At 69.9% G+C, this 454,828-nt stretch carries 404 protein-coding genes, 1 tRNA gene and 6 pseudogenes (2 of these 411 cut by a window edge); 191 read left to right on the forward strand and 220 right to left on the reverse strand.

Annotated features, from left to right (window positions below; genetic code table 11):
- Both ACSHXN_RS37900 and ACSHXN_RS37905 read left to right on the forward strand, forming a co-directional pair.
- Positions 1–1,177, forward strand: the 3' portion of a protein-coding gene (locus ACSHXN_RS37900; RefSeq protein ID WP_438305481.1) for an MFS transporter. The gene continues 329 nt to the left of window position 1, outside the view; 1,177 of the gene's 1,506 nt are visible here — the last part of the coding sequence; its start codon lies beyond the left edge, outside the window; the stop codon is at positions 1,175–1,177.
- 185 nt (positions 1,178–1,362) lie between these two features.
- Positions 1,363–1,875, forward strand: coding sequence for a TetR/AcrR family transcriptional regulator (locus ACSHXN_RS37905; RefSeq protein WP_355131736.1), 513 nt, complete (start codon positions 1,363–1,365; stop codon positions 1,873–1,875).
- Between the two features lie 140 nt (positions 1,876–2,015).
- Here ACSHXN_RS37905 and ACSHXN_RS37910 read toward each other — a convergent pair whose 3' ends face one another.
- Positions 2,016–2,642 (reverse strand): alpha-ketoglutarate-dependent dioxygenase AlkB, encoded by a 627-nt coding sequence (locus ACSHXN_RS37910; protein WP_355131707.1) that lies wholly within the window; start codon positions 2,640–2,642, stop codon positions 2,016–2,018.
- Positions 2,643–2,883: 241 nt separating this feature from the next.
- Positions 2,884–3,714 (reverse strand): helix-turn-helix transcriptional regulator, encoded by an 831-nt coding sequence (locus ACSHXN_RS37915; RefSeq protein ID WP_355131705.1) that lies wholly within the window; start codon positions 3,712–3,714, stop codon positions 2,884–2,886.
- 103 nt (positions 3,715–3,817) lie between these two features.
- Here ACSHXN_RS37915 and ACSHXN_RS37920 point away from each other — a divergent pair, with 103 nt between their 5' ends.
- Positions 3,818–4,711 carry an NAD(P)-dependent oxidoreductase gene (locus ACSHXN_RS37920; RefSeq protein WP_438305485.1) on the forward strand — a complete coding sequence of 298 codons (894 nt, stop codon included), beginning with the start codon at positions 3,818–3,820 and terminating at the stop codon, positions 4,709–4,711.
- 98 nt (positions 4,712–4,809) lie between these two features.
- On the opposite strand, the gene ACSHXN_RS37925 is transcribed toward ACSHXN_RS37920, so the two are convergent.
- Positions 4,810–5,004 carry a hypothetical protein gene (locus tag ACSHXN_RS37925; protein WP_383353578.1) on the reverse strand — a complete coding sequence of 65 codons (195 nt, stop codon included), beginning with the start codon at positions 5,002–5,004 and terminating at the stop codon, positions 4,810–4,812.
- Between ACSHXN_RS37925 and ACSHXN_RS37930 the strand changes: the two genes are divergently transcribed.
- The gene (locus ACSHXN_RS37930; RefSeq protein WP_355131701.1) at positions 5,003–5,782 is read left to right on the forward strand and encodes an SDR family NAD(P)-dependent oxidoreductase; all 780 of its coding nucleotides are present in this window, start codon (positions 5,003–5,005) and stop codon (positions 5,780–5,782) included. The two genes, ACSHXN_RS37925 and ACSHXN_RS37930, sit on opposite strands and share 2 nt — an antisense overlap.
- A gap of 898 nt (positions 5,783–6,680) precedes the next feature.
- On the opposite strand, the gene ACSHXN_RS37935 is transcribed toward ACSHXN_RS37930, so the two are convergent.
- Positions 6,681–7,352, reverse strand: coding sequence for an AIM24 family protein (locus tag ACSHXN_RS37935; RefSeq protein WP_355131699.1), 672 nt, complete (start codon positions 7,350–7,352; stop codon positions 6,681–6,683).
- A gap of 155 nt (positions 7,353–7,507) precedes the next feature.
- Between ACSHXN_RS37935 and ACSHXN_RS37940 the strand changes: the two genes are divergently transcribed.
- From ACSHXN_RS37940 to ACSHXN_RS37950, 3 genes are all read left to right on the forward strand, one after another.
- Complete coding sequence (locus ACSHXN_RS37940; protein ID WP_355131698.1) at positions 7,508–8,254, forward strand: L,D-transpeptidase family protein; 747 nt, start codon at positions 7,508–7,510, stop codon at positions 8,252–8,254.
- Positions 8,255–8,568: 314 nt separating this feature from the next.
- Entirely contained in the window at positions 8,569–10,398 is a 1,830-nt protein-coding gene (locus ACSHXN_RS37945) for a sensor histidine kinase (protein WP_355131696.1), read from the forward strand.
- 99 nt (positions 10,399–10,497) lie between these two features.
- Complete coding sequence (locus tag ACSHXN_RS37950) at positions 10,498–11,985, forward strand: FGGY-family carbohydrate kinase (protein WP_438305489.1); 1,488 nt, start codon at positions 10,498–10,500, stop codon at positions 11,983–11,985.
- Positions 11,986–12,051: 66 nt separating this feature from the next.
- Here the strand turns inward: ACSHXN_RS37950 and ACSHXN_RS37955 are convergent, their stop codons facing one another.
- The gene (locus ACSHXN_RS37955; RefSeq protein ID WP_355131692.1) at positions 12,052–13,254 is read right to left on the reverse strand and encodes an ABC transporter substrate-binding protein; all 1,203 of its coding nucleotides are present in this window, start codon (positions 13,252–13,254) and stop codon (positions 12,052–12,054) included.
- A gap of 385 nt (positions 13,255–13,639) precedes the next feature.
- Between ACSHXN_RS37955 and ACSHXN_RS37960 the strand changes: the two genes are divergently transcribed.
- The 3 genes from ACSHXN_RS37960 (at position 13,640) to ACSHXN_RS37970 (ending at position 16,460) form a co-directional block, all read left to right on the forward strand.
- Entirely contained in the window at positions 13,640–14,500 is an 861-nt protein-coding gene (locus ACSHXN_RS37960; protein ID WP_356109974.1) for a cache domain-containing protein, read from the forward strand.
- Between the two features lie 150 nt (positions 14,501–14,650).
- Positions 14,651–15,961 (forward strand): MFS transporter, encoded by a 1,311-nt coding sequence (locus tag ACSHXN_RS37965; RefSeq protein WP_383353571.1) that lies wholly within the window; start codon positions 14,651–14,653, stop codon positions 15,959–15,961.
- A 127-nt stretch (positions 15,962–16,088) separates the two neighbouring features.
- Positions 16,089–16,460, forward strand: coding sequence for a DUF6479 family protein (locus tag ACSHXN_RS37970; RefSeq protein WP_355131686.1), 372 nt, complete (start codon positions 16,089–16,091; stop codon positions 16,458–16,460).
- Positions 16,461–16,505: 45 nt separating this feature from the next.
- Here ACSHXN_RS37970 and ACSHXN_RS37975 read toward each other — a convergent pair whose 3' ends face one another.
- Together ACSHXN_RS37975 and ACSHXN_RS37980 are read right to left on the reverse strand one after the other, a co-directional pair.
- Positions 16,506–17,471 (reverse strand): ATP-dependent DNA ligase, encoded by a 966-nt coding sequence (locus ACSHXN_RS37975; RefSeq protein ID WP_355131684.1) that lies wholly within the window; start codon positions 17,469–17,471, stop codon positions 16,506–16,508.
- Between the two features lie 91 nt (positions 17,472–17,562).
- Positions 17,563–18,456 (reverse strand): Gfo/Idh/MocA family protein, encoded by an 894-nt coding sequence (locus tag ACSHXN_RS37980; RefSeq protein WP_355797233.1) that lies wholly within the window; start codon positions 18,454–18,456, stop codon positions 17,563–17,565.
- Positions 18,457–18,620: 164 nt separating this feature from the next.
- Between ACSHXN_RS37980 and ACSHXN_RS37985 the strand changes: the two genes are divergently transcribed.
- The gene (locus ACSHXN_RS37985; RefSeq protein ID WP_438305493.1) at positions 18,621–20,045 is read left to right on the forward strand and encodes a M1 family metallopeptidase; all 1,425 of its coding nucleotides are present in this window, start codon (positions 18,621–18,623) and stop codon (positions 20,043–20,045) included.
- A gap of 397 nt (positions 20,046–20,442) precedes the next feature.
- Here ACSHXN_RS37985 and ACSHXN_RS37990 read toward each other — a convergent pair whose 3' ends face one another.
- Together ACSHXN_RS37990 and ACSHXN_RS37995 are read right to left on the reverse strand one after the other, a co-directional pair.
- Complete coding sequence (locus tag ACSHXN_RS37990; protein ID WP_438305495.1) at positions 20,443–22,176, reverse strand: phospholipid carrier-dependent glycosyltransferase; 1,734 nt, start codon at positions 22,174–22,176, stop codon at positions 20,443–20,445.
- A 153-nt stretch (positions 22,177–22,329) separates the two neighbouring features.
- Positions 22,330–22,548 carry a hypothetical protein gene (locus ACSHXN_RS37995; protein ID WP_355131680.1) on the reverse strand — a complete coding sequence of 73 codons (219 nt, stop codon included), beginning with the start codon at positions 22,546–22,548 and terminating at the stop codon, positions 22,330–22,332.
- Between the two features lie 114 nt (positions 22,549–22,662).
- On the opposite strand from ACSHXN_RS37995, the gene ACSHXN_RS38000 reads away from it, so the two are divergent.
- Positions 22,663–23,598 carry a LysR family transcriptional regulator gene (locus ACSHXN_RS38000; protein WP_383353557.1) on the forward strand — a complete coding sequence of 312 codons (936 nt, stop codon included), beginning with the start codon at positions 22,663–22,665 and terminating at the stop codon, positions 23,596–23,598.
- 106 nt (positions 23,599–23,704) lie between these two features.
- On the opposite strand, the gene ACSHXN_RS38005 is transcribed toward ACSHXN_RS38000, so the two are convergent.
- Positions 23,705–24,205, reverse strand: coding sequence for a hypothetical protein (locus ACSHXN_RS38005; RefSeq protein WP_355131677.1), 501 nt, complete (start codon positions 24,203–24,205; stop codon positions 23,705–23,707).
- A 244-nt stretch (positions 24,206–24,449) separates the two neighbouring features.
- On the opposite strand from ACSHXN_RS38005, the gene ACSHXN_RS38010 reads away from it, so the two are divergent.
- Complete coding sequence (locus ACSHXN_RS38010; RefSeq protein WP_355131675.1) at positions 24,450–24,980, forward strand: hypothetical protein; 531 nt, start codon at positions 24,450–24,452, stop codon at positions 24,978–24,980.
- 268 nt (positions 24,981–25,248) lie between these two features.
- On the opposite strand, the gene ACSHXN_RS38015 is transcribed toward ACSHXN_RS38010, so the two are convergent.
- Both ACSHXN_RS38015 and ACSHXN_RS38020 read right to left on the reverse strand, forming a co-directional pair.
- Positions 25,249–25,509 (reverse strand): hypothetical protein, encoded by a 261-nt coding sequence (locus ACSHXN_RS38015; RefSeq protein WP_355131673.1) that lies wholly within the window; start codon positions 25,507–25,509, stop codon positions 25,249–25,251.
- Positions 25,510–25,660: 151 nt separating this feature from the next.
- Positions 25,661–26,047 carry a helix-turn-helix domain-containing protein gene (locus tag ACSHXN_RS38020; RefSeq protein ID WP_355131671.1) on the reverse strand — a complete coding sequence of 129 codons (387 nt, stop codon included), beginning with the start codon at positions 26,045–26,047 and terminating at the stop codon, positions 25,661–25,663.
- Between the two features lie 234 nt (positions 26,048–26,281).
- Here ACSHXN_RS38020 and ACSHXN_RS38025 point away from each other — a divergent pair, with 234 nt between their 5' ends.
- The 7 genes from ACSHXN_RS38025 (at position 26,282) to ACSHXN_RS38055 (ending at position 32,062) form a co-directional block, all read left to right on the forward strand.
- Positions 26,282–26,494, forward strand: coding sequence for a hypothetical protein (locus ACSHXN_RS38025; protein WP_331269652.1), 213 nt, complete (start codon positions 26,282–26,284; stop codon positions 26,492–26,494).
- A gap of 205 nt (positions 26,495–26,699) precedes the next feature.
- The gene (locus ACSHXN_RS38030) at positions 26,700–26,918 is read left to right on the forward strand and encodes a hypothetical protein (RefSeq protein ID WP_059126201.1); all 219 of its coding nucleotides are present in this window, start codon (positions 26,700–26,702) and stop codon (positions 26,916–26,918) included.
- A 75-nt stretch (positions 26,919–26,993) separates the two neighbouring features.
- Positions 26,994–28,877, forward strand: a complete 1,884-nt coding sequence (locus tag ACSHXN_RS38035; RefSeq protein ID WP_356292074.1) for a hypothetical protein — start codon at positions 26,994–26,996, stop codon at positions 28,875–28,877.
- A 142-nt stretch (positions 28,878–29,019) separates the two neighbouring features.
- Positions 29,020–29,694: a hypothetical protein gene (locus tag ACSHXN_RS38040; protein WP_438305500.1), complete on the forward strand. Its 675-nt coding sequence runs from the start codon at positions 29,020–29,022 to the stop codon at positions 29,692–29,694.
- Between the two features lie 328 nt (positions 29,695–30,022).
- Entirely contained in the window at positions 30,023–30,673 is a 651-nt protein-coding gene (locus ACSHXN_RS38045) for a DUF4360 domain-containing protein (protein WP_438305502.1), read from the forward strand.
- 215 nt (positions 30,674–30,888) lie between these two features.
- Complete coding sequence (locus tag ACSHXN_RS38050; RefSeq protein ID WP_355131663.1) at positions 30,889–31,401, forward strand: YceI family protein; 513 nt, start codon at positions 30,889–30,891, stop codon at positions 31,399–31,401.
- A gap of 229 nt (positions 31,402–31,630) precedes the next feature.
- A complete protein-coding gene (locus tag ACSHXN_RS38055) occupies positions 31,631–32,062 on the forward strand; it encodes a hypothetical protein (RefSeq protein WP_438305504.1) in 432 nt (143 codons plus the stop codon).
- Positions 32,063–32,186: 124 nt separating this feature from the next.
- Here the strand turns inward: ACSHXN_RS38055 and ACSHXN_RS38060 are convergent, their stop codons facing one another.
- Positions 32,187–32,651 carry a peroxiredoxin gene (locus ACSHXN_RS38060; RefSeq protein ID WP_355131659.1) on the reverse strand — a complete coding sequence of 155 codons (465 nt, stop codon included), beginning with the start codon at positions 32,649–32,651 and terminating at the stop codon, positions 32,187–32,189.
- Between the two features lie 64 nt (positions 32,652–32,715).
- The gene (locus tag ACSHXN_RS38065; RefSeq protein WP_438305507.1) at positions 32,716–33,615 is read right to left on the reverse strand and encodes a zinc-dependent alcohol dehydrogenase family protein; all 900 of its coding nucleotides are present in this window, start codon (positions 33,613–33,615) and stop codon (positions 32,716–32,718) included.
- Positions 33,616–33,636: 21 nt separating this feature from the next.
- On the opposite strand from ACSHXN_RS38065, the gene ACSHXN_RS38070 reads away from it, so the two are divergent.
- Together ACSHXN_RS38070 and ACSHXN_RS38075 are read left to right on the forward strand one after the other, a co-directional pair.
- A complete protein-coding gene (locus ACSHXN_RS38070; protein WP_438305510.1) occupies positions 33,637–34,110 on the forward strand; it encodes an MmyB family transcriptional regulator in 474 nt (157 codons plus the stop codon).
- A 199-nt stretch (positions 34,111–34,309) separates the two neighbouring features.
- Positions 34,310–35,128 (forward strand): SAM-dependent methyltransferase, encoded by an 819-nt coding sequence (locus tag ACSHXN_RS38075; RefSeq protein ID WP_356292028.1) that lies wholly within the window; start codon positions 34,310–34,312, stop codon positions 35,126–35,128.
- A 30-nt stretch (positions 35,129–35,158) separates the two neighbouring features.
- Here the strand turns inward: ACSHXN_RS38075 and ACSHXN_RS38080 are convergent, their stop codons facing one another.
- A complete protein-coding gene (locus tag ACSHXN_RS38080) occupies positions 35,159–36,079 on the reverse strand; it encodes a helix-turn-helix domain-containing protein (protein ID WP_356109961.1) in 921 nt (306 codons plus the stop codon).
- A gap of 95 nt (positions 36,080–36,174) precedes the next feature.
- The gene (locus tag ACSHXN_RS38085; RefSeq protein ID WP_355131649.1) at positions 36,175–36,405 is read right to left on the reverse strand and encodes a DUF397 domain-containing protein; all 231 of its coding nucleotides are present in this window, start codon (positions 36,403–36,405) and stop codon (positions 36,175–36,177) included.
- Between the two features lie 354 nt (positions 36,406–36,759).
- On the opposite strand from ACSHXN_RS38085, the gene ACSHXN_RS38090 reads away from it, so the two are divergent.
- The 3 genes from ACSHXN_RS38090 to ACSHXN_RS38100 all read left to right on the forward strand — a co-directional run bounded on the left by ACSHXN_RS38090 (position 36,760) and on the right by ACSHXN_RS38100 (position 38,485).
- Entirely contained in the window at positions 36,760–37,233 is a 474-nt protein-coding gene (locus ACSHXN_RS38090) for a hypothetical protein (protein ID WP_355797212.1), read from the forward strand.
- A gap of 169 nt (positions 37,234–37,402) precedes the next feature.
- The gene (locus ACSHXN_RS38095; RefSeq protein ID WP_355797210.1) at positions 37,403–37,768 is read left to right on the forward strand and encodes a PRC-barrel domain containing protein; all 366 of its coding nucleotides are present in this window, start codon (positions 37,403–37,405) and stop codon (positions 37,766–37,768) included.
- Between the two features lie 198 nt (positions 37,769–37,966).
- On the forward strand, positions 37,967–38,485 hold the full coding sequence (locus ACSHXN_RS38100) for an ATP-binding protein (protein WP_355131643.1): 519 nt from the start codon (positions 37,967–37,969) through the stop codon (positions 38,483–38,485).
- Positions 38,486–38,585: 100 nt separating this feature from the next.
- Here the strand turns inward: ACSHXN_RS38100 and ACSHXN_RS38105 are convergent, their stop codons facing one another.
- Positions 38,586–39,020: an ATP-binding protein gene (locus ACSHXN_RS38105; RefSeq protein WP_355131641.1), complete on the reverse strand. Its 435-nt coding sequence runs from the start codon at positions 39,018–39,020 to the stop codon at positions 38,586–38,588.
- Between the two features lie 298 nt (positions 39,021–39,318).
- Between ACSHXN_RS38105 and ACSHXN_RS38110 the strand changes: the two genes are divergently transcribed.
- Positions 39,319–39,795, forward strand: a complete 477-nt coding sequence (locus ACSHXN_RS38110; RefSeq protein ID WP_438305514.1) for a MarR family winged helix-turn-helix transcriptional regulator — start codon at positions 39,319–39,321, stop codon at positions 39,793–39,795.
- Positions 39,796–39,852: 57 nt separating this feature from the next.
- Here the strand turns inward: ACSHXN_RS38110 and ACSHXN_RS38115 are convergent, their stop codons facing one another.
- From ACSHXN_RS38115 to ACSHXN_RS38140, 6 genes are all read right to left on the reverse strand, one after another.
- Entirely contained in the window at positions 39,853–41,589 is a 1,737-nt protein-coding gene (locus tag ACSHXN_RS38115) for a PP2C family protein-serine/threonine phosphatase (RefSeq protein WP_438305516.1), read from the reverse strand.
- The gene (locus tag ACSHXN_RS38120; protein ID WP_355131635.1) at positions 41,586–42,665 is read right to left on the reverse strand and encodes an ATP-binding SpoIIE family protein phosphatase; all 1,080 of its coding nucleotides are present in this window, start codon (positions 42,663–42,665) and stop codon (positions 41,586–41,588) included. Before ACSHXN_RS38120 ends, ACSHXN_RS38115 begins: the two co-directional genes overlap by 4 nt.
- Positions 42,662–43,108 carry an anti-sigma regulatory factor gene (locus ACSHXN_RS38125; protein ID WP_355131633.1) on the reverse strand — a complete coding sequence of 149 codons (447 nt, stop codon included), beginning with the start codon at positions 43,106–43,108 and terminating at the stop codon, positions 42,662–42,664. Before ACSHXN_RS38125 ends, ACSHXN_RS38120 begins: the two co-directional genes overlap by 4 nt.
- A complete protein-coding gene (locus ACSHXN_RS38130) occupies positions 43,105–43,524 on the reverse strand; it encodes an STAS domain-containing protein (protein WP_355797203.1) in 420 nt (139 codons plus the stop codon). Before ACSHXN_RS38130 ends, ACSHXN_RS38125 begins: the two co-directional genes overlap by 4 nt.
- A complete protein-coding gene (locus ACSHXN_RS38135) occupies positions 43,521–44,417 on the reverse strand; it encodes an STAS domain-containing protein (RefSeq protein WP_355131629.1) in 897 nt (298 codons plus the stop codon). Before ACSHXN_RS38135 ends, ACSHXN_RS38130 begins: the two co-directional genes overlap by 4 nt.
- A 216-nt stretch (positions 44,418–44,633) precedes the next feature.
- Complete coding sequence (locus ACSHXN_RS38140; RefSeq protein ID WP_355131627.1) at positions 44,634–45,800, reverse strand: PP2C family protein-serine/threonine phosphatase; 1,167 nt, start codon at positions 45,798–45,800, stop codon at positions 44,634–44,636.
- Between the two features lie 199 nt (positions 45,801–45,999).
- Here ACSHXN_RS38140 and ACSHXN_RS38145 point away from each other — a divergent pair, with 199 nt between their 5' ends.
- Positions 46,000–46,431 carry a MarR family transcriptional regulator gene (locus ACSHXN_RS38145; protein WP_059126325.1) on the forward strand — a complete coding sequence of 144 codons (432 nt, stop codon included), beginning with the start codon at positions 46,000–46,002 and terminating at the stop codon, positions 46,429–46,431.
- 250 nt (positions 46,432–46,681) lie between these two features.
- On the opposite strand, the gene ACSHXN_RS38150 is transcribed toward ACSHXN_RS38145, so the two are convergent.
- Positions 46,682–47,059: an anti-sigma factor antagonist gene (locus ACSHXN_RS38150; protein ID WP_383353534.1), complete on the reverse strand. Its 378-nt coding sequence runs from the start codon at positions 47,057–47,059 to the stop codon at positions 46,682–46,684.
- A gap of 435 nt (positions 47,060–47,494) precedes the next feature.
- The gene (locus ACSHXN_RS38155) at positions 47,495–48,730 is read right to left on the reverse strand and encodes a hypothetical protein (RefSeq protein WP_438305521.1); all 1,236 of its coding nucleotides are present in this window, start codon (positions 48,728–48,730) and stop codon (positions 47,495–47,497) included.
- A 355-nt stretch (positions 48,731–49,085) separates the two neighbouring features.
- Here ACSHXN_RS38155 and ACSHXN_RS38160 point away from each other — a divergent pair, with 355 nt between their 5' ends.
- From ACSHXN_RS38160 to ACSHXN_RS38170, 3 genes are all read left to right on the forward strand, one after another.
- A complete protein-coding gene (locus ACSHXN_RS38160) occupies positions 49,086–50,435 on the forward strand; it encodes a transaminase (protein WP_438305523.1) in 1,350 nt (449 codons plus the stop codon).
- Positions 50,436–50,478: 43 nt separating this feature from the next.
- On the forward strand, positions 50,479–50,919 hold the full coding sequence (locus ACSHXN_RS38165) for an Lrp/AsnC family transcriptional regulator (protein ID WP_355131621.1): 441 nt from the start codon (positions 50,479–50,481) through the stop codon (positions 50,917–50,919).
- A 129-nt stretch (positions 50,920–51,048) separates the two neighbouring features.
- Entirely contained in the window at positions 51,049–51,303 is a 255-nt protein-coding gene (locus tag ACSHXN_RS38170) for a DUF5133 domain-containing protein (protein ID WP_355131619.1), read from the forward strand.
- Between the two features lie 78 nt (positions 51,304–51,381).
- On the opposite strand, the gene ACSHXN_RS38175 is transcribed toward ACSHXN_RS38170, so the two are convergent.
- Positions 51,382–51,588, reverse strand: coding sequence for a hypothetical protein (locus tag ACSHXN_RS38175; protein ID WP_355131617.1), 207 nt, complete (start codon positions 51,586–51,588; stop codon positions 51,382–51,384).
- A 317-nt stretch (positions 51,589–51,905) separates the two neighbouring features.
- Here ACSHXN_RS38175 and ACSHXN_RS38180 point away from each other — a divergent pair, with 317 nt between their 5' ends.
- Together ACSHXN_RS38180 and ACSHXN_RS38185 are read left to right on the forward strand one after the other, a co-directional pair.
- Positions 51,906–52,391: an Lrp/AsnC family transcriptional regulator gene (locus tag ACSHXN_RS38180; RefSeq protein WP_356110021.1), complete on the forward strand. Its 486-nt coding sequence runs from the start codon at positions 51,906–51,908 to the stop codon at positions 52,389–52,391.
- 179 nt (positions 52,392–52,570) lie between these two features.
- On the forward strand, positions 52,571–53,056 hold the full coding sequence (locus ACSHXN_RS38185; RefSeq protein ID WP_355131615.1) for a DUF2000 domain-containing protein: 486 nt from the start codon (positions 52,571–52,573) through the stop codon (positions 53,054–53,056).
- Positions 53,057–53,124: 68 nt separating this feature from the next.
- Here the strand turns inward: ACSHXN_RS38185 and ACSHXN_RS38190 are convergent, their stop codons facing one another.
- From ACSHXN_RS38190 to ACSHXN_RS38200, 3 genes are all read right to left on the reverse strand, one after another.
- On the reverse strand, positions 53,125–53,919 hold the full coding sequence (locus ACSHXN_RS38190; RefSeq protein ID WP_355131613.1) for an N-formylglutamate amidohydrolase: 795 nt from the start codon (positions 53,917–53,919) through the stop codon (positions 53,125–53,127).
- Positions 53,920–54,008: 89 nt separating this feature from the next.
- Positions 54,009–54,866: a fructosamine kinase family protein gene (locus tag ACSHXN_RS38195; protein WP_356109945.1), complete on the reverse strand. Its 858-nt coding sequence runs from the start codon at positions 54,864–54,866 to the stop codon at positions 54,009–54,011.
- Between the two features lie 110 nt (positions 54,867–54,976).
- Positions 54,977–55,939, reverse strand: coding sequence for an NAD-dependent epimerase/dehydratase family protein (locus ACSHXN_RS38200; protein ID WP_355131609.1), 963 nt, complete (start codon positions 55,937–55,939; stop codon positions 54,977–54,979).
- Positions 55,940–56,334: 395 nt separating this feature from the next.
- Between ACSHXN_RS38200 and ACSHXN_RS38205 the strand changes: the two genes are divergently transcribed.
- Entirely contained in the window at positions 56,335–58,407 is a 2,073-nt protein-coding gene (locus tag ACSHXN_RS38205) for a SpoIIE family protein phosphatase (protein ID WP_356109942.1), read from the forward strand.
- 185 nt (positions 58,408–58,592) lie between these two features.
- Here the strand turns inward: ACSHXN_RS38205 and ACSHXN_RS38210 are convergent, their stop codons facing one another.
- The 3 genes from ACSHXN_RS38210 to ACSHXN_RS38220 form a co-directional block, all read right to left on the reverse strand.
- Positions 58,593–59,462: a DMT family transporter gene (locus ACSHXN_RS38210; RefSeq protein WP_355131605.1), complete on the reverse strand. Its 870-nt coding sequence runs from the start codon at positions 59,460–59,462 to the stop codon at positions 58,593–58,595.
- 521 nt (positions 59,463–59,983) lie between these two features.
- Positions 59,984–62,311: an FUSC family protein gene (locus ACSHXN_RS38215; RefSeq protein WP_438305527.1), complete on the reverse strand. Its 2,328-nt coding sequence runs from the start codon at positions 62,309–62,311 to the stop codon at positions 59,984–59,986.
- Between the two features lie 17 nt (positions 62,312–62,328).
- Positions 62,329–62,547, reverse strand: a complete 219-nt coding sequence (locus ACSHXN_RS38220; protein WP_355131601.1) for a hypothetical protein — start codon at positions 62,545–62,547, stop codon at positions 62,329–62,331.
- Between the two features lie 270 nt (positions 62,548–62,817).
- Between ACSHXN_RS38220 and ACSHXN_RS38225 the strand changes: the two genes are divergently transcribed.
- Entirely contained in the window at positions 62,818–63,114 is a 297-nt protein-coding gene (locus ACSHXN_RS38225) for a hypothetical protein (RefSeq protein WP_355131599.1), read from the forward strand.
- Between the two features lie 89 nt (positions 63,115–63,203).
- On the opposite strand, the gene zwf is transcribed toward ACSHXN_RS38225, so the two are convergent.
- The 6 genes from zwf to ACSHXN_RS38255 form a co-directional block, all read right to left on the reverse strand.
- The gene (gene zwf / locus ACSHXN_RS38230; protein ID WP_356292016.1) at positions 63,204–64,580 is read right to left on the reverse strand and encodes a glucose-6-phosphate dehydrogenase; all 1,377 of its coding nucleotides are present in this window, start codon (positions 64,578–64,580) and stop codon (positions 63,204–63,206) included.
- A gap of 146 nt (positions 64,581–64,726) precedes the next feature.
- Positions 64,727–66,550 carry a glycoside hydrolase family 15 protein gene (locus ACSHXN_RS38235; protein WP_438305531.1) on the reverse strand — a complete coding sequence of 608 codons (1,824 nt, stop codon included), beginning with the start codon at positions 66,548–66,550 and terminating at the stop codon, positions 64,727–64,729.
- A 306-nt stretch (positions 66,551–66,856) separates the two neighbouring features.
- Positions 66,857–67,999 carry an XdhC family protein gene (locus tag ACSHXN_RS38240; protein WP_438305533.1) on the reverse strand — a complete coding sequence of 381 codons (1,143 nt, stop codon included), beginning with the start codon at positions 67,997–67,999 and terminating at the stop codon, positions 66,857–66,859.
- The gene (locus ACSHXN_RS38245; protein ID WP_438305535.1) at positions 67,992–70,130 is read right to left on the reverse strand and encodes a xanthine dehydrogenase family protein molybdopterin-binding subunit; all 2,139 of its coding nucleotides are present in this window, start codon (positions 70,128–70,130) and stop codon (positions 67,992–67,994) included. The genes ACSHXN_RS38240 and ACSHXN_RS38245 overlap by 8 nt, the downstream gene beginning before the upstream one ends.
- Positions 70,127–71,119, reverse strand: coding sequence for an FAD binding domain-containing protein (locus ACSHXN_RS38250; protein WP_438305537.1), 993 nt, complete (start codon positions 71,117–71,119; stop codon positions 70,127–70,129). Before ACSHXN_RS38250 ends, ACSHXN_RS38245 begins: the two co-directional genes overlap by 4 nt.
- Positions 71,116–71,670 (reverse strand): (2Fe-2S)-binding protein, encoded by a 555-nt coding sequence (locus tag ACSHXN_RS38255; protein ID WP_355131587.1) that lies wholly within the window; start codon positions 71,668–71,670, stop codon positions 71,116–71,118. The genes ACSHXN_RS38250 and ACSHXN_RS38255 overlap by 4 nt, the downstream gene beginning before the upstream one ends.
- A gap of 270 nt (positions 71,671–71,940) precedes the next feature.
- Between ACSHXN_RS38255 and ACSHXN_RS38260 the strand changes: the two genes are divergently transcribed.
- Positions 71,941–72,522, forward strand: a complete 582-nt coding sequence (locus ACSHXN_RS38260; RefSeq protein WP_355797176.1) for a TetR/AcrR family transcriptional regulator — start codon at positions 71,941–71,943, stop codon at positions 72,520–72,522.
- 73 nt (positions 72,523–72,595) lie between these two features.
- On the opposite strand, the pseudogene ACSHXN_RS38265 reads toward ACSHXN_RS38260, so the two are convergent.
- From ACSHXN_RS38265 to ACSHXN_RS38280, 4 genes and pseudogenes are all read right to left on the reverse strand, one after another.
- Positions 72,596–72,783, reverse strand: a pseudogene (locus ACSHXN_RS38265) (hypothetical protein).
- 295 nt (positions 72,784–73,078) lie between these two features.
- A complete protein-coding gene (locus ACSHXN_RS38270) occupies positions 73,079–73,825 on the reverse strand; it encodes a polysaccharide deacetylase family protein (protein ID WP_355131581.1) in 747 nt (248 codons plus the stop codon).
- A 45-nt stretch (positions 73,826–73,870) separates the two neighbouring features.
- On the reverse strand, positions 73,871–74,797 hold the full coding sequence (locus ACSHXN_RS38275) for a DMT family transporter (protein WP_355131579.1): 927 nt from the start codon (positions 74,795–74,797) through the stop codon (positions 73,871–73,873).
- A gap of 6 nt (positions 74,798–74,803) precedes the next feature.
- A complete protein-coding gene (locus ACSHXN_RS38280; RefSeq protein WP_383353509.1) occupies positions 74,804–75,640 on the reverse strand; it encodes an SDR family NAD(P)-dependent oxidoreductase in 837 nt (278 codons plus the stop codon).
- Positions 75,641–75,865: 225 nt separating this feature from the next.
- Here ACSHXN_RS38280 and ACSHXN_RS38285 point away from each other — a divergent pair, with 225 nt between their 5' ends.
- Complete coding sequence (locus ACSHXN_RS38285) at positions 75,866–77,002, forward strand: MGDG synthase family glycosyltransferase (protein WP_438305543.1); 1,137 nt, start codon at positions 75,866–75,868, stop codon at positions 77,000–77,002.
- A 108-nt stretch (positions 77,003–77,110) separates the two neighbouring features.
- On the opposite strand, the gene ACSHXN_RS38290 is transcribed toward ACSHXN_RS38285, so the two are convergent.
- The 6 genes from ACSHXN_RS38290 to ACSHXN_RS38315 form a co-directional block, all read right to left on the reverse strand.
- The gene (locus ACSHXN_RS38290) at positions 77,111–77,575 is read right to left on the reverse strand and encodes an SPW repeat protein (protein WP_355131575.1); all 465 of its coding nucleotides are present in this window, start codon (positions 77,573–77,575) and stop codon (positions 77,111–77,113) included.
- 585 nt (positions 77,576–78,160) lie between these two features.
- On the reverse strand, positions 78,161–78,835 hold the full coding sequence (locus ACSHXN_RS38295) for a dienelactone hydrolase family protein (RefSeq protein WP_355131730.1): 675 nt from the start codon (positions 78,833–78,835) through the stop codon (positions 78,161–78,163).
- An 83-nt stretch (positions 78,836–78,918) separates the two neighbouring features.
- Positions 78,919–79,569, reverse strand: a complete 651-nt coding sequence (locus tag ACSHXN_RS38300) for a phosphoribosyltransferase (RefSeq protein WP_355131573.1) — start codon at positions 79,567–79,569, stop codon at positions 78,919–78,921.
- 265 nt (positions 79,570–79,834) lie between these two features.
- Positions 79,835–80,968, reverse strand: coding sequence for a PP2C family protein-serine/threonine phosphatase (locus ACSHXN_RS38305; protein WP_355131572.1), 1,134 nt, complete (start codon positions 80,966–80,968; stop codon positions 79,835–79,837).
- Between the two features lie 628 nt (positions 80,969–81,596).
- Positions 81,597–82,994 (reverse strand): hypothetical protein, encoded by a 1,398-nt coding sequence (locus tag ACSHXN_RS38310; RefSeq protein ID WP_438305546.1) that lies wholly within the window; start codon positions 82,992–82,994, stop codon positions 81,597–81,599.
- 206 nt (positions 82,995–83,200) lie between these two features.
- Positions 83,201–84,217 carry a MauE/DoxX family redox-associated membrane protein gene (locus ACSHXN_RS38315; RefSeq protein WP_438305548.1) on the reverse strand — a complete coding sequence of 339 codons (1,017 nt, stop codon included), beginning with the start codon at positions 84,215–84,217 and terminating at the stop codon, positions 83,201–83,203.
- 414 nt (positions 84,218–84,631) lie between these two features.
- On the opposite strand from ACSHXN_RS38315, the gene ACSHXN_RS38320 reads away from it, so the two are divergent.
- A complete protein-coding gene (locus ACSHXN_RS38320) occupies positions 84,632–86,698 on the forward strand; it encodes a SpoIIE family protein phosphatase (protein WP_438305550.1) in 2,067 nt (688 codons plus the stop codon).
- Positions 86,699–86,729: 31 nt separating this feature from the next.
- Complete coding sequence (locus ACSHXN_RS38325) at positions 86,730–87,698, forward strand: class I SAM-dependent methyltransferase (RefSeq protein ID WP_438305552.1); 969 nt, start codon at positions 86,730–86,732, stop codon at positions 87,696–87,698.
- Here the strand turns inward: ACSHXN_RS38325 and ACSHXN_RS38330 are convergent.
- The gene (locus ACSHXN_RS38330; RefSeq protein ID WP_383353616.1) at positions 87,590–88,381 is read right to left on the reverse strand and encodes a helix-turn-helix transcriptional regulator; all 792 of its coding nucleotides are present in this window, start codon (positions 88,379–88,381) and stop codon (positions 87,590–87,592) included. The two genes, ACSHXN_RS38325 and ACSHXN_RS38330, sit on opposite strands and share 109 nt — an antisense overlap.
- 295 nt (positions 88,382–88,676) lie before the next feature.
- Positions 88,677–89,513, reverse strand: coding sequence for a DUF1206 domain-containing protein (locus ACSHXN_RS38335; RefSeq protein WP_438305554.1), 837 nt, complete (start codon positions 89,511–89,513; stop codon positions 88,677–88,679).
- A gap of 210 nt (positions 89,514–89,723) precedes the next feature.
- On the opposite strand from ACSHXN_RS38335, the gene ACSHXN_RS38340 reads away from it, so the two are divergent.
- Positions 89,724–90,524, forward strand: a complete 801-nt coding sequence (locus ACSHXN_RS38340) for a DUF429 domain-containing protein (RefSeq protein ID WP_355131562.1) — start codon at positions 89,724–89,726, stop codon at positions 90,522–90,524.
- Between the two features lie 92 nt (positions 90,525–90,616).
- On the opposite strand, the gene sbnA is transcribed toward ACSHXN_RS38340, so the two are convergent.
- The 6 genes from sbnA to ACSHXN_RS38370 form a co-directional block, all read right to left on the reverse strand.
- Positions 90,617–91,642 carry a 2,3-diaminopropionate biosynthesis protein SbnA gene (gene sbnA, locus ACSHXN_RS38345; RefSeq protein ID WP_355131560.1) on the reverse strand — a complete coding sequence of 342 codons (1,026 nt, stop codon included), beginning with the start codon at positions 91,640–91,642 and terminating at the stop codon, positions 90,617–90,619.
- 28 nt (positions 91,643–91,670) lie between these two features.
- Entirely contained in the window at positions 91,671–92,750 is a 1,080-nt protein-coding gene (sbnB, locus tag ACSHXN_RS38350; protein WP_355131558.1) for a 2,3-diaminopropionate biosynthesis protein SbnB, read from the reverse strand.
- Positions 92,747–93,754: a TauD/TfdA family dioxygenase gene (locus ACSHXN_RS38355; protein ID WP_355131556.1), complete on the reverse strand. Its 1,008-nt coding sequence runs from the start codon at positions 93,752–93,754 to the stop codon at positions 92,747–92,749. The genes sbnB and ACSHXN_RS38355 overlap by 4 nt, the downstream gene beginning before the upstream one ends.
- A 44-nt stretch (positions 93,755–93,798) precedes the next feature.
- Positions 93,799–97,068 carry a non-ribosomal peptide synthetase gene (locus ACSHXN_RS38360; protein ID WP_438305557.1) on the reverse strand — a complete coding sequence of 1,090 codons (3,270 nt, stop codon included), beginning with the start codon at positions 97,066–97,068 and terminating at the stop codon, positions 93,799–93,801.
- Between the two features lie 13 nt (positions 97,069–97,081).
- Complete coding sequence (locus ACSHXN_RS38365) at positions 97,082–99,703, reverse strand: Pls/PosA family non-ribosomal peptide synthetase (RefSeq protein ID WP_438305559.1); 2,622 nt, start codon at positions 99,701–99,703, stop codon at positions 97,082–97,084.
- Between the two features lie 1,338 nt (positions 99,704–101,041).
- Positions 101,042–101,857 (reverse strand): thioesterase family protein, encoded by an 816-nt coding sequence (locus tag ACSHXN_RS38370; RefSeq protein ID WP_438305562.1) that lies wholly within the window; start codon positions 101,855–101,857, stop codon positions 101,042–101,044.
- Positions 101,858–102,258: 401 nt separating this feature from the next.
- Here ACSHXN_RS38370 and ACSHXN_RS38375 point away from each other — a divergent pair, with 401 nt between their 5' ends.
- The 4 genes from ACSHXN_RS38375 to ACSHXN_RS38390 all read left to right on the forward strand — a co-directional run bounded on the left by ACSHXN_RS38375 (position 102,259) and on the right by ACSHXN_RS38390 (position 106,813).
- On the forward strand, positions 102,259–102,699 hold the full coding sequence (locus ACSHXN_RS38375; RefSeq protein WP_355131548.1) for an Lrp/AsnC family transcriptional regulator: 441 nt from the start codon (positions 102,259–102,261) through the stop codon (positions 102,697–102,699).
- Between the two features lie 250 nt (positions 102,700–102,949).
- Positions 102,950–104,101 carry a glutathione-independent formaldehyde dehydrogenase gene (locus ACSHXN_RS38380; RefSeq protein ID WP_355131546.1) on the forward strand — a complete coding sequence of 384 codons (1,152 nt, stop codon included), beginning with the start codon at positions 102,950–102,952 and terminating at the stop codon, positions 104,099–104,101.
- 49 nt (positions 104,102–104,150) lie between these two features.
- Complete coding sequence (locus ACSHXN_RS38385; RefSeq protein WP_438305565.1) at positions 104,151–104,870, forward strand: hypothetical protein; 720 nt, start codon at positions 104,151–104,153, stop codon at positions 104,868–104,870.
- 848 nt (positions 104,871–105,718) lie between these two features.
- Positions 105,719–106,813: an alpha/beta hydrolase gene (locus tag ACSHXN_RS38390; RefSeq protein WP_355797152.1), complete on the forward strand. Its 1,095-nt coding sequence runs from the start codon at positions 105,719–105,721 to the stop codon at positions 106,811–106,813.
- A 127-nt stretch (positions 106,814–106,940) separates the two neighbouring features.
- Here ACSHXN_RS38390 and ACSHXN_RS38395 read toward each other — a convergent pair whose 3' ends face one another.
- Positions 106,941–107,843: a serine hydrolase gene (locus ACSHXN_RS38395; protein ID WP_383353484.1), complete on the reverse strand. Its 903-nt coding sequence runs from the start codon at positions 107,841–107,843 to the stop codon at positions 106,941–106,943.
- Positions 107,844–108,115: 272 nt separating this feature from the next.
- On the opposite strand from ACSHXN_RS38395, the gene ACSHXN_RS38400 reads away from it, so the two are divergent.
- The gene (locus ACSHXN_RS38400; protein WP_355131542.1) at positions 108,116–108,661 is read left to right on the forward strand and encodes a cysteine hydrolase family protein; all 546 of its coding nucleotides are present in this window, start codon (positions 108,116–108,118) and stop codon (positions 108,659–108,661) included.
- On the forward strand, positions 108,658–109,572 hold the full coding sequence (locus ACSHXN_RS38405) for a GlxA family transcriptional regulator (RefSeq protein ID WP_355131540.1): 915 nt from the start codon (positions 108,658–108,660) through the stop codon (positions 109,570–109,572). The genes ACSHXN_RS38400 and ACSHXN_RS38405 overlap by 4 nt, the downstream gene beginning before the upstream one ends.
- A gap of 88 nt (positions 109,573–109,660) precedes the next feature.
- On the opposite strand, the gene ACSHXN_RS38410 is transcribed toward ACSHXN_RS38405, so the two are convergent.
- Positions 109,661–110,074 (reverse strand): ATP-binding protein, encoded by a 414-nt coding sequence (locus ACSHXN_RS38410; RefSeq protein WP_438306529.1) that lies wholly within the window; start codon positions 110,072–110,074, stop codon positions 109,661–109,663.
- A 211-nt stretch (positions 110,075–110,285) separates the two neighbouring features.
- Between ACSHXN_RS38410 and ACSHXN_RS38415 the strand changes: the two genes are divergently transcribed.
- Positions 110,286–110,999, forward strand: a complete 714-nt coding sequence (locus tag ACSHXN_RS38415; protein ID WP_355131536.1) for a YoaK family protein — start codon at positions 110,286–110,288, stop codon at positions 110,997–110,999.
- 26 nt (positions 111,000–111,025) lie between these two features.
- Here ACSHXN_RS38415 and ACSHXN_RS38420 read toward each other — a convergent pair whose 3' ends face one another.
- The 4 genes from ACSHXN_RS38420 to ACSHXN_RS38435 all read right to left on the reverse strand — a co-directional run bounded on the left by ACSHXN_RS38420 (position 111,026) and on the right by ACSHXN_RS38435 (position 114,473).
- Complete coding sequence (locus ACSHXN_RS38420) at positions 111,026–111,976, reverse strand: lactate/malate family dehydrogenase (RefSeq protein ID WP_438305568.1); 951 nt, start codon at positions 111,974–111,976, stop codon at positions 111,026–111,028.
- Entirely contained in the window at positions 111,973–112,812 is an 840-nt protein-coding gene (locus ACSHXN_RS38425) for a family 1 encapsulin nanocompartment shell protein (protein WP_356109903.1), read from the reverse strand. Before ACSHXN_RS38425 ends, ACSHXN_RS38420 begins: the two co-directional genes overlap by 4 nt.
- A gap of 5 nt (positions 112,813–112,817) precedes the next feature.
- Positions 112,818–113,909: a Dyp-type peroxidase gene (locus tag ACSHXN_RS38430; RefSeq protein ID WP_438305571.1), complete on the reverse strand. Its 1,092-nt coding sequence runs from the start codon at positions 113,907–113,909 to the stop codon at positions 112,818–112,820.
- Positions 113,910–114,263: 354 nt separating this feature from the next.
- Positions 114,264–114,473, reverse strand: coding sequence for a hypothetical protein (locus tag ACSHXN_RS38435; RefSeq protein ID WP_438305573.1), 210 nt, complete (start codon positions 114,471–114,473; stop codon positions 114,264–114,266).
- A 362-nt stretch (positions 114,474–114,835) separates the two neighbouring features.
- Between ACSHXN_RS38435 and ACSHXN_RS38440 the strand changes: the two genes are divergently transcribed.
- From ACSHXN_RS38440 to ACSHXN_RS38460, 5 genes are read left to right on the forward strand one after another with little or no spacing between them, the layout of a single operon-like run.
- The gene (locus ACSHXN_RS38440) at positions 114,836–116,767 is read left to right on the forward strand and encodes a maleylacetate reductase and hydroxyquinol 1,2-dioxygenase domain-containing protein (RefSeq protein WP_355131528.1); all 1,932 of its coding nucleotides are present in this window, start codon (positions 114,836–114,838) and stop codon (positions 116,765–116,767) included.
- Positions 116,768–116,784: 17 nt separating this feature from the next.
- Positions 116,785–118,548 (forward strand): FAD-dependent oxidoreductase, encoded by a 1,764-nt coding sequence (locus ACSHXN_RS38445; protein ID WP_355131526.1) that lies wholly within the window; start codon positions 116,785–116,787, stop codon positions 118,546–118,548.
- A gap of 9 nt (positions 118,549–118,557) precedes the next feature.
- Positions 118,558–119,316 carry a CoA transferase subunit A gene (locus ACSHXN_RS38450; protein WP_355131524.1) on the forward strand — a complete coding sequence of 253 codons (759 nt, stop codon included), beginning with the start codon at positions 118,558–118,560 and terminating at the stop codon, positions 119,314–119,316.
- A 43-nt stretch (positions 119,317–119,359) separates the two neighbouring features.
- Positions 119,360–119,989 carry a CoA transferase subunit B gene (locus ACSHXN_RS38455; protein WP_356109896.1) on the forward strand — a complete coding sequence of 210 codons (630 nt, stop codon included), beginning with the start codon at positions 119,360–119,362 and terminating at the stop codon, positions 119,987–119,989.
- Between the two features lie 17 nt (positions 119,990–120,006).
- A complete protein-coding gene (locus ACSHXN_RS38460) occupies positions 120,007–121,197 on the forward strand; it encodes a thiolase family protein (protein WP_438305576.1) in 1,191 nt (396 codons plus the stop codon).
- A 30-nt stretch (positions 121,198–121,227) separates the two neighbouring features.
- On the opposite strand, the gene ACSHXN_RS38465 is transcribed toward ACSHXN_RS38460, so the two are convergent.
- A complete protein-coding gene (locus tag ACSHXN_RS38465; protein WP_355131518.1) occupies positions 121,228–122,097 on the reverse strand; it encodes an AraC family transcriptional regulator in 870 nt (289 codons plus the stop codon).
- Between the two features lie 342 nt (positions 122,098–122,439).
- Between ACSHXN_RS38465 and ACSHXN_RS38470 the strand changes: the two genes are divergently transcribed.
- From ACSHXN_RS38470 to ACSHXN_RS38480, 3 genes are all read left to right on the forward strand, one after another.
- Positions 122,440–122,697: a hypothetical protein gene (locus ACSHXN_RS38470; protein ID WP_355131516.1), complete on the forward strand. Its 258-nt coding sequence runs from the start codon at positions 122,440–122,442 to the stop codon at positions 122,695–122,697.
- Between the two features lie 337 nt (positions 122,698–123,034).
- Complete coding sequence (locus ACSHXN_RS38475) at positions 123,035–124,804, forward strand: SpoIIE family protein phosphatase (protein ID WP_355131514.1); 1,770 nt, start codon at positions 123,035–123,037, stop codon at positions 124,802–124,804.
- A 174-nt stretch (positions 124,805–124,978) separates the two neighbouring features.
- Positions 124,979–125,812, forward strand: a complete 834-nt coding sequence (locus tag ACSHXN_RS38480) for a maleylpyruvate isomerase family mycothiol-dependent enzyme (RefSeq protein WP_355131512.1) — start codon at positions 124,979–124,981, stop codon at positions 125,810–125,812.
- A gap of 81 nt (positions 125,813–125,893) precedes the next feature.
- Here the strand turns inward: ACSHXN_RS38480 and mgrA are convergent, their stop codons facing one another.
- Together mgrA and ACSHXN_RS38490 are read right to left on the reverse strand one after the other, a co-directional pair.
- Positions 125,894–126,937: an L-glyceraldehyde 3-phosphate reductase gene (gene mgrA, locus ACSHXN_RS38485; protein ID WP_355131510.1), complete on the reverse strand. Its 1,044-nt coding sequence runs from the start codon at positions 126,935–126,937 to the stop codon at positions 125,894–125,896.
- Between the two features lie 219 nt (positions 126,938–127,156).
- On the reverse strand, positions 127,157–127,774 hold the full coding sequence (locus ACSHXN_RS38490) for a TOPRIM nucleotidyl transferase/hydrolase domain-containing protein (RefSeq protein ID WP_355131508.1): 618 nt from the start codon (positions 127,772–127,774) through the stop codon (positions 127,157–127,159).
- Between the two features lie 190 nt (positions 127,775–127,964).
- Between ACSHXN_RS38490 and ACSHXN_RS38495 the strand changes: the two genes are divergently transcribed.
- Positions 127,965–128,525, forward strand: coding sequence for a hypothetical protein (locus ACSHXN_RS38495; protein ID WP_438305580.1), 561 nt, complete (start codon positions 127,965–127,967; stop codon positions 128,523–128,525).
- 114 nt (positions 128,526–128,639) lie between these two features.
- Here ACSHXN_RS38495 and ACSHXN_RS38500 read toward each other — a convergent pair whose 3' ends face one another.
- Together ACSHXN_RS38500 and ACSHXN_RS38505 are read right to left on the reverse strand one after the other, a co-directional pair.
- A complete protein-coding gene (locus tag ACSHXN_RS38500; protein ID WP_355131505.1) occupies positions 128,640–129,299 on the reverse strand; it encodes a response regulator transcription factor in 660 nt (219 codons plus the stop codon).
- Complete coding sequence (locus ACSHXN_RS38505) at positions 129,296–130,480, reverse strand: sensor histidine kinase (protein ID WP_355131503.1); 1,185 nt, start codon at positions 130,478–130,480, stop codon at positions 129,296–129,298. Before ACSHXN_RS38505 ends, ACSHXN_RS38500 begins: the two co-directional genes overlap by 4 nt.
- Positions 130,481–130,713: 233 nt before the next feature.
- On the opposite strand from ACSHXN_RS38505, the gene ACSHXN_RS38510 reads away from it, so the two are divergent.
- Positions 130,714–131,313: a hypothetical protein gene (locus ACSHXN_RS38510; protein WP_355131501.1), complete on the forward strand. Its 600-nt coding sequence runs from the start codon at positions 130,714–130,716 to the stop codon at positions 131,311–131,313.
- Between the two features lie 131 nt (positions 131,314–131,444).
- Here the strand turns inward: ACSHXN_RS38510 and ACSHXN_RS38515 are convergent, their stop codons facing one another.
- Entirely contained in the window at positions 131,445–131,882 is a 438-nt protein-coding gene (locus ACSHXN_RS38515; RefSeq protein ID WP_355131499.1) for a squamosa promoter-binding protein 15, read from the reverse strand.
- A gap of 198 nt (positions 131,883–132,080) precedes the next feature.
- Positions 132,081–134,375, reverse strand: a complete 2,295-nt coding sequence (locus ACSHXN_RS38520; RefSeq protein ID WP_438305582.1) for an FUSC family protein — start codon at positions 134,373–134,375, stop codon at positions 132,081–132,083.
- Positions 134,376–134,728: 353 nt separating this feature from the next.
- Between ACSHXN_RS38520 and ACSHXN_RS38525 the strand changes: the two genes are divergently transcribed.
- Both ACSHXN_RS38525 and ACSHXN_RS38530 read left to right on the forward strand, forming a co-directional pair.
- Positions 134,729–135,241 carry a DUF2231 domain-containing protein gene (locus tag ACSHXN_RS38525; RefSeq protein WP_355131497.1) on the forward strand — a complete coding sequence of 171 codons (513 nt, stop codon included), beginning with the start codon at positions 134,729–134,731 and terminating at the stop codon, positions 135,239–135,241.
- A gap of 140 nt (positions 135,242–135,381) precedes the next feature.
- Positions 135,382–135,792: a hypothetical protein gene (locus ACSHXN_RS38530; RefSeq protein WP_355131496.1), complete on the forward strand. Its 411-nt coding sequence runs from the start codon at positions 135,382–135,384 to the stop codon at positions 135,790–135,792.
- A gap of 230 nt (positions 135,793–136,022) precedes the next feature.
- Here ACSHXN_RS38530 and ACSHXN_RS38535 read toward each other — a convergent pair whose 3' ends face one another.
- Positions 136,023–136,547 (reverse strand): hypothetical protein, encoded by a 525-nt coding sequence (locus tag ACSHXN_RS38535; protein ID WP_355131495.1) that lies wholly within the window; start codon positions 136,545–136,547, stop codon positions 136,023–136,025.
- A gap of 251 nt (positions 136,548–136,798) precedes the next feature.
- On the opposite strand from ACSHXN_RS38535, the gene ACSHXN_RS38540 reads away from it, so the two are divergent.
- Positions 136,799–137,881 (forward strand): aldo/keto reductase, encoded by a 1,083-nt coding sequence (locus ACSHXN_RS38540; RefSeq protein ID WP_438305584.1) that lies wholly within the window; start codon positions 136,799–136,801, stop codon positions 137,879–137,881.
- Between the two features lie 136 nt (positions 137,882–138,017).
- Here ACSHXN_RS38540 and ACSHXN_RS38545 read toward each other — a convergent pair whose 3' ends face one another.
- Both ACSHXN_RS38545 and ACSHXN_RS38550 read right to left on the reverse strand, forming a co-directional pair.
- Positions 138,018–139,619, reverse strand: a complete 1,602-nt coding sequence (locus tag ACSHXN_RS38545; protein ID WP_356109881.1) for a glycerol-3-phosphate dehydrogenase/oxidase — start codon at positions 139,617–139,619, stop codon at positions 138,018–138,020.
- Positions 139,616–140,215: a TetR/AcrR family transcriptional regulator gene (locus ACSHXN_RS38550; protein WP_355131490.1), complete on the reverse strand. Its 600-nt coding sequence runs from the start codon at positions 140,213–140,215 to the stop codon at positions 139,616–139,618. Before ACSHXN_RS38550 ends, ACSHXN_RS38545 begins: the two co-directional genes overlap by 4 nt.
- Positions 140,216–140,288: 73 nt before the next feature.
- Here ACSHXN_RS38550 and ACSHXN_RS38555 point away from each other — a divergent pair, with 73 nt between their 5' ends.
- Both ACSHXN_RS38555 and ACSHXN_RS38560 read left to right on the forward strand, forming a co-directional pair.
- A complete protein-coding gene (locus ACSHXN_RS38555) occupies positions 140,289–141,881 on the forward strand; it encodes an FAD-binding oxidoreductase (RefSeq protein WP_438305587.1) in 1,593 nt (530 codons plus the stop codon).
- Between the two features lie 64 nt (positions 141,882–141,945).
- Complete coding sequence (locus ACSHXN_RS38560) at positions 141,946–142,824, forward strand: YegS/Rv2252/BmrU family lipid kinase (protein WP_356109876.1); 879 nt, start codon at positions 141,946–141,948, stop codon at positions 142,822–142,824.
- 59 nt (positions 142,825–142,883) lie between these two features.
- Here the strand turns inward: ACSHXN_RS38560 and ACSHXN_RS38565 are convergent, their stop codons facing one another.
- A complete protein-coding gene (locus tag ACSHXN_RS38565; protein ID WP_355131484.1) occupies positions 142,884–143,276 on the reverse strand; it encodes a winged helix-turn-helix transcriptional regulator in 393 nt (130 codons plus the stop codon).
- 65 nt (positions 143,277–143,341) lie between these two features.
- On the opposite strand from ACSHXN_RS38565, the gene ACSHXN_RS38570 reads away from it, so the two are divergent.
- Both ACSHXN_RS38570 and ACSHXN_RS38575 read left to right on the forward strand, forming a co-directional pair.
- Positions 143,342–144,241, forward strand: a complete 900-nt coding sequence (locus ACSHXN_RS38570) for an LLM class flavin-dependent oxidoreductase (RefSeq protein WP_355797111.1) — start codon at positions 143,342–143,344, stop codon at positions 144,239–144,241.
- Positions 144,238–145,545 carry an FAD-binding oxidoreductase gene (locus tag ACSHXN_RS38575; RefSeq protein ID WP_438305591.1) on the forward strand — a complete coding sequence of 436 codons (1,308 nt, stop codon included), beginning with the start codon at positions 144,238–144,240 and terminating at the stop codon, positions 145,543–145,545. Before ACSHXN_RS38570 ends, ACSHXN_RS38575 begins: the two co-directional genes overlap by 4 nt.
- A gap of 100 nt (positions 145,546–145,645) precedes the next feature.
- Here ACSHXN_RS38575 and ACSHXN_RS38580 read toward each other — a convergent pair whose 3' ends face one another.
- Positions 145,646–146,035, reverse strand: a complete 390-nt coding sequence (locus ACSHXN_RS38580; RefSeq protein WP_059126286.1) for a winged helix-turn-helix transcriptional regulator — start codon at positions 146,033–146,035, stop codon at positions 145,646–145,648.
- A gap of 119 nt (positions 146,036–146,154) precedes the next feature.
- On the opposite strand from ACSHXN_RS38580, the gene ACSHXN_RS38585 reads away from it, so the two are divergent.
- The 6 genes from ACSHXN_RS38585 to ACSHXN_RS38610 all read left to right on the forward strand — a co-directional run bounded on the left by ACSHXN_RS38585 (position 146,155) and on the right by ACSHXN_RS38610 (position 152,258).
- Complete coding sequence (locus ACSHXN_RS38585; protein ID WP_355131476.1) at positions 146,155–146,805, forward strand: FMN-dependent NADH-azoreductase; 651 nt, start codon at positions 146,155–146,157, stop codon at positions 146,803–146,805.
- Positions 146,806–147,059: 254 nt separating this feature from the next.
- On the forward strand, positions 147,060–148,559 hold the full coding sequence (locus tag ACSHXN_RS38590; RefSeq protein WP_356109871.1) for a dihydrolipoyl dehydrogenase family protein: 1,500 nt from the start codon (positions 147,060–147,062) through the stop codon (positions 148,557–148,559).
- 96 nt (positions 148,560–148,655) lie between these two features.
- Positions 148,656–149,108 (forward strand): flavodoxin family protein, encoded by a 453-nt coding sequence (locus tag ACSHXN_RS38595; protein WP_355131473.1) that lies wholly within the window; start codon positions 148,656–148,658, stop codon positions 149,106–149,108.
- A gap of 256 nt (positions 149,109–149,364) precedes the next feature.
- Positions 149,365–151,071 (forward strand): PHP domain-containing protein, encoded by a 1,707-nt coding sequence (locus ACSHXN_RS38600; RefSeq protein ID WP_438305595.1) that lies wholly within the window; start codon positions 149,365–149,367, stop codon positions 151,069–151,071.
- Positions 151,068–151,691 carry a hypothetical protein gene (locus tag ACSHXN_RS38605; protein ID WP_355131470.1) on the forward strand — a complete coding sequence of 208 codons (624 nt, stop codon included), beginning with the start codon at positions 151,068–151,070 and terminating at the stop codon, positions 151,689–151,691. The genes ACSHXN_RS38600 and ACSHXN_RS38605 overlap by 4 nt, the downstream gene beginning before the upstream one ends.
- A 117-nt stretch (positions 151,692–151,808) precedes the next feature.
- A complete protein-coding gene (locus ACSHXN_RS38610; RefSeq protein ID WP_356291967.1) occupies positions 151,809–152,258 on the forward strand; it encodes a YybH family protein in 450 nt (149 codons plus the stop codon).
- A 98-nt stretch (positions 152,259–152,356) separates the two neighbouring features.
- Here the strand turns inward: ACSHXN_RS38610 and ACSHXN_RS38615 are convergent, their stop codons facing one another.
- Both ACSHXN_RS38615 and ACSHXN_RS38620 read right to left on the reverse strand, forming a co-directional pair.
- The gene (locus ACSHXN_RS38615; protein WP_355131466.1) at positions 152,357–152,893 is read right to left on the reverse strand and encodes a hypothetical protein; all 537 of its coding nucleotides are present in this window, start codon (positions 152,891–152,893) and stop codon (positions 152,357–152,359) included.
- 20 nt (positions 152,894–152,913) lie between these two features.
- Positions 152,914–153,183, reverse strand: a complete 270-nt coding sequence (locus ACSHXN_RS38620; RefSeq protein WP_355797099.1) for a hypothetical protein — start codon at positions 153,181–153,183, stop codon at positions 152,914–152,916.
- Between the two features lie 467 nt (positions 153,184–153,650).
- Here ACSHXN_RS38620 and ACSHXN_RS38625 point away from each other — a divergent pair, with 467 nt between their 5' ends.
- The 3 genes from ACSHXN_RS38625 (at position 153,651) to ACSHXN_RS38635 (ending at position 157,314) form a co-directional block, all read left to right on the forward strand.
- Positions 153,651–155,561, forward strand: coding sequence for a glycoside hydrolase family 5 protein (locus tag ACSHXN_RS38625; RefSeq protein ID WP_438305599.1), 1,911 nt, complete (start codon positions 153,651–153,653; stop codon positions 155,559–155,561).
- A 466-nt stretch (positions 155,562–156,027) separates the two neighbouring features.
- Positions 156,028–156,933, forward strand: coding sequence for a DMT family transporter (locus tag ACSHXN_RS38630; protein WP_355131461.1), 906 nt, complete (start codon positions 156,028–156,030; stop codon positions 156,931–156,933).
- 165 nt (positions 156,934–157,098) lie between these two features.
- Complete coding sequence (locus tag ACSHXN_RS38635; RefSeq protein WP_355131459.1) at positions 157,099–157,314, forward strand: hypothetical protein; 216 nt, start codon at positions 157,099–157,101, stop codon at positions 157,312–157,314.
- A gap of 134 nt (positions 157,315–157,448) precedes the next feature.
- On the opposite strand, the gene ACSHXN_RS38640 is transcribed toward ACSHXN_RS38635, so the two are convergent.
- The 3 genes from ACSHXN_RS38640 to ACSHXN_RS38650 form a co-directional block, all read right to left on the reverse strand.
- Positions 157,449–158,891 carry an MFS transporter gene (locus ACSHXN_RS38640; RefSeq protein WP_438305603.1) on the reverse strand — a complete coding sequence of 481 codons (1,443 nt, stop codon included), beginning with the start codon at positions 158,889–158,891 and terminating at the stop codon, positions 157,449–157,451.
- A 257-nt stretch (positions 158,892–159,148) separates the two neighbouring features.
- Complete coding sequence (locus tag ACSHXN_RS38645; RefSeq protein WP_438305606.1) at positions 159,149–159,877, reverse strand: class F sortase; 729 nt, start codon at positions 159,875–159,877, stop codon at positions 159,149–159,151.
- Between the two features lie 144 nt (positions 159,878–160,021).
- On the reverse strand, positions 160,022–160,735 hold the full coding sequence (locus ACSHXN_RS38650) for a hypothetical protein (RefSeq protein WP_356291961.1): 714 nt from the start codon (positions 160,733–160,735) through the stop codon (positions 160,022–160,024).
- A 985-nt stretch (positions 160,736–161,720) separates the two neighbouring features.
- Here ACSHXN_RS38650 and ACSHXN_RS38655 point away from each other — a divergent pair.
- Entirely contained in the window at positions 161,721–161,894 is a 174-nt protein-coding gene (locus tag ACSHXN_RS38655) for a hypothetical protein (protein ID WP_355131451.1), read from the forward strand.
- A gap of 319 nt (positions 161,895–162,213) precedes the next feature.
- Here ACSHXN_RS38655 and ACSHXN_RS38660 read toward each other — a convergent pair whose 3' ends face one another.
- Both ACSHXN_RS38660 and ACSHXN_RS38665 read right to left on the reverse strand, forming a co-directional pair.
- Positions 162,214–162,681: a hypothetical protein gene (locus tag ACSHXN_RS38660; RefSeq protein ID WP_355797088.1), complete on the reverse strand. Its 468-nt coding sequence runs from the start codon at positions 162,679–162,681 to the stop codon at positions 162,214–162,216.
- Between the two features lie 562 nt (positions 162,682–163,243).
- Positions 163,244–164,152, reverse strand: coding sequence for a hypothetical protein (locus ACSHXN_RS38665; RefSeq protein WP_438305610.1), 909 nt, complete (start codon positions 164,150–164,152; stop codon positions 163,244–163,246).
- Positions 164,153–164,597: 445 nt separating this feature from the next.
- Here ACSHXN_RS38665 and ACSHXN_RS38670 point away from each other — a divergent pair, with 445 nt between their 5' ends.
- Positions 164,598–165,233: an MSMEG_1061 family FMN-dependent PPOX-type flavoprotein gene (locus tag ACSHXN_RS38670; RefSeq protein WP_438305612.1), complete on the forward strand. Its 636-nt coding sequence runs from the start codon at positions 164,598–164,600 to the stop codon at positions 165,231–165,233.
- Between the two features lie 285 nt (positions 165,234–165,518).
- Here ACSHXN_RS38670 and ACSHXN_RS38675 read toward each other — a convergent pair whose 3' ends face one another.
- Both ACSHXN_RS38675 and ACSHXN_RS38680 read right to left on the reverse strand, forming a co-directional pair.
- Positions 165,519–165,860 carry a DUF1707 SHOCT-like domain-containing protein gene (locus tag ACSHXN_RS38675; RefSeq protein ID WP_383353438.1) on the reverse strand — a complete coding sequence of 114 codons (342 nt, stop codon included), beginning with the start codon at positions 165,858–165,860 and terminating at the stop codon, positions 165,519–165,521.
- Positions 165,847–166,578, reverse strand: a complete 732-nt coding sequence (locus tag ACSHXN_RS38680) for an ArsR/SmtB family transcription factor (protein WP_438305617.1) — start codon at positions 166,576–166,578, stop codon at positions 165,847–165,849. Before ACSHXN_RS38680 ends, ACSHXN_RS38675 begins: the two co-directional genes overlap by 14 nt.
- Positions 166,579–166,916: 338 nt before the next feature.
- On the opposite strand from ACSHXN_RS38680, the gene ACSHXN_RS38685 reads away from it, so the two are divergent.
- Entirely contained in the window at positions 166,917–167,630 is a 714-nt protein-coding gene (locus ACSHXN_RS38685) for a D-Ala-D-Ala carboxypeptidase family metallohydrolase (RefSeq protein WP_438305620.1), read from the forward strand.
- A 55-nt stretch (positions 167,631–167,685) separates the two neighbouring features.
- Here ACSHXN_RS38685 and ACSHXN_RS38690 read toward each other — a convergent pair whose 3' ends face one another.
- Complete coding sequence (locus ACSHXN_RS38690; protein ID WP_355131437.1) at positions 167,686–168,099, reverse strand: SRPBCC family protein; 414 nt, start codon at positions 168,097–168,099, stop codon at positions 167,686–167,688.
- A 225-nt stretch (positions 168,100–168,324) separates the two neighbouring features.
- Here ACSHXN_RS38690 and ACSHXN_RS38695 point away from each other — a divergent pair, with 225 nt between their 5' ends.
- Positions 168,325–169,005, forward strand: coding sequence for a TetR/AcrR family transcriptional regulator (locus ACSHXN_RS38695; RefSeq protein ID WP_355797081.1), 681 nt, complete (start codon positions 168,325–168,327; stop codon positions 169,003–169,005).
- 9 nt (positions 169,006–169,014) lie between these two features.
- Here the strand turns inward: ACSHXN_RS38695 and ACSHXN_RS38700 are convergent, their stop codons facing one another.
- On the reverse strand, positions 169,015–170,103 hold the full coding sequence (locus ACSHXN_RS38700) for a PP2C family protein-serine/threonine phosphatase (RefSeq protein WP_355131433.1): 1,089 nt from the start codon (positions 170,101–170,103) through the stop codon (positions 169,015–169,017).
- Between the two features lie 380 nt (positions 170,104–170,483).
- Between ACSHXN_RS38700 and ACSHXN_RS38705 the strand changes: the two genes are divergently transcribed.
- Together ACSHXN_RS38705 and ACSHXN_RS38710 are read left to right on the forward strand one after the other, a co-directional pair.
- Entirely contained in the window at positions 170,484–171,131 is a 648-nt protein-coding gene (locus ACSHXN_RS38705) for an HD domain-containing protein (protein ID WP_356109839.1), read from the forward strand.
- Positions 171,132–171,166: 35 nt separating this feature from the next.
- Positions 171,167–172,129 carry a GlxA family transcriptional regulator gene (locus ACSHXN_RS38710; RefSeq protein ID WP_355131429.1) on the forward strand — a complete coding sequence of 321 codons (963 nt, stop codon included), beginning with the start codon at positions 171,167–171,169 and terminating at the stop codon, positions 172,127–172,129.
- Positions 172,130–172,401: 272 nt separating this feature from the next.
- Here the strand turns inward: ACSHXN_RS38710 and ACSHXN_RS38715 are convergent, their stop codons facing one another.
- Positions 172,402–173,562: an NAD-dependent formate dehydrogenase gene (locus ACSHXN_RS38715; protein WP_355797076.1), complete on the reverse strand. Its 1,161-nt coding sequence runs from the start codon at positions 173,560–173,562 to the stop codon at positions 172,402–172,404.
- Positions 173,563–173,692: 130 nt separating this feature from the next.
- Positions 173,693–174,637, reverse strand: coding sequence for a LysR family transcriptional regulator (locus tag ACSHXN_RS38720; protein WP_356109834.1), 945 nt, complete (start codon positions 174,635–174,637; stop codon positions 173,693–173,695).
- Between the two features lie 554 nt (positions 174,638–175,191).
- Between ACSHXN_RS38720 and ACSHXN_RS38725 the strand changes: the two genes are divergently transcribed.
- Positions 175,192–175,569: a hypothetical protein gene (locus tag ACSHXN_RS38725; RefSeq protein WP_355131423.1), complete on the forward strand. Its 378-nt coding sequence runs from the start codon at positions 175,192–175,194 to the stop codon at positions 175,567–175,569.
- A gap of 264 nt (positions 175,570–175,833) precedes the next feature.
- Positions 175,834–176,256, forward strand: coding sequence for an SsgA family sporulation/cell division regulator (locus ACSHXN_RS38730; protein ID WP_438305626.1), 423 nt, complete (start codon positions 175,834–175,836; stop codon positions 176,254–176,256).
- Between the two features lie 783 nt (positions 176,257–177,039).
- On the opposite strand, the gene ACSHXN_RS38735 is transcribed toward ACSHXN_RS38730, so the two are convergent.
- The 3 genes from ACSHXN_RS38735 to ACSHXN_RS38745 all read right to left on the reverse strand — a co-directional run bounded on the left by ACSHXN_RS38735 (position 177,040) and on the right by ACSHXN_RS38745 (position 178,865).
- A complete protein-coding gene (locus ACSHXN_RS38735) occupies positions 177,040–177,312 on the reverse strand; it encodes a hypothetical protein (protein ID WP_355131419.1) in 273 nt (90 codons plus the stop codon).
- 120 nt (positions 177,313–177,432) lie between these two features.
- Positions 177,433–178,140 (reverse strand): TetR/AcrR family transcriptional regulator, encoded by a 708-nt coding sequence (locus tag ACSHXN_RS38740; RefSeq protein WP_438305630.1) that lies wholly within the window; start codon positions 178,138–178,140, stop codon positions 177,433–177,435.
- A 134-nt stretch (positions 178,141–178,274) separates the two neighbouring features.
- The gene (locus ACSHXN_RS38745; RefSeq protein ID WP_356109831.1) at positions 178,275–178,865 is read right to left on the reverse strand and encodes a TetR/AcrR family transcriptional regulator; all 591 of its coding nucleotides are present in this window, start codon (positions 178,863–178,865) and stop codon (positions 178,275–178,277) included.
- 170 nt (positions 178,866–179,035) lie between these two features.
- On the opposite strand from ACSHXN_RS38745, the gene ACSHXN_RS38750 reads away from it, so the two are divergent.
- From ACSHXN_RS38750 to ACSHXN_RS38765, 4 genes are all read left to right on the forward strand, one after another.
- A complete protein-coding gene (locus ACSHXN_RS38750) occupies positions 179,036–179,665 on the forward strand; it encodes an isochorismatase family cysteine hydrolase (protein WP_438305634.1) in 630 nt (209 codons plus the stop codon).
- Positions 179,662–181,239, forward strand: coding sequence for an aldehyde dehydrogenase (NADP(+)) (locus ACSHXN_RS38755; protein WP_438305636.1), 1,578 nt, complete (start codon positions 179,662–179,664; stop codon positions 181,237–181,239). The genes ACSHXN_RS38750 and ACSHXN_RS38755 overlap by 4 nt, the downstream gene beginning before the upstream one ends.
- Positions 181,240–181,351: 112 nt before the next feature.
- Positions 181,352–182,620 carry an MFS transporter gene (locus tag ACSHXN_RS38760; RefSeq protein WP_438305638.1) on the forward strand — a complete coding sequence of 423 codons (1,269 nt, stop codon included), beginning with the start codon at positions 181,352–181,354 and terminating at the stop codon, positions 182,618–182,620.
- Between the two features lie 35 nt (positions 182,621–182,655).
- Positions 182,656–183,141 (forward strand): lipocalin-like domain-containing protein, encoded by a 486-nt coding sequence (locus ACSHXN_RS38765; protein ID WP_383353419.1) that lies wholly within the window; start codon positions 182,656–182,658, stop codon positions 183,139–183,141.
- Positions 183,142–183,528: 387 nt separating this feature from the next.
- Here ACSHXN_RS38765 and ACSHXN_RS38770 read toward each other — a convergent pair whose 3' ends face one another.
- Together ACSHXN_RS38770 and ACSHXN_RS38775 are read right to left on the reverse strand one after the other, a co-directional pair.
- A complete protein-coding gene (locus ACSHXN_RS38770; RefSeq protein WP_355131405.1) occupies positions 183,529–184,551 on the reverse strand; it encodes a PP2C family protein-serine/threonine phosphatase in 1,023 nt (340 codons plus the stop codon).
- 165 nt (positions 184,552–184,716) lie between these two features.
- Positions 184,717–185,187: a winged helix-turn-helix transcriptional regulator gene (locus tag ACSHXN_RS38775; protein WP_355131403.1), complete on the reverse strand. Its 471-nt coding sequence runs from the start codon at positions 185,185–185,187 to the stop codon at positions 184,717–184,719.
- Between the two features lie 89 nt (positions 185,188–185,276).
- On the opposite strand from ACSHXN_RS38775, the gene ACSHXN_RS38780 reads away from it, so the two are divergent.
- From ACSHXN_RS38780 to ACSHXN_RS38790, 3 genes are all read left to right on the forward strand, one after another.
- The gene (locus ACSHXN_RS38780; RefSeq protein ID WP_059129888.1) at positions 185,277–185,771 is read left to right on the forward strand and encodes a PaaI family thioesterase; all 495 of its coding nucleotides are present in this window, start codon (positions 185,277–185,279) and stop codon (positions 185,769–185,771) included.
- Positions 185,772–185,823: 52 nt separating this feature from the next.
- Complete coding sequence (locus tag ACSHXN_RS38785) at positions 185,824–186,765, forward strand: hypothetical protein (RefSeq protein ID WP_438305641.1); 942 nt, start codon at positions 185,824–185,826, stop codon at positions 186,763–186,765.
- Positions 186,766–187,123: 358 nt separating this feature from the next.
- A complete protein-coding gene (locus ACSHXN_RS38790; RefSeq protein ID WP_438305643.1) occupies positions 187,124–188,323 on the forward strand; it encodes a L,D-transpeptidase in 1,200 nt (399 codons plus the stop codon).
- A gap of 457 nt (positions 188,324–188,780) precedes the next feature.
- On the opposite strand, the gene ACSHXN_RS38795 is transcribed toward ACSHXN_RS38790, so the two are convergent.
- Positions 188,781–189,470: a response regulator transcription factor gene (locus tag ACSHXN_RS38795; RefSeq protein ID WP_438305646.1), complete on the reverse strand. Its 690-nt coding sequence runs from the start codon at positions 189,468–189,470 to the stop codon at positions 188,781–188,783.
- 148 nt (positions 189,471–189,618) lie between these two features.
- Positions 189,619–190,146: a GNAT family N-acetyltransferase gene (locus ACSHXN_RS38800; protein WP_356109812.1), complete on the reverse strand. Its 528-nt coding sequence runs from the start codon at positions 190,144–190,146 to the stop codon at positions 189,619–189,621.
- 887 nt (positions 190,147–191,033) lie between these two features.
- Between ACSHXN_RS38800 and ACSHXN_RS38805 the strand changes: the two genes are divergently transcribed.
- Both ACSHXN_RS38805 and ACSHXN_RS38810 read left to right on the forward strand, forming a co-directional pair.
- Positions 191,034–191,342 carry a hypothetical protein gene (locus ACSHXN_RS38805; protein ID WP_438305650.1) on the forward strand — a complete coding sequence of 103 codons (309 nt, stop codon included), beginning with the start codon at positions 191,034–191,036 and terminating at the stop codon, positions 191,340–191,342.
- A gap of 424 nt (positions 191,343–191,766) precedes the next feature.
- Positions 191,767–194,040, forward strand: coding sequence for a SpoIIE family protein phosphatase (locus ACSHXN_RS38810; protein ID WP_355131391.1), 2,274 nt, complete (start codon positions 191,767–191,769; stop codon positions 194,038–194,040).
- An 87-nt stretch (positions 194,041–194,127) separates the two neighbouring features.
- Here the strand turns inward: ACSHXN_RS38810 and ACSHXN_RS38815 are convergent, their stop codons facing one another.
- On the reverse strand, positions 194,128–195,282 hold the full coding sequence (locus ACSHXN_RS38815; protein WP_383353411.1) for an ROK family protein: 1,155 nt from the start codon (positions 195,280–195,282) through the stop codon (positions 194,128–194,130).
- 362 nt (positions 195,283–195,644) lie between these two features.
- Between ACSHXN_RS38815 and ACSHXN_RS38820 the strand changes: the two genes are divergently transcribed.
- Positions 195,645–197,705 carry a fibronectin type III domain-containing protein gene (locus tag ACSHXN_RS38820; RefSeq protein WP_438305653.1) on the forward strand — a complete coding sequence of 687 codons (2,061 nt, stop codon included), beginning with the start codon at positions 195,645–195,647 and terminating at the stop codon, positions 197,703–197,705.
- 237 nt (positions 197,706–197,942) lie between these two features.
- A complete protein-coding gene (locus ACSHXN_RS38825; RefSeq protein WP_438305655.1) occupies positions 197,943–200,138 on the forward strand; it encodes an alpha-galactosidase in 2,196 nt (731 codons plus the stop codon).
- Between the two features lie 652 nt (positions 200,139–200,790).
- Here the strand turns inward: ACSHXN_RS38825 and ACSHXN_RS38830 are convergent.
- The 7 genes from ACSHXN_RS38830 to ACSHXN_RS38860 all read right to left on the reverse strand — a co-directional run bounded on the left by ACSHXN_RS38830 (position 200,791) and on the right by ACSHXN_RS38860 (position 214,376).
- On the reverse strand, positions 200,791–204,504 hold the full coding sequence (locus ACSHXN_RS38830; protein ID WP_438305657.1) for a S8 family peptidase: 3,714 nt from the start codon (positions 204,502–204,504) through the stop codon (positions 200,791–200,793).
- Positions 204,505–204,742: 238 nt separating this feature from the next.
- Positions 204,743–205,453: a hypothetical protein gene (locus ACSHXN_RS38835; protein WP_355131381.1), complete on the reverse strand. Its 711-nt coding sequence runs from the start codon at positions 205,451–205,453 to the stop codon at positions 204,743–204,745.
- A gap of 84 nt (positions 205,454–205,537) precedes the next feature.
- Positions 205,538–206,908, reverse strand: coding sequence for a vWA domain-containing protein (locus ACSHXN_RS38840; RefSeq protein ID WP_438305659.1), 1,371 nt, complete (start codon positions 206,906–206,908; stop codon positions 205,538–205,540).
- Complete coding sequence (locus tag ACSHXN_RS38845) at positions 206,905–207,762, reverse strand: AAA family ATPase (protein WP_355131721.1); 858 nt, start codon at positions 207,760–207,762, stop codon at positions 206,905–206,907. Before ACSHXN_RS38845 ends, ACSHXN_RS38840 begins: the two co-directional genes overlap by 4 nt.
- Before the next feature lie 110 nt (positions 207,763–207,872).
- Positions 207,873–208,550, reverse strand: coding sequence for an NAD(P)-dependent oxidoreductase (locus ACSHXN_RS38850; protein WP_355131377.1), 678 nt, complete (start codon positions 208,548–208,550; stop codon positions 207,873–207,875).
- Between the two features lie 1,108 nt (positions 208,551–209,658).
- Positions 209,659–211,848, reverse strand: a complete 2,190-nt coding sequence (locus ACSHXN_RS38855; protein ID WP_438306530.1) for an OmpL47-type beta-barrel domain-containing protein — start codon at positions 211,846–211,848, stop codon at positions 209,659–209,661.
- A gap of 14 nt (positions 211,849–211,862) precedes the next feature.
- The gene (locus ACSHXN_RS38860; RefSeq protein ID WP_438305661.1) at positions 211,863–214,376 is read right to left on the reverse strand and encodes a ThuA domain-containing protein; all 2,514 of its coding nucleotides are present in this window, start codon (positions 214,374–214,376) and stop codon (positions 211,863–211,865) included.
- Positions 214,377–214,573: 197 nt separating this feature from the next.
- Here ACSHXN_RS38860 and ACSHXN_RS38865 point away from each other — a divergent pair, with 197 nt between their 5' ends.
- Positions 214,574–215,536 (forward strand): multicopper oxidase domain-containing protein, encoded by a 963-nt coding sequence (locus ACSHXN_RS38865; RefSeq protein ID WP_355131373.1) that lies wholly within the window; start codon positions 214,574–214,576, stop codon positions 215,534–215,536.
- A gap of 149 nt (positions 215,537–215,685) precedes the next feature.
- On the opposite strand, the gene ACSHXN_RS38870 is transcribed toward ACSHXN_RS38865, so the two are convergent.
- Positions 215,686–216,159, reverse strand: a complete 474-nt coding sequence (locus tag ACSHXN_RS38870) for an MEKHLA domain-containing protein (RefSeq protein WP_355131371.1) — start codon at positions 216,157–216,159, stop codon at positions 215,686–215,688.
- A 521-nt stretch (positions 216,160–216,680) separates the two neighbouring features.
- A complete protein-coding gene (locus tag ACSHXN_RS38875) occupies positions 216,681–219,041 on the reverse strand; it encodes a GH92 family glycosyl hydrolase (RefSeq protein ID WP_438305664.1) in 2,361 nt (786 codons plus the stop codon).
- A gap of 695 nt (positions 219,042–219,736) precedes the next feature.
- On the opposite strand from ACSHXN_RS38875, the gene ACSHXN_RS38880 reads away from it, so the two are divergent.
- Together ACSHXN_RS38880 and ACSHXN_RS38885 are read left to right on the forward strand one after the other, a co-directional pair.
- Positions 219,737–219,949 (forward strand): hypothetical protein, encoded by a 213-nt coding sequence (locus tag ACSHXN_RS38880; protein ID WP_355131367.1) that lies wholly within the window; start codon positions 219,737–219,739, stop codon positions 219,947–219,949.
- A gap of 658 nt (positions 219,950–220,607) precedes the next feature.
- The gene (locus ACSHXN_RS38885; RefSeq protein WP_356109791.1) at positions 220,608–221,066 is read left to right on the forward strand and encodes an SRPBCC family protein; all 459 of its coding nucleotides are present in this window, start codon (positions 220,608–220,610) and stop codon (positions 221,064–221,066) included.
- 301 nt (positions 221,067–221,367) lie between these two features.
- Here the strand turns inward: ACSHXN_RS38885 and ACSHXN_RS38890 are convergent, their stop codons facing one another.
- Positions 221,368–221,559 (reverse strand): antitoxin, encoded by a 192-nt coding sequence (locus tag ACSHXN_RS38890; protein ID WP_355133849.1) that lies wholly within the window; start codon positions 221,557–221,559, stop codon positions 221,368–221,370.
- 249 nt (positions 221,560–221,808) lie between these two features.
- Between ACSHXN_RS38890 and ACSHXN_RS38895 the strand changes: the two genes are divergently transcribed.
- Positions 221,809–223,170 carry an IS4 family transposase gene (locus ACSHXN_RS38895; protein ID WP_438305667.1) on the forward strand — a complete coding sequence of 454 codons (1,362 nt, stop codon included), beginning with the start codon at positions 221,809–221,811 and terminating at the stop codon, positions 223,168–223,170.
- A 5-nt stretch (positions 223,171–223,175) separates the two neighbouring features.
- Here ACSHXN_RS38895 and ACSHXN_RS38900 read toward each other — a convergent pair whose 3' ends face one another.
- From ACSHXN_RS38900 to ACSHXN_RS38925, 6 genes are all read right to left on the reverse strand, one after another.
- A complete protein-coding gene (locus ACSHXN_RS38900; RefSeq protein WP_438305669.1) occupies positions 223,176–223,703 on the reverse strand; it encodes a hypothetical protein in 528 nt (175 codons plus the stop codon).
- A gap of 247 nt (positions 223,704–223,950) precedes the next feature.
- The gene (locus ACSHXN_RS38905) at positions 223,951–224,250 is read right to left on the reverse strand and encodes a hypothetical protein (RefSeq protein ID WP_356114493.1); all 300 of its coding nucleotides are present in this window, start codon (positions 224,248–224,250) and stop codon (positions 223,951–223,953) included.
- A 203-nt stretch (positions 224,251–224,453) separates the two neighbouring features.
- Complete coding sequence (locus tag ACSHXN_RS38910; protein WP_438306531.1) at positions 224,454–225,038, reverse strand: hypothetical protein; 585 nt, start codon at positions 225,036–225,038, stop codon at positions 224,454–224,456.
- A gap of 4 nt (positions 225,039–225,042) precedes the next feature.
- Positions 225,043–226,581, reverse strand: a complete 1,539-nt coding sequence (locus tag ACSHXN_RS38915; protein ID WP_438305671.1) for a substrate-binding and vWA domain-containing protein — start codon at positions 226,579–226,581, stop codon at positions 225,043–225,045.
- Positions 226,578–227,756 (reverse strand): toxic anion resistance protein, encoded by a 1,179-nt coding sequence (locus tag ACSHXN_RS38920; protein WP_355133841.1) that lies wholly within the window; start codon positions 227,754–227,756, stop codon positions 226,578–226,580. Before ACSHXN_RS38920 ends, ACSHXN_RS38915 begins: the two co-directional genes overlap by 4 nt.
- Positions 227,757–227,769: 13 nt before the next feature.
- Positions 227,770–228,843: a substrate-binding domain-containing protein gene (locus ACSHXN_RS38925; RefSeq protein WP_438305674.1), complete on the reverse strand. Its 1,074-nt coding sequence runs from the start codon at positions 228,841–228,843 to the stop codon at positions 227,770–227,772.
- Positions 228,844–229,136: 293 nt separating this feature from the next.
- Between ACSHXN_RS38925 and ACSHXN_RS38930 the strand changes: the two genes are divergently transcribed.
- The 4 genes from ACSHXN_RS38930 to ACSHXN_RS38945 all read left to right on the forward strand — a co-directional run bounded on the left by ACSHXN_RS38930 (position 229,137) and on the right by ACSHXN_RS38945 (position 232,920).
- On the forward strand, positions 229,137–229,739 hold the full coding sequence (locus ACSHXN_RS38930) for a helix-turn-helix domain-containing protein (protein ID WP_356114495.1): 603 nt from the start codon (positions 229,137–229,139) through the stop codon (positions 229,737–229,739).
- Positions 229,736–231,055, forward strand: a complete 1,320-nt coding sequence (locus tag ACSHXN_RS38935) for an MFS transporter (protein ID WP_438305676.1) — start codon at positions 229,736–229,738, stop codon at positions 231,053–231,055. The genes ACSHXN_RS38930 and ACSHXN_RS38935 overlap by 4 nt, the downstream gene beginning before the upstream one ends.
- 140 nt (positions 231,056–231,195) lie before the next feature.
- Positions 231,196–231,570, forward strand: a complete 375-nt coding sequence (locus tag ACSHXN_RS38940; RefSeq protein WP_438305678.1) for a hypothetical protein — start codon at positions 231,196–231,198, stop codon at positions 231,568–231,570.
- A gap of 141 nt (positions 231,571–231,711) precedes the next feature.
- The gene (locus ACSHXN_RS38945; protein ID WP_438305680.1) at positions 231,712–232,920 is read left to right on the forward strand and encodes an acyltransferase family protein; all 1,209 of its coding nucleotides are present in this window, start codon (positions 231,712–231,714) and stop codon (positions 232,918–232,920) included.
- A gap of 20 nt (positions 232,921–232,940) precedes the next feature.
- On the opposite strand, the gene ACSHXN_RS38950 is transcribed toward ACSHXN_RS38945, so the two are convergent.
- The 3 genes from ACSHXN_RS38950 to ACSHXN_RS38960 form a co-directional block, all read right to left on the reverse strand.
- Positions 232,941–233,815, reverse strand: a protein-coding gene (locus ACSHXN_RS38950; protein WP_438305682.1) for an IS5 family transposase whose coding sequence is annotated in 2 segments (ribosomal slippage) — positions 232,941–233,441 and positions 233,444–233,815 — 873 coding nt in all. Because the reading frame shifts where the segments join, the coding sequence is not laid out codon by codon here.
- A gap of 91 nt (positions 233,816–233,906) precedes the next feature.
- A complete protein-coding gene (locus tag ACSHXN_RS38955; protein WP_438305684.1) occupies positions 233,907–234,503 on the reverse strand; it encodes a DinB family protein in 597 nt (198 codons plus the stop codon).
- A gap of 128 nt (positions 234,504–234,631) precedes the next feature.
- Positions 234,632–235,258 carry a hypothetical protein gene (locus ACSHXN_RS38960; protein ID WP_438305686.1) on the reverse strand — a complete coding sequence of 209 codons (627 nt, stop codon included), beginning with the start codon at positions 235,256–235,258 and terminating at the stop codon, positions 234,632–234,634.
- A 569-nt stretch (positions 235,259–235,827) separates the two neighbouring features.
- On the opposite strand from ACSHXN_RS38960, the gene ACSHXN_RS38965 reads away from it, so the two are divergent.
- Positions 235,828–236,838: an NAD(P)-dependent alcohol dehydrogenase gene (locus ACSHXN_RS38965; RefSeq protein ID WP_355133825.1), complete on the forward strand. Its 1,011-nt coding sequence runs from the start codon at positions 235,828–235,830 to the stop codon at positions 236,836–236,838.
- A gap of 248 nt (positions 236,839–237,086) precedes the next feature.
- Here the strand turns inward: ACSHXN_RS38965 and ACSHXN_RS38970 are convergent, their stop codons facing one another.
- Both ACSHXN_RS38970 and ACSHXN_RS38975 read right to left on the reverse strand, forming a co-directional pair.
- On the reverse strand, positions 237,087–238,247 hold the full coding sequence (locus ACSHXN_RS38970) for a PP2C family protein-serine/threonine phosphatase (protein ID WP_355133823.1): 1,161 nt from the start codon (positions 238,245–238,247) through the stop codon (positions 237,087–237,089).
- Positions 238,248–238,654: 407 nt separating this feature from the next.
- A complete protein-coding gene (locus tag ACSHXN_RS38975; RefSeq protein ID WP_359459953.1) occupies positions 238,655–239,470 on the reverse strand; it encodes a helix-turn-helix transcriptional regulator in 816 nt (271 codons plus the stop codon).
- A 71-nt stretch (positions 239,471–239,541) separates the two neighbouring features.
- On the opposite strand from ACSHXN_RS38975, the gene ACSHXN_RS38980 reads away from it, so the two are divergent.
- Entirely contained in the window at positions 239,542–240,258 is a 717-nt protein-coding gene (locus ACSHXN_RS38980; protein WP_355133819.1) for an SDR family oxidoreductase, read from the forward strand.
- A 538-nt stretch (positions 240,259–240,796) separates the two neighbouring features.
- Here ACSHXN_RS38980 and ACSHXN_RS38985 read toward each other — a convergent pair.
- From ACSHXN_RS38985 to ACSHXN_RS39000, 4 genes are all read right to left on the reverse strand, one after another.
- Positions 240,797–240,970 carry a hypothetical protein gene (locus tag ACSHXN_RS38985; protein ID WP_438305690.1) on the reverse strand — a complete coding sequence of 58 codons (174 nt, stop codon included), beginning with the start codon at positions 240,968–240,970 and terminating at the stop codon, positions 240,797–240,799.
- A gap of 263 nt (positions 240,971–241,233) precedes the next feature.
- The gene (locus ACSHXN_RS38990) at positions 241,234–241,776 is read right to left on the reverse strand and encodes a GNAT family N-acetyltransferase (protein ID WP_355133817.1); all 543 of its coding nucleotides are present in this window, start codon (positions 241,774–241,776) and stop codon (positions 241,234–241,236) included.
- Positions 241,777–241,976: 200 nt separating this feature from the next.
- Positions 241,977–242,330, reverse strand: coding sequence for a nuclear transport factor 2 family protein (locus ACSHXN_RS38995; protein ID WP_355133815.1), 354 nt, complete (start codon positions 242,328–242,330; stop codon positions 241,977–241,979).
- Between the two features lie 16 nt (positions 242,331–242,346).
- Complete coding sequence (locus ACSHXN_RS39000; RefSeq protein WP_355133813.1) at positions 242,347–243,342, reverse strand: hypothetical protein; 996 nt, start codon at positions 243,340–243,342, stop codon at positions 242,347–242,349.
- A gap of 428 nt (positions 243,343–243,770) precedes the next feature.
- Here ACSHXN_RS39000 and ACSHXN_RS39005 point away from each other — a divergent pair, with 428 nt between their 5' ends.
- The 5 genes from ACSHXN_RS39005 to ACSHXN_RS39025 all read left to right on the forward strand — a co-directional run bounded on the left by ACSHXN_RS39005 (position 243,771) and on the right by ACSHXN_RS39025 (position 248,957).
- The gene (locus tag ACSHXN_RS39005) at positions 243,771–245,087 is read left to right on the forward strand and encodes a ThuA domain-containing protein (protein WP_438305693.1); all 1,317 of its coding nucleotides are present in this window, start codon (positions 243,771–243,773) and stop codon (positions 245,085–245,087) included.
- Between the two features lie 37 nt (positions 245,088–245,124).
- Positions 245,125–245,901, forward strand: coding sequence for a polysaccharide lyase family 7 protein (locus ACSHXN_RS39010; RefSeq protein WP_355133810.1), 777 nt, complete (start codon positions 245,125–245,127; stop codon positions 245,899–245,901).
- A gap of 164 nt (positions 245,902–246,065) precedes the next feature.
- Positions 246,066–246,383, forward strand: a complete 318-nt coding sequence (locus ACSHXN_RS39015; RefSeq protein WP_355133808.1) for a hypothetical protein — start codon at positions 246,066–246,068, stop codon at positions 246,381–246,383.
- Positions 246,384–246,563: 180 nt separating this feature from the next.
- Entirely contained in the window at positions 246,564–247,328 is a 765-nt protein-coding gene (locus ACSHXN_RS39020; RefSeq protein WP_356114501.1) for a YoaK family protein, read from the forward strand.
- Between the two features lie 114 nt (positions 247,329–247,442).
- A complete protein-coding gene (locus tag ACSHXN_RS39025) occupies positions 247,443–248,957 on the forward strand; it encodes a glycoside hydrolase family 47 protein (RefSeq protein ID WP_355133804.1) in 1,515 nt (504 codons plus the stop codon).
- Between the two features lie 35 nt (positions 248,958–248,992).
- On the opposite strand, the gene ACSHXN_RS39030 is transcribed toward ACSHXN_RS39025, so the two are convergent.
- A complete protein-coding gene (locus ACSHXN_RS39030; protein WP_355133802.1) occupies positions 248,993–251,338 on the reverse strand; it encodes a glycoside hydrolase family 65 protein in 2,346 nt (781 codons plus the stop codon).
- Positions 251,335–252,078, reverse strand: a complete 744-nt coding sequence (locus ACSHXN_RS39035) for a beta-phosphoglucomutase family hydrolase (protein ID WP_383353361.1) — start codon at positions 252,076–252,078, stop codon at positions 251,335–251,337. Before ACSHXN_RS39035 ends, ACSHXN_RS39030 begins: the two co-directional genes overlap by 4 nt.
- Positions 252,079–252,461: 383 nt before the next feature.
- On the opposite strand from ACSHXN_RS39035, the gene ACSHXN_RS39040 reads away from it, so the two are divergent.
- Positions 252,462–253,448: an ATP-binding cassette domain-containing protein gene (locus ACSHXN_RS39040; RefSeq protein ID WP_355133798.1), complete on the forward strand. Its 987-nt coding sequence runs from the start codon at positions 252,462–252,464 to the stop codon at positions 253,446–253,448.
- Positions 253,445–254,296 carry an ABC transporter permease gene (locus ACSHXN_RS39045; RefSeq protein WP_438305698.1) on the forward strand — a complete coding sequence of 284 codons (852 nt, stop codon included), beginning with the start codon at positions 253,445–253,447 and terminating at the stop codon, positions 254,294–254,296. The genes ACSHXN_RS39040 and ACSHXN_RS39045 overlap by 4 nt, the downstream gene beginning before the upstream one ends.
- A gap of 116 nt (positions 254,297–254,412) precedes the next feature.
- Here the strand turns inward: ACSHXN_RS39045 and ACSHXN_RS39050 are convergent, their stop codons facing one another.
- From ACSHXN_RS39050 to ACSHXN_RS39085, 8 genes are all read right to left on the reverse strand, one after another.
- Positions 254,413–255,615 (reverse strand): MFS transporter, encoded by a 1,203-nt coding sequence (locus ACSHXN_RS39050; protein ID WP_438306532.1) that lies wholly within the window; start codon positions 255,613–255,615, stop codon positions 254,413–254,415.
- A gap of 179 nt (positions 255,616–255,794) precedes the next feature.
- Positions 255,795–256,838 (reverse strand): alpha/beta fold hydrolase, encoded by a 1,044-nt coding sequence (locus ACSHXN_RS39055; RefSeq protein WP_361157542.1) that lies wholly within the window; start codon positions 256,836–256,838, stop codon positions 255,795–255,797.
- A 13-nt stretch (positions 256,839–256,851) separates the two neighbouring features.
- The gene (locus tag ACSHXN_RS39060) at positions 256,852–258,108 is read right to left on the reverse strand and encodes an esterase/lipase family protein (protein WP_355133792.1); all 1,257 of its coding nucleotides are present in this window, start codon (positions 258,106–258,108) and stop codon (positions 256,852–256,854) included.
- A gap of 16 nt (positions 258,109–258,124) precedes the next feature.
- On the reverse strand, positions 258,125–258,967 hold the full coding sequence (locus ACSHXN_RS39065) for an alpha/beta fold hydrolase (protein WP_355133790.1): 843 nt from the start codon (positions 258,965–258,967) through the stop codon (positions 258,125–258,127).
- Positions 258,968–259,237: 270 nt separating this feature from the next.
- Complete coding sequence (locus tag ACSHXN_RS39070) at positions 259,238–259,846, reverse strand: TetR/AcrR family transcriptional regulator (protein WP_355133788.1); 609 nt, start codon at positions 259,844–259,846, stop codon at positions 259,238–259,240.
- The gene (locus ACSHXN_RS39075; RefSeq protein WP_438305701.1) at positions 259,843–261,282 is read right to left on the reverse strand and encodes a class I adenylate-forming enzyme family protein; all 1,440 of its coding nucleotides are present in this window, start codon (positions 261,280–261,282) and stop codon (positions 259,843–259,845) included. Before ACSHXN_RS39075 ends, ACSHXN_RS39070 begins: the two co-directional genes overlap by 4 nt.
- 86 nt (positions 261,283–261,368) lie before the next feature.
- Complete coding sequence (locus ACSHXN_RS39080) at positions 261,369–262,034, reverse strand: epimerase (RefSeq protein ID WP_438305703.1); 666 nt, start codon at positions 262,032–262,034, stop codon at positions 261,369–261,371.
- Positions 262,035–262,064: 30 nt separating this feature from the next.
- The gene (locus tag ACSHXN_RS39085) at positions 262,065–262,619 is read right to left on the reverse strand and encodes a TetR family transcriptional regulator (protein ID WP_438305705.1); all 555 of its coding nucleotides are present in this window, start codon (positions 262,617–262,619) and stop codon (positions 262,065–262,067) included.
- Between the two features lie 181 nt (positions 262,620–262,800).
- Here ACSHXN_RS39085 and ACSHXN_RS39090 point away from each other — a divergent pair, with 181 nt between their 5' ends.
- From ACSHXN_RS39090 to ACSHXN_RS39100, 3 genes are all read left to right on the forward strand, one after another.
- Positions 262,801–264,234, forward strand: coding sequence for an aldehyde dehydrogenase (locus ACSHXN_RS39090; protein ID WP_438305707.1), 1,434 nt, complete (start codon positions 262,801–262,803; stop codon positions 264,232–264,234).
- A gap of 161 nt (positions 264,235–264,395) precedes the next feature.
- A complete protein-coding gene (locus ACSHXN_RS39095) occupies positions 264,396–264,563 on the forward strand; it encodes a hypothetical protein (RefSeq protein WP_355133778.1) in 168 nt (55 codons plus the stop codon).
- A 599-nt stretch (positions 264,564–265,162) separates the two neighbouring features.
- Entirely contained in the window at positions 265,163–267,274 is a 2,112-nt protein-coding gene (locus tag ACSHXN_RS39100) for a SpoIIE family protein phosphatase (protein WP_383353348.1), read from the forward strand.
- A 108-nt stretch (positions 267,275–267,382) separates the two neighbouring features.
- Here ACSHXN_RS39100 and ACSHXN_RS39105 read toward each other — a convergent pair whose 3' ends face one another.
- Positions 267,383–267,808, reverse strand: coding sequence for a MerR family transcriptional regulator (locus ACSHXN_RS39105; protein ID WP_355133774.1), 426 nt, complete (start codon positions 267,806–267,808; stop codon positions 267,383–267,385).
- Positions 267,809–267,856: 48 nt separating this feature from the next.
- On the opposite strand from ACSHXN_RS39105, the gene ACSHXN_RS39110 reads away from it, so the two are divergent.
- Entirely contained in the window at positions 267,857–268,657 is an 801-nt protein-coding gene (locus ACSHXN_RS39110; RefSeq protein ID WP_383353346.1) for an MBL fold metallo-hydrolase, read from the forward strand.
- A 140-nt stretch (positions 268,658–268,797) separates the two neighbouring features.
- Here ACSHXN_RS39110 and ACSHXN_RS39115 read toward each other — a convergent pair whose 3' ends face one another.
- The 7 genes from ACSHXN_RS39115 to ACSHXN_RS39145 form a co-directional block, all read right to left on the reverse strand.
- Positions 268,798–269,661 (reverse strand): RNA polymerase sigma-70 factor, encoded by an 864-nt coding sequence (locus ACSHXN_RS39115; protein WP_438305710.1) that lies wholly within the window; start codon positions 269,659–269,661, stop codon positions 268,798–268,800.
- Positions 269,658–270,236: a carboxymuconolactone decarboxylase family protein gene (locus ACSHXN_RS39120; protein WP_356114512.1), complete on the reverse strand. Its 579-nt coding sequence runs from the start codon at positions 270,234–270,236 to the stop codon at positions 269,658–269,660. The genes ACSHXN_RS39115 and ACSHXN_RS39120 overlap by 4 nt, the downstream gene beginning before the upstream one ends.
- Before the next feature lie 335 nt (positions 270,237–270,571).
- On the reverse strand, positions 270,572–271,120 hold the full coding sequence (locus tag ACSHXN_RS39125; protein ID WP_438305712.1) for a GNAT family N-acetyltransferase: 549 nt from the start codon (positions 271,118–271,120) through the stop codon (positions 270,572–270,574).
- Between the two features lie 384 nt (positions 271,121–271,504).
- Positions 271,505–272,434 carry a class I SAM-dependent methyltransferase gene (locus tag ACSHXN_RS39130; protein WP_355133764.1) on the reverse strand — a complete coding sequence of 310 codons (930 nt, stop codon included), beginning with the start codon at positions 272,432–272,434 and terminating at the stop codon, positions 271,505–271,507.
- 445 nt (positions 272,435–272,879) lie between these two features.
- A complete protein-coding gene (locus ACSHXN_RS39135) occupies positions 272,880–273,698 on the reverse strand; it encodes an SAM-dependent methyltransferase (protein ID WP_355802053.1) in 819 nt (272 codons plus the stop codon).
- Positions 273,699–274,189: 491 nt separating this feature from the next.
- Positions 274,190–275,269 carry a MerR family transcriptional regulator gene (locus tag ACSHXN_RS39140; protein ID WP_438305716.1) on the reverse strand — a complete coding sequence of 360 codons (1,080 nt, stop codon included), beginning with the start codon at positions 275,267–275,269 and terminating at the stop codon, positions 274,190–274,192.
- A gap of 1,372 nt (positions 275,270–276,641) precedes the next feature.
- A complete protein-coding gene (locus ACSHXN_RS39145) occupies positions 276,642–277,499 on the reverse strand; it encodes a helix-turn-helix transcriptional regulator (protein ID WP_356114516.1) in 858 nt (285 codons plus the stop codon).
- Positions 277,500–277,585: 86 nt separating this feature from the next.
- Here ACSHXN_RS39145 and ACSHXN_RS39150 point away from each other — a divergent pair, with 86 nt between their 5' ends.
- The 3 genes from ACSHXN_RS39150 to ACSHXN_RS39160 all read left to right on the forward strand — a co-directional run bounded on the left by ACSHXN_RS39150 (position 277,586) and on the right by ACSHXN_RS39160 (position 280,821).
- The gene (locus tag ACSHXN_RS39150; protein WP_355133758.1) at positions 277,586–278,368 is read left to right on the forward strand and encodes an SDR family NAD(P)-dependent oxidoreductase; all 783 of its coding nucleotides are present in this window, start codon (positions 277,586–277,588) and stop codon (positions 278,366–278,368) included.
- 168 nt (positions 278,369–278,536) lie between these two features.
- Positions 278,537–280,144 (forward strand): FAD-binding oxidoreductase, encoded by a 1,608-nt coding sequence (locus tag ACSHXN_RS39155; RefSeq protein ID WP_438305720.1) that lies wholly within the window; start codon positions 278,537–278,539, stop codon positions 280,142–280,144.
- 230 nt (positions 280,145–280,374) lie between these two features.
- Complete coding sequence (locus ACSHXN_RS39160) at positions 280,375–280,821, forward strand: DNA-binding protein (protein ID WP_356114518.1); 447 nt, start codon at positions 280,375–280,377, stop codon at positions 280,819–280,821.
- 194 nt (positions 280,822–281,015) lie between these two features.
- Here ACSHXN_RS39160 and ACSHXN_RS39165 read toward each other — a convergent pair whose 3' ends face one another.
- Positions 281,016–282,221 carry an IS110 family transposase gene (locus ACSHXN_RS39165; RefSeq protein ID WP_438305723.1) on the reverse strand — a complete coding sequence of 402 codons (1,206 nt, stop codon included), beginning with the start codon at positions 282,219–282,221 and terminating at the stop codon, positions 281,016–281,018.
- A 234-nt stretch (positions 282,222–282,455) separates the two neighbouring features.
- Between ACSHXN_RS39165 and ACSHXN_RS39170 the strand changes: the two genes are divergently transcribed.
- The 3 genes from ACSHXN_RS39170 (at position 282,456) to ACSHXN_RS39180 (ending at position 284,328) form a co-directional block, all read left to right on the forward strand.
- On the forward strand, positions 282,456–282,761 hold the full coding sequence (locus tag ACSHXN_RS39170; protein ID WP_355802065.1) for a hypothetical protein: 306 nt from the start codon (positions 282,456–282,458) through the stop codon (positions 282,759–282,761).
- 229 nt (positions 282,762–282,990) lie between these two features.
- Entirely contained in the window at positions 282,991–283,503 is a 513-nt protein-coding gene (locus tag ACSHXN_RS39175; protein WP_438305726.1) for a hypothetical protein, read from the forward strand.
- 288 nt (positions 283,504–283,791) lie between these two features.
- Positions 283,792–284,328 carry a hypothetical protein gene (locus ACSHXN_RS39180; RefSeq protein WP_355133750.1) on the forward strand — a complete coding sequence of 179 codons (537 nt, stop codon included), beginning with the start codon at positions 283,792–283,794 and terminating at the stop codon, positions 284,326–284,328.
- A gap of 200 nt (positions 284,329–284,528) precedes the next feature.
- On the opposite strand, the gene ACSHXN_RS39185 is transcribed toward ACSHXN_RS39180, so the two are convergent.
- The gene (locus ACSHXN_RS39185; RefSeq protein WP_356114042.1) at positions 284,529–285,959 is read right to left on the reverse strand and encodes an MFS transporter; all 1,431 of its coding nucleotides are present in this window, start codon (positions 285,957–285,959) and stop codon (positions 284,529–284,531) included.
- A 513-nt stretch (positions 285,960–286,472) separates the two neighbouring features.
- Between ACSHXN_RS39185 and ACSHXN_RS39190 the strand changes: the two are divergent.
- Together ACSHXN_RS39190 and ACSHXN_RS39195 are read left to right on the forward strand one after the other, a co-directional pair.
- Positions 286,473–287,698 (forward strand): annotated as a pseudogene (locus ACSHXN_RS39190) (acyl-CoA dehydrogenase family protein).
- 5 nt (positions 287,699–287,703) lie between these two features.
- Positions 287,704–288,930 (forward strand): CaiB/BaiF CoA transferase family protein, encoded by a 1,227-nt coding sequence (locus ACSHXN_RS39195; protein ID WP_356114039.1) that lies wholly within the window; start codon positions 287,704–287,706, stop codon positions 288,928–288,930.
- Between the two features lie 228 nt (positions 288,931–289,158).
- On the opposite strand, the gene ACSHXN_RS39200 is transcribed toward ACSHXN_RS39195, so the two are convergent.
- Entirely contained in the window at positions 289,159–290,031 is an 873-nt protein-coding gene (locus ACSHXN_RS39200; RefSeq protein ID WP_438305730.1) for an SAM-dependent methyltransferase, read from the reverse strand.
- A gap of 397 nt (positions 290,032–290,428) precedes the next feature.
- Positions 290,429–291,304, reverse strand: a complete 876-nt coding sequence (locus ACSHXN_RS39205) for an NmrA family NAD(P)-binding protein (protein WP_355133740.1) — start codon at positions 291,302–291,304, stop codon at positions 290,429–290,431.
- Between the two features lie 327 nt (positions 291,305–291,631).
- Between ACSHXN_RS39205 and ACSHXN_RS39210 the strand changes: the two genes are divergently transcribed.
- A complete protein-coding gene (locus ACSHXN_RS39210) occupies positions 291,632–292,258 on the forward strand; it encodes a TetR/AcrR family transcriptional regulator (protein WP_356114033.1) in 627 nt (208 codons plus the stop codon).
- A gap of 408 nt (positions 292,259–292,666) precedes the next feature.
- A complete protein-coding gene (locus ACSHXN_RS39215) occupies positions 292,667–293,416 on the forward strand; it encodes a class I SAM-dependent methyltransferase (RefSeq protein WP_438305733.1) in 750 nt (249 codons plus the stop codon).
- A 325-nt stretch (positions 293,417–293,741) separates the two neighbouring features.
- Here ACSHXN_RS39215 and ACSHXN_RS39220 read toward each other — a convergent pair whose 3' ends face one another.
- Positions 293,742–294,557, reverse strand: coding sequence for a DUF899 domain-containing protein (locus ACSHXN_RS39220; RefSeq protein ID WP_355802082.1), 816 nt, complete (start codon positions 294,555–294,557; stop codon positions 293,742–293,744).
- Positions 294,558–294,665: 108 nt separating this feature from the next.
- Positions 294,666–295,598 (reverse strand): cupin domain-containing protein, encoded by a 933-nt coding sequence (locus tag ACSHXN_RS39225; protein ID WP_438305736.1) that lies wholly within the window; start codon positions 295,596–295,598, stop codon positions 294,666–294,668.
- Positions 295,599–295,668: 70 nt separating this feature from the next.
- Between ACSHXN_RS39225 and ACSHXN_RS39230 the strand changes: the two genes are divergently transcribed.
- Together ACSHXN_RS39230 and ACSHXN_RS39235 are read left to right on the forward strand one after the other, a co-directional pair.
- A complete protein-coding gene (locus ACSHXN_RS39230) occupies positions 295,669–297,045 on the forward strand; it encodes an FAD-dependent oxidoreductase (protein ID WP_438305738.1) in 1,377 nt (458 codons plus the stop codon).
- Between the two features lie 184 nt (positions 297,046–297,229).
- Positions 297,230–297,622: a peptidoglycan-binding domain-containing protein gene (locus tag ACSHXN_RS39235; protein ID WP_438305741.1), complete on the forward strand. Its 393-nt coding sequence runs from the start codon at positions 297,230–297,232 to the stop codon at positions 297,620–297,622.
- 199 nt (positions 297,623–297,821) lie between these two features.
- Here the strand turns inward: ACSHXN_RS39235 and ACSHXN_RS39240 are convergent, their stop codons facing one another.
- On the reverse strand, positions 297,822–298,370 hold the full coding sequence (locus ACSHXN_RS39240; RefSeq protein ID WP_355133726.1) for a GNAT family N-acetyltransferase: 549 nt from the start codon (positions 298,368–298,370) through the stop codon (positions 297,822–297,824).
- A gap of 494 nt (positions 298,371–298,864) precedes the next feature.
- Between ACSHXN_RS39240 and ACSHXN_RS39245 the strand changes: the two genes are divergently transcribed.
- Positions 298,865–299,809, forward strand: coding sequence for a D-2-hydroxyacid dehydrogenase family protein (locus ACSHXN_RS39245; protein WP_359459837.1), 945 nt, complete (start codon positions 298,865–298,867; stop codon positions 299,807–299,809).
- 121 nt (positions 299,810–299,930) lie between these two features.
- Here ACSHXN_RS39245 and ACSHXN_RS39250 read toward each other — a convergent pair whose 3' ends face one another.
- Complete coding sequence (locus ACSHXN_RS39250; RefSeq protein WP_438305744.1) at positions 299,931–300,455, reverse strand: hypothetical protein; 525 nt, start codon at positions 300,453–300,455, stop codon at positions 299,931–299,933.
- Positions 300,456–300,699: 244 nt separating this feature from the next.
- Entirely contained in the window at positions 300,700–301,317 is a 618-nt protein-coding gene (locus ACSHXN_RS39255; RefSeq protein ID WP_356114018.1) for a TetR/AcrR family transcriptional regulator, read from the reverse strand.
- A gap of 159 nt (positions 301,318–301,476) precedes the next feature.
- On the opposite strand from ACSHXN_RS39255, the gene ACSHXN_RS39260 reads away from it, so the two are divergent.
- From ACSHXN_RS39260 to ACSHXN_RS39275, 4 genes are all read left to right on the forward strand, one after another.
- Positions 301,477–302,109 (forward strand): cysteine hydrolase family protein, encoded by a 633-nt coding sequence (locus ACSHXN_RS39260; RefSeq protein ID WP_355802108.1) that lies wholly within the window; start codon positions 301,477–301,479, stop codon positions 302,107–302,109.
- A 430-nt stretch (positions 302,110–302,539) separates the two neighbouring features.
- Positions 302,540–303,220: a flavodoxin family protein gene (locus ACSHXN_RS39265; protein WP_438305746.1), complete on the forward strand. Its 681-nt coding sequence runs from the start codon at positions 302,540–302,542 to the stop codon at positions 303,218–303,220.
- 104 nt (positions 303,221–303,324) lie between these two features.
- Positions 303,325–303,579 carry a hypothetical protein gene (locus tag ACSHXN_RS39270; protein WP_438305749.1) on the forward strand — a complete coding sequence of 85 codons (255 nt, stop codon included), beginning with the start codon at positions 303,325–303,327 and terminating at the stop codon, positions 303,577–303,579.
- A gap of 810 nt (positions 303,580–304,389) precedes the next feature.
- A complete protein-coding gene (locus ACSHXN_RS39275; RefSeq protein WP_383353299.1) occupies positions 304,390–305,292 on the forward strand; it encodes a DMT family transporter in 903 nt (300 codons plus the stop codon).
- A gap of 80 nt (positions 305,293–305,372) precedes the next feature.
- Here the strand turns inward: ACSHXN_RS39275 and ACSHXN_RS39280 are convergent, their stop codons facing one another.
- The gene (locus ACSHXN_RS39280; RefSeq protein ID WP_355133716.1) at positions 305,373–305,567 is read right to left on the reverse strand and encodes a hypothetical protein; all 195 of its coding nucleotides are present in this window, start codon (positions 305,565–305,567) and stop codon (positions 305,373–305,375) included.
- Between the two features lie 531 nt (positions 305,568–306,098).
- On the opposite strand from ACSHXN_RS39280, the gene ACSHXN_RS39285 reads away from it, so the two are divergent.
- Together ACSHXN_RS39285 and ACSHXN_RS39290 are read left to right on the forward strand one after the other, a co-directional pair.
- Positions 306,099–306,551, forward strand: coding sequence for a MarR family winged helix-turn-helix transcriptional regulator (locus ACSHXN_RS39285; RefSeq protein ID WP_355133714.1), 453 nt, complete (start codon positions 306,099–306,101; stop codon positions 306,549–306,551).
- Between the two features lie 500 nt (positions 306,552–307,051).
- A complete protein-coding gene (locus tag ACSHXN_RS39290) occupies positions 307,052–307,957 on the forward strand; it encodes an NmrA family NAD(P)-binding protein (protein WP_356114007.1) in 906 nt (301 codons plus the stop codon).
- Positions 307,958–308,093: 136 nt separating this feature from the next.
- On the opposite strand, the gene ACSHXN_RS39295 is transcribed toward ACSHXN_RS39290, so the two are convergent.
- Together ACSHXN_RS39295 and ACSHXN_RS39300 are read right to left on the reverse strand one after the other, a co-directional pair.
- Positions 308,094–308,726: a response regulator gene (locus ACSHXN_RS39295; RefSeq protein WP_383353608.1), complete on the reverse strand. Its 633-nt coding sequence runs from the start codon at positions 308,724–308,726 to the stop codon at positions 308,094–308,096.
- Positions 308,726–310,024 carry a sensor histidine kinase gene (locus ACSHXN_RS39300; protein ID WP_438305752.1) on the reverse strand — a complete coding sequence of 433 codons (1,299 nt, stop codon included), beginning with the start codon at positions 310,022–310,024 and terminating at the stop codon, positions 308,726–308,728. The genes ACSHXN_RS39295 and ACSHXN_RS39300 overlap by 1 nt, the downstream gene beginning before the upstream one ends.
- Before the next feature lie 516 nt (positions 310,025–310,540).
- Here ACSHXN_RS39300 and ACSHXN_RS39305 point away from each other — a divergent pair.
- Both ACSHXN_RS39305 and ACSHXN_RS39310 read left to right on the forward strand, forming a co-directional pair.
- Positions 310,541–311,278, forward strand: coding sequence for an ABC transporter ATP-binding protein (locus tag ACSHXN_RS39305; RefSeq protein ID WP_438305754.1), 738 nt, complete (start codon positions 310,541–310,543; stop codon positions 311,276–311,278).
- Positions 311,272–313,725 carry an FtsX-like permease family protein gene (locus ACSHXN_RS39310; RefSeq protein WP_438305756.1) on the forward strand — a complete coding sequence of 818 codons (2,454 nt, stop codon included), beginning with the start codon at positions 311,272–311,274 and terminating at the stop codon, positions 313,723–313,725. The genes ACSHXN_RS39305 and ACSHXN_RS39310 overlap by 7 nt, the downstream gene beginning before the upstream one ends.
- Positions 313,726–313,844: 119 nt before the next feature.
- On the opposite strand, the gene ACSHXN_RS39315 is transcribed toward ACSHXN_RS39310, so the two are convergent.
- The 3 genes from ACSHXN_RS39315 to ACSHXN_RS39325 all read right to left on the reverse strand — a co-directional run bounded on the left by ACSHXN_RS39315 (position 313,845) and on the right by ACSHXN_RS39325 (position 318,860).
- Positions 313,845–314,429, reverse strand: a complete 585-nt coding sequence (locus ACSHXN_RS39315; RefSeq protein WP_383353293.1) for a CGNR zinc finger domain-containing protein — start codon at positions 314,427–314,429, stop codon at positions 313,845–313,847.
- Between the two features lie 212 nt (positions 314,430–314,641).
- Entirely contained in the window at positions 314,642–317,068 is a 2,427-nt protein-coding gene (locus ACSHXN_RS39320; RefSeq protein ID WP_438305759.1) for a SpoIIE family protein phosphatase, read from the reverse strand.
- 928 nt (positions 317,069–317,996) lie between these two features.
- Positions 317,997–318,860, reverse strand: a complete 864-nt coding sequence (locus ACSHXN_RS39325) for an SDR family NAD(P)-dependent oxidoreductase (protein ID WP_356114000.1) — start codon at positions 318,858–318,860, stop codon at positions 317,997–317,999.
- A 158-nt stretch (positions 318,861–319,018) separates the two neighbouring features.
- Here ACSHXN_RS39325 and ACSHXN_RS39330 point away from each other — a divergent pair, with 158 nt between their 5' ends.
- Positions 319,019–319,702, forward strand: a complete 684-nt coding sequence (locus tag ACSHXN_RS39330) for a TetR family transcriptional regulator (protein ID WP_438305761.1) — start codon at positions 319,019–319,021, stop codon at positions 319,700–319,702.
- 155 nt (positions 319,703–319,857) lie between these two features.
- Here ACSHXN_RS39330 and ACSHXN_RS39335 read toward each other — a convergent pair whose 3' ends face one another.
- A complete protein-coding gene (locus ACSHXN_RS39335) occupies positions 319,858–321,294 on the reverse strand; it encodes an aldehyde dehydrogenase (protein ID WP_438305763.1) in 1,437 nt (478 codons plus the stop codon).
- 313 nt (positions 321,295–321,607) lie between these two features.
- Here ACSHXN_RS39335 and ACSHXN_RS39340 point away from each other — a divergent pair, with 313 nt between their 5' ends.
- The 6 genes from ACSHXN_RS39340 (at position 321,608) to ACSHXN_RS39365 (ending at position 326,794) form a co-directional block, all read left to right on the forward strand.
- Positions 321,608–322,273, forward strand: a complete 666-nt coding sequence (locus ACSHXN_RS39340; RefSeq protein WP_438305765.1) for a TetR/AcrR family transcriptional regulator — start codon at positions 321,608–321,610, stop codon at positions 322,271–322,273.
- A 321-nt stretch (positions 322,274–322,594) separates the two neighbouring features.
- Complete coding sequence (locus tag ACSHXN_RS39345; protein WP_438305767.1) at positions 322,595–323,485, forward strand: LysR family transcriptional regulator; 891 nt, start codon at positions 322,595–322,597, stop codon at positions 323,483–323,485.
- A 189-nt stretch (positions 323,486–323,674) separates the two neighbouring features.
- The gene (locus ACSHXN_RS39350) at positions 323,675–324,283 is read left to right on the forward strand and encodes a CGNR zinc finger domain-containing protein (protein ID WP_383353286.1); all 609 of its coding nucleotides are present in this window, start codon (positions 323,675–323,677) and stop codon (positions 324,281–324,283) included.
- A 52-nt stretch (positions 324,284–324,335) separates the two neighbouring features.
- Positions 324,336–325,280: a pyridoxamine 5'-phosphate oxidase family protein gene (locus ACSHXN_RS39355; RefSeq protein WP_438305769.1), complete on the forward strand. Its 945-nt coding sequence runs from the start codon at positions 324,336–324,338 to the stop codon at positions 325,278–325,280.
- A gap of 209 nt (positions 325,281–325,489) precedes the next feature.
- Positions 325,490–325,933, forward strand: a complete 444-nt coding sequence (locus ACSHXN_RS39360; protein ID WP_438305771.1) for a VOC family protein — start codon at positions 325,490–325,492, stop codon at positions 325,931–325,933.
- Between the two features lie 141 nt (positions 325,934–326,074).
- Positions 326,075–326,794 carry a DinB family protein gene (locus tag ACSHXN_RS39365; protein ID WP_438305773.1) on the forward strand — a complete coding sequence of 240 codons (720 nt, stop codon included), beginning with the start codon at positions 326,075–326,077 and terminating at the stop codon, positions 326,792–326,794.
- Positions 326,795–327,072: 278 nt separating this feature from the next.
- On the opposite strand, the gene ACSHXN_RS39370 is transcribed toward ACSHXN_RS39365, so the two are convergent.
- Positions 327,073–327,696, reverse strand: a complete 624-nt coding sequence (locus ACSHXN_RS39370; RefSeq protein ID WP_356113938.1) for a CGNR zinc finger domain-containing protein — start codon at positions 327,694–327,696, stop codon at positions 327,073–327,075.
- 42 nt (positions 327,697–327,738) lie between these two features.
- Here ACSHXN_RS39370 and ACSHXN_RS39375 point away from each other — a divergent pair, with 42 nt between their 5' ends.
- Together ACSHXN_RS39375 and ACSHXN_RS39380 are read left to right on the forward strand one after the other, a co-directional pair.
- A complete protein-coding gene (locus ACSHXN_RS39375; protein ID WP_438305775.1) occupies positions 327,739–329,022 on the forward strand; it encodes an MFS transporter in 1,284 nt (427 codons plus the stop codon).
- Positions 329,013–329,945, forward strand: coding sequence for a 2-dehydropantoate 2-reductase (locus ACSHXN_RS39380; RefSeq protein ID WP_438305777.1), 933 nt, complete (start codon positions 329,013–329,015; stop codon positions 329,943–329,945). The genes ACSHXN_RS39375 and ACSHXN_RS39380 overlap by 10 nt, the downstream gene beginning before the upstream one ends.
- Before the next feature lie 316 nt (positions 329,946–330,261).
- Here the strand turns inward: ACSHXN_RS39380 and ACSHXN_RS39385 are convergent, their stop codons facing one another.
- Positions 330,262–331,503 carry a cytochrome P450 family protein gene (locus tag ACSHXN_RS39385; RefSeq protein WP_438305779.1) on the reverse strand — a complete coding sequence of 414 codons (1,242 nt, stop codon included), beginning with the start codon at positions 331,501–331,503 and terminating at the stop codon, positions 330,262–330,264.
- A 673-nt stretch (positions 331,504–332,176) separates the two neighbouring features.
- On the opposite strand from ACSHXN_RS39385, the gene ACSHXN_RS39390 reads away from it, so the two are divergent.
- The 4 genes from ACSHXN_RS39390 (at position 332,177) to ACSHXN_RS39405 (ending at position 336,871) form a co-directional block, all read left to right on the forward strand.
- Positions 332,177–333,118, forward strand: a complete 942-nt coding sequence (locus ACSHXN_RS39390; RefSeq protein ID WP_438305781.1) for an LLM class flavin-dependent oxidoreductase — start codon at positions 332,177–332,179, stop codon at positions 333,116–333,118.
- 689 nt (positions 333,119–333,807) lie between these two features.
- Complete coding sequence (locus ACSHXN_RS39395) at positions 333,808–334,290, forward strand: Lrp/AsnC family transcriptional regulator (protein WP_438305783.1); 483 nt, start codon at positions 333,808–333,810, stop codon at positions 334,288–334,290.
- Between the two features lie 405 nt (positions 334,291–334,695).
- Positions 334,696–335,880 (forward strand): acyl-CoA dehydrogenase family protein, encoded by a 1,185-nt coding sequence (locus ACSHXN_RS39400; protein ID WP_356113927.1) that lies wholly within the window; start codon positions 334,696–334,698, stop codon positions 335,878–335,880.
- A gap of 109 nt (positions 335,881–335,989) precedes the next feature.
- The gene (locus tag ACSHXN_RS39405; RefSeq protein WP_438305785.1) at positions 335,990–336,871 is read left to right on the forward strand and encodes an FAS1-like dehydratase domain-containing protein; all 882 of its coding nucleotides are present in this window, start codon (positions 335,990–335,992) and stop codon (positions 336,869–336,871) included.
- 78 nt (positions 336,872–336,949) lie between these two features.
- Here the strand turns inward: ACSHXN_RS39405 and ACSHXN_RS39410 are convergent, their stop codons facing one another.
- From ACSHXN_RS39410 to ACSHXN_RS39425, 4 genes and pseudogenes are all read right to left on the reverse strand, one after another.
- The gene (locus ACSHXN_RS39410; protein ID WP_438305787.1) at positions 336,950–338,176 is read right to left on the reverse strand and encodes a CaiB/BaiF CoA transferase family protein; all 1,227 of its coding nucleotides are present in this window, start codon (positions 338,174–338,176) and stop codon (positions 336,950–336,952) included.
- 394 nt (positions 338,177–338,570) lie between these two features.
- On the reverse strand, positions 338,571–339,569 hold the full coding sequence (locus ACSHXN_RS39415) for a CaiB/BaiF CoA transferase family protein (protein ID WP_438305790.1): 999 nt from the start codon (positions 339,567–339,569) through the stop codon (positions 338,571–338,573).
- A gap of 28 nt (positions 339,570–339,597) precedes the next feature.
- Positions 339,598–339,744: pseudogene (locus ACSHXN_RS39420) on the reverse strand (hypothetical protein); the annotation flags it as partial.
- A gap of 119 nt (positions 339,745–339,863) precedes the next feature.
- Positions 339,864–340,967 carry a LysR family transcriptional regulator gene (locus tag ACSHXN_RS39425; protein WP_355133671.1) on the reverse strand — a complete coding sequence of 368 codons (1,104 nt, stop codon included), beginning with the start codon at positions 340,965–340,967 and terminating at the stop codon, positions 339,864–339,866.
- 90 nt (positions 340,968–341,057) lie between these two features.
- On the opposite strand from ACSHXN_RS39425, the gene ACSHXN_RS39430 reads away from it, so the two are divergent.
- Positions 341,058–341,666 carry a TetR/AcrR family transcriptional regulator gene (locus tag ACSHXN_RS39430; protein WP_355133669.1) on the forward strand — a complete coding sequence of 203 codons (609 nt, stop codon included), beginning with the start codon at positions 341,058–341,060 and terminating at the stop codon, positions 341,664–341,666.
- A gap of 161 nt (positions 341,667–341,827) precedes the next feature.
- On the opposite strand, the gene ACSHXN_RS39435 is transcribed toward ACSHXN_RS39430, so the two are convergent.
- Complete coding sequence (locus ACSHXN_RS39435; protein WP_355133667.1) at positions 341,828–342,592, reverse strand: SDR family NAD(P)-dependent oxidoreductase; 765 nt, start codon at positions 342,590–342,592, stop codon at positions 341,828–341,830.
- Positions 342,593–342,979: 387 nt separating this feature from the next.
- Complete coding sequence (locus tag ACSHXN_RS39440; RefSeq protein WP_438305792.1) at positions 342,980–344,431, reverse strand: carboxylesterase/lipase family protein; 1,452 nt, start codon at positions 344,429–344,431, stop codon at positions 342,980–342,982.
- 317 nt (positions 344,432–344,748) lie between these two features.
- Here ACSHXN_RS39440 and ACSHXN_RS39445 point away from each other — a divergent pair, with 317 nt between their 5' ends.
- Positions 344,749–345,726 carry an alpha/beta fold hydrolase gene (locus ACSHXN_RS39445; RefSeq protein WP_383358866.1) on the forward strand — a complete coding sequence of 326 codons (978 nt, stop codon included), beginning with the start codon at positions 344,749–344,751 and terminating at the stop codon, positions 345,724–345,726.
- 36 nt (positions 345,727–345,762) lie between these two features.
- On the opposite strand, the gene ACSHXN_RS39450 is transcribed toward ACSHXN_RS39445, so the two are convergent.
- Positions 345,763–346,356 (reverse strand): CGNR zinc finger domain-containing protein, encoded by a 594-nt coding sequence (locus ACSHXN_RS39450; protein ID WP_356114565.1) that lies wholly within the window; start codon positions 346,354–346,356, stop codon positions 345,763–345,765.
- An 86-nt stretch (positions 346,357–346,442) separates the two neighbouring features.
- Between ACSHXN_RS39450 and ACSHXN_RS39455 the strand changes: the two genes are divergently transcribed.
- The 3 genes from ACSHXN_RS39455 (at position 346,443) to ACSHXN_RS39465 (ending at position 348,455) form a co-directional block, all read left to right on the forward strand.
- On the forward strand, positions 346,443–347,231 hold the full coding sequence (locus ACSHXN_RS39455) for an MBL fold metallo-hydrolase (RefSeq protein ID WP_355133659.1): 789 nt from the start codon (positions 346,443–346,445) through the stop codon (positions 347,229–347,231).
- A 366-nt stretch (positions 347,232–347,597) separates the two neighbouring features.
- Positions 347,598–348,248 (forward strand): cysteine hydrolase family protein, encoded by a 651-nt coding sequence (locus ACSHXN_RS39460; protein ID WP_355133657.1) that lies wholly within the window; start codon positions 347,598–347,600, stop codon positions 348,246–348,248.
- 137 nt (positions 348,249–348,385) lie between these two features.
- Positions 348,386–348,455, forward strand: a tRNA-Ser gene (locus ACSHXN_RS39465).
- A gap of 428 nt (positions 348,456–348,883) precedes the next feature.
- Here ACSHXN_RS39465 and ACSHXN_RS39470 read toward each other — a convergent pair.
- Together ACSHXN_RS39470 and ACSHXN_RS39475 are read right to left on the reverse strand one after the other, a co-directional pair.
- Positions 348,884–349,720 (reverse strand): SDR family NAD(P)-dependent oxidoreductase, encoded by an 837-nt coding sequence (locus ACSHXN_RS39470; RefSeq protein ID WP_438305797.1) that lies wholly within the window; start codon positions 349,718–349,720, stop codon positions 348,884–348,886.
- A gap of 364 nt (positions 349,721–350,084) precedes the next feature.
- Positions 350,085–350,459 (reverse strand): annotated as a pseudogene (locus ACSHXN_RS39475) (helix-turn-helix domain-containing protein); the annotation flags it as partial.
- A gap of 76 nt (positions 350,460–350,535) precedes the next feature.
- On the opposite strand from ACSHXN_RS39475, the gene ACSHXN_RS39480 reads away from it, so the two are divergent.
- Positions 350,536–350,907 carry a hypothetical protein gene (locus ACSHXN_RS39480; protein WP_383358868.1) on the forward strand — a complete coding sequence of 124 codons (372 nt, stop codon included), beginning with the start codon at positions 350,536–350,538 and terminating at the stop codon, positions 350,905–350,907.
- Positions 350,908–351,179: 272 nt separating this feature from the next.
- Here the strand turns inward: ACSHXN_RS39480 and ACSHXN_RS39485 are convergent, their stop codons facing one another.
- The 3 genes from ACSHXN_RS39485 to ACSHXN_RS39495 all read right to left on the reverse strand — a co-directional run bounded on the left by ACSHXN_RS39485 (position 351,180) and on the right by ACSHXN_RS39495 (position 355,742).
- Entirely contained in the window at positions 351,180–352,586 is a 1,407-nt protein-coding gene (locus ACSHXN_RS39485) for an RCC1-like domain-containing protein (protein ID WP_438305799.1), read from the reverse strand.
- Positions 352,587–352,839: 253 nt separating this feature from the next.
- Positions 352,840–354,036, reverse strand: coding sequence for a PP2C family protein-serine/threonine phosphatase (locus tag ACSHXN_RS39490; protein WP_355133649.1), 1,197 nt, complete (start codon positions 354,034–354,036; stop codon positions 352,840–352,842).
- Between the two features lie 266 nt (positions 354,037–354,302).
- Positions 354,303–355,742 carry an FAD-dependent monooxygenase gene (locus ACSHXN_RS39495; protein WP_438306533.1) on the reverse strand — a complete coding sequence of 480 codons (1,440 nt, stop codon included), beginning with the start codon at positions 355,740–355,742 and terminating at the stop codon, positions 354,303–354,305.
- A gap of 146 nt (positions 355,743–355,888) precedes the next feature.
- Here ACSHXN_RS39495 and ACSHXN_RS39500 point away from each other — a divergent pair, with 146 nt between their 5' ends.
- The 4 genes from ACSHXN_RS39500 (at position 355,889) to ltaE (ending at position 359,745) form a co-directional block, all read left to right on the forward strand.
- Positions 355,889–356,530 carry a TetR/AcrR family transcriptional regulator gene (locus ACSHXN_RS39500; RefSeq protein WP_355133645.1) on the forward strand — a complete coding sequence of 214 codons (642 nt, stop codon included), beginning with the start codon at positions 355,889–355,891 and terminating at the stop codon, positions 356,528–356,530.
- Positions 356,531–356,708: 178 nt separating this feature from the next.
- Positions 356,709–357,152, forward strand: a complete 444-nt coding sequence (locus ACSHXN_RS39505; protein WP_355133643.1) for a GNAT family N-acetyltransferase — start codon at positions 356,709–356,711, stop codon at positions 357,150–357,152.
- A 257-nt stretch (positions 357,153–357,409) separates the two neighbouring features.
- Complete coding sequence (locus ACSHXN_RS39510; RefSeq protein ID WP_438305803.1) at positions 357,410–358,438, forward strand: PP2C family protein-serine/threonine phosphatase; 1,029 nt, start codon at positions 357,410–357,412, stop codon at positions 358,436–358,438.
- A gap of 269 nt (positions 358,439–358,707) precedes the next feature.
- A complete protein-coding gene (gene ltaE, locus ACSHXN_RS39515; protein WP_355133639.1) occupies positions 358,708–359,745 on the forward strand; it encodes a low-specificity L-threonine aldolase in 1,038 nt (345 codons plus the stop codon).
- A gap of 208 nt (positions 359,746–359,953) precedes the next feature.
- On the opposite strand, the gene ACSHXN_RS39520 is transcribed toward ltaE, so the two are convergent.
- Both ACSHXN_RS39520 and ACSHXN_RS39525 read right to left on the reverse strand, forming a co-directional pair.
- Positions 359,954–361,162 carry a carbohydrate-binding protein gene (locus tag ACSHXN_RS39520; RefSeq protein ID WP_438305806.1) on the reverse strand — a complete coding sequence of 403 codons (1,209 nt, stop codon included), beginning with the start codon at positions 361,160–361,162 and terminating at the stop codon, positions 359,954–359,956.
- A 186-nt stretch (positions 361,163–361,348) separates the two neighbouring features.
- Positions 361,349–362,077: an MBL fold metallo-hydrolase gene (locus tag ACSHXN_RS39525; RefSeq protein ID WP_438305808.1), complete on the reverse strand. Its 729-nt coding sequence runs from the start codon at positions 362,075–362,077 to the stop codon at positions 361,349–361,351.
- A gap of 319 nt (positions 362,078–362,396) precedes the next feature.
- On the opposite strand from ACSHXN_RS39525, the gene ACSHXN_RS39530 reads away from it, so the two are divergent.
- A complete protein-coding gene (locus ACSHXN_RS39530) occupies positions 362,397–362,990 on the forward strand; it encodes a malonic semialdehyde reductase (protein ID WP_355133633.1) in 594 nt (197 codons plus the stop codon).
- Between the two features lie 441 nt (positions 362,991–363,431).
- Here ACSHXN_RS39530 and ACSHXN_RS39535 read toward each other — a convergent pair whose 3' ends face one another.
- From ACSHXN_RS39535 to ACSHXN_RS39555, 5 genes are all read right to left on the reverse strand, one after another.
- Complete coding sequence (locus ACSHXN_RS39535; protein WP_438305811.1) at positions 363,432–364,862, reverse strand: glycoside hydrolase family 43 protein; 1,431 nt, start codon at positions 364,860–364,862, stop codon at positions 363,432–363,434.
- 48 nt (positions 364,863–364,910) lie between these two features.
- A complete protein-coding gene (locus tag ACSHXN_RS39540; RefSeq protein WP_355133629.1) occupies positions 364,911–365,852 on the reverse strand; it encodes a carbohydrate ABC transporter permease in 942 nt (313 codons plus the stop codon).
- Between the two features lies 1 nt (position 365,853).
- Positions 365,854–366,759, reverse strand: a complete 906-nt coding sequence (locus tag ACSHXN_RS39545; RefSeq protein WP_355804070.1) for a carbohydrate ABC transporter permease — start codon at positions 366,757–366,759, stop codon at positions 365,854–365,856.
- A 33-nt stretch (positions 366,760–366,792) separates the two neighbouring features.
- Positions 366,793–368,136, reverse strand: a complete 1,344-nt coding sequence (locus tag ACSHXN_RS39550; RefSeq protein ID WP_438305815.1) for an extracellular solute-binding protein — start codon at positions 368,134–368,136, stop codon at positions 366,793–366,795.
- Positions 368,137–368,271: 135 nt separating this feature from the next.
- Complete coding sequence (locus ACSHXN_RS39555) at positions 368,272–370,095, reverse strand: glycoside hydrolase family 2 protein (RefSeq protein WP_438305817.1); 1,824 nt, start codon at positions 370,093–370,095, stop codon at positions 368,272–368,274.
- Between the two features lie 141 nt (positions 370,096–370,236).
- On the opposite strand from ACSHXN_RS39555, the gene ACSHXN_RS39560 reads away from it, so the two are divergent.
- Together ACSHXN_RS39560 and ACSHXN_RS39565 are read left to right on the forward strand one after the other, a co-directional pair.
- Positions 370,237–371,259, forward strand: coding sequence for a LacI family DNA-binding transcriptional regulator (locus tag ACSHXN_RS39560; RefSeq protein WP_438305819.1), 1,023 nt, complete (start codon positions 370,237–370,239; stop codon positions 371,257–371,259).
- A 75-nt stretch (positions 371,260–371,334) separates the two neighbouring features.
- Positions 371,335–371,724: a TraR/DksA family transcriptional regulator gene (locus ACSHXN_RS39565; RefSeq protein ID WP_438305821.1), complete on the forward strand. Its 390-nt coding sequence runs from the start codon at positions 371,335–371,337 to the stop codon at positions 371,722–371,724.
- 56 nt (positions 371,725–371,780) lie between these two features.
- On the opposite strand, the gene ACSHXN_RS39570 is transcribed toward ACSHXN_RS39565, so the two are convergent.
- The 3 genes and pseudogenes from ACSHXN_RS39570 to ACSHXN_RS39580 form a co-directional block, all read right to left on the reverse strand.
- A complete protein-coding gene (locus ACSHXN_RS39570; RefSeq protein ID WP_355133617.1) occupies positions 371,781–372,416 on the reverse strand; it encodes a TetR/AcrR family transcriptional regulator in 636 nt (211 codons plus the stop codon).
- A gap of 140 nt (positions 372,417–372,556) precedes the next feature.
- Positions 372,557–373,336: an SDR family NAD(P)-dependent oxidoreductase gene (locus ACSHXN_RS39575; protein WP_438305823.1), complete on the reverse strand. Its 780-nt coding sequence runs from the start codon at positions 373,334–373,336 to the stop codon at positions 372,557–372,559.
- Positions 373,337–373,559: 223 nt separating this feature from the next.
- A pseudogene (locus ACSHXN_RS39580) lies at positions 373,560–373,905 on the reverse strand (TetR/AcrR family transcriptional regulator); the annotation flags it as partial.
- Positions 373,906–374,067: 162 nt separating this feature from the next.
- Here ACSHXN_RS39580 and ACSHXN_RS39585 point away from each other — a divergent pair.
- Positions 374,068–374,664: an SMI1/KNR4 family protein gene (locus ACSHXN_RS39585; protein WP_438305825.1), complete on the forward strand. Its 597-nt coding sequence runs from the start codon at positions 374,068–374,070 to the stop codon at positions 374,662–374,664.
- Between the two features lie 173 nt (positions 374,665–374,837).
- Here the strand turns inward: ACSHXN_RS39585 and ACSHXN_RS39590 are convergent, their stop codons facing one another.
- From ACSHXN_RS39590 to ACSHXN_RS39640, 11 genes are all read right to left on the reverse strand, one after another.
- Positions 374,838–375,419 (reverse strand): hypothetical protein, encoded by a 582-nt coding sequence (locus ACSHXN_RS39590; RefSeq protein WP_438305828.1) that lies wholly within the window; start codon positions 375,417–375,419, stop codon positions 374,838–374,840.
- Between the two features lie 89 nt (positions 375,420–375,508).
- Positions 375,509–377,035: a hypothetical protein gene (locus ACSHXN_RS39595; protein WP_438305831.1), complete on the reverse strand. Its 1,527-nt coding sequence runs from the start codon at positions 377,033–377,035 to the stop codon at positions 375,509–375,511.
- Positions 377,036–377,085: 50 nt separating this feature from the next.
- Entirely contained in the window at positions 377,086–377,631 is a 546-nt protein-coding gene (locus tag ACSHXN_RS39600; protein WP_355133607.1) for a DUF3558 family protein, read from the reverse strand.
- 16 nt (positions 377,632–377,647) lie between these two features.
- Positions 377,648–378,169, reverse strand: a complete 522-nt coding sequence (locus tag ACSHXN_RS39605) for a hypothetical protein (protein WP_438305833.1) — start codon at positions 378,167–378,169, stop codon at positions 377,648–377,650.
- The gene (locus ACSHXN_RS39610) at positions 378,166–378,417 is read right to left on the reverse strand and encodes a hypothetical protein (RefSeq protein WP_355133603.1); all 252 of its coding nucleotides are present in this window, start codon (positions 378,415–378,417) and stop codon (positions 378,166–378,168) included. The genes ACSHXN_RS39605 and ACSHXN_RS39610 overlap by 4 nt, the downstream gene beginning before the upstream one ends.
- Before the next feature lie 72 nt (positions 378,418–378,489).
- A complete protein-coding gene (locus ACSHXN_RS39615; RefSeq protein WP_438305835.1) occupies positions 378,490–378,612 on the reverse strand; it encodes a hypothetical protein in 123 nt (40 codons plus the stop codon).
- Positions 378,609–378,863 (reverse strand): hypothetical protein, encoded by a 255-nt coding sequence (locus tag ACSHXN_RS39620; RefSeq protein WP_438305837.1) that lies wholly within the window; start codon positions 378,861–378,863, stop codon positions 378,609–378,611. The genes ACSHXN_RS39615 and ACSHXN_RS39620 overlap by 4 nt, the downstream gene beginning before the upstream one ends.
- Positions 378,864–379,211: 348 nt before the next feature.
- On the reverse strand, positions 379,212–381,947 hold the full coding sequence (locus ACSHXN_RS39625) for an AAA family ATPase (protein ID WP_438305839.1): 2,736 nt from the start codon (positions 381,945–381,947) through the stop codon (positions 379,212–379,214).
- Positions 381,948–382,205: 258 nt separating this feature from the next.
- Positions 382,206–383,249 carry an aldo/keto reductase gene (locus tag ACSHXN_RS39630; RefSeq protein ID WP_438305841.1) on the reverse strand — a complete coding sequence of 348 codons (1,044 nt, stop codon included), beginning with the start codon at positions 383,247–383,249 and terminating at the stop codon, positions 382,206–382,208.
- Complete coding sequence (locus tag ACSHXN_RS39635; RefSeq protein ID WP_355133595.1) at positions 383,246–383,398, reverse strand: hypothetical protein; 153 nt, start codon at positions 383,396–383,398, stop codon at positions 383,246–383,248. Before ACSHXN_RS39635 ends, ACSHXN_RS39630 begins: the two co-directional genes overlap by 4 nt.
- Positions 383,395–384,234 (reverse strand): SDR family oxidoreductase, encoded by an 840-nt coding sequence (locus ACSHXN_RS39640; RefSeq protein ID WP_438305843.1) that lies wholly within the window; start codon positions 384,232–384,234, stop codon positions 383,395–383,397. The genes ACSHXN_RS39635 and ACSHXN_RS39640 overlap by 4 nt, the downstream gene beginning before the upstream one ends.
- 162 nt (positions 384,235–384,396) lie before the next feature.
- Here ACSHXN_RS39640 and ACSHXN_RS39645 point away from each other — a divergent pair, with 162 nt between their 5' ends.
- Positions 384,397–384,999 carry an SDR family NAD(P)-dependent oxidoreductase gene (locus ACSHXN_RS39645; protein WP_438305845.1) on the forward strand — a complete coding sequence of 201 codons (603 nt, stop codon included), beginning with the start codon at positions 384,397–384,399 and terminating at the stop codon, positions 384,997–384,999.
- A gap of 127 nt (positions 385,000–385,126) precedes the next feature.
- On the opposite strand, the gene ACSHXN_RS39650 is transcribed toward ACSHXN_RS39645, so the two are convergent.
- Both ACSHXN_RS39650 and ACSHXN_RS39655 read right to left on the reverse strand, forming a co-directional pair.
- A complete protein-coding gene (locus ACSHXN_RS39650; RefSeq protein WP_438305847.1) occupies positions 385,127–385,720 on the reverse strand; it encodes a TetR family transcriptional regulator in 594 nt (197 codons plus the stop codon).
- Between the two features lie 232 nt (positions 385,721–385,952).
- Positions 385,953–386,933, reverse strand: a complete 981-nt coding sequence (locus ACSHXN_RS39655; protein WP_356293041.1) for an alpha/beta fold hydrolase — start codon at positions 386,931–386,933, stop codon at positions 385,953–385,955.
- Between the two features lie 641 nt (positions 386,934–387,574).
- On the opposite strand from ACSHXN_RS39655, the gene ACSHXN_RS39660 reads away from it, so the two are divergent.
- Entirely contained in the window at positions 387,575–389,308 is a 1,734-nt protein-coding gene (locus ACSHXN_RS39660; protein WP_438305850.1) for a LamG-like jellyroll fold domain-containing protein, read from the forward strand.
- A gap of 174 nt (positions 389,309–389,482) precedes the next feature.
- On the opposite strand, the gene lpdA is transcribed toward ACSHXN_RS39660, so the two are convergent.
- Positions 389,483–390,895, reverse strand: coding sequence for a dihydrolipoyl dehydrogenase (lpdA, locus tag ACSHXN_RS39665; protein ID WP_438305852.1), 1,413 nt, complete (start codon positions 390,893–390,895; stop codon positions 389,483–389,485).
- Positions 390,896–391,376: 481 nt separating this feature from the next.
- On the opposite strand from lpdA, the gene ACSHXN_RS39670 reads away from it, so the two are divergent.
- Positions 391,377–392,171, forward strand: a complete 795-nt coding sequence (locus ACSHXN_RS39670; RefSeq protein ID WP_383358886.1) for an SGNH/GDSL hydrolase family protein — start codon at positions 391,377–391,379, stop codon at positions 392,169–392,171.
- A gap of 730 nt (positions 392,172–392,901) precedes the next feature.
- On the forward strand, positions 392,902–393,903 hold the full coding sequence (locus tag ACSHXN_RS39675; RefSeq protein WP_356114593.1) for an acyl-CoA desaturase: 1,002 nt from the start codon (positions 392,902–392,904) through the stop codon (positions 393,901–393,903).
- Positions 393,904–394,231: 328 nt separating this feature from the next.
- Here the strand turns inward: ACSHXN_RS39675 and ACSHXN_RS39680 are convergent, their stop codons facing one another.
- Positions 394,232–394,597 (reverse strand): hypothetical protein, encoded by a 366-nt coding sequence (locus ACSHXN_RS39680; RefSeq protein WP_355133579.1) that lies wholly within the window; start codon positions 394,595–394,597, stop codon positions 394,232–394,234.
- A 422-nt stretch (positions 394,598–395,019) separates the two neighbouring features.
- Between ACSHXN_RS39680 and ACSHXN_RS39685 the strand changes: the two genes are divergently transcribed.
- The 3 genes from ACSHXN_RS39685 to ACSHXN_RS39695 all read left to right on the forward strand — a co-directional run bounded on the left by ACSHXN_RS39685 (position 395,020) and on the right by ACSHXN_RS39695 (position 396,913).
- Positions 395,020–395,202, forward strand: a complete 183-nt coding sequence (locus tag ACSHXN_RS39685; protein ID WP_383358888.1) for a hypothetical protein — start codon at positions 395,020–395,022, stop codon at positions 395,200–395,202.
- A gap of 162 nt (positions 395,203–395,364) precedes the next feature.
- Positions 395,365–396,132 carry a class I SAM-dependent methyltransferase gene (locus ACSHXN_RS39690; RefSeq protein ID WP_355133577.1) on the forward strand — a complete coding sequence of 256 codons (768 nt, stop codon included), beginning with the start codon at positions 395,365–395,367 and terminating at the stop codon, positions 396,130–396,132.
- Positions 396,133–396,247: 115 nt separating this feature from the next.
- Positions 396,248–396,913, forward strand: coding sequence for a TetR/AcrR family transcriptional regulator (locus ACSHXN_RS39695; protein WP_355133575.1), 666 nt, complete (start codon positions 396,248–396,250; stop codon positions 396,911–396,913).
- A gap of 52 nt (positions 396,914–396,965) precedes the next feature.
- Here ACSHXN_RS39695 and ACSHXN_RS39700 read toward each other — a convergent pair whose 3' ends face one another.
- The 3 genes from ACSHXN_RS39700 to ACSHXN_RS39710 form a co-directional block, all read right to left on the reverse strand.
- Entirely contained in the window at positions 396,966–397,178 is a 213-nt protein-coding gene (locus ACSHXN_RS39700) for an acyl-CoA carboxylase epsilon subunit (RefSeq protein WP_356293047.1), read from the reverse strand.
- 41 nt (positions 397,179–397,219) lie between these two features.
- Positions 397,220–398,794 (reverse strand): acyl-CoA carboxylase subunit beta, encoded by a 1,575-nt coding sequence (locus ACSHXN_RS39705; protein WP_438305855.1) that lies wholly within the window; start codon positions 398,792–398,794, stop codon positions 397,220–397,222.
- 106 nt (positions 398,795–398,900) lie between these two features.
- Positions 398,901–400,487: an acyl-CoA mutase large subunit family protein gene (locus tag ACSHXN_RS39710; RefSeq protein WP_355140358.1), complete on the reverse strand. Its 1,587-nt coding sequence runs from the start codon at positions 400,485–400,487 to the stop codon at positions 398,901–398,903.
- A gap of 101 nt (positions 400,488–400,588) precedes the next feature.
- On the opposite strand from ACSHXN_RS39710, the gene ACSHXN_RS39715 reads away from it, so the two are divergent.
- Complete coding sequence (locus tag ACSHXN_RS39715) at positions 400,589–401,275, forward strand: TetR/AcrR family transcriptional regulator (protein ID WP_438305857.1); 687 nt, start codon at positions 400,589–400,591, stop codon at positions 401,273–401,275.
- A 231-nt stretch (positions 401,276–401,506) separates the two neighbouring features.
- Here ACSHXN_RS39715 and murQ read toward each other — a convergent pair whose 3' ends face one another.
- Together murQ and ACSHXN_RS39725 are read right to left on the reverse strand one after the other, a co-directional pair.
- Positions 401,507–402,412: an N-acetylmuramic acid 6-phosphate etherase gene (gene murQ / locus ACSHXN_RS39720; RefSeq protein ID WP_438305859.1), complete on the reverse strand. Its 906-nt coding sequence runs from the start codon at positions 402,410–402,412 to the stop codon at positions 401,507–401,509.
- A gap of 67 nt (positions 402,413–402,479) precedes the next feature.
- Entirely contained in the window at positions 402,480–403,424 is a 945-nt protein-coding gene (locus tag ACSHXN_RS39725) for a MurR/RpiR family transcriptional regulator (RefSeq protein ID WP_355140361.1), read from the reverse strand.
- Positions 403,425–403,639: 215 nt separating this feature from the next.
- Here ACSHXN_RS39725 and ACSHXN_RS39730 point away from each other — a divergent pair, with 215 nt between their 5' ends.
- From ACSHXN_RS39730 to ACSHXN_RS39745, 4 genes are all read left to right on the forward strand, one after another.
- Complete coding sequence (locus tag ACSHXN_RS39730; protein ID WP_438305861.1) at positions 403,640–404,644, forward strand: N-acetylglucosamine kinase; 1,005 nt, start codon at positions 403,640–403,642, stop codon at positions 404,642–404,644.
- A gap of 8 nt (positions 404,645–404,652) precedes the next feature.
- Positions 404,653–406,218: a sodium:solute symporter gene (locus tag ACSHXN_RS39735; protein WP_355140363.1), complete on the forward strand. Its 1,566-nt coding sequence runs from the start codon at positions 404,653–404,655 to the stop codon at positions 406,216–406,218.
- 136 nt (positions 406,219–406,354) lie between these two features.
- Positions 406,355–407,542 carry an anhydro-N-acetylmuramic acid kinase gene (locus ACSHXN_RS39740; protein WP_438305863.1) on the forward strand — a complete coding sequence of 396 codons (1,188 nt, stop codon included), beginning with the start codon at positions 406,355–406,357 and terminating at the stop codon, positions 407,540–407,542.
- Positions 407,543–407,562: 20 nt separating this feature from the next.
- Positions 407,563–410,415 (forward strand): FAD-binding and (Fe-S)-binding domain-containing protein, encoded by a 2,853-nt coding sequence (locus tag ACSHXN_RS39745; RefSeq protein WP_438305865.1) that lies wholly within the window; start codon positions 407,563–407,565, stop codon positions 410,413–410,415.
- Between the two features lie 239 nt (positions 410,416–410,654).
- Here ACSHXN_RS39745 and ACSHXN_RS39750 read toward each other — a convergent pair whose 3' ends face one another.
- From ACSHXN_RS39750 to ACSHXN_RS39795, 10 genes are all read right to left on the reverse strand, one after another.
- Complete coding sequence (locus tag ACSHXN_RS39750) at positions 410,655–411,878, reverse strand: MalY/PatB family protein (RefSeq protein ID WP_438305867.1); 1,224 nt, start codon at positions 411,876–411,878, stop codon at positions 410,655–410,657.
- 79 nt (positions 411,879–411,957) lie between these two features.
- The gene (locus tag ACSHXN_RS39755; RefSeq protein ID WP_355140367.1) at positions 411,958–412,797 is read right to left on the reverse strand and encodes an ABC transporter ATP-binding protein; all 840 of its coding nucleotides are present in this window, start codon (positions 412,795–412,797) and stop codon (positions 411,958–411,960) included.
- The gene (locus ACSHXN_RS39760; protein WP_438305869.1) at positions 412,794–413,876 is read right to left on the reverse strand and encodes a FecCD family ABC transporter permease; all 1,083 of its coding nucleotides are present in this window, start codon (positions 413,874–413,876) and stop codon (positions 412,794–412,796) included. The genes ACSHXN_RS39755 and ACSHXN_RS39760 overlap by 4 nt, the downstream gene beginning before the upstream one ends.
- Positions 413,873–414,877: a FecCD family ABC transporter permease gene (locus ACSHXN_RS39765; protein ID WP_355140369.1), complete on the reverse strand. Its 1,005-nt coding sequence runs from the start codon at positions 414,875–414,877 to the stop codon at positions 413,873–413,875. Before ACSHXN_RS39765 ends, ACSHXN_RS39760 begins: the two co-directional genes overlap by 4 nt.
- 23 nt (positions 414,878–414,900) lie before the next feature.
- The gene (locus tag ACSHXN_RS39770; RefSeq protein ID WP_355140370.1) at positions 414,901–415,962 is read right to left on the reverse strand and encodes an ABC transporter substrate-binding protein; all 1,062 of its coding nucleotides are present in this window, start codon (positions 415,960–415,962) and stop codon (positions 414,901–414,903) included.
- Positions 415,963–416,258: 296 nt separating this feature from the next.
- The gene (locus ACSHXN_RS39775; RefSeq protein ID WP_438305870.1) at positions 416,259–417,191 is read right to left on the reverse strand and encodes an ROK family protein; all 933 of its coding nucleotides are present in this window, start codon (positions 417,189–417,191) and stop codon (positions 416,259–416,261) included.
- Positions 417,188–418,846: a dipeptide ABC transporter ATP-binding protein gene (locus ACSHXN_RS39780; RefSeq protein WP_438305871.1), complete on the reverse strand. Its 1,659-nt coding sequence runs from the start codon at positions 418,844–418,846 to the stop codon at positions 417,188–417,190. Before ACSHXN_RS39780 ends, ACSHXN_RS39775 begins: the two co-directional genes overlap by 4 nt.
- Positions 418,843–419,724, reverse strand: coding sequence for an ABC transporter permease (locus ACSHXN_RS39785; protein ID WP_355804989.1), 882 nt, complete (start codon positions 419,722–419,724; stop codon positions 418,843–418,845). The genes ACSHXN_RS39780 and ACSHXN_RS39785 overlap by 4 nt, the downstream gene beginning before the upstream one ends.
- On the reverse strand, positions 419,721–420,680 hold the full coding sequence (locus ACSHXN_RS39790; protein ID WP_355140374.1) for an ABC transporter permease: 960 nt from the start codon (positions 420,678–420,680) through the stop codon (positions 419,721–419,723). The genes ACSHXN_RS39785 and ACSHXN_RS39790 overlap by 4 nt, the downstream gene beginning before the upstream one ends.
- A 2-nt stretch (positions 420,681–420,682) precedes the next feature.
- Positions 420,683–422,476, reverse strand: a complete 1,794-nt coding sequence (locus tag ACSHXN_RS39795; RefSeq protein WP_355140375.1) for a peptide ABC transporter substrate-binding protein — start codon at positions 422,474–422,476, stop codon at positions 420,683–420,685.
- A gap of 187 nt (positions 422,477–422,663) precedes the next feature.
- Here ACSHXN_RS39795 and ACSHXN_RS39800 point away from each other — a divergent pair, with 187 nt between their 5' ends.
- The 7 genes from ACSHXN_RS39800 (at position 422,664) to ACSHXN_RS39830 (ending at position 428,165) form a co-directional block, all read left to right on the forward strand.
- Complete coding sequence (locus tag ACSHXN_RS39800; RefSeq protein ID WP_355140376.1) at positions 422,664–423,860, forward strand: ROK family transcriptional regulator; 1,197 nt, start codon at positions 422,664–422,666, stop codon at positions 423,858–423,860.
- Positions 423,861–423,913: 53 nt separating this feature from the next.
- Positions 423,914–425,422, forward strand: a complete 1,509-nt coding sequence (locus ACSHXN_RS39805; protein ID WP_438305873.1) for a M81 family metallopeptidase — start codon at positions 423,914–423,916, stop codon at positions 425,420–425,422.
- A 302-nt stretch (positions 425,423–425,724) separates the two neighbouring features.
- A complete protein-coding gene (locus tag ACSHXN_RS39810; protein ID WP_438305875.1) occupies positions 425,725–426,228 on the forward strand; it encodes a methylated-DNA--[protein]-cysteine S-methyltransferase in 504 nt (167 codons plus the stop codon).
- Between the two features lie 66 nt (positions 426,229–426,294).
- Positions 426,295–426,459 carry an MGMT family protein gene (locus ACSHXN_RS39815; protein ID WP_438305877.1) on the forward strand — a complete coding sequence of 55 codons (165 nt, stop codon included), beginning with the start codon at positions 426,295–426,297 and terminating at the stop codon, positions 426,457–426,459.
- Between the two features lie 71 nt (positions 426,460–426,530).
- Positions 426,531–427,262, forward strand: a complete 732-nt coding sequence (locus ACSHXN_RS39820) for a 2OG-Fe(II) oxygenase (RefSeq protein WP_383358936.1) — start codon at positions 426,531–426,533, stop codon at positions 427,260–427,262.
- On the forward strand, positions 427,259–427,564 hold the full coding sequence (locus ACSHXN_RS39825) for an Ada metal-binding domain-containing protein (protein WP_355140381.1): 306 nt from the start codon (positions 427,259–427,261) through the stop codon (positions 427,562–427,564). Before ACSHXN_RS39820 ends, ACSHXN_RS39825 begins: the two co-directional genes overlap by 4 nt.
- Positions 427,565–427,904: 340 nt before the next feature.
- Positions 427,905–428,165 (forward strand): hypothetical protein, encoded by a 261-nt coding sequence (locus ACSHXN_RS39830; protein WP_355140382.1) that lies wholly within the window; start codon positions 427,905–427,907, stop codon positions 428,163–428,165.
- 492 nt (positions 428,166–428,657) lie between these two features.
- Here the strand turns inward: ACSHXN_RS39830 and ACSHXN_RS39835 are convergent, their stop codons facing one another.
- The 3 genes from ACSHXN_RS39835 to ACSHXN_RS39845 form a co-directional block, all read right to left on the reverse strand.
- Positions 428,658–428,945 (reverse strand): DUF1905 domain-containing protein, encoded by a 288-nt coding sequence (locus tag ACSHXN_RS39835; RefSeq protein ID WP_355140383.1) that lies wholly within the window; start codon positions 428,943–428,945, stop codon positions 428,658–428,660.
- A gap of 279 nt (positions 428,946–429,224) precedes the next feature.
- A complete protein-coding gene (gene gap, locus ACSHXN_RS39840; RefSeq protein WP_355140384.1) occupies positions 429,225–430,232 on the reverse strand; it encodes a type I glyceraldehyde-3-phosphate dehydrogenase in 1,008 nt (335 codons plus the stop codon).
- Positions 430,233–430,336: 104 nt separating this feature from the next.
- Entirely contained in the window at positions 430,337–431,293 is a 957-nt protein-coding gene (locus tag ACSHXN_RS39845; RefSeq protein WP_438305880.1) for a GlxA family transcriptional regulator, read from the reverse strand.
- A 442-nt stretch (positions 431,294–431,735) separates the two neighbouring features.
- Between ACSHXN_RS39845 and ACSHXN_RS39850 the strand changes: the two genes are divergently transcribed.
- Entirely contained in the window at positions 431,736–432,167 is a 432-nt protein-coding gene (locus ACSHXN_RS39850; protein ID WP_438305882.1) for a hypothetical protein, read from the forward strand.
- 241 nt (positions 432,168–432,408) lie between these two features.
- On the opposite strand, the gene ACSHXN_RS39855 is transcribed toward ACSHXN_RS39850, so the two are convergent.
- Complete coding sequence (locus ACSHXN_RS39855; protein WP_438305885.1) at positions 432,409–433,332, reverse strand: quinone oxidoreductase family protein; 924 nt, start codon at positions 433,330–433,332, stop codon at positions 432,409–432,411.
- A gap of 98 nt (positions 433,333–433,430) precedes the next feature.
- Between ACSHXN_RS39855 and ACSHXN_RS39860 the strand changes: the two genes are divergently transcribed.
- Positions 433,431–433,871 (forward strand): MarR family winged helix-turn-helix transcriptional regulator, encoded by a 441-nt coding sequence (locus ACSHXN_RS39860; protein ID WP_355140388.1) that lies wholly within the window; start codon positions 433,431–433,433, stop codon positions 433,869–433,871.
- A gap of 166 nt (positions 433,872–434,037) precedes the next feature.
- Here the strand turns inward: ACSHXN_RS39860 and ACSHXN_RS39865 are convergent, their stop codons facing one another.
- The 3 genes from ACSHXN_RS39865 to ACSHXN_RS39875 all read right to left on the reverse strand — a co-directional run bounded on the left by ACSHXN_RS39865 (position 434,038) and on the right by ACSHXN_RS39875 (position 436,496).
- Complete coding sequence (locus ACSHXN_RS39865) at positions 434,038–434,805, reverse strand: GNAT family N-acetyltransferase (RefSeq protein ID WP_355140389.1); 768 nt, start codon at positions 434,803–434,805, stop codon at positions 434,038–434,040.
- 172 nt (positions 434,806–434,977) lie between these two features.
- A complete protein-coding gene (locus tag ACSHXN_RS39870; RefSeq protein WP_383358940.1) occupies positions 434,978–435,706 on the reverse strand; it encodes a DUF2625 domain-containing protein in 729 nt (242 codons plus the stop codon).
- An 88-nt stretch (positions 435,707–435,794) separates the two neighbouring features.
- On the reverse strand, positions 435,795–436,496 hold the full coding sequence (locus tag ACSHXN_RS39875) for a hypothetical protein (protein ID WP_355140391.1): 702 nt from the start codon (positions 436,494–436,496) through the stop codon (positions 435,795–435,797).
- Positions 436,497–436,815: 319 nt separating this feature from the next.
- On the opposite strand from ACSHXN_RS39875, the gene ACSHXN_RS39880 reads away from it, so the two are divergent.
- From ACSHXN_RS39880 to ACSHXN_RS39895, 4 genes are all read left to right on the forward strand, one after another.
- Positions 436,816–437,817, forward strand: a complete 1,002-nt coding sequence (locus tag ACSHXN_RS39880; RefSeq protein ID WP_438305888.1) for a TIGR01777 family oxidoreductase — start codon at positions 436,816–436,818, stop codon at positions 437,815–437,817.
- A 1,233-nt stretch (positions 437,818–439,050) separates the two neighbouring features.
- A complete protein-coding gene (locus tag ACSHXN_RS39885; RefSeq protein ID WP_355140393.1) occupies positions 439,051–439,452 on the forward strand; it encodes a cupin domain-containing protein in 402 nt (133 codons plus the stop codon).
- A gap of 445 nt (positions 439,453–439,897) precedes the next feature.
- Positions 439,898–441,853, forward strand: a complete 1,956-nt coding sequence (locus tag ACSHXN_RS39890; protein ID WP_438305890.1) for a multicopper oxidase family protein — start codon at positions 439,898–439,900, stop codon at positions 441,851–441,853.
- 526 nt (positions 441,854–442,379) lie between these two features.
- Complete coding sequence (locus ACSHXN_RS39895) at positions 442,380–443,402, forward strand: NAD(P)-dependent oxidoreductase (RefSeq protein ID WP_438305892.1); 1,023 nt, start codon at positions 442,380–442,382, stop codon at positions 443,400–443,402.
- A 258-nt stretch (positions 443,403–443,660) separates the two neighbouring features.
- On the opposite strand, the gene ACSHXN_RS39900 is transcribed toward ACSHXN_RS39895, so the two are convergent.
- A complete protein-coding gene (locus ACSHXN_RS39900) occupies positions 443,661–444,398 on the reverse strand; it encodes a hypothetical protein (RefSeq protein ID WP_383358945.1) in 738 nt (245 codons plus the stop codon).
- 569 nt (positions 444,399–444,967) lie between these two features.
- On the opposite strand from ACSHXN_RS39900, the gene ACSHXN_RS39905 reads away from it, so the two are divergent.
- Both ACSHXN_RS39905 and ACSHXN_RS39910 read left to right on the forward strand, forming a co-directional pair.
- Positions 444,968–445,183 carry a hypothetical protein gene (locus tag ACSHXN_RS39905; protein ID WP_355140397.1) on the forward strand — a complete coding sequence of 72 codons (216 nt, stop codon included), beginning with the start codon at positions 444,968–444,970 and terminating at the stop codon, positions 445,181–445,183.
- A 390-nt stretch (positions 445,184–445,573) separates the two neighbouring features.
- Entirely contained in the window at positions 445,574–446,074 is a 501-nt protein-coding gene (locus tag ACSHXN_RS39910; RefSeq protein WP_355140398.1) for a GNAT family N-acetyltransferase, read from the forward strand.
- A gap of 5 nt (positions 446,075–446,079) precedes the next feature.
- Here the strand turns inward: ACSHXN_RS39910 and ACSHXN_RS39915 are convergent.
- Positions 446,080–446,319, reverse strand: a pseudogene (locus ACSHXN_RS39915) (hypothetical protein); the annotation flags it as partial.
- Between the two features lie 298 nt (positions 446,320–446,617).
- On the opposite strand from ACSHXN_RS39915, the gene ACSHXN_RS39920 reads away from it, so the two are divergent.
- On the forward strand, positions 446,618–447,136 hold the full coding sequence (locus tag ACSHXN_RS39920; protein ID WP_355140399.1) for an SMI1/KNR4 family protein: 519 nt from the start codon (positions 446,618–446,620) through the stop codon (positions 447,134–447,136).
- An 80-nt stretch (positions 447,137–447,216) separates the two neighbouring features.
- Here ACSHXN_RS39920 and ACSHXN_RS39925 read toward each other — a convergent pair whose 3' ends face one another.
- Positions 447,217–447,549 carry a hypothetical protein gene (locus ACSHXN_RS39925; protein WP_359460653.1) on the reverse strand — a complete coding sequence of 111 codons (333 nt, stop codon included), beginning with the start codon at positions 447,547–447,549 and terminating at the stop codon, positions 447,217–447,219.
- Positions 447,550–447,854: 305 nt separating this feature from the next.
- On the opposite strand from ACSHXN_RS39925, the gene ACSHXN_RS39930 reads away from it, so the two are divergent.
- Positions 447,855–448,253 (forward strand): YunG family protein, encoded by a 399-nt coding sequence (locus tag ACSHXN_RS39930; RefSeq protein WP_355140401.1) that lies wholly within the window; start codon positions 447,855–447,857, stop codon positions 448,251–448,253.
- Positions 448,254–448,262: 9 nt separating this feature from the next.
- Here ACSHXN_RS39930 and ACSHXN_RS39935 read toward each other — a convergent pair whose 3' ends face one another.
- Positions 448,263–448,505: a hypothetical protein gene (locus ACSHXN_RS39935; RefSeq protein ID WP_355140402.1), complete on the reverse strand. Its 243-nt coding sequence runs from the start codon at positions 448,503–448,505 to the stop codon at positions 448,263–448,265.
- A 180-nt stretch (positions 448,506–448,685) separates the two neighbouring features.
- On the opposite strand from ACSHXN_RS39935, the gene ACSHXN_RS39940 reads away from it, so the two are divergent.
- Positions 448,686–449,219 (forward strand): hypothetical protein, encoded by a 534-nt coding sequence (locus ACSHXN_RS39940; protein WP_438305896.1) that lies wholly within the window; start codon positions 448,686–448,688, stop codon positions 449,217–449,219.
- A 1,063-nt stretch (positions 449,220–450,282) separates the two neighbouring features.
- Here the strand turns inward: ACSHXN_RS39940 and ACSHXN_RS39945 are convergent.
- Positions 450,283–452,763 (reverse strand): SpoIIE family protein phosphatase, encoded by a 2,481-nt coding sequence (locus tag ACSHXN_RS39945; protein WP_438305899.1) that lies wholly within the window; start codon positions 452,761–452,763, stop codon positions 450,283–450,285.
- A 1,360-nt stretch (positions 452,764–454,123) separates the two neighbouring features.
- On the opposite strand from ACSHXN_RS39945, the gene ACSHXN_RS39950 reads away from it, so the two are divergent.
- On the forward strand, positions 454,124–454,828 hold the 5' portion of the coding sequence (locus ACSHXN_RS39950) for a PP2C family protein-serine/threonine phosphatase (protein WP_438305901.1). The gene runs 285 nt beyond the window's last position; only the first 705 of its 990 coding nucleotides appear in the window; its start codon is at positions 454,124–454,126; the stop codon falls past the right edge of the window.

Genomic DNA, 454,828 nt, shown 5'->3' on the forward strand with positions numbered 1-454,828 from the left:
GCTGTCCTCCGACATCGGGGTGCTCATCGCGGCCCGGGCGCTCCAGGGCGCGGCGGCAGCGGTCGTCCCGCTGTCGATCAGCATCCTGCGCGACGAACTGCCGCCCGAGCGGACCGGATCCGCGGTCGCCTTCATGAGCTCCACCGTGGGCATCGGCGCGGCGCTCGGGCTGCCGCTCGCGGCGCTCGTCGTCCAGTACGTCGACTGGCACGCCATGTTCTGGCTGACCAGCGCCCTCGGTGCGCTCGGTCTCTTCCTCGCCTGGTGGGCCGTGCGTGAGTCGCCCGAGCGATCCCCCGGCCGGTTCGACGTCCTCGGCGCACTCGGCCTCGCCGCGGGCCTCGCCAGTCTGCTGCTGGCCGTTTCGGAAGGCGGCCAGTGGGGCTGGAGCAGCCCCCGGATCGTGGGTCTGTTCGGCTGCTCCGTCGTGATCCTGGTGCTGTGGTGCGTGCAGCAGCTGCGTGCCGAACACCCCCTCGTGGACCTGCGGCTCGCGGCCCGCCCGCGGGTCGCCCTGCCCCACCTCACCGCACTTCTCGTCGGCTTCGGCTTCTATGCGAACTCGCTTGTGACGGCGCAGCTCGTCCAGGCCCCGAAGGCCACCGGCTACGGGCTCGGGCTGTCGATCGTGGGCAGCGGGCTGTGCCTGCTGCCCGGCGGAGTGATCATGCTGCTGTTCTCGCCGCTCTCGGCCCGGATCTCCACGGCCCGCGGTCCCCGGGTCACCCTGGCCCTCGGCGCGGCGGTGCTCGCCCTCGGATACGCGGTACGCATCGCCGACAGCCGCGACCTGTGGATGATCATCGTGGGTGCCTCGATCGTGGCGACCGGCACCACCCTCGCGTACTCCGCGCTGCCCACGCTGATCCTGCGTGCCGTACCGGCCGGGCAGACGGCCTCCGCGAACGGTGTGAACGTGCTGATGCGCACCATCGGCCAGGCCACCTGCAGTGCCGCCGTCGCGGCGGTCCTGGTCCGGCACACCAGCCTCGTGGGCGGAGCCTCCGTCCCCACCCTGCACGGCTATCTGCTGGCGTTCGCCATGGCGGGCACGGTCGCCCTGGTCGCTTGTGCCGCCGCCCTCACCATCCCCGGAGACAATGCTCCCGACGGCGGTGTCCGCAGGCTCCGGCGGCGGGCGGCGCCGGCCGAGGAAGAGGCACTGGAAGGAGCGTGATCACGGTGACCGACGGGCGCGCCGCCGCATCCACGGACCGGATCACCGGGCAGGCGACGGCATCCCTGCACGAGGCGACGGCGACCAGCCGCAACGCCGAGGCCGCGCCAAGGACGCCCGCACCCCGTACGGGCGGTCAGGGCAGGCCGCCGGGGCGCCGTGACGCCGAGTCCACCAAGGCCGCCATCCTCCGGGCCGCGCGACACCTCCTCGCCCGGCACGCCCACGGGGACATCACACTGAAGGCGGTCGCCGACCGGGCGGGGGTCAGCCCTCCGCTGATCCTGAAGTACTTCGGCAACAAGGACACTCTCTTCTCGCAGGTCATGTCGTTCGAGGCGGACGTGGCCGCGCTGCTCGGCGCACCGCTCCCCGACCTCGGGCGGCACATGGTGCGCCACGTCCTGAGGAGCCAGACCGAACAGGGAGCGGACCCGATCCTGCGCATCGTGTTCGCGCCCCTGCACGGTGAACAGGGCGACATCCTGCGCGCCAACTTCCGCACCCAGGTGAGCGACCGTCTGGCCGCGCGGCTGACCGGTCCCGACGCGGGCCTGCGCGCGGAACTCGCGCTGGGATCGCTGCTGGGCCTGGGAGTGATGTTCGGGATCGCACGCGGCACACATCTGCGCGCCAGGGACCTCGACGACATCGTCGACCGCTGCGCCCCGGCCGTCCAGGCGCACCTGACACCCTGACCGGGCTCGGTTGAGGTCCTCGACCGGGCTCACCTCACGGCTTGACCGGCCGAGCTCGGGTCCGTGACGGGGCTCACTCATGGGCTGACCGGCCGAGCCGGTCAGCTCCTCACCGGGCCCAGGTCACATCCTGACGGCCCTCAGTTCACACCCTGCGGCCGGAACTGGATGCTGATCCGGGGTCCGGTCGCGCGAGTGGACTTCAGGACGGCGTGTTCCCAGGTCCGCTGGCAGGAGCCGCCCATCACGATGAGGTCGCCGTGCCCGAGCGGCCGCCGGATCGTCTCCCCGCCGCCGCGCGGGCGCAGAGCCAGATCGCGTGGCGCACCCACGGAGAGGATGGCGACCATGGTGTCCTCCCGCGCGCCGCGGCCGATCCGGTCCCCGTGCCAGGCCACGCTGTCCTTGCCGTCGCGGTAGTAGCAGAGGCCCGCCGTGACGAAGGGTTCCCGCAGTTCGGCGGCGTAATGGGCGGACAGTGCGGCGCGTGCCTCCTCGAGCGCGGCGTGCGGGAGCGTCTCGCCGGCGCGGTAGTACGACAGCAGACGCGGCACGTCCACCATGTGCTCGTACATCTGCCGACGCTCCGCATGCCACGGCACCTCGGCGGCCAGCTTCTCGAACAGGGTGTCGGCCCCGGTCAGCCAGCCCGGCAGCAGGTCGATCCAGGCCCCTGCCCCGAGCAGGGTCCTTTGCAGCCCCTTGAGCGAGCCGAGCCGGATGTCGTCGGTCTGGTCGAAGAGCGAGCCCTGGAGGTGCATGGCCATAGAGGCAGGGTACCCCTCCATTCGAAAATGTGTTCTGGTGCCGATGGAGGCCGGCCCGAGGCGGACACCATGCCGCCCGCGGCTTCGGCAACGCAGGCGCCCGTGTGCCCGGCTTCGCTCGCGTCTCTCTCGCAACCGGGGTCCTGTCGAAGCCGGAGCCCCGCCAGTCGCTGCGCCCCGGACCGATCCCTCGGTCGGCGCGCCTCATGGGGACCGGGCCCACCGCTTCGTTTCGGGGAGGTCACCCTGTGAGCAGCTGTGTGCCTATGACGTTCAGGAGCGCCAGGCGGTCGGCGTCCTCGGTCCCCGGCCGGGCCGTGTAGACCATGATGCGCAGATCGCTGCCGGCGACGCCGAGGACGTCGCAGTCCAGGGTGAGGGCACCGACGTGGGGGTGGTCGACGGTCTTGCGGGCGGCTTGGTGTTCGGCGACGGCGCCTGATTCCCACAGATCGTTGAAGGGGGTGCTGCGGCGGCGCAGTTCGGCGATCAGGGACTTCAGGCCCGGGTCGTCGGGGTAGCGGCCGGCGGTGCGGCGCAGGTCGGCGACCTGTGCCGCTTGGAGCGCGCCCTTCGATTCGGGGGTGTGACGTACGCGGCCGTGAGGGTTGAGGAAGTTGCGCCAGACCGCGTTGAGATCGTTCCCGTGCCATTCCCCCATGAGCGCCGTGTAGAGGGGATTGGCGAGCAACTGGGTCCAGGAAGCGTCGAAGACGGCGACCGGTGTGCCGGTCAGCCGGTCCAGCATGCGATGGACGCCGGGGGTGATGTGCCGTGGGATCGTGCCCGGACCCGGTGGGGCGAGGCCGGCCAGCCGGAAGAGGTGGTCCCGTTCGTCCTGGGTGAGCCGCAGGGCGCGGGCGAGGGCTTCGACGATCTGGGGTGAGGGGTTGGTGGCGCGTCCCTGTTCCAGCCGGATGATGTAGTCGGCGGAGACCCCGGCGAGCTGGGACAACTCCTCGCGGCGCAGTCCGGCGGCGCGCCTGCGTCCGCCCGAGGGCAGACCGACGGTCCGGGGCGAGACCTGGTCGCGCCAGTGGTGCAGGGCCGCGCCGAGTTCTGTGGTCGCCATGCCCTTGATTGTGGCAAGAGAGGTTCTTGTCTGTCCTGGTACTGCCGTTCCCATGAAGACGGGTCTACTCCCTGATCGTGTGGTTCCTGCCGATCGTGGAGGCATGACAGAAGCACAAACGCCCGCAGGGCCCGTCGTGGGGTTCATCGGGCTGGGTGACCAGGGTCTGCCCATGGCCGTCGCGATCGCCGAAGCGGGATTCCCCCTGCATCTCCGGGTCCGGCGTCCTGCCTCCCTGGACGGCCTCGGCAAGGTCACCTACCGGCGGCACGACACGGTCGGTGAGCTGGCCGCAGCCTGCGACATCGTCTGCCTGTGCGTGAGCACCGATGACGACGTCCTGCACCTGGCCGGGGAGATGCTCGAAGGGCTGCGTCCCGGAGCAATCGTCGTCAACCACGGCACCGGCCTTCCCGGCAACGCCGTGCGACTGGCCGAGCTGTGCGCGAAGGGCGATGCGGAGGTGTTGGACGCCCCGGTCAGCGGCGGTCGCCCGGCTGCGCAGGAGCGCCGGCTCACCACGATGGTCGGCGGTCCATCGTCCGCGGCCGAGCGTTGCAGGCCCGTGTTCCAGTCCTTCTCCCGTCACGTGGTGCACCTCGGCGGGACCGGTGCGGGACAGACCGCGAAGCTTTTCAACAACGCGCTGCTGATGATGAACCAGGCCACGATCGGGGACCTCGTCGAACTGGCCGTGGAGCTGAAACTGGACCCCGGCCGGCTGCTGGAGGTCCTCAAGCTGGGCAGTGCCGCCAGCGCAGCACTGTCCCTGCTCAACACGATGGTGCGGCTCGACAACGTCGAACACCTCTCCGGTGTGGAAGCACTGGACATGGAGTTGTTCGACCAGGCCGTGCGCGAGGCCGGAATCGACGCGACCGCCGTCACCGAGCGCGGTCTCGCCGGGGCACACGGGCTTGCGCGGCTGCTGCACCGCCTCGACGCCGGAACAACGCCGGCGCTCACCTCCTCCGAGGAAACCCGGGCCGGCCGATGACGTGACGCGGCCGGACCTGCGCGAACGCAGCAGCCGGGGCCACGGGCGATACGGGCGGATCGCCCGGACCACCTCGCGCCACGGCAAGGACACCCTCCTCACGGTTCGACCCCACACTGTTCGCCGCCGACCGGGCGTCCTGCCGACAACCGGCTCGGTACCCGATCCGCCGGAGCTGCGGCGCCGGCGATCACCACCTGGGTGGCGATCTGCCCGAGGCCGTCGCCGAGCGGTGCCTCGCCGAAAACCCCACTCCGGCCGCTTCGGCCGACATTCGAAAGGAACAGCACCATGAGCAAGCTCGCCCTCGTCACCGGCGCCACCTCCGGCATCGGCAAGGCATTCGCCGAACGCCTCGCCGCGGACGGCTACGACCTGATCATCGTCGGCCGCAACAAGGAGCGCCTCGAGGAGTTCGCGGCCAACCACACCGGCGTCAACGTCCGCACCGTCGCCGCCGACCTGTCCACCGACGACGGCGTCGACACCGTCGCCGAGATCTGTGCCGGCGAGCCGCTGACCATGCTCGTGAACAACGCCGGTGTCGCCCACTACATGCCGCTGGCCGAGCTGCCCGCCGACAAGGCCCGCGAACTCGTCCACGTCAAGGTCGTCGCGCCCACCATGCTCACCCGCGCCGCGGTTGCCGGCATGCAGGAGCGGGGCGAAGGGGCGATCGTCAACGTGGCCGGGATGATCGCTTTCAGCGGTCCCGCCGACAAGTCCGTCATGCCCCGCCGCGCCGTCTACGCCGGTTCCCTGGCCCACCTCGTCGCCATGTCCCAGACCCTCGGCGCCGAGTTGGCGGACACCGGCGTCCAGGTTCAGGTCCTGTGCCCGGGCGTCGTCGCCACCGAATTCCACACGCGGCAGGGACTCGACATGAGTGTCGTGCCCCGTATGAGCGCCGAGGACGTGGTCACCGCCGGGTTGCGCGGCCTCGAACTCGGCGAGGTCGTCTGCGCACCCGGCGTCGAGGACACCGCTCTCCTCGACGCCGTCTTCCGGGCGGACCTCGACGCCTTCGGCGGACAGAGCCCGGAACTCGCCTCCCGTTACCGGTCCAGCTGAACCGGTCCCAGGGCGGTCCCGGACCCGACCACTTGGCCGGGTCCGGGGCGGGGACCGACAGGCGGATTCCTGAGGGGAGCCGCCGAGCAGCGTCAACGATCACATCGGCAACACCCCTGCTGTGAAGCAACCTTGAGGACCCGAGCGTCGTCCTGATCAACAACGACCGCGTGGCGCGACCGATCCGAACAGGCCCCGGACGGATGTACGGGCGCGGATACACACCATGTGCCCGTCCCCCGCGACGGCACGGGCGAACTGCGCCGGGCGGCCGACCTGGCGGCGGAGGCGGGTGGTCGCGCCGCCGCACCGAACGGGGCCCGGCGTCGTCCGCGCGCCGCGGACGCCCTCCTGGACACCGTGCCGTCGCCCGTGCACCCGACTGCCGAACTGCCGGCTCCACTCAGTGTGTTGACCCGTCGAACGGTTTGACGGCCGCTCTCCCGGCGGACCGCGGACCGCCGGTGCCGGAACCGGCGGCGGTGCGACACCCGCCACGGGGCAACCGCGCCCTGCCGCCGACCCGTGATGTGGACGTGACCGCGGCGGAAGTCCCTGCGCCGACTCGACCAACCGCCCCCGAACAGGCTCGAGGGCACCGTCGACTCCTGGTCGCCCGAGTCCTGCGGCGCCGAGCTGCACGCCGGCTCGGGTGGCTGCCGCACGCCTTCCACCCGCCGGCCGAGGGCAGCGGCAGGAACGCCGTCGGCGACATGGTGCACGGGGCCCGTGCGGCCACACCGGACGCCGCCGACCTGTACGGCGCACGCAGCACCGAGCGCCGGGCGGTCGACAGCGTGTGGGCCGCCGTCCAGGTCGGCCGCGTCCGGCACCCCGGCTTCGGGGCGCTGACGGCCCGCAGAGCGGAAGGGGCCCCGCCGCGACGGGGCCCCGGCGATCAGTGCTCCTTCTGCGGCGTCACTTCGCTGGGCCGTACGACCACGTATCCCTCGCCCTCCAGCTTCAGCTGGACCGCTTCGCCCGAACCACCGCGCAGCATCGACCCGATGGACTGCGACCGGTGCAGCGACGTGTTCAGGTGCGCCGTCCAGCCCACCACCGCATCGGTGTCGACGAAGACCGGATACTGCGGCGAGACGGGTATGACGAGGGGGTTGCCCTCGCAGATCAGACCCAGCTTGCCGGACCCGGTGAACACGCTGTTGAACAGGCCGCCACCGGCGATGCCCGCGCCCTTCACGGTCTGGATCCGGTACGACAGGGTCGCGTCGAAGCAGAGCACGTTCCGTCCGTTGACGGTGAACTCGTCGCCCTGCTCGACGTCCACGACAAAGCAGTTCTGCGCCTCGTGCGCGAACCACGCCTCGCCCTGGCCGCGCACCGCCATCAGCGGCAGCCCCTCACCGGTGACGGCCCGCTTGAGCATCCCGCCCACGCCCTGGCCCTTGCGTTCGAACTGCAGATTCCCGCGGAAGGCGACCATCGCCCCCTGCCGGGCCATCATCTCGCCGTTCACGACATACCGGATGGACTTGGCGTTCTGCACGGACATGCCGGGCGCGGAGGCCGGCTGGACCATGTGGTCACTGGAAAAGAGGTCACCCTTCATGCGCGCATCCTGTCCCGGAGGGACTCCCTCCGCCAAGATCGCGCATGTCCTGATACGGCAACAACCCCGACCGGCGTCGGGAACGCCCGGCGAGAACGGTCCTTTCGCCGCTCCGGGCTGACGAGTTCCTCACAAGTGTTCGTCAGGGTCGGAGCATGATCACAGCAATACGTGTGCCGGCCGGGGTCCTCGTCGCCTCGCTCCTGGTGACCGGGTGCGCACAGGGCGGCCGGGCCACGGCGCCGCGCGCGGCGGCCGCCGAGGCGGTCCGGGAGACCTCCGTGCCCGTGCCCGCCCCTTCCGCCTCCACCACCCCCCGAGAGCTGCCCGGCCTCGGGCCCGGGACCCTGGCCGAGGTCCCCTCGACCGCCCGGCAGGTGGTTGTGGTGACCGGACAGGGCAGAGACTCGTCCGACTCCACCGTGGTGCTCCACGAGCGCACCGCCTCCGGCTGGCAGTCCGGCCAGGAATGGCCCGCGCACAACGCCCTCAAGGGCTGGACCAGCCACCACACGGCGGGTGACCTGCACTCGCCGATCGGCGTCTTCTCCCTCACCGACGCCGGTGGACTGCTGCCCGACCCGGGCACCCGGCTGCCGTACGACCACTCGGGCGGCTTTTCGATCGTCGGGACCGGCTTCGAGGGCGAGTCCCTGGCCGGCTCCTTCGACTACGTGGTCGCGATCGACTACAACCGAAAGCCGGGCACCTCGCCGCGCGACTGGACCCGGCCCCTCGGAGCGGGCCGCGGCGGAGGCATCTGGTTCCACGTGGACCACGGCGGTCCCACCCACGCCTGCATCAGTCTGAGGAAGACCGACATGAGAGCGCTGCTGCGAGCGCTGGATCCGGCCCGGCACCCGGTGGTCGTGATGGGCGACGCGGCGTCACTCGCGCGCTGAACCGTGTGCCGCGCGGCCCTGCGCAGGGATGTGAGGAGCATGTCAGTGTGTGGGAAGCCTCTCCCGCCCGTCCCTGTGCGGAACGCTGCACCTAGCATCGGCTGCGTGTGCGCACATCTACGGGTCGTGGACGACGACGAGCAGCAGACCGAGCTCATACGCCCGACGCGGCCACGCGAGCGGCACACCGCGACCGTGGTCCACAGTGCCGGGGCCGCTCGCGAGGGAGCGCGGCGGCGACGGCCCGGTCTTGTCCCCCCGGCCCCGGCACCACGCGCGTCCGGAGGCGGCCGTCCGTGCGGCAGGGGCCTCCGGTGAGCCGGGAGCTTCCGCTGCGCAAGAGCCTGCTCGTCCGGCTGATGGTGACCTCGGTGCTGATCGCCGTCTGCTCGGTGGCGGCGACGGCCTGGCTGGCCGTGCAGACGACGACGCGCGCCATTCAGGAGGAGCAGGGACAGGTACTCGCCGACGACACGGAGATCCTGCGGGAACTGAGCGGATACGCCGCCACCCACCCGGACTGGTCGGACGTGGGCAGGACCCTCCACACGCTGTCGGTGCGCACGGGGCGCCGCATCGCCCTGACGACGCCCGAACGCATGCCCCTCGCCGACTCCGCGACCCGTCGCACCCCCCTGCCGCCCCGGGCCTCGGCCGTCGTGGACCCCTTGCGCACCGACACCTACTCGGAACCCGGGGCGCAGCTCAGCGGCATCGACCCCCGGGCCGTCGGACCCTACCGCCTCACGTCGAAGGAGCGGGCCCGTGTGCACACCCTCGCCCTGGTACGGCAGAAGTGCTTCCGCCGTGCCGGGTTCGAGACCACGGTGAGGACCTCGCCGAGCGGCCGGTCCGTGCTGACGGGGGAGGAGGCCGCGTCGGGCGACGGCTACGTCGCGTCCGAGTGCACCGACGGAAAGCTCAACACCCCCGTGCCCGCCGAGCAGAAGGCCTTGGCCGCGCTGACCGACCTGACCCACACATGTCTGGCGCGCACCGAGGCGCACCCGCCGCAGGTGATCCTCTCGGTCGGCTTCTCCGTCAAGGGCATCGAGGCCGACTACATCCAGGACGGAAAGACAAGGACGGGACGTCCCACGACCGCCGACGCATCGACGGACAACTGCGTCGCCGAGTCCCGCAGGCAGCAGCTCGACCCCTACGTCGCCCCCGTGGCCGATCTCTTCCTGGGCAACGGCGGCGGCACCCTGCCGCGCTTCGACATGTCCCCTGCCAACAAGGCCAAGGTCATCGGGGTCACCGGACTCGTGCTCGTGCTGACGGTGGGCGTGACCGCGGTGGTCGCCACCCGGCTCGTACGGCCGCTGCGGGCACTCACCCATGCCGCACAGCAGCCGCCGGAGCGGCACGTCCGTGTACCCGTCACCACCCGGGACGAGACCGGCATCCTGGCCGAGGCGTTCAACGCGCTGACCGAACGCAGGGAGCGTCTGGAGGCGCAGCGCAAGGCGCTCGTCAACGACGTCGCCCACGAACTGCGCACCCCGCTGACCAACATCCGGGGCTGGCTGGAGGTGACCCGCGACGGGGTCGTCGACCCGGACCCCGAACTGCTGGCCTCGCTCCATGAGGAGGCTCTGGTTCTCCAGCGCGTCATCGACGATCTGCAGGACCTGGCGGCCGCCGACGCAGGGACGCTGCGGCTGCACCGCGAACCCGTACGCGCGGACGATGTGCTCGCGCAGGTCGCTGCCGCCCATCGGGTCGCGGCCGACTCCGGTGGTGTCCACCTGGTCACCACCGTGGACGGCTGCCCATGGCTGGACGCCGATCCGGTCCGCATGCGGCAGGCGGTCGGGAATCTGGTGTCGAACGCGATCCGCCACACCCCCGCCGACGGCACGATCACGCTCTCCGCGCGGGCCGCCGGCGACCGGGTGGTCATCGAGGTGGCCGACACCGGCGGCGGCATCGCGGCACAGGACCTGCCGTACGTCTTCGACCGGTTCTGGCGCGCGGAGAAGTCCCGCAGCAGACGAACCGGGGGAAGCGGCCTCGGTCTGGCCATCGTCCGTCAACTCGCCGCCGCTCACGACGGTACCGTCACCGCCGCGTCCGAGACGGGGGTCGGTTCGGTCTTCACGCTGGTACTGCCCGGGATGGCGGCACCGGCGGACGGCTGAGACGTCAACAGCGCGGTACCCACTTCGCGTTGCGACCGCTGATCGTCCCCGAAGAGGGGAACGATGTCCCGGGAGTCTCTATGCGGAGGACGGGAACGCATGACGGTGCTCGGTGTCGACATCGGTACGTCCAGCAGCAAAGGCGTGCTGGTCGGTGGGGACGGTACGGTTCTGGGCACCGCCGTGCGCCCGCATGCGGTAAGCCGGCCCCGGCCCGGCCACGTCGAGATGGACGTGCGTGTCTGGTGGGACGAATTCATCGCGCTCGCCCGCGAGTTGGTGGCGCCGGGCACCGTCGTCGACGCGGTCGGCGTCAGTGGCATGGGCCCCTGCGTCGCCCTGGCCGACGAGACGGACACACCGCTGCACCCGGCCGTCCTGTACGGCGTGGACACCCGCGCCACCGCCCAGATCGCCCGGCTCGACGCCGAACTGGGCCGCGACGCCGTGCTCGGCCGCTGCGGATCCCTGCTGTCCACCCAGGCGGTCGGCCCCAAGATCGTATGGCTGGCGGAGCACCGTCCCGATGTCACCGCCCGCGCCCGGCGGCTGTACATGCCGAGCTCCTATCTCGTACGGCAACTCACCGGTGTCTACGTTCTCGACCACCACTCGGCCAGCCAGTCCGTGCCGCTGTACGACTCCCTCGGCCAGGAGTGGTACCGCCCCTGGGCGCGGCGCATCGCGCCGGACATCGAGTTGCCGCCCCTGCGCTGGCCGGGTGAGATCGCCGGCCGTGTCACCGCCGAGGCGTCCGCCGCCACCGGGCTGCCCACCGGGATTCCGGTCGTCACCGGCACCATCGACGCCTGGTCCGAGGCGCTGAGCGTGGGCGCCCAGGGCACCGGCGACCTGATGCTCATGTACGGCAGCACCATGTTCCTGATCAACACGGTGTCGGAGCGGCTGCTGGTGCCCCAACTGTGGAGCACCGTGGGGGCCTTGCCCGGTACACGCAGTCTGGCGGGCGGCATGGCGACGTCGGGGGTGATCACCGACTGGCTGCGGGATCTGCTCGGCGCTCCCGACCACCACGCGCTGCTCGCCGAGGCCGAGGCGTCCGGCCCCGGCGCGAAGGGCCTGCTGATGCTGCCCTACTTCGCGGGCGAGCGCACCCCCGTCGCCGATCCGGACGCCCGCGGGGTGATCGCCGGTCTGACGGTGGAGCACACCCGAGGTGATCTGTACCGCGCCGCGCTGGAGGCCAGCGCCTACGGTGTACGGCACAACGTGGAGGCGATGCGTGCGGCGGGCGCCGACATCCGCCGGGTCGTCGCCGTCGGCGGGGGCACCCGGGGTGGTCTGTGGACCCGTATCGTCTCCGACGTCACCGGCCTGGAACAGGAGATCAGGACCGTCACGATCGGCGCGAGCTACGGAGCCGCTTTTCTCGCCGCCGGCGCGATCGCGGACGTCGACATCGACACCTGGAATCCGGTGCGGGAGCGTGTTGCGCCCGATGCGCGACGCCGGTCCCGGTACGACGACCTGTACGGCCTCTATCTACGGCTGTACCCGGCGACCCGTGACATCGCCCATGCGCTCGCCCGGCATCAGCGCGCCCTCGCCGAGGACCCGCCGCGGTGAGACCGGCCGACCCACGGTCCCGCCGAGGTCCGTCGAGGGTGCGACGGACCTCGGCGGCGGACCGGCTCAGCCCTTGATCTCGGTCCAGGCCTGGACCCACTTGGCATACGGCACGCACTTGATGTCCTCACGGCCGTCGAGGCACTGCTCGATCGGCGTCGTCCAGAACGCGATGTCCTTCCAGTAGCCCTCGTCCGTGGCGTGGAAGGTGTCGCAGAACGCCGGGTCGCTGGTCTCGTCGCAGGACTTGATGTTGGCAGGCGCCTCGCCGTAGTACTCGGCGACCTCGGCGTTGACCTTGGGCGAGATGATCCAGTCCATCCACTTGTAGGCGCAGTTGGGGTGCTTGGCCTTGGCGGAGATCATCCATGTGTCGGACCAGCCGGTGGCGCCCTCCTGCGGAAGCACGGCCTTGACCTTGGCACCCTCGCTCTCGGCGAGGTTGGCGATGACCTGCCAGGTCGTGCCGACCACGGAGTCGCCGCTCTTGAAGGAGGAGATCTCCTTGAGGTAGTCGCTCCAGTACTCGCCGACGTCGGCGTGCTGCTTCTTCAGCAGATCGACGGCCGCGTCGAACTGCTCCTGGTCGAGCGCGTACGGATTCTCGATGTCCAGGCTCGGCCGGGTCTCGCGCAGATAGAGCGCGGCGTCCGCGATGTAGATCGGGGAGTCGTAGGCGGTGACGTGCCCCTTGTACTTCGACGCGTCGTCGAAGACCGCGGACCATGACAGCGGCGGGGGCGACACCTCCTTCGTGTTGTACATCAGCAGGTTCGCGCCACGGCCGTGCGGAATGCCGTACGCCGTGCCGTCCACGGAGTTCCAGCTCTGTCCCTTGAGCCCGAAGAAGACGTCCTGGTAGTTGGGCACCAGATCCGTGTTCACCGGGGCCACTTCGCCGGAGGCGATGAGCCGGAGCGACGCGTCACCGGACGCGGAGAGCGCGTCGTAGGTGCCCGACTTCATCAGCTTCACCATCTCGTCCGAGCTGGCCGCCACCTTGTTGTGGACCTGGCACCCCGTCCGCTTCTCGAAGGGGGTGACCCAGTCGGCCTTCGGGTCGGAGGATCCGTCCTCCACGTACCCCGCCCAGGAGACCAGGTTGACCTGCCCCTCCGTCGGGCCGAGCTTCGACTGTGCCTCGATGTCCGGAGGGTTGAAGCCGGACGAGGAGGACGACGTGCTCGACTCGGCGAACATGCCGCAGGCGCTCACGAGGAGCAGGGAGCAGACGGCGGCCGTCGCTTTGAAGGATCTGTACAGGCGCAAGGGAATCTCCACGAAGTGGGGAAGTGGGGGGAATCAGGGGGCAGAGTCGTGACGGCCGATGCCCGGGGGGCGTCGGACGTGCAGGATGCGACCCGGGTGAGGGCGCGGCGGTGCCGTGAACGGCACCCGGTATCGGACGGCGTGGTGACCGAAGTGGTCTTCGTGCGCCGCGGATCGCAGCGGCGTACTGGGACGTGACTCCTGGTCGAGGGGTGGATCGGCGGATCCACCCGGGGTCCGCTCGGGGACGGGTGGCGTCTCCGGGCGGTCGGCGTGGCCCACACCCTACGGAGGGTTGCATGTTGGTTCAACTTCGGTCTGTGGAAGAGGAGTTGACGGAGCGTCAAGATGCGGTGAAGCGAGCGGGGCGTATACGGTCGCCGTCATGTCCGACTCCCTGCACCAGCCCGGATCCTCGCCCTGTCTGGTTCCGTACTCCGTGCCGACGGGCACGGGCACGGCCGCGAGAGACGGCGGTCGCCGCACAGGGGCGGCCACGGCGACACTCGACCCGGCCACCGAGGCCGGCGTCGCGGCCCGGGTCCGCCGCACCCTGGAGGCCGTCTTCGACACCGTCGCCCACACCCGGGCCGACACCGCGGCGCTGCTGACCCGCATCGCCGCCCAGGGCCGTGGCCCCGTGAGCGCCGATCTCGCGGCGCTGCGACCGGGCCTCCATCTCCACCTCGCCCGGCAGGAACTGGTCTCCGGCGTCGGATTCATCGCGGCACCGGGGCTGCTCGGTGACGTGCCGGCGTGGCTGGAGTGGTGGCAGACCGGCTCCGACGGTGCCGTACGGCCGCTGATGCTCGATCTTGATCCACGGCAGTCCGCTTATTCCGACTACACGCACTGGGACTGGTTCGCCCTGCCGCGGGACACCGGACGCCGTGCGGTCGCCGGGCCGTACGTCGACTACCTCTGCTCCGACGAGTACAGCCTCACCCTGTCCGCGCCCGTCCACGTGCAGGGCCGTTTCGCGGGGGTCGCCGCGGCGGACGTGTACCTGCGGCACTTCGAGGCCGCCGTGATACCGCTTCTTCAGGGGCTGCCCGGCCCCGCCTACCTGGTCAACGCCCGCGGCCGCGTCGCCGCCTCGGCCGACCCGGCCCATCTGGTCGGCTCGCTCACCAAGGGACCGGACTTCGGTGCGCTGCTGGCCGAGGGACGGCCCGGCCGCCACGAGGGGCTGCGCCTGGTCCCCTGCGACGACATCCCGCTCGTTCTCGTCGTGGCGGACGACTGAGCGGTGTCCTGTTCTGCCCGCCCCGGGGGCGCGCCGAGATCCGGCACGCCGATCACCGGCACCCGAGCCGTGCCCCGACTACCGGCATCACAGGTGGATCGGTGATAGTGAACCCGGAATAAATAGATGTACGAGGCAGTCAGGAAGCCCGTGGACACGAGTGAGAGCACGACCGACAACAAGACGGCCCCGGACGACGGTGCGCCGGACGGGCAGGAGAGACCGAGCACGGGCTGGCGCCGCTGGGCGATGGACACCCGGCCGCTCCGCCGCCCGGCCTTTCGCCGCCTGTGGTCGTCGACGATCGTGACGTCCGTCGGCAGCCAGCTCACCGCGGTCGCCGTCCCCAAGCAGATCTACGACATCACGCACTCCTCCGCGTGGGTCGGCTATGCGAGCCTCGCCGGGCTGCTGCCGCTGACGGTCTTCGCGCTGTGGGGCGGCGCGATCGCCGACCGCATGGACCGCCGCAGACTGCTGCTGCTCACCAACCTGGGTCTGGCCGTGACGTCGGTGCTGTTCTGGGTCCAGGCCGCCATCGGCCTGGACTCGGTGCTCACCCTGGTGGTGCTGCTCGCGCTCCAACAGGCCTTCTTCGGCCTCAACTCGCCGGCCCGCAGTGCGTCCATCGCCCGGCTGGTGCCGCCGGAGGAACTTCCGGCGGCCAACGCGCTCGGCTCCACCGTCATGCAGACCGGTCTGGTGGCGGGCCCCCTCCTCGCCGGCGCCCTCATCCCCGTGATCGGCCTGTCCGAGCTCTACCTGATCGACGCCCTGGCCCTGTGCGTGACCTTGTGGGCGGTCGCACGGCTGCCCGCCATGCCGCCGCTGACCGCGGCGGCGAAGGGCACTACGGGATGGCAGTCGATAGCCGAGGGATTCCGCTACATCTCGGTCCACAAGGTCCTGATGCTCTCCTTCCTCGCCGACATCATCGCCATGGTGTTCGGCATGCCCCGCGCTCTGTTCCCGCAGCTCGCCGCCCAGACCTACGCGCCCTACGGCGAGGGCCTGGCGCTCGGTCTGCTCTTCGCGGCGATCCCGATCGGCGCCGTGCTCGGCGGCCTGATGTCCGGCACGTTCTCCCGGGCCCGTCGCCACGGACTGATGGTCATCGCCGCGGTGATCGCCTGGGGAGCGGCCGTCACCGGCCTCGGGCTGAGCACGAACCTCTGGGTGGCCGTCGCGTTTCTGGCCGCCGCCGGAGTCGCCGACATGGTTTCCATGGTTTTCCGCGGCGCCATTCTGCTGTCCGCGGCGACCGACGACATGCGCGGCCGTATGCAGGGCGTCTTCACCGTCGTCGTCGCCGGCGGACCGCGTCTGGCGGACGTGCTGCACGGCACGGTCGGCTCGGCCGCCGGTGTGCGCGCGGCCATCGCCGGCGGCGGTCTGATGGTCATCGCGGCCACCCTTGTCCTGGCCCTGGCCACCCCGGCCCTGCGCGAGTACCGCATCTGACGGGCCCCCGCGCCCCGGCCCGCACAGGGCGCCCACCTGCACCGGAATTCCCCGAGAAAATCCGAATCAAGATTCCCGGAGAAATTCTCCAGGCGCCTTTCCAATTCAACGGGGGTATGGTCATGGCATGAATACGGCGAGCCTTGTAGTACTGGCTGTATCGCAGGAACAACTCAACGTGTTCTTCGCCTTTATCGGCGGCATGGTGGTTGCCGGAGCGTTGATCTGGGCCGTCAGGCTCGGGATGGACGTAAGGGACCGCGAACCGGCACCGCCCAGCCCCGAGGAGCAGCCCCGGCTGCCCGAGGGCGGAGCGGTCCATGAGGAACGAGAGGTGCGGGAACCCAGAGAGGTGCCGCGCGCGGCGCAGGAGAGCGAACGGCTCATGCCGTACCAGCTCCACCATGCGGCCAGCCAACGCTGCGAGGACCAGAAGCGCAAGCGGTGGCTGCCCGGGTCCAGCGGTGCGTTCGGCAGCGGAGGTCCGGGTCACGTCTGAGCCTCGGCCGTCCGTGGTGCCGCGGGCGTTTGGGCCCCACGGCGGTCACGGCAGATCGGCGGCCGAGTCCTCCGGTGCGAGGTCCGGGCGCAGACGCAGCCAGGACGGTTGCCTGAGCAGGCCGGACCGGGTGCGGGTGCTGTAGCGGACCTCGCCGACCAGCCTCGGCAGGACCCAGCGGGCATCCGGCACCCTCGGGTCGCGGTCGAAGGGGCAGACGCGCGTCTCGACCGTGCTGAGCAGTCTGGCGAGTTCGGTTCGCTCGGCTTCGGTCCAGCCCGTCCCCACCCGGCCGACATAGTGCAGGCGTCCGGCCTCCCGCTGACCCACCAGCAATGCTCCGGGCAGCCCGGAAAGGCGCCCGCGGCCGGGCAGCCAGCCGCCGACGATCACATCCACGGCCCGGACGTTGCGGATCTTGATCCAGGACCGCGAACGCACACCGGGCTCGTACACCGAATCCAGTCTCTTGCAGACCAGCCCTTCCAGGCCGCTCTCCCGGGTCGCCTCGAGCGCACGCGCCCCGTGCCCCACGAGCGCACCCGGTGTCGACCAGTGCGGTCCGGTCAGCCCGAGCTCCTCCAGCTGGGCCCGGCGGCGCGCATAGGGAAGCGCGGTGAGGTCGCGCCGCAGGAACATCAGGTCGAACAGCACGAGGTGCACGGGAGTGTGTACCGCGCGGCGCGCCGCCAGCGCGGGGGAGTGGGCCAGCCCCATACGGGACTGCAGCCGCTGGAAGTCGCCGTGCCCGCGCTCGTCCGGCGCCACCACCTCGCCGTCCAGCACGGCGGGTACCGCACCGAGGGCCTCGCCCAGCGGGCCGAGTTCCGGATAGGCGCCGGTGATGATCTCGCCCGACCTGGCGCGCAGCTCGAGGGTGCCGTCGCCCGGGAGGTAGACCACCGCCCGCTGGCCGTCCTGCTTCGTCTCGTAGGCCCACTGTGTGTCCTGCCGCGCGGGCGGCAGGACACCGGGGGTGGCCAGCATGGGGGCGATCAGCGGCAGTCTCACGGGTCAGTTGTGGACGCCCCGGCCCTCCCTCACGCGTGCCGGCGGGGCGATTTCCCCTGAACGGCGCCCATCTCCGGCACCGCCCGGTCGCTCACCCCCGAGCGGCCTGCGCGATCAGCTCCTGCAACCGCAGTCCGCGCCGGGCGTCCAGCTCGCCGGGCACCCCGGTGCGCACGGCCGTGGCGAACTCGCGGCGCAGCACCGGCCAGGCCTCCTCGTAGTCGAGCCCGGTCGTGTCGTACACCAGCGGGGGTTCGGAGCCGAAGAGCTCGATGTGGGTACCACCCTCCGGAACGTTCACCGATCCCGACAGGGAGCACTGACTGACCGCCCCGCCCTCGTGCTCGCAGGTCAACTCGACCCAGCGGCGTGGATCCCCCGCGCTCCGCACCCGCTCGATGGGACCGATCGCCGCGTCCAGCAGGTCGAGCAGATGAGGGCCGACGTCCAGCAGCGCGCCGTGCTCCAGGCGCCACGGGGTCGCGAAGTCCCCGCCCAGGAAGGCACCGCTCAGCCCGCGGGACCGGGCGCCGGCGACCTCGAGTTTCCGTGCGGCGGCCAGGAAGCGGCGCGCGGCGGGATGGTAGCGGTTGGACAGGACGAGCTGCGAGACGACGCCCGCCTCCTCGATGGCGTCGGCGAGCCGTCGAGCCGAGGACAGATCCCCTCCGAGGGGCTTCTCCAGCAACAGGGCCTTGCCCGCCTTCACGGCCCGCAATGCCAGCTCCGCCTGGATCGCGGGAGGAACCGAGAAGGCCACCGCCTCGCAGCTCTCGAGGAGTTCGTCGAAATCGGCGGCGACGTCCGCGCCGTAGGGGGCCGCGGTCTCCCGGGCCGCCTCCTCACGGCGTGCCCACACCGACGTCAGCCGGGTCTCGGGCCCGGCCGCAAGCACGCGCGCGTGCACCGCGCGCGCCCAGGGGCCCGCCCCGACCAGCCCGACCCTCACCGGTTCCCCGGTCCATGGCAGCGAGATGTCCGTCATGGACGGAACTCCATCATGATTCGACGGCCTTGACCAGATGTGCCCCGTGCGCCCGGTGAACCTCGCGAGACGCAAGGGAACTTGACCGAACCGAGGCGGTCCGCCGGCGCCCCGGCCTCCTAAGCTGACCCGGCAGTGATCAGCCCCCAGCCTCAGGAGCAGCCGTGACGCCATCCCGTCGGCACACCGTCACACGCACCACCCTCCTGCCCGGACCCGCCGTCGCCACCGCGGTTCCCTTCGCCCTCGCCGCCCTGCTCGCCGGGGCGGGCCCTGCGGCCGCGGGCACCGTCGGGGCGGCGGGTGCGGGCGACCCGTACTTCCCGCTGGAGGGCAACGGCGGTTATGACGTGCGCCACTACGACCTGACCCTCGGCTACGACACCGGAAGCGGCCGGCTCGACGCCACGGCGGTCATCGGCGCGCGAGCCACCCAACGTCTGAGCCGCTTCGACCTCGACCTCAAGGGCCTGACCGTCACCGGCGTGACCGTCGACCATGTCAAGGCGTCCTTCCGCCGCGACGGTCAGGAACTCGTGGTCACGCCACGGCACGCGCTCGCCCGGGGCCAGGGCTTCCGCGTCGCCGTCGCCTACCGGGGCAAGCCCGGACCCGTCACCGACCCCGACGGCTCGCTCGACGGCTGGATCCCCACCGACGACGGCGCGTTCGTGGCGAACGAGCCGCAGGGTGCCATGACCTGGTTCCCGTCCGACAGCCACCCCACGGACAAGGCGTCGTACGACATCACCATCACGGTGCCGCAAGGGCGGACGGCCGTCTCCAACGGTGTACTCGTCGGCCAAAGGACGGTGCACGGGCGTACCACCTTCCACTGGCGCCAGTCCGAACCGATGGCGGCGTACCTGGCCACGGCCACCGTGGGCACCTTCAAGGTGGAGAGCTACGCCACCCGCGACGGCATCAGGGTCTACAACGCCGTCGATCCGCGTGAGGCGTCCGCGGCGGCCCCCGTGCTCAAGGAACTCCCGTCCGTCCTCGCCTGGGAGAGCAAGCTCTTCGGTCCGTACCCCTTCCGCGCGGCCGGTGCCATCGTGGACAGGGCACCGGACGTCGGCTACGCCCTCGAGACCCAGACCCGGCCCGTCTACGACCGCGCGCCCAGCCTGAGCACCCTCGTCCACGAGAACGCCCACCAGTGGTTCGGGGACTCCGTGAGCCTCACCCGCTGGCAGGACATCTGGCTCAACGAGGGCTTCGCGACCTACGCGGAGTGGCTCTACAGCGAGCAGCACGGCGGCAGGACGGCCCAGCAGACCTTCGACGCCCTGTACGCACGCCCGGCGAGCGACGACGTGTGGTCCTTCCCGCCCGCCGATCCCGGCAGCGGGGCGCACATCTTCGACAGCCCCGTGTACGACCGCGGTGCCATGGCCCTGCACAAGCTCCGCACGACCGTCGGCGACGCGACGTTCTTCCGGATCCTGCGCACCTGGGCGGCGCAGAACCGGGGCGGCCATGGGACCACGGCCCAGTTCACCGGGCTCGCCGAGCGGCTGTCGGGCAAGCGCCTGGACGCCCTGTTCCACACCTGGCTCGACACGGCGGGCAAGCCGTCGGCGCCGTGAACCGGTGCCGGACCAGGCGCCGTTCGCGCTGCCGCACGGAGAGGGCGCGTCAGCCGCTGTCCGCCCTGGGTCGCGGCGTATGAGCCACCGCGTCACCGATGCGCCGGACGAAGTCGATGACCTCGGCATTCCCGTCGAGGTCATCGACCGGGCGGCGCGGTGCAGCGGCGTCCGGGCGGAATCGTGCCGTCTCCGGCGCCTTGGGACGAGGGTGGTCCCCCAGCGCTGAGCGCGGACATTCCCGAAGGCACGTCACGCGGCCGGACGACAGCGCTGCTCACTCCCCTTCAGCCTCTTGACCGGTCCGGGCGACGAGTTCGGGGTCCACGGCGTCGGCGGACCTCGCCGAAGGCCCGCCCCGGCAGGCGTTCCGGTTCGAACGCGGCCCGCTGCGGCTCTAGGGTCGCCGGAAGATCGTGATCGAGTGCCCGACGTCGTCGATCGCCCTGCTGCCGCGGATCAGCCGTTCGAGGCGGCCGTCGGCCTTGGCGATCGACGTGTCGGACACGACGAGCAGCCCGTGCACCCGGCTCGGAGGCACCTTGAGCGGGTTGTGCCCGTGGATGCCGTACCAGGAAGGCACACCGCTGCCCTTGTAGACGAGCCAGACGTCGCGGGTGCCCGGGTAGCGCTCGCGCAGCCGGTCGGCCAGCCGGCCGAGATCCTGTCCCCAGTCGACGTTCGAGTCGTGCAGCCGCAGGTGCGTCTTCGCGGGGCCGCCGAACGCCTCGTTCGAGTACGGCAGGTAGTACGGGTATGCGCGCAGCGAACTGAGCGCGGTGAACACGACCAGGACGGCCGTCACGGCGTACGCCCACCGCCGCCGCAGCGCCGGTACACAGGCGGCCGCCACGGCGAGGAACACCGGTACGAAGAGCGCATAACGCACCCCGAGATCGCGTGAGCCCTGCATCGCCGCGGCCAGCAGCAGCGCCGGGGGAATCAGCACGTAGGGGGCGGCGGCACGCAGCCGTGGCACCGCCGCCAGGGCCGCGGCACCGGCGAACCAGAGCACCAGCATGCCGAGCGGCGTCTTCACCAGCAGGGCGGCCGGCAGGTAGTACCAGAGGGAGCCCGTGTAGAGCCGGCCGAACAGATACCCGCGCCAGGTGTCCCCCTCGAAGCCGAACTGGATGCGCATCCCGTCGCGGTACGGGTCGGGGAAGGGCAGCCGGTCGATCAGCAGCTCGCGCAGTCCGTGCACCGCCGGCACGTGCGAAGGGGTCGTCCAGCGCAGTCGCGGGTCGACGACGAGATACGCGGCCCATACGACGCCGACCAGAACCACCGCGACGCCGAGGGCGGCCGCAAGCGCGCGGACCGTGCGCCGCGCCCTCGGGACTCCGCCCCCCATCGCATGCCAGTACGACCACCCGGCCAGCGCCACCAGCACGGGCACCGCGGGCAGCGTGCTCATCTTCGTGGCCACCGCCGCGCCCGACGCCACCCCGGCGAGCGCCAGATGGGGCAGCGGTCTGCGCCGGGCACGCCACACCATCCATGCGGCCGTCACCACGAAGCCCGCCGCGGGCACGTCGAGCGTGGCCAGCGAACCGTTGGTGATCAGGTCGGGTGAGAACGTGTAGAGCGCGAGTGCCACCAGACCGCCCGTGGAGCCGACGAGATCACGGGCGAAGCCGAAGACGGCCAGCCCGAAGAGCAGGGTCACCACTATCACCGGCAGCCGCGCCCAGAACATCACCTGCCACGGGTCGTTGCCCGACTCGTACAGCAGCCGACGCCCCAACCGCCCTTGATCGCCCTGGAACCCCGGCTCGAGACGCGGGTGCGCGAAGACCGTGCCGGTGGCGATGATGAGCTTGCCGAGCGGCGGATGTTCGGGGTTGAACCGCAGGCTGTGCTCCCGTACGTACACGATCGCCGTGCCCACGTACACGGGTTCGTCGATCGTCGGGGTCTGCTGCACGGCGGTGCTGACCATGGCGAACGCCATCTGCGCCAGCAGTGCGAACACCGCGAGCACGAGCAGCGGCCGCCGGTGGCGCCGCAGCCCGGCCCAGCGGCCCGGGGCGTTCCGCTTGGGGGAGGACGGACCGGGGTGGGACGTCTCGGAGGGCGCCGGGGGTTCACTGCGCTCGCGCGCCCGGAGCGACTGCTGTTCGTACGTCATCGTCGGCGCTCCCCGGTGTACGTGCGGGCCGAGCCGCCCGCGCACCCGACGCCCATGAATGCTGCCATGTCCTGTGCTACGTCGGCACGGTGGGAGCTTGCTCAATCACGGGTGGGCCGGATCGGCGAAGGGACGGGCGGCCCGGTTCGGCCGTCATCGGTCGCAGGGCTGCTCCACGGGCCGCGCGGGCCGGCTGCGTGAGACGACGCGGGCACCTCGGGCGTCGAGCAGGCGCACCTGCAGTGAACCGCAGGCACAACGGGTCCACGTCGTCCGGCCGTCGGCCGTGTCGTGCCGGGAGAGCACCTGGAACGGTGCCGCCTGGTCGGGCCATCCACAGTGCGGGCAGGCCGGGGCGGGGGTGCAGGTCATCAGGGACTCCCTTCTGCCGCTCGGGCGAAACCATGTCGATGCCACCAGGGTGGCCGCACACCGCCGTTCACGTCCACGTTGACTTGCTCGACACGACCGTGAAGCGTGGACTTCATGATTGACCTACGCCGACTGCATGTCCTGCGGGCCGTCGCGCACTACGGCACCGTCACCGCCGCCGCGCGTGCCCTGCACTTCACGACGTCGGCCGCATCCCAGCAGATCCGGCAGCTCTCCCGCGAGCTCGGTGTCGAACTGCTGGAGCCGCAGGGCCGGGGCGTACGGCTCACACCCGCCGCCCGTGGTCTGCTGGCACACGCCGACGCCATACGGACGCGATGGGAGCAGGCCGAACACGACCTGCGCGCCGACGACGGGGAACTGGCCGGAGTGCTGCGGGTGAGCGGATTCCCGGTGGCCGTCTCGGAGCTCCTCGCCCCGATGGCGGCTCGTCTGCACGCGCACCATCCCCGGCTGTCCGTGCGGATCCGGGAAGCGGGGCTCCCCGAGGCCTTCGATCTGCTCTTCGAGGGGGAGACGGACCTCGCCGTCGTCGAGGTGACGCCGCGCAATCCGCCGCGCGGTGACGCCCGCTTCGAGCAGGAGCCGCTGATGGACGACCCTTTCGACCTCGTCGTGCCGGTCGGCCACGAGCTGGCCGGCCGTGAGTGCGTCGATCTCGCGGAGGCGGCTCTGGAGCCCTGGATCGCCCCGGTGGCGGACAGTCCGTGTCGGCCGCATGTGCTCTCCGCATGTGCCGCGGCCGGTTTCACACCGGACATCGTCCATCACGCACTCGACTGGAACGTGACCGCCCATCTCGTCGCCCATGGACTCGGGGTCGCACTGGTACCGCGTCTGGCCCGGCTGCCACCGCACCTCGCGCTCACCCGCGTCCGCTGCGCCGGCGACCCGCACCGCAAGTTCCTCACCTGCGTACGCGCCGGAGGGACCCGCCGTCCGGCCGTCGCCGCGGCCCTGGCCCAGGTGCGTGAACTCGCGGCCGCGCCGGCCGGCGGTTCCACGGCTCGGGTCGGCCCCCAGTCGTGAGGGGAGACGCGCAGCCGACCCGCTGGCAGGAGGCGATTCCGGGACGGCGGGACGGGCGCCGGGCTCACGGACGGGCGCGACGGGGCCGCGGCGCCGTACCGGGCGGTCAGGGGCGGGCGTAATCCTGTCTGACGACCGCCGCGAGTTGGGCGAGGGCATCCTGGGCGGCGGTGCGATCGGCGGCGTCGAGCACGGCGAGGGCGTCCGCAGCGGCCTCCCGGACCCGCTGTGACACCTCGTCCAGCGCTGCCATCCGATAGGCGACCGTGCGCCGCGCGGCACGCTCCTCGGGCGTCACCCCCGCCGGCCCGCTGCGGGGGAAGACGGCGGCCTCGTACGCGGCGATGTGCAGGAGCACCCCATGGGCGATCCCGTCGGCATAGCCGCGCATCCCGGCTTCACGCCGGGCCGCCTCGAAGTGCGTCCATGCACGTCGGCGCAGGAAAAGGGCGCCGAGTGCGCCCACTGTGCCCGCGCCGGCCGCGGTGAGAAGAGCCAAGCGCGCACCGCCGAAGAGCGCGCCGATCAGCGCCCCGCTCGCGGTGGTCAGGCACACTAGTCCGCTGACGAGCAGCAACAGAGCACGGGCGGGCGTGATCGTGGTCATGAACGTGCAGTGTGCCAGCCGTCACTGTGGCATGTGGCCCGGGGACCGGCTCCGGGCGTGTGGTGGACGTGATGTGTGACACGTGCGGGATCGTGGTGCTGCGGCCGGCCGGTGGATCGGTGCTGCGCACGGCTTGATCGGTGATCAAGCGCGGCATATCCGCTGGCCAAGCGGTGTTCCGTGCATTTGACACTTTGTTGCGTGCGCGGATAGGAAACTAGGCGCGGAAGTGGAGAGGTGGACCGTGCGTGAGCCCAATGTGATCGGCGACTGGCAGGAATGCGCAGACGAGCATGCCGGTCTGCGTGTCCGCGTCTCCGGTCTGGAGAGGGCCGAGCCGCCGCGCGGGCGTGACGAGGCCGCCGAAGGCCTGACCTATTTCCGCTTTCGGGTGACGGTGGAGAACCGCACGGGGGAACCTGCCGGAATCCACCTCGAGGACGGTCAACTCGACATCCGGACCGGCCCCGACGGCGAGAGCGCGTTCCTCGACTGGCGCAACTCGCAGTTCATCGAGGGCTTCGATCTGTACCCGCTGCGCCGGGCGACCGCCGTCCTGTACGCAGCCGCCCCGGAGCCGTTGCTGAATCTCGTCGACATCCAGGTGCAGTTGAAGGCGGACGACGACTGGGCCGATCGGTATCTGTGGTCCGGAGACATGACCGTGGCGGACGGCGAGCCAGGTGTCCCCGCACGGAACGACAACCTGTCGGAGATCCTGGCCGGCCAGATCACCGCGTTCCTGCGTGAGCAGGCCGAACGGGGCCAGGGCTGAGTCGTCCGCCGGTGTGTGGCTAGTCGCCACGATGCCGCCAGTACCACACCGCACCTGCGGCGAGGGCGAACAAGAGGATCAGCGGCACGATCAGGCCGGGGATGCGGGCTGGGCTCATGAAGTCGCTCGAACGGTGAGGCGGCTGTACGGATGTGCGAAGGGTGCCATGGCGTGATGGTGCCCTGCTCGATGGCTCGAAGTCATGCGTTCGACGTCTGGATCTGTGTACGAGTACGTTCGCGGGGCCTGGGGTCGCCGTGGGCGTTCGTCACTCGCGGTAGACGGTGAGCACGGCGCCGTTGATCTCGATCCGCTGCGGGGTGGGGCCCTCACCGCGCCGGAGCATGGCGAGACACTGGTCGAAGAGTGCGAGCTCCTCCTCGCTGAGCACGGCGGCCGCGAGGTCGAGCAGTTCTCCGATGGAGGCGTCGGTCAGATCGGCCGGAAGCTCACCGGAGAGCAGGACCACGGATTCTCCCGTCGGTCCCTTGACGATGGCGGTGGTGGGGCCGCCGTGTACGAAGAGCAAGGTGTCCCCCAGAGGACCTGGGGTGTGCGGCTCACGCGCCCAGGCAGGAGCAGAGACTAGCGCCGGATCATGCGTGTTTGGGCGGAAGTGACTTCTTCTAGTGCAAGTGGCCCGTGGGGCGGGGGTGCGCCCTCCGTATCGGCGCCGGCTGTCAGGAGTCGCCCGAAGGGCGGTTGAGCAGCGACTCGACCAGTGCCGCGACATGGCGACGGTCCTCCGACGACAGTCGCTGCACGCTCGCGATGAGGACGTCCACCTCGGGGTCGCCGGGGGGCGTGGGCGTCGACTCGGCCGCGGGGGCGTAGAGATGAATGCCGCAGGCCTCCGCCGCGGCCTGGCGAATGGTCTGCAGTGGAAGTCCCAGACCCTGCGCGAGCCCCTCGAGGGTGGCCGGCTGGGGCATGCGGGCCATGTGGTCGGCGGTCGCCAGATGGTGGACCGTCGAGCGTGGGATGCCTCCGCGGCGGGCGACGTCGCCGTACGACCAGCGCTCGCTGTCCAGCCGGTCACGGATGATCTGCTGCAGTGCGTTGGCCACCGATGGTCACTTCCTGCTCGCCGCCGGGCGGAACTTTTCCGCGTCGGATCATTCTAGGGGCGAGTTGGGTGAGTTACGGAAGGTGTTCTCCTGAACCGCTTGCGTCACCCGCTTTCCAGCCCCTAGTGTCCAATCTCGTTGGACAGCTCGTCCGACGGAGTTGGACACGATCCGGGGGGACCTGATCCTGTCCGACGGGAACACATCCCGAACCCTGAGGGGGAATCGATCATGATGGATCCTCGTGAGCTCGACGCCGAGTCCGCTGAGCTGCTGCCGGGCCGTGAGGCCCTCGGTCGCCTGAAGTTCAGCTTCGGCAAGACCGTGAACGTCAGCAAGCACATCGCCAATGTCTCCGCCCACAACGAGTCGGCCGCCCTGAACGACCACTCCGCGTGGTCGGTGGCGGACTCGGGCGCCGCCCAGGCCATCAACATCCACCAGTGATCCGGTGCCGCACGGTCCGTCGCCCCGGCACCGTGCGGCACCCGGTACCGCCGCGGCGAAGCATCACCACACCTCCGCCCGCCGCGGCGGTACCACCACCGGGCACCGGTATCCGACGGGATATCACCAACCCTGCCGGGCGGCGGTCCGCGTCCGCCCGGCTCCCACACGCTGCACAACGAAGGTCTTGAGGAAAGGACACGCCATGAGCATGAACGCACACGAGCTGGACGCCGAGTCCGCGGAGCTGCTGCCGGGCCGCGAGGCCCTGGGCCGGCTGAAGTTCAGCTTCGGCAAGACGGTGAACGTCAGCAAGCACGTCGCCAACGTCTCCGCCCACAACGAGTCGGCCGCGCTCAACGACCACTCCTCGTGGTCGGTCGCCCAGTCCGCGGCCTCCCAGTCGATCAACATCAGCCAGTAACCCCGTACGACGAGGGCAAGTCGGGCGGACCGCGCAGGGGGCTGGCGCGGTCCGCCCTACGGGGAGGAAGCGGGTATGACGCTGCTGGGGGAGAACACCGCGGCTCTCCACGACACCGGCCCGGTGCCGGGTCCCGGGGGGATGCCGGTGACGTACGAGCAGGTCGCCACGGGCGAGCTGACCGTCATCGGGATGGGGAAGCCGATCGTGCCGCGGTTGAGCGCCGGGCTTCGACTGCACGGTGAGTACCAGGGGTCCGGGTTCACCGAGCCCAGGTACATCGCCCGCCGGGGGGACGGGCAGGTTGTGCAGTTGTCCCGGCTGCTGCACCTGGTGGCGTCGTCGATCGACGCAAGCCGCGACATCGAGACGATCGCCCACCGGGTCAGCGCCCGGTTCGGGCGCGAGGTGAGCGCGGAGAACATCCGCTATCTCATCGAGAACAAGCTGGACCCGCTCGGCGTGACGGTCCCCGAGGGACTGCGGGACGACCAGATCTCGGCACCCAGGTCGGACCTGCTCCTCGCACTCAAGGGCCATCGGGTCATCTTCAACGAGCGCCGGGTGGCGAAGATCGCCCGCGCGCTGGCCTGGCTGCACCGCCCTCTCGTGGTGGTGGCCGTGCTCGTCGGCGTCGCCGTCCTGGACGTGTGGCTGTTCGCGTTCTTCGGCGCGATCACACCCGTGCTCGAGGTACTCGATCAACCGGTGCTGCTCCTCGTGGTGTTCGTGCTGACGGTGGCCTCGCTCGTGTTCCACGAGTTCGGCCACGCCTCCGCATGCCGCTACGGCGGTGCCCGGCCGGGAAGCATCGGCTGCGGACTGTTCCTCATCTGGCCCTCGATGTACACGGACGTCACCGACGTCTACCGCATCGGGCGGGGCGGGCGCTTGCGCACCGATCTCGGCGGTATCTACTTCAACGTCGTCTTCATGCTGGCGCTGGCGGGCGCCTACGCCCTCACCGGCGAGCCGTTCTTCCTGGCCGCCGTCTATCTGAACCACTTCGAGATCCTCGAACAGCTGATGCCTGCCGTGCGCCTGGACGGCTACTACATCCTCGGTGACCTCGCCGGTGTTCCGGATCTCTACGGCAAGATCAAGCCGATCCTGCTCAGCCTGATCCCGGGAGCCAGGGGCAGCAAGGCCCGGGCCGAGGTCGCCGCGCTCAAGAAGTCGTCCCGGGTCATCGTCGCCACCTGGGTCCTGACGATGGTGCCGCTCATCATCGGCGAACTGGGCTACGCGCTCTGGAACCTGCCGCGTATCACCACCACGATGATCCGCTCGCTGACCGAGCAGATCGTCGGCACGGGCGGTGCCTTCGCCGAGGGGGAGATCGCGGCGGGCCTGATGGGCGTGGTCGGCTGCATCATGCTGCTGTGCCCGATGGCGGGCGTGGTCTATCTGTCGGTGAAGCTCGGCGGTCGTCTGTGGCGGGGTGCCGTGAAATCGACGGACGGCCGGCCCCGGCTGCGCGTGACCCTGTGCGCGCTGCTCCTGGTCGGACTCGGCGGTCTCAGCTACGCATGGGTGTCGGGCATGACCCCGGAGCCACTGCCGAAGAAGCCGCCGATCGCTCCGATACTGCAGCCGGGTGTGTCGCCCTCGGCCCCTCCGGCCCGGCGGGCCACGACCCCGGATCCGGGTGATGCCGCACCGTCGGCGGGCGTCCCGAGCGCTTCGTCCGGCACCGCCTCCCCGGACGCCTCGGACGGTCCGTCGGCCTCGGCGAGCCCGTCGGATTCCGCGAGTGCGCAACCCAGCGCCTCGAAGTCGCCGTCCGAGGGCCCGGTCGGGCCCAGCGGCAGCCCCGGGACGAGCGGGCAGCCCCCGGTCTCCGGGTCGGCCGGCCCCGGATCCGGCTCGCCCTCCCCTTCCGTGCCGCCCGAGAGCCCGACCGCACCGGAGAGTTCCAGCGAGCCGCCGGTCGACTCGCCCACACCCAGCCCTTCCTGATCACCCCGGGCCCGTCCCGGGCTGAGCGGACCGGCCCCGGGCCCAGCACCGGGGCCGAGCCGCTTCCGCCGGTCCGAGAGCGCAGTGCGTCCCCTGTCCTGCGGAACTCCGTCCTACGGCATCACTCAAACGGGAGTCCCACGTGAACCAGCACCGCAAACCCCGTCCACCTTCCGCCCTCTCCCAACGCGCCGTACGCGTCGGGCTGTTCGCCGCCGGCGCGGCCGGTCTCGCGACGGCCGTGCCCGCGCAGGCCGCGACGGCGGCCCCGCGGCACGCCGCGGTCGCCATCGACCAGACCTTCACCCGGGCCGACTTCCGGCACCACACGCAGACCAAGGACTCCTTCACCGTGCGCCAGCTCGGTACGGTCAGCGCCGCGACCGTGCGCAACCAGGTGAACGCCGTCGGGGTGGGCTGCTCGGTCGACGACCGTTGCCGCTCGGTCGCGCTGTCGTTCCAGATCGTCACGATGGCCGGGGAGCGCACCCATCTGACGGCGGTGAACCGCGGGGACGCGGTCAACAAGTACTGCGACGGCTGCCAGACCCTTGCGGGCGCCTACCAGTTCGTCGTCTCCACGCCGCGCCCCTTCGCCCTGGACGGAGAGTCCCGCCGGCGCCTCAACGACATCCACCGGCGGCTGGACGCCCTGACTCGCTCCACGCTTCCGGCCGCCGACATCAAGACACGCGCGGACGCGCTGGCCGCCGAGGTCGACAAGGTGCTCAGCGAAGCCGTCGCGAAGGCGCCCAAGGGCCACGAGCGACCCAAGGTCACCCTCCACCGCCACCTCGACGGCTGGCCCGCCCACTGACCGGGCCCGCCAAGGCCCGCCGCCCCGTGGAGTCCGGGGCGGCGGGCCGCCTTGTGTGCGCCCGGCGGCGTGTGCGCCGCGCCGATTGGCCGGAGATCGCCGTACCGGCGCGAGCTCGGAGTACATACGATGCGATGACCCCGGCCTTCACAGCTCCTTCACAGGTGGGGGTGGGTGTGCCTGCAAATATGACATGCCCATGACGTACAGCTCGGTATCTGATCCAACGCACTGGTCCGCGACGGCCCCGTGCTCACGCGCGGGGCCGCACCCCCCAATGCCCGGTGGTGCACACCGCCGGGACGCCGATGCAACGGATGGGAGAACCATGGCTGGTGGAATGCTTCTGAGCGGCGCGACAGCGGCGCTCATCGCCACCGCACTTCCCGTGCACGACCCGTCGTCCGGGATCGTCGACCCGCCGCCGGACAAGATCGTCATCAAGATCGCCACGGTGAACGGCTCCGGTTGTCCCCAGGGAACGGCCGCGGTCGCCGTCTCGCCCGACAGCACCGCCTTCACGGTGACCTACAGCGACTACCTCGCCCAGGTCGGGGGCAATGCCGACCCCACCGCGTTCCGCAAGAACTGCCAGCTCAACCTCATCGTCCATGTGCCGCAGGGCTTCACGTACGCCATCGCCAGTGCGGACTACCGCGGTTTCGCCTCACTTCAGCGCGGTGCGTCCAGCGCGGAGAAGGCGTCGTACTACTTCCAGGGATCGCCGAACACGGCGGCCATCACCCATCCGTTCAGCGGTCCGTACGACGACAACTGGCAGGCGACGGACGTCACGGACTGGGCGCAGCTGGTCTGGGCGCCCTGCGGTGTGCAGCGGAACTTCAACATCAACACCGAACTGCGCGTCAGTGCCGGCACGTCGGTGCCCGGCAGTACGAGCTTCATGACGATGGACTCCACGGACGGTGACATCAGCACCGTCTATCACCTGGCCTGGAAGGAGTGCCCCGAGTTCTGACCCGCCCTCCTTCGGGCCGTCACCGGCTCCTTCCCGCCGGAGCCGGTGACGGCAGGGCGGGGGGCCCGGATGCCGAGGCGTACGGGGCCGACCTCGTCCATTTTTGGACCAAGCGGGTTGTTCAAATTTGGAGGAGGGGTTAGCGTGAGGGTCTTCCAAATTTGGATGACTAGATCGTCGTCCTGCCCCGCCCCCTCTTCTGCTGGAGAACTCTCATGACCGTCGCCGTCGAAACCGGACTGTGGCAGCTCGACCACACCGCCTCCACCGTCGCCGTGCAGCACAAGACCATGTGGGGGCTGGTCACGGTCAAGGGTTCCTTCCATGCCCTGAGCGGTCAGGGAGAGGTCAAGCCGGACGGCACCGCGCAGGGCACCATCACCCTGGACGCCGCGTCGCTCGACACAAAGCACACCAAGCGCGACAAGCACCTGCGCTCGGCGGACTTCTTCGACGTCGACCGCCACCCCGAGATCACCTTCGCGGTGCACCGTGCCGAGGCGCGGTCGGACGACACGGCTCAGATCACCGGTGAGCTGACCGTGCGCGGCATCAGCCGGCCACAGTCCTTCACGGCGCGCGTCACGCAGGCAGATGCGGAAGCGGTGACGCTTGAGGCCGAGTTCACCGTGGACCGTGCGGAGTTCGGCATGGGCTGGAACCAGTTGGGCATGCTGCGCGGCCTGACGACCGTCGTCGCCACCCTGCGTCTCACGCGCACGGCGTGACGACGGGGACGGAGCCTCCGTTGCCGTCGTCGTGACCCCGCGGCGGGGCTCCGGCCTCCGGCTCCCGCATGACCGTCGCCCTCCGTTGCCTGCATGATCCGGGTGGTGTCACCGGGCCGCAGGCATCGGTTGAACGTCGACGGAGGCAGTGCTCCCGGCATGCGGGGGCCCCTATGTCCTTGGTCAAGCTGTCCGGGTGGTGGTTCGGGGCGTCTGGAACGATGTGTCCGTGCATGCTGATGATCAGGTTGGCGAGGGTGTCCCCACGGAGCTCGCGGTGTTCCTGCGGGGTGCGGTCGACGACCGCCCGGTGACGATCGCTCCTTCCCTCTGTGAGGGCTGCGGTGGGCGGGTGTTCTTCGTGCTGGTCAACGCGTCCGGAGCGCAACGAGAGTGCTCTGGCTGCGCCGGCCGTGCGTTCATCGCGGACAGCGAGGAGTACTGGAACGAGGAGTCCTGGGAGGACGACGAGCCCGGTGCGGTCGGCTGCCCTTGCGGGAGCGAGGAGTTCGAGGCCGCGGTCGCCTTCTCCCTCGGCGACGACGGATCGGTCCGCTGGGTGACCGTGGGTCTGCGGTGCATCAAGGACGGATTCTCCGGGGTCTATGCCGACTGGAAGATCGACTACGGCCCCACGGATCACCTCCTGACCATGGTCTAGGTCTACCGAGCGAGCGCGCCGGCCGGCTGCGGTCCGTAGAAGGCGCCGTCGCCGCGCATCGCGAAGGGGACGTCGGCCCGGGGCCCCGGAAGGCGGCGAAGCGGACGTCCCGTACCGTCGGCCGTCAGCTCGTGCGGGTGCGCAGGGCGGCCAGCGCCCGGTCGGCGTGCACACTCATGCGCAGTTCGCTGCGCACCACCTCCAGGACCTTGCTGTCCTGGCCGATGACGAACGTGACGCGCTTGGTGGGGGACATGGAGAAACCGCGCCGGACCCCGAACCGCTCCCGGACGGTCCCGTCCACGTCGGACAGGAGCGGGAAGCCGAGCGTGTGGCGCCCGGCGAAGTCCTGCTGACGTTCGACGGAATCGCCGCTGATGCCGACAGGCCTGGCACCGACGGCCGCGAACTCGGTCGCGAGGTCCCTGAAGTGGCACGCTTCCGCCGTGCAACCGCGGCTGAGGGCGGCGGGATAGAAGAACAGCACGACCGGCCCGTCGACGAGGAGTTCGGACAGCCGCCGCTGCGCACCCGTCTCGTCCGGCAGGTCGAAGTCCTCGATCACGGTGCCCACTTCGACGTCCGCCATGCCGTGACCTCCGCGTTCCCCGGGATGTTGCGCGCCCACAGGACCAGGTGCGCCGGGCCCGATGCTACTGGATGGTACGGCGGCGTTCAGCGGGTGGGACGGTCCGGGCCTCCGCCTGCGGCGACCGGTCGTGCGGGACGGTCCCGTCACTCACCCCCGTCGGCTGTCCGATGGTGATGACGACCTTTCCGAACGGCGCGGCCGACTCGTAGTAGCGGTAGGCCGCCACGGCTTCGTCGAGCGGGAACACCCGGTCGACGACCGGCCGGAGCCGATGTGCGGAGATGACTTCCTTCATGCGGGTGAATTGGGCGCGACTGCCGACGGCCAGAGCACGGACCGTCGCGGCGACGCTGAACAGCAGACGGGGCTCGATCGGTCGCAGGTCGCCGGACACGGACCCGACGAAGGCGACATGCCCGTCGACGGCGAGCGATTTCAGCGACTGCTCCAGCGTTCCCGCGGTGTCGACCACGCGGTCGACTCCCCGCCCGCCGGTGAGTTCACGTACGGCGGTGTGCCAGTCCGGTATGTCGAGGTAGTTGACGACCTCGTCGGCTCCCAGATCGCGAAGGCGCTGCTCCTTGTCCACACGGCCGGTGGTGGCGATGACCCTCGCACCCAGGAGTTCGGCGAACTGCACCGCGAACAGGGAGACGCCCCCGGCGCCGGTGGTCAGCACGGTCTGTCCGCGCTGGACTCCGAGGCCGTCGCCGGTCAGGGCGTTCCACGCCGTGACGGCGGCACAGGGGAGCGTCGCCGCCTCGGCGTAGGAGAGGTGGTCGGGGACGGGCACCAGGGCGCCCTCGGGAAGGACGGCCGGCTCGGTCAGCATTCCGTCGAGCGAGCCACCCAACTGCGGCAGGCGCTCCTCGCGGCGGGATTCGCGCCCGCCTACCCGCAGACGTGTTTGGACGACCCGCGGCTCGAGCCGATTCGCTCCGCCCTCGAACGCATTCTGCACGGGCACCTCCCTTACCCGGCGGTGGTCGTCGACCGGCTCGGCGACCTCGTGTCGGCCAACGCCGCCTTCCACAGGCTCATCGCCGGAGCGGACCCGAGTCTCCTGCTCGCGCCGATGAGCGTTCCCCGGGTGCTGCTGCATCCTCAGGGCCTGGCGCCGCGCATCGTGAATCTCGACGAGTGGGCGTGGCGCATCATCGAACGTCTTCGGGCGGAGAGTGCGCGCAACCCCGACGCCCGGCTCCAGAGCCTGGTCTGCGAACTCCTCGACCTGGCACCACCGCGTCCGCGCGAGTCGCCGGACCACCTCGGCCTCGCGGTACCGCTGCGCCTGAGGGCCCATGATCCCGCTGACACACGGGAGCTGACGCTGGTCACCACCCTCGCCCACTTCGGCACGGCCGTCGACGTCACGATCGCCGAACTCCGCCTCGAGGCGTTTCTGCCGGCCGACGAAGGGACCGGCGCCATGCTGGCCGAACTCGTCGAGTCATGACCGCTCCTGCCCGGGCGATCCACGGCACGCTCGGCACCTGTTGCGCCAACCATGCTTGATCGAGCCGAAGTTGATCACCTATCAGGTGTCCTGGATTCCGCATCCTTCGTTCGGGGACTGGCATCGGGAAACGCCGGGTCTCTAGGATGGAGTGCCCGCCGAGCCGGCTCCGACGGCGCGGCCCGTCTCTGGGGGAACGATGCAGCCTGGCAGGCAATTGTCCACGTCGATCGACGCCACGGTCCCGACGGCCGCCCGAATGTACGACCACTACCTGGGCGGAAAGGACAATTACGCGGCCGACCGGGCAGCCTGCGAGGAACTCGACAAGGTCGTCCCCAGCACCCGGGCCCTCGCGCTGAACAACCGCAGGTTCCTTCAGCGCATGGTGCGCACACTGGCGGAGGACTACGGCATCCGGCAGTTCCTGGACCACGGATCCGGGCTGCCCACGCAGGACAACGTCCACCAGGTCGCCCAGCGTGTCGACCCCACGAGCCATGTGGTGTACGTGGACAACGACCCGATGGTTCTGGTGCACGGCCGGGCGCTGCTGGAGCAGGACGACCGCACGGCCGTCATCCAGGCGGACATCCGGGACACGGAGGGGATCTTCTCCCATGAGGAGACCCGCAGGCTGATCGACTTCTCACGTCCGGTGGCCGTGCTCTTCAACTCGGTGATGCACTGCATCCCGGACAGCGACACCGAGGGGCCGCCCGCCCTGATCAGTCGTGTCGTCGAACAGTTGGTGCCTGGCAGCTTCATGGTGATGTGTCAGCTCGTCAGCGAGGACCCGAAGGTCCGCGAGTTCGTCACCGACTTCATGGCTCAGGCCACGCAGGGACACTGGGGGCGGGTGCGCCAGGAGAAGGACGTCGCCGCCTGGTTCGAGGGGATGGACATCCTCGAGCCGGGGCTGGTGGAGGTGTCCACCTGGCGGCCCGACACAGAGGTCGCGCCCCGCCAACTCACCCAGGAGTGGATCGAGTTCGGCGGCGTCGGTCGTATCCGCTGACGAAGGGCCCCGCGATCGGAGGTCCTGCGCTCAGCCGGGGGAGTAGCGCTCTTCGAGTGTTCTCCGCAGCAGGGCGACCGATTCGCGGGGGTTGAGGGCTTCGTCGGCGAGCCGGTCGAGTGCCATCCGGTACTCCTCCGTCTCGTCGCGGTCCTCGAGGAAGTTGGCGCTTCGGATGTGCTCGAGATACACGATGTCGGGCAGGTCAAGACCGCCGAAGCGCAGATAGGTGACCGGTATCGCCGGCGCCGAGGCGTTCGTGACGTCCAACGGCACGAACTGCAGGGTCACGTGCGGATACCGGGCCATCTCGACGAGATGCTCCAGCTGTTCGCGCATCACCTCGCGGCTGCCCAGCACCCGCATCAGGACCGACTCGTCGATGATCGCCCACAGTTGCGGGGCGTCGGGACGAGCCAGCAGTTGCCGCCGCCGCATCCGCAGTTCCACCCGCCGTTCCACCTCGGTCGCCGAAGCCGACGGCAGTCCCCGTTCCACCACGGCCCGGGTGTAGGCCGCGGTCTGCAGCAGACCGGGAACGTACTGGATCTCGAAGGTGCGGATGGCGGCGGCCGCCTCCTGCAATCCGACCAGCCGATCGAACCACTCGGGCATCAGTCGTTTGTCGTAGCGCTGCCACCAGCCCGGCTCACCCGCGCGCTGCAACAGCTTGACGAGGACCGCGGCCTCGTGGTCGTCGGCCTCGTACAGGTGCAGCAGCGAGCGGACGTCGTCCTCCGTCGGCGGCTTGCGGCCCTTGCCGGCTTCGATGCGCGAGAGCTTGGCGGGGCTGAAACCGAGCGCTCGCGCGGCCTGCTCCTGGGAGAGGCCGACGCCCTCGCGCATACCGGCCAACTGCACCCCGACCAGCATCTTCAGGAGAGTCGGAGCAGGCTCCGTCCGGTTGAGATACGGTTCCAGTCGAGAGACACGGCGGGACTCGACGGACATCCTGACTCCCAGTCGGTCGGCAGACAACAGACCATCATTATCGCACTCGCCCGGTCCATGCCGCATGTGCCGACGGCATTGTGCCGCCGGGAACTTCACACCAGATGGTCGAACTCGCCCTCCTTCGCGCCGGCCAGGAAGGCCGCCACCTCGGCAGGCGTGTACACGAGCGCAGGTCCGTCCGGGTCACGCGAATTGCGCAGCGCCACCGCCCCGTCGGACAGGGCCGCCACCTCGACGCAGTTGCCCTCGGCATTGCTGTGCCGGCTCTTGATCCAGTGGGCGCCCAAGGCGCTCGCCCGCACTCCGTTTGGCACTGAAGGCACCACAGTCTCCTTGCTCACGTTCCGACACGGGGCGCCGGCCCACGTGGGGCGGAACGCACCCGACGGGGCCCCGTGGTTCTCCTACCCGTCGTGCAATTTCTCATGCAATTGCACGACGGTGCTGACGGCGTGGATAATAGCGGGGCGTCAATCGCTGGACTGGCGCAGCGCGCTGACGTCGCATCAGGGAGACACCGTGTCCTTGCCTGCACACCGGGTTCCGAGCCGCCCTGGCGGGCGAGGCTGCGCCCCGGGCGGGGCGCGCGGCCTGCCGGGTCGGGACGCCGAGCGCGCCGCCAAGACGGAGAGGACGACCCCCGGGGCCTGGCCCCACACTGTCTGCGGGGAGCGGAAATGACCACACCACTCAAGGACTTGGGGCACGTGCCGTGGGAGGCCATCAAGGACTCCAGCGGGTCGGCGGAAGCCATCCCGGTCCTCCTCCACAGTCTCGCCTCGGGTGACGAACCCACTGCCCGGGCGGCCCTCGGTGACCTGAGGGAACGAATCTGCCAATACGGGTTCGTCGTCGACCAGGCGACGGCCGCCACCGTCCCGTTCCTGTGGGAGCTTGCCCGGTCTCCCCAGGTGACGTGTCGGGTCCAGATCATCCACCTGCTCAAGAACATCGCGGATGCGCGGCAGTGGGAGAGTACGGCGACTGCCTATCCCAAGTTGCGCAACTACCCCCACGATTACGTGAGTTGGGAGCAGCAAGCCCGTCGCGCCGTCCGCGCCGACCTGGGCGGGCTGCGCCAGCTGCTGGCCGAGCCGGATGTCGAGCTCGTCGAGGCCGCGACCGAACTCGCCTCCACACTCGCGGCCTGACGATAGAAAACCCGCGCGTCGCGGATCGCCGGACGCCCACCGAAAGGCCGTTGCACGCGGTGGTCGCCGCGGTCTTCCGTGCGGGAACGAGGAAGGTACCCGCCCGCCCGGAATGGCCCCCGGGGACACGGGTATCCGCTGCTCCACACCCACCGTAGAAGGGAGCAACGTGACCATCGAGAGACCGTGGACGTACGAACCGGGCAGCGGCCACATCGAGGGACAGGACCTGGCCGGCTTCACCGTCGACGCCACGGACGGAACCGTGGGGCACGTCGACCGGCAGGCCGACGGGCCGGGCATGCGGCATCTGATCGTCGACACGGGGGTGTGGGTGTTCGGCAAGAGCGTGCTCATTCCCGCGGGCGTCGTCAGCGGCATCGACACCGACGCACAGCAGATCACACTGGCGTGCTCGAAGGACGAGGTGAAGGACGCACCTCTGTTCCGCACGGATCGCGAGACCCTCGATCCCGAATATCTGTCCAAGGTCGACGACTACTACCGTGGTCTGCCACCACGCCGTGCGGAGTGACGGCGCGGGTGCGGCGTCACGCGGCACGGCATCACCGCGCACGTCACGGTGGGTCCGCCGTGACACCCATGGCTTGTGCGCGGCCGGGTAGACGGTGGCCGATATGAACGAACGAGACCATGGCACATCCACCTTCGTCCGCCGGGCGCCCGGTACCCGGCCGCCCGGCGGACGAGGTCCGCTGCCCGAGGGTGAGCGATGACACCGGCGGAACTGCCCCCGGGTGGTGCCCCTCCGGCCGCCGTCGGTGCGGCCGGGAAAGCCGGCGGTGCGACCATGGACGGCGCGGGCGCCCCGGCCTGCGGGCGGCTGCGTGCACGGATCCCGGCCGCCTCCGGGGTCACCAACGCGGCGACGGCCCGCGACCACGTGCTGGCGGTCGTGCGAGGCCGCGAGGGCGCTTCGGCGGTGCGACCCGACGCCCAGGCCGTCACCGATCTGCTGCTGGTCACCTCGGAGCTGGTGTCCAATGCCGTCCGGCACGGCGGTGGCCTCGTGGCCTTCGCTGCGACACCCACGCGCGAAGGGGTACGGCTGCACGTGCGCGACCGCAGCGCCGAGATCCCCTCGACGGCCTTCGGCCCGGCCGCGCTTCCGGCCGGGGACACGGTCGGCGGATACGGATGGCCGTTGATCACCACGCTGGCCCGGGACATCGCCATCGAGCGGTGCCCCGACGGGGGCAAGATCGTGAGCGTGCTGGTGCCGCTCGGGTGACGGCGCGAATCCCGGTCTCCGTGATCGTGAAGCCCCGGAGCGCCGAGAAGGATCGTCCGAAGAGCGGCCTGACGGACACCCGGGGCGGGTCGGCCCGTCGTTACCAGGGAAGGAAGACGTGCACGTCCTTGCCGTCCGGATGGACGACGACACTCACCTGGTCGCACAACGTGTTCACCAGATGCCAGCCGATACCGCCCGCGCGACCCGGGCGGAAGGGCCGCGGTGAGGGAGGGGTCGTGCTGGTGTCGTGCAGTGTCACATGCACTCCGTCGAATGTCGGCCGCATCCACAGTCCGAAGGGGCCCGGAGCGTACTGGACGGCGTTGGCGGCGAGCTCGTCGACCACCAGGAGTATGTCGTTCCAGTGCTCAGGACTCGTCGGAGGCGATGCCCGCGCCAATCGGCGCAGGAAGTCCTCGGCCGCCAGTCGTGCGTCCGTCACATCGTGCAGTTCGCCCTTGAAGCCGGCCTTGAGGTTCTCCACCGACTCGAACGGCCAGGTCTTGTCGTCCCGACGCGGCTCGGTTGCCATGCCGTCCTTCCCCCGGCCGGCGCACCGGCCGGTTGTCCTCGTACGTCGCACTGACGCCCGGCCCCCTCTATCACGGTTGCCAGAATGGCGATGACTACGCCTCCTGGATCACAGAAAAAACGACGCATATGTCCCTATGTGCCAGAGATAAGCGTGTCCTGCATCGATCCCGTGAAGAGGCCGTATCCGGTCGTGTACTCCCAGGAGCCGGGGGTAGAGGCGCCGAACGGATCGACCGTGTCGGTTCGAGGCGGAGGGCGCGGCAGGTGTGGGAAGCGCGGTGGGAGTTGACCGTGAGGTGACCGAGGCAGACGAGGCGGGCAGCTGTCCCAAGGCGCTGGCCCGTCAGGTCGGGGACGCGGTGGAAAGCCTGGTGTCGCTGTGGATCTCGGCATCGGACGCGGTCACACCGCGTCTTTCCAGACATCAGTTGAAGGCGCTCACGGCGGTCCGGCACCGCTCGGAACTCAATCTCACGGCGCTCGCGGAGACGCTCGGCATCGCACTGCCCGCGGCCAGCAGACTGTGCGACCGGCTGGAGGTGGCGGGACTGCTGGAGCGGGTGGCCCATCCCCACAACCGGCGGGAGCTGCAGCTCAGGGTCACCACGCAGGGACGCAAGCTGCTCACCGAGGTGGCCGAGCGCAGGTCGGCGAGCCTGGCCGCGGTGTTCGCCGCCATGACACCCGCCCAGCGGGCCTCGCTGGAACAAGGACTGCACGCCTTCCGGGAAGCCCATGAACCAGGGCCGAACCGACCGGACCACGGGACGTAGCAGGACGTCCGGCGAGGTCGTCACGAGGCCGCCCCGGCCACCGACGTGCGGGCGTCTTCACGCCGGTGACGTCTCCTGGCCGCTGTCGACGTGGCACAGCAGCAGGCACACGTCGTCGTCACGCTCCGAGTCCCGCAGCATCGGGTCGAGCACCCGGTCGGCGGCCCCCTCCAGATCACCGTCCAGATCGGGCTCCGCAAGGTCGGCCATCGCGACGGTGAGCCGCTCGATTCCCGGGTCGATGCCCTGTGTCCGTCGCTCGACCAGGCCGTCCGTGTAAAGGGCGAGGGTCGAGCCGGGAGGCAGCGCGGCGGTGTGGTCCTCGATGTCCTGCCGCAGCGGAATGCCCAGCATGGCTCCCGGCTTGGCGTCGAGGGTGTGCACCCGGCCGTCCGGCGTGCGCAGCACCGGCGGTGGATGCCCCGCGGCGGCCCAGGTCAGCACGGGTTCGCCCGGCCGGAAGCGGGCGATGACCGCGGTGGCGTACAGATCCGGCTGCAGATGGTGGAGGAACAGATGCAGCCGGGTGAGGAGGCGGCCGGGGCTGCCTCCGTCGACGGCGTACGCGCGCAGGGCAGTACGCAGCTGGCTCATCATCACCGCCGCGCGCAGTCCGTGCCCGGTGACGTCGCCCACGACCGTGATCAGGCTTCCGTCGGGCTGGCGGAAGGCGTCGTACCAGTCACCGCCGATGTTGAGACCGTGGGTCGCCGGGAGGTATCGCGCCGCCAGCCGGAGTCCCGGGCCGTTGGGCAGATTGGTGAGCAGGGCCCGTTGCAGCGTCTCGGCGATGTCGCGGTTGTGTTCGAAGCGCTGCGCGTTGTCGATCGCGATTCCCGCCCTGCGGGCCAGCTCGATCAGCATCACGGCGTCGTCCGGGTCCCACCGGTCGCCCGGCGGGGTGAGGATCAACACGCCCAGAGTCGTCCGGCGCGCGGACAGGGGCACGCACAGGAGGGGCACGGTGGGGTGGAGGGCCGAGGGGGGCCGGTCGTCCACGCCGGGCAGCCCTCCGGGATGCGCGGCCGCGTACTGCGGTCTGCCGGTCCGCGCGGCCACCACGGCGGCCGCCGGACGGGGAGCATGCCCCCGCTCCGCCTCCTCGTCGGACAGCAGCCACACATCGACGCCACGCGCGTAGGTCGGCGTCAGCAGCTCCGGGAGCAGGCGCACGATCGCCCCGTGGTTGAGGGACGCCGTCAGTGCCGCGCTGGCATCGGCGAGGAACGTGAGCCGGCGACGTGCCCCCTCCGCCTCGGTGCGGGCGGCCCGCTCGGCGGCGAACAGCTCACGCTGCGCCTCACCGGCCGCCTCCAGCTCGGCGTGCAGGGCCAGGACACCCTGGTTGGTCTGATGCAGCTCCTCACGGTGGAAGGCGACCACCGCCTCCTGCTCCGACAGGGCGTCCAGGACCCGGGCGGCGTCGTCGTCCGCGCTGAAGAGCGCCTCGGCCAGGGCCACCGGGTCCGTGTGCGCCGGCTCGGCACCGGGATCGCCGGCCTCACCGGACGCCGGGACGGAGGCACGCCATGTGGGTGCCCCGGTGTCGTCCGGTCCGGGACGGAGGCTGAGCCGGAGCTGCCGCGATCCTTCGCCGCCGGAGTGGGGTGTGGCGCCGAGCGTCAGTCGCCAGGTGCCGCCCTTGGTCAGGCACTGGCGCAATTGCGCCGTGAGCGAGGTGACCAGACGGGAGCGGTCGACGACGGAGACACCGTGCTCGGCCGTGAGCCCGGCGATGGCGACCCGGGCCCGGGCCGCGTCGACGACGGTGGTGATCTGCCAGGTGTGGGTCATGGTTCACGATCCGACGGTGTGGGCGACAGCACGGCCACGGTGGTGTCGTCGCGGACGGGCCGGGCGGAACTGCTGGCGTCGCGCACGATCAGGGCTGCCGTCACCGCCGGGTCCAGGGTCGAGGACGGCACGCCCGCCTTCAGGGACCAACGGCTGGGCAGACCGTCGCTGTGCAGTACGAGGAGGCAGTCGCTGGACCAGGGCAGCCGCTGGTGGGGGAGGTGAGCCGGACGATGGGCGCCGACAATGCCGGGATGGGACAGCAGGTGCTGCCAGTTGCCGCCGGAGCGGAACCGGGCCCCCACGTTGCCGACGCCGGAGAACGCCAGCCGTCCCGCGGCAAGGTCGAGTTGGGCGACGGCCACGGCGGCGCCCCGGGTGTTGCGCAGCGCGCCGTGCAGCACCTTGAGCAGTTCCGGGGGCGTCAGATCGGCGTCCTGGCGCAGTTGCCGGACGGCGGCGTCGGAGGCGTCGGCCGCGGCGGGGCCGTGTCCCAGCCCGTCGGCGAGGAGCACCGTGATGCGCTCGCCCGAGCGCACACAGGCCCAGCCGTCGCCGGAATCACCGGCCACGAAGGGGATGTTGACTCCTCCGGCCCGCACCGGGGCGGCGTCGCGCCGGTACGGCTGCCCCGTACGGGAGGAACGGGCCCTGGCCGAGGCGTGTATCCGCGCGAGGGCGACGGTGCCGTGACCGGGCGTGCTGTGAACGTCGAAGACGTCCGCCAGACGCCGGCACGTGCCGAGGCCCGCGCCCAGGGAGGCCGTGGTCGAGAAGCCGTCGCCGAGCGCGGCCGGGAGGTCCGGGATTCCCGGCCCGTGGTCGATGGCGACGATCTGGAGCGCCGGCTGCGGGGCGGACGCGTCCGATGCCGGTTCCGCGTCCACCGTCTCGATGAGGATCTGGCCGCCGCCCGCGTGCTTGAGCAGGTTGGTGGCGAGTTCGGTGGCGACGAGCTCCGCCGCGGCCGTGCGGTCCGCCGGGAACCCGGCCTGGCCGCAGGCGTCGTTCGCGGCCACTCTGACGTCCCGGACCCGGGTCGGGTCGTGTACGGGTACGTCCCGGACGCGGGTCATCGTGCCTCCTCACGAGGGCGCGGCGGTACGCCGACCCAGCAGACCACGGTGACCGAAGTGCCACGGCCCGGACTCGTGTCGATCGAGAACTCGTGGACCAGCCGCCGTGCTCCGCCCAGCCCCAGGCCCAGTCCGCCGCCCGAGGTGTAGCCGTCGGTGAGGGCCCGCTCGACATCGGGGATGCCCGGACCCTCGTCGGTGAAGGTCAGCCGCAGACCACGGGCGCGGCCGCGGTCGAGGAAGACGGACTCGACCTGCCCGCCGCCTCCGTGCACGAGCGTGTTGCGCGCGAGCTCGCTGGCCGCGGTGATCAGTTTGGTCTGGTCCACCAGACCGAACCCGACCTCGGCCGCCGCCTGCCGCACATGCTGCCGCACCCATGCCAGATCCGTGTCCGAGCGGATGGGCAGGCATGCGGCGACGCGGCCCGATGTCTCCGTCACGCGTTCTCCTGGCGACCTTGACCGGGGGACAGGGGAGTGGATGGCTGCGCCAGCATCCGCAGCGCCTCTTGGACGTCGAGCGCGGTCCGCAGACCGGGCAGGGTGAGTCCGAGTTCGACCAGGGTGATGGCGACCGCGGGGCGCATACCGGCCACGACGGTCTCGGCGGCGAGCAGCTTGGCGTTCGCGGCGATCTCGGCGAAGACGCGGCCGAGGAAGGAGTCGACTATCTCGACGCCGGAGACGTCGATGACGACGGCGCCGGCCGAACTGCCCGCGACGGCCCCGCCGATGTCCTGCTGGAGCTGTTCCGCGGCCTTGTCGTGCAGTTCGCCCTGGAGGGTGACGAGTAGGACGTCACCGATCCTCAGGACGGGGACATGGGTGCTGACGGGGCCCTCGGGACCCCAGCTCATCGTGGGCCCCCCGCACCCGTCGCGCGGTCGACGATCACGGCGCCCTCCTGGTGCAGGGCATGGGCGAGAGCATCGGCGAGGCTCGCACGGGTGATGACCGAGCCCAGGTCGATCCCCAGGTGCACGATGGTCTGCGCGATCGCCGGCCGGATGCCGGAGACGATGCACTCCGCCCCCATCAGGCGTGCCGCCGCCACCGTCTTCATCAGATGCTGGGCCACCAGGGAGTCGACGGTCGGTACGCCGGTGATGTCCAGGATCGCGAACTTTGCCTGTTGGTCGACGATCGCCTCCAGCAGGCTCTCCATGACGACCTGGCTGCGGGCGCTGTCCAGGGTGCCGATCAGCGGCACCGCGACGATGCCGCTCCACAGCTTGATGACGGGTGTGGCGACTTCGAGCAGTTGGACGCGCTGCCGATCGATGATGTCCTCACCGGCGCTGAGGGCCGTCTCCATGACGAACAGCCGCAGCGTGCCCATCAGGACGGTGAGCGTGACCACATGCGGACCCGACGTCTCCCCGTCCGAGCCGGCCAGGTCGGTGATCAGCAGATCCGTGATCGAGGGGCGCAGCGCAGCGACCTCGTCGGCGATCTGGGAGGGGGCGGCACCCCCTCGCGCCCGTGAGGCCGCCATGCGCGTGAGCTGTTCACGCACGCCGGTGAAGCCCGGAGCCCGCAGGTCCTCGATCCGGCCGGACGCGGCGACCGAGGCGAGCGCCTCCACCAGGGATCCGGCGGCTTCCGCCGCCTCGTCGCGGGAGACCGTGAACACCGTCCGGAACAGCGCCTCGTCCGCCCAGCGCTGAGCGATCTGTTCGCGACGGCGTTGCAGGAAGTCGCTGATGATCCGTGTCGACGTTCCCCGGTTCGCTGTCGACTGGTCCGTCACGTCCTTGGTCTCCTTCGTATGTCTGCTCCCCGGCTGCGAGGGAGCCTCTTCGGAGAGCGCGGTTCATTGTCGCGCGACAACTGTAATCATGCGGGATGGCACATGACACCCGTGGCTGTCCAGAAGATCGTCCAACGAAAGAGGGACCTCGCCGACCACCGTGCGGACACATGGCTTCCGGTCGGCGCGGCGCGAGCGCCGACGTCCATGAAGACCCTATGTGGCGCTCTGCCGCCCGAACCAGTCGAGACACACCACGAGCGCGTCGTCCTCGGGGTCGGGTCCCCCGCGGTGGTCCGAGAGCTCTCTGAGAATGGCGCGCGGTACGGCCGCAGCGGGCAGAAGCCTCGTCGACGCGATGGCTTTGGCCAGTGCCCGCTCGCCGTACTCCTCGCCCCCGGGCGCGATGGTCCTGTGGACGCCGTCACTGACGAAGACGAGCCGGTCGCCCGGTTCGACCTGGAACTCCTGGGCCGCGTAGTCGGTCTCCTCGAACATGCCGAGCGGCAACTGGGCCTCGAAGTCGACCCGTTCGACGTTCCTGCCGCGCATACGCAGCATCTGCGGGGAGCCGGCGTCGACGACCTTCACCCGCCCGGTGGACAGTTCCACGTCCAGCAGGAGCACGGACAGGTAGCAGGCGCCCCGGTAGTGGGCGTAGACGGCCTGGTCGGCGAGGGCCGCCTGGTCCTCGAGGGGGATGCCGGCGCGCCGGGCGTTGCGCAGTGCGTTGATCCCGAGGTTGGTCAGCAGCGAGGCCTCGATGCCCTCGCCCATGCCGTTGGTGATGTACACCATCAGACCGTCGGACCCCGCGGACCAGTCGAAGTTGTCTCCGAAGATCGCGTATGCGGGCTCCAGTTGCGCGCCGAGCGCGTACTCGGGCCGGGAGCACGACCGGCCCGGGAGCAGCTGCCACTGCATCTCGGCCGCGAGTGTCAGGCGGTCACGTCGACTGGCCTGGAGATAGACGTCCGTGTCGCGCGCGGCGACGATCACCTCGTGCCCCAGGACCTCGGCGATGTCGATGAGCTCGGGCAGGGCCTCGGCGGCGTCCTGCGAAGGAATCACGACCACCAGCACACCGAGCCGGTCACCGCGCACGGTCACCGGCAGGTGGATCCTGACCTGGTCGCCGATCTCCTCCATGACGGGGTCCTGCGCGCCGAAGGCCCGCCCGGCCGTGCTGCCGTGCACGGGGACGGGTTCCGAGGTGCAGGGCTGCGCCGCGACGGCCTGCAGGACGGAGAGTCCGTAGTCGGCCATCAGGAGTTCGACGGACTCGGCCGCGTACGCGCTGCGCAGCACTTCCCGGAGCGCGTCCACCAGACGGTGTGGCGACGCGTTCCGTAGCGCTCTCTCAGCTGCGACGAATCTGTTCACGATGTCGGATACGCCATTCTTCCTCTAGTACGACTCCGGGTTCGCGTCCCGCAGGGGGGTGCGCACCCGGGCGCCGGTGTCTGTCTCTATCGTTGTGCCTGAGCTGTGGCCCCGGCAGGCCGACACCATCCGAGAAGTCTGGGAGAGTGAGTAGGTGACTTCCTCCAGCCCACGTCCGGAGCCCAGTGAGGTGGCCCGTGTGACCTCTGAGGCGGCGGAGCTGCTGGAAGTCCTGTGGGGACGCGCTTCGACGGCCCCGGTCTCCGCCTCCCAGTTGCGGGTGCTCTTCATCCTCGAGCACAACGAGGGCATCAACCTGCGTACGCTCGCCGACGCCCTCGGCTCGACCCCTCCGTCGACGAGCAGGCTGTGCGACCGGCTGCAGGCCGTCGGGTACATCGAGCGTGTGGCCAGTTCGACCAGCCGGCGGGAGCTGCGCCTGTACCTCAGCCGTCGGGGCGGATCGTTTCTCGCCGAGCTGCGGTCGCGTCGTGAGCACGCGCTCGAGTCGGTGCTGGCGCAGATGCCGGCGGCCAAGCGTACGGCGCTCCTGCAGGGCCTCGAGGCCTTCGTCGCCACCGCGGCGGCCCAGCTGCACGAGGTCGACGGAGCCGACGCCCGCACGGCGTGAGCCGAGGGAGGACAGCTCCTCCCCGCGGGGACACCGAGTACGCGCCGCGGTCTGTCGGCGCAGGCAGAAGGCTCCGCCCACCGCAACATCCCAGTTCCCTCCATACGTTCGATGACCCACACTTTGTTGCCTGGTGACTACAGTTGTCAAACGGCAAGTATTGTCGCCGCCTAAGCCGCCCGCGTGCGCGAACGCCCACGCGGGCGGCGACGGGGCTGTGCGGTCGGTGTCCGGCGTGAGAGCCCGCGGGCTACGGCCTGCTCAGCGTGTCGCTCGTCCCCGCGAGGGCCTCTTCGGCGGTCCCGAAGGAGGGCACCGTGAGGCTGACGCCCGTGAGATCGAGGATGCGCCGCACGGCCGGGGCCGGGGCTATCAGCCCGACGGAGCCTTCGACCTGCCTGGTCTCCTTGTAGGCGCGGAGAATGATGTTGATGCCGGACGAGTCCATGAACGGCACCGCCGAGAGATCGAGCAGCAGATGCCGTCGCCCGTGGTGCACCTGGTTGGCGAGGTGATGGTGCAACTCCGTCGCCGTGTCCACATCCAGGAAACCCTTCACGACGATCAGCGCGACGTCCTCGCGGGGCATCGTCACATCGATGGACAGGGGGGTCTGCTCAGCCGACACAATGTCCTCCCATGGTTACGACGAGCGTGCGGGGCTCCGCTTACCCCGGGGCGAGCACCGGATGCAGCGCCGGCCACGCTCCGGAAGTGATCAACATCTCGCCGCCGGGGCGGTGCCCGGCGGCGATCCCGGCACCAGGTACCCCTCGAACCGCGCACCACACCTGCCCGTCGCGGCCCTGCGGCAGGTGGTGCGCACGGTGCCGCGCGTACTGATCCGGGCGGATGGAAATCGGGCACGCGGCGGACGCATACTTCGTCCAGGGGCGGGCACCAGATCGCAGACCGCTCGTGGGCGCCCACCCCCCTTGGTGCCCCGGGCCGTCCGGCCCCGCCCTTGCCATCCCCCCCGGCATGCGGCGGGGCCGGCTCTTTTCCTCCTGCGGGACACGGGGACATGCCCTCCGGCGGTTGCCGGAGGGCATGTTCGCTCCGGCTACCGCCGGTCGCGGGCCTGCGAGGGATCCGGCGAAGCGGGCGGAAGCGCGGGGGGCTCCCCACCAGGCCCGGCCGACGTGGTCTCGCCGTCCGAAGTGCCGGTGTCCGGCGCGCGGTCCTCGGCGCCGGACGGACGGAGCAGTTTGGCGCCCTCGCGCACGCGGTCCAGGGGCTTGGCCAGGGAACGCAAGGAGAAACCTTCCCGCTTGCGCTGCTCCTGCCGTGGCGCCGGCAGGGAGCCGAAGGACTCTCGGTAGGCCGCCAGTGCCTCATGGGCGAGGTCGGCCGCTTCCCGGTACAGATCCCGCGACTTCGTCATGGCGTCGAGGGCCTCGGCGTAGGCGGCGGCCTGTTGGCGCGCCATGGCCAGCTCTTCTTCCAGGGTCGTCAGGTGCCATTGCTCGCGCAGCCGGGTCAGCGCCTGCTGCGCCCCGTCGGGCAGCGGCGCCGGGGACCGGGCGGCACGTCGTACCGTCTCGATGAGTTCGGTGGGCAGCGAGCCGTCGAGGAACACCGAACGGACGCTGAAGTTCCTGTCGTCCGCGCCGGCCGTGGCCGGGCCCCGGGGGAGCACCACGGCGCCACCGCGCGGCACCCGCACCCCGAGGTCGTAGAGCGCCCAGTTGACGACCTGGAACTGCTCGGGTGCGGCCCGGTGCTCAACGACGCGATGGCGCAAGGACGGCGGTAGCAGGGGCGCCAGCGGGCGCCGCCCCCGCTCGTCCGGGGTCATCGCCTCGTGGACCACCACATGGATGCTCCACGAGCGGCGTGCGCAGTCCTTGAGCAGACGCCGAAGCGCACGGTCGTCCGCCGGCAGGGGGTTGATCCCGCGAAAGCGAAGACCCGGGACGACGTCGTGGTCCCAGGGGACGTCGGCGTCCTCGGGCCAGAAGACCGTGGCGGGCGAGAGCCAGCCCGGGTCCCAGGGCCGGTCCGCCTCGGCCACGAGCACCCAGCTCCGCTCGTCGTCACCGGGACCGGGCGCCGGCTCGATGTTCAGCCGGGCCCGCACCACGACGTCGTCGGCGACCAGCCATCGGGCCTCGAAGGAACGCTGAGCCACGCCGTCGTCCGAGCCCTCGAACTCGAGATGGTCCTGGACGACCTCGCTGCTGCGCAGCTCCCGCAGCCGACGGCGGACGGTCTCCTCGGCGCCCGGGACGGGATACCGCCCATGTGCCAGCCACACGGTGTCGGGGGCTGGGGCGGGGACGGTGGGGGACTTTGCCATGGATCACTCTGCGGGGGTGAGGGCGGGGGACGCCTCCCAGTATGGTCCGCGCACGCCGCGGGCCCGGAGGCGAGGTCGGTCATGATCGCTTCTTCCACCGTAGTGCCCGGCCATGCATTGATGTACGCCACATCGACGGGACACGCGTTTCGCGTCAGGAATCGACCCCCACGGACAGTGTCCGGGCAGGTGGACTCCGTGCCTGCCGCGGGACGTGCCGTCGATTCCCCCAGGTGCCCGCCACACGTGATTCCATCGTTCGATCAACGGATTCTGAGGTGAGGGTCTTGTATCGGTGCGGAATCCCGCCGTACGGTCCACGTCATCACGTGTCGCCGGAAGTCTGGGGTACACCATGGACCGCGCCCGACTGCGCCGGCTCCTCGCCCGCGAGAGCGCCGAAGCCCAACAACTGAACCCGCGTTCGAAGGCCGCTTACGAACGTGCCGACCATCTCTTCGGCCGGGTGCCGATGACGTGGATGAACAAGACCGCGGGAGCGTTCCCGCGCTATCTGGCCGCGGCCCGCGGTGCTCGCGTCACGGACATCGACGGTCACGAGTACATCGACTTCTGCCTCGGTGACACCGGCGCGATGGCCGGTCACTCGCCGGACGCGGTCGCCGCCGCGGTGCAGCTGCGGTTCACCGAGCTGGGTGGTGCGACCGCGATGCTGCCCACGGAGGACGCCGAGTGGGTCGGCGCGGAACTGACCCGGCGTTTCGGCTTGACGCGCTGGAGTTTCTCCCTGACGGCGACCGACGCCAACCGGTGGGCGATACGGCTCGCCCGGGCGGTCACCGGCCGTCCGAAGATCCTCGTGAACAGCTACAGCTACCACGGCAGCGTCGACGAGTCGCTGATCGTGGTGGGTCCCGACGGACGCGGGGCCGCTCGGCCCGGCAATGTGGGCGCGCCCTGTGATGTCACCCTGACCAGCAGGGTGGCCGAGTTCAACGATCTCGCCGGGCTGGAACGGGAGCTCGCCCAGGGTGATGTGGCGGCCGTCCTCATGGAACCCGCGCTCACCAACATCGGGATCGTCCTGCCGGAGCCGGGATACCTCGACGGCGTCCGCGAGTTGACCCGGCGGTACGGCACCCTGCTGATCAACGACGAGACGCACACGTTCTCCGCCGGTCCGGGAGGCTGCACCGCGGCCTGGGGACTGGAGCCGGACGTGCTGACCATCGGCAAGGCGATCGGCGGCGGCGTTCCGGCCGGTGCGTACGGACTGTCCGCGGAGTTGGCCGAGCAGTTGCTCGGGCGCGCGGACCTGGACCTCGTCGACATGGGCGGTGTCGGGGGCACCCTGGCCGGCAACGCGCTGTCGGTCGCCGCGACCCGCGCGACCCTCGAACACGTCCTCACCGACCAGGCGTTCGCCGGCATGGACGCGCTCTCGAGGCGGTTCGAGGCCGGTGTGCGGGCGGGGATCGAACGATGGAACCTGCCCTGGTCGGTCTCGCGGCTCGGCGCCCGCAGCGAATACCGTTTCGCGAACCCGGCCCCGCGCACCGGTACGCAGTCCGCGGCCGCCTCCGACACCGATCTGGAGGACTACCTCCATCTGTATCTGGCCAACCGGGGTCTGCTGCTCACGCCGTTCCACAACATGGCGTTGATGTGCCCGGCGACCACCGGCAAGGACGTCGACACCCACACCGAGGTGTTCGGCGCCGCCCTGTCCGAGTTGTTCGGCTGACGCGGATCGCCCGGCGGGGCAAGGACCACCGGAAAGGAAGAGCGTGGACGAGATCGACCGGGCCATTCTTCGTGAGCTGCAGACCGACGGGCGCATCGCCTACTCCGACCTCGGTCCCCGGGTCGGTCTCTCCGCCTCCGCGGCCCGGCAGCGTCTGCAGCGGCTCCTCGACTCCAAGGCCGTCCAGGTGGTCGGAGTCACCGATCCCATGCGGATGGGCGGCCAGGCGATGGCCCTGCTCGGAGTCGGGGTCGACGGGGATCCCCGCGCCGTCGCCGAGGAGTTGGCCGCCCACGAGGAGGTGGTCTACTCGGTGCTGACGTCGGGAGGGTTCGACCTGTTCGTGGAAATCGTCTGCGCGGGGCCCCGTGAACTGCTCGATTTCGTCAACGACGTGGTACGGGAGGCCGATGGCGTCGCACGGATCCAGTCCTTCCCGTACTTCGGCATTCATACCCACCGGTTCCTGTGGAATGTGGGTTAGGGGGAGTTGTGCGACGTTCCGAGCTGCGAGCGGCGATAGCATGTCAAAGTGCCCCTCCGGGAACGTAGTTGCGCATGAACCGTCCGTGACGGGGCACCCGGCTCCAAAATCGAGAGAGAGGGCCTGGTCGTGCTCGTTCCGGATTCGAAGGTCGTCAGAGGGCTGCTGACCCGGTACGCCTCCCTGCAGATCGCTCTCGCCGAACGGGAGACGCCCGAGAGGGTGCGGGAACTCGAAGATGTCAGCTACACGCTGTGCATCATGATGGGGACCCGGAGTGTCTTCGACGCGATCTCGGCGGCGGACGCGCTGCTCGTCGCGGAGGCTCAGGTGGTCGGCGCCCAGGAGTCGGACGGTGAGAGCGGGCTGCCGGTGCCCGCGTGACACGGCGATTTCCGCCACCGGTCCGGGATCACCGCGCCACGGCGGGGGTCGCGGGACGGTGAGTCCGGAGCGGAGGCATCAGGGCAGCAGCTTGTCGAGCGCGGCGTGCCCTTCGGAGGCGAGTTTGCGCTCGGCCCATGCCAGAGCGCTGGGGGTGATGTCCCTGCCCGAGGCGAGGACCAGGTCGTCCGGTGAGGTCTCCGGGGGAGCAACGTGCAGCAGATGGTCCGGAGTGGCGTGATCATCGGACGGACGACGAGACGCATCAGGCTGTGACGTCGACATCTTGTCTCCTATGCGAGTCGATCCGCAGTGGTGGCACCCGCCGACCGTCGCGGGGGGACACCACCTTTCCCTCACTTTTCATCGAGATGACGCCGCGCGCATCCCGGGAGGCCAGGCCACGCCCGACACAAGGCCGACCGTGATCGACCGTTCACACAAAGTGAGTTGACGTTCGGTGTGCATGACCGGACATGGCGGCGCAGACCTGCCCGGCCGAGTCGTCGTAACCGTTCCCGGCCGGGCGGCGTGCCCTGTACAAGATGCGGAACGATGGGCGGCACGCCGCACTTCATACGGCGTACGGTGGACGCATGGACATGGACCCACTGGACCGCGCCCTGCTGCGCGAGCTGCAGGACGACGCACGGCAGACGAACCGGGACCTCGCCGCCAAGACCGGTGTGTCCCCGTCCACCTCGCTCGAGCGGGTGCGGCTGCTGCGTGAGAGGGGGGTCATCACCGGTTACCACGCGGCCGTGGAGCTGGAGGCGCTGGGCCGTCCCGTGCAGGCCCTCATCGCGGTCCGGATCCGGCCGCCGGCCCGACCGGTCATCGAGGGGTTCCGCGAGTGGGCCGCCCGACTGCCGGAAACCATCGGGCTGTTCGTCACGTCCGGTTCCCACGATTTCCTCATCCATATCGCCGTCCCGGATGTCAACGGCGTCTACGCCTTCGTCATCGACCGTCTGACCGAGCGCCGCGAGGTCGCCGACGTCCAGACCACCCTGGCGTACGAACATGTCCGCTCGCGCCGCATCGAGCCCGTCGCGGAGCGGCCGCGCGAGCGGCGCAAGGGCCGCTGACACACCAAGACGTCATGGCCGCACATGTGGTGCCGCAGACGCGGGATCGCCGCACGACGTACGGTGCCACGCCGCTCTCGCCCCCGTCTTCCGAGTGAAGTTCGGCCACGGTGTTCTGCTTCCGCACGGCCACCTACGCTTTGCGTGCCAGACCGCAGAAATGCACAGGAGAGCAGACAATGGCCGACGAAATGACACCCGCCGCCCCCATCGGCTTTGCGTCCGAGGAGATCGACCCGACCGTTTCGACCCGTGCGGCGCGCCTGAAGTGGGTCGTGGTCGTCGACCGCGACCTTCCGCCGGGGCGCGCCGTGAACGCCGCGGTCTGCGCGGCGGCTGCCACGCAGTCGTCGGTGGCGGGACTGCTCGGCGAGGACACGGCAGACGCCGAGGGCACCGTCCACCCGGGGCTGCCCTGGAGCGGCTGCTCGATCCTGGCCGCGGACGCGGCGGCCCTCCGCGCGATCCGTGCCAAGGCGGCGTCGTACGCGGACACGTTCGTCGCCGACATGCCCGCCCTCGCCCAGGAGACGCTGGTCTACGCGGACTACCGCGCCGCCCTCGGCAAGACCGCGGCCGAGGACGTCGCCTACTGCGCGGTGAGCATCGTGGGTCCACGCAACCGGGTCGGCAAGCTCGTCGGGAAGCTGCCCCTTCTGCCGTGAGCGGCGGGTGCGCCGCTCACGGGTGTGCGGTGTCCGCGCCGTGAGCTCCCGAACCGGCCGCCCCCGCCTCAGGACACGGCGTCGACCACGGCCGCCAGCGCCGAGGCGAGTCGGGTGAGCCCGGGCCCGGCGGCCCCGCCGGGCTCCGCCATGTAGGTGTCGCGCCGGATCTCCACCATCAGCGCGGCGACCCGCGAGTCCGCCCCGTAGTGCGCCAGGGGGACGTACGTCCCGGAGAAGGGGCTGTCGACCTCCGTCCCGCCGAACTCCGCGAACGCCTCACGCGCCCGGTCGAGCAGGCCCTGCGGTGTGTGGAAGGGGTCGGTGCCCAGACACACCGGCGGGCGGCGGCCCTCGCCGTGCAGCTCGTAGGGCAGCCGGGCGGTGGGGTAGGAGTGGACGTCGAGGACGACAGCCCGCCCGGTGGCCGCCAGCCGGCCGGCGACGGCCTCCGTCATCGCGCGTGCGTACGGACGGAAGTAACGGCCGATCAGCGGTTGCGGGTCGAAGCCGGCGGGGCGCAGTGCCCGGCGGTGCGTGGTGCGGGTGTAGACCGCTCCCATCCCCACGGCGAGCATCTCCTCCCGCTCGTCCGGGAACCGCTCGGGGTCGACCACCAGCCGCGACAGCCGGTTGACGAATCGCCACGGCGGGGCCGTCGCGGTCTGTGCGGCGAGATCGGCCAGAACGTCGGTGTGCGCGTCGGTGATGTGGTCCAGCTCGCGGTCGAGTCCCGTGTCGTCGAGGAGGATGCCGGCCCGCACGTCCGCCGGTATCCCGCGGGCGGAGTGCGGCACATGAAGAATCACGGGGGACTCCTCGGCACCGGGCAGCAGGGCGAACGGCGCGGCGGCGTGGGACACGGAGGCTCCTTACGGTGCGGCGACCCGGTGACGCTACCTCCGGGCCGTGCTCGGCCGGCACCGCGGCCTTCCGCGACCCTGCTCCGCCGTCACCCGGTCAGGGCCGCACGTGCCGCCGCCAGCGCCTGCTCGGCGTAGCCGCGGCCGAACAGCACCGTGTGCACCAGGAGCGGGAAGAGTTGGTGCAGCCCGATGCGGTCCCGCCAGCCCTCGGCGAGCGGCGCCGTCTCCTGGTAGCCGTCCAGCACACGGTCCAGGTGCGGGCAGCCGAACAGACGGAGCATGGCCAGATCGGTCTCCCGGTGCCCGCCGTGCGCGGCCGGGTCGATGACCCAGGCCTGTCCGTCGGCGCCCCACAGGACGTTGCCGTTCCACAGGTCACCGTGCAGCCGGGCGGGCGGCTCGGCGGGGCCGGCCAGTTGCGGCAGCCGCTCGCAGACCCGCTCCACCACGGCGGCCTCGGTGCGGCGCAGCGTGCCCTCGTCCACCGCACTGCGCAGATAGGGGAGCACCCGGTGCTCGGCGTACCAGACCGGCCAGTCACCGCCCGCGACGTTGCGCATCGGGGCGAGACCGATGTACGCGTCCTCGGGACCGTCCGGGGGCGGGGCGCCGAAGGCGGGTGCACCGGCCGCGTGCAGGGCGGCCAGGTCACGGCCGAAGCGGGCCGCCGCCCCGATGCCCGGCCGACCCTCCGGGACACGGTCGGTGACCAGCCATCCTTCGTCGTGGCCGTGCACGGCCGGGGCCCGCACCGTGCCGGAGTCCGCGAGCCAGGCAAGACCCGCCGCCTCGGCCCGGACCGCGCCGGGATCCGAGCCGCGCTTGACCATCACCGCATGACCGCCGTCGAGGGTCACTTCGGTCAGCGCCCCGGACACCGGGCGCTCATCCGCCACCGGGCGTCCGGTGAGCCGGGCCGCCGCGGCCCCCGGGCCTTCGGACATGGTCGGCACCTCGTCGCATCGCTCAGGAACCTCCGGGAGGAGGCCGGACCACACCGTACGACGCGGGCGGTCGCGGCCGCTCGGCCGATGCGCACGGCGGCCCACCGGGTTCAGCGGCCGAGGGCGGTGCGGAACCACTCGATCGTGCGGCGCAACCCGTCCTCGGTGTCCACCTCGGGCTCCCAGCCGAGTTTGCCGCGGGCCAGCGTGATGTCCGGGCACCGCGCGGCCGGGTCGCCCGTGGGCCGCGCGATGAAGCGGATCTCCGAGGGGGAGCCGGTGAGCTCGATGACGAGACGGGCCAGGTGGAGCACGGTGACCTCGGTGGGATTGCCGATGTTGACCGGGCCCCGCATACCGTGTGCGGCCGCCGCGAGGATGCCGCGCACGGTGTCGTCGATGTAGCACAGTGAGCGGGTCTGCCGACCGTCACCGGTCACCGTGAGCGGCTGGCCGCTCAGCGCCTGCCGGATGAAGGTGGGCACGGCCCGTCCGTCCTGGCCGCGCATCCGCGGACCGTAGGTGTTGAAGAGCCGCACTATGCCGGTGTCGGTGCCCTTCGCCTCCGCGTGCGCGGTGGTCAGGGCCTCTCCGAAACGCTTGGCCTCGTCGTAGACGCCGCGCGGTCCGACCGGGTTCACATGGCCCCAGTACCCCTCGTCCTGGGGGTTCTCCTGCGGGTCCCCGTAGACCTCGCAGGTCGAGGCGAGGACGAAGCGGGCGCCCGAGCGATGGGCGAGGTCCAGGGCGTTGCGGGTACCGACACTGCCGGTGTCCATCGTGTGCAGGGGCAGCCGCAGACAGTCGGCCGGTGAGGCCGGTGAGGCGAGATGCAGCAGGAGATCGGGAGGCCGCCCGACGGTGAACCCCTCGGCGATGTCGGCCTGTATCAGCGTGAATCCGGGCCGGTCCAGCAAGGCGGCCACGCTCTCGCGCCGGCCGGTGCTGAAGTCGTCCACGCACGTGACCGCGGTGCCCGCATCCAGCAGGGTGGCGCACAGGTGCGAGCCGATGAATCCGGCGCCGCCGGTGACGACGGCGTGTTCCCAGTGCCGTGACAAGGCGTTGGCCATGCACATCCTCTTCCTGTGTCGGCGACTGCGTATCGAGCGCGCTCGGCACCGGACGGCTGACGACGCGAGGGCGCCGAGTACCCCGATCAGCGTCCGTCGGCCGGACGCGGGAGGCTCGGTGGTCTACGGCAGACGGGTGACTCACGGAGAGCGAGTGCCCAGGTCGGGGCCCTGCCGCCGGACGGCGGGTGCGCGTCGGGCCGCGCGGGCCGGTGACGGCCGTTGCGGACACGGTCCGTCGACGGGCGGTCCCGTGACCGTGACCACGAGGCGGACCATGGCTCCGGCGGTTCTCGCTGGCTTGCCCCGCTCCGGGGACACTATGGAGTGAGGCACAGCGCCCACCACGTGGCAGGAGCAGAGGCGTGGTACCGGCTGTGAGAGGAAGAGCGGGCATGGGCAGGGCGGAGTTCTTGGGGGCAGACCAGGGCCCGGCTGCGGCCGGCCCGGCGGTGCCGCCCAGCGGTCTCCTCGATCTGCTGAATGTCGCGGCGGTGGTGCTGGACGCGGAGGGCCGGGTGGTCTTCTGGAGCCCGCAGGCCGAGGAACTCTTCGGGTACTCCCCGGCCGAGGCACTCGGCGAGTTCGCGGCCCGGCTGATGGTGCACGAGGAGCACTGGGACGAGGTCATCCGGCTGTTCGGCGCGGTCATGGAGTCCGGCATCGGCTGGGCCGGAGCCTTCCCGATCCGGCACAAGGACGGCAGCACCCGCCTGGTGGAGTTCCGCAACATGCGATTGCTGAACGACGTCGGTGAGTCCTTCGCCCTCGGCCTCGCCACCGACCACGCGACCGTCATCCAGGTCGAGCGGGACGTGGCCCTGTCCGCGCGTCTGGTGTCGCAGTCCCCGATCGGGCTCGCCATCCTGGACCCCGACCTGCGCTACCTCAGCGTGAACCCGGCATTGGAACGCATCCACGGTCTGACGGCCGCCGAGCACCTGGGGCGGCGGGTCAGGGACGTCCTCACCTTCCTCGACGGCGTCGCCATCGAGCGCGTGATGCGGCAGGTCATGGAGACCGGCGAGCCGGTCGTGGACCGCTATGTCGTCGGCCGGACCCATGCCGACCCGGATCACGATCATGCCTGGTCCGTCTCGTATCACCGGCTGGAGGACTCCGGCGGGCGCATGCTCGGCATGGCCGACTCCGTCATCGACATCACTGAGCGCCATCGGGCCGCCGCCGAGGTCGCGGCGGCCCGCCAGCGCCTGGCGCTGATCGCCAAGGCGTCCGCCTCGGTCGGTACCACCCTGGGTCTGGAACAGACGGCGCGCGAGCTCGCCGACGTCGTCGTCCCGGACCTGGCCGATGTGGCCGCGGTGGTCGTGCTCGACCGGGTCCTGGACGGCCGGAGCGCGCCGGGCGCGGCCTCGGGCCGGTTCCGCTCACTGGCAGTCAGCGCGGCCCACCCGGCGGGGACCGAGCACGCGGCCGGCCCGCTCGAGGAAGCCGCCGCGCACGACGCCGACCGGCTGATCACCAGGAGCATCCAGACCCGCAAGCCCGTCGTGGTGGCCCGCACCAGCCACCGGGATCCGCTGGGCGTCGTGCATCCCGAGGAGGCCACCCCCTTCCTCGCGGCCGCCGGAGTGCACTCGTACCTCGCCGTACCGCTGGTGGCCCGAGGAGAGGTCCTCGGCGCCCTCGACCTCAAACGCACCGACGCCGGCGGGCCCTTCACCGAGGACGACGTGTTCCTCGCCGGAGAACTGGCCGCCCGCGCCGCGGTGTCCATCGACAACGCCCGCTGGTACCAGGCCCAGCGTCAGACGGCCCTCACCCTGCAGCGCAGCCTGCTCCCCGTGCTTCCCTCGTACCTGCCCGGCCTGGTGGTCGCCTGCCGCTACCAGCCGGCCGGAGCCGTCGGCGAGATCGGCGGCGACTGGTTCGACGCGATACCCCTGCAGGGGGAGAAGTCGGCCCTGGTCGTCGGCGACGTCATGGGCAGCGGGATCAAGGCCGCGGCCACCATGGGCCAGCTGCGCAGTGCCAGCCGGGCGTTCGCCGAGCTCGACCTCGCGCCCGCCGAAGTGCTCCGGCATCTCGACCACCTGACCGAGGGTGTCGAGCAGACCATCGCCACCTGCATCTACTGCGTCTACGACCCCCACCGGGGCGAATGCCAGATCTGTCTCGCGGGCCATCTGCCGCCGGCCCTCATGCGGCCCGGCCGGGCCGCGGAGCTGCTCGACCTGCCCACCGGCGCCCCGCTGGGGGTCGGCGGGGTCCCCTTCGAGACCGTCACCGTCGCCTTCCGCCCCGGCGACCAGCTCGCCCTCTACACGGACGGTCTGGTCGAGACCCGGCGCGACCCGATCGACGCCCGCCTGGACACCCTCCTCGACGCCCTCACGGCCACGCACGGCCGCAGTCCGGAGGAGGCGTGCGACTACGTCCTGGACGCGCTCCGCCCGCCGGGCGGCGAGGACGACGTGGCCCTGCTGATCACCCGGGGCAGAGCCTGACCGGACGCGGCGGACCGGCCGCGTCGATTGCCCGGTCCGCTCCGCTCCTGTCGGGTCACGTACTGCTCGTGGCCGGGGGGCGGGGTGAGGAGGCGGCTGTCGGAACCCGGGTGCCTCGCCTGCCCGGCCGTGCGTCGGTGGTCGCCGGACGCCCGCGTTGCCGCAGGCGCGCGAGTGCCCGGGCGTCAGCGACCGCCGCTGTCCGTCGCGGCGTGCACGGTGGGCACCACCCGGCTCAGCAGGAGCACCCCCCACAGGATGCAGCCGACGCCGATCGCCTCCGGGAGCACCCACCAGCCCGTCCGGATCCGCTCCCCGAAGAGGGTGATGCCCAGCAGCAGGCTCACCGTGGCGTCACCGATGGTGAGCGCCGGCTGCGACGCGGCAAGCCAGCCCGCCTGAAGGGCGTTCTCCAGCAGCAGGACGGCGCAGACACCGGTCAGCGCGAACCCGTACGTCTGCCAGGACGTCAGGAAGGCGCCGAGACCCCGGTCGGAGAACGTGCCGGTGGCGGACTTCAGCAACGCCGCGGTGAGGGCGTTGCCGATGGCCGATGCCGTGGCCAGTACGGCGGCACGGAACAGCGGCGGGCGACCCGGGCGGGCGAGGGCGACGGCCGCGGTCATGAGCCCCACGCAGAGCGCCACCGCCGGGATCCAACGGACCATGGGAGCCTGGTCCTCCACACCGGAAGGGGCGGCGGCGCCCAGGACGAGCGCGAGGCCGGCGACCACCCCCGTGATGGCCCACCAGACCGGGGGCGGCAGCCGGCGGCGCATGAGCGACGCGCCGATGAGCAGGGCGAAGGGCAGCTCGAGGACGAAGAGCGGCTGGACCAGGGCCATCGGGCCGTTCACCAGGGCGAGCGCCTGGAACAGTGCCGCACCGGCGACCCCGGCGACTCCGATCGTCCAGGCCGGACGGTGGGCGAGTGCGATCAGGAGCCGCAGACCGCCGCCGCGGGCGACCGTGGACGCCGCCTTGCGCTGGAACGCGGTCCCCACCGCGTTGCTGGCGGCCCCCAGCACGGCGAACAACGCGGCGAGCACGATCATCTTTCCAGCATGCCCTGTGCCGGGCGCCGGTGCGCCGCAGGCCGGGCCGCGCGACGCCGGGGCGAGGGCACTCGCAGGCCGCGGGACGGTACGCACCGGGCGCCGCGGCAGCACACGCCGGACTCCCCGCGGGGTGGGTGTCGAGTCCGGGAACGAGGTCCCGGCGCGGGCGCTCCGACGCATCGGCACCACCCTGAATTCAACATGAGCAAAAGGGAATTCCCGCAGTGGCCGGCTTCTGCCGCGACGAGAACCGCCCTGACGGCGGCGATCGCCCCGGGATCGTCCGGGCCGTTCCCGTGGGCTCAGGACCCGCCGCCCCTGGGCTGTCCGGCGGTGGTGCGACCGCTGTGCCATACCGTTCGCACACGCGTTCATCGTCGCCCGTGATGGAGCAGGGGAAGGGGCCCTCGGCGCAGTCCCGTCGACCGGCCGGGCCAGCCCGTCGAAGCCCAACTCGTGGCGGTGACCCTCATGTTCGGCGTGCGGGAGCGGGCGGTGGCCCGGCACCTTCTCCGTGGTCAGTCCGCAGGGGAAGGTGCCGGCCCGGTCGCGCCCTGCGGTCCGCTCGGCCGCGCCGCGGCCGCCAGACTCGGCTGGAGCCGGCGGGCGGCATCAAGATGGTCGGCGGTCCAGATGATGCGGACTGCGGTGGCGGTGGCCTGCCCGCGGTCGTCGGTGAGGTCCTGCCGCAGCGAGTCGACCAGGCGCGCCTCGGCCGCCGCGTTGTGCGGCAGCGGATCGGGCACGGGGGTGTGCCGCGTGAGGCCCGTGGCCAGGGCCCGGTACCAGCCGGACACACGGCCCGCGATGGTCGTCAGGACCAGGCGGGCGTCGGCCCGGTCCGTCTCGCTGTGCGCCTCGCCGTCGTGCTGCCACAGGCCCAGCACGGCGTCGGCGGCCAGCCGCAGGCCGACGATGCCGGTGACCAGGGTGGTCATCTCGGCCAGGGGCACCGGCTTGGGGCCGCGTTCGGCGAGGTAGCTGCGGAAGGCGTCGTCGAGTCTGCGGGCGGCTGCGGCCGCCCGACGCCCCTCGTCCAGCGGCGCGCCGGGCGGAACCGGACCGGAACCGCAGCGGCCGACGGCGTACTTGACCGCCCCGGCGAGATAGCGGGCACTGTCCGTGTACGCCCTGGCGAGGGCACGGTCGACCGCGGCGGCGGCGCCACGCGGCCAGAAGAGCAGGCCCACCACCACGCTCACGGCGCATCCGATGGCGATGTCCTGAAGTCGCAGCAGGGCGATGTGCCAGTTGGGGTCGTGGCCGATGTTGAACAGGATGACGAGGGTGATGGTGAAGGCCGCCTGACCGGCGGCGAAGGAGATGGCGCAGGGCGCGATGCCCGCGACCAGGACGGCCAGGGGCAGCAGGAACCACAAAGACGTGCCGTGATGCCCGAAGATGTGCAGCAGCCCGGCTCCGATCACCGAACCCGCGATCGTACCGCCCAGGGCACGCAGCGCCTTCTGACCCGTGTTGAGGGCGTTAGAGCGCAGCACCGACAGGGTGCCGAGAAGCACCCAGAACGAGTGCGCTACACCCGCCAGGTCCGCGAGGGCGACCGCCGCGCCCAGGCCGAGCGCGCCCCGGAGACTGTTGTGCAGCCAGACCGAGTGCCGCTGCAGATGTGCGGCGGCCCGTTCGCTCGCCGCTGCCAGCGGTGCGCTCAGGCTGCCGGGTTCGTGTCCGAGCAGACGCTCCGGCCAGCTGCGCCGTTCGGCGGCCGCGGACAGTTCGACGTTCTCGGCGATCTGGAGCGTCGCGAAGCCCAGTTCCTGAGCGCGGAACGACAGATCCAGGGTGCCGAGGAAGGCGCTGACCGCCGACGCGGTGCCGGGCGCGGGCCGGTGTGTGGGCAGTCGGGTGGTCGCGCTGCGCTCCATGTCGTTCATGGCCGAGCGCAGATCCGCCAGGGCGGCGTGGAGGGCGTCCGACGGGTCGCCCGGCGCGTCGAGCAGGTCGGCCGCCCGGTCCAGGGTCTCGGCGGCGGCCCGGCGTACGGAACGGGCCGCTCGGTCGCAGGAGGGCGGGTCCTCGCGCGGGGTCACGCTGTCGGCCACGATGCTGCACAGCCAGGTGAGTTCGTCGACCAGGCGGACCAGGGCGCGGGAGCCGACGGACAGCCCGGTGGGCCGGTAGAGGGTGCCGTCGAAGGCGCGCCGCAGGTCGTCGGCCGCGGCGGCGGCCTCGTCGGCGGCGGCGTGGCAGTCACCGCCGCTCGGCGCGTGCGGGCCACGGGCCAGCCGGGCGGCGTCGGCGCGCAGTTGGGCCGCCACCGCGCGGCACACCCGCGAGGCGGGTGCGCTGAGCGGATCGGCCGCCGGACGCGGCCACAGCAGGGAGATCGCGAGCAGCGCGGCGGCGGCCGCGCATCCCGCTCCGGCGAGTCGCTCGGGGAGCTGCGACGGCGACGTGGGTGTGGTGACCGGGAGGACGAAGGCCAGCAGCAGCGCCGTCGACGCGCCCGCGAGGACGGAGCTGACCACACCCGAGAAGAGGATCAAGAACGCCACCACGACCGTGGCGGTCACCGCGAGCCAGGTCTCGCGGGCCACGAGCGTGCCGACGCAGATGAGCAGCCCCCAGACCACCGCGAGGCCCAGATGGGCCCGCAGCCGCTGCACCATCGGTCCCGTGAACTCCACCAGGAGCAGCATCGCGAACGAGCCGAACGCCGCGAAGGTCGCCATCGTCGGTGAGCCGAACACCTGGCCGCACAGCGCGAACAGGGCGGGCATCACCAGTGCGGTCCGTCCGGCCCTTCGGGTCGCCGCCAGCTCCGGATCGTGCGCACGCAGCCATGCCGGAACCCGTCCGATCATCCGGGGGCGGCCAGGTCTGCGCACGCGCCCACACCGCTCTCTCAGCCGCTCCTGGGCCACACCTCGGGCCCACCGCCATGCCACTCGATCACGGGGGACTCGGCGACATCGACCTCGTCCCAGCCCTCGAGCCCGGCACGCTGAAGGAGCACCGCCAGCTCGTGCAGGCTGTACGCCATCCCCAGGATCTCGCCGTCGGCCCGGATGCGCCGACCGCCGGTATCCGACGGTGGGGAAACGATCACGCGACGCTCGGCCATACCCCCAGATTCACCCGTCGGAGGCGGGCCCGCATCCGCGGCCCCCCGGTCTGCGTCCGAGCCGGTCAGCGGGGCCCGACGGCCCGCACGGACAGTGATATCGAAATGTCGCCTGGTAATTGTGAAGGAGTGGTTGACGTGGCGCGCCTGGAATGCAAAAGTCCGGCAGCTGCACCACGCGTGACCAAGAGGTCACTCAGGCATATGCCGAAGGCTCCGAACAGGCATAGTGCCGCGTGAGTTCCACCTGCCCGAAACCTGAGGAAGAACATGCGCTACACCGCCGCCGCATTGGCCGTCGCCGCGCTCGTGTTGACGGGTTGCTCCCAGACGAGCTCCGGCAGTGACGGGTCCGCCGATCCGTCCTCCACCGCCGACCGAGCCGCCAGCGCGCAGCAGATAGCCGCCTGCACGAACGCCCTTGTCGCCAAGAAGAACGACACCGCGGACAGCGGCTCGCCGGAGTGCAAGACGCTGTCCCCCGAGGACTACCTGAAGGCGCTCCAGGCGGCGAAGGACAAGGCGCAGAACGGGGGTGCCGACGCGTCGGCGTCCGCCGAGGGGTAGCCGCCCGGGGACACCGCCCCCGCCGCCGAACTCGCTGTGAAGCGGCGGGAGCCGGCCGAGGAAACGGCGCTGCAGCCTCGCGGCGCCGTTCAGCCGGCCGGGGCGAGCCAGCTGTGGCCCACCGGAAGCAGGGCGTCGGTCTCCTTCGGGCCCCAGGTGTTCCGGGGGTAGGGGTGCACCGGTACGACGTCACCGAGGACGGGATCGACGAGGCGCCATGCGGCCTCCACGGTGTCCTGCCGGGCGAACAGCCAGCGGTCGCCGGAGAGCGCGGCGCCGATGAGCCGGTCGTACGGCCGCATGTCCGAGCCAGGAAGCCGGCTGAACGCCAGCTCCTCCTGCTGGGCCTGCCAGCCCTCGCCCGGCTTCTTCCCGGCGAGGGTGAGGGACACCTGGGTCTCGGGCCAGACGCGGAAGCGGAGCATGTTGGTGGCGGGCGCGGGACGCAGCCCGAAGACGTCGTGCGGAGGACGGCGGAAACGGATGCAGACGTCGGTGGCGGTCACGGGGAGGCACTTCCCCGCGCGGATGAGGATCGGGACGTCCGCCCAGCGCCAGGAGTCGGCGGCGAGCCGGACCGCGGCGAAGGTCTCGACCGTCGAGCCCGGGTCCACTCCGTCCACGTCCAGATACCCCTCGTACTGCCCGCGAATGACGGTCTCCGGGGTGAGCGGCCGCAGCGAGGAGACGACCTGGGCCTTGGCGTCCTGCCAGGAGCGCAGCCCCGGCCCGGAGGGCGGGTCGGCCATGACGGTCGCCAGCACCTGCACCATGTGGTTCTGCAGCACGTCCCGGATGGCGCCGGTGCGGTCGTAGAAGCGGCCCCGGTCGGAGACGTCGAAGGCCTCGGCCATGGTGATCTGGATGCTCTCCACGTGCGTACGGTTGAGCAGGGGCTCCCACACCGAGTTGGCGAAACGTGCGAAGAGGACGTTCTCCACCGGGTCGAGGCCGAGCCAGTGGTCGACACGGTAGATCGCGTCCTCGGGGAAGTACTCCTGCATCGTCGTGTTGAGCGTGCGCGCGCTGCTCAGGTCGTGGCCGAAGGGTTTCTCGACCATGACGCGGGCGCCCTTCGCCCGTCCCGCGGCGGCGATGCCCCGGGCGATCCGGCCGAAGAGGGAGGGCGGCACCTCCAGATAGAACAGGGCGCGTCCGCCACTGCCCATGGCCTCGGACAGCGCCGCGTACGTGGCGTCGTCGTCGAGGTCGCCGTCGACGTAGCGCAGCAGCCCGAGCAGCTTGACGGCCGCGGGCGACCCGGGATCGATGTGGTTGAGGGCGAGTGAGGCCTCGGCGTAGGAGCGGAACTGCTCGAGCCCCCAGCCGGCCTTCGCCACGCCCACCACGGGGACGTCGAGGACGCCGCGTTCGACGAGGCCCACGAGCGCCGGGAACGTCTCGAGTTTGGCCAGGTCGCCGGTGGCGCCGAAGATCACCAGCGCGTCCGTCTGCCGTGCTGTCATCGCTGACCCTTCTGTGCCGAAGCCGTGCCGAAGTGCCTTCGTGGCTCATGCGGTCGAAGCCGGACGGGGACGGCCCGAGGCCCGTCCCGGTGGAGCGCCCGGCACCCGGCCGCGGCAGGGGGCCGGGCGCTCCGTCCGGCGGTCATTCAGCCGCTCCTCTTGGCGTCGAGGGCGCTGTCCAGGGTGCAGGCCGCCATGATGAGCGACAGATGGGTGAACGCCTGGGGGAAGTTGCCCAGTTGCTCGCCGGAGGGACCGATCTCCTCGGCGAACAGACCGACATGGTTGGCGTACGTGAGCATCTTCTCGAAGGCGTAGCGTGCCTGCCGCAGGCGCCCCGCGCGGGCGAGCGCGTCCACGTAGAGGAAGGTGCAGAGGCTGAACGTCCCCTCGGAACCGGGCAGTCCGTCGGGTGAGGCCGCCGGGTCGTAGCGGTAGACGAGGCTGTCCGAGACGAGTCTGCGGTCGATCGCGTCCAGGGTGGACAGCCATGCCGGGTCCTTCGCGGCCAGCAGACCGACACGGGGGACGAGCAGCAGCGAGGCGTCCAGTACATCGCTGTCGTAGTGCTGCACGAGGGCCCGTTGGGAGCCGTTCCAGCCCCGGACCATGATCTGCTTCAGGATCGCGTCACGGGTGTACCGCCAGCGCTCGATGTCGGCGGGCCGGCTGAAGTGCTCGGCGAGTTTGATACCGCGGTCGAAGGCCACCCAGCTCATCACCCTGCTGAAGGTGAAGTCCCTGCGGCCGCCGCGCGTCTCCCAGATGCCCTCGTCGGGCCGGTCCCACTGGTCCGCGAGCCAGTCGAGCACATCGGCCGTTCCCTGCCAGGCGTGGTAGCCGGCCTGGACGCGGCCGAGCTCGCGTGCCTCGGACAGGGCGTAGAGGGCCTCGCCGTAGATGTCGAGCTGGAGCTGGTCCATCGCGGCGTTGCCGGCCCGGACCGGATACGAGCCGCGGTAACCCTCGAGGTGCTGGAGAACCTCCTCGCCCAACTGCGGATCGCCGTCCACCCGGTACATGATCTGCCGCCGTTCGCCCGGCAGATCGATACGCTCGCGCAGCCGGTCGCTGAGCCACTGGGTGAAGGCCACCGCCTCCTCGGCGAAACCGAGGTCGAGGAGGGCGCGTACGGACAACGACGCGTCGCGGACCCAGGTGAAGCGGTAGTCCCAGTTGCGCTCCCCGCCCACCTGCTCGGGCAGGCCCATGGTGGCGGCCGCGACCGGGGCACCGGTGGGGGCGTAGGTGAGCAGCTTGAGCGTGATCGCCGAGCGCCGCACCATATGGGGCCACCGGCCGTTGTAGTTCGCCGTGCTCACCCAGTCCTGCCAGAAGTTGACGGCGGACCACAGGTCGTCGGTGAGCTGTTCCTCGGTCGGTACCGGCGGCGCGTCGCCGTCCGCCGCACACACGGTGAGGACCGCTCCCGCGGCCTGTCCGGCGTCGAGCGTCACCGTGCCGCGCACGTCGTCACCCGTGCGCTCGAGCGGAAAGGTCGCCTGCAGGTGCAGCGCGATCCCGGGGGTGCGGAACGCCGCGCCCGCCGCGTCGAGCCGAAGGTCGTGCGCGGCGCGACCGTAGTCGAAACGCGGCCGGCAGTCGAGGGTGAAGCGGACCGTGCCCCGCACGGCGCGGACCACGCGCATCAGAGTGTGGCGGTCGGTGGGACGGCGTGCGGTGCTCGGGGGCATCCAGTCCATCAACTCGCCGACGCCGTCGGGGGACATGAACCGGGTGACGAGAACGGCGGTGTCCGGGTAGTAGAGCTGGCGGTAGGTCACGCCCTCGGCCTCCGGCGCCAGCCGGCAGTGACCGCCGCGGTCGTGGTCCAGCAGCGCGGCGAAGATGCTGGGGGAGTCGAAGCGGGGAGCGGCGAACCAGTCGAGCACGCCTTTGGCGGACACCAGTGCGACCGTCTGCAGGTCGCCCACCAGTCCATGGTCGGCGATCGGCGGATAGCGGTCCATCACCACACTCCGAGCTGTCCGGTCGGCTCCCCGGAAAACTAGTCGAGCCGGGTGAGCCCGGACGCGTACGCCTCGGCTGTCGGGCGACGGATCCCCCGTACGGCCGAGGTGCGCGTGGGGTCAGGGACATGGCGGGCGGCACGTCGGCGCGCGGGGGACGGCGGCTACGACCGCTGCGCGCGGGGCCCGCCGGTGTCACTCGATCGTACGTCGAGGGACGGGAGCCGAACCTCGACCGAAGGGTGAGACCGGCGAGCACAAGGGACCGATTCCTGGCCCGGGCCTTCGCCGCGGTCCCGTCCCTCTTCAGGCGGCCGCGGATCCGTCGCGCTCCTCCACGTCGCGGTGAATCGGTGCCGTCGAGTCCGTCAGCGGCACGCCCGTGCCGCCCCGCAGGGCCGCGACGATCTCCGCCGCGATCGACACGGCGGTCTCCTCCGGTGTACGGGCGCCCAGGTCGAGGCCGACGGGCGACCTGAGCCGGGCCAACTCCCGGTCGCCGACACCCGCTTCGCGAAGCCGCCGGTTGCGTTCCTCGTGGGTGCGGCGGGAGCCCATCGCCCCGACGAAGGCGACCGGCAGACGCAGCGCGTCCGTCAGCAACGGGATGTCGAACTTGGCGTCGTGGGTGAGGACGCACAGGACCGTGCGGGCGTCGGTCGCGGTCCGCCGCAGATAGCGGTGCGGCCAGTCGACCACGATCTCGTCGGCCTCGGGAAAGCGGACGCGCGTGGCGAAGACGGGGCGGGCGTCGCACACCGTCACGTGGTAACCGAGGAACTTGCCCGCCCGTACCAGCGCCGCGGCGAAGTCGACCGCCCCGAACACGATCATGCGGGGTGCCGGGAGGCTGGACTCCACGAGCAGTGTCACGCCTCCGGGGCAGTGCGATCCGTCCTCGGAGACCCGGACCAGGCCGGTGCGGCCGGCGTCCAGCATGGCCCGGGCCTCGCCGGCTGCCGTGCGGTCGAGCTCCGTGTGGCCCCCGAGACCGCCCTCGTACGCACCGTGGGACGGCACCAGCAGGGCCCTGCCGAGCAGTTCGGCCGGGCCTCGCACGACGCGTGCGAGAGCCGCGGGGTCGTCGCGGGCGGCCGCCGAGAGCGCCGAGCGGAACACCGCCCGGACCGGCGCCCCGGCGCCGACCGGAGTGACCACGACGTCGATGACCCCGCCGCAGGTCAGCCCCACCGCGAAGGCGTCCTCGTCGCTGTAGCCGAAACGCTCCAGGACGGTTTCGCCGTCCCGCAGCGCCTGCACGCACAGGTCGTACACCGCGCCTTCCACGCAGCCGCCGGAGACCGAGCCGACGGCCGTTCCCTCGCCGTCGACGGCGAGGGCGGCCCCGGGGCCCCGCGGTGCGCTGCCGCCCACGGACACGACGGTGGCGACGGCGAAGTCCCGGCCCTCCTCGATCCAGTCGTGCAACGTCGCGGCGATGTCAAGCACGCAGTGCTCCCGTCCCGGCGGGCAGGACGCGGTCGGGCCGGATGGGCAGACTGCGGTGCCGCACGCCGGTCGCGTGCCACACCGCGTTCGCGATCGCGGCCGCCGCTCCCACGATGCCGATCTCGCCGATGCCCTTGATCCCGACCGGATCGTCCGGGTCCGGGTCGTCGATCCAGTCCGCCTCGATCCGCTGTACGTCGGCGTGCGTGGCGACGTGATAGCCCGCGAGGTCGGCGCCGACGTGGCCGCCCGACGCCCGGTCCCTGACCGCCTCCTCGTGCAGGGCCATGGAGATGCCCCAGATCATTCCGCCGACGAACTGGCTCCGTGCGGTGAGGGGGTTGACGATGCGGCCCGCCGCGAAGACGCCGAGCATGCGCCGTACGCGCACCTCGCCGGTGGCGACGTCCACGGCGACCTCGGCGAACTGGGCTCCGAAGGAGTGCCGTTCCTTCTGGGCCAGGGCGCCGATGGCGGCCGTGGTGTCCGAACGCACGGTGATCCCCTCCGGAGGGACCGTGCTGCCAAGGGACAGCCTTTCCCGCAGTTCACCGGCCGCGGCGGTGATGGCCCAGGCCCAGGAGCGGGTGCCCATCGAGCCTCCGGCGATCATTGCCGGTCCGAAGTCGCTGTCCCCGATCCGCACCCGGACGCGGTCCGTCGCCACCTCCAGCGCGTCGGCGGCCACGAGGGTGAGCGCCGTCCGTGCCCCGGTGCCGAGGTCCGCCGCGGCGATCCGCACCGTGAAGGTCCCGTCCGCCTCGGCCGTCACGACCGCCGTGGACGGTCCGGCCCCCGCAGGGAACGAGGCGGCTGCGGTGCCGGTGCCCAGCAGCCAGCGCCCCTCACGGCGCAGACCGGGACGCGGATCCCGGTCCGCCCAGCCGAACCTGCGGGCACCCGCGCGGAAGCAGGCAAGGAGATTGCGGCTGCTGAACGCCCGGCCGGACACCGGACCCCGTTCGGGCTCGTTGCGGGCGCGCAGCTCGATCGGGTCGATCCCGCACTTCTCGGCGAGTTCGTCGAGCGCCGCCTCCAGTGCGAACGACCCCGGTGCCTCGCCCGGCGCGCGCATCCACGTCGGTGTCGGCACATCGAGCCGGACCACCCGGTTGGCCGTGTGGTGGGCGTCGGCGTCGTACATCACCCGGGCGACGCCGGCGCTCGGCTCGACGAACTCGTGGACCGTGGAGGTGAGGTTCACCGAACTGTGGTCCAGGGCGCGCAGCCGTCCGTCGGCGTCAGCGCCGAGCCTGATCCGCTGTGCCGTGGGGCTCCGGTAGCCCGCCAGGGCGAACATCTGGCGGCGGGTCAGGACGACGCGCACCGGGCGCTGGAGGACGGTCGCGGCCATGACGGCGGCCACCTGGTGGGCGCGCACGCCCTTGCTCCCGAAGCCGCCGCCGACGTGTTCGGACCGCACCCGCACCGACTCCGGGTCGAGCGAGAACAGCTTCGCGAGTCCGTCCGCGACCCAGGTGCTGCCCTGATTGGAGTCGACGACCTCGAGCCGGCCGCCGTCCCACCGGGCCGCCGCCGCATGGGGCTCCATCGGGCTGTGGTGTTCCTCCGGGGTGGTGTACTCCTCGTCCACGACGACGGCGGACGCGGCGAGTTCGGCCTCGAGGTCACCCTTCTTCGTCACCGCCGGCATATGGCCGTCCAGGGCGTAGACGTCCGGGTGGCCGCCGGAGAACGCGACGTCGTGCGGCTCCGACTCGTAGTGCACGACAAGCGCCTCGGCGGCCTCCCTTGCCTGTTCGGAGGTCTCGGCGACGACCAGCGCCACCGGCCAGCCCATGTGCGGCACCCGGTCGTGCTGGAAGACGACGGAGGTCGGCTCCGGGGGGACACCGAGCAGACCGATGTGGTCGCTGTCGACGCGGGGTGCGTTCTCGTGGTGCAGGACCGCGAGAACGCCCGGCATCGCGAGCACGGGCGCGGTCTCCAGGGAGCGGACGCGGCCACGGGCGACGGAGGAGAGCACCAGCCAGCCGTGGGCGAGTTCGGCGAAGGGGATGTCACCCGCGTAGCGGGCCGCTCCGGTGACCTTGTCGCGCCCCTCCACGCGCGTGTGGGCGGTACCGACGGCCCCCTGCGCCGTCGTGGCCCTGGTCGTTGCGGTGGTCATCGGGCCGCCCCTTCGGCGAGTGCGGTCAGCTCGGACACCACGAGGTTGTGCATGAGGGTCACCTTGTATCCGTTGCGGGGCAGCGGCTTCGCCGCCGCCAGTTCGGCGTCCGCCGCCGCGGCGAAGGTCGCGGCGTCGGCGGGGGCCCCGACCAGTACCTCTTCGGCCGCCCGGGCCCGCCACGGCCGGGACGCGACCGCCCCGAAGGCCAGGCGCGCATCCTGTACGACGCCGTCCCGGACGTCGAGGGCGGCGGCGATCGAGCCGATGGCGAAGGCGTACGAGGCGCGTTCGCGTACCTTCCGGTACCGCGAGCGGGCGGCGACCGGGGCGGCCGGCAGGGTGACGCCGGTGATCAGTGCTCCGGGTGGCAGGGCCGTCTCCAGGTGCGGTGTGTCGCCCACGGGCAGATAGAACTCCGCGAGCGGCAACTCGCCCGGCCCGTCGGCGCTTTCGTAGGTGACGGCGGCGTCGAAGGCCGTCAGAGCCACACTCATGTCCGAGGGGTGGACGGCCACACAGTGGCCGGACGCGCCCAGGATCGCGTGGTTGTGGTGCTCACCCTCGACGGCGGGGCAACCGCTGCCCGGGACACGCTTGTTGCAGGGCTTGGTCACATCGGCGAAGTAGCCGCAGCGGGTGCGCTGGAGGAGGTTGCCGCCGACCGTGGCCATGTTGCGCAGCTGCCCCGAGGCGCCGGCCAGCACTGCCTGCGTCAACGCCGGGTAACGACGGCGGACTTCGGGATGGGCGGCCAGGTCGCTGTTGGTGACGGTCGCACCGATGCGCAGCCCGCCGCCCGAGGTCGACTCGATGCGGTCGAGGGGGAGCTCGCGGACGTCGACCAGCAGGGCCGGCCGTTCGACCCCGGTCTTCATCAGATCGACGAGGTTGGTGCCGCCGCCGAGGAACCGTGCGTGGGGCTCGGCGTCGAGCAGAGCCACCGCCGTGGCCACGTCGGACACCCTTCGGTAGCCGAACTCCCTCATGCCGCCGCCCCCTTGGGCTGCTCTTCGGACGCGGCCGCCCGGGCGACCGCCTGGACGATCGACACATAGGCGCCGCACCGGCACAGATTGCCGCTCATCCGTTCCCGGATCTCGTCGTCGGTCAACGGTGGTGGTCCCGCTTCGGGCCGGACGTCGTCCGTGACGGCGCTCGGCCAGCCCGCCGCGTGCTCCTGGATCACCGCGACGGCCGAACAGATCTGTCCCGGTGTGCAGTAGCCGCATTGGAAGCCGTCGAGCTCGAGGAACGCCTGCTGTACGGGATGCAGCCGCTCGCCCTCGGCCACGCCTTCGATGGTGGTGATCTCCCGTCCTTCCGCCGCCACCGCGAGTTGCAGGCAGGACACGGCCCGCCGCCCGTCCAGCAGGACGGTGCAGGCACCGCACTGCCCCTGGTCGCAGCCCTTTTTGGTGCCGGTCAGATCGAGGCGTTCACGCAGGGCGTCGAGCAGTGTGGTGCGGTGGTCGACGGTCAGCGTGAACTTCTCGCCGTTGATGTTCAAGGTGATGGCGCTGGACGTCGATGGGGCCATGATCAGCCTTCTTTCGCGGATCCGGAAGAACGCCCGAGGGGACGGTCCGGTATGCAAACGAGTCGGAGACAAGGAGATGGCGCTGTACTGAGCGGGTTGACGGCGAGCACACGCGGCATCCGCGCAGGCGACGGCGGCGGGGGCCGCCGGGAAACCGCCTCGGCCGCTATGGTGGTCGTAAGCGGACAGCTGTCCGATACGCGGAAACGTACCGGACAGCTGTCCGGTTAGCAAGGTGGGGTTCCGGCCACGGCCCCGCGAGGAGGACGAGTGGAGCGGAAGAAGGGCACGTCCCCTCTGCGCTCGGATGCGGAACGCAACCGGCGGCGGATCCTCGAAGTGGCGCTGGCCGAGCTGACGCGTGCCGCGGACACCCCACTGAGCGTGATCGCCAAGAAGGCCGGGGTCGGCCAGGGCACGTTCTACCGCAACTTCCCCAGTCGTGAGGCGCTCGTGCTCGAGATCTACCGCTTCGAGATGCAGCAGCTCGTCGACAGCGCGGCCGAGCTCCTGGAGGCCCGGGAACCGGACCGGGCCCTGCGTGAGTGGATGGACCGCTTCGCGCGGTTCGCCATGGCCAAGGCCGGTCTGGCGGACGCGATCCGTCAGGCCACCAGCGGCCCCGACCAGCCGGCGAAGCCGGGCTACGCCGCGGTGACGGACGCCGCCGAACTCCTCCTTCGTGCCGGCGAGGAGGCGGGCACCATCCGCCCGGGGGTGACCTCGGACGACCTCCTGCTCGCCATCGCCGGTCTCTGGCAGATCGATCCCCGCGGGGACTGGCAGCCGCGGGTCGCCCGGCTGCTGGACTTCGTCATGGACGGCCTGCGTGTGGGGGCACCCGGACGGTGAGTGCCGCCGGACCCTCCGGCGCGGCCGCACGACCGCCGCAGGGGCAGGCACGTGCGGGCGGGCACCCTCGCCCCTATCGCCTGTGCGCCCTGTAGTGCTTCATCAACGCGGTGATCCGGGACAGGTCCGCCCGCCCGTTGAGCTCGCTGAGGAGATCGTCGGGGCACAGCTCGTACAGGTCGCCCCACCATCGACGCCCCGGTTGTCCCAGATCCGGTAACCACCGGGAACGCCCCTGGCGACGTAGCGCCTCCTGCTCACGGTCCCCCATTTCCGACACCCGTGTCCTGCCGAGTGATGGGCAGCGGCCCACCGGGTGAATATGGCAGGTCGGCCGGGCGGACCGCCATGCGAATCGGCGGCGAAGGCCGGGCGGCGGTCGAGTCGCCGCCGGCATCGGCCGGAACGGTAGCGGTACCGTCCGGCGCTGTCACTCCGCGGATTCCTGGAACGACAAGGCGGAGGGTCGCAGCTCCGCTCGACGCGGGCGTCCACGAGCGGGGGGCGTACCCGGCCTCGATGTCCTCGACCCCGCACGGCGGGTCCCGATGCGCCGTCAGGCGCCCACACCGTGCTCGGCGAGCGGGCCCACCGACAGACCAGCCCCCCTGCAGGTGGCGACGATTCCGGGCAGCGCTCCGAGCGCGGCGTGCCAGCACCCGGCCGCCGAGGCGCGGTCGGAGTCGTGCAGCAGGAGCGTGCCCCCTCCACGCAGTTCGGACTCGATCGTCGCGCGTACGGACGCCGCCGTCGCGTCGGCGGTCCAGTCCCTGCCCCAGGCGGACCACAGCACCGTCGTCAGCCCGCTCCTGCGGGCGGCGGCCCAACGGCCGGAGGTGAGGATCCCGTACGGCGGCCGGTACCACCGGGGCCGGCTGCCCGCGATGTCGGTCAAGGCCCGTACCGTACGGGTCAGTTCGGCGGCGTCACGTGCGGGGCAGGGCAGCCAGGGCCGGTCGTGGGCCCAACCGTGAACGGCGAGTTCATGCCCCCGTTCGACGGTTTCGCGGGTCAGCGCCGGGTGACGGACGACGCTCTCGCCCAGGACGAAGAACGTCGCCCGCACACCGAGCCCCTCCAGCGCGTCGAGGAAGCGCGGAGTGGACGCCGGATCGGGGCCGTCGTCGAAGGTGAGGGCGACATGGTCGGCACGGCCCGTGCCGGCGAGCCGGGGGAGGAGGCGGCGCCGCAGCCCGGGCAGCCAGGTGACGGCCGGGCCGATGTGTGCGGCCGTCACCGCGGCGAGCGGCACCAGCGCGATCGCGGCTCGCCGCGGGGCGACGTGGGCTGGTTGAACGGGCATCTGCCGCATCCTCCTCCCGGCCGCCGCGGGCCGCGGACCGTCGCGTCACGACCTCTGCGGGGCCGGCTTCTGGGTGCCGGGATCGGTTCCGTCGCGTCCCCCGGGGGCCGTGTCCCACGCGCCGCTGACCGACGGAGCGCTCGCCAGCCCGATGCTTCCGGCCCCGATGAGCGCGATGCCGATCACCTCGGGAAGGACACGTACCCCGAGGGCGATCTGCTCGTCGAACAGCGCCCACCCCAGTGCCACGCTCGTCAGCGCGTCACCCAGCGTGAGAGCGGGCTGGGACGCCGTCAGGGTGCCGGCGCGCAGCGCGCTCTGCAGCAGGAGGAAGGCCACCGCCCCGGTGCCGACGGTGGCGTACGGCGGCCACTGGGCCAGGACGGTGCCAGGATCCTGGGCGAGCCGTCCCATGACCTCCTTGAGGAGGGCAGCGGTTGCGGCGAAGGACACGGCGGACGACAGCCCGAGCAGCCCCGCGCGCGGAGCACCCTTGACGGGCCGGGCCGCGACGACGAGCAGTGCGGCGAGGCCCAGGACCGCCCCTCCCGCCACCAGCCAGCGCTCCGCGGGAGCCGTGGACCGGCCCGCCGAGGGCTGTGCGGCGCCCAGGAAGACGGCAAGACCGATCGCGAGGGCCGCGAACGCCAGCCATGTGCGACCGTTCGGGCGACGCCGGAAGACCAGGCTGCCGACGGCCAGCGTGAACAGCAGTTCGCTGGCCAGCAGGGGCTGGACCACGGACAGGCTGCCCACTGCCAGCGCGAACGCCTGCAGAACGGTGGAGAGGGCGAGCAGAGCGGCACCCGCAAGCCAGTGCGGACGGCGCAGCACCCGCGCCAGCCATCGCACCGCCTGGCGGACCCCCCTGCCGCCCTCCGGTTCCTCCGTCGCCGCCCTGCGCTGCAGGACGGAGGCCGAGGCGTTGGAGAGCGCCGCCAGCAGGGCGAGCACCACGGTCAGATAGCTCACCTGCACTCATCCGAACCGTGAGGCCAGCCGCCGGTAGACGGAGGGGGCGACACCGCGCACCCGGGCGGGAAGGCCCAGCCAGCCGGGTACGAAGATCTCGTCCCGGCCCCGGGAGACGGCGCGCCAGACCGCGTCAGCCACGCGCTCGGGCGGCACCGGCTTGGGCCGGGACCGCAGGTAGGGCACACCGCGGCGGTCGAAGAACGGGGTGTCCACCACGCCGGGCACCACATGGCTCACCCCCACACCCGTGCCCCGCAGTTCGTAGCGCAGGGCGTCGGCGAACGCGCCGAGCGCCGCCTTGGCCGCGGAGTAGACGGCCTCGCTGCGCACCCCGACGGTTCCGGCGAAGGAACCGATGATGACCATGCGCCCTGAGCCGGCCTCGACCATATGGGGGACCAGATGCCGTATCAGATGCATCGTGGCGAGCAGGTCGACGTCGATCAGCTCGTCGATGGCGGACGTCGGCATGGTGCGGAAGTCGCCCGCCCAGCCGATGCCGGCGCAGGCCACCAGCACATCGACCCGGCCGAGGCGGTCGAGGGCGAACTCGGCCAGTTTCCGATGTGCGCCCGGCTGGGTGTGATCGGTGGGAAAGGCGATGGCCGACGCCTCTGCGGCCACACGGGTGAGCCGGGCCGGGTCGCGGCCGTTCAGCACCAGACGCCACCCGCCCTCGGCGGCCAGCCGATGGACGACGGCGGCACCGATGCCGGAGGAGGCGCCGGTCACGAGCGCGGTGCCCTGCTGAAGCGCCGGAACACCTCGGGGCTTGCAGGCAGGCGTATGTCCCGCGGGCAGAGCGGGGCCGGATCGGACACGGGAGGGAGCATGTGACATGGCGGCTGACCTCAGCTGCGACGACGAACACCGAAGTGACGGGCGGAAGGTGGCTGCTCCCCGGTTCGGGGGAAGAAGCGGACGTACTGCGGTGATCACGCCTGGAATGCTCCGGAACGCTGGAGCGGGTGGATGGTTTGCGACAGCGTGGCAGGGGACATTGGCTACCAATGTGTGCATTTTCCCCTGCGTTGCGACGACAGGCGACGCGAGCGTCCGTTGGTCATGGCTGAAGCCGTGCACCCCGGCGCGTGGTCACAACACGAGTCGCGGCGCGTCCTGATCGTCAGCGCGAGCATGGGGGCGGGACACGACACGGTCGCCCGGGAACTGGCGCGTCGTGCCCGGGACCGTGGTCACGAAGCGCACATCGTGGATGTGCTCGGCCTGCTGCCGTACGGCCTGGGCGCCGGCCTACGGGTGGGTTACCAGTCGTCGGTACGGCACTTCCCCTGGGCGTACGGCGCGGTGTTCCGGCTGCTGCTGCGCCGGGGGAGCGGGTGCCGCCCCAGCGGCGTCCCGTTGGCCCGCCTCGCCGGAGCCCGGCTGGCGGAACTCGCGGCACGCACCCGGGCGGACGTGGTGGTGCCCGTCTTCCACCTCGGCGCCCAGCTGACCGGGCACCTCCGGTCCCGGGGACGGCTTCGGGTGCCGAGCGTGGTCTTCCTGATCGATTTCGCCGTGCACCGGCAGTGGCTCCATCCCGGCAACGACCGCTACCTCTGCCTCACGGACGAGGCCGCCGCAGAGGTGCGCCAGGACATCGCCAAGCCCGCCGAGGCCATCGGACCGATGGTGGCGCCGGAATTCTTCATGCCGGGGCGCACGACGGCCCGCTGGACCCGGCGCTTCGACCGGTATGCGCCCGGACGCCCGCCGGTACTGATCTCCGCAGGCGCCTGGGGAACCGGCACGCGCCTTCCCGCGACCGCCCGGCTGCTGGCCGGGCACGGCTTTCTCCCGGTCGTCCTGTGCGGCCGGAACGAACGGCTCCGGACCGGCCTGACGGCGGTTCCCGGCGTTCTGGCGCTGGGCTGGGTCGCCGACATGACCGGCCTGATGCACGCGTCCGACGCACTCGTCGACAACGCGGCCGGTCAGACGGCAGTGCAGGCCCTGGCTGCGGGCCTTCCCGTGGTGGGCTACCGGCCGTTGCCGGGCCATGGGGCGGAAGGGGTGCGCCGGATGACCGCGCTCGGTGTCGCGGACCTCGCCGCCGACGAGGCCGGTCTGCTCGCCTCGCTCGGCCGGCTCACGCCCGAGGGGCCGGACCGGGAGCGCCAAGTGGCACAAGGTCGTTCGCTCTTCCGGGGCGACGTCTCGACGCGGCTGGAAGAGTTCCTGGACGTGGTCGTCGGGTGAGCTTCCGGCGCCTGCGTGGCGCCGCTCGATGCCTGCCCGGTGGCCGACGAATGCGTGCCGTACCCGTGGACCCACCCGGGTCACCCGGGTGCGGCACGCTGTTCGCCGCTACGTGGTGGTGGGGGTGTGGTGGCGACGGCGGTTCATGCCGACGGTCAGGCCCATTGCGGCGAGGCCCAGCAGGGCCGTGACCGCACCCACTACGCAGTTGTTCCAGATGATGCCCTTCCCCGCGCCGTGTGCCGCCGTGACCACCCAGGGGGAGATCAGAAGCCACACGCCGAGAGGCACGACCACCCACGCCAGGCGGAACATCCGTTCCGGTGCCAGCGTGAGCCCCAGCCCGATCATGGCGATCGCTATGCCGATGATCAGGTTGTTGACGGTGAGATTGCGCTCGGAATTCGAGAAGTGCACGACCCAGGGTGAGATCGCGGCATAGGCACCAGCCATGAGGATGAGTCCTTCGATGGCGATCGCCGAGCCGCTCGAGGCTGTGCGTTCGAGCCGTTCCCGCATCTCCGCAAGTTCGGGATGCGTGCCCATTCCACTGGGCTGCCGCGCGTACGACATCGCAGTCGGCTCCTCTCCATGAGGAGAATATTTCCCTTAGGCAACGAATTCCCCTATTTGGGTGATTTATTCATCGAGTCGGCCGTTGTTGCCTGAGGTCGCCGGTCTGCCGAGCCGGAGCTATTCTTCGGCGGTTTCGGTGCAGGGCGCGGGGTTTGCGCACCGGACGTGACCCTGCCGGCGGGTCCGGGGACGGAGGCGCGGACATGCGGGCCGGAGCGGGGTGGCGGCGACGTCGACCGCGGTCCCGTGGTGAGGGGGGATCAGCCGGCCCGTGACGCACAGCCGTTGGCCGGAGCGGGCGAGCGGGCCGAGTTCCGGTGCGCGGACGGCGGGCGCCGGACCACGAAAGGCCCCTGGAATTCGCCGAGGAGGGGCCTTGGTGTGATGGACCGTTCCGTGCCGCCGATGGTCCCGGGCCTGCCGAGCGGGTGGAAGGTCGTGCCCGGCTGCGCCGACCGGGTGTCGGCCCCCGTGGCGCGGAGGTGATGCGGAGGTGATCAGGCGCGCTGGACGGGCGAATCGACGTTCCGGTACGACGGGCCGCACCCACCGGGGCCCGGCCCGCCTCCGGAGGCGGCGGTCTCAGGCCGGCCGGCCTCCGCGGCCGCGCGCCTTCTCCAGGTGCTCCAGGAACCACTGGCCGGCCACCTCGGCGACTTCCTCCAGGGCGCCGGGTTCCGGGAAGAGGTGGGTGGCACCCGGTACGACATGGATCTCGTGCGGGGCCGACAGCCTCTCGGCGGCCTCCCGGTTGAGGCCGAGGACCGCCTCGTCGGCGCCGCCGACGACCAGGAGGACCGGTGCGGCCACGCGGTCGAGGGCGTCGCCCGCCAGGTCCGGCCGTCCGCCCCGCGACACGACCGCGTACACGCGCTCGGGACGCTCGGCCGCGGCCATGAGTGCCGCAGCCGCTCCGGTGCTGGCTCCGAACAGGCCGGCCGGAAGATTCCTGGTGTTGGGCTCCTGTGCCAGCCATTCGAGGGCGGCGACCAGGCGCCGGCTGAGCATGGGAATGTCGAAACGGTGCCGGGCGGTGGCGGCGTCCTCGCGTTCCTCCCGCTCGCTCAGCAGGTCCAGCAGCAGTGTGCCGAGACCCGCCTTGTGCAGTTCGGCCGCCGCCGCCCGGTTGCGCACGCTCAACCGGGAACTGCCGCTGCCGTGTGCAAACAGGATCACCGCGGGCACGTTGCCCGGTACGACGAGATCACCCGTCAGCACCGCTTCCTCGGTCGGGACCATCACCAACTCGGAGATCATCATGTTTTTACCTCCCCGCGGCTGACCTATATCCCACTATGTCGGATACCCCCGGCGGACCGGCGCACGCGCGGTCCGCCGCGTCAGGCCGGATGGAGCTCCCGCAGGGCCTCCTGTACCTCTTGATCGGATATTTGTTCGAAGTCTGCATAATGTTCGCCCATCGGCATACGGTGGGCCGGCTGGTCGAGGCAGACGAGTGCGTCGACTTCGCCGCGCAGGGCGCGGGCGGTGTCGACGCTGCAGACGGGCACGGCCAGGATGAGGTACGCCGGTCCCTGACGGCGCAGGTGGCGCAGAGCGGCGCGGGCGGTGATCCCGGCGGCGGTTCCGTCGTCCACGAGCACGACCGTGCGCCCGGTGACACGGGGAGCGGAGCGCCCCGCCCGGTAGAAGCCTTCGCTCCGGTACAGCGCGGCCCGTTCCCCGGCGATCTCCGAGCCGAGCTTGTGCTCGTCCAGATGCATGGCCGCCAGTCCCACGGAGTCGAACAACGGGGGCTCGTCGTCGGCGATCGCCCCGATGAGGACGTCCGGTGCGCCGGGCACGCCGATGGTGCGGACGACCAGCACGTCCAGGGGAACCTTCAGGGACCGGGCCACCTCCACTCCGATCGGAACGCCGCCGCGCGGGAGGGCGAGCACGACGGCATGGGCGAGGTCGCCTCCTCCGGTGCGTGCTGGAAGCCGTTCGGCCAGCTCACGGCCAGCCTGCCGGCGGTTGTGGAAACGCACGACGCTGCCCCCTTCCTCGGAGCCCGGTGCGGGCCGGCCGGCCGAGGTGTGCGGAGGGTGGAATACGCCATCGCATCGCGGTGACGCGGCGCGCCTCGAGGCTCCGGCCGAACCGGAATGCGTGAAAGTCGTGCCTGAAGTAGGTGCTGTGCTCGGGTACCCAGGGCGGCCGGTCGGACGCCCGATCCACCGGGCCGATTCCCGGGCGGCGTGCCGGTGCCACCGGCCGGCACCACCAAGGGTTCCGGCATCGGCGCCGGCCGGATCACCGGCGTTCGCTTCGTCTCCGCATCCGCTTGTCCTGATCCTCGTCCTCGTCCTCGCCCGGGAGCGGGTCGGGGAGGCGGTAGGCGGCCAGGGCGGCGGTGTCGTCCTGGAGCTCTGCGCGGCTGAAGGCCAGAAGGTCCTGGTGGAGGTGGTCGAGGAGATCGCGGGGCGGGAGATTCCCCCAGGCGCGGATGCGCTCGATCAGGGGGTAGAAGTTCCCGTCGCGGTCGCGTGTCTCGGTCACTCCGTCGGTGTACAGCAACAACTGTTCACCGGGGCGGAAGGGTCGCACCTCCGCGTCGTAGTGGTCCCCGACCAGCACTCCGAGATTGATGGGCGGTGCCGGATCGGCGGGTTCCAGCTCGGTGACCCCGCCGGGGCCGATGAGCAGGGGCGGCGGGTGACCGCAGTTGACGATGCGGACGATCTTCTCGTCCTCGGCGATCTCGGCGAACACGGCGGTGACGAAGCGTTCGGCCATATCGGTGCCCGACAGCTCCGTGGCCCTGCGGCTCATGCTGGTCTCGACCCGGTGCGCCACCCCGACGAGCTCGGGCTCGTCGTGGGCGGCCTCACGGAAGGCGCCGAGCATGGTCGCGGCCGTTTCGACCGCGATCAGTCCCTTGCCGCGGACATCCCCGATGAGCAGGCGGACCCCGTGCGCGGTGGGCACCGCCTCGTAGAGGTCGCCGCCGATGCGGGCCTCGGCCGCGGCGGACAGATAGAGGGTCTCCACGCAGATCCGGCCGAGGCGGTGGGGCACCGGGCGCAGGAGTACGCGCTGCGCGGTCTCCGCCACGGACCGCACGGTGGCGAGCGTGCGCTCGCGATGCGTCCGGTGGGCGGCCAGGATCGTGCCGAGGAGGCCGACCAGTGCGGTGGAGATGTAGGTGGCCACATAGTGGCGGTCCCACAGGTAGCCGACCGAGCGCCCGGCGCAGCACGGAGTCCCGGCCAGAACGCCCTCGAGCAGGACCGCGAAGACCGTGACGACGGCGACGCCGGCGGGGCCGTAGGCGAAGGCGGCGACCAAGGGGAGGGCGATGAGCAGGAAGCTCACCGGCCACTGCACGGGAGTGATCGGCTCGAGTGCCAGGACGGCGAGGACGTAGATGGCCGGCAGCCAGCGCATCCATAGCGGCGGGGCGGGCGCCGACAGGTCCGTTTCGCTCCACCGCCCCGTGCCGCGGCTTCCGGCAGTCCTGCGGGCGGGCCGCCTCACCATGGGCTCCGCCGAGGGCGAGCCCACGCCGCCGGAGGTCCCGGCGGATCCGGTGGGCCCACGGCGGGGTGGCCCGACGCCGGACCGAGGTCCTGGCGGATCCAATCACTCGGCCTGTGCACAAGAACTCCTGGCAGGGCTTGATCAGGACAACCGGACGTCCACGGGTCGACAGTCACCTGATCATTGCTCCGACAAGGGCATTTCGGGATCTTTTCGGTGATCGTATGCCATAAGGATCACTCTGAGGGGTGCTCGGCTGCATGTCCTGACGCTCGGGGCGCGGGCATCCTCGCGGAGGCGACCGGTGGCACGGGGGCGCCCCGATCGAGGCGGTGAGTCGGCGCCGAGTCGAGCGATTCCCGCATCGGATCGCGTCCCCGTCGGCGCGCGGTCCTGGACCGCGAGGCGCCACGCCACGAGTGACCGCGGCCGGGGCCGGCCCGGGCGCGGCAGCGGCGGGAGTGCTCACCGACGTGGCCGTCCCCCGGTCGGGGGAAGCTCAGGACTCCGTCGGTCCACCGTGACCGGGGCGGTCTCAACCGCCCACCCCGGCCTCCCACTTGAGTCGACGCAGCGCGTGGTCGCTGAACAGATGCCGGCTACGGTCCAGCAGCAGCCGCACCTCGGGGTCCCCGCGTGGCACGTCCACCGACGGGCGCCAGCGCTGCACGCACTGTGCGGCCCAGGTGCGCAGCTTCGCGTCCCCGTCGTCCAGCAGTTCGACCGCCACCCGCAGCGCCTCCACACCGCCGCGGGCGTCGAGCAGCCGGAACGCCGCCAGCCGTACGTGCCGCGGTCGCCCCGGGCCGGTGCGCTCCAGCAGCCATTCCAAGGGCACGTCCCTCGACGACGGCAGGAGAGCCAGGGTCGTCTCACGCACGACACAGGGCGCCGGATCGTCCAGCAGCGGCCGCATCCGCTCGGCGTCCACGAGGTCCAGGATCCGCAGCCCGGCCACCGCGTGCGCCCGTACCCCGGCCGCCGGGTGGGCCAGCATCGGCCGGAGCAGACCCGCGTCCGTACGGCCGCCGCTTTCGGCCAGCCCGATGACCGCCCCGGGGGGCAGCCCGGGAGCGTCCGGTGCCGCGCACCGGTCGCGGTACCAGACCGTCGGATCGCCTCCGTGCTGTCGCATCACGTACCGGGCGTAGGCACGTACGAGTGCGGAGCGGTCCGCGAGGAAGCGGACCGCGAGTTCAGGCCGCCCGGCCTGCCGCAGCGCGGTGACCCCGGCCGAACGGGCACGCGGGCTGCGAGCGTTGAGCAAGGGCCCGAGCACATCGTCGTACGCCTCACTGTCCTTGAGGGCGATGAGCGCCGCGTCGGAGCACAGATCCTGGACGACGGCGTCCTCGTCACGGGCGGCGGCACGTGCCAACTCGGCCGGGCGCAGGATCCGTTGTCCGATGGCCAGCCGGTAGGCGAACCGGCGTACGGCACGGTCGGGGGAGGCGAGGAGCGCAGTGAGACCAGTGGCCGGTGCCCGGCGCAGGACCTCTTCGAGCAGCCCGACCCCGAACGCACCTCTGCCGCGGCGGCCGGTGCGCAGGATCAGGGGTGCGAGGTCGACGGCTGCGTCCATGTCCAGGGCCTCGTGCAGCAGGTCCCGGGCGCGCTCGCGGACCGGTTCGACCCAGTCGGCGCAGCGGATCACTATCAGCGGCAGCAGTCCGGGGTACGACCATGCCCGACCCACCGCTCTCTCACGGACCCGACCGTTGCGGTGGCAGAGGTCAGAGGCCGGCTGGGCGAGGCCCAGCCGTGTCAGCTCGAGGAGCAGGGGTGCGGCGGTCCTCTCCTGGGCCTGGGTGGCCGAGCCGTACCACGATTCCTCACGCACTCGGACGTCCAGTGCCAGCCAGTCGTCCGCGTCGGTCGCGCGCAGCACGCTCCGCAGGGGTGCGGGCCGGGTGGGCCGGAGTCCGGCAGCCACGTGATCCTCGATGTCCTCGCGCACGTCCGCCCCCGCTGTTCCGTCCGGTCGTATCGGGCGATCGTAGAGGGCGGACCGCACCCGGGTCGCGGGAGATACGGCTGGTCGCGGGGCCGGGACAGGCGCCCGGTGCCGCAAGGTCCCGGGGGCGGACCGCCACCGCACGCCGGACCCGTGACGCGGACCCACTGATTCGAACAGAGCGCCTAACCGTGCCGGACCGGTGGCCGTCCGAGCGGAGCGACGTCGGAGTCCGCCCCGCAGACCGTGGTGAAGGCGGGGACCAGTGCCGCCGACGCGAACAGCACCACCCGCCCGGCGACCGTCGGCCTGCCGTGCAGCCGGAGCGCCTTGGCGACGAGCTTGCCGATCTCCGCCGCGCCGACCGCCGGCGCGGCCGCGACGATCCCCTCGGCGCCGATCAGAACCGCGGCGGGGGTGGCGGTGACCCCGTAGTCGGTGTGCGTCCGGCGGCCGGGGTCCGCCAGCAGCCGTCGTGGTCCGTCGCCGCCGCCCGCGGCGACGGGCACGGTGTGCGGGCCGCCGCTCACGACGGCGATCGTCACACTGTCCCCGTGCGTCCGCTGCCATCGGGCCACCTGGGGAAGCAGCGCGGTGTGAGGGCCCGGTGGGCGATCGCTGAAGACGAGGAGGAGCGGGCGTCCCGGCGCCAGCAAGTCGCACAGGGTCCGGGTCCGGCCCGACTCGTCCCGTAGCGAGAACGCGGGTGCGAACAGGCCCGCTCGCACCTCCCCGGTCTCCTTGGCCCACAGCCCGGCCCACAGCGCCGACATCACGACCGCCAGCCCCGCGAAGAGCCAGTGCGGATGTCCGTCGGCGGCGACGAATGCCGCGAGAACGGCGAGGAGCGCGTTGCGGGCGACGGTCGACCAGCCGACCGGAACGGCCTTGAGCCCTCCGAAAAAGTCGCAGACAGGGGTCCGTCCGAGCATCAGGTTCAGCGCGATCACACCACTGAACAGGGTCAGCAGAAGGAGTGCCCCCAGCCCGCCGACACGCGCCCACGGGGGCACGACGAGTGCCAGGGCGACGGCGAACTCGCACGTCACGAGGAGCCGACCGAGCGGGGCCGCCGTCCGGGGCGGCAGACCGAAGTCGACCAGGGCGCGGGGCAGACCCTCCAGGTCGGTCGACTTGACGGCCGCCGCCACGCCGAAGACCGTGGCCGGCACGATCGCCACCGGCAGGATCATCTCGCCCATCCCACAACACCTCGCATTCGGCTTCATGGCGCGGGGACGAGAGAGCGGGCGACTGCCCGACGCGCTGCGCCCACGACTGACACCTACCGGGTTCCGGCCGGGAGCAGCCCTGGGGACCGCAACAACACCCGGACGCGCGCGGGTATCGGCGAATCGGCTGCCCCAGGCCTTTGCCGGCGCCGGCTGCACTCTCGGCGGGTCTCCGTGTCACCGGCACGCCCTTGACGTTCACGGAGCCCGTCGCCGCTGGATCCGCTGCGTCACCGGGCACGACTGCGGGTGCCCGCGCCACGTCCTGGGCTGGGCAGGGTACTCGGCCGGAGGCAGCATGGAAGTACCCGAAGCCAGGCCCCGGCATGGAGCTGTGCGGAAAAGGGCAGCAGGTCGCGCCGCGGCACGTGGAGGAGACCTGGGATGACAGACGAATCCCTCCAGCGCGACGGAGACCGGACGGGCCCGGGCACGCCCCGCCAGAGCGGACTGCTCGACATGCTGAGCGTCGGCGCGGTGGTACTGGACTCCGGTGGGCGCATCGTCTTCTGGAGTCCGCAGGCCGAGGAACTCTTCGGCTACAGCGCGGAAGAGGCGCTCGGTACCTACGCGGCGCGCCTGCTGATCCAGCCGGAGCACCTGCAGTCGGTCCTCAGTCTCTTCATCGAGGTGCTGGAGACCGGCCGCAGCTGGGCCGGCGCCTACCCCATCCGGCACAAGGACGGCCACACGCGCCTGATGGAGTTTCGCAACATGCGGTTGCTCGACAGCGCCGGAGAGGTCTATGCCCTCGGGATCGCGGCCGACCACACCACCGTTCAGCGCGTCGAGACCGACCTGGCGCTGTGCGAGCGGCTGATCAACCAGTCACCGATCGGCTTGGCGCTCATGGACCCCGACCTGTGCTTCCTCCTGGTCAACCCCGCCCTGGAGCGCATCGACGGCATCCCCGCCCATGAACACATCGGCCGTCATCTGAGGGAGATGCTGACCCTCCCCGACATGGACACGATCGAGTCCGCCCTGCGCCAGGTGCTGGCCACCGGCAGCCCCGTGCTCGACCAGTACGCCGTGGGGCGTACGCCCGCCGACCCCGACCAGGACCGTGCGTGGTCCCTCTCTTTCTACCGCCTGGAGGACCCCGGCGGGCGGGTCCTCGGCGCCGCCACCTCGGTCGTGGACGTCACCGAACGGCACCGTGCGGCCACCGAGGCCGACCGGGCACGCCGCCGTCTGGCGCTGATCGCCGAAGCCTCCGTGCGGGTCGGAACCACCCTCGAGGTGGAGCAGACAGCCCGGGAACTGGCCGACATCGCGACGCCGGAACTCGCCGACGTGGTTGCCGTGGACGTCCTCGACTCCGTGCTCGCCTGCCGTCGTACCAGCGCACCCGACAACGGTCCGGAGCTGTTCCGGGCCCTGGCCCTCAAGGCGGCCCAGCCCTCCGTGGCACTGCGGGCCGCCGACCCGCCGGGAGACCTCGCCACCTACGCGGGTGATCGCCTGGTGACGCTGTGCGTCCACACGGGCAGGCCGGTGCTGGTGCGCCACGTGGCCCCCGGCGACCTCGAGCGCATCGGCCGCGACCCGGAGGCCACCTCACTGCTGGCCCGTGCCGGTGTCCACTCCTATCTCGCCGTACCCCTGATCGCCCACGGCGAGGTGCTCGGAGCCCTGGACCTCAAACGCACCGACAACCCCGCTCCGTTCGACCAGGACGACGTCGTCCTGGCGAGCGAGCTCGCCGGTCGCGCCGCCGTGGCGATCGACAACGCCCGCTGGTACCAGAGCGTGCGCAACACCGCGCTCACCCTCCAGCGCAGCCTGCTGCCCGACCACCCGCCGCACCGGACGGGGCTGCAACTCGCCACCCGGTACCAGCCGGCCCAGGCCACCAGCGAAGTCGGCGGAGACTGGTACGACGTCATCAGCCTGAACGGGGACAAGACCGCGCTCGTCGTCGGCGACGTCATGGGCAACGGCATCGACGCCGCCGCCACCATGGGACGCCTGCGCACCGCCACCTGCGCCTACGCGGATCTCGACCTTGTACCGGACGCCGTGCTCCAGCACCTCGACAAGATCACATGCGGTCTCGAGCACTACATCGTCACGTGTGTCTACGCCGTGTACGACCCGCACGAGCGGCGGTGCCGGATCGCCAACGCAGGGCACATGCCGCCCGCGCTGGCCCGACCCGGCCGCGCTCCCGCACTGCTCGACCTGCCCACCGGCGCCCCACTCGGCGTCGGGGGCGTCGCCTTCGAGACCACGACCGTCGACCTGGACCCCGGCGATCTGCTCGTCCTGTACACGGACGGGCTCGTCGAGACCCGCCACCACCCCATCGACGACCGTCTCGACCTCCTCCTCGGCCTTCTCGGGGAAACCTGCCGCCCCCTCGAGGAGACCTGCGACCTCCTGCTGTACGGTCTGCGGCATCCCGACGACCACGACGACGTGGCCCTCCTCGTGGCACGTGCGCAGTGAACCGGGCGGGAGAGCGTGAGAGGCGGGGGACATGGTCGCGGGCCGGGAGTGGGACGAGACGCTGTTCGCCGGCACGGCGGCCTACTACCGGCGCGGCCGGCTTCCGTACGCGCCCGGCCTCGCCGACGTGCTGGCGGACGTCCTGGAACCGGACGGGCAGGGGCGCCTCGTCGACGTGGGGTGCGGGCCGGGCACGATCGCGCTGGCCCTCGCGCACCTGTTCGCCGAAGTCGTCGGTGTGGACCCGGACCGCGGGATGATCGAGGAAGCCCGTCGCGGGGCGGCCGGGTCGGGCATGACCGGGAAGATGCGATGGGTCCGGTGCCGGGCCGAGGACATGCCTCCCGACCTGGGCACGTTCACCGTCGCGACCTTCGGTCAGCCGTTCCACTGGATGGACCGCGGGCTGGTGGCGGGCACCATCAACGGCCTCCTGCGGCCCGGGGGTGCGCTGGTGCATGTCTCGGACGAGAAGACGGAGTCCCGCGACGTCGACGGTCTTCCGCATCCCGCGGTGCCCTGCAACGCGATCGAAGAGCTGATCAAGCACTACCTCGGGCCGGTGCGGCGTGCCGGCCAGGGGCGGCTGCCCAAGGGGACGCCGGCGGGCGAGGCGTCGGTGCTCACCCGGGCGGGCTTCGCCGGTCCCCAGCGCCATGTCGTGCCCGGGGGGCAGCCGCTGGAACGTACCCACGACGATGTCGTCGCCTGGGTCCACTCGATGTCGTTCTCCGCTCCGCACCTGTTCGGCGCGCGTCGCGGCGACTTCGAAGGAGACCTGCGGCGGCTGCTGGAACGGGCGGCGCCGTCGGGAGTGTTCTCCGAACGCGTCCCGAGCACCGAGGTCTTCGTCTGGTGGCGGGATCCCCTCGGCGCGCCGAGGAGCGGCCGTCAGGTCCGGCCCGCTTCCGCGACGGGAGGCGCGCACTGGGGGAGAAGGCCCAACTGCTGGGCACGGAGCACCGTACCGAGCCGGTCCCGGGTGCCCAGTTTGCGATAGATCTTTTCGATGTGCTTGTGAACCGTGCGGTCCGATATGCCGAGCCGGCGGCCCATGGCCGCGGCGGTCAGGGCATCGCCGAGCAGAAGCAGGACGGTCGTCTCGCGCGGCGTCAGGTCGCAGTCGGCGGCCAGTTCACGGGGGGAGGCCGGGGCATCGCCCGCCGCGACGACGTGCCCCCAGCGTGTGAGGAGTTGCCGGTGCTGCTCGACGGCCGCCAGGAGAGGCTGCAGGCGTCTTCCGAAGCGGATGCCGTCGTCGTCGAAGTCCGTGCCGGAACGGTAGATGAGACAGCCCGTGATCGGTGCCGTCGTGCCGGGCAGCGGAACGGCGAGTACATGATCCGCGTCGATCGTCTCGTGGATCAGACGCGCCGTGGGAGTCGTGGACCACTCGGGACCGGCCGCCTGCCGTGCCGTGACCGGTGCAAGGTCGTGTCCGCCCGTGTAGTGGTGTGCGAAGGGGTAGCCGGCCCGCAGCAGACCCATGGAATCCTCGTCGAGCGGATCGAACGCCGGGGCGACGCCCGGGGACAGGCCCAGCGTGCCGCTGCTCTCGTTCCACTCGTCCAGTTTGTAGATCAGTGCGTCGCCGCCGCACACCCCTGGAAGGACGGATGCCATCAGGGGCCACAGACGATCGGGTTCCCGTTCCTGGAGTGCTGCCACGGCCACCGACAACATACGTTCGTAGGCCCGCTCCTGACCGGTTCTCACGTGTCCCTCTCCGCCCGTCTGCATACGCAGTTCTACCCATACCAGCCGAGCACTACGTCGGCGCAGACTTCAACCGGGCAACAGCAACATCGACGGACGTACGTCGCTCCACCGACCTGCGGGGTTCACCGTCCGCGGTGCGTAGGCGTGCGAGCAGACCACGATCGACGGGCGGTGTCTCCGGCCCGGCAGGTTCCGTGCGGGCCGCCGGCACAGGGGAGCGGCGGCCCGCACGGTTACGTCGCCCCGGACATGGGGGCTCTCAGACCCTGCGCCAGCGTGCCAGGGCGAAGGAGAACAGGCCGAAGAGCACGACGCCGCACGCCACCAGGACGAGCAGCCACGGTCCGAACGGGGTCCCGGCGAACCAGCGCAGTGTGTCGTCCAGCCCCTTGGCCCGGTCGGGCCGGTAGTCGACGGCCGCGCGCAGAGCGAAGGCACCCACAGCTGCGAACACCACTCCGCGCGCAGCACCCCCTCCCACACCCGTCACGTCCACCAGACGCCGGACCTTCGGAGTCATCTCGCCGAGCCGGAGGTGGTCGTGGTAGTCGCGCCGTACGGCCCGCACACCGATCCAGACACCGGCCACGACGATCCCGGCCGCCGCGACGCCCACGATCCACTGGCCGGCGGGCATCCCCAGAGCACGCGCGGTGACATCCCGGGACTGCTCGTCGCTCGATCCGCCCCCGTCACCGGAGCCCGCCGCGAAGGACACCACGGAGGCGGCCACGAACGCGTAGAACACGCAACGGGCCAGTGCCGTCAGCCGTTTCCCCGCCTTTCGGCCGTCCGGGCCGACCGATCCGAACGCGGCTTCGGACAGCCGCCACACCGCCATGCCGACGAGCCCGATGCCCAGAGCCCACAGCAGCACGGAACCGAACGGCTCGCCCGAGATCTCGGCCAGGGCACCCTGGCGGTCGGCCTGGTGACCGCCGTCCCCGAACCCGATCCGCAGAGCCAGCACTCCGATCAGCAGATAGATGACTCCGCGAGCGGTGAGCCCCGCCCGGGCGGCGCCCCGTGTCACCGAACCCCTCGCCGCGCGCCGCCCCTCGAGCCGTCCGGTATGCGCCATGGCCCTCAAGTCCATCTCGACCTCCCCGGATCCGTGTGCCCCGGCAAACCGGGGGCACACCGGGCGGGGCGGCCAGGGCACCGCGGGGGCACCGCCCGTGTCCGGCGGGGGCGAGCGGCTCGGGTCCGTCCCTTCGGCGCCGGCGGTCCGGCGGGTGCGGCCCGCTCGCCTCCTCGTGGTCGTCGTCCCGCCCCGTCCGGACCTGCGATGCGCGATGATCTCGGCATGAAGCGACGACAGACGGTGACGTTGGGCGTCGACCTCGCCGCGAGCGTCCGGCGCACCGCGGTGTGCCGGATGGTCTGGGGCCCGGGACGTGCCGTCACCGCCGGGTTCGAGACGCCCCACGGAGAAGGGGAGTTGGCGGCGCTCGTCCGGACGGCCGACAAGACCGGGCTCGACTGCCCGCTGGGCTGGCCGTCCGACTTCGTGGCGACGGTCCTCGCGCACCACCGGGGCGCACGACTGCCGCCTCCCGTGCGGTTCGCTCAGCGGACGGACGGGCGACCGGGGCTGGACGCGCTGCGCTTCCGGCTCACCGACGACCTCACCTGGAAGGCGACCTCGATGCGCCCTCCGCTGTCGGTGTCCACCGACCTTCTGGGGGTCGTCGCCCTGCGAGCCGCCTATCTCCTGGATGAGCTGACCGCGGCAGGTGTCGCCGTACCGCGGGACGGCTCGGGGCCGGTCGCCGAGGTCTACCCGGCGGCCGCACTGCGGCGATGGGGGATCCGCCTCACCCGTAGCTACAAGAGCGCCACGCCCGAGGCGCGTGCCCTGCGCGCGCATGTCGTCGGCGCGCTCGAGGCGGGTTTGCAGGTGTCCCTGTCCGAGTCGGTGCGTGAGAGGTGCGTCGACAGCCACGACCATCTCGATGCCGTGGTCTGCGCGTTGGTCGCCCGTGCGGTCCAGCTCGGGGACACGGTGTGGCCCGGCTCCGCCGAAGAGCGGCAGGCCGCCCGGCAGGAGGGCTGGATCCATCTGCCGGGAACGGATCTCGGTACCCTCGCAGGCCCGTCGGCCTGACGGGCCTGAGTGGGCCGGGGAGCCCGGCGCCGACCGCCCCGGGCGGATGGGGCCGGCCCCCTGTGCCGCCCGGTACCCCCTGACGAGGTGCTCTACGGCTTCGGCCGCCGACCCGACGTCCGGCGTCTGGGCTCGACTCTCCGGGTACCGGCGCTCACCTCGTCGAAGTCGAGTATGTCGTCGCCGTACAGATCCTGAAGCCAGTTGATCTGGTAGATCGTGTCGAGGTACCGCTCGCCGAGGTCCGGCGCGATGGCGACCGCGGTGAGGTCGCGCGGCTCGTTCTGGGACAGCCACTGCATGGCGCCGCTGACCACGGTTCCGGTGGAACCGCCGAACAGGAACCCGTGCCTGGCGAGGCGGTGGCAGGCACGGATGGTGTCCGCCTCCTCGACCTTGACGACCTCGTCCACATAGGACTCGTCGAGCAGCGGCGGGCGCATGCTCATGCCCAGGCCGGGGATCATTCGGCGGCCCGGCTCGCCGCCGAAGCTCACCGAGCCGACGCTGTCCACCGCGACGATGCGCACGGGGTGGTGCCAGTCACGGAAGTAGCGGGCGCAGCCCATCAGGGTGCCGGTGGTGCCGGCGCCGATGAACAGCACTTCCAGCCCGGGGAACTCGTGGGCGATCTCCGGTGCCGTCTTGCGGTAGTGCGCCCGCCAGTTGCCCGGGTTCGTGTACTGGCTGAGCCACACGTACCGGTCGTCGGAGGCGCACAGCGCCCGGACGTACTCGATGCGCGCCCCGAGGAAGCCGCCGTTGGCGTCCAGGTCCGCGATGATGTGCACCTCGCTGCCCAGGGCCTCCATCAGGAGTCTGGTCGAGAGGTTGCAGCGCGAGTCCGTCACGCACAGGAACCGGTAGCCCTTGCTCGCGGCGATGGTGCTCAGCGCCACGCCCAGGTTTCCGGACGAGGACTCCACCAGCACCGAATCCGGCTTCAGGAGCCCATCCCGCTCGGCGCTCTCCACCATCTCGATCGCGGCCTTCAGCTTGATCGAGCCGGCGAAGTTGAAGCCCTCGCACTTCAGATAGAGAGAGCGCCCGAAGATCGACTTGAGGTCGACATACAGCTGGCTTTCGTTGAAGGCGTAGGGAGTGGAGATGACGGGCACGGTGGCCTCCTGGTGCCAGAGCCGACGTTCAGCCGTATCGGCGCAGCTCGTGGAAGAAGTGGTCGATGAGGTGGAGGTGTCCGGCCAGGGCGACTTCGTCGTAGACGTAGTTGCCGACTGCGAGGTCGAGGACGCCCAGTCCGAAAGGGGAGAAGATCACTGGCCGGTCTGCAGGCGGGGTCACTCGTCCGGTCATGACGTCGTCGAGTGTCCCGTCCAGGAAGTCGCGGTTTCCTGTGAGCTGCTCCGCCAGGTGCGGGGAGGTGTCGGCCTTGAGGCAGTGCTCGACGTCGTCGACGAAGTTGGCGGAGTCGAGCAGGATCTCGGGAGCCAGGTCGCGCAGTGAGACGTGCAGGACCAGAGGGTTGTGTGCGAACCAGGCACGGTCGGTGACATGGGGTTTGCCGGCGATGGTGGCGAAGACGACCAGATCGCTGGAACGGATCAGGTCCTCGGCGTTGTCGTGCACCGTCACCTGTGCGGCGTGTCCCGCGACGCCGGCTTCCCGCAGATAGCCGCAGAAACCGTCGGCGCTGTCGGCCGAGACGTCGTACACGCCGACACTGTCGAAGCTCCAGCCGGTACCGGCCAGGAAGGTGTGGATGTAGCGGGCGATGAGCCCCGTGCCGAAGAACCCGACACGTGTGGGGCGGGCCCTGCCATGGCTGAGCCAGTCGGCGGCCAGAGCGGCGGACGCCGCGGTCCTGGTGGCGCTGATGATCGAGCTCTCCAGGCAGGCGAACGGGTAGCCGGTGTCGTGGTCGTTGAGGATGAGGACCGCGGAGGCCCGGGGGAGTCCGGCGTCCACATTGGTCGGGAAGCTGGAGATCCACTTCAGGCCGTCCACGTTCACCGACCCGCCGATGGAGGCCGGCAGGGCGATGATTCTGGCCGTGGGGCGGTCCGTGAAGCGCAGGAAGTAGGACGGCGGGTTGACCGAGTCCCCGGTGCCGTGCAGCCGGTAGGTGGCCTCGACCAGTTCCACGATCTGCTTCTCGCGCCCGCGGAGCGCCTGCTGCACCTGGTCGCCGGAGATCACGGCGAACGTCGGTGCCGGAGCCCGGTCGCGAGCGGTGGGCTGGGTGGCGGAGGAGGTTGTGGGGGTCATCGCTGGCTTGCCTCCGGGGTCGGGAAGCCGTCCGCCAGACGCTGGGGCTCTGCCATGGCGACCAGCACCTGGCGCTCTCCGCTGAAGGCTTCTCTGCTGTGCGCGGTGCGTACGTTGTCGACGAGCATCAGGTCTCCGGCCTGCCAGGGTTCGCGGCGGGTGTGGTCCTCGTAGGTGGCGTTGAGCAGTTGGACGACGTCCTCGCCGATGGGGCTGCCGTCTCCGAAGCGGGTGTTGAAGGGCAGTCCGTCCTCGCCGTAGATGTCCACCAGGTACTCGCGCACCTCCGGGGCGAGCGTCCACTCGTTGAGGAAGGCGATCTGGTTGAACCAGCAGCGCCGACCGGTGACCGGGTGCCGTACCACCGCACTGCGGCGCTGGCGGGTGCGCAGTGATCCGTCGGGCTGCCAGTCGAACTCGATGGCGTGGTCGCGGCAGTACTGCTCGATGGCCACGGGGTTCTCGGTGCCGAACGACTCCTCCAGGGACGCCCCGATCTCGTCGTTGTAGGAGCGGGTGAGCAGCCAGCCCTCACGCTCGAACCGCTCGGTCAGTGCGCCGGGCAGGGCCTTCAGGACGCGTTCGGCGTCGGCCACCGCGGTCGCCCCGCCCTCGCCGGGTGCGGACAGACAGGCGAACAGCATCAGGCCCGGAATCTCCAGGGTGTAACTCAGTTCATGGTGCATACACATCGGCTGGTTGGCCGGCCAGGTGGCGGAGGAGTAGAGCCCCTGGCTGTACCTCTCGCGCGGGGCGAAAGCTTCCTTCTCCGTCATCAGCTCACCGGCCAGCGCCGTGAAGACGGCTCGGACCTGCTCCGTGTCCCGCAGTCCCAGGCCGCGTACGAGCACCGCGCCGTGCTCGGTGACGTGTGCACGCAGGGCGTCGCGGTGCTCTGCCGCCCAGGCGACCGTGTCTCCGGGCGCCTGAACACGCAGGATCGGAGGCCTGTCCGGATCCAGCTCCACCTCGAGCAGCGAGGCCAGGGAAGAGGAGGACGACATCTGCTTTTTCCTTTCGATCGTCTCTGTGATGGCTCGAGGAAGGATCAGGGGGTGGCGAGCAGTTCGGTCGCACCGAGGACGGCCCGTGCTGCCTCGACCGGACGGGTGCGCAGGAAGTAGTGGCCGCCGTCGGCGATCTCGTGCAGGTCCACGTGCTCGGCCAGCAGCTGCCAGTCGCGGTATCGGTCGTGGAAGCCGGTCGTGTGGGGGTCGTCCGCGGCGATGACCACGGTGATCGGCGCGGACAGCTTCACGGTCGGCGGTGTCTCGAGGGCGTCGGCGAAGTAGTGGTGTGCGGCGGCACAGTCGTGGCGGTAGGCGGCACCGACATGCTCGGCGTGCGACGCGCTCAGTTCACCGAGTTCGGTGTAGCCGCTGTCCGCGGTGAGTTTCGCGGCGATCTCGGTGTTGGTGAGTCCGGTCAGCTCGGCGACGGCCGCGCGCCGGTCGCCGGCGGTGCCCGGCAGTTGAGCCGCGAGGAACACCCGCGCAACCACGACTCCTCGCCGCTCCAGCCGCCTCGCCGTCTCCACGGCCGCCGCGGCTCCCGAGGAGTGGCCCCACAGCATGACCCTGGTCAGACCGCGCCCGGTGATCTCGGCGACGATCTGCTCCGCCACCTGTGCCAACGGCGCGAACGGCTCGCCCTGGGCGGCCAGATCGTGTCCGGGCAGGTCGACGGCGTACACCGCGGGTCCCCCGGCGGCGAGCGCGCCGGCCATCGGCCGGTAGTTGACCGCGTTGCCGCCCGCGTAGGGGAAGCACACCAGAGCGCAGTCGGGGACTCCGTCGGACCGCGACAGCGGCTGAAGCAGCCCCGTGTGCTGCTGGGGTGCGCCGTCGAGGAGTGCGGCGAGGTCGGCCAGCACCGGGTGGCGGGTGATGTCCTTGAGGGACACCGCACGGTTCAGGGCGATGGTGAGCTTCACCGCGGTCAGCGAGGTGCCGCCGCAGTCGAAGAAGTGGTCCTGCCGGCCGATGCGGTGTTCGGGGACGCCCAGCAGCTCCGCCCAGGCGGCCGCGAGCCTGCGCTCGCCGGGTGTGCGCGGAAGGCGGTCCGCGTCCCCTGCGGGGTCGCCGTCGGGTGCCGGAGCGTCCTGTTCGGCCAGTGCGGTCAGGGCCTTGCGGTCGATCTTGCCGTTGGCGGTCAGCGGCAGGGTGTCCTGCCAGTGGAAGGCGGAAGGGACCATATAGGCGGGCAGCGCGGCGCCGAGAGCCTGGCGGAGCACCTCCACCTGCTGGTCCCGTCCGGTGTAGTAGGCGATGAGGTGTTTGCTGCCGCCTGCCCGTTCGGCGACGACCACCGCGCCGTCGCGCACGCCGGGAACCCGCAACAGGGTGTTCTCGATCTCGCCGATCTCGATACGGAAGCCGCGGATCTTGACCTGGTTGTCCCGGCGGCCGAGGAACTCAAGCTTGCCTTCGGGGTGCCAGCGCCCCCAGTCGCCGCCCAGATAGAGCCGCTCACCCGGTCGGTACGGATCCTCCAGATAGGCGGCGCGGGTCCGCTCGGGGTCGTTGACGTATCCCCGGCCCACGCACACACCGGAGAACGCGATCACTCCGGGGGCGCCCAGCGGAACCAGCGACAGGTGCTCGTCGACGACGTGGACGCGCACGTTGTTCACGGCGCGCCCCAGCAGCACCCGGTCGCCCTCCGGCATCCGGTCCATGATCTCGTGGTTGGTGTCGTCCGAGGTCTCGGTCAGCCCGTAGGCGTTGACCAGCTTGATCCTGGGCTTGATCGTGAACCAGCGCTGGACGAGTTCGGGCTTCAACGCCTCACCGGTCACCGACACATACCTCAGGTCCGGCAGGTCGTGGGGGTGCTGCTCCAGGTACGAGGCCACCACCTCGAGATAGGAGGGTACGACCTGTGCCACGGCGACCCGGCCGCGGACGAGCGTGTCGACGAACCGCTCCACGTCCAGGATCGCCTCCTGCTCGACCAGCAGGGTGCGACCGCCGACCAGCAGCCCGGCGAGCAGTTGCCACAGTGAGATGTCGAAACACTGCGGTGCGGTCTGGGCGACCGACTGACCCTCGTCGATGCGCAGATCGTCGATCTTGGCGAAGAGATGGTTGAGCATGCCTGCGTGCTCGCACATCGCCCCCTTCGGCTCGCCCGTGGAACCGGAGGTGAAGTAGATGTACGCGAGCTGATCGGCACTGACCTCGACCTCGACGTCACTGTCGGCGTGCTGCTGCGCGCAGGCGTCTTCGATCAGCAGCTTCTCGGCACCCGGCACCGTGGTCAGAGCCTGGTCCAGGCTGTGCGTGCTGCCGGGCTCGGTGAGCACCAGCCGGCACCCGGCCCGTGTCAACGTCGCCGCGATCCGTCCGGCGGGGAAGTGGGGCTCGATCGGCAGGTAGACGCCGCCGGCCTTGAACACCGCCAGCACGGAGGCCAGCCAGTCGAGGTTGCGCTCGGTGACCACCGCCACCACGTCTTCGCGGTCCAGTCCGCGGGCCAGCAGCGCCCGCGCAAGCCGGTTGGCCCGGCAGTTGAGCTCCGCGTAGGTCCAGGTGCGATCGCCGTGCACGGCCGCCACGGTGTCCGGATGCTTGCGCACCCGCTGCTCGAACAGTTCGTGTGCGCGTGCTTCCGGCAGTTCCCGGCGCGGTCCCGCGAGTCCTTCGAGCTGGTACTGCAACTCCTCGGGCGACAGCAGGCTCTGCCGAGCATGGTCGGCGTCCGCGTCTGCCGTCATCAGGCTCAGTGCGGTCACGTGGTAGCCGCAGATCCGGGCCGCGGACCCGGTGTCGAGCACCTGGGTGCGATACCGCAGCCGCACCACAAGCCGCCCGTTCTCCTCGTGCCAGCCCACGCTCAGCGCCGCGTCGTCGACCAGTCCGCCCTCGGTCCCCGCGGGGTCGAAGACGACCTCGTACGACGGCCCGGTCACCCGCAGTTCGTGTCGCAGACCGTCCACCGGGAACTCCCGGTGGGCCAGCAACTCGGACTCCGCACGACGAGCCCTCGACACCAGCAGGCGCCATGATCCGGGCGCTGTCGTCAGCCGGCACGGCAGCGGTCCGTGCTTCGGTCCGGTGACGTAGCCGGTCACCACCTCCGGCTCGCCCGACAGCACCGCGAGGACCTTGGCATGGGCGGCCAGCAGTACCGCGCCGACCGGCACGCCCAGTGCCTCCGCCAGCCCGCGCACCTTCTCGGAGAGGTCGTCCGGCACAGTCGTCTCGTACTCGGCCACACCGGCCACCGGCTCCCGCACCCATCGGGGAACGGCGGTGGAACCGCCTGCGGTCAGTACACCGCTCCAGAACTCCCGGTCCGTCTGCACGTGCGCTCCCATCGGATGACCTTCCTCAGCTCGCCGTCGGCGTCTGGCCGTCGGCCGAGGCCGTCACTGCTGTTGCCGCCGTCGCCGAGTCGATGCCGACGAGGGGCTCCTGGTGGACCCCGGTCATCTCGACCGCGGGGTTTCCGCCCCACAGTGCGTTCCCGGGTACCTCCTCGCCCTTCATGAGGAAGGAGTCGGGTGCCAGCACGGCTCCGTCACCCACCGTGACGCCGTAGTGCACATGAGCGCCGACGCCGAGGGTGCAGCGATCACCGAGCGTGCTGTAGTCGGACTTGAAGGTGCCGTCCTCCTGCGAGTGGCACTGGATCTTGCTGCCGGCGTTGAGCGTGCAGTCGTCTCCGATGCTCGCGAGCGACCGCTCCGTCAGATAGCAGCCGTCGTCGAAGACCCTGCTGCCGATGCGGACACCGAGCAGGCGCCAGATCACGTTCTTGAAGGGGGTGCCGTTGAACAGGTTGAGGAATTCGGACGGAATCTTCCACAGCCGCTCGTGCCACCAGAAGTAGGGGTCGTAGATCGAGCACAGCTGGGGGCGCAGTCTGCGGAACCGCAGCAACCAGCGCTCCACCAGAACGTAGTAGAGGGTGGAGAAGCCGAGAGTGAGTGCCAGATAGCAGGCGATCACCACCTGCCCCACGGCTCCGTACAGGACGACGGAGACGAGGCCCAGGGCCGTGAGCACGAAGGTGTGCAGCCAGCGCAGAATCAGGTGGAGGGCGATGGAGCGCAGGTTGTAACGGTTCTTCATGCGGAGGTGCCGGTGCAGCTCGTCTCCGCTCCGCAGATGGTCGAAGCGGGTGTCGCGTTCCACGGAGCGCGGGATCTCGAAGGACGGCGAGCCGAGCAGCCCGACCCCTTCGCGGACGGGACCGTCGAGGGGAATCATCACCTTCGTGGCCAGCAGGCAGTTCTCGCCCGTCCTGCCGCCCGCCGGGTACACGATGTTGTTGCCGAGGAAGTTGTGCGCTCCGATCGACACCCTGGACACCTGGAAGGACGTGCTCGAGTAGTCGACGTTGATGATGGACAGCCCGTCGGCCACCATCGTCCCCCGGCCCACGGTGACCAGGTACGGGGACTCGTGCTTCACCTCCGTCCCGAAGTTCGAGCCGGTCTGCTCGACGCGCGACAGGTTGTATCCGAGGCCGCGCAGGTAGTGGACGATGAACGAACTGTCACCGAAGAGCCAGGCGTAGAACCGGATGTTCGTCATCTGGGAGATCATCCGGTGCGCCGCGTACTGGAAGCCGTAGAGCGGGTAGGGCTTGTCGGGCTTGATGGTCAGGTTCAGCAGGCGCGGAACGGTGTAGAGGGCGGCGAGACCCACGACGACGAAGCCGAAGAGCAGCACGGCGGACAGTGCCAGAGCGTCGATCAGGAACTGCGACACCGAGACGTGGGTGGTGTCCGGATCGAGCCGGTCGCCCAGTGCCGGGACCTCGATGAACAGCATGTACACACCGCCGACGGCCAGCGGGAGGTAAACGAGGAACAGCTGGAGCAGCGTGCTCAGGCCGAAGCACGCCCGGCGCAGGGTTCCGCATCGGGCCGGGGCGACCCGCACGTGGTCGACGTCCGTGCGTTGTGCAGGGGAGCCGTGGTGGCGCTCGCCCTGCGGGATCGTCTGACCGCGGTACAGGGCGGAGGCGTGTCCGAGCTGGGCGCCGTCGCCCATCGACGAGTCGATGTCCAGCACGGTCTTCTCGCCGATGAACGCGTCGCGGCCGATGGTGACCGTGCCGGTCTGGATGCGTCCGTCGTGCGCCCGGTAGCAGGGGAAGTAGGAGTCCTTGCGAACGATCGTTCCGGCGCCGATGGTGAGCAGGTCGGTGCAGACCGGCACCTGACGGGAGAGGATCGTTACTCCTTTGCCGATCCGTGCGCCGAGTGCGCGCAGATACAGCACGTAGAGCGGATTGCCGACGAACAAGATCATCGGGTTGGCGTGGAGCAGCACCTTGACGATCCAGAAGCGGAGGTAGGCAGGGCTCCAGACCGGGAACTCGCGGGGCGTCCAGCGGCCGACGAGGGTCCATTTGGCCACGATCGGGAACGCGCACATGATGACGAAGCCGAGGCTGCCGAACGCCATGGACCGCAGATAGACGTCCAGGAGGTCCGACCCGGTGGAGACCCACTCGTAGCCCGTCGTCGCGACGACTCCGGTGACGAACGAATATGCCAGGAACACCAGCAACTGGAGTGTCCCGCACATCGCGTAGTCCAACCTGCCCGCCCGAGTCACCTGCCCTGCGGTGACGTGTTCCGGTGCCGATGCGGGCCGTGTGCCGTTGACGTGGGCGGGCATGGTCGTGGTCCGGTCCTGGGCGAGGGCAGCCGCCAGGGTTCGGATCGTCGGATGCCGATAGATGTCCCTGATGGTGGCGGACGGCAGGTCCGGGCGCTTCCTGATCCGCGCGCAGAACTGCGCCATCACCAAGGAGTTGGCACCGAGGTCGTCGAAGAAGTGGCTGTCGGCCGACACCTCTTCGACACACGCGACATCAGCCAGTACTTCGGCGAGTTTTGTCTCGGTGTCCGTCGTCGCCGGGTCGCCGCTCCCGGACCCGGCGATCACGGAATCACCGGACCCGGTTGTCAAGACCTCGGCAGACTTCTCCACCATTCGAGCTCCTCGAAGTATTTTCGACAACCATTGGCCAGTGGCCGGTCGGGCGCCCTCGCGTTCGGAAATTACCTGAACGAGTAGGGAATTGCGGAAGCCACGAGGCTACGCTCTCGTCCGATCCCGAAACCACGGGCTTCAGTGTTAGTCGGCCACTGTCAGATTGCCACTTGAACTCGCTTTGGATGACATGACGGCGCCGCCCAACAACCGGGAATTTCTCGGCTCTTTACCTCGCCGGGGAGGGTGCGGTTCACTCGAGCGGAGCAACGCTCCACGCGGTCGGCCGAAAGCGGAACCCGGCCCGACTCGCATCGGTGGACGCGACCTGGTGGGTGTTCAGCCGACTCGACGAGGAGTCACTTTTCGTGGCTGGAATACCAGGCAAGCGGTTCGGTGCATCTGACGAAGACGATGCTTCCGCGGGTCGCTCGAACTGTGTGCTCACCAGTGCTGTACGGTGAGCCGGTCACGCACGCCCCGTCGGTCGGGGTGGGCTGCCGCATGAAAATCGGTGACCCCGTGCGGACTGTGACCGTCCCTCTCGACGGGCGCCGCGACGAACCGATGCGAACGGTCGCCGACTGCGATCTGGAGTTGGTTGTCGGCACTGAAAGCGGTTGGGGGAGACTCTGTCCTGGCGGCTCACCTGCCCACAGAATCGGTGCTCCGGGACTCAGTTGTTTGTCGGACGCTGTCCGCGGGTGTACTCGGAGGTCGCCTGTCCCGTTGGCGACGCTGTCCGGGCCGAGGGCAAAAGCCGGCTCGCCGGAGACGACCCCGCGGTCATCTCCCGCCCTCGAAAGCTTCACCGGTCCATACCCGGATCCACTTACCGCGCGGTCCACGGACCATTTTACCCACCACTTCGTGACGCAGCACGGCATGCCGTTACTCGCGCTGTTACCGGGCATGCGGGCTCGGTAAGTGCCCCGATTTCTCGGGCTCGCCGGGCCGTGGGCGCCGGCGGCGGGAATGTGTACACCCGGGGCGGGAGCCGCTCGGACGCGTCGGCCACTCGCTGCCCGGGCCGAGAACCGGACGCCTTGACGAGGCGAGCACATGTGTCGCCGGCGCCGGCCTGCCGCCGAGGTACGCCACGCCGGGCGCAGCGGTCGGGGGGCAACGGCTCGACCTGCGAACGCGGCCGGACAGGGCGCCGGGCCGGAGAATCGGCAGCGCGCCCGCCGGCCTCGCCCCGGCCACCCTTCGACGGCGCGGAGTGCTCCTCGAACCTCGAGCCCGGCGTACCGGGCCGGGCGGGGCGTCCTCGGTCGTCGGGGCCGTGCAGGCGGCGGAGGCCGGGGCCTCGGCGGGCCGCCACCGGCGCGCGGTCGATCAGCGACTCGGCAGCGGACGGACGGTGAGGATCTGCTGGGCCTGCCCGACCGGCCCGCTGACGTCGTGCAGGACCGTGCTGGTGAGACCCTGTCCCGTCGGGCCGAAGGTGACGGTGGTGTCCAGACCCGTCCAGTCGCCCTCGGGTTGGCGGTGGAGGTGGACGGTCAGGTCGACGTTCGGGAACATCCACTTCGTCGGGGGTTGTCGTGCGGCGATGCCGTTGGCGGTGTCGACTAGGGCGAGGTAGGACGCGAGCGGGCTGCTGGACTCGCCGGCGACGAGGTCGAGGGGGGTGGAGACCCAGGCGGTCGTACGGCCCGGCTGCGGTGGTGCGACCGGGCGGACGTCCAGGGAGGCGATGTAGCCGCCGGGCCACACCGATGTCATGGGCCAGGTGGCGAGGGCTTCGGGCGGAGCGAGCGCGCCCTCGGAGCCGCCGCTGACGGCCCTGGTGTCGACGGTGGCGAGAAGCCACGCGCGGGCGCGGACCACCGGGCGGCCCTCGATGAGCACCACGGCTTCGAGGAGTTCGATGGTGCGGCCGGGCCGGACGGTCTCGACGCGGATCTCGCATTCGTCCAGGGCGAGCCGGCCGAGGATGTCGTAACTGATCCGGGCCGGCGTCAGGCCGGGCCGCGGGCGGGCGGCCAGGTGGTGGTCGATGGCGTGGGCGATCAGGCCGCCCAGCGGGCTGAAGTGCTGCTCGTCGGCGTCCCATGCGCCGCCGGCGTGCGCGGTGGGCTTGTAGCGGTGCTCGTCGGTGCGCACGTAGTAGCTGTCGGGGCGGTGTGTGCCGCTGGTCAATGGACGCATCTCCTCGAGGTGATCACAGGGTGTCGCGCAGGACGGCGTGGACGGCGGTCCGGGCCGTCGCCGCGACCGGGGCGAGCCGCGTGACGGCGGCCGTCACGCCCACCGGTGGCGGTTCCGGCCTGCCGGTGACCGCTGCCGGGGACGGGGGCAGACCGGTACGGAGGACGTGCGGGCCGGGTGCGGTGCCCGAGGGGGGTTCCGAGGACTTCGGACGATGAGCCGCAGGACGAGGAGCCGCCCGCGCCCGCTGCGTCCGCCGGCGCCTGGTGGCCGGACCCAGGCCGCTGGGACCGCTGCAGGGGTCGGAACGTCGTCTTGCACCCAGCCATCGTCTCGCAGGAAGCGCGCCGTTTGGTGGCGAATATTGCTCCTTCGGTCCCTCCCCGTGCAATCTTCTTGCCATGGATGCCATGGACAGGGCAATCATCGCCGAGCTGGAGCGGGACGGACGTCTGACCAACGTGGAACTGGCCCAGCGGGTGGGGCTCACCACCGGTCCCTGCCTGCGACGCGTCCAGCGGCTCGAAGCGGACGGGGTCATCCGCGGCTACCGTGCCGTCATCGACCCGTCCGCCGTGAGCCGTGCCTTCGAGGTTCTTGTCGACATCACACTCGAAGCACAGGACGCGGAGACCGTGGAGCGGTTCGAGCAGACCCTGGCGGGCGCCCAGGAGGTGCTCGAGCTGCGCAGACTGTTCGGCAGTCCCGACTATTTCGTCCGCGTGGGCGTCGCGGACCTGCCCGCCTACGAGGCCTTCCTCACGGGGCGCGTCATGACGATCCCGCGCGTCAAGAACGTCACCTCGCACTTCACCATGAAGATCGTGAAGGCTGCCCGCTGATCCGACGGCGCCGGCTCCACGGTCGGGCCCGGCAGCACGGCACGCGTACCGGCGGCGGGGCGGGCCGCAGCGGGCGCGCAGCCGGTTGCACCCTGAGCCGTACGGGCGTTACCTGGAAGTAATCGGCGGTGAAGCGAGAGCACTCGGGGCCACGGTCGCAGGCCGACGGCCCGTTTTTCACGTCGGTGCTCCGGGGTCAGCGGCCCGCCGTCGCCGCCGTCATCCAGCGTTCGACGCGGAGGTGACCCAGGTGAAAGCCGTCGTCTATGAGAAGCCCTTCAGTGTGGCTGTGAGGGACGTCGACGATCCACAGATGCAGCACCCGAACGACGTCCTCGTACGGGTCACGTCGACCGCCATCTGCGGGTCTGATCTGCACATGTACGAGGGCCGCACGGCAGCCGAGCCGGGCATCGTCTTCGGACACGAGAACCTCGGCATCGTCGAGGAGATCGGTTCGGGTGTCACGTCCCTCGCCAAGGGGGACCGCGTGGTGATGCCCTTCAATGTGGCCTGCGGATTCTGCAAGAACTGCCTGGCGGGGGAGACGGGCTTCTGTCTGACAGTCAATCCGGGCTTCGCGGGCGGAGCCTACGGGTATGTGGCGATGGGTCCGTACGAGGGCGGCCAGGCCGAGCTGCTGAGGGTGCCGTTCGCCGACTTCAACTGCCTGAAGCTGCCGCCGGGCGAGCAGTTCGAGACCGATTTCGTCCTGCTCGCCGACATCTTCCCGACCGGCTACCACGGCTGTGAACTCGCCCAGGTGTCCCCGGGCGAGAGCGTGGCCGTCTACGGTGCCGGCCCGGTGGGCCTGATGGCCGCGTACTCGGCACTTCTGCGCGGCGCGTCCAAGGTGTTCTGCGTGGACCGGGTGCCCGAGCGGCTCGCCAAGGCGAAGGAGATCGGAGCCATCCCCATCGACTTCACCAAGGGCGACGCCGCGGAGCAGATCAAGGAGCAGACACACGGAGAGGGGACCGACAAGGGCGTGGACGCGGTCGGGTACCAGGCTCAGGCGCACGACGCCAGCCACGAGGAACCCGCCGTCGTCCTCAACGCGCTCGTCGAGACGGTGCGGCCGACCGGCAGGCTCGGGGTACCGGGTCTGTATGTGCCCTCCGACCCCGGCGCTCCCGACGAACACGCCAGGCACGGCCAACTCCTGGTCTCCATCGGCAAGATGTTCGAGAAGGGCCAGAAGATGGGCACGGGTCAGTGCAACGTCAAGCGGTACAACCGGCAGCTGCGTGATCTGATCATCGCGGGCCGGGCCAAGCCCAGCTTTGTGGTCTCCCACGAACTGCCGCTGGATCAGGCACCGTTGGCGTACGAGAAGTTCGACAAGCGGGTCGAGGGCTACACCAAGGTGGTCCTGCACCCCGGTCACGCACTGGCGGCATAGGAAAAGCGCCCCGGGCTGACGAGGCCCGGGGCCGCTGCTGCGCGCACCCGTGTCCACGCGACCTCACGGCGGGTCTCCCGTCAGGCCCGGCGCCGGCTCCCGCACCGGCGCCGGGCCTGACCGGCTGCGGTTCGACGGCTGGATCACCGGGATCGGCACCTCCTCGGGTACACGGCTGGTGGTCGGGCACTGGGCTCGTTCACCGTTCGGGCCGTTCAGCGACGTGATGATCGAGGGGCCCGACGGGCACCGCCTACTGCTCGCCCCCACCCGGGAGTCGGCCGACTTCATCGCCGGCACGTACACCTTCGACGAGGTGCGGGTGGTACCGGTCGGGGTGGATGTCGTGGGCAGGGCCTGGACGGTCCGTGCGTCCGCGCTCCGGCTGCACTTCGTCACCGGCCGAAGGGGCCTTGTCGGGCTCCTGCTCAGGGTCGTGCCGGGTTCCCTGGCCGCGCGCCCGGCCTGGGCCGCGGCGGTGGCTCTTCCCGCCCGTGTCCTGCTGGGTGTGAGCACGTGCGGCGCAGCGGGCCGCGGACGGTACGAGTGGTACGGGGCACGGGATGTGCGGCCCGTCCTCCGTGCCGCGGTCGTGTTCGAGGGCCGCGACCTGGGTGTCCTCGCATCGGTCCTGCCCCCGGTGCGCTTCGGGTTCAGTTCGACCCCTCGCAAACCGTGCGTCGTGGGCGTCACGGTCACGGTGTCCCTGGAGAGCGGGAACGGCGCGCAGGCCCGCCCCGGCGGCAGGGGATCGAGCCGGACGGGCTGAGGCGGCCCGTCGATCGCCACAGGATCTGCGCGAGTGTGAAGGTCCCTGACGCCCTGGTCCACGTACAGGCCCTCCGCCCCCGCTGCTCGCGCCGGGGACGGGCGCCCGAACCGCGGCTCGTGCGACACCGCGCCCCGGGCCGCTCCCGGCCGGACGAGAACCAGGGCACCGGCGGTCGGGGCACCAGGATCGCGGCGCCCACGTTCCGTCCTCCACGAAAGGGCGACGCCGGTAGGCCCCGCGGTTGACCCCGAAACGGGTGTCTCTGCCCACCGTGCGAGGACGCGGTCCAGTGAACTCGGCAGAGCCGGGGAGCGCGGAGGAGGGGTTCGAAACACGATCCGTGCCGCTCCGTCCCGGGGCAGGCGGCGGTGCAAGCCGTGCACAGCTCCAGCACAGAGGCTGTTTCCGCCGTGCGCTCGTCCCCCGCCGACTCGCGGGAACGCCCGGACGACGGCTCGGGACGCGGATCGGCGGAAGTGCCGGCGCGGAAACCTTCGACACACCGTCGGGCGGCGCGTTGCCGCGCCTGAGGTGCGATTCCGCGGTCCGGGCCGAACATTGGGAGGTACGGGTCTCCGCCCCGAGACCCCGAGCCGGGGCGGAGACTCGCCATGTCGGTGCGGCCGCCGGACGGTCGGGAGGACGGCCGCCGAGTGCGGAGTGCGGCCACCGAGGGGCGGATGCCGTCCGTACCGCCCGCAGAAGCCGGCATCGGCGAAACCGGGCCGGTGCGCCGACCACCCGGGCGGGTGAAGGGTGCCACTCCTTCGGCTCAGCCCGGCAGGCCCGTCGGAGGGAGCGCAGGAACGCTTCTGGAGGAAGTTCCCCTCAGAAGGAGGACGTTCATGAGCGCCACCCGACGTTCCCGCTCGCTGCGCAAGCCCCTGGCCGGATTCACGGCGCTGATCGCCACCGCCGCCCTGACCGCCGCCGCCCCGGCCCTCGCCACTCCGGCTGCCGCCGCCTCCAAGGCGACCTGCGGCGATCCCCGGGTGACCCTCGAACCCACCGCTCAGGCGTTCCTCGACAAACTCGCCGCGGCGGACGGCCCTCCGATCCAGGAACTGACCCCCGCCGCCGCCCGTCAGTCGCTCCTGGACCTCCAGGCCGCGTACCCGGTGACCAAGCTGCCCGCCGACATCACCACACGCACGATTCCCGGCGGCCCCACCGGCTCGGTGTCCGTCCGCATCGTCCGGCCGCACGGTGTGACCGGCAAGCTCCCCGTGGTGATGTACTTCCACGGCGGCGGCTGGGTCCTCGGGGACGCCTCCACCCACGACCGGCTCGTGCGCCAGATAGCCAACGGCGCCAGGGCCGCGGTGGTATTCGTCAACTACACCCGGTCGCCCGAGGCCAGGTACCCCGTCGCCAACGAGCAGGCCTACGCCGCCACCCGATGGGTCGCCGAGCACGGTGCCGAGATCAACGTCGACGGCTCGCGGCTGGCCGTGGCCGGCGACAGCGTCGGCGGCAACATGACGGCCGCAGTCACCCTGATGGCCAAGGAACGTGGTGGACCCAAGATCGCCCAGCAGGTGATGTTCTACCCGGTCACCGACGCGTCGTTCACCACCGAGTCCTACCGGCGCTTCGCCACCGGCTGCTGGCTCACCGCCGCGGGCATGAAGTGGTTCTGGGACGAGTACGCCCCCGACACCTCGGTCCGCTCCCGGATCACCGCTTCCCCGCTGCGCGCCGGCGAGGCCGAACTGCGCGGCCTGCCGAAGGCACTGGTCATCACGGACAGCGATGTGCTGCGTGACGAAGGCCGCGCGTACGCCGAGAAGCTGCGCGCCGCCGGAGTGCCCCTGACCTACCTCCACTACCCGCGGATGGTCCACGACTTCGTGATGCTCAACGGCCTCGCCGACAGCGAGGCCGCCAAGTCCGCGGTCGCGCACGCCAACGCGGCTCTGCGCCAGGCCCTGCACGGCTGACGCGCCGGGCGGCCCCGGCCCTGTCCGGCAGCAGGGCCGGGCCACGCGCCGCCGAGCGCAGTCCCCTGACCGCCCGGGTGCGGGCTCGTGGGTGAGAGCCGGACCCGCACCCGGGCCACGACGTGTGTCAGCGACCGGCCGCCGAGGCGACGGCGGTCCGGGCAGTGCGTTCCACCAGCGAGATGCCGTCGTCCATCGAGGCGTTGCCTGCCGAGAGGACCGCGACCAGGTAGCGGTGCCCGTTCACGGTCACCTGCCCGATGCTGTTGATGTCCCACAGGCCGGTCGCACTGCGCTGCAGCCAGCCGTTCTTCAGCGCCCAGCCGGAACCCGCGGCCGACGAGACCCCCCACGACTGGTCGCTCTCGATGTGGGCCATGAGCGACGTGATGTACGCGCGGGACGCCTCGTTCAGCGGGCCGGGACCGGTGTTCGACGCCGAGCCGGTGCCGAACACCGCGCCCAGCAGACGTATCTGATCACTCGCCGTCGTCTGCGTGAGCCCCCACAGGAATCCGGCACCGCCCTTGGTCGAGGTCAGCCCCAGGCGCTTGTTGGCCGCCTCCAGCCCGGGGGCCAGGCCGATCTCCCGCCACAGGGCGTTGGCCGAGTCGTTGTCGCTGTGCCTGATCATCGCCTCGGCGAGCCCGCGCTCGCGGGGGTCGAGCGTCCTTCCCGCGTCCTGCGCCTGGAGCAGCAGCGTCGCCAAGATGTCGACCTTGATGATGCTCGCGGTGTCGTACGGGGTGTCGTCGCCGAAGACGGCCGTCCTGCGGTTCGTACCGTCCATGCTCAGCACCGCGGCCGTGACCTGCGGCTTGCCGTGCGGCTGAACCGACGCGGGGACAGCGGCCGGGGCGTCCGGACGTGTCGCCGGAGCCGCCGCGGTCGCCGGTGACGGGTCGAGGGTGCCGGCGGAGACGAGCGCCGTCACCGACGCCAGCAGCACACCGGCACAGGCGACGACGCGCATGCCCCGGCGCTTCGCCGAGGTCTCCGGGTGCCGCGCGGGGAGCAGTCGGTAGCGCATGGTGGAAGTGGCCTCTGCAGTTCGTGGGGGAGGGACACCGAACTGCGAACGTAGACAAAACCCCCGCGTCGTGAGGTGACCGCCGTCACTACCACCGCCGATTCGTCCGCAATGTGGGAAGAACCACAGACCGCGGCCGTGGGCCGCGTCACAGCCGCACGGCTCCCACCGCGCCGGACGCGCCCGCGACGGGCACACGTGACCGGATCGTTCCACCGCCGTGCCGGATCGGGCCTGCGTCCGGGGCGTTCCGCCCGGTCACAATCGATGCCATGAATCGCGCACTGATCGTCATCGATGTCCAGGAGTCGTTCCGTGCCCACCCGCTGTGGGGCCGGATCTCGGATCCGAAGATCGCCGAGCAGGTCGACCGGCTGGTCGCGCTGGCCCGTGCGGCCGGTGACCTCGTCGTCTGGGTGCTGCACACCGAACCGGGCTCCGCGGGGGTCTTCGACCCCGAGTCGGGCCAGGTCCGCCTGCTGGAGGAGCTGGAGCGACCGCTGCCGGGCGAACCGGTGCTCCACAAGACGTCCCACAACGCGTTCACCACCACCAACCTTCAGCAGCTCCTCACCGAGGCGGGCGTCCGGGAGCTTCGGGTGTGCGGTATCCGCACCGAGCAGTGCGTGGAGACCACCACCCGCGTCGGCAGCGACCTCGGCTACCGCATGGTGTTCGTCACCGACGCCACCGCCACCCACCCGATCGGCGACCTGAGTCCCGCCGCGATCATCGAGCGCACCGAGGCCGTGCTGCGCGACCGCTTCGCCCGCATCGCCACCGTGGCCGAACTGGAGGCGGAGGCGGCCGGCGCGTGACCCGTGTCGTCTTCGTCCTGCTGCCCGGCGTGCACCTGCTCGACCTCGCCGGACCCGCCCAGGTCTTCAGCACGGTCGGGCAGTTCGGGCGGCCGTACGAGCTGACGTACCTGGCGCAGGACGCGCGGGTCCCCAGTGCTCAGGGACTGCCGCTGCTCGCGGAGACCGAGTGGCCCGAGATGCGGGCCGACGACCTCCTCGTGGTGCCCGGCTGGAGCGGGCCCGCGCTGCGCGACAGTCCGACGATCGGGGACGAGGTGCTGCGGCGGCTGCGTGCCCATCATGCGGCCGGCGGCACGGTGGCCAGCGTGTGTGCCGGTGCCGAGGCGCTCGGCCGGGCGGGACTGCTGGACGGACGCCGCTGCACCACCCATCACGACGTGCAGGACGAGCTGGCGTCGCGCCATCCCGGCGCGATCGTGGTCCGGGACGTCCTGTTCACCACGGACGACCGGGTGGTCACCTCGGCGGGCATCGCCAGCGGCATCGACCTCGCCCTGCACCTGGTCGCGGCGCGGCACGGTCCGGCTCTCGCCGCCCGCGTGGCCCGGGAGATGGTCGTGCACACCCGGCGCAACGGTCATGAGCCCCAGTCGAGCGCCATGCTGCGGCACCGCGCCCATCTGGACGACGCCGTGCACCGCGTGCAGGACCTGATCGACGAGCGCTTCACCGTACCGCTGCCGTTGGCGGCTCTCGCGTCCTTCGCGGGGGTCAGCGCCCGCACCCTCACCCGGCGCTTCGGCAGTGCCACCCAGGGTCTGACACCGCTGCGGTACCAGCAGACGCTGAGACTGGAACGGGCCGAGCATCTCCTGGGCCACGGCGCCACCATGGAGAGCGCGGCCCGCGAGGTGGGATTCGAGGACGCCCGCATGCTGCGCAGGCTGCGCGGGCGTCCGGCAGCTTGAGGCGAGGAGCCGATCCAGCGCCGTGCCGTCCCGCTCGACACCGCGCGGGTGGGTCCTCGCCCCGGGCGCGGTCCCCGGACCCGGTGGGTCAGCAGTCGCCGGCGTCCGTGACCGCGGCAGGCGGTCTGAAGCACGCGTGGACGATCTTGCCGTCGGGGCAGGGCCGGGCGTACCACTCGTCGGCCAGCGCCTCGACGAGCAGCATCCCGCGTCCGCCGAGGCGCTCGGTGCTCGGAGCCCGCCGCGCGGGCAGATCGGTGGAGGCGTCGTGGACCACCACGTGCAGACAGCGCGTGTCCCAGGTCAGCACCAGTTGCGCGGAACTGCGGGCGTGGACATGGGCATTGGTCACCAGTTCCGAGACGGTCAGCAGTACCGCGTCCACCGTCTGCGGCGCACACTCGGTCCAGCCCAGTGCCTCGAGATGGTCGCGGGCCCAGTCACGGGCCGCCTTCACCTCGCTGTTCAGGGGCAGGGAGCGTGCCCATCCCACTGCCCTCATCGACGATGCGCTCACCGTGTCCCTCCCTGCCGGAGCCATGCACCTCGCGGGTACCCGCGCAGAGCCCGTTGACGCGGCCCCGGACGCCCGTCGGCGAAGCTCCCCGTGCAGTCGGTGGTGCAGGAGGGCCACGGCCGTTTCTCCGGCGCGGTTCGCCGGAAGCCCCGAGGCCGGTCGTTACTGTTGGTGACCGCCGTCGGGAGGAGCCGGGATGGAAACCCACGCGGTACCGATCGGCAGCACGGACCGGGTGATGCGGATCGCCGTGGTCCTGCTCGTGGCCGCGTCCGGGGCCGTGGAGACGATCTCGTTCACCGCACTGGACCATGTCTTCGCCGGTGTGATGACCAGCAATCTCGCGCTGCTCGGGATGGCGATCGGCCAGGGCCGTGCCACCGGGGTGAGCGCCGCGCTGCTGGCACTGGCGGGGTTCGGCGTGGGTGCGGCGGCGGTCGCATGGGTCACCCGCGGCCGTGAGGGCGTGGCCACGCACTGGCCGTCGCGTGTGCTGTCCTGCCTGATCGCGGAGGTGGCTCTGCTCGGGGTCGGCGCAGGCGCCTGGGCAGCCGTCGACGGTGCCCCGGACGCGATGCTCCGGGACGTGCTGCAGTTCGGCTCCGCGATGGCGATGGGGGCGCAGGCCGCCGCCATGGTGGCGGCCGGACGCGCGGCGGCCCCGACCACCTATCTGACGGGCACGCTGGCCACGTACATCGTGCGGGGTGTGGGCCGTTCACGGCGGGCGGACGGATGGGTGCCCGCGCGGCTCGGCGGTCTGATCGTGGGTGCGGCAGGTGCCATGGCCTTGCGACGGGTGGCCCCCGCGTGGGCGGGAACACTCCCCGCCGTACTCGTTGCCGTGGCGGTCGTCCTTGCCTGCGGGCCCCTCCTCAAGGCCCGTCGCGGCCTGGTCGCCCCGGAGTGAGGGACGACGGTGTGCGCGACGGCGACTCAGGCGCCGCCGACGGCCATGGCCCGCCGCGAGGCGTCGCGCAGCACCTCCGCGCTCTGCGCCAGCGCCTGACGCTCTTCGGAAGACATGGCGGGCTCGTGCATCTGCTGGACACCGCCCGCGCCCAGCACGCTGGACAGGGACAGGGTGACCCCGTGACGGGGGCAGTGGGCGGCGACCGGCAGCACCGCACGTTCGTCGCGGAGAACCGCCTCGACGAGCCGGGCGGACACGGCCCCGATGCCGTACTGGCTGGCGCCCGTGCCCTCGATGATCGCGATATTGGCGTACCGGATGTCGTTCTCGACCTCTCCGCGCACCTGCTCGACGGATGCGTCGCCCTCGGCGAGCAGCTGGGTCACGGGGATGCCGCCGACCGTGGCGGAGGACCACAGAAGCACCTCCGAGGTGCCGTGTTCACCCACGACCAGGGCCTGCACATCACGCGGCCGTACGTGGAGCCGGTCGGCGACCTGTACGCGGAAGCGCAGGCTGTCGATCAAGGTGCCGGTGGAGAACACCCGGTCGTGACCGGAGAGTTCACGGGTGAGGTCCGCCAGCGGGTCCGGTGGGTCGGTGACCACCATCAGGACCGCCTGCGGTACGACCGCGACGACCCGCGGGACGATGTCGGCGTACACCCTCGCATTGGACTCCAGCAGCCGCAGCCGTCCCTCGGGGTCGGACCGGTCGGTGGCACCGCCGGCCTTCTCGTTCGTCCCCGCCGTGATCACGACGACCGCGGCGTGGGCCAGGTCCTCGTAGCGTCCGGAGCGTATGTCGACCGCGGGGGACAGCGGCGTCGCGTAGCGCATGTCGGCCGCCACGCCGTCGGCCCGGGCCGTGTTGCGGTCGATCAACACGATCTCCCGGCAGGTTCCGCCCCGTTCGACCAGGGACAGTGCCGTGGCCGCTCCGACCGCGCCCGCGCCGACGACTCCGACCTTCATGCCGGCACCTGCCCTCCGCCGGCGTCGGGCCCCGGAGCGGGTGCCTCGAGAGCCACCACCGCCTCGCTGGTGTACACCAGGAAGGTGAGCGTCTCCTGGAAGTACAGCCGCACGCTGTCGTCGTCGTGCGACAGATAGCCGATGGACACGTCCTGGCCGATGTGGAGTTCGAAGTCACCACCCCGCGTGGACAGCAGAAAGGCACCGTCGATGGCGGGTGCCCAGACGATGTCGCCGTCCAGGAGCCGGGCCATGTGCCTGATGACGGGGTAGCCGTAGTCGGAGGTCTCGCTGACCGCCGTGTACGCCTCCGCGCTGAGCGCAAGCGTGTACGGTCCGCCGACGCCCGCCAGCCGCAGGGCGGTCACCGCCTGGCTGACCGCGTTCGGGTACTCGCGCACCTCGTAGGGAAGCGTCAGGGGCTGGTTCGACGAGCTCTCCCGCAGACCGGTGACGCCGGCCGCGGCGTAGCCCTCGAACACCGCTCGGTCCTCGGCGTGGGCGAGTTGCCTGGCGGCGTCCTTGACCGGCTGCCAGTCGGCGTCCTTGGCTCCCCGCGCCACGTCGTCGACCTGCCCGCGGTCGACGGTGAAGGGGACACGCAGCTCGACCAGGGGCTGGACGAGACGGGTGTGGGCGGTGATCCCCGTGGCCGGTGGCTCGATGGTCTGCAGATGGCCCGTGCCGACACCGGACAGGTCGAGTCCGCCGGGCTCGGGCACATCGACGATCCGGCGGGCCGCGACATGCCGCTCGAACGTACGCTGGGCCTCGTCCTCCAGATCCGCCCAGGCGGCGGCGGAGATGGGCGCCAGTTCGCGGTGAAGGTTGTTCATCGGCGTCACCTGCCCTTCAGGTCGCCGATCCCCAGGGAGCCGTCCGGTGCTCGGGACTGCCCGAGGAGCACCGTGTCGGTGTGGACGTACGGGGATTCGGCCCCGGTTTCGGATTCGGTCTCGATCTCGGACCCGGACTCGTCCGTGCCGGGCGGGTCGGGGAGGTCGTCGAGGAAGTCACTGGTGGGCACGTGGAAGAGGGAGCCGGTGACCGCGGTGGAGAAGTCCAGGATGCGGTCGTGCGCCGCCGGCGGCGCGCCAAGGAACATGCGCTCCAGCATCGTCTCGGTCACGTCGGGGGTACGGGCGTAGCCGATGAAGTACGTGCCGAACTCGCCCTCGCCGACGGTGCCGAACGGCATGTTGTCGCGCAGGATCTTGCGCTCGGTGCCGTCGGGATCGACGACCGTGGTGAGCGCGACATGGGAGTCGGCCGGCTTGGTCTCGTCGTCCAGCTCGACATCGAACAGCTTCCGGCGCCCGATCACCATCTCCTGTGCCTCCACCGGAAGGGCGTTCCACGCCTGGAGATCGTGGAGGTACTTCTGCACGATGACGTAGCTCCCGCCGGTGAAGGGCGGGTCCTCGTCGCCGATCAGCACGGCCGCGCTCGCCACCGGCCCCACCGGGTTCTCCGTGCCGTCGACGAAGCCGAGCAGGTCCCGCACGTCGAAGTACTTGAACCCGTGCACCTCGTCCCGGACCGTCACGGCACCGCGCAGGCGCTCCATGATCTCGGCGGCCAGCGCGAAGCACAGGTCCAGCCGGGCGGCCCGGATGTGGAACAAGAGGTCACCGGGTGTCGACACGGCGCGGTGCACCGGTCCGGTCAACGCGCGAAAGGGGTGCAACTCCGCGGGGCGCGGCCCGGAGAACAGGCGGTCCCAGGCTTCGGAGCCGATGCCCGTGACACAGCTCAGCATTCCGCCGGAGGAGGCGCGGAAGCCTACGGCCCGCTGCAGTCCGTTCAGATCGGACAGCAGCGCGCGGGTGGGTTCCTCGCCACCTCGATCGATGGTCATCACCAGGAAGATCGCGGCAGTCGTCAACGGGGACAGCACCGACTGGGGCACAGGCTCGGGGGAGCTTTCGGCCACGGGCCACACCCCTTCCCAGGTCACGAGCGGGGCATCCGGACACGTCCACGAGCCGCCGCCTCCGCCCGCCCCTGCGGGCCGCACATCGGCCGTGCGTGATCCATGCGGCGGTGACGGGAAACGTCTCTTCACTCTAGGGCCGCCCCATCGGGTCTGCCACCGGTCAGCGATGCGACCGGGCCTAGGGGACGGCGTCGCTCCGGGCACCGGGTCCGCCCGCCCCCGAGGTCCGGAACCCGGCGTCCCGCACGCGGGCGCCGGGCGCCGTCGCGAGCCCGTTCGCCGCGCCCGTCGAGGCGGCGGGCGGTGGTTCTCCGGGCGGACCGGCGCGGACGGGCCCGGACGGGCCCGGTGTCAGGCTGCTGCCGGTGCCGTTCGCCTTGTGGCGTCGGCGGTCGTTCGATATGACGCCACGTCAGCCATGTTCAGTGCCGACGCAGTTGGCTTGGTGAAGGCATGTGCGTAGGGGTACGGGGCGGTGGCGGCCTTGGCTCGCGCCGGAAGGGCGACGGTCAGCACGCCGGCCGCACCGACAACGGTCACGGCCATGAGAAGACGTCTCATCGGAGATCTCCCGCAAGGTCGGAGGAGGGGCTGTCCGCTCAAGAGATACGCGCATCACGAGCGTGATCCCCGAGGGCCATGCCGCGTTGTGGCGGCAATACCACCAGACGGACCATCAGATGTTCGTACTGCGCGGACAGGTGTGCCGGACCTGTCAATCCAGTCGACCGGGAAACCTGCGGCATACCGAGCGGCACGGCGACCTCCGCACGAGAGCCGCGCTCTGCCCCCGTCCCGGGCCGCACCGCGCGTTTTGTGCAGCGACAACGCTCGGATCGTGCAGGCGTTCACAAGCGCGTAACTCGCAGACTCGATGGCCAAGCACACGGTGCGTCAACACCGACATGCGGAGGCGGAACTCAATGCGGACGTTCGTCTATACATCCCGTCCCTCACGGGTGGTCTTCGGTACCGATACCGTCGGCCGGCTCCGGGAGGAGGTGGAGCGGCTCGGCGGGTCCCGGGTGCTGCTGTTGTCCGGTTCATCGCCGGCGGGGGCCTCCGTGCGGGTCCGTGAGGCACTCGGCGATCTGGTCGTGGCGGACTTCGACGGCGCGGTGATGCACACGCCGGTGGAAGTGACCGAGCAGGCGCTCGCCGTGCTGAGGGAGGCGTCCGCCGACTGTCTGGTGGCCGTCGGCGGCGGCTCGACGACGGGCCTGTCCAAGGCGCTGGCCCTGCGTACGGATCTGCCGCAGGTGATCCTGCCGACCACGTACGCCGGTTCCGAGGTGACCCCCGTGCTCGGCGAGACCCGCGACGGGCGCAAGGTCACACAGACCTCCGCGGCGATCCTGCCCGAGACCGTCGTCTACGACATCGCCTTCACCTCGACGCTCCCCGTCGGCATGTCCGTGACCAGCGGCGTGAACGCCATGGCGCACGCCGTGGAGGCGTTGTACTCGGCCGACGCCAACCCGGTCACCGACCAGCAGGCCCTGGAGGCGATCTCCCGTATCGCCCGGGCGCTGCCCCGGCTCGCCGACGACCCCGCCGACCCCGCGGCGCGCGCCGATCTGCTGCACGCGGCCTGGCTCGCCGGCACCTGTCTCGCCACCGTCGGCATGGGTCTGCACCACAAGCTGTGCCACACCCTCGGTGGCAGCTTCGACCTGCCGCACGCCGAGACGCACACCGTCGTCCTCCCGCACGCCATGGCCTACAACGCCGCCGCCGCACCCGACGCCATGCGCCGTATCGCCGAGGCCCTCGGCACGGCGGACGCGCCCGGCGGCGTCCACGACCTGATCGCTTCCCTGGGTGGTCCCACCTCGCTGCGTGATCTCGGCATGCCGGAATCGGGCTTGGCGAAGGCGGCCGAGCTGGCCGCCGCGACCCCCTACCCGAACCCGTGCGAGGTGACCGCCGAGGGCGTGGCCGCACTGCTGTCCGACGCCTGGTCAGGGCGCCGACCCGGCACGGGAACCGTCGCCCCCACGGGCCAGGTGGCCCGGCTCACCGAGCAGGTGATGGCCTCCTTCGCGCAGACCCCGGATCCACGCGTCCGCAGCCTCCTCACCGACCTCGTCCGGCGTCTGCACGCCTTCGTGACGGAGAACGACCTCACCGACGCCGAGTGGCAGTACGCGATCGACTTCCTCACCCGCACCGGGCAGATCTCCGGCCCCACCCGCCAGGAGTTCGTGCTGCTGTCGGACACGCTCGGGATCTCCAGCGCCGTGGATCTGCTCACCAACTCCCGTACGCCCACCACCACCCCGTCCGCGGTGCTCGGCCCCTTCTACGTCGAAGGGCCGCCGGAGACCGAGCACGGCAGCGACATCTCCGGCGGCCTGCCCGGTACGCCGTTGTGGGTGGACGTGCGGGTCCTGGACACGGCCGGCGAGCCGCTCAAGGACGCGGTCGTGGACGTCTGGCAGTCCAATGAGGACGGCTTCTACGACGTCCAGCTCCCCGACCTGGACGGGCCGGTGCTGCGCGCCCGGCTGCGCACCGACACCGAGGGCCGGATGACCTTCTGGTCGCTCCTGCCGGCCGCCTATCCGATCCCCGACGACGGACCGGTCGGGCAGATGCTGGCCGCAGTCGGCCGCCACCCCTTCAGGGCGCCCCACCTCCATTTCATGATCGACGCCCCTGGTCACCGGCGGCTCGTCACCCAGCTGTTCGTGGCGGGCGGCGCCTACCTCGACAGTGACACCGTCTTCGGCGTCAAGGACGCGCTCGTCGTCGACTACACGCCGCACACCGGCCCCACCCCCGACGGCCGCCCCGTCGACGGGGAATGGCGGCGCCTCGAGTACACCTTCCGCATCGCGCCGTCGGCCGGCTGACCAAGGAGCGCCCACCCATGACCCGCACGGACACCTACGACACCGACGTCCTGGTCGTCGGCAGCGGCCCGGCCGGAGGTTCGGCCGCTCTGCTTCTCGCCACGTACGGCGTACGCACCCTGCTGGTGACGAAGTACGGCTGGCTGGCCAACACCCCGCGAGCCCACATCACGAACCAGCGCACCATGGAAGTGCTGCGCGACCTCGGCGTCGAGGCCGAGGCGCGCGCGGTCGGCAGTCCGTCCCACCTCATGGGCGACACCGTCCTGTGTACCGCCCTCGCCGGTGAGGAGATCGGCCGGATCCGCAGCTGGGGCACCGGCCCGGCCACGCTGACCGAGTACGCGTCCAAGAGCCCCTGCGAGATGATCGACCTGCCGCAGACCTACCTGGAGCCGATCCTGGTGAGCAAGGCGGCCGAGCGCGGCGCGAAGATCCGCTTCGACACGGAGTTCCTGAGCTTCACCCAGGACGAGGACGGCGTCACGGCGCTGTTGCGCGACCGGATCCGCGGCGACGAGTTCACCGTGCGCGCCCGTTACCTCGTCGGCGCGGACGGCGGGCGCAGCACGGTTGCGGAGCAGCTCGGCCTGCCCTTCGACGGGCGGATGGGCAAGGCCGGCAGCATGAACATCGTCTTCAAGGCCGATCTCACGCGGTACTGCGCGCACCGTCCGAGCGTCCTGTACTGGGTGCTGCGCCCGGGAGCGGAGACGGGCGGCATCGGCATGGGCCTGGTCCGTATGGTCCGCCCGTGGAACGAGTGGCTGCTGGTCTGGGGCTACGACATCGAGCAGCCGCCGCCCGCGGTGGACGAGGAAGAGGCACGGCGCATCGTGCGCGACCTCATCGGTGACCCCGGGCTGCCGGTGGAGATCACCTCGACCTCGCTGTGGACCGTCAACCACAGCTACGCCGCCTCCTACGGAACGGGACGGGTGTTCTGCGCCGGTGACGCCGTGCACCGGCACCCGCCGTCCAACGGCCTCGGCTCCAACACCTCGATCCAGGACTCCTACAACCTCGCGTGGAAGCTCGCCATGGTGATCCGCGGCGAGGCGGGGCCCGCGCTGCTCGACAGCTACACGGCCGAACGCGCCCCCGTCGGACGGCAGATCGTGGAGCGGGCCAACCTGAGCCGCGACCAGTTCGGTCCCGTCTTCGACGTGCTCGGCGTCGGAGCGGGAAGCGACGAGGAGACCATCGCCGAGGGCCTCGCGGCACTGCGGGCCTCGACGGCCGACGGAGCGAAGAAGCGACGCCTCCTCGAGGACGCGGTCCAGCTGAAGAACTACGAATTCAACGCGCACGGCGTCGAGATGAACCAGCGCTACGTCTCCGGTGCGGTCGTCCCGGGCGACGGTCCGGACGAAGACCGCTCGGTGGAGCCGGAGTTGGTCGCCCGGCCGACGACCAGGCCCGGCGCCAAGGTTCCGCACGCCTGGCTGGTCGACGCCACAGGCGGGCGGATCTCCACGCTCGACGTCGTCGGCAAGGGCGTCTTCACCGTCCTCACCGGGCTGTCGGGCGGGGTGTGGGACTCGGCTGCGGACGCCTGCCGGGACGAACTCGGCGTACCGCTCAGGTCCGTGCGCATCGGCGACCCCGACTTCCGTGACGCGTACGGCGAATGGAGCCGTGTCTCGGAGATCGCCGAGGACGGTGCGCTGCTGGTACGCCCGGACGGACATGTCGCATGGCGGTGCACCGGTGCCCCCGGGAACGCGGCGGCGGCACAGGCGGAACTGCTGGGTGCCCTGCGTCAGGTGCTCGGGCGGTAAGGAGCAGTCATGGACAAGCAAGTGGCCACGGCCGAGGAGGCCTTGGCGGACGTGGCGGACGGCCGGTCGTTCGCCGTCGGGGGCTTCGGGCTGAGCGGCGTGCCGGAGGTCCTCATCGGCGCCCTGTACGCGAGCGGGGCGACCGATCTGCGGGTGGTGTCGAACAACTGCGGTGTGGACGGCCGCGGCCTGGGCGTCCTGCTGGCCGCGGGCCGGATCGCCCGGGTCACCGGCTCGTACGTGGGCGACAACAAGGAATTCGCCCGCCAGTACCTCGGAGGCGAACTGGAGGTGGAGCTGATTCCGCAGGGCACCCTCGCGGAACGGCTGCGCGCCGGAGGCTGCGGCATTCCTGCCTTCTTCACCCCGGCCGGGGTCGGCACACAGGTCCAGGAGGGCGGCCTGCCCTGGCGGTACGCCGCCGACGGATCGGTCGCCGTCGCCTCGCCGCCCAAGGAGGTGCGGGTCTTCGACGACACCGAGTACGTCCTGGAACGCGCCATCACCACGGACTACGCCCTGGTCAGGGCCGCCCGCGGGGACCGGCACGGCAACCTCGTCCTCCATCGCGCGGCCCGTAACTTCAATCCGCTCGCGGCGATGGCCGGCCGCATCACGGTGGCCGAGGTGGAGGAGTTGGTCGAGCCCGGTGTGCTCGACCCCGACGAGGTGCACGTGCCGGGCGTGTTCGTACAGCGCGTCGTGGCGCTCACCCCCGAACAGGCCGCCGACAAGGGGATCGAGAAGAGGACGGTGCGCGAGCGATGAAGCGGCTTCTCCTCCGGCGCTCGTACAAGGCGGTGTGTACACGGTGAGCTGGAACAGGCATGAGATGGCGGCGCGCGCCGCGCGTGAACTGCGCGACGGAGACTACGTCAACCTCGGCATCGGGCTGCCCACACTGGTGGCCGACCATCTGCCACCGGACGTCGACGTCGTCCTGCACTCCGAGAACGGACTGCTCGGCGTCGGGCCGTACCCGGCGCCCGACGAGGTCGACGCCGACCTCATCAACGCGGGCAAGGAGACCGTCACCGTACGGCCAGGGGCGTCCTTCTTCGACTCCTCGCTCTCCTTCGGCATGATCCGCGGCGGGCACATCGACACCGCCGTCCTGGGCGCGCTGCAGGTGTCGGCGCGCGGGGACCTGGCCAACTGGGCGGTTCCCGGCAAGATGATCAAAGGCATGGGCGGTGCCATGGACCTCGTCCACGGCGCCCGCCGGGTGGTGGTGCTGATGGAGCACTCCGCGAAGGACGGCACCCCCAAGATCGTCGAAGAGTGCACGCTGCCGCTGACGGGACGTGCGTGCGTGGACCGGATCATCACCGACCTGTGCGTTCTGGACGTCACCCCGTGGGGCCTGGAACTGGTCGAGACGGCGCCCGGCGTCACGCTCTCCGAGGTCGTCGCCCTGACCCCCGTCGTCGTCAACTGCTGACCCGCAAGGAGCCCTCGATGATCGAGCGACCGCGTGATGTGTACATCGTCGACGCCGTCCGGACCCCGTTCGGCCGCTACGGCGGCGCCCTGTCCGGCGTCCGCCCGGACGACCTGGCGGCAGGCGTGCTGCGGGCCCTCCTGGACCGCAGCCCGGATCTGGACCCGGCCCGCATCGACGACGTGCTGTTCGGCAACGCGAACGGAGCCGGCGAGGAGAACCGCGACGTGGCCCGGATGGCCGTGCTGCTTGCGGGACTCCCCGTCACCGTGCCCGGCGCGGCGATCAACCGGCTCTGCGGCTCGGGCATGGAGGCCGTCATCCAGGCGGCCCGCGCCATCGCTCTCGGTGACGCCTCCGTCGCCGTCGCGGGCGGTGTCGAGTCCATGAGCCGCGCCCCGTGGGTGCTGCCGAAGCCGGAGCGGGCCTTTCCCGCGAAGGACCAGCAGCTGTACTCCACCACACTCGGCTGGCGCCTGATCAACCCGCAGATGCCGCAGGAATGGACGATCCCGCTCGGCGAGAGCGCGGAGCTCGTCGGGGCCAAGTACGGCATCACCCGTGAGGCCCAGGACGCGTTCGCGCTCGCCAGCCATCGCAACGCCGCACGCGCCTGGAGCGAGGGGCTGTACGACGGCGAAGTGGTTCCTCCCTCGGGCGTGACGCTGCCGCGCGACGAGAACATCCGCGACACCACCTCGCTGGAGGCCCTCGCCGCGCTGAAGCCGGCGTTCCTCGCGGACGGGACCATCACCGCAGGAAACGCCTCCCCGCTGAACGACGGGGCGGCCGCCCTCCTGCTCGCCGACGAGGAGGGACTCGCCGCGATCGGCAGGGAGCCCCTTGCGCGGGTACGGGCGGCCGCGGTCACGGGCATCGACCCGCGGTACTTCGGACTCGGGCCGGTGGACGCCATCCGCAAGGTGCTGACCAAAGCGAAGGTGGCACCCGGCGACCTTCGTACGGTCGAGCTCAACGAGGCCTACGCCGCGCAGGTGCTGGGCTGCCTGGCCGCACTGCCGGAAATCGACCCGTCGGTCGTCAATCCGCGCGGCGGTGCCATCGCCATCGGCCATCCGCTGGGTGCCTCGGGTGCCAGGATCACCGGGGCGGTCGCCCATCAGCTCGCCGCGGCGGGCACCGGCAGGGGTCTGGCCGCCCTGTGCATCGGAGTGGGGCAGGCGCTGGCGCTGGTGCTGGAACGCTGAGGCCCGGGTGCGTGCCCGGGCGCCGCGGCCTCAGCCCGAGCGGCGCAGGGCCGCCGGAGTGGTGCCGAGTCGTGCGCGCATCACCCGTGTCAGATGCTCCTGGTGGGAGAAGCCGGACTCGACGGCCACCTCCCCGATGGCCATGGTTCCGGCGCGCAGCAGCCGGCACGCCTGCTCCAGCCGCAGCGACAGCAGGTACTGGTGCGGTGACGTCCCCGTGCTCGCCCGGAACTGCCGGGTGAACTGGCTGCTGCTCAAGGAGACCGCGGCGGCGAGGTCGGCGATCGGCAGCGGTTCGGCGAGGCGCTCCGCCATGAGCTCGCGCACGGTCGCGAGCTGCTTGCCGGACAGCCCGGACCGGAGCGGCCGCGGTTCGACGGGGCGGGTGCCGTGCCGTCGTACGAGCTGGGCGGCGAGCATCTCCGTCAGCTGGTCGGTGTAGGTCCGCGCCGACGGCTCCCAGCGTCGCGCCGTGCCCTCCAGCGCGAGGAGGAGCTGCTCCGCGAGCGGATCCGAGGTACCGAGCTCCTCCGAGAGCTCGACGGGCCGTCCCTCATTGGCTTCGCGCAGCGCCTCGTCCGTGAGGTAGGCGTGGACCGTGTCGAGTCGTCCGCCGAGTTCGACGGACAGGGTCCGGCCGGCCGGCTGCAGGAACAGCCCTCCGGTGGGGATCTTCCGGGTACGTGTTGCCGTGCCCCGCCCTCGCCGCACGGTGACCGGCCCGCTGAGATGAAGGATCAACAGATGGGTGGGTGCCGGATCGAATTCGGCGTGGTAGGGCTGCTCCTCCTGTGCCGACAGGTACAGCCGCTCCCATCCGAGCCCGGCACTGCTGCGCCGCGTGCGCACGCCGGGCTGTCCCAGAATCCCCACCGTGTCGCTCAGTCCGAGCTCTGTCATGGTGCGACCTCCCACTGGCCCCCACTGATTGAACAATAAACGACGTCCTTTGTGAACGCGCGGGGAGACGGAGGGGAAGGGTGGAGGACCCCTCCGGCGCGAGAGCGTGGTCCGGATCATCACCGGCGAGGGCGGTCCACGGGCCCGCTCCCGGAGCCGGATCGGTGGCACGCCCGGAGGGACGCGGCGGCCGACCTCCACGGGCCCGGTGCCCGGCGGCACGACCGCACGGCACGCGACACGGTGCGTGACGGCACCCGCTTCCGCCTGGACGGGGAGTTGACGAGCTGTTCCCCGAAGATCGGTTGTGCCGGGCCGTCGGCTCCACGGACGATGACCGCCATGAGTGAAGCTGATGCCCACGAGGAAGCCCACGACGGGGTCCGCGGTCTTGTCGAGCGGATGAGTGAACACCATCGCGACGCCGTCCGGCGTCGGGAGGACGAGGAGCTGGCGCACGCGGTGGACGACGCCGCCTTCGACCTCGGTACCGACATAGCCCACCCCACAGTCGGGCACGCCGCGGTCGGATTCGACGCCGACACCGATCTCGCCCTGGACAACGAGCCGCCGGAGCTGCGCGGCCCCGCGGCCGGCTGAGACGGGGCGGCCCCCGGTGACATCGTGCCGGGGGCCGCCCGGTCCCCGTACCGGTCGGGCGGTCGGTCGCCGGGCGGCACGGCGCCCGAGCCCACCTGCGAGGCCCGGTCTGTGCGCGGGCCGATCATCCGGCGAGGGAGGTCCGGTCGTCACACACCGGCCGGGGTACGGAGAGAGGATGGCTACATGGCCCTCAACGACGCGCTGAGCCACTTCCCCGGGGCCCGTGGCCCGGTTGTCCTCGTGTCGCCGTGTGTCCGCAGCCGCCTGCGGCCGGCCGCTTCCCCGCTTCGGGCGCCGACGGGGCGACGGTCCTGCTCCCCGCCGGGCGAAGGCCATGGGCGGCGCTGACGGAACCGCTGCCGACCGCGGGCCCCTTGCGAGCGGCGAGGGCGTGGAATCGGACGGCGCGGTGACGGCGGTCATCGATGCGGACGGCACGGTCGCCGGCTGGACGCAGGCCGCTCACGCCCTGCTGGGCTACACCGCCCGCGAGGTGCTGGGGCGGCCCTTGGCCGGTTTGCTCGCCGCAGCAGACGCCGGTCCGTTCGTCGCGGCCGTCCTGCGGGGGGCCGCCGCGCCGGGGGGCTGGTCGGGCACCGTGCGGCTGCGCCACCGGGGCGGTCATGACCTGGATGTGCAACTGCGGATCTCCAGGCTCTCCACGAGGGACGGCGCGACCAGATGGCTGGCCTCGGCCAGCGACGGCCGAGCCGCCGCCTACCGGCGGCTCATGAGCAGGCGGCTCAGGCTGCTCAATGAGGCCAGCACCCGGATCGGCACCACACTGGACGTCATGCGCACCGGGCAGGAACTGGCCGACTTCGTCGTCCCCTGCCTGGCCGACTACACCACCGTGGACCTCGCGGAGTCCGTACCCCTGGGTGAGGAACCCCTGGCGCGGCTCGGGATGGACGCGGGCCGCATCCCCGTCTTCCGCCGGGCGGGGGTGGCCTCGATCCACGAAGGGATCCCGGAGTCGTTGTGGGAGCTGGGACAGCCGGTCTACGTCCCGTCGGCCTCACCGTTCACGCAGGTCCTCACCAGCGGGGAGTCCTATCTGGAGCCGGTGCTGAACCCGTCCCTCCACTCCTGGCTGGTGAGCGATCCGCAGCGCTCGCGCGTCATCCGTGAGACCGGTATGCACTCCGTGATGATGGTGCCGATCCACGCGCGGGGCCGGGTGCTCGGTATCGCGGTCTTCGTGCGGACCGACAACCCGGCCCCGTTCGAGAGGGACGACCTGCTCCTCGCCGAGGAGCTCGTGGACCGCGCCGCCCTGAGCCTCGACAACGCCAATCGATACACCCGCGAGCGCACCGCTGCCCTGGCCCTGCAGCACGATCTGCTGCCTTCTCGCGTGTTCGGCGGGCCGGCGCTCGATGTGGACTACTGCTATCTGCCCGCCGACATGGAGCACGGGGTGGGAGGCGACTGGTACGACGCGATTCCGCTGACCGGGGACCGGGTGGCCCTCGTTGTAGGCGATGTCGTCGGGCACGGCATCGCGGCGGCGGCCGCGATGGGCAGGCTCAGAATCGCACTGCACACGCTGGCCGACATGGATCTGCCCCCCGCGGAGCTGCTGAGCCGGCTGGACCGCACGGTGGCCCGTCTGGCGCAGGAGAAGGCGGACCACGCGGATCTCGCCGTTCCCACTCTGGCCGCGACGTGTCTGTACGTCGTCTACGACCCGATCGAACGGCTCCTCGACGTGACGCGCGCGGGACACCCCCCACCCGTCGTCGTCGGCCCCACCGGAGAGGCGACGGTGCCCGAGGTCCCGGCGGGCGTCCCCATCGGGCTGGGGATGGGGCTGTACGAGTCGGCCCGCATGCAGATCGCGGACGGCACCCTGATCGCCCTCTACACCGACGGGCTGGTGGAGTCCCGGTCCGAGGACATCGAGTACGGCATACACCGTCTCGCCGCCGCCCTGGCTCATCCGACGCTGCCGCTCCACGAACTGTCCGCGAAGGCCGTCGCCACCGTGCGCACCGGCCCACCGTCCGACGACGCCACCCTGCTGCTGGCCCGCACCCGGCCGCTTCCCCGCCTTCCGGACACGGGGGTGCCGCGGCGCCGGGACCCTCCCGCCCGTCCCTGACGCCCACCGCCAAGAGCGATGTGCCCCCACTGCCGGCGGCGAACCCGTGACGGACCACTTCGTCAGGGTCTCGAGCAGCGCTGCTCCGGCTCTTGCCGCAGGCTGCCGCGGCTGATTGGGTAGCGCGCTACGTGCACGACGAGTGCGGCCGGTACGACGAGGGAGTGCGACGCAATGGATGCGGGGACGCGAGTGGACGCCGAGGGCAGCCTGCCCGCGGGGTTGGGGCGGGCGATACGCGAAACCGCCGCAGACATCGCGGACCTGCTGACCGAGGTCGCCGACACGAACGGACCCGTGCCGAACTCGGAGTGGACCGTGGGAGAGGCCGCCGCCCATCTGGCGCAGGCCAACGAGCTGATGGCCGATCTCGCCGCGGGACGCGAACGCCCCTATGGGGACGGCACGCCCCAGAGCCTGGCCGACGCCAATGCGCGGGCGCTCGCGGCATTCGGGGAGCGCGGCGCGCGACCCCTGGCGGCGATGATCGTGCAGCAGGCGGAGGCGTTCCTCGACGCGGCGGCGCGGGCCGAGCCGGACGGGTCCGCGGAGCGGGTGCTCGTCACGCCGCTCGGGCCCATGGACCGCTCCGTACTGGCCTCCTACCTGCTGACGCACATGCTGGGCCACGGCTACGACCTCGCCCGGGCGGTGGGCCGGCCGCACATGATCGATCAGGCCCGGGTCGAGCTGTGCCTGCCGTTCCTGCTTGCGGCCATGCCCCGGGTCGCCGACGTCTCGGCCGTCGCAGGGCTGACCGCCCGCTACACGCTCCGTCTGTGGGGCGGGACCGAATTCGGCGTCACCTTCACCGGTGGCACCGTCGACGTGACACCCCAACGGCCCGTCCGCTCGGACTGCACACTCCTCACCGAGCCCGTCACGTTCCTGCTCATCGCGCTGGGGCGGTGCAACCCCTGGCTGGCCATGAGCCGCGGCCGGGTACTGGCCTGGGGGCGCAAGCCGTGGCTGGCACCCCGCTTCCCGACCCTGTTCGTCGCGCCCTGATCCGCGTCCGGCGCCTGGAGTCCGGCACACCCCGCCCCCGGCCCTGCGGGTGAGTGCGGGGTGCCTGTCCGGGCCGACCGATCAGGAGAGGCTGCCGAGGCGGGCGCTCTGCCACAGGTCGACGCCCGCGTCGGTGGCGTACTTGTCGATCTCGGCCAGTTCCTCGGCGCTGAAGTGGAGGTTCTCCAGCGCGGCGACGTTCTGCTCCAGTTGCTCGACACGGGAGGCGCCGATGACGAGCGACGTGACGCGTTCGTCCCGCAGGGCCCACGCGAGAGCCATCTGGGCCAGCGACTGGCCGCGACGGGCGGCGATGTCGTTGAGGGCCCGCAGCCGGTGCAGCACGTCCTCGGAGAGCCAGGAGGTGTCGAAGGACTTGTCCTGCGCGGCCCGCGAGTCGGTCGGGATCCCGTCGAGGTAGCGGCCGGTCAGCAGCCCCTGTGCGAGCGCGGTGAAACCGATGACACCGAAGCCTTCCTGCTCGGCCGTGTCCAGCAGGCCCTCGTTCTCGATCCAGCGGTTGAACATGTTGTACGACGGCTGGTGGATCAGCAGCGGGGTACCGAGGTCGCGCAGGATGGCGACCGCCTCACGGGTGCGCTCGGCGTCATAGGAGGAGATACCGACGTAGAGGGCCTTGCCCTGGCGGACGGCGGTGTCCAGCGCGCCCATCGTCTCCTCGAGCGGCGTGGTGGCGTCGAGTCGGTGGGAGTAGAAGATGTCCACGTAGTCCAGGCCCATACGGCTCAGGGACTGGTCGAGCGAGGCGAGGACGTACTTGCGGGAGCCGCCGCCCTGACCGTAGGGGCCCGGCCACATGTCCCAGCCGGCCTTGGTGGAGATCACCATCTCGTCCCGGTACGGCGCGAGGTCCTGCTTCATCAGGCGCCCGAAGTTGATCTCCGCGGAGCCGTAGGGCGGGCCGTAGTTGTTGGCGAGGTCGTGGTGGGTGATCCCGAGGTCGAAGGCCCGCAGAGCGATCTCGCGCTGCGACTCGAACGGCCGGTCGTCTCCGAAGTTGTGCCAGTAACCCAGGGACAGGAGGGGAAGGTCGAGTCCTGAGCGCCCGGTGCGCCGGTAGCGCATGGTGCCGTTGTAGCGCTCGGGGTCCGCGACGTGGTTCATCGGGTGATCTCCGGGTGGTGCAGGGACGGGGTGTCCCGGAAAAAGGGGGAGGTTCACACACTGCCTGGGCGTGATCCTGAAGTCCAATAGTTCCTTTTCATCGGATTCAGCGGTGTCGCTTCTGAATGATCGGTCTGGTGGAAGCCGACCCTGCCCGGTCGACCCTACGGGGGCCGTTCGCGAAGGGCCGGCCGGGCGCCCGGGCGGAGAGTCGATCGATCAGAGACTGGTGAGCAGGCCGTCGAGCGGTGCGGGTATGCGGTCGGAGTCGAGTGCCGCGACGAGCACATGGCCGTAGCGGATCTTGCGTCCCTTCTTCGTGCCGAGGAAGCGCCGCAGCTGCTGTTGTGAGCCGCGGTCCTGCTGTGCGGGCTGGTGCAGAAAGGTCTGCAGGGCCCGCAAGTCGCCCTCCGCCGCGACGAGTTCCTTCACCCGGGCCACGCCCAGCGCGCGGATGAGCTCGTCCTCAAGATCCGCCGCACAGACGAAGAACTCCTGCTCTGCCGCATCGGCCCGCTGCAGGCCGCGGACGTAGTAGGGCCGCTCCGCCGCGTCGCACAGCCCTGTGAGGCGGAGGCCGAGACCAGGTGGACCGAGCAGGCGGGCGTAGCGTCCGACGTTCATCGCGCCGCCCATCGACACGACGCAGACTCCTTCGGCCGCGAGGTTCCGGCCGCGGCCCGCGGCCAGCGCGTCGACCGCCGCGACATCGCTCGGCCCTTCGAGCAGCACGGCCGTCCGGACGGACAGCCGGGCGGCCAGCTCGCGTGCGGGGTCGCCGGGACCACCGGCCGCCCACGCCGTGACCGCTTCCCGGAACGCCCCCATGTCAGCCATGAGACGAGTCTCCGCCATCTCCGGCCGCCACTGCCGGGATTTTCCGCACGCGCGTCGATCGCCGGGGAGCGAGCGTGCCGACGCGCCCCGCCGGCACGCGGGCTTCGATCACGCCGGCCCACCCTCCGGATGCGGGCATGGCCGGCCGTCGACCGGACCCGGACAGGCCCGGGCTACGATCACACCCGACATGGGCGGAGTCGGGGGGCGGGACCGGGTGAAGCGGCGGCTGATGTGGACGGCATGCACCGGAGTGACGGCTGTGGCGCTGCTGACGGGGTGCAGCGACACCTCCGCCGGGGCCGTCCCTCACCGGGCGGCGTCACCTGCCGTGTCCGCGGGCCGGGCGGCGGCCACCGAGTCGTCCAGGGCGGCCGTTGCGGAGCACGTCAAGACGGTCGTGGAGGACCGCCTCTCCGCCGATGAGGAACGGTTCGGCTCGGGCACGGGATCGCCCTGCGCGACCTCGTCACCGGCCATGTTCACGGCCCGCTGCGGCGCTGCGGCACAAGCCACCGGGGCGGATGCCTCGTTCGTCCTGGAGCAGATCGATCGGCGCGAGGGCTTCGCGACTCTGCGTTCCGTCGCGAGGAAGCTCCGCACCGCTGTGACCGGATACGAGCGGCTCGGCTGCGCCGACGCGCCGACCGAAGCGGCTGCTCGGCATGCGTGCCTCGAGCCCGCGGCCCTGATCGCCCAGGGATTCCCGGACCTCCGCAGCGGCGCGAATCTCGGGCTTCGGGGTGCCTAGACGAGCGGGTTTGGTGTCGGGGCGGGTGCGCGAGGTCGAGGAGAGGGCGCTCACGATCATGACTGCTCGGCGTCGCCGCGGCGGTCATCTGTTTCGGGGGTCCGCCCGGCAGGGTCAGGGATAGAGGCCGGCCCGGAAGGCGAACGAGACGAGTTGCGCTCGATCACGTGCACCGACCTTCGTCATGGCCCGCACGGCATGCGTCTTCACGGTGAACGGCGACACGGACAGCTGGGCCGCGATCTCGTCGTTGCCGAGACCGCTTGCGACGAGAACGACCACGTCCCGTTCCCTGGGTGTCAGAGCGTCGAAGCGTCGCAGCAGTTCCCGGTCGATCACCGGCGGCGGACTGTCGGTCATGTGACCGATGAGCGCGGCCGTCGCGGCGGCCGACAGCGCACCGCCACCGCCGACGACCTCGTTGATTCCGGCGACGAGCTCAGCAGGGCTCACGGTCTTGCTCAGGAAGCCATTGGCGCCCGCGCGCAGGGCGGCGAGAACGATGTCGTCCTGGTCGAAGGTGGTCAGTACGATCACCCGCGTCTTTTCGGGCGGGTGCTCCTCGCGGATCCGGCGGGTGGCCTCGACACCGTCGATGCCGGGCATCCGGATGTCCATCAGGACCAGGTCGACGGGGTGGTCCCGGAGGAAGGGGACGACCTGGAGTCCATCGGAGAGATCACTCACGACGACGAGACCCGGGTCGAGCCGGAGCATCGCCCGGATCCCGGCCCTGATGTCGTCCTGGTCGTCGACGATCAGAATGCTGGTCATCGGACGACGGCTCCCAGAGGGCTGAACTCCGCATGGACCCGGAATCGCCCGTTGTGACTGTCGATCGTCAGCCGCCCACTGGAGGACTCGACGCGTTCGCGCATCCCCACGAGTCCGAGTCCGCTGCCCGACCCTGAGCCGTGGGACGAGTGAGCGACGCGGTTCTCCACGGTGACGCAGATCCTGCCGTCGCGCTCGCACACATCCACCGTTGCCGTCCCCTCTCCATGCCGGTAGGCATTGGTGAGTGCTTCCTGAACGACCCGGTAGACCGTCACGCCGACGCTGGGCTCCACGAAACCGGCGGGGATGTCGATGGCGGGTCGGATGTCGAGGCCGATGCTTTCGAAAGAGGCGATGAGTCCTTCCAGGCCGCTGAGTGCGGGCGTCGGCCGGAGCGCCTCGTCGTCACGGTCGTCGTCCCCGAGGCGGAGGAGCGCGAGGATGCGTTGCGTTTCGACGACGACGGTGCGGGCGCTGGACCTGGCCGAGACGAGGGCCTGCCGGGAGGACTCGGCGTCTTCGGGCAGCCCGATCTCCGCGGCACCGAGGTGCATGCTCAGCATCGCGACCTGGTGGCCGATGACGTCGTGGAGGTCTCGGGCGATACGGAGTCGTTCTTCGGCCACTCGTCGGGTGGCTTCGATCTCGCGGGTGGCGATCGCGCTTTCCGCCCGTTCCTCCAGCGTCCACCAGTGCTCTCGATGAATGCGGAGCGCGGCCCCCGTCGCACCTCCCGCCACGGCTGAGAAGAGGGCGGCGGCCCCCACGACCGCGCCGCCGCGGAATCCTCCGAGGGTCATGAACGCCCCCAGGAAGAAAGCCGCCACGATGCCGGTCGCGGCCAGCGGCTGTCTTCCCCTGAGGGTGACCGAGAACAGCACGAGCACAGCCATCATCCACACCGACAGGGGGTCGTGGCCCACCGCTGTGACGGCGAAGGACGCCGCGCTCGTGACGACCAGTCCCGCCCACGGTCTCCACCACGAGAGGGTGACACCGCAGCCGGCGAGGAGCACGGAGAGGGCCGTCGGCCAGTCCGAGCCCCTCAGTGCCGCCGCCACGATCTGGCCGGTGAACACCAGCGCGGCCACCGCATAGGCGACTCGGTGCAGCACCTCGGGGCGGCGGACCCACAGCGGTGCCGCGGGCCCGTCCTGACTGTTCTGCGCCTTGACCATGAACTGATTCTCGTCCACGTGTGCGGCGGCCGTGTACTTCGAACGATGTAGACGGCGAAGCCGCCTCGGTCGACGGGGACGGCGGAGCTTCGGTCGGTGGGGGCGGCAGAACTCATTCCGTCGAGGTGGACGGCAGAACTACTTCGTTCGAAGTACGCGGCCCCTCCCGAAGGCGCTGAGACTCGTCATCGAGGCGACCGTCTCACACCGTCACGACGACACCGGGACACCTGATGACTCAGACCACCTTGACTTCGACAACGTCGACCACGGCCACGACGACGCCCTCCGGGCTCCGAACGCTCTACTTGATCCGGGTCGTCTTCTCCCTGATCTGGGTGGCACTCGTCGTCACGACCTCCGCCTCGCTCGTGTCGACGGACAGGCCCACGGTGATCGCGGGCGTGCTGCTCATCGTCTACCCCCTCTGGGACGCCGTCGCCACGCTCCTCGAGCGTCGCCTGGCCGGCCCCGGCTCCACGAACCGCGTCAGTACCGTCAACATGGGTCTCGGCGTCGCCGCCACGGCCGGAATGGTCATCGCCGTCTTCTCCACCATCGGGACGGCCCTGCTCGTGTTCGGCCTCTGGGCCCTGCTCTCCGGAGCCATCCAGCTCGTCGTGGCGATTCGACGCCGGCGCACCGTCGGCGCCCAGTGGCCCATGGTCATCAGCGGTGGACAGTCCGTCCTCGCCGGTGCCACCGTCGCCGCCACGTCCGCCTCGGCGACGAGCAGTCTGTCCACCGTCGCCGGATACTCGGCCTTCGGTGCCTTCTGGTTCCTCGTCTCCGTCATCGCCCTGAGCATCCGCACCCGACGCGAAAAGCGTTGACCACCGCCGTCGAAGTCACCGCCTCTCCCGGGGCACGGCGTCTTCACCGGAGGTACGACCAGCTGGGAGACATGACCAGCGATCTCGCGCGGCGGCCCGACATCGGACCCGTTCGTCCAGGTCGGGCCGCGTCAGGCGCCGGCTCCTGGCCCGTCAGCCGACCAGTCGCCCCAGCGTCGGTAGAAACCGGCGTCTTCCTCAGAGGGCTCCAGGGGTGCGAACTGCCTCAGTTCGCCGGCCCGGATCATCCACAGGCGGAAGAACGACTCCTCCTGGTCCATGACGAACAGTTGCACGGCGTTGGGCTCCTGCCACGGGCACTCGGCGACACGCTGTCGCAGGGCTTCCAGATCGGCGTGGTTGAGGGCACCGGCCCACACACTGCACTCGGGCCACTTCCAACCGCCCCAACGGGATTCCCCGTCGGTGGTGTGGGTGAGGAAACCGACGCCGGAAACACCTGGCTGTTCACGTCGGGGCGCTTCCTCACGCAGCCATTGACTCAGCGCTTCGACGTTTTCCGCATCGGAGGCGTCGGCCGAGATCATGACATTGGCCACCCAGCTCACGTGGATTCCCCCATCCCCTCGGCCCCGCTCCGGCCGGTGATCGGCAGCGTACATCCCGAGCGCCGACTCCGGCCGGGCTCGGACCGGCTCGGTGCCGTGCCGGCCGAGCCCGGCATCAAGAAGCGGGCGACGGGCGATGTCGGTGAGCGATCTCGCCGCGGTCGTCCCCCGCTCCGGCGGAGGGCGGCCGCCGGGACGTCATTCCGGCTTGTCCACCGGGACCTTCAGCGGACGCGCCAGACCCGCCACCGCCTCGTCCAGGCGCTGCAGGTGCCGCAGCACCCGGTCGGTGACGCGGTCGTAGCGCGGGGCGCCCAGGGTCCCAGGTTTCAGCATGGACGTGATGCTGGGGCCGGTCTCGATGCGTACGGTGCTGCGCTCGTCCCCGACGTGTCCGGCGATCGCCTCGATGTTGGCCACGATGCGTCGGCCTGCGACGCGCAGCCGGGGATCCGCCGCGATCGAGGGGTGCTCGGGCAGCAGCTCGGCGGTCGCCGCCAGGGAGCGGGCGTGGTAGGCGCAGGTCTCCAGCATCGCGACGATGTAGCGGGCGGTGTCCCGGCGCGCCCGCAGGGGCGTGATCGGATGGGTCAGCGGCTGTGTCGAGGCACGCAGGTCCGCCAGCGCCTGGTCCAGGTCGCGTGCCTTGTCGAGGAGGTCGACCGCCGGGCCGCCGCTCAGCTGGTCGACCGCGGCGTCCGTGACATCGTCGAGTCGTGTCAGGACGGTGGCGAGGAGTTCGTCCGTACGGCGGTCGGTGTGCACCGGCAGGACCACCGCCGCCGCGACGATTCCGCAGGCCGCGCCCAGAGCCGTCTCCTCGATGCGCATGACGAGCACGGTGGTGCTGTATGTGTGCAGCAGTGTGTAGAGCAGTCCCAGCATCGCGGTGACGAAGAAGGACATCAGCGTGAACGACAGCGGGGCCGTGTAGAACATCGCGAAGATGAACACGAGCACCAGCGCGAACGCCGTCCACGTGTGATGCCCGACCAGCCCCGCGAGGACGATACCGGCCACCACGCCGAAGACGGTCCCCAGGAGCCGGCGGTACCCCTTGACGAGGATCTCGCCGGTGGAGGCGGTGTTGATGAACACGATCCAGCAGGTCAGCACCGCCCAGTACCAGCGCTGGCTGGAGATGAACTCACCGCCGACGATCGCGAGCGACGACCCGACGGCGACCTGCACGGCCGCGCGCGTCGTGGGGCGCTTCAGGCCGGTGCGTTCGGCCTCCTCCTCGCGGGCCTCCTCGCTGCCGCCGATGGCGGCGTCCTCCGCGTGCAGTTCCTCCCGCGAGCGGGTGGTCGCGGGGGTGTCGTCCGTCTCGTCCTGAGGACCCTCGAGGGCCATCCGCAGTCCGAGCACCGCACGCGAGGCCTCGCCGATCCCACGGAAGACGTCCTGGACCGCGGTCGGCCCGGGCGGCAGGTTGTCCTCCTCCCGATAGCCGAGGAGCCGGTTGCGCACCTGCGCCAGTCCGGTACCCCTGGCCTCGGAGACGGGCTGCAGGAGCAGCAGGCGCAGTGCCTCGAGGTCGCGGCGCAGCGTGGCGGTCGTCCCGTCGTGCTCGGCGAGCGGGCCGCCCGAGGGGAGGGGCGCCCCGGGCAGATGCAGGGTCAGCGTGTCGGCACGCTCGGTACTGCGCGCGGTGAGCAGCAGAAGCCCCAGCCGCTCGGCGGTGATCTCGGCGTCGGCGATACGTCGCTGCACCAGCCGGGCCACCGCTTCGTCGGAGGTCCCCTGCTCCAGCCACCCCTGGATCATCATGGCGGTCTCGTGCAGGGCCGCGGTCCTGGCGCGAGCCTCCTCCAAAGCCTTCTCCCGGTCGTCGGGGCCGGCGTCGAGCAAGGCCACCTGGGCCGAGAGCAGTTGGGCGAAGCGGGCCCGGAAGGCACGGCGCAGCCGGTCCAGGATGCCCGCCGGTGTCTCCGGCACGAGTGCGAACCGCACCACGGCGCTGCTGCCGAAGGCGAGGACGATCGTGCCGCACAGCCCAGGGAGTGCGGAGACCGTCGCACCCACGAACAGGGAGAGGAAGTAGACCTGGAAGCCGATCAGGCCCAGCGCCGTACCGCGGTCGCCGAAGCGCCGTCCGTAGACGGCACTGAAGATGAGTGCCACGAAGAAGATGTCGCCCGCCACCACGTGCGACCTCAGCAGCGCGCCGAGCGAGACGGAGGCCAGCGCGACCGGCAGGCCCAGGGCGAGGGTGACGGCCTGTTCCGGCCGTTCCTTCTCGCGGATGGCGAAGGTCGCGACCATCGCCGCGATCGCGCCCGCCACGAGATGGGACACGTCGGTACGCAGCACCGCGAGGACGGCCAGCGTGAGCGCGATCGCGCACACCGTTCTGAGGCCGGCGGTCAGGCGCAGCAGACCGGGGTCCGATGCCGCGATGCGATCCCACAACTCCGCCCGCACCGACCGACCTGACACCCTCACTCCGCTGTGCTCTTTCCCCGCGTCCCGTCGTGATCTCCTCTCCAGCATCGCACGGGGTGGCAGTCGGTCCGGCTTCGGACGCCCATGGAGCTTGATGCGACGGCGCCGGTTGCGGCTTCTCCGATGCGTGGCCGAGCGCGGCGTCTGCACGGGTGGTCCACGGCATCCCGGCGGGCGACTTCGGCGAACCACCACCGGCTGGAGCTTCGCAGGGCCCGCTGCCTGTGTGGTGCTGCGCGGGGACGGAGCACGTCTTGGGCCCCGAAGTGCGGCGAGCTCGGCACGGTGCGTGCGCTTGCGCCGCACCGTGTGAGCTGCATCTTCACGGCTTGATCCGTTGAGAGGCAACTGAGAGGTGCCTGTGCCAGGCTCGGGCCCCCCACCTCGTCAGGAGTCCCTGGATGCCTCTGATCAACGGTCTGCCCGCCCACGTCCTGCTGGTCCACGTGGTCGTCGTGCTGATCCCTCTCACCGCACTGGCCTTGGTGACGGCGGCGCTGTGGCCGCGCGCCGCCCGGCGCCTGGGTCCGCTGCTGCCGCTGCTGGCCCTTGCCGCCCTGGTCAGCGTGCCGCTGACCACGCATGCCGGCGAGTGGCTGGAACAGCACGTCGACAACTCGGCCTTGGTGCGCCGGCACACCGAGTTGGGTGACGGGTTGCTGCCGTGGGCCTTGGGCGTGTTCGTGCTGGCCGCGGTGGTGTGGTGGACGGCCGGGCGCGCCGCGGCGGAGCCTCGGCAGGGCGGCGGCGCACGGTGGGCCGCGCTGCCTGTGCGGATCGTCGTGGGGGTGCTGTCACTGGTCGTCGCGGTGGGGGCGGTGGTGGACGTCTACAGGATCGGCGACTCCGGAGCGAAGGCCGCCTGGCATGACGCCTACTCGAAGACGGCGACGGGGCAGAAGGGCGACTCCTGATTCGGGGCCCTGTCCGGGTTCCTGTCGCGGGTCCGGTCGCGGAGCCGGGGACGGGGCGCGCTGCCTGTTCGGGAGCGGACCGGGCGGATGGGTTCGCGGCGCGGCAGGCATGCGATGCTGGTAGGAGAAGGTCTCCCCTCATGTCACACCACGCCGCGACCGTGCCGGGGTCCACTTGGGTGGCCAGGTGGGCGGGAGTTCTGCTGTGCCTCGCGGTCGCCGCCATCCATGTGGTCGACCAAGGCGGCCTCACGGCGACGAGGGACCCCCACTACATCGGCGTCGCCTATCACGTCCTGGAGATCGCGGCCGTGGTGGCGGCCGTGTTGCTCATCGTGGGTCTCGTCCGATCGGGATGGTTGCTGGCCGTCATGGTCGCCGTCGGTCCCCTGCTGGGCTACGTCCTCTCCAGAGGCCCGGGACTGCCCGACTACAGCGACGACATCGGCAACTGGACGGAGCCGCTCGGGCTGGTCAGCCTTGCCGTGGAAGGGGCCCTGCTCCTGTTGTCGTTGCCGCTCTTCATGCGGAGCCTGCGCCGCAGAAACTGACGCTGCGCCGCTCGTACGTCGGACATGGACCAAGGACACCGTCTCTCCGGGGGCCGGGACCACCGGAGAGACGGGTCGTGAGCGATCGAGCCGGACCCGCTCGCCTGCGCGCCGGTGCATCGCGGGCCCACGCTTCGGCGGGCCGTGCGGTGCGGCCGCGCTGGGCGGACCGCCGCCGGATCCGGCGGCTTCGTGCCAGCGCAGCAGGTCGTCGCCGGGACGGCAGCCGGTCAGCAGCCTCCGCAGTTGTAGTAGAGGACGTCCCAGTGGTTGCCCTCGTCGGCGTAGATGTTGCCGGAGCCGGACTGGTACTGGGGCGCCCCGTCGCCGCGCAGGCCGATGTAGGCGAAGTTGCCCTTGATGTAGTTGGTGACACAGGTGTTCTTGCCGTAGTCGAGCTTGTAGCCGTTCCAGTGCGAGTAGGTGCCGCTGGCGTGGCCGGTCTCGGTGCCGCCGGTGATGTTGAGCGCGCATCCGGAGGCACGCTTGAGGGTCTGGGCGCCCTGAGCGGTGGCGAGGTTGAGCTGGGCGAAGGAGGTACAGGTCGCGTTGTTGCGGTCGGAGCAGTTTCCGGAGGACGACCAGGTGATGCCGACCTCACGGAACATCGAGGTGGCGGTGGCATGAGAGATCTTGGTGACGGCGGCGGCCTGGGCACCGGCCTGGGCGGCGAGCGCGTCCCCGGCGCCGCCGAGGACGGCGAGACCGGGGACGACGGTGAGCGCGAGGGCCGTGAGGGCGGAGCGGAACTTCATGTGAGGACCTTCCTGCGAGTGGGCCGTGTCTCCTGTGGGGCGGCTGTGCAGGTGGTGCACGCAGATGGTGCCCGAGTTCTACGCGCGTCCGCCAGAGGGCAGAATCAGGCAAGTCTTCGGGCGAATCGGTCTACTACGGACCCGTCGGTGCGCGATTCCATGGCAGTGATCGCTTCCGGGACTCCGGGAGGGGTCGTTCAGGGGCCCCGCTTCGTGGGCCGTAACCACGCGCGCACGCATGGGAGTTGTTCATGCCGCTCGATCACTACGTCACGCTCGGCCGGTCGGGGCTGCGGGTCAGTCCGTTCGCCCTCGGCGCGATGACCTTCGGGGAGGACCCCGGGGGCGCCGGGTGCAGCGTCAAGGAGTCGGAGAAGATCCTCGCCACGTACCTGGATCTCGGCGGGAACTTCGTCGACACCGCCAACCTGTACACCAACGGCCACTCCGAGAAGATTCTCGGTGACTTCCTCGCCGCGCGCCCCGGTCGGCGTGAGCGTGTGGTGCTGGCGTCCAAGTTCTTCGCCAATCTCTTCCCCGGAGATCCCAACGGGGGCGGCGCGGGCCGTTCGTCGATCATCGCGCAGCTCGACGAGACCCTGCGCCGACTGCGGACGGACTACCTCGACCTGTACTGGCTGCACCAGTGGGACCGGCACACCCCGATCGAGGAGACCATGCGGGCCCTCGACGACCTGGTGCGGGCGGGCAAGATCCGCTACGTCGGCTTCTCCAACACGCCTGCCTGGGTGACGGCTCAGGCCCATACGACGGCGCTGCTCAAGGGCTGGACGCCGCTGGTCGCTCTGCAGGTCGAGTATTCGCTGCTGGCCCGCACGGTCGAGGGCGAACTGGAGCCGTTCGCGTTCGACCAGGGGATGGCGCTGGTGCCGTGGAGCCCGCTGAAGAACGGGTTCCTGTCCGGCAAGTACCGGCGCGGCGCGGAGGTGACGGATTCCGCGCGCACCCCCTTCGTCGGCGGCCCCGGCGAGGAGGAGTTCGTGGTCATCGACACCGTCGCGGAGGTCGCCGACGCCCTCGGAACCACGTCGGCGGCCGTGTCGCTGGCCTGGCTACGCGCCCGTCGGGGCACCGTCGTGCCGATCGTCGGCGCCAGGCGTCTGGAGCACCTCGAGGCCAATCTCGCCGGCCTGGAGGTGACCCTCGCCCCCGAGCATCTCCGACGGCTGGACGAGGTGTCGGCGCCCGCCCTGGACTACCCGGCCCCCATGCACGGCGCGCTGCGGTCGATGCTGCAGTTCGCGGGCGCCACGGTCGACGGCGAGGCGTCCGGGGTGTATCCGCCGCTGGTGCAGAGCGATGTGCGGTACTGACCGGTCCGTGTGCTCGCGCCGAGGCGACCCCTTGTGCGGGCGCGTGTACGGGGACGGCGGGCAGGACCGTGAGGGCCGGGATGCCCGCCCGGCCGTCACGAGGGCGCACCTCGTTCCAGGAGGACGTCCGGGCGAGTCAGCGGGCGCCGTCCATCGCCTCGTCGAGCAGCGCGTGAGCCGTGGGCAGTGCGACGGCGCGGTCGGCCGGGACCAGTCCGATGCGGGTACGCCGGTCCAGCAGGTCGGCGGCGTCGAGCGCACCCTCGTGGCGCACGGCCCACAGCAGTTCGGCGCGGGTGGTGGGGTGACCCGGGAGGACGGGGCCGGCAAGGTTCGGTTCGCCCGTGGCCAGGGCATGGACGGCCTCGGCCTCGGTGCCGTAACGGCTGATCAGGCGTTGCGGCGCACGCAGGGCGGCCAGCGCCTGCGGCGGTGCCGCGCCGACCAGCGGCACCGCGGCGGTGGGGGAGGGGCCCGCGGAAAGCCGGTGGGCGGCGACCGCGGCGTCGACGGCGTCCTCGGCCATGCGCCGGTAGGTGGTCAGTTTGCCGCCGACCACGGTGATCACGCCGTCCGGCGAGGTGAGGACCGCGTGCTTGCGGGAGATGTCGGCGGTGCCGTTCGCCGTTCCGGAGCCTGTGGCCGTCGTGGTGTCCAGCAAGGGGCGCAGTCCGGCGAAGGCACCCACCACGTCGTCGCGGTGGACCGGCACGTCCAGGGCGGAGCCGAGGACGTCGAGGAGGAAGCCGATGTCGGTTTCCGGTACCTCGGGGACATCCGGGATGTCGCCGTCGACGGGTTCGTCGGTGAGCCCGACGTAGACCCGGCCGTCTCCCTGCGGCAGGACCAGGACGAAGCGGTTGGTCTCGCCCGGGATCGGGATGTGCAGGCCGGCCGGCAGCGAGCCGAGACGGTCCGCGCGCAGCACGAGATGGGTGCCGCGGGAGGGCCGGATGCGCACGCCGTCCACGAGACCGCCCGCCCAGACGCCGGTGGCGTTGATCACCGCCCGCGCCCGGATCTCGCCCTCCTCACCGGTGAGTTCGTCGCGTACGCGGGCCCCGGAGCGGGTGAGTTCGAGCGCGCGCACCCGGGTCAGGACGCGGGCGCCGTGCGCCGCCGCCGTGCGGGCCATCGCGGTGACCAGGCGGGCGTCGTCGGTCACGCGACCGTCCCAGGACAGCAGGCCGCCGCGGAGCCCGGCGCCGCGCAGCGCCGGGGCGAGACGGCGGGTTTCCGCCGCGGAGAGCCGGCGCGGCGCGGGCAGCGTCGTCCGGGCCGTGCGTGCCGCGAGGCGCAGTGTGTCTCCGGCGCGGAACCCGGCCCATGCCAGGGCGGCCTGCGGGCGGGAGACCAGGGGGGTGAGGGGCAGCACGAACGGCTGGGCGCGCACCAGATGGGGCGCGGTGCGCTCCATCAGGACTCCGCGTTCTCGTGCGCTTTCGTGGGCGACGTCGAACTGGGCGGACGCGAGGTAGCGCAGTCCGCCGTGGATGAGCTTGGAACTCCAGCGGGACGTTCCGAAGGCGAGGTCGTGGGCGTCCACGGCGGCAACCGTCAGTCCCCGGGCGGCGGCGTCCAGCGCCGCTCCGGCGCCGGTCGCGCCGAGACCCACGACCAGGACGTCCACGGCCGAACCGTCGGTGGACAGGGCCAGTTCGCGTCGGCGGCGGGCGGCGTTGAGGGATGTGCCCGCCGGCGGGGCCGCGGGTGTGGGCGGAGTGCTGCTGGTGCTCATGGCGTCAGGGTCCTCTCGAGGATGGTCCGCAGTTCTCCGTAGAAGGCCTCGGGGCTCAGCTCGTCGTCGTCCTCGTCGGTCATGGTCCGCAGGGACAGCGTGAAGGACTGGGCCACCAGGAGGAGCGCCCTGGCCTGGCGTTGGGGGTGGCCGGGGCGTACCGAGCCGTCCGTGTGGCCCGTTTCGACGGCGTCGGCGAGCAGCTCGAGGAGGGCTTCCTGGCTCGCTCCGCGCCGGTCGAGCACATAGGGGAGCAGCAGCTCGGGGTCGACGTCGACGATCTTGCGAAAGAGCGGGTGGCGGCGGAAGGCGTCGACTCCCTGGACGAGCCCTTCCACGATCAGGGTGCGTGCGTTCGTCCCCGGCTCGGGCTCGGGCATCGCGCGGGTGGCCGCCTCGATCCACTCCCGGGTCATCAGGTCGCCGACCAGGGTCCGCACATCGGGCCAGCGGCGGTACAGGGTCATCCGGGAGACGCCCGCGCGGCGGGCCACGTCCGTGAGGGTGGTGCGCCGGACGCCGACGGCCAGGACGCAGTCGCGCACCGCGTCGAGTACCGGATCGCTGTCCGAGGCGTTGTGACGAATAGGCGTCATGTGTCACAGTGTAACGCGCCCTGTGGCCGCGCAGGGCGGTACTTCGTCGAGACGACCGGTGAGGACAAGCACCATGGACATGCTGTGGAGCGGCTGGGGAGACCCGGCCAGGGCGACGCCGCTGCCCGACACGGTGGTCGGGCTGCTGCGCGACATGCTCGGAGTCAAGCCCCGCAGCGCCGAACCCGTCGCACTGGACGAGATCTCCGTACCGGAATCGCCCCTGGACGCCGCCGTGCGCCAGGCTCTGCTGGCGGCGGTCGGCGGCGAGCACCTGCGGACGGACGCGGAGTCGCGCATCCGGCACACGCGAGGCAAGTCCACCCCCGATCTGCTGCGCATCCGTGAGGGCGACACCACCGACATCCCCGCGGCCGTGGTGCTCCCGGCGAGCCATGATGAAGTCCTCGCCGTCCTCAAGGCCTGTGTCGTGCACGACGTGGCCGTGGTGCCGTTCGGCGGTGGAACCTCGGTCGTCGGCGGCCTCGCCCCCGAGGGGCGGCGAATCTTCGTCGCACTCGACCTGCGCCGTATGGACGCACTGCTCGCCCTCGACCCGGTCTCCCGCACCGCCACCCTGCAACCCGGTCTGCGGGCTCCGCACGCCGAAGCCCTCCTGGCCGAGCACGGCTTCACCCTCGGCCACTTCCCCCAGTCCTACGAGTGGGCGACGATCGGCGGTTTCGCCGCCGCGCGCTCGAGCGGACAGGCGTCCGCCGGCTACGGCCGGTTCGATGAGATGGTGCTCGGCCTCACCGTCGCCACTCCGGCGGGCACCCTTGAGGCCGGCCGCGCTCCGCGGTCGGCGGCGGGCCCCGATCTGCGGCAGCTCGTCCTCGGCTCCGAAGGGGCGTTCGGCGTCATCACCTCCGTCACCGTGCGGATCCGCCCCGTCCCGCGGATCCGACGCTACGAAGGCTGGCGCTTCGACTCCTTCGAAGCCGGCGCCGCCGCCCTGCGGCTGCTTGCCCAGGACGGGCCCCGGCCGACCGTACTGCGCCTGTCGGACGAGACCGAGACGCTGATCGGTCTCGCCCAGCCCGACGCCATCGGTTCCGCCGGGGCGGAGCAGGCCGCCGGATGCCTCGCGATCGCGGGCTACGAGGGCACCGAGGAGGACACCTCGTACCGGCGGGAGCGCGCGGCGGCGGTCCTGAGCGAGTGCGGCGGTATCTGGGTGGGACCGGAGCCCGGGGAGCGCTGGGCCCACGGCCGCTACTCGGCGCCCTATCTGCGGGACGCGCTGCTCGACGCGGGGGCGTTCGCCGAGACGTTGGAGACCGCGGCCTTCTGGTCACGCCTCCCCGAGCTGTACTCCTCCGTCCGCGAGGCCCTCATCGGCACGCTCAGCGCTTCGGGCACCCCGCCGCTGGTGATGTGCCACATCTCGCACGTCTACGAAAACGGCGCCTCGCTCTACTTCACCGTGGTCTGCGCCCAGGGTGACGATCCCGTGGCACACTGGGCGCCCGCCAAACAGGCCGCCAACGAGGCGATCATGGCGGCGGGCGGCACGATCAGCCACCACCACGGTGTGGGCACCGACCACCGCGACTGGTACGTGCAGGAGGCCGGACTGCTCGCCGTCGACGCCCTCCAGGCGGTCAAGCGGCGTCTGGACCCCACCGGGCTGCTCAACCCCGGCATCCTGCTGCCGGCCGACTGATCCCGTTCCGCCCACCCGACCACCGTCCGTCCACGATCCGTCAGGCGCCTTCGGAGGCACACCGATGCGACAGTTCACCGCCATCGTCAACCCCACCGCCGGCGGATCCAACGGGGTGGCGACGCTGCTGAGCGTGGCCCGGCTGCTGCGGGAGGCCGGGGCCGAGCTGGAGACGGAGTACAGCAGCAGTCTGGCCCACGCCCAGGACCTGGCACGGCAGGCCGGAGAACGGCAGCGGGTGGTCCTGGCCGTGGGCGGTGACGGCATCGTGGGCGGTATCGGTGGGGCCCTCAGCGGCACCGACGCCGTCTTCGGCATCGTTCCGGCGGGCCGAGGCAACGACTTCGCCCGCGCGCTCGGCCTGCCCGCCGACCCGGCCGAGCTGGCCGAAACACTGCTCCACCACGAGCCGCGCCGTGTCGACACCATCGAAGTGGACTCCGCACGGGGCCGCACCGTCGCGCTCGGCAGCGTGTACGCGGGTGTGGACGCGCTCGCCAACCGCCACGCGAATCACACGAAACTCCTGAGCGGAGCCGCCTCCTACTATGCGGGCGGCCTGCGTGCGGTCGTGACCTGGCGTCCGGCCACCTACCGGATCACCGTCGACGGCGAGGAACTCACGCACCACGGCTACACCGTGGTGGCCGCCAACTCCGCCTTCTACGGCTCCGGCCGCATCATCGCCCCCGGGGCGCGCGTCGACGACGGCCTGCTGGAGGTCGTGATGATCCGCCATGCGCCTCGCCGGCTCTTCTTCACCCTGATGAACGAGCTCAAGACCGGCGCGCACGTCCACCGGAGCGAAGTGCGGATCGTGCGGGGCGCGGAGATCCGCATGGAGGCCGACCGCGACGTCCCCTTCGGGACCGACGGGGAGGTGGACGCCGTTCTCCCCGTGACGGCCAGGGTCCTGCCCGGGGCGCTCGCGGTGCTGTGCTGAACGCCCCGGCGGGCCGTCGCCGCCGAACACGGCCGAGTGCGGCCGAGCGCCGCGGGGGATCACGCCGCCGGGCCCGATGTGCCGCCCCTGCGGCCCGAGCGGTAGCGGCTCCAGCGCGCCAGCGGCTCCAGTGCGTCCACCAGGGCCCGACCGTCCGGGGACAGCCGGTAGCGGATCTGTACCGGGGTGGTGGGTGTGACGGTGCGCTCGATGAGCCCCGCCGCCTCGAGTTCCTTCAGGCGCTGTGAGAGCAGCCGGTCGGAGATCCCGTCGATCACGGCCCGGAAGTCGCCGAACCGGGAGGCCCCCTGACGGGCCGCGCTCAGGATCGAACCCGCCCAGCGGCGTCCGATCAGCTCGAGGGCGTCATGGAAGCTCGGGCAGCTCTCGTCGTGGATGGAGCGGCGCGCGAGGGGCGAGGATGCGGCGGGAGCCGACTCGATGGGGTTCACTTACAAAAGATTAGCACCTTACTCGAAGTTTGGGCGGGTGGCGCGTTCCCCTGCACCGTGGACGCATGACCGACTACGGACGCCCTCTCTCCTTCGGGCTGAGTCTCGACCCCGCCGCCGACGCCGTGCACCGGACCCGGCGCCTCGCGCGTGCGGCGGAGGAGCACGGCCTGGAGTACCTCGCCGTCCAGGACCACCCCTACCAGCCCGGCCATCTGGACACCTGGACCCTGATCACGCACCTGGCCGCGGCGACCGACCGCATCACGTTCCTCACGGACGTCGCCGATCTGCAACTGCGCCCGCCGGCCATGCTGGCGAAGGCCGCCGCGTCGCTCGCCGTCCTCACCGACGGCCGGTTCCGGCTCGGTGTCGGCGGGGGCGGTATCCCCGACGCCATCGCGTCGATGGGCGGCCCGGCGCGACGCGGCGAGCCGATGGTCGCCTTCACCGAGGAGTCGCTGACCGTCATGCGCCAGGCGCTGGCGGGAGGCGTGGTCCGGCTGCGGAGCCCGCACCGTTCCGTCGGCGGATACCGGGCCGGTCCGGTGCCCCCGAACCCCGTCGAACTGTGGCTCGGCGCGCAGAAGCCCAAGATGCTCGCCGTGACCGGCAGGTCTGCGGACGGCTGGATATCCCCCCTGAACATCTACGTCCCGCCGCAGCAGGTGCCCTCCCGCCAGGAGATCATCGACGAGGCGGCCTCCGCCGCGGGACGCGATCCGCGGACGATCCGCCGCGTCTACAACGTGATCGGCGCGATCGGGGACCACGGGGGAGTCCCGGGCCTCGTCGGCGACGTACGGCGATGGGTGGACACCCTCACCGAGTGGGCCGTCGTACTCGGTTTCGACACCTTCGTCCTCTGGCCGGCCACGGACCCCGACCGGCAGGTCGCCCTCTTCGCCGCCGAGGTCGTCCCCGCCGTACGCGAGCGCGTGGCGGCCCTGCGGAGCGGGCGATGAGCGCCGACCCGGGGCCGGCGCCGGCGGAACTCGCCGGCAAGCTGATCACCCCGGAGGACAGCCGCTACGGCCTGCTCCGCTCCACCTACACCACCGTGGGCCGTCCGGCCGCGGTCGCCCTGCCGCAGTCCGCGGCCGACGTCGCCGCAGCACTGCGGATGGCCCGCGAGCGTCGCCTCCCGCTCGCGGTGCGCAGCGGTGGGCACGGGCTGAGCGGCAGGTCCACCAACAACGGCGGGCTCGTCGTCGACCTCGGTGCGATGAGACGGGTCGAGGTGGTCGACCGCGCCGCGCGCCTCGTACGCGTGGAGGCGGGTGCCCGCTGGGCGCGGGTCGCCCGCGCCCTGGCCCCGCACGGGCTCGCCATCAGCTCCGGCGATCACGGCAACGTCGGAGTCGGCGGTCTGGCCACGGGCGGCGGCATCGGCTGGCTCGTACGGCACTACGGGCTGACCGTCGACCGCGTCCGCGCCGTCGAGGTGGTCCTGGCCGACGGGACGATCACCCGAGCCGACCCCGGAACCGATCCGGATCTGCTCTGGGTGATGCGCGGTGCGGGCGGCGGCGCGGGCGTCGCGGTGGCCTTCGAGATCGAGGCCGTCGAGTTGCGCGATGTGGGATTCGCACAGCTGGCGGTGCCGGTGGATCCGGCCGGTGAGACGCTGCGCCGCTGGGAGGCGGCCATGGCACAGGCGCCGCGGGAGCTGTCGACGGCGGTGACACTGGCGGCCCAGGGGCCCTCGGCGACCGCGTTCATCACCGCGGTCGTGGCCTGCGACAGCCCTGCCGCGATCCGCAGGGCCCTCGAGCCGCTCCTCGGGATCGGCCGCGTCATCGTCCGGCAGGCCCACCTCGTCCCGTACACCGAACTGGTCTCGACCGCGCATCTGCACCCCAACACCGGGCAGATGCGGTCCACCACGACCAACGGACTGTTCGCCGAGATGGGTCCCGCAACGGCCCGCGCACTGGTGGCGGCGTCGACAGGACCGCATCCGGTGCTCGTCCAGTTGCGTTCGCTCGGCGGCGCGTCCCACGACCCGGCCCCGTCCGCCACCGCCTTCGCGCACCGCCATCAGCGGACCCTGGCCGTCGTATCGGCGTTCCCGCCGGACGACCGGCCGACGGCCGCCGCCGTCTGGGCGCGGCTCGGGGTACACGCCGACGGCGCCTATGTGAACTTCGAGAGCAATCCTGACGAGACGACGTTCGCGCGCGCCTACCCGGGGCAGACCGGTGCCCGGGTGGCCGAACTGTGGAAGCGCTATGACCCCGACGGGCTTCTGCGGGGGCGGGCCGACTGACGGCCGCCACGGCACACGAGGGGGGAAGCAGGCGTACGCAGCGGGGTGTGTCCGGACACGGCGATACCGGCGCGGGCGTTCGTTCCGCCCGGCGGCAGGTTCACTTCCGGGCCGACTCCACGCATGTTTCGGTGGCTCCCATGCAGGGTTCCGCATCCGGCAGATGCGTCTGTGCCCACTGCCCGAGCGCCTTGAGCGCGGGCTCGAGTGCCGCACCCGACTCCGTCAGCCGGTAGGAGACCCGCAGCGGCGGGCCCTCGTCGACCTCGCGCACCACCAGGCCGGCGGCGCCGAGTTCGGCGAGCCGGTCGGAGAGCATGCGCTCGCTGAGGCCCGGAATCGCCCGCCGCAGGTCGGCGAAGTGCGCCGGCTGGTCCACGAGCACCGCCACGATCGGGCCGCTCCAACGCTTTCCGAGCAACTGGAAGACGCGGGTGATACCGCCGTCCACCTGTTTGCATGCCGCCACGTCGTGACCCTGAGCCGCCATGAGGACAGCTTACTACCCCTACAGGGGATGAAAAAAAGTAAGCTCCTGTGATAGGTATAGCTCTGTACGAATTCTTAGCTCGGCTCGTCCGGGCTCGGGCACGTTCTTTGGAGACCCCCATGGCCACCCTGCTGCACATCGACTCGTCCGTCTTCTCGGGCGAGGCGTCCGCCTCGCGCACTGTCACGGACGCCTTCCGCAAGGCCTGGCAGGAACAGCACCCCGACGGCACGGTCGTCTACCGGGACCTGGCCGCGAAGCCCGTGCCGCACATCAGCGCCGAGTCGCACACCGCGGGCTTCGCCGACCCCGCCACCCACTCCTCGGAGCAGGCGGCCGCCTTCGAGGAGCGCATCGCGCTGATCGAGGAACTGGAGCAGGCGGACGCGGTGCTGATCGGCGCCCCGATGTACAACTACTCGATCCCCTCGACCCTCAAGGCCTGGCTGGACAACGTGATCCTGTTCGGCCGGACCGCGGGCGAGACCTCCTCCATCAAGGGACTGCCGGTCACGGTCGTCGCCAGCCGCGGCGGCTCCTACGCGCCGGGCACGCCGAAGGAGGACTTCGAGTACGTGCAGAACTACCTGCAGGCCGTCCTGGCCGACACGCTCGGTCTTGACCTCGACTTCATCGTCCCGGAGCTCACCATGGCCCCGCACAACCCGGCCATGGCCGAACTGGTCCCGCTCTACGAGGCCTCCCGTGAGCGTGCCTTCGGCGAGGCGGCCGCCAAGGCCAAGGAGCTCGCCGAGCGCCTCGCCGCGTAACCGGCGAGGAGCGGAACGCCGTCCACCGCCCGCGTCACCGGGCGCCGGGCGGCGTTTCCCCACGTCTGTCCCGTACGCCCCGGGAAGCAGGCGAGAACGCTCCGCAGACCGTAGCCTGGCGGAAGGCCCGCAGCGGCTCGTGCCGGTTGCCGGCGCTTCGGCGATCCCCTGTCGGCCGGCCCGTGGCATCCCCTCTCACTCACCGCACTCCATGCACCGCCCCTTGCGGCGGAAGGACGATCGCGGAGGTTCTGATGACTGCGACGGTGGACCCGGATCGCTCCGAATGGGACGTCATCGTCCTCGGCGCGGCTGCCGCCGGAGAGAACGCCGCCCAGTACGCCGCCCAGTTCTCGGGCCTGTCGTCGGTGCTCGTGGAGAACGTTCTCGTCGGCGGTGAATGCTCCTACTGGGCGTGCATGCCCAGCAAGGCTCTCCTGCGGCCCGTCGAGGTGGTCGACGCGGCCGCGCACTCGCCCGGAGTCATGGCCCGGCTCGAACCCTCGGCCGTGCTCGAACGACGTGACGTCGTGATCAACGGCCTGGACGACACCTCCCAGGTGACATGGGCCCTGGACACCGGCATCGACGTGGTGCGGGGCTACGGGCGGCTCACCGGTGAACGGCGGATCGCGGTGAGCAGGGACGGCGGCCCGGTCCGGGAACTGACGGCCGGACACGCCGTGGTCATCGACACGGGTTCCTGCCCCGCCGTACCGGATGTCCCCGGACTGCGGGCCGCGCTGCCCTGGAACTCCCGGGATGTCACCACCATGAAGGAAGTGCCCCGGCGGGTCGTCGTCCTCGGCGGCGGGGTGGTCGCCTGCGAGGCGTCCACCTGGCTGCACGGCCTCGGAGCCGCCGAGGTGACCGTCGTCCAGCGCGGACCACGGCTGCTGGCCCGCTGCGAGCCGTTCGCGGGCGAGTTGGTCGCCGAGGAGCTCCGGGACTGCGGTGTGCGGCTCTGCCTGGGGCGCGGGATGTCCCGGGTGGAGCGCTCCGACCCGCGGGACACCGGCCAGGGGCGTGTGCACGGCGGCGAGGTGAGGGTGACGCTCGACGACGGCACGGTGCTCGTCGCGGACGAGATCGTGGTGGCCGCCGGCCGTACCCCGAACACCGGCGACATCGGTTTGGAAACCGTCGGACTGCCGCCCGGCGGCTACCTCGACGTCGACGACCACCAGGCCGTGCGCGGCGTGCCCGGCGACTGGCTGTACGCCATCGGCGACGTGTGCGGACGTGCCCTGCTCACACACATGGGCAAGTACCAGGCCCGTATCGCCGGAGAGGTCATCGCGGCACGCGCCGGCGGCTCCCCGGATCTGCCCTCATCGGCCGAAGGACACCGAGGGCTGCCCCAGGTCGTCTTCACCACCCCGGAGGTCGGCAGCGCCGGTGTCACCGAGGAACAGGCGCGGGAGGCGGGCATCGACATCGAGGTGGTGGAATACGACCTCGGCGCGCTCGCGGGCACCTGGGTCATGCGCCCCGACTACCGGGGCCGGGCCAAACTCGTCGTCGACCGCGCCGAGGACGTCGTGATCGGGGCGACCTTCGTGGGAGCGGGCATCGCCGAACTCGTGCATTCGGCGACCACGGCGATCGTCGGACGTACTCCTGTCTCCACTCTGTGGCACGTGGTGCCCAGCTATCCCACGGCCAGCGAGATCTGGCTCCGGCTCCTCGAGACACTGCGATCGCAGCGCCATGCGGCACGCGCCGGGGGAGACGCGGCAGGGGAACACGGCTGAGGGACCGAGAGGCCGGGAGGACGACACCTTCGCGCGCCGGGGTGGGAATCCGCGTCGCCTTGCGGTGCGGGAGGCGTCGCGGCAGGGTTCGACGGTATGGCCACCTTGCTGATCGTGCATCACACACCCTCGCCGAACTGCCAGGCGTTGTTCGAAGCCGTCGTCTCCGGTGCGACGGCACCTGAGATCGAGGGTGTGCGGGTGGTCCGGCGTGCGGCGCTGGCGGCGACCGCATCGGACGTACTGGACGCCGACGGCTGTCTGTTGGGCACCCCGGCGAATCTCGGTTACATGTCCGGGGCCCTCAAGCACTTCTTCGACCAGATCTACTACCCGTGCCTGGACGAGACGCGCGGCCGGCCGTTCGGCTACTGGGTGCACGGCGGCAACGACGTGACCGGGGCGGTACGGGGGATCGAGTCCATCACCACGGGGCTCGGCTGGCGACGCGTGGCCGAGGCGGTGACCGTGACGGGCGAGCCGGGCAAGCCCGACGTCGAGGCGTGCCGGGAGCTGGGTGCGACGGTCGCCGCCGGACTGATGGGCTGAACCCCGCCCGGCTTGCCCACGCCGCACATACGCGACCGGGAGGCGCCGCACCGTCGGCCGATCGGGCGTGCGGTGCGGCGTCGACCGCGGCCGTACCTCGTCCATGGCACCCGACCGTGTTCGAGGTGGGGCCCGCACGCCTTCCGCACATCCGGCGTTCTTGCTTCCGCAGCGGGGGCGTGCGCCGCGGTTCATGCCCACTGCCCACTCTCGGCCCGTTCGAACGTTCAAACCGGTGTCGCAGCAGGAGCTGACAATGGGTCACGACGGTCACACGCACGGGCACGGGCACCACCATCACCACGATCACGGGCACGGCGAGGCCTCATCGTTGCCGCCCGCGCTCGACATGTCGGTTCCCGACGGGGAACTGACGCCTGGTCAACTCTCGCGGCGCTCCATGTTGCGCCGCACCGGACTGCTCGGCGCGGGCCTGGCCGCGGGGAGCGTCCTCGCGGGTGCGGGCCAGGCCGCGGCGACGTCCGGGGCGCAGTCCTCACGCAGTGGACGGTCGCACGGATACCTGTGGCTGGCGGGCGACCACCACATCCACACCCAGTACAGCTCCGACGCCAAGTACCGGGTCCTCGACCACGTCCGGCAGGCGAACGCGCACGGCCTGGACTGGATGGTCATCACCGACCACGGCAGTGAGGCACATGCCAAGATCGGTGTGGAGAAGGTCAACCCGGACATCGTCGAAGCGCGTGAGCGGATCGACGACACGCTCGTCTTCCAGGGCCTGGAGTGGAACATCCCGGCCGCCGAGCACGGCACGGTGTTCGTCCACCCCGGCCGGAACGAGGTCGCGGTCCTCAAGGAGTTCGAGAACTCCTTCGACGGCTCGGCGAAGAACGCCGGCGCCAGTACTCCGGCGAACGAGGCGCTCGCCATCGCGGGCATCAACTTCCTCGCCGACCAGGTCCGCCGCCGCAAGGTGGCCGACGCCCTCTTCCTGGCCAACCACCCGGCCCGCAAGGGCATCGACTCCCCGCACGAGATCCGTGCCTGGCGCGACGCCCAGCCCTCGATCGCGGTCGGTATGGAGGGTGCCCCGGGCCACCAGGCCGGCGGTCTGCCCGCTCCGATGGGTCCCGGCTCCGCGCGTGGCATCTACGACAACAGCCCGAGCGCCGACTCCTTCTCCGGCTATCCGCTGGAGAGCTACCGCACGTGGGGCGGTTTCGACTGGATGACCGCCACGGTCGGCGGACTGTGGGACAGCCTGCTCGCCGAGGGCAAGCCCTGGTGGATCACGGCCAACTCCGACTCGCACAACGTGTACGCCGACAGCGCCGTGCGGGGCCCGAACAGCGACTTCAACGCCAACGGCCGTTACGACGACCCGGTGTACGGCGGGGGCCTCAACCTCACCGACACCGACTTCTGGCCCGGCCAGTACTCCCGCACCCATGTCGGCGCCGCCTCCTTCTCCTACCAGGCGGTCATGGACGGCATCCGCGCCGGCCGTGTCTGGGTCGACCACGGCGGTCTCATCAGCGGCCTGAACGCCCAACTGCGCGCGGACGGCCGGGCGGTGACGCTGGGCGACGTGCTCCACGTCCGCCGCGGCGGCCACGTCGACCTCGTCGTCGAGATCAGCCTCGCCAACGGCCCGAACTGGGCGCAGTTCGTGCCGACGCTGGCCCGCGTCGACGTGATCCAGGGCGCCGTCACCGGTCGGGTCGTCGACAAGGACACCCTGGCCACGCCGAACACCAAGGTGGTCAAGTCCTTCGAGGTGAACAGGTCCACCGGGTCGGTGCGCCTCACGTACTCCCTCGGTCGCGTGGACAAGCCGGTGTACGTCCGGCTCCGGGGCACCGACGGCAACCGCACGGCCGTCGGCCTGCGCGGCGCCTCCGTCGACCCGGCCGGACCTGCGATCGACGTCGTCGGCGACGCCGACCCGTGGAAGGACCTGTGGTTCTACTCCAACCCGATGTGGGTCCTGCCCGCATGAGCGCTCCGCACGACGCGTCCGGCGTCCACTCCGTTCTCGGAGTGGACGCCGGTACGGCGACGCTCCGCGAGGCGGACCATCTGATCCACGATCTGGTGGAGCGTCTGGACCTCCCCGGCGGCACGATCGCCTGCACCCACCTGATCCGCACCGCCGAACGGCGTGGCACGGCGGTCTCGTTCGCGCTGCCCGGCGTCGCGGTGGCCGAGTCGGCATTCGCGCTCCTGCCGGGTGCTACGGAGGGGGTGGATGTGGGAGCCGCGCTGGGGGAGCGGGCGTACGGTCCCGCGGTGGCCGTCCGCGCGGCGGCCCTGGCCGCGGCGGAGCACACGGCGAGGCAGGGCGGCAGGGCCGTGGTGTTCCCCGGAGCGGACCGCCTCACCGGCACGGTCACGGTGGCCGACGTGCTGGCCCTCACCTCGGTCGAGCGGGTCACCGTGCTCGGCACGCCGGCCGGTGGGCAGGGGCCCGATCCGGCCTTCCCGGTGCAGACCCGCGACCATGTGCGGCCGGAGTGGCGGGAGGGTGCGCTGACGCTGGTGCTGGTTCCGGCCGCGGGCGGAACCCTGGCGCCGTTCGAGGTGCCCAATCCCACTCCTTGCTGCGCGGTGCACAGCTGACGGAAGGCGACGGCCGGAATTCTGCGGCGCTGTGTCGGCGATGAGTTCCGGTGCCGGGGCCGGTCCACATCCCGGACGTACATCCGCCGGGACGACATGAACCAGGGAGCCGCCCTCATGGCCGACGACACAGAGCAGATCCGGGCCTTGGTCGAGAAGTGGGCGGCGGCCGTGCACCGGGGCGAGCTGGAGGGGGTCCTCGCGGACCACGCGGACGACATCGTGATGTTCGACGTGCCGCCGCCCTGTCAGGGGGTGCGCGGCATCCGGGCCTACCGCGGTGTCTGGCCGCCGTTCTTCGCCTGGCAGGCGGGGGGTGCCGTCTTCGAGATCGAGTCGCTCGACGTCACCGCCGGGAGCGACGTGGCGTTCGCCCACGCCCTGCTCCGCTGCGGAACGCCGCAGGACCTGGCCGAGCGGCCGGACAACCGGCTGAGACTCACCTTGGGGTTGCGCAAGGAACGGGACCGCTGGGTGGTGGCCCATGAGCACCACTCGTTCCCCTACGCGGAGAACGAGTCCTGGAAGACGCGTGCTCCGGGCCTCTCCAGGGGGCGGACGCCTTGAGCACGGCGTCGTCGCAGACCGCGTCCGCGTGCGTCTCCTCGGCCGCGTGTGCCGGCGGGGCCTTCTTCACGTGGGCGGACGAGGGCGCCGTGACGGCGTCACGGACACTCTTCCGGCTGGGCGACACCGGAGCGACTGCCTCCCGCGCGGTCCGCGCTGTCGGCGGGCGGCAGCGGTGTCCACTGAAGGCGGAGCAGCTTGTACATACGGTGGAACAGGAAGACGGCCATGGGCAGTTCGACGAAGACGGCCAGTGCGGCGGAGGCCCAGACGGCGGGTGTGCCCAAGGCGAGCGAGACGTCGAACCAGGCGTCGCACACCAGCAGCACGGCGCTCGACAGTGCGGGGATCACCACGGCCCGGTGACGCCGCCTGCCGAGGACGGCCGTGGCCCCCAGGGCTATGAGCAGCAGTATGTCGAAGCCGACCCAGGTCGTGCGCCACGCGTGGACCCGGTAGTCGGTGGGCAGTGTCAGCCCCAGGACGACCGTCCAGGGGACCAGGGCCAGGGCGCACACCGCGAGCAGTTCGACCATGTGCCGCCGACGCCGCTCGCGGGGGTCGTCACGCCCCGCTCGACCCGTCGCCGTGCCGGGCAGCGGCTTCCGGGCCGTCAGGAAGGAGTCGGTCGCCATGGTGCCTTCGGTCGCCTGACTCATCGGCGTGCCGAGTCGTCCGGGGTGGTGCGCGACGACCCGGGGTACCAGGCTGCGATGCGTCCGGTGGTGAACCAGCCGATTCCGGCCAGGAGCACACCGGCCACGGCATTCGGAAGATGCCGGCTCAGCACCATCACGGCGGCGGCCACATCCAGGCCCACCGCGAGCAGGACGAACGCGGCGCGCTGCCATGGTTCACGAGGCGCGGTCGCGGCCACCGGGCGATGGGGTCTGCTGCGGAGGAATCCCGGAGTGAGGTGGCTCATCGCGGTCCCCTCGCCTGCCTCATGTGCCTGTTGTCCATGCCCGCCTCCAGTGCGCCCACCCAATGCAACCACCAACCTGAGGGGGGTCTCCATATATTTCCGAGGAAGAGACCCAGGACGTGACAATCCCGCGTGATCTGAGGCACACGAGAGCGAAAAGCTCTGTTAAATGCTGATTATCACCTTTGTTCATGGAGTCTCCGGGATACGCCACGATGTTGTGCGGCGGTGTCGCCATGGAGATCCGCCGACCGCCTGCCGGGGCCCTTTTCGGTCAACGCGCGGTACCGGGGCGCCGGCCGGTTCGTCCGCGCCGACAGGGGAGGCGTTCTTTCGTAGACTGGCGCCCGCCGTCCGCCGGAATCACCGGCTCGCACCGCGTACCGCCTCTGCTCTTTGTCCGGGCAAGCCGTCCGTCGCCCGCGTCACCCCCGTCCGTGCCCAGCCATTCGTTCGCCGAGGGACGTATGCAGACCAAAGTTGTCCAGTACCTGACAGGAATGACAGCGGCCCTACTACTGCTGGCCGCGGCACCGGGAGCGGCCGTCGCCGCCAAGCAGCCGTCGCTGCGCACCGCCCACGCCACGGACCAGGAGGCCGACGCCTGGCAACCGCCGCTGTCCACCCGAGGCCGCTCCATCGTCGACGCCACGGGCCGTCGCTTCCGGCTGAGATCCGCCAACTGGGACGGAGCACAGGGATCGTGGACGGGCAGCGGCAGCACCGCCGACCCCGCCAACCACCACGCCGGACAGAACTCCTACGGCATACCCCTCGGCCTGGACCGTGTCCCCCTGCCCGAGCTCCTCGCCGACTTCCACGACCTCGGCATCAACAGCATCCGGCTGCCGTTCTCCAACGAGATGATCCATGCGACGGCGGCCGTGCCCGACGCCGCCGTCAGCGCCAACCCGCAGCTGCGCGGCAGGACACCGCTGCAGATCTACGACGCCGTCGTGACCGCCCTCACCGACGACGGATTCGCCGTCGTCCTCAACAACCACACCAACACCTCCCGCTGGTGCTGCGGTATCGACGGCAACGAGCGGTGGAACAGCAGCCAGTCCACCGGTCAGTGGGCGGACGACTGGGTCTTCATGGCGCGCCGGTACGCCGCCGATCCCCGGGTGGTCGGCGCCGACCTCTACAACGAAGTGCGCCGCGACATCCTTGACGACCCCAACTGGGGGTCGGGTGACGAGCACGACTGGTCTGCCGCCGCCCAACTCGCCGCGGACCGCATCCTCACGGAGGCGAACCCCGCTCTCCTCATCGTCATCGAGGGGATCAACTGGACCGGGCTGCCCGTCGACGGACTGCCGCACGGCCGGCCCACCCTCACTCCGGCACGCACGCTCTCCCACACGCTCGTGGCCACCCACAAGCTGGTGTACTCCGCCCACTTCTACGGGTACACGGGGCCCCACCACAGCGGTGCCACCGGCATCGGTGAGACCCACGACCCCCGCTACCAGGACCTGACCCGTGAGGAGCTGTACCGGGAACTCACCGACGAGGCCTTCTTCGTCACCGAGGCGGGGCGGCACTACACCGCTCCCGTGTGGATCAGCGAGTTCGGCGTCGGAGCCGGCGAGAAGGGGGCCGCCGCCCGCGCATGGTTCGGCAACCTCACCGACTACTTCGCCGACCATGACGCGGACTTCGCGTACTGGCCACTGGTCGGGTGGGAGGGCCACGACGACTGGGCCCTGCTGCGCTACGACACCGACGGCCACAGGCACGGCATCCTGGACCCGGCCGACTGGCGCGGCACCGCCTGGAGCCACCTCATGACCGCACCGACACACACCGGGCCGGTCGCCCCGGTTCCCACGTGGCGCATGCTCAGCACCGACCACGGCGACCAGGTCCAGTCGCTTCGGGCGCGGGCGGGCGGGGACTGGGATTCCGGCGCCTACAAGGCGGCCTGCCCCGACGGACTGCGGCTGATCGGCCTCAGTCACACGGCCGGACGCGGTCTGTGCACCGACATCGACGCCGGTGATCTGCGCGCCGAGGGCGACGTCCAGACGGTGGTCACCGACGAGCGCCATGTCCCCCAGGGCGGCGACTGGGCCTCGGGCTACACGAAGTTCCAGTGCCCCTCCGGTCAGTTCCTCATCGGCTACAGCCGCCGCGGCGGCCGTGTGTCGGCGGCGCTGTGCGCCCCCGCCCGCACCGCGCTGGGAGGCACGGGTCGAACGGTCTGGTTCGACCGCTCCGACAACCGCCCGGCCGACGCCGACGGCGGTGACTACGCCTACGGCGACTACAAGGGCCAGTGCGCCGACGCCGAGTACGCCGCCGGGATCGCCTTCACCACCCGGCTGGGCAGCACGGCGGGCCCCGCGGCCGTACTGTGCCGCACGCTGTCCTGAGGAGGGGGTGGGCGCCGGGGGCCGGCGGCAGGGAGCGCCGGAGACCGCCGGGTGCCGGGCCGCGGCCCCGCCGGCGCCCGTACCGCACGTCATGTGTGCCGAGCGGCGTTACCCCTGGGGCCGCACCTTCCCGGGGACGGAGCCGCTCGCGGCGCCGGTGTGGCCTGCCGCGGAACCGCAGACGATCAAAGCGGGGAACACCGCCGGCCCCGGGGACGCCGTCCCGCCGACCCCCTCGGTACCGGGGCCGTGCCCGCGCCCGCCCGGCCCGGAGAGAACCGGGGACCGCCCGCGCGCCGGGGCAGCCGTCCTGTCCGGCCGGGGCGGAGGAGAAGGCCCGGCTGGAAACCGCCGACGCAAGGTGCCATCGTGGAACAGGCCCGGGCACACCCGCCCTGAGCAGCAACAAGAACGGAAACACCGTACCCGCGCGGCCGGCGCGGGACGTGGAAGTGGTGCGTGCGGGATGATTCTGGCAGTCGTATTCGCCGTCCTGGCTGCTGGCAGCAACGCGGTGGGAACCGTGTTGCAACGGCGTGCGGCAGTCGAGGTGCCCGAATCCTCGGCCCGGCTCGCCCTCGTCCGGCACCTGCTGCGCAGTCCCATCTGGTTCGGCGGCATTCTGGGGGTCGTCTTCGCCGCGCTGTTCCAGGCTCTGGCCCTGAGCGCGGGCCGGCTGGCCATGGTCCAGCCGCTCTTCATCCTCGAGCTCCCGCTGGCGCTCCTGGTCGGCAGTCTGGTCTTCCGCGTACGGGTGTCGGCCAAGGCATGGTTCTGCGTGGCCTGCATCTTCGTCGGCCTGGCTCTCGGGCTGTTCTCCGTGGCCCCGTCCGGTGGGCGCGATCAGATTCCGGGGGTCTGGTGGGTGCCGACGCTCGCCGCCGTCGGCGGGGCCGGTGCCGTACTCGTCCTGACCGGACTACGCCGCCCGCAGGGCCTCGCTCGCGCGGCCTGCCTGGCGGCGGCGGCCGCCATCGGCAACGCGCTCACCGCGGCACTGGTCAAGTCGTCCATGGCGATCCTCTCCGACGAAGGAGCGACGGGATTCTTTCTCGCCTGGCAGACCTATGGCTTCGCGGCCGCCGGATCCCTCTCGATCTTCTTGCTGGGATACGCCATGCAGGGAGGTCCGCTGATCGCGTCACAGCCGGCACTCACGCTCGGTGACGCCTCGGTCAGCTTCATCCTGGGTGTGACGCTCTTCGCGGAGTCCCCGCGCCGCGGAATGTGGCTGCTCCCGGCGTTCGTCGGCCTCGTCCTGCTCGCGTACGGCGTCTTCGCCCTGTCCCGCACCCGGTGCCTGGCGAAGTGCATCGACCGGGACGAGGAGGAAGCGCAGCAGCAGGAGCAGCATGCCGCGGCGGCCATGTAGCGCGAACCGCGGCTCAGAGGGCGAACCCCGGGGTCTCGCCACGAATCGTGGCGACCGCTGCCCTGGCCGCGGCGCCTCGAGGTGCGTGTTAGCCCGTTCGGCTTCATCCTGAAGTCCGGTCCACCGCACCAGGCCCCACAGGCCGACCACCCACGGGGAGGTCCTGTGATCCTGTTTGCCCTTCTGGCGCCCGCACTGATGATGGCCTTCCTCTTCGGGATGGCCGCCTTCGAAGACCTCCTCTTCATGCCTCCGGCAGCCACGGACGACGTCAGCCCCCTCGACGACTCCGCGCAGTCCGCCAACCCCGAGAGCGCCTCTCCCACGGGGGCGACCGTGGACGCGGGCGATCAGTGGGTCGAGCCGCCCGCGCGCGGATGAGCGATCGGTGTGCGGCGGGACGGCGTCACCGGTGCCGCGCCCTGATGGTCGCCTCGGATCCCCGCGGCCGGAAGCGGTGTGCACCGCGATGGACACGATGCGTGACCGTGCCGAGCGCGCTGTGTGCCGGCGCCTCACGGGGGAGTGACGCGGGGTGCGAGCCGGGTGGCCTGGACGCCGGAGAGCTCGTCGAGGGAACAGCCGCGCGGCTCGACGCGGAAGACGAGGGTGATCAGGAAACCGAGCCCACAGGCAGCCGCCACCGCGTAGAGCAGCGCGGCCTGGCCGATGCCCGCCAGGAGCACAGGGAAGAGGAACGTCCCGAGGGCTGCCCCCAACTTGCCGCATCCGGCGGCGAAGCCGTGTCCGGCCGAGCGGATCTCCGAGGGGAACACCTCTGCGGGCAGAGCGAACGTCGTGGCGTTCGGCCCGAGATTCATGAACATGTTGAAGAACCCGAACCCGATCAGCACCATCGGGAGATGGGCGTCGGCGCCGCCGGGCAGTCGGCTGCCGATCGCCAGGACGCAGAGTGCGACGGCCATCACCGCGAATCCGACCAGTTGCAGCGGTACGCGGCCGACACGGTCGATCAGGAAGATCGCCAGCAGGAATCCGACGACGAGGAAGACGTCCAGCAGGGCGGTCCCCTTCGTGGAGACGATGTCATCGGCGATGAACGAGGTGTTCGCGCGGTGCACCGTCAGGGAGGCGAGGAGGGTGGGGGTGAAGATGCCCACCCCGTAGGTGGCGATGTCCATCAGGAACCACGGTGCCGCCGTGAAGACGGTCCGCCTGCGCCACTGCCGTGAGAACAACCGGGGCTGGAGGAACGCCCCGACACCTTCCGCCGGGGGCTCGTGCCGTTCCTTGTCCGCGTCGGTAACCTGGACGGGAACGCCCACGAGCGCCCGGCCGACGTCGCGTGCCTCCTGTTCGTGCCCGTTCTGGGCGAGCCATCGGGGACTCTCGGGCACCCGGCGGCGCAGCCAGATGATGATCAGGGCCGGGATGAGCCCGAATCCCAGCATGATCCGCCACGAGGTCACATGGGGATACGCCTCGAGGGTCACCACCCCGGCCGCCGCGCCCAGCAGGATGCCCGCGGCCTGCAGACTGAAGGCGGCGACCAGCCACCGCCCACGGGCCCTGGACGGCAGGATCTCCGCCAGATAACTGGCTGCGATCGGGTAGTCCAGGCCCACCGCGACGCCCAGCGCGAACCGGAAGACCATCAGGGACCAGACGTCCCACGCGACCGCGCACAGCACCGAGAAGACGACGAACAGCCACAGATCGACCCGGAAGATACGGCTTCGACCGACCCGGTCACCCAGCGGTCCCAGCAGCGCCGCGCCGAACACCGAGCCCACGACCGCCGCAGCGGACAGCAGGCCCTTCTCGACGGCACTCACCGAGAAGTCCGCGGCGATCAGCGGATTCGCCACACCGATGATGAAGAAGTCGAATCCGTCGAGCAGAATGCCGAGCCCGGCCAGCAGCCAGAACCTGATGTGCAGTCGGGACACTGAGGCGCCGTCCAGCGCTTCGCCCAGGGGTTTGGATCGGTCGAACACGTGCTGAGCAGGCGGAGTCTTGGTGGCCACGTCGTCCTCACCGGTCGCTGTGCAACAGTGCTCGCCGCACGCCATCTTGCGGACAGATCACTGGCGGACGGGGATTGGGGCGACGTGGCCCCGCCAAGGCACTCGAACGGGCGAGATCACGGGCGGCGGCACCCGCAGGTGGTGACCGGGGCTTTCCCGGCCGGTCGGGGGTGCCGGAAGAAGAAGGTGCCGGTGAAAGGGTGTCGGGGGCGGTTCCCGGAGGTGACTCAGGGATGCCTGACCGAGTCGAGGTGGGCGAACACCACCACGTTGGATTCGTAGTCGTGGGACTTGTGGTTGTAGGTGCCACCACAGGTGATCAACCGCAGCTGAGGGGTGGCGTTGCCGGCGTAGACCCGCTTGTCGGGGAACTTCGCCTTGCTGAACGTCTCGACGGCGTCCACCTTGAAGCCGGTGACGACGCCGTCCGCGCGGGTGATGTCGAGCGTGCTTCCCGGCTTGAGGGTGCGCAGCAGCACGAACACCGCCGGTCCGGTCTTGGTGTCGACGTGACCCACCACGACCGACGTTCCCCGCTCACCCGGTGAGACCCCGCCCTTGTACCAGCCCACCAGGTTCTTGTTCGTCACGGGCGGTGGAGTGAGGTGCCCGGAGGCATCCAGCGCGATCTCCGAGAACGGCGCGTTGACTCCGATCTGCGGAATCACGATGCGCTTGGGCGCCGACCTAGGCAGCTCCTGGGCCGCCGGCAGACCCGTACGGGGCGCCGGACCTGACGGAGCGACGAGTGCCGGCGGCGTCACGACCACGGACGGGACGACGGCCGCGGGCAGCGTCGGCGGCTTCGGATCCGACGGGCTCGACAGCGAGTGGTGGATGAGTACGGCGCCCAGCCCCACAGCCGCCGCAGGCAGCAACAACAGGGCACGGTAGATGGGACGGGACGCAGACCTGTTTCGCGGCTGTTTCGGCGGGGCCGGTTGAGAGAGGGTCATCAATCAAGGCCTGTTCATGAACGAGGGCGGCGGTAGGACATCAGTGGGCCGGACGGCAGCCGGCCCCAACGCCGCAGTCGCGGGCGCCGTCACCCTTCGCGAGTGACGGCGGCCGCGACCGCACAGTCGGCCGACGAGTGCCGATCAGGCCTCCGCCGCTCGACGCCGCAGCATGTACGCACCCGCGCCGAGACCGCCGAGCAGCAGCACCGAACCAGCGGCCAGGCCGTTGCTGGACTGCGCCAGCCCGCCGCCACCGGCTTTTACGGCACCGCTGGGCGCCCTCTCCGCCCCGGGCCTGCCCTCGTCGCTCTGGTCGTCGTCCGAGGCAGCCGGGTCGCTGCTCTCGTCTTCGGCTCCACCGCCGGCGTTCTCGTCGGCGCCCTCGCTGTCCTCGCCGCGCTCGTGGTGCGGTCGGCCGTGCGACCGGCCGCCGTCGTCGTCAGCCCTGTCACCGTCCTGGGTCTGAGCCATCGCCAGGGCGCCGCCACCGGCCTTCACACCGCCGCTGGGCGCCCTCTCCGCGCCAGGCCTGCCCTCGTCGCTGGGCGCCCTCTCCGCGCCGGGCCTGCCCTCGTCGCTCTGGTCGTCGTCCGAGGCAGCCGGGTCGCTGCTCTCGTCTTCGGCTCCACCGCCGGCGTTCTCGTCGGCGCCCTCGCTGTCCTCGCCGTGCTTGTGGTGCGGTCGGCCGTGCGACCGGCCGCCGTCTTCGTCGCCGGGCTGGGTCTGCGCCATGGTCAGAGCACCGTCACTGGCCTTCACGCCGCTGGCCAGCGACACGGCATGCGCGGCGGGAGCGGAGAGCGCGACGGCCGCGGCGACCGCAGCGGAGGCGAACATGGTCCGGGTCACTCGCATTAGAGGTAGTCCTTTCGCCGCCGCCACGAAGGCCGGCACTATGCCGGCACAGCGGAATCGCAGCAGCAACGTGCTCACCCTCAACCCGAAGACCACCTCCGACCGCTGCATGACACGGGAAGTGGGCAACCCCGTACTCCCTCCGGGTGTCTCCAGACCGAAAAGTAACCCGGTTGGCAGCACCCCCATCAGTACCAACATCATCACTGATGCATGGAGAGCGAACGTCTGTGCCGACGCAGGTGTACCGCATTCACACGATCGATGACGTTGCATCAAATCCCTGTGCGAACAGCTGCGCGGAGGCGGCGCGCGAATTCCCGTCGCGGCCTTGGGCGTAGTCCGCCCCCGGGTGCGGCGAACCGATCGGGTGTGCGAGATCGGTACCAGCGGCGCAGTTCCGTGCCTGATTATCGGTTCGACGGCCCGTGACAGTCGGCGCGCCGCCGACGTTTCCGGCCGGGGGACCGGCGCCTGCGCGCACGGCGCGGACCGGGACCAGGACGGCCGTGATCAGGGCGATCGAAGCCACCACGGCCCGCCGGAGTCCGGCGGTGCCCATGGTGATGGTGCGGGGCTCCGGGACGAGCCGTACGGGCACCGACAGGCACACAGCCCCTGAACGGGCCCGCTCTCCCGTCGGCACCCACGACCGGCCCGGCTCTCCGGCCTTCCCGGCGGCCGGAGGCCTACGCAGAGCACATCGGCGCCCCACCGAGGTGCTGCCGAACCGTCAGCGGCCCGAGGACCCCGACGCGGCCGTCGGTGGCGATCGCGGTGACGGCCCGCAACGAGGGCGTCGCGGGGGGTCTTGATCGCGGAGTGGCGAAACGAGTTCCTCGATGTCACCGGGCATGCGCCGACGGTGGGCCCGGTCGCTTCCGGGCGGCAGCTGGATTCCCGCCCCACCTGCACCCCCGACTGCGATGAGCAGGTTTTCCCCCGGACTCAGGGGCACTCGGACAGTGAGCGTGGAGGTACTGACATGGGTACCGGAGAGAAAGCCAAGGCAAAAGCCGAACAGGTTGTGGGGAAAACCGTGCGGAAGGTGGCCCACGCGGTGCACAAGGACACCCTCGCGGCAAAGGGTGCCGCCCTCGAGGCGCGGGGCAGAATGCGAGGTGCGAAAGAGAGCACCAAGGACTCCCTGAAGCACTGACAACGTCGTGGTCATGCTGCCGGCCAGTGCAACAGGAGATTCGTGTCCTCGTGCGGTGAAAGGGCGCCTACGCCACAGACGATCCAGGGCGCAGGTCAGGAAACTACGTGAGGTGATCGGCGCAAGCACTCCGTAGTGGCCCGCATCCGAGAGTCCGGTTGCGCACTCGGACGGCTGCGATCCTCGTGGGTTGCAGCCGTCGGCGAAGCCGATCGCTGCGATGGGCACCGGAGTCGGAGCCGACATCCAATGTGAGCCATGTCCGCCGGTGCACCCACTTCGAGTTTTTCGACGGGGGCAGCAGCCGAAGGGCTGCGGATCACGACGCCACCGGCCGGGGCTCCTCGCCGTCGTAGGCCGCCAGCGCAGTCTGGCGGCATTCCAGCAGGTCGCCGAGGAGCTCGGGGGTCACATGCTGTTGGGCCAGTGCCACCGTAGCCTTGGCCTCGACGGAGGCCCATGCGTGCCGGGCGCGCTTGTTGGCGCGGCGCCTGGTGTCGCTGCGCAGGAAGCCCGCCCCCGCCGCGAATCCGGCGGAGGCCAGAGCCGCGAGGGCGGCGGGAACGCGCGCGTCCGCCGAGGCCAGTCCTGCCGTTCCCGCCGTGCCCGCGAGCAAGGCCGCCGGGAAACCGAGGACGATGTCCGTCTTGGTCCAGAACTCGGCCCGGCGGTGGGCGAGTTTCCTCTGGTGTGTCGCCTCGTCTCTCAGCCGCTCGATCTCGGCACGCAGACCGTGCGCGGGCTCGTCCGGACTCAGGCGGGTGGTTCCGTCAGCGGGAGTGGCCATAAGGGAATTCCAACATGCCTGTGCCAGAAGGTACTTGGTGAGTTCGGACAGCCTTCGGGCGCGATGGACGTGAGCTTCCCACGATGGTGGCCCGCCGCGTGGTGCAGTGGATCCTCGGCGAGAGCCCGGATGCCTGGGCTTGATCTTTTGCACTCGGTGAGCAGCGCCGTGCCGCTCACCTGCCGGATGGACCGTCGTCGGGCCGCTTGACCCGCCGAATCAGATCGTCCAGGCGATCAGCGATCTCGTGGTCACGACCGTTCACGAGGTGCTGATGGATCAGCGCGGCCCGCACGGACGAGTGTCCCCGGCGATGCGTCGGCTCCCGCGTGGACCGGGCCGAGCCGAGCCCGCGCGGTGCCGGCCATCCGTCCGCGTCACGCGATCGACGGGTCTGACTCCTCGCGTACCGTCCAGGACGGACCGTCCGCGAGGGCCTGGGTCGTCTCTCGGATCCCATGCAACGGGAATACGACGACCGAGGCCGCAGCCAGGGCGCACAGGAGCCAATCGAGCACCCAGGGCAGGCGGTCGGGGCCGACGTAGAGGACGGGGGCGGTGATCAGTGCGGCGAGCAGAGCCCCGCCGACTGTCCGGGTGTGAACAGGTGCAGAGAATTTGGCGGTGCTCGGCAGGCGCCGGACAGCGCGGTCGGACATGGTGGGCGGGTGGTGCCGTTCAGGTACGGGCGTGCCTCGTCCGGGTCACTCAATCCCATGATCACCTCGCCGCTGTCGGCGACGAATGCCGCGGGCAACTCCTCGTCGATCAGCTTCCACCGCTCCGGCCAGCAGAGCCAGCCTTCCTGGCCGCCGAGGCGCAGGGCCGCCCGGCCCACCTCCTCGCGAGAGCCGCCCAGCCTGATCTCACGCCCGCCATCCCGCAGGACGAGCCAGTGGAACTGCGTGACGTCCAACTCACCCGGCTTGTCACCGCGCTTGAGGTAACGCATCCGGACGGGTTCCCCGACCCGGACCCGTACGGCGTGGAGCTCGCCCCGGCCGGCGTCCTCGGCCAGTACGACCAACTTTCTGCGTGCTTCGGCCTGGCTCGCCTGGCGGCGCGCAAAGAGGAGTGCCTTCACCGTCACCACGAAGACAAAGATGATCAGCGCGCCGGCGAGCACCCCGCCCGAACCGGCGGCCAGCCGGGTGAGCGCGAACGGGGTCAGGATGAGGAGGACAGCCCCCGTCGCACGGCCCACGTCGCGGGCGGGCAGCGGGAGCCGGCGCGGCAGCGGTGGCACCGGGGACGGCCGGCTCGCAGCGGCAGGTGCCGGGCTGAACGCCGGCGCCGCACGGCAGGCGAGCGCCCATGCTCCAGCCGCGAGAGCGGCCGCCCCGAGCGCCGACAGTATGTCCCCGCGCGGCGCGGGGGCGTCGTAGCGTACGAAGACCAGGGACAAGGCGACGGCGGCGCAGGCCAGGGCAGTGCCGCCGAGAGCACGGGTGATCAGGGTGGAGCGTCGCATGAACGTCCTTCACCGAGGAGGTGGAGCCGGGGTGGGGCACCGTCTCACGAGGCTGGGTACGCACGGAGCGATGGCTTCCGGGAAACGTGCAGGTAGGGATCCGGTGAGCCGGTGGCCGTGCAGCGCACCAGTTTTGTCCATGATCCAGAAGGTGTAAAGGAATGGTGAATCAACTCTTGTGTCGTCGCTCGGACTTGAGCCTCATGGCGGCGATGTCGTTCGCGACTGCTCCCACCACCGGTGCGTTGGCGGCCTCGACTTCGGGCAGGAGCAGCGAGCAAGAGGAGACGCGCCCGGTGCGTCGTCAGGCGCCGTCTTCCGAGCTGGTTCCAGGATCCGAGCAGCGGCAGGTGACTGGATCACTGAAGCTCCGGGCCGAAGTCGTTCCACCGTCCGAGCGGGCAGGGCCCTCGTGTCTTCGACCCGCAGAGCTATGATCGCCAGAGTGGATGACTCCCTGATACCCCGGGCTCTGACCAGTGAGGCGCAGCTCCGAGAGTTGTACGCGGACCCTGGAGAGCGGGCGGTACGCAAAGAACTCGACCACATCGACGAGATGTCGCGCCGCCTCGTCGCGGTCTCGCCCGTGGTGTTCGTCGCCACCAGCGATGCCAACGGCCGCTGTGACGTGGCGCCTCGGGGCGGCACCCCCGGTTTCGTCACCGTCCTCGACCAGCGGCATGTGGTGATTCCGGACGCGACGGGAAACAATCGGCTGGACGGCTATCGCAACATCCTGGCCAACGGGCACGCCGGGCTCAACTTCGTCATCCCTGGCCGGGACACCACGCTTCGTGTCAACGGCGCAGCCTGGATCACCGCCGATGGAGACCTGCTGGCGCGGCTGACCCCGGTCGGCAAGCCGCCGAAAACTGCGCTGGTCGTGCGGGCCGACGAGGTGTACGTCCACTGCGCTAAGGCCTTCGTCCGGTCGAAGGTCTGGCGCCCCGAAGCGTGGCCGCTGAAGGAGGAGCAGCCGACGCCGGCCGAGGTCGCCCTTGCCCATCAGCGCGACCCCCACTTGACGCTCGCCGAGGTCGAGCAGGATCAGCGCGACTCCCTCCTGCACCGACTGGCCTGATACCGGCTCGTCGCGGCGGCACACATCAGGTGCCGAATCCTGGTCGCGGGGCCGACGCTGGGCTGCGCGAGGCGAACCGACGTCGACGACAGACGGAGACCACGTCGGCGCACGTCAGAGCGACACCTCCTGGCAGGGCCCACGGTGGGAGACTTGGCGCATCACTTCGAGTGCTGCCGCGCATACTGGCTTACGGGCGCCCAGTTGCCCGCACACGGCTCGTCGAGTAACGACCGGTATGGCCGCCAACGGCCGTTGTTCACAGGACTACGGATCAGAAGGCCGTCATTGCCGATGCGAGTGGTGCGGGCGGACGGGGCTACGGGTGATGAGCCAGTAGACAAGGGCCGCTGGTGGGCAGAAGCACAGCAGCAGGATCAGCACCTGTGGGTTCAACCCGGCCGAAGCCTGCACTGATGTCTTCCCCTCCGCCGGTAGATCCGCGGTGATGGCGCCGAGTTGCGCGACAGTGGTTGCCTGGTAAGCGATGGCCGCGCGGTCCTCAAGCTCGGACAGAGTCAGTCGGCCGGCCGCGTAGTGGTCTTTGAGTCGGTCCACGGCGTCATCCCGCTCTGCGTCCGAGATGTTGATCGCAGGCCTGTCGCGGATTTCCTCAGCACGGTTCATATGGGCCTCCGGGTGATGGCGCGTTGGCGGACGGGCGATCGTGCAGGTCGACCACTGCGATGACGACCCGGGTCCAGACGCCTGGGGCGTCGTGGTTTCCGAACCGAGAGGCAAGTTCCTCGATGTGCCCGCGCAGCTCGGCAAGTGCCTCGTCGGTCAGCCGCAGGGCACCGCGATGCAGGTCGATCTCTCGCCGCTGACCCGCCTGTCTGGCTTGGTGGGCGGCGTTGATGTCAGCCCGGGTCGCGTCGAGCATGGATCCAAGGAACGCCGCCTGCTCCTCTGGAGTCGCACCGTCCGCTGGTGGCTCGGTGACCGCAGGGGCATAGACCCGTTCGACCTTGCCGCGTGCCAGCGGCCGGTATTCGGCGATCTCGATGAGCCCGGAACGCTCCAGCCGGCCTAGGTGGTAGTAGAGCCGATCAACTGGCAGCCCGATGTGGTCGGCAAGTTCGCGAGCAGAGCGGGGCATCTCCCACATCGCCTCCAGCAGTCGGATGCGCAGGGGGTCCGCCAGCGCCTTGTGGACTCCATGCCATCGCCGGGGCGAAGGGGGAGAGGCTTCCGCACTCATTGACGATCGATTCGCATGGTGAAGATTACTCCAATCATTGGAATATTCTCCAACGATCCACCATGCAGCGGCAGTTCGCAAGACAGGCGACGCCTGAACCGAGGCAGGCGTAAAGGGGGATGCACCGGTCAGCGGCAGCTCCACGAACAAGAGCAAACCCAGGTAATCAGCCCGGTGGGCGGGCTGCTCGGGCCTCACCGGAGCAGCGTCGAGTCGACCAACTACCCCAAACCAAATGGCGGTTCGTCGGTCCGCATCGGAGTCGGGATCTGCACCCGTCCCGGCCGGTTACAGTCGAGGCTCCCGCTCTTCCCCGCTGCGGTTCTATGCGCATAGCATTCGTTGTCATGGGCAACTCAATTTGACTCCGAAGGCCTGACGCAGGCCGTACGGTTCCCAGAAGAGGAGTGGCTTCCATGGATTGGGCACGATCCTCAGGTCGAAGCATCGACCGTCGTACGGTGCTGAGAGGTGCGGCAGCCGTGACGGCCGCGCTCGGTGTGGCCGCAGCCGTCGAGGTCGGTTCCGCCGGCACGGCCGCGGCCTACGGCTGGACCCGTACCCTGCAGCAGGGTGTGTCCGGCTCCGACGTGGTGGAGTTGCAGATCCGCGTCGGTGGCTGGGCCGCGTCGAGCGCTCAGCAGACCTATGTGGCCTGGGACGGTGAATTCGGTCCGGCCACGGCCGCCGCCGTCCGGCGCTTCCAGACCGCCTACGGGTTGTCGGCGGACGGTGTTGTGGGTCCCCAGACCCAGAGTGTGCTCAACAGCCTCGAGAAGAGCGACGAATCGACCGCTCACTTCGCCTGGAGCGAGTTCACCTCCCATGACGGCTCCGGCTTCGGCGGCGGCAAGGTCGGTTCCACACAGGTCAAGGAGAATGTGCGCCGGCTGATGTACAAGCTGGAGGCGGTGCGCAAGAAGGCCGGAAACAGTTCGATCACCATCAACTCGGGTTTCCGCAGCACTTCCTACAACGCTTCGGTGGGCGGCACGTCCAACAGCATGCACGTCTACGGGGACGCCGCCGACATCGTGGTCTCCGGTCACACCACCCTCCAGGTGTACCGAATCGCCGAGACATGCGGCTTCTCCGGTCTCGAGGCGTACTCGCATTCCTGGCAGCACGTGGACAGCCGTGTGCAGTACCCCTCCTACGGCTCCGGCTCGTGGTGGTGGGAGAGCGGCGTCGTGTGAGTCACCGCCTTCGGTACATGACGAATCGCGCGACGAGAGCCGGGCGTTCGGTGCGTCAGCCCGCTGTGTTCTCGACCCGCAGCCGTACTTGTTCCTGAAGGCTCCGCAGGCTGGTGTCGAGGGCCTCGTGTACCGACCGCTCGCCGGGATCGTGCTGTTCGTCGAAGAACGACAGATGGACGGTGACCTCGCTGGCGCCGCTGCCGATGCCTGCGACCTGGAGCCACCCCGCGTAGTAGCCCTCGTCGCGCGTGCCCCACTCGAGCCGCATCTGCTGCGGTCGGGCCCTGAGCAACGCGGAGGTGTCCTGCTCGTCGTGATCGTCGTGCACGGTGACGGCGGGCGGGTCCTCCACGTGCACGTGCAGGGCGTTCGGCAGCCAGCTGTCCAACCGGTCGGTGTCGGCGGCCTGCTCGAAGACCTGCTCGGGCAGCGCGGCCATGGTGCGTGAACGTTCGTACTCGGCCATCGGTACCGCTCCTCGTGTCGAGGTCGTACAGCCGGACGAGTGCCCCTTCCGCCGTCATCGAAGCCGTCATGGAATCGGTCAGCGGAATCCATGACACGCCGCACGTGCCGTGATCCCGGTGTGCGGCCCGGTGCAGTGGCACCCGTGCACCCGCCCGGTTACATTACGTTCGGAAGGTGTAACGAATCGATGGCGTGGTGCTGTGCCGTGCCGGGAGGCCGGCGGATGAACAGGGGCGATCGCGACGTCGATGCCGGAGACGGCAAGGTGCCGGGTCCCGGCACGAGCGACGGGATTCCCGCCCGGGCCGGCGGCCGGCCGCGCGACCCGGCCATCGAGGACGCGATCATCCAGGCGACACGCAGACGTCTGGTCACCGACGGCTACTCACGGATGACCATCGGGGACATCGTCGCCGACGCCGGTGTCACCAGGCCCACTCTCTATCGGCGGTGGGCCAACAAATACGACTTGGTCGTGGACGCTCTCGCGTTCGGCTTCCGTGCGCAGCGCGAGGCGTATCCCGATGTCGACTTCGATGACCTGGCGCCGTTCGAGGCGTTCCGTGAGGCCGTGCGCCGACTCGACCCGCGGTATCACAACAAGGCCGCGATGGAGCTGCACGGCAACTTCATGGCGGAGGCCGAGCGCGTCCCCGGTCTCCTCGAGCAGCTGCGTGAGCACGCGGTACAGCCTCGCTGCGAGGAGCTGACGGAGGTTCTTCGGCGGCTCCAGGAGCGCGGTGCGATCCGGAAGGACGTCGACCTGGACGCCGTGGTCTCGCTCTGTTTCGGAAGCTACTTCGCGGACTACCTGCGCACCGGCGAGGCGGTCACCGACTTGCCCGACCGGGTCGTCCGGACGCTCTGGCCCGCTCTTGTGGAACAGCCCGAGCCCACTGGCTGACCTGCGCTGTCAGGCGCCAGGTGCGCACTGGACGGCAACGAGCGCCACATCGTCGTCCAGCCGGCCGCCCGTGTACCGGACGAGGTCGTCGAGCACCTGCCGGAGGAGGACCTCCGGGTCGCCCTGCTCCGTGCGCCAGCGGGTGCCACGGTCCGTGAGCGGGTAGAACCTGCCCGAATCGTCCCTGGCTTCGGCGAGGCCGTCGGTGTACAGCAGGAACACGTCGTGCGGAGCGCAAGCGACGGTGTCCTGCCGGTAGGCGGCCGGGTCGAGGCTCGCCAGGCCGAGGGGCGGCGCGGGGGCGCGGCCGGACAGGGCGGTGATCCGCTGGTCACGCAGCAGAAGCGGCAGGGGGTGCCCGCAGCTGACCGTTCTCATGACGGCCTCGTCGGTGGGAAACTCCACGAGCAGCGCGGTGACGAAGCGCTCCGCGGCATCGGCGTCGGTGTGGGATGCCTCTGTGACATGGCGGCGCACGCTGCGCTCGAGTGCCGCGGCCAGGTCCGGAAGCGCGGCGTGCTGATGGGCCGCCTCACGGAAGGCCCCGAGCAGCGCCGCCGCATCGTCGAGCGCCCGCAGACCCTTGCCCTTGACGTCGCCGATGACGAGCCGAGTGCCGTACGGGGTCCGCGCCGCGGCGTAGAGGTCGCCTCCGACCCGGGCCAGGCTCTCGGCGGCACAGTACGCCGAGGCCACCCGCAGGTTCGCGATACGGCGGGGGAGCGGCCTGAGAACGACGTGCTGGGTCGCCTCGGAGATCGCCCGCAGCTGACCCGCCTCCTTACGGACGCGCTCCCGGGCACGGCAGAGGGCGACGAGGAACACGGATACGGTGAGCAAGGCGGCGGCGTGGACCGGCATGACGGCAGAGTGGAGCAGGTCGTCACGGAGGTCGCAGACCATCGCGGCCAAGAGCGAGAGGGCGGCCGCGGCGACCGTCCATCGTGCGGTCGAGAGCGCGGCCACCAGGACGGGCGCGGCGATGAGCAGGGAGCCCAGATGAACACTGATGGGCACCACGAAGGCGATCACGCTGATGACCACGACCGGTGCGACCGAAGCGGCCACGGCCGGGCCACGTCCTACGGGACTGCTCAAGGCCTTGTCTCCTTGCCCATCTCCTTGTGAGGTCCCCGTCCGGTGCCGCCGGGCGAGGTGTGCGTCGCCGGGCGAATCAATCATCGAGAAACCCCAGGTCAAGCTTGTGATTCTCGGGGAGTGAGTTTCTTTACAGACATTGACTCTAACGATACTGAGGCCACGGAGATTCCCGGGAGCGGAACGGGTGCGGCACTCGGAGCCCGAGCTTCCGACCGGGGCCGGCATGCGGATGTCCGTATCTGTGGGGAGCTCGTCCGTTCGGCCATGGCGGAGGGTGGGAGGAGGCGGGAGGCTGGAAGCACGACGGATCGGCGGGCGATCAGGTGACGCCGTAGCCGCCGGACCTCACACATGATGCGAAAGGCCAGGTGACGACCATGACCGCCGCTCCTACCGCCGTTGCCGGCGTGAACGTGCCGGACACGAAGCTCGCCCGCGAGGCGACGGAACTGGTGCGTGACACCACCAGTGAGCTGATCTACCACCATTCGCGCCGGGTCTACTTCTGGGGAAGCCTGCAGGGCCGCAACCGCGATCTCAGCTTCGACCCGGAACTGCTCTACATCGGCGCCATGTTCCACGACCTCGGACTGTCCGAGCGCTTCCACGACAGCGGGCGCCGCTTCGAGGTCGACAGCGCGGACGAGGCGCGGCGTTTCCTCTCGGCGCACGGGGCACCGGAGGACAGCGTCCGGCGTGTGTGGACGGCCATCGCCCTGCACACGACACCCGGCATCCCCGAGTTCATGGAGCCCGAAGTCGCACTGGTCACGGCGGGTGTGGAGTACGACGTGCTCGGCATCGGTTATGGGGACGTCGGCGACGGCGACCGTGAGGCCGTCGTCGCGCTGCACCCGCGCCCGGACTTCAAGACGCGCATCCTGCAGGCCTTCACCGAGGGGATCCGCAACAAGCCCGAGACGACGTTCGGAAACGTCAAGGCGGATGTGCTGGCCCACTACGTGCCCGGATTCGAGCGTGGCGACTTCGTACGCACCATCCAGGACTCGCCGTGGGCGGAGTAGGCCGGAGCACCTCCGCGCCTCATGTGGTCGCTGTGATGGCCTTCGACCAGGTGCAGTTGCTGGATGTGACGGGGCCCGCCGAGGTGTTCACCACGGCCAACGCCTACGGCGCCCACTACGACGTGCGGATCGTCTCCGTCACGGGGGAGGACGTGCGCACCTCCTCGGGGGTGAGGGTCGGCGTGGACGGGGGTGCCGAAAGCCTGCCGGAGCGTGTCGGCACCCTGGTGGTGCCCGGCTGTGTTCCCTGGCAACGGGCCATCGCGGACCGGGTGTTGATCGGCCTCACCACCGCCCTCGCCGAAAGGTCCCGGCGGATCGCATCCGTGTGCGCCGGCGCCTTCGTCCTCGCCGAGACCGGGGTGCTGGACGGACGGCGCGCGGCGACTCACTGGGAGCTCACGGGCGAACTGGCCGCCGCCTACCCGAAGGTGGAGGTGCAGGCCGATCCGGTGTTCGTCCGGGACGGCGACATCGCCACGTCGGCGGGCGTGACCGCGGGCATCGACCTCTCGCTCGCACTCGTCGAGGAGGATCACGGATCCGACCTCGCCCGCAGCGTGGCCCGGCACCTGGTGGTCTTCATGGCGCGACCCGGAGGGCAGTCGCAGTTCAGCGTCCGGATGGCGCCGCGGGAGGCCCAGCATCCCGCCGTGCGGCAGGCCATGAACGTCATCGCGGCCGACCCCCGAGCGGACTGCAGCCCGGACGGCATCGCCCGCCACGTCGGCTTGAGCAGCCGGCATCTCACCCGGCTGTTCCGCAACGAGGTCGGTATGACGCCGGGCCAGTACCTCGAGTCGGTTCGGCTGGAGGCGGCCCAGGCGCTGCTCGAGGCGGGCAACGACTCGATCGACGTCGTCGCGGAGGAGTCGGGGTTCGGTTCGGCGGAGACCATGCGCCGGGTTTTCCAGCTCACGCTGGGGGTGGCCCCGACGACCTACCGTGCCCGCTTCCGTACCACCGTGCCACAGGCTCGCTTCCAGCTCAGTCCCTGATGCGCCGGACCGTTGACCGGAAGGACCGCCGTCAGCGCGGTCGTATGCACAAGGCCCGTACAGCGGCTCGAAGCACCTGGTCTTTGGGTCAGGAGCGCGGGCCCGGACGTCGTGGTCGGTCCTCCGTACGCAGGCCGTGGTGGCGCAGGCGCAGTCTGCGCTGGACCGCTCCGGCCTCTGCTTCCCCTCGGCGGCGGTGACCGAAGGGAAGCAGCGGCCCCGGGGCCGGAACGGTCATGTCGGCGGGACCGGGAGGCGAAGGCCCCGTTCCGTCATTCCGTGACGGAGTAGGAGTGGGCGCCGGTGCCGGCGAGCGCACCCCCGTCCACGATGAGGTACTCGTCCCGGATCGGGCGTCCCGCGAACCAGGACTCCAGGATCTCCCGGGTGCCCGCCGCGTAACGGGCCTGGGCGGACAGTGACGAGCCGGAGATGTGCGGGGTCATCCCGTGGTGCGGCATGCTGCGCCACGGGTGGTCGGCCGGCGCCGGCTGCGGGAACCAGACGTCACCGGCGTAACCGGCCAACTGCCCGCTGCGAAGGGCGCGTTCGATGGCGTCCCGGTCGACGATACGGGCGCGCGCCGTGTTGATGAGATACGCCCCGCGCTTCATCGTGCCGAGCAACTTGTCGCCGAAGAGGCCTTCCGTCTCGGGGTGCAGCGGAGCGTTGATGGTGACCACGTCGCAGTGCGGGACCATGTCGGCAGCGCTCTCGTGGAAGGTGAGGCCCAGCTCCTGCTCCACCTCGCGGGGCAGCCGGTGCCGGTCGGTGTAGTGCAGCTTCACGTCGAAGGGGGCGAGACGGCGCAGCACCGCGAGCCCGATGCGGCCCGCGGCCACCGTGCCGACGTGCATGCCCTCCAGATCGTAGGAGCGGGCCACACAGTCGGCGATGTTCCAGCCACCGTCCAGGACCACCTGGTGCGAGGGCAGGTAGTTGCGGACGAGGGACAGCGTCATCATCACCACGTGCTCGGCGACACTGATGCTGTTGCAGTACGTGACCTCTGCGACCGTCACACCGTGGGAGATGGCGGCATCGAGGTCGACATGGTCCGATCCGATGCCGGCGGTGACGGCGAGCTTGAGGTTCTTGGCCGCGGCGATGCGCTCGGGGGTCAGATAGGCCGGCCAGAAGGGCTGGGAGATGACGATGTCGGCGTCGGGCAGTTCCCGGTCGAAGACCGAGCCGTCGCCGTCCTTGTCGGAGGTGACGACCAGGGTGTGCCCGGCCTCCTCCAGGAAACGGCGCAGACCGAGTTCGCCCGAGACGCTGCCGAGGAGGTGGCCCGGGGTGAAGTCGGTCGACTCGGGGGTGGGAGTGGTCTGTCCACCGGGGTAGTGGCCGATCACGGGGAGATCGTCACGGGCGTACGAGGTCGGGTATCCGTCGGTGGGGTCTTCGTACAGAACGCAGAGCACCTTGGCCATGTCGCGGCTCCTCAACTCCGATGTGCGGGAGCTCTGCTGAACTCCCGTGCGGGAAGGTGCACTTCACGATCCTCGTGGTCGAATGCGCAGGTCAAAGCGAATGTCGCTATGCCCGTATAGCCAATGGCTATCAACTCCCGCTGCCCCGTCCGACGTCGAGGTGCGTCTTGAGCAGTTCGTCGAGCGCCTCCCGTACGCCGGCCTGACGCGCCACCCTCAGGAGGGCCCCGGCCAGTACGGACGGAGGGTTGTCCGGGCCTGTCACCAGCCCCACGCGCGGTCCGCGTGCCGGCCCCTCCAGTGGAATCACCCGCATTCCGTCCGGCACGCCGAACATGTGCAGCCACGCATGTGAGATCACGCTCGACCAGCGGCCGCCGGGGAGGTGTGCGTACAGTCCGGCGACGCTGTCCGACTCGATCGCCGGGGCGGCCACGGCGCCGTCGGCCGCGAAGCACTCGTCCATGATCCGGCGGTTGCGCATGCGTGCGCCGAGCAGGCACAGCGGTAGTGAGGCGGCCTGCGACCAGCGCGCTGTGGACGCGCTGGCCATCGGACCGTCGGCCGGGGTGAGGAGCACATAACGCTCCTCGTACAGCGGGAACCGCCGGGCGCCGCGCAGGCTTTCGTCGTCGAGGTACGTCATCGCCGCATCGAGCTCGAAGTCGCCCAAGCGTTGCCCGATCTCGGCGGACGACAGCGAATCGACGCTCACCCGGGCCCGCGGATGACTCTCGCAGAACGGAGTGGTCAACAGGGACGCGGCGGGCAGCGCCGTCGGGACCACGCCCAGCCGCAGCGTGCCGGTGAGGCCGCCGCGAAGTTCGGACAGCTCCTGGTGCAGGGCGTCGCGCTCGGCGAGGATCCGGTGCGCCCAGGCCAGCACCAGCTCACCCTCCGGGGTCAGCCCTTCGTACCGTCTGCCGCGACGCACGATCGAGACGTTCAGTTCGTGCTCGAGGCGGCGTATCCCGGCGGACAGTGAGGGCTGCGAGACATAGCAGGCGGCCGCCGCCCGGGCGAAGTGCCGTTCGCGTGCGAGGGCGACGAGGTATTCCAGCTGACGCAGCAGCATGGTGCGGCCTCCGGACAGGGTTCGGCCGCGGGCGAGCGGTTCCCCATGGAGTCCGGCGAACTCCCCCTGCCCGTCGGCGAGATGACACTCGAGGGCCCGGTGGCAGCGGTTCCCGATCCGTTCGGTGCGGCGGGGCGCTGTGTCATGGGCGGACGTAATCTACGGCGCCCCTCCGGCACTGTCGATCCGGGCGCCGGGGGATCTCGCCATCGAGTGCCCGTGGTGTCTGCCCGCCGGCCCCTCGATCCCGTCGTCGACGGATGGCGACGGAGGGTGTCCGGGCGGCCACGACCGCCTGACGGGGAGGAGGGCCGCGCCCCTGCCGGTGACGTCCTTGCGGGCCTGCTCGCCCGTGTTCGCACCCCTCCGACGTGCTGTGATGAGCCTCACCGCAAACATGAGGCACCCCTCGAGTACGCTGGCACAGGTGAAGATGAGGGGACCCTCCGGATGAGGCCCCCGTCACTCGGAACCCGACTGGTCCGGAAACTCCGGATCACGGCACCACGGCGGTCACCTGGCCGCCGGACCTTCGGAAAGACAAGGAAATGACCATGAATAAGATGATCAGGCGCGCATCGATCGCTCTCGCTTCCACCGCGATGGTCGCAGGAGCCGTCCTCGGCGCCGGAGGCGCGGCCTCGGCGGCGACCGCGGGACCCGTGGAGCACGCCCAGGCCTCGGTCACCGCGTTCGACGCCGGCCACGCACGTGACGGTTACCACACGGAGCGCCACGAGGGCTGGAACCGCGGCTGGTACAGGGACGACCACAAGGACCTCCGTCATGGCCACCACTCCGCGTGGGAAGGACGTGGAAACGTCCACCACGTCCGTGGCGGGGACGACCACCGGTGGGTCGCCACGGCCTCGTCGCACGGTGTCAGCGCCGAACGCTGGTATCAGGACCAGCTGGACCTGTTCAACCTCTGATACGACCGCAGGTCGTCGTGGTTTCGCCGAGTCGCAAGGACGTGGCCCGAGGGCGCGCCCTTGCCCCGTCGGCAGACCGCTCGCCGGACCTGAGTCGGCCCCGGGCCGATGGGATCGCTTTCCGGCCGAACGGGGTACACGGAGAAGCCGTGTGCGCTGTCTTCGCCTTCCGACGCTTCAGGGCGCGCTGTGATGCCACCAGCCCCCGAAGCGCTGCGGGGCGATCGGAGTGCCGGACCGGCGGGTGCAAGGGAATGAGGAACAGTGAGATCAGTCAGAACCGTGGCACATGAGCTGCCCGTGCGACTCGTCGTGTCGCACGAGATGTCGATGGAGATGTTCGCAGGGCTCTGGTACGAGGCCGACGACCCGTATGCCGTGCGGGCCGCCTTCTATCCCGTGGACCGGAGCGGACGGGTCGAGTGGGCCCTCAGCCGTGAGATGTTGGTGCAGGCGTTGAGCGAGCACACAGGGCAGGGCGATGTCCGGATGTGGCCGGCCGGCGGCTCGGGACGCGACGTGCTGTACCTCTCTCTTCGTTCCCCGCGGGGCTCCGCCCTGCTCGAACTCCCCGCACAGAGCGTGGAATCCTTCCTGCGTGAGACATGGTCCCTGGTGCCGCTGGGGGCGGAGTCGGAGCGGCTCGACCTGGACGGCGAGCTTGCGCAGCTGCTGGCGGGAAGCTGAATGTCGCTCCCTGGATGACGGGCGCCCCTGGAGCGTGTGGGTCCGGCGGCCGATCGAGGCACCGGGCCCGTTGTGTGACCGGAGTCATCCGAAGCCCACACGGTGTCGAAGCCTCCTTCGACCCCCTCGACGAACTTTCCCCGTGCCGCGGACGTGTGTCCGGCGGCGGGTGGTGGCGTCGCCTCGTCGACAGCGGGACGCACGGGACGGGCGGGCATGCACAATCGGTGTCACCTCGGTCTTGACCGGAGTGCGGCGCTGAGAGCCGGGCCGACGGCGGGATCGGCGGGTCGAAGGCCGACGCCGAGTGCCTGGGCGAGGCGGTGCAGAAGACCGCGTGGAGCCGGCGGACCGTGGTTCTCGTCCTCGGGCACGGCTTTCGGAGCACAGTGTCCCATCGGTGTGCGGCACCGGGGCCCAAGTCCCCGCCGGGACGTCGCGGAACAGCCGGTCGTGGTCGACGCACGGCCGACCGACGTCTTCCCGGGCTCCTTCCCCCCTGCCGGCCCGCGCTGACGACGACCTACACGCCATTGTCGTAGGGGCCGAACTCCCCCTGGAAGTCCGCTCGGCCGCATACGGCCGGACTGTCGTCGCCACCTGTCCGCTCCGGCGATTCTCGTGGAGCTGGGTTCGAGAAGGTGGGACGCAAGAACGCGAGGTTCCGTCCGTGCATTCGGCCCAGCCCGGGCATTCGGATTCCCTCGCCTCGACGAGCCACTCCCTGAGCACCCCCGGACTCGGCGATGGCGTCCGCGGGGTCAGTTCCCCATGGGAGTGGGGCTACTCTGCCGCATCGGCGGTGGGGTCCGCCACGAAGAGGCGGAGACGGTAGGTGGTCGGCTGCATCAGGCGCCCGCACAGTGTGTCGATGCGTACCGCCGCCCAGTCGATCGGCTGGTCCGACTCCCGCAGTCGGTGGATGTGGGCGCGCCACTCCGACTCGTCCTGGGTCTCGAAGAGAACGTCCCAGTGGCCTGCGCCCGCCGGGAAACGGGCGGCGGCCTGCTGCCATGCGTCGTGTCGTCGACGCTTCCTCCTGCGCTGTCCCGGCATCGGATCAGCTTCGCCGGATCGCACGCGGGCGGCAAGGTGTGACCCGTACCGACCCACCGGACCGTGCTGATCACATGTCAGAAGGCAGCTGCCGCCCGCCGACCGTATCGGCGCGGGCGGTCACACCTCTTCGTGGCACTCGCCGCATTCCTCTTCGGGGCACTCGACGGTGGTCAGCATCTGCTCCACCTGCCGGGCGGTCAGCGGGGGTTCCGGCAGTTGCTCGTGCGAGCAGTCGGCACGGAAGGCGTCGAGCATCAGGTGCAGATGGCGACGCCAAGCTCTGGGCGCCACGGTACGGGTGGCCTGGATGATCCCGGCCTGCGACCAGATCACGAAGGCGAGGTCTTCCGGGGTGACGTCGTCGCGGAGCACACCCTGCTCCTGGGCGTTACGGAAGATCTGGGCGCCCAGTTCCTTCGCGCGTGCGTCCATGTTCCGGCTGATCGCGTGGGTGGGCAGCCGGGCCGAGATCAGGTCGTTGAAGGCCCGGTCGCAGGCCTGGAGCTCACACAGCTTCTCCAGGTAGCGGCAGAACCCTCGCCAGGCGTCGTCCATGCCCGCGGCATCCTCGGCCGCGACGAGCAGGTCCGTGAACTTCGCCGTGAAGAGCTCTTCGATCAGATCGAGGCGGCTGGGGAAGTGTCGGTAAAGCGTTCCGATCGCGACGCCGGCCTCGCGGGCTATGCCCTCCAGCGAGGCGCCCAGGCCCTGTTCAGCAAAGGCCTTGCGGGCGGCGCACACGATCGCGTCCCTGTTGCGCTGCGCGTCACGGCGCAGCGGCTTGGCCGACGCCTGGGACGCGGACAGGACGGTTCGCTGGCTCATGCACCGAGCGTAACATGAGGGACCCCTCGAAATAGGGGGACTGTGACCTTGTAGACACCGTGACCTGCACTGCTCCACGGGCACGGCGACGGGGCGCGCACCTGTTGGGGTGCGCCCCGTCGCAGGGTGAAGCCTCAGGCCGCCGGAGCGGACGCCCGCGGCCCTCGCTGCTTGAGCTGATCGGCGACGGCGGTGAGCAGTTCGTCGGACAGGCCGGCGTCTGCCACGGCCCGGGACATGAGGACCGCGCCCACCAGCGCGCTGAGGGTGAGCATCGCCTCGGCGCGGGTCTCCTCGGACTCCTCGTCGAGCCCGGCGATCAGGTCCAGATAGGTGCGGACCTGACGTTCGTAGGCCTCTTTGAAGTGCTCGTCGCCGCGGCCGGCGGCGGCACCCAGGGTGACCAGGGCGCATCCGGTGGCCGGCGAGTCGCGGTGCTGCTGCCTGAGATAGGCGTCGATGAGGCCGGTCCGCGGTTCCTGCTCGTTCTTCCGTGCGGCTCGCTCCATCTTCGCCGAGCCCTCGGCGAGGGCCAGGCCCGCGGCCTGGGCGATCAGGTCCTCACGCGAGGCGAAGTGCTTGTAGAAGCCGCCGTGGGTGAGTCCCGCTTCCTTCATGAGGTCCGCGATGCCCGGTCGGGTCACGCCCTCCGCGCGCACCTTGCGAGCCGCTATGCGGAGCACCCGCTCGCGGGACGCCGCCTTCTCCGCCTGTGAGTGCCCCATGCCGGGCCTCCCTCCGAGAAATGGCGCAGACGCCGATAGAGATTTAGATGACGCACATCATACACATGGGTTCGAAGTTTGGACTGAGCTGCCGATATTTGACTTACAGGATGATGGGAGTAATCCTCACTTCTGGATGCTGTCCATCATCCAGATTTTGAGGAGAGACCATGTCCGAGACCTACGACCCGCACCGCACGGCGGTGCTGCTCGTCGACCCCTTCAACGACTTCCTGTCCGAGGGAGGCAAGATCTGGCCGCGGCTGCAGGCCCAGGCCGAGGAGGTCGGTCTGCTGGACAATCTGCGCTCGGTCGTCGCCTCCGCCCGCGAGTCGGGCGTGCAGGTGCTGTTCGTCCCGCACCGCCGCTGGGAGCCGGGGGACTACGAGACCTGGGACCACCCCAATCCCACCCAGCGCAACATCATGAAGTCGCAGAGCTTCGCCCGCGGGAGCTGGGGCGGGGAGTTCCACAGCGACTTCCGGCCGCAGCCGGGTGACGTCGTCGTCCAGGAACACTGGGGGCAGAGCGGGTTCGCCAACACCGACCTGGACCTCCAGCTCAAGCAGCACGGCATCAGCCATGTGGTGCTCGTCGGCCTGCTGGCCAACACCTGCATCGAGTCCACGGCACGCTTCGCCATGGAACTCGGCTACCACGTGACGCTGGTCCGCGATGCCACGGCCGCCTACCGGCCCGAGATGATGCAGGCCGCGCACGAACTGAACGGTCCCACGTTCGCCCACGCGATCCTCGGCACGAGGGAGCTCGTCGCCGCCATCGAGGGGGGCAAGGCGTGACGCTGACCGGAGAACTCCTGATAGGAGCAGCCGCCGTGCCCGCCTCGGCAGGCACGATGAAGGCGCTCAACCCGGCCACCGGAGAGCTGATCGAGCCCGAGTTCGCCTTCGGCGGTCACGCCGAGGTCGACCGCGCCGTCCGTCTCGCCGACGAGGCCTTCGACAGCTACAGCCACACCGGCCTGGCCGAACGGGCCGCGTTCCTGGACCTCGTCGCGGACAAGCTCGAGGCGGTCAAGGGTGCACTCGCCGCACGCACCTCGCTGGAGACCGGCCTGCCCGCCGCCCAGTTCGAGGGCGAGACCCTCCGGACGGCCGCGGTGTTCCGCAAGTTCGCCACCGTCGTCCGCCAGGGCCGCTTCCTCCAGGCGACCATCGACCCCGCTCAGCCGGACCGGCAGCCCGCACCACGCGTGGACCACCGGATGCAGAAGGTGGCCCTGGGCCCTGTGGTGATCTTCGGCGCGAGCAACTTCCCGATCTCCTACTCGGTGGCGGGCGGCGACACGGCCTCCGCCCTGGCCGCCGGCTGCCCCGTCGTCCTCAAGGCCCACAACGCCCATCCGGGCGCTTCGGAGATCGCCGGTCGTGCCATCCGGCAGGCCGTCGCGGAGGCGGGGCTCCACGAAGGCGTCTTCTCTCTGGTCCGGGGCCCGGGCAACGAGATCGGTGAGGCCCTGGTCGATCACCCCCTGGTCCGGGCGGTCACCTTCACCGGTTCCGAGGCCGGTGGCATGGCTCTCTTCCGCCGCGCCCAGCAACGTCCCGACCCCATCCCGGTGTTCACCGAGATGACCAGTGTCAACCCGACCTTCGTCCTGCCCGCCGCCGCGGCGGCCCGCGGTGCGGAGATCGGCGCGGGCCTCGCGCAGCGTGCGCAGTACAACGTCGGGCAGGCCTGCCTGAAGCCGGCCGTCCTGCTGGGCGTCGACGGCCCCGGCTTCGAGGAGATGCGCGACGCGGCGAGGGCCGAGGTGGAGAAGGTGGCCGCGCGGACCATGCTCACGCCCGGCATCCACGACGCCTACACACGCAATGTGCAGCGGCTGGAGGACAGTGGGGCCACGCGTATCGGCGCCGGCCCCGAGCCGATACGCACATGGGACGGCCAGTCCCTGCTGTACGAGGTGAGCGGTGAGCAACTGCTGGCCGACCCGGCCCTTCGCGAGGAGGTCTTCGGCCCCGCTGTCCTGCTCGTCCGGCTGACCGGCCTCGGGCAGCTCTTCGAGGCGGCACGCGCCTTCCGGGGGCAGCTGTCGGCCACCTTGCACGCCGACCGGCCCGACCACGCCGCCGCGGCACGGCTCCTGCCCATCCTGGAGCGCCGTACGGGCCGCATCGTGGTCAACGCCTTCTCCATCCCCCAGGAGGTGTCCTACGCCTCCGTCCACGGTGGACCGTTCCCCGCGACGTCGGACAGCCGGTTCACCTCCGTCGGAATGAGCGCGATCGAGCGGTTCCTCCGTCCGGTCACCTACCAGGGGTTCCCGGACGAACTGCTGCCGAGGCCGCTGCGCGAGGCCAACACGCTGCACCTGTGGCGGCTCGTCGACGGCGAACTCACCCGCGACTGACCCCGCGCCCCGTCCCGTTCACCGAACAGGGCCCGTCCCGGCGCCGGCGTCCCCACGCCGGTGCCGGGCCCCCTGCGCCCCTGCTCACCTCCGTGCCTCCGTGAAGGGCCCCATGACCGCACCGCCCCCCGTCCCGGCCATGAAGCGCGGCACCATCCCTGTCTTCGCCGTCGCCACCGCCGTCACCGTCGCCAACATCTACTTCACCCAGCCCCTTCTCGAGCGGATCGCCCTGGACCTCGGTGCCTCCTCCACGGCCGCGGGAGGCGTCGCCACGGCCGGCCAGATCGGCTACGCCCTGGGCATCGTCGCGATCGTCCCCCTCGCCGACCGTGCCCCGCTGCGCAGGGTCTCCCGCATCCTGCTCACCGTCACCGCGCTCGCCCTGCTCGCCGGAGCGCTTGCCCCCTCGATCGCATTGCTGAGCCTTGCGACCCTCGTCCTGTCGACGACCACCGTGGTCCCTCAGATCATCATGCCCACCGTCGCCTCGCTGGCGGCCAAGGGCCAGGCGGGCCGAGCCCTGGGTGCCGTCGGCACCGGACTGACCCTGGGAGCCCTGCTCTCCCGCACCGTCTCCGGAGCGCTGTCCCAGGCGACCGGAACATGGCGCGCCGACTATGTCGCCGCCGCCCTCGTCACGGCCTCCCTCCTGTTCGTCCTGCCCGGATACATGCCGGAGCGCGCTGCGAACACCGGCAAGGACACGCCCGGTTACCTGAAGCTGCTCGCGTCCATGCCCCCGCTCGTCCTGCGCCACCCCGCCCTGCGCCTGTCCGCTCTCCTCGGTGCGGCGGTGTACGGCGCCTTCTCGTCGTTCTGGGCCACCCTGGCCTTCCATCTGTCCCAGAAGCCGCTGGAACTCGGACCGGCCGCGGCGGGACTGTTCGGTCTCAGCAGCGTCCCGGGCGCCCTGGCGGCCCGTTACTCCGGACGGCTCACCGACCGCTATGGCCCCGACACCGTCAACGTCATCGCCCTGGCGTCCGCCACCACCGCCTTCCTTGTTTTTCTGCTCGACGGCGACTCACTGGCGGCCCTCGTCATCGGATGCAATCTGCTGGGCTACGGCACCACCAGCGCTCAGATAGCCAACCAGGCCCGGATCTTCGCAGGGCCCCTGGCGGTGCGGGCCAGGCTGAACACCCTCTACATGTTCTCCCTGTTCGCGAGTGCCGCGGTCGGCTCCGCTCTCGCCGTGACGCTCTTCGAGAGCCATGGCTGGACGGCGGTGGCGTGGGAGGGGATGGCCTTCCTCGCCGTGGCGGCGCTCATTCTGACGATGCACGCCGTCAACAGGCGCGGCACCCCTCGAGGCCCGGGGACCCGGAGTGCCTCCCATGCCGCCCTCCCTGCGCCCACCGTGGGCGGACACCGGTAGTCGCTCCGCGACCCGCGGAAGAAAGGAACACCTCCATGGCCACCCTCCACCCGACAGACACGAACAGCGAACGCCAGGCCCGCGAAGCGGTGCGCAGACGGCTGATCGGCGCATGGACACTCGTGTCGTACACCGCGACGAGCACCGACGGACATGTCATCCACCCGCTCGGACCAGCACCCCGGGGGCTGATCGTCTACACCGCCGACGGCTACATGTCCGCCCAGTTGAGCCGTGGCGACCGTCCGGCCACGGGATCCGAACGCCTCGAGGACACCCCACCGGAGGAGTTGGCCCGGGCCGCGGTGACCTATATCGCCTACGGAGGCCCCTTCGACGTCGTGGCCCCGACCACCGTCGAGCACCACGTCACGACCAGCCTCTTCCCCGATTGGGTCGGCCGGCCCCAGGTACGGAAGGTGACGTTCGACGGCACATGCCTGAAGCTCGGTCTGGTCAACCCCGTCCGCATGTGGGGTGGGTACCGCACGGCGGAACTGACCTGGCGGAAGCCGGACTGATCGTCCCGCCCCACCGTCCCGGCCCGCCGGCGCCCTCGAGCACGGCAGCGTCAGGTGCTCCGGTCCGCTGTGCGTCGACCCTCTTCGGAGTGGCCCGTGGCAGAGGACCGGCGGGTCACCCCCGGTCCGTCGCTCCATCCTCGCTCGTCCAGCGGGGACGCAGCGGGTCGTGGGGATGACACACGGCCGGTTGTCCCGAAGCCCAGGTTGTCGACGGATCGAGGCGCACCGCGACTTCCGGGATGCGGCCGCCGAGCCGTGTGCTCTGCCCGAGCCGATCGGTCAAAGCCTCGAGGCACGGGCGGAACACCGCCCGTGCCCACGGTGCCGGAGGTGATCCACACCCGCGACGTCCTGGCCCGCGCGTCGACGGGCGGACCGCACGCGTCAGGTGCGCATGCACCGCAGTGCGAGGGCCGCGATGTCGTCGTCGAGCCTTCCGTCGCTGTAGCGGAGCAGATCCCGATGAAGCCGGTCGAGCAACTCGCGGGGCGGAGACGACCGCTGCTGCCGCAGCCAGTCAGGCAGGGGGAAGAAGTCGCCGTCGCGGTTGCGGGTCTCCGTCACGCCGTCGGTGTAGAGCAGCAGTTGATCGCCCGGCGCGAAGGCCACGGTGTCGACGTAGTAGCGGTTCCCGACCAGCGGGCCCAGATTCAGGGGCGGTGAGACGCTGGTGGGCTCGGCGAAGCGGATCTCTCCGCGGTGCACCAGAAGGGGCGGAGGATGGCCGCAGTTCAGGATTCTGACGCAGTCGCTGCCGTAGGGGATCTCGGCGATGAGCGCGGTGGCGAAGTGCTCCGGCAGGTGCTGGGTGGGGAACGCCGCGCTGTGACGGGCGATACAGGTCTCGAGACGGTGGATGATGCCCTTCAAGTCGGGCTGGTCGTACGCGTTCTCACGGAAGCAGTTGATCAACGCCGAGGCGGCCCCCACCGCGGACAGCCCCTTGCCACGCACGTCTCCGATGAGCAGCCGGATCCCGTACGGCGTCTCGGCCGCCTCGTAGAAGTCGCCTCCGATCCGGGCCTGTTCCTGGGCCGCCAGATACAGCGACTCGATCGCGACGTCCCGGATGCGGCGCGGCAGCGGTCGCAGCAGGACCTGCTGGGCCGTGTCGGCGACGAGCCGGACCTGGACGAGTGTCTCCTCCCGCTGCAACCGCAGATGGCTCGCATAGGCGGCCGCCAAGGTGACCGCGACGATCGCCGCAGCCGTGTAGGGCGTCCCGAGATCGGAATAGAGAAAGCTGAGCCCGATCATGACCAGCAGACAGAAGACTCCCAGAAGAACCGTCGCGAACACGGACCACATCGAGGCGGCGAGCGCGGGCGCCGCGGGCAGCAGGCGGCTGATGGCGATCTCCCTGGGCGTGGAGAACGCGAGGCTCGCGATGAGGATGGTGACGATCACCGGGGACAGCAGCGCGGATCCCCGCCGTCTCGCTCGCTGCGGACGACGACGCGGGAGCCTTCCTGTCCTGATCACAAAGGGCACCATATCCGGACGAACCAGGCATGGGTGGCGATGTCCGGCGCGGTCGCGGGCTGCCGCGGAGTGGCGGCAGCCCGCGACCGGTCAGGTGGCGGAGTGCGCCGAGGCGCCGGGCTGTGTGTAGGCCTGCCACGGGGTGAGGGGTCCGTGGTGGCCTTCCCCGCAGACGACGACGGCCTCCAGCGGTTCACCGCAGTCGCGGTGACGGACCTCCAGCGGTGGTCCTTCCGGGTCCGCGGTGTAGTGGTCGCCCCACTGCTTCAGCGCGATCATGACGGGCCACAGGTCCCAGCCCTTGCGGGTGAGCCGGTACTCGTGGCGCGTACGCCGACCGGGCTCCCGGTAGGGGACGGTCTCCAGGATCCCGGCACCGACCAGCGTGCGCAGCCGGTCGGCGAGCACGGCCTCGGAGAGTCCCACATGCCGGCGGAAGTCGTCGAAGCGGCGCACACCGTTCATGGCGTCGCGCAGCACCAGGAGGGACCACTTCTCGCCGATCAGGTCGAGGGTGCGCTGCACCGTGCAGTTCTCGGTGCTGGTCTCGAGCCACGTCATGGGGCCATCGTAGGCTGACTTCGACATTGACATCCAGGGGTGTGCATAGCTAGCTTCGAACAGGGAAGGCAGCTGACGAGGAGACATACATGAGCAGGTCACGCACGTTCGAGTGGGAGGACCCGAGGGTCTCCGCTGCCGCCGTCGGGCAGCAGAGCGGTCTCGACTTCCTCCGCAGCGTGATCAGTGGACGTCTGCCCGCACCTCCCATCGCCGCGACCCTCGGCTTCACCCTGGAGCAGGTGGAGTTGGGCAGTGCCGTCTTCGCGCTGGAACCGGGGGAGGAGCACTACAACCCCATCGGCAGCGTCCACGGCGGTGTCTACGCCACTCTGCTCGACTCGGCCGCCGGCTGTGCCGTGCAGTCCGTCCTCCCGGCCGGTATGGGCTACACCTCACTCGACCTGAACCTGAAGTTCCTGCGCCCCATCACCGTCGACACGGGCAAGGTCCGCGCCGTCGGCAGCGTCCTCAACCAGGGTCGGCGCACCGCTCTCGCCCAGGCCGAGCTCTTCGACTCCAACGACCGTCTGCTCGCCCACGCGACCAGCAGCTGCATGCTGTTCCCTGTGCCTGCCGCCTAGGCAGCTGTCCGCCGGATCATGGACGGGGCGTAGGCGGATCGTTGCTGCGGCAGTGGTCGTGTCGGAGTGGTGTGGCACCATGCCTGTGATGGTTGACCTCCTGGATGACGTGGGGTGGTCCGGGTTCTTCCATGCCATGGGGCCCGCCCACGACACGCCGCATCATCTGGCAGCGCTTCTCGGCGGCGATGACAGGGCTTTCGTCGCCGGGTACTCGCATCTGTGGTCGACAACGCTTCGTCCCGAAGGCAAGGTCTGGCCGGCGACGGCGCCCACCGCGCTTCGTGTTGTCGAACTCTTGAACCATCTGGTGTCGGCGTCGGACGATCCCTCACTGCCGGACGCAATGCTTGCCTACCTGTACGCGGTCGGCGTGGCCGCCGATGTCGGCGACCGGGCCGCGGAGACCCGCGTCCGGGTCGAGGACCGCGCTCAGGAGCTTCGGTCCTGGACCGACAACTACCTGTCGGTCGATGCCGACGGCCGGTACCGGATGTGGCAGGAGGGGACCGGCCTGGGTGAACTCGTCCTGGATCAGGCCACGCTCGCCTGTTTCGACCTGATGCCCACGCTCCTGCGGCAAACACTGTCGCACCTCGCCTCGGAGCGGGTCGGCCGCAGGACGTGTGCCGCTGCAGCAGTCGGGGCGCTGGCCCGCCACCCGTCTGCCTCTGCGCAACGTCCGGTGTTGCTGGAGCGGTTCGCGTCGATGGCCCGGGCTGCCGAATCCCCCTACGAACGGGCGACGCTGCTGGTCGCTATGGGCCACCTCGGCGGCGACACCCGTTCTTGGCTCACCCACCCGAATGCAGGTGTTCGGGGCTGCGCGGCTCTCGCGCCCGGCCTTGCCGGAGACGACACGGCCGAGCGGGTGCTGTCGGGACTGGCCCGGTCACCGCGCGCGTTCGGTCAGTCCTTCGGCGACATGGCTCCACCGCTGCAGTTCCAGTTCGAGCCCTATCAGGGCCTGCTCAGAAGGTGGTTGGTGAGTTGACGCCCCCCGCTGGGGTGCTGTCCGCGGCCTCGCCGCCGCCCGGTCGCAACGGCCCTCCGCAAAGCCCCACCTTTCGGTGAAGCCCGGGCGCAGTGCGTGAGTACGCGTACGCGTGTTCCGCCGCCCGCCGCCCGCCGCCCGCCGCACACGGATCCGGCGGCCCGGGCTGCCGTGAACCGACCCGGCGGAGCCCGAGAAGCGGTCGGCGGTTCTGACAACTTCCTGATGAGTGCCGCTCAGGGTGGTGATCGGCATCCTTCCGCCGGCGTGGCCGGGCGAGCGGGGACCCCGGGCCACGCGTGCCGGGGCCGCCCGTCCGGCGGCGCGCGGCATCCCGACGTATTCCGGAGTCCCACTCATGCGCCATACCCGTGCCGTCCCGGCCGTCGCCGCCCTGTCCGTCACGGCCCTGCTGCTCACGGGCTGCGGCGCCGACGGCCCCGAGGCGACCAAGGCGTTGCCCTCGGCTGGCGGCGCGTCCGGGCCGCCGGTGGCCCTCACACTGAACGCCTCGGACGGCCAGAAGCACGTGTCCGTCACCGGGGGCGGCCAGGTCCGGGTCACCGGCGGCAGCATCACCCGGGTCTCGCTGACCACCGCGGACGGAGACCCGGTGCCCGGTGTGCCCGCCGCGGACGGGAGGAGCTGGGCACCCAGATCCCCGCTTCGGCACGGCACCTCCTACCGGTTGACCGCCGCTGCCGCGGACGGCCACGGGCACACGGTGAGTCGGCGGATCGCGTTCACCACACTCGACGACAGCGACCGCTACCGTGCGACCCACGTTCCGGAGAACGGGTCCACCGTCGGTGTGGGCATGCCCGTCTCCTTCACCTTCGACCGGCCGGTGAGGGACAGGAAGGCGGTGGAGTCGGCCTTTCGCATCACCGCCGGCAGCGGCCAGACGGTCGTCGGGCACTGGTTCGGTGACCGGCGCCTGGACTTCCGGCCCGAGCAGTACTGGGAGGCCGGCTCGGACGTCACGGTCAAGATCGGGCTTGACGGGGTCGAGGCGGCGCCCGGGGTCTACGGGGAGCAGGAGCAGACCTTCCATTTCCACGTCGGCCGCCGGCAGGTCTCGACCGTGGACGCGAGCGCCCACACGATGCGCGTGGAGCGCGACGGGGCACTGCTGCGGACGATCCCGATCACGGCGGGCGCGCCCGGCAGGACCACATGGAACGGGCAGATGGTCATATCCGAGAAGCTGCGTACGACCCGCATGAACGGTGCCACGGTGGGCTTTGCCGGGGAGTACGACATCCCCGACGTCCCGCACGCGATGCGGCTGTCCTCCTCCGGCACCTTCGTACACGGCAACTACTGGGGTTCCGACTCGGTGTTCGGGCACGAGAACATCAGCCATGGCTGTGTGGGTCTCAACGACGTCAAGGGCGGCGGAGACCAGGGCCAGGACGCGGCCTGGTTCTACGACCACTCCCTGGTGGGTGATGTGGTCGTGGTCAAGAACTCGGACGACCGGACCATCAACCCGGACAACGGCCTCAACGGCTGGAACATGTCGTGGAGTCAGTGGCAGGCCGGTTCGGCGCTCTGACTGCGCCGTGGTCCGGGCGGTCCGGTCCGCCACCGGCTCGGTTTCGTCCGGGCGCACCGAACGGGCCGGTCGCCCCGCGGGCCCCGTTCGGCGAACGACGGCGTGAGGGTCGGACCGGCGGGTCGCCGGGAACCCCGTTGGCTGCGGAGCCTCGGCAGGGACCACGTCGCCCCGTTCGTCTCCCGGCCACACGCCGTCGTGGCCGGCAGTCGCATGGCAGACACCGAACCCGCGCCCTGACGTCACGGTCACCGTGCCGGCGTGAACGCCGACAAGCTGACAGAGGGGGGACAGGCCGAGCCCACGGCCGCCCGTCCATCCGGTGCGTGGTTTCTCGGCCCGTCGGAACCGGTCGACGACCTGGGACAGGTTCGCCGCGGGCTCGGTCCCGGTCAGGTGTATCGACCGGGGCGGGCCGCCCGGCAAGTCCCGGTTCCCCCCAGCGCCACGACCGCTGTCAGCCGCGGTCCCCGCTCACCTTGTAGCCGACGCCGAACACGGTGAGCAGGCGTACGGGCCGACGGGGGTCGGCCTCCAGCTTCTTGCGCAGGTTCATGATGTGCACGTCCACGGCGCGCTCCGTGGACTCGCGGTCGATGCCCCGGGTGTACTGCAGCAACTGGCGCCGCGAGAACACCCGTCCCGGTTCGGAGACCATCGCCAGGAGGATCTCGAACTCGTCCGGCGTGCACCGCACCGGCTCGCCGTCGCAGAGCACTTCGCGCCGTGCGGAATCGACGGTGATCCCGGCGGCACGCACCACCTGTTGCTCCCTGTGCTGCCGAGCGGTGCGCCGCAGCAGGGTACGGATACGCGCCGTGAGTTCGCGAGGACTGTACGGCTTGGTCATGTAGTCGTCCGCGCCGAGGTCGAGGCCGTGCAGGACGTCTTCCTCGGTGGAGCGCGCGGTGAGCATGAGGACCGGGATGTCGCCCTCCTGCCGCAGGACCCGGCACACGCCGAACCCGTCGATCACCGGCAGCATCAGGTCCAGGACCACGAGGTCGGGCCGATTGCGCCGGACCGCTTCCAGGGCGGCCCCGCCGTCGTGGACCACGGTCGCGGTGTGCCCCTCCCGCAGCAGCGAGCGGCGTATGAGTTCGGCCTGCTTTTCGTCGTCCTCGGCGACGAGTACATGTGCGTGCACGCTCGGGATCATAAGAAATGCGACGGGACCTGGTCGACAGCGGGGTTGACCCGGACCCCACCGTGCCGCCCCGGGCCGCCCTCGAGGCCGATGATCCGCGCGCCGCCACCGCGCCCGATCGGACGGGCGACGACGGCGATCGCGGGTGTCAGCCCTGGAGCGCGACCTCGCCGCGCAGCACGGAGTACAGGACCATGTCGCGCCAGGCACCACCGCGGAAGCAGGCCCCGCGCAGCACTCCCTCCCGCGTGAAGCCGGCCGACTCCAGCGCCTTCTGCTCCGCGACGTTGGCGATCTCTGTGCTCGCCTCGATCCGGTTCACCTGTGTGTGGGCGAACAGGTACTCGGCGAGCCGCCGTTGGGCGAGCTTGCCGAAGCCCTTGCCGCGCTCCGCGGCAAGGAGCGCGATGCCGATGTTCCAGCAGGACGATTCAGGGCCCTGGAGCACCTGCCGCCATTGCACCTCACCGACGAAACGGCCGTCGCGCGCGGCGACGGCCAGGCGCCCGCCCTGACGGGAGACGAAACCCTGCTCCGACCACTGCCGACGCAGCTGACCGGGGTTGCGGTATCCGAAGAAACCGAAGTCCCCTGCTTCCGAAGGGTCCTCGTAGAGGTGCTCCAGGAGACCGAGGTCGGGTTCGGCGATGGGGCGCAGGTGCACGGGCTCGGACATGGCGCCACAGTAGCCACCGCTTCGGCATGCCTGGACAGCGGGCACGTCGGCGCAGTGCCTCCGCCCCGGCGGCATGTGTGCGACACCCGGCGTCTGACACAGTCCTCCGGCCTCGGCACTTCACCCGGGAGGAAGCGCAAGAGCGTCATGCCCGGTTTGTCCGGGGCGTCGGCATCATGCTGCTCCGTGGGCGCGGCGGGCCCCTTCACGTCTTCTGCCTGTGTCGGCGTCCGCGACGGGTGTCCTGGCCCCGCTGATCACGGTGCCCTTCCTTCGCGCGGCGAGCCCCTTCGTTCCGCCGCCCGTGACGGCGTCCTCGGCGCGACGAAGTGCCGGGCGGCGGCCGCGGCATCCACGGTGGAGTGGTCCTTGTCGGCCGGCTGACCGTCACCGGCAGCGTCGTCGGCGCGGCGCCCCGTCATGTCGTGTGGGGTGCAGGTGTCGCGGCGGGCGCCCGTCTGTCCGCCCCGGCCGCGGCCCCCGGACAGGGGCCTGGTTCGGCCGCCTTCGTGACGGACCGACACCACGCCCTCGGGGCAGGGCGGGGTCCCCCGAACGGTGGCTCTGCGATCGTTACAAGACCCATTGCTCCAGTCGGGGGAGTCAGGACGGCGTGCTCATGAGGAGTGCCGTGCGATGCCAAGCCCTTTTCTGCTGATCAGAGAGCAGGTAGGGGCGAAGGTGAACCAATGGGGCACAACCCGCCGGTATCGATGCCCCATACAGCAGAGCGTTACGGATATGTCGGTGTTTTGTAACACGAACCCTGTTGTTGATCTAGCGTCGCGGCGACCGGCCACAGTTGCGGACCTCGGCACCGAGCCGGGAAATCGGATGGCACGCCGGTCCTGACAGGACGGGTGTGCATGAACGTGAGGGGACAGCGCATGTCTGTTTCTCGTACCACGGTCCGCCTGATCGCCACGTTCGTGGCATCGGGCGCCCTCGTCGCGGCGGCCGCCATGCCGGCCATGGCCGACGGCGGCGACCACGGCCGCGACCACGGTCGGAGCTACTCGCAGGCCCACCGTCCGGGCGGGCTGCTGGGCGGCCATGACTGGGACCGCAACCGTGGCCGGTACGGCCACCACTACAACCACGGGCGCTTCGGCAACTGGGGCCGGCACCACGGCTGGAACGGATGGCAGCGCTGGCACAACGACCGGAACCACCACCACTACCTCGGTCGCCGCTAGTCGGATTCGTCCGGAGCACCGTCCTGATCTGAGCAGGATCCCTGCGGTGTGGTGTCCGTCCATGCTGACGGCGGCGGCGTTGCCGTAGCGGGTGGCGACGCCGTACCACTGCCCCAGGTGCTCACGATGTGACGATGCCGCGACCGGGTGACCGTGTGATCGCTCGGGTAGGAGGCCGGGGCCCTCTCGGGGGTCCCGGCCGCTTGCCGTTGTGCGCGCACGGACGTGGAGTCCACGCGCCCGCGTCCCCGGCGGTACGGTCCCGCGCCGCGACGAGTGCCGGTGGCCGGGCGGAGCGGGCGGCAGCCTGGGGAGCGGTCCGTGCTGCGCCGATCGGTGGCTGCTGACGGCGGGTGGTCCTGCCGACCGCGGACCGGGGCATGGATGCTGCGGAGGTGTTTCCATGCTCGGCGGTGGCGTGCTCATGCGAGTCGATGAGAGCGGGCGGGTGATCGAGTGGAGTCCCCAGGCCCAAGCGATGTTCGGGTGGTCTGCGGAGGAGGCCGTGGGCCGGTCGGTCGCCTTCCTGGTCCACGAGACCGCTGCCGATGCGGTACGGCGTCGGGTCGGCTTCGACGGCATGGAGTCGCTGCTGGTGCGGCCGGTGCTGACGGGTTCGTCCGTGGACTGGGAGGTACGCGGAGCGGAACACGCGGTGTCGGACCAGGATCTGGCGATCCTGCAGGCGATGTTCGCGCAGTCGCCCGTCGGGCTGCATGTGCTGGACGACCGGATGCGCATCGTCCGGATGAACACGGCCACGCACGCGTTGCGCGGTGCACCGGACGGCGGTCTTGTCGGCCAGGTGTTCACCGAGGCCTATCGGCTTGCCGATCCGCAGGAGGAGGAGACGGTCGCCCGCCAGGTCCTGGAGAGCGGGGAACCGGCCCTGAACCGGCTGGTGCGGGGGATGCGGGGGTTCGGGGACGAGCGGCGGAGCATCTATTCGGTCTCCTACATCCGGTTGGAGAACGCGGGCGGGGAGGTCCTCGGGCTGGTCGCCTCGGCGGTCGACGTCACCGACCGCGAGCGGGCACGGCGGCGGCTGTCCGTGCTGGACGAGGTCCGCAAGAAGGTGGGGGAGCGGCTGGATGTGATCGCGGCCTGCCAGGATCTGGTGGACGCGGTGGTGCCCGCGTTCTGCGGGATCGCCGTGGTGGAGGTGATCGAGGACGTCGTCCGCGGCGAGGCGCCGCCGCTGGTTCCGGTCGACCGCGATGTGCCCCTGCGCCGTGCCGCGTTCCGGGGGCGGGTGACCGCGTACCCGGTGGGGGACGTGCGACATCTGCCGTACGGAACCCCCTTTTCACGGGTACTGGCCGATCTGCGCCCGCGGCTTCTGCCGATCGACGAGGACACCCTGTGGCTGGCGGCGGATCCGCCCAGGGCCGACGCCATCAGGCGCTCGGGCGTCCACTCCCTGATCGTCGCCCCGCTGGCTCTGCGGGGCGAGGCGCTGGGCGTGGTCAGCTTCTACCGCCATGACCTCGAGGACCCGTTCGAGGAGGAGGATCTCGCGCTCGCCGCCGATGTGTGCGCGCACGCGGCGCTGTGCATCGACAACGCCCGCCGGTTCGCCCGCGAGCGGACCATCGCCGCGACGGTGCAGCGCCGGCTCCTTCCCCAGGCTCCCACGGGGTCGTCCACGGTGGACTATTGCCATCTCCACCTGCCCGGACCCGAGGGCGGGGGCGCCTGGTTCGACGTGATCACCCTGGCCGGGGCGCGGACGGCGCTGATCGTCGGTGACGTCGCCGGTCAAGGGATGGCCGCGGCCACCACGATGGGGCAGCTGCGGACCGTCATCTACTCCCTGGCGGCCCTGGACCTGGAGCCGGACGAGCTGCTGGCCCGGCTGAACGACACGACCGTACGTCTGGCCGCGGAGCGCGCGGCGCTGCCCGCCGGTGACCCCCTGCATCGGGAGCCGCTCATCGCAGGATGCCTGATCGCGGTGTGCGACCCGGTGGATCTGACGATCACCGTCGTCCGGGCCGGGCTGCCGGAGCCCGTCGTCGTTTTCCCGGACGGGAGTTCGTCCACCCTCTGCGTACCCGCGGGCCCGTTGCTCGCCAGCACGGGCAACGCCCCGTTTCCCGCCACCACTGTCGATCTGCCTGCCGGAAGCATGGTGGCCATCAGCACGGCCGGACTGGCCGAGAAGGTCCTCGCCCCGTCGGCGCCGCTGCGATCGGTTCTGGACGACGGTGGGAACCGGCCACTGGGCGAGTTGTGCGACACCATCGTGTACGCGCTCGACGAGGGCGGATGGCCGAGCGAGAAACTGCTGCTGCTGGCCCGCACCAGAACGCTCCCCGAAGAACGGATCCTCACCTGCCGACTGCCGGACGGTCCCGAGGCCGCACCCTTTGCGCGCCGGACCGTACGCCGTCGGCTCGCCACCTGGAACGTCGAGGAGGAGACCGCTTTCACCACGGAACTGATCGTCAGCGAACTGGTCGGCAACGCGGTGCGCTACGGCAGTCCGCCGCTGACGCTGCGCCTGATCCTCGACGCGGTGCTGACCTGCGAGGTCAGCGACACCGCACCCAGCGGTCCGCATATGAGGCACGCCCGTACGGTCGACGAGACGGGACGGGGCCTGTTCATCGTCGCCACGCTCGCCACCCATTGGGGCACGCGATTCCAGGCGGAGGGGAAGACCGTCTGGGCGCAGCAGTCCACCGGAACGACATGAGCGGACGCAGAGCCGGCGGGGGAGATGTGCGCCGACTCACCTGCGGACGGATCCGTACGGGGCTGCGGGCCGCAAGGGAGCGGTGGCCTACTTGACGGGCGCGAACACACGCTGGGCCGCCACCGCGGCTCCGCCCCGGGCCCACTGCTCGAAGGGCAGCGGCCGGACCACGAGATCGCAGTCCGCCGCGGCACCGAACGCGTGATCGGCGAAGGTCTGCCGGATCTGATCGGCGAACAGATCGTAGGAGGCCACGCCCTCCCCGGAGATGACGATCCGTTCCGGACCGATGAGATTGGCGACCGAGGCGAGGGCCAGGCCCAGGGTGTGTCCGGCGTGGGTGAAGACCGCTCGGACGGCGGGATCGCCGGCGTGGGCGAGCCGTACCGCCTCGTCCATGGTCAGTTCGGGATCGCCGGTGGCCTGCCGAGCCTGCTCGGTGATCGCATGGGTGGAGGCGACGGCCTCGACGCACCCGGTGTTGCCGCAGGTGCAGGTGCGGTCGCTGGTGCCGACGGGAAGGTGTCCGATCTCGCCCGCCACACCGTGGGCCCCGGAGATCACCCGGCCGCCGACGGAGAGTCCCGCACCGATGCCCGCGCCCACGGTGACAAGGGCGAAGGACGACAGGCCCGCTCCCGCGCCGAACCATTGCTCGGCCACCGTCAGGGCCCGTACGTCGTTCTCGATGACCGTGGGCACGCCGGTTTCCGACTCGACGAGCTGGGCGAGTGGCACCCGGCGCCAGTCCAGGAAGGGCGAGTACTGCACGTGCCCGGTCCGCCCGTCCACGTCGCCCGCGATGGTGACGCCGATGCCGTGGAGCGCGTCGGCCTCGACGAGACCCGCGGCCGCGCGCAGTTCGTCGACGAGCCGGCCGATCGCGAGTACCACCGTGCCCACGTCCCGTGATCCGAGCGCTGCCCGCCGGGAGGCCAGCGGTTGTGCCGTCAGATCGGCGAGTACGCCGATGAGTTCGTCGCCGGTGACCTTGACCCCTACGAACCGGGCACGTGTCGCCCGTACGGCGATCAACGTCGCCGGACGTCCGGTGGTCCGCTCCACGCTGGGCCGGCCCGCTTCGGTGATCCAGCCGTCCGCGATCAGGGGAGTGGCCGCCTTGGTGACGGCACCCGGCGACAGCCCGGTGCGCCGGCCGACGTCGGCGCGACTGAGCGGGCCGTACTGGAGGAGGGTCTGGAAGACCAGAACGGCGGCGGGCGACTGGTCGGCGAGGCTCATGAAAGCGACTTTACATTTCCACAGGAAATTAATGCAAGGGCGGAAAGGGTGGATTCGCGCCTTCCTTGAAGTCGAACTTTGAGGGGATTTTTCCCGTATACCGAGTACTTGCGGGGCGTGGCGGCGGACATTCCGGCTCACGACTATGTTGACGATGGAAGGTAAGTCTGCCTACATTCGCGGCACTCCTCGTCGGGGCGGCCCAGGTACCCGGTGGGGAGCGTAGCCGCACACTCCTCGTCGATCACTCTGGACGGTGTCCCGGGACCAACCTCCTCGCACACCGGTTCACCAGGCCTCGATCCTGCTCGATTCCTCCAGGCGGAAGACCGCTCGCAGTCGCGCCGAGATGGAGTACATCCATGGCTCGTCCCGTTCGCCCCGTACGTCTTCGAACGCTCACCTGTGTCACCGCTCTCGCGGTGGCCCTCACTGTGCCCGCCACCACGCCCGAGTGGGTCTCCCAGGCCGCTGCCCCGGCCGGCTCCACCGCGGCAGTGGCCGCCGAGCCGTACATGGGTTACAGCACGTGGAGCCTCGAATCGACCAGCTTCCCCGGCTACGGCGGGGAGAACTGGCTCACCGAGTCCCATGTCCTGGCGCAGGCCGGAGTCCTGGCGTCAAAGCTCAAGTCCCACGGCTACAACCACGTGAACCTGGACGCCGGCTGGAACGTCGGCAACGGCACGAACGTCTCGGACGGCTACGCCCGGCCGACGGCGGACCCGAAGAAGTTCCCGCACGGCATGAAGTACATCGGAGACCAACTGCACAAGAAGGGCCTGAAGTTCGGCCTCTACCTCGCAGTGGGCCTCTACCAGGACTACTACAACAACGGCGACACGCCGATCTACGGTGCGCCCGGCTGCACCACCAAGGACATCGTCTATCCGGACCTGCGCAAGACCAGTGGCTGGGACGACGTCTCCTACCAGCTGAACTTCGCCAGCCCCTGCACCACCAAGTACATCCAGTCCGTCGCCGACGAATTCGCCGACTGGGGAGTGGACCTCCTCAAGATCGACGGAGTCGGGCCGGGCTCGAACCAGGGCGACGACGCACACGACAACGTCCCCGACATCAAGGCCTGGCACGCCGCCCTGCAAAAAACGGGCCGTCCGATCCAGTTCGTCCTGTCCTGGTCGCTCAGCCACGACCGAGCGAACGTATGGAAGGCCAACTCCAACGGCTGGCGGGTCGACACGGATGTCGAGTGCTACTGCGACACACTGGTCACCTGGAACAACTCCGTCAAGCAGCGCTGGAACGACGTCGTGCAGTGGATACCGGACGCCGGGCCCGGACACTGGAACAACCTCGACTCCCTCGACGTCGGTGCCGGCGCCATGGACGGCAACAACAACGTCGAGCGGCAGAGCTACATGACGCTGTGGGCCGTCGAATCCGCACCGCTGTACATCGGTGACGACCTCACCAGGCTCGACTCCCACGGACTGGAACTGCTCACCAACGACGAGGTCATCGCAGTCGACCAGGCAGGCAACCCCGCCAAGCCGATCAGCCAGGACACCCCGCAGCAGGTCTGGTACGCCCGCAACACCGACGGCAGTTGCGCCGTGGCCCTGTTCAACCTGGGCAGCGGCCGGTCCGACGTCACCGCGCACTGGAGCGACCTCGGCATCAGCGGCAAGGCGGCTGTGCGTGACCTGTGGAGCCACAAGGACCTCGGCTCCGTCCGTGGATCCTTCACCGACAGCCTTCCGCCGCACGGCTCACGTCTGCTGCGCATCACACCGGGCAGCACCGCAGGCCGCCCCGGTGTCCCGATCGCCGTGCACGCCACCGCATCCGGCGCCACCAGTGTCTCGCTGGCCTGGGACGCGGTGAACTCGGGCAGTGCCACCACGGGCTACGACGTCTACGCCAACGGGTCCAGGGCCGTCACCGCCACCGGCACCTCGGCCACGGTGAGCGGGCTCCGCCCGGGTACCGGATACTCCTTCACCGTCGTCGCCCACGACGCCAAGGGCCGGACCTCGGCGCCCGGCAAGACCGTGGCGATCACCACCCCGGCCGCCGGCGGACCGGTCCCGTACGAGGCCGAGGCCGCGACCAACACCCTCGGCGGCAACGCCTCCCTCGCGGAATGCGCCCGGTGCTCGGGCGGCAAGAAGGTCGGAAACCTCGGCTACAGCGGATCGGTGGCGATCAACAACGTCTCCGCGCCCGAGGACGGCACGTACCTGATGAAGATCGACTACACCGACGGCTCCTCGGGCCGCACGGTGGTCGTCACCACGGGCGGAACGTCCTTCCAGGTGCCGCTGCCCGGGAGCAACGACAACAACTGGGGCCGCCCGCGGTCCATCACCGTGCCCGTGCACCTGAAGGCGGGCGCCAACACCATCACCTTCGGCAACGCCGGCGACTACGCGTCCGACGCGGACCGGATCACTTTGTGATCACCCACCCCCCGGAACCAGCACCCCATGGCGCATCGCCGCGGAGCCGACCGGCACCGTCAGCGACGTCGACCTGCTGAAATATGAGGGACACGAGCAGGAAGCTGCTCACGAACAGCTGAACAACCGACAGCGACCGGCGTCCGAAAGCCGGTCACCGGTGTCCGGCCCGCCGTACACGGCCCCTGACCAGGTGCCTGCCGGCGGGCCGGCACAAAGGAAAGGAAAGGACTCTGCATGCCTGACACCACCGCGCGGATCCTCGCCCTGCGCGCGGCCGGCACCTCACTCGTCGTGGAGCTCGCCGAGCCGGTGCCCAGAGTCCTGCACTGGGGGGCCGACCTGGGCGACCTGCCGGAGTCCGCCCTGGCCGCACTCGCCCTCACCGGTGAACCCGCCGTGCTCAACAACTCCATCGACATCCCCCGCCGTTTCACGGTCTGGCCCACCGAGGCCGACGGATGGTCGGGCACCCCCGCCCACCAGGGCCATCTGGCCGGTGCCTCCACCGCACCCCGGCTGAGCCTGGCCGGGACCTCGTACCAGGCGCAGGACGAGGGCGGGGAACTGTCCCTGCGGCTCACCGAGCCCGGGGCCGGGCTGGACGTCACCGTCACCTATCGGCTGGAGCCCTCCGGGGTGCTGGCCGTGCAGAGCCGGATCACCCGGCACGAGGACGCCGACCCGGCGCCGTACGACCTGGCGCAGGTCGCGACCCTGCTGCCGCTGCCCCGCAGGGCCCAGGAGATCCTCGACTTCACCGGCAAATGGAGCCGGGAGCGTTCCCCGCAGCGCCGACCGCTGGGCTTCGGCACCTACGCGCGGCAGGTGCGGCGCGGCAAGCCCGGACTGGACTCGCCGTATCTCGTGACGGTGGGAGTGCCCGGCTTCGGGTTCGCGGCGGGTGAGGTGTGGGGCGTGCACATCGCCTGGAGCGGCGACCAGCAGTACCTGGTCGAGCAACTCCCGGAGGGCGCCGGCGCCCACGCGGCGGTGCTCGGCGGCGGCGAACTGCTGCGGGCGGGAGAGATCCGTCTCGCCCCGGGGGAGTCCTACACCACCCCGGTGTGCCACTTCGCCTGGTCCGGCCAAGGGCTCGACGGACTCGCCGAACGCTTCCACACCCTGCTGCGGGACCGGCTCAACCACCCGCGCAGCCCGCGCCCGGTGATCCTCAACAGCTGGGAGGCGGTGTACTTCGACCACGACCTGGACCGGCTGCTGCGACTGGCGGACAAGGCCGCCGAGGTCGGTGTCGAGCGGTTCGTCCTGGACGACGGCTGGTTCCGCGGACGCCGTTCCGACAACGCCGGTCTGGGCGACTGGACGGTCGATCCGGTCGTGTGGCCCGAAGGACTCACGCCGCTGGTGGACCATGTGCGCTCGCTCGGCATGGAGTTCGGCCTCTGGGTCGAGCCGGAGATGGTGAATCTCGACTCCGATCTGGCCCGGGAGCACCCCGACTGGGTGCTGGGTTCGTCCCGCGGAGCGGGCCCGTCCTCACGGAACCAGTACGTCCTGGACCTGGCCAACCCCCAGGCGTGGGACTACCTCCTGGAGGCGCTGAACGCCGTGGTGGACAAGTACGGCATCGGCTACCTGAAATGGGACCACAACCGCGAACTGCACGAAGCCGTCCACGGTCCCGGGGACCGTCCGGTCGCCCACGCCCAGGTGCTCGCGCTGTACCGGCTCATCGACGCCCTCAAGGAGCGCCACCCCGGCCTGGAGATCGAGAGCTGCGCGAGCGGCGGTGGGCGCGTGGACCTCGGCATCCTGGCCAGGACCGACCGGGTGTGGGCGTCGGACTGCATCGACCCGGTCGAGCGTCAGAGCATCCAGCGGTGGACCGCGCAGCTGCTGCCGCCCGAGCTGATCGGGGCCCATGTCGGCTCCGCCACCAGCCACACCACCGACCGGGTCACCTCCGACACCTTCCGGTTGATCACGGCCCTGTTCGGGCACGCCGGAATCGAGCAGGACCTCACCCGCTGCACCCCGGAGGAGCTCGCCCGGCTCACCGCCTGGACGGCTCTCCACCGTGAACTGCGCCCGCTTCTGCACGGCGGCCGTACCGTCCGCGCGGACCTCGGCGGCGATGCGACCCTGCTGCACGGCGTCGTGTCGCAGGACCGGACGTCCGCGGTCTACTGCTGGGCGCGGGTGGCCACATCACCCGAGGGCCAGTACGGACGGGTACCCCTGCCCGGGCTGGCCGCCGAGGCGACCTACCAGGTCCGGGTCCGAACCGAACTGGGCCTGCCGTCGCTCCACCAGACCTCGGGCCCGGGCTGGCTGGCCCCGGCGCTGGACGGTTGGCTGACACTGCCGGGGGCCGTCCTCACGATCGCCGGACTGCCCATGCCGAACCTCAACCCGGAACAGGCGCTGCTGCTCGAGGTGCGCCGGACCGAGCGGGCGTCCGGCGCCTGATGTCCCCGGACGGGACCGGTCCGATGCGGTGGCCGGAGCGTGACCTGCGCAACGGGTCCGCCCCGGCCACCGCTCGGTTCTTTCCTGGCTGTGAGGGGACTGCCTACGGACGAGCACGGGGCCCCCGGCCATGCCCTGGCTCCCCGCCCGGCGTCGGCCGCCCCGAGGCCGGGTCAGGGCCGCACGCGGGCCGGCCGGGAGAGGGTAGGGCGCGAAGCTGCCGGTGCGAGCGTCGTAGGACGGCCTCGCCTCGGGGATCCGCACGTCGACGCTGCAGGGGCGGGCCCGGCGGCCGTCACCGCGGACGAGATCTACGGAGCGCCAGTCCGCCGGCCGATCGGGTCGCCGTTCTCTCAGTGGGAGCACAGCCTGTCGCGGTGGGCGGGAACGCCTCGACGCCGTGAGGTACGGCCACGGACCGGCACCCGGTCGGGGGCGCGGGGAGCGTCGGCCGAGCCACGGCCGGGTGAATCAGGAACTACCGGGGGCGCAAGCCTGGAACGGGCACTCGCCACCGGACGGTCCACGAGCAGAGCGCTCGGGCCGGCTGTGCGGCTGCGTTCGCCGCCCCGGGGCCGTCGAAGGGGCCGACATGCCGCCGGGCGGGACCGCTGTCGGCGGCCCGCCCGGCGGATGTGCGCATCGTGCGACGTCAGCGCAGGCCGAAGGCCCGAGTGATCGTCTGCGAGACGCTGTTGCCGTCACTGTCCCGGGCCGTGACCCGGAGGCTGACGAAGCCGGCGGACCCCGGTGCGCGCAGCGCCGTCCGCCATCCGTCGCCCTGGCCGCTGAGCGCGGCCCGCTGCCAGGTCGCGCCGTCGTCGTACGAGACGTCGAGCGTGGGCCTTGCGATCGAGGCCTTTGTGCCGGGCAGGTGGGACGCGGTCACCGACAGCCGGGCGTGCCGATCGGCCCGGCCCGCCTTGTCGGTGTCCACCCCGTAGTCGAGCTGGATGAGAGGCAGGGACACCGCCGACTCGCTGCCGGTGACCGCGGAGGTGAAGTCCCACTCGGTCAGCGTGTGCGTCGAGTACGGGTTGGCCCAGGCGCCACGGTCGTTGTCGACCACGAGCCGGTAGGACAGGCGTTCCGCTCCGAGCCCGGGGACCTGCAGCCACTCGGCGTTGCCCCAGTCGAGTTGCTGGTCACCCTGGTAGAGGGACATCCAGTCCTTGACGTCGAAGTTCGCGTCGGCCTCGCCGACATGGCCGGATCCCGAGTCGCCCCAGCCGGGCGCGGTGATGTACATCGTGTCGAGGTAGCGCACCGGTTGGTAGCCGATCGGACCCATGCGGGGCCGCTGGATCGGGCCGAACCAGCTGACCTCGGCGGTCTTCCGGGCCGGGTAGTGCAGGACGTCGATCGCGTGCTGCCCCGTCTCGCCCTGGATGAACGCGTCGTCCAGCCAGGTCGCGCCGGAGGTGACCCAGTCGGTCCGCTCGCCCTGGGCGGGCGTGGTGAGCTGGTTGCCGACGGCCCAGCCCCGCCAGACGTCGGGACGGAACTCCATCGCCTTGCCCTGACGGTAGTTGCGGAAGGAGACGTCCACCCGTCCCAGGTCCTTCGGCTCCTCCCGCCAGGTCGGGTCCGCCGGGACCGCACCGGTCCAGTGGTGCACCACGTCGTAGACATAGTCGGTCGTGGGGTGGGAGGTGACCTTGAGCGTGACCGCGCCGTGCCGGAGCGAACCGATCAGTTCCGCGCCCTGGTCGGCGTCGAGGGTCGCCACCGTCAGCGGAGCCGGGCTCTCCGGGCTCCAGGGAGTCTCGTCCCAGGGCTCCAGCCGGCCGGTGCCGCCGTTGACCACCACGAGCATCTGCGCGCCCGCGGCCGCGGCGGCGTCCGCCTGTGCCTTGATCCCGGCCGTGTCCTCTCCCTGGACCACCACGGCCTTGCCGCGCACGTTCTGCCGCGCGAGTTCTCCGGCCGTGCCGTCGCCGGCGTAGACCGCGGTGAGCGTCCGGGTGCCGGCGGGCAGCGGCCTGGCGCCACGCTTGACCAGCGGGTCGGCAAAGGTCTGCGACTTCGTGCCCAGGGTCAGCGCCGGCTGCTCCAGACGGAAGCGAGCGCCGAACTCGAACTCGCCTGTGGTGACCTTCTTTCCGGTCGGAAGGGCCCAGATGCTGTCGTAGGACGGATCGGGCAGCATGGACGACTCGACCAGGCTGTCGGTGAACGACCGGTGGACGTCCAGGCGCGGTGCGACAGCGGTGGTCTGCTGCGGCACGCGTGCCAGGATCCGCCGCGTCTTGCGGCCGTCCAGGCTCACGGTACGGTCCTGGTCCAACTGCACGTCGTTGAAGGCGAGCAGGGCCATGCCCCGCGAGTGCGGTCCGTCTGCGCCCTGCACATCGGCGGTGAGCCAGCCGCTGTAGTTCCCGACGGGCAGTCGTGCCGTGCCGGTTCCGGACGCGTCGAGGTCCAGCACCGTGAAGAGGTGCTCGGCGCTGAGGACGACCCGGCCGCCCAGCGGATGGCCCGACCGGTCCTTCGCGACGACGGTCAGATTCTGACGCCGGCCCTCCCGGGCCGCGCCGATCAGCGTACGGGCCCTGACCGCACCGGAGTCGTCGGTGCCGGTGATCATGGCGCTGACCGTCTGGTCTCCGGCCAGCTGGTCCAGCTCCGCGGTCAAAGTGACCGAGGCGGTGCCGTGCGCGGGGACGGTGACGCGGTTCGCGGAGAGAGTGAACAACCCCGTCGGCACAGTGCCGTCGACCGCCAGGTCGAGACCGACCGGGGCGTCGCCGACGTTGGTGTACGTCACCTTCTGGACATCGGTCTCACCCGGTTTCGGGGGCCAGGTATGGAAGCCGGAGTAGGCGGTCGTGGTGGCGAAGACCGTGGTGTGCACCGCGGCCCGCGCGTCGAGCCGGCCGGCGCCCGCCTCGTAGGGGGTGTACGACGGAGTCGCCTTGGCGCTGCTGACCAGTGCCTCCTTGAGCTGCGCGCCCGTCCAGTCGGGGTGTTCCGAGGCGAGCAGCGCGGCGGCGCCGGCGACGTGCGGCGTGGCCATCGAGGTGCCGCTCATCGTGGTGTAGTAACCGGAGCCACGACGGTAGTGCGAGCGTGCCGCGAGGATGTCGACACCGGGTGCGGTGATCTCGGGCTTCAGCCCGGCGTCGCCGTCCCGCGGACCCTGGCTGGAGAAGTCGGCGAGCTGGTCGGCCGAGTCGACGGCGCCCACGGTCAGGGCGGCGTCCGCGGCACCGGGGCTGCCGATGGAGCGCGGGCCGCCGTTGCCCGCCGCGATGACGAACAGCGCGCCCGTGTCGTTGCTCAGATCGTCGACGGCCTGGCTCATCGGGTCGGTGTGGTCACCGCCGCCGCCCAGGCTCATGCTGATGATTCTGGCGTGCTGGTCCCGGGCGGCCCACTCCATGCCCGCGATGATCCACGACTCCTGGCCGCTGCCCTCGGAGTTGAGCACCTTGCCCACGGCCAGCCGGGCTCCGAAGGCGACACCTCGCTCCTGCCCGCCGGAGGCGCTGCCCGTGCCCGCGACGGTCGAGGCGACATGGGTGCCGTGACCGTTGTAGTCGGCGATGTCGTCCTCGCCCGGGACGAAGCTGGCACTGCTGTCCACCTGCCCGGCCAGGTCCGGGTGTTCGGTGTCCGCGCCGCTGTCGAGCACGGCGACCTTCACGCCCTGACCGGTGTTTCCCTCCGCCCAGACCTGCTGCGCGCCGATCTGGGCCGTGGAGTCGGCCAGGTCGGCGGTCACCTTGCCGTCGAGCCAGACCTTGGCGACACCGCCCGCGAAGGCCGGCTTCGCCGACCGTGCCGTAGCCGCGGAACCTCCGGTCAGCGAGGCCCAGAACTGTGGTGCCTGCTTGCGGTTCTGGGCGAGGGCCGCACCCTGGATGCTGTCCAGGCGGCGGACGACGGTCGAACCGGCCACCTTGGGCTGGGTGCGGGACCTCGCGGCGGCGTCCGTGTAGTTGACGATCAGCGGCAGCCGGGAGCTGTGCGCGTCGTCATAGCCGTCGGCGATCAACCGGGTCACGTTGAAGAGCTGCTTGTCCAGCTTCCCGGCGCTGACGTACGGCAGGACCTCGTCGGGGTACACGTACGTCGAGCCGTCGATGACCGTGCGGTGGAAGCCGGACGTGGCGCCGTCCGGGCTCTCGAAGGACCGGACGACGCTGCCGTCGGCCGCGGTGCCGATCGTCACCTTGTCACCGGTGATCAGGGTGACGCTGTGTGTGTCACCGCGGCCCGCGGGCCGATGCACCGCGTCGACGGCCGAAGCCGCACGGCCCGCGTCACTGTGTGCCGCGGCGCCGGCCGGTATGGCCGATGCCGCCAGCGCGGTGACGACGGCAAGCGCGAGCGGCCCTGGTCGGAGTCTGGGAACGATAGGCAAGGAGCACTCCTCAAGGGATGCGGAGATCGGAAAACCACCTGAGGATGTGCTCGCCCCGGGCCGCGGGCAATGTCGCGGGAATGGCGCAACTGGCCATTGCGCAGATGCGCCACCCCCCGGCGCGCGCGATCCGTCGTGCCCCAATCGGCGCCGATCAGGGCGCACTTCGCGAATCCCGCGTGACTTCCCGTGGCGCTCCCGCTCCCCTGTGCCGTCGGCGGCCGCCGACGACCGACCTTCATGGCCGCAAGGATCTCCACTCACGAAGACGGCACGTGATCCTCCACACGACGAGGGCGACCAGGCCGACGGGGAGCCAGATGGCGAGGTAGACCAAGGGATCGGGCTGGTGCAGAGCGGACGTGACGACACCTGCAAGGCACGCGGCCGCGGCGGATGCCACGATCACCTTCCCGGTGGGCGCAAGTCTGTCGTCCGGCTCCTGCCGGGGCGGGAACCACTCGTGTGTCGGGCGACGCGTCCGGCCTGCGGCGTGGAGGGCGAACACCGCGCCGTGCAGCAGAATCAGACCACCGGCCAGCCACAGGCCCGGTACCAGGGTCGGCGCCGTGACGGCTTCCTGGACCCGCCCGTCGAAGGTGATGCCGGTCCGGCGGCCGTGCCACAGGAGGATGCCGACGTGGTCACCCCTGCTCAGCCTGGACAGTACGGGATCCGGGTCGTCGAGTTCGATCCTGCCGGACACCGGCGCCGGCCCTCGGACGTCCACCCAGTACTCGCCGCCCCTGCCGTTGGACATGTTCCTCAGATCCCGCACCACCGCGGGGACCACGACCGAACCGGACGTCTCCCGGTATCCCTGCGCCGTCGAGAGGCTGCGCGGATACGGCAGCGTCAGCACGGCGAGACCTCCGAGAAGGAGCAACAGCCCCGAAACCGCCCACCCGGACGTCCGGTGGCGGACCAGCCACGCGGTGGCACCGGCCATGCCGTCACCCCCCTCAGGAAGACATGACTCGGGACGCCCTCGGACGGTTGTAACGCGGGCCCGGAGCCACGCCGGTGGCGGTGGTCAGACCGGCAGCAGGCGAGTGATGAGAGCGCTCAGCTGCCGCACGTTGCGGCACTCGTACATCTTCAGGAGCCCGGCGTAATCGGGGGCGGCGGAATCGCCCGTGCCCCACTGGGTGCGTGGCTCGGGATTGAGCCAGTGGACACGGCGGGCCCTCTCCGAGATCCACCGCACCGCGGCGAGGTTCGGGTCGCTCATGTTCGTACGCGCGTCGCCGAGGACGAACACCGAGGTACGGGAACCCACCGCGTCGGGGTACCGCTCGGTGAACTCGCCGAGGGCGGTCCCGTAGTCACTGCTGTCGTGCCAGCCCGTCACGGTGGCCTCCGACCGGATGCGGGCGGCCAGTCCCTGGGGGTCGGTCCCGCCGTGCACCAGGAGCCCGGTCACCTCGTCGATGCGGTTGACGAAGGCGAACACCCGCACCTTGCTGAACTGGTCGTGCAGCGCCTGCACCAACAGCATCGTGAAGTCCGAGAATCCCGCCACCGAGCCCGACACATCACACAGCAGCACCAGTTCGGGCCGGACGGGACGGCGGCGACGCAGCACCGGATGCATCGGCACCCCGCCCGTCGACAGTGATCCCCGCAGGGTCCGCCGCAGGTCGATGGTCCCGTGGGCGGCACGACGGCGGCGGGCCGCCAGCCGGGTGGCCAGTTTGCGTGCGAGCGGGTGCACCGCCCTGCGCAGTTCGGCGAGTTGAGTCTGTCCGGCGAGCAGGAAGTCGACCCGGTCGGGGGTCGGGGCGACCGCACGTCTGGCGATCTCGTCCCTCCCGCGTCGCTCGGCCACCCGGCGCCGGGCCTCGGTGGCGACCTGCCGGCGGAAGACCTCGATGCGCCTGCGGATCTCGTCCTCCAGCAGCCGGTCGGTGAACCCGGACGCCGCGTTCTGCGCCCTGACGGTGTCCCGGACGCGTGCCAGCAGGGTCTGTGGACGCAGCCGCTCGAGCGTCTGGTACGACGACCAGCCGTCCGAACCGGGTGAGGAGCCGTAACCGCCGAAGCCGTCCACCGCCTCGACTGCCAACTGCGCCGTCATCGCCTCGTCGTTGGCGGTGAGCGAGGCCACGAGCCGGTTGCGCAGTGCGTCCCGGTCCGCGTCCCTCCGCCCCTCCGGGCCTCCCACGCGACGCGGGAAGTACACGTCGAAGACCGAGTCGAACACCCGTCGTTGCGCCTCGCCGTGCAGCAGGGTGGCGGCCAGCCCCTCGCGCAGCCGTTCCCGGTCCGTGAGCCCGAGTGCCTCCAGAGCCTGTGCGGCGTCCACGGTCTCACCGGTGCCGATACGGACGCCGTGCGAGCGGAGGGCGGCGACCAGACCCGTCAGCCGTTCCGCGACGCCCGTCTGCGCCGCCGGGGAGTTCACACGGCACCCAGGTCGAGTTTGGCGGCCGCCTTGAGGATGTCGTCCTGGTGCTTGAGGAGTACGCCGAGGCTGTCCCGTACGACGGTCTCGTCGAGGGTGTCGGCCCCGAGAGCCAGCAGGGTGCGCGCCCAGTCGATGGTCTCGGCGACCGAGGGAACCTTGCGCAGATCCATCTCGCGCAGTGCCCCGACCACACGCACCACGGACTCCGCCAGCGTCTCCTCGAGTCCCGGCACCTTCAGCCTGACGATGCGCCGCTCCAACTCCTCGTCGGGAAAGCCGATGTGGAGGAAGAGGCAGCGGCGGCGCAGCGCCTCCGACAACTCCCGGCTCGCGTTGGAGGTGAGGACGACGAAGGGACGGTCGGTGGCGGTGATCGTGCCGAGTTCGGGGACGGTGATCTGGAAATCGCTGAGCACTTCGAGCAGCAGCCCCTCCACCTCGACGTCGGCCTTGTCGGTCTCGTCGATCAGCAGGACCTTCGGGTCCGTGCCGCGGATGGCGGTCAGCAGCGGACGCGCCAGCAGGAACTCCTCACCGAAGATGTCCGTACGCGTCGCGTCCCAGGTCTCGTCGCGCCCCGCGCTGATGCGCAGCAGTTGCTTGGCGTGGTTCCACTCGTACAGCGCACGTGCTTCGTCGATGCCCTCGTAGCACTGCAGCCGGACGAGTCGTGCCCCCGCGACCTCGGCCACCGCCTTGGCGAGTTCCGTCTTGCCGACCCCGGCCGGGCCCTCCACCAGCAGCGGCTTGCCCAGACGATCGGCCAGGAAGACGGTCGTGGCCACCGCGGGTGACGCCAGGTACCCGGTTGTGGCCAGGCGCGCGGAGACGTCGTCGACGGATGTGAACAACAACGTGGCCTCCGGGTCATCACGGCGGACTCTGACGCTCAACTATCTAAGCGCTTGCTCACCCATCCTGTCACGTGTGACGGAGGCCACGTCGACACCGCGCGGACGCGTCAGTTGGCGATGCCGACCGGTTGCCGGACCGCCTCCGCCTGGTCGACGACCCGCAGCATGTGATGGGCGACGTCGGCGCGCGAGACCAGCACGCCACCGCGCGGGTTGCGCCCGATCGCCGTCCGGTAGACACCGCTGAGGGGTTTGTCGGTGAGCCGCGGTGGCCGCGAGACGGTCCACTCGAGGTCGCTGCGGCGGAGAATGTCCTCCATCAGTGCGAGGTCGGCGTAGTGCGCGCGGAACATGGTGCGGGCGAGGGGGCTTCCCAGATGACGCATGAAGAATCCGTCGCCCGGATCATGCTTCGGCGGATGCGGCCGGTCGGGCGAGGGCACCGTGCCGATCGGTGACGCGCTGACCACCACGAGACGCCTCGCGCCGGTCGTCTGCATCGCCGTCACGATGGCGCGCGTGCCGCGCGAGGTGATGCCCACGTCGGCCTTCGGGCGTCGCGGTCCGAGTCCGGAAAGCACGGCGTCCCTGCCGTCGACGGCGGACGCGAGCAGGTCCGCATCCGGCGCGGCCAGGTCGGCCGTGATCACGCCGAACCGCCCCGCCAGGCCGCTCAGGGGCCGGGGGTCGCGTACGACGGCGGTGACGTCGTGACCGGCCGCCACGGCTTGTTCGAGCAGATGACGGCCTATGCCGCCGGTGGCTGCGAAGATCGTTAGTTTCATGGGTCGTTGTCCTCTTTCGGCTCGTTCCGCTTCGGAGAGCGGCGGTGTGCCGACAGGCGCGGGGACCTCCTGCCGTGTCTGCTTCCTGGGAGCAGCGGCGGTGCGGGACTGTGACATCCGAGCCGGGGATGTGACCCACGTCGCACGGAGCGCGGCCGCGGTGCACCGGTCGACCTGCCGGGGCCGAGCGGGACGCCGCGTCCGCAGGCGCGTGGTGGGGGTGTGTACGGACGCAGCCGGAGACGTTCTCGGTGGACCGCGGCCCGGCTGGGCGCTGCATTGACGCGGCTCGCGATGCCGGCGTTGCCGGCGGGGCTGGGCGAGGGCGGGCACGCATCGCGCGGAGGGGGCTTGGACATGGGGCCGCACCCGGATCCCGGGTGCGGCCGTAACGCGTTCCGTTGCCTCCACTTCTACCCCGTTGATTTCAGGACGGGATAAAGCCGTCGCGAAACCCCCGGCGGTGATGCGGAACGAGCCGGAGAAGGCCCCGTCGGGGCACGGGCCTGCCGACCTCGGGCCCACACGGTTCGGCAGGCCCGCTCATCACCGGGGCACACCGTCGGTGTCACGGCCGCCGGCCCACCGCAGCGCCACAGGGGGGCCGCCGTCCCCGCGGCGATGCCCGAGGTGAGTGTGCGGCCCCGGCCGCCGTCGCCGGGTTTCGAGAAGCGGTACCAGGCCCCCGCACGGTGGCCGTGTCGTCCGGCGCCGAGCGGAGCACGTGGCTCGCCGGCGGCCCCAGCAGGGTCGCGAGGGCCGCGCCGACCGCCATCGCCGGCACCGACGCCCGTGTGAGCAGGCCGGGCGGCAACCGAAATGACCACGACACCACGGCGAGCGGGGTCACGTCGGCGGCCCGCAGGAGCAGCCGGTCGTTGAGTGGCGTGGTTCCCGGCGCCGTCCAGCCACCGAGCACAAGGCGCCTTGAAATCGCCGTCGTCCAGGGGGTGGCACGGGCCGTGGGCGTCTGTCCGGATGACGGCACCTGGCCAAGGACCGGTTGACGCAAGGGCGCTGCGATGAGCCGGGCGGCCCCGGCGAACCGCAGTGCCCGCCCGCGACGTGCGCGGGCGGGCACCGGCCGGTCGGCCGTGTCAGGAGTGGTTCACAGCTCCTTGATCCGGATGTCCCGGTAGGAGATCACATCCGTGGTGCTGTGGACCTGCAGTCCGATGTAGCCAGAGGCGAACCGCCGTCCGTCCGTGCCCGGGTCGTCCGAGCGCGGCGGGTAGAACTCCTGACCTCCGATGTTGTCGAACTCGTTGATGAGAACACCGTTGCGGTAGATCGAGTAGTGCTGGTCGACCACACGGATCTCGTAGTCGTTCCACGTTCCCTTCTGGGTCACTCCCGCCCCGGCGAGCCCCACCCGGTCGAAACCGTAGATCGAGCCCGTCTTGTACATGTCGCCGTCGGGCCGGTCGAACACCTGCACCTCGTGCCCGTACTCGATGGCGACCCATTCCGGTCGCGACTCTGCCGGGTGGTCGTGCACGCCCGGGAAGCGGACGAACACACCGGCGTTGGCGTTGCCGGTTCCGGGCGCGTCGTCACGCCATTGGAGCTTCAGCGAGAAGTCGCCGTACTTGCGCTGCGGGAACCAGAGCATGCCCAGGCCCCCCTTCGTGGTACCGCTGGTGATCGACCCGTCGGTGTTGAGGGCGAACGAACCACCGCCCACCTGTTCCCACTTGGCGAGGGACCCCGCGCTCCCGTCGAAGATCTTGCGGTAGCCCTCGGTCTGTCCGGGCTTGCCGATCCCGGACTGACGGGCGGCCCGCTGGATCGCGTTGTACTCGCGCTTGTCGACGACACCTTCGTCGCGGAGGTCGTCCAGCACCTTCTGCACGTGCTTGAGGAACAGGGCGTGGGACGTCCACTCCTTCTCGTCCTCGATCAGCTCGTTGATCCGGCACCGGTTGTTCGTGACCCGGTTGGGAACACCCGAATCGACCGTACCGACGATCACCGTCAACCGCTCGTCGTACTCGGGGCAGTTGGGCGCCGGGACGCCGCCTCCCGCCACGACCGTGAAGTTCACGGTGCCCGGTGTGGAGGTGTTGCCCGCCTTGTCGCTCGCCCGGTAGGCGAGGGAGTGGGCGCCGGCGCGGTCGACCACCACGGGCACGGTGTACGCCAGGTAGGGCCCGGCGTCGAGGGAGTACTCGACGCTCGACACACCGGAGCCGCCCTCGTCGGTCGCGCTCACCGTCACCTTGGCACTGCCGACGTACGCGCCGTCGGAGTTCTTCGTGCCCTCCACCGCGACGCCCGTGACGGGTGCCGTCGTGTCCTGCGGCGGCGCCGCCACGACCGTGAACTGCACGCTCTTCTCGGCCGAGACGTTGCCCGCCTTGTCGGTGGCGCGATAGCGCACGGTCTGGGCGCCGACCTGGTGCACCATCACCGGCCCGCTGTACGGCTGCCATGCGCCCGAGCCGACCGCGTACTCGATCGAGTTGACTCCGGAGCCGGTGTCGGAGGCGGTGACGGTGACCGTGGCCATGTCGATGTACGTCCCGTCGGCGTTCCGTTCACCGCTCACCGTCGCCGAGGTCTCCGGCGGTGCGGTGTCGTCGGACGGCGGTGCGACGACGGTGAACTCGACGCTCTTCTCCGCCGAGACGTTGCCCGCCTTGTCCAGGGCCCGATGGCGGACCTTGTGGCTGCCCGTCAGGTCGACGACGACCGGTGTGGTGTACGGCTGCCAGGCGCCCGTGTCCCCGATCGCGTACTCGATCCGGTCGACGCCGCTGCCGCCCTCGTCGGTGGCCGCGATCGTCACGGTCGCCGCTCCGACGTACTCGCCCTGGGCGTTCTGCGCGCCCGTCACCTGGGCGGACGTCTGAGGCGGTGTCGTGTCCGAGCCGCCGCCCTCGGTCACCACCAGCACGCCCTGCATCTGCCCGTGTCCGGGGATCGTGCAGTGGTAGAGGTACCGGCCGGGGGTGAGCGTGACCTCGGCCGTGTGGCGGCCGCCCATGTCGTCGTTCGGGTTGGCCAGGATGTTGACCTGGACGTCGCTGTTGTATTCGGGGTCGCTGGTCACGAACGTCAACGTGTGCGGCATGCCGGTGGTGTTGCCGGTCGCCGCGCTGTTCTCGAAGACGATCGTCGCCGGACCCGCCACCGCAGTGGTGGGCGCGGAACCGTACTTGGTGATGTCGTCGCCCGCGGTCCAGGTGAGAACCTGTGCGGCGTCCGGTGCCTTGGCCCGCGCCGCATCCTGTCCGGCAGCGGACGTCGTCTGCAGGCCGAGCATCATGAGCAGGGCGGCCAGTAGCGCCGCCCACATTCTCCTGTGCCGTATCACTCGGTCCTCCTCGCCAGTTGGTCGGCGGCCGGCGTCGGCCCACCGCCCGTGTAGGTGACCCGCCACAGCGCCGACTTGGAGTCGCTGGTGAAGAATCCGCGGCCGTAGTCGAGGACGTACAGCGAACCGTCGGGACCGAACTTCCAGTCCATGAGGTTCTTGATGCCGTCGTTGCCGATCGGCACGATCTTCTTCAGCGACTCCGAGTGCACCGGCAGACCGCCGTCCCCCTGGGTGGCGGGGTCCATGAGCACCGCGTTGCGCGGTTGGTCGGCGTCGTAGAAGTCGCCGATGAACCACTTGCCGTCCCAGTAGGCGGGCCACTTCGTCGTGTTGGCGTTCGCCGCGTCGTATCGGTACACCGGCCCGTTCATCGCGGCCTGACCGCCGCCCTTGAGCCAGGGCAGCCGGTAGGTGGCCTCCTCCTGCTTGTAGGACGGGACGCCGTTCGCGTCGCGGGGGTAGTCGGGTCCGCCGCCCTGCGGCGAGTACCAGACGTTGTTGCCGGTGACCGGCGGCAGGTTCACCAGGCCGTCGTTGTTCGGCGACTCGTTCTTCGGGTGGTCGCAGTCGTACCAGCCCAGCGGCTGCGAGGGGTCGGGCAGGTTGCGGTCCCGGTAGGGCTGCTTGTTGCCCATGCAGTACGGCCAGCCCCGGTTGCTCGCCTTGGTGATCACGGCGAAGGTGTCGTACTTGGCGGGCCCCCAGATCGGCGACGGCTGGCCCGCGTCCGGACCGACCCAGCCCGCGTAGAGGATGTCGGTCGACTTGTCGACGAAGATACGTGCGGGGTTCCGTACTCCCATCGCATAGATCTCGCCGCGCGTCTTGCCGCCTCCCTCGGCTGTCTCCTTGCCGGTGAAGAGATTGCCCTCAGGAAGGGTGTACGTGCCGTCGGGCTCGGGGTGGATGCGCAGGATCTTGCCGTTGAGGTTGTGGGTGTTGCCCGCGGTGCGGCGTGCGTCCGCGAACGAGACGCCCTTGTAGTTGGGCTGGGGGTTGTTGCCCGAGTAACCGCCGCTGAATCCGCTGGAGTTGTTGTCCCCGGTGGCGACGTACAGGTTGCCCTTGGAGTCCCAGGTCATCCCACCGCCCGCATGGCAGCAACTGTGGATCTGCACGGGCCACTTGAGCAGGACCTTCTCACTGCCGAGGTCGAGCTTGTCCGTGGCGAGGTCCAGTGTGAAGCGGGAGACGCGCCGTTCGGCCATGTGCGTGTCACGGTTGATCTGGGAGTGGGGGGTGTAGTGCAGGTACACCCAGCCGTTCTGCTCGAACTTCGGGTCCAGTTCGATGCCGAGCAGCCCCTCCTCGACCTTGGTCAGCTCGTCGCCGCCGCCCTTGTTGCCGAAGACCGTCAACTCACCCGCGAGGGTCACTTTCCCGGTCTTCGGATCGTAGACGTGGATCTGGCCCTTGCCCTTGCCGACGTCCGGGTCGTTCCAGTCGGTGATCACGGGCTGGGAGCCGTCGGCACCGCCCCGGCCGATGTACAGCACGCGGCCGTCGGGTGCGGCCACCAGGCCGTGCGGTTCGCCGATCTGGTCGCTCCGACCCGGCTGGTTGGGCTGGGTGAGACGCTCCGCCTTGTAGTTGCCGGTGATCGTCGCCTTGCAGTCGGCCTGCACCAGCCGTGTCGTCCACAGCAGTGCGCCGCGCAGATGGGCGCGGAAGTCCGTCTCGTCGTACGACGAGACGGTGCCGCCCATGCCGGTGTAGAAGGAGCGTCCGCCGTCGTAGTCACGGCACCAGCTGACCGGGTGGTCCGAGCCGTTGCCGTTGGCGCCCGGCTGGTACGTCGACTCGCGTACCCGCGCCACGGTGTGCACCTCGCCGGAGGGGTTCTTCGCCCAGTTCAGCCACTGGTCGGGCCGCTTCCACTGCACCGGAAGGTCCCTGGTGGCCGGGTGCAGCCGGTCGCCCACCTCGACGGTGGCACGCTGGACGCTCGTCGGGCTGTTCGCGGCCGGCCGGGCTCCCACGAGGCCGGTGAACCACTCCGAGTACGGCTCCGCGCGGGCCGCGTCATGGATGCCGACGAATCCGCCGCCGGCCTCCATGTAGGCCTCGAGGCCGGCCTCCTCGTCCGGGTCGAGGACATCGCCACCGCCGGTCAGGAACACGACGGAGTTGAAACGGCCCAGCTTCTTCTCGTTGGTGAAGACCGAGGCGTCGTCCGTCGCCTCGATCTTGAAGCGCTGGCTCGCCGGGCCGGTCAGTCCGATCTTTTCGATGGTCTCGATCCCCGCGTTCACCACGGGGGACTCGTCCCCGGCCGCGGCGGAGCCGTAGAAGATCAGCACCCGAACGTTCGCGCCGCCTGGCGGCGACTTGATCGACATCGTTGTCGGGGACGGTTCCGGGACCGGACGCGCGCTGGCGGTGGGACCCGACAGCAGGCCGGCCGCGAGGACGCCGGCGGTCAGGGCCGCAGCCCAGAGACGTCTTGTTATGCCCTTGGTGCTCAACTCGCGTAAGTGCGTGGGTTCTTGATGCGAGGTCAACCGCATGTGGTCACCCAACCCTCCTCGGTCGCAGCAGCAGCGCCAAGGAAGCTAGACCTCTTTGCTCGGTTCGCCAATAGGTATGACCGCGATGCAACGAACTTTGTCCTGAGTGTGGATAAACGGAGCGTCGGCCGGTACCGTCGCACAGGTTCATCACAGCTACGTCTTTGCAAATCCCGTATCAGTGTGGGGAGTTCGCCATGGACAGACGCAGCTTCAACCGACGGGTGCTGCTGGGTGGTGCGGTCGTCGCGACATCGTTGTCCCTGGGGCCGGAGTCCGCCGTCGCGGAGGCTCCGGCGAAGACGGCCGCCGCCGGGGGCGAGGTGAAACACATCAAGATGTACGCCGAGCAACTCGCCGACGGGCAGATGGGCTACGGCCTCGAGAAGGGCAAGGCGACGGTTCCCGGCCCGCTGATCGAGATCAACGAGGGCGACACGCTGCACATCGAGTTCGAGAACACGATGGACGTCCCCGCCAGCCTGCATGTGCACGGCTTGGACTACGAGATCTCCAGCGACGGCACAAAGCTGAACAAGAGCGACGTCGAACCGGGTGGCACACGCACCTACACCTGGCGCACCCACGCCCCCGGCCGCCGGAAGGACGGCACCTGGCGGGCGGGCAGCGCGGGCTACTGGCACTACCACGACCACGTCGTCGGGACCGAACACGGCACCGGCGGGATCCGAAAGGGCCTGTACGGCCCCGTGATCGTCCGCCGCAAGGGAGATGTCCTGCCGGACCGGACGTACACGATCGTCTTCAACGACATGACGATCAACAACCGCGCGCCGCACTCCGGACCCGACTTCGAGGCCACCGTGGGCGACCGGGTCGAGTTCGTGATGATCACGCACGGCGAGTACTACCACACCTTCCATATGCACGGTCACCGCTGGGCGGACAACCGCACGGGCCTGCTCACCGGGCCCGAAGACCCGAGCCGGATCGTCGACAACAAGATCGTCGGACCGGCGGACTCCTTCGGGTTCCAGGTCATCGCGGGGGAGGGCGTCGGCGCGGGCGCATGGATGTACCACTGCCATGTGCAGAGCCACTCCGACATGGGCATGGTGGGGCTGTTCCTGGTGAAGAAGGCGGACGGAACGATCCCCGGGTACGACCCGCACGACCACGAACCCGGGCACGAGCACTGACGGGCCCGCGGCCCGCTCGGGGGCGAGCCTTCCGCGGCCCGCTCGGACGTCCCGCACCGGACGTCCGAAGCGCAGGGCCGCACGGGGCGTGTCGCGTGGCGCCCGCCCTCGGGGGCGGGCGGCCGTGGCGGCGGAGGCCGTGAGGGGGTCTATGCGTCCGACCAGGAGTGGAAGACGGCTGCCTGGCCGTGGTGGACACCGGTGGCGTCCGTCACGTTCCACATGGTGACGTCCTCTATCCAGAAGCGTCCGCCCGTCCTGGTCCGGCGCAGACCTCGGTATCCCGATGCGTAGCCGTCGGCGGCCACTGAGGCGATGAAGGAGTCGCGACCGGGCTGGTCGTGAGGTGCCGCGGACAGACGCGAGGGCAGCGCGGTGAACTCCTCCCAGGTGTAGTCGAAGCGCTGCTGGGCGGTGTGATTGGCGTAGACGAACACCGGATCGTCGGCCGTGTCATGGGCGAGCAACCCGAACGGCGCCTGCCGGTACAGCCACTCGGCCGCCTCCTCGTCCGAGGACCGGGCGGCCGGGCACAACGGCCGGCCCGTCTGCCGCTCGTAGCTGGACAGCAGGAGCCGGGAGAAGGCCGGATTCGCTCCGTCCGGCAGATTCGCGTGGTGCATGGATCCTCCGTGCGTGGCCCACCCGTCCCGGGCGCCTGACCGAGTAATCGAACAAGTCGACAAACATGATGCATGTGCGAAGTGGCGCGCCCTTGAGCGGGGTGCGCGATTCCCGTCGGTCGTCGCCTCGGCGTGCCGTCCGGACCGTCGGGTGTCACGTCCGCAAAGGCGCATTGCGGCTGCCGGGGGCCGCACACCCGGGCGAGCGCAGCGCTGCAGGGACGTCCGTTCGATCGCAGGGGGAGTGATGTGCGCGGGGTCGGGCCTTTCCGGCGGGTGCCGGTTGAGAAGACGATCGCCCTTCGGCACGGTGCGCGCCGTTCGGGGCGCTGCACTGCCGAAAGTCGACGGGCCGACCCCGCCACGGCCCATGTTGATGCATGTTGTTAGTTGTTGCAATATCAGTGCAATAAAGACATTACGTGTCCCCGCTCCGCAGTCCCGGGGTCTCACGAAGAAGCGATCAGTAGAAGTGACGCCCGGGGTGCGGCCCCTCTGGAGGAGGGGCCGCACCCTGAACCTCAGTTCCGGGTCATGGCGGGCGGGGCGGCATCGGCGCCCCAGCTCGTCGGCTTGTCGGAGAGCTTGATCTTGATCGTGCCGGAGCGCAGCAGGTCCTTGTGGGAGAGCCAGCTCTGGCGCAACGTGCCCTTGCCCGTGTCGACCGAGGACACGTACTGGAGCTTGGATGCGTCGGCGCCCGGTGCGTGGATGGTGATCGTGCGTCCGTGTTCCGGCCGGATCTGGACCTTGTCGAACATGGGCGCCGTGATCACGTAGGTGGCGGCGCCGGGCTGGGCCTCGAAGATGCCGGCCATGGCGAAGACGAGCAGCGACGAGGTGGCGCCGAGATCGTCATTGCCGGGCATGCCGTACACGCTGTCGGTGAAGAGTGTCCGCATCGCGCGGAGCACGGCCGAGGTCTTCCACGGCGCCCCGGTCCACGTGTACATCCACGGAGCGTGGAAGTCGGGCTCGTTGTTGGGGTTGAAGGCGAAGTTGTTGTGGTAGTCGTAGGCGCCGGTCACCCAGGAGTCCGAAGCGGCCTTCGCCGGGTCGGTGAGCACGGTCGGCATGTCGAAGAACTTGTCGAGCCGCTGCTCGGCCTGCGCCTGGCCGCCCATGAGCCCGAAAAGGGTCTGCGGGTCCTGCTGGGCGAGCCATTGGTACTGCCACGCGGTCCCCTCGTGGAACGGGGCCGTCTGGGTGGGGTCGGGGTTGCCTGCGACGGTGCCGTCCGCGTTCCTGGCGACGGGGAACCCGGCGAAGCCCTGCGATGTGACGCCGGGGTCCCAGAGCTTGGTGAAGTTGTCGCAGCGAGAGGCGAGCGTCGCGGCCTTGTCCTGGTAGCCGAGGCCGTCGGCCATCGTGGACAGGGCGCAGTCGGCGAGTGCGTACTCGAGCGTCGCCGAGCCCGCCTGCCGGCTGTCGCCGTACTTGTACCCGGGCAGATTCTGGTAGCCGACCCAGCCGTTCTGGACATACGTCGGGTTGCCGTCACGGCCGCGGAATACGGACTGGTCCGCGGGAACGTCGTTGACGTTCTTCCAGAGCGCGTCGAACAACTGGCGCGCGGTGCCCTTGTCGAGCAGCCCCCGGTTGTAGATGTCGACGATCCACGGGGTGATCGGGTCGCCGCTCATCACGTTGGTCTCGCTGTTGCCGAGCGCCCAGCGGGGCAGCCAGCCACCGTCCTGATAGATGTGCAGCACGGACTTGGCCATGTCGGCGGCCTTGTCCGGGTTCAGCAGGGCCACCAGCTGGTTCTGCGAACGGTAGGTGTCCCAGAGCGAGAACATCTGGTAGTAGGTGGAATCCGCGCGGTGCACCTGGTCGTCGAAGCCGCGGTAGCGCTTGTCGACGTCGGACCCGATCGACGGATGCAGCAGCGAGTGGTAGAGCGCGCTGTAGTACGTGCGCTGGTCGGCGGTGCTGCCGCCGGCCACACGCATACGGTTCAGCTCGTCCTTCCAACCGGTGTGCGCCGCGGTGCGGGCCCTGTCGAACGACTTCGGCTGCTCCGCCTTGCGGTTGAGGCGCGCACCGTCGATCGAGGTGTAGGACAGGCCCACCGAAGCGCCGACCTGGTCGCCCTTGGCCGGGTCGAACGTCACCCAGGCACCGGCGCGCCTGGTGCCGCGCGAGGCGTCACGCTGGTTCGGGGTCAGCGTGCCGTCGCTCCATGTGCCGAAACTCGAGAACGTCCGGTCGAACGTGGCACTGAAGAAGATGCGGTAGCGCTCCTTGCCGGTCTCACCGCAGAAATTGCCGCCCTGGAGCCAGCCTTCGACGGTGTTGTCGCCGACGACGTGGACGTCCCCGGCGTAGGTGCTTCCGTTGCTCTGCCCGACCTCGATGAGCACGTTCTCGGCGCCCGATCCGGCGGGGTAGGTGTAGCGGTGCTGGCCGGTCCGCTGCGTCGCGGTGAGCTCGGCCTGGATCCCGTTGTCGAACTTCACACCGTAATAGCCCGGCGCACGAGTCTCGTTGTCATGGCTGAACTTCGCGCCGTACTGTGCCGGGTCGGACGATGTGACCGCACCCGTGGTCGGCATGAACCGGAAGTCGCCCATCGTCTGGCAGCCGACGCCCGACAGGTGCGTATGACTGAAGCCGAGGATGGTGTCCTGCTTGTAGTCGTACGAGGCGTACTGGTTCAGCTGTGTGTCGGGGCTCAGCTGCACCATGCCGAACGGCACGGCGGCGCCCGGGAAGGTGGTTCCGTCACCGTTGTTGCCGATGGACGTGTCGACCAGGGTGGTGGGGTCGTCGGCGAACGTCGGCCCCTGTGCCTTGGCGTTCGCGACGCCGGAGGTGGCGGAGGCGGCGACCACGGTGGTGGCGAGCAACAAGGCGGTGAACACGCGTTGCAACGCTCTCATCGCGTTCCTTTCTTGCGACAACGTTGTCAATCTCGCGCCCTCGATCTTTGTCCTTCGGGTGCCGTCCCGTCAATGCATCGTCGGTCGCAGCCGGTTCGCCCTGATGTGATGCCAACTGAGGGGAATGTGCGCCGATTTGTGAGGCCGCCTGCGACCGGAACGGTACGGTCGAGATGCGCGGCCGGTGGTCCGCGTCGAGCTGGGGGAGCGGTGCCGGTCCGAGGCAGATCCTGTTGTCGTTGCGCCGATCGTGTGTACTCGTCTCCGGTGATCCGCGATCACGTTCGCCGACGCGGCATGCGGACCGTCACCCCCGGCGCGTGGACCGGACCGGACGACGTCCGCGGCGGGGCCGGCTCGGAACTGTCCCGGTCGGCGACACCGCCGACCGGACGTGCATCGTGCCTCCGGGGTTCGACGTCGAGGTGTGTGGGCAGCGCAGCACTGTCGTGCCGTGGCTTGTCCGACTGGGACAGTGGCCAAGCCCTTGTGTGTGAACCGACCCGCTTGCCGTTGCTCGCCGGATGGTGCAGTCGTGTTCTTCGAGGGGCCGCAGGTGGATGGTCGTGGTTGTCGGACGCGGCGCATCAGGGCGTCTCTCGGGCGTGCCCCTACCCGGAGCCCGTCGGCCGTGTCGCGGAGCGGCCAGGCGTCGTCGGCGTGCGTGAATCGATCCCGAGCGCGAGGCTGGATGTGTGGCTGAGCGTCGTGTGATCGTGTATCCACCCTCGGAGACGGGTGGTCGACGGGTGCGTGCGGACGGGGACATCCTGGGCACCGCGTATTCGCTCCAGGAGCTGGCGTTCTTCTTGCAGAACCAGGGCATCATGGACCAGGACGAGCAGTCCGTCAGGACATGCGAACTGATCGAGTGGCGCGGTGGTGGGCCGGACGTGTGGCAGCACTGAGCGCGCCCCGGGGCCGGCGATCGGGTTTCCTGTGCCGCCTCACTTCGAACGGCCGTCAGGTGTGGCAGCTCGGCAAAGGGCCCGGCGACCGTCGTCGGTCTCGGCGGCATCACTTCAGGCACATGTCCGGGGCTTCGAACCTCCCGTGGGCTGAGGGCAATTGACCGGGCGCGCCGTCCGGGACCATGTCCGCGGATACGTCCCGGTGCCTGCGGGCTGCTCCCGGGTGGCGCGACCCGCGCGGTGGAGGTCCCCGGTGGCGTTGGGTTCGGAGGTCTTGCCGAGGCTGTCCGTGTCGGCCCTGACGACGTAGACGGGTCACGATTCCCGACCGGGGCCGTGTCCTCACACCCTGTCCGGAAGGGCGTAGGGGCACGAGGTGTCGTTCTCCTCGAGCGTCGCCGGGCCCGCCTCTCTGAGCCGGCCGGCGGTTGCGCCGATCCGCGGACTCGACTTCCCCGCCGCGGTGGACGAGGCGGGTGTCCTGTCCGCCTCAGGTGCCGGGCAGCAGCCCGGTTTCAAGGTGCTCGTGGTGCTGCGCGCGGCTAGGGTCGAAAGGCACCTCAATCAGCAGTGCAGGCCATCCGTACCGGACGCCGCGGCCGTCCACTCCGGCCCCGCACCGATGGGTGGCACTTCCTGAAGGAGCGTGGTGGGCGTGGCCCGGAATCGCCGTCTGATCCTGAGCTCGCCGTCCGAGGTCTGGAGCCTGCTCTCCGACGGTCATCGATACAGCGAGTGGGTAACGGGGAATCAGCAGGTCCTCACGGCCGACCCGCACTGGCCGGACGTAGGTGCACGCCTTCAACTCCGGGTCGGCGTCGGCCCCCTGGCTCTTGAGGACACCTGCGTCGTGCGGGTCTCCGTACCGGAACGACGTCTGGAACTGGAGGCGAAGGCAGGCCCCTTCGGCGCGGCGCGCATCGCCATGAACCTGATCCCCTGGGGCGAGAACACCCTCTTGATCCTTGACTGGCACCCCCTGCGGGGGCCGGGCACCAGGATGCACGGGGTCCCCGTGGACTACTTCATGGCAATCCGGAACGGCATGATGCTGACGAAGCTCGCTCGGATCGCGGTGCGCGAGCACGGCAAGAGGGACGTCCGCAGCGAGTAGGGCGTCCGCCGCGGCGGACGCCCTACTCGCTGCGGTCCCGCAGATTTCCGGGGCGGGGTGGGCTCGCCGGGTGCGGCGACGGCACCGAGGCCGTCGGCGCCGGGGGGCACGGCGATCCGATGCGGCCGGCCCTGTTTGCCAAGGGAAGTCGGCAGTCGTCGCTGTCACAGCAAGGATCCCACCGGTGGAGCTCCAGTCGCTCCCCGGCCGAAGGTACTGACCACGGACCCCGATGACCCTGCGGCCACGTCCCGGGCGGACCCTTCCGAAAAGACGGGCGCCGAGTGGCGACGCGCCTGCGCTACCGCTGCGGTGGGTTGTCCCGACCTCGGTCGCCGAGCTGGTCCCTCAGCTTGTCCTGGGCCGTGTCGACCTGGCTCTGGTACTTGTTCTGGGTCCTTTGATCGACGTAGTCCCCCGCCTTGTCGACGGCCTGGTCCGATTGAGCCTCGTGGCCCCGCAGCATCTGCTTGAGCTTGTCCATCACGGACATCGTGTCCTCCTCGAAGCAGTGGTTCCGCGACCACTCCAGGATCACCCTCTATGGCGTGAGCTGCATCTGCTGCGTCGATTCCGCTCCGCCCTCCAGGACCAGGATATGGACCGGACCCGCCCGACCGACGGACCGCGGAGTTCCTTGCCGGGGGCCTCCGGAGCCCAATGCAGTTGCTTTTGAGTCGGCTGGTCCGTTGACCTGCTCGTGGAGGGGTGGGGGCCGGGATGCCGGTCGCGCATTGGGATCTTGACCAAGGTGTTCACGCCGGAGCTTGTGGACGCGGCCGTTGCTAAGCACGGGCGGGGTGAGCTGCGGCGCCGACTGCTTCCGGCCCGGCTGGTCGTGTACTTCGTGCTCGGGCTGTGCCTGTTCGCCCGGGAGTCGTACGAGGAGGTGATACGCATGCTGACCAGCGGCATACCCGGCAGCCGGGCCCTGGCCCGGGTCAACCGATCGTCGCTGTGCCGGGCGCGAGTCCGGCTCGGTGAAGAGGTGCTGGAAACGGTATTCCGGCAAGTGGCCGGCCCGCTGGCGGTCCCGGAGACGCCCGGCGCGTGGTGGCGTGGTCTGAGCCTCCTGGCGCTGGACGGCACACAGTTCGACGTGCCGGACTCGGTGGGCAACGGCGATACCTTCGACGGCCCCTCCACAGGCGGGACGCCGTTCGGCTTTCCGCAGGTGCGAGCTGCCGTGCTCGCGGAGATCGGCACCCACGCCATCCTCGACGCCGGCCTGGGCGGCTACCGGGACGGCGAACGGCGCCTGGCCTACCCGCTGGCCAGCTCGACAAGCCCCGGGGATCTCGTCATCGCCGACCGCGGGTTCTGGTCGGTCGAATTCGTCCACGCCTTCACCACGTCCGGCACCCATCTGCCGGCCAGGCTCCAATCCAACCACCTCGGTACCACTCAGGCGGAGTTGCCTGACGGCTCCCGGCTGTCCCTGATGCGCCCCGGCAAGGATGTCCGCCTCCGAGCAGCCCGCGAAGGCCGGGTCCTGCCGAAGGAGACGACCTACCGCGTCATCACCTTCACCAAGAACGACAAGGCCGTGCACCTGGGCACGTCCCTGCTGGACACCGAGCAGTACCCGGCGGACGAGCTGATCGCCCTCTACCGGCAGCGCTGGGAGATCGAGCTGGCCTTCGACGAGATCAAGAACCACCTCGGCCCCGGCGGATCGCTCCGATCGCGCACCCCTGAAGCCGTGCGGCAGGAGCTGTGGGCCCTACTCGCGGTCCACCAGGCCGTCCGTCGGTTCGCGCACGACGCCGCGGCGAACGGCCCGGTCCTGGATGCCGACCGGCTCTCCTACCTCCGCTGCGTCCGGATCGCCTGGCGCAGCGTACCGTCCCAGCACGGCACCTCCAGGCGCACGCTGACCAACGCCTGGAAGGGGGCCATCCAGGAAGCGCGGTCCCGTCTGCTGCCGCCCCGGTCCGGCCGGGACCGGCCCCGAGCGATCAAGAAACCGATGCGGTGGCCGATCCTGAGAACCCGGAGCGGCCGCAGCAAGGTCGCACCGGGGCGATGGGCGCATAACCAGACCACCAAACAGCGCAAACACCGGGGCGCCGGCAGGCCCGTGCCTCGCGCTCAACCGACTTGACCTCCCTACAGCTGGTCCCCCCTGCTGGGTTGTTCCGGAGGATGCATCCCGCCACCGTCCTTGATGTCTGTTTCGCAGGTGCGCCGGTCGTAGGACTGGTCATTGGGGATCAAAAGCACTTCTGCAACCTGCTCAGGGTCCTCGACGCCGAACCAGTTTTCGCCTGTGATGGCACCGTCCGGCCTGGACCACCCCCGGGATGAATAAACCGTCTGACACCCCAACGCCACGCGCTCCTTATCGACCGCGCAGGCATCCACTGCAGGGCCGGATATCTTGCTGGCGCCGTCGAAACGGTAGTGGAAGAAGACCAAGTCACCTTCGGAGGGCGTCTGCGGGTGGGGCTCAAGGCGCCAGTCAACGACCTCGGCGGTAACACGGAGAGGCTGCCCATCCGTGTCCACGACCTGCACCCTGACACCAGCCTTACCGCGCTCCGCCGTCGTGTCGGTGCAGACCCAGGAAGAGCAGCCGGACAGGGCGAGAATCACCAGAGCCAGCGGGGCAACGGCGAATACCCGTGCAGGTAACACTGAGATGACCTCCGGTCGGGGTGGGGCGGGGAAGCGTACCCGGGGTCTGGCAGCTGCGGGTGATGGCGACGAGCGCCTGCGGCGGCGAAGCCGAAGCGCAGAGCAGCCCTGTGAACTGGGCGGGTGCTTAAAGCAACTGCATTGGCCTCCGGAGCCACCGGGCCGAAGTGCGGTCCCAGGAGGAGCTGGGGCACCTCCGGCGGTGGACCCGAAGGAGGTGCAGCCGACCTGAATCCGTGCTGGTGGATCAACGATGCCTCTGTGTGGCCGCCCCGGCGAACAGAACCGTCGCCGCGCCGAGAAGGAGCAGGTGAACGGACCCGGCGACCCAGAGCCGCAGGGCCATCAACCCGCCGCTCACCACCACCGCGGCACAGCCGCTGATCCATGCCGCGCGACGCGCGGCGATCGCCGTGCGTCTACCCACGTTTCCGAAGTCCTCACCCGAGAACAGGACGTGAGCCCCGTGCCAGATGATGAGCAGCACTGACGCCGGAATGAGGACGATCGCAACCAAGAGATCCACCCACCATGCCGGCTGCCGCATGCCCTCAGCATGCCGCTGCCGGGACAGAAGCAACTGAGTACGCGTACTCATGTTGCGCCCCGACTCCGGCCGAGGTGCGGTACGCCGATGTCCGACGTGGGGGTTCCGGTGCAGTCCGGGTCGGTGACGTCGGTCTGCGTCGGTGCCGCGCGACACCGCAACCGAGCCCGGCAGTGGAATGCGGAGCCCCTTGGCCGCCTCGTCTACTTGGAGCGGTCCTCCAGGTACCTGGTGTGGATCTCCTGGCGCCGCGCCTCGGTTTCGCGCAAGGCTGTGGCGAGCCGGCCCGCCTCGTCCTGGAGCAGGCCGAGCTGCCGGTCGAGATGGCGTTCCGGTGGTTCCTGCCCGGGTGCGAGCCGGTTCCACCAGCGAGTCCGTACGAACGTGTCGACGGCCTCCGGTACGTCCTGCCGCACGACGCGGGAGAGCATATGGACGCCCTCGGGATCCTGTGCGAGGACCTCGGCGACCCAGCCCGGGTCGAGCAGCGCCGCCACCAGCTCCGTCAGTTCGGTGAGCCTGCCGGAGGCCGCGGGTGGCAGCTCGACGTCGGCGAGATACACACGCAGCTTCTCGAAGTCGGCGCGCAGTTCGTCCAGTTGCGCCGACGGGTCGGGGAAGTCGGGCGGTGCCGGACGCTCCGGCGGCGCGATCAGCGCGCCCGCTGCGTAGAGGCTGGCGACCACGACGGGCCAGTACGCGCCGGCGACGCCGGTGAAGGTGAGCCCCAGGCCCACGATGCCACCGGCGCTCCCGAGGAGGTTCTTCCGGGACTCGACGTAGCGCATGAACCTATTGGTAGCCACGGATCTCCTCGAAGGCCCCGTCGAGCGAGCCCTTTTGGGCGTCGAAGAGACGGCCGCCGGTGAGTTCGGCGATGTGCTCCAGCTCCGTCTTGTCGGAGTCGCCGAACAGGATGGGGAAGACGGGGATGTCGCGCTGGTGGCCACTGAGACCGCGATGGAAACCGTCGAACTCGCCGGCCTTGGCGCCGCTGGTGTTCTCGCCGTCGGTCATCAGCACGATCGACGTGAAGGTGTCACGGTTGTCACCGAGGTGCTCGTAGGCCTTCTCCAGCGATGTGTAGATCGCGGTGTTGCCGCCGGCTTCCAGGGCCCGGGTGTCCGTGCGGATCGCGTCGAGGCCCCGTTGAGGATCGGCGGGCTCGACGATGTGGGTGCGCACACTCTTCACCTCCGAGCCGAACGGCATCAGCGTGACCTCTTCACGGTCGCGGAAGTCTCCCGTGAGGTCCGCAAGGGCCGTCTTGAGTCGCTCGAGGCGCTTGCCCTGCATCGAACCGGAGGTGTCCAGCACGTACACCGTGCGGGAGGGTCGGCGCAGCTTGTTCTCGTACGAGTCGAGGAGGCGATCGGCGACGGAGCGGGTGCCCGGGAAGGGGAGTTCGCGACGCCGGCTCGTGTCGAGACCCGGGCCCGGCGCCACAGAGGCGACCACCGGCCGGCGGTGGGTGCGCTCGGTGATCAGCCGCTGTACGGACGGGGTGCGCAGTGCCTCGGCGAGCCGGCGGACCTCGTCGCGTGTGTCGGGATCGGACGACGCCAGGGAGGAGAGCGGATAGTCGGCGGTGACGACGCCGTCGCGGGGGCGGATCACGGTCAGGCCCGGGATGCCCTTGAGGACGGACTCGTAGTTGAGCAGGGCGTCGACGTTGCCGCGGTGGGCATAGGCGGAGGCCAGCCAGCCGGACGACCCCGACGTCAGCTTCTGTCCCTTGAAGAACTCCTTCAGCTTCGGGGTGGCCTTCTCGACGTCCGCGTCGGTGAGGGCGGACTGGGCGCCGGACAGACCGGACGCCACGGAGATCAGTGTCGAGAAGCCCGAGTTGGAGCGGGCGGGATCGGTCATGCCGTACGTCAGGCTGCCGTCCTGCACAGCCTTCTCGATCTGCGACCACGTGACCTGGTCGGGCTTCCAGTGGAGGGAGCGCACGGTCCGGGCACGGACACCGATCGCCACGGGGCTGGACATGACCGGTGTCTCGGAGACGACCTTCCTGGCGGCGTCGGGGCGCAGACGGAGATAGTCGTTCGAGGACAGCCAGAGGGCGTCGTATGCGCCGTCCGCCTTGCCCTTGGCAAGCAGGTCCACGGCGTCGAGGGTGCCGATGTAGGTGGGGCGGACGGTGATTCCGGTGCTCTTGCGGACCTGGTCGAGGACCGGGGCCATGTCGCTCAGTTCACTGGACGCGAGAACGCGGAGTGTGCCGGGCCGGGGCTGCGACCGGTCGTCCTCGGACGGCTGGTGCTGTGTGGTGCAGGCCGTCAGCAGGAGGACGAGGCCGGCGATCAGGGAGAGGCGTCGTCTCACGCGAGGCCTCCCTCCAGCGCACCCTGCGACCGGCTCCGCTGCAGGTACGCACTGGCCTGTTGCAGTTCCGACGTCAGCGACTCCACGGTGACAGCCATCGTCTCGGTCGCCTGGGCCTTGTATGTGTCGATGGCATCCAGGGTGCGATAGATCTGCTGGAAGGCCGAGCGGAGGGTCTCCGCGCCGACGGCCGGGTCGGCAGCGATGCGCTGGATCTCACCGCTCTGCGTGGCGAGCATCTCGGCATTGCCTCGGATCAGATCCTCGGTGGTGCCGCGCAGGGCATTGACCTGGTCGACGACCTTGCGCTGGTTGTCGAGGGCCGAGGCCAGCATCACGGAGATGCGCAGGGCCGAGACGGTGGTGGTGGCCGCCCGGTCCACGCCCTTGATCAGCTCGTCGTTGTTGCGCCGCACGACGTCCATCGCGAGGTATCCCTGCGCGCACACCGCGAGCTGGGTCAGCAGGTCCTGGTGCTTCTGCCGGACGGGGAAGAGCACGTCCGCGCGGAGTGTGTCGGCCTGGGCCGGGTCGCTCGCCTCGACGCCGGAGATGTGCTGCTCGACCGCCGTGTCCAGGGCTTCGGTGAGAACGACGTACTCCTGGAGCTTGCCCATGGTCTCCCACAGGCGGACCCGCTCGGTCTGCAGTGCGGCGTTGTCGCGGCGCAGCTCGTCCTGACCACCGCGCAGGGATCCCACGATCTTGTTCAAGGTCCCTTGCGCGGAAGCATACTTGGCGACATGGTCGCGCAGCTTGTTGCCGCCGGGGAGTCGGGAGAGCAACTTACGCCCCTTGCTCGCCGGCATGTCGCGCGGGTCCAGGTCCTCCACCACGCGCCGCAGTTCGACGAGCGAGCCGCCCACCCGGGACTGGGCGTCCTCGCCCTTGCCGGGCAGGCTGCGTACCGTGCGCTCCAGCATGCGGTTGGACTGCGCCGAGGCGGCACGCATGTCGCTTGCGCCCAGTGCCGTGATCTCCCCGATCTTCCCCGCGAATTCGGGGGAGCGGGCGTCGAGCAGGGCGAGCCCTTCGACGTAGCCGGCGGCCTTCCTGGCCATGTCGTCGCGGACGGAGTCGTCCAGCGGCACGAGCCCGGCGGCCTTCTCCCGGGGCACGGGCGCCACCGGCTCGGGCGGGGTGAGGGTCAGTGCCTCGTTGTCGGTGTTCGTCATGTGTGTTTCCCCCCTAGTCCCGGGCCCGGCGCGCCATCTCGTGCAACACCGCGGAGGTGGGCACGGGCACCTGCCGGATACCGGTCAGTTTCTGATTGAGGTACGAGGCGTACGGGGCCGTGGCCGCCGTGAATTCGGCACTGTCACCCTGCGGCCGGAACCCGTGCCGCACGGCGAGCTTGCGCAACGCGGGGTCGGTGCTGAGCAGTTCACCGAGGTCGCGGCCGGCCTGCGTGAGCGGTACGACCGTGTGGTCGCTGTTGGCCGTCGTGTCCGGGTAGAGGACGGTGAGGTCGTCCACGCCCCGGCCTTCGTGCAGCAGGGCGGCCACCTGGGACTCGTACACGAGGACGAGCGGATTGCCGACGCCACTGACGAAGTCGCGGAACGCCGCGTCCGAGCTGGGCTGTTGAGCTCCTTGGACACTGATCAGCTTGTGCATGAGGGGCGCCGTGCGGTCGATGTCGGCCCTGCCGGCCGCCACGCGACCGCCACCGGCCACGTAGCTCGCTGCGGCGAGATACAGGGCACCGGAGTTGGAGGTCTCCGGATCCGTGGTGGCGATGTAAAGGGTCCCCGTCAACTCCGCATGTGCGCGGGCCCCCTTGAGCTGCTGCCAGGTACGGTCGTGGCGCGCGGCGTCGAGGTAGGCGGCCATGTGAAGGGTGCCGCGGTCGTGGTCCAGGGTCGCGAGCCCGTTCGCGGCGAGCACCTGGGCGGAGCTGCGGTGCGCCACGACGACCAGCGGTGAGTAGAAGGGCCGCGGCAGGGGCTGCCGTGCGTGGTACTTGTCGGCCAGTGCGTCGGCCGGCGCCTGGCTGGAGGGGAAGGCGAAGTCGTACCCCTCCAGTTCGAGATCCTCCATGGCCCAGGAGCCGGAGGTCTCCGTCTTGACGGTGTAGCCCTTGGCGGCGAGGGCTTTCACCACGGCGGGATCGGCGAAGAAGTCGGCCTTCTCCGAACCGATCACTCCTCGCACGGTCTTCGTTGCCGTGCCCGTGTCCTTACCTTCACGGCCTGCTACGACGGCTGCCACCACACCGCCGATCAGCAGTACCGCGAGGACGATTCCTGCGATACGTCTCACGCCGGGGAGCGTGCTCTCGGAACCCAACGTTCCCCCCGTCAAAGGATGAACGCCGGGTGACAGACGCATCCCGGTATGCAACGGGAACAGACGGTTCCGCCGAAGAGGGGACGGCGAGGCGTCGAGATGCCCTCAGAGGTGCCGCAACGGTGCCCTGTTGGTGTCCTGTTGGTGTCCTGGGGAGGATCGGCGCAGCAACTGCCCGGCTCCGGCACAAGTTCCGAGGGCGTCGCGGAGGTCGTCTGCTGTACAGGAGTTGACTCCTCGATATTGTGAGAGAACACTCTCACATCATGGTGCAGGGAAATCGTCTGGGCGACATAGAGATCACCGATCCGAAGGCCATGCGGGCGCTGGCACATCCTGTGCGGCTTGCGCTCCTCGAACGTCTGCAGCGGTACGGGCCCGCGACGGCCACGCAGTTGTCCCCGCATGTAGGTGCCACCCCGTCCGTGACCAGTTGGCATCTGCGCCATCTCGCGGGCTTCGGACTGGTCCGCGACGCCGCGGCGGGCGGGGACCGGCGGGAGCGGAGGTGGGAGGCCGTCGCGCGGGGCTTCCGGGTCGAAGTGCCCGAAGGCGAAGAGGGGCAGTCGGCCGCCCACGCGCTCTCCCGGCAGATGTTCGCCGGTGCCGCCGACCTGCCACACCGGTGGCTGTCCGAAACCGAGCCGGAACTCGAGCCGCGGTGGCGCAGAATCGCGGGCCTGGCCAACACCCGCGTGGTCGTGACCGCCGAGGAACTCGCGGCCATCGAGGACGCGATGGAAGCCGTGCTCGCCCCGTATGTCGTGCGTGACCCGGCGCAGCGGCCGGACGGCAGCCGTGATGTGCGGCTGCTGCGCTATGTCCTGCCCGAGGGTGCAGCGGAGGGGCGGAGGAGCGACACACAGTGACCTCCACATCGGACACGGCGTCCACGGCATCACTGTGGGCGGACCGGCGGTTCATGCGCTTCTGGGCCGGACAGACGGTTTCGCAGTTCGGCGACCGGATCACCGAGCTCGCGCTGCCTCTGATCGCCGTGACGGCGCTCAACGCCTCCGCCGGCCAGGTCGCCTGGCTGACCGCGCTGGTCTGGGCCCCGAATCTTCTTGCCATCGTGCTGGGCGCCTGGGTCGACCAGCGGGCCCACAAGCGACGCCTGCTGATTCTCGCCGATCTGATGCGGGCGTGCGTGCTGCTCACGCTGCCGGTCGCGTACCTCCTGGACGCGGTGACACTCGGTCAGTTGTATGTGGTGGCGGTGCTGGCGGGCCTCGCCGGGGTGGTGTTCAACACCGCCTATCCGCCCTTCTTCGCCCACCTGGTGCCGCCGTCTTCGTATGTCGACGCCAACAGCAAGCTCAGCGCAGGCCGTTCGGCCTCCTTCGTCGGAGGACCCGCGCTCGGCGGTGCCCTCGTACAGGCCTTCACCGCGCCGCTCGCCGTGATCGCGGACGCACTGTCCTTCCTGGCCTCCGCGGTGCTGATCGGCACGGTACAGGTCGACGAACCGGTCCATGGCACCCGCGGGCCGACGGCGGACTCACTGCTGCACCGCGCCCGGGACGGGCTGGTCTTCGTGGTCCGCCACCCGATACTCCGGGCAAGCCTTGGCTGTGCGACGACCGTCAACTTCTTCACCTTCCTCACGGGCACCGGTCTCATCGTGCTGTTCGCCGACCGGGTGCTGGAGCTGTCCGCGGGGACCATCGGGCTGGCATTGGGCGTCGGGTCCATCGGGGCGCTGCTGGGCGCGGTGACCGCCCCGAGGATCTCGCGCAGGGTCGGCGTGGGACGGAGCATCGCCGTCGGCGCGGTCCTGTTCCCCGCCCCCATCGCCATCGTTGCCGCTGCTGACGGTCCTCCCTGGGCAACGGCGGGGAGGCTGGCCGGGGCCGAGTTTCTTGTGGGGTTCGGCGTCATGCTGTTCGACGTCAACCTCAACTCCCTGCAGACCGCGGTGACCCCGGACGGCATGCGGAGCCGTGTGGCGGGTGCGTACAGCACCGTCAACTACGGCATACGTCCCGTCGGTGCCGTAGCCGGAGGCGTACTCGCCACCTTCTTCGGGCTGAGGGCAACGCTGGTCACGGCCGCCGTTGGAGGAGCGCTGTCGGTGCTCTGGCTGCTAGGGTCCCCGATACCGCGTATTCGGTCACTGGATCCCGGCGAACAACTCGCCCTCAGCGGCGACGCCGAGAGGAGCGGTCGGTCATCATGCGCGTGACGGGACGAAGCGCGTGACCGACAGAATTTCCTCCCCTGGACGTTACGGCAGGGCGCATGGTGTCTATGTTCGCAATGTTCGGCCCGATCGCGATCACGCTCCTTCTCTACGTCGTCGGGGCAGTTCCCTACGCGTAGTGGGTGACCTGGAGGAAGCCCTCCCGGCCGGCCCGCTGGGCTGTGATCGGGATCGCGGCAGCGCTCGCCGCCTACGGGGCCGGAACCGTCTACGGGCTCGCCTTCACGAACCCGCTCGACATATGCGGGGACAAGACCGGCGGCGGTGTGTACATGGACGTCGCCCGGAAGTACGACCTGACGTCGGTGGACGTGGACAGCTTCCCTCCGTCCGTCACCTGTCACTGGACCAGCGGTTACAGCACCGAAGTGGTGTGGTTCTGGGCGCCGCCCCTGCTGTACGCAGGGCTGGCCTGCTCCGTCGTCTGCTTCACCCTGCTGCTCATCAACCGCCACAAGCGCGGCAGGACATCTTACGAATACGAACTCGAGGCATAGACGGCTTTCTCGACGTCGGAGCCGGGGCCCAGGGCGTGTATCGAAAGTTGATCTTCGATGTGAGCGGATTCCGTTGCGGGGGTGGCGCCCGGCGGCCGCTTTTCCAACACTGGTGTTGTACAGGCGACGGGGGGCACAGACATGGCGACGCACACAGAACCGGCGCAGGCACCGTTACCGGAGCGGCGGCCGGAGCTGGACGCGATCCGGATGCTGGTCGTGATCGGGCTGGTCTTCTTCCATTCGGCGCTCGTATTCGCTGCCGATGACGACTTCTACGTCAAGAACGCCGAGACCACCGAAGCCATCGTGATCATCGCCGGGTTCGGGGTCGTCTGGGCCATGCCGCTGCTGTTCCTCATCTCCGGCCTCGGTGCCTGGCACTCGCTTCAGCGCCGCGGCGCGGGCGGCTTCGCCGGCGAGCGGCTGCTGCGGCTCGGCGTTCCGCTGGTCTTCGCGACCCTCACGCTGAACCCGCTGCCGCAGTGGCTGCGGCTGCGCTCGGCCGATGCCGACTACCACGAGTCGTACCTCGGCTTCCTGCCCCGCTTCTACGACGTGCACCTGGCACCCGAAGAATTCCCCTTCCTCGTCCAGGGCGAGCACTTCGAGACCGGCCATCTTTGGTTCGTGGTGCTCCTCCTGACGTTCTCCCTCATGCTGGTGCCGTTCCACCGGTGGTTGCCGCGCGAGCGTGTCCGCCGCATCGGCGGCCGGGTGGCGGAGGCGACCCTGCACCGGCGGGGCGTCGTGTTCCTGCCGGCCCTCGCCTTCGCGGCGATCTGTGCCTTCGCAGGGATGGAGGAGGACTACGCGGGCTGGCACCGCTGGTCGTACCTGCTGTTCTTCGTTGCCGGCTTCGTGCTCGCCACCGACGACCGCTTCCGCACCGCGATGCGGCGCGAAGCCGGGACCGCAGCCTGGCTCGGCGCCCTGTTGTTCGCGGCAGCCGGCCCCGGCTTTGCCCTGGCCGACGAGCCCTTCACGGAGACGACCGCCCTGGCCACCGCCTCACGGGCGCTGTTCGGTGCGGCAGGATGGTGCCTGGTGGTCGCCATCCCAGGCCTCCTCGACCGTCGGCGGCTGAAGCGACCGCGTGCGGCGCCGGACCCGACGCCGACGACGCGTCGGCGCCTCTATGGCTATCTCTCCGCAGCCGTGCTGCCGCTGTACGTCCTGCACCAGCCGATCGTGGTCGCCGTCGCCTACTTCGTGATCGGCTGGTCCGCGCCGATCCCAGTTGAGTACGCCGTGCTCGTGGTGATCGCCCTCATCCTCACCCTCACCGCGTACGAGCTGCTGGTCCGCCGCACGCGGGTGACCCGCTTCCTGTTCGGAATGCGACCCTAGGGGCGTCTCGAACGTGCTGGTCACAGCCACTCGTTGAGAGCCGCTACGCGGACGGTCGCCTCGTGGCAGACCGCGAGCCTGTCGTACCTCGTGGCCACCGCACGGTGCCTTTTGAGGCGATTGATGCCGCACTCGACCGCGTGCCGAGCCTTGTGGTCCTCCTGGTCGAACTTCGGCGGACGCCCGCCGCGGGAGCGGTGTTTCCTTCGGTTGCGGGCCTCATCGGACTTGTCCGGGATGGTGCAGCGAATGCCACGTCTGCGCAGGTGGGCGCGGTTCTTGCGGGAGACGTACGCCTTGTCGGCGCGCACCCGCCTCGGCCGGGTGTGCGGTCTACCGAACCCCAGCCGGGGCACCCTGATGCGGCCCAGGACGACCTCGAACTGCGGGGAGTCCCGGCGCTGCCCGGCGGTGATCACGATGGACTTGGGCTTCTGCCCCTGCTCGACGGCGAGGTGCAGCTTTGTGGTCAGGCCCCCGCGCGAGCGCCCGAGGCCGTGATGGTCGGGCTCGGTGGCGACACCGCCGGGCAGCTCCTTCTGCAGATCCCCCTTTCCCGCGCTCCGGCGGCGTGCTGGTGGGCCCGGCGGACGGTGGAGTCGATGTTGAGGTCCCAGGTGATCAGGTCCTTCGCATCGGCCCGAGCCTGGGATTCGGTGCAGAGGCGCTGCCAGGTGCCGTTGCGCTGCCAGCGGCGGAACAGGTTGTACGCCCGGCCCCACGGCCCGTACTCGGCGGGCATGTCCCGCCACGGGATGCCGGTACGGACCGGGAAGCGTATGCCGTCGATCAGCTGCCGTCGGGTCCGTATCGGTGGTCGGCCGGATTTCTTGCCCCTCGGCAACAGCGTGTCCAGCACGGCCCCTTGCTGATCCGTCAGGTCTCCACGCGCCACGAACCAAGGTCATCTCACGGCCGAGATCCCTTTTCGATACACGCACTGGTACGCCAGCTGTAGACCGTGATCGGGCCGCGCTGGTTACTCGTCAGGCGCCTGACGGCGATCGAGGCGCCGGGCTGACTTCGTCGTGGTTCGCCCCTTGCTTCATGTCGAAGCCATGAAGGTACAGATCACGAAGGACACCAAGTTCGGCACCGTGGTGAGCGGCTTCGTCCAACGCGTGGAGGGCCAGCAACAGGTAGCTCTCGTGACTGTAGTCACCGGCGATGGGGCCCATGGGCTGAAGGAGACGGTCATCGCCGAGGGATTCGACGTGGTTGCGGAATCGGGACCAGTCGTCGGCCAGCTCCTGGACGCCTTCACTCGCCGTGCCTGGCCACAGGTGCCGGTCACCACCCTGGGGACCGTCACCGAAGAAGCGGCCATAGCCGCGTAGGCAGTCCGCCCCGATGTGCCAGATACGCCATCCGATCGTCGTGAACGGTGCCGGACGGACCTCACCCGCGGGCCGGGGGTCGGCACGGAACATCCCGTCCGCAGCCGGCCTGAGCGTCATGCAGAAGGGGACGGGCTCCCACAGGTATTCGGCGTCGGTGAGCCCGTGAAGGCGGGCGAAGGTTCTGGAACGTACGTCCTCGAAGGTTTGGAGCAGGTCGCGGGTGATGGGGCCGGTCGAGGTCATTGGCTGCTCCAGGTTCGCCGACAGGTACCGCCACCGCTGATCATCGGTGTGTGAAGACTGAAGATCGTGCGGTGGCCGCGGATCACAGCGTAGATCCCGTTCGTTGGCCGGAGGCGTTCGAGGTGCAGTCAGCGGTGCAAGACTTCCTGCGCTACCTGCCCGTGGCGGACGTCCCTGATCAGAACATGACCCGGGCGGGCCGGCTCCGAACAGTCCGGACCGTGCAGGTCGAGGTCCTCAAGATGCGTGGGAAGGACGAAGTGCGGCCCGACATATTCCGGGTCGAAGGCGAAGCTCACCCTCGTGCCGCTGCCTTCTGACGGATGAAACTCTCGGGGAGCGGTGAGAGGCCGGATGCCGGTGAGTACCTGGCGCATCCCGCGCCCCCCGCACCACATCTCGACAGTCACCCGACCGGACAGCGCGGCAGCAGCTGCCAACAGCCACCAGTCAATTCCCAGAAGGGAGCCGAAGTAACCGAGGGCGGGAGCACGGGAGACGTCCCAGGCATGCGGCTGGTCCATGGACATCGTGAAGCTGCTGTCGCCGGTGATCTCGACGAGACCACGCAAGCTGTGCTCCCCGGCAACTCTTGTCGCGGGATGAAGCACGTGCCGCGCCACCGCGCACAGCACGTTGGCCGGCAGTTTCGGATTTCCGGGCCCCACCCCGAAGTACATGCCAGGCCGTTTACGCACGCCGGCATCGAACTCCAGCACCTTGATGTCAGCCGCATCATACGAATGCTCCGTCACGACCACACGTTATCGACCAGGCAGGCTCACCTGAAGGTGTGAACGAAGGCGGAAGTTCGTCGGAAGACCCGCAGGTAGAACAAGGCGTCGGCTGTTCGCAGTGTCACCACGACGGTTGGGTGGCTTGACGCTGGTAGTGGCAGGCGCGAGCGCGTGCTTGGTGGTCGGCTCTGCTGCGGCGAGCGAGTTGCACGGCAAACAACCGCGCATCCCCCACCGGCAGCTGCCTCACTCTCACCCGGCCGCCGGAGTACTGCGCCCCGGCGGCGGCAGCCCTACCGTTCACGGCGGTTCACAAGCCCGGGGTCCAACCGCGACCACCCGCCGGGTGGCCACAAAGCCGCTGCCGATCACCGGCACACCACCGGATGCGCTGCCGGCGCGGTCACGCGAACATGGTCATATCCGAAGCGGCGAACGCGGTGACCGACACCGAACCCGAGTCCTGCCCACGCTGCACGGCCCCGGCCGCATTTCCGCTTGCCGGCGAAAGCGAGGCACACATGATGCAGATGCGAGCAGCCCGGATGCACGGGTACCAGGAACCCCTTCGGATCGAGGAGGTCCCGGTGCCTGGGATCGGGCCGGACGAGATTCTCCTGAAGGTTGCCGCGGTGGGCCTGTGCCGCAGCGACTACCAGCTTCTCGACGGCTACTTCAAGGGACCGTTCCCGGTGGATCTTCCCTATATCCCGGGTCATGAGGTCACTGGCCGAGTGGCGGACCTGGGCAGCGCCGTACCGTCGACAGTGGGCTACTCAGAGGGTGACATGGTCGTCGTCAATCCCAGCTGGGGAGACGGGACGTGCCGGCAGTGCCGCGAAGGCAACGAGCAACTGTGCAGCGGCGACGGCAGGTGGGTGGGCTTCGGCCCTCCAGGAGGTTTCGCCGAGTACATGGCCGTGGAGCACCGTCATGCGATCCGGGTCTCCGAGGAGGCGGCGAAGACACCCGAGCTCCTCGCCCCGATGACAGACGCCGGCATGACCCCGTACCGAGGCATGAGGAAGCTGCGGGACGCAGGCAAGCTCGGAGCCGACCGCACCGTGGCAGTCACGGGCATCGGCGGCCTGGGAAGCTATGGGATCCAGTACGCGAAGCTGCTCGGAGGTGGCGCGGCGGTGGTGGCGTTCGCGCGCACGGACAGCAAACTGGACGTCGCGAAGGAGAACGGCGCGGACCACGGGATCAACGTCAGGGACAAGTCCATCGAGGCCATCCAGGACGAACTGGAGCGCCTCACCGGACGGCGCACGGTCGACGCCATTCTGGACTGCGTCGGCAGCGAGGCATCCGTGTCCATGGGGTTCGATCTGCTGGGTCCCGAGGGGGCACTGGCGTCGGTCGGCCTCATGAGCCACCGCGTCGAGCACCGGCAGTTCCCCTTCGTGGGTACGGAGCTGTCCTACCTCGGGTCCTTCTGGGGCAACCACCTGGACCTCGTCGAGGTGCTCTCGCTCGCCGAAGCCGGACTCGTCAAACACAACGTCACCAAAGTCCGGCTCGAGGACATCAACGAAAATCTGGAAGCGCTGGGCCGCGGCGACGTCGTCGGTCGTCAGGTCATCGTCTTCGAGTGAGAAGGCATGGCAGGGGCGAACTGTCAGGAAGCGCGCCGGTGGGGGAGGCGCGGTTGTTCGCCGTGCAACTCCTGCGCCGCAGCAGACCCCATCCGTGTGGTCCAGGCGGCCCCGGGGAGTCGCGGGTCATGCGGCTCGGTTCTCTGCGGCGGGTTCGTGAGGCGACGCCGGAGAACCGAGGTTCGCACATGCCACGCCCCGTCCGACGGGTCGGCGAGATCGTATCGTCGCGGACGCCGCGGGCCTGTTCACAGTCGCACGATGACGAGGGCGGTGTCGTCGGTCACGCCTTCGGGCGGGAGCAGATCGGCCAGCAGGGCGTCGGCGAGAGCCTCGGCGTCGGCGGCTCGCTCATGCTGGGTCAGGCAGTCGGCGAGCCGGGCGATGCCGGTGTCGATGTCCTCGCGCCGGCGCTCGACCAAGCCGTCGGTGTACAGCACGAGGAACGCGTCCTCGGTGAAGCCGATGGTGGACTGCGGCCAGGCATCGTCTTCCAGACGGGCACCGAGCGGAGGGTGGGTGGCCTGGTCCAGGAATTCCACGGCCCCGTCGCCGTGCAGGAGGGCCGGCGGCAGGTGGCCGGCACTGCTGTAGGCGATGGCGTGGGCGTTCCAGTCGACGAACGTGTTGGCCGCGGTGGCGTTCTCGGCGCCGGTGACGGAGCGCGCGTACCGGTCGAGTACCTCCAAGGCCCGGGCGGGACCGGAGGCTACGCGGGAGGCGGCGCTCAGTGCGCTGCGCAGTTGCCCCATGACACCGGCGGCGGACAGACCGTGCCCGACGACGTCGCCCACCGCGATCCCCAGGCGGTCGCCGGGCAGGTCGACCAAGTCGTACCAGTCACCGCCCACGTCCAGTGCGCTGCCTGCGGGCCGGTAGCGCACGGCCACCGGATGACGCCCTGTCGGACGATGAGTGGGCAGCATGGCCTCCTGCAAGCTCAGAGCGACCGCGCGGGCCTGGATCAACTCCGTGACCTCCTCGGCCCGGTGCAGCAGGAGCACCAGCTGCCCGTTCGAATCGAAGACGGGAATGTTGGTCATGCTCCAGTAGCGGGCGTCCACGGTGGCCGGCCGGCTGTGAGCCTCCGGCTGGTCGTCGTCCCTCACCGCGGGTCGGTAAGGTCCCTCCGGTTCGAAACGCTGCACCTCCATGGCGTCGCACTCACCTGTGTCGGCGACCCGGCGCAGCGACGCCTGGAGGTTGCGTACCACCGCCGCGCCGGAGCTGTTCGGGCTGGAGGCGAAATCGTCGGGCAGATAGTGGCCGATTTCCTGCTCACGAGCGCGGCCGAGTATCCGCAGCCATTCCTCGTTGACGTCCGCATAGATCAACTGCGGGGTCAGGAGAGCCACCGCCCCCGGCAGCGCCTGGAACACCGCCTTGTAGTCGATCTCCGGTTCCGCCATGTCTGTCTCGCCTCGACGCACGGACCTTTTTCTCATGCTAGGCGCGCCGAGCCGAAGCGGCAGCACTTCCGATGCGGCCGGCCCTGCGGGGTTGCACGCTTTCCCTCGGTGTCCCCGGGCCGGGCCGGAGCAAGCCGCGATGTGCATCCATCTGGCTCGCTGGACCGGGCCTCAGCCGCATCAACGACCGGGCCGCTCCTGCCGAGCGACCTTCGGACACGACGTGCCCGGGGACCGAGGGTCCCATCCGCCGCAACGAGTGGATCCGGGGGGTGCCTCTCCCCGACGCGGCTTGATCCGCTTGCCTTCCGCGACCGTCAACTCGGCTGCGAGGGAGCAGTCGCCTGCCCGTCGCGCCCGGACGGGCGACGGCAGCGGAGACCGGGAGGTCCGGCCTCCGCGCAGTTTCAGGCCGCCTGCCTGGCCAGACCCTGCAGGGTCCGCGCGGCAGGAGATCCGGCGTCGGCCGTGATCAGGACGACCTCCTGATCATCCTCGGGTACGAGCAGGACGTCGCAGTTCACCCGAAGGATGCCGGCCTTCGGGTGGTCGAGCGTCTTGGTGCGGTGCCCGGGAGCGTGGACCGGACGCGTCTCCCAGATCGCTCTGAACTCCTCGCTTCCGGCACGGAGTTCGGCGAGCAGGGCGGTCAACTGCGTGTCATGCGGGTAGCGGTCGGCGGCCCGTCGCAGCCGCGCCACCACGATGTGCCCGAACTCCTCGGCGCTGGAGCTCTCGTGCATCCGCCCCTGGCCCAGGAAGCGGCGCCGGGCCAGGTTTGTCGTCCCGCCTCCGAAGTCACCGCCGAGCAGTGCCTCGGCGAGGGGATTCCAGGCGACGACGCCGTACGCCGCGTCGGTGACGATGGCACCGGTCTCCGGCAGTCGCTCCAGCATCCGCACCACGTGCGGGCGCACACCACGTACGGCGCGGGGGCCGGGCGGCACGCTTGATCCCGCCAGACGAAACAGGTGGCTGCGCTCGGCCGGTGTCAGCCGCAGCGCCTGGGCGAGCGCGTCCAGGATCCGGGCCGAAGGCCGAGGTCCGCGGGCCTGCTCGAGCCGCGTGTAGTAGTCGACCGACATATGGGCGAGCTCCGCCACCTCCTCGCGGCGCAGACCCGGTGTACGGCGATCGGCGCCGGTCACCCGGAGGCCGAACTGCTGCGGTCGCAGTCCCGCCCGGCGATCCCGAAGGAAGCGGGCCAGCTCCTGACGCGCCATGCCATCTCCTCCCACTGCCTGGTACAGGCTGTCCCTGGCAGGGCGGCCGGAGCCAGGGGACCGTAGTCGTCATGAACGATCGCACAGCACTGGTCACAGGTGCCAACAAGGGCATCGGCAAGCAGATCGCCCGGCTGCTCGCGGCCGAAGGCCTCACCGTGTACGTGGGCTCCCGCGACACCGGGCGCGGGCAGCGGGCCGTCGAGGAGATCGGCGCCGGCGCCGTCCCGCTGGTCCTCGACGTACGGGACCCCGACGGCATCATGAGGGCCGCGGCGCAGGTGGAGCGCCTGGACATCCTGGTCAACAACGCAGGAGTCTCGCCGTCGCTCGCCCCACCTGCGGAAACCGACGTCGAGGAGTTCCGGCGTACGTACGAGACCAACGTATTCGGGGTGGTGGCGGTGACCAACGCCTTCCTGCCGGCCCTGCGCCGCTCCCCGCACCCGCGCATCGTGAACATCTCCAGTGGCACCGCATCGCTGACCTGGAGTACGAACCCCAACCCCCAGTTCACGCCCGGCAGCGGTGGCGCCGCCGCTTACCGGTCGTCCAAGGCCGCCCTCAACGCCCTGACCGTCCTCTACGCCCAGACGCTGGCCGGGGACGGCTTCAAGGTCAACGCGCTCGCTCCGGGCCTGCGGGCCACCGACCTCAACCCCCGGGCCGCCGCTGCCGGGGGCGACCCGGCCGAGGCCGCCCAGGGCGCCGTGCGCCTGGCCCTGCTGCCGGACGACGGCCCCACCGGTGGCTTCTTCTCCTGGGACGGAACGCCCGTGCCCTGGTGAGCGAGCCGACACCCGAAAGCGCCGCGCCCGGCGGGTTCACCGTCGCGCGTCTCCGCCCGGCTCGTTGTCAGGTCGGCACGGGCACCTTCCTGATCATCTCCACGGGTGCCTCGCCGGGTGTGGGGCCGCCGCGTGGCGGCCGTGGCGGTGAGCGTCTCGAGGGCGTCGACGGTTGCGGAGTTCAGGGCGACGGCGCGGCTGGTCGAGGTGCTGCCGGAGCCGTCGGACGCCGTGGCCGGCGCGCCGGTGCCGATGTACGCCGTCGACGGACCGGGGCGGGCGGTGCAGGAGTCGAACACCGAGCGCAGCGCTTCCGGGGCCACCGCCCGGGCTCCGGCGGTGCGAGGCAGGGCGGTGAGGTGTTCGTGCAGCGGATCGGCCGGCTCGGTCAGCTCCGGCACCGTGTCCTGCGCAGTACGCGGCAGGTGTTCACGGGGGAGCGTGGCATACCCGGTGACCCGGACACCTCGGTGGTGATCTGGTCCGTCTGCGCGGTGGACCGAGGGCCCCGGTGCCCGGCCGGTTCGGCCTGTGACTGCTAGGCCGCGGCCCCGAGGTGCTCCCTGACCTGGCGTGATCGTGTCCGTAGTGAGTCGAGGGCCGCCGGATCGGTCGCTTCGACGTCTGCGTAGCCGGTCAGCAGCCGGGGGAGCAGCCGGTCCTGTAGCCGCAGTCGTTCCGTGGTCAGTCCCGGCAGCCGTCGTGACCGCACCGCGCGCACCGCCGGCCCCTGGCCATGGTGGGCGGGAGACGATCCTGCTGGTCAGCCACAGGTTCGGCATCAGCGGTCCGGTCCGTAGGGTCAGGAACGCGGCCGCGGCCGGCACCACCGCCACGACCGCGAGGCCAGTGGGGCCCCGTGCGGCGGGGACAGCACCCAGGCGTGGAGGCCGCCCAGTGCTCCCCCTTGATGTACCGCCCGCTCGCCCTCCCGCCGATCCTGAGGCGGCCGCTCCGCCACCGGAAGGGCGAAGGTCAGGGGCGATCCAGACCCCATGTCTGCAGGGCGAAGGGTCGTCCCTTCTCCTCCCCCCTGATCAGCGGCACGTCGAGCAGTGTGAAGCCCGCCTTGACGGCCACGGCGACGCTGGCCGAGTTCTCCGCCTCCAGCTCCAGGATCACCTGCTCCGCCTCCAGCTCGTCGAAGGCGTACGCGGCCATCACCCGCACCGCGCGCACCGCCAGCCCCTGGCCACGGTGGGCGGGGCCGACCGCATAGCCGAGCTCCGTACCCTCGGGCGCGCGCCGGAGCATCACCTCACCGAGGGGTGCGCCACCGTCGACGGTGATGGCGAGCAGGATGGCCGTGCCCTCTGCCCGCAGCTGCCGGTCCCGGTCCAGCCGTGCGCGGCCGGCCGCTTCGTCGAAGGGCGAGACGATCGGTGTCCAGTAGGCGACGTCGGGGTGGTCGAACAGCTCCGGCATCGCGGCCAGGTCCCCCTCCGCCCAGTCGCGGAGGACGAGACCCTCTCCCGAGAGTTCGATCCTCTCGGGAAAGGACGACGCGGCGCTGCTCATGGTGGGTGACCTCCCTGGTTTGATTCGGGACGAGGCAGCATAACCGGGGCGGCGAACGGCGCAGCGGCAACGTCCGGAGGTTCTCCCTGGCACACGCCGGCCCGCGAGCCGTCTTCGAGCAGACCGTCCTTGCCGACGCCCGCCCACCGCACCTCAGTGGTTCGCCGAGGCCGTCGCGCCGGGCCACGACGTCGGACCGCTCAGATGGCCGGGCGGTAGAAGAACGTCCTCCGTTCGCTGATGAGACCGTCGGTGATCCAGTACCAGTCCGCGAACCTCTCCACGAGGCTGTCTCCCGATCGGGAGAGACCGGTGAACTGCCCCCAGCAGCACGCCTGGTCCTCACCGCTGAGGCAGCCATGGATCTCATGTCTGCCGTGCGCGACCACACGTTCGTTCCGGTAGAAGGCCGTCAGGGAGGAGATGCCGCAGATCGGCGGGTATCCGGGCCGCTCATAGCGGACGGATTCGGTGAACAGCTGGGGGAGGGCGTCCCAGTGCTCCGCGTCGATGACGGTGAACAGTCGCTGGACGAGGCGCTCATGTCCGGCCATGTCGCTGTCTCGGGCCTCATGCCGCGGGAAGCTGGTCTTCGCGCGAACGGAGGTCCTCAGTGGTGAGGGAGCGGTGTCCACCACGCTGCAACTCCTTGAACCAGTCGATGAAGTGGTCCGTCACCTCGCCCTTGGTGTCCTCCACGATGGCGATCCCGGTGAGCTGGAAGTGTCCCGTCTCCGCCAGAACGCCGACCTGGATGTGCTCGTTGACCTGCCAGATGATGGTGCCGCCGACACTGCCGTTGTTCTTGCGCTTCACCACCACGAACGAGATGGGGTACTTGGCCTTCACGGCGTCCAGGGACGCCTCCTGGCCGGGGGCGTTGGCGGTGAGTCCGACGATCCGCCGGTAGTGCTCCAGGTAGCTGGGCTCTATGGAGTCCGAGAGGAACAGTGATCGGTCGTCGAGGACGTCGAGGGACGGGAGCTGGATGAGCCGGTGGTAGACGGCGCCGTGCCCGAGCCGGTTCTCGATGCGGCGCAGATACGCCTCCTGCAGCTCTTCGATCGCCGGGTCGGAGCCCTGCTGGAACACCTCGACGAACGAGTTCACAGCCAGGATCTCATCGCCCTGACGCGCCTTCTCGACGACCTCGCCTGCCTTGCGGTACAGGGTCCTTGCCTGTTCGAGGTGCCTCGCCTCCGTGCCACGGCGTGCCGGGTAGTAGCGGATCGACGCGCCCGTGCGGTCCCGGAACTCGTCGAACGACTCCTCCATGCTCTCGCGCATGCGATGCAACTCGGCCCGGGTGAGCTGTCCTTCACGCGCCGTGTCGGACGACGTGCCCATGGTGGCGTAGACGAGGAAGGCGAGCAGGACCAGCACACCGATGAGAAGGCCGGTCTGGGAGGCACTGATGCCGTCGCCGAGCCAGTCCTGGAAGATGTTCAGTACGGCGGCGAACGGAATCGCCGCCAGAAACGTGGCGATCAGCCGGATCACACGGAGCCGTACGGTGCTGCCCTCTTGCTGACCGTCCGGAGACGAGTTCCCCCGTTGTGTGGCCATGGCGCATGGTTCCTCTCGTCAGGCGCTCTTGTGTCCTCATGGGTCGGAGTTTGAGGGGGTGGCAAAGTCATTGTCCTGTTTAGCAGTGTGTGTTCAACACTGGGAAGTCCCGTACCCGGGCGGGTGGATGTCGGCATCCGGATCGAGAGACGTCGTCACCTCGGAGCCTTGCGTTCCGCTGGTTCGCGGCAGCGCGCGGACTCGTCGGCTCCGGGCACCACGGGTGCGTCCGCCGGGCATCCTCCTTCAAGGAGTGCGGAGGTCTACGGCCTCGGGGCGCTTCATCGCTTCACCTCTTGACGCGACTGGTTCAGACCTTTAAGTTCACAGGTCACCAACGCTCCATGAATGCGCTCAAAGTTCAGCCTGTTGAACTCAGCTCCACGGCTCCCCCCACCATCAGCCGTACGAGAAAGGCTGGAAACCCCATGGCCGTGCCACCCCCCACCTCACCTCACAGCGCACTCGGACCGGTTGCGGTCACTCGCGTCCTGCTGAGACTGGTCGTCCTGCTGACAGCACTTCTCGGTCTGTCAGTTCCGCCCGCGCAGGCGACGACTCAAGCGTCCCCGTTCAAGGTTCTGGCTCTTTACAACGGGACGTGGGACGCCGCACACATCAGTTTCGTGCACGAGGCGAACGACTGGTTCCCCCGGCAGGCGGCAGCGAACGGATTCACGTACACCGCCAGCAACGACTGGAACCTCCTCGCCAACGGCGGAGTCAACGGTTACCAGGTGGTGATCTTCCTCGACGACCTGCCGCAGACCGCGTCACAGCGAGCCGGCTTCGAGCAGTACATGCGCAACGGCGGGGCGTGGATGGGCTTCCATGTCTCGGCCTTCACCACCGACGCCTCGAGCTGGTCCTGGTACCACAACCAGTTCCTCGGCAGCGGAAACTTCAAGTCCAACACCTGGGGCCCGACGACGGCCGTCCTGCGCGTCGAGGACCGCACCCACCCGTCGACCGTGAACCTGCCGGCCACCTTCACCTCCTCGGTGAGCGAGTGGTACAGCTGGTCCAACGACCTGCGCCAGAATCCGGACATCAAGATCCTGGCCTCCGTCGACCCGAGCAGCTTCCCGCTCGGAACCGACCCCAACCAGACCTGGTACAGCGGCTATTACCCGATCCTGTGGACGAACACCAAGTACCGGATGCTGTACGCCAACTTCGGCCACAACGCGATGAACTACGACACCAACACCACCCTGTCGTCCACCTTCGCCAGCGCCACACAGAACCGGTTCGTGCTCGACGGGCTCAAGTGGCTCGGCGGAGCGGGTGACACCCAGCCGCCGTCCGATCCGATCTCGGGGACCGCCTGGTACACGGTGCGGAACACCGGGAACGGCACCTGCGCCGACGCGCGTGCCGCGGCCACCGCGAACGGCACCGCCGTCCAGCAGTACGCGTGCAACAACACCGGGGCGCAGCAGTTCCAGTTCCAGTCCACCGACGGCGGATACGTCCGTATCGCCGCCCGCGGCAACCCCCAGCAGGTCGTCGACGTCACCGACCGCTCCCAGGCGGACAACGCCCCGCTGCAGCTGTGGTCCTACGGCGGCGGTCAGAACCAGCAGTGGCAGCCGGTCCAGGAGACGGGCGGGCGCTACCACTTCGTCGCCCGCCACAGCGGCAAGTGCCTCAGTGCCGCCACCACCGCGGGCAACAGCATCCAGCTCACCCAGCGAACCTGTGACGGATCCGGCGCGCAGAGCTTCCAGCTGACGGCGCAGTGAGCCCGCTGCGCTCTCCCCTCCTCGGAAGGCCCCCCACATGACCCGTTCCCAGTTCCTCGCGACGACCGTCGTCGCGGGACTCGTCGGCACGCTGGCCGTCTTCGGCACCGGCAGCGCGAACGCCGCCGACCCGAAGGTTGCGCCCGGCGGGAACTTCGACCTGTCGATATGGCAGCTCCAGGAGCCGGTCGGTTCCCCCGGCTCCCCGACCACGATCTCCTCGTCCAGGCTCCAGGGAGCCAACGGTTACCAGGACGACTACTTCTACACCGACACCCGCGACGGCGCGATGACCTTCTGGGCGCCCGAGAAGGGCGTCACCACGCCCAACTCCAACTACGCCCGCTCCGAACTGCGGGAGATGAACCGCGACGGCAGCGCCGCGAACTGGTCGCTCAGCGGCACGCACCGGATGAGCGCCACCCTGCGCGTGGTGTCCGTGACGTCCAACGTGTGCGTGGGGCAGATCCACCTGGGCACCGGCGGCTCGTCCACCAAGCCGCTGCTCGAGCTCTATTACCACTCCAACGGCGACATCGTGCTGGGCACCGAGAACTCCCCGTCCGGCGGTCAGACCCCGCACACGGTGGGACACGTGTCCATCGGCAAGACCTGGACCTACACCATCGGCGTCTCGGGCGGGAACACCATCGACCTGACGGTCAACGGCAGCACAACCCACTACGCCATCCCTTCGTCCTTCAAGCCGTACAAGCAGTACTTCAAGGCCGGTTCCTACAACCAGTCGTCCTCGGACAGCACCACCAAGGGGGCCCGGGTCGGCTTCTACGGTCTGACCGTCTCCCACAGCTGATCGGCCGGTCGCGGCGCGATCATCCGTCTCTCCTGCCCTCCGCGCGGCCTGTGGGGCGTCCGCGGCACCGCGGCGCCCCACGGACCGGATCGCTGCACGCCGGGGAGGGGTGCCCTGGGCCGGGATCCGGGGTACCCGAGGTGACACCTCGACGAAGGAGCGACATGACCACGTACGTGATCACCGTGCCCGGCACCTTCACCGACTCGCTAGCGGCCGGTCGGCGAGCCGAGCTGGCGCGAGCACTGCGTCCGGCCGATCCGCGACGGACCCAGCTGGGGAACGAAGAGGATCTGGACGTGCTGAGCGTCAATGAGGACAACACCTTCACCATGCGCCTCACCGTCGAGGCGGAGAGCGGCCCCCACGCGGAGGAGAACGCCCGGCACCTCGCCGACTCCGCCCTGCGCGCCGCAGGACTGGACGAGACCAGCGCACCCCTGGGCCCGGCGGTGATCACGGGAATCGACTCGGACATCTGAGGCCTCCCGCGGCGCGAGGGCTGCCCCCGGCGCCCGGTACCGCGCGCCGACGGCATGCCCGGGCAATCACGGTGAGGCGCCGAGCGGCGGCGAAATTGCCCGCACCTGGCATCGGAAGGATCATGGAAGACCCCGCAGGGGTCGCTGAGGGATCCACCCGTGCCAGTGAGGAACGCGAAGATGCCCGACCCGACACCGCCGCGCACGCCGACGACGGCCGAGGAGCCGGAGTCGGGCTCGATGGAGCAGGCTCTGCCCACCTCCTTCAGCGTGCGGCTGGGAGTGCTGCTGGCGGTGGTGGGCGGGTCGCTGGACGCGTACACGTTCGTCAGCCGGGACGGGGTGTTCGCCAACGCCCAGACCGGCAACATCGTTCTGCTGGGCGTCGAAGCCGCCAAGCGGCAGTGGTGGCAGGCCCTGCAGCACGTGCCACCGGTCCTCGCCTTCCTTGTGGGCGTTGTCGCCGCCGAGTCCCTGCGGCGGCCGCGCGTGGTGGCGGTCGTACGCCGGCCCGCCCGCAGCGCCCTCGTCCTGGAGATCCTCGTGCTGGTCGGCGTCGGGTTCATCCCGGGCCGCGCGCCGGACACCCTGGTGACCGTGCTGATCGCGTTTGTCGCATCGGTGCAGGTCACGAGCTTTCGCACCCTGGTCGACACGGCGTACAACTCCACGATGACCACGGGGAACCTGCGGACCGTGATGCAGAGCGCCTATCTCGCCGTCATGGAACGGGACAGTGCGGCGGCGCGCCGGGCGCGCAGGTTCGCCGCTGTGATCTGCGGGTTTCTCCTGGGAGCGGTGGGCGGCGCCTGGCTCACCGCGGTCCTCGGCACCCACGCCGTCTGGGTGATGTCCGCGTTGCTGGTCGTGGGGCTCGCCCTGTTCCTTCATGACGAGCGGGTCCTGGCCCGCCGGGCCGTGGGGCGGGGGTGCCGCCATGCGTAGCCGCACGGGCTCCTGTGCGGCTGAGCAGCGGCGTGGCTGCCGCGGCTCGATGTGCGCGGGCCAACATAATGGGCCGTTCCGTCTGATCCACTACGGTCTGGAAGGCTTCGCACCATGACGCACCCCGGCCTGCCTCGTGTCAACGGCGTCGTACGTCGTGGTGTGCTGCGCGCCGTATCGGCCATCGGAGGGACCGCCGCCGTCGCCGCGCTGGGTTCGCCGTTGCACACCGGCAACGTCTCCGCACAGGTCTCCGGCGCGCAGCCGGTGACGCCGCCCGCCTCCCGGATCGGGCCCGCGGACCCGGAGAAGGCCCAGGAGATCCGGGCCGAGTTCCTGCACGCCTGGAACGGCTATCGCACGTACGCCTGGGGGCATGACGAGGTGCTTCCCGTCTCGGGCGGTTACCGTGAGTTCTTCTCCGGCCGTCACCCCGTGGGCCTGTCCATCGTCGAAGCCCTCGACACGCACTATGTGATGGGCCTGGACGACGAGGTCGACCGCTGCGTGCAGTGGATCCGGGCCCGGCTGGACTTCGACCTGGACACCGACTTCCACGTCTTCGAAGCGATCATCCGCCTGGTGGGAGGACTGCTCGCCGGCTACCTCGCCACCCAAGACCGGCAGCTGCTGGCCCTGTGCGTGGACCTGGCGGACCGGCTGCTGCCCGCCTTCACCAAGTCGCCCACCGGCATGCCCTACCGACGGGTCAACCTGCGCACCGGAGCCGTGTCGGGCGCCAGGGTGCCGCTCGCGGAGATCGGCACCAACATCCTGGAGCTGGGGGTCCTGTCGCAGGTCACCGGCGACCCTCGCTACTTCCGCGCGGCCAAGCGCGCACTCGCGGCCGTCGTGGAGCGCCGCTCCTCCCTCGATCTGGTCGGTACCACCATGGACGTGGAGACCGGCCGCTGGGTCGATCGCGCGGACATCGGCCCCAATCCGCCGGCGGACTCGTTCTACGAGTACCTGTGGGGTGGCTGGGCGATGTTCGGTGACACCGACTGCCTGAACTGGTTCCGCATCTTCGACGCCTCCCTCAGGAAGCACCTCGCGGAGCGGGCCGGTGGTCTGCTCTGGTTCAAGCAGGTCGACTTCCGCACCGGAGCCCTGCTGGGGCGGCGCCAGTCCTGCCTCGCCGCCTGCGTCCTGTCGGCCGGCGGCGACGAGGCGCTGGCCGCCGACTACCACCGGTCCTGGACGGCGGTCCAGGAGAAGTACCTTGTGCTCCCCGAGGAGATCGACTACCGCCGCCTGAGCGTGCTGACGCCCGGCAACGCGCTGCGCCCGGAGTACGCCAACAGCGCGTTCGACCTGTACTGGCGGACCGGGGACCCCGTCTACCGGGCCGACGCCTGGCGTTACTTCCAGCACCAGAAGACGTTCCAACGGGTCCCCGGCGGCTACACCGTCGTGAAGGACGTGACGAAGCGGCCCATGCCGAAGGGCGACTACTGCCCTGCGTACGTCTTCGCCGAGAACTTCAAGTGGCTCTATCTCACCTTCGCCGACGCCGAGCGCTTCGACTACGGCACCGGCTACCTCAGCACCGAAGCGAAGATCCTGCGCGGTCTGCGGGGCCGAGGCACCGCACCGGCCGTCAGCGGAAAGGCCGTGCAGAACCTGTGAAACAACTCCACGCGCCCTGCTTCCGCGTCACCCGCTCACTCGGCGCGCTCGGGGCGGCGACCAGGGGGTTGTGAGGGTTCCGGCAAGGGGGCCGTCGCCTTGATCGGCCGGACCTGCGGGGAGTCGGGAGTCAGGTCCACCGACTCCCCGTGGTGAGTGATCCGAAGGGATTCCCCGCCCACGAGGGTGTACGTGGCCTCGGACTTCGTGATCTCGACACGCAGGCACCGCCCGCGGACGTTGACGGAGAAGGCGAGCCGGTCGAGTGCCTCGGGCAGCCGGGGCGAGAAGTACAGGGACTCGTAGTGGTGGCGCATGCCGCCGAACCCGGAGACCAGCGCGATCCAGGAACCCGCCAGTGAGGCGATGTGCAGGCCGTCGCGGGTGTTCTTCTCCAGGTCGTCCAGGTCCATCAGCGCCGCCTCGCACAGGTAGTCGTAGGCCAGGCGCAGATGGCCCACCTCGGCGGCGATGACCGCCTGGATGCACGCCGACAGCGAGGAGTCCCGCACGGTCAGCGGCTCGTAGTAGGCGAAGTTCCGCGCCTTGTGGGCGTCGTCGAAGGCGTCGCCGCGCAGGTACATCGCCAGCACGAGGTCCGCTTGTTTGATCACTTGCTTGCGGTACAGCTCGCTGTACGGGTAGTGCAGCATGAGCGGGTAGTCCTCGGGGCGGGTGCGGGAGAAGTCCCACGGCTCGTGACGGGTGAAGCCGGCTGCCTGCTCGTGAATGCCGAGTGCGCTGTTGTAGGGCACGGCCATGGCCTTGGCCGCTTCGCGCCAGGCGGTGATCTCCTCCACGTCGACGCCGAGTTCGTCTGCCTTCACGGGATGCCGTTCGGCGGAGTCGGCGGCGGCCCGCAGATTGGCCTGGGCCATGAGGTTGGTGAAGACATTGTCGTCCGACAGCGCGCTGTATTCGTCAGGGCCGGTGACGCCGTCGATGTGGAAGTGGCCCTGGGAGTCGTGATAGCCGAGGCCGGTCCACAGCCTGGCGGTCTCGACCAGCAGTTCCACGCCTGTCTCGCGCTCGAAGTCCCTGTCGCCGGAGACCGCGACATAGCGCAGCACGGCATGGGCGATGTCGGCGTTGATGTGGACGGCGGCGGCTCCGGCCAGCCAGTAGCCCGAGCACTCCGCCCCGTCGATGGTGCGCCAGGGGAAGGCGGCGCCCGGCAGGCCCAGCTGGCGGGCCCGGGCGCGGGCCGTGGGCAGGGTGTCCTGGCGCCACTGCAACGCCGCCGTGACGCTGCGGGGGTGCGTGAAGGTGAGCACGGGAAGGACGAAGGTCTCCGTGTCCCAGAAGGAGTGCCCGTCGTACCCCGAACCGGTCAGGCCCTTGGCAGGGATCGCCCGCTGCTCGGCCCGGGCGGCCGCCTGCAGGACGTGGAAGAGCGCGAACCGGACCGCCTGCTGGATCTGCGGATCGCCGTCGACCTCGACATCGGCGTGCTCCCAGAACTCGTCGAGGAAGGCGCGCTGCTGGTCGAGCAGGCCCTGCCAGCCGACGCTGCGGGCGCCGGCGAGCGCGGCTTCCACCTGATCCCGCAGCGAGGGCACCGAGCGGATCTGGGACCAGCCGTAGGAGACCATCTTTTCCAGCCGGAGCGTCTCCCCGGGCTTGAGGTCGGTGATGATGGTGAACCGGGCGACGTCGTCGGAGCTTTCGCCGGCCGACTCGATGGGCTCCGGGCCCTGGACGTTGTGGTCGGCGGCCGCGGCGACGCGCAGACCGCTGCGCTCGGTCTGGTGGATCAGGCGCAGCCGGGGCCCGTTGTTGTAGTGCTCCTCGCTCCGCAGGGGGCATTCGAGGGCTGCCGCGACCCGCGGATCGCCCTCCGGGTGCGGCAGGGGCTCGTTCGCGACGAGTTCGGACTGGACCACGAGTCGGACCTCCTCGTCCAGCGGCTCCACCTCGTAGGCGATGGCGGCGACGGCACGATGGGTGAAGGAGACCAGGCGGGAGGAGCGCAGGCGGATCCTCTTGCCTGCGGGCGAGGCCCACTCGCACACCCGGTGCAGGACCCCCGCTCGTAGATCGAGCATGCGTTCGTGTGAGAGCAGGCGGCCGTAGCGCAGGTCGAACTGCTCGTCGTCGACCAGAAGCCGGACGAGCTTGCCGTTGGTGACGTTGATGACCGTCTGGCCGGACTCGGGGTAGCCGTATCCGGCTTCGGCGTAGGGGAGCGGATGCACTTCGTGGACGCCGTTGAGGTAGCAGCCGGGCAGTCCGTGCGGCTCGCCCTCCTCGAGGTTGCCCCGCCAGCCGATGTGTCCGTTGGAAAGGGCGAACACGGATTCGCTCTGGGCCAGGACGTCCCAGTGCAGGCCGGTCTCCCGCACGCACCAGGGCTCGACGCTGTACGCCGGATGGCTGATCACGGGCGCTCCCCGAGCAGTTCGGCCAGATCGTCGACCACGGTGTCGGCGCCGTGTCGGCGCAGGGCGTCCGCCTGGCCGACTCGGTCGACGCCCACGACGTAGGCGAAGTGGCCCGCCCGGCCGGCGTCCATGCCGGCCAGGGCGTCCTCGAAGACGGCCGCGGCGGCCGGTTCGACGCCGAGATCGTGGGCGGCGGCCAGGAAGGTGTCCGGATGAGGCTTGCCGGGGAGCCTGCGCTCGGCGGCGACCACTCCGTCGATCCGGACGTCGAACCGGTCCTCGATGCCCACCGACACAAGGATGTCGCGGCAGTTGGCGCTGGAGGAGACGACGGCCGTGGCGAGACCGGCCGCGCGGACCGCTTCCACGTAACGGACGGAGCCCGTGTAGGCCTCGACGCCCTGTGTGTGGATCTTCTCCAGCAGCAGGCCGTTCTTGCGGGAGCCCAGACCGTGCACCGTGTCCCGTTCCGGAGGGTCGTCTTCCGCCCCCTCGGGGAGCTCGATGCCGCGCGAGGCCAGGAAGGACCTGATCCCGTCGGAGCGTGGACGCCCGTCGACGTACTCGTCGTAGTCGGCGACCGGATCGAAGGGCCGGAATCCCGGGCCCTCCCGGCGCCGGAGGAAGTCGTCGAAGGTCTCCTGCCAGGCTGCGGCGTGCACCACTGCGGTCTTGGTCAACACCCCGTCCAGGTCGAACAGGCATGCGCGCACGGCATCCGGAAGGCCCAGGTTTGTCATGTTTTATGGTTGCCCGTTCCGCTGCTGCTCCATTCCCGCCAGTCGTCTGACGGTACGGTCGCAGCGGCCTGCGCACGGTCCGCTCCCGCCGGTCGCAGCGGCACGTACGGCGATCGATCACGCGCCGCGGCGGGTCCGCCGGACGGGCCGATCGGGTGAGGCGGTGGCCGCGCCCTCGGTACCGCACGCCCGCCGACGGTGTTCTCGCGCGCGTCCCAGAAGCGCCGCGGGAGCGTGTGTGCGTATCGGTTCGCCCCGGTGCGGCAAGCGCGGGTCGTCACCCGTTCGGCCGAGTCATCGAAAAAACCTGTGCGGCAGCGATGAGTTTGGGCGAAGGTAAAGGTCTCCCCATGCGTAGCCCAAGCGCACGGAAGGACCCAAGCATGAGCACGCAGGCATCCGGCCTGGCGGTGGAGACCGCAGGCCTGGTGAAGACGTTCGGTGAGACCCGAGCCGTGGACGGAGTGGACCTCGCCGTCCCCGCCGGCACGGTCTACGGAGTCCTCGGCCCGAACGGGGCGGGCAAGACCACCACGGTCAAGATGCTCGCCACCCTCCTCAGGCCGGACGGCGGTGAAGCCCATGTGTTCGGCCACGACGTCGTGCGCGAGGCCGACGAGGTACGCGGCCGGGTGAGCCTCACCGGGCAGTACGCATCGGTGGACGAGGACCTCACCGGCACCGAGAACCTGGTCCTGCTGGGCCGCCTCCTCGGACACGGGAAGAAGGCCGCACGAAACCGTGCGGATCAGCTGCTGGAGACCTTCGGGCTCACGGACGCTGCCGCGAAACAGGTCAAGCACTACTCGGGAGGCATGCGGCGCCGCATCGACATCGCCGCGTCCATCCTGAGCACGCCCGACCTCCTCTTCCTCGACGAGCCGACGACGGGTCTCGATCCACGGAGCCGCAACCAGGTCTGGGACATCGTGCGCGCGGTCGTCGCCCAGGGCACGACCGTACTGCTCACCACTCAGTACCTGGACGAGGCCGATCAGTTGGCGTCGCGGATCGCCGTCATCGACAAGGGCAGGGTCATCGCCGAGGGCACCAAGGGCGAACTGAAGGCGTCCGTGGGAGCCGGGTCCGTGCATCTGCGGCTGCGGGACCCGGACCAGCGGGCCGAGGCGCACCAGGTGCTGCGGACAGTGCTGGCAGCCGAGGTGCAACTGGAGCCCGACCCGGTGGCGCTGACCGCCCGCCTGGCCGCGGAGCCCGGTGACGGTGCGGCCGACCAAGCCGCCCGGGCCCTGGCGGAACTGTCCAGGGCCGGCATCACCGTCGACAACTTCTCCCTGGGGCAGCCCAGCCTGGACGAGGTGTTCCTCGCCCTGACCGGGCACGACACAAAGGACGAGGTGGCGGCATGACCACGGCCACGAGTACCGAGGACGGCAAGGAACTCGCCCCGGTCAGGACGGAGTCACTGGCCGCCCTGCTGGTCACCAAGGAGCGGCCCCCACGGCCCGGTTCCCTGTCGACCTCGCTGACGTTCGGATGGCGTGCGATCCTCAAGATCAAGCACGTGCCCGAACAGCTCTTCGATGTCACCGCGTTCCCGATCATGAACCTGCTGATGTTCACCTACCTCTTCGGCGGTGCGCTGGCGGGGTCGCCCGGTGAGTACATCCAGTTCGTACTGCCGGGCATCCTGGTGATGTCCGTCGTGATGATCACGATGTACACGGGAGTCTCCGTGAACATCGACATCGAGAAGGGTGTCTTCGACCGATTCCGCTCACTGCCGATCTGGCGTCCGTCAGCGATGGTCGGCTATCTGCTCGGCGACGCCCTGCGCTACACGATCGCGTCCGCCGTCATGCTCACCGTCGGCCTGGCTCTCGGCTACCGGCCCGACGGCGGCATCGGGGGCGTGCTCGCCGGGATCGCGCTGCTGCTCGTCTCCTCCTTCGCCTTCTCCTGGATCTGGACCATGTTCGGGCTGATGCTGCGCACCGAGAAGTCGGTGATGAGCGTGAGCATGATGGTGATCTTCCCGCTCACCTTCCTGTCCAACGTCTTCGTCGACCCGAAGACCATGCCGGGCTGGCTGCAGGCCTTCGTCAACAACAGCCCGATCACCCATCTGGCTGCTGCTGTGCGCGGACTGATGGCGGGGGACTGGCCGGCGGACGAGGTCGCCTGGTCGCTGGGCTGGGCCGGGCTGTTCCTGCTGGTCTTCGGTCCGGTCACGATGCGGCTGTACAACCGCAAGTAGCCCGTCCCGCGAGCGGATTCGCGGCGGACGTCTCGGGCTTGGCATCGGGGGCGTGGACGGCGCGCTGCGGCATGCACCCGAGAAGGGTCACCGCCGGTGCCAGGACGTCGTCACGCTCACACGACTGCCGGCGGCCGCCGCCGCAAGCGTGCGCCCACCGCAGCGACGAGCAGGATCACGCACCCCGCGAGCACCAGGCCGGCGTTCGCCACTCCCAACGCCTTGGTCAGGGCACCGACTCCGACGACGGGAAGTGAGATCCCCACGTAGGCGACGACGAAGAACGCGGAGATGGTGGCACCACGGTGCATGTCCGGGGCCGCGGAGCTCACCGCGGTCAGGCCCGCCCGGAACGCCATGCCCTGTCCCACGCCCCCGATGACGGCCCCCACGACGAGCACCGCCAGCGACTTGGACAGCAGGGAGGCCCCCACCAGGAACAGGCCTACGACGAGGATGAGGCATCCCAACGGAAGGGCGTTGCGGGTGCCCACACGTGTCATGAGCAGTTGTCCGCTCGTGGAGGCGCAGAACAGGGAGAAGACGACGGCCCCGACCACCGCCAGATTGTGTTCGCCGAGTGTCCGGGCGAGGAAGTCCGGGGCGACCGCCGTGAACAGGCCGAGTACGGCGAAGCCGGCGAAAGCCGTGAGAGCGCAGGGCGCGAAAACACCACGCACCTCGGGCGGGATCTTCATACCCTGTGGCCGCAGCGGGGGTCGGGGGCCGCTGCGGTGCACCGTCTCGGGGAGCAGGTGGGTCATCACGAACGCCACCGCCAGCAGCGCCAGATGGACGATGAAGGGCAGCGTGAGCGGCCAGGGGGTGTACTCGGCGAGGATGCCGGACACGAGGGGGCCCAGGCCGAGGCCGCCCATGTTGGCGGCGGTCGCCGCGAATCCGGCGCGGGCGCTCCGTTCCTCGGGGGCGAGTTCGAGGACGGCGGCGGTGCCGGTGCCGCTGAACAGGCCTGCTGAGAAACCGGACAGGACCCGGCCGACGTACAGCAGCGGCAGACCGGTCTCGAACAGGAAGCACACCGCGCTGAGCGCTGACAGGCCGATCGCGAAGAAGAGGACGGGGCGTCGCCCCACCACGTCGGAGAGGTCGCCGGCGAACAGCAGGGCGCTGATCACGCCCAGGGCGTAGACGGCGAACACCACGGTCACGATCAGTTCGGAGAACCCGAGCTCATCGCGGTACAAGCCGTACAGCGGTGTCGGCAGGGTGGTGCCCATCATGCCCACGGCGAAGACGCCCGCCGCGGCCACGTACCCCGGCCGGGGGGCTCGTGACCTGTGTGGGGTGTCACGGGTGATCACATCTCATCTCACCACAGCTGTCCGCGACGGTGCGGCAGGCGAGGTCGCCCGTACGGCCGTGCCCCGGTCCGGTGAGGGACCGGGGCTCGGCAGATTTTGTTGTGCGGCACCCCATCGTGTGCGGTCGTCTTTGCGCCGGGCGTGAGGGACCGTCCTCCTGGGCGCGGTACAGGTCGTCAGCCGGCCGCCTCGAGATGCTCGACGAGTGCGGCGCGGAAGGCTTCCGGCTGGTCCAGATGCGGACCGTGGCCGGAGTCGGGGATCACCACCTCACGGTAGTTGCCGTAGGTGTCCAGGACCGCGCGGGTCTGCGACACCATCGGCTGCGGCGGGGACACCTCCGCACCCGGCCAGCCGGGCACCGCACCGATCGACCCCAGATAGGCCAGGTCGTACAGCGAGGTGTCCGAGACGATGACGTCGTCGGCGCCGCGAAGCCAGAGCACGGGTGGCTTGGGACCGACCGAGGACAGATCGGGGATCCGGAAGTGCACCGGCGCCATGGTGTTCAGCACGCCCCGGTCTCCGGGTGCGATGCCGGGCCATGCGTCCGTGGTGGAGACGGTGCCCGGGTAGTGGTCGTCCCCGGTGCGGGTGGACAGCATGGAGGCGACCAGCGTGTCCAGGTGCTCCGGTACGAAGGGCGGTTTGACGTAGTGCGCGAGCAGGACCTGGCGCGGGGACAGAGGGGACTCCTCCCCGGTGTCGCCGGCGGCCAGCCGCTGTATGAAGTCCGGGTTCGCACCGCCCGCGCCGGAGCCGGCGCCGCTCGGGTGGCTCAGTTCGCCTTCGACGCCGCGGGTGCCGCCGAAGCCGAACGGCGAGACCGGGTTCACCAGGGTCAGTGAGGCGATCGCCGTCGGCTCGTCCAGCAGGTACTGCAGCAGCACACCACCACCCATGCTCCAGCCGACCAGGTGAGCGGGGGCGATGTCCATCGCGGACACCAGTGCGGCGAGGTCGTCGGTGTAGTCGGACAATCCGCGGGTGGCGTCCACCGGTTCGGGGTCGGTGGCACCGAAGCCGCGCAGATCCAGCGCCAGCGGGCGGAAGCCGTCCGGCAGGGCGAGCATCGTCGTCTGCCAGAACAGGCTCGAGGACACATTGCCGTGGACGAACACGACCGGGGCGCCGGTTCGTCCGTCCACCTCCAGCACATTGACGGTCAGTCTCTTGGTGGCGATCCGGCGTGCGCTCACGCCGGGCAGCAGGGTGGTCATGGTGGTTCCTCTCTCAGCCGAGCCAGCTTGCGACCTGTGACTCGACGGCGGGGTACCAGCCGAGCTCGAGATGGTTGGCGCCGGCCACCAGTGCGGTGCCGGCCACCGTGCCGATGCCCGTCCTGGACAGCGCGCTGCTTTGGAACACCACGCCGTCGCTGGGGCCGCGGTTCTCGTTGTAGATACCGACGACCGTGGGGGATCCCCCGGCCAGCAGATACGTCTGCACCGATGCCGGGACTCCCGCCTGCTGGATCCGCGAGATCAGTGAGCCGGCGTCGATCGCGGCCTGGATGCCGGGACCGGAGGTGTAGAAGCCCTGGCCGCCGTAGTACGTGGTGTACCAGTCCTGTTGTGTCTGGTCGATGCCGTAGGTGCCGTCGAAGCGTGCCAGCATCTGCCGCTGCCCCGGATAGCAGTCGTACCCTCCGCTCGGCACGAAGGAGAACTCCGGATGGCGGGCGTAGACGCCGTAGCACGTCATGTATGTGTGCGGTGCCGGGGAGTTGACACTGCCGCCGCACTCCGGCCAGATCGAGAGGTCGTGCGCCCAGCCGTGCGCGAAGGGGTAGTCGTAGCCCGCGTTGGGGCCGCCGAGCGTGATGAGCTTGCGTACGTCACCGGCGTAGGCCCGACCCCAGCTGGGCTTGACCGACGACACGTACATCCGGGCGGACATCTCGCCCTTGCTCCAGCCGACGAGATCGACGCTGGACACACCCAGTTTGGCCTTGATGATCGCGACCGCGTCGCCGACCTCCTGGGCCTGCATCAGGTTGTCGCCCTCCTTGTGCGCGAACCCGATGGCGAACACCCGGTACCCGGCGTGGGAGAGGTACTGCACCATTCCGGTACTCGGGCAGCTCAGGGCGCCGCAGCCGAAACCGCCGGACTCGCCGGGATCGGCCCACGCCCGGTCCGGGTTGTCGTTGGCACCGTGCACCAGCAGCACGGGTGTGGCCTTCGGGTTCGTGTTCCAGCCGGGTGCGTGGTACAGCAGGAACCGCCCGGAGAACGGGCGTTTGACGTTGCCGAAGTACGTCAGACGCTGCCCGTCCTGGTCACCGCGGCCGTCCGGCGGGTAGCTCTCCTGGGTGAAGCCGGGCGTGGTGTCCAGGTAACGCTCCACCGTGGACCAGCCGTTGGCGGCGCTGGAGTAGGTGGCTTCCAGGGAGAGGTAGGAGGGTGCCGCCGCGTGGGCGGGGGCCGGTGCCATCAGGGCGCCGAGCACCGCCGCGACCATGACCATCCATAAGCGACGCATACGCATGCAGATGCCTTTCTGGCTACAGGGTTGCGGCGACCGAGTCGGCGCCGTCCGTACCGAGCAGGATCGTGTAGTGGTTGCTGCCGTCGACGGTGCGCACCGGCATCCGGGCTGCGATGGGCGCCGGGTCCGGGTAGAGGGCCGGCAGGGCACCCAGCATCCCGAACTCGGCGCGCAGAAACTGCACTTCGTGCCGCAGCCGGGACCATGCCCCGGCAGCGGCGCCGCCGGTGTGCAGGTCGACCGAGTCGTCCCTGACCGCGTCGGCCGAGGCCTTGCTGCGCAGGTCGCCCGGCTCGCCCGTCAGGTCGTAGTCCACGTAGGCCTCCACGGCCGGTGACCAGTCGGCGAATGCCGGGTGCGCGCGCCAGTGGTCGCGGTAGGCCTCGCGGTCGTGGAAGCGCATGGTCAGCCGTGCGGCGGCGGGACCGATGACGGCGGCGAGTTGCTCCTCGGGCGTCTCGCCCGGCGGCAGTGGCAGCGGCGGGCCGCCGTCCACGAGAATCAGCCGCTGCACCCGTTGCGGATGGCGGTCGGCGAGCACCAGCGCGACGAAGCCCCCCATCGAGTGCCCGGCGACGATCGCGTCGGCGCATCCCAGGGCGTCCAGCACCGCCGCACAGTCGTCGGCGTGCCGCGCCATCCCGTACGGGCCGGGCAATGCGGCGCTGTCACCCCGACCCCGGAGGTCCGGCGCGATCAGCAGGGTGTCCTCGGGCAGTCGCTCGGCCACGAGCCGCCAGGCCTGGTGCGAGGAGGTGACCCCATGGACGGCCAGCACGGCCCGGTTGCCGCTGCCCCACACCCCGGCGGTCAGCTCACCGTCCGCCAGTGGCACGGACATCCGCCGGTACGCGGTCATCGGGCCCTCCCGTCGCCGCGCGTGTACCCGGTGCCACTGATGTGCACGGCGTCCGGGCATTGCGGGCGTGCAGTCGCGGGGGACTCCCCGGGCAGGTCGCCGAAGCTCCAACTGCTGGGATCGGTTCGCATGTTCAACTCCACGATCTTCGATGACGGGCCGCAGTGTGCGGCGCCTCGGACGGCACTCGACGCCGATCGGTGCCGCAGGGTGCACAGGGGTGATGCCGGTCGGTCGGCGTGAGGTCGTATACGGTCCTGTCCGGCGGCCTCACTCCTGGACTCCGAGGATCCGTGCCACGACCGAGGCCGTGTCGGCCAGTACGTTGTCGGGCACGGGCTCGTTGTCGTGCCAGAGCACCCATCGCATGCCGACCATCTCGCCGAGGCCCATCAGCGCCCAGGCCATCAATTCCGGTTCGCCGGGCGGGATCTCGCCCGAGTCCATCGCGGCGCGCAACCGCTTGGTGTACCCGGAGACGATCCGGTCGTAGTGCTGCCGAAGCTGGTGAGGTGCCACGAACTCTGCCTGCCGCATGATCCGGTAGAGCCCGGGATGCTCGGCGACGAACGCGAAGTAGGCGGCGAATCCGGCCCGTTCGGCGGCGAGCCGCGAGCCGCCCGACTCGGACGCCGTGGTCATTGCCTGCCGTACCCGGCGGTTGAGGTCGTCGACCAGTTCCTCGAACAGCTCCCGCTTGCCGGGGAAGTAGATGTAGAACGTTCCCTGCGCGACGCCTGCCGCCTCCGTGATCTTCACGATCGACGCGTCGTGGTATCCCAGCTCCACGAACACCGCCTCGGCGGCATCGAGGATGCGCTGGCGCGTACGGCTGCCCTTCGCGCCGAGCCGGCGGCTGCGGTCGGCCGTGGTGCTCATCGTGCCTCCCTGGCCATCTCGCGCAGCACGTCCCGGCGCACCTTGCCGAGACCGGTGGTCGGCAGGCTCTTTACGACGGACACCCGGGCCGGCACCTTGAAACCGGCCAGGCGTTGCCTGCACCAGGCCCGCAGGCCCTCCTCGTCGACCGTGGACCGTACGACCACGAACGCGACGCCGACCTCGCCCCATCGCTCGTCCGGTATGCCCACGACCGTGGCGTCGACCACCGCCGGGTGCGTGCGCAGGGCACGTTCCACCTCGGCGGGCGTCACGTTCTCCCCGCCGGAGACGTAACCGTCGTCCAGTCTGCCCACGATGCGGTACCAGCCGCGTTTGTCGCGCTCGGCCAGGTCGCCGGTGTGCAGCCATCCGCGGTGCGGCGGCCCTCCCCAGTATCCGGCGAACACGGCCGGCCCCCGTACCAGAAGCTCTCCTGTGCCGGGTCCGGCGGCCACGCCCGCGAGCGCCACCTCGACACCCGGGTAAGGCACACCCGTCCACCCCGCCGACGACTCCACAGACCCGGGGGGTACGCACAGCACGTTCGGTCCCGCCTCGGTCAGCCCGTAGCCCTGGCACAGCGGCACACCGCGCTCCCACCAGATGCGCGCCAGCCGCCCGGGGAGCGCGGCACCGCCACAGACGGCCAGCCGGAGCGACGACAGATCGGCCGTGCCGAAGGAGGCGCTGTCGGCCATCATGCGGTACATCGTGGGCACCGCCATCGTGACGGTGGCATCGGCGAGTCGGCGCAGCGCCCGGTCCGCGTCGAACTCCGGCTCGACGACCAGGGTGGCGCCCCGCGCCAGCGCGAGCAGCGGCAGCACGGTCCAGCCGCCGGTGTGGTGCTGCGGCAGCAGCTGCACCACCACGTCGTGCGGCCCGAGCGCGGCCACACCGTCGAGCGCTTCGCCGGTGGCGACGCACATGCGCTGGCTCAGCGGCACGCCCCGCGCCCGGCCGCTCGACCCGGAGGTGTGGATCAGGAGGACAGCGGCGTCCGGATCGACGTCGCCGGCTTCTTCTGCGGCACCGTGGGGCTGAACCAGCGGCAACAGGACCGGCCGATGTGCGCACCGGCGCACCGTGTCGGCCGCGAGGCCGCCATGCCCTGCGTCGTGCAACAGCAGTGCGGGCGTTGCATCGGCGACCAGTGCGGCCAACTCCGCCGGACGCAGCCGGTACGACAGCGGCATGAGCACCCGGCCGGCACGGGCGCAGCCGTACAGCAGGGCGATCTGCTCGATCGACGACCGGCACAGCGTGGCAACGCGGTCACCGGGCCGGGTCCGCTCCCGCAACCACGTTGCCCAGGCGTCGGCGTGAGCGTCCAGCTCGCGGTAGCTGACCGCTTCGTCGCCGCAACGCACCGCAGTGCGGCCGGAGTTTCCGTGGTGCCGCAACTGGCCCGAGAGGTCGGGCAGATGGGACATGCGCGCCCCCGGGAGCCGAAGTGGGAAGTGAATCACCTGTCATATTTGGGCTGTTGCCCGGGCGCGTCAAGGGGCAGGCGTACTTCTCATGCGCCGAGTCGGTTGATGTCCCGGCTGTAGAGGATCCGGCCGGCGGTGGTGCCCGGACGGGTGAGGGCCAGCATGGCGCGGCCGAGATGATCGGTGGTCGTGGTGTGGCCCGGGGCGACACGGCGCAGCAGCGGGTAGAGCCAGGACGTGAGGGCGTAACCGAGGCGGTAGACGCGCGTCCTGGAGACCGCTCCGTGCAGGGGCTGGATGTATCCCGGACGGAACATGTAGGCGTTCATCGGCAGGGCGAGCAGCGCGTTCTCGGTGCGGCCCTTGACGCGGGCCCACATGGTGCGGCCGTTCTCGCTGCTGTCGGTGCCTTCGCCGGAGACGTAGGTGAAGGTCAGTCCGGGGTTGTTCGCGGAGAGGACGAGGGCGGCGGAGAGAGTGAAGTCGTAGGTGATGCGGGTGTACGCGGCTTCGCTGCGGCCGGCGGAGGTGATGCCGAGGCAGTAGAAGCACGCGTCCAGCCCGGTCAGTCGCTCCGCGAGGGCGGACAGGTCGGTGAAGTCGTGGTGGACGATCTCCTGCAGTTTGGGGTGGCTGATGCCGAGTGGGCTACGGCCCACCACCAGGACACGTGTGACCGAGGGGTCCAGCAGGCAGGCGCGCAGCACGCCGTGTCCGACCATGCCGGACGCGCCGAATACGACGACGTTCACGAGAGGCTCCGATGCAGGGGGAGTCGGGAGTCAGGCCCGCAGGATCGCGGTGGCCGTGGCGACGATGGTGGCGCGGCGGCGTTCGCGGTCGATGTCGGAGCCCACGGCGGGGATGAGCGGGGTGTTGCTCAGGGAGAGCAGGATCATCAGATCGCGCAGTTCCTCGGCGGGCAGCGCCGTGGACACCAGGCCGTCCTGCTGTGCCTGGGCGATCAGGTCGACCTTCTCTCTCTGGGCGTCGTGGACGACCTGGGGCAGAGCGTGCTCGGGGCGCTCGAGTTGCCGCCAGGCGGCCAGCCGTACGACGTCGGGGTGTGCCTCGTAGTAGTCGTACAGGCGCCCGGCGTAGGCCGGGAGGTCGGCCGGGTCCAGGGGGACGGCACTGACGATCTCGGTGACCAGACGGCTGTACACGGTGTCGAAGAGGTCGACCTTGCTGCCGAAGTACCGGTAGAGCAGGGCGTTGTTGACCCCGGCGGCCTTGGTGATCCGGTCGACCCGGGCGCCGGCGATGCCGAACCGGGCGAACTCGTCGGTGGCTGCCTCCAGGATCTTGCGCCGGGTCTCGTCTGCGTTGCGTGCCATGCGTGCACTCTATGTAAGTAGGTACCCACTTGCAAAGTCGCTCGCCCCGTCCTACCGTCGTAAGTAGGTAACTGCTTACTTGCTGGCAGGGTGCTGCGACACACACCGGTCGCCCCGCCGCTTCCCCTCTTTCATCCGCACCACCGGCCCGCAGCTCCTGGGCCGCGCGACAGAAGGCGCCATGATCAATTACGAGCAGCTGTACATAGGCGGTCGCTGGGTCGCCCCCACTCTCGACGAGCGGATCGAGATCCGCTCCCCGCACGACAACTCATGGGTCGGCCGTGCCGCCCAAGCGGCTCCCGCCGACATCGACGCAGCGGTCGCGGCGGCGCGCAAGGCGTTCGACAAGGGCCCGTGGCCGACCATGCGGCCCGAGGATCGCCGCGCACTGGTGGCCCGCTTCGACGAACTGCACGCCGCTCGAGCCGGCGAGATCGCCGCACTGATCACCGCGGAGAACGGCACCCCGGCCTGGTTCACCCAGTCCCTGCAGACCGCGATCGCCGGGCAGACGGCCGCGTATCTGCGCGCCGCCGATCGGTTCGGCTGGGAAGAGGAGGTGGTGGGACCGACCGGCGCCAGGACCATGGTGCGGCGCGAGCCCGTCGGTGTCGTCGCCGCCGTGATCCCCTGGAACGCACCCCACCAGTCCGCGTTGGCGAAGGTGATCCCGGCACTGCTGGCGGGTTGCACCGTCGTGCTGAAAGTGGCGCCCGAGACGCCACTGGACGGGCTGATGCTGGGGGAGCTGTTCTCCGAGGCCGGTTTCCCCGAGGGGGTCGTCAGCATCCTGCCCGCGGACCGGGAGACCAGCGAGTACCTGGTCACCCACCCCGGTGTCGACAAGATCGCTTTCACCGGCTCCACCCGGGCCGGACGCCGCATCGCGTCGCTCGCCGGTGAACAGCTCAAGCGAGTCAGTCTGGAACTGGGCGGAAAGTCCGCCTCGATCGTCCTGGAGGACGCCGACCTCGATGCCGTCGCCCAGGCCGCCCCGCTCATGGCGTTCGTCAACAACGGGCAGTCGTGCGGTGCCCACACGCGACTGCTGGTGCCCCGCAGTCGTCACGAAGAGTTCGTCTCGGCGATCGCGGCCGCCGCGGAGAAGGTCACCGTCGGCGACCCCGCGGACCCGGAGAACTTCGTCGGCCCGCTCGTCACCGCCGTACAGAAGGAACGAGTGCAGAACTACATCCAGTCCGGTCTGGACGAGGGCGCGCGGCCGGTCGTCGGCGGCCCGGGTGCCCCCGAAGGCTTCGAGCAGGGGAACTACGTCAGGCCCACCGTCTTCGCGGACGTCGACAACTCCATGCGCATCGCCCAGGAGGAGATCTTCGGGCCGGTGCTCGTGGTCATCCCCTACGAGGACGAGGACGACGCCGTACGGATCGCCAACGACTCCCCGTACGGGCTGAGCGGTGGTGTGTGGACCCGCGACACCGATCGCGGCCTGGCGGTCGCCCGCCGCATCCGCACGGGTACGTTCGTCGTCAACGGCGCGGCGATCGGCTTCGACACCCCGTTCGGCGGCTACAAGGCCAGCGGGGTGGGCCGTGAGTTCGGCGCCGTCGGCCTGACCCACTACGTCGAGCACAAGTCGATCGCTCTCTGACGTCGGCGCGGCGACCGCAGGGCGCTCGCGCGGCCGTCCCGCGGGGTGGGCCGGTACAAGCCTGCCCGGAGGCTTTCCGGACCGCATCGGCGGGCGGCTGCTCTCGCCCTGCCGTGGCGCAGGGAGGAGGATGGGAGGTGAACGACCTAGGGAGGCCCATCATGAAGACCGGTGCCTCGAACGAAGACGCCTCGCTGTACTCCCACACCCCGTCCCAGGCCGAGGGCGAGCGCGACGAACCGGCCGAGCGTGCGGCCGTGCATCCGGATGTGCCCAGGACCGAGCCGTCCCAGGCGGAGGGCGAGAGGCTGGACGACGGGCCCGCATGAACGGTTGATTGATCAACAGACGGGTGTCTGCGGCAGAGCCCCGCCGCCACGCGTATGCGCGGTGACGGGGCTCGACGCTGATCGGCACCCGAGTCCGAGGGTGGCACCGCGCTGCGCAGGGCGCCGCTCGACCCCGACCCGACGATGCGGCGACGGGGACGGCTCCGTGCGGCGGTGCGGCGGCGAAATTTCTGTATGCATCGAGCGTCCGTCCGGGCCCTACCCGGGGAAGCCTGTTGCAGGAGCGGCACGCAGTGGGCTGTACGACGCGTCCGCGGAAGTGAGAGGCTGGATCATCCACCGTGCTCGCGATGCTGCCGGGGCCCCTGCTTCATCCGATCGTGCAAGCGATCCGGGCCGCGATCGAGAACCGGAGACGGCCGGCCGATCGGAGGACGAGGCCGGAAGGGTACGCGGTCGAGCGGCTGCCGTCCGCTGGAGCAGGGCACCGTGGATCGGAGCGGGACCCCAGGTGGGGCCGGGTGTCCGGGGTACGAAAGGCGCATGCCTGGATCGTCATCGCAGCATTCGGGGGGCAACATGGAAGAAACTCTCAGCAGGTGAGGCCCCCGGGCTCCGGCAGGAGGGAGCATTCGCGGATGGGCGCAGAGGAGCGGCGCCAGAACGAAGAGCGGTACCGTCGCGCGGTTCCGTCGCCGCCGGGAGGGCTTCTCGATCTGCTCAGTGTGGCCGCAGTCGTCCTGGACGATCGAGGGCGGTGCGTGCTGTGGAGCCCGCAGGCCGAAGAGGTGTTCGGTTACACCGCAGAAGAGGCTCTGGGGCAGTACGCGGCCCAGATAATGGTTCACGAGGAACACATCGAACTCGTGATCAAACTGTTCTCCGAGGTGATGGAGACCGGAGCGAGCTGGGCCGGCGCGTTTCCCATCCGCCGCAAGGACGGCACCACGCGCCTGGTGGAGTTCCGCAATGTGCGGCTCCTCGACGACAACGGCGCGATCTACGCCCTCGGCATCGCCGCCGATCACACCACGTTGCAGCAGGTCGAGACCGACCTGGCCCTGTCGGAGCGTCTGGTGTCGCAGGCCCCCATCGGCATCGCCCTCCTGGACACCGAACTCCGCTACGTCCTGGTCAACCCGGCCCTGGAGCGCATCAACGGGATTCCGGCCGCCGACCACATCGGCCACCGTACCCGCGAGCTCCTGCCGTCCTTCGACGTCGATGACATCGAGCGTGTGATGCGCCAGGTGCTCCGCACGGGCACCCCGGTGATCGATCAGTACATCGTCGGACGCACCCCGGCCGACCCCGACAACGATCATGCGTGGTCGGCGTCGTTCCACCGGCTCGAAGGATCCGGCGGACGCATCATCGGCGTGGCGATCGCCATCGTCGACATCAGCGAGCGTCACTGGGCCACGATCAAGGCGGAGCGTGCTCAGCGCCGCCTGTCCTTGATCGCCGACGCGTCCGCCCGCGTCGGTACACGGCTGGAAGTGGAGAAGACCGCTCAGGAACTGGCGGAGGTCGCCGTCCCCGATCTCGCCGACCTGGCGGCTGTGGACGTCCTTGACGCCGTTCTGGCGTTCCGCCGCAGCAACGGAACACAGGACAAGGGATCGGAGCTTTTTCGCACACTGGCGGTGGCGACCGCCTATCCCACCGACGTCACCGTCGGTGTGAAGGCAGGTGACCAGACCACGTACGGCGAAGACCGCCTCGTCACCCAGTGCGTCCACACGAGACAGGCCGTTCTCGTGCCCTGCGTCGATGAAGACGACCTCCATCGGATCGCCCGCAGCCACGACGGCGCCGCCGCCCTCGCCCGCGCCGGACTGCACTCCTACCTGGCGGTGCCCTTGATCGCCGGCAGCGAGGTCCTCGGCGCACTCGAGCTCCTGCGCGCTCGCAACCCCCTTCCCTTCGACGAGGACGACGCCATCCTCGCCGGTGAGATCGCCGCACGCGCCGCCGTCGCCATCGACAACGCACGCTGGCACCAGAACGTCCGCAACGCCGCCGAAACCCTCCAGCGCAGCCTGCTGCCGGGGCATCCGCCACAGCTCGTCGGACTGGAGGTCGTCTCCCACTACCAGCCCGCCGGAGCGTCCGCCGAGGTCGGCGGAGACTGGTACGACGTCATACCCCTGGCCGACGACAAGACCGCCCTGGTGATCGGCGACGTCATGGGCAACGGAATCGACGCGGCAGCGAACATGGGCCGCCTGCGGACCGCTACCGGCACACTGGCCGACCTCAACCTGACCCCGGACGAGGTCCTCCAGCACCTCGACAAGACCACGCGCGGCCTCGAGCAGTACGCCACCTGCATCTACGCGGTCTACGACCCGCACCGTGGTGAATGCCGCATCGCCAACGCCGGACACATGCCGCCCGTTCTCATCCGCGACGGCCACCGTCCCGAACTGCTCGACCTGCCCACCGGGGCGCCGCTCGGCGTCGGCGGAGTCCCGTTCGACACCACGACGTTCGCACTGAACCCCGGCGACCGGCTCGTCCTCTACACCGACGGACTCGTCGAGACCCGGCACGACCCCATCGACGAGCGTCTCGACACTCTGGTCCACACCCTCGACGGCCCGCGCCGGGCGATGGGGGAGACCTGCGACTGGCTTCTGCAGGCGCTCCGGCATCCGGACGACCACGATGACGTGGCTCTCCTCATCGCTCAGGCCGGGCCGGTACCGGGTCAGCCGTCACACGGCCCGGAAGCGCCCTCCACCTGACCGGGTTCGTGCCAGGGAACGCCCTGCGTCCCAGCGGCGGATGCGCGGTGCCTCGTCCGCGACCGTCCGGCCGGGCGCGTCACCGAGGCTTCCGTCTCCTGTGCGGTGTCAACACCGGGACGGGGCCGACTCGGTCGCCGGTGCGGACACGTTGCCGACGGCCCGCTTGAAGTCGGGACAGTCGACGATCGGCTCGTGCTCGCAGACGGCCGCATGCCGGAGGCTGTCGCGCAACCGTGTCAGCCGGACGATCCGCTCGTCGAGATCACGGGCCTTGGCCGCCATACGGTCACGCAGGTGCGCGTCCGACGGCCGCGCCACCAGGAACCGGCCGATCTCGGCCACCGAGAAGCCGGCGCCTCGCGCACACGTGATCAGCCCCAACTGCTGCAGCACTTCCGGGTGATACGTACGGCGAAGGCCGTTGCGTCCCGCAGCGGCGATCAGGCCCTTCCGCTCGTAGAACCGCAGCGCCGAGGGCGCCAGCCCGGACCGACGGGCCACTTCGGAGATGTCCAGCAACGGCTTGTCCATCACAGCCCCCTTGACTTGAATCGCGGTTCAAGTCGCAGCCTACTCGCCATGGAAATCCGTCACTTGAACTGCGGATCGGTTCGGACCGTCGAGGCCACCTACGACGGCCCGCAGCCCGCACCCGCCGTGAACCACTGCCTGCTGGTGGAGACCGACACCGAGGGCCTGGTCCTGGTCGAGACCGGCCTGGGCCTCGGCGACATCAGGGACCCGGGAGTCACGCTGGGAACCGAGTGGGTGGAGATGACCCGACCCGCCCTCGCCGAGGAGGAGACGGCCGTACGGCAGATCACCCGACTCGGACACGCACCGTCGGATGTGCGGCACATCATCGTGACGCACCTGGACGTGGACCACAGCGGTGGTCTTCCCGACTTCCCCGATGCCCAGGTCCACGTCATGGCAGCCGAACTCGACGCGGCGTCCGCCGAGGCGCCCAGTTTCCGCTACCGCCCGGCCCACTGGGCCCATGGACCCCAGTGGGTCACCTACCCCCACGAATCCGATGAGCAGTGGTTCGGCTTCACCGCGGTGCAGCCGAAAGGGCTGCCGCAGGAGATCAAACTGATCCCCCTCGGTGGTCACACCGCGGGCCACGCCGGGGTGGCCCTGCACAACGGCGAACGGTGGCTTCTGCACTGCGGTGATGCCTACTACTACCACCGTGAACTCGGTGAACTGAAGGAAACCCACCCGCTTCTGGACATCGTCCAGACACGGTCGCAGGTACACCGCGAGCTGAGGATCGGAACCCAGGCCCGGCTGCGTGAACTTGTCCGCGACCACGGTGAGCAAGTCGACGTCTTCTCCGCGCACGACCCCTGGGAGTTCGCCCGCTGCGCGGGATGAAGCGGCCCCACCGGACGTGAGCTGGCCGAAGGCGCACAAGCAGGCCTGCGCCCTGACGTCCGGCGTTCATCGGACCGCTTCGGAGGGCGACCATGAGTGTGCCGGGAGGTCGGAACCGCCCGGCACACTCACGGCGCGGGTTACCGCGCAAGTTCGGCCGGTTCGTCCAGCCGCGTCAGCTTCCGCGGATTCCTCATCACGAAGAGACGTGTGATCCGCCCGTTCGCCACGGCGAGACTCACCGCGGTCGGCTCACCGTCGATGTCGATCCGGACCGCGGGAGCGCCGTTGAGCCACACGGCCGCCGTCTCGAACGCGACCACCTGGTTCGCGCGCGCGAGCAACTTCGCCACCGGTCCGGCACCGTGGATCGGAACCCGGACGGCGGCCACGATCCCTCCGCCGTCGGCGATCAGGACCACATCGGGCGCCATCACCTCCATCAGCTCCTGCAACCGGCCGGTCCGCAGCGCGATCAGGAACCGGTCCACGACAGCCTGTTGCTCGGACCGGCTCACCTGTACGCGCGGCTGCCGCGCCGCCACGTGCTCGCGTGCGCGCCGCGCGATCTGCCGTACCGTTTCCGCCGACTTCCCGATGGCCTCGGCGATCTCCCCGTAGGGCATGTCGAAGACCTCGCGGAGCACGAACACCGCCCGCTCCGTGGGCGCGAGCGTCTCCAGCACGGTCAGCATGGCGATCGAGACGCTTTCCGCGAGTTCGACGTCGTCGGCGATGTCCGGACTGGTCAGCAGCGGCTCGGGAAGCCACTCGCCGACATAGTCCTCGCGGCGGCGCGACAACGTCCGCAGGCGGTTGAGAGCTTGACGCGTCACGGTCCGGACGAGGTAGGCCCGCGGGTCACGCACCTGCGCGTGGTCGACGGCGGCCCACCGCAGCCAGGACTCCTGAAGCACGTCCTCCGCGTCGGCCGCCGACCCGAGCATCTCGTAGGCGACGGTGAACAGCAGGCTGCGATGGGCGACGAACGGATCCTCGGTCATGACGTGGACGCTGCGCCGGAACTCTCACGGCGCGTGGCCAACGGAATCGCGCACGCGGCGGAGAAGCCCTGCGACTCGATCCCCAGTGCCGTGTTGGTCCTGGTCACCAGGTTGGCGAAGGCGATGAACGCGGTCAGTTCGACCAGTGCGGCCGGACCGAGATCGTCGAGGAGCCGGGCGGTCAGCTCGTCCGTGACCGTCGGTGGCGTGTTGGTCATGGCCTCGGCGTACTCCATCACGTCCCGCTCCTGCGCGGTGAACACCTCCGACTCCCGCCACCGCGGCACCTGGCTGGCCTTGGTGAGGTCCAGTTTCTGGTTCTGCGCCTGGAAGTAGCCGGCGTCGAGGCAGAAGCTGCAGCCGACCTGTGCCGCGACGGCCATGTGTGCGAACGACTTGAGAGTCTCGTCGGCGGAGCCCCATCCGTTCGCCTTGCCCGCGATCTCCATGGAGGCCAGGGCGACCGAGGGGTTGTGCCACATCACCTCCAAGGGTTCGGGCACGGCACCGAACTGCTTGATCATGCTGGCGCTGAGCTCGGGGGCGAGTTCGGTCTTGGGAACACGAGGTGCCACGGTGATCTCCTTGTCCGTTTGCCGGTTCGGCATGAAGACACCGGGCGGCCCCATGGATGTGACAACCGACGCCGACTACGCGCGAACCCGGACTCGGAACAGGGGACTTGGCAGCCGACCGAGCAATCGCGAAGGCCGAGAAGGCCCCGATCACACCCGACGCGATGAGGGGACCCAGGGGCCAGGAACGTGGAATGGAGGGCCAGGAATGGGCGATGGTCACGTGGGCCGGGCCGTTGTCCAGGCGGCGGTCAGCGTTCCTCCTTCCCGGCGCCGAGCGGCTGCACGCGCCCGGTGACGACGGCCGAGACGGAGTGACCGCTGGCGGCGGCCGCTCAACGGGGCGGTGCGGCTGAGGACCACACACCGAACCACTGCTCGGCGCCGTACTCCTGGAATCGCTCCACCTCGGTGAACCCCAGCTTCGCCGCGAGGCGCATCGAGCGCTTGTTGGCGGTCTGGGTGCAGAGCACCACCGGTTCGTCGAGGAGTGTGTCGGCGAACCAGTCGAGGGCCGAGGCGCACGCCTCGGCGGCGTACCCGCATCCCCACGCTTGCGGCAGGAACATGTAGCCGAGCTCGGCCTCTTCGACATCGGGACGGAGGTGACCCTGACGTTCCGCGTCGCGCCGATCGAGCGTCACCGTGCCGATCATCGAACCTTCGAGATCGATCACGAATAGACCGGGGCGGCGACCGGGCACCTCGGGCACGGCGCGTTCGAGCTCGTCACGCGGCATCGGGCCACCGAGGTAGGTGCGCACCTCTGGCGATGCGAAGAGCTCGATGAACGCCGCACGGTCCCGGCCCTCGGACTCACGGAGCACGAGCCGTTCGGTCTTTATCGGGGCAGGTGGCCAGGCGACGGGTCCGAGTTCAGTCATGGCGGCAACTTATCGCAGGCCCGTGAGCGTGATCCGGCAGAGAAGGTGCGGCCCGCGTCGCCCTTCGGCCGACCTGCGCGCGGTGTACGGGAATGCCGGTCCGACGTATGCCGGTCGTCTGTGGTGTCCGGCGAGGGGTGCACGCAGCGTCGACACGTTGCGCATCCGTTCAACGACATGAGCGGGGCTCGGTGGCCTTCCGGACCGGGGGCAGCCCCGGGCGTGACGGCAACCGAGCCTCGCACCGCCACCGTTGGACCCCGATCACCGCGATCATGCCGACGGAGCGGACTTCGCAGAGCCGTGCACAGCACGTCGCTGTGCTCCAGGACGAGCGCTCGAGGTGCGGACAAGAGGCATGAAGGGCCGGGGCCCTCAAACCCTTCAGGTCGCCCGCAGGAACGCCGACCGCGCCGCCCTGCCGAGATACGTGAAGCGCGTGTCGCCTGCAAGGTGCTTGTCGAGCGCGTCCTTGATGCCGGGCCAGTTCGGGTCGCGGTAGTCGTCGAGGACGACGATGCCGCCGGGAGCCGCGATCTCCTCGGCCCACTCCAGGTCCCTGGCGACGCCCTCGGCCGAGTGGTCGCCGTCCACGATGATCACTCCGTAGCGGCGGTCGGAGACTGCCGCGCGGGTGTCGGGGTCCTCCGAGAAGCCCTGCTGGATCCGGGCGGTGACACCCGCGGTGCCGGCGAGCGCCAGGTTCGTCCGGACGGCGTGCTCGTCGACCGGCGTACCCGTGGGGTCGGCACGCTGCTCGGTACCGGGCTGGAGTTGCACGCCGGCGAACGGGTCGACGATGGTCAGACTGGGACTGCGGCCGTCGCGCTCCAGCATCCGGATGAGCCCGGCGGAGAACATGCCGTAGAGAGTGCCGATCTCCAGGATCTCGTCGTTCGGCGGGTCCAGCAGAGGTATCGAGCCCAGCTTGCCGCAGATGTTCATGGTGCCGCCGGCGATCCTGCCCACGCCGAGCGACTCCAGCGCGACCAGCAGCCGGAAGGCCGCGGCGAGGTTGCGCTCGGCCGCCTTGCGGTCACCGTCGCCCAGCGCGGCGACCTCGGCCTGCAGACGCTCCATGGCGCCGGGGACGACGATCCGGGAGATGCCTCGGGCGCGGGGACCGATCAGGAGATCGAAGGTGTACTGATGCTGCTGCAACACTTGAATGTCGCGCTTCAGCTCTTCGTTCTCTGACTGTGACCGGGCGACCGCGGAGCGGACCTGCCGTTCGATGCGCTTGTCGAGAAGCTCGGTCACGGGACGGAGCAGGCGTCGGGAGGCTGAACTGCGAAGCAGGGAGCGGCTGTTCATGGAACAGAGGACCTCAATGTCTCACGCAGGATCAAAGGTAAGGGAAAGGTTAGGGTTGACCCTGCAGAGCGGAAGGGTGCGAAGTTTTCCGACAGTGAAACATCTGTCGAACTTCGAGTGAAGGTGGCATGGGGGCGCTGCCCAAAGGGCATTGGCCTGCGCGATGACGATCTCTCCTCGCGGCTGCTGCGCCGCTCAACTCCGCTCAGTTCCCCCGGTCCCGGCCCGGCATTCTTGACGTTCTCTCACCCATACCGGCTTTGCGGACGGTCGCGTGGCCGGAACTACCGTCCAAGGATGTTCCACCGTGCTTCCGGTGGCGCCTCGTCAAGAAGTCACTTGCTTCCGACAACAACGGCTGACGCGCCGAGAGGCGTGCACCGACGGGTCCTACCAGCGACAGGCTCACGCTCGTCGCCGTCGCCCTGCCGCCTCGGGGATGCGTTTACGCCTTGCGGGCCAGTCCGGCGGCGATGAGGCGCTCCCAGACGGTGAGTTCCCGATCACCGCTGCCGGCCCACGCGTTGTCGGTCGTGTCGGGGCGCCACAATGGAGCGGGGACGATTCCGGGGTCGAGGATCTCCAGCCCGTCCAACAGGGATTCGATTTCTTCGTCGGTTCGCCACCGGCCGCGGCCGAAGGTTTTCTGGAGCACCTGCTCGGCCTCCGCCGTCTCCGCGTTGTTGCCGGAACGGAAGTGGCTGACGAAGAAGTAGCTCCCGGAGGGCACCTGCTCGGACCAGTAGCGGACGATTCCGGCCGGGTCCTCCTCGTCGTTGACGTGGTGGAGGATGGCGCTGAACATGACGGCGACGGGGGCGTCGAAATCGATCAGCTCGCGGGTGTCCGGGTGTGAACGGATGCCCTCGGGGTTGCGCACATCGGCCGCGACCACCCTGGTCCGGTCGTTCGCCTCCAACAACGCCCGCCCGTGGACGAGTACTTGAGGATCGGTGTCGACATACACGACCCTGGAGGCGGGGGCATGACGTTGTGCGACCTGGTGGACGTTGTCGGCGGTCGGCAGTCCACTTCCCAGGTCGATGAACTGCCGCACCTGGGTGGTGGTCGCGATCTCGCGAACCGCGCGGGTCAGGGCCGCGCGGTTGGCGAAGGCAATCGCCACCGAGCCGGGCAGGTCCCGTTTGAATACGTCACCCACCTGTCGGTCCACGGCGTAGTTGTCCTTGCCGCCGAGCAGATAGTCGTAAACGCGCGCGATACTGGGCTTGGTGGGGTCGATGGTCGAGCCAGCATCCGTCATGACGACCATCATCCTCTGCGACGCGGTCCGTTGACCATCACTTTGGATGCTCTGGCAGCAGCAATTTCTTCGCGATCGCACCAGTCAGCGGTGTTCGAGCGGTTCGGAAGACCGGGGCGGCGGACCGGACTGGAGGCCTGCGGGGGCGTTCCGCCGGCGGCAGCGCAGGTTTGCCCTTGCGAGCGACCGTTCCATCGGGTCACCCGTCGGCGATTCGGGATGGTTCCGAGCAACCGACGGACCTGCGTGCGTGCAAGGTGCGAGCCGCGATGTCGCCGACCGCTTGCAGCGGTGCGCCCAAGGCGGTCGGACCGTCCGGTACCCGGCGCGACGAGGTTGCGTGCAACGCCAATTCCACGGAGCTCTGCACCCCGGCGAGGCTGCGGGGCACCGAGGCCGCGCCGGCTTCGTTCGAGGGAGACACGCCTGCTCGCGGCGGTGCGTCGATCCTGCCGTGTCGGGCGGTACGCCCCCGTCGACGACGGGCCGTATCAGTGGTCCAGGCGCACGGGCATCAGTATCGAGAACGTCGCCTCGTCGTCGGGCAGACGGATCGCGATGGGTGCCGTGGGAACGCCGAACTCGAGGACCACGTGACCCTGCCCTGCGGCGGCAAGTGCGTCCAGCAGGAACTCACGGTTGACGGCAACATGGTTCTGGTCGTCGTCATCGTCGTCGCAGATGACCACCGTGCCGTCGTGTGCCACCTTGAGCACGCTGAGGTCATGGGACGCTGCGCCCTGCTCGCGGACCTCGCTCGTGCGCACCGGTCCACTCTCCAATGCCTTACGGAAGGCGGTTGCGTCGACAAGGGCGCGGCTTCCGGTCGGCAGGTGGACGAGACGGCGGTAATCCGGGAAGTCGTGGTCGACACACCGGCCGGACGCTTGCCCGTCCCCCGTCTCCAGGGTCACTCTGTCGCCGTCCACGTCGAGTTGGACAGGTCCTTCGTGATGCAGCAACGCCCGCATGGCATCGGCCAGCGGGGTGGGCACGATGACCTGTGCGGAGGGTCCGCTGTGGCCGGTCGTCTCCGCTCGTGCGACAGCCATCCGATACCGGTCCGTGGCCACGACGTGAAGTGCCTCGCCTTCGAGGTCGAACAGGACGCCACTCAGCATCGGCAGCTCCGGGTCGGTGCCGACCGCGAAGCGGACCGCGTCCAGGGCGGCCGCCAGATCGGGAGCCGAGGTGGTCAGTCGGACGGTGATTCGCCTTGAAGTCATGGTGTTCTCCCTGCGTGCGAGTAGTCCCTGGAGCGTGGAGAACTCACTGCGGGCATCGGACAGATCCGCTTCGAGACGGCGCAGATGTGCCTGAAGCAGTTCGCGCACCAGGTCTCCGTCCGCGCCGGACCAGCCGGCCAGGACGAGTCGTACGTCCGCCAGCGGCATACCTGCCCGGCGCAGGCGGGCCAGCAGGCGGGCCTCCTCGAGCTGCGAGCAGCCGTACCAGCGGTAGCCGCTCACCGGGTCCACCCGGGCGGGGACCAGCACACCGGTACGGTCGTAGAACCGCAGGGCGCTGACGCCCAGTCCGCTGTCCCTGGCCATCTGACCAATGCTGCGCATCTCGCTCTCCACACCTGGAACTCTGAGCCCTGTACAAGGTCGAGGGTCAAGCTCGGTCCCGGAACCCGACGAGGGCAGGCGTCCGGCGTGCCCGGCGCGGAGCGGGATGACCTCGGACCTGCAGTGAGTGCGGGACCCACGACGCTGCCGGTCTTCAAGCAGGTCGGGGACCAGGTCTTCGCGGTCAGGCTCAAAGCCGAGATATCGCAGCAGAGTTGGGCGGCAGGTGTGACCACGGGCTGCATGTGGCCGACAAAGCGGTTGCGGCCCCGTCGCCTTGGAGCGATCGCTACGGTGGGAGCATCAAGGAGATGGGGTGGTCTCGTGGCGGACTACGCTGTACATGCTCACAAGGCTCAAGAGCTGCTGGCCGCGGGTGAGAAGTGGGCGAGGGGGCGACTCAGCGCCGATCAGCTCATCGCGACAGCACAGGTGGAGGCTCTGCTGGCGCTCGCCGCCGCAGTGGCACAACGGAGTGACTCCGCGGTTCATGTTGTTGATCAACAAGGTCCTGCAAGCTAGGTCCGGAGCGCGGCATCCAAGCGGAAACATGCCCCGGATCCTGTTGCGGCGGGGACCGCCACGCATCGCAGATCCCACCGCACCGGTGGGAGTGAGGGAGAACGGCAGTCGCGGTGAAGAGAAGCCCAGCCCGACCGGGCCGCGCCGACCGGTGCCAGGTTGGCCGTCCACGGTCCGATTCGGCCGCAACTATTGGCTCTCCTGTTGCTCGAGTTGCCGGCATGATGACGCCCATGACCTCATGCCGAAAGGCCGATGCCGCGTAGACGGCCTGGCAGGCTCCGTGCTGTTCAACACCATGACTCGCCTGCCTGGGGAGATTCGCCACCAGCCCGGATCCATTGGCTTTCAACTCGCACCAGCCTGGCGATACGTCGAGTTGAGAGATTCTCGACCGACTACTACGTCTACCCCGGTGCCACTGAACGAGCGTTGAGACGGTAGCGTGGCTTTGCGCTGTCGCCAGGCCGCCGCCCTCTGTACCCGCAGGCCGCGGAATGCTCGTGTCGCGGGTGTTCCTTTGACGAGGTGCGGCACGCGCGGGACGTCCTTGATGCGGTTCTGCAGCAACTGCCTGCCCGTGCTCGCGAGGAGCTGAGGCGCCGAGTGGCTTCTCTGGACGCCGCGTACCGCCAGCGCACTCTGCCGGATCCATTCGCTGATCAACGTCAGTGGGGCTCCGCATTCTGGTGGCGTCGCCGTCTCGCCGGCGGCAAGGGAGGCTGCTGAACCTCGGCACCCGCGCGAGCCCCCGCATGCACCCGCTTCAGCCGTTCCGCTGAGCCCGGCACGCGTACCTCCGTGCCTCTCTTGAACCAGGCGGAAACGGCATCCGTGGTTTTCGGTTCCGTCAGAGCGATCCGCTTACGTCGACGCGCTGGGGCCCGAGCACGTTCAGAAGGGCCAGCGCCTCGGCATCCGGGGATCCCTGTGGCGCACTGTAGAGCACGAGGTGCTGGTCGCTGTCCGTGAGCGCGAGCGAGTCGCAGTCGACGGTGACCTCTCCCACGACAGGGTGTCGGAAGGTCTTCGTGAGCATCGGCGCCGCCTGCACGTCGTGCCGCTCCCAGAGACGGGCGAACTCGGGGCTGCCGTCGCGGAGCTCCTCGACGAGTTCCGTCACGGTGGGGTCGGTCGGATACCGGGCGAGGGTGGACCGCAGCCCCATGACGACGTGATGCCGGAACTCCGCGGCGTCGGCGACCCCGTACAGCGTCGCGCCGGCGGGCGCAGGCCCGAGAAATGCCCGCCGCGCGAGATTGCGGTCCTCGGGGGCGAGCTCGGCGAAGTTCTCCATGAGCGCGGCCGCGAGGTCGTTCCATGCGAGCACCTCGAACGTGGCGGACGTCACAAAGGCGGCCGTCTGCGGCAGCCTCTCCAGGAGCGCGAGGATGCTCGGGCGGACATCGCGTCGATGCAGCCCGGTACGGAGGGGTGCAGTGCCCGCGAGGACGTGCAGGTGATCGAATTCGGCGTCCGTGAGCCGCAGCGCTCCTCCGATGCCGGCGAGAACCTCGCCCGAGGGTCGCGGCGCCCGTCCCTGTTCGAGTCGGACGTAGTACTCGGTGGAGATGTGCGCGAGGACCGCCACCTCCTCGCGGCGAAGACCCGGTGTCCGACGGCGCGGACCCGTGGGGAGACCGACGTCCTCCGGGCGGAGCCGCTCGCGACGGCTGCGCAGGAACGCCCCGAACTCATGCTTGTCCATACTCCAAGTCTGCACGTCGCGCGGAGACGGATCCTGGTACAGCCTGTGCCTGCATCCGGCCCGGAGTCCGACCCGACACTTTCGCCATGACGTACAACATCGACATCGCACCCATCGGCCTGCTCACCGGCAAGGTCGTCTTCATCACCGGCGCCAGCCGCGGCATCGGGGCGGCCGCGGCCCGACTCTTCGCACGCGAGGGTGCCGCCGTCGTGCTCGCCGCCCGCAGCGCCGACGCCATACAGCAGATCGTCACCGAGATCCGTGCCGACGGCGGCGTCGCGGACTCCGTGACAGTGGACCTCGCCGACCGTGGCAGCATCCGCGCAGCGGTCGACCGCGTCGAGGAACTGCACGGACGGCTCGACGGCGCGTTCAACAACGGCGCGGCGATTCAGCAGCCCGGCCCGCTCGACACGACGAGCGACGATGACATCGAGGAGCAGTTCGCGGTGAACTTCCGGGGGCACTGGACGGCCATGACGTTCGAGGCGGCGCTCATGCGCCGGGGCGGTGGTGGGGCGATCGTCAACACCTCGAGCATCGGCAGCCGCCGCGCGAACCCGGAGCTCCCCGCCTACGGCGCGATGAAGCGCGCGCTCAACAGCATCACCGAGACGGCCGCCGTGACGTGGGGGCGTCACGGGGTCCGCGTGAACGGCGTCACCCCCGGAGGTACAGCGACGGAGATGATCGACCGATGGGAGGCGGCGTCCCCGGGGGTCGTCGAGCGCATCAACGCGGCCATCCCGCTCGGCCGCATGGCCGAGCCTCGCGAGGTCGCCGAGGTCGCCGCGTGGCTGCTCAGCGACCGGGCCTCGATGGTGACCGGCGCGATCGTGCCGGTGGACGGCGGCGCCGGCGCCTGAGAGAACGACTCGGGCAGGCGTAGCCGAGGCTGCGAGTAGGTCGTCCCAGCCCGGCGACCTGAGTGGGTGAGGCTGACGGCCGCCGCGGGCGAGCCTCTTGCCGCCGTTGTGTCGAGTGCCATACGGTCCGGTAACTTACCAACGGGTAAACAACTGGGAGGTCGACTCGTGGCCGACAGCAGCACACCGACCGCGCGTCCCCTCGAGTCCTCCCGGAGCTGTTCCTGGTGGGGCTGGGGTGCCACGGACCAAGCCCTGTCCGACGCCGAGTGCATCGCTCTCGGGTCCCTGGTCCCGGGTGCGGAACGCACCCCGCTGCCTGTGCCCGATGTCGCCGCCCTCACGCTGCCCGCGGTCCGCGTCGAACCCCCGCGCGCACTGGCGCCGTTGATGTCGTCCGCGCCCCAGGACCGAGCCTCGCACACCTACGGCAAGGCGTACCGCGATGTGATCCGCGCCCTGAGCGGCGACCTCGCCCCGGCGCCCGACCAGGTCGCCCGGCCCCGTACCGAACAGGAGGTGATCGACACCCTCGACTGGGCGGCGGACACGGACGTGGCCGTCGTGCCCTACGGCGCGGGCAGTTCGGTCGTGGGTGGGGTCGAGTACCGCGCGGACCGGCATCGAGGAGTGGTGTCCCTGGATCTCTCGGCCCTCGATCGGGTACTGGAGATCGACCGGGTCAGCCGGGCCGCGCGGATCCAGGCCGGCGCCCTCGGCCCCGGCCTGGAGGCCCAACTGCGGCCACATGGGCTGACGTTGCGCCATTTTCCGCAGAGTTTCGAGTTCTCCACCCTGGGCGGGTGGCTCGCCACGCGGGCCGGCGGCCACTACGCCACGCTGTACACCCATATCGACGATCTTGTGGAGTCGCTGCGCGTGGTGACGCCTGCCGGGGTCAACGAGTCGCTACGGCTGCCCGGTTCGGGTGCGGGTCCCTCTCCCGATCGGCTGTTCCTGGGCTCCGAGGGGACACTCGGTGTGATCACCGAGGCCTGGATGCGGCTGCAGGAACGCCCGCGCCACAAAGTGTCGGCCACGGTGCTGTTCGACGACGTCCACGCAGCCTTCGAGGCCGTACGCGCCGTCGCACAATCCGGACTGCACCCGGCCAACTGCAGATTGCTGGACCCGGGCGAGGCGGCCCTGGCTGGAGTGGTGCAGGACAGCCGCAGCGTACTCATACTCGGCGTGGAATCGGCGCACGCCCCCGTCGACGGGCGCCTCACAGAACTCCTCACCCTGGCCCGGGACCACGGCGGCTCACTCGCGCCGAGTGCGCCGGAATCGGCCGACGCCGCCGCGGACATCTGGCGCTCCGCGTTCCTGAGGATGCCCTACCTCCGCGATGCACTCGCCCGGATGAGTCTGATCACCGAAACATTCGAGACCGCCTGCACCTGGGACCGTGTGCCGCAGTTGTATGAGTCGGTACGCAGCCGGCTGTCCGATGTCATCAAGGAGGTGACCGGCTCGGCGGGCACGATCAACTGCCGCTTCACCCATGTCTATCCCGATGGCCCCGCGCCGTACTTCACCGTCATCGCACCGGGACGGCGCGGTGCGGAGGTCGCGATGTGGGACCGGATCAAGTCGGCGGCCATGGAGATCCTCCACGACCTGGGCGCGACCGTCACCCACCACCACGCGGTCGGACGTGACCACCGGCCCGGGTACGACCGTCAGCGCCCCGAGCCGTTCGCCCTCGCCCTCCGTGCCGCAAAGACGGCACTGGACCCGGCAGGGATCCTCAACCCGGGTGTCCTCCTTGATTGAACGCCACCGGACGGCGCTCGAACGAGTCGAGCGGGTGTAAGGCTGAATCTGCTCGGGTCTACCGCATTGGTGGAGGGGGCACCGCGTGCCCCCGGGGGTGACGCTTGTGTCTTTGAGCCGGTGCGCGGCCATGAACGCGTCGCGGGCGTTGCCGTGGCGGGTGTGTGAGTGAACGACTTGTTTAAACCGCTCTGTTGACATCATTCCGTGCACTGCCTCATGCTCGTCCCATGTCGTCCACTCCTGATGAGCGCATCGACCCCTTCACACCTCCGCAGCCGGAACAGGCGCGAGCGCACCGCGTCTACGCGTCGCTGTCTCGCATCTCCGAGCGGCACGCCGCCACTGACGAGCAACGCCGCCGGCAGACCCATCCCTTGGTCGTCGGGCCCCATGAGGCCGTCAGGCTCGTGTCGTTCCTGCTCAGTGGGGCCGCACAACTGGACGACGGCGAACCGGCGGTGGACCCTGCCGACATCACCGCCGCGTTGACCCTCGTTCCACTGGTGCGCGGGGAGATGGACGAACTCGAGACCGGGCTCCTCCAGATGGCACGGGGACGTGGCATGACCTGGCAGGAGATCGCCTTCGGGCTCGGGCTCGGCACGCCGCAAGCGGCCAGGCAGCGCTATGAACGGCTGGCAAGCCGGGCGGCCGCCGATGCCCCGGAGCAGTAGGGCTGCCTCCTTTCCGGCCCGGCGACCGGCTGACCTATCGGCGAACAACAGACGCAACTCGCCGAAGATTGAGTGACAGGTCGTGTGTGCGGGGGTTGCTGCCACGGCGCCCGGTGTACCGTCCCTGCGCTGTCGATTGCAGGGGGATTCCCAATGACGTTGTCAAACGGGTTGGGTGACGCTTCGTGAGCGGGTCAGGCCGCTGCGGCAGCAGGGGTTGCTTCGAACGTGCGGTGGTCGCGGATGAGCGCCCAGAGCACGTTCAGGCGGCGTCTGGCCAGGGCGAGGACGGCCTGCTTGTGGTTCTTTCCCTCGGCTCGTTTTCGCTGGTAGAACCGCTTGGACTCGGGGCAGTGGAGAGCTGCGACCTGGGCGGACAGGTAGAACATGCGCAGGAGTCTTCGACTGTAGCGGTAGGGCCTGCGGAGGTTGCCGGAGACTTTGCCGCTGTCTCGGGGGACGGGGGCGAGTCCGGCGACGCCGGCCAGGCGGTTGGGGCTGCCGAAGGCGGCAATGTTTCCGCCGGTGGCGGCGATGAACTCGGCGCCGAGCATGTCGCCGATGCTGGGCATGGACGTGATCACTTCGGCGTCGGGATGTTCGCGAAACCGGCCCTCGATCTGGGCTTCGAGTTCAGCGATCTCCAGGTCGAGGGCCATCACCTCCCGCGCGAGGGTGTGGGCCATCTTCGCGGCGCTCTTCTCCCCAGGCACCACCGTGTGCTGGGCCTCGCCCGCCGTCACCGCCGCGTCTGCGGCGTTCTTGGCAGTGGTGATGGTGCGGACGCCGTGGTTCTTCAGCCAGGTCGCCAGCCGGGCCCGGCCGACCCGTCGCAGGGCGGCGGGGGTCTGATACTTCGTGAGCAGGATGAGCGCGGTCTTGGAGGTGCTGTAGTCGAAGGCCCGTTCCAGCGCGGGGAAGTACTCCAGCAGCTGGGCACGGAGCCGGTTGATCGCTCGGGTGCGGTCTGCGGACAGGTCCATGCGCCGGGCGGTGAGGATCTTCAGGTCGACCGCGATCTCGCTGGTGGCCTGAAGCGGCTGCAGGTCGCGGCGCATGCGGGCGGTGTCGGCGATGACGAAGGCGTCCTTCGCGTCCGTCTTGCCACTGCCTCGGTAGGCAGCGGAGGCGTGGTGGATCGTGCGGCCGGGGATGTAGAGCAGTCGCTGATCGTGCTTGACCAGCAGAGCGATCCACAGTGCGGCATCGCCGGCGTTCAGGTCGACCGCCCAGGTGACGGGCTCGCCCTCTGCCAACTCCAGGACAACCGCGAGGAGTTCCAGCAAGTCGGCCTCGTTGTTGGGGACCCGGCGGGTGAGGAACACCGTGGCGTCCTGGTCGATCACCGTGCAGTGATGCTCGGCCTTGCCCGCATCCGTTCCGGCCCACAGTTCGGGCACGTCCACCTCCGAAGTCGTTCCGTCACCGATCCCAGCAGACGACCTCGCCGACGTGTCCATACGAAGCGATGCAGTTCGCGTATCCCAATGAGTGGCCGAGTCGTCGCGGGGTCCCGGGCGGCCAATCCCCCTGAGCCACAACAGCGGCAAACCATGAACAGCCACACCCAGGACCCCTGGGTTTCCCGATCTTACGAATGACCGGAACGAACCCAGGAAGAAAGGTATGGACACATGAAGCGGTGGGCGAACGAGGGACCGAACGGCCCGCATCCGATGACACCGGCTCTCCAGGTGGAGATCAGATCGGAGCTCGCTCAGGCGCGGACACGGATGATCATGGGGGTTGTGCTGGCCCTCCTGGGCGTCGGGGTGACGGTCTGGACCTTCGTCAACGGAGAGGGAAGGATCGTCATCCTCGGCGGTGGGCTCGCCTTGGGTTGTGTGGTGTTTCTGACCGGCTACTTCTGGGACATGCGCATACGGGGTTATCTGAGCAGGCACGGTGTCTCGATGGAATCCGTGAAGTCGGATCGCTGATCGTCGGGAGGCTTGGGGTGGCTGTCCGGGCACTCCGGTGCTCCGCCGGGGCCGGCCGTCCGACCCGATCGGTGTCGCGCCCCGGCCGAGGAGGCAGGCACGCTTCCCCTCAGGCGCGAGGGCGCGCGAAGTGAACCCGTAGCGTCCGGCCGACTCGTCGTTCCGTCAACCGACCGGCTGTATGTCGCGGTGTAGAAGCGGACGTTCACCAGCCGCTAGGGTCGCGCACATGGGTGCCACGACTGCCGCCATGGTCACTGCCGTCGTCGGAGTGCTCGGCACGCTTCTGGCGCCCGTGATCGCGAATTGGACGACGAAGCGCCGGCGTGCCGAGGAGTCACGCGCTGAGGAAAGGAGACGCGCCTTCGAGGACCGGCGCGCGGCATACACCGCGATGAATCGTGCCTCCCGCCACTTCCACACCATGTTGAAGGACGCCCTGCACCGTATGCGGGACGGGGTCTACAGCGACGAGGACCGTGCCCAGGTCGAGGAGGCGCGGCGCGACTACCGGGATCGCTATGCCGAGTCCCAGATGGTCGTCCCTGAAACGGTGCTCCGGGCATCTCGCGAGTTGAACGTCGTCCTGGCCGCGATCGACGCCACCGCCAAGCGCATCGACCGCGGTCTCGCCGGGGAAGGGGAAACCGCGGAGCAGGCACTTGCCGACCTGAAGGCCGCAGAGCCGGCACTCACTTCCCTGCGCCGGATCATGCGTGAGGACCTGGGCGTACCCAACTGACCAGGCACCGCTTCGGGACTCGTGCCCTTCGGAGCATCGGTCCCTCGGTGCCGTTCCGGTCGCCTGCGGCGACGGCGCACAGCCGGGCATGCCGGCCCGTCGCTGTACGGCTGCCACGGACGGTCCCGTCGGTCATCCTGGGTGTTCGTGCAGTTGCATACCGTCCTCCTCCCTTCCGTGCGGAGCTGGTGTCCTGCCGAGGGAGTCGGCGCGCAGAACGCTTCTGTTGCGCAATCTCGCCGCCGTTCTACCTTGGCTTTGAGGAGGGAAGCGAGAAGGGAGCAGGTCATGGTCGGCACGACGACGCACCCCGCGACGCTCGCGCTTGCTCGCTCTGTCGCACGGCTGGAGATCGTGGTCGGGGAGGACTACGAGCAGTTTCGAGCACGCTACGAGCAGGCAGTCCCTCCCCTTGACTACCGGCGCACCTTTGATCTGGTCTCGGTGCAGGCGCCGTGGAGCGCTGTTCAGGATCTCGCCGACGAGAACGGCCCCTTGGGGTTCATGATCTTCTGGAGGTTCGACGCCCAGCCGTTGTTCGGCGTGGCCGGCGATCATGCCCGCTGCACCGAGTACCTGATGGGCAATCATGTCATCGCCGAGCGCATGTACCGGCACGACGCGGGAGCCCTCCTCTACGTCCCCTTGCGCACCACGATCCACGAGTCTCCCTCGGGGGAGGCGTTGTTCGCGATCGATCGCCCCAGTGACACGGTTGCGGTGCTCGGTCGACCCGAGATCACCGAAGTGGGGCGGGAGTTGGACCGCAAGGTCGGGGCCCTCCTGCGTCATCTCGGTGCCCCGGTGCCGGATGAACTGACCTGATCGGCCGAAGCGTCGATGCCCCTGCCGAGCTTGCAGGGTTCCACTGGGGAGGCTGATGGGGGGCGCGCCCGCCGAGGCCGACGAGGGGGGCCGCCGAAGAGTGCTCCTCATACCTGCCAAGGGTGCGGCGGCCCGGAGTTCCCGTGCCGGTGGCGATGGTCGGCGCGGCTGAAGTGTGCAGCGTTCGGCCGCGGTCCTGTTCACGTCCCGGTCGGCCGCGCTCGTCGGTCGAGCAGCCCGAGGCAGGCGACCGCGGCGACCAGTTCGATGACCGCCATGGTCCACCAACCGTGCACGAACACGTCGTGGGTGGTCGCGTAGGTGGTCGGTGCGCCGAGGATCGCGACGACGATGCTGACGCCGAGCACAAAGCCGATCTGGCGGGTCATGTTGATGACACCACTGCCGGTCGAGGTCCGGTGTGCCGGCAGTCCGGCGGTCGCGGAGGACAACAGGGTCGGTAGTGCCAGCCCGATGCCCACCCCCGAGACGAGTTGGCCCGGCAGCAACTCGCTCGCATAGTGCGAGCCGTTCGGGCCGGCGAGCATGAGGGTCATGACGATGCCGGCCGCGAAGGCCAGACAGCCGAGGGCTGTGAGCACACCGGGGTGGATGCGGCGGCCGTAGCGCTGCACCAGCACCGTGACGACGGGGACGACCGCGGGACCGGGTGCCACGGCGAGGCCGGTAGTGATCGTCGACCAGTGCCAGACGTTCTGCATCCAGAGCACCACCGTCAGGAGGTAGCCGGCGAAGCCGATGCTGAAGGTGATCATCGCTACGTTGGCGGCGGCGAAGCTGCGGACCCGGTAGAGATCGGGTTCGACCACCGGTACGGGGTGGCGCTCGGCCCGCCGGACGAACCCCGCCAGGAGCAGAGCAGCGACGACGAACGAAGCAATGGTCCTGCCGTCGCCCCAGCCCCAGTCGCCGCCCTTGACCAGGGCCAACGCGAGGGTGCCGATGCCTGCCGTCAACAGGCCGGCGCCGACCAGGTCGGGAACCCCGGAGACCTGGGAGTCACGTGAGTCCGGGACGGCGCGGGCGGCCGCCACGAGCGCGATGATTCCCACCGGCAGATTCACCAGGAACACCCATCGCCAGCTCGCGGTGACCAGAATGCCGCCCAGCACGGGCCCGGCCGCCGCCGCGATGCCCGCCACGGCGGACCAGAGCCGGACATAGGGCATGCGCTTGTCGGGGGGCACCGCCGCCAGCAACAGGCCCAACGACGTCGGTGTCAGAGCAGCCGCGCCCGCGGCCTGCAGGATGCGGAACGCCACCAGCCACCACAGGCCCGGGGCTGCCGCGCACGCCACGCTCGCCGCAGTGAACCCCCCGAGGCCGAGCAGGAAGACCCGCTTGCGGCCGACCTTGTCCGCCAGGCGGCCCAGGGGTACCAGCAGCGCTGCATAGAAGATCGCGTACGCATTCAGCACCCAGCTCACGTCACCGAGCGACGATCCCTCGAAGCTCTCGCCGATCTTGTCGAAGGCGACGTTCACGATGAAGACGTCCAGACTCGCCATGAACGCGGCGAGTGACAGGATCGCGAGGATCGCGCGCGGACCGCCCGTACCGGCCCGCTCGACCGCCTGAACAGGGGCGATCACCTGGCTTTGATTGCTCATGGCCAAGACCGTAGAGCGACTCACTTCATTTTTGCAAGTTAACTTTTCGCAAGGAAGTCATCTTTCGATAAATGCCTGGGGTGGGCAGCGTCGAGCGGCGCATCGCACCCGCGCCTCGATGTGGCGCCCGCTACGCCCTGACACCCGTCGGGCGCGAACGTGGGCCGACCGTCCGGGCACTCGCGCGCCGGGGAACCACCCACCTCGGAGAGGCCCGGACCGGCGAGGTCGTGACGCCCTCGGCGGTCGTCATGGAGTTACCGCCTACCGGCATCGGCGCAGCGTGCCACGACGTGCCGGTACGCAGCGGGGTCCCGGTTTCACTCCCGTCGGGCTGTGTCGGGCTGACGGGGTGGTCCGGAGTGGCAGGGGGACTCGTCGGCGGCGTGGGTTCGGGGTATCGGGCCCGGATCGACGTTCAATCGCAGTACAGAACCGACACAGCGGGCGGCAGCGTGCGCAGAGGCGAGCCACTGAGCGCGTCCTGACAACGGCTGTTTGAGGGAGACTGCGATGAGCGACACCACGGCTTTGCCGACACCGTCCGGCCCCTACCTGGGCAAGGGGCTGCTGCCGGGCGACTTCTACGCCTACGAGGAACTGCTCTCGGACGGGGAACGCGAGAAGATCGAGCACATCCGCGAGTTCCTCCGCACGCAGGCCGCCCCGATCGTCGACGACTACTGGGCCCGGGCCGAGTTCCCCTTTCAGCTGGTCGAAGGCTTCGGCAGGCTCGGCCTCATGGACTGGGCCGACCCGGACTCCACGCAGTCCAAGCCCAGCAACCTTCTCGCGGGCTTCATCGCCTTGGAGTTCGGTCATGCGGACGCATCTCTGGCCACGTTCTTGGGCGCGCATGCCGGTCTGGCCATGGGCACCATCCTCGCCTGCGGTTCCGACGAACAGAAGCAGCGGTGGCTGCCCGCCATGAGCCGGCTGGAGAAGGTCGGCGCCTTCGCACTGACCGAACCCCACGGCGGCTCGGACGTGGCCGGCGGTCTGAAGACGACCGCGCGGCGAGACGGGGACGGGTGGATCCTCGACGGAGCCAAACGGTGGATCGGGAACGCCACGTTCGCCGATCTCACCGTCGTCTGGGCCCGCGATGCGGAGACCGATCACGTGCTCGGTTTCGTTGTCGAAAAGGACACCCCCGGGTTCACCGCGACCAAGATCGAGCACAAGATGGCGTTGCGGATCGTGCAGAACGCCGACATCGTCCTCGACGGCTGCCGCGTCCCGGAGACCAACCGGCTGCAGAAGGCGAACTCGTTCAAGGACACCGCCCAGATCCTGCGCCAGACACGCAGTGGGGTGGCGTGGCAGGCGGTGGGAGTGATGTTCGGCGCCTATGAGATCGCGCTGCAGTACGCGAAGGAGCGTGAGCAGTTCGGCGTCCGATCGGAAGTTTTCAGCTCGTGCAGGATCTGTTGGTGAAGATGCTGGGCAATGCGACGGCCTCGTGCGGGATGGTGACGCGGCTGGCCCGGTTGCAGGACGCCGGGGTCTACAGGGACGAGCAGTCCGCACTGGCGAAGGCCTACTGCACGGTGCGGATGCGCGAGAGCGTGGGATGGGCGCGGGAGCTGCTGGCAGGCAACGGCATCGTCCTCGAGTACAAGGTCGGCCGGTTCGTGGCCGACGCGGAGGCGCTCTATTCCTACGAGGGCACCCGAGAGATCCAGACCCTCATCGTCGGACGTTCCGTGACCGGCGGCCTGAGCGCCTTCGTGGGGTGACAGGGATGACCACCGGCTTCGTCTTCAGCGGACTGAAGGTCCTGGACGCGTCCAGCTTCATCGCGGGACCGGCGGCGGCCACCGTGCTCGCCGACTTCGGAGCGGACGTCATCAAGATCGAACCTCCCGGGAAGGGCGACCCCCAGCGGCGGCTGAGCTCTGTGCCGCCCAGCCCACGCGCACAGGCCAACTACAGCTGGCACCTCGCCAACCGCAACAAACGCGGCATGGCGATCGACCTGAAGTCCCCTGCGGCCCCCAGGATTCTCAAGCGCCTCGTCGAGTGGGCCGACGTGGTGATCACCAACTTCCCGCACGGCACGCGCGAGAAGCTGCACCTGGGCTACGACGAGGTCTCGGGCTGGAACCCGAAGGTCATCTACGCCGACATCACAGGCTTCGGGGATGCCGGCCCGGACGCGGGGCAGCCGGGGTTCGACCTGACCGCCGCATGGTCGCGCAGCGGGCTGCTGGCCTCCACCCGGGACGCGGGCGCCCCGCCGACGGTGCCTGTCTGGGGCAGCGGCGACTACATGTCGGCCATCGCCATCTACGCGGCGATCGTGACGGCCCTCTACCGGCGCGAGCAGACGGGACAAGGGGCCAGTGTCGGAACGTCGTTGCTCGCCGCGGGCATCTGGGCCACGGGAACGCTTGTGGCCGGTGCGCTCGCCGGAGGTACCCCGTTCGAGCCGCACGACCGGAAGGCGCCGGTCAACCCGCTGACGAACCCTTACCGGACGGCGGACGGCCGGTGGTTCATGCTGGTCACCTCGCCCCCGAACTGGCCGGGACTGACACGGGTCGTGGGGCACCCGGAACTGCTGGAGGATCCCCGGTTCACCGACGTCGAGGGCTTCGTCGAGCATTCCGCCGTACTGACCGAGCTGCTCGACGCCGAGTTCCGTTCGCAGCCCTTCGCCCACTGGAAGGACGCCCTGAACCGGGAGCGCATCACCTACAGCCTCATCCAGACTCCGGAAGAGGCCGCGCAGGACCCGCAGTTGCGCCCCAACGACATCGTCGTGCCCCTGGAAGGCGTCAGCGATCTGCAGGAGACCATCAACAGTCCGGTCAATCTGCGCGGGGTGCCGAAGGTGCCGGCCAAGCGTGCGCCGGACCTGGGTGAGCACAACGACGAGGTCCTCGCCGAGCTGGGATTCAGCCCCGCCGACGTCGTCGAGCTGCGGACCCAGGGTGCGATCCCGGCCCCGCCGAGAGGGGAGATGTAGCGACGGGCAGCGTGCGCGAGACGGCTGTCGTGTGGGTCCACCGTCAGCGCGCCGGTGGCCGACGGCGCGGATACGAGATGCCACGGCCTGCTTCGCGGACGGCCGGAGACAGCGGTCAGCAAGTCCACTGTCTGAGGCGCCGAGGAAGCGGTCGAGCGGATCGGCTGCCTTCGCAGGAAGCCATGTGCCGCGCTGTCCACGGCCAGGAACCGAGCGATCCTCGCGGTGTCACCGCAGACGGCAGACCAGCTCGATCGGAGCGAGCAGGCCTTCCTCCATGTGCCGCAGCACGTTCGCGATCTTGGTCGGCGCGTCGCCACCCATCGCCATGTTGACCAATGGTGGCCGCATGTCGGCTTGCCCCGGGCTTTGCGGGGCGTTCCCCTCGTGGTGAGCGTTCGCGGTGCGGACGTCACGCAGGGACCGGATGCCCTCGGACCGACGATCGTGCTCGGCCACGATCTCGAACCCGGCGTCGTGCAGCGACGCGCGATACTCCTCGGGGCGGGCGATGAAGCTGTGTGAAGGCTCCGAGGCCCAGGGGAGTGGGTAGCTCACCAGGGAGGGATCCCCGAGGAGCATGACGTCGTACACGATGAAGAGGCCGTTGACGGTCAGGACGCGACCGATCCCGTTGAACAGCCCGGACTTGTCCTGGACGTTCATGCCCACGTGCAGCATCCACGCCCGGTCGAAGTTCTCTGCGGGAAAGGCCGGTTCCGTCACATCCCCGTGCAGGAAGTGCGCCCTGTGGCCGAGGCCCACGCGATCGGTGAGCCGGCGAGCTACGGCGACATACTCCGCGGTGAGGTCCACGCCGGTGACATCGACGTCGGCCTGCTGCACCAGATGACGGGCCGGCCCGCCCAGACCGCTCCCCACGTCCAGCACACGCATGCCCGGCCGTAGACGCAGGTGCTCGGTGATCTCTCGGGTTGCCGCATGACCCCCGATGTGGAACTCGTCCATGCCATGGAGTTCGTCGACGGTGAGCGAACTGCGCCCCGGGTACAACCGGTCGAGCGCTTCGTCGATCTTCCGGTACAGGTCACCCTGTCGGTAATGGTGCGTCACGGCGTTCGAAGGCGGCTGTGCGGTCACCGCGGTGTCCTTTCTGCTGTGGGTGAGGGGAGAGAGCTCTGCGCCTCCGGGGTCGGTGCCGCCGGTGCCCGGGTGCACCTGGGAAGCGTCGTGGCCCTGATGGGCTCGACTGTGGTCGGTGGAGGGAGCCGCATGCCACCGGGCGTCCGTCTCCTCGCGGCAGCTGTTCGGCCCGACGCCGAAGGCCGACAGTGTGTCGACTCCGAGGCGGCTACGCCGGCGCGGCTCGGAAGCGCCGGCCGTCTCGACGATGGTGCGGGCGGCTTTGGTCGGGTCGCCCGGCTGGCCGCCACCATCCACTGCCCGGCCGAGAGCGCCGTGCGGCCGGTTCCGAGCCCCGATCCGCAGGACGAACCCGTGACGAGCCCATACACGCGCGGCGCCCTTTCTCCGCTGTTCAGGCGGTGTGTGAGTCGAAGGACGCCCGGTTCAGGGCGACGAAGGTCTCGACGTCGAGAGGGTCGGTACCACCGATCTTCTTCACCAGATCGTTGGTGCCGGCGAAGATGCCGTTGCGGTAGTCGATCGCGACGGCGCGAAGGTGCTGCACGAGGTGTTCCGGGGCGCCGCGCTGGTGCAGGATGACGCTGAATTCGTCGAGTCCGATGGGCACATAGGTGACGTCGCGTCCCAGCGCCCGTGACATCTTCTCGGCGATCTCGTAGTGGTCGAGCTCCTCCGGCCCGTACAGCGGGTAGATCTTGCCGGCGTGCGGGGCGGGGTCTTCGAGGATGGCCGCGATCACCTTCGCCTGGTCGGTTTCCGCGATCGGAGCGTGGCGTCCGTCGGCGAAAGGCAGTCGCAGTTCGCCGGTTCCGTCGGCCCAGGTGTCGATCAGCCACTGGGTGAAGAACGTCGGCCGGAGGTGTGTGACCGCGACAGGGGAGCGGTCCAGCAGGCGCTCGGCGACCCAGTGCTGACGTGCGGCGTTGCTGGCGGCTTCGCGGCGGGCGGAGATCTGGGACATGTTCACGATCGCCTGTACCCCGTTCTCCTCCGCGGCCTGCGCCACGTTCGCCGTGGCGTCCATCAGGCCGGTACGGATCGGATAGGTGAAGTACAGGGCGTCGATCCCTTTCGCCGCGCGGGCCACGGAGTCGAGCTCGAGGACATCGCCTTGCACGATGTCGGCGCCGAGGGCGGCAAGCCGCTCGGAGCGTTCGTCGGCTCGGTGGACGAGCGCGCGGACGTGGTGGCCGCGCTGGAGCAGCAGGTCGACGGCGCGGCTACCGGTCTTGCCGGTCGCTCCGATCACCAGAAGGTTGCGTTCCACGATGGGGTGTCCTGTCAGGTCGGGTGCCTGTGGTGGGGGTGAGTGCGTGGGGAGTGGCACGGGATCAGTGAGTGGTCGTGCGATGGTCGGCGAGCAGGGCGAGGGAACAGCTGGTTGTGGCCGGTGGCTGAGCGGTCAGGGTGCAGGGCTCGGGCTGGATGCCCCGCCTCGGCGGCCGGCCTGAGCCGGGGAGGCGTGCGGTGAAACCCGCTGATGTCCCGCTCGGCCTTCCATAGAAAGGGGCTCGACAGCCCCTTTTGGACTCACACCCATGGAACACCGCAAAAAAAGGGCTGTCAAGCCCTTTTTTGTAGTAGGGTTGCAGGCATGACCACCACCGGCGAAGCGCCGGCCCGGAAGCTGACCGCCAAGGGCCAGGCCACCCGCTACCGCATCGTCAAGGCGGCCGCGGAGCTGATGTACGAACACGGGGCGCAGAACACCAACAACGAGCAGATCCGCGCCGCCGCCGGGGTGAGCGGCTCCCAGCTGACCCGTCACTTCCCCACCAAGGAGTCCCTGGTACGCGCGGTGCTCGCCTGGCAGGCCGACGTCATCCGGGCCCGCCATCAAGTGCCCGAGTTCGGTGAGCTGGACAGCTTCGCCGCTCTGCGCCGCTGGGCCGACGCCTACATCGAGTCACTGGACATGGTGCGCGGTGGGTGCACGTTCGGCTCGCTGGTCGCCGAGGTCGTCAAGGCGGAACCCTCCCACCGCGATGCGGTGTCCGACGGCTTCGAGCAGTGGCAGGAGCTGTTCAGGCGGGGTCTGAGCACCATGCGCGAGCGCGGCGAACTGCGGCCGGACGCGGACCCGGTCGCGCTCACCCATCTGCTCGCCGCCGCGTTCCAGGGCGGAGCGCTGCTGGACCAGGCGGCCGGTGACAGCACGCCGCTGCGCGACGCACTGTACGGCGCCCTGGCCTACGTCGAGTCGTTCGCCACGCGGCGCTGACGGATGGGCAGCCGGGCGCGGCAACTCCCGTTCGGCATAGCCCTCCTGGGGCCAATCCGATCGAGGCGTACCACTGGCGGCTGTCGGCCTCTGCGATCGCCGACTCGAATCGCCGCAATCACACGGGCAGCCACGCGCTCCGCACGCGGGCCCAAGGCGGCAGAACGCCAACGCTCGCCACCCGGAGGTGCTGCTGCCCTCAAAAAAGTTGGCCCAGCCCCGCCCTGAGGACGCCCTTCACGGCCCTTCGCCGGGCCAGGGACGCCTGCGGAAGCGAACGGTGGGGCGGTGCCTCTCTTCCCCCGCTCCCGGTGTCCAGCAGCGCTCCTCCGGCGTCGAGACGCAGGCCCTGACCTGGTCTTTCGCATCCTACGGATCTACGCTCGCGCTCTGTTGAAAGGGGGTCGGATGGACCGGACCGTGCGTACTGTCGAGGATGTTCTCGCGCTCTTGGACGGGCTGTTCACGAGCCAGGACGGCAAGTGGGCCACGGGCGACGGTGCGGCCTTTTGGGACACCTTCTACGCCGACCGTTCGAGGGCTGTCCCCTTCTTCGTGGCCAAGCCCGACGAAAGCCTGGCCGACTATCTCGACCAGGACCTGATCACCCCGGGCCGAGCCCTGGACCTCGGCTGCGGTCCAGGACGAAACGCTCTGTTCCTCGCGTCCCGGGGATTCGAGGTGGACGCCGTCGACCTCTCCCCGACCGCTCTCACGTGGGCCGAGGACCGGGCTCACGAGACCGGAGCCGACGTCCGCTTCATCTGCGGCGACGCATTCCAGCTCGTCGGCACGGAACTGACCGGCCCCTACGACCTCGTTGTCGACTCGGGATGCTTCCATCACCTGCCCCCGCACCGCCGCGTCAGCTACCTGGCGCTCCTCGACCGAGCCCTGACCCCCGGCGGCCACCTCGCCCTGACCTGCTTCGCCGCCGGCGCGATGGGTTCGCAACTCTCCGACACCGACCTCTATCGCGCACTCCGACTGCAGGGCGGCCTCGCCTACACCCCGGAGTCACTGCGCTGGATCTTCTCGGACCTCACAGAGGTCGAGCTGCGCCGGATGCGCGACGAGCCGCCCGAGTCGGCGCTGTTCGGCGAAGCGTTCCTGTGGACGGCGTTGTTCCGTCGCGATCCGGAGACAGTCACCCGCTGACCGCACATGTCCTGGAGCCTCCGCTTCACCTGGCCGGCCCGTCCGCGCCTGGACCAAGGCCGGCCATCCACGTGCTTGGTGCCGCTCGTGAAGGAAGCCCCCCATGCGGCACGTTCGGCGTGGGGCGGCGGTCGAGCTGCCAGGTGCCGTGACGGGCATTCGACCGGCAGGCCCGCCCGGCGAGTCGGCCGTGGAGCAGATACACGATCGCGTTCAGGGCCGGCGCTGATCCCACGTCCCGGGCCTGCCCGCGCACCCGCCGGTGCCCGCCGGCCGTCGGTCATCGTCCAACAGGGCTGGACATGCCACCGCCGGTCGAGGCACGTCAGTGGTGGTGGCCCTGCCGGCCGAGGCTCTCCACGGGAGTTGCGCCAGGGCGGGTCCACTGAGGCACGGGGCGGCTGGTCGGGCCCCAGGTGGCGTTCCCGTCCGCGTCCGAGCGCCAGTACCAGCAGGTCGGCGACCCATGACCACCGACCGGGGAGCCGGCTCGAGGAGCCTCGGGCCAGCCCTCGGGGTTCTCCTCCCACGCCTCGCGGCGGCCGTAGGGCGTCATGTCGAGCAGGGCGAGGGAACCGTTGACCGGCTCGTTGCCACGGCCGGTCGTGGAGTAGGTGAGGAACACACGGTCGCCGTCGCGCAGGAAGCAGGTGATGTGCCCCATGTCGCCGCCGACCGGCGCAGCCACGTCGCGCACCGAGTACCAGGGCTGGGTGTAACCCATGAACTCGACGTACGAGGCCACCTCGTCCGGGCGGCCCGTGGTCAGGACGGCGAACGAGACGCCCCGGGCGTTGAGATAGACGGCGTCGTCCAGGTGCCAGGCAGTGGTGGTGCAGCCCTCGCACTGCCCCTGGTGCGGTGCGCCGTCGTACCACATGTGCTTGTAGACCACGAGTTCCTCGCGGCCCTGGAACAGTTCCAGGAACGGGACAGGTCCGTCGGGTCCGACGACCTCCACCGTCCCGTCGCATTCCACCATCGGCAGCCGGCGGCGGGCTGCGGCGATCGCGTCGCCCTCGCGGGTATGGGCCTTCTCGCGGACCAGAAGCTCGTCACGGGCGGCCTGCCAGGTGGCCAGGTCGACGACGGGCGGGCGGCCGGGCAGAGCGGTGGTCGGGTCGTCCGGCGTGGTCGTCATGATGTCCTCCGTGGTGTCGTGTGCCGGGCAGCCTCGTACGGCGTCCTTCGGCAGTCACCGGAACAGACTCGCGACCCGGCAGGAACTCATCGCTGTGTGGGACGCTGCCTACGCCGGCCAGTGCCCGTACCCCGCCGCGGATCGCCGCAGACGGGCGGGAGTCATACCGGTGATGGTCCGGAAGGCTCGGCCGAAGGCGGAGGGCGAGCGATAGCCGACACTCGCGGCGATGTCGTCGAGGCTGCGCTCCGTGGTGGTCAGCAGATCGGCTGCCACCGTCATCCGGGTCCGGGTGAGGAAGTCGGCGACGCCCATGCCGGTCGCCGCGGAGAAGCGCCGTACGAGAGTGGCCCGGGAGACCCCGGCGAGCCGGGCGAGCCGGGCGATCGTCCACGGCCTGTGCGGCTCGAGGATCACGGCATCGACCACGGCGCGCAGACCGGGGTCCACGACGGCGGTCCAGGGTGGGGGGACGGCAGTCGCCGGCGGACGGCTGGAGCCGTCCCCGCGCAGGACGAGGGCCAAAAGCGCTTCGCAGAGCGAGGCCAGCAGAGCCCCGGCGCCGGGGCCGTCGAGGGTCGCCTCGTTCCGCATCAGCTCGCCGAGCAGGCGCAATGGCGAGTCGGCTCCTGTGCCGAAAGAGGCGTGGACGATGTCGGGCAGCCCGGCGAACAGAAGCTCCCCGGCGCCCGGCCGGTAGGTGTAGTGGCCGCAGAAGAGGTCCACAGTGGTGGGGCCCTCGCTGCGCAGGGTGGCCACCGACCTGCCTTCGTACCGCTCGGCGGGGACCGGCGGCTCCATGGCGGTGACACGCACACGGTGCCGTCCGGCGCGGGGGAGTACCAGTACGTCGCCCGCGCGCAGTTCGACGGCGCGACCGCCGGTCTCGACCATGCACAGGCCGTCAAGGAGGAGATGAAAGGGCACCATCCCGGTCCCACCGGGCGGGTTGTCCAGGGCGTGGCTTCCGGCCAACATGCAGCGCACATCAACGCCGCCTTCGAGGCGGGCCATGCGCAGGAGTGTGCTGATCGCGTCCATGAGCCTATCTCGACGATAATTGATTCATTGCCGTCTTGCCGGATCGGCAGCTTCGACGGAGTCTAGCCGCATGGACGAATTGCATGCGGACCTGCTGGTCATCGGCTTCGGCAAGGGCGGAAAGACACTCGCGGCAGCCATGGGCCGGCTGGGACGGCGTGTGGTGATGGTGGAGCAGTCCGCCCTGATGTACGGGGGCACATGCATCAACATCGGCTGTGTACCCACCAAGGCACTCATCCACCGGGCTTCCGCCCGGCCTGAGGACGCGGATCCGCAGGAGTGGTACACGGCGTCGGTGGCATCGACGGCGACGCTGACCTCCGCGATGCGCGACAAGAACTTCCGCATGCTCGACTCTCTGGACTCCGTGACGGTGGTGACCGGCACCGCGGCGTTCCTCGACGACAAGCGGGTGGAGGTCGTGGCGGGCGACGACCGTCTGGAGATCACCGCAGACACCATCGTGGTCAACACCGGCGCGCAGTCCGTGGTGCCGGACATCCCCGGCCTGCGCGGCAGCACGCATCTGGTCACCGGCACGGATCTGATCGGCTCGCCCGACCTGCCACGCCGACTCGCCGTCATCGGCGGCGGCTACCAGGGACTCGAGTTCGCGGCGATGGTGCGCCGCTACGGGAGCGAGGTCACCGTCCTGGAGGTCGCCGACCGCATCCTGCCACGTGAGGACGAGGACGTGGCACGGGCCGCGGAGGAGATCCTCCGGGAGGAGGGCATCACCTTCGTCACCGGAGCCCGTGTCTCCCAGGTCGCCGACACGGAGGACGCCGCGATCGTCCACTACGAGGCGAACGGATCCGCGGGCACAGTCGAAGCCGACGCGGTGCTCGCCGCTGCGGGACGCGCACCGCGCACCGCGGAACTGCGACTGGAGGCCGCGGGTGTGCGCACGACCGCGAACGGCGCCATCGAAGTGGACGAGTACCTGCGCACCAGTCGGCCGCACATCTTCGCGATGGGCGACGTCAACGGCGGGCCCCAGTTCACCTACATCTCCCTCGACGACTACCGGATCGTCGCCGATCAGCTGTTGGGTGAAGGGAAGCGCTCCACAACCGACCGGGTGGCGGTCCCTTACACGCTCTTCATGACACCGCCGCTGGCTCGGGTGGGCCTCACGGAGAACGAGGCACGGGCCGCCGGCCGACCCGTGCGTATCGCGTCCAAGCCGGTCGCGGCGATGGCTGCGATGCCTCGGGCGAGCATCGTGGGCGAAGTGCGCGGGCTGATGAAGTTCGTCGTGGACGCCGAGAGCGACGAGATCCTCGGAGCGGCGCTACTCAGCGTGGATGCACAGGAGTTGGTGAACACCGTGGCGCTGGCGATGCGCAGCGGGGTGACGGCGAGCGGCCTGCGGGACGCGATCTGGACCCACCCCAGCTCGACGGAGGCCTTCAACGAGGTGCTGGCGACCGTGGTGCGCTGACCCCTCGGGGCATCACCGGGACCTGCTCGCCGTTCGTGTATGGCGACACCCACGGCCCGGCACGGTACTCTCGCTCGTCAGTGCAACAACTCCCCTTGCGGCAAGGTGAGTTACTCGGTCCGTCGGCTCTGATCGAGCGCCCTGTCCGCTGCCCCGCAGCGGCAGGCGAGTAACGGAGACATCAATGACCTGGCGATTCACTGCATCGTGTCTGACGGTCGCGCTGGCCGCCGCCTCACTCCTCGTCACGACTCCGGCGGAGGCGTCCCCCGGGGTGTGTTACTTGAAGTCCTACGACAACCCCCTCATCTCGGGCACCGAGAAGTACTTGGTGCCCGAGTACGACCTTTCCTACGGCATGACCGACTACTGCGTGGCGGGGCTGCAGCGTCAGATCAACCATCGTTACGGCAAGCAGCTCGCTGCCGACGGCATCTACGGCCCCCGCACCAGGGACTGGGTCACGCGCATCCAGCGAGACTCGCAGTACTCCTGGTGTGCGGGAGGCGCCGACGGGATAGCAGGACCCAGGACGATCAGCTGCTTCGAGCACGTGAACGGCTATACCGAGTGGTGAGCAGGACGGCGTGGGCGGGGTCCGGGCGAGGCACGGACGTCCAGTGAAGGCCTGAAGGAAGCGTCCGGTGTGACTGCCGCCGGACGAAGGGGATGGTTACGGCGCTACGCGCGACGGCCTTGAGCGTGCTGACGCCCACGGCCATTGCGGCAGCCGGGCTGCTCCCTTGGCAGGAACGGTCCGCCGTCGCAATCGTGGGTCAGGCGTCGGCGTCCCGGAGGCCGACCGCGTCGTGCTGCCAGAACAGTTCCGAGTAGACCAGCGTGCCCGTCATCCACTCCTCGTACTCGGGAAGCCTCAGCACTTGGAAGGCGGCGTCGGGGATGCGCAGGGACGGCTTGCGAAAGCCTGCCTCCGCGCCGGGCGCGAACCCGAAACGCGAGTAGTAGGCGGGGTCCCCCTCGAGGAAGACAAGTGGAACCGGCTGCTTGGAGAGGATCTCCAGAGCGCTCCGTACCAGGGCGGAGCCGACACCCTGCCGCTGGTGACCGGGCGCCACGGCCAGGGGGCTGAGCACCTGCACGTCGACGAGGCACCGTGGGGCGTCCAGGAGGTTGCGAGTGAACATGACGTGGCCCACCACATGCCCGGCTTGCTCGGCGACCAGTGACAGCCCGCCGTTGGACGCGAGGGTGTCGCGCAGGTCGTCCGTCAACTCGGCCACGACGGAACCGTGATCACCGAATGCCTCCTGATGGAGACTCCGCACGGCCTCTCTGTCATCCGGTCGCTCTTCCCGCAGATCCATGGACCTGAGAATAGGGAGAGCCGGGTTTGCGGGCGACCGGTTAAAGGACGTCCTGGTGACGAGGTCGAGCCGCCGCTGCCCCGGCGAGGCTCCTGAAGGGATGCGAAGCCGGGGCCGGTTCTCCGGGTACGCTCGGGGGAAATCCAGGCCGGGATGCCAGCCGACGTAACAGCGCGACGCGCGACCCCGTCGGACGTCGTCCGGGCAGGACGGCTGCCCGAACGGACCATGTGCGTCACACCTCACTTGTCCCGCATCGGCCCATAACGTGCCGTGAACCATCACGGCGCATCGAGCGGTTGGGCCCCAGTGATGGAGAACCCGGCAATGGAGAACCCGTGGCCCGTCGGCGAGGCCGGGACGTCGCACTACGCCCGAACGAGGTGAACACCGCCGGATCCCCTCCGGTCGGCAGTCGACCGACACCTACGGCCAGTCCGTCCCGCGCGGTCGTGACCGGGAACCGGACACCAACAGGGAAAGAGAACTGTGCGATGCGTATCGCTGTGCTGGACGACTATCAGAAGGCCGCTCGTCGTTTCGCCGACTGGGACGGTCTCGGGGCGGAGGTGGTGTTCCTTCATGACCACCTGGGCGACACGGACGCGGTGACCACGGCACTCGACGGTTTCGACGTCGTGGTGGCGATGCGCGAGCGGACGCCGTTCACGGCGGAGCGTCTGGAAGCGCTGCCCGCGCTCCGGCTGCTGGTGACGACCGGTATGGGCAACGCCTCCATCGACATGGCGGCCGCCCGGCGGCTCGGGATCACCGTGTGCGGCACCGGAATCCTTCCGCACGCCACCGCCGAACTGACCTGGGGCCTCATCCTCTCCCTCACCCGGCACATCCACGACGAGGCCGCCGGAATGCGGCAGGGGGCGTGGCAGCACACCGTCGGTGGCGACCTCGCCGGACGGACCCTGGGAATCGTCGGTCTGGGCAACCTGGGCCGGCGTGTCGCCGCAGTCGGCGCCGCGTTCGGGATGCGGGTGGTGGCCTGGAGCACACATCTGGACCCCGCTCGCGCCGCGGAACACGGCGTGAGGGCGGTGGACAAACAGGAGTTGTTCTCCACTTCCGACGTCGTCACCGTGCACTACAAGCTCAGCGAGCGCAGCACCGGCCTGATCGGTGCGCAGGAACTGTCCTGGATGAAGCCCACGGCCCTGCTCGTGAACACCTCACGCGGCCCGATCGTCGACACCCAGGCCCTGGTCGAGGCGCTGCGCCAGGGCCGGATCGCCGGCGCGGCACTCGACGTCTACGACACCGAGCCGCTGCCCGCCGAGGACCCACTGCGCGCCCTGCCGCATACCCTGCTCACACCCCACATCGGCTATGTCACCGAGGCCACCTACGACGTGTTCTACCGGGAAGCGGTCGAGGACATCGCCGCGTATCGCAGCGGAACCCCGCTCCGCGTCCTGAACCCCTGACCGCGGTACGGCATTCGGCCGCGTCCGTACTGGACACTCAGTCGAAAGTGGTGGCCGGCAGCGCCAGGGGCACCCTGACCGTGTGATGGGCTGCGGCCCGTGCGAGGGACCTGCGACCGGCCTACGCCTGTTCGTCCCCGGGCGGGATGTCGACGAACGTGTACCGGACGGACTGCCCCCGGCGTGAACGCTCGGCGATGCCCCTGGCCACAAGAGCCTCGAGGGTATTGCGCACGACGACCTTTCCTGAGGTCCGGACCGCGCTCGGCAACGCCTCGAACATGTCGTTGACCGACATGGGGCCGTCGGACGCCCGCAAGCGCCGCAGTACTGCAGCCCGTACGGATCCCCGTTTGGCGGGGCGGCCGCGGGTGCCGCCGGCAGATGCGGGAGCAGGTGCGGAACTCTCCTGAGAACTGTGCCCGGTTGCTGCCGATCCCCGCCGGCTCTGGACGGGCGCCGCAGCCTCCGTAGCCACGCTGGAGAGGTTCTCCCAGAGCTTGCCCAAGAGCACCCGGTCCGCGTGGAGCGACCTGAGCCGGGCTTCCAACTGCGCGATCTCACCGTCGACCCGTTCGAGATCGGCGCGTACCTGTTCGGTGTACGCGTTGGTCAAGTCCATCCGTGCGTCTGCCTCTATGGACATGCTTTTCCTCCCTATCGGGAAGAGTATCCAGCATCACAGAAGCCCATGTGTGGGCGGCTGGGCGTTCGTCACGGGTAGGGACGGTCCACTGAAGCGCGAGAACGGTGTGCACGCGTCGACGTAGCGAACTCCCGGTTTGTACTCCCGGGCCGTCCATGGGACGGGCTACGCCGCCAGTGTGGTTCCGGCCGACCGTCACCGGCACAGGACGGATGGGCCCAAGTCGACGAACGCGCCGTACCCGTCAGGCAGAGGTGGATGATGCGATGTGTTCGCGTGCCGTTTCCAGGATCGTGTCGGAGAGGGCTGGATCGGCATCGGCCACGGCCCGCGCCAGAGTAAGGGCGCCGATCATCGTGGACAGAGTGGCGAAGTCGGGAGCGGAGCCGTTCCCGTTCTCCGAGTCCGGCGCGTCCAGCCTCCTGAGGCGTGCCAGCGACTCCGCCATGCCTGTGATGCCGGACGCGAAGATGCGCTGGATCTCTACGGGGCTGCGGCCGGCATCGCGTGCCAGGGCCCCGACAGTGCATCCGTACTCCGGGGTGTCCCGGTGTTCAGCCGACACATACTCCTGCACGAATCGCTGCAGCAGCGCACCACCACCTGCTTCCTTGTCTCCGCTGTCGTCCACGGCCGGGGCTTCGACGGCGGCGACGCTGTCGGCTACTCCGCGTTCACAGATGGCTGCTTCCAGCGCGTCCTTGGAGCCGAAGTAGCCGTAGAAACCGCCGTGGGTCAGTCCTGCGGCCTTCATCACGTCGGAGATCGTCACGTCGTCGAAGCCGCGCTTCCTGAACTGCTGACCTGCGCTGACGATGATGTTCTCACGGTTTGCGGTCACTTGCTCACGGGAAACGCGCATGGATGCCTCCGGCCGGAACAACTCTTGCTTGACACTTTACATGACGCTCATCATGATTAGATTATTCATGATGCTCATCATGTAAAGAGCTCGGGGGCTTGCCCCTGGCGTCCATGCGTGCCGATGGTGCCCGTGGACCACACACCGAGAGGAAAACCCGTGCGTAATCGCAGCTACCCCCCAGAGCGGACGGCGCTGGTCGTGGTCGACGTCCTGAACGACTTCCTCGCCGAGGACGGAAAGCTCAGCGAGCAGATAGGACCCATGCTGGACACATTGGATCTGCGCGCTCAGTTGGGCCGCCTGATCGCCGGTGCACGTGACGCAGGCGTCACCGTCTTCTATGCGCCGCACGGTCTGCACGCCGACGCCTTCTCCGGCATCACACACGTGCTGCCACGCTTCCAGTTCGCGGTGGACAACCAGGTCTTCTGGGAGGGCACCTACGGCGCCGAGTTCTACCCGCCGCTGCAGCCGCAGGCCGGCGACATCGTCGTCGGGCGCCACCACATGTTCGACTCGTTCGCAGGAACCGACCTGCACGAGCAGCTCCGCGGCCATGACATCGAGAAGGTCGTCCTGGCCGGTCTCACCTCGCAGACCTGCATCGAGGGCACAGGGCGGCATGCGCTGGAAGCTGGCTACCACGTCACCTTCCTCACCGATGCCGTGGCGGAGTTCACCGAGGAAGCCCATCGCGCCGCACTGGACATCTCGTATCCGACCTTTGGGCACGAGGTCACCACCATCGACGAGTTCCTCACTGCCATCGAGCCCGTACAGGTCGCCTGACGAACCCTCACCTCCCGGCCCGCCTCAAGGTCCTGTTCAACTGGCGCCCTGCCCAGGCGATGAGCCCGCTTGACGTCCACAGCGACAAGTTACCGGCGGCCTGCCGGAGTGAGGGCTTGCGCTCGACGGCGCACAGTCCTGGACCGGAACCTGCGACGGGACCGCGACAGAGCCACCTGCCCGTGCGTCTGTTGCACAGCAGGCGCTCGCTTGCCGTCAACGGACGGTTCCCGCCGGACGGCAGCGACCCAGACGGCGTTCCCACCCTCTCGTAGACCCTCTGGTATGCGCCAGAAGCCCCGGTGTGAATCCTCCTTTCACACACGCTTCGGTGCCGCATCACCCTTCGTGGGCACACATCCATGTGTCCATCACGGCTTTCCCAGTCCGCACACGCGGACGTGTACCGCACTTCAGATAGGTAATCCCCATGGCTACATTGGCCGTTGTCTACCACTCCCCGAACGGGCACACCCGTGCACTCGCCGAACACATCGCGCAGGGCGTGAAGAGTGTGCCGGATGTCGATGTGCATCTGATCGAGATCCGCGGCGACCAGGTGTCGGAAGGCCGATGGTCGGACGCAGCGACGATGGAACTGCTCAAGAAGTCCGACACGATCGTGTTCGGGGCGCCGACGTACATGGGCAGTCTGTCGGCGGTTTTCAAGTCGTTCCTGGAGGGCGCGTTCTACCCGTTCCTCGGGCAGCAATGGAAGGACAAGCTCGCCGGCGGGTTCACCCACTCCGCGTCCCAGAACGGGGACAAGCTGTTCTCGTTGCAGCAGCTCGTCGTCTTCGCCGCGCAGATGAACATGCAGTGGATATCGGTCGGCGACTCGGCCGGCAACAACTGGACCGGCGGCACGATCTACGACGTCAACCGGCTCGGCTCCTGGCTCGGAGTGATGGGCCAGACCAACGCGGACGAAGGCCCTGACGCGGTCAGCGCGCACGGCGACACGGTCACCGCCGAACGGTACGGCACCCGCCTTGCGGAACTCACCGCTCGGTGGGTGCACGGACAGGAGTACAGGATCCAGCGCAATACGTTGGAGGACTTCCGGGAGATCTCGGCACGCAGCGCGGCCGCAGCGGCCGGCCGAGTTTGAGCCGATCCCCGGTGTCGTCGGCGTCCGCGGGAGCGACACCGGCTGCTCGCGGACATCAAGCCGGGAGTGTTTCGCATGTCATCACGAGTACCACGGAGATTTTGATGTATCTGCATGTGACAGGAACGGTCACCGACCCGAGCGGGCTGGCTGCGCACGCGGCCGACGAGGCCCGGGTACTGCGTGAGCTGAAGGCCGACGGCGTTGTACTCTCGGCGTTCCGCCGCAACGACCGGCCCGGCGCGTTCCTTCTGGTGGAGGCCGGGAGCGTGCGGGACGCCCAGGACAGGCTGGGACGGCTTCCTTATGCGGCAAACGGGTTGCTGACCTTCGAGTTTATCGAGGTCAGCCGACTCTGAACTCCGCCGTCCCGGAGACGACAGGCCGGAGGGCTCCCGCAGGCAACCTGCATTTCGGGAGCCCTCCACGGGGGAGTGCGGTGATTTGCTGAACGTTTGACGCTGGGTGCGGCTGGTGCATTGAGCCCTCGCATGCGGTGCCGGGCAGAGTGATCCCGGCGCCGATTGCGGGCGTACGGGCCTCGGTGTGAGCGGAGGCCATGCGGGCGTCCGCGGCCTGATCGGTGGATGCGATGCCTGGTACTCGGCGGTGCGGGCATGTTTCCGCGGGCCGTCCTCGCCATCACCGGCGCCACGCAGGCCGGTCGCACAGAAGAGGCCAGCGCCCTTTCCGATCAACTCGAGGCGCTGTGGGCACCTTGCGCAGTCACGTCAGTCTGCCCGTTATGTCGGGCACTGTGCCTCATCTGGGCCTGACGTAGGATCCGAACCTGTCCCGTCCCCTGGTTCGGCTGGACGAGGCCGCGCGTCAGCATGTCGCCGACGTGCCGGACGCACTCGGGATCACCGCCTGAGCACGAGCGCCGGGAATCATCAGCGCGTCGTCGACGGGAGGGACCGTGACGAACGTGCTCCTCATCTCTTGGAGCGCAAGGTGACCCGGTACGTGATACCGGTTGTGCGGCTCGGGCGGGCACCGCGGAGACATTGTTCCCAGGCGCCCTCGCTGGGTACTCGTGGCGGCCGGCACAGGTTCTGTCCGGGAGTGCCATCGGACGAACGGAGGAGTGATCCAGCGTGTCCCGTCCGATCGGCGGCCGACAGGTGTCCGCCACTGCGCCCGGGAAGGACGGGGCTGATGGTCGGTGGGTGACGCGGTACCCGGTGTGGAGCATGGCGATCGGGGCGCTGTCCGTATCGGGGTCAGCCGTCCTGCTCGATCTGGCACGTACCTCGCCGGGCACGGCGTCGTTCTACCGATGTGCCCTCGCCCTGCCGGCGCTGCTCGCGCTCGCGGCCGCGGAACGCCGACGCGTCGGCGCATTCCCGAGGCACCGGTACGGGCTTGCCGTGTCCGCGGGGGCGCTGTTCGCCGGCGACATGCTGCTGTGGACGCAGGCGATCGGCGAGGTCGGGGCCGGGCTGTCCACGGTGCTGGTGAATGTACAGGTGGTGATGGTGCCGCTGCTGGCCCGGGCGGTCGACCGGGAACCGGTGCCCCGCCGTTTTCTGTGGTGGCTGCCCGTGCTGCTGGTGGGTGTGGTGTGTACGGGCGGGGTGCTCGAGCAGGGTGGGACGGTCGGTTCCGATCCGCTCCGGGGTACGGTCCACGCGGTGCTGGCGGCGGTGTGCTATTCGGGATTCCTGTACTTGCTGCGCCGCGGGGGCCATACCGGGCAGGTGCGGCAGGTGTACACCGCGGTCGTGGCCTCGGCGGCGGTGGTCTCGCTGGCCGCGGGTCTGCTGTGGTACGGGTTCGACCCGGCACCCGGGTGGAGGGCCCTCGGCCGGCTGCTGGCGGTGGCCGCCTGCAGCCAGGTCGTGGGGTGGCTGCTGGTCGCGACCGCTTCCCCCAGGCTGGCCAGCCATGTCGGTGCGGTCCTGCTGCTGCTCACCCCGGTCGGCGCGGTGGTGCTGGGCGCGGTCGTCCTGGGTGAGCGCCCGACTCCGCTGCAACTGGCAGGCTGTGGACTGATCCTGGTCAGCGCGTACGCCATGGGCCGGGGCGGCACGTCCGACGACGGGCAGGGCGGCAGTCGACTGAGGCGGTGAAGTGACTTACCGATCCTGCCCGTTCGATCGTGCGTCGAACAGGGGTGGTGTTTCGGCCTCGCCACTTCACCGCCGGCTACTCAGCCGTTGCGGCTCACGTTCCCGTTGCTGGGTCGCTCCGACGTCACCGCCCTTCCCGACACCAGGACAGCGAGGGTGCTGCGCGCCTCACGCCGCAACGTACTGCGTGAGGAAAAGGTCGCCGTAAGGGCGAGGATGGAGACGGTGCCGCCGTAGAACACACCGGCAATCGTGGAGAGGAGCCCGACCGTCATCGGGCACGCACCTTTCTTCCCCCGCTCGGCCCACCCGGCTCACGGCCCGGTGCGGGCGTTGATGCGTTTCACCCCCAGCATACGCGCACCGTCAACTCCCCTGCAGGGCTTGGCCGATGTGCGAGTTCTCGCGCTCACGGCACCTGCGGGAACCCGGTGCTGGAAGCGCGTGTGCCGCGGGGAGGGGCCGTCGGTGCTTTCCCGGCGCCGGGAGTCGAGCGACTCAATGGGATTCGGTCAGCGCGGAGCTCACCGGCCGGCGGTGTCTGCCGAGGCGAGCGGTCGTCGGTTCACGTCGACCCTCCACGGCTCAGGCCGTCTGCGGACCATGCGGCCGCGACGCCACTCTCTCGGGTAGTCGGCCATGGGTATCCGTGACGGTGCCGTGACTCGGTGAACCCATCGGTAACGGACAGGATCGGATCGGACCCTCACAGTGAAACCCCCAGGTCCACGCTCTTGTCGGCGTCAGGGCCTTTTGGGTTTGCGAGCAGATGCTCCTATCATTGAGGGGAAGCCCTGGAGGAGACCATGACCGCTACGCCCGCGAGCCGTGAAGACCTGTGCAACAACCTGGCGCTGCGCAAGGCGGCCCGGTACCTCGGTGCGACGTACGACAAGGCGCTGGCACCCGCCGGTCTTCGAGGGACGCAGTTCAGCATCCTCCAGCGGCTCAGTGCCCAGGGGGAGATGACCATCACCGCCCTGGCCGACGTGATCGCCATGGACCGTACGACGATGGCCTCCAACCTCAAGCCGCTCGCACGGGAGGGCCTCGTCACCGTCGAGACGTCGGCGGCGGACCGTCGCGCTCGGATCGTCACGATCACGCCCGAAGGCGTGGCCCGGATGAAGGCCGCACTGCCCTTGTGGGAGGGTGTGCAGGCCCAGTTCGAGGGGAGCTTCGGAGTCGACGACGCGGCCCGTCTGCGTGCGTCACTCGAAGCCGTCCTCCATACCGGCTTCCAGCCCTGGGCGGAGTGAGCGGATCTTCTCGGGTGCGGGTGCGGGTGCGGGTGCGGGTGCGGGTGCGGACGCGTCCGGCGGGACGGCCCGGTCCTCTGTGCCCGGCTCCACCCGTCCCCTGCCCCCGGTGATGTCCAGAGCGGCGAGGTAGCAGGTTACGAGGATGTCCGTGCCGGCCGGGGACCGCTCCGTCGGCCCGGTCGAAGGTCACCGCCGTGCCGTCGCGGGGCGGGGCGGGGCGTGATCAGTGGTCGGGTCGGTTCTGTGTGAGCGCTTCCGGTGCGACGGGGGTCTTCGTGCCTTGCGATCATATTGATACGAGCATATGCTCCTATTGCTGATGCGTGCACATCCGCAGGCATGTGTGCCGGCGGACCGCGGTGGACCTGCCGGGAGCCGGAGCGGCGTCATGGTCCGGTGTCCCGCGCGTGGTGGCCGTATGCCGCAGTGCCACTCGTCCCACGCACACACATGACTGCTCAACCCGAGTGCTCAAGAACTTCGAAGGAGACTTACCGATGGTTGCCAGCAATCGTGTCCTCATCGCCGGCGCAGGCGGCGTGGGCCGCACCGTTCTCGAACTGCTCCGAGCCCAGGACGTGCCCGTGCGGGCGATGCTCCGCCGCGACGACGAACGTGCGGCCGAGCTGCGCGCGCTCGGTGCGGAGGTCGTCCTCGGTGATCTGACCCGGCCCGAGAGCGTCGCGGCCGCGCTGGAGGGCGTCGGGCGGATGTATTTCGCGATGCCCGTGTCGCGCGACCACCTCCTCGCGGCGACCGTGGTGGCCACAGTGGCCCGAGAGCACGGGCAACTGGACGCTCTCGTCGGCATGTCGCAGATGACGGTGTCGCAGATGACCGCCACCAGCACCGCGGAGTCGCATCAGCAGCGACTGCACTGGCTGGCCGAGCAGGTGCTGAACTGGTCGGATCTGCCGGTGGTTCACATCAGGCCGACGTCGTTCCTGGACAATCCGCTGTTCACCACGCTGGCGGCACGATCGATCCGGGCGAGCGGCACGATAGCGCTGCCGTTCGGCACCGGGCGCACATCGCCCGTCGCGGTGGACGACGTCGCCCGCGTGGTCGCCACGGTGCTCCGTGAGCCGGCTTCGCACATAGGCAGCGCCTACGAGCTCACCGGGCCCCGCACCCTCGACATGACCGAGATGGCTGAGGAGTTCACGCGGGCGCTCGGGCGGCCGGTGACCTATACGGACGTGCCGCTGGACCAGTGGCGGGCCGAGGTGCTGACGAAGGTGGGGCTGCCGCAGCACATCGAGGACCACATCGCCGTCATGGGACGCCTGCACCAACAGAACCGCTACGACCGCGCGTCGGACCACGTGGAGCGAGTCACGGGCGTACCGGCGCGGACGGTCGAGGACTTCGTGGCTGCCCGGAGGGACTTCTACCTGGGGTGAGACCGCCGTTTCGGCCGCGTGCGACGTCGATGTTCTGCGGACCTACGTCGTGTTGCCTCATGCCGTCGGTTCGATGACGGTCACAGACGCCCGGGTCGGGTGAAGGGTGCCGGCACGGACGGTGGACCATGCCGGCTCACGCCCTCAGATATGCCAGTACCGCCAGGACCCTGCGGTGCGTCGCGTCCGCAGGCGGCAGGTCCAACTTGGAGAAGATGCCGCTGATGTGCTTGCCCACCGCCGCTTCGGACACCACGAGTTCGTGCGCGATCGCGCCGTTCGACCTGCCCTCCGCGATCAGGGCGAGAACTTCGCGCTCACGCGGTGTGAGCCGCTCCAACGGGTCGCGGCGACGGCGCAGCAGCTGGCGTACGACTTCCGGGTCGACGACCGTGCCGCCACCGGCGACTTCGCACAGGGCGTCCACGAACTCTTCGACCTGCCCGACCCGGTCCTTGAGCAGATAGCCGACACCCGATCCGTCTCCGGAGTCGAGCAGTTCGGAGGCGTATGTCCGCTGCACGTACTGGCTGAGGACCAGGACGGGCAGGGTGGGCGTCCGCTCCCGCAGACGTACTGCCGCGTGCAGTCCTTCGTCCTGGAATCCCGGAGGCATGCGGACATCCGTCACGATGATGTCGGGTGCGTGTCCCTCGACCGCGGCGAACAGTGCCCCGGCGTCTCCGACGGCCGCGACGACCTCGTGACCGCAACGGTGGAGCAGGCCTGTGAGTCCCTCTCGCAGCAGGACACTGTCCTCGGCCAGCACTACGCGGAGCGATCGGTCGGCGGGCAGGGATCGCAAGGGAACTCCACACTCAACTGGGTCGGTCCGCCAGGGGGACTGGACAGGGTAAGTCTGCCATCAAGCACCGAGACCCGGTCCGCGAGACCGGTGAGCCCGGTGCCGACCGAGGCGTCTGCGCCGCCTTTGCCGTCGTCGCGTATGTGCAGGCGCAGTCGTCCGTCGCGATGGTCGCCGCTCACCTCGGCACGGCTCGCCCCGCTGTGCTTGGCGATGTTGGCGAGTGCTTCGCATACCACGAAATACGCGGCCGATTCGACGGACTGAGGCAGGCGCTCCGACAGCTCCAGGGCGACGTCCACGGGTACCGGGGATCGGTCCGCGGCATCGGCGACGGCGGCTTCCAAACCGTAGTCCGCGAGCACCTTGGGGTGGATGCCGTGCACGAGCTCCCGTAGCTCCGCGAGTGCCTGCCCCGCCTGGTCGTGCGCCTTGGCGAGTTGGTCGGCGAGCGGGCCGGGTGGGGCGTCCAGCCGTGCGAGACCGAGCGTCATCGTCAGGGCGACGAGGCGCTGCTGGGCGCCGTCGTGCAGGTCGCGTTCGATACGGCGCCGCTCCCTCTCGAAGGCGTCCACCAACCGCACGCGGGAGCGGGTGAGTTCGACCACCTTGGCGTCCAGGGCGGCGTCGCGCGGGACGAGGAGCAGCCGCGTCAGTTCGGCCCGTGCGCCGGCCGCGACGCCGAGGGCGTAAGCGCATGGGGCCAAGAGGACGAGCCCGAGCAGTGCGACACCGAACGCGGTCGGCCAGGTGTCGATGGTCCATTGCTTGAGCACCTTCGTCTGCCGGCCGTCGCCGACCGTGGCCATGAGGAGAGGTGCCGCGACCAGGGACAGCGGGAAGAGCAGTGCGACGGTGACCGCGAGGGCGTCGACCGGCCACAGCAAGCAGGCGAAGAGCAGCGTGTAGCCGAGTTCCTGCCAGGTCGTCCGCTCGCGCAGCCGAGTCGTCAGCCAGGACCGGAGACCCTCGGCGGGGGGCCTGGTGTGCCGGCCGGGAGCCGGGTTCAGGTGGACGAGGCGCAGCCTGTGCCGTTCCGCCCAGGCGACCGGGATGCCGGCGAGTGCGGTGAGGAGGAGCAGCGGCAGTCCCACGAGCACGATGGCGAGTGCGCCCCCGACCGCCGTCGAGGTCACCAGCCCCGCCAGCACGACCATTCCGGTCACGACGCCGGTGAGCAGGTATGCGACGGAGCGCCACGGCCAGGGCGACACCAGGTAGCCGGGCCGGGACATGGCCTGCCACACGTTCCGAGGGTGCATGGCACTCACCGTAGAAGGTCCGGCGGGGCCCACACCATCGGTCCAGGGGGTGGATCGTGGGTAGGGCCGGCCCTACCCCAAGTCTCGGCTCTGCCGTACTGCGCCGAGGGGCCCCGCGCTGTTGTGTTGAGACATCGAAATGACGAGGGAGACGGCGATCACATGAAGGCCGGGTTCGCCGAGCACTCGGTGGCAAGCGGGCAACGGCATCCCGACCGCGGTCCTGGTGCCGCCTGCACCGAGGCGACGCCGCCGGCTGACCGCGACCGGTGGCGTCGCGCCGGACGGCTTGACCGTGTGCGAAGTCGGCAGCCTCGGCGCACCCGGGATCGGGCCTTCACCGCGGTTCCCGTGCCGGAGTCGGCCGAGGTGTCGGCTTCGAACGCCCAACCGGCCGTCGCAGCGGACGGTTTCGGGCGCCCGACCGCCTGTCCCGGCAGTGGCCTTCCGGTTCCGTCGCCCGACGACTCCACCCGCCTGCGGCGCGGGAGGACCGAAACCCAACGAGGTGGACAAGTGGTCGACCATGCAATTCAGTTGTGTTCCGTCAGCCGACGGTACGGGGCGGGCGACAGTGCCGTGACGGCGCTCGACGAAGTCTCACTTTGCTTCCCCCAAGGGACGTTCACCGCCGTCATGGGTCCGTCCGGATCGGGCAAGTCGTCCCTGCTGCAGTGCGCCGCGGGTCTCGACCGGCCCACCTCCGGCTCGGTCACCCTGGGCGGGGTCGAACTGACGACACTGAGCGAGACCCGGCTGACCCTGCTGCGCCGGGAGCGCATCGGATTCGTGTTCCAGACGTTTAATCTGCTGCCGTCCCTGACGGCCGAGCAGAACGTGTCCCTGCCCCTGATGCTCGCCGGCCGCCGCCCCTCCAGGGCGGGGGTCCGCGAAGCACTGCGGCAGGTCGGCCTCGGTGACCGGGCGCGGCACCGGCCGCATGAGATGTCCGGCGGCCAGCAGCAGCGCGTCGCCCTGGCCAGGGCCCTGATCACCCGCCCTGCGGTGCTCTTCGGTGACGAGCCGACCGGAGCGCTGGACTCAGGTACCAGCCGCGAGGTGCTGGCCCTGCTGCGCGCCATGGTCGACCGCGACGGCCGGACGATCGTCATGGTCACCCACGACCCGGTGGCCGCCTCCTACGCCGACCGCGTGGTCTTCCTCGTCGACGGGCGGGTCAACGGCGAACTGGCCGGGGCGAGTGCCGACAACATCGCCGCACGTATGACCAAGCTGGAGGCCGTGCCGTGCTGAGCGTCGCGCTGCGCACCTTGCACACCCGTTCCACCACCTTCATCGGCGCATTCGTCGCGCTGTCGCTCGGAGTCGCGCTGCTCACCGTGATGGGCCTGGCGCTCGACTCCTCGTTCGACGCGCCCGACGGAAAGCCCGAGCGGTTCGCGGCCGCCCCGGTCCTCGTGAAGGGGGCGGACACCTTGCGGGTGTCCACCCCGATCGGCGTGCGCACCCAGAGGCTCGCCCACCCGCGAGCGGTGCCCACCGAAACCGTGGTGAAGCTCAAGGCACTCGGCACCGTCGTCCAGGACCGGACGTTCGCCGTGAGCGCTGTGGACGGCCCCGGGAAGCTGGTGGGTCACCCCTGGTCCATCGCGGCCTTCACGCCGTACGAGATCACCGCGGGACGGGCGCCGAAGGCCGCCGACGAAGTGGTCGTCAGCGGCGACTGGTCGAAGCCTGGTGAGCGCGTTCGAACCGGCCACGGCGCCGTACGGGTCGTCGGCACCGTCGCTGACCGCGGCTTCGAGAACGCCGTCTTCTACACCGACGCACAAGCCGCCCGACTGTCGCCGATCAGTGTTCAGTCGGTTGTCGACGCCGACGCGGCGGCGGTGCGCAGGGCGGTGCGCGGCGAAGGTGTGCAGGTCCTGACCGGTGATGCGCGCCATCGTGCCGACTCCGATCCCGACCGGGATCGCGAGGCCATCACCGCGATGAGCGCCCTGTTCGGCACGGCCGGCGGTGTCTCCGCCTTTGTGTCGGTGTTCGTGGTGGCGTCCACCTTCGCGTTCACGGTCGCTCAACGTCGCCGGGAGTTCGGGCTGTTGCGCACCGCGGGGGCCACTCCGGGGCAGATCCGCCGCATGGTGTTCGCCGAGGCACTCCTGGTGGGCGTGCTCGCCTCCGCCGTCGGCTGCCTGCTCGGCTCCTACGGTGCACCCCTTCTGGCCGAGTGGTCGGTCGACGCCGGGCTCGCGCCGAGCTGGTACACCATCGGCGACGGCACATGGCCGTACCACATGGCCTTCTGGACCGGCCTGCTCGTCGCCCTGTGCGGAGTGGTCGCCGCGTCCTGGCGGGCCGGCCGGACGAGTCCCACCGAGGCGCTGCGCGATGCCTCCGTCGACAGCGGAGTGATGACGTGGGGTCGCCTGCTGTCCGGCATGGCGTTGTTGCTGACCGCGGCGGTCACGTTGGGGATGGCGCTTTGCGGTGACCCGGGCGAGTTGCTGCACCGAAAGTCTTACGTCAGCCGGCCCATGCTGCTCATCACCGCGTTCGCCTTCCTCGCCCCGATCGTGGTGCGCCCGTCGGTCCGGCTCGTGGCCCGGCTGCCGGCCCGCCTTCCCGGTGCAGGGGGCATGCTGGTGGGCGAGAACGCGGCCGCCGGTGTGCGTCGTACCGCGGCGATCGCCGCGCCCGTCCTCGTCACGGTCGCCCTCGCGGGATCACTGCTGGGTGCCACCGCGACGCTGAACACAGCGAAGGCCACGGAGACGCGTACGCAGACCACCGCCGCCTTCGTCATCACCGTGGCGAGCGGAACAGGCCTCGACACGGCGACACTGACCAGGCTGCGTTCCGTGCCGGGTGCCAAGGTGTCGGCGACCTCCTCCAGCGCCGTCCACGTGATGGAGGACGGTGTTGCGCTCATCGGATCAGAGGCCCGTGCGGCCGACCCCGGCCCGCTCGCGGCCACCACCCGGCTGCCGCTCGCCGCGGGGAAGGTGAGCGACCTCGACGACGGCTCGATCATCGTCAACGAGGAGTGGCAGCGGCACACCGTGGGACAGCGCGTGCAGGTATGGCTCGACGACGGCACGAGGAAGACACTGCGGATCGCCGCGGTGATGACCACCGGTACCGGCAACAACGGCGCTTATGTCACTCCGCGCAACGCCCCTGGCGCGCCTGTGGACCGCGTCGACGTCGCGCTGGCCGCCGGTGCCGACGCGGACTCCGTGGCTGCGGACCTGCGAGCGGCGATGCGGGACTCGGGTGGGCAGCTGCTCACCAAGGCCGAGTGGGTGCGGGCCACTTACCCGGAAACGAACCGTACGACCCGGCTCGGCTTGATGCTCGTCCTCGGCATCGCCCTTCTCTACACGGGTATCTCCCTGGTCAACACCATGGTCATGGCGACCTCCGACCGGGTGCGCGACCTGGCCGTGCTGCACCTGGCCGGAGCCACCAGGTGGCAGGTGCTGCGGCTGGTGGGCGCCGAGGCGCTGACGGTGGTCGTGGTGGGTGCGCTGCTCGGGGTGTTGGTCGCCGGTCTCGACCTGGCGGGTATGTGGGGCGCGTTGGGCCTGCTGTCGGTGTGGACACCGATCGAGCTGCCCTGGGCCCTGATCGGCACTGCCGTCGCCGCCTGTGCCCTGCTGGCCTTGGTCGCGTCCGTCGTTCCGGCGTGGTTCGCCCTGCGTCGCCGGGCCGTGGAGGCGGTGGGCGTACGGGAGTGACTCCGGTGGCAGTTGTCGGCTCAGGGTCCCGCTGAGGAACCGGCACCCGGGGTCGCAGCGGCGAAGTCGTTGCTGCCGAGGGCGCGGTCGACTTCCCCGCATTGCCGGCCGTCCCGCGGCTACGACCCGTTCTGGGCGCGTTGCCTGGCCCGGTAGGCCCGCAAATTCGCCGCGTTGCCGCAGATCTTGACGCTGTGCCAGACCCCGCTGTTGTTGCGGGACCGGTCGAAGAACACCGTGCCGCACCGGTCGTTGCGGCACAGTTTCAGCCGCTGCCAGGTTCCCGCCCGCTGGGCCTGGAAGACCTCGATCAGGACCAGCGCCGCCACACGCCTCCACCCGGTTCCGCGCGGCTCCGGACGGACCTCGCCGTCCCCGCCGAGCTGCATGGCGACGGACGCGGTGTGCAGCGGGGGGAGCGCGTCGTCGTGGCCGTGGCCGGCCGCCCGGCGCAGATCGTCGCGGAAGGCGCGGAGCTCCTCCTGGTCGTGCGGGTCGAGCCGGATTGCGGCCAGGGGATTGCCGGTGGCCAGGTTCCACTCCTCCAGCGCCTGGTCGAGCCAGGCCTGGGCGGAGCCGGGATCGGCCAGAAGGTCGTTCGTACGGGGCTTGCCGGCGGGGATCGTGTTCATGAGGTCCTGCACGAAGGCAAGCCCTTCCGGGGCCGGCTCCGTGTTGTAGCGAGCCGTGGCCGGCCAGCTCATTCGGATCACTCCCCGTGCCTTGCGTCATGTGTCCGACGACAGATGTATACAGCCTACATCTCTTACTCGGTCCTTGACGGGCCAGGGTGGGGGACCTCACTGGCACAGCTTTGCTCCGCACCCAGCCCGGCGGAGCTCATCGCTCACGGACCGAGCGGCCGACTGCCGCCCGGTGAAGACGGTTCCTTCACACGGACGTCAAGGCATCCTTCTCAGGCGATATCGAACAGCGGGACCATCTGGTCGGGCAGTCCGTCCAAGGGCTGCTCGGTCCAGATCGTCTTGCCGCGCCGGCCGTACCGACTGCCCCATCGGCTGGTGCATTTGGCCACGATGAACAGCCCGCGCCCTCCCTCGTCGGTGGGTGCGGCCCTGAGGAGCCTGGGTTGGGTGTTGCTCGGATCGGCGACTTCGCAGATCAGTACGTTCTCGCGGATGAGCCGCAGCCCCACCGGGCCGCCGGCGTACCGGATCGCATTGGTCACCAGTTCGCTCACGACCAGTTCGGTACTGAGGGCCAGTTCGTCCAGCCCCCACCGCTCCAGTTGCCTGGTGACGGTCTCCCTCGCGTCCGCGACCGAGGCCGGCTCCGCGGGGAACTGCCAACTCACGGTGTTCTCCTCGGAGATGATTCGGGTGCGGGCGAGCAGGAGCGCCACGTCGTCGCTGGGCGGCCGGTCGGTGAGATCGCCGATGAGGTCGCGACCGATGGCGGCCAGGCTCCGATCGGTCCCCGTCAGGACCGCAAGTCGGTTGCGGAGCTGGTTGATTCCATGGACGGCGTCGAAGCCCTCCAGTTCGAAGAGGCCGTCGGTGTACAGCGTCACCACGCTGCCGGCGTCCAGAGCCACCGTGGTCGACTCGAACGGCACACCTCCCACACCCAGCGGCGGACCGGGGGAGACCTCTATGTCGCGCGCCGTGCCGTCCGGCCCGACGACAACAGGAGGCGGCTGTCCCGCACTGGCCACTGTGCATTTCCCCGAAATGGGGTCGTAGACGGCGTACAGGCATGTGGCACCGACGACATCCCGCTGTTCGGTCGGGGTCTCGGAGGCCAGTCGCTGGACCAGGCACTCGACATGGGTGAGGACCTCCGCCGGGTCCAGTTCCAGATCGGCGAAGGTCTGGATCGCGGTACGGAGGCGACCCATGGTGGCGGTGGCGGACAGTCCGTGGCCGAAGACGTCCCCGATGACGAGTGCGACCCGCAGTGACGGCAGGGGGATGGCGTCGAACCAGTCACCGCTGATGCCGGCGCCGCCGACCGCGGGGTGGTAGATGCCCACGGTCTCGAGGCCTGCGGTATCGGTCTCCGCACGTGGCAGCAACCGCTCCTGCAAGGCCGCCGCCGCCCTGTGTTCCCGTGTGTACCGCCGCGCGTTGTCGACGCCGAGAGCCGCGCGCGAGGCGATCTCGGTCAGCAGAGTCCTTTCGGTCGTGTCGAACGTATCCGGCTGCTCGGTTCGCCAGACCGATACCGTGCCGAGCATGCGACCGCGTGCCAGCAACGGCGCGATCGTCATGGAATGCGCTCCGGCGGGGATGAGGTGTCCGGCCGTACTCGGGCTGCTCAGCACCTTGAGCATGTCCTCACGGTCGAGCGAGAGGGCCTGCCCCAGCTGGAGTTGGTGAATGTGGACCGTGTCGAACGGCTGGCTGAGCGACTTGCCCGGTTCGAGGAGGCCTGGAGGCCACCTGTCGGATCCCGACGAGGTGGCGACCCGGACCAGATGCGAGGGCATTCCCTCGATGATGTTCAGTGGTTCGTCACCCACGAGTACCGCATCGGATATGTCCACTGCGGTGAGATCCCCGAGTTCGGGTACGAGAACGTCGGCCAGCTCCTGTGCGGTACGGACGACGTCCAGCGAGGAGCCGATCCGCACGGCCGCTTGGTGCTGCAGATCCATCTGACGACGGATCCTCTGCTGCGCCGTGGTGTCGTTGACGGTGACGGCGATGCCGGAGGGAGTGCCGTCGGGGTCCTGCAGCCTGAATGCGGACACCGAGAGGTCCCACTGATACCCCGAAACCGCCGAGGAATGAATTTCCAGTCTCTTTCGGACGAACGGCACACCGGTTTCCATCACCTGACTGAGCAGGACCTCGATCATCTCGGCGTCATCTGCGGAAATCACATCCTTCAGGCGGATTCCCGGTATGATGGGCGGCCCTTCAAACATTTCGGACCTGATGTTCGTCCGTATGACGTTCATCTCTGCGTCGTGAATGGCGATGCCCATTTGATCCTGGCCGAGCAGTGCACGCAGGAAAGCCCCACCGAAACGCCAGTCACTCGAGGAGTCGGCCGGCGCGGTGATGATCACGTATTCGTCCGGGGAGCCGTCGAGCGGCAGGACATGGAGGTCCACCTCGACCGTCCCACCCGATCCGCGACGAAACGTCACGATTCCCTCGGCCGGCGGTTGCCCTGCGCCCGTCTCCCGGCCCACGCCCGGGCTTTCGGCGAAGAAGTCCTGGATCGGGTGACCGCAGATGTCGTCCGGGCTGCGGCCGAGAAGGTCAGCGACGGCCGACGAACAGCGGACCACCATGCCTTCACGGTCCAGAACCGCTGCCCCGACGGCGAGAAGGGGTGACCGCTGCCCGTGCCGATCGCTGTTCGCCTGGTCCATGCAGGGACTCCTGTGCGAAAAAGGGCAGTCATGCCACAGGCGCTGCTCCTATTATGCTCCTGCGCCACTTCCTTCGCGAGGTGGGGGTTGTCGGCATTACCGCAATGCATTTGGTGCATCAAATATGGTGATCCATGCGGCGAAGTCCGTCGGCCGGTCAGGCTTCGTTGTATTTGTCCTCGACGTGCAGTGGTCTTCGAGGAACCGGAAAGAGAACACGTCACTCGCCGGGTAAACGGCGCCGCCTCACCGACCAAGGCGAAAATCGGCTGCGCCATCCTGAGAAGGGCGGCGATCGGAGGCGGCCGGGAAGCCCCGACCGTGGAGCCCCTGCCTGGACCATGTCGACGGATCTTCGTGGCGGCGGGGGTACAGGCTCAAGCCGAGATCCGGAAGTCCACCGCATGGCCGCCTCGTGCGGTCAGGCGGCCGCCGCATAAGGGGCAGGAGGGCGAGGCATCTCCTGCCCTTCGACGTGCGGGGCCTCCTTGATCGCGGTGAGCAGTGCCATGTCGTCGTACGGCCCACGGTGCCGCTTGCCGTTGCTGACGAACGTGGCCGTACGGTGATGGTGTTGGCGTCCGCCGACACCATGTGGTTCTCGGCCGTGTGCCGGTGCACCCGATCGCGCAGACCCCGTCCGAAGCGCCGGGTGTCGAGGCCCGGTTCGTCGGCGTATGCGATCAGGTTGGACAGGTCCAGGTGGTCCTGGCGATGCAACAGCAGTGCGTGTGTGGGCCAGAACGCCCCCTGTGCCGCGGCGGCCCCGGCTGCCTCCGCGGCCAGGAGTGCCTGCGGGTGGATGTCGCCGAGCGGGAGGTGACGCCAGACGCAGCGCACCTATGGGTGGGTGGTGAGCAGTTCCCGCGCCGCGTGGCGCCCGTACTCGCAGGAGGCATGGACGGGTAGTCGGCGGTTGGCGTTCCGGTCAGTCGTTGAGCCACCGCGAGCCGTCGCCCTCGGACTGGTCATGGTCGGTCGAGACGCTGAGGTGCTGCCACTTCTCGTCCTCCTCCAGCCTCTTGGCCCAGGCGGCGTGCCCATAGGCGTAGGCGTCCCTCCCCAGGAGCAGGCGCAACGGGGGCTCGTCGAGGTCGGCGACGGTGAGGACCACCTGGGCGACCTTGGCCGGGTCGCCGTTGGCCTCTCGGGTGAAGTTGCGCATAGCCGTCGCGGCGGCCCCGACGGTTCCCCGGTAGGGCTCGCTGATGGGCGGGGTGTGCATGGACGATCCGGCCCACTCCGTACGCATGCCACCCGGTTCCAGGACGGTGACCTTGATGCCCAGGGGCGCGACCTCGGACGCGAGGACTTCGGAGAAGCCGCCGACGGCCCACTTCGCGGACTGGTAGGCGGTCATTCCGGGGCTGCCGATCCGGCCGCCGAGCGAGGAGACCTGGATGATGTGTCCGCCGCCCTGCCGGCGCAGCACCGGCACCGCTGCCCGGCTGACATAGACGGTGCCGTAGAAGTTGGTGTCGATCTGCCGGTGGAACGCCTCCAAGGTGGTGTCCTCCAGTGCGGCGCGGTCGCCCTGGCCCGCGTTGTTGACCACGACGTCCAGGCGTCCGAACGCCTCGACGGTCTCGCGCACGGCGCGCTCGGCGGCATCCGCGTCGGTCACGTCGAGTTGCGTGGTGCGGATCCGATCCCCGTGGGCGGACACCAGGTCGTCCAGGGAGCGCGGGTTGCGGGCTGTGGCCATCACCAGGTGCCCGGCGGCCAGAGCCACGGTGACGATCTCGCGGCCCAGACCGCGAGAGGAACCAGTGATCAGAAAAACCTTCGACATGGGGCGGACTCCGAACGATGCGGTCTGATTCGTGGAAGTGGGCGGCGTTTCCGGGTGACCGGGTGTGCCGCCGGAGGTGTAACGCAATCCGAGTGCGTTATTGGCACCGTAACACGCTGAGGTCATGTAACGCACCCGGGTTGCGTTAATGTGGGAGTATGCATCGCCGAGCCCGATCGCCCGAGGCCAAACAACGCCGCACCGAGGACCTCCTCGACGCCACCCGCGGCCTGGCCGCCGATCGCGGAGGGGTCCGCCACATCACGCTGGCCGCCGTCACCGAGGCCGCCGGGCTACACCCCTCCGCCGTTCGGCGCTACTTCGAGAGCAAGGAGGAACTGCTGCTCGAGCTGGCCGAACGCGGCTGGGGCGATTGGCGCGACGCTCTCACGTCCCACCTCGCGGGGGCCCACGACCTCGCCCCGGAGCAGACGGCGGCCGCGGTGGCCGGCACTCTTGCCTCACAACCGCTCTTCTGCGACCTGCTGACGCATGTCCCGCTCAGCCTCGAGGGTGACGTCGACATCGAGCGGGCCCGCCGGTTCAAGACCAACTCCTTCGCCGCCTACGACGCCATCGTCGAGGTACTGACCGCCGCGAGCACCATGACCGGTGTGCAGGTACAGAGCCTCATCACCGTGGCGCTGGCACTGACGGCGAATCTCTGGCAGCTCTCGCACCCCACACCCACTCTCGCCGAGCTCTACGCCCAACACCCGCGCTGGGGCCACGTGGCGCTCGACTTCGAACCCCGCCTGACGCGGCTGCTCCAGGCGACGGCGTCCGGACTCGCCTCCGACACCGGTCCCGTCACTGTGGCCCGCGGCCCAGAAATGCCGTAGCGGCAAACGGGTGCGGGTGTTCTCAAGGTGGTGTGCGGCCTCCGCAGGCCGGGCGGTGGTTGTGAGTGAAGGCTGCCCCGGTGCCTGCCGGGCTTGATGCGAGCGGCGCGTCTCGGGCCCGGAGGACGCCGGCCCGAGCCCGGCCGGACGGCAGGTCAGCTGTGGTAGATCGACTGCGACTCCTCGTACGCCTGCAGTCCTTCGGGTCCGAGCTCGCGCCCGAGGCCGCTGGCCTTCCTGCCCCCGTAGGGGGATGTGAGGTCCGGCAGATAGCCGTTGAGTCCCACTGTGCCGGTGTGGATACGGCCGGCAACGCGGGCGCCGTGGTCCAGATCGCTGGTCCAGACGGTGCCGGCGAGGCCGTACGCCGAGTCGTTGGCGAGGTGCACGGCCTCGTCCTCGCTGCCGTAGCGCATGATCGAAAGGACCGGGCCGAAGATCTCTTCCCGTGCGATGGTCGACGAGGCGTCCACGTCCGCGAATACCGTCGGCTCCACGAACCAACCCGACTCCAGCCCGGTGGGGCGGCCCCCTCCCGTGACCAGTCGGGCACCCTCCACCAGGCCCTGCCTGATGTAGCCCTCCACTCGCTTCCGCTGCTTGGCGCTGACGAGTGGACCGATCTGTGTGGCACGGTCGAGTGCGTCGCCCACGACAGCTCCCTGAGCCAGCGCGGCGTAGAACTCGACCACCTCCGAGTACCGGCTGCTGGGGGCGAGAATCCTCGTACTCGCGTAGCAGGTCTGGCCGTTGTTCAGAAGACTGGCCAGGAAGACTTCCTCGGCTCGCGCGGTCAGATCCGCATCGTCGAGGATGACCGCGGCCGACTTGCCCCCCAGTTCCAGAGTCACCGGCCTCAGCAGGAGAGCGCAGGCGGCGGCGACCTGACGGCCCGCCGCCGTCGATCCGGTGAATGACACCTTGTCGACGCCCGGATGGGAGACCAGGTAGGCGCCGAGATCGCTTCCGCCGGGCACGATATTGATCACGCCGGCCGGGAAACCTGCCGCCTCCACGGCTTCGGCCAGAAGCACGGAGTCGAGCACCGTCTCCGGTGCCGGCTTGAGTACGAGCGTGCAGCCTGCCGCAAGGGCGGGAGCCAGCTTGAAGAAGCCGATGGTCTGGGGGAAGTTCCAGGTCATGATGGCCGCCACCACTCCGACGGGTTCCCGGCGGACGAGCGTGCTGCCGCGGGGCAGACCGACACGGCGCTCTTCCCGCGACGCAGTCGACACCAGGCCCGCGTAATAGCGCAGCAGCACGGCCGGGACCGTGCCCTCGAAGGCCTCGGCGGTCGTGATGGGCATGCCGTTCTGGGCGCTGACGACGCGCGACATCGCCTTGCTCCGGGCGTCCAGCTCGTCGGCGAACTTCATCATGACGGCGGCGCGCTCATGAGGCTCCCAGGTGGGCCATCCGGCAGGCGAGTCGAACGCGAGGCGGGCGGCCCGGACGGCCCGGTCGACGTCCTCTTCCACCGCTGACGGAACCGAACCCAGGTATTCACCCGTACTCGCGGACCTGGCGGTGATGGTGTCGCGGCCGGACGGTGCGGCCCACTGCCCCCCGATGAACAAGCGATTGGCATGCATGACACGGTCTTCTCTCAGCTGCGTCCGAACCGGGCGGATCGCCCTGTGGCCGGCTGGAGTGCTCCATGGTGTGGGGTCCATGAGCGGTTCCGGCCCGCGAACCGGGCGATACGGCGCTCATCCCGTGGACCGTCCGCGGACGGATGGGTACCGCGGGGGAGGCAACTCGTAGGGCTCTGCACTTGAGTGTGACCTACGTTACACCTATCTGAGGACACGTGCCCTCAGATGGCTCGCGGGCTCATCGGGTGCTCGTCGGAGTTCGGCCGGCACGTATCCACGGGCACATGCGGAACCGGCACGCACGGCAATAATGGACACGTACGTGCAGGCATTGAGCGATATGCAGGCCGAGGGGTCTATCGAGATGAGAACGTATGGCGGACTCACTGCCGAAGAGCGCCGGTCGGCACGGCGGCGACGCATCATGGATTCCGCCCTCGAGCTTTTCTCCGTCCAGGGATATCCCCATACGTCGATCCGCTCCGTCCTTCGTCACAGTGGCGTGCAGGAGAGGTACTTCACGGAAAGCTTCTCGTCTCTCGACGCGCTGATGGCCGCGGTCCTCAGGGAAATCCAAGAGGATGAGGCCGTGGGATGCCAAAGCGCCCTGAATGAAGGTGGCACCCGCCGCGACCGAGCACGTCGCATGCTCGATGTGCTGACCCATGGAGTGACCGATGATCCGCGGAAAGGCCGTGTCAAACTGATCGAGTCCCTCTCGGCCGGTCCCCTGGCGGCAGGCGAGCGCCGACGGGGCCTGCGGCACATGGCCGGCTTGGTGGAGTCGCTGCTTCTCGCGGACCGGCATGATCCGCGCATCGACACCACGGCGATGTCGATGGCCGTCGTCGGCGGCGTGAACCAGATACTTCTGAACTGGGTCGACGGAATTCTCCGCACCTCCCGTGAGGACGTCGTCCAGCAGTCGCTCTATTTCTTCGAGGCAATTGCAGAGTTCGGATCGGATGCCCGCTGAGTCCGGTTACGGCGGCCTCAACGGCGAAGCAGGCCGGACCGTAAAGGCGCTTTCCTTGGATCTTTCCGAGTCCGGGTACCGGGAGTGGCGCCAGGAATGGGCTGTGTGGCCGCCTGGCATTGAGGTCCGGAACTTCGTATGGCCCCGGCGTGCACGCGGGGGTGGGTCTGCGATGGGAGGGAGGCTCCCTGCTCGAACGTACGGATTCCATCGTCTGCTTCCAGATTCCGGCGGCTTCCTGAAACCGATCCTAGTGTTACGCTCGATGCTCAGCGGCTTTCGGGCCATGAATCTTTTATTGGTTTGGCCTAGATTCTGCGAATGGCAACTTTGCGAGCGTTGGAGTGCCTGGTGGCACTCGTCGACACGGGATCTGTGACGAAGGCGGCGGCAGTGCTGCACATGTCGCAAGCCGCCCTCTCCCATCAGATCGCGTCTCTCGAACGAGAACTCGACACCCCCGTTGTGGAACGGCTGTCCCGAGGGGTGCGGGTCACTGCGGCCGGCCTGGCCGCCGCGGCGGAGGCGCGCGTGGCGCTGAGGGCTGCCGAGCGGGCCGTGCAGGCGGGGCGGGATGTGGCTGCCGGAGGTGTGGGCCGATTGCGGTTGGCGTGCGCGGAGACGATGACGGTGTGGCTCCTCGTTCCCATCCTGAGGCGATGGCGTTCCGACCGGCCCGACGTCCAGCTGGAGCTCATGGAGTTCACCAGCAGCGACAAGATGGTGGACCTGCTCATGGCGGGTGAGGCGGACCTGGTCGTCGGGCCGGAACCCAGCGGCACCACGGCTCATGTGGAGCATCTCGGGGACGAGGAAATGGTCGTCGTCGCCGCGAGCGACCACCGATTCGCACGGATGGCGTCCGTCGCGGTCACGGAACTCATCGACGAGCCTTTTGTCCACTACACGCCGGACAACGGCAACGCCGCCTGGCTCGATCAGTTCGTCTCTGCGCACCAGGTGTCCCTCACGCCCGTCCTGCGCACCCGCAGCCCTCGCACTGCGGCCCAGTTGGCGGGGGCAGGCATGGGTGTCTCCATCGTCCCCGCGTCGGCGCTGACCGCGCAGCCCGCAGGCGTGGTACGACCACTGGAGCCGCGTGTGCACCGCGGAGTGGTCGCCGTCGCGGCCGCGCCCTCCGACGCGCTGGTCTCGCTGTTCCTGCGCGATTTGCGACGGCGTGGCCTGCCGGGCCCCAGCGCTTCCGTTTGAGGAGTCCTCCCGCTCTGGTTGCGGCCGATCTCGTGCTGTGCGGGGACGCTGCTAATGCTCAGATTGGCTCTTCATTCGTTAGTGTCCAGGGCGTGGGACGGCGAGGACGGCGACAGTACCTGATGTCGCGGTGCTCACCAGCTCGCGAGGGGTCCTTCCATTATTGAGACTAATGCCTATGATGGACTCATGAGCGTTAGGGTCAGCGTTGAGGCGATGCAGAGGGCGGGATTCCCCATGGGAGGTGAGCCGCTGGTCGCGGTGGACTTGGCCGACACTCTGATGACGGCCGTGCGACCCACCGAGGACCTCATCGCCTCCGCTGAGGCGGCGGAGACGTGGTGGCAACTGGAGGCGACCGGCCTGCCTGCCGGACCCATGCCCGAGCCCGCGGCCCTCCGCCGGCTGCGCACGGCCGTCCGGGACCTTCTGGACGCTCACCTCGAAGGCAGGGAGGCCGACTCGACCGCCTTGGAGGACCTGAACGCCGCAGCGGCCGGCGCGCCGACGAGCCCGCGACTGGTGAGGACACCCAAAGGCCTCCAGGGCGAACACCGTTGGCACACCGAGTTCGGCGGGAACGTCGCGCTGGCCGCCATCGCGGCGGAGGCGATCACACTCCTGGCCGACCCACAGCGATTGAGCACACTGCGACGCTGCGCCAACCCGGCGTGCTCCATGCTCTTCCTGGCCGAGAACAAGCGGCGCAAGTGGTGCACGGCCAACCTCTGCGGCAACCGGGCACGGGTTGCCCGTCACTACGAACGCACTCACCGGGAGCGGTCCGCGGACGCGTGACCACTCCCTCGCCAACCCCTCATCCGACATGATCGATCGACAGGGAACGCCGATGAGCACCGCAGGCTTTCATGAAGGCGAACGGACCGTCCAGCGCCTGGCCGGAGTGGTCGACGAGGCTGAGCGGCTCCAGGGCATGCTCCAGCCCCCGCGTCCCGGCGGAGGGTTGAGCGCCGTACTCGCGGCACGCTCCTTCGCCGTCCTCACCGGTCGAGATCATGACGGCGTGCTGTGGACCTCGCCCCTCTACGGGGAGCCGGGGTTCCTCGTGACCGACGGGACCACCCTGACCGTGCACACCGCGCCGCCCGAAGGTGACCCGCTGCACAACGCGCCCGTCCCTCAGCATGTCGGACTGCTCGCGATCGATCTCGGCATCCGCCGCAGGATCCGCGTCAACGGAGAACTGACCGACAACTCGGCCGACGTGCTGACCATCCATGCCGACCAGGCCTTCGGGAACTGCCCTTCCTACATTCAGCAGCGATACCTCACGGTGACACGGACGCCCGCTCACAGGGCCGACGCCGGGCGCCCGCAACCGCAGGACACGTCGGACACGTCGGACACGAGGACGCTTCGACGGGACCACATCGAAATGATCCGCAAAGCCGACACCTTCTTCCTCGGCACGACCCATCCCACCCGAGGTGCCGATGCCTCGCACAAGGGCGGCAGGCCGGGGTTCGTCAGGGTCCAGGGCGGGGAGATCTGGTGGCCTGACTATGCGGGAAACAACATGTTCAACAGCCTGGGCAACATCAGCGTCGATCCCGCCACGGCACTGCTGTTCATCAACTTCGCCACGGGGCGCACGCTGCACCTCTCGGGTGAGGCACGGGTCGAATGGCTCGACCCCTCCGCGGACGAAGGCGGGACCGGCCGACGCGTACGGTTCACGCCGCGCTGGATCCGCAGCGGCGAAATCCCGCTCCACGGTGATCTGTTGAGCTTCTCGCCGCACAATCCTGCCGTGACGACGCCCCGCGCCGCCTGAGCCGCTCCTGGCCGGCTGCGGCCAGGCGCGCCTCAGGCCCATTCAGACGCGCGGTCCCTTGGGGCGTGAAGACCTCCCGCCGATCCAGGGACACGACGAACACAGCGCCCCGGATCCGCGTGCGGCATGCGTATTTTTTCGCCAGGCCATCCGGAAGACGCATGATTCCCGGTTTCCTCATGGACACGCGGTTCGTCAACACTGGAGAGATGAAACTTTCCCTCGAGGTCGTCACGCTGGCCGTATCGGACGTCGACCGAGCCTTGGCGTTCTACACGGAGCAGGTGGGGTTCCACCTCGACGTGGACTATGCGCCCGACGAGGAGTTCCGGGTGGTGCAACTCACCCCGCCGGGGTCAGGCGCCTCGGTCCAGTTCGGCGTGGGGCTCACCGAAGCCGAGCCTGGTGGTACCCGGGGCACCTACCTGGTCGTGGCCGACATCGAACGTGTCCGGGAGGCGCTGGTGGCACGTGGCGTGCGTGCGAGTGGGATCCGGCACAAGTCCCGACTCCCGGATTGGCGTGGCGGCTTCGAAGCCGGGACCGATCCCGAGCGTCGCGACTACGCCAGTTTCTTCGACTTCACGGATCCCGACGGGAATCAGTGGTTCGTCCAGGAACGAGGCCATCAGGCGACGGGCGGAGGCTCATGAAGCGCCGGCAGCAAGCGATTGCTCTTTCATGGCAGTTCGGGCAAGCCGGGTCGAGGAGGGAAATCGGTCGCGTCCCGTGAGACGCAGCCGTTAGCCTCCGCCCGAGCGGGGCGAGGTACGTGACCGCGAAGGGGGCCTGCCATGGAGACCGAGGGCGTGCGGACAGATCGTTTGGGCGTGCTGCTCGACCAGTTCGACTCCGTCAGGGAGAAGGCGCAGGTACGGCTTACCGGACTCAGCGACGAGGAGTATCTGTGGGAGCCGGTACCCGGTTGCTGGTCGATCCGGCGCCGAGGGGAGGCGACGACGCCCAGGGCGTTCGGACCGGGCGACTGGCTGCTCGACCAAGGTGCCCCGGAGATCCCGGCGAGTGAGTACGCCGAGGTCGCCCGCCAGGCTGCCGACGGGATGTCGGTCGTCAAGATCGCCGACGACTGGAGTGTGAGCGTCGAGCGGGTCGAGCAGATCCTCGGGCACGTCGGCCCGCCGGAGCCGGACGAGTCGCCCGTGACCACCATCGCGTGGCGGCTGGGGCATCTGCACTTCTGCTTCGCGGGCGGATGGGAGTGGGCCTTCGGCGAACGACGGCAGGAGCCGAAGGAGTTGGTCGACTTCACCCCCGACGCCTCTTTGGCGGTAGAGCGGTTCTGGGCGGTGATGGACCGCTGGCGTGACAGCATCGGCACCGTGACCGAGGAGCAGCTCGACACGATCGGCTTCTCGCAGTATCCGTACGGCTCCGACCCGGACGACCCCTTCATCGCCGTGCTGTGGGGGGCCAACCTCGAGTTCATCCACCACATGGCCGAGATCGCGCTGCTCCGCGACCTCTGGAGGGCGCGCTTCAACGGTCACGATTAGGACCGGTCGCGCATCGGGCGTCCACGATGAGGGCGACGGCCGCCCCTGCCGGACTTCCGATACCGATGGCGTTTGCACGGCGGCCACCAGGTCATCGGCTCGCCGTCCGAGCCCAGTTCACGATGCCGGGCGCGGTCCTGGGCCGCCATGTCAGGCCAGGGGTCCTGACGGCGGCGAATTCCGAGCGGGGCGCTGCCCGACTCCACCAGGAGATTCCCTGGACGTGCTGCCAGAGGCTGGTGTGGGGCATGTCTCCGCATGCTCGATCCGGCACACGGTCATGCTTCGGCTGCCGCCTCGCGCTGCTGTCGGTGCCGCGCCGCCTTGGTGATGTTGCCGCAGCGCTGCATCGAGCACCACTTCCGGGGCCGTCCCTGGCCGCTGTCGAGGTAGATCATCCGGCAGACCTCGGCGTCGCATGCGCGCAGGTTCTGTCGTCGCACAGGATCCGAGAGCAGCGTGATGAGGTCTCGCGCGATCGAGGAGAGCAGGGCCGGGGCCGAAAGGTCGGTGTCGGCCGCCGCGGCGGGAAGTCCGTCGGCTCCCACTTCCAGGCGGGGAACCGGCGGATTCACCGCGGCCAGCCGGTTCAGGAGCCGCACCGATTCGCTTCGGGGAGCTCGACCACGCAGATACCCGGCCGTGACGTCGTAGGCGCAGGCCCGCAGCTCGTGCAGGGCGGCGAGCACACTCTCGAGGTCCTCCTCCGGGTGCACGGTGAGCCCCACCCCCGCACACCAGGACTTGAGCCGTTCGATGTCGCCCATGCGCTCGACCGGTGTGCTCGGGCGGCGCCCGACCGTCGCGATGAGGTTCAGCGAAAGGGATCCGGCGTCGAAGCGCAGTTCACGCTGTCGTGCCGTGATCCGGGTGCGGCGGCCGCCGTGTGTTCCTTCGGTCACTCCGTTATAGTAACCCTGTATGAGGTTATTAAGGGGCGAGACATGAAACCGTGGATGCGCGTCGCCCTGGCGATGTTCGTCGTGGGTTGGGGAGCGAATCAGTTCTCCCCTCTCCTCCTGGTCTACCGGCGTGGGGGAGTGATCTCGGAGTCCGCGGTGACCATGGCGTTCGGGGCCTACGCGCTCGGCCTCATCCCGGCACTGCTGCTCGCCGTCCCCGTCGCTCACCGCTACGGCCAGGTCAGAACGATGCGGGTGGTCCTCGCCCTGTCCGCCGTGGCGTCGCTGATCCTTCTGGTCGGAGGCGAGCGGATCTGGGCCCTGGTGCTCGGACGGCTGCTCGCCGGCATCGCCTCGGGCTCCGCGTTCGGGCCGGGTACGGCCTGGATCAAGGAACTGTCGGACGGCGACGCCCCCGGTGCCGGCGCCCGACGGGCCGCGATGGCCCTGTCGGCGGGGTTCGGTGGCGGCCCGCTGGTGGCGGGGGCACTCGCCCAGTGGCTGTCCGCGCCGGAAGTGGTGCCCTATCTGGTCCACATCTGCCTGACGGCCTGCGTGGCGCCACTGGTGTGGAACGCTCCCGGTGGCATCACAGCGGCAGCGCGCCATGACGAAGCGGGACTGCGTGGGCTGGGCGCCATCTTCGGACACCGGGGGTTCCGCTTCCAGGTCGCACCGACGGCTCCGCTGGTGTTCGGGGCCGCGACCACGAGTTTCGCCGTGCTGCCCGCCCTGGTGCCACCGCACGGTCCGAGCGTCGCAGCCAGCGGTGGTCTCGCCGGCCTGACACTGGCCAGTGGTGCCGCAGTCCAACCGCTGGCCAGACGGATGTCGACGCGCAGCCGCCACGCGATCCGCGTCTGGGGCCTGGCGGCGGGCATCGCGGGGTTCCTGCTCGGCGCCGTGACGATCCGGCTGCATGATCCGATGGTCCTCATCCCGGCGGCGATCACCCCCGGTGTGTGTTACGGCATGCTGATGGTGGCCGGACTGAGCCGCGTGGAGGCGCTGGCCGCTCCGAACGAACTCGCCGGTGCTGCCGCCGTCTTCTACTGTCTGAGCTATCTGGGGTTCGCGGCCCCCTACCTTGTCACCGCGGTCGGGCACTGGGTGCCACCGGCCGTACTCCTTGTCTGTGCCGCCTGCGTCGTCGCCGCGCTGATCCCGGCGACAGCGCTGGTCCGCACTCCGGAATCCGGCGGTGGCCCCTCGACGGGGCGTGGCCGGCCCGTTCCGTGCGGAACCGGCGGGCCTGCCGGGACGCCGACTGCACGGCGTAAAACACATCGAGATCCCGCACGGGAAAGGAAAACGTCATGCGCATAGCCGTCGTGGGAGCGGGCGGAGTCGGAGGCTACTTCGGTGCCCGGCTCGCTGCAGGGGGGCACGAGGTCACCTTCGTCGCTCGAGGCCGGCATCTGGAGGCCATACGGGAACATGGACTGCTGGTACGCAGTCCGCTGGGCGACCTGAAGGTCCCGGCGACGTCGGTGGTGGCGACCATCGCGGAGCTGGACCCCGTCGATGTGGTGCTCGTCGCCGTGAAGCTGTGGGACAGCGAGGATGTCGCTGCTCAACTGCGCGCCGTCGTGAACGAGGGGACCCGTGTGATCTCCCTGCAGAACGGTGTCCGCAAGGACTCGGTACTGCGGCAGCATCTGCCCGCACACAACGTGTGGGGAGGGGTCTGTTACATCTCGGCCGTCATCGAGGAGCCGGGCGTGGTCTCCCACCGCGGAGAGATGCAGAAGGTCGTGTTCGGACCTTACGACGACGCCGACACCCAGCGCGCCGAGGACTTCCTGCAAGCGTGTGTCTCCTCCGGAATCGATGCGGAACTCAGCGCCGACATCGAACGGGTCATCTGGGAGAAGTTCGTGTTCCTGGTGGGGCTTTCGGCGACCACCGCTGCCGTACGTCAGCCCATGGGAGTCATCCGCTCCGATGCCCACTCCCGGGAACTGCTGCACGACGTGATGGCGGAGGCCGTGAACGTGGGCCGTGCCGCGGGGGTGCGGCTCGACCCGCGGTTCGCCGACGAGCGGCTGGCGTTCTGCGACACCCTGCCGCCCGGGATGACCTCCTCGATGTACCACGACCTGATGCAGGGCAATCGTCTGGAGGTGCCTTGGCTCAGCGGCAGTGTTGTCGACCTCGGCCGCGAACTCGGGGTCCCCGCACCACGGAACCGTACGATCGCCGACGTCCTCGCCCCCTACGAACTGGGACGGCCCGATCCCGACCGGTGAACCGTGAGGCGTCGGCGGGGTCCAGAACTCGCCCTCCGGTCCCTGCGGACGTGGTCCGTTCGACGCCCGCCCCGTCGACGGCGACCCGCGCGGCCGTCTGTCCTGTACCGGCTCCACCGCTCCCCGGGCGGGCGGTGAAGCCGGTACAGGCATGTTCGCCGGGTAAGTTGATGCATCTCGTGGGCAGTTGCCACGCGGCATGCCCGGGTGCGCGTCGGCCATCCGCTGTGTGCGGCGGATCCGCGTGCGCACGGCCCGGTCGGTCGGGTGGACGCGTCGGTGGCAAGGCCCCGGGGGGTTGCGACGGCAACGGGGTTCACGCGGGGGAGTTCACGGGAAGCCGGCCGGGGGTGAAGCTGACCGGGAGGTGTTCGGGGCCGCGCAGGCCGCTCGGCCTCCACCGGAGTTCGCCCGGCGGCACGGCCAGGGCAAGGTCGGGAAGACGTCGTAGGACGGTCCCGATGGCGACTTGGCCCTCCAGACGGGCCAGCGGTGCCCCCAGGCAATAGTGGATGCCGTGCCCGAAGGCGAGATGGGCGTTGTCCCGGCGGGTGATGTCCAGGCGATCGGGGTGCGTGAACCGTGCCGGATCGCGGTCCGCGATGGCGGAGGCGACGACGACCGTGGCGCCGCGAGGGATCCTCACACCCGCGATCTCGACGTCCTCGCGTGCGAACCGGGCGATCCCGGGGTTGACCGGCCCGTCGTAGCGGAGGAATTCCTCGATCGCGTCCGGCAGCAGTGCGGGATTCTCCCGGAGTGAGCGCAGTTGGCCGGGGTGGGCCAGCAGCGCGGAGATACCGCCGCCGATCAGGTTCACAGTGGTGATGTATCCGGCCACCAGCAACAGGAAGGTCATGGCGACGAGTTCGTTCTCGTCCAGCCGCTGCTCCTCGTCCCGGGCGACGATCAACGCGCTGAGCAGATCGTCCGCCGGCCGGTCCCGTTTGGCCTGCAGTAGCCCGGTCAGGTACGAGCGCATGTGCCGCCAGGCGGCGTCCACGACGGCCGGGTCCGGCGGTTCCGAGCCGCGGCGGATCATCTCGTCGGTCCAGCGCTGGAAGTCGTGCCGGTCGGCCGAGGGGACTCCGAGCAGCTCACTGATGACGGTGACCGGCAGGGGCAGGGCGAAGTCCGCGATGAGGTCCGCGCGGCCCGTCGGTACGACCGCGTCGAGCAGACGGTCGCTGATCGCTTGAACGCGGGGGCGGAGTTCGGCGACCCGGCGTGCGGTGAACGCCTTCGACACCAGGCGGCGCAGCCGGGTGTGGTCCGGTGGATCGGCGCGGAGCATGGTGCGCAGAAACGACTCGCGCTCCGTCGCAGGCAGTTGCTGCATCAGCCGGGGGTCCGAGGCGTCGAGGACGTCGCTGCTCAGCCGCGGGTCGGACAGGGCGGCGAGAGCGTCCTCGTAGCGTGTGACCAGCCAGGCCTCCAGGCCGCCCGCGATGACGACGCGCCGCACCGGACCCTCGTCCCGCAGCTGCCGGTAGAACGGGAAGGGATCGGTGAGGAAGTCCGGGTCGGCGTAGGGCAGAAGGACCGGCTGTTGGCTCATGATGCCTCCCGAGGTGCGCCGCGATCACATCCGATGAATCTGTCCGGCTTTGAGATTGTATGTGCCGAAAGTTATGGATCGGGGATTTCAACCCGGGGGCGGGGCGACAGGGGAGGCTCCGGGGCTCTGTTCCGTCGAGGATGTTGCACGGATCGTCGCCGGGACGAGCAGCGGCCGCGGCTGGACCCGACCGGAAACCGGACCCTTGCTCTCGGCTCCGCTCTGGGTACGCCGTCGATGTCGGCAAGGCGTACTGAGCGCCGCCCGGGACAGGAAACCGTCGAAGCCGCCGAAACCGCCGGGATCTCGCCGTGGACGGACGTACCCGAGCGGGTCGAGGGCCCGCGGGATCTCGGTCCACCGGAAGGAGGGGGTGGGACCGGACCGCGCTTCGAGGCTCTGGACGTCGCCGGCGACCTGGGTCTGCTCCCGATGGGCTGCACCGTGGAACCGGCTTCCCCGCGCGGAGCCCTCCAACTGACGGCCGGCCGGACCGCGACCGAACAGAGCACGACCACCGCCCGAGGCGCGGACGTCACGAGGCCCTCACTGTCGGCCGAGTGGGCCGCGGCTGCCCTCGGCCGAAAAGCCCCAGCCGCCCGGCGGAGAAGGCCGACGTCACGAGCGGCGCGGCACCCAGGGCCCGGCGGGCGACGCTCCCTAGGATGTGCGGGTGCGATTCGCGATCTCCATTCCACAGTTCTCCGCAGACGGCGCGTTCGATCCAGCCGCGGTCCGCGCCTACCTCATGCGTGTGGAGCAGTCGGGTTTCGACAGCGCCTGGACGCAGGAGCAGACGCTCGGTTCGAAGCCGCAGCTCGGACCGATCGAGACCATGACCTACGCCGCCGCGTGCACGGAGAAGCTACGCCTTGGATGCGTGGTCTTCGTGTCCACCCTGCACAGTCCGGTCCATCTGGCGAAAAGCATCAGCTCGCTCGACCAGCTCAGCCGCGGCAGGATCGAGGTCGGCTTCGGCACGGGCGGTAAGCAACGCCCGTTCGGGGCCTTCGGTGTCGATCCTGAGCGTTACGTCGCGCGCTTCTACGAGGGCCTCGACGTCATGACCCGGCTCTGGCGCGATGCCAGGACCGACTTCGCCGGCGAGTTCTGGCAGCTGACGGATGCCGCCATGGAACCGAAGCCGTTCCAGAAGCCCAACCCGCCCCTGTGGTTCGGAGGCAGCGGACGCACCGCACTGCGCCGAGCCGTGATGAGTCCCGGCCTGTTCAGCGGCTTCTTCGGCGCCGGACAGGTCTCGACCGCGAAGTTCGCGGATCAGGTCCGGATCGTGCGGGAGGCCCTGGCCGAGTCCGGCAGTCCGGCGGATGACTTCGCGATCGCCAAGCGCGTCTACATCGCCGTGGACGACGACGCCCGGCTTGCCCGCGAACGGATCAACGCCGAGCTGGCCGCGCTCTATATGAGGAAGTCCCCCGAGGTCGAGGCCGCCGCGATCGCGGGAACTCCCGAGGAATGTGCTGTCGAGCTGCGTGAGGTCATCGCCGCGGGCGCCGAACTCGTCCTGTTCACACCGCTGTTCGCGCAGGCCGAACATCTGGAGCGGCTTGCCTCGGAGGTCATGCCGGGACTCGGTGCGGGGGCGTCCGGGTAGCACGGGCGTCGACGCGTGGCACCGGTGGTGGAGCAACGGCTCGGCCGCGGCAGGTCGCGGGCGGCCGCTTGCCGGCGACTCCCTGGAGCGGCCGCTGACCGTGCGGCGGCGTCGACCGGCGACAGGAACCGTCACCCTTCCCCGGACACCGCATAGGCTTCCGGCACGAACAGAAGGACGCTGAAGGCCCTCCATGCAGAAAGCGCGCCGCCGTCTCGACACGGTGGACCGGCGGATCACGGCCGCACTGATGGCGTCACCCCGTGCGTCCTGGCGGAGTGTCGCGGCAGTACTGGGCGTTTCGGAGCGCACGGTCGTACGGCGTGCCGCCCCGCTGTACCAGGATCGCACCCTGCGGGCCACCGCCGTACGCAATCCCGCTCTCTTTCCGCACCTGGTCCCGACGGTCCTGCGCATCCGCTGTCGCCCCGACCGGATCGCCGCGATCGCCGCCGCCCTCGCCCGGCGTGCGGACACCGTCTGGGTCGACATCCTCGGTGGGGGAGACGAGATCTGCATCGTGGCCTTCCTCGACGGACCCGAGGCACGCAACAACCTGCTCCTCCGCGACCTGCCGGCGACCGCTGCAGTCCTGGACGGCTTACGACCTGCTGAAGGTCTTCCCCGCGGGATTCGCATGGAGCGCGGGACTACTGAGCGAGGAGGAGTCCCAGGCACTGTGGCCGGACATGACCCGGCCCTCCGAGGTGCTGTCCCCGCTCCCGGAGGACGCGCAACTCGTCGATGCACTGGTCGAGGACGCCCGTATGACCTATGGAGAGCTCGCGCACCGCACGGGCCGGACCCCGAGGGCCGTACAGCGGCGCCTGCACGCCTTGGTGGAGGCGCATGTCGTCAGGCTGGCCACCGAGGTGGACCTGGCACTGCTGGGAGTGCACGCCGAGGCGCTTCTGTGGATCACAGTGGATCCGGGGGCTTGGGAAGAGACAGGGCAGATCCTCAGTCAGCACCCTCAAGTGCGTTTCACGGCGGCCACAACGGGTTCCAGCAGTCTGCTGGTGGCGGTGGCCGCCACCGATCCCAGCGCGCTGTACACCTTCCTGACCGGCACCGTAGGGGCGTTGACCCGTGTCTCCGGAATAGAGGTGACCCCCATCCTCGCCGGAGTCAAGCGCACCGGCCTTGTACGTCACGCCGCCATCACTTTCTGACGCTGCCTCAGGAGATGGCCTTCGGCCGCAGCCCGGCAGCACCGTCGCACTCGGCCGGACGCTCGTGGCGCGAACAACCTGCCCAACAACTGCGCGTCCTCCGGAGCTGTCCCCGACTGCGGGAACTGACTCCGGACCGGGACTGATCACAGTGCGGCCTGGGCCGGCGACGCCCGCCGTAGGCGTCGAACGCTTGCCAGGACCGGAGTTGCCGTCCGGGCTCGCAGACGGTCCTTCGTCAGCGAGCCCTCGGCGCCGTGCCGACACGGACTGTCCGCGCAGCGGGATCCAGAGGAACCTGCCCGTCGTGGAGCCCGACCGATCCAGCGGGGAGTCATCCCTTGAGAGGGTGGAGGACGCCAAGCCGATCCTCGGCAAGACACTCGACAAGGACGTGACGCAACCATGGGGATGACCGAGATTCCGTCGACCGCCCGGCTCACCGAGGACGAGCGCGCCATCGTGGAAGTGGTCGCCGACTTCGTCGACAACGAGGTGCTCCCTGTCGTTCAGCAGTTGGAGCATTCCGACACCTACCCCGAGAAGCTCATCGAAGAGATGAAGCGGCTCGGGGTGTTCGGCCTGCTCGTGCCCGCCGAGTACGGTGGTGTGGACGTCTCCACCGCCTGCTTCGCCCTGGTCGCCCAGGAACTGGCCCGCGGTTGGATGTCGCTGGCGGGTGCGGTGGGCGGACACTCCGTGGTGGCCTACCTGATCCGTACCTTCGGCACGCCCGAGCAGAAGGCGACGTATCTCTCCGGGATGGCCACCGGCGCCCTGCGCGCCACCATGGCGCTGACCGAGCCTGGCGGTGGCTCCGACCTGAAGGCCATGCGTACCAAGGCGGTACTTGCGGACGGCACGTGGACCGTCAACGGCTCGAAGACCTGGATCACCAACTCCCGCCGGGCCGGACTGATCGCGCTGCTCACCCGCACCGAACCCGAACAGGGCAAGGGCTTCTCCATCCTTCTGGTGGAGAAGGAGGCCGGCTACGAAGTCTCCAGAGACCTGCCCAAGCTCGGCTACAAGGGTGTCGAAAGCTGTGAAGTGCTCTTCGACCAGGTGCAGGTCCCCGAGTCCGCCGTCCTCGGCGGTGTGGCCGGCAGCGGCTTCGCTCAGATGATGCGCGGACTGGAGATCGGCCGGATCCAGGTGGCATCCAGGGCGCTGGGCGTCGCCCAGGCGGCGCTCAACGACGCCACCCGCTATGCCCAGGAGCGGGAGGCCTTCGGCCGTCCGATCTGGGAGCACCAGTCGATCGGCAACTACCTCGCCGACGGGGCCACCAGACTGCGGGCGGCGCGTCTGCTCACCCTGGACGCCGCCGCCCGGGTGGACGCCGGTGAACGCGCCGACATGGAGGCCGGCATGGCCAAGCTGTTCGCGTCCGAGGTCTGTATGGAGGTCGCCCTCAACGCGATCCGGATCCACGGCGGTTACGGCTACTCCACCGAGTTCGACGTCGAGCGCTACTTCCGTGACGCCCCGCTGATGATCGTGGGCGAGGGCACCAACGAGATCCAGCGCAATGTCATCGCCGAACAGCACATCGCCCGCAACCCGCTTGCCGACGGAGGCCGCCGATGAGCCGATCCGACACCTCCGCCCCGCTCCGCGCCCTGGGCCAGGGACCGCGTATCGGCGCCGGAGCCACGGGCGCCGTTCCCGTGCAGGCAGCCTTCGGGGAGGCGCTGGGATGAGCAGCGCCCCCGAGCACTTCGCGGCCGTCGAGGCCGATTGGCGGCCGGAGCCCGTCGAGGCCACCGAGTTCGTCACCGCGGCGCCCGTCCGGGCCTTGGCGGGCCTCTTCGACCAACCGGTCCCCGCGCTGGGCGTCGGCGATCCGCTGCCTCCCCTGTGGCACTGGCTGTATGTGCTGGACCGCCCGGCCCAGGCCGATCTGGGCGAGGACGGGCACCCTCGCGACGGCGGGCTCTTCCTGCCACCGCTGCCGGACCGGCGTCGGATGTTCGGTGGAGGACGGCTGGAATTCCGTGCCCCGATCCGCATCGGCGATCTACTGACCCGCCGTTCCGAGGTGGCGAGGGTACGCGTGCGGCACGGCGGATCCGGCTGGCTGCTCCTCGTGACGGTGCGCCATGAGTACGTCGTCCACGGAGAGATCCGTACAGTCGAGGAGCAGGACCTCGTCTACCGGCAGACGGGCGGGGCGCCCGCTCCCGAGCCTGTCGGGGAAGCGGTCCCGGCCGCACCGGCCGAAGCGCCGGGCGGCCCATGGTCGTTCACCCTGCGGCCGGATCCGACACTGCTCTTCCGCTTCAGCGCGCTTACCTACAACGCCCACCGCATCCACTACGACCGCGACTATGTGCGGGACGTGGAGGGCTACCCGGACCTGGTCGTACACGGTCCCCTGCTGGCGCTGTCGTTGCTGGAACTTCCGCGCCGCTGGGCCCCGGAACGCGCCGTCACAGCCTTCGCGTTCCGATCGAGGGCGCCGCTCTTCGCGCCGAGAGACATCGAGGTGACCGGCGTTCCGGAGGGTGACCGTGTGGTGCTCTCGGCAGGTCTCCCCGGTGCCGCTCCCGGGATGACCGCGTCAGCGACCTTCCGCTGACGGGGGCAGGACGTCCGAGCGGTCGTTGCCCCGCAGAAGAGCCGGGAGGCCGCTGCGAGGGCGCCGTGAACTCTTCGGTCAGACCGAGCCGTCGGCGTGCAGCGCCTTGATCACCTGGTCGTCGTAGCCGAGCGCGCGCAGCACGGTGTCGGTGTGCTCGCCCACGGCCGGGACCGGGTCCATCCGCGGGGTGACTCCGCGCAGGGTCGCAGGGGGCAGCAGGGCTCTGATGGGCCCGCCGGGCGTCTCGACCTCGCGCCATCGGTCGCGGCCGGTCAGGACCGGATGGTCCCAGTACTCGGCGACCGAGTTGAGCCGGGCATTGGCGACGTTGGCCCGGTCCAGCAACTCGATGGCTCCGGCGGCGTCCAGGCCGGCGAAGCGTTCGCTGATGAGCGAGTTGAGTTCCTCGCGGTTGGCCACCCTGGCGGAGCCGCGGTGGAAACGCTCGTCTCCGGCGATTTCCGGGGCCTCCAGGAAGACCCCGCAGAACGACGCCCACTCTCGTTCGTTCTGGACGGCGAGCAGCACGGTCCCGCCATCGCGTGCCGTGAACGGCCCGTAAGGGGCGATGGTGGCGTGCTGGGCGCCGACCCGGGCGGGCTGTACGCCGCTGTACGCCGTGTAATACGCGGGTGAGCCCATCCACTCCGAGAGCGCTTCGAAGAGGGAGACCTCGACCGGGGTGCCGCGGCCGGTGGTGACACGCCGGATCAGCGCTGTGAGGATGCCCGAGTAGGCGTACATCCCGGCGGCGATATCGGCGATCGAGATGCCGACCTTGGCGGGTTCCTCGGGGGAGCCGGTCAGGGAGACGACGCCGGTCTCGCACTGGACCAGCAGGTCGTACGCCTTGCGGTCGGCCCAGGGGCCGTGGTTGCCGTAACCGGAGATGTCGCAGACGATCAGCTTGGGGTGGCGCTCCGCAAGCTCCTCGGCGCCGAGGCGGAGTCGGCGGGTGGCGCCGGGGGCGAGGTTCTGGACGAACACATCGGCGTCGGCGAGCAGCCTGGCCAACACCTCGCGACCGCCAGGGGACTTGAGGTCGAGGGTGACCGACTCCTTCGAGCGGTTGAGCCAGACGAAGTAGCTGGACTGGCCGTGCACCGACTCGTCGTAGGCGCGGGCGAAGTCACCGTCGCCAGGGCGCTCGATCTTGATGACCCGGGCTCCGAGGTCCGCGAGCTGGCGGGTGGCGAACGGAGCGGCAACAGCCTGCTCCAGACTCACCACCGTGATCCCTTCCAGGGGCAGGGCGGTCACAGGGCCTCCTCTGTTCCGGCCGATGTCGTCGAGCAAGACCATCACATCCTGGCCCCTGCGGCGACCAAGGGCGCGGACTCGGTGACCCGGAGACGGTCGGGGCGGCCACGTCCGGATCGACGCTGCCGGTCCAACGGCCCGCAAGGACGGGTCGCTTGAAGACAACAGCCCCGAGGAAACGGCTCATTCATGGACAACGGCACCTCGCCGCACCATGGGGCGGCGAGATGCCGTCGGCTCGGTGCCGGTTCCTCTCGTCAGTGCGAATCTCATGGCCCGTTCGACCGACCGGGGACCGGAGGACGACGCTCCGCGGCCTCGATTCATGCGTGATGTCGCGCACGACCGGCAGTTCCCCTCCAGTGCGGGAGTTCGACGCACATGGCCAGTGCACTTCGGCGGCGTCCCGAGTGGGTCGCTTACGGCATCGTGCTCATCACGCCGCCTCCCCCTCCGGAACGCCAGGGATCGGGCTGCGCAGCCGGACGATGTCGGCTGGGCTGAATCCGCGCTCGGCGGGGACCTCGTCGTTGTGCTTGCCCAGGTCCGGCGCACGCTTGGCCGATACTTTCGGCACCCCGCGGAGATCGATCGGGCTGCTGACGGTCTCCTTGAGGTCGCTGACGCCTTCCAGGGGCACGACGACGTCGTTCGCGCGCAACTGCACGTCCTGCGCCGCCTTCTCCGGAGTCTGGATGAGGCTGAAGGTGATGCGCTCCCGGTCCAGGGCGTCCCTCCAGTGGGCGAAGGGCTGCGAACGGAACGCGGCGTCGAGCACCTCGCTCACGGCGGCGGCGTTGTTGACCAAGCCCTCGACGTCGGCGAAGCGGGGGTCCTCGAGCAACTCGGGGCGCTCGACGGCCCGTGCCAGTCCCGGCCAGTGCACGGACGAGGTTGCCGGCATGAACCACCGGCCGTCCGCCGTCCGGTAAGGGTTGGTCAGCGCGGTCACCGGTGCGTTGCGGTCGTGCAGCTCGAACGGCGTCCCCGTGGCGAGCGCGCCGGCCACGAGGGTTCCGGTGGCCCGGACTCCGGTGGCGAGCAGCGACGTTCCGACGCTGGTCCCCTCACCGGTCAGCTCGCGCGGGTAGAGGGCTGTCACGATGGCGCCGTAGATCGCGACGGCCGAGGTGTAGTCGCCGCTGCCCAGACCGGGGACCGTCGGCCGGGCGCCCGCGTCCCGGGCGGAGGCCGGCAGCCCACCGCGCGACCAGTAGGAGGTCAGGTCGAAGCCCGGCCGGCTGGCGTCGGAGCCTGCATCCCCGAAGCCCGTGATGTCGACGTGGGCGACCCTAGGGTTCCAGCTCGAGACCTGGTCGTAGCCGAGGTGCAGCTTGTCCCGGGTGCCGTGCGGGAAGTTGGTGATCACCACATAGGCCCACTCGACGAGGTGCTTGAGGACCTCCCAGTCGGTGCAGCGCGGCGGATCGCACAACGGTGATCAGCACCCTCGCCGGGTCCATCAACTTCAGGGCTTGCTCGTGCTGCGTCGGGTCCTTGAGATCGAGGGCGACGCTGCGCTTGTTGCGTGGGCTGCGCACGGACCCATCACCACGGTGGACAGGTTGATCACCCGCACACCGTCGAGCGGTCCGCAAGGATTCCGCCATCTCCTCTTCTTCCTTTCGCGTTGTGCTTCGTCGTGCCTGATGCACAACGCTGATGAAGAGCGATGTCAGGTGGAATCGTCGAAATGGGAACGGCGGTGTGACCGCAGCGGTGACACCGGTCACCGGGATTTCCCGGATAGTGATTTCCGGGAATCGGATCGGCGACGGACGGACTCACCGAAAACGTCGCACGCGGCCGTGACCAGCTCTTTCAAGTCCCCGTCGGCGCGGTCGCGGCGCCACACCAGGGCCGTGTCCAAGCTGGGGTGGAAGTCCTTGAACGGCAGTACCGTCACATTCTCGATGCTGTATCCCCGCATCGGGCTTTCCGGTTCGAGAATGGAGATGCAGAATGCCGACCCCTTGGAAATGACTTCCGATATTCCGGCGTAGCCGGTGGCGGTGAGGGTGATGCGATTTCGAATACCGTGCTCCGTCAACGCCTGATCGAGCACCTCGAAATACGGGGGCCTGATCTCCTTGGGCGGGGGGATGTACGCGAGGTCGGCCAGGTCGGCGAGGGCGACGGCGTCCCGGCCGGCGAAGCGATCGGCCGGGACGGCCGCACCCATGCGTTCCGACATGACGTTGATCAGGTCCAGGGCGGGATCGGAGAACGGCAGCCGGGCCAGCGCCAGCGCCAGCCTGCCCTCGCGGACGCTCGCCACCAGGGCCTGGGTGTTGCCCGGCCAGCGCTGGAGATTGAACAGTCCCTGGACGCGGTCGGCGAGTGCGCTGACCCGCGCCCTCAGTTCGGGGTTGAGTCCTGGAGGAATGCCGATCAGCACGGTGCTGCGCTGCACCCGGGTCGCCACTCGCAGCCGCCAGGGGATGGAGCCGAACTGGTCGAGCACGTCGCGGGCGATCGGAAGGAGGGCCGCGCCGGCCGGAGTGAGGGCGATGCTGTGCGTGTCCCGCTCGAACAGCCGCTGCCCGAGTTCGCGCTCCAGATCTCTGATGCGCTGGCTCAGAGGAGGCGTCGCCATGTGGAGCCGTCGAGCCGCTGCCGAGAAGTTGAGTTCCTCGGCGACTGCGACAAAACAGCACAAATGCAGCACTTCCACGCATTCAACGGTAGCCCTGCTTCGCCGCGCGGGGCGGCGGAGTGTGGCGGTGTCGAATTCGGGCGTGTTGTCGCTTTCAGGCTCACCAGGGGCGGACCGGTGACTCAGTGGAGAGGGCTGGAGGGGTGCGCGTCGATCGGCGCAGCGAGCGCCGGTCACCCGGATCGGGCTGCGGAGCCCTCGGGTGTGATGGGGTGCTCGCCGCAGCCTTACAATGGACCCCGTAGTCCATTTTTGAGGAGACGGGTCATGCGCGGCGAGCTGACGGCGAAGGGCAGGGCGACGCGGCAACGGATCGTCGAAGGGGCGGCGGCGGTGCTGCGCGAGCGGGGGGCCGCCTTGGCCACGCTGGACGACATCATGGCCCGGACCGGTACGAGCAAGGGCCAGTTGTTCCACTACTTCCCCGCCGGCAAGGACGAACTGCTCGTCGCGGTTGCCCAGTTCGAGGCGGATCAGGTCCTGGAGGACCAGCAGCCGTATCTGGGATGCCTCGACTCATGGGAGGCCTGGCACCAGTGGCGGGACGTGGTGGTCGAACGCTATGAAGCCCAAGGGGACGAGTGCCCGCTCGGTTCGCTGTTCCTCCAGGTCGGTCGCTCGACTCCCGGCACGCGGGCGATCGTCATCGAGCTGCTGCGCCAGTGGCAGGACAGCCTGGCGGCGGGCGTCCGAGCGCTCCAGGCGGCCGAGCTGATTCCCGCGGACGTCGATGCCGACGTCAGGGCCGCGGCGCTGCTGGCCGCGATCCAAGGGGGCGTGTCGATCCTGCTGTCGACGGGCCGGTCCACCCATCTGCGGGCCGCCCTCGACCAGGGGATCGCGGACCTGCGCGGTACGGGCCACGCCGCGGCCTGACTCGATCCCGGCCGATTCCCCGCCCCCGGACCCGGCGCCTGTCCAGCCGGGCGGCATCACTCGCATGATGTCGCCCGGCTGGACAGGCGCCGGGTCGAAGGTCGAGGGGCGGGGCTGCCGAAACCACCGCTCCCGGGTGCTGACGGGCTCGGTGCCGTGCGTCAGGCGGCGATGACCGCCGCGGTGGTGCGGCCGCCGTCGACGTCGAGCACGATGCCGTGCACGAACGAGGACTCCTCGCCGGCCAGATACACGGCGGCGTTCGCGATGGCGTCAGGAGTGCCCATGCGCCCGGCAGGGGTGCCCTTCATCATGACCTCGCCGGGGTGGACCTCTCCGGGCGCCGGGGTCAGCACCACGCCCGGAGAGATCGCGTTCACCCGGACACCCTGCGGTCCGAACTCCGCCGCCCAGGCCCGGGTCAGGGTCTCCACCGCCCCCTTCGTCGAGCTGTACAGGGCGCCGACCGGAATGCCCAGGCGTGCGATCCAGGAGCCCAGGTTGATGATCGAGCCGCCACCGGCCGTCACCATGGCGGGTGCGATGGCCGCGGTCAGGAAGAACGGCGCCTTCACGTTCACCGCGTAGACCTGGTCGAAAGTCTTCTCGTCGGTCGCGGCCGTGGTGTCGCCGGGGTAGATGCCGGCGTTGTTGACCAGGACGTCGATACGGCCGCCGAGGACCTGTGTCGCCTCCCGGGCCAGGGTCTCCGAGGCCGTGGCGCTTCCGTCCAGGTCGGCCTGCACGAAGTCGGCGCGGCCGCCACGGGCGCGGATCCGGTCGACGACCTCCTTGCCCCGTTCGGCGTTGCGGCCCGAGACGACGACATGCGCCCCCTCGGCGGCGAAGGCCTCGGCGATCGCCCGCCCGATGTTGCTGGTTGCCCCTGTCACCAGGGCCGTCTTGCTCTCGAGCCGCATCGACATGGTCCACTCCGTTGCTCGCGTCTCACCGTGGTCCCGAACGGCCGATTCGCATGGTGCCGCCGACCGGACAGGTGCCCTGGCCAACCAGGGCGAGTGCCACTGTGCGACGACAAAAATGGACCTGCAAGTCCAAACCTTGAGTGCCCGGTGGGGCCTGTGCGCCTTCCGGGACAGAGGGCAGGGCACAGTGACTGGGACGCGGTTCGTGTGACCGAAGGCGATCGGTCTGCCGTCGGACCTGTCGGGCCGACAGATATTGCCGCCTGTCCTGGCCTCTGAACGGGTCGGCGGCCCGTCGGCGGAGCGCCGAATCGGTGGCCGGCAGCCGTGCGGCGGCCAGGTGCGGGGTTGCCTCGGCACGCCTGGACGCCGCCACGCCTGTCTGCCTCAGCCGAAATGCCGGATCCTTGCGTCGGCCCCAGGCGTGTACGCAGGCCAGTCACTCGCGGAACCGGTGGCGACGAACGCGGCGACTGCCGTGCCGAATTCACGCCCCAGTGCTCGCTGACCGTCTCCCGGTTCGCCCAGCATCGGGCTGTCCGGGTAGTTGTCGAACGTCATGAAGAGGAAGGGCAGTTCCACGCAGTGAGCGGCGCCCAGGTGGTCGGGGTCACCGGCGGGACGGTAGTCGAATCGGTAGACGTATGTGCCGTTGCCGTCGGCGGCGTGGTGGTCGGCTATCCGGAGCGCGTCGTTGCGGAAGAGGGCATCGGTGTGCAGCGCGGTGAACACCTCCGCCGGTGTCCCGTGCGGGACCTTCGCCGCGTACTGCTGATACGCCGCCGGTGCTTCGGAGCCGAGCCGGCCGGCCAGGAGGTCGAGAGCGCCTTGCTCCGTGAGCGACTGAATGCGGGGGTCGAAGGCGAAGAACGCGGTCATCTCGTTCCGGGCGGTGCCGATCAGGAGGTCCTTGCCCTGCAGGCGCCCGTCCGGGAGCGCCTGCTGCCAGGAACGAGGGAGACCGGCGCCGCCGAGCACCGGGTACATGGGAGGGGCCGAGTCACCGGGGCGTGCGAGTCGGGCTCCCAACTCGGCGTAAGTGGAGAGAAGTTGTTCGACGGGAAGCGATCGGAGTGCCGCTCCGGGGTCGGGACTGCCCTCGATGCCCAACAGCTTCAGGTACTCCTCGGCGGTCTCGGCGGCCTGCTCGGGATCCTGTGGGGGAAGGCCCCAGGGGCCGCTCTCCAGAAGGACACGATCGACCAGAAAGCCGGTCGCGGGATCGAGAGCCAGGTAGAGAGCCGCATACGCACCGGCCGACTGACCGCCGACGGTCACGGCTTGCGGATCGCCACCGAAAGAAGCGATGTTGTCTCGTACCCACCGCAGTACAGCGCCCTGATCCTGAACTCCGAGGTTGTCGGCCCCGATCTGGGGCAGATGCAGGTAGCCGAGCGGCCCCAACCGGTAATTGGCGGTGACCACCACCACGTTGCCGGTCTGCGCCAGGCGGGCTCCGTCGTACCAGTCCCATCCGCCCGAGCCGCTGGTGAAACCGCCTCCGTGGAACCAGACCAGAACGGGACGAGGGTTGTTGTCCTCGAGGGCCGATCGCGGAGTCCACACGTTCAGGGTGAGGGAACCGTCCTCACTCCAATACGGCTTTCGGTGCCCCATGATCCGCTCCAGCCGGGACGGCCCCTGTGGTGCGGCCGGACCGGCGCTGACGGCCTCACGTACTTCCGACCATCCCGGATGGTTCTGTGGTGCGGTCAAGCGCAGCGCGTCCACCGGTGAGGCGGCATAGGGGATCCCGCGGAAGGAGAACACCGGCCCCTCGTCCGAGCCACGGATCGTGCCTCGGTCCGTGGTCACAACCTGGCTCATGAGGTCCGTCATCGTCTCCACCTCTCCTGCGCCGTATGTGCTTGACCTCGTTGTAATGCCGGCAGCGCATGTATGCCAGAAGAGGTCGTGAAGCCGACGAACGAAGGACAAAAGATCTGGTGATCCGCCGAAAGTACGCCATCGCTGGATGCGATCGTGCATCGGGAGTCCTCGCCCCGGGCTCTTCTCGAGGATCCTGCCTCCCTTCGCCACCGATTGTCAGGGCTGCGATGCTGTGAGGAGGCGGCCGGGTGCCCGTGCGACGGCATCGCGGTACGAGCCGGCCGCGTCTCCGGGTCCACGCACGGCGATCCGGCACGGAGGTCGACATGGCGGGCACCGTCCAGCACACGTTCTTCGCGGTCAACGGCGTCCGGCTGCACGTCGCCGAGCAGGGCCAAGGCCCGCTTGTCGTGCTGTTGCACGGATTTCCGGAGAGCTGGTACTCGTGGCGGCACCAATTCGGCCCACTGGCTGCGGCGGGGTACCGCGTCGTCGCCCCCGACCAGCGTGGTTACGCCCGCAGCGAGCAGCCCGAACCCGTCGAGGCGTACACCCTGCTGCATCTCGCCGGAGACGTCGTCGGGCTGGTCGATGCAGTGGGCGCCGAACAGGTGGTGCTCGTGGGGCACGACTGGGGTGCGTTTGTGGCCTGGGTGACCGCCATGCTGCGTCCCGACGTCGTGCGCGCCGTGGCCGGCCTGAGCGTCCCGCCGGTACTGCCCGGGGGGATGAGTCCGCCGTCGATCACGCGGAAGAGGTTCGGTGACGGCTTCTACCAGGTTGCCTTCCAGGAACCGGGAGTCGCCGATACAGTGCTCGCCCGGGACCCGGAGACCACGTTCCGCCGGATACTGTTCGGGGGTTCGGGGGACAACCCGTCCGGCATCAACCCCTGGATCGTTCCCGAAGGCGGCACGCTGCTGGACTTCATGCCGGAACCGGCACAACTGCCGGAATGGCTCACTCAAGAAGACATCGAGGCCTTCGCCGGCGACTACGTCCGTCACGGGGAACGGGCCTTCACCGGCGGCCTGAACTGGTACCGGAACACCGAACGCAACTGGGAACTGCTCGCGGCCTTTCGTGGCCGACGGATCGAGGTGCCGGCGCTGTACATCGCCGGGGACCGCGACATGGTCGTCGGCATGTCCGGAGGTGGAGACTCGATCGTGAAGAGGGTCGAGCAGGCGGCACCGAAGCTGCGGCGCGGTGTGATCCTGCCCGGCTGCGGCCACTGGACCCAACAGGAACGCCCGGACGACGTCAACCGAGGGCTCGTGGAGTTCCTTGCGCAGTTGCCCTGAACCGGCACGACTGACGACCTGGCCCGGCCCCTGGCGTCAGTGGGCGTTGCTGCGGCGCGCGTAGGCGCGGGCGGCGCGGGCGCGGTCGCCGCAGCGGGTGGAGCACCAGTGGCGGCGGCCGTGGCGGAGCAGGTATCGGTTGCAGGGCGTGGAGCCGCATGCGGTGAGGCGTGCGGCGTCGGGGCCGGTGAGCAGGTCGGCGGCGCCGGCTGCGAGCGTGGCCAGGGCGTGGTCGACCATGGCGGTGGTGGGATGGGGGATGGTCCGGTACGGGCCGGTCCTGTCGTCCCACTGCAGCAGCGGGGCGGTCGGCACGCGGGTCATCGCATCGTTGACGGCCGTGATGGCGGCGGGGTGAGCGGGCACGCCGGAGGCGTGGGAGGCGAACAGCGATCTGATCTGTTCGCGAAGCGAGCGCAGTTGCGTCGCGCACATCTCCCGCATGCCGGCGTCGACCGGGGCGAGGCCACGCTCCGTCAGCCACTGATTCGCCTGCGCGGGGGTACCCAGGAGGTCCACGGTGAGGCCGCCGGGCAGCGCGATAGCACTGTTGGCCAGGGCGATGGAGAGGTGCTCGTCCTCGCCCTGCGCGGGCGGCAGGCCGGGCTGTTCGATCACGGACTCCTTCATGGTTCTCATGGTACGGGTTGCGTGCATCCGTGAGAAGCCGCTACGGTCTTGTCACGGTTCACTTGAATCTATCCGTGAGGTGTTTGGTGTCCTCTCTCCCTGCAGCGACCGAGCAGTTCCCCGTCCGGGTGTACGGCGGCCCGACCGCCGGCTTCGCATACGGAGGTCTGCGGTTGTTGACCGATCCGACGTTCGACGGCCCAGGCGCATACGGCCGGCCGGGCCGCGTTCTGACCAAGACCGCCCCCGCCGCCGCCACGCCCGCCGACCTCGGCCGCATCGACCTGGTTCTGCTCTCGCACGACGAGCACCCCGACAACCTCGACAACTCCGGCCGGGCCTTGCTCGCCGACGTTCCCCTGACCTTGACGACGCCCGGAGGCGGGGAGCGCCTGGGGGACAGGGCCAAGGGCCTGGCCGACTGGGAGTCCATCGAACTGAACCGCCCCGACGGGGGCACGATCACCGTCACCGGGGTCCCCGCGATCCACGGTCCCGGTTCCCGGGAAGAGGTGGAACCGTTCACCGGTCAGGTCGTCGGCTTCGTCCTGACCGGCGAAGGCCTGCCCACCGTCTATGTCAGCGGCGACAACGCTTCGCTGGACGCCGTTCGGGAGATCGCCGGCCGCTTCGCCCCCATCGACACCGCCATCCTTTTCGCCGGCGCCCCCCGCTTCCCCGGCCTTTTCGACAACCAACTCATCGTCCTGGACAGTGCCCAGGCGGTCGAGGCCGCCGGGATCCTCGGCGCCCGCCGCGTTGTTCCCGTCCACTACGACAGCTGGGCCCACTTCACCGAGGGCCGCGACGACATCGAGGCCGCCTTCACCGCCGCCGGGCTGTCCGACCGTCTGGACTGGGGCGGACGGAGCTGACCTCCGGCGCCCATGGCGGCGACAAAAAGGATGAGCCCGACACTCGTGTCCTGGGTCCGGCCCATCGCTCGGGCCCTGGCCGGGCGATCGGCAACCGCGTCGGAGGTCTGTCGGGCGTCGTGTCCGGCTGGGTTCCACGTGAAGGGCGTGCTCCCCACCTCGGTTCGCGGCGTCCAGATGCCGGGTGATGGCCGCCCGGCACGGCTCACTCGCCCGACGACGTGCGTCGGTGCCAAGCTGAGAGTGCGAGAAGCCTTCGACGGCGATCCGTTCCGCGGGTGGAACTCGGACCCGGCGTCCAGCTCGTCCGTACCTGCCTGTCGAGTCGTCCTGCTCCACCCGCGGCAAGACCGGAGCGAGGAAACTATGAACGACCAAGAAAGCGCCTACCCTCCGGAAGAAACCGCACTGCTGGTCATCGACCCGTACAACGACTTCCTGTCCGAGGGCGGGAAGCTGTGGCCCTCGGCGAAGGAGGTGGCGGAAGGTGTGGGGCTGCTCGACCATATGCGCGCGATCCTTTCCGCCGCACGCAGCCTCGGTTTCCACGTCTTCATCGTGCCCCACCACCAGACGAAGCCCGGCGACTACCGTACGTGGGACCATCTGTCCCCGACCCAGCAGCACGTCGTCCGGAGACAGGTGTTCGCCGCGGGCAGCTGGGGAGCCGAGTGGCACCCTGACTTCGTACCGCGTGAGGGAGAGCTGGTCATGCGCCAGCACTGGGCCTCGAGCGGCTTCGCCAACACCGATCTGGACATGCTGCTCAAACAACATCGTGTTCAAAAGATCGTGCTCATCGGTATGAAGGCCAACACCTGCGTCGACACCACGGCACGCTTCGGCCAGGAATTGGGATACCACGTGACGCTCATCCGTGACGCCATCGGCGCCTTCAACTGGGACGAGATGAGGGCGACGTTCGACATCAACGCGCCCGCGTACGCGCACGCCGTCCTCACCACCGACGAGTTCCTCACGATGGTGGAGAAGCGGACTCACGAAATGACGCCATGACGTGCGGGCTTCACCCAGGTGGCGAGGCGAGCGTCAACAACACGGCATCGTCGGACAGGTGGCCGTGCCGGTCATGGGCCGCGAACGCAGAAACGAGCGTGCGGCGCCGACCCGGACCGCGCTAGGGTCCCCCATGTGCAGGTGCGCAGGCTGCGGTTACTTCCGCCTTGACAGCGGGTGACGCGGGTTCGAATCCCGCCGCCGGCATGGTGCCGGTGTCGTCCAGCGGCCCAGGACACCTTGTGTACCGCCGCCGACTCCGAACTCTGCACACCTACGGCGCGAGCCGCCCGCCCCTGGAGACATGGGGCGGCCGGCTTCGTCACGTCAACGGACGTACCCGAAGCGGCCGGTGAACGGGCTGATGAGGACTCGCGGAGGCCTGAAAACCCCCGACGGACCTGGACCTGGGATGCAAGCCTCGGTGTCACCTGACCACCCAGTGTGATCCCTGCCCGTCGTGCTCCTGGATCGGTGACACGCGCACGTCCAGGCCGAAACGGTCTCGCCGACCGGAACGGGTCCTGCGCCTGGTCACCTGGATGACCGGGCACCCGTCCGCGAGGAGCGGCCCGACGAGGAGCGAGCGCTCCGCGAGCCATGTGTCCGTGGACGCGCCGCCGACACAGCGGTGCTCATGCGTCGACCGCGCGGGTGGTCTCGGCCCAGGTGTCCAGGTCGGCCAGGCGTGCGGTGAGGGCGTTGCGCATGGCGTCCGCGCCCGAGGCGCCCAACGCCAGTCGAAGGGGCGGTGTGTCACTGTCTGCGGCGGTTCGGATTCCCGCCGCGATGCGCGCCGGTGATGCGAAGGCCGACGCGGGCAGTTCGTCGATCGACTTCTGCACCTCGCGGACGGTCTGGTCGTAGTCGGGAACCACGGCCGCGAGATCGAGGTTGTCGAGGAACGCGGTGGCGGTGGGTCCGGGCTGGACCATGGTGACTTTGATACCGAGCGGGGCGAGTTCGTCGACGAGCGCGTCCGACAGCCCCTCGACGGCGTACTTGGTCGCTGCCAGGAGGCCGACGCCGGGATGGGCGCTCTGCCCGTAGAGCGAGGACCCCTGGAAGACGTGGCCGGAGCGCTGGGCGCGCAGCACGGGCAGCGTCGCACGGAGCACGTTGAGGACGCCGAAGACGTTGGTGTCGAAGATGGCGCGGGCCTGCTCGTCGGTGGCCTCCTCGACGGCGCCGAAGAGGCCGTAGCCCGCGTTGTTGGCCACCACGTCGATGCGGCCGAATCGGTCTACTGCCTGCTCGACCGCCGCGGTCACGGCCGGCTGGTCGCGTACGTCCGCGTCGATCAGGAGCAGCCGGTCGGGGTGGGCCGCCTGGAGGTCCTTGAGCGATGCCGTGCTGCGGGAGAGCGCGGCGACGTTCTCTCCGGCCTCCAGCGCTTGGGCGGTGAGCTCGCGGCCGATGCCGGAGGTGGCGCCGGTGATCAGCCAGGTGGGGGACTGGGATATATGTGTCATGTTTACGAACGTAATGCGCCTTCTGTGCTCCTTCGACCGCGCCCGTATCGATGGCGCCTGTAGTGGGCTGGCCGTGCCGACGAACAAGGTGTGTGTCCCCTGTCGAAGCCGATCAGCGCGGCGGCGAAGGCCACCCACGCCGCGGGCCGAACCGCAGCGCCGTATCCCGGCCGACCGGCCGTTCCGCATCCAGCCGGCCGCCCCCTGGTGATCGCCTCCGGGATTCCTGCAATGCCTTGCCCGGCCGATCGGCCGACGCGTCCCGCGATCGGATCGCCGGGTCGGCCGCCGATCGCGCCTTCACCCGATCCATGGACCTCGCCGCCTGAGCACATGCTGGACCCGTCAGCGACATGAGATGTCCTGGACTGCTCGGCAATGCTGCGGTCGCGGGTGGGTACCAGGGTGCCCTCCACGATCAGCGCCGCGTTCTTCGCGAACCGCTTGCGTGGCTCGAGCGCGAGCTTCCGGCCGAGGTGGTCAATCACGCGACTGACTGCAGACTTCGACATACCGAGCAGCGGTGCCAGTTGCCCCGAGGTCAGGTCAGGGCGCCAGTACGCGGCCACCAGCAGCACACGGTCCGCTGGTGGCAGCCTCCGCGGACGCCCCGGCCCGACGCATCGGCACCCTCCCTGCGCAGCTGGTTCACCAACTTGCTCAAGGAGCGCCGGCTCAGCCCAGTGAACGGGGCTGTCCAGGACGGCTCCGCCGCCGTGATCACACCAGCCGTCCGCAGATCATTTCAGTTGCCGACACGCCTCCTCACGACTGATGCTGGGCACCGAGCAGGCAAGGGGGACACGATGGGACTGATGCTCTTCCCACATGACGACGACGTCGCGAGCCCGGACATCTCCTGGTCCTACTCCGGCTTCGGCATGTTCAGGAAGTGGCTCGCCCAGGCCGAGGGGTTCACGCTGGCCGAGATGGACGGCTTCGGCGGAGATCGTCAGTGGCGCAGCGTCTCGACCACGCTGGCGCCCCTGCTCAACCATCCGGACGACGACGGCCCCGACCTCGCGCCCGCTGAATGCGAAGCCATGTTGCCCCGGCTGGAAACGATTCTCGACCGTTGTCAGCCTGACGACAGCGACCCCGTCCGACGGCATTTCGAGGACATCCGTCAGTTGGTCACCGTCCTGCGGTTCTGTGTGGACAAGGACGTTGAGCTGGTCTTCGGCTGACCACCGGAGTGCGGAGTACCCCGTCGCTGAGGGGATGGCCCACGGTCACGGGACAACCCGGCGCCGCGGATTGTGCGCCGGGGCACGGGGTCGGCGGTGACCTGGCGGCGGGCCCGGACGGTGTTGTGGTCCGCGCAGGGCGGCCTGGTCAAGCCGGCCGACTTCCTGGTCGACAGGGAGCGTCCGGCCCTCGGAGTTGGCGTGACTTTCTCTTGCGGCCACGTCCTTCACATAGCGCGGCACTACAGGGCGAACATTGGTCGATGCGGCACTCAGTGGCGGGGGCGCTGATCGTCGACCAGGGCGAGGCTGTGCTGTCCGCCTCCGTCGATGGTGTGTACGTGGGTGAGGGATCGGGTGCAGGGGGCGGTCTGGCCGGGTGCGCACACGGGAACCGGTGTGTTCCGGCTGGTGGTGGTGCCGTCACCGAGCTGACCGAGGCCGTTGTTGCCCCACGCGAGAGCGCCGTCCTCGCCCAGCGCCAGGCTGTGGCGTCCGCCCGCGGTGATGGTGTGTACGTGGGTGAGGGATCGGGTGCAGGGGGCGGTCTGGCCGGGTGCGCACACGGGAACCGGTGTGTTCCGGTTGGTGGTCGTGCCGTCACCCAGCTGACCGGCACCGTTGTTTCCCCAGGCGAGAGCGGCGCCGCCATCGCGCAGTGCCAGGCTGTGAGTGCGGCCTGCGCCAATGGTGTGTACGTGGGTGAGGAATCGGGTGCAGGGGGCGGTCTGGCCGGGTGCGCACACGGGAACCGGCGTGCTCCGGTTCGTGGTGGTGCCATCACCCAGCTCACCGAAACCGTTGTCTCCCCAAGCGAAGGCTGTACCGTCCTTGGCCAGTGCCAGGCTGTGAGTGCGGCCTGCGGCGATGGCGTGGACGTGGGTGAGGAATCGGGTGCAGGGGGCGGTCTGGCCGGGCGCGCACACCCGGACCGGTGTGCTCCGGTTGTTCGTGGTGGTGCCGTCACCCAGCTGACCAAAACCGTTGGTTCCCCAGGCGAGGACGGTGCCGTCCTCGCGCAGTGCCAGGCTGTGGCCGCCATGTGCGCTGATGGTGTGTACGTGGGTGAGGAATCGGGTGCAGGGCGCGGTTTGGCCGGTCGCACACACCGGAACCGGTGTGCTTCGGTTGGTGGTGGTGCCGTCACCCAGCTGACCGCCGCCGTTGTTGCCCCAGGCGAGGACTGTGCCGTCCTTGCGGAGCGCCAGGCTGTGGCTGGTGCCTGCGGCGACGTCCACCACGTCGGTGAGGAATCGGGTGCAGGGGGCGGACTGGCCGGGCGCGCACACCCGGACCGGTGTGCTCCGGTTGGTGGTGGTGCCGTCACCCAGCTGACCCGAACTGTTGTCTCCCCAGGCGAGGACCGTGCCGTCCTTGCGCAGCGCGAGGCTGTTGGTGGTGCCTGCGGCGATGCCCACCACGTCGGTGAGGAATCGGGTGCAGGGGGCGGTTTGGCCGGTCGCGCACACCCGGACCGGCGTGCTCCGGTGGACGGTGGTGCCGTCACCCAGCTGACCCGAACCGTTGTCTCCCCAAGCGAGGCTGGTGACCTCTGGTTTGCCGGCGTCGGCCACAGGGCTCTGCCGTGCGCCAGGAGCCGCGGCGGTGGCCATCAGGGCCGCTATGGCGACGGCGACAACGCGCCTGCGCAGCGGCCTGCCATCGCATGCGAGAAGCATGGGAAGCCTTTCATGCAACTGGTAGCGGACGGGTCCCCGAAGGAGTCGCCTCGGCTTGAACGTCATCACACAGTTATGCCGCGCTCCTGGGCGATTCCTCATCGATAAGAGGCGATGCGCCGGATTTCCCCCTGATGGACCTGAGGAGCGGACTCGTAAAGTCGGAGACAGGTGCTCACTTCGAGGTATTTCTGAGCCGAACGGCTTCCGCGCCTCCAACTCCGGGACAGCTGGTCCCGGCGGCAGACCCTCTTCAGCCACCGTCCACATGCACAGGCTGTTCGCTTCGCCTTGAGGCGCTCCCGGTGTCGTGGTGCTGCACGGCGACGAGGGCCACGTCGTCGTCCAGGCGCATCTCCCCGCCCACATGGTCGGCCAGGCCGTCAAGCACATAACGGAGCAGATCACCGGGGTCGCAGCCCGACCATGCGGCGATCCGGGCGTCCAGTTCGTAGAAGTTGCCCCCCGTGTCACGCGCTTCGGCGACACCGTCCGTGTAGAGGAGCACGATGGCGCCGGTAGCCAAGGGGAGCACAGTCGTGGCGTAGTCGGATGTGCGGGTGTTGTTGAGCCCCAGCGGGGGTGCCGGCAGCATCGACGGCAGGGAGTGCGCCTTGCCGTGCTCGATGACGAATGGGGGAGGATGGCCGCAGTTGATCATGCGCACGCTCGATCCGTCGGCGGGTATCTCCAGTAGCAGCGCGGTGATGAAACGCTCCGCGGCATTGGGGTCCGTGGCGGAGATTTCGTCGAAGTGCGCCTGGACTGCCTCGTCGAGCGTGGCCATGAGCTGCGAGAGGGACGGTGTTTTACGGGCTGTACTGCGGAAGGCGCCGAGGAGGGCGGCTGCGTCCTCCACCGCGGGCAAACCCTTCCCTTTCACGTCCCCTATCAGGATGCGGACGCTGTCGGGGGTGGGCGACACGGCGTAGAGGTCGCCACCCACCAGCGCATGAGGATGCGACGCATGGTATTCGGAGCGGATGCGCAGTGAACCGATGGACGCTGGTAGCGGGCGCAGGAGAACGCGCTGGACGGTCTCGGCGACCGTGCGCAGTTCGATCAATTCTCGAGTATTACGTTCCCGCAGGGTCCGGAATGCGATGACGCAGCCCGAAACAAGGATGATTGCCAATAGGTGCACCGCGAAGATGGAGGTGCCGAGCAGCCCGTCGTACGCGTCGAGCACCAGGGAACCTACGCACGAGAAGCCGGCGATCACGGCAGTCAGCCGTGCACCGGCCAGAGTGGCGGTCGCCGCCGGGACGGTGGCCATCAGGGAGGCCAGGTGCTCGGATCGGGGAAGCATGAATCCGGCGCCCATAATGGCGGCGATCATCGTGAGCGCGATGAGGAAGGGTCCGTAGCGGGTTGTGACAAAGGAGCCCCACGTCGGCCTCAATCCGGTCCTCAGCGCTATGTCTCGCAGAAGCTCGGGCTGGCGCAGCACGAACCCAGTTTATCATGCAGAATTATGGGCATGGGGAATTGCTTGAGATGGAGATGCGTTCGGGATTTTCCCGGTGTATGCACCCGCATTTCGCGTTCCTCTGGTTATGCGTGTGAAGAATGGCCGCATCTTCTATGGAATTCCGGCCGCTTTCCTGTCCGGAACACCCTCCCTGAATGCGGTAGCGCGGGATGGATGCGCGCGCTACCGCCGGACAGTCCGGCGAAGCGGTGGGTGGCTCCGGGCGGGCGCGGCCCGAGGTCGTTTCAGGGCAGCGCCACCAGGTCGCCCGCAAGTGCGGCGAGCAGGCTGTCGCCGCAGTCGGCGTGAGTGAGGGCAGCCCAGCCGACGTAGCCGTCGGGGCGGATGAGCAGGGCGGCAGCCCCCAGGTCGTCGGCGCATGCCGCCCGGACGAGGTCGACTCGCGGCGGAAGCCCGAGCTCGGCCGGGACGGCTCCCGTCAGATCGAGCAGTACGGCATGCCCCGAGGCGAAGAGCGCCGAGAGCCGGGTGGGGCCGGCCGGGGTGACCAGATCGATGTCCGGCACGCGCTGCCCGACCATCGGGTGCTTTCCGGGCACCTCGTACCGCAGTGACAGGCCGGACATCAGACCTGCCAAGTGACGGTTGGCGTCCGGGAGTCGCATCAGGTCGATGAAGATGTCACGCAGGGCGGCCACATCCTCGCTCGGGTGCGGATCCGCCAGGACCCGCTGCGCCGACGTGTGGTGCAGGACCTGGGCCCCGACCGGGTGCCGTTCGGCCTGGTAGCTGTCCAGGAGGTCGCTCGGCGCCCGATCCTGGACGACCGCGGCCAGTTTCCATCCGAGGTTGAACGCGTCCTGCATTCCGAGGTTCAGTCCCTGGCCGCCCAGCGGAGGGTGGATGTGCGCGGCATCGCCGGCGAACAGAAGCCGACCCGCACGGTAGTCCTCCAACTGACGTGTGGCGTCGCCGAATCGCGAGGAGTTGTCCACGCTGCCGAGAGTGGTCTCCTGGCCGTACACCGCCCGGAGCGCCGCGGTGATCTCTTCGTGGGTGACCGGGGTGTCGCTGTCGATGCCCGTCCGGTCCGCGCGTCCGAAGGTGAAGCGGTACCGGCCGCCGCCGAGCGGGGCGAGCATGGCCCAGTAGCCGCCCCCTTGGCGGGTCAGGGTGCTCATGTGCCCCATCTCCTGCGGCACCAGCGCCGAGACGGCGGACAGACGGATGTCGGCCAACACCGCCTGGTGCGTCCCGGGCCTACCGGGAAACGGCAGCCCGAGCAGTTTCCGCACCGTGCTGTGGCCGCCGTCGCAGGCCGCCAGGTAGCGGGCCCGCACGTGCAGGTCACTCCCCGCCGCGACCACACCGTCGTCGTCCTGCCGGACCTCTGAGACCGCGACGCCACGCAGGATCCGGGCACCGGTCCCGATCGCCCGCGCCTCGAGCACTTCCTCGATCTCCCACTGCGGAATCGCGATCGGGCAGGGGTGCCGGGTCTCCCACGGAACGCAGTCCAGCGGAACGGGCAGAGCAGCGAAGTGCCCACCGATCGGCTCTCGCAGCACGTCCCGGCGCCGCAACGGCTCCAGCAGCCCGCGCAGCTCCAGCATCTCGGCGGTGCGGGGCTGGATCGCGCCGCCCTTCACCTGCCAGATGCGCTCGGGCAGCCTCTCCAGCACCACGGTCTCGACCCCCGCCAGGGTGAGTTCACACGCCAGCATCAGTCCGGTCGGGCCTGCGCCCACGACGACGACCTCGGTCTCGATCTCGGTCAGCACCTTCACTCCCTCAACATTTCTCGCCTCGGGGTAAATGTATACCAGGTGCAGAAATACTCTCGGGGAAGATCTCTGTTACGGTGTGCGGCGTGGACGGCGGGCCAGGGCTACGGGAACGGAAGAAGCGGCGGACCCACGCGGCGATCTCCGACGCGGCGATCACGCTGTTTCTCGAGCACGGCTTCAACCAGGTCTCGGTGGCGCAGGTGGCGGAGGCCGCCGAGGTGTCCAAACGGACGCTCTTCGCCTACTTCCCGACCAAGGAAGATCTCGTGGTGCATCGTCTCGCCGACCACGAGACCGAAACCGCGCGTGTTGTGCGGGACCGCCTGCCCCACGCCGCCCCGCTTGCCGCACTGCGCGAGCACTTCCTCAAGGGGCTGGACGACCGTGACCCGATCACCGGGCTCAACGACCATCCACAGGTACTGCGGCTCACCCGGATGATCCTCGACACGCCTTCACTGGTGGCCAGGATGGAAGGCTTCAAGACCGGTGCCGAACGTGCGCTCGCCGAGGCGTTGCAGGACACGGCCGGCACTCCGGAGCTCACCGCCCGACTGGCCGCCGTCCAGATCGTCGCGGTCCAATGGGCGCTGGCGCAGGACAACGCCGCGCGTCTGGCATACGGAGAACCGGCGGACGCGCGTCATCCGGGAGCTGTGGCCGACGCGGACCATGCGTTCACGCTTTTGGAGAACGGCCTGGGGGATCTGATCCCGCACCGGTGACTTCGGGTGCTTGAGTATCGCCTCCGTTGCGTGTGTGTTTTGCCGTCGGCGGCGCTCTTCGGTAACCGTCTGCCGGGCCGGGGGTTGGGCGGCTAAGGTCCCGGGGCACGGGCGGAATCGGAAGTGCGGGTATTGCGTGAGGTGTTGGCGCCGCCCGCGGGAGAGAGGGGTGGCGCCGGTGAGGATCGAGAAGGCGATCGAAGCGGATATCGAGCTCGTGGCGCGCTTCCTCGGCGAGGTCGAGGCCTACTACGGCGGGGCCGACACCCCCGTGGATCAGGAGCAGATCCGCGCGGCACTCTTCAGCCCGCGGCCCGTTGCCACCGTCTTGATCGCCCGCGAAGGCGACACGCCTCTCGGGTTCGCCTCGTACAGCTTCGTCTGGCCCGCCGCCGGCGCCGACACGTCGCTGTACCTCAAGGAGCTGTTCGTACGTGAGGCCCACCGGCGCGACGGCGTCGCGGGCCGGCTGATGGAAGCCGTCCGTGAGGCGGGCCGTGCAGCCGGCTGCACGCGGATGGAGTGGACCGCGGACGCCGGCAACCCTCCGGCACTCGACTTCTACAAGGCCCTGGGCGCCGAGCCGCGTGCGGACAAGCCCTTCTACCGCACCACCCTGTAGCCCGTCGGCCCCACGATGCCCGCGCTCGCCGTGCGGCCCGCGGTGAGGTGTGTGCCCGTCGGGCCCCCATGTCCGACTCCCGGCCGGGAGCGGGCGGCGGGGGTCGTGTGCCCCGCTGCGGGCGCGGTGTTCGCCGTGGGTGCCTGAGTGCGAGCATGGGTTCTATGGGTGCGAAGTCGGATGTACCGGAAGCTCGCCGAGCGGTACGGCCGAGTCACGCACTGCTCGTGATCCCGCTCGGTCTGATCATCTTGATCATGATCGCGGACGTGTTCACGGGCAAGAGTTCCCAACTGGGTCCGTTGCTGATCGTCGCTCCCGCGGTCACCGCGTCCTTCGCCGGTCCTCGTCTGACGGGGCTCATGGGTGCCCTGGCCGTGGCGGGCCAGGTCCTCTCGGCATTCGCCGAGGGCAGCGGGCTCACTGCCGGGCTCGAGATCCAGGTGATCGGCATCGCGGTGGTCTCCGGGTTCCTGGTCGCCCTCCGTGCCGTACGCGACCTGCGCGAGCGGCAACTCGCCCATACGCGCTCCATCGCAGCGGCCGCGCAGAAAGTCCTGATACGCCCCCTTCCCCGGCGCGCCGGCCCGCTGCGTATCGCCACCGACTACATCGCCGCGGAGCTGGACGCACGGGTCGGCGGCGACCTGTTCGCGGCTGTGCGCGCCGACCGGACGACCCGGGTCATCATCGGTGATGTCCGGGGCAAGGGGCTGCCCGTCATCAAGGACACGTCCCTCCTGCTCGGCGCCTTCCACGGCTCCGCGTATCGCAATCTCTCGCTTCTCCACATGGCGATACATCTGGGGAACGCCATGTACTGGAACTGGGCCAACGCGGCCGATGACGACCCCGAGGCCGACGAGTCCTTCGTGACCGTTCTTCTCCTGGACTTCCCCGACAACGTCGGGCGGGTGGAGACGGTCAGCTGCGGCCATCCGCCGCCGCTGCTGCTCCACGAAGGCAAGGTCAGTGCCCTCGATGCCCGCAGTCCCGGACTTCCGCTGGGCATCACCGTCCCCTCGGTGGATCAGTATCTGGTCGACACCTTCAGCTTCGTGGCCGGTGACGTCCTGCTTCTCTACACCGACGGCGTCATTGAGACCCCCAGCCCCAACGGCACCTTCTACCCGCTCACGAAACGGATGGCCGCCTGGGACGGCACGGGTGGCCCGGAGCGTCTCGTCCGACACGTTCATGAAGACCTGTTGAGTCATGCTCGCGGACCTCTCGGCGACGATGCCGCCCTCATCGCCATCCAGCGCCTCGCGGATCGGCCGGAGTGATCGCTCCCCCGCCTCCGGAGCCGCGCACCCGCCTCCGCGCGATGGAGGGTGTCGTATCGGGGCGCAGGTGCGCGGCTGCGTGCGGCGGCCACCGGGGACATAGGGGTGAGACCTGTTGGTCTTCTGGAGTGGTGTCTGTCCCTCAACCCGAACTTGAGGGTGCCGCTGGAGGGGGCGGACGCCCGGCGACGGCGGTCGGGTCGCGGTGGATGCCGTGACCCGGTCACCCCGCGGGTGGGCCCCACAGGTCGGAGCGGTAGTAAAGAGGCATGGACAACGTCATAGACCTGCGTAGCGACACCGTCACCCGCCCCACCGAGGCCATGCGTACCGCGATGGCACAGGCCGAACTGGGCGACGACGTGTTCGGCGACGATCCCGCCGTGAACGCGTTCCAGGAGAGGCTGGCGCAGTTGCTCGGTTTTCCCGCCGCGCTGTTCGTCTCGTCCGGAACCCAGAGCAACCTGTGCGCCTTGCTCAGTCACTGCGGGCGGGGTGAGGAGTACATCGCCGGGGCGGAGGCCCATCTGTACAGCCACGAGGGCGGCGGCGCGGCCGCGCTCGGCGGGATCCAGCCGCAGCCGTTGCCGCACCAGGACGGGACCCTCGATCTGGCGGACATCGAGGCGGCGATCAAGCCGGACGATCCGCACTTCGCGCGGAGCAGGCTGCTGTGTCTGGAGAACACGTTCAGCGGCACGGTGATCGCCTCCGAGTATGTTCAGGCGGCCACGGCACTGGCCCGTAAGCATCACTTGGCGACGCACCTGGACGGGGCGCGGATGTTCAATGCCGCGGTGGCCGGGGGCGGCGATCCCTACGAAGGGGCGCGGAAGATCGTGGAGCCGTTCGACAGTGTGTCCGTGTGCTTCAGCAAGGGCTTGGGGGCGCCGGTCGGGTCGGTGCTGCTCGGTTCGACGGAGTTCATCGGTCGGGCGAGGCGGTGGCGCAAGGCCCTGGGCGGCGGCATGCGGCAGGCGGGCTTCCTGGCAGCGGCTGCCTCCTACGCACTGGACCACCACGTCGAGCGGCTGGCCGACGACCATGCGAACGCCGCCCTCTTCGCAGAGATCCTCGACGGTGTACCGGGGCTCGAGGTCGGCCCGGCGCGCACCAACATGGTGTTCGCGCGGCCGGTGCCGGGCGTCACACCGCCGGATCTGCTGGAGCGGCTCGCGGCGCAGGGTGTGCTGTGCACAGGGGGTCGGCCGCAGTTCCGGTTCGTCTTTCATCTCGACGTCTCGAGGGCGGACGCGGAGCGCGCGGCACATCTGGTGCGGGAGACCGTGGTCGCAAGCGCTGCCTGAGAGCAGGCGGGGGCCCGTACGGCGCACCCGGGCGCAGCCGCCGGCACCGGCTCGCCCACGCGCCCGTACGGCCGACGTGCCGGGTCCCGCAGTCGATCGAAAGGCTCCGTGCCGCCGACCACGGTGAGGCGGCGGTCAGTGGGGCCGGTTGCCCCTTGCGGGGAACATTCGTGTTCCCCACAAGGGGGCGACCGGGTACCTCAGAGCCTCAGCAAGCGCCCTCGTCCTGCCAGGGGCCCCATTCGGTGGCGGCGGGCTGCTCGTTCTGGGTCCACCACTTGGCCTTCCAGTTGTGCTTGTTGTACGAGACCTCGTTCCCCGCGGTGTAGACCGCAGTGGAACTCCAGGCGGGTTTGCATGTCGTGTCCGGGGGAGTCGGCGTGGAGGTAGGGGTGCCGGTGGGCGGGGTGACTCCGGCGAACTTCACCGAGTACTTGGCGAAGTCCCAGGCGTTCTGCGCGACGCTGGAGCAGGTGCCCGAGGTGCGACCGCCGTTGTCGGGCGGGTTGCACTGGCGGTCCCGATTGAGGGACCAGAAGGTGAAGCGGTCCATGTTGTGGCTGGTGGCGTAGTCCAGCACGCTCTGGAAGCCCGCCTGCGTGAAGATCTCACCGGTGTCGCTGCGGCCGTTCATCCCCGAGAAGCCCTCGTGGGCGTAGGCGGTGGCCTGGTCCCAGCCGAACGTGGACTGCAGGATCTGGTTGAAGTTGGTCAGTGCGCCGGTCTGGGAGGCGGCGCCGTTGAAACCGCCGTCGAAGGGCATGATGGAGAAGTTGTTCGGGGTGAACCCCTGCGACTTCGCCTCCAGGAGCATCTGCTTGCCGAACCAGCCGGTGCCGTCGGCGGTGCCGGCCGTGGTGACGGAGACGTAGAGGCCGGGATTGTTCTGCTGGAGGATCTTGGCCGCGCCGATCTCGTTCTTGATGGCCGCCGCGTTCTCGTACTCCGGCTCTTCCAGATCGAAGTCGATGGCGTGCAGACCGTACTTGGTGATGACCTGCTGGTACGCCGCCGCTGTGGCCGCCGCGTCCGAGCACGCCTGGCCGAGCTTGGTGCCGCCGTAGCCGCCGATGGAGACGGAGACGTCACCGCCCTTGGCGCGGATGTTGCTGATGACGGACTGGACGGCGGTGTCGGAGGAGACCGCCGCGGTGCCGCCCCAGGTGGGGGAGCAGCCGCCGCCGTTGGGGGCGAGGATGAAGGCCAGCTGGAAGGCCTTGAGTCCGGTTGCGTCCATGATGGCGCCCGCGGCCGGCGGGTCGTTGTCCAGCGGCATCAGATAGGGGGCCGCGGCGTACCAGCGGTTGCTCAGGGCGCTCGTCGCGCCCGAGGCATTGCCCGCGACCAGGGCGGTCGCACCTGCCGCGGCCAGTCCGACCGCGGCGACCGCGCCCAGACATGCACGAAGACGTCTCACTGCGTGCCTCCGGTGGGGGTGGTGGGGGAGTTTCCTCAGCTTGGTGAGTTGTTGTAGCCACGTCAATGGATTGGCCTAGACCAAGTGACACTTTGGACTAGACCATGCAAAGGCTTTACCTTGGTCCGGCGCGGGTGCGGGCCGGGACTGTGCCGAGCGGCGTCACGCGGCTGCTGCGGCCGAACCTCAGAGCGTGAGAGTCATGCCTTCCGCTGCGGCCAGGATGTCCCCGTCGTACGCGGCGGCTGCCTCCCTGACGGACCGCCCTCGATCCGCGTCGGGCCAGAAGTGCGTGAGCAGCAGACGCCGCACTTCCGCGCGAGACGCCCACCGGCCCGCTTCGGCCGCACTGAGCAGATGTGGGTCGGTGGCGGCTCCCTGCAATGTGGCCCCGGCGACGAACAGGTCCGCCCCGGCGGCCAGTTCACCGAGTGTGTGGTCGGATCCGGCGTCGCCGCTGTAGGCCACGGTCAGTCCGGGTGCCGTCAACCGCACACCGGCGTGCGGCACATGGTGCGGAAGCGGGCTCCCCTCCAGCCGGAAGGGGCCGATCTCGTGGCTGCCGGGCAGGGGGTGTGGTTCGAATGCATCCCGCAGTTCCTCGGTCGGCTCCATTGCCTGCACCCGCTCGAGCACCCCCGGCGGGCAGTACAGCGGCAGGCGGCTGTCGCGCCCTCCGCCGAAGAGCAGGGCGCGACAGAGTGCGCTCAGATCCGCGCAGTGGTCGGGGTGCTCGTGGGTGATGGCCACGGCGTCGAGTTCTTCCGCCGGGCATGCTTCCAGCAGTCGAGGCAGGGTTGCGTAGCCGAGGTCCAGGACCATGCGAAAGCCGTCGACCTCCAGGAGGAAGCCGCTCGCCGCCCGACCGGCTTCCGGCCAGGCGCCGCATGTCCCCAGCACGGTCAGCTCGCGCACCGGCGCATGCTCCCATGCCGCAGCCGGGCAAGGCCATGGACGGGAGTCGGGCGCTGCGCCGAATGCCGCCGGGCGGCCCGGCAGGCCCGGGGCCGGAATGTCCCGCCCGGTGCCGGGAGCGTTGTCGGGCCGTCCGGTTCGCCGCTCGCGCGAGGACCGGCGGCGGAGGTCCGCGGCACTGCGGGATGTGCGAGTGAATCTCGGACATTGTGCCGAGCGTCACAGGTGGGAGCGGCAAACTCGTTGAACGTTCACCTATAGTGGTAGAAGATTCAACAACATTCAGCGATGAGTGTCCCCGATTCAACCGAGGTACCTGATGACTCTCCAGCTCGACCCGGCCGCCCAGAACCTCCTCTTCCGGGATGCGCACACCGCGAACACCTTCACCGACGAGCCGGTGACCGACGATCAGGTGCGGGCCGTCTACGACCTGGTGAAGTACGCTCCGACCGCCTACAACCAGCAGCCGCTGCGCGTTGTGCTCGTGCGCACTCCCGAGTCCCGCGAGCGGCTGGTGGGCCATATGACCGCGAACAACGCGCCGAAGACCGCCGCCGCTCCCCTCGCGGCGATCCTGGCCGCCGACAACGAGTTCCACGAGGAGCTGCCGAACCAGTTCCCGGTGTTCCCCGAGGCGAAGGACCTGGTCTTCGGCGAGCGCCCGGTGCGTGAGCAGTCCGCGACCCTGAACGCCGCACTGCAGATCGGCTACTTCATCCTCGGCGTGCGGGCCGCCGGACTGGCCGCCGGCCCGATGACCGGCTTTGATGCCGCGGGCATCGAGAAGGACTTCTTCCCCGACGGCGACCACTCGGTGCTGGTCGTGGTCAACATCGGCAAGCCCGGCGAGAACGCCTCATACCCCCGTGGCCCGCGTCTGGACTACAACGAGGTCTTCGCCGCCGTCTGACCCTTGTCGGACCCCTGCCGCCCGGTCCCACCGGCGGCAGCGGCCCGCGTTCAGCCACGAGTCGGCGGCCCCGCTCTCCGGGCAGGGCCGCCGATCTGGCGACTTCCGCGGTGCAATCGCCCGAGGCTGCACACGTGATCGGCGACAGGCCCGAACCGGACAACGGGACGCGCACAGGTCACTCAAGCGCGGAACGCCGCGCTCTGGTTCTCCGCCGCACCCGGGCGTGCGACCCGACGGGGTGCCCGACGGTCGCGGCCGGCGGGGCGCCGCGGTATACCGGTGACGCTTGCACCCTCCCGTGTCACCAAGCGGTTCACGGCTCGCGCCGGCCGCAGTCGTCCGCCGCCGATGCTGCGGGCGCCGTCCTTGCCACCGCCGGAGCTCTGGTGCTTGCGTCCCGCCAGGCGATGGCCCGGGTCATCGACGACCCACGACGGGTCACTTGGTGTACACCTCCGCCCGGTCCACGCTCACGAACGCCGCCCGCGACTGGGAGTTGTGCTCGCCGGTGACCCGAACACGCAGGGTGTGCCGACCGTACGGCAGCTGCGGGCTGATGTACTGCAACGTCTCCCCGGTGCGCGTCGCGCCGTAGAAGTCGACGCGCTGTTCGGAACCTCCGTCGATGCTCAGGGCCCCGATGCCGTTGCCGGTGTCGCGCACGGACAGTAAGGCGATCCGGGTGCCGGTGAAGGTGAAGGTGGCCGTGTTGCCCTTGCGGTCACTCCAGTGGTCGTCGCCCCAGAAGCACTGAGTGGCGCATCCGGTGCCGGAGTTCCAGACGCCGGTATACGCGAGTGTGCCGTCGCCGCTCGACCGGCCGTCGTCATTGATCCAGTAGGTACCGGAGCCCGGGTCGCCCGCCGGCAGGTCCTGGGTGGCGCCCAGAGAAAGCGGGCGGCCGAGGTCCGGGCTGCCGTCCGCCTTCCACGTGATCTTCTGCGCCCGGGTGGTGCGGTCGGTGTAGGTGTAGGCCGACGTGCTCTTGGCGTGATAGACGATCCAGTCCTCCGTTCCGTCGGGGGAGCGGAAGAAGGCATGGTGGCCGGGGCCGTAGACGCCATGGTCGTCCGCGCGGGAGAACACCGGGCCGGAGGTCTGGACCCAGTCGGCGGGCACGAGCGGGTCGGCGCCTTCGCGCAGGGACATCATCCAGACCTGGTAGTCCGGCTTGCCCGTGTCGCAGGTCGAATACGTCATCCACGTACGGCCGTTGCGGTGCAGGAACTCCGGTCCCTCGCGCACCTCGGCACAACCGCCGGCGGCGTCGATCGCGACGGCGTCGCCGGAGACCGTGTAAGGGTTGGACATCGGGGCGATGTTGATGCCGTTGTGCTGGTACGCGTTGATACCGGCATAGGCCAGGTAGAGGCGGCCGTCGTGCTGGAGGATTCCGGGGTCGATGGCGAAGTCGGAGGCGTGGTCGGGCGGAGCGAGCTTCGCCTTGAAGTGGTAGGGACCGGCCGGGTCGTCACGCTCCGACTCCAGGACGTACAGGCGGTGGTGGTCGTCGATGCCGTCGTCCGCCGTGTAGTAGAGGTACCAGCGGTCGCCGAAACGGTAGAACTCCGGTGCCCAGATGTCGCGGTTGCGGGAGGCGTCGGTGTCCGTCCACACGGTGACGGGCGCGGCGGTCAGCAGCGTGCCCAGCGAGGACGAGCGCCACATGCGGATGCCGTCGCCCTGGGTGGTCGTCAGGTAGTAGGACCCGTTCCAGTACGTCAGGAAGGGGTCCGGTCCGGTGTTGAGCGGATTGCGGAACGTGCCCGTCGTGGCGGCGGACGCGGTGACGGCCTGCGGGACGGTGACGAGTCCTGACAGGAGGACGAGGAGGAGGGTGAGGCGGGGAAAGCGCCGTGCTGCGCGCATGGCGGCTCCTTCGCTGCAGGGGACGGGTGGGGTGTCGGCCGGGTGCCCTCATTGACCGCCGAGGCCCGTCGTCGCGACGGACTTCACGATGTGCCGCTGGAAGAACATGAAGACCACGACGAGAGGAAGGGCGGCCAGGACGGCGGAGGCCATCGTCTGGGCGTACTGGATGCCGTAGGCGTCCTTCACGGAGGTGATGCCGACCGGCAGGGTCATCAGTGCCGGGTCGGAGGTCGACACGAACGGCCACAGGAAGTTGTTCCACGCCCCGATGAACACGAAGATCGAAACGGCCGCCAGCATCGGGCGGGACAGCGGCAGAAGCACCGACCAGAAGATGCGCCAGTGCCCGGCACCGTCGATGCGGGCGGCCTCCTCCAACTCGTGGGGCAGTGAGTCGAAGTGCTTCTTCAGGATGAACACCATCACCGGTGCCACCGTCTGCGGAAGGATCACCGCGGCGTATGTGTCCACCAGGTGCAGGGTCAGCATCTGCCGGAACCACGGCACGATCATCAACTGGGGCGGTACCAGAACGGCGGCGACGGTCACCGCGAACAGCGCGCGGCGGCCGGTGAACCGGGTGCGGGAGAAGGCGTACCCGGCCATCGCCGAGACCAGTACGGTGATCACCGTGACGGCCGCGGAGATGAGCAGGCTGTTGAGCATCCACAGGGGCAGGTCGCCACGCTGCCACACGGTGCTGAAGCCGTGGAAGGTGAACCCGTGCCGGGGCCAGAACCAGTGGGCCGGATCGCTGGCGTCCGCCTCGGACTTGAAGGCGGTCAGCAGGGCCCATGTCATGGGCAGCAGCCAGATCACGGCCATGACGATGAGCGCGGCCGACGCGAGCAGGCGGGCGAGGACGCCGTCTCCGAGGGTGAGATTCGTGCGGCTGCGGCGGGCCTGCTGCCGGGACCTCGATTCCCGTACGCCTACTGCGGTCTGCCGGGACGGTGCGGTGCGGACGGGCAGGTCGGTGGAGGTCATGTCACTTCTCCCGGCGGCGGAGGGCGGCGTACTGGACGGCGGAGGCGATCAGGACGAGGGCGAAGAAGATGTAGCTGATCGCCGAGGCGTAACCGAGCCGGTAACCGGTGAAGCCGACGTCGTAGATGTACTCGACAACAGGGCGTGTGGAGCCGTTCGGACCGCCCTTGGTCAGCAGATACACCTGGTCGAAGACCTTCAGCGAGGCCAGGATCTGCAGCACCGTGATCACGGCGCTGATGCGGGCGAGTTGGGGCAGGGTGATCGACCACATGCGCCGCCAGGCACCCGCGCCGTCGATGGCGGCGGCTTCGTAGAGGTGGTCGGGGATGGACTGCAACGCGGCGAGGTACAGGAGAAAGTTGAAGCCGACGGTCCACCACAGGGTGGTCAGGGCGATGGCCCACATGGCGACCGACTCGTCACTGAGCCAGGCCACCTGCTCCAGACCGAGTATGTGGAGGAGGTGGTTGTACAGGCCGAGGTCCGGCTGGTACAGCCAGATCCACAACAGACTGACGACGCCGACGGGCAACAGATAAGGGGCGAAGAAGGCCAGCCGCCACACCCACTGGCCGGGCAGGCCGGTGTGGACGAGCAGAGCCAGCACAAGCGCGACCAGGACCAGCGGAACGGTCGAGATCAGCGTGAACCAGACGGTGTGACCCAGCGAGCGCCACATCTCGGCGTCGCCCAGGGCCTCGGTGAAGTTGTCGACACCGACGAAGTCCGGACTGTGCGCCGACAGAGAGGTGTCGGTCAGGCTCATCCACAGGCCCTGGCCCAGCGGCCACAGCAGGAAGACGGCGAACAGGGCGAGGAAGGGCAGCGCGAACAGCAGACCCGGAGGGACGGGTCGGCGCCCGGAGGGGGCCCCGGTGCGGGGCGCGGCCTGAGGAGAGGACATCGTTGTGCCTCCTGCGCGGGGAGTACGGCCGGGTCAGGCCGGGCTGGGCTGGGAGAGGAAGGTGTTCAGGCGCTGCACCATGGCGCGCGCCGCACGATCAGGGGCGAGGCCGTCGAGGAGCGCCTGCTGCAGCACCTGGGACATGGCGTTCTGGAAGTCGGATCCGGCGCCGGCGAACCACACCGACGGGTCGAGGACGACGTGGTCCTGGGCCTTGGCGTAGTGGGCCTGGGGCTGTAGCCGTGCGTAGGCGCTCGTCCTGGTGACAGGCCCGTAGGCGGGGATGTGACCCGCGGTGGCCCAGATCTGTCCGGCTTTGAGGAGGGCGGCGACCGCCCGGTGGGTACGGCGGCGGTGCTCGGGATCCGGGTCGGGGTGGTGGGGCAGGACGAAGGAGTGCGAGTCGGCGTACACGGCCGGGGTGCCGAAGACGGTGGGGAAGGGGGCGGCACTCACGTTCTTGTCCGCGGTGCGGAAGGTACCGAGCTCCCATTCACCGGAGAGGATCATCGCCGTCTGCCGGTTGGCGAACGCGGCGATGGCGGCCGGGTAGTCGAGACGCTTGGGGTTGACCCGGCCGTCGACGAGCTTGGCCATGAAGGCGATGACCTCGGCCATGCGGTCGACGTCGACCTCGGCGGGTCCGCCCTCGGGCAGGTCGAAGGTGCCGCCGGTCTGCCGGTACAGGCCGTAGAACAGGCGCCAGCCCTGTGCCGTGTCGGTGACGTAGCCGAAGGCGATGCCCTGCCGGCCGGAGGCCTTGGCCAGTTCCCTGCCGGCGGCCAGGAAGCGGTCGGGGGAGGAGAACGCCTCGGTGTCCAGGGCGCCGTCCGGGGTGAGCAGGCCGGCCTTGGCGGCCGGTTCGGGGTGGAAGAAGACGATGAACGGGTGGGTGTCCAGGGGGACGGCGTAGGTGTGTCCGCGATATTGGGTGCGTGCCCACACCGCGTCGGCGAAGTCGTCGCGTCCGACGCCGTATTGGGCGAGGACATCGAGGTCCCAGGGGTCGAGCAGGCCGGTGGGGGCGTAACCGGCCAGCCGGGACATGTGCGCGACGGCGACGTCGGGGCCCCGGCCACCGGCGGAGGCCATGGCGAGCTTGGTGTAGTACGGGGTTCCCCACTCAAGGACGGTGCGCTCGATGCGTGTGCCCGGCATATCGGGACGCGCGGCGCGGACCATGTCGTTGAGCAGGCCGCCGTCGGCGCCGCTGAACAGATCCCACAGGCGGACGGTCGACGCGCCGGCGGCCTGCGCCGACCCGCAGCCGCTGAGGGCTGCGGCGCCGAGGAGGGCAGCTCCGGAGGTGAGGGCGGCGCCGAACAGTCGGCGCCGGCTCAGGCCGGGGGGACCGACGGGCGCGGGTATGCCTGTCATCGGGCTCCTTTCCGACGACGGTGGTGCATCCTCGGGCGAGCCGGGGTCACCGCCGTCGTACGGCTCATTTCTTACATCGATGTAAATTCTGTGCGGGATGCGCTCTGCTTCCGCTCGCGCGGACCCGCGCCGGTGCTAGGGGGTGTTCTCGTAGGCCGCCGGGCGCAACTGGGCCCGGCGCAGGCGGTGCGTGTCGACCTTCTCGGTGCGATCGAAGCGGTAGACGCCGTTGCGTTCCTGGAAGACGTCGGTGAGCTGTGTGTAGCAGTAGCCGAACATGTCCGGGTCGCTCAGCAGCACGCCGGTCAGCCCGGTGAACCGGTCGACGAACTCTTCGTCGGTGCGCGGCCGTTCGCCGTAGCCCCAGGAACTGTCGCGTTCTTCGCCGGTCGCGGCGGCGGCCTCCGGGTCCCACCAGATGCCGCCGAACTCGCTGCAGAAGTAGGGCTGTCCCCGGTACGGCAGCGACCAGGGCCGGCCGTCGGGCGCCACGTTGACGTACGGCCGGTCCTCCGCCAGGCCGTCCATCGCCTTGGCGAAGGCGACCGGGTCCTGCTCGTAGCAGTGGGAGTCGTACACATCCGTCTCCGCCACACGGTGGGCGTACCCGGAGGCGTCGATGACGGGGCGGGTGCCGTCGGCCTGCTTCGTGGCCAGGAACATGGCGCGGGTGACGTCGTCGAGCCGGGTGATGCGGTCGTGCAACGGCTGGTAGGTCTCGTTCAGGGGGCACCAGCCGACGATCGAGGGGTGTGAGTAGTCCCGCTCCAGGGCCTCGAGCCACTCGGTGACGTACGACGCGTCCGGCCGCTGGTTGTCGTCGCGGACGCCGACCTCGCATCCCCAGTCGCCGAACTCGCCCCAGACCAGGTATCCGAGCCGGTCGGCATGGTAGAGGTAGCGCTCCTCGAAGACCTTCTGGTGCAGTCGGGCGCCGTTGAAGCCCGCCGCACGGCCCAGTTCGATGTCGCGGACCAGGTCCGTGTCCTCGGGTGCGGTCATCAGCCCGCCGGGGTAGTAGCCCTGATCGAGCACAAGGCGCTGGAAGACCGGTTCGCCGTTGAGGAGCAGCCGTTTGCCGTGCAACGAGATCGAGCGCATACCGGCGTACGAGCGGGCCGAGTCCACGATCCCCCCGTCGGCGTCGAGCAGTTGGAGGGTGAGGTCGTACAGGTGCGGATCCCGCGGTGACCACGTGCGCAGGCGGTCGGCCGGCACTTGAAGCACCAACCGGGGCGCGAGATCGAGGTCCGCGCGGGTCTCGGCCGCGACGATCTCGCCCCGGTCGTCCGTGAGGGTGGCCCGGAGGCGGTGACCGGGGAGGCCGGCGGTCATCGGCAGTTCCAGGAAGAACGAGCCGGAGGCCAGGTCGGGGGTGACGCGGGGGCGCTTGAGCGCGGCCGTTCGCGGGACCGGCTCCATCCATACGGTCTGCCAGATACCCGTCGTCCTGGTGTAGTGACAGTGGGAGTTGGCGTACCAGGTGGCCTGCTTGCCGCGCGCTTGGACGCCGTGACGGCTGTCACGGGCGCGGACGACGATCGTCAACTCGTCGCCCGGCTCGGCGACATCACCGAGGTCGGCGGTGAACGGGGTGAAGCCGCCGCGGTGCCGGGCCACCTCGGTGCCGTTGACCCACACGGTGGATTCGTGATCGACGGCACCGAAGTGCAGCAGGACCCGGGAATTCGCCCAGGTGGCCGGGACGGTCACCGTACGCCGGTACCAGACGGCCTCAAGGAAGTCGGTCTCACCGATCCCGGAGAGTTCGGACTCCGGGCAGAACGGGACGACGATGCGGTCGGCGAGTTCCTTCTCCCGCAGACCGCGCTCGAGACCGGTGTCGGACCGGTCGATCTCGAACTGCCACTCGCCGTTGAGGTTCAGCCAGTTTTCCCGGACGAACTGCGGCCGCGGGTATTCGGGGCGGGGTGGGACCGAGGGGCGGGGGAGGGGCATGGGGCTCCTTGCACCTTGGGACTCGAGGTGTGCGGGGCACATGGCATCATGACGATTACATCGATGTAAATATGTCGGCGGGAACCGATCCGGCCCGCAACCGATTCGTGACGGTCGGTACGATCATGGGCAGGCGGAAGGATGGACAGCGTGGCGGCCAGACCCAGGATCAAGGACGTGGCGGAATACGCCGGTGTCTCCCCGAAGACCGTCTCCAACGTGATCAACAACTTCGAGCATGTCTCGGAACGGACCCGTGCCGCCGTCCAGGAGGCCATCGACGCCCTGGGCTATCGCGTCAACATCGCCGGACGCCAATTGCGGCAAGGCCGCACGGGCATGATCACCCTGGCCGTTCCCGAGCTGGACGTGGCCTACTTCGCCGAACTGGCCAGGCACGTCATGGAGGAGGCCGCCGCGCGCGGTCACACCGTGCTCCTCCATTCGACCGAGGCGGTGCGCGAACGCGAACTGGCCGCGCTGCACGGCTTCGACGCTCAGTTCTCCGACGGCGTCATCCTCAGTCCGCTCGCCCTCGACCCGCGCGACCTCGCCACGCGCGACCGGCGGCTGCCGGTGGTACTGCTCGGCGAGCGTCCCGCCGGGGGCGGCACGGACCATGTGGGCATCGACAATGTGCGTGCCGCGCGCGAGGCCACAGAACACCTGCTGTCCCGGGGCCGGCGCCGTATCGCTGTCGTCGGTGGTGCCGTCCGCGGCCGCCAGGGCACCGATCGGCTGCGCACCGACGGCTACCGGGAGGCCCTCGCAGCCGCGGGACTGCCCTTCGATGCCGACCTGGTGATCCCCGTCGGCGCCTACCACTGGCGGGACGGCGCCCGCGCGGCCGCCTCGCTGGTGGAACGTGGGCTGCGCCCCGACGCGCTGCTGTGTCTGAACGACCACCTGGCGCTCGGCGCGCTGCGGGCGCTGCACGAACACGGCCGTGCGGTCCCGGGCGACCTCGACGTCGTGGGCTTCGACGACATCGAGGCCTCGCGCTTCAGCGTGCCCAGCCTGACCACGGTCGCCCCGGACAAGCGGGAGATCGCGCGGGCCGCGGTGTCCCTGTTGCTGGAGCGGATCGACGCTCCGGACGGCGCCGCCCTGCGCGACCATGTGGCCGGGCACCGGATCATCGTGCGGGAGAGCACGGGCGGCTGATCGTCAGGGGCGCGTAGCCGGTGGCCATGGGTGGCTCCGTGGAACCCGGTCGGGGGCGCGGACGTTCCTACACATATGAGCGACAAGTTCCGCGACGCCGCCGTCCCCGCGGTCGGGGGCGAGTCGTTCCGCGAGCTGCTCGCCGCCGAACGTGCCGCAACGCTGGCGCAGATCACCGCCCTGAGTCGGGAATTCGAGGGGATCGTCGCAGCGAACGCTTTTGTGGCCGTCGACGACGAACATGACCCGGAAGGATCGAGCACGGCCTTCGAGCGGGCTCATGTCGCCTCCTTGCTGGACCGGGCACGGAAGCATCTGACCGAGCTGGACCAGGCGTCGACACGGCTGGAGCAAGGTGACTACGGAATGTGTGTGAAGTGCGGTGAGCCGATTCCGAAGGAGCGGCTCGAAGCACGTCCGGCCTCGACCATGTGCGTGCGCTGCGCGGCCTCCGGCCCGCGCTGATGCCCTGCGCACGCAGGCGTGGCGCCTGTCGACCGGGAGTCGATGCGGACCACCGCTCAGGCGTCCCGCACCCCGGTCCCTTCTTCGTGCTCCGGGTTCCTGAAGAGGAGTTCGAAGACCTCTTGCAGCCTTCGGGTGAGATCGTCGCCCTCGGCCTGCAGCAGCGCCGTGTCGCCGATGACCTTCCTCATCAGCCACACCCCGGCGATCAATGAAAGTGCCAGCCCGGCACGCTCGCGTGCTCCGGTTCCGGTCAGCAGGCCGGCGAGATGCCGCTCCACGTGGCGCTCGATTCCGTCCCGCATGATCTCCGCGCTCCTCTGATTGGGCGCGGACAGCAGCATCAACAGGAACGGGTCGAGGTGGTCCGCTTCGGGCGCCGTCCTGTCCACCAGCATTCTGGCGACATCACGGCTCAGCGTGCGGGGGTCCTCGGTGACGACGGTGCGCGGGGCGAAGGACTCCTCCACCGCTTCGGCGAAGAGCTGTTCCTTGGAACCGAAGTAACGGTTGACCAACATGGCGGTCACGCCGGCGGACTTCGCGATCTCGCGCACGCCCACACCGTCGTAGCCGAACCGGGTGAATGCCTCCACCGCCGATCGGAGGATCGCCTCGCGCGTCGCTTTGGCGTCCCGCGGCCGCTTGGCGGCCGGATCGGTGGACGGCGGAGCCGGAGGGTCCTTTTTCATGGCGCGCAGTCTAGTCGGGAGCGCAGCGTAGTTCTACGAGTGTAGACAAGTGTCGATACCGGTGGCGATCGCGATGGACCCGGCGGTGACCTCGGTGGGGGGGTGCGTGGTGAAGGCCGTGCCGTGCCGGTGGGTGTGGGTCAGTTCACCGAGCGGATCGTGCCGCCGTCGACGCGGATGGTGGCACCGCTGATGTAGTCGGCGTACGGGCCGGCGAGGTAGGCGACGGCACCCGCGATCTCCTCCGGGCGGCCGAAGCGGCCGATGTCGTTGGGCACGAAGTCGCGTGCGGCGTTGCGCTCGATCTCCTCCCATGACTCCCCCCAGCCGTGTTCCGGGGCGATCCGGGTCAACAACCGCTCCACGGCGTCGACGAGGATCGCCCCGGGAGCGACCACATTCGAGGTCACCCCGGTGTCCTTCAGTTCCCGCGCGAGAGAGACGGCCAGGTTGTGACGCGCGGCGAGCGACGCGTTGTAGTGGGGCTGCATGGCGATCGGCTGCGACGCGAGCCCACCGCCGATCTGGATCACCCGGCCCCAGCCGCGCTCGCGCATCCCGGGTACCAACCGCTGGATCATGCGCACGCCCGAGACCACGTTCACCTCGTATGTGCGAACCCAGGTGTCGGCGGTGGCGTCGGTCCATCCGAGGTGGTCGTACGCCCCGGCGTTGTTGACCAGGATGTCGATCTCGCCGGCGGCGACGGCCACGGCGTCGGCTCCCTCGTCCGTGGTGAGGTCACCGATGGCCACGGCGGCAGCGCCGATCTCCTTGGCCACCTTTCGCGTGCGGGCCTCGTCGCGCCCGCGGACGACGACGTCCGCGCCCTCGGCGGCGAGCAGCCGGGCGATCGCCTCGCCGAGCCCCGAGCTGGATCCGGTCACCAGAGCCCGGCGGCCCGTCAGGTTCACATCCATCGTGCTGTCCTTTCCAAGTTGTATACGACTGTAGACTTCGAGCCAAGTCTACACCCGTCAACATGCGGGTCACTGCCGAGCCGCACCGGGGCGGCGAGCGGAGTCGCGTCGGCCTGGGCGGTTCGAAGGCGGACGATTTGCGGCCGTGTGGAAGGTCCCGCCGGAGTCCGGTGCGACGTCCACAGTCGCTCGGGTCACCGGCCGCGCTCGACGGTGCCGCCGATCACTCCGGGTGGCCCGGATACACCGCCTGCAGAAGATCGCGGACGAAGCGGCCGGGGGCGTCAAGACCGGCGGCGGCCGAGGTGTCCGGGCCGTCGGCCGGTAGTGGGGGACGGCGGCGTGCAGGGTGAGGGTGACAGCGGCCGTCCGCTGCCGAGTGACGGGCAGGCCGGCGGCCCGCTGAGCGGGCTCGAGCCCCGCGAAGTCGGCGGCAGCGATGGGGCCGAGAAGGGCTGACAGCGAGGCTTGCGGGCCGCTTCGACCGGTAGCTCCGGACAGGCGGACATGCGCGGGCGGCCCGGTCCGGCAGCGGCCGTCAGGAGGGTCGGGAACATGGCCACCAGGCCTCCCGCCGGGTGACTTCGTCCTCTGAGCGGCTAGGGTCAGGCCGCGCGAAAGGGCGCCGCCGTGAGACCACGAGCATCTGGCGCAGCAAGCCGGGTGGTACGCCGATGGCGGTGCGGTGCCGGCGAACAGTTCTGAACCAAGAGCGAGGCGGTGCAGCCGGAGTGTCCGAGAACGAAGAGGTGCAGACGGCTTGGCGGCGGATCGCACGCTGGATCACGGCCAACGCGCCGTACACGGCGCAGGCGCTGCGTGGTCCGGCGACGGACGAGGACATCGCGGGCCTGCGTGACGCGCTGGGGTTCGAGGTGCCCGACGTGCTGGAGGCGCTGCTGAGGGCGAACAACGGCAGTGGCGCGAAGGACACCACGCTGACCCTTCCCAACGGCCGTGTGGTGCCGGTCAGGCACCTGGATTCGGCGATCTTCCCGTTCGGCAAGGTGCTCCTGGGATGCGAGGAGATCGTCGAGGCGCGAGCCCAGATGCTGGACATGGCACAGGATGCCGAGGGCTACTGGGAGCCCCACTTGATCCCGGTCATCTGGGACTTTGAACGCGCCTACTACGGCTATGCCCTGGATGCCTCGGAATCTTCGGGATTCCGTGTCCTGGAGTATGCCGAAGTAAGCCCGAATGAAACCGATCCGACGACCTCCCTGGGCGAGCTGTTGACGTCGTTCGCCGACGGAATGGACCGCGGAAACTGGGATGTTCAGCGCCCGCGAGTGGTGAACGGGTCTCTCCGGTGGCACGAGGAGTGACATCGGTGTGGGGCCGCTCCGAGGGGGCGGCCCCACTGGGCAGTCGGTTGCCGTCATCAGGTAGGTGAGCCTGCCGCGGGCCTCGGCGCAGAGCCGGTCATGGCGGGGCCGGGCATCGCCGAGCCCTGACGTGCCGGCGCCCGGCGGACGGGTCCCGCAGCCGGACACGGCGGTCACCCGCGGGCGCACCCGGCGTCGAACGCCCCCTCGTTGATGTGCCGCATCTCGAAGGCGGGTGGCGCGGACGGTTGCCGGGACGACTCCCAGGAACCGTCGGCGTCGAGGAACTCGACCTTCGCGCGCATCCGGACGACGTCACCGCTCCAGTCGCCCTCCAGCTTCTCGATGTTCACATCACCCTTGCTCCGCGGGAGGTAGGGATTGAGGGTGAAGCGGGTGCCGCGCCAATTGTGCACGTCACCCGCGAGGTCGCCCTTCGTGCTCCTGCCGGCTCCGCACACCTTGATGCGCCCGGTCATGTCGCAGGCCATGGAACAGTTCTCGTCATAGCGCATCTGCAGCAGTATCTGTCTGCTGTCGGTGTCCGAATAGGCGATACGGCCCTCCCAGTAGCCGGTGAGCCGGGGCTGCCCGGGCAGCGGGTAGGCCCAGGGTATGAGTGTCGTCCGGGCCACCAGCAGGGCCCCTGCCATGACGGCCAGTACGGCGATGGTGGTGAGACCGCGGCGCCGGTGTCGTACTCTGCGGCCGGCACCGCCGCGGATCCCGTGCGGTTCTGTCGTGTTCGTGGTCATGACGTGTCCCCCGTGTGCGGTGACGTACAGGCCGAGTGATCCTTCGTCCGGGCCCGTCCCGTGGACTCCGCCCGTCCCGCCACCGGCGTTCAGCTCGAGCCGACGCACAGCGGGACGTTCGGAAGGGTCTGGGAAGCGCTGAAGTACGGCTTCAGGCTTTCGCTCTCGGTTTCGATCTTCGCGCCCGCCGGAAGAAGTCTCCGGAGTGCCTTGAGCACCTCCGACGACACCGAGAGGCCGAACCCCGCACCGGCCTTGGCATCCAGCCGTGCCGATCTGCACCGGGCGAGCGGAGAGCCGAGTACCGAGCCGTTGGCCACGCCCGTGTCCATGACGAACTTGGCATAGGGTCCGGCGAAGGCGGCGGGAGTGCCGAGGCCGAGCTGGAACTTCGCCTCGACCGCGGCGGCGACACCGCTGACACCGACGGAGACCCCGCCGATCGAGTCCATGATGGGCTTCACCACCGTCAGCCGGGGCGTCACCAACTTGCCGTCCACGATGCCGAGCGGGCCGTCGAGCCGCCAAGTCCCGCCGGCCGTCACCGTCGTGTTCTTGCCGCTGAGCGCGGTGCCCACGACGAACTTCCAGGTGTTGCTGTACATCAACGGCTCGCCCGGCAGCACGGGGACGGTCAGTTCGACGGGAACCTCCACCCGGATCTTCTTGTTGTCGTCCGCGCCGTCGGCGGCACCGGCGGAGATGTCGATCGAGAAGCCGTCGACTCCCTCGACCACAAAGGTGGATCCGGATCCCATCCTGCCGTTCGATATCGAGACGTCGGACCGGACGCGGAGGTCACCGGTGTGCAAGGAGAAGTCGATGAAGGCCTTGAGGCCGTCGCCGGCCTCGTGACCGATCTTCAGCCCCAGTTCCCCGGGTGACGATTCCGGCTGCACCTCCCATCCTCCGTGGCTCCAGGTGACGCTGTCCTCCCGGGCCGGCGGCAGCCGATCCGCGTCGGCAGAGACGAACCGAGGCCTGCCCAGGGACACGACCGCACCCGCGCTTCGGGCCAGGGCCGCGGGACGCGCCGTGAAGGCCGCCGTACCGGCCGACGGGGGAGCCGTGCCGGCGGCACCCGCCGGGACGGACACGGCTCCCGGCCGATCGGGTACCTCCTGGTACAGGGTGGCGCCCGGGTCGATCTTCCGGTCGGTCCGGAAGTGCGCGTCGCGGAAGACCTCGGTGAGCGCCACCGGCGCCAGCGTGACGGCGAGATCGCCGCCCTCCGGCCGGATCCGGACGACCCGTCCGACCGCCCTGCTGGTGACGTACATGACCTTTCCTACCTCGACGTGGGCCGCACCGGCGGCCCGGCCGTCGATCGTCCAGGTCAGCCCGTCCGGACTGGCGGACCGGATGGCACCCGCTCCGCCCTCCACGAGCACCACGTCGGACTGATAGGTCACCGACCGGTCCTCGACAGGTCCGGCTCCGTAGGTGAGGGCGGCTGCCGTGGAGTCTCCGCCCTCGGGCCTGCTTCCGCCGGCTGCCGAGGTCTCCCGGGCGTGTCCCGTTGTGCCGCCCGCCGAGGTGCAGCCGGTCAGCATCACGAGGAGGAGGAGCAGGAGCCCGGCCGCGGCGCCGAGCGGACCTTTCAGGTGGTGATGCATGGATCACGCTCCTTGGTGGCATGCAGTGCTCGCACGGTCCGTAGCTCCGCTCACAAACGCGCCGCGACCTGGCGCGCCAGGTTCTGCAGCGGCTCGCGGTTGGCTGCGGGGTCGTTGAGCCGGACCAGCCGGATCGCCACCCACGTCGTGGCCTTGCGGAAGAAGACCGCGTTGTCCTCGGCGTAACCTTCCTCGCCGGCGCCGGTGACCGGTGCGAACTTGTGGTTGAGCTTGCGGTCGATGTCGTAGTACTTCTTGGCGCCGTCGCCGAGGTAGATCTCGACCTGGGCCAACGGTCCGGTGACCGGTCCGGTGTACATGCAACTGGGGCTGGTCTCGGGACCTTCGACCCCTTCGTCGAGCGGGGTCTTCGCGAGGGCCTCGGCGTCCTTCTTCGGCAGGAGTTCGCACGCCTTCACTCCCGCCTCCGCAGGGGAGGCCGGGGCCGTGCCCGGATTCGGCGGCGCGGCTTCATCCGGGGATGCGGGTGCGGTCGTGGTCGCGGTGACCGTGACGGCGGGTGCCGGGGCGGCCTCGTCGGCGCACCCGGTGACCGCGGCCAGGAGCAGAGATACGGCGATCGCCGTGCGGCGCATGACGGGTCGTCCTCTCTCAGATCCGGTCGCGGAGCAGACCGACCAGCTTGACGGCGGTCGACCGGTCGTCGTCGCCCCCCGCGCCGGTGACGACCTGGACCTGGCAGTCGCGGTCACCCGCGGCGAAGCGCGCGATGCCGCCGCTGAGGAAGCGGATTCCGTCGGGCCCCGGTTCGCTGCTGACGCCGGGTTCGTCCTTGATCTGCCCCGAAGCGGCCGTGCCGGGCCCGCCGACGCTGACCGTGACCGAGTGGTAGGTGTCCGGGTTCTCCCATCCGCACACGCTGTCCCCCACTCCCGAGGTGGGCCGGCCGCCGTCGTTCTTGCCGATGATCGGCGTCACGTCATCGGGCTTGAGCAGGGTGCAGGCGTCGACCGTTGCGCTCCGCTTCGTGTCGCCTGCCGTGGTCGCGGCGGCGGAAGTCCGGCCGCTGGAAGCCTTGTCGCCGCCGGCCGGCGTGGCCGGGGACGAGTCGCATGCCGAGGCCGTCAGGGCCAAGGACACGATCAGGAAGGTTGTGAGGGTTGTGCGCTTCACTTCTGTTCCCCCCATGGATGAAGCCAGACTGCTGGGTTGATGCGATCGGCCGGCCAGCCGACCTCGGCCATGGCCGCGGCCACGGCCTCGGCGTCCGGGCCCTCGACGAGCGCCAGAACGACCTCGTCGGCAGGCAGCTGCACCGCGGCGATCAGTCGTACCGCGGCGGCGACGGGCAGCGGCGGTTGCCACGTGCTTCCGCGACCGGAGTCGTCGTAGCGTTCCACCGCGAAGAGTCGCCTGGTCACGGGATCGACGCTAGGCCGATCGGGTCGCTGTCGAATCGGGTGTTTCCCTATGCATTTGCCGCGCGTCCGGCCTCAGAGCCGGCCGGGGACCAGCCGGACCAGCCGGACCAGCCGGACCAGCCGGACCAGCCGGACCAGCCGGACCAGGGTGGATCGCTCGGGCTTGCCACGCGAGCCCGAGATCACCTCGATCACGCACGAAGGTCGGCCGCGAATTGCGCACGCAGACCGGAGCCGAAGGGGTCGAAGCGGACGTCGTCGGGCCCGGCTTCGGTGAACTCGGAGTCGGCTGCGAAGGACGCGGCCGAGGCGGACGGACCCAGAAGGACGGTCATCCCGGGACCCCCGTCCGAAGTCAGCCGGACGCACGCGTCGTTGGAGACGGGCGAGGGCCGCCCGCCGTCGTTCTCTCCGATGACGGGAGTGACCTCGTCGGGCTTGAGCACATAGCACGGGCTCGCGTGCGCGCCTCGCGCTGCCGCACCGTCGGCGGTAGCGATGGGAGTCGGGGTGGGGACGGGGGATCGGTCGTCGGAGGTCCCGGCCGCCGGAGTCGAGGCGGCGGAGGACTTGTCGGCGGGGGCCGGCGTGGCGGGAGCCGATGAGTGGCAGGCGGGAGGCCGCCAGGGCCACCGACACGACGAGGACCGCGGTCTGGCGTTTGACTTCTGGTGGTCCCGTGGACAGCGCCGTCACAGGGGGCCGCGGCGCGGATCCGTCACCGCGTCGTCCGGGCCGCCTGGTCATGGCATCGACGCCAGGGCGATCGGCTCGCCGCTGAATCGGGCGCTTCCCTACGGAATGACCCCGCCCCGCCGTGCCATGGCCCCGCCGAGTTCGGCGCGGCTGGAGATCCCGAGCTTCTGGTAGACCCGGGCCAGGTTCGCCTCGACGGTCTTCGGGCTGATGAACAACGCGTCCGCGATGGCCCGGTTGGTCTGCCCCTGGGCGGCCAGCGCGGCGACGCGCTCCTCGGTGGGGCTCAACTCCGCCGAGGCCGGCGCCCGGCCCCCGATCCGGGCGAGTTCGGCTCTGGCGCGTCGCTCGAAGGCCATCGCGCCGATCGCGGCGAACTCGGCGGCTGCCCCGTCGAGCGCCGCACGCGCGGCGCGTCTGCGCTTGGCCCGTCGGTGGACCACGCCCGCAACCAGCAGACAGCGCGCGCGATCCAGTGGAAGCACGTGCGGGGAGACCGAAGCCCTGGCCTCCTCCAGCCTGGCGACCGCTTCGGTGGCGTCCTCACCCTGGGCCGCGGCCAGCAGGGCCCGGCTGCGCGCGAGACCCAGCGTCGTCCACGGGCGGGGCAACCGCTCATGCCGTTCGGCGAGCCGATCGAGTACGCGGTGGGCGGTCTCCAGATCGCCGACGGCGGCGCACGCCTCGATCCAGTCCGGCTCGAAACGTTGCGACAGCGGCTCGACCAGGCCCGTCGCGTCCGCCTCTGCGGCCAATGCCCGATAGGCGTCCGCGGCATCGGCCGCACGGCCGTCGGACAGGGCGGTGAACGCGGTCAGGGCGAGATGGATACGGCGCGCCCACGGGTCGTCGACGGCCTCGGCACGTTGCAGCCCCGCCTCCGCCACCTTCCGGGCGCGCTCCACATCGCCGCGGTGTGCGTCGAGCAGACCGACCAGCCAGGTCTCGCCCACGAGTCCGGTGCCGAGTTGTTCGCCGAGATCCCGGGCGGCCGCGATGGTGCGGGCCGCGGCCTCGTAGCGCCCGGCGACCAGTTCGGTCTCGCCCAGGTGTGTCAGCAGCTCGTGCTGCCCCGGTTCGTCGCCGAACGCGGTCGCCCGGTCGAGCATGTCGTTCAGACGGCTGCGGGCCTTGTCGTGCTCGTCGACGGATCTCCACCAGATCGCGGGGATGGTGCCGCCCAGCCAGGAGGGCCGCTCTCCCTCCAGCATCAGAGCGCGGTCCAGCAGGTCCAGCCGGGGGGCGTGCCCGCCGCGGACCTCGTTGAAGAACAGTTGCAGCAACGACCCCGACAGCAGCTCGACATCCTCGGGCGAGGTGTCGGCAAGCAGCTTGCAGGCATCCTCCGCGTGGCGCCGGGCCAGTTCGGGTGAGTCGTGGAACAGGCTCAGGTAGGCGTGGATACGACCGGCCAGCGGTGCGGCGTCCGGCGTCGCGGCCAGCGCCCGTTCGGCCGTCCCGGCGGCCACCGAGAGCGGTTCGTCGGCGCTCCAGGCCACTTCGGCGCGCAGGAGTAACGCCTCTGCCTTCCGGTCCGTGCCGCGTGTCTCGGCGACCAGGGTCGCCGCCTTCGCGGCAGCACGGTAGTCGCCGCTGTCGTAGTGACAGCGGGCCGCCGCCAGCCGTCGGCGGCACTGGTCCCCCGTGGACTGCGAGGGTGTCAGTCGTGCGGACTGCTCGTACAGGCCGGCCGCGATCTGCGGGGCACCCCGTTGTCGCTGCCGTTCCGCCGAGGCCGCGAGTTCGGCGGCGACCGCGGCGTCCGGTGCCACCACGCACAGCGCGAGTTGACGGGCACGCTCGTCCGGGTCCGCGACGGCGTCGGCCAAGCGGTGGTGCAGCCGGCGACGGAGCCCCGCCGGCATGTCAGCACGGACCGCGGCGGCGTAGAGCGGGTGGCTGAAGTGCACCGCGCTTCCGGCAAGGGTCAGCAGTCGGGCGTCCTCCGCCTCGTCGAAGGCGCTGAGGTCCACCCCGGCGGCCTGCAGATCACGCAGATTCGCCACGGACAGCAGGGCCGCCAGCCGGATGGCGTCCCGCCCGGCCGTCGGCAGCGCGCTCACGGTGTCGGCCAGCACCCGGGTCATGGTGGCGGGGAACGGCAGGTCCTCGCCGGGGGAGGGCAGCCTGGGCAGTCGCAGTACCGCGCGGGCCAACTCCATGGCCAGCAGCGGGTTTCCGCCGGAGTCCCGGGTGATGCGCGCCAGCAACGGGCGGCTGAGCGTCACGTCGAGACGGTCCCGCAGCACATGGTGCAGTGCCCCGACGCCGAGCGGCTCCACGTCGATCCGGCGTATGCGCCCGGGCAGACGATCCAGGTCCAACGGTGTCCCGGTGGTGGCGTCGCTGCGGGCGCTGACCAGGATCGCCGCGCCCGGAACCCGTCGCAACGCATACCTCAACGCCCGTTCGCTGGCCGGGTCCAGCCAGGGGGCGTCGTCCACGGCCACCACAACCCGGCGATCCGACGCCGCGGCACTGTCCAGAAGGGATCGTGTCGCGGCGGCCAGTGCCCGCTCGTCCACGGCGGTGCCGGCGTTCGCGGTGAGCAGCGCCGCCTCGGCCGCGGCCCGCTGGGGGCCCGGCAGATCGGCCACCTGTGGGGCAAGAGGTCGCAGCAGATCGGCGAGGGCCGCCAGCGCCAGCGACGATTCAGACTCCGCGGGCGCGCACGTCAGGACCAGCCAGTCCTCTTGCCGTGCCCTGTCCACCAGTTCGCGCCAGATGGCACTCTTGCCTATCCCGGCCGGCCCTGCGAGAAGCACAGGATCACCCTGGACGAGCGACTCCCACGCCTGCTTCAGCACGGCGTCCCGACCGAACACCACAGCCACGATTCCAGCATAGTGTTCGGCGTCCTCGGCGAGGACGTCACCCTGGTGCGGTGAGACGTGTCGGATGCCATGTCCGCCTCGGTGCGACGGTGCCGGCCGCAGTGACATGCCTGAAGGGGCAGTTGGGCGGCCGAGCGACAAGGGAGCACGTGGCAGGCGGTGGCGGATCGATGCCGCGGGACCCGTCCCGCTTCGGGCGGCCGCACCCACGTGTCGACGACGGTGTGTTCCACCGTGGTGCGGGATCGAGTGACTCCCTCAGGCGCTCACCCCATTGATCGTCGTCGCGCCCTGCTGCGCCGGAACGCCGAAGTCGCGCAGGAACGGCACCGGGAAGTTCAGATCCGGGACGGTCAACTCGGCGAGCTCGGCCGACTCGTCCGTGGTCAGCGCGACCTCGAGCGAGGCGAGGTTCGCGGTCAGTTGGCCGACCGTCCGCGCCCCTACGATGGTCGACGTCACCATCGTCTGCTGTCGGACCCAGGCCAGTGCCACCGCGGCGACCGTGGTGTCGTGTGTTGCGGCGATCCGGCCGAGCGCGTCGAGCAGCGACCAGGTTCGCTCGTTGAGGTGCCGGCCGACGAACATCCCCCGTCCGGACCCTGCCGGGTTCGGGTTCTCCCGGGTGTACTTGCCGGTGAGGACCCCGTTGGCCAGCGGACTCCACGGCATCACGCCCAACCCCAGTTCCCGTGCGGCCCCGAAGAGTTCGCCCTCCGACGTGCGCTCCAGGAGGCTGTATTCGACCTGGATGGCGGCGATCGGGGTCCAGCCGCGCCATTCGGCCAGCGTGGCCATGCGCGCCACGGCCCAGGCCGGGGTGTCGGACAGGCCCACGTAGCGCACCTTCCCCTCGCGCACCAGATCGTCCAGCGTGGAGATGGTCTCCTCGAGCGGGGTGTGCCGGTCCCAGTTGTGCTGCCAGTACAGGTCGAGGTAGTCGGTGCCGAGACGGGTCAACGACTCGTCGACGTGCCGCCGGATCGCCTTGCGCCCCGTGCCGCCGTTGTTCGGGTCGTGCGCGTCCATGGTCAGCGCGAACTTGGTCGCGATCACCAGCCGGTCCCGCAGACCGGGGTGCTTGCCGAGGTAGGTGCCGATGACACGCTCGGATGCGCCGTCCATGTAGCGGTTGGCGGTGTCGATGAAGTTGCCGCCCGCGTCCAGGTAGTGGTCGAGGATCTCGACCGAGGCGGCCTCGTCGGCACCCCAGGACGGGTCCCCGAAGGTCATCGTGCCCAGGGCGAGCGGGCTGACGCGGAGACCGGTGCGGCCGAGCGTACGGAAGTCGGTGAGGTTCATCTGCTGATCTCCAGAACGTGGTCAGTGGCAGGGGGAGCGGTGTGCGGGCCGGCGGCCCAGGTCGGGCACTCGGGGAACCGGTCGCCGACGAGCGGGACGGCGTTGTTGCCCGGCGGGACCGCAGCGGTGCGGATGCCGGGCGTGCTCATGTCGGGAAGTCGGTCGAGGCCGCGAGGGCGCTACCAGCCTCGACTTCGCGAAGACGGCCGGACAGGGCGGCGCGGACAGCCTGGTAGGCGTCGCTGCCGAGGACCAGTCGACGTGGAGCCGGCCGGGTCGACGCGGACATGATGATCGCGGTGGCGACCCGTGCCGGATCGCCGGGCGCAGCGCCTGTCAGGTTCCCGCCCGACTCTTCGATGAACCGGCGGACCTGGCCGACCGGGGTCGCGGCGTAAGCGGGGTTCGCCTCGGCGATCGACAGTGCCGCCCCGAACCCGGTGCGTACGCTGCCCGGTTCGACCATCGTGATGCCGATGCCGAACGGTGCGACCTCACCGATGATCGACTCGAGGAAGCCTTCGACGCCCCACTTCGAGGCGTGGTATATGGCGGCACCCGGACTGCTGATCTGCGCGCCCATCGTGGAGGTCTGGATGATCCGGCCGCCGCCCTGGGCCCGCAGATACGGCAGCACCGCCCGTACGAGCTGGATCGGGCCGGTCATATTGACCGCGACCTGCTCGGCGATCGCCTCGTCGGTGAGTTCCTCGGCCGCCCCGACGGCGCCGCGGCCGGCGTTGGAGAACACCACGTCGATCCGGCCCAGCTCCTGGAACGCCCGGGTGACGACCGCGCGCATCGCGGCGGTGTCGGTCACGTCCAGGTCCGCCGTCCAGACCGTGCCCGGGTACGACCTCCGTACGTCCTCGAGCCGGGCGGCGTCCCGGGCCGTCGCCGCCACACGGTGTCCGGCCGCCAGGAGCTGCTCGGTCACCTCGCGTCCTATCCCGGTGGACGCTCCCGTCACCAACCACTGAGCCATCTCGACCTCTCCGATTTCAATCCAACTGGATGGTTGAAACCTAGCGAAGGAGGGATGCAAGAGTCAACCATCCAGTTGGTTGTGTGGTGGTACCTCCGAGGCATCGCCGTGCACGAAAGAGGTCTTGGACGCCCCGGGTGGACTCGACGGAAGGTGGGGCACATGGCACGCGTACTCATCACCGGTTCCAGCCGAAGGCTCGGACTCATGGTCGGCGAACTCCTCGTCCAGCAGGGGCACCGCGTCGTTCTGCACGCCAGGGACGCGAGACGTGCCGTGGACACCCGGGCGGCCCTCCCGGCCGCCGATGACGTGCTGGTCGGCGACCTGGCGTCGATCGACGCGATGCGATCCGTCGCCGAGCAGGCCAATGCGACCGGGCGCTTCGGCGCCGTCATCCACAACGCACGGGTCGGCTATCGGGAGCGGTACCTGGTCACCGCCGACGGGCTCAGTCACGTCTTCGCGATCAACGTGCTCGCGCCGTACCTCCTGACCGCGCTGATCATGCCGCCGAACCGGCTCGTCCACCTCTCCTCAGGTATGCACCAGGGTGGCTCGGCCGGCCTCGGTGATCCGCAGTGGGAGCGCCGGCGCCGGCAGGCCGCTCAGGCGTACTCCGACAGCAAGCTCTTCGACGTGCTGCTCGCCTTCGGTGTCGCGCGGCATCGGCCGGACGTGCGGTCGAATGCCCTGGAGCCGGGTGGGTGCCGACCCGCATGGATGGACCCGGCGCACCGGACGACATCAGCCAGGCACACGTGACCCAGGCGTGGCTGGCCGCATCGGACGATCCCGCAGCCGATGTGACGGGCCAGTACTTCTACCACCGCCGGCCGAGGCAGCCTCTTCCGGTCGCGTACGATGTCGCGGCCCGGGAGGCGTTGTCGGACTACTGCGCGGGGCTGGCCGGGGTCCCGCTGCCGCCCAGCGACTGACAGATCGCCTCGACGGCGGCGACCACCATCGCCCGGTGGGCGGCCTGCCGCTTGACGGGATCCTCGCCGCCGAGGGCCCGCAGGCCTTCGGGAACACCGGTCCACGCGGTACTGATCGCCACCACGATCTCGAGCACGTCGATGGCGGTCCGGTCGTCCGGCAGGCCCAGCGCCGTGCGCAACGCGACGGCCTTCTCCAGGTGGGACTCGATCTCGCCCGGAGTGGCGTCGTCGCGTTCGAGCGCACGCCAGCGGGTCAGGCGCAGCAGATCCGGATTCGCGTTCAGGGCGTCGAAGAGTGCGCCCGCGTAGCCCGGTAGATCGTCGGGCGTGTAGGGCACGGTGTCGGCGAGCACGCTGAGCCGGTCGCCCAGTACCGCGTCGAAGAGGTTGTCCTTGGAACCGAAGTAGGCATAGATGGCCTGCTTGTTGGCCGACGCTGCGGCCGCGATCCGGTCGACACGGGCGCCGGCCAGACCGCGCTCGGAGAACTCGTGATAAGCCGCGTCCAGAAGGCGGGCACGAGTGGCTGCGGAGTCGTACGGCACCCACCCAGCTTAACAATCCAACCGGATGGTTGTCACGGGCGGTCATGCGCTGCGCACGGGCCCACGGCCGGACCCGTCCGGCCGCCGATCCGGACTGGGCATCACTGCCTGGTGATCGCCCTTCGGGTTCCTTGAACGTGCTGATCAAGGTTCCGGGGCGGCGGCGATCGGGGCCGGACGGGCTCACCGGCCGGACGAGGGGCTTCGTGGCCGAGAGGCGCGCCGGGGTGTGTCAGGCGGGCAGTGCGGCGAGCCAGTCGGTGAGGAGCCGGTTGACCTCCGCGGGGCGTTCTTGCTGGATCCAGTGCCCGCAGTCGTCCAGCAGGTGGGAGCCGACAAGGCCGGGCAGCGTGACCGGATACGCCTTGATCGCATCGGCCAGCCATGTCGTCGAGGCATCCATGCTGCCGCCGATGAACAGGGACGGTTGGGTGATGGGGGCGCCGTCGACATCGGCGAGATCCTCCCAGTCGCGGTCCATGTTGCGGTAGCGGGAGAGCGCTCCGGTCATCCCGGTGCGTTCGAACTCCCCGGCGTAGACGTCGAGCTCCTCGTCGCTGAGCCAGGCGGGCCGCCGGCCGACGGGGAACCGGTCGCGCAGCGTGCCGCCCTTGCCGACGAAGTGTGGATCGGGGGCACCGGGTGCCGGCATGGTGTCGGCGGAAAGGGCCGCGTAGAAGCCCGCGAGCCAGCCGCGTACATCGGGTTCCATCTCGGCCTCGGCGCGGCCCGGCTGCTGGAAGTACGAGACGTAGAACTCCTCGTCGCCCCCCATCCGAGCGAACAGCTCGCTGGGGCGGGGCCCACCGCGCGGGGTGTACGGGACGCTCAGCAGTCCCACTGCGCGGAAGACCTCGGGCCGCAGGAGCGCCGAGTTCGCGGCGATGGTGGCGCCCCAGTCGTGGCCGATGACCACGGCGGACTCCTCGCCCAGCGCGTGTACGACGGCGACGTTGTCCTCCACCAGGTCGAGCATCCGGTACGCGTCGGTCGCGGCCGGCTTGGAGGAGCGGCCGTAGCCGCGTACATCGACGGCGACCGCGCGGTATCCCGCGGCGGCGAGCACCGGCAGCTGGTGGCGCCAGGAGTACCAGGACTCGGGGAAACCGTGGACGAGCAGGACCAGCGGCCCGGTTCCCTGCTCCACGAGGTGAATCCGGCCTCCGGGCGAGGGGACCATCCGGTGTGCGATCTCCGCGACGTGCCGCGACATGTGACTCCTTCAGAACCGTCGGTCTGCTGTTTGTCCCGGGCGGCCCGATGTGCGGGCGATCCGGGGCTCGACACCGATCATGCGGATGTCCCCGCGCCGACGACGAGTACGTTTGCCGATTCGGCAAGCGAGTCCCCTGGGTGGTTCACCCACGGGGCGGGTGTCCCCTTTCCGGCACGGTGGCCGTGAGGCTGCGCCCGTTCCGCGCTGCATCGATTTCCGTGGCAACCGGCTGCCGGTTGCCACTACACCTGTTGGTCACCGTCCGCTCATCGGGAGATCGGTATCCCGTCATGACATGGCTGGACCTTTCAGTCCTGGACAGATACTTGATCTTCGTTCGTCACCCGGTGGCCGCCCAGCTTGCACCGCTTCTGACTAGCGTCGTTCCTGTTTGAACTATCAACCCGGGAAGGGCCCCTATGTCCATTCACGGTGACACTCCGTCCCAGGAGTCGACCGGACACAGCCGCCGAGGGTTTCTGCGCAACGCGGCATTGGCCGGTGCAGGAGCGGCAACGGTGGGAACCGGCGCGTCCGTTCTCGGCGGAACGCCCGCGTTCGCCGCCGAGGCCGCCAAGAGCGGCAGGACCGGGACGTGGAGACCGGATCCGACCGCCCTCCAGTTCACCCTTGCGGTCATGCCTGACACCCAGTTCCTGTACTGGGGCAGCCAGGACAGCGTCAACCGGACGCCGCAGGAGGAGTCGTTCCGCTACATCATCGACAACAGCGGGAACCCCGACAACAACATCGTGTTCATGGCGCACCTCGGTGACATGACCCAGGACGCCGACCCGTTGTCGTTCAAGCAGGTCGACAAGGCCTTCGCCCTGCTGGACGCGCACGGTGCCGCGTACAGCGTGCTGGCCGGCAACCACGACGTGAGCGGCGACGACAGCCGTGGTGACACGCCGTACCTGCAGACCATGGGTCCGCAGCGCTTCAAGCGTTCCAAGACGTTCGCCGGGGCCGACCCGACCGGCTACAACACCGCGCACATCTTCCAGGCCGCCGGGCACTCGTGGCTGGTGCTGGCCATGGACTGGCGGACCACCGACCAGGGCTTCGCGTGGGCGAACGACGTCATCAAGGCCCACCCGAAGATGCCGGTGATCCTCACGACGCACGACCTCGTCTACTCGAACTACGATGACAACGTTTTCCCGTACGAGTCCGGCGACCCCGAGAACAACGCCGTGCTCTCCGGCTACGGCGAGACGGTCTGGGACAAGCTGATCAACGACAATGACCAGATCTTCCTGACCCTCAACGGTCACTACTGGCCGCCTGCGCGTACGGCCAAGAAGAACGCCGCCGGCAACGACGTGTACATGCACATCACGAACTACCAGAACCGGTACTTCGGCGGTGGCGGCATGATCCGGCTGTACCACTTCGACCTCGCCCGGAACGCGATCGACGTCGAGACGATCAACCCGTGGATCCTGGCGCAGGACCCCGAGTCCCGCACCGAACTGGCGGCCGAGCACGCCCGGATCACCGGCCCGGTCGACAACTTCTCGATGCCGATCGACTTCGAGAAGCGGTTCTCGAGCTTCATCCCGGTGCCGGTCCGGCCCGCTCGTCCGGCCGCCCGGGAACTGGTCAAGGGCACGATGGCGTACTGGCGTTTCGACGGGCAGGGCGCTCCCGGTACCGCGCTCACCGCAGGCCAGACCATCCACGACCTGTCCGGCAAGGGCAACGACCTGACGGTGGTCACACTGCCGGGCACGGCCGCCGACGCGCTGACCTGGTCCGCCGACCACCACCCCGACCAACCGGCGCACGCCAGCCTGAAGTTCGTCGGTGGACGCAACCCGCTCCACGGCACGTACCTGACGACCGGGGCGAAGGCTCCGCTGAACGCCGAGACGTTCAAGTCCGGGTACACCATCGAGACGTTCGTGATGATGCCGCTGGACTGGGACGCCGGCAACAACGGCTGGGCGGCGATACTCAGCCGACGGGGTTCGGCCGGTGACGCCGGCAAGCACGGCAAGAACACCGACCCGAACGAGCCCCTGGTCCAGTTCTCCATCTCGAACAACGGCCGCGAGCCGCAGTTCAACCACTACCCGCTGAACGACACCTACCCGACGACCAACTGGGGTCACGGACTGGTGGAGCTCAAGTGGTGGCACCTCGCCGTCGTCAACGACGGCCGGTACACGAAGCTGTACGTCGAGGGCGCCCCGGTCGTCGACAACCCGAACCGTGAGTCGATCGGCCTCACCTCGCTCGGACTGCCCTGGCTGGTGGGCGGCCACGAGAGCGCGGGCGCCGTCGACATCGTCTTCCACGGCAACGTCGGTGACATCCGCATCGTCAACCGTGCCCTCTCCACGGAGGAGTTCCTGACCCGCAAGTAGGACGGTCTCTCCCGTCCCCGGATCACCGCCGGGGACGGGAGACGTTCGCCGGGAGGGTCACGGCCCGAGAGCGGGGCCCGACGGCCGGGCCGTTGCCTTGCCGGGCGGGGAGGGCAACGGCTCCGTGCCGTCGGTGTGTGCGAACGGCGGTACGTTCGCCCGGTCGTTCCCCGACTAGAAGTTGATCATGTGGCCGGCCAGACCGTGCACCGCCTCCTTGACCGCTTCGCCGAGGGTCGGATGGGCGTGGACGTTACGGGCCACCTCGTGCACGGTCAGGTCCCACTGCTGGGCCAGGGTCAGCTCGGGCAGCAGCTCGGTGACGTCCGGGCCGATGAGGTGGCCGCCGATCAGCTCGCCGTACTTGGCGTCGCTGATCAGCTTGACGAAGCCGGTCGGGTCGCCGAGGCCGTGCGCCTTGCCGTTGGCGCTGAAGGGGAACTTGGCGACCTTCACGTCGTAACCCTGCTCGCGGGCCTGGGCCTCGGTGTAGCCGAAGCTGGCGATCTGCGGCTGGCAGTAGGTGGCGCGCGGAATCATCACATAGTTCAGCTCCATGGTCTCCGCGTCCGCGATGGTCTCGGCCGCGACCACGCCCATGGCCTCGGCGGCGTGCGCGAGCATCAGCTTGGCGGTGACGTCTCCGATGGCGAAGATGTGGGGAACGGACGTCCGGCAGCGGCCGTCGACGTCGATCGCTCCACGCTCGGTGACCCGCACGCCGGTGTTCTCCAGGCCGTAGCCGGTGAGGTTGGGTGCGAAGCCGATCGCCTGGAGCACCTTGTCGGCCTCCAGTACCTGCTGGGAGCCGTCCTTGGCGGTGACCGTGACCCGCACCTGCGGACCGGACTCGTCGATGGCGTCGACGCGGGTGGAGGGGAGCACATCGATGCCCAGCTTGCGGTACTGGCGGGCCAGTTCGGCGGAGACCTCGACGTCCTCCAGCGGCGCGATCCGGTCGAGGAACTCGACCACGGTCACCTTCACACCGTAGTTGTGCAGGACGTAGGCGAACTCGACGCCGATGGCGCCCGCCCCCGCGATGATGATGGACCGCGGCAGGTTCTCGGCGAGGATCTGCTCTTCGTACGTCACCACACGTTCGGTGCGTCGGGTGCCGGGCAGCAGCTTGGGCGTGGCACCGGTCGCGATGATGCAGTGGTCGAAGCGGACGGTGCGGGACGAGCCGTCGGTGCCTGCCACCTGGAGGGTGTGCGGGTCGAGGAAGGTGCCACGGCCGTCGATCTCCGTGATCTGGTTCTTCTTCATCAGGTAGTGCACCCCCTTGATCCGTCCGTCGGCGACCCGGCGGCTGCGCCGGTACGCCTCGCCGTAGTCGAACGAGACCTGACCGTCGACCCTGATGCCGAACGTCTTCGCCTCGTGAGTGAAGACGTGTGCCAGTTCGGCGTTGCGGAGCAGGGCCTTCGAAGGGATGCAGCCCACGTTCAGGCAGACGCCGCCCCAGTACTTCTCCTCGACGACGGCGACGCGTTTGCCCAGTTGGGCAGCGCGGATCGCGGCCACGTATCCACCGACGCCCGCACCGAGTACAACAACGTCGAAGTGCTCGTCCCGCACGTTCATAAGGAGTTCCTTCCCGTATCGGCCCTTGTGGGTGCCTAGCGGATTCTTTCGCACCGCCGCCGTCTCCGCCGCGTCGGCACCCGGCTCACCGGCGATGGCGGGGGCGGGGCATACATCGGGCGGCGCCCCGTCGGACGGTCGCACGCGAAGGAAGGGCTTGCGCACGGGCGCATCAGGAGCGGTCGTGGGCGATCTGGCGAGGGCCCACCCGGCGTCGGCAGGGCCTGCTCATCGGTACGTGTCCGATGCGTGGGCACCGATTGACGGAACGTCAGTTTCCGGTCAATTTCCCGTCGTCGTCGACAGGTTTGAGTGCTGCTCACAGCCGCAACCACGACCTTTTCTGCGGTCTGGTCCAATGCCGCTCGCCAATGGCATGAACGGGACATCTACGCGGGAAGAATCTTTGACATGAACACTTCCCTTGGGTGGTTGCCTGTTGTACCAAATGAGGGCCAGCTTTCCCGCTCAGGGAGGTCATGTGAGACGCATCAAGTCGCTTTCGGCCCTTGCCACGCTGACCCTCGCGCTGATGTTCAGCCTGGTGATGACCGGTCCGGCAGAAGCCGCCGGACCCGCGTACGTCGCGCTGGGGGACTCGTACTCAGCAGGCAACGGCGCAGGAAACTACGACAGTTCGAGCGGCAACTGCCACCGCAGCTTCAGCGCCTACCCCTATCTGTGGAAGAACGCCCACGCCCCCTCCTCGTTCGCCGACACCTCCTGCTCCGGTGCGGTCACCACCGATGTGACGAACGGCCAGCTCGGCCCCCTGAACTCCGCCACCGGACTCGTCTCCCTCACCATCGGCGGCAACGACGCGGGCTTCTCCGATGTCATGACCACCTGTGTGGCGGGTTCGGACACCGACTGCGTCAACCGGGTCAACCAGGCCGAGAGCTACGCCCAGAACACGCTCCCCGCCCGCCTGGACGCCACCTACAACGCGATCCGTGCCAAGGCGCCCAACGCCAAGGTGGTCGTCCTGGGCTACCCCCGCATGTACACCCTGAACGTCTTCTGCGTCGGCCTCAGCGACACCAAGCACCGCAAGATCGACGAGGCCGCGGACGTCCTCGACAACGTCATCGCCGCCAGGGCGGCCGCCCACGGCTTCGTCTTCGGCGACGTGCGCGGGGCATTCACCGGCCACGAACTCTGCTCCGGGAACGGCTGGCTGCACTCCCTGGTCGTCTCCCCGAGCTGGGAGTCCTACCACCCCACCGCCACCGGTCACTCGAGCGGCTACTACCCGGTCTTCAACGCCAACAGCTGATCCGTCTCACACGACAGGCCTCTGCCCGCCGGGTACGGCGGGCAGAGGCTGTGGCGCAGATGCGCAAGACGCCGCCCCGACATGGTTGATGCGGCGTCACTCCGCCGCTCGACTCGACTTCTGCCCCAAAACCCACGTGCCGCGTGTCCGCTGTGCGGCCTTGACCGTTCCCGCCTGGACACCGTGCCGCGGCGGACGAGGGCCCGATGCCTCTTCCGCGGTGTGGAAGCGGAGTTCGAACTCTCGGTCACCTCAGGTGGCCCGATTCGGCCGTGCGGAGGGCCTGGTGGAGGAAGCCTCGCTCGCCGACCCGGTAGTACCGGGCGCGTCCCCGCTTGTGCACGATGAGCTTCGGCACACCCCGGCCGTCGTCGCTGTGGCGTGCGTCGCGCGTGCAGTCGAAGGTGGAGCCGTCGGTTCAGGCGGCACGTGCGCTGAGCAGCGGGGTCTCCGTGACTCCGAGCGGGGCACGTGCCGTACCGCGGCCCGGGTGCCGGGCGGTGTGCGGTGGTGCGTCGGGAACGTTCGGTCGCCTGCCCGCCGGGTGCGCCGAAGGCGATTCGGTCTCGCGACGTTCACACCCCGGACACCGGCGACGACCTGCACGGATGCCGGCCGGTGGGATCCTGTGCCCCGGGCCGGTGAGTGGGCTCTCGAGTGCGCACTGATGTGCATGATCCCGCCGTTCCGGCACCCCGTCCGAATCGGCTCGAGCAACGGCGAGGAATCGATGACCCCGAGCGACGCTGACCGCGCTGAACAGGCCGTCACCGAACGCGGCGCCGAGACCACCACCGAGGTCAAACCGCTGCTCGACGCCCCGCAGACGGCCGCGGCGGGGGCGGCGATGTGGATCTTCGTCGTCGGCCCGCCGGTCTGCCTGATCGCCGTGGTGCCGTTCGTGTGGGGGTGGGGTCTGTCGGCGCTGGACGTCGGCATGGCGGTGGTTGCCTACCTCGTGTCCGGCTTCGGCCTCACGGTCGGTTATCACCGTCTCTTCACACATCGCTCGTTCAAGGCTCGGCGAGGCCTGCGGATCGCCCTGGCCGTCGCTGGTTCGCTCGGGGTCGAGGGCTCGCCGGTCCAGTGGGTGGCGAATCACCGCCGCCATCACGCCTTCGCCGACCGCGAGGGCGACCCGCACTCGCCCTGGCGCTACGGGACCGACACCCGCGCGCTGCTCAAGGGGCTTCTGCACGCGCACATCGGGTGGATGCTGAAGCGTGAGCTGAGCAACCGTGCCAGGTTCGCGCCCGACATCGCCGCCGATCCCGACCTCCGGGTCGTCGGTCGGCTCTTCGGGCCGCTGACCGCCGTCTCCCTCCTGTTGCCCGCGCTGGTCGGCGGGCTCGTCACCGGCACCTGGACCGGCGCGCTGACCGGGTTCTTCTGGGCCGGCGTGATCCGGATGGCGCTGCTGCACCACGTCACGTGGTCGGTGAACTCGGTCTGCCACGTCGCGGGCAGGCGTCCGTTCCTCAGCCGGGACAAGGCCACCAACTTCTGGCCGCTCGCACTGCTGTCCTTCGGCGAGAGCTGGCACAACTCACATCACGCCGACCCCACGGGCGCGCGCCACGGCGTCCTGCCGGGCCAGCTCGACCCGTCGGCACGCCTCATCTGGGTGTTCGAGAAGCTGCGCTGGGTCCACGACGTGCGCTGGCCGAGCGCGGACCGTCTCGGCGCCCGACTGCTCCCCGAAGCGGCCGGCCCGCGCCGGTCCGCGGTCTGACACCTCTCCGGGCGGCAGGAGCGGCACTCGACGAACCGTACGGGCATCCGCTCTCGGCGGAAGGGGGTCCGGTTGGTGCGGCCCCACCGACTGACGACGGAGCGGGCTCCTGCTCCGATGGACGGCGTGACTTCCGCGGGACGGGGCTGGTTCGGCAAGCAGCCCCGTCCGCACCGCCGTTCGGGGCGCCGAGGGCCGTGTGGGCCGGGCCGGCTGCCGCGGCGGAGTGCCGCTCGGCGGTCTTACGAGGCTCGGTTCGGACCCTTCGTCAGGAAGCAGCGGGGTGTTCGGTACTCGCGCTCCACCGCCCTGCGCGCCTGCGCGGCAGTCAGGCTCGGCAGTCACCGCTGAACACGGAGACCACGATTCTCCGCGGTGGGCCATGGCCCACCCGGACGTCGAGCGGGAGGCAGAAGCGGCCGTCGCCCTGTACGTAGAAGCCGCCGACATACGCCGTGTCCGCGTCCGGGCAGGCCCTGAACGTGACCTCTGCGGCGGGCCTGTAGCCCTCTTCCTGGCCATAGCCCAAGCCGGCGCGCTGTCGCGCCTCGGGCGCCACGGTGACCCTCACCACCGAGCCTCGCTCGAGCTCGGCGCCGATCTTGTAGTGCCAGCCGTCCGCCGTACGTCCTCCGAAGTCCGTCGGGCGACCGTCCTTCCATCCCTTGAGGCCGGGCCAGCGCAACGGCCCCACGACGACATCGGTCCTGTCGAGTGGTGGTCGCGAAGGGAGTCGGCCATAGGCCTCGCCCACACCGCATCGAACAAGTCGAGAAGGGGCGGCGGTGTTCGCGGGCCGGGGCGAGTGGGCAGGCACCTGCGCATCAGCCCCCTGTCTGCTGGGCGAGCCGGACTCCGGTGCCCCGCCCGAGACGCAGCCTCCCGATAACACAACCGCCAGCGCCACCACTGCCGATGCTCGTGCTGCCCTGACCATGACGACCTTCCCCCAAGGACACGTCGAACTCCAGCAGCCCGCCGTCGAAAGAGGTTCGCCCCGGCCTTACCGTGCCGGCGTCGGACCGGGTCGGTGATGCCCTGGGGCGGGCGGCGGACGTACCTCATGCCAAGTACCGGCATGCCTGTGCCACTGTCAAGCTCCGTACCGAAGGGGCGGTGTTGCTGCCCCGGTCCTTGCACGGACGGAAGCGGCGGGACGACCGAACCGTGCTCAACCGGATCGTGGGGAAGTTCCGGACGGGCACGGCCCGGCGGGACGTGCCGGCGACCCGCCACGACACGATCGCCGGATCCTGCCGAGCGGCCTTCACCTTCGCCTCGGTCCTGATGCGGGCGTGACATTCCAAGACGACTCCTCAGCGGCCCGACCGAGGTTCGCTGCGGCACTGCGGTGCCCGGCAGGGGCGCCGGGATCAGCGGCGCACTTCGCCGCGCCCGCTGGGCGCCGTAACCCGAAAAGGCAGTGGCCGCGCGGGCTCGGAGCCGCATACGTTCGTCTCCATGGTTGACGCAACTTTCGGGCATCCGCGCCTCGCCGCCATCTACGACCCACTCGATCCGGACCGCAGCGATCTCGACGCGTATCTCGCGATGGCCCAGGAGTTCGGTGCGCGGTCCGTGCTGGACATCGGGTGCGGTACGGGCGTGTTCGCGCTGCTGCTCGCCGAGCGCGGGATAACGGTCACCGGGATCGATCCCGCGCGGGCGTCCGTCGACGTCGCGCGTGGCAAGCCGGGCGCGGAACGGGTGCGCTGGCTCGACGGCGACGCGGGAGACCTGCCGCCCCTGCAGATCGACCTGGTGACGATGACCGGGAACGTCGCCCAGGCGATCGCCGATCCGCAGGCGTGGCGTACGACGCTGCGCGGCGCGTACGAGGCGCTGCGGCCCGACGGGCGGCTTGTCTTCGAGACGCGCGATCCGGCGCGGCGCGAGTGGGAGGAGTGGGCGGAGTGGACACGCGAGACGACGTACCGCAGGACGGACATCCCGGGCGTCGGTCACGTCGAGACCTGGGCCGAGCTGACGGACGTGAGCCTGCCGCTGGTGAGTTTCCGGGGCACGCACGTGTTCGCTGCGGACGGGGACGTACTGACCTCGGAATCGACACTTCGCTTCCGCGACCGTACGGAGATCGAGCGGGACTTGCGCGAGCACGGCTTCGTCGTCGAGGACGTACGGGACGCACCCGACCGGCCGGGCAGGGAGTTCGTGTTCGTGGCGCGACGCGGTACCGCGGAGCCCGTCCCGCACGGAATGCCCGAGTAGGGCACGCCAGTGATGCCGATCAGGGATCGGTTCGCCACCTCTGAGGCAAAGCGATCGCATCTCTTCCACGGTGACGCGCAGATCTTCAAAGTAAAGTGAATGCTATACTTTCGGTGTGGAGACCGTGGGCACGTCCGGCAAACGGCGTCGTGGAGGGCGGGGGGCGCGCGAGCGCATCCTGGCGGCGGCCGCGGCCTTGTTCTACGAAGAGGGCATTCAGGCCACGGGTGTCGCGCGCCTGGTGGAGACCGCCGAGGTCTCCACGCGGACCTTCTACCAGCACTTCCCGACCAAGACGGCACTGGTGGAGGAGTACCTGCGCAGCTACGAGGCCCGGCTCTCACAGCGGATCGAACAGTACCTGACCCGCGACGGACTCACTCCCAAGGACCAGTTGCTCGCACTGTTCGCCATGGTCGCCGACGCGGCTTCGGGCCCTTCGGGGCGCACGACCACCCGTGGCTGTCCGCTCCACAACGCCGCCGTGGAGGCCGCGGGGACCATGCCCGACGTGCGGGAGCTCGTCCAGCGCCACAAACAGGGCCTCGTACGGCTGCTCACCGACATCGCCGCGCGCGCGGGTGCCGACGATCCCGAGCGGCTGGGCCGTCATCTGGCGGTGCTCCTCGAGGGCGCCACCGCACTGTCGACCTCGCTCGACAGCCCTCACCCGCGCCATGATGCGCTCGATGCCGCCCGGGTACTGATCGATCAAGCCCTTCCCGACGTGTCCTCCGCCGCCGAGCAGTCGAGCCGGGGTCCGGACGTCGTGGTCGGCTGACGTCGACCCGCCGTTGCCCTCGGAGCGTCGGCGGTCGCCCCCGTACGCTGCTTCAGCCGGGCCAGTAGGTGCTGCGCCATGCCGTGGCGGAGGGCTGAGGAAGGCCGGGCCGGCCGATGGTGCGTCTCCGGTCCGCCCACAGGTCGAGAGCGTCTGCCGCGCCGGGCGGTGGTGTGGTTGCCGCCGCGGCGCGGGCTCGGACGACCGCGAGTGCGGCGGCGAGCTCCTCGGGGGTGGGGTTGCCCCGTACGACTTTGATGGTCATGTCGTGTCCCTGGGGTGGGGTGGGGTGGGGTGGGGTGGTTTTCAGAGGGGGATGTTGCCGTGTTTCTTGGGGGGCAGGGTTTCGCGTTTGGTGCGGAGCTGGCGCAGGCCGCGGGTGATGTGGCGGCGGGTGTCGGAGGGGGTGATGACGGCGTCGATGTAGCCGCGTTCGGCGGCGATGTAGGGGTTGAGGAGGGTGTCCTCGTATTCCTGGATGAGGTGGGTGCGGGTGGTGTCGGGGTCGTCGGCTTCGGCGATGGTGCGGCGGTGGAGGATGTTGACGGCGCCCTGGGCGCCCATGACGGCGATCTGGGCGGTGGGCCAGGCGAGGTTGAGGTCGGCGCCGAGGTGTTTGGAGCCCATGACGTCGTAGGCGCCGCCGAAGGCTTTGCGGGTGATGACGGTGATGAGGGGGACGGTGGCTTCGGCGTAGGCGTAGATGAGTTTGGCGCCGCGGCGGATGATGCCGGTGTGTTCCTGGTCGACGCCGGGGAGGAAGCCGGGGACGTCGACGAAGGTGATGACGGGGACGTTGAAGGCGTCGCAGGTGCGTACGAAGCGGGCGGCTTTTTCGGAGGCGTTGATGTCGAGGCAGCCGGCGTATTGCATGGGCTGGTTGGCGACGATGCCGACGGGGTGGCCTTCGACGCGGCCGAAGCCGGTGAGGATGTTCGGGGCGAACAGGGGTTGGGTCTCGAAGAATTCGGTGTCGTCCAGGATGTGTTCGATCACCGTGTGCATGTCGTAGGGCTGGTTGGCGCTGTCGGGGACGAGGGTGTCGAGTTCGCGGTCGTCGTCGGTGACGGTGAGGTCGGCGTGCTCGGTGTAGACGGGGGGCTCGGAGAGGTTGTTGGAGGGCAGGTAGGACAGCAGTTGTTTGACGTAGTCGATGGCGTCCTTCTCGTCGCCGGCCATGTGGTGGGCGACGCCGGAGGCGGTGTTGTGGGTGCGGGCGCCGCCGAGTTCCTCGAAGCCGACGTCTTCGCCGGTGACGGTCTTGATGACGTCGGGGCCGGTGATGAACATGTGGGAGGTCTGGTCGACCATGACGGTGAAGTCGGTGATGGCGGGGGAGTAGACGGCGCCGCCTGCGCAGGGGCCGACGACCAGGCTGATCTGGGGGATGACGCCGGAGGCGTGGGTGTTGCGGCGGAAGATCTCGCCGTAGGCGCCCAGGGAGGCGACGCCTTCCTGGATGCGGGCGCCGCCGGAGTCGTTGATGCCGATGACGGGGCAGCCGGTCTTGAGGGCGAAGTCCATGACCTTGACGATCTTCTGTCCGTAGACCTCGCCGAGGGCGCCGCCGAAGACGGTGAAGTCCTGGGAGAACACGGCGACGGGGCGGCCGTCGAGGGTGCCGTAGCCGGTGACGACGCCGTCTCCGTAGGGGCGGTTGTGTTCCAGGCCGAAGTTGGTCGAGCGGTGGCGGGCGAACTCGTCGAGTTCGACGAAGGAGTCCTCGTCCAGCAGCAGCAGGATCCGTTCACGGGCGGTCAGCTTGCCCTTGGCGTGCTGCTTCTCCACGGCACGCTCCGAGCCGGCATGCGTCGCCTCCTGCACACGGCGCTGCAGATCCGCGAGCTTGCCCGCAGTCGTTCGGATGTCAATGTCGCTCACTGGTGACCCGCTTCTCGAAGTGTGCGCTTTTCCGGTGGGAGGGGACCACGGAGGTCCACTGATGCCGTGGGGTCCGGCTCCTGGGCGGGGGAGTCGTCGCCGCGGATCAGAACGTGTCGACGGGGACGTACACACCCCACACGTCCCGCAGGGCGTGGGAGACCTCGCCGACCGTGGCGCGAAGTCGCAGGGCCTCGCGCATCGGGATCAGGACGTTGCCGGTGCCCTCGGCTGCCGCGCGCAGGGCGTCGAGGGCCCGTTCGACGGCGTCGCGGTCACGCTCCCGGCGCAGGGCCTCGAGGCGTTCGCACTGGTCGATCTCGATCTGCGGGTCGACCCGCAGCGGCTCGTAGGGTTCCTCCTCGTCGAGGACGAACGTGTTGACCCCCACGACGGTGCGTTTCTGGTTGTCGATCTCCAGCGCGATCCGGTACGCGGACTTCTCGATCTCGGACTTCTGAAAGCCCTGCTCGATCGCGGAGACGGCGCCGCCCCGGTCCTCGACGGCCCGGATCAGTTCCAGAGCCGCCGCCTCGATGTCGTCGGTCATCGACTCCATCACATAGGAACCGGCGAAGGGGTCGACGGTGCTGGTCACGTCCGTCTCGTAGGCGATGACCTGCTGGGTCCGCAGGGCGAGTCGCGCCGCCTTCTGGGTCGGCAGGGCGATGGCCTCGTCGTAGGAGTTGGTGTGCAGGGACTGCGTCCCGCCGAGCACCGCCCCCAGGCCCTGGAGGGCGACCCGGACGAGGTTGACCTCGGGCTGCTGCGCGGTCAACTGCACGCCGGCGGTCTGGGTGTGGAAGCGCAGCATCTGTGACTTGGGATTCTTCGCCTTGAACTCGTCGCGCATGATGCGCGCCCAGATCCGGCGGGCCGCGCGGAACTTCGCGATCTCCTCCAGGAGTGTGGTCCGCGCGACGAAGAAGAACGACAGCCGGGGCGCGAAGTCGTCGACGTCCAGGCCCGCGGCGATCGCGGTGCGCACGTACTCCTTGGCGTTGGCCAGAGTGAAGGCGATCTCCTGAACGGGCGTGGCCCCCGCCTCGGCCATGTGATACCCGGAGATGGAGATCGTGTTCCAGCGGGGGATCTCCGTGCGGCAGTAGCCGAAGATGTCGCTGATCAGCCGCAGTGACTGCTTCGGCGGATAGATGTAGGTGCCGCGGGCGATGTACTCCTTCAGTACATCGTTCTGGATCGTGCCGGCCAGCTGATCCCCCGCGATGCCCTGCTCGGCGGCGACCAACTGGTACAGCAGGAGGAGCGTCGACGCAGGGGCGTTGATCGTCATCGACGTCGACACCTTGTCCATGGGCAGCCCGTGGAACAGGGTCCGCATGTCCTCGATCGAGTCGATCGCCACGCCGACCTTGCCGACCTCGCCCCGGGCGATGGCCTCGTCGGAGTCGTAGCCCATCTGCGTCGGAAGGTCGAAGGCCACGCTCAGGCCGCCGGTGCCGGCGCTCACCAGCTCGTGGTACCGCTCGTTGGACTCCTTCGCCGTGCCGAACCCGGCGTACTGGCGCATCGTCCACGGCCGGCCGGTGTACATCGACGGATAGACACCGCGGGTGAACGGGTACCGCCCCGGCGTCCCCAGCTTGGCCTCCGCGTCGAAGCCCTCCAGCGCTGAGCCGTCGTACAGGGGCTGGATCGGCAGCCCCGACTCGCCATGCGTCACGGAACCCACGCCGGACCTCCATCGGTACTCGATATCGATTCGACGGTACTCAGTACCATCTTCGGGAGCAAGTGGTCTCCATGGACCGAGACGGGGAAGGATGATCACTCATGAGCAAGCCAGCCGCGCGGACCCGACTCGCAGACGCCGCCTTCGCGCTCTTCGACGAGTACGGATACGAGCAGACCACCGTCGATGACATCGCGGAGCGGGCCGGAGTGGGACGCACGACGTTCTTCCGGCACTACCGGTCGAAGGAAGACGTCATCTTCCCGGACCACGACCGGCTGCTCGTGCTGATCAGGGAGCGGCTGGCGACCTCGAGTCACAGCACCGCCCTGGTCGCGGTGTCGGACGCGGTGCGGCTCGTACTGCTGCACTACCTGGACGAAGGGGATCTGGCGCGCCGGCGGTACACGCTCACGAGCAAGGTGGCGGCGCTGCGTGATCGTGAGATCGCCAGTGTGGCCCGCTATCAGCGGCTGTTCCGTGAATTCATCGCGGAGTGGATGGGGGATCCGACGGAGTCGGCGTCACTCAGGGCCGAACTCATGGCGGCGGCGGTCGTCGCCGCCCACAACCATGTGCTGCGCCGGTGGCTCCGGGGCGAGGCGTCCGATCCGGTCGCGGAGGTCGATGACGCGATGCGCGAGGTGCTCGGCCTTTTCCCGGCATCCCAGTCCCGCAGCGAAACCGGCGGCGGAGGCACCACCGTCGTCGCGTTCCGCACGGAACAGGATCTCGACGTGCTGCTGCCCTCGCTGCGGCGCCTCGTCGAGGGCGGAGCCGAGCAGTGAAGCCCGGTCCTTGGGGCAGGGGCCGCCTGCCGATCTCGACCGGGGAGCCCGGTCGGTGTCGAGGGACGGCCCGATGCCGACGGCGCGGTGACAACCGCCGATGCGTGTTCACCGGTCCGGGTGACGGGTGACGGGTCGGCGGGACCCTCTCGCGCCTACGGGCCCGCTCACCGGTATGCCGCTCCTGGGCGGCGAGGTGAGACCGGGCCCCGTAGGAGCGGGATTCTCGTGTCAGGCGAGGCCGATGGCCGTCCGCGTGTCGCCGTGGGCCTCTTCGAGGCGCCGGGCGGCCTCCTCGGCAGTGCAGCGGGCGAGGAGCATGACGATGGCGGTCTTGGCGTGGCCGCCCGCCGCCCGCAGAGCCTCGGCGGCGCTGTCGGGGTCGGTGCCGGTGGCCTGTACGACCATGCGGCGGGCGCGGTCGACGAGCTTGTCGTTGCTGGCCTTCACATCGACCATGAGGTTCCCGTAGACCTTGCCCAGGCGGACCATCGACGCGGTCGAGAGCATGTTGCAGACCATCTTCTCGGCGGTGCCGCCCTTGAGGCGGGTCGAACCCGTGAGGATCTCGGGTCCGGTGGGGACCTCGATCGGGATGTCGGCGTATCGGCTGATGACCGCGTCGCGGTTGCAGGCGACCGACACCGTCATGGCGCCCTTGGCGGCCGCGTGCTTCAGGCCGCCGACGACGTACGGGGTGCGCCCGCTGGCGGCGAGCCCGACGACGGTGTCCCGGTCGTTGAGACCGATCTCGTCGAGGTCGGTGACCGCCCTCGCGGGCTCGTCCTCGGCTCCCTCGACCGCCACGATGAAGGCGCCAGGGCCGCCCGAGAGCAGGCCCACGACCTGCTCGGGGGCCGTGCCGAAGGTGGGCGGGCACTCGACGGCGTCCAGCAGGCCGATCCGGCCGCTGGTACCGGCGCCTATGTAGATCAGACGTCCGCCCCGGCGCAGCGAGTCGGTGATCGCCTCGACGGCCGCCCCGATCTCCTGGAGTGCGTCACGTACCACGAGGGCGACGGTCTGGTCCTCGGCGTTCATGACCGAGAGCAGTTCGATGACCGGCATGCGGTCCAGATCGGCGGTCCGCTCGTTGCGGGTCTCGGTGCCGAGTGTGCCGAGTGTGTTGAGGTCCACGGCGCGGTCGTCCTTTCAGGGTGGTGCTCAGGGTGGTGCTGGAGGGGGGTGGGGGAGGGCCGGTGGGTCAGTCGCCGGACGGTGTCTGGCGCGGCGGCTGCCGGCGCTTACGGCGCTGGACGGCCCCATAGGTCTTCTCGAGGGCCACGGTCGTGGCGTCGAAGGAACGCTGGGCGACGCCTACGAACAGACAGTCGATGACAGCGAGTTGGGCGATGCGGCTGACGGTCGCCCCGGAACGGAAGGGGGTCTCCCGGGCGTAGGTCGTCAGTACGAGGTCCGCGTTCGCCGCGAGGGTGGAGCGCGGGACGTTGGTGAGGGCGATCGTGGTGGCGCCGCGCTCGGCGGCGGCCTGGAGGGGCTCGACGGTGTCCTCGGTCTCCCCGGAGTGGGAGATGGCCAGGGCGACATCGCCCGGCCCGAGGAGGGCGGCCGCGGTGAGGGCCGCGTGCCGGTCGGTCCAGATGAACGCGATATGGCCGATGCGGTGCAGCTTCTGGTGGAGGTCCTGGCCGACGAACGCGCTGGCGCCCACGCCGAATATGTCGATGCGCCGCGCTCCCGCCACGGCGTCCACCGCGCGGCCGAGCACCTCGATGTCCAGTTCGGCCCCGGAGTCCTCCAGGGCGCGCACCTCGTTGTAGATGATCTTGCTGACGATGTCGCCCAGGGTGTCGGTGGCGCTGATGTCGGTGCCGGGTGTCGGGCGCTCGCCGCCCAGGGCGTGCTCATGGGCGGCGGCCGCGGCCAGTGCCAGGCGCAGTTGGGGGTAGTTGCCGAGCCCTATGGCACGGCAGAAGCGCATCACCGTGGCCACCGAGGTCTCGGCCTGCTTGCCGAGAGCGCTGATGGACAGCTCCGACGCCTGCGCGGGGTCGGCCAGGACGGCTTCGGCCACCCGCCGCTCCGACGGTGCCAGGGACGGCAGGGCCGCGCGGATCCGTGCCAGGGTCGCGGCGGGCGAGGTGTCCTCCGCGGGCTGGGCGCTTCTGGGTGGTTCCTGGCGGGCCATGGGCCGTTCCCTCCTGAGTGGGTGGCGACACAGTAACCAGGGCATACGTGGTGCGTCAAAAATTTACGTACTCAATTGCGTGAGGTTACTTATTGACATACGGACGTCGACCTTCCGATACTCGCTGCACCGCGATCCGCGCCGGTCATCGGGCCTATGGCTGTCCCGTGACCGTTCGACGCGACGGATCCGTGAAGACACGAAGGCGTGCCGTTATGACAGCAGCAGTGGCGGTGGACCTGGGCAAAACCGGCTGCCGTGCCGTGCTGTGGAGCGACGGCACCGGTCCCGCCCCAGAAGTCCACGAAGTGCCCGGGGCCCCCGGGCTCGCCGCCGACCACGGGGTGGAGCTGGCCCGTGCCGCCGTGCGTGCCGCCGTCCTTCCGCTTCTGGAACGGCAGCCGCAGCTCCGGCTCTCTGCGGTCTGCGTCGGCGCCGCCGGAGCGGCCGCCGCGCCGGAGGCCGCCCGCGAACTGGCCGGCCTGCTCCTGGAGGATCTGCCCGCGGACGAAGTGGCCGTCACGAGCGACGCCGTCACCGCTCACGCCGGTGCCCTCGGCGGCCGTACCGGTGTGGTGCTCGCCATCGGCACCGGCTCCGTCGCCATCGGTATCGGGGACGACGGCTCGTACGCCCGCGTGGACGGCTGGGGTCCCTGGCTCGGCGACGAGGGCAGCGGCGCCTGGATCGGCGCTGCCGGACTGCGCGCCGCGCTTCGCGCCCACGACGGCCGCGGGCCGGACACCGCACTGCTGGCCGCCGCCGAGGCACGCTTCGGCGACCCCGACCGGCTGCCCTCGGCCCTGGGCCGGGACGGGAACCCGGCACGCACCGCCGCGACCTTCGCCCCGGACGTGGCCTGCGCCGCCGCCGCGGGCGACGCGGCGGCCTCGGCGGTCGTCCAGGACGCCGCCACCGCACTCGGCGAGGCCGTGCTCGCCGCCGCTCACCGAGTCGGCGGCGACGACGTCCTCCCCGTCACGATCACCGGTGGGCTCACCGGCCTCGGCGAACCGCTCCTCGGTCCGCTCCGGTCGGCGCTCGCCGGTTCTTCGCGCCCGCTCGAGACGAGGCCCCCGCTCGGGGACCCGCTGGACGGCGCACGCCTGCTGGCGCTCGATGCGTCGGCACCGCACGAACCCCACGTCGCCCGCGTACGGCGGACGATGCCCCAACCCCCTGTCCCCTCCCCGCCGGTGACTCCGCCGGCCGATGTTTAGGAGTGAGCGTGCGCCAACTCGACCTCGTGGTGATCGTCGTCTACTTGGTGGCGATCGCCTGGATCGGACTGCGCCTGGCCGGGCGACAGAAGTCCGCGAAGGACTACTTCGTCGGTGAAGGCCACATGCCGTGGTGGACCGTCTCGTTCTCCGTGGTGGCCACCGAGACCAGCGTGCTCACCGTCATCAGCGTGCCCGGCGGGGCGTACAGCGGGCAGGGCTTCGGCAACGTCGAACTGGCCCTCGGCTACGTGATCGGCCGCGTCGTCGTGGCCACCGTGCTGATCCCCCTCTACAAACGTGGCGGCTTCGTCAGCGCCTACCAGTACCTGGGCAGCAGATTCGGGCTCAAGCTGCAGGGCCTGGCCTCGGTGACGTTCGTCTTCACGCGGCTCCTCGCCGAGGGCGTCCGGCTCTTCGCCTCCGCGATCCCGATCAAGCTGCTGCTCGACGAGTTCGGCGTGCACGCCGGCTACCGCCTCATCATCATCGTGCTCACGGTGATCACCGTGATCTACACCTACCTCGGCGGCATCAAGGCGGTCATCTGGACCGACGCCATCCAGATGGCCCTGTACCTGGGCGGCGCGATCCTCGCCATCGCGGTGCTCTCCGGCCACGTCGGCGGCGACGGCTTCTCCAGCGCCCTGCACTCGGGCCACTTCAAGCTCTTCGACACCAACTTCGACCTGGCGCACATCCTCACCAGCCCGTTCGCCCTGCCGACGGCGATCATCGGCGGTGCGATCTTCGCGATGGCCAGCCACGGTTCCGACCAGCTGATCGTCCAGCGCGTCCTGGCCACCCGCACGCTGCGCGACGGCCAGAAGGCCATGATCGCCTCCGGAGTCTTCGTCACCCTCCAGTTCGCCGCCTTCTCCCTCGTCGGCGCCCTGCTGTGGTCGTACAACAAGGGCAAGGACTTCAAGGCGCTGGGCCTGGCCAGCTCGGACAACCTCTACCCGAACTTCATCCTGCACGGCCTGCCCGTGGTGATCTCGGGCCTGCTCGTGGCCGGCATCCTCGGTGCCGCGATGGGCTCGCTGTCCTCGGCGCTGAACTCCATGTCCAACTCGACGGTCGCCGACATCATCCACAGCTTCTTCCGCAGCACGCCCTCCGAGGAGTCGCTGCTGAAGCTCGCCCGGGTGATGACCCTGGTGTGGGCGGTGCTGATGGCGATCTTCGCCTGCGCCTTCAGCACCAGCACCGGCAACGTCTATCTCACCGGCCTGACCATCGCGGGCTACACCTACGGCGCCCTGCTCGGTGCGTTCCTGCTCGGCAGGCTCGTCCGGCGGGCCAACGAGATCGACTCCGTCGTGGCCTTCCTGGTGACGGTCGGCGTCATGACCTACATCGTGCGCAGTGTGAAGATCGACGTGACCGTGGCCGGTGCCACCGTGCCCACGGCGATCGCCGCCCAGTGGCTCGTCCCGATCGGCGTGGTGATCACACTCGTCGTCGGTGGTGTGATGAGCCTGTTCCACCGCGCCCCCGAGCCGGCCGAGCTCCCCGCGGGTGACGGCGAGTTGGGCCCCGACCGGGTCGCGGCCGCTGCCGGCCAGGAGTGACGACTCGTCCAGCCCACCCGGTGCGGGGCCGCCACGGCGGCCCCGCACCCGCCCCGTTCCGACATTCCCAGGGAGAAGCCATGCCGCAGCAGCAGCCGACCCCGCCCGCGCGGCGGAATGTGCGCCGGGAGGCACCGTGCGTGTGATCGGCCTGATGTCGGGCACCTCGTACGACGCCATCGAGGCGGCTGCGGCGGACCTCACCCTGGACGGCGACACCCTGCTGCTGCGGCCCCTCGGACACCTCTCCGTGCCCTACCCGGACGACCTGCGGGCCCTGATCTCGGACACGCTGCCTCCGGCCGTGACGACCATGCAGTCCGTCTGCGCGCTGGACACCGGTGTCGGCCAGGCGTTCGCCGACACCGCCGACCGCGCTCTGCGCGAGCTGTGCGACGGCACGGCCGATCTCGTCGTCTCACACGGCCAGACCATGTATCACTGGGTCGAGGACGGCACTGTCCGCGGCACGCTCCAACTCGGGCAGCCCGCCTGGATCGCCGAGTCCACCGGCCTCCCGGTCGTCTCCGACCTGCGCAGCAGGGACGTCGCCGCGGGCGGGCAGGGAGCTCCGCTGGTCGGCATGACCGACACCCTGCTGCTGCGCGCCCTCCCCGGTACGCCGGCCGCGCTGAACCTCGGCGGCATCGCCAACGTCACCGTGCTCGCGCCCGGCGCCGAGCCGCTCGCCTTCGACACCGGCCCCGCCAACGCCCTGCTGGACGCGGCGATACGGCACTTCACCGACGGGGCCGCCGCCTACGACGAGGACGGCCGCAGGGCCGCCGCGGGCCGGACCAGCCCCGAGCTCCTCCGTGTCCTCCTGGACGACCCCTATTACCGCAGGCCCGCCCCGAAGAGCACCGGCAAGGAGCACTTCCACCTGCCCTATCTCCAGCGGGCGCTGGAGACGGCACCCACACCGGATCCCGACGACGTGCTGGCCACCCTGACCCGGCTCACCGCCGTCACCGTGGCCGACGCCTGCCGCGCCCACGCGGTGACCGAACTCGTCGTCTCCGGCGGCGGCGCCCGCAACCCCGTGCTGATGCGCATGATCGCCGAGGAACTTCCCGGTGTGGCCCTGCGCGCCAGCGACGAGCTGGGCCTGCCGTCCGACGCCAAGGAGGCGCTGGCCTTCGCGGTGCTGGGCTTCCTCACGGTCCACGGCCTGCCCGGCACCCTTCCGTCGGGCACCGGGGCGCGCCGGGCCACGCTGCTCGGCAGCATCACCCCCGGCCTGGCACCGTTGCGTCTGCCCGACCCCGCGTCGCAGCCACCGCGCCTGATGCGGATCACCGGATCCGCCCCCTCCGCCCACTGACACCGCAGGAGCGAGGACCCATGAGCCCCACCGCCGTCACACCCCCCGCCGCGGACCGGTCCGCAGGACTGGCCGAACTCCTGGCCGCGTGCGTCAGCGACCCGGCCCGCGTGAGCACCGAAGTGCCGCGCCGGGTCGCCGCCGCCCACGACGCGTCGCCGTACCTGTTCACGCCACAGGCCGTCGTGCGCGCCGCGTCCGCCGCCGAGGTCGGCGCCCTGATGGCGGGGGCCCGCAAGGCAGGACTGCCGCTGACGCTGCGCTCGGGCGGCACCAGCCTGGCAGGGCAGGCGGGTGGCGACGGCATCCTCGTGGACGTCCGCAGCCACTGGCGCACCGCCGAGGTCCTCGACGACGGTCTGCGGATCCGGCTGCAACCGGGACTGACGGTACGTCAGGCCAATGCGCGGCTCGCCCGGTACGGGCGCCGGCTCGGCCCCGACCCGGCGAGCGAGTCCGCCTGCACCATCGGCGGTCTGGTCGCCAACAACTCCAGCGGCATGAACTGCGGCACCCAGGACAACGCCTACCGGACCATGGAATCCCTGCAGTTCGTGCTGCCCTCAGGCACCGTGGTCGACACCTCGGCACCCGACGCGGACGAGGCGCTGCGCGCCCGCGAGCCGGAACTCCACGCCGGGCTGCTCCGGCTGCGCGACCGGGTCCGTGACTCGGCCGCCTCGCGGGCCACCGTCGAGCGGCTGTTCGCGATGAAGAACACCATGGGCTACGGCCTCAACTCCTTCCTGGACCACAGCGATCCGGCCGACATGCTCGCCCATCTGATGATCGGCAGCGAGGGCACCCTCGGCTTCGTCGGCGAGGCCGTCTTCCGCACCGTCCCGCTCCTCCCGCACACCGCGACCGGGCTGCTGGTGCTGCCCGGCCTCGCCGAGGCCACCGACGCGCTGCCCGCGCTGCTGGCCGCCGGCGCCCGGACCGCCGAACTCCTCGACGCCGCCTCGCTGCGGGTGGCGCAGCAGTCCCCCGACCCGGTGGACGAGGTACGCGGGCTGCGTGTGGAGCGGCACGCCGCCCTCCTGGTCGAGTTCGCCGAGGACAGTGCCGAGGCGCTGGAGGAGAGGGTGGCCGCAGCGCAACCGGTCCTGGACCGCCTGCCCGCGGTGACCGGGACCTCGCTGGTGCGCGACGCGCGCGTCAGGGCCCGGCTCTGGCATCTGCGCAAGGGCCTCTACACGGCCGTCGCCGGGGCCCGCCGTCCCGGCACGACCGCGCTGCTGGAGGACATCGCGGTCCCGATGGAGCGGCTGACCCGTACCTGCGAGGGCCTCATCGGTCTCTTCGACCGGCACGGCTACGAGGACGCGGTGATCTTCGGCCACGCCCGCGACGGCAACCTGCACTTCATGCTCACCCAGGACTTCGACTCCGCCCCGGAGATCGAGCGCTACGCCCGGTTCACCGACGCCATGGTCGACCTCGTCCTGGGCGCCGGCGGGACGCTCAAGGCCGAGCACGGCACCGGCCGGGCTATGGCCCCCTTCGTCCGCCGCCAGTACGGCGACGAGCTGTACGACGTCATGCGGGAGCTGAAGCAGCTGTGCGATCCGCACGGCGTGCTCAACCCGGGCGTGCTCCTGGAGGACGACCCGGCCGCGCACCTGCACAGCCTCAAGAGCGTGCCCGAGGTCGACCCCGCCGTCGACGCATGCGTCGAGTGCGGCTACTGCGAGCCCGTCTGCCCCACCGCCGACGCCACCACGACACCCCGTCAGCGCATCGCCCTGCAACGCGAGATCGCACTGGCCACCGCCGCCGGTGACGACGAACGCCGCCTGGCTCTGGAAGCCGACTACACCTACGCGGCCGTCGACAGCTGCGCCGCCGACAGCCTGTGCGTCACCGCCTGCCCGGTCACGATCGACACCGGTGCCGTCATGAAGCGACTGCGTGCAGAACGGCACAGTGCCACCGCGCAGCGTGCCGGGAACGCGACGGCCCGGCACTGGGGGACCGCGGTCAAGGGAGTGCGGGTGGCGCTGAACACCGCCCACGTACTGCCCGCCCCGGCCCTGCGCGCCGCCACCGGTGCGGTCCGCCGGCTCGGAGCGGGAGAGCTGGTGCCCACGTGGGCCGACGACATCCCGCGCGGCGGTCCGGCGCGCCCCGCGCCCCGGCAACCCGCCGAGCCGCAGGCGGTGTTCTTCGCCGCCTGTATCGGCAGCGTCTTCGCCCCCGAGGGCACCGGCGGTGGTGCGTCCGCCGCGTTCCTGCGCCTGTGTGAACGGGCCGGCGTCCAGGTCACGGTGCCCGGCGAGCTGGCCGGGCTGTGCTGCGGTACGCCCTGGCAGTCCAAGGGCTACACCGACGGGCACCGCACCATGGCGACCCGTACGCTGGAGGCGCTGTGGAAGGCCAGCGACCACGGTCGGCTGCCCGTGGTCTGCGACGCCTCCTCCTGTACGCACGGCCTGGAGCAGCTGCCGGACACCCTCCCGGAGTCCGACCGTGCCCGGTTCGCCTCCCTGCGCTTCGTCGACAGCGTCGTCTTCACCGCCGAGCACCTGCTGCCCGCCCTGCCCGAGCCCCGCCGCCTGAACAGCCTCGCCCTGCACCCCACCTGCTCCACCGTGCACCTGGGCATCGACGGCGCCCTGCGTACCGTGGCCGCGGCCGTGAGCGACCACGTCACCGTGCCCGACAACTGGGGCTGTTGCGCCTTCGCCGGAGACCGCGGTCTGCTGCATCCGGAGATCACCGCGAGCGCCACCGCCGCCCAGGCCGCCGAGATCACCGCGGGCACGTATGACGCCTACGCCTCCTGCAACCGCACCTGCGAGATGGGGATGACCCGTGCCACCGGCCGTCCCTACCGGCACGTGCTGGAACTGCTGGACGAGGCCACCGCCTGAGGCCGTGCCGTCCGGGCGCTTCGGGACCGGCCCGTCGCCGCCTCGGCGGGCCCTCGCCGGTGAGCTGGTCGAGCCCTGGTATCGGCGGCCTCGACCGAGGTCCGCACGACCGGGGCAAGCGGGTGGAGATCCGGTCCCTGGGTGCGCGGCGGCTTCGTGAAAGGGCCGCGCGCGTGCGGGGGTGTGACACCGTGGGGGCAGGCCGTGCCCGTCGCCTTCCCCGTGGTGACGGGCACGGCTCATCGATCCCGAACGGCGCGTCCCATTCTGGACAGCGCATCGCACAGGATGTCCGGCGTCGTCGCGAAGTTGAGCCGCACGCACCCCTCGCCGCCCGAGCCGAAGACATGTCCTGAGCTGAGAGCGACGCCGGCCTGGTCGAGGAACATCCTCGCCGGTCCGGCCATGTCGCTGACCACACCGGGGCCGCCGGGCCCTTGGCCGTCGTGCAGCCCCAGCCAGGTGCAGTCGAGCCATGCGAGATAGGTGCTCTGCGGCGGGCGATAGCGCGCCCGGGGCAGGTGCTCGTGGACGAGCCGCCCCAGCAGGCGCCGGTTGGCGTCGAGCCCGAGCAGGACCTCGTCGAGCCAGTCCCCGCCTTTGCGGAAGGCCGCGGTGTGGGCGATCACACCCAGGTGACTGGGTCCATGACCGACCTCCTCGGGCATGTGGCGCAGCTCGTCGGCGGCTTCGGCGCCTGCGATGGCCAGAGCGGCCTTGAGCCCGGCGAGATTCCACGCCTTGGACGCGGAGGTCAGTGCGAAGGCGTTCTCCGCGCCCGGAACGCTGAGGAACGGCGTGAAGGAGGCGCCGTTCAGCACCAGCGGGGCATGGATCTCGTCGGACACCACCCGCACGCCGTGCCGGCGGGCGAGCTCCGCGATCGCTTCCAGCTCCTCGCGGCTGTGGGCGACACCGGTCGGGTTGTGCGGGTTGCTCATGAGGAACGCGGCGCGGCGGCCATGGTCGCGCGCCCGGACGAAGGCCTCTTCGAGGGCGGCGAGGTCGATCCGCAGGTCCTCACCGAGCGGAGCCTCGACGACGTGCCTGCCGGCGTGGGTGACGAATGCGAAGAAGGGCGGATACACCGGTGAGCACACGACGACGGCGTCACCGGGGCCGGTGATCAGTCGCAGCACCTCGACGACGCCCATCATGACGTCGGGAACGATCGTGGTGTGCTCGATGCGCAGACCGTTCCACCGCCACCGGTCGAAGGCGAATTCGGTGAACGCCTCGGCGTAGGCGGTGCCGTACGGATACCCGGTGTCACCCAGGTCGATGGTTCTGTGCAGGGCCTCCACGATGGCGGGAGCCAGGGGCACGTCCATCTCCGCCACCCACAGCGGGAGCACGTCCTCGGGGAACGTGCGCCACTTCATGCTCGTGCGTTCCCGCAGTTGCCGGAGGGACAGCTGCACGAACGGATCGGTTCGTTCGCCGGTCTCGTCTTCCTGCACCATGGGCGCAGGGTACGGGCACGGAGCGGCGACGACCAGGGAACGTCGCCGCCTGCGGCCGGTTCACCGAACCAAGCCTCCGTCATGTCGTCGAGCGGATCTGCTCCTCCTGAAGAGGCGCCGGCTGCCAGGCACGGGCGGGGACGACGAGAGGCCCGCCGGTGACCGGGTCGGGGACGACGACGGAGGAGAGGCCGAAGACGTCCTCGACGAGCTCGGCGGTGACGACCTCGTCGGGCCGGCCCTGGGCCACGATGCGGCCCGCCTTCATGGCGACGAGATGGTCGGCGTAGCGGGCGGCCTGGTTGAGGTCGTGGAGCACGGCGACTACGGTGCGGCCGCGTTCGTGGTTCAGTCTGCGCACCAGGTCCAGGACCTCCACCTGGTGTGCGATGTCCAGGTACGTGGTGGGTTCGTCCAGCAGCAGCAGGTCCGTGTCCTGGGCCAGCGCCATGGCGATCCACACCCGCTGCCGCTGGCCACCGGAGAGCTCGTCGACCGGGCGGTCGGCGAGGTCGGCCGTGTCGGTGCGCTGCAGTGCCTCGGCCACGGCCCGCTCGTCGGCCTCCGACCACTGCTGCCACCACTTCTGGTGGGGCTGACGGCCGCGGGCGACGAGGTCGGCGACGGTGATGCCGTCCGGCGGGGTGGGGGACTGCGGCAGTACGCCGATGGTCCGGGCGATCTGCTTGCCGGGAACGCGTGCGAGTTCCGCGCCGTCCAGCAGCACGGCTCCCCGGCGCGGCTTGAGCAGGCGGCCCAGCGCCCGCAGCAGGGTGGACTTGCCGCAGGCGTTGGGGCCCACGACGACGGTCACCTTGCCGTCGGGGATCTCCAGGTCCAGGCCCTCGACGACGGTGCGGTCCTCGTACGCCAGGGTCAGGTCCTGCGCGGCGAGGCGGCTGGCGGTCGGGCGGCTCATGAGGTGGTGCCTCCGGAACGACTGCGGGTGCGGACGATGAGCCACATGAGGTACGGGGCGCCCACCACGGCGGTGAGCACGCCGACCGGCAGCTCGATCGGGGAGAACAGACGGCGGGCCAGCAGATCCGCGACCACGACGACCGACGCACCGGTCAACGCCGAGGACAGCAGCGGTATCTGGGCCGTGCGGGTGAGCCGCCGGGCGATCTGCGGGGCGAGCAGCGCCACGAAGTCGACGGGCCCGGCGGCTCCGGTCGCCACCGACGCCAGCACGACGCCGAGCACCGTCAGACCGAGCCGGAGCCGGTCCAGGCGTACACCGAGGGCCAAGGCGGTGTCGTCGTCGAAATGCGCGCCGCGCTGGGCCCGGGCCGCCCACAGGGCCGCCGGGACGGCGAGCAGCAGTACGAGCGCGAGGGGCCGGGCCTCCTCGTAGCCGCGCCCGTTGAGCGAGCCGGTCAGCCAGACCTTGGCCTGCTGGGCCACCAAGTAGTCGCCCTTGGTCAGGAACAGCTGCGTCAGCGAGCCGAGCGCGACCGACACGCCGATGCCGACCAGCACGAACCGCGAGGAGTGCAGTCCGCGCCGCCACGCGAAGACGTACACCAGCAGTGCTGCCGCGAGGCCGCCGGCGACGGAGACGTACGGCAGTGCGTCGTAGGCCACGGCGTTGAAGCTGATGGCGGCGACCGTTGCCGCACCGGCGCCGTGCGTGACCCCGATGACGTCGGGGCTGGCCAGTGGGTTGCGGGCGACGGTCTGCACCAGCGCGCCCGCCACGCCGAACGCGGCTCCCGCGAGGAGTCCGACGACCAGGCGGGGCAACCGCAGCGTGCCCACGACCAGTTCGTCGGGGCTCGGCCGGCCCAGCAGTACCCGGAAGACCTCCACCGGTGAGACGAAGGACTCGCCGACGCACAGGTATGCCACGACCGTACACGCGAGCAGAACCGCGAGCGCCGCCGCGACGACGACCGACCGACGGTGGACGAGGAAACTGGCGCGTCCCCCGCGCAGGACGGTGTGTCCGGCCGGGCGGACGGCAGCCGGAGCGGCGGTGGCCGTTGCGCGGCTCATGCGGCGACCACCGCCCGGCGCCGGACGAGGGCGATCAGGAAGGGCACGCCGATCAGTGCGGTCATGACGGCCACCGGTACCTCCGAGGGCGGGAAGACGATGCGGCCGAGCACATCGGAGCCGAGGATCATCACCGGTCCGAGCAGGGCCGCCAGCGGCAGTACCCAGCGGTGCGCGGTGCCCACCAGCGCGCGGGCGATGTGCGGCACGGCGAGGCCGGTGAAGGCGATCGGGCCGACCGCGGCCACGGAGGCGCCCGTCAGCACGGTCGCGCCCAGCGCGCCGAGCAGCCGCAGCAGGCCGACGTTGTGCCCGAGGCCCTTGGCGGCGTCGTCGCCGAGCGCGAGCGCGTCCAGGCCCCGGGACATCGCGGCGACCAGCACCAGACCGGCCAGCAGGAAGGGCCAGATCTGGCCGATGATCTCGGTGCCGCGTCCGCTGATCGAGCCGACCTGCCAGAAGCGGAACTCGTCCAGGGCACGGGCGTTGGTGGTGGCGATCCCGGAGACGAGCGAGGCGAGGAAGGCGTTCGTCGCGGCGCCGGCCAGAGCCAGCTTGAGCGGGGAGGCCCCACCGCGCCCGCCGCTGGCGACGGCGTAGACGCCCACCGCCGCCAGCGCCGCGCCCGCGAACGCGAACCACACGTACCCGCCCAGCGTGTGCACGCCGCAGAACGCGATCGCGCACACCACGCCGACGGAGGCGCCCTGACTGACGCCGAGGATGCCGGGCTCCGCGATGGGGTTGCGGGTGACGCCCTGCATCACCGTCCCGGCGAGCGCGAGTGCGGCGCCCGCCAGGACGCCGACGACGGTGCGGGGCACGCGCAACGACCGCACCACCTGGGCGTCGTCACCGGTGCCGCCGTGCACCAGTGCCTGGATCACCTCGCTCGGCGCGATCTGGCGGCTGCCCACGGCAAGGCTCAGCAGAACGGCGATCAGCAGCATCGCCGTACCGGCCAGCAACCAGCCGGCCCGGCGACGGGTGGAGGGCGACATGCGCCGCGCTCACTCTCCTCTGGTCAGGCGGTCAGGTGCTTCTCGAGGTCGTCGAGCACCGCGTTGGCGGCGGTGACACCGAGCCCCAGGTACCAGGTCTCGTCCGGTACGTCGAAGGCATGCCCGTCCTTGACCGCCTTGAGGTTCTTCCACAGCGGATTGCCCTGGGCCTTGCTCTTGTCCGTGGCCTTCGGGTCGCCGTAGACGCCGGTGAAGATCCAGTCGGCGTCGGCCTTGTCGATGTTCTCGGCGCTGATCTCGGTGGCCAGGTCCTCGATGTCCTGGTTCTTCGGACGCGGGATGCCGACGTCCTTGAGGATCGTGCCGATGAACGAGTCGTTGGCGTAGAGGCGGATGACGCCGTCGGGCATGTAACGCACCATCGACACGGTCGGCTTGTGGGCGCCGAGCTTGTCGCCGAGGGCCTTCGCCCGCTTCTCGTACGCGGCGATGTTCGCCTTGGCCCGCGCGGTCCTGTCCAGCGCGGCCGCGTTGAGGAGGTAGTTCTGCTTCCAGGTGAAGCCGGGGCGGATCGAGAAGACGGTCGGCGCGATCTTCGACAGTTCGTCGTACGAGGCGGCCGCGCGCAGCTGGCTGCCCAGGATCAGGTCCGGCTTGAGGGCGGCGATCGCCTCGAGGTTGAGGCTGTTGATGGTGCCGATGTTCTTCGGCGTGCCCGCGTCCTTCTTGAGGTACGACGGCAGTTCCGGCGAGCCCTCCGTCGGGGCCAGGCCGACCGGCTTCACGCCCAGGGAGACGACGTTGTCGAGCTCGCCGACGTCCAGCACGACCACGCGCTTGGGCTGCGACGTGATCTCGGTGCTGCCCATCGCGTGCTTGATCGTGCGCGGCCACTGGCCGGGCTTGGCGTCCGTGCCGAGTGCGGCGGTCTTCGCGGCGGCGTCCGCGAAGTCCTTGCCGCCCTGTGCGACGGACTTCGAGTCCTTCTGGCCCGAGCCGGCTTCGGCGGAGGCGCCGGTGCTCCCCTTGCCGTCGCCGGAGGACCCGCTGCCGCATGCCGCGAGTGACAGTGCGGCGGCGACTGCGAGAGCGACTGCGGCAGGGCCGCGGCGCCGAAGAGACATGTGCCAGCTCCTAGCTGTGGTTCACCTTTGAATATTTAGGCGAGCCTAACCTTACGCGGAACCCGTGTGCGGGATGCAACTCGGGGTCCCGACGGCCGGCGGGGCCGTCGACGGAGGGTTGTTCGGAGCGGACGAGCGGCACGATGTCGGAGCCGGTGCCCGGGCGGACGGTGCCCGGCCGGCGCACAAGCGCGCGGGAGACCCGGCGCGCGCCCGGCGCCGAGTCGTGGACACGGCCGACGACCCGCGTACGCGCAGCACCGCCGACCTCGGCGTGCTGCGCGTACGCGGGCGTGTCAGACGCGGGTGACCGTGTCGAGTTCCGTCCGGGTTCGGGAGGCGGCGCCGACCGCCACGGCATCGCCGTCGAGGCGGGCGGGCAGTACCCGGAGCGTCTGTCCGCCGACCGGCGGTTCGGCGGACAGCGTGCGCCGGATGGACGGTTCGAGCAGCCCCCAGGCCCGGCTGACGCCACCGCCGATCACGAAGGTGGTGACGTCCAGAAGTCCCACCGTGACGAGGATGGCCCGGGCCACGGCGGCACCGGCGGTCTCGTACACGGCGAGCGCGTCGCCGTCGCCGTCGGCCGCCGCCTCGGCGACCCGGTGTGCGGTGGCGTGCCGCCCGGTCCGCTCCGCGTAGCGGGCGGTGATCGACCGGCCGGACGCCAGGGTTTCCAGGTGGCCGCGCCCCCCGCAGGTGCACGGCAGATCACCGAAGCCGGGCACATGGCCGATCTCGCCGGCCGCCCCGCCGGGGCCGTCGTACAGTGCGCCGTCCAGCCACAACGCGCCGCCGACGCCGGTTCCGAGGGTCATCCCGAGCACATACGGCTCGCCGGCCGCGGCACCCCGGGCGACCTCGCCGCGCAGGAACGCGTTGACGTCGTTGTCCAGGTACGCCGGAACGCCCAGCGCCTCCTCGACCGTCGCCGTCACCGGAAAACCCGCCCAGCCGTGAAAGGAGTCACTGGCCACGAGGATGCGCCCGGAGCGTGCGTCCACCACGCCCGCGGCGCCGACCCCGACACCGAGCAGCCGCCCGGGCGTGCGCTCGAGGAGGAGCCGCAGCGCGTCGAGCGCCGCGCCGACCATCGCGGTGCCGCCCTCGGCCGCGGGCGTGGGCACGCCGAGCCGGTCGACCACGTCGAGGCCCTCGGTGCACAGCACCACCTGGGTGGTCGTTCCTCCGATGTCGACACCTGCGACCACCTCGGGAGCCGCCGTCACGCGGTGGCCTCCAATCCCAGGGAGGCACGCCGCCGGCGTTGCAGCACGGGGTCCGGCACCGGCACGGCCGCGATGAGTCTGCGCGTGTACTCCGTCTCCGGGCGCAGCAGCGTGGTCATGGTCGGGCCCGCCTCCTCGACGGACCCGGCCCGCATGACGACGATCCGCTGCGCGAACTCCTGCACCACGGCCAGGTCATGGGACACGAACAGGCACGCGAACCCCAACTCGCCCTGCAATTCGGCGATCACCTCGAGCACCGTCCGCTGCACGCTCACGTCCAGCGCGCTGGTCGGTTCGTCCGCCACCAGCAGTCGGGGCTCCAGGACCAGGGCCCGAGCGAGGCTCACCCGTTGCCGCTGCCCGCCGGACAGTTCGCGAGGTCCTCGTCCCGCCAACTCACGTGGCAGCCGTACGAGTTCGAGGACCTCGGCGATGCGTGCGCGACGCTGGGCGGCGGTCATGCCCCGCCGGTGCACCCGCAGCGGCTCCGCCACGCACTCGGCGACGCTCATCCGCGCGTCCAGCGATGCCACCGGGTCCTGCAGCACCACACCCACACCGGACAGCAGCGAGCGCCTGGCCCGTCCGCGCGTCCGCCTGAGGTCGCTGCCGAAGAGCGCCACCGAGCCGGTGTCCGGGCGGAGGAGCCCCAGGGCGACCCGGGCCGCGGTCGACTTTCCCGAGCCGGACTCCCCGACGAGGCCGACCGTCTCGCCGGGACGCACGGTGAGCGACACGTTCTGCAGCGCCTTGACCGTACGACGCCCTCGGCCGAAGTGCACGGAGACATCGCGGAGTTCGACGACCGGTGCCGAGCCGTCCGGCTCCTTCGGGTCTTCCTCCGTACTGCCGGCGCCCTGCGGCTCACCGACCGCGAGTCGCGGCACTGCGGCCAGCAGACGCCTGGTGTACTCGTGCGAGGGCCGTAGCAGCACGTCCTCCACCGACCCGGTCTCCACGACCTCTCCCTCCAGCATCACCGCGACCCGGTCGGCGAAGTCCGCGACCACGCCCATGTTGTGCGTGACGAGCAGCACCCCTGTCCCCGAGTCGGCCGCCAAAGCGCGGAGCAGTTCCAGGATCTCGGCCTGCACGGTGACGTCGAGAGCGGTCGTCGGCTCGTCGGCGATCAGCAGACCGGGCGAGTTGGCGATCGCCATGGCGATGACGACCCGCTGCCGCTGACCGCCCGACAGCTGGAACGGAAAGGCCGAAGCCCGGTGCTCCGGCTCCGGAATGCCGACCCTGCGCAGCAGGTCGACCGCCGTACGGGCCGCCTCCGCGCGAGATATCTGACGGTGGTTGCGTACGACCTCCGCTATCTGGGCACCGACCCGGGTGAGCGGATCGAGCGCGGTGGCTGGCTCCTGGAACACCATCGACACCGTGCGACCACGCAGCCCCGACAGCTCCCTGTCGTCGGCACCGACGATCGGGGTGCCGTCCACCGAGATCCGCCCCGACACGCGGGCGTTCCCCGGCAGCAGCCCCATCGCGGCGAGCGCCACCGTCGACTTCCCGGAACCCGACTCGCCCACCAGCGCGAGCGTCTCGCCCGGCCGTACGTACAGCGACACATCCCGCACGGCGGGCACATCGCCCGTGTCGGTCGAGAAGGTCACTCCGAGGTCCTCGATCTCCAAGACGCTCATCCGCGCCCCCTCACGTCGAAGGCGTCGCGCAGCCCGTCGCCGATCGCGTTGAACGCGCAGACGACCAGGATGATCGCGAGGCCCGGCGGAACGATCAGCCACCAACGCCCGGAGTAAGCGGCCGTCAGACCGGCCGACAGCATGCCGCCCCAGTCGGTCGACGGCGGCTGGACACCCAGGCCGAGATACGACACATACGCCACGAGCAGGATCGCGTCGGCGACCTGGAACGTCGCCGCCACCACGATCGTCGACACCGAGTTGGGCAGGACGTGCCGCCCGATCGCCCGGCCGTGGCCGCCGCCGATCGCCCGCAGCGTCAGCACGTAGTCCCGGCTCTTGAGGGTGAGGGTCTCCGCCCGCACCAGCCGGGACGGCACCAGCCACGAGACCAGGCCCAGGATGACGATCAGCCCGAGCGTGTCCGGGGTGGTGATGGCGGAGACGACGAGCAGGATGAACAACGCCGGGATGGCGATGCCCGCGTCGACGATGCGCATCATCACCGCGTCCAGCCAGCCGCCCGCGTATCCCGCGATCGCGCCCCACAGTGTGCCGATGACGGTGGCCAGGACCCCGGCGGCGAGTCCGACGAGCAGCGAGATCTTGCCGCCGTACATCAGCCGGCCGACCTCGTCGTGCCCGACGGCGTCCGTGCCGAGCAGATGTGCGGCGCTCGGAGCGAGGTTCACCTGGGTCAGGTCGGTGTGCGTCTGGTCCGTCGAGTAGAGGAGTGGGCCGACGAAGCAGAACAGCAGGAACAGCACCACGGCCACGAGCCCGGCCAGAGCCAGCCGGTTGCGGGCGAACCGGCGCAGCGACAGGCGGTAGCCCGGTACCGGTTCGACGGCGGGAGTGGTCTGGAGTACGGCAGTCATGTCCGCTCCGCCTTCACTCGGGGGTCGACGATCCGCTGCACGATGTCGGCGAGGAGGGTGCCGATGACCGTGGCGACGGAGATGACGAGGACGCAACCGAGCAGTACCGGGTAGTCGGAGGACTGCGCCGCGCTCCAGAACAGCAGCCCCATGCCCGGGTAGTTGAAGAGCTGCTCGACGACGAGGGCGCCGCCGAAGAGCACGGGCACGTAGTAGCCGAGCATGGCGATCACGGGCGTGAGGGAGTTGCGGAAGACGTGCCGCCACAGGACGGCGAACGGCCGGGAACCGCCGGAGCGGGCGGTGCGGACGTAGTCCTCTGCGAGGTTGTCCAGTGTTGAGGCCCGCATATATCGGCTGAACACGGCGATCATGGACGCGGCCCCGGTGACCACCGGCAGGACGAGCGCCACCGGATCCGAGAACACCTGGGACAGCGTGTCGCCCTGCGGGGCCTGGGAGGGGAACCAGCGCAGGGTCTGGGTGAAGACCAGGATCAGCAGCAGCCCGAGAAAGTACACCGGTGTCGAGTACGCGACGAAGCTGAGCGTGGTGACGACGTAGTCCACCGGCTTGTTGCGTCGCACCGCCTGCCACATGCCGAGCGGGATCGCCAGCACCAGACCGACCAGCGCGGACAGCACGGTCAGCACCAGGGTCTTGGGCAGTCGCTGCTCGATGAGCCGGGAGACCGCCTCGTTGAGGGTGTACGAGGTGCCGAGGTCACCCTGCAGAAGGGTGTGCAGGTAGTAGACGTACTGGACGGGGAGCGGGCGGTCCAGGCCCTGTTCGTGGTTGAACGCGGCGATCTGCTCGGTCGTGGCCTGCGGACCGAGGATTCCGCGCGCGGGACCCCCGGGCAGGGCGTGCAGCAGACAGAAGACCACGACCGTGACGATGAGGATCACGGCCAGCGACTGCAGGAGCCGCCGGGTCAGGTACAGCACGGTGTCCATGGTCAGCTGGTCCACTTCCACTGCGCCGGGTGGAAGTTGGCCAGGGAGTCCTGGGAGAAGCCGCCCAGGCCGTTGCGGATGACGGAGATCTGGTAAACGGGCTCGGGCAGCCAGATGACCGGCAGTTCCCGCGCGAGGGAGGCGCTGTAGCCCTGGATCGCGTCGTTCGAACTCGACGTGGTGGACTGCGAGATGAGGTCGTCGACCTGCGGGTTCGCGTAGTTGCCGAAGTTCGAGCCGCCCTTGGACTGGAACAGCGAGTCGCCGGTCGGGAAGGCGGGGAAGTACCAGCTGCCCGCTGTGCCGAAGAAGGACAGCTGCCACTTGCAGATCGACTGACCGGCCGTGCACTGAGGGGTCTGCGAGAGCACGGAGTTCACCGGCGCGGTCTTGATCGTGAACTTGATGCCGGCCTTCGCGAGCGACGACTGGATCGCGCTCATCATGTTGTCGGTCACCGTCGAGCCGGACTGCGACAGCACCTGCATCTCGAACTTGGTGCCCTTGGCGACGCCCGCGCCGCACTGCGAGGCGCCGGTGCCGGGGTCCGTACAGGTCATGACCCCGCCCTGCTCGCTCCAGCCGTGGCCGGTCAGCAGCTCGCGGGAGGCCGAGGTGGAGAACGGGTACGGGTTGCTCTTCTGCTCCGGCGAGACGAAGGCGGAGGCCTGTCCCTGGGGGACGGGACCGTAGCCGGGCACGGCCGTCCCGTTGAAGATGACCTTCGCCAGACTGCTCTGGTCGATCGACCGCTGCACGGCCTGGCGGGCGTACAGCTGCTTGAACACGGCGCCCATGGCCGGGTTGTTGAAGTTGTACGGCATGTAGGTGATCGCCCAGCCCGACCATGGCTTGACCGAGTAGCCCTGGGCGGTGAACCGATCCTTCTGGTCGAGGTCGGTGGCCTCGATGTAGCCGTAGTCGACGCCGCCCGAACGCAGTGCGTTCTTCTCGGCGTCCGCCGTGGTGAAGGGGAGCAGGTTCACCGTCGGAATGCCGGGCTTCTCACCGCCGTCGTACTTCTTGTTGGCGGCCAGGACGACCTTGCCCGCGGTGGAGAAGGACTTCACCGCGTACGGGCCGCTGATGGTCTTCCACAGGGCGTCCTTCTCGTAACCGGCTATGCTCTTGGCCGCGTTGTTGAGGTAGGTCCATACCTGTTCGGCGCCCGCGGCCGTGCGGTCGGCGTCGGACACCTGCGCCGAGGCTCCCGTCCGGTCCCAGACGTGCTGCGGCAGTGGGTTGATGCTGCTCAGCTCGTTGGCCAGCATCCACTGGGAGTTGTAGGCCCGGTCGAAGGTGAGGGTGAAGTGACGGGCGTCCTCCGTCTTGAACGACGTCCAGTTGTCGGGCGCCTTGCCGGGGTTGTAGCCCGCCCACTCGGCCTTGTTCGCCTTGATGAGGTTGAACCAGAACTCGACGTCACGTGACGTGATCGGCTTGCCGTCGCTCCAGTGGCGGTCTCCCAGCGTGATGCGCACGCTCTTGCCGTCGGCGGCGAAGTCGGCGGCCGTGGCCACGGAACCGGCCTTGTTCCAGGCGATCTTCCCGGTGGAGCCGTCATAGGCGATCAGCGGCTCCCACAGGGTGTTGGCGATGGAGATGTTGTTGGTGTTCAGGTGCGCCGCCGTACCGATCGGCAGGATCCAGTTCGGGGTGAAGTTCGCGGGCAGCGCGTAGTTGATCGAGTCATGGGAGCCGGACGATGTGCCGTCCGACCCGGAACAGCCCGCGAGCAGCAGCGTGCCCGCGGACAGGGCGGCACCGGCGACGAGCCTCGTGCGAGCAGGGGACATTTTTTTCACCTCGAGGAAGTGGGAGGACCGGAGGCGGGTGGGAAAGCCAGTCAACGACCGCTGTGTTCGAAGAAACAGACGCACCGCTGTAAAAAGCGTGTTACTGCTGTTCTGGAAAAAGCGAAGAGCGGTGGTCACAGGCATACGCTCGACGCCTCGACAGCCGACGTCGAAAGTTGCTTCGTCCATGACTGAAAAAAGTCCGCCACGCAGAAAACACATCCCCGGCGTTTCGTCGTTGGCCGAGCGCGTGCTCGAACTGCTCGCTTCCGGGCAGGCGTCGACGCGTACGGAACTCTCCGCACTGCTCGCCGCCGCTCCCTCGACGATCTCCTTCACGGTGAGCCAACTGCTCGCCCTCGGGCTGGTCGCCGAAGACGGCACAACGACCGCCACCGGCGGCCGGCCGCGCAAGATGCTGCGGCTCGGCGGCAGCGAGGGCTTCGCGGTGGCGGCCGAACTCGGCGGCAAGCACGCCCGCGTGGGCGTCGTACTGCCCGGCGGTGGGCTCAGCGACGTGTCCACCGTGCCCTTCGTGACGGACGAGGGCCCCGAGTCGGCACTGCCCGGTCTGGCACACACCCTGGAGAGCCTTGCCGAGCAGCACGGCAGAGCCCTGCTGAAGGGCGTCGGCCTCTCCCTCCCGGGCCCGGTCGATCTCGTCTCGGGCGTCGTCACGCTCCCGTCCCGGATGCCCGGCTGGAACCGTTACCCCGTGCGCGCCTGGCTGGAGGACCGTTTCGAGGTGCCGGCGGCCATCGAGAACGACGCCAACTGCATGGCGGTCGGCGAGCACACCGTGCAGCCGCCCGATCGCCGGCAGTCGATCATGGTGAAGACGGGTACCGCGATCGGGGCCGGCGTCATCGCCGACGGGCGGCTCTACCGAGGTGGCTCGGGCGCCGCCGGCGAGATCACCCACGTCCGCGTCGAGGCCGCCCACGACATCCCCTGTTCCTGCGGCAACACCGGCTGCCTGGAAACCGTGGCCTCGGGCGCGGCACTCGTCCGGATCCTGCGCGAACGAGGCCTGAAGGTGGCGTCCACGGAGGACGTCGTACGACTCGCCTCCGACGCCGACCCCGAGGCCACACGTGCGGTCCGGCAGGCCGGGCGGTACCTCGGCATGGTGCTCGCCGCGAACGTCAACTTCTTCAACCCGGACGCCGTCTACCTGGGCGGAATCCTGTCGACGCTCGAGCCGTTCGTCGCCGCCGTGCGAAGCCAGCTGTACGAGGGCTGCCATCCGCTGGTGACCGAGCACCTGGTGATCGAACGGGCGAGCCTGGGCGCCGACGCCGGACTCGTCGGCGCAGGCCAGTTCGCCCTGCAGCGGGCGCTCGCCGAGGCCCTGCACGCGGTCACCGGCAACCACCACCCCTGATCCGGGGCAGCCGCCTGCCCCGGCACCCACCCCCGACAACTCGCGGAGGAGCCATGCCAGCACCCCGTCCCGTCATCGCCGTCGCCGGTCTCGGCATCGAGTCGTCCACGTTCTCCCCGGCCCGCACCGAGGCCTCCGCCTTCCACCCGCAGCGCGGCGGCGACGTCCTCACCCGCTACCCCTTCCTGGCACCGGGGCAGCCCCTGCGCGCCGCCGCCGACTGGCACGGAGCCCTGGTCGGCAAGGCCCTGCCCGGCGGCACGGTGACGGCATCCGCATACGCCGAGCTGTCCGGTGAACTCATCGACCGGCTGGAGGCGTTGGGGCCGATCGACGGCCTCTGGTACGACATTCACGGCGCGATGACCGTCGAGGGCGTGGACGACGCGGAGGCGGAACTGCTGGCCCGCATCCGGGAGACCGTCGGCCCGGACGTGATCGTCTCGACGTCCATGGACCTGCACGGCAACGTCTCCCGCCCCCTGGTCCACCTGTCCGACCTGATCACCTGCTACCGGATGGCTCCGCACGAGGACGCGATGGAGACCAAGGAGCGCGCCGCCCGCAACCTCGTCGGCCATCTGGCGGGCGGTGGACCCCGACCGGTGAAGGCGTGGATCCCGGTACCGGTTCTGCTCGCCGGCGAGCAGACCTCGACCCGGATCGAACCCGCCAAGAGCGTCTACGCGGCCGTCGAGGAGGTCGAGGCGGCCGAGGGGGTGACGGACGCCGCGATCTGGGTCGGCTACGCCTGGGCGGACGAGCCGCGCAACCGGGCGGCCGTGGTCGTCACCGGACCCGACCAGGCGGCCGTGGCCGCGGGAGCAGAACGTCTGGCCCGGGGCTTCTGGGAGGCGCGGCACGAGTTCGCCTTCGTCGCCCCGACCGGGACCCTCGCCGACTGCCTCGACGAAGCACTCGCCTCCGCGGCGCGGCCGTACTTCGTCAGCGACACCGGGGACAACCCGACGGCGGGCGGGGCGGGTGACGTCACCTGGGGCCTGCGTCAGGTGCTGGCCCGCCCGGAATTCCAGGACCCCGGCGGCCCGACCGTGCTCTACGCCTCGCTGCCGGGACCGTCCGCGGTCGAGACGGCCGTACGAGCGGGCGTCGGCGCCACGGTCACGGTCACAGCGGGGGCGGAGGTCGACGACCGGCACGCCGGACCGGTCACCATGACCGGTGTGGTGCACGCGGTGCGGCACGGCGACCGTGACGCGCAGACGGAGGTGGTCCTGCGGGTCGGCAGCGTGCATGTGATCCTGACCCGGCTGCGCAAGCCGTACCACCACGAGCACGACTTCACCGACCTCGACCTGGACCCGCGCACGGCGGACATCGTCATCGTCAAGATCGGCTACCTGGAGCCCGAACTGTTCGCGATGGCCGCCGACTGGAAGATGGCGCTCACCCCGGGCGGCGTGGACCAGAACCTGGTGCGGCTCGGCCACCACCGCATCCACCGTCCGATGTTCCCCTTCGACCCGGGGATGCCCGACCCGGATCTCACGGCTCGGATCGTCGCCGCCTCGAACCGGCAGCTGGACGGCCCCGAGGAGTGAAGGGCCCCTTCCTGCGGCCAGATCATCGGCTCCTTCGTCCGGTCGGGTCACCACCGCCGGGTGGAGGAGCCGGCCGCGTTCCGGCAGGCCCGGGGGGCGCCCGCCGGGGTGGCAGCACGTCCGTTCCGCATCCCGACGGTGATGGCGACCGCGAGCTGTTCCGCACACCGGTCCGCCTGGCCATCGGGCCATCGCTGACCTGCGCCGTAACCCCCAGCGTGATGTCCGAATCCCGCCAGCAACGGTGTTCGTGAGGCGTGAGAGTGGAGGTTGAAACGATTCCTGGTCAAGAGGAGGCGACGATGACCGCCTGGACGACGATCACCAGCCCACTGGGTGAACTGCTCCTGGTGGGCGAGGAGCACGGCGACGACATCGCCCTGGCCTCACTGTCCATGCCCGGCCAGAAGAACGCACCGGCCCTCCGCCCCACATGGCGGCGGGACACGGTACGGTTCGCGGACGTGGCACAGCAGTTGAGCGCGTACTTCGACGGACGACTCACCGAGTTCACCCTCACCTTCACGGCAGCCGGCACCGAATTCCAGCAGCGGGTCTGGCGCGAGCTGGAACGCATCCCGTACGGCACGACCACCACGTACGGTGCTCTTGCCGCGCGACTCGGCCTGCCGCGGGACCGCATTCAGGCCCTCGGTGCGGCGATCGGCGCGAATCCGCTGCTGCTGGTGCGCCCGTGCCACCGTGTCATCGGCGCGGACGGCTCGATGCGGGGCTACGCAGGCGGTGTCGAGCGCAAGGTGCACCTGCTCACCCATGAGGGCGCTCTGCCGCCGAGCCTTGTCTGAGGCCCAACCCCACCCAGAGCATGAAGAGTTCGGGATCTCCGCTGTGAGGTCCCCTGGTGCTGCACCATGACCCTCCCTCACCGCAAAGCGATGGTCGGCGCCAACCCGCTCAAGGTCGTGCGTCCCTGCCACCGCGTGATCGGCGCCGGCGACGCACCGAGCGGTTGCGCCGACGGGCCGGCGCGCAGGCAGCAGCCCCTCGACCTGGAACACGCCGTCCAAGTCGCCTGAAACGTCGCCCCGGCCATGCCTGTGAGAGGGGAGCCGGGGTGACACCGCCACCGTTCCGAAGGATCCTTGCCGTGAACGACACCAAACCGCCCACAGGGCCGCTGGAGCGCCGGGTCGACGACAACGACTGGGCCGAACTCGCCGACGAGCTCCACGCGTACGGCAACGCCCTGACCCGTCGGCTGCTCACACCGGAGGAGTGCCGCCAGATCGCCGGCCTCTACGACGAGATCGCGCGTTTTCGAACGACCGTGGACATGGCGCGCCACCGCTTCGGCTCCGGCCAGTACCGGTACTTCAGCCACGACCTGCCCGCCCCCGTACGGGAGTTGCGCGAGGCGTTCTACCCCCGTCTGCTGCCCATTGCCCGGGACTGGGCCGACAAGCTGGGCCGGCCCGCCCCGTGGCCGGCCAGTCTGGGGGAGTGGCTGGAGATGTGCCACGAGGCGGGGCAGGACAGGTCGGCACAGATCCTGCTGCGTTATGGCCCCGGCGACTGGAACGCCCTGCACCGTGACGTGTTCGGCGACATGCTCTTCCCGCTCCAGGTAGTGATCGGTCTTGATGCCCCCGGAGAGGACTTCACCGGCGGCGAGTTCCTCATGACCGAACAGCGCCCGCGTGCGCAGTCACGAGGGTCGTCGACAACGCTTCCGCAGGGGCACGGCCTTGTCTTCACCACCCGCGACCGGCCCGTCGCCACGAAGCGGGGCTGGTCGAACGCCCCTATGCGACACGGTGTGAGCACCGTCCGCTCCGGGCGCCGCCACACTCTCGGTCTCGTCTTCCACGACGCCGCATGACCGCCCCCATGCCCCCGCCCGGCGACGGGCCGGGGCGGCGCCACACCCTGGTCGGCCGGGACGGGCGCCCCTACCGGAGCCTGACCCCGGGCACACTCGGCGGCCATCGCCGCACCCGGGTGTACGGGCGGCTGGACTGCCCGTCCGCATTGCGCGCCATCGCCGGCGGTCACTACGTCACCCACAGGGTGTTCTTCGCGGACGAAGCCACCGCCGTCGAGGCCGGCTACCGGCCCTGCGCCGTATGTCTGCCGGCGGAGTACGCCCGCTGGATAGCCCTGCGCAGGGCCGCCGGAGCGTGAACCCGCCGACGAGCTGCGCGAGTTCGGCGGGCGCGAAGACGTGTTGGTCGAAGGCATGTTGATCGAAGCGGGCGGCATCGCGGCGGTCTTGGGGCCGAGTGCGGTGCTGACCGCGAAGTACCTGGTCAGATGGCCCATGGGCAGGCGGACGGTCCGAGGGGAAGGTGGTGAGATCATGTGATTATTTGTGACGAATGAGAGATTGATTAGCTTTCAGTTATGTGTGGGCGTCTTTTCCGTTTCGGGCCCGTCAGCCGGGCAGTATCAGTTCCAGCCCGACCGCACCGGCCGGGTCAACCGACGGGGCTTCACGCACCGTCGCTCGGAAAGGACATGTGAGATGACTGACAGGTTCAAGCGGGCCGCGGCCCTGGGTGCGGCCGCGGTCGCGCTGACTTCGGGCGCGCTGTTCGGAGCGGTCGGCAGCGCCTCGGCGGCCCCCAACCACCACCCCGGTCCGGAACACGGCCGGCAGCACTGCTCGGTCGGCCGGGGCTACTGGACCCAGACGTGGATCCCGGGCCGCTGGGACCACCGCCACTGGAGGCCGGGCCACGCCCAGCGCGTCTGGCACCCGGGCCACAGGGACTGCCGCCGCTAGTACCTGGTCGGTCCGGTTCCAACCGGCACGGGGAGGTCGCGTCTGCGGTCGGTGCCGGTCAAACACCTCTACCAGGCCCTGGAGGACGGCCAGGGCCTGGTAGAGGGGCAAAGGGGGAGACAGGCAGGGGGTGGGCCTGGATCGCGGTCCCGTCCAGCCGGTGGCGAAGCCGGCCGGACGGGGGAGCCGGCAGGGAGGCGGAGGAGCGGCGGCCAGTTCCGGGTGTCGCCGCCCTCCGGCCGGATCCCGGAGTCCCGTACACGGCAGAAGTGCCCGGTCGGGGACTCGAGTTCCGTTTCGAGCGCTGCGATCTCCTCGCCGGTGGTGGGCGATCGCAGGGCCGCGTGGTCATCGGGAGAGTACACGGACAGCCGTGACACGCAGCGGTTCCACGCCGTCTCGGGGGCGGCACGCTCGCTGTCGGGGCCGTGGTCCTGGACCGCGGCCCCGGCGGGCCCTGTGGCCGTGACCGGCGATCCGGACGGAAAGCCTTTAGAGGCGGACCGTCATCTCCACGGTCACGTCATCACCTGCAGAGAGCCCATGAGGCTTGCGTACAGCGTTCTTGAGCGGCAGCAGATAGCCGCCGTCCTTCGGGAACAGCGACGTCGTGAAGGCGGTCCCGCCGATCCGGGCCTCCACGGGAACCACCCCCCAGCCGTAGGTCGCCATCGCGGCGACCTCGCGGATATCGGCGGACTCCTCGGCCGGCACGGTGACGAAGAAGTACGGAGGCGGGCCACGCCATTCGATCACGGGGCCGGCGAAGACGAGTTCCATGAGGTCGGTCCGGTTCCTCGAGGAGGGCCAACTGTGCGGGCCCAGCGTACATTCGGGCCTTTCCTCGAGTGGCCCGGCGCGGCCGGTCGGACAGCGGACCGACCTTCTGGCCGCGATGACGCAGGCGTGCGTACCCGGGCCGTCCCAGGCCGACGTCGTACCGGTTGTCACGTGCGGCAACCGGACGAGCCCCGTCCGGAGATCAACGGGCGGGGCTCATCAGCGTCATGTGCGTGTCGCGTCGCGCGGTCGCCCGTCGGCGAGAGGCTCCACGAGCCTTCAGCCGGCGGCCGAGCCGGCGAGGAGTTCGAGCGTGTCGATCACACGGTTCGAGAAGCCCCACTCGTTGTCGTACCAGGCGACCACCTTGACGTGGCGCCCGTCGACTCGGGTGAGGGCCGAGTCGAAGATCGACGAGGCCGGATTGCCGGTGATGTCGGAGGACACGAGCGGGTCCTCCGAGTACTCCAGGATGCCGGCGAGAGGACCCTGCGCCGCCGCGCGGTAGGCCTCCAGGACGTCTTCGAGCGTCACATCGCGGGCGACGGTCGTATTGAGTTCGACGATCGAGCCCACCGGAACCGGCACACGGATCGAGTCGCCGGACAGTTTGCCGTCGAGGCCCGGCAGTACGTGGCCGATCGCCTTCGCGGCGCCCGTCGTGGTCGGCACGATGTTGACGGCGGCGGCACGGGCCCGGCGGGCGTCGCGGTGCGGACCGTCCTGCAGGTTCTGCTCCTGCGTGTAGGCGTGCACCGTCGTCATGAAGCCGTGCTCGATTCCGGCGAGCTCGTCGAGCACCGCGGCCAGCGGTGCGAGCGCGTTGGTCGTGCAGGAGGCGTTCGAGACGATGGTGTGCAGGGCCGGGTCGTAGGCGTCGGTGTTGACACCGAACGCGAGCGTGACGTCGGCACCGTCCGACGGCGCGCTGACGAGCACCTTCTTCGCGCCTGCGTCGAGGTGGCCGCGGGCGGCCTTGGCCGAGGTGAAACGGCCGGTGGCCTCGAGCACGATCTCGACGCCGAGTTCGGCCCAGGGAAGCTGCGCCGGTTCGCGCTCGGCGAGCACCCTGATGCGACGGCCGTCGACGACGAGGGAGTCACCGTCGACGGTCACCGGGCGACCGAGCCGGCCGGCCGTCGTGTCGTAGGCGAGGAGCCGTGCGAGGGTGGCGGGCTCCGTCAGGTCGTTGACGGCGACGACCTCCAGATCGCTGCGGCGCTCGAGCAGCGCTCGCAGCACATTGCGTCCGATGCGGCCGAATCCGTTGATGGCGATGCGAGTCATGACTGGTGTCCCTTCGGTTCGACACCAGGTTCGCGGTCGGCGTGCGGCTGTGGCAGCGGCGTGAGCGCCATGGTTCGCAAGGATCGCGCCAGCGGAGTCGCGGGCTACTCACCCTGGGTGAAGGTGCGCCGGTACTCGCTCGGCGTGGTGCCGAGAATGCGCTGGAAGTGCAGCCGCATGTTCGCGCCGGTTCCGAGACCGACGTCGGCGGCGATCTGCTCGATACTGCGCTGCGAACGCTCGAGCAGTTCGCGGGCCACATCGATCCGGGCACGCATGACCCACTGCATGGGTGTGTACCCGGTGTCCTCGTGGAAACGCCGTGAGAACGTGCGCGGCGACACCACCGCATGCCGGGCGAGCACTTCGAGGCTGAGCGGCTCGTCGAGCCGTTGGAGTGCCCATGCGCGGGTCGAGGCGAACCGCTCGCCGAGCGGCTCGGGAACGCTGCGCGGCACGTACTGGGCCTGACCGCCGCTGCGGTAGGGCGCGGCGACGAGGCGCCGGGCCGCATGGTTCGACGCGGCCACTCCGAGGTCACGGCGCAGGATGTGCAGGCACAGGTCGATGCCCGAGGCGGCGCCGGCCGACGTCAGCACGTCTCCCTCATCGACGAAGAGGACGTTCTCGTCGACCTGGACGAGCGGATGCTTCGCCGCAAGCGCTCGCGTGTAGTGCCAGTGTGTTGTCGCGCGCTTGCCGTCGAGCAGACCGGTGGCTGCGAGCGCGAACGCGCCCGTCGAGATGGCCGCGAGCCTCGTGCCCCGATCGTGGGCGGCGATCAGGGCGTCGACGGCGGCCTGCGGTGGGTCGTCGCGGTCCGGGAACCGGTACCCCGGGAGGAAGACGGTCTCGGCCCATCGGAGCGCCTCCAGACCGTCGTCGACGTGGTAGGACAGGCCGTCGCCGCCGGTGACCAGACCGGGAGCCGCGCCGCACACCCGGACCTCGTACGGCATGCTGGCACGGGTCGTGAACACCTGCGCGGGAATGCCGACATCGAGCGGCTTCGCACCCTCGAGTACGAGGACGGCGACACGATGCAGGCGGCGGTCTGACACGGCGAACAGCGTACGCGCAGGTCATCGGGGCCGCCGGATCATCTTCCCCGGCCGATCGGCGTCGCCGTGGTCACTGCGCCCGGCCTGTGTCCCGATGCGATCGGAGAGGTCGCCGCATGTGGCCGTTGTGAGCGTGACGGTCACGCCGCACTGGGAAAGGACAACCGGCGTGCCTGGCATCGTCTGCCCGAGCCGCGGCGCAGGTCTTCGCAGCACGGCGACGAGGACCCGATCCGGCTCACCATCACTCCGTTCGGGGCGCTCGAATCGTATGCGACGGGTCGGGGCATGCGCCGTCCGCAGGACATGTGCGCGAATCTTCATGTCTGTCGCGATGCGTGGAATGTCGGAGGCCGCACCCCCGCCTAGGGTGTGCCTGCCACACTCCCGTCAGGCCCTGCTGCTTCCCCGACAGCAGGGCCCACCTTTGTTGAGGAGCACCGTGCCTGACCTCCAGGAGCTAGATGCTGCCCTTCCCGCTCTCCTGCGCCGCGGCCCGGCCGAGGTGCTGGCGGAGATCGAGGGGGCCCAGCGGGCAGCCGCGGCCGCGTATCCGCCCGAGCCGTCGATCATCCCGCCGCCGGAGCATGTCTACCCGTGGGGCCATCGCTGGTGGTGGCGCTTCCTGGCTTTCCCCTGTGTGCTGCGGTGCGGCTGGGCGCACATCGAGGATCTGGTCCGTGACGACCTCGAGCCGTTCGTCATGCGCATCGGCGAGAGCCCACGGGAAGAGATCAGCCAGGGGATCAGCGAGCACGCCGTGCTGCGGAACGTCAGGCGGCGCAGTCGGATCGAGGCCGCGATCCGCAGGCACGCCGCATGGGCCCACGTAGAGCAGGAGCCGTACCGCGGACGAGGTGAAGGAGCGCACTGACACCCTTGTCGGGCGCAGCGGCGGCCCGTACCTGAACGCGGCGAGGCGGCCGGGGCGTTCGCTGTGCCATGGTCGGCCGCTCGCCGGTGCCGGAGGGTTCGGAAGGTGGTGGGCGATCTGTCGAGCGGTCGTGGACTCCGGGGTGACCCGGGTCCTGCCCTCGGTGGCCTGGTCGGAGCCGGTGAGGCGGCCGGAACATGGGCTGGGCTCACGAGGACGGATGCCGCAGCCGGTCCGCCCGCTACGGAATCAGCACGACCTTTCCCTGATTGCCTCGGGCCTCGATCGTCGCGTGCGCTCGTGCCGCGCCTGCGAGGGCGAACTCCGCGTGGACCACGGGCCGTAGTGCACCCTCACCGAACAGCCTCCACAGCTCCCGGATCCACCCGGCGTACCGCTGTGGCTGCGTCCTTGCCACGATCGCCACCTGGAAGCCGATGGCCGACTTGCCGCCCACGAGGAGGTCGTGGGCATTGACGCTGCCGCCGCCCGAGCTGAACGCGACCAACCGTCCACCGGGCGCGAGCGCCTTGACAGCGGGTGTGAGCAGTGTGCCGCCGACGGCGTCGAGCACGATGTCGACCGGTGCGCCCCAGCCCTGCTGTTCGTAGGTCACCACGGCGTCGGCGCCGAGGGTGCGTACGAAGTCCGCCTTGGACGGGTCGCCCACGGCTGCGACGACGCGTGCGGCGCCTCTCAGCCGAGACAACTGCAGGGCCAGATGGCCGACCCCGCTCGCCGCCGCGGTCACCAGAACCGACTCGCCGTCCTCCGGGCGCGCGGCCTCCAGGGCGCCGAGTGCCACCACGCCGCTGCGCACAAGCGCGACGGCGTCCTTGGCGGTCGCGTCCGTCGGAACTGGGGAGGCCATCGCGGTGTGCAGCAGGGCGTACTCCGCATACCCGTGCCCGAAGCAGAGGCCGGTGACCCGGTCGCCCGGCGCGTATCCGCTCACGCCGTCCCCGACGCGTACCACTTCACCGGCCAACTCGCCGCCGAGTGGGACGGGCTGCGCTGCCTCGCGCATTGCGCGTACGACGGGGAGAGTGACGCCGATCGCCTCGGTCCTGATGAGCAGTTCACCGTTACCGGGCTCCGGGACGGGCACCTCTTCCAGGAACAGGGACTCAGGTCCGCCGACGTGTTCGTACCGAATGCGCCGCATCCGCGAACGCCTCCTGACACTCAAGGTTTCGTTGGAGGTCCCAACGATAGAGGGAAGGTCATTGGGAGCTCCAACGTTTTGTCGGTACGCTGCCGTGCATGGCAGACAGCCCGTCGGCGCCCACCCGAATCCGCACTCTCCCCAGCTGGCTTCTCGGCCGGGCCGCGGCCCGTGGTCGCCGCCTGGTCGCCGAGGCGCTCGCTCGGCACGACATGAAGATGTGGCATCACGTCGTCCTTGCGGCCGTGGCGGACCTCGGCCCCGTCGCCCAGGCCGACTTGGGCAGGGCGGTCTCTCTCGACCCGAAGGACATGGTCGGCATCCTCAACGACCTCCAGGCGGCGGGCCTGGTCGTTCGCACCGTCGATCCGGCCGACCGGCGCAAGAACGCGGTGAGTCTCACCGCCGACGGCGAGCGGCGACTCGAGGAGTGCACGAAGGCGGGGGAGCGGGCCAACGACGAACTCCTGGGCCCGTTGTCGGCAGCAGAGCGCGAGCAATTCCTGGAGATGCTACGGAAGGTGAGCGAGGTGCGGTGATGCGGTGGGCGGTGCGGGCTCGTCACAGGGTCATCGGGACTCTTTCCGCGCGCTCATGCGCGGAGCCGAGCCGTTCGCCCGGCCGCACCCCGGTGAGAAGTCGGAAGCTTCCGCCCCACTTGGGTCTGGGCGGAATCGTGTCTGTCCGGTCCGACTGACCCGGCTGTCATGGAGCCGTGATCACGGTCATGTACTCCTCGGTGCTGAAGCCCACCGACTCGTACACGGGCTCACCCATCTTGCTGGCGTAGAGGTAGGCCGTTGTGGCGCCGGCGGCACAACCCGCGCGCAGCAACTCGATGGTCACCGCCCGTCCGTAGCCGCGCCGCCGGTAGCGCGGCAGCGTGCTGACATTGAAGATGCCCAGCAGATCACCGGAGACGGACGTCATGCCCGTTCCCACCGGTACGCCGTCCACTTCCGCCAGGTAGAACGTGAGTCCGGCGACCTCGGCGAAGGACGGGTTGTTGAACAGCTGGAACGTCTCGTGGGGCACCTCGAAGCCTTCGGCCACCGTCCGGGCGTAGAGATCGAGTTCATCGGTCGGCACGGGCCGTACGCGAAGCGGGCCGACCCCCGACTGCGGCGGCGGTCCCTGTTCGGGGCGCCGGACCATGAGGGGCTCCGTGTTGAACTGGGTCAGCCCGTTACGTGCTGCCATCTCGGTGATCAGCGGCCCCGGTGTCCCGCGCACATGAATGCTCCAAGGAAGTTCCCACGGTGCCTCGGAGGCGGCCAATGCGGCTATGTCGTCCGCGTCCGGTTCCAGGCTGGGACTGATGATCGCGTTGAGCGCTGCGACCGGGGCCCCGGAGATCGACAGGACGGCACCCTGCGGACCCCTTCTCGTGCGACCGCCGGCCGTCGACAACCCCTCGAATACGGCCACGTACGCATCCGCGATCGACCTGCGTGAGTCACTCATGTGCGCCATGAACCAACTGTAGGGGCACGGTCATCGTTGGACCGTGGAGTGGACGGTGGCCTGGTTTGTAGGGTGCCGGTGTCTGCACCGTCGCCACGAGCGCAAGGCCGAACACGTCCCCGCCTTCGCCGGAATCGCCGCCACCCTCGTCTGCTACCGGCGCCTGGGCCGGTAAGCCCGTTCATGCGACTCCGAGGAACCCCGGGTCGGCGCCGTCGAACTGAAGGCACGAGTCGCGGCTCAGACCCAGGAGTTCCGCCATGGGCACCGCACGGCGGCTGGTCGCCGGCAGATCCCGGCGGGCCTCGGCCGACCACAACGGCGGAAAGAACGACAGTCCCTGTCGGCCGTTCAGCACGGAGACCTCACTGCGCCAGCCGTCCCACCGCAAGCCCCCGTAGAACTCCCGCAGTCCTCCGGCGAGAATCCAGGACAGCCATGCCGAGTAGCCGGCACCCAGGGACTCCCAGCCAAGGGCATCGGGCGCGAAGTAGATGATCTCGCCCGGCTCGCCGGGCCGACCGGCGTCACGGGGGTTGCCCCCATTGAGAGCGAAGACCCCGCCCAGCACATCGTGCGCAACCACGAGGCCCGCCCCGGGCCGCCATGCGGGATCGAGCGTCAGGGGCATCCTGTTGATCTCGGCCAGACCGGGCAGTCCTTCGAGGCCGGCGGCACTCGGGCTGCCGAAGACCCGCAGCCATCCGCCGTCCACGAGCAGGCCGCCGCAATTCAGCACGACGGCACCCAGATTCGACCTGGCGGAGACCTGTAGCTGCAGCAGGGAAGCACGGCCCACGCCGGCATCTGCGGGCAGCACCGCAACGGATGCATCGGCGCCGGCCAGTTCCTGAAGGAGGAGCGGCCAAGCTGGGTCGTCGACGTTGATCAGCTCATCGATCTCACGCATCCCCGCATCGTCGCACCGGCACCCGGAGGCTCTGTCCACCGGGCCATCTTCACTTCGATCCGCCGATCGAGACGATGTCTAGGCCTGTCTAGGCCGGGATCAGGACGGTGAGCCATTCCGCTTCCCGCGGCCGGTACCCATGACGATCCCTCAGCCCGGTCACGATGGCCGGGACGTGGCCGGCGCCGTACACGATGGCCACTCGGATGCGCTCCTCGGCACGTTCCGCGTAGATCTCGTCGAGCGCGGCGAGCAACCGCTGGTCACGTCGACCGATCATCGCCCGCTCCACCGGATCGTCGGCCATCATCTCCGCGCGCAGCGTCGACGGCAGATCCTCGACCTCCATGTCCTCGTCGAGGAAGGCGCGCGGCCCGCGCAGCGCGAACATCAGGCCCATCACGGGGGCCACGACCATGAGCAGCAGATACATCCAGCGAGGCAGCGTCTTGAGGTCCTCGATCGCCTCGGCGGCGGTCACGTCCGGGTTGATGATCGGCACGCCCTCGGGGAGCAGCAGGCCCTCGTGCTGTTCCTGCAGGCCATTGCGCTTCCGCCGCGGAGCGAAGCGGTAGGCGAGCGTGAGCGCGCTCACTCCGACCGACCGCCCACGGATTCCCTCGAGCACTATGAGGTCACAGTCCCTGAGTCTGAGGCGCACCTGGGAGTAGAACGTCGGTGAGGCCACGTGCAGCATCGGAAAGATCACGAATTCCAGAGGCGTCCCCTTGCGTCTCATGGTGATCACAGCGGACCGGACGGCATACCCCGTCACCTCGATGATCTGCATCAGCCCCCCACTCGGCCCGGCCTGGTTTCCCTTCCGCCCATATCAGGACACGACCTGTCGGGGGCCGTGGTTCCCCAGCGCCGCGCGGAGCGCCCGGGCAGTCGGACAACGGGCGGACCAGCGGCCCCGGGTCATGAGGGCACGGTGATGTGGCGATCGCCCGGTGACCCGCGGTCGTGTGCCCGGTCCGTCGTCCGTGGCGGTGACCGCACCTTCGCGAGGACGGGCCGCGACACTTGGGAAGGCATTGCCGGGCCCTCGTTTGAACACGTTCAAATCCAAGGTCTACTCTTGTGTCCACCGAAGTTGAGGGGGCTCGATGAAGGTAGTGCTGCCCGGTGGTACCGGACAGGTGGGCACGATCCTGGACCGTGCGCTGACCTCGGCAGGCCATGAGGTCGCCGTGCTGACCAGGGATCCGCAACGCGAGCGTGACATCGCCTGGGACGGGGCCACCCTCGGCCCCTGGGCCGAGGTGATCGACGGCTCCGACGTCGTGATCAACCTGGCCGGACGCAGCGTGTCCTGCCGTTACACCGACGAGAACCTGCGGGCCATGATGGATTCCCGAGTGGACTCGGCACGGGTGATCGGCAAGGCGATCGCCGCGGCCGCGCGACCACCTCGTCTCTGGCTGCAGATGAGTACCGCAACGATCTACGCCCATCGCTTCGACGCCGCACATGACGAGGCGACGGGGGTGATCGGCGGTTCGGAGGCCCGGGTGCCCGACTACTGGGCCTACAGCGTCGAGATCGCGAAGAACTGGGAGCAGGCGCAGGCCGAGGCGTGGACGCCGGCGACACGGAAGGTCGCGCTGCGCGCGGCGATGGTCATGAGCCCCGATCACGGCGGGGTCTTCGACGTACTGCTGAAGCTGGCGCGACTGGGGCTGGGCGGACCGGTTGCGGGCGGCGCGCAGTACGTGTCCTGGATCCATGACGAGGACTTCGTACGTGCGGTGGAGTTCCTGATCGCCCGGGAGGACCTCGATGGTCCGGTCAACCTGGCCTCGCCGCGGCCTCTTCCTCAGCGGGAGTTCATGAGGGCCCTTCGTGCTGCCTGGGGCGTTCCTGTCGGGTTGCCGGCGACACGGTGGATGGCGGAGCTCGGGGCGTTCGCACTGCGCTCGGACACCGAGTTGTTGCTCAAGAGCCGCCGAGTGGTCCCGGGTCGGCTGCGCGCGGCCGGGTTCACCTTCGCGTATCCCGAATGGGATAAGGCGGTCGCCGACCTCGTCGGTCGGGTCCGATCCACTCGCTCGGTCCGGCGGCCGGGCCACAGCGGAAGGGGAGCGGAGCAGCAAAAAACCCGCTCGTGAACGTCGGGGGCCTTCCTCCTCCCCTTCCGGGCTCGGTCGGCCGGTACGGCACGGCCGTGGTCCGTCGTGCCATGTGCCGAGCGGATCGTCCTCGGCCCTGTAACCGGTCTCCTTGCCGGGGGCCGCAGCTCGGCCACGGCCGACTCATCGGTGCCGTGTGCGGAGCGTTCGTGGCGCCGTCCGGCGACGGACCGCCATCAAAAGAGACGTGAACCAAACGCCCCGGCGAAAACGTGTCCCGGCTGAGAGGGCTGGGCCGCTCGCCACCTGCGGCGGGATGGTCCGTGACGTGCGAGCAGCCCTGTCGGGAACACGTTTGCGGGCCCACCGGCTGTTCCTCCACGGCGGAGTCCGCCCGGATGGCGATGACAATGAACCTTTTCGGCCACGCGATCCGTGTTGGAGATATGACCTCGCTCTCTCCCGGCATGGCCCCCCGCGCCGCCATCGCACGCAAACCACTGAGGCGTGTCTCTGCGGCAGTTCTCCTCGTCCTGTGCGGAGTGGTGGGGATGTCCGCCTGCAAGACGTTCGAAGTCGGCGGGAGCACGCCGACTCCGTCGTCATCACTCGCTGCAACAGCCGCCTCGACGCGTTCGCCACACACTCCAGCCGGACAAGGCATCCACGACGTGGGCCTGCAACGGATGGTCGGCTCTTTTGCGCAGCCTCGGACGGGTGGCCGTATGCAAGGCCTGACTTCGCCGACCCTCTGACTTTCGACGGCGTCTCATGACTGCCTTGGCGAATTCCGTGGCAACTTCGGGGTACCGGCTCGGTTGACGGGCGGGTTGATCGAGAATCGCGAGGCGTCCGGCGGAACGTTGGATGATTCTTGTTTCCCAGTTCATAAATCATTCGATTGCGGCAGCCGGTGATTCGGCCGACTTGACAGAACAACAGCCGGCCCATTTAATTGACTCAGCAATTACATGGTGCTTGCGATGCGAAGAGCATATTTCTCAGGTGCGCAGAGTAGCGGCCGCCGGTTTCTTCATCCGATCAGCCTGCTCCCGGCCTTGCTTGAGAGACCGTCATCGCCGTCCTCCGACCTTGGTTCCGTCTGTGTATACGCGCGGATTTCTGATGAGCCGAGCCGCTGCGGGCGTGGGCGATCCCTGCTCAGCCAACCACTGATCTCCAAGAGGGGTGTACGTCTTGTTGTCGGCGTCACAAGACCGTCGTGCGCGTCAGACGCTGTACGGGTTCTCCGACGGAACCTCGGCGAGCTGGATGTCCGGAGACGTCTACGCGGACGAGGCGCTGGGATTCGTGGTGGTCGGTGTGCCTCCGGGAGAAGGAGCGGCTGCGCACATCCACCCCCACCATGATCAGGCCTTCTATCTGCTCGAGGGGGAGCTTGAGTTCCTCGACGGCGACAGGGCCTGCACGGTCCTCCCCGGCGACCTGGTCCATGTGCCGCGCGGTGTGCGCCATCGATTCGTCAACGTCACCTCTCGTGCCGCCAAGTTGGCCTGTCTCTTCAACCCCGGTGGCGGGCAGGGAGCGAACCTCGAGGACTGCGAACGCCCACACCACGACCGGCATCCGTGCGACTGCGAAGTCGACCACTTCACTCCCCGACTCATGGATGTGTTCCAGCAGTTGGAGAACACCCTTCACACCGAGAAGTAGTCACCTTCTCGACGGACCGACTTGCCGGGACCAAGAACGGCTCGACCCGCGGAACATGCGGGCGGAGCCGGAACACATACGCCGACGGTCTCGGCCCCAAGCCTCTCTCCTGACGTACCGATCACCCACCAGCCGTGATCGCCGACGTCCATTCAGCCGTGCGTTCCATCCGAGTGCCGCGCTGTATCAATGAACCGGTCACCCATGCCGGGTTGTAAGTGTCGCAGCCAGCGAAAGCAGCGCATGTGCCGTGCCGCACGACGCGGCGGCTGCGACCACCACCGCCGGGTCCAGGAAGCGTCCCTTTCAGGTTGCTCAATCGCCTTGCCGCGATGGGAACATCGGCCTGAATTCCTACGCGCCGGACCCGAAGCGGGGACAAACGACAACCACCTTGATCACGGGAACAACCACTATGAAGCACTCCAGACGGACTTTCCTCGGCATGGCCGGCGGCACTGCCGCCGGGGCCGCCGTGGCCGGCGCGGGCGTCTACGGCCTGACCGGCCTCTACGAGGGAAGCGCCGAGGCCAGCGAGACACTCGACGGCGCCGGTGAGATGTCCGGCGGCGCCAACGCCGAGCTCGACGGCGTGAACTCGCCGGAGGCCACCGAACTCACACCGTTCAAGGACCCGCTGCGCATCCCTCCCACGCTGCGTCCCGGCAACAGAGGCGTCACGGAGGTGGGACTGGTCGAGTCCCGGATCCGTCTGCACTCCCAGATGCCGCGGACCCGTCTGTGGACCTACGCGGGCCACTACCCGGGTCCGACCCTCGAGATGCGCCAGGGACAGCGTGCGCGTATCGCCTGGACCAACAAGTTGAAGGGCGCCATTCCCGTCAAGGCGGTCTGGGTGCACCCCGAAGGGCCGGGGCCCGGTCTGCTGCCCTACAACCGTCCGGGATCCGAGGGGGCGATCGCACGCCCCGAGATCGACAAGCTGACCGCCTGGACGACGGTCCATGTGCACGGTGGTCATCAGAACGCCCTGAGCGACGGTGCGACGGACTACGGGGTGACACCCGGGAACGCACAACTGGCGGAATACGCCAACGACATGGCAGCCGCGCACCTCTTCTACCATGATCACGCCATGTCGGTCACCTCGTTGAACGTGCAGGCAGGGCTGATGGGCCACTGCATCGTCCGCGACGAGGAGGAGAACGGCCTCGATCTCCCGAGTGGTCGTTATGAGATTCCGCTGGCGATCCAGGAAGTCAATTTCGACACCGACGACCGGGGACGCCTCAACGGACAGATTCTTGCCAAGCGCATCGCCTTCACCGACCCGATGCCGGGGATGCTCCCGCCGGCGGCCGGGAGCCTCGCCCCGTTCACCATGGTCAACGGTGTGGTGTGGCCGCATCTGGAGGTGAAGGCCCGCGCGTATCGCTTCCGCCTGGTGAACACGTCCCCGTCCCGCATCTACCGCTTGGTCGTACTCGACGAGGAGACCGGCAAGGTGGTGCGTGGCGCCATCAAGCTCATCGGCACCGACCTGGGCCTCCTCGGCGCTCCCGAGGCCATCGACGAGGCGCTGTCGCTCTCCCCGGCGGAACGCGCCGACATCGTGATCGATTTCGCCGCCTTTCCGGGCAAGCGGCTCAAGCTCGTCAACACCGTTGCGGGCCAGACCCCCGGCGCCGCCCTTCCGGACTTCGCCGTTCCCTTCCCCGAGGTGATGCAGTTCCGCGTCGCACGGGAGCGGAATGCGCCCTACAAGCTTCCGACAACGTTGTCATCCGGTTTCCGGAAGCTGCGTCCGGAAGACGTCCCCAAGGGTGCCGTCGAGCGGTTCGTCGTGCTCACCATGGACAAGACCGGTGGCATGCCGCAGCTCTGGGAGATGCAAGAGGTCCCCGAGAAGACCGAACCCGGGGTGGGCATCGTCAAGATCGACCTGCCCGGCGGGACGAAGACACTCCGGCGCACGGGCATGATGTTCGAGGACACCACCAGGTTCTTCGCGGCCGCCGACACCTGGGAGAAGTGGACTTTCATCAACATCGCGCCGCCCGAGGTGCCCATCTACCACCCGATGCACATACACCTGATGAACTTCCAGGTCGTGGACCGGCGTGCGATCGACAGCAGCGGTATGGACTACGCGGCTCAGGGCACCAAGAAGCCCATCACCACCGGAGACAGGGTGCCCGTTGCACCCGAGGAGTCCGGCTGGAAGGACACCATCACCGTCAACGCGAACACCCTCGTCACGGTCGCCGGCCGACTCGCACGGCAGACCGGCAAGGTGATGTACCACTGCCACCTCCTCGACCACGAGGACGAGGGCATGATGCGCCCCTTCGTGATCATGCCGTCGGCCGTGCACGAGATTCACAGCATGCAGATGGGGATGAGCGGCGACACCGGCGACATGAGCGGAATGACCATGTAGCGCCGGACGGAACGCGAAGCCGGTCTCGGGTTCAGGAGTGGCAAGGACGCCCGGCGGTCCAGAACCGGGCGGGCGTTCCGCCTTGCAGAGCGTCACGGACGTCCCGCCGCGGTCAGGGACGGTGGAATGAACCCTGACGTCGGCGGAGTGTCCAGGACCGGTTGAGGACCAGTGGCCCGGAACCGTGTATGCGGGTTCGGGCCACCGGTGGTCGCCCCGCTGCGCTGACGCAGCCGAGGGCCGACACGGACCGAGGCGCTTTCACGGCCGTTCCGATTCACGTGTCCGTCGGGTTCCCCGAGCCCGTGTGACGACCTTCACCTGAACCCGCGCGGGTGACGCGCACGTGCACGTAGTGAATACGGCAGGGCCACGGCCGAGGCGGCCATGGTGTTCGGCCGCGGTGGCCCGGCGTGTTTCGACGCACGGGCAGGACAGTGTGCAGAGGTACGACTGCTGGGCGGGCAGCGGCGCCCGGGGCGCCGGCCGGTTCGGCACGGCAAGAACCGGAAGAAGTTGATGCACGATGCAGGACGGCATGGCCGTGTGGCTCCCGTATCACCAGGAGGAGATACGCGGGCTGCCGGACGCCCTTTCCTACGGCCACTGGGACGGTTCCACCACGCTGCCCGGCGACCCGGGGGAGGTTCGCTTCCTGGTGGGACCACCGGTGCCGGGCGCAGAGCGTGCCCTGGGGCGTGTGCTTCCGCGGATGCGACGTCTGGAGGTCGTCCAGCTGCTGAGCTCCGGCTATGACTACATGAAGCCGGTGCTGGACCTGATGCCGCCCGGCACGACGCTGGCGACCGCTCGAGGGGTTCATGGTGAGGCGACCGCCGAGTTGGCCGTCACGCTCCTGCTCGCGCTCTCCCGTGGCATCGACCAGTTCGTGCACCGGCAGGGCGCGCGGCAGTGGCTCCCCGAGTACCGATCCACCCTGATCGGCAAGCGGGTCATGGTCGTCGGCCACGGCGCCGTGGGCACGGCCGTCGCGGAGCGGCTGAGTGCGTTCCGGTGCGAGACGGTGGTCGTGGCACGGACCAGGCGCACGGCTCCCACGGGTCTTGTGCACGGGATCACGGATCTGCCGAAGCTGCTGCCCACGGTCGACGCGGTGGTGTTGTGCGCACCGTTGACCGAGCACACCCGCGGTATGTTCGGCGTGGACACCCTGGGGCTTCTGAAGGACGGGGCCCTGGTGGTGAACGTCGCCCGCGGCGAACTCCTGGACACCGGCGCCGTGGTCAATGAGCTACGCCAGGGCAGGCTGCGCATCGCCCTGGACGTGACGGACCCGGAACCCCTGCCCGCCGGCCACCCGCTCTGGGATCTGCCCGGCGTACTGATCACACCACATGTGGCGGCGTTCACCGACGCCTTCCCCGGGATGAGCATGAACTTCCTGCGGAGACAGTTGCAGCGCTATGTGCGGGGCGACGACTTGCACAATGTCGTCCACACCGTCCAAGGGTCGCGCGAACCGCGTAGACGCGCAGGTGAGCGTGCCGGCGGTGAAGTATTGAGCGGTATGCCCGCGACGCGTCCGTGAGTCTCTTGTGAGACGTTCACGAACGCCGGGGGTACTGCTTGGGAGAGGGAGGAGGCCCTGAGGCCTTCGCTGCGACGTGCCTGTCAAGCGTGCGGCATTCCACGCTCAGGCCCTGCGACGCTGCGGCCAGGAACAACCGAGGCGTCTGGTGGCCTCTAACCGAGCCTGGAAACGTCACCGGCGACTGGCCACCGGAGAACAGCTGGGTCTGGGACAGTCGGCACTGCCTGCTGCCGCCGGCGCGATTCTCCGGCCCCTTTACTGAGGTCGCATGAGATCGAGGTCCTCGCCCCATGCGTCCAGGACTTCGCCGTGTCCGGCCTCTCGGGCTGTCGCCTCGACGAGGGCGAAGAGGTGCCGCTGCAGGGATACGTCGCCTGAGATCGAGATCCGGTCCACGGCACGGAGCAGCTCGTCGGTGTCCCAGCCAGGCAGTGGGTGTCGGGCGAGTTCCCACTCCAGGTACTTGTTGTACGGGCGGGGGCGATGGTCAAGAGCGAAGAGCAGCTCCAGCAGGAACCGGACGCTTTCGGCGGCGTCGAGGCGAGCGGCACGTGCCTGACCGTCCCGGTGGTTCTTGAGGGAGCGGTAAAGAGAGTTGGCGTAGGCGTCGAGCCAGCCGCTCGAGTCTGCGAATGCCTCGTCGGCACCCAGACGGGCCTTCTCGGCCAGGATCCGGGCGATGCCTCCGTCGAGCCGATCGAGCACGATCTGGGCACGGGCGAGAGCGTAGCGTTCAAACCCCGGCATCCCGGCTGCGCGGAACTCGGTGAGAGAGACGATGACGAGGTCGAGTTGGGGGGTGCGGTGGCCCGCGAACCGGGTGAGATCGGTCGTCGCGTCGTCGGCGAGGACCACGTACAGGTCGTGATCGGAGTGTCGGGTCATCATGCCGTCGTGGGCCCGGGAGCCCTTGAGGACGAGGCCGACTACCGCTGAATCGGCCGAAGCCAGTTCGACGAAGGCGTCGTAGGGGAGAGGCTGTGGAGCAGTCACGGTGTGGATCTCCGATGGGGTGGTGACGGGTACGCCGGTCGGGGCGTCTCCTGTGATGGGAAGCGCCCGGTACCGTCTGCGGCTGCACATGGCCGCCGCCCAGAAGATCAACGCACCTCTCGACTCTATCGCCTGACCGGCCGTGGGGCAGAGACCGCGGCTTGCATTCCCCAAGGTGCGGCGATTCGAACGTAAGCCCGTCCGCATCAGGCCGGTACTCGATCGTGAAACCCGCCGAGTCTCCCGGCCGTGCGAACTTCGGAGACGCATCGTCGACACGGGTATTGGCTCCTCGGCATGCAGCGCACCCTCGGTCCGGGCGAGTACCTCCCGCATCGTGTCGCGCCGGGTGCGCAGGTGGATGCCGACCATCCTGGGGCCGGCGCTCTGTCGCTCGAGGTACAGCCCGGACGCGGGGGTGCGTCAGTCGGCTGAAACTTGCGTATAGGCTCGATCCGGACACTGACCAAGCGATCTGACCTGCATCCACCCGCAAGGCCCTTGACCTGGGCTGCCACCGGGTCTCACTGTCATCAGGGATCAGTGTCGTAGCGACAACGGGGGATTTCATGGTCGAGCTCGGCGTCCTGCTCGGACTCATGGTGGCGCTGGCGGTCACCCTGATCGTCAAGCTCATGCGCCGCGGTAGTGGCACCACCCGGAATGCCGAGGGGCTGCTCATCGAGCAAACGCGGAGGGTGCAGGCGTACAACGACCGAGTGTCCTACAACGCCAATACGATGCATGGCTCTTCGCCGACCATGAGCGACAACTACCGTCCATAGCTCGGCCTTCGTCTTCTGGCGCTCCTGAAGTGGTACGGGCAGAGGGGGCTCGGCGGCATGGCAGGCAGTTCTGGCCCTGTTCCCGCGGACGTCGACGACCGCCAGGCGATGGAGCACATCGTCGGCTGTCCCTTGAGTCAGACACGGGGCCGACGGAAGCCCTTTCACCGGGCGGCCGGGTCACGGTCATGCGCGCGGGGTCGTTATCTGAGGGCCGAGCCTGCGCACGAACCATCAACGTCCGCAGGCACAGGTTGCTCGCCTGCGGAGACGCCGGCCATGCGGGCGGCCTCCGTCTCATGCTGTGACCGCATAGGTGCACCGGTTCGGCAGGAAGATCGGACGTTATCCCGTTGCTGTTGCTTCCATCAGTACGGCAGGGTCTGCGTCATGCTTGAACTGCGCACTCTGGAATCAGACGACTGGCCGATCTGGCGGGAACTGCGTCAGGCAGCCCTCGCGGAGGCGCCCTACGCGTTCGGGTCGACGCTTGCCCAGTGGCAGGGAGCTGGTGATCGCGAAGACCGCTGGCGTGCCCGTCTGGAGATTCCCGGTGCACACAATGTCGTTGCGGTGGTTGACGGTCGTCCTGCGGGGATGGCCAGCGGCGTTCCGCTCGAGCAGGCAGGGGACGCCGTTGAGTTGATCTCGATGTGGGTCAGTCCCGCGGCCCGGGGCAGAGGAGTCGGCGACTGCCTGATCCGGGAGATTGCACGGTGGGCTGCAGAGCGCGGTGCCAAGTCTCTGCGTCTGTCCGTGATGCCGGACAACAAGAGGGCTGCCGCTCTCTACGAGCGCCACGGGTTCACGGACACCGGTGTGCCGGGCGACCTCCTGCCTGATGGCACGGGCAGGGAACAGGTCATGGCCAAGGACCTGACGAACAGCTAGCGCCATCAGGCAACGATTGCCCCGGCGACCACCTCGCGTAGACGTTCGTCGGCAGCGTGCTCGCTCCGCCAGATGATGTAGCGGCGGAACAAGCTGCCCTGCTCCTTATGGCCGGCGTGGTCGGTGCCGTCCAGTGCGGAGTAGCGCAGGGCGGTGAACTGGGCCCCGATATGGTTCAGCCACGATCCGTCGGTCGGCGTGCAGGCGAACTCGACGTTGTTCACCGCGGCCCGGTCGCCGACCCGGGTGTCCGTCCTGGCCCAGGTCCCAGCCTGCGAACAGGTGCCGGACCCGGTCCGTGCCGGTGAACGTCACCACCTCGGCAATGTTCGCCACGGGCAGGACCTGGGCGGACAGCAGCGATATCTGGGCTCGCCGCCACGGCACTACCGATCCGGTGCCCCTGCCGGATGATCGACAGCAACCGTCGCCCCCGTTGCCATCAATCTCCCGCACCTGCACATGTCCGCTCAGGTGATCATTGTCGCGGTCCATCCCGGGCCGGGCGGCGAAACGCGGCGCAGGGCTCCTAAGATTTCGGTCATGGCACGCTTTGAGGATGTGCAGGCTGCTTTCTGGAAGCCCGACAGCAGCTACGGCATACACCAGCCGCTGACTGATGAGACGGTGCGCAACGCCGAGCGATTGCTCGGCGTCACGCTCCCGACGTCGCTCCTTGACCTGCTGCGCGCTCAGAACGGAGGCGAGTCCGCGGCCGAGCGGAACGCCTTCCCGACAGACCAGCCGACTTCCTGGAGTGCCGATCACGTCCCGTTCGACCACTTGATGGGCATCGGCGACCACGAACACACAGTCTCCGTGCTGGACAGTCCGTACCTGATCGATGAGTGGGGACTTCCCGCGCCTGCCGTGCTTCTCTCTGGCGACGGGCACTACTGGATTGCGCTCGACTACCGGGCATCCGGCCGACAGGGGGAACCATCGGTGACGTGGTTCGACGCTGATCGCAATGAAGAGCTGGCCCTCGCCCCGGACTTCCGATCCTTCGTCGAGGGCCTCACCGCAGCCGGTGACTTCGATGGCGAAGACGTACCCGACTGACGTCTGACGGGAACGGCATCCCACCGGCGCACAGCACCAGCTCAGACGTCACATCGGGGCGAACGCTTCCTGATGTGGCACTAGTCACCGATAAACCACACATAGCTGCCCGGCGTTGCCGCACACGCTTCAAGAAGGTCGGCAAGGTCAAGCAGAGCGGCCTTCTCCTTCGTGTCAGCGCATTGCCGAACCAGAACGTCGACTTCCTGACGAGCGACTCGAGCTTCCTGGTCGTTGAACAGCGTGTCGCCATAGGGGTCCACCCAGCCGAGCTTGCCCGATCCGTGTCGGTCGAGCGTGCTCAGCGACCGCGCCAGCGCTTCACCATGCTGGTAGGACCCTCGCAGCAACGTGTCCCGGGAAGACCCCTTTCGCACGGGCCGCCCCGAGTGCAGTTCCAGCTCGATCCCCATGTCCCCTCCTTCGGACTCGAACACCGAAGCTTGGCAGAGCCTCCTTGGCAGAGAGAACCTCGGCAGGTTCGCGCCCTTGGACGTCATCTCGTCCGCCTGGAGCTTGGCCGGCAGTCGCCTGCGCGGGGCCGAGGCAGGAGCGGATCGGCGGAATTCCAAGCTCCTGCACGACAGCAGCGCCGCCCAGCGGGGTCGTGGAGAATGCCCTCCATTCCCTGTTCGGCTGCCCGTGCGAAGTCGGGCGGCCGGGCCACCCTGGCTCCTGCGTCACCTCCGGTGTCGGTGGTGGCTGCGATGCTGGCGGCATGATCCCTTGGAACCTGCTCGATCTCGACAAGGCCCTGCGAGCCAGTTGGGCCGCCGACACGTGTTCGCCCGACAACCAGGCCGACTGGCAGCCGGTCAACCCTGCCTGGGGACACTGCGACATCACCGCCTTGGTCGTCAATGACGTCTTCGGCGGCGATCTCATGGTCGGAGAGGTGCACCTCGACGGGTCCCAGCACGGCTTCCACTGGTGGAACCGGCTGCCCAGCGGTGTGGAACTCGACCTGACTCGCGAGCAGTTCCAGCGCGGACAGACCGTTACGGCTGCCCGTGTCGTCGAGCGCCCGCCGGGGCCTCTGCCCCGCCGCTGGGAGGAGTACCGCCTGCTGCGAGAGCGCGTCACCAAGCACCTCGGTCCCCTTCCTGAGCCCGTCTGAGGGGGTGGGTCAGCCCGTCTGGTTCAGTGGGACGACGCCCTGTCCGCCGGCGGCCTGGGTGAGGCGGAGGATTGCAGCAACAGTGCCATCGGGCGCGGGGGTGAGGGCTTCGAACCGGTCGACGGAATCTTTGACGGTCGCGTAGCGGGCTGACCAGTAAAATCCGCCTGGTTTGCGACGCCCTCCCGCCCGCTTGCTTTCGTCATCACCGGGCGGGAACAGCAACGACTGCATGCAGTTCACCGCCGTCATGAAGGCAATTCGTCTTCCCCGCACGGAACCTCTGCAAAAGTGGTCCCCTATAAAGATCTACCTGCCGATGAGCGCAGTGGGATCGCTGCGGGGCTCGCCTGCCTGACCGGCGAGGGCGAGGTGGTGCAGGCGGGCGATGCTGGTCAGTGCAGCTCCACGACAAGAAAGGTATGCACTCCATTGGTATTCGAGATGGTCACGGTCTGCCTGCCACCAGACGCGCACCAGTGCCTTCATGCCGCGATCGAGCAGGCGATGGCCCCCTTCGACCTCAACGGTGACCACGAGCCCTACCAGGGCGAATGGGACCAGTGGTGGCTTGGTCGGCCGGGTGAGGAGTTCGACGTACTCCCCGGCCACGAAGGAGACTCCCGTCTCGTCCGAGCGCCGCTGGACGCCCACGGCGAGTCCCGCCGCTGGACACCTGGACAGTGCGACGGAGGCCCACGCAGCCTGCTCGACTTGAAGGGCATGCGCACCCGCGCCGCACAACTGGCCGCGAGGCTTGACCCCTCTCGCGCCCATCTCACTCCGTACCGGCAGCAGAGGCCCGAGTGGGTTATCCCCACGGAACACCTGCTCACCCTGGACGGAGCGTGGTTCTACGTCACCGACCACCCTCAGTCCGAGCAGAAGTCCCCCGACTTCGCGAACACATACCTGGACGCTGTGGCACCAGACGTCATGATCGTCCGCCTGCGCATCCACTGTTGACGGGCAGTCACTGGTGGAGAAGCAGCGCGCGGCCGCCAAGGCGTAGGTCCAGGTCGAACAGCTCCGAGACACGTACGGGTCCCCGACCGCGGAGCTGTGGAGCGAGCAGCAGACCGGTACGTACGAGACCGCGTGGCGTGCCTGGCGTGACCTTGGGCGGGACGTACAGGCGGCGATCACCGAGTACGCCAAGGACGAAGGCGTGGCCCGGAACGTTGTTGAGGCGGATGTGAAGAAGCAGGCCCGGCACTCGGAGGCGGACTGACCCTGTTACGGCGCGGGGCCGGCCATGGGCTTTTGGGCCAGGTGCGAGCTCCTCGTCCGTCTCGGGGGTAGGGCGGTCCTCGGGTGCGCGTCGACGGTGTGATCCTTGGCAGGGCGTACAGTCTGCACGATCTCAGCGGGCTCTTTTGCCGGGCGGGCATCAAAGGCTTGACTGAGGTGGATCCGGCGGCTGAGGACCCGATCGAGTAGGTCGGTGAGCTGATCGGGTGGTGTGGAGGCGGACCAGACGTGTGGTGGAAGGTCTGAATCTCTCCTAGAGCCTGATGTCCCCCGTACAGTCGGCATGCACTATGTCGGGAGACGTTGCCACAGATGGCCCGTCGGCCCTCAGATCATTGGGGGCCGGCGGGCCTGGTGCGTTCAGGCCACAGTGTCCGACTGGGTCCCTCATAGGCGTCCACGGGGTCAATGAGGCGGGGACGCAGTCCAGGTGAGTTGATCGTCAGCTCGCCGAAGTTGGCCCAGATCGCCATTGCCGCGTTGTTGAGTTCGGTTCCACGTCCGTCGCGCGAGCCGGATTGGGGTGGCTCTCCGCGGCGCACATCCGCGGTTGGGACCGTGCCGACCCTCGTCAGCCAGGTTCCGCACAACCCGCGGACGTCACCGTGTTCCTCACGAACATCAGCCCCGCACAGATCGAACCCGCATGTTGATTGTCTGCGAGCGCTAACGACCTCGGGCTCGATAAGAGTTGACGCAATCCTGGCTTGGTGAATCCATGCTGCTCACAGGTCCGCCTCTTGACGGCTGGCTGCGCTGGCGCGGCTTCATGGTGGTTTCACGCGTGGGCTGGCAGTTGTTGATCCACCCAGATGACTTTGCCGTCCGGGATGTGGCGGGTTCCCCAACGGCGGGACAGTTGAGTGACGAGGAAGAGACCGCGGCCGCCTTCGTCGGTGGTGCTGGGGTGCCGCAGAAGCGGGTGGCAGTGGCTCGCGTCGGAGACTTCGCACGTCAGCATCCCGTGCCGGATAAGGCGTAGATCGATGGTGTCCTTGCTGTTGCCGTGGATGATGGAGTTGGTGAACAGTTCGCTGACGATCAGCTCTGTGGAGTCGGCCAGGTCTTCCAGTCCCCACTGGGTCAGCTGCCGGGTAGCAAGGGTTCGGGCCCGGCTGACGGCGGCGAGATCGCTGGGGAACTGCCAAGAAGCGACCTGGTCTGTGTTCAGTGCGTGGGTCCGTGCGAGGAGGAGAGTGACATCGTCGCGCGGCGGCTTGGCCCGCAGTGTGTCGACTGTGGAAGAGCACAGATCGTCCAGTGTGTGGTGAGGCCGTGCGAGGGCCGCGCGCAGACGGTTCATGCCGGCGTTGATGTCCTGGTCGCGGGCCTCGACCAGACCGTCGGTGTAGAGGGCGAGCACGCTTCCTTCAGCGAGTTTCAAAGTTACGGACTCGAAGGGAACCAGTTCGAGTCCGAGCGGTGCTCCGGCGGGCAGGTCAGGAAAGGTGACGTGGCCGTGCGGGTCGATGACCGCGGGCGGGGGGTGGCCGGCCCGCGCCATGGTGCAGGTGCTGGTGACCGGGTCATAGACGGCGTACAGGCACGTGGCGGCCATCGTGGTACTGCCCGAGGGCGAGGGGTCGGCTTCCGCCTCGGTGAGGCGGATGACCTGCTCGTCGAGACGGGCCAGTACTTCGTCGGGAGGCATGTCCATTTCCGCGAGGGTGTGCATGACGGTTCGGAGTTGACCCATCTTCGCCGCCGCGTTGACGCCGTGTCCCACCACATCGCCGACGACCAGAGCGACGCGGGCGCCGGAGAGGGGGATCACGTCGAACCAGTCACCCCCGATGCCGTGGTAGCTGTCGGCCGGTAGGTAGCGCCAGGCCACATCAGCTGCGGAACCGCCCGTGGGGCGGTGCGGGTGCAGCAGGCGCTGCAGGGCGAGAGCCACGGAGCGTTCACGCACGTATCGGCGGGCGTTGTCCAGGGCCAGCGCTGCCCAGCTGACGAGTTCCTCGGCCAAGAGCAGGTCGTCCACCTCGAACGGCCTGGGGTCCTCCGTCCGCACGAAAACTGCCACGCCCAGCACTACGCCCCGGGCGCGGATGGGGACGACCATCAACGAGTGCATGGCGTGCTCGCGGAACTTCTCCGCCAGCGCACCGTGACGGTCCAGCCATGTACCCGGGGATGTGTCCAGTATCGGCTCGAAGTGGGATTTCCCGGAACGCAGGACTTTGGTGAAGGGCGACGTGGGCGGGACGAAGACCGGCTCTCCGCGAGCGAACAGGGACTCCGGTGTTCCCGGGTGGATCGAGGCCAGGCCCGCACGGCGGAAGGCGGGGATGCGGCCGTCCTGTGGGCCGAGATGGGCCAAGGGCTCCTCGCCGAGTGGGACGGACTCCGCCAGGTCGACAGTGGCGTAGTCCGCGAGGAACGGCACGGCGAGGTCGGCCAGTTCCTGCGAGGTCTGCATGACGTCCAAAGTGGTGCCGATGCGCCTGCTGGCCTCGCCGAGGATTGCCAGACGCTCTCGCGCCCGTCGGGTCTCGGTGACGTCCACGCTCACAGTGCACATGCACACGCCCAGCGCGCGTTCCTGTGCGTCGTCGAGGCGGAAAAAGGACGCTGTCAATATGCGGTTGCTTCGCACGTTTGCCGGCAGCAACGCCGGGTAGTCCACGTCCATCGCCGAGTCCCCGGTCTCCAGCACCTGGTGCATCACTGCTTCTACTGTTTCGGCTCCCGTCCCAGGCGCCGCCTCCGTCAGCCTGCGGCCCAGCCGCAGGGAGAGAGGAAGGCCGTCCAACGAGCCCTGGATGTCGTTTGCTCGGACGCAGCGCAGGTTCGGGTCCTGTATGCCGACTCCGATCGGAGGGCGGCTCGGCAGCATGAGCGTAGCGAGGAACGGCGCCACCCCTGTGGTCCCGGCCGGCCACGCGGGAAGCGTGGCCTTGTCGGTCGCCCAGACCACCCACCGGTCCGGACCGTCCTGCCCGGACAGCGATGACACGCACAGGATGACGTCGATGCTGCGGCCGTTGCGGTGGCGCACCCGCGCGAAGTCGCACCAGCGGCCCCAGAGGGAGCTTTCTTGCGCGGCCTGTGCAGCCTTTACGCGATCGTCAGCGGCCACCAACAGGACACCTGCCGACCGCCCCACCACCTCCGCGGCCGAGTAGCCCACGAGCCGTCGAGCGGCCTGCGACCATCCGACGACCGTCCCCTGCGCGTCGAGGAGAGCTATCGCCGGGCTGACCGTCTCGATAGCCGACTGAGCCTCGGAGACTGCTGGCTCTACGGAACTGCCCATCGCTTTTCCTTTCTGCGTCCCCCGGTGATGCGGTGCCCAACTGCTCTGCTGTCGGATGGATGGATAGCTCCAAGACAGGGCGTGATCGAGCTACGGGCACGGCAGGACACAGCCCATTCACACTGCCTCAAGGGTGACTGCGGCGGTGGTCACGGCCCGTCAGTCGTGATTCGCCGAGATCGATGTCGGGGCCAGGGCGCGGCCAACGGGGCGTCGGCTGACGCCGACGTCAGCCACACTGCCGTCCGGCGACGCCCCGCGTGCTCTGACCCCGCCTCACGCGTCAGTCGCCACCTGCTGGGCCGGGCCCTCAGGGCCACTCGCAGAATCGGAGTGACCAGAGCAGATCGGTGGTCAGCCCGAACTGGCGGGCGAAGTTGATCGAGTGCCCGCTACGAGGCCGCAGAGGAGCGCTCACCGGAGCAACAGACAGCCCGGCGACGCCACGACGCCAACGCGGACAGCGGACATGAGTCATGTAAGAACGGACCTCGAGCATGATGACCGTCATGCTGCGGGCCTCGGCGGCAAAGACAGATGTGGGCTGCCAGGAGGGTGCGGGGACGGGCGTGGCGTAGCGGGTTGACTGCCATAAGCCGCGGGGAGACCGTCACGCGTGGCCAGGCGACTTATGGCCTGTCTCCCGGGCAAGTTTCGCCCTGTTCCAGACGAGACGTGCGCTCGGGGGAGGCGTTGCAGGCTTGCGTGTGCTTCGTTCGTGTTCATGCTTGCAAGCTATTGACCCATTTGTGTCGAAATGTGGACCATTTCCCTAACAGATTCCCAGACCAATTCTGCGGGCAGGCAAGATCGCGATCTACGGAGCTGGAGTTCTCACCCACTCGCGAGCATGGCAACCCCAGCATGCGACGTGGCGCTCCCGGCTTTGCGGTTTGCGCTGGCCCAACCGGCGGCACTCGGTGCCCAGCCCTGACCGTCCGACGCGAAGTGGTCCGCTCTTCCGCCCCAAAAATGGTCCTCACGCATGGCCAGCGACGCGCATATGGTCAGGTTTTGACTACCGCAGCGGCCATCGGGGTGAACGTTGTTTTCCCCCTTTCCCCAGTCCTGACCTTGATTCCGGGGGATGCGGCCTCGAGCCCGGCATGTGTCGTAGTAGGTGCAGGAAGCAGGACTTCGACAGGAGGGATGACTGGTGGGTGGTCAGGCGTTGCTGCGAGGGGGACGAATACGGGAGCACATTGTGAGCGCTGTGACCGGCATCGGATCGGTGGCTGAGGATCCCAGGGTGTGGCGTCGGGCCGCGCCGCATTTTATGTGGCTGCTCGGCCCCCTGGCAGTGATCATTGCGGTCCCTGTGGCCGACGTGTTCCTGCCGCCGGATATCCACGTTGCGCACGTGTTGGACGTCGCCGTGGCGGTCGTCGCGCTCAGCGCCGGTCCACGCCTCACCGCACTTATCGGCTCACTCAGCGTACTCTCCCTGATCGTGGCAGGTGCGGAGCGTCGCATTCTGGACACAGAGAGCGTCGTCGTCGAACTCGGCACCCTTACTGCACTCTGTGCTTTCCTCGTGTTGTTTACGCACCTGCGGGATCGGGGCCGGCAGAAGCTCCTCCGGGCCCGCTCCATCTCCGACGCGACGCAGCGCGTCGTACTGCGCCCCCTACCCGAGCGAGCTGGCCCGATCGCACTCGCCTCGCACTACCGCAGCGCGGAGGCCGACGCACGCATCGGCGGTGACCTGTATGCCGTGACCCGCACCTCCGGTTTCACCCGGCTGCTCATCGGGGACGTCCGCGGCAAGGGCCTGGCCTCGATCAGTGACACCGCAGTCGTGCTGGGCGCCTTCCGAGCCGCGTCCCACCGCCAGATCCCGTTGCCTCAACTGGTCGGCCACATGGACGATGCCATCCGCTGGGGCCTCGCGGAATTCTCCGGGTCCGAGGACGACGTCGCTGAACGATTCGTCACTGCCGCCATCGTGGACATCCCGGACGACGAGCCGGTCGTACACCTGGTCAGTTGCGGGCACCCGCCGCCCCTCCTGCTGCACCGCGACACCCCCGCCGCGACAGCGCTCGTGGTGCCCGAGCCGGCGCCG

This window comes from Streptomyces sp. HUAS TT11 (genome assembly GCF_051553595.1).
GTDB lineage: Bacteria > Actinomycetota > Actinomycetes > Streptomycetales > Streptomycetaceae > Streptomyces.

Excerpts from the sequence above, each read along its gene's own strand:
- ACSHXN_RS39255 (WP_356114018.1), bottom strand. The coding sequence starts at position 301,317 with ATGCGCGTTTCCCGTGAGCAAGTGACCGCAAACCGTGAGAACATCATC.
- ACSHXN_RS38100 (WP_355131643.1), top strand. The coding sequence starts at position 37,967 with ATGACACCGGCGGAACTGCCCCCGGGTGGTGCCCCTCCGGCCGCCGTC.
- ACSHXN_RS38620 (WP_355797099.1), bottom strand. The coding sequence starts at position 153,183 with ATGAGCCACCTCACTCCGGGATTCCTCCGCAGCAGACCCCATCGCCCG.
- ACSHXN_RS39570 (WP_355133617.1), bottom strand. The coding sequence starts at position 372,416 with ATGAAAAAGGACCCTCCGGCTCCGCCGTCCACCGATCCGGCCGCCAAG.
- ACSHXN_RS38870 (WP_355131371.1), bottom strand. The coding sequence starts at position 216,159 with ATGCACCACGCGAATCTGCCGGACGGAGCGAATCCGGCCTTCTCCCGG.
- ACSHXN_RS38130 (WP_355797203.1), bottom strand. The coding sequence starts at position 43,524 with ATGAGCTGGGGTCCCGAGGGCCCCGTCAGCACCCATGTCCCCGTCCTG.
- ACSHXN_RS39000 (WP_355133813.1), bottom strand. The coding sequence starts at position 243,342 with ATGGCCACACAACGGGGGAACTCGTCTCCGGACGGTCAGCAAGAGGGC.
- ACSHXN_RS38645 (WP_438305606.1), bottom strand. The coding sequence starts at position 159,877 with ATGACCCTCTCTCAACCGGCCCCGCCGAAACAGCCGCGAAACAGGTCT.
- ACSHXN_RS39565 (WP_438305821.1), top strand. The coding sequence starts at position 371,335 with ATGAGCGACAAGTTCCGCGACGCCGCCGTCCCCGCGGTCGGGGGCGAG.
- ACSHXN_RS39340 (WP_438305765.1), top strand. The coding sequence starts at position 321,608 with ATGGACACGTACGTGCAGGCATTGAGCGATATGCAGGCCGAGGGGTCT.
- ACSHXN_RS38920 (WP_355133841.1), bottom strand. The coding sequence starts at position 227,756 with ATGACGAACACCGACAACGAGGCACTGACCCTCACCCCGCCCGAGCCG.
- ltaE (WP_355133639.1), top strand. The coding sequence starts at position 358,708 with ATGGACAACGTCATAGACCTGCGTAGCGACACCGTCACCCGCCCCACC.
- ACSHXN_RS39805 (WP_438305873.1), top strand. The coding sequence starts at position 423,914 with ATGCCAGCACCCCGTCCCGTCATCGCCGTCGCCGGTCTCGGCATCGAG.
- ACSHXN_RS37930 (WP_355131701.1), top strand. The coding sequence starts at position 5,003 with ATGAGCAAGCTCGCCCTCGTCACCGGCGCCACCTCCGGCATCGGCAAG.
- ACSHXN_RS39530 (WP_355133633.1), top strand. The coding sequence starts at position 362,397 with ATGACTCTCCAGCTCGACCCGGCCGCCCAGAACCTCCTCTTCCGGGAT.
- ACSHXN_RS38555 (WP_438305587.1), top strand. The coding sequence starts at position 140,289 with ATGGACATGCTGTGGAGCGGCTGGGGAGACCCGGCCAGGGCGACGCCG.
- ACSHXN_RS39765 (WP_355140369.1), bottom strand. The coding sequence starts at position 414,877 with ATGTCGCCCTCCACCCGTCGCCGGGCCGGCTGGTTGCTGGCCGGTACG.
- ACSHXN_RS38995 (WP_355133815.1), bottom strand. The coding sequence starts at position 242,330 with ATGGCCGGACATGAGCGCCTCGTCCAGCGACTGTTCACCGTCATCGAC.
- ACSHXN_RS37960 (WP_356109974.1), top strand. The coding sequence starts at position 13,640 with ATGTCCGACTCCCTGCACCAGCCCGGATCCTCGCCCTGTCTGGTTCCG.
- ACSHXN_RS39250 (WP_438305744.1), bottom strand. The coding sequence starts at position 300,455 with ATGTCCATAGAGGCAGACGCACGGATGGACTTGACCAACGCGTACACC.
- ACSHXN_RS39575 (WP_438305823.1), bottom strand. The coding sequence starts at position 373,336 with ATGGATGTGAACCTGACGGGCCGCCGGGCTCTGGTGACCGGATCCAGC.
- ACSHXN_RS38540 (WP_438305584.1), top strand. The coding sequence starts at position 136,799 with ATGCCGCTCGATCACTACGTCACGCTCGGCCGGTCGGGGCTGCGGGTC.
- ACSHXN_RS38525 (WP_355131497.1), top strand. The coding sequence starts at position 134,729 with ATGCCTCTGATCAACGGTCTGCCCGCCCACGTCCTGCTGGTCCACGTG.
- ACSHXN_RS38710 (WP_355131429.1), top strand. The coding sequence starts at position 171,167 with ATGGCCTTCGACCAGGTGCAGTTGCTGGATGTGACGGGGCCCGCCGAG.
- ACSHXN_RS38390 (WP_355797152.1), top strand. The coding sequence starts at position 105,719 with ATGAGCGCCACCCGACGTTCCCGCTCGCTGCGCAAGCCCCTGGCCGGA.
- ACSHXN_RS39725 (WP_355140361.1), bottom strand. The coding sequence starts at position 403,424 with ATGGCCCGCCAGGAACCACCCAGAAGCGCCCAGCCCGCGGAGGACACC.
- ACSHXN_RS37940 (WP_355131698.1), top strand. The coding sequence starts at position 7,508 with ATGATCACAGCAATACGTGTGCCGGCCGGGGTCCTCGTCGCCTCGCTC.
- ACSHXN_RS39300 (WP_438305752.1), bottom strand. The coding sequence starts at position 310,024 with ATGCACCCTCGGAACGTGTGGCAGGCCATGTCCCGGCCCGGCTACCTG.
- ACSHXN_RS38790 (WP_438305643.1), top strand. The coding sequence starts at position 187,124 with ATGCGCCATACCCGTGCCGTCCCGGCCGTCGCCGCCCTGTCCGTCACG.
- ACSHXN_RS38025 (WP_331269652.1), top strand. The coding sequence starts at position 26,282 with ATGGATCCTCGTGAGCTCGACGCCGAGTCCGCTGAGCTGCTGCCGGGC.
- ACSHXN_RS37990 (WP_438305495.1), bottom strand. The coding sequence starts at position 22,176 with ATGACGTACGAACAGCAGTCGCTCCGGGCGCGCGAGCGCAGTGAACCC.
- ACSHXN_RS38045 (WP_438305502.1), top strand. The coding sequence starts at position 30,023 with ATGGCTGGTGGAATGCTTCTGAGCGGCGCGACAGCGGCGCTCATCGCC.
- ACSHXN_RS39910 (WP_355140398.1), top strand. The coding sequence starts at position 445,574 with ATGCTTGAACTGCGCACTCTGGAATCAGACGACTGGCCGATCTGGCGG.
- ACSHXN_RS39450 (WP_356114565.1), bottom strand. The coding sequence starts at position 346,356 with ATGAAGGAGTCCGTGATCGAACAGCCCGGCCTGCCGCCCGCGCAGGGC.
- ACSHXN_RS39920 (WP_355140399.1), top strand. The coding sequence starts at position 446,618 with ATGGCACGCTTTGAGGATGTGCAGGCTGCTTTCTGGAAGCCCGACAGC.
- ACSHXN_RS38005 (WP_355131677.1), bottom strand. The coding sequence starts at position 24,205 with ATGACCACGATCACGCCCGCCCGTGCTCTGTTGCTGCTCGTCAGCGGA.
- ACSHXN_RS38245 (WP_438305535.1), bottom strand. The coding sequence starts at position 70,130 with ATGACCACCGCAACGACCAGGGCCACGACGGCGCAGGGGGCCGTCGGT.
- ACSHXN_RS39290 (WP_356114007.1), top strand. The coding sequence starts at position 307,052 with ATGGTTGCCAGCAATCGTGTCCTCATCGCCGGCGCAGGCGGCGTGGGC.
- ACSHXN_RS39075 (WP_438305701.1), bottom strand. The coding sequence starts at position 261,282 with ATGTCCCATCTGCCCGACCTCTCGGGCCAGTTGCGGCACCACGGAAAC.
- ACSHXN_RS38410 (WP_438306529.1), bottom strand. The coding sequence starts at position 110,074 with ATGAGGGCAGTGGGATGGGCACGCTCCCTGCCCCTGAACAGCGAGGTG.
- ACSHXN_RS38750 (WP_438305634.1), top strand. The coding sequence starts at position 179,036 with ATGTCCGAGACCTACGACCCGCACCGCACGGCGGTGCTGCTCGTCGAC.
- ACSHXN_RS38720 (WP_356109834.1), bottom strand. The coding sequence starts at position 174,637 with ATGCTGCTGCGTCAGCTGGAATACCTCGTCGCCCTCGCACGCGAACGG.
- ACSHXN_RS39130 (WP_355133764.1), bottom strand. The coding sequence starts at position 272,434 with ATGAACAGCCGCTCCCTGCTTCGCAGTTCAGCCTCCCGACGCCTGCTC.
- ACSHXN_RS38475 (WP_355131514.1), top strand. The coding sequence starts at position 123,035 with ATGGGCGGCGCTGACGGAACCGCTGCCGACCGCGGGCCCCTTGCGAGC.
- ACSHXN_RS39510 (WP_438305803.1), top strand. The coding sequence starts at position 357,410 with ATGATCGCGGACGTGTTCACGGGCAAGAGTTCCCAACTGGGTCCGTTG.
- ACSHXN_RS38575 (WP_438305591.1), top strand. The coding sequence starts at position 144,238 with ATGAGCGCCGACCCGGGGCCGGCGCCGGCGGAACTCGCCGGCAAGCTG.
- ACSHXN_RS38550 (WP_355131490.1), bottom strand. The coding sequence starts at position 140,215 with ATGACGCCTATTCGTCACAACGCCTCGGACAGCGATCCGGTACTCGAC.
- ACSHXN_RS38955 (WP_438305684.1), bottom strand. The coding sequence starts at position 234,503 with ATGACCTCGACCGGCCCCATCACCCGCGACCTGCTCCAAACCTTCGAG.
- ACSHXN_RS39195 (WP_356114039.1), top strand. The coding sequence starts at position 287,704 with ATGACCACCGGCTTCGTCTTCAGCGGACTGAAGGTCCTGGACGCGTCC.
- ACSHXN_RS39865 (WP_355140389.1), bottom strand. The coding sequence starts at position 434,805 with ATGGCGCACATGAGTGACTCACGCAGGTCGATCGCGGATGCGTACGTG.
- ACSHXN_RS39855 (WP_438305885.1), bottom strand. The coding sequence starts at position 433,332 with ATGCGGCGCATTCGGTACGAACACGTCGGCGGACCTGAGTCCCTGTTC.
- ACSHXN_RS39215 (WP_438305733.1), top strand. The coding sequence starts at position 292,667 with ATGGACCGGACCGTGCGTACTGTCGAGGATGTTCTCGCGCTCTTGGAC.
- ACSHXN_RS39675 (WP_356114593.1), top strand. The coding sequence starts at position 392,902 with ATGACCCCGAGCGACGCTGACCGCGCTGAACAGGCCGTCACCGAACGC.
- ACSHXN_RS38625 (WP_438305599.1), top strand. The coding sequence starts at position 153,651 with ATGCAGACCAAAGTTGTCCAGTACCTGACAGGAATGACAGCGGCCCTA.
- ACSHXN_RS38035 (WP_356292074.1), top strand. The coding sequence starts at position 26,994 with ATGACGCTGCTGGGGGAGAACACCGCGGCTCTCCACGACACCGGCCCG.
- ACSHXN_RS38545 (WP_356109881.1), bottom strand. The coding sequence starts at position 139,619 with ATGAGCACCAGCAGCACTCCGCCCACACCCGCGGCCCCGCCGGCGGGC.
- ACSHXN_RS39230 (WP_438305738.1), top strand. The coding sequence starts at position 295,669 with ATGGACGAATTGCATGCGGACCTGCTGGTCATCGGCTTCGGCAAGGGC.
- ACSHXN_RS39700 (WP_356293047.1), bottom strand. The coding sequence starts at position 397,178 with ATGACCATCAAAGTCGTACGGGGCAACCCCACCCCCGAGGAGCTCGCC.
- ACSHXN_RS38865 (WP_355131373.1), top strand. The coding sequence starts at position 214,574 with ATGGACAGACGCAGCTTCAACCGACGGGTGCTGCTGGGTGGTGCGGTC.
- ACSHXN_RS39860 (WP_355140388.1), top strand. The coding sequence starts at position 433,431 with ATGGCAGACAGCCCGTCGGCGCCCACCCGAATCCGCACTCTCCCCAGC.
- ACSHXN_RS38285 (WP_438305543.1), top strand. The coding sequence starts at position 75,866 with ATGGCTGAAGCCGTGCACCCCGGCGCGTGGTCACAACACGAGTCGCGG.
- ACSHXN_RS38745 (WP_356109831.1), bottom strand. The coding sequence starts at position 178,865 with ATGGGGCACTCACAGGCGGAGAAGGCGGCGTCCCGCGAGCGGGTGCTC.
- ACSHXN_RS39435 (WP_355133667.1), bottom strand. The coding sequence starts at position 342,592 with ATGTCGATGCGGCTCGAGAGCAAGACGGCCCTGGTGACAGGGGCAACC.
- ACSHXN_RS38855 (WP_438306530.1), bottom strand. The coding sequence starts at position 211,848 with ATGTGGGCGGCGCTACTGGCCGCCCTGCTCATGATGCTCGGCCTGCAG.
- ACSHXN_RS38800 (WP_356109812.1), bottom strand. The coding sequence starts at position 190,146 with ATGTCCGAGCCCGTGCACCTGCGCCCCATCGCCGAACCCGACCTCGGT.
- ACSHXN_RS39125 (WP_438305712.1), bottom strand. The coding sequence starts at position 271,120 with ATGACTGAACTCGGACCCGTCGCCTGGCCACCTGCCCCGATAAAGACC.
- ACSHXN_RS39330 (WP_438305761.1), top strand. The coding sequence starts at position 319,019 with ATGCATCGCCGAGCCCGATCGCCCGAGGCCAAACAACGCCGCACCGAG.
- ACSHXN_RS38600 (WP_438305595.1), top strand. The coding sequence starts at position 149,365 with ATGGGTCACGACGGTCACACGCACGGGCACGGGCACCACCATCACCAC.
- ACSHXN_RS38760 (WP_438305638.1), top strand. The coding sequence starts at position 181,352 with ATGACCGCACCGCCCCCCGTCCCGGCCATGAAGCGCGGCACCATCCCT.
- ACSHXN_RS39600 (WP_355133607.1), bottom strand. The coding sequence starts at position 377,631 with ATGCGCCGCACGGCGATCGCCGTATCTCTGCTCCTGGCCGCGGTCACC.
- ACSHXN_RS37995 (WP_355131680.1), bottom strand. The coding sequence starts at position 22,548 with ATGACCTGCACCCCCGCCCCGGCCTGCCCGCACTGTGGATGGCCCGAC.
- ACSHXN_RS38705 (WP_356109839.1), top strand. The coding sequence starts at position 170,484 with ATGACCGCCGCTCCTACCGCCGTTGCCGGCGTGAACGTGCCGGACACG.
- ACSHXN_RS38000 (WP_383353557.1), top strand. The coding sequence starts at position 22,663 with ATGATTGACCTACGCCGACTGCATGTCCTGCGGGCCGTCGCGCACTAC.
- ACSHXN_RS38480 (WP_355131512.1), top strand. The coding sequence starts at position 124,979 with ATGGATGCGGGGACGCGAGTGGACGCCGAGGGCAGCCTGCCCGCGGGG.
- ACSHXN_RS39160 (WP_356114518.1), top strand. The coding sequence starts at position 280,375 with ATGTCGTCCACTCCTGATGAGCGCATCGACCCCTTCACACCTCCGCAG.
- ACSHXN_RS38805 (WP_438305650.1), top strand. The coding sequence starts at position 191,034 with ATGTCTGTTTCTCGTACCACGGTCCGCCTGATCGCCACGTTCGTGGCA.
- ACSHXN_RS39090 (WP_438305707.1), top strand. The coding sequence starts at position 262,801 with ATGATCAATTACGAGCAGCTGTACATAGGCGGTCGCTGGGTCGCCCCC.
- ACSHXN_RS38180 (WP_356110021.1), top strand. The coding sequence starts at position 51,906 with ATGGACCCACTGGACCGCGCCCTGCTGCGCGAGCTGCAGGACGACGCA.
- ACSHXN_RS38725 (WP_355131423.1), top strand. The coding sequence starts at position 175,192 with ATGAATAAGATGATCAGGCGCGCATCGATCGCTCTCGCTTCCACCGCG.
- ACSHXN_RS39110 (WP_383353346.1), top strand. The coding sequence starts at position 267,857 with ATGGAAATCCGTCACTTGAACTGCGGATCGGTTCGGACCGTCGAGGCC.
- ACSHXN_RS39430 (WP_355133669.1), top strand. The coding sequence starts at position 341,058 with ATGCGCGGCGAGCTGACGGCGAAGGGCAGGGCGACGCGGCAACGGATC.
- ACSHXN_RS39245 (WP_359459837.1), top strand. The coding sequence starts at position 298,865 with ATGCGTATCGCTGTGCTGGACGACTATCAGAAGGCCGCTCGTCGTTTC.
- ACSHXN_RS38775 (WP_355131403.1), bottom strand. The coding sequence starts at position 185,187 with ATGACGTGGCTCGAGACCAGCACCGAGAACTGCACGGTGCAGCGCACC.
- ACSHXN_RS38815 (WP_383353411.1), bottom strand. The coding sequence starts at position 195,282 with ATGAGCCTCGCCGACCAGTCGCCCGCCGCCGTTCTGGTCTTCCAGACC.
- ACSHXN_RS38210 (WP_355131605.1), bottom strand. The coding sequence starts at position 59,462 with ATGATCGTGCTCGCCGCGTTGTTCGCCGTGCTGGGGGCCGCCAGCAAC.
- ACSHXN_RS38890 (WP_355133849.1), bottom strand. The coding sequence starts at position 221,559 with ATGTCCGTGATGGACAAGCTCAAGCAGATGCTGCGGGGCCACGAGGCT.
- ACSHXN_RS39745 (WP_438305865.1), top strand. The coding sequence starts at position 407,563 with ATGAGCCCCACCGCCGTCACACCCCCCGCCGCGGACCGGTCCGCAGGA.
- ACSHXN_RS38420 (WP_438305568.1), bottom strand. The coding sequence starts at position 111,976 with ATGAAGGTCGGAGTCGTCGGCGCGGGCGCGGTCGGAGCGGCCACGGCA.
- ACSHXN_RS39660 (WP_438305850.1), top strand. The coding sequence starts at position 387,575 with ATGCCTGACACCCAGTTCCTGTACTGGGGCAGCCAGGACAGCGTCAAC.
- ACSHXN_RS39925 (WP_359460653.1), bottom strand. The coding sequence starts at position 447,549 with ATGGGGATCGAGCTGGAACTGCACTCGGGGCGGCCCGTGCGAAAGGGG.
- ACSHXN_RS39395 (WP_438305783.1), top strand. The coding sequence starts at position 333,808 with ATGACCCGGCCCTCCGAGGTGCTGTCCCCGCTCCCGGAGGACGCGCAA.
- ACSHXN_RS38090 (WP_355797212.1), top strand. The coding sequence starts at position 36,760 with ATGACCACACCACTCAAGGACTTGGGGCACGTGCCGTGGGAGGCCATC.
- ACSHXN_RS39535 (WP_438305811.1), bottom strand. The coding sequence starts at position 364,862 with ATGCGCGCAGCACGGCGCTTTCCCCGCCTCACCCTCCTCCTCGTCCTC.
- ACSHXN_RS38080 (WP_356109961.1), bottom strand. The coding sequence starts at position 36,079 with ATGTCCGTCGAGTCCCGCCGTGTCTCTCGACTGGAACCGTATCTCAAC.
- ACSHXN_RS39440 (WP_438305792.1), bottom strand. The coding sequence starts at position 344,431 with ATGACGGACCTCATGAGCCAGGTTGTGACCACGGACCGAGGCACGATC.
- ACSHXN_RS38075 (WP_356292028.1), top strand. The coding sequence starts at position 34,310 with ATGCAGCCTGGCAGGCAATTGTCCACGTCGATCGACGCCACGGTCCCG.
- ACSHXN_RS38495 (WP_438305580.1), top strand. The coding sequence starts at position 127,965 with ATGGGCGGAGTCGGGGGGCGGGACCGGGTGAAGCGGCGGCTGATGTGG.
- ACSHXN_RS38715 (WP_355797076.1), bottom strand. The coding sequence starts at position 173,562 with ATGGCCAAGGTGCTCTGCGTTCTGTACGAAGACCCCACCGACGGATAC.
- ACSHXN_RS38595 (WP_355131473.1), top strand. The coding sequence starts at position 148,656 with ATGGCCACCTTGCTGATCGTGCATCACACACCCTCGCCGAACTGCCAG.
- ACSHXN_RS38675 (WP_383353438.1), bottom strand. The coding sequence starts at position 165,860 with ATGAACCGTGCTGAGGAAATCCGCGACAGGCCTGCGATCAACATCTCG.
- ACSHXN_RS38235 (WP_438305531.1), bottom strand. The coding sequence starts at position 66,550 with ATGGACCGCTATCCGCCGATCGCCGACCATGGACTGGTGGGCGACCTG.
- ACSHXN_RS39770 (WP_355140370.1), bottom strand. The coding sequence starts at position 415,962 with ATGTCTCTTCGGCGCCGCGGCCCTGCCGCAGTCGCTCTCGCAGTCGCC.
- ACSHXN_RS38910 (WP_438306531.1), bottom strand. The coding sequence starts at position 225,038 with ATGCGCTACGTCGAGTCCCGGAAGAACCTCCTCGGGAGCGCCGGTGGC.
- ACSHXN_RS38440 (WP_355131528.1), top strand. The coding sequence starts at position 114,836 with ATGCGGACGTTCGTCTATACATCCCGTCCCTCACGGGTGGTCTTCGGT.
- ACSHXN_RS39025 (WP_355133804.1), top strand. The coding sequence starts at position 247,443 with ATGACGCACCCCGGCCTGCCTCGTGTCAACGGCGTCGTACGTCGTGGT.
- ACSHXN_RS39115 (WP_438305710.1), bottom strand. The coding sequence starts at position 269,661 with ATGACCGAGGATCCGTTCGTCGCCCATCGCAGCCTGCTGTTCACCGTC.
- ACSHXN_RS38780 (WP_059129888.1), top strand. The coding sequence starts at position 185,277 with ATGAGCAGGTCACGCACGTTCGAGTGGGAGGACCCGAGGGTCTCCGCT.
- ACSHXN_RS37950 (WP_438305489.1), top strand. The coding sequence starts at position 10,498 with ATGACGGTGCTCGGTGTCGACATCGGTACGTCCAGCAGCAAAGGCGTG.
- ACSHXN_RS39410 (WP_438305787.1), bottom strand. The coding sequence starts at position 338,176 with ATGGTCTTGCTCGACGACATCGGCCGGAACAGAGGAGGCCCTGTGACC.
- ACSHXN_RS37925 (WP_383353578.1), bottom strand. The coding sequence starts at position 5,004 with ATGGTGCTGTTCCTTTCGAATGTCGGCCGAAGCGGCCGGAGTGGGGTT.
- ACSHXN_RS38400 (WP_355131542.1), top strand. The coding sequence starts at position 108,116 with ATGAATCGCGCACTGATCGTCATCGATGTCCAGGAGTCGTTCCGTGCC.
- ACSHXN_RS39325 (WP_356114000.1), bottom strand. The coding sequence starts at position 318,860 with ATGTCGAAGGTTTTTCTGATCACTGGTTCCTCTCGCGGTCTGGGCCGC.
- ACSHXN_RS38195 (WP_356109945.1), bottom strand. The coding sequence starts at position 54,866 with ATGTCCGAAGGCCCGGGGGCCGCGGCGGCCCGGCTCACCGGACGCCCG.
- ACSHXN_RS39630 (WP_438305841.1), bottom strand. The coding sequence starts at position 383,249 with ATGAACCTCACCGACTTCCGTACGCTCGGCCGCACCGGTCTCCGCGTC.
- ACSHXN_RS38690 (WP_355131437.1), bottom strand. The coding sequence starts at position 168,099 with ATGGCCGAGTACGAACGTTCACGCACCATGGCCGCGCTGCCCGAGCAG.
- ACSHXN_RS38930 (WP_356114495.1), top strand. The coding sequence starts at position 229,137 with ATGGTGCAGGGAAATCGTCTGGGCGACATAGAGATCACCGATCCGAAG.
- zwf (WP_356292016.1), bottom strand. The coding sequence starts at position 64,580 with ATGACAGCACGGCAGACGGACGCGCTGGTGATCTTCGGCGCCACCGGC.
- ACSHXN_RS39010 (WP_355133810.1), top strand. The coding sequence starts at position 245,125 with ATGACCCGTTCCCAGTTCCTCGCGACGACCGTCGTCGCGGGACTCGTC.
- ACSHXN_RS39235 (WP_438305741.1), top strand. The coding sequence starts at position 297,230 with ATGACCTGGCGATTCACTGCATCGTGTCTGACGGTCGCGCTGGCCGCC.
- ACSHXN_RS38615 (WP_355131466.1), bottom strand. The coding sequence starts at position 152,893 with ATGGCGACCGACTCCTTCCTGACGGCCCGGAAGCCGCTGCCCGGCACG.
- ACSHXN_RS39560 (WP_438305819.1), top strand. The coding sequence starts at position 370,237 with ATGGACAGCGTGGCGGCCAGACCCAGGATCAAGGACGTGGCGGAATAC.
- ACSHXN_RS39280 (WP_355133716.1), bottom strand. The coding sequence starts at position 305,567 with ATGACGGTCGGGCTCCTCTCCACGATTGCCGGTGTGTTCTACGGCGGC.
- ACSHXN_RS39785 (WP_355804989.1), bottom strand. The coding sequence starts at position 419,724 with ATGACTGCCGTACTCCAGACCACTCCCGCCGTCGAACCGGTACCGGGC.
- ACSHXN_RS38370 (WP_438305562.1), bottom strand. The coding sequence starts at position 101,857 with ATGCGTCCATTGACCAGCGGCACACACCGCCCCGACAGCTACTACGTG.
- ACSHXN_RS39100 (WP_383353348.1), top strand. The coding sequence starts at position 265,163 with ATGGGCGCAGAGGAGCGGCGCCAGAACGAAGAGCGGTACCGTCGCGCG.
- ACSHXN_RS39220 (WP_355802082.1), bottom strand. The coding sequence starts at position 294,557 with ATGACGACCACGCCGGACGACCCGACCACCGCTCTGCCCGGCCGCCCG.
- ACSHXN_RS38980 (WP_355133819.1), top strand. The coding sequence starts at position 239,542 with ATGAACGATCGCACAGCACTGGTCACAGGTGCCAACAAGGGCATCGGC.
- ACSHXN_RS38060 (WP_355131659.1), bottom strand. The coding sequence starts at position 32,651 with ATGGCGGACGTCGAAGTGGGCACCGTGATCGAGGACTTCGACCTGCCG.
- ACSHXN_RS39375 (WP_438305775.1), top strand. The coding sequence starts at position 327,739 with ATGAAACCGTGGATGCGCGTCGCCCTGGCGATGTTCGTCGTGGGTTGG.
- ACSHXN_RS38975 (WP_359459953.1), bottom strand. The coding sequence starts at position 239,470 with ATGGCGCGTCAGGAGCTGGCCCGCTTCCTTCGGGATCGCCGGGCGGGA.
- ACSHXN_RS39835 (WP_355140383.1), bottom strand. The coding sequence starts at position 428,945 with ATGGAACTCGTCTTCGCCGGCCCCGTGATCGAATGGCGTGGCCCGCCT.
- ACSHXN_RS39095 (WP_355133778.1), top strand. The coding sequence starts at position 264,396 with ATGAAGACCGGTGCCTCGAACGAAGACGCCTCGCTGTACTCCCACACC.
- ACSHXN_RS38825 (WP_438305655.1), top strand. The coding sequence starts at position 197,943 with ATGCCTGACACCACCGCGCGGATCCTCGCCCTGCGCGCGGCCGGCACC.
- ACSHXN_RS38735 (WP_355131419.1), bottom strand. The coding sequence starts at position 177,312 with ATGCCGGGACAGCGCAGGAGGAAGCGTCGACGACACGACGCATGGCAG.
- ACSHXN_RS39825 (WP_355140381.1), top strand. The coding sequence starts at position 427,259 with ATGACCGCCCCCATGCCCCCGCCCGGCGACGGGCCGGGGCGGCGCCAC.
- ACSHXN_RS39875 (WP_355140391.1), bottom strand. The coding sequence starts at position 436,496 with ATGCAGATCATCGAGGTGACGGGGTATGCCGTCCGGTCCGCTGTGATC.
- ACSHXN_RS38590 (WP_356109871.1), top strand. The coding sequence starts at position 147,060 with ATGACTGCGACGGTGGACCCGGATCGCTCCGAATGGGACGTCATCGTC.
- ACSHXN_RS38160 (WP_438305523.1), top strand. The coding sequence starts at position 49,086 with ATGGACCGCGCCCGACTGCGCCGGCTCCTCGCCCGCGAGAGCGCCGAA.
- ACSHXN_RS39930 (WP_355140401.1), top strand. The coding sequence starts at position 447,855 with ATGATCCCTTGGAACCTGCTCGATCTCGACAAGGCCCTGCGAGCCAGT.
- ACSHXN_RS39800 (WP_355140376.1), top strand. The coding sequence starts at position 422,664 with ATGACTGAAAAAAGTCCGCCACGCAGAAAACACATCCCCGGCGTTTCG.
- ACSHXN_RS38335 (WP_438305554.1), bottom strand. The coding sequence starts at position 89,513 with ATGGACTTGAGGGCCATGGCGCATACCGGACGGCTCGAGGGGCGGCGC.
- ACSHXN_RS39550 (WP_438305815.1), bottom strand. The coding sequence starts at position 368,136 with ATGACAGGCATACCCGCGCCCGTCGGTCCCCCCGGCCTGAGCCGGCGC.
- ACSHXN_RS39945 (WP_438305899.1), bottom strand. The coding sequence starts at position 452,763 with ATGGGCAGTTCCGTAGAGCCAGCAGTCTCCGAGGCTCAGTCGGCTATC.
- ACSHXN_RS39780 (WP_438305871.1), bottom strand. The coding sequence starts at position 418,846 with ATGAGCGTCTTGGAGATCGAGGACCTCGGAGTGACCTTCTCGACCGAC.
- ACSHXN_RS38835 (WP_355131381.1), bottom strand. The coding sequence starts at position 205,453 with ATGGCCGGTGCCACCGCGTGGCTGGTCCGCCACCGGACGTCCGGGTGG.
- ACSHXN_RS38560 (WP_356109876.1), top strand. The coding sequence starts at position 141,946 with ATGCGACAGTTCACCGCCATCGTCAACCCCACCGCCGGCGGATCCAAC.
- ACSHXN_RS39790 (WP_355140374.1), bottom strand. The coding sequence starts at position 420,680 with ATGGACACCGTGCTGTACCTGACCCGGCGGCTCCTGCAGTCGCTGGCC.
- ACSHXN_RS38630 (WP_355131461.1), top strand. The coding sequence starts at position 156,028 with ATGATTCTGGCAGTCGTATTCGCCGTCCTGGCTGCTGGCAGCAACGCG.
- ACSHXN_RS39590 (WP_438305828.1), bottom strand. The coding sequence starts at position 375,419 with ATGACCACGAACACGACAGAACCGCACGGGATCCGCGGCGGTGCCGGC.
- ACSHXN_RS39225 (WP_438305736.1), bottom strand. The coding sequence starts at position 295,598 with ATGGACGCGATCAGCACACTCCTGCGCATGGCCCGCCTCGAAGGCGGC.
- ACSHXN_RS38425 (WP_356109903.1), bottom strand. The coding sequence starts at position 112,812 with ATGAACAACCTTCACCGCGAACTGGCGCCCATCTCCGCCGCCGCCTGG.
- ACSHXN_RS38315 (WP_438305548.1), bottom strand. The coding sequence starts at position 84,217 with ATGGGCGAGATGATCCTGCCGGTGGCGATCGTGCCGGCCACGGTCTTC.
- ACSHXN_RS39265 (WP_438305746.1), top strand. The coding sequence starts at position 302,540 with ATGGCTACATTGGCCGTTGTCTACCACTCCCCGAACGGGCACACCCGT.
- ACSHXN_RS39760 (WP_438305869.1), bottom strand. The coding sequence starts at position 413,876 with ATGAGCCGCGCAACGGCCACCGCCGCTCCGGCTGCCGTCCGCCCGGCC.
- ACSHXN_RS38695 (WP_355797081.1), top strand. The coding sequence starts at position 168,325 with ATGAACAGGGGCGATCGCGACGTCGATGCCGGAGACGGCAAGGTGCCG.
- ACSHXN_RS38585 (WP_355131476.1), top strand. The coding sequence starts at position 146,155 with ATGGCCACCCTGCTGCACATCGACTCGTCCGTCTTCTCGGGCGAGGCG.
- ACSHXN_RS39545 (WP_355804070.1), bottom strand. The coding sequence starts at position 366,759 with ATGTCCTCTCCTCAGGCCGCGCCCCGCACCGGGGCCCCCTCCGGGCGC.
- ACSHXN_RS39540 (WP_355133629.1), bottom strand. The coding sequence starts at position 365,852 with ATGACCTCCACCGACCTGCCCGTCCGCACCGCACCGTCCCGGCAGACC.
- ACSHXN_RS39040 (WP_355133798.1), top strand. The coding sequence starts at position 252,462 with ATGAGCACGCAGGCATCCGGCCTGGCGGTGGAGACCGCAGGCCTGGTG.
- ACSHXN_RS38505 (WP_355131503.1), bottom strand. The coding sequence starts at position 130,480 with ATGGTCAAGGCGCAGAACAGTCAGGACGGGCCCGCGGCACCGCTGTGG.
- ACSHXN_RS38970 (WP_355133823.1), bottom strand. The coding sequence starts at position 238,247 with ATGGCGGAACCGGAGATCGACTACAAGGCGGTGTTCCAGGCGCTGCCG.
- ACSHXN_RS39045 (WP_438305698.1), top strand. The coding sequence starts at position 253,445 with ATGACCACGGCCACGAGTACCGAGGACGGCAAGGAACTCGCCCCGGTC.
- ACSHXN_RS39035 (WP_383353361.1), bottom strand. The coding sequence starts at position 252,078 with ATGACAAACCTGGGCCTTCCGGATGCCGTGCGCGCATGCCTGTTCGAC.
- ACSHXN_RS38655 (WP_355131451.1), top strand. The coding sequence starts at position 161,721 with ATGGGTACCGGAGAGAAAGCCAAGGCAAAAGCCGAACAGGTTGTGGGG.
- ACSHXN_RS39810 (WP_438305875.1), top strand. The coding sequence starts at position 425,725 with ATGACCGCCTGGACGACGATCACCAGCCCACTGGGTGAACTGCTCCTG.
- ACSHXN_RS39345 (WP_438305767.1), top strand. The coding sequence starts at position 322,595 with ATGGCAACTTTGCGAGCGTTGGAGTGCCTGGTGGCACTCGTCGACACG.
- ACSHXN_RS39655 (WP_356293041.1), bottom strand. The coding sequence starts at position 386,933 with ATGTCGCGGCACGTCGCGGAGATCGCACACCGGATGGTCCCCTCGCCC.
- ACSHXN_RS39015 (WP_355133808.1), top strand. The coding sequence starts at position 246,066 with ATGACCACGTACGTGATCACCGTGCCCGGCACCTTCACCGACTCGCTA.
- ACSHXN_RS38340 (WP_355131562.1), top strand. The coding sequence starts at position 89,724 with ATGAAGCGACGACAGACGGTGACGTTGGGCGTCGACCTCGCCGCGAGC.
- ACSHXN_RS39795 (WP_355140375.1), bottom strand. The coding sequence starts at position 422,476 with ATGTCCCCTGCTCGCACGAGGCTCGTCGCCGGTGCCGCCCTGTCCGCG.
- ACSHXN_RS39400 (WP_356113927.1), top strand. The coding sequence starts at position 334,696 with ATGGGGATGACCGAGATTCCGTCGACCGCCCGGCTCACCGAGGACGAG.
- ACSHXN_RS39180 (WP_355133750.1), top strand. The coding sequence starts at position 283,792 with ATGGTCGGCACGACGACGCACCCCGCGACGCTCGCGCTTGCTCGCTCT.
- ACSHXN_RS38330 (WP_383353616.1), bottom strand. The coding sequence starts at position 88,381 with ATGTTGTCGGTGGCCGTGGCAGCACTCCAGGAACGGGAACCCGATCGT.
- ACSHXN_RS39405 (WP_438305785.1), top strand. The coding sequence starts at position 335,990 with ATGAGCAGCGCCCCCGAGCACTTCGCGGCCGTCGAGGCCGATTGGCGG.
- ACSHXN_RS38365 (WP_438305559.1), bottom strand. The coding sequence starts at position 99,703 with ATGGTGGAGAAGTCTGCCGAGGTCTTGACAACCGGGTCCGGTGATTCC.
- ACSHXN_RS38465 (WP_355131518.1), bottom strand. The coding sequence starts at position 122,097 with ATGACAGAGCTCGGACTGAGCGACACGGTGGGGATTCTGGGACAGCCC.
- ACSHXN_RS38605 (WP_355131470.1), top strand. The coding sequence starts at position 151,068 with ATGAGCGCTCCGCACGACGCGTCCGGCGTCCACTCCGTTCTCGGAGTG.
- ACSHXN_RS39830 (WP_355140382.1), top strand. The coding sequence starts at position 427,905 with ATGACTGACAGGTTCAAGCGGGCCGCGGCCCTGGGTGCGGCCGCGGTC.
- ACSHXN_RS38765 (WP_383353419.1), top strand. The coding sequence starts at position 182,656 with ATGGCCACCCTCCACCCGACAGACACGAACAGCGAACGCCAGGCCCGC.
- ACSHXN_RS38850 (WP_355131377.1), bottom strand. The coding sequence starts at position 208,550 with ATGAAACTAACGATCTTCGCAGCCACCGGCGGCATAGGCCGTCATCTG.
- ACSHXN_RS37980 (WP_355797233.1), bottom strand. The coding sequence starts at position 18,456 with ATGACGGACATCTCGCTGCCATGGACCGGGGAACCGGTGAGGGTCGGG.
- ACSHXN_RS38105 (WP_355131641.1), bottom strand. The coding sequence starts at position 39,020 with ATGGCAACCGAGCCGCGTCGGGACGACAAGACCTGGCCGTTCGAGTCG.
- ACSHXN_RS39880 (WP_438305888.1), top strand. The coding sequence starts at position 436,816 with ATGAAGGTAGTGCTGCCCGGTGGTACCGGACAGGTGGGCACGATCCTG.
- ACSHXN_RS39020 (WP_356114501.1), top strand. The coding sequence starts at position 246,564 with ATGCCCGACCCGACACCGCCGCGCACGCCGACGACGGCCGAGGAGCCG.
- ACSHXN_RS37970 (WP_355131686.1), top strand. The coding sequence starts at position 16,089 with ATGAATACGGCGAGCCTTGTAGTACTGGCTGTATCGCAGGAACAACTC.
- ACSHXN_RS39055 (WP_361157542.1), bottom strand. The coding sequence starts at position 256,838 with ATGACCACCCTGCTGCCCGGCGTGAGCGCACGCCGGATCGCCACCAAG.
- ACSHXN_RS38375 (WP_355131548.1), top strand. The coding sequence starts at position 102,259 with ATGGATGCCATGGACAGGGCAATCATCGCCGAGCTGGAGCGGGACGGA.
- ACSHXN_RS39690 (WP_355133577.1), top strand. The coding sequence starts at position 395,365 with ATGGTTGACGCAACTTTCGGGCATCCGCGCCTCGCCGCCATCTACGAC.
- ACSHXN_RS39285 (WP_355133714.1), top strand. The coding sequence starts at position 306,099 with ATGACCGCTACGCCCGCGAGCCGTGAAGACCTGTGCAACAACCTGGCG.
- ACSHXN_RS38810 (WP_355131391.1), top strand. The coding sequence starts at position 191,767 with ATGCGAGTCGATGAGAGCGGGCGGGTGATCGAGTGGAGTCCCCAGGCC.
- ACSHXN_RS38115 (WP_438305516.1), bottom strand. The coding sequence starts at position 41,589 with ATGACCCACACCTGGCAGATCACCACCGTCGTCGACGCGGCCCGGGCC.
- ACSHXN_RS39730 (WP_438305861.1), top strand. The coding sequence starts at position 403,640 with ATGACAGCAGCAGTGGCGGTGGACCTGGGCAAAACCGGCTGCCGTGCC.
- ACSHXN_RS38520 (WP_438305582.1), bottom strand. The coding sequence starts at position 134,375 with ATGCTGGAGAGGAGATCACGACGGGACGCGGGGAAAGAGCACAGCGGA.
- ACSHXN_RS39210 (WP_356114033.1), top strand. The coding sequence starts at position 291,632 with ATGACCACCACCGGCGAAGCGCCGGCCCGGAAGCTGACCGCCAAGGGC.
- ACSHXN_RS39270 (WP_438305749.1), top strand. The coding sequence starts at position 303,325 with ATGTATCTGCATGTGACAGGAACGGTCACCGACCCGAGCGGGCTGGCT.
- ACSHXN_RS38360 (WP_438305557.1), bottom strand. The coding sequence starts at position 97,068 with ATGGGAGCGCACGTGCAGACGGACCGGGAGTTCTGGAGCGGTGTACTG.
- ACSHXN_RS38255 (WP_355131587.1), bottom strand. The coding sequence starts at position 71,670 with ATGGCCCCATCGACGTCCAGCGCCATCACCTTGAACATCAACGGCGAG.
- ACSHXN_RS39890 (WP_438305890.1), top strand. The coding sequence starts at position 439,898 with ATGGCCGGCGGCACTGCCGCCGGGGCCGCCGTGGCCGGCGCGGGCGTC.
- ACSHXN_RS38250 (WP_438305537.1), bottom strand. The coding sequence starts at position 71,119 with ATGAGGGAGTTCGGCTACCGAAGGGTGTCCGACGTGGCCACGGCGGTG.
- ACSHXN_RS38820 (WP_438305653.1), top strand. The coding sequence starts at position 195,645 with ATGGCTCGTCCCGTTCGCCCCGTACGTCTTCGAACGCTCACCTGTGTC.
- ACSHXN_RS39060 (WP_355133792.1), bottom strand. The coding sequence starts at position 258,108 with ATGCGTATGCGTCGCTTATGGATGGTCATGGTCGCGGCGGTGCTCGGC.
- ACSHXN_RS39750 (WP_438305867.1), bottom strand. The coding sequence starts at position 411,878 with ATGGTGCAGGAAGACGAGACCGGCGAACGAACCGATCCGTTCGTGCAG.
- ACSHXN_RS39135 (WP_355802053.1), bottom strand. The coding sequence starts at position 273,698 with ATGACGGATGCTGGCTCGACCATCGACCCCACCAAGCCCAGTATCGCG.
- ACSHXN_RS39905 (WP_355140397.1), top strand. The coding sequence starts at position 444,968 with ATGGTCGAGCTCGGCGTCCTGCTCGGACTCATGGTGGCGCTGGCGGTC.
- ACSHXN_RS39315 (WP_383353293.1), bottom strand. The coding sequence starts at position 314,429 with ATGAGCTGGCCGGCCACGGCTCGCTACAACACGGAGCCGGCCCCGGAA.
- ACSHXN_RS38945 (WP_438305680.1), top strand. The coding sequence starts at position 231,712 with ATGGCGACGCACACAGAACCGGCGCAGGCACCGTTACCGGAGCGGCGG.
- ACSHXN_RS39335 (WP_438305763.1), bottom strand. The coding sequence starts at position 321,294 with ATGCATGCCAATCGCTTGTTCATCGGGGGGCAGTGGGCCGCACCGTCC.
- mgrA (WP_355131510.1), bottom strand. The coding sequence starts at position 126,937 with ATGAACCACGTCGCGGACCCCGAGCGCTACAACGGCACCATGCGCTAC.
- ACSHXN_RS39385 (WP_438305779.1), bottom strand. The coding sequence starts at position 331,503 with ATGAGCCAACAGCCGGTCCTTCTGCCCTACGCCGACCCGGACTTCCTC.
- ACSHXN_RS39480 (WP_383358868.1), top strand. The coding sequence starts at position 350,536 with ATGCTCTTCCCACATGACGACGACGTCGCGAGCCCGGACATCTCCTGG.
- ACSHXN_RS38490 (WP_355131508.1), bottom strand. The coding sequence starts at position 127,774 with ATGGCTGACATGGGGGCGTTCCGGGAAGCGGTCACGGCGTGGGCGGCC.
- ACSHXN_RS37915 (WP_355131705.1), bottom strand. The coding sequence starts at position 3,714 with ATGGCGACCACAGAACTCGGCGCGGCCCTGCACCACTGGCGCGACCAG.
- ACSHXN_RS38415 (WP_355131536.1), top strand. The coding sequence starts at position 110,286 with ATGGAAACCCACGCGGTACCGATCGGCAGCACGGACCGGGTGATGCGG.
- ACSHXN_RS38445 (WP_355131526.1), top strand. The coding sequence starts at position 116,785 with ATGACCCGCACGGACACCTACGACACCGACGTCCTGGTCGTCGGCAGC.
- ACSHXN_RS39105 (WP_355133774.1), bottom strand. The coding sequence starts at position 267,808 with ATGGACAAGCCGTTGCTGGACATCTCCGAAGTGGCCCGTCGGTCCGGG.
- ACSHXN_RS38030 (WP_059126201.1), top strand. The coding sequence starts at position 26,700 with ATGAGCATGAACGCACACGAGCTGGACGCCGAGTCCGCGGAGCTGCTG.
- ACSHXN_RS39355 (WP_438305769.1), top strand. The coding sequence starts at position 324,336 with ATGAGCACCGCAGGCTTTCATGAAGGCGAACGGACCGTCCAGCGCCTG.
- ACSHXN_RS38155 (WP_438305521.1), bottom strand. The coding sequence starts at position 48,730 with ATGGCAAAGTCCCCCACCGTCCCCGCCCCAGCCCCCGACACCGTGTGG.
- ACSHXN_RS39645 (WP_438305845.1), top strand. The coding sequence starts at position 384,397 with ATGGCACGCGTACTCATCACCGGTTCCAGCCGAAGGCTCGGACTCATG.
- gap (WP_355140384.1), bottom strand. The coding sequence starts at position 430,232 with ATGACTCGCATCGCCATCAACGGATTCGGCCGCATCGGACGCAATGTG.
- ACSHXN_RS38205 (WP_356109942.1), top strand. The coding sequence starts at position 56,335 with ATGGGCAGGGCGGAGTTCTTGGGGGCAGACCAGGGCCCGGCTGCGGCC.
- ACSHXN_RS39640 (WP_438305843.1), bottom strand. The coding sequence starts at position 384,234 with ATGGCTCAGTGGTTGGTGACGGGAGCGTCCACCGGGATAGGACGCGAG.
- ACSHXN_RS38875 (WP_438305664.1), bottom strand. The coding sequence starts at position 219,041 with ATGAGAGCGTTGCAACGCGTGTTCACCGCCTTGTTGCTCGCCACCACC.
- ACSHXN_RS38225 (WP_355131599.1), top strand. The coding sequence starts at position 62,818 with ATGCGCTACACCGCCGCCGCATTGGCCGTCGCCGCGCTCGTGTTGACG.
- ACSHXN_RS39935 (WP_355140402.1), bottom strand. The coding sequence starts at position 448,505 with ATGACGGCGGTGAACTGCATGCAGTCGTTGCTGTTCCCGCCCGGTGAT.
- ACSHXN_RS39815 (WP_438305877.1), top strand. The coding sequence starts at position 426,295 with ATGACCCTCCCTCACCGCAAAGCGATGGTCGGCGCCAACCCGCTCAAG.
- ACSHXN_RS39445 (WP_383358866.1), top strand. The coding sequence starts at position 344,749 with ATGGCGGGCACCGTCCAGCACACGTTCTTCGCGGTCAACGGCGTCCGG.
- ACSHXN_RS38450 (WP_355131524.1), top strand. The coding sequence starts at position 118,558 with ATGGACAAGCAAGTGGCCACGGCCGAGGAGGCCTTGGCGGACGTGGCG.
- ACSHXN_RS39380 (WP_438305777.1), top strand. The coding sequence starts at position 329,013 with ATGCGCATAGCCGTCGTGGGAGCGGGCGGAGTCGGAGGCTACTTCGGT.
- ACSHXN_RS39495 (WP_438306533.1), bottom strand. The coding sequence starts at position 355,742 with ATGCTGGCGTGTGAACTCACCCTGGCGGGGGTCGAGACCGTGGTGCTG.
- ACSHXN_RS38185 (WP_355131615.1), top strand. The coding sequence starts at position 52,571 with ATGGCCGACGAAATGACACCCGCCGCCCCCATCGGCTTTGCGTCCGAG.
- ACSHXN_RS39555 (WP_438305817.1), bottom strand. The coding sequence starts at position 370,095 with ATGCCCCTCCCCCGCCCCTCGGTCCCACCCCGCCCCGAATACCCGCGG.
- ACSHXN_RS39320 (WP_438305759.1), bottom strand. The coding sequence starts at position 317,068 with ATGGACCAGGCGAACAGCGATCGGCACGGGCAGCGGTCACCCCTTCTC.
- ACSHXN_RS38435 (WP_438305573.1), bottom strand. The coding sequence starts at position 114,473 with ATGAGACGTCTTCTCATGGCCGTGACCGTTGTCGGTGCGGCCGGCGTG.
- ACSHXN_RS37920 (WP_438305485.1), top strand. The coding sequence starts at position 3,818 with ATGACAGAAGCACAAACGCCCGCAGGGCCCGTCGTGGGGTTCATCGGG.
- ACSHXN_RS38280 (WP_383353509.1), bottom strand. The coding sequence starts at position 75,640 with ATGTCACATGCTCCCTCCCGTGTCCGATCCGGCCCCGCTCTGCCCGCG.
- ACSHXN_RS38460 (WP_438305576.1), top strand. The coding sequence starts at position 120,007 with ATGATCGAGCGACCGCGTGATGTGTACATCGTCGACGCCGTCCGGACC.
- ACSHXN_RS39065 (WP_355133790.1), bottom strand. The coding sequence starts at position 258,967 with ATGACCGCGTACCGGCGGATGTCCGTGCCACTGGCGGACGGTGAGCTG.
- ACSHXN_RS39350 (WP_383353286.1), top strand. The coding sequence starts at position 323,675 with ATGAGCGTTAGGGTCAGCGTTGAGGCGATGCAGAGGGCGGGATTCCCC.
- ACSHXN_RS39635 (WP_355133595.1), bottom strand. The coding sequence starts at position 383,398 with ATGAGCACGCCCGGCATCCGCACCGCTGCGGTCCCGCCGGGCAACAAC.
- ACSHXN_RS38580 (WP_059126286.1), bottom strand. The coding sequence starts at position 146,035 with ATGGCGGCTCAGGGTCACGACGTGGCGGCATGCAAACAGGTGGACGGC.
- ACSHXN_RS38290 (WP_355131575.1), bottom strand. The coding sequence starts at position 77,575 with ATGTCGTACGCGCGGCAGCCCAGTGGAATGGGCACGCATCCCGAACTT.
- ACSHXN_RS39170 (WP_355802065.1), top strand. The coding sequence starts at position 282,456 with ATGAAGCGGTGGGCGAACGAGGGACCGAACGGCCCGCATCCGATGACA.
- ACSHXN_RS38325 (WP_438305552.1), top strand. The coding sequence starts at position 86,730 with ATGGTCGCGGGCCGGGAGTGGGACGAGACGCTGTTCGCCGGCACGGCG.
- ACSHXN_RS38535 (WP_355131495.1), bottom strand. The coding sequence starts at position 136,547 with ATGAAGTTCCGCTCCGCCCTCACGGCCCTCGCGCTCACCGTCGTCCCC.
- ACSHXN_RS39145 (WP_356114516.1), bottom strand. The coding sequence starts at position 277,499 with ATGGACAAGCATGAGTTCGGGGCGTTCCTGCGCAGCCGTCGCGAGCGG.
- ACSHXN_RS38570 (WP_355797111.1), top strand. The coding sequence starts at position 143,342 with ATGACCGACTACGGACGCCCTCTCTCCTTCGGGCTGAGTCTCGACCCC.
- ACSHXN_RS37910 (WP_355131707.1), bottom strand. The coding sequence starts at position 2,642 with ATGGCCATGCACCTCCAGGGCTCGCTCTTCGACCAGACCGACGACATC.
- ACSHXN_RS38530 (WP_355131496.1), top strand. The coding sequence starts at position 135,382 with ATGTCACACCACGCCGCGACCGTGCCGGGGTCCACTTGGGTGGCCAGG.
- ACSHXN_RS38650 (WP_356291961.1), bottom strand. The coding sequence starts at position 160,735 with ATGCGAGTGACCCGGACCATGTTCGCCTCCGCTGCGGTCGCCGCGGCC.
- ACSHXN_RS38860 (WP_438305661.1), bottom strand. The coding sequence starts at position 214,376 with ATGCGGTTGACCTCGCATCAAGAACCCACGCACTTACGCGAGTTGAGC.
- ACSHXN_RS38220 (WP_355131601.1), bottom strand. The coding sequence starts at position 62,547 with ATGGCCGAGCGTCGCGTGATCGTTTCCCCACCGTCGGATACCGGCGGT.
- ACSHXN_RS39755 (WP_355140367.1), bottom strand. The coding sequence starts at position 412,797 with ATGAGCCGCCCGACCGCCAGCCGCCTCGCCGCGCAGGACCTGACCCTG.
- ACSHXN_RS38270 (WP_355131581.1), bottom strand. The coding sequence starts at position 73,825 with ATGCCCGTTCAACCAGCCCACGTCGCCCCGCGGCGAGCCGCGATCGCG.
- ACSHXN_RS39470 (WP_438305797.1), bottom strand. The coding sequence starts at position 349,720 with ATGACACATATATCCCAGTCCCCCACCTGGCTGATCACCGGCGCCACC.
- ACSHXN_RS38395 (WP_383353484.1), bottom strand. The coding sequence starts at position 107,843 with ATGCGCTACCGACTGCTCCCCGCGCGGCACCCGGAGACCTCGGCGAAG.
- ACSHXN_RS38120 (WP_355131635.1), bottom strand. The coding sequence starts at position 42,665 with ATGACCCGCGTCCGGGACGTACCCGTACACGACCCGACCCGGGTCCGG.
- ACSHXN_RS37935 (WP_355131699.1), bottom strand. The coding sequence starts at position 7,352 with ATGAAGGGTGACCTCTTTTCCAGTGACCACATGGTCCAGCCGGCCTCC.
- ACSHXN_RS39360 (WP_438305771.1), top strand. The coding sequence starts at position 325,490 with ATGAAACTTTCCCTCGAGGTCGTCACGCTGGCCGTATCGGACGTCGAC.
- ACSHXN_RS38355 (WP_355131556.1), bottom strand. The coding sequence starts at position 93,754 with ATGTCGTCCTCCTCTTCCCTGGCCTCGCTGCTCGAGGTGGAGCTGGAT.
- ACSHXN_RS38610 (WP_356291967.1), top strand. The coding sequence starts at position 151,809 with ATGGCCGACGACACAGAGCAGATCCGGGCCTTGGTCGAGAAGTGGGCG.
- ACSHXN_RS39485 (WP_438305799.1), bottom strand. The coding sequence starts at position 352,586 with ATGCTTCTCGCATGCGATGGCAGGCCGCTGCGCAGGCGCGTTGTCGCC.
- ACSHXN_RS38510 (WP_355131501.1), top strand. The coding sequence starts at position 130,714 with ATGACTCAGACCACCTTGACTTCGACAACGTCGACCACGGCCACGACG.
- ACSHXN_RS39870 (WP_383358940.1), bottom strand. The coding sequence starts at position 435,706 with ATGCGTGAGATCGATGAGCTGATCAACGTCGACGACCCAGCTTGGCCG.
- ACSHXN_RS38905 (WP_356114493.1), bottom strand. The coding sequence starts at position 224,250 with ATGCGGCAGCCGGCATGGTGGGTGGATCTCTTGGTTGCGATCGTCCTC.
- ACSHXN_RS39005 (WP_438305693.1), top strand. The coding sequence starts at position 243,771 with ATGGCCGTGCCACCCCCCACCTCACCTCACAGCGCACTCGGACCGGTT.
- ACSHXN_RS39460 (WP_355133657.1), top strand. The coding sequence starts at position 347,598 with ATGAACGACCAAGAAAGCGCCTACCCTCCGGAAGAAACCGCACTGCTG.
- ACSHXN_RS38050 (WP_355131663.1), top strand. The coding sequence starts at position 30,889 with ATGACCGTCGCCGTCGAAACCGGACTGTGGCAGCTCGACCACACCGCC.
- sbnB (WP_355131558.1), bottom strand. The coding sequence starts at position 92,750 with ATGACCCCCACAACCTCCTCCGCCACCCAGCCCACCGCTCGCGACCGG.
- ACSHXN_RS39085 (WP_438305705.1), bottom strand. The coding sequence starts at position 262,619 with ATGGCACGCAACGCAGACGAGACCCGGCGCAAGATCCTGGAGGCAGCC.
- ACSHXN_RS38320 (WP_438305550.1), top strand. The coding sequence starts at position 84,632 with ATGACAGACGAATCCCTCCAGCGCGACGGAGACCGGACGGGCCCGGGC.
- ACSHXN_RS39140 (WP_438305716.1), bottom strand. The coding sequence starts at position 275,269 with ATGCGCAGCATTGGTCAGATGGCCAGGGACAGCGGACTGGGCGTCAGC.
- ACSHXN_RS39895 (WP_438305892.1), top strand. The coding sequence starts at position 442,380 with ATGCAGGACGGCATGGCCGTGTGGCTCCCGTATCACCAGGAGGAGATA.
- ACSHXN_RS39185 (WP_356114042.1), bottom strand. The coding sequence starts at position 285,959 with ATGAGCAATCAAAGCCAGGTGATCGCCCCTGTTCAGGCGGTCGAGCGG.
- ACSHXN_RS39365 (WP_438305773.1), top strand. The coding sequence starts at position 326,075 with ATGGAGACCGAGGGCGTGCGGACAGATCGTTTGGGCGTGCTGCTCGAC.
- ACSHXN_RS38665 (WP_438305610.1), bottom strand. The coding sequence starts at position 164,152 with ATGCGACGCTCCACCCTGATCACCCGTGCTCTCGGCGGCACTGCCCTG.
- ACSHXN_RS38200 (WP_355131609.1), bottom strand. The coding sequence starts at position 55,939 with ATGGCCAACGCCTTGTCACGGCACTGGGAACACGCCGTCGTCACCGGC.
- ACSHXN_RS39715 (WP_438305857.1), top strand. The coding sequence starts at position 400,589 with ATGAGCAAGCCAGCCGCGCGGACCCGACTCGCAGACGCCGCCTTCGCG.
- ACSHXN_RS39595 (WP_438305831.1), bottom strand. The coding sequence starts at position 377,035 with ATGCATCACCACCTGAAAGGTCCGCTCGGCGCCGCGGCCGGGCTCCTG.
- ACSHXN_RS39150 (WP_355133758.1), top strand. The coding sequence starts at position 277,586 with ATGACGTACAACATCGACATCGCACCCATCGGCCTGCTCACCGGCAAG.
- ACSHXN_RS38305 (WP_355131572.1), bottom strand. The coding sequence starts at position 80,968 with ATGCGCTGGCTGCCGGCCATCTACGTCCTCGCCGTCCTGGCACTCGAG.
- ACSHXN_RS38740 (WP_438305630.1), bottom strand. The coding sequence starts at position 178,140 with ATGAGCCAGCGAACCGTCCTGTCCGCGTCCCAGGCGTCGGCCAAGCCG.
- lpdA (WP_438305852.1), bottom strand. The coding sequence starts at position 390,895 with ATGAACGTGCGGGACGAGCACTTCGACGTTGTTGTACTCGGTGCGGGC.
- ACSHXN_RS39070 (WP_355133788.1), bottom strand. The coding sequence starts at position 259,846 with ATGAGCACCACGGCCGACCGCAGCCGCCGGCTCGGCGCGAAGGGCAGC.
- ACSHXN_RS38470 (WP_355131516.1), top strand. The coding sequence starts at position 122,440 with ATGAGTGAAGCTGATGCCCACGAGGAAGCCCACGACGGGGTCCGCGGT.
- ACSHXN_RS38295 (WP_355131730.1), bottom strand. The coding sequence starts at position 78,835 with ATGATCTCCGAGTTGGTGATGGTCCCGACCGAGGAAGCGGTGCTGACG.
- ACSHXN_RS38990 (WP_355133817.1), bottom strand. The coding sequence starts at position 241,776 with ATGAGCAGCGCCGCGTCGTCCTTTCCCGAGAGGATCGAACTCTCGGGA.
- ACSHXN_RS39240 (WP_355133726.1), bottom strand. The coding sequence starts at position 298,370 with ATGGATCTGCGGGAAGAGCGACCGGATGACAGAGAGGCCGTGCGGAGT.
- ACSHXN_RS38660 (WP_355797088.1), bottom strand. The coding sequence starts at position 162,681 with ATGGCCACTCCCGCTGACGGAACCACCCGCCTGAGTCCGGACGAGCCC.
- ACSHXN_RS38500 (WP_355131505.1), bottom strand. The coding sequence starts at position 129,299 with ATGACCAGCATTCTGATCGTCGACGACCAGGACGACATCAGGGCCGGG.
- ACSHXN_RS38175 (WP_355131617.1), bottom strand. The coding sequence starts at position 51,588 with ATGTCGACGTCACAGCCTGATGCGTCTCGTCGTCCGTCCGATGATCAC.
- ACSHXN_RS39885 (WP_355140393.1), top strand. The coding sequence starts at position 439,051 with ATGTCCGGAGACGTCTACGCGGACGAGGCGCTGGGATTCGTGGTGGTC.
- ACSHXN_RS39175 (WP_438305726.1), top strand. The coding sequence starts at position 282,991 with ATGGGTGCCACGACTGCCGCCATGGTCACTGCCGTCGTCGGAGTGCTC.